This is a genomic window from Pseudalkalibacillus sp. A8 (genome assembly GCF_045920555.1).
Lineage (GTDB): Bacteria > Bacillota > Bacilli > Bacillales > Fictibacillaceae > Pseudalkalibacillus.
Map to the genome: position 1 here is coordinate 1,037,817 of NZ_CP174509.1, position 461,373 is coordinate 1,499,189.

Here is a 461,373-nt window from a genome sequence, read left to right on the forward strand (position 1 = left end):
ATCTGGATCAGAGGAGAATCAACAGACGGAGAAGATTTCGAGATACCGCTACAGGTTTGGGATGAGCCTTATTTAGAGCAGAAAGATATAAATGAACTTATTAAACAACGAGGAGGGGAGGAGTGATGAGGCAGGCATTCGCGAAAATGTTTTGGGGCTTTTTATTTGTATTGGTAGAAATCCATATCATCGCTTTCGACCTACTACCAGATCCTTTGGGATACTTCTTTATATACCTTGGACTTGAGAAGATACGGTCAGAATATAAAACAGGAAATTGGTCACGTCTGGTTGCGCTCATCCTTTTCGCCTTTTCGCTTCCGACTATTTTCATTCAGCAGACAAACAATGATTTCACCGGCGTATCTATGAGTGATGGGTGGCCGTTATACATGAATGCATTAGGTATCGGGAAATTGATCCTTGTCTTCTATGTGTTCCAAATTATGATCAAGCTGGCACAACAGTTTGGTGATGAAGCGATTCTAAGGCGGACGGAGCAGACCTTTAAAGCCTACATAATCGCGATGTTGATCGTCTCTTGTGTGCAACCATTCCTGATGAATACGAGCAGGGACGCCGGAATCGGAGCGGGGCTTGTTTTGATAGGTGTAAGCCTGATCATGGATATTGTTCTTCTTATACTGTTGTTCAAATTCCGTAAATTAGAAACGGATCGATTAGATACTGAGGAACCAGTCGTAGATCTGAAGACTTGATCTTTCTTGAAATAATTTTCTGATTCAAGAGTAAAAGAGCAAAATCTTCTGTTAAGGAATAGGAGTTTTAAAAATGACAATTCAGATATATGAATTTGTACATTTACTTGGTACTGGAATTTTAGTTTTTTAATTTCTATTCTTATCTTAGACAGAGGTGGGTAGAAAGGGAAGTACTCGATGATAGCTTTTTCATAGTTATTTGGTACGCCGGAGTTTTCCTTCTATTCAATAAAAAATTGACTAGATTAGGGTGGATTTTTATGACTTCGCCATTAGTTTATTTTACTCATCATGTTTTCTTGAAAGGTTGTTTCATGATGGACAAATGGCTATGTATACAAAAATATCAACGCTCAGATGGAATCTCTGAGCGTTTTTTTGTTCGGTTAATATGCGATTTTTGTCTATCTTACATATTTAACGTCTTTTTCGTGAACAAGGTATGTTCTGAAGTCACCTTTTATCTCAAGGTATCCGGAATCATATCTCCATATCACTATATACGTTTTACCGCGATAGATTACTTTTCTACCTCTATCCACAGGTTGATTCCTCCTTCAAGGTGAACGAATCAACTCATTACCGGAATTTCGGTACTTATGAGCCTCATGTCTTGTTTCAACAACATCTGGTTTGCCAGCAGTAAAGAATGGAAAGCATTTTTATGTTCATTTAGATGTTCATAGCAAATCGCTTTTTCGGATATGACTAGTGCTACCCATGACTCATTTTTTTGCGATTGGAAAATCGATTCTGATTTCTTGATTTCTGTCAGTGCTTGTTTATAATTTCCTAGTTTCATCAATACTTTACCAAGTACATAATGACATTGACCATGCAAATGTGATCGTGGTTTAACAAGAGCTAATCCACATTTAGCAAAATATTCGGCCTGCTTCACGTCGTCGATGTAGAGATAGGAAATGGCAAGCTCATAGTAATTATTCACCGTTATCCGTGGTACATCTGCTTTCAATGCTTCATCCAAACATCCATGGAGTTCCTTTAATGACTCCTCAATTTTGTTGTGTTTTCGTAAAAGAATCCCTAAATTGATTCTTGATCCTAAATATTTTTCCGGCTGTTCGTGGAGATTCAAGAATTTAATCGCCACTCTTGTCGATACGATCCCTTCTGCAAACTTGTTCATATACAATTCAGCTAGGCCTTTCAACATGTAAAAATGTCCGTTTGAATATGTAACTTCGTTTACTTCCATAATCCCGATCGCTCTATTGATTACATCAAGTCCTTTTTGGAACTCTTTCACGCGGCAATAACAAAGGGCGAGGTTATAAAGAAGTTTGATTTGAAGAAGGCTGTCTACCTTTGTGTGATAAGATTCGATGAGTACAGCGGCATTGAGGGCAGCGGCAATTCCATCTTTATAATTTCCAAGCTTTCGATTTGATAAGGTCCTGTAATAGTAAACTTCTACAATTTCATTCGTATCTGTTGAAGATAAATAAAAGAGGGATTCCTTGAAGTGGATCAGCGCTTTTTCATCTTCATCCAGCTTTTCATATATTTGGCCAAGCAATTTATGTGCCAGCCATTTTTCAGGGAAGGGAACATGTTCAATCTTGATGAGTTCTTTCAATCGAGTTTCCGCTTCCTTGTATTTCTTGACTTTATAAAGCGTTGTACATATATTAAGTGATTTCTTAATGTCCTCTGAAGTGGTTGAAGAAACGGATGTGTCTTTGATTTCCCCTAGTAGATCACCAACGGAAACACCTAGTTTGTGAGATAAGTATTCTATCGTCCGGAGGGAGGGGGTAGTCAAATCTCGTTCAATGAGGCTTAACATGGCGCGGCTTAATTGATCCCCAGCTAAATCTCCCTGGGTAAGTCCTAAATCTTTTCTCAACCTTTTAATCCTTAGTCCTACACTACTTTCCAAATAAATCGCCTCCCAACTCCATTTTACCACAATGTAAATTTATTGAAAGAATTTTTAAATAATTAAATATATTATTCAAAAAAGGATTGACAATTCAAAATGTTGAAATTATCATAAAAATGTAAAAATATTCAAATTTTGGAGGTACTTTATGACAAAATTGTTATAAAACATGTTTCTTCTTGCCGGTAGTGGAGTAATTGCACTGGGAGTTCTATTAGGAGGACAAGCTTATGATGATGGATGGGAAGGTAAAATCTCATGGTGGGAAAGTTCATCTATCGTTGAATACGACCCAGTATGGCCTGATGGGCCTGAGCCAGAGGAGGACCCTGTTTGGCCGGACAGCCCGACACTTGCAGAATCAGATCCCGTTTGGCCTGATGGACCAGAACCCGAGGATGATCCTGTTTGGCCTGATAGCCCATTACTCGTAGATTCAGATCCGGTCTGGCCTGATTCCCCAGCACTCCCCCTTTAAAGCCACAAAAAACACCCCTTGTAAGAGAGTCCTGCAAAATAGGGCGAAAAAATCTTTAATAGAGAAAAATCCACCAGTTAGAAAAGTTGACCTTAACTTTCTGGTGGATTTTTACATTGTTTCAAGAAGTATGGGCTGATATTACACATTTCCCAGCTCATTTTGTGGTAATAATTTTGTCATTCTTTTAATGTTTACAGCGAACACCGAGAGATAGGTTTGTATTTTCATACCTAATAAACCACGGTATTTCGCCCTGGTTAACCCATGGAATCTTTTTAATTCCGCATTCTTATGCTCTATAGATGGACGTACCTTTTTCCGTTCTTGATACTCTTCCGAGTCTAAGTACTTCATTTGTTGTTGATGTTCTTCAGAAATGATCCGAATGGAGTATGTTTTTGATTTTTTCCCCTCTTTATAACACCCTTCTTTTAACGGACATTCTTTACATATATCAACGTCAAAATAAAAAGTGTTCATTTGGTTTGTTCCAGTATCTTTTTTACCCGTTCGAGCTTTTCGAATACTATGGTGTCCTGCTGGACAAATCACTTGATCTCTTTCTTTATCATATTGAAAGTTGTCCTCTTCTCGTGCTCCATAAACAGATGGATTGAGTGGGATGGATGCTGTGATTAAATTTTGTTGTAAGTAGGATAAATTATGCTTAGATGAGTAAGCCGTATCAGCGAGAATTTCGTTAACTTCCATTCCACCAGCTTTAGATTGGTTCACTAATTCTTTTAATTGCTTACCGTCATCTACATTTCCTGGAGTGACCTGAACACCCGTAATAATTTCTTCTTCGGTCATCGCAAGATGATTCTTATAACCATAAAAGGATTTTGTAGTAGACTTCCATCCAAAACGCGCATCCGGGTCTACTGCTGACAGAATCCCTTTCTTCGAAAGAAGCCTTTCGTCTTCGACAATTCTCTTTGCGGTCTCCAGCTTATCCTTTATCGCGCCTTCCGCATCTGGAAGAGCCTGTTCGATTTGTTCACCTAAATGGGCTAAATACCGAAGCATTTCTTTAGCTTGTTCTTCCTCTGGAATATCATTAAGCTTTGGAGCTTTAGGTAATTTTTTATGTAGTTTGGTATGTTGTTTTTTAACGGCTCTGGAGAGCCTTGAAGCTGCTTTTGTTAGCACTTGTAGAGGCGAACGCTTACTTGCGTTTGCTTGGGCATGTGTAGAATCTAAAATGAGTGCTTTCGATTGGATGATCCCTTTTTCCTGGCACTGCTTGACGAGTTCTTCCAATACTTCCTCTACACGATTAGCTCCTAATCGATGGTTTCGAAATCGACTTAATTGTGTAGGATGGGGTAAAGAACTTTCGGGATTCAATCGTAAAAACCACTTATAAGCTAAATGTAAATTGGCATCTTGAATGACTTGATCATCGGATAAATCATATAAGGTCTGGATGAGAAGAATTCGAAGTAGTAACTCTGGTTCAGTCGCTGGTCGTCCGTAATACATACAATATGATTCCTTCGTAAGGTCATATATAAATGAAAAATCAACCACCTTATCGATTTTCTTTAATAGGTGATCTTCTGGTATTAAATTGTACAACTCGGCATGAAAGGAAAGAGTTTCTTGATATTGATCTTTTAACATTTATCCAATTCCTTTGCATTTTTCTTTCATCATATCAAAAAACGCCCCGAAGGGCGCTTTTTTCCAGTTACTGTATTCGTTTTGCAGGACTCTCTGTAAAGGATGTTCTTTGCTTATCCAATGAGACTAGTTTATACGCTCGATTCTTTTGAAATCCGTTCAAGGATCCTTGTTGAAGTAGTTTCCTGTTTCCAAAGCCATTTACCAAGAATCCCTCCGACAATCCCGATTCCGCCAACAACAAATCCGATTGTCTGAATGACTGCCGAAGCACCCAACGTCTGAACGAGAATTCCACCTGAAATGGGTGCAACGATGAACACAACACTAGCCACTGAGTTTGTGATTCCAAACACCCGCCCGACCATTTCTTTTGGAGACTCTTTTTGCAAGGCGAAGTTAAAGGCAACCATCTAAATTCCGTTACCTAATCCAACGAGCAGACCGAAACTAGCAGGAATTAATAGTGATATGCCTTCTACAATGTAACCTACCCCTGCAAAGCCGAATCCGATCAAACTCATTCCGCCGCCAATCGCCCAACCATATTGAATCTCTTTAAATCGGTTCATCAATGTGATGGTCAGAATCGACCCTATTCCTGTCATACTCATCAACATACCGAATACTACTGGTTCTTCCATGTTAACGGAACGAAGGAGGACTGGAAATTGAAAGTCGACGAGTTGAATGCTCATCATCCCAATCAGGGAGAATAGAATGGTATTGAAAATCACACGTTGCTTCAATATGAAAGTCCATCCTTCTTTCAAAGATTCTTTAAAACTTGATTGTGGTTTGTTGTCATTTTCAGGTGCTATAGTATTGTTTTCTTTGATTTTTCGCATGGTTAACAGGATAAGCCCTGATATGATGCTGCTGAATACATTGATCAAGATACATATTTTAGGGGAAAAGACGGCCAGGATGACTGCTCCTAATAAGGGTCCGACAATTTTTCCGGAGTTATTGACAATTTGGTTATAGGAGGTTGCTTTCAACAACTGATCCTCTTGTACGACATGACGTGTAAGAGATTGTGCGGCCGGGGAACTGATCAATCCCATGGTGGAACGTAAAAATAAGAGGGGGAGAATCCAGTAGATGTGATCGGCTAAAACGAGAAGTCCAGTCAAAACTGCACTGATAAAGTCGGAAGCCATCATGAGGTTCACTTTTCTGTAGCGGTCGGCGAGAACACCTGCAAAAGAGCCGAATAGGATCCCTGGTAAGGCAAAACATACCGGAATAAGGCCGATCAATACGGGGTCTGTATTCCATCCATAAGCGACAAGAACGGAAATGGCGAGGATATCGAACCAATCACCATAGATGGAAATGGAAGAGGCAAGAAATAACTTCACATACGTTTTATTTTTAAAGAGTGACATTGATTTAGTCTTTCCCATAGGAAAAATCCTCCTGTCTTGTTCTGTATCAATCATAGCTTGCAACAGGAGATCAATTAACGAGCGAGAGGGGGAACTTTTCTCAGCCTGAGGTCGGAGTATGGCTCCTCCTTGGATAGAAAAAAGGGAATCGTGAAGTTGACTCGAAACTAATGAACGGGTCAACTTCATTTTTTAGTACATGTCTTAGTTGCTTTTAATTTATTGAAGCAAAATTTGAAGGTACGATTTTTTGGTGATTGTCATTTTCCGATGGATTTGAATCATGATGTATTAGTCGCATTTATCGGACCGAATTTCTAGGATGACCTGATATTATTGTCACATTTATCCATTATAACTACCTTATAACAGTCCAGTAAGTCGAACACTCTTGAAACAACTAGATTGCAGCCGGATGAAAAAAAGTGACATCGGAGTTGAGCCATATGGCAAGTCAAGTTGTAAGTGTAAGAGTGAAGATTAGAAGCAAAATGGAAACCATTAGTCAATTTTGCAAGGATCTTATTCAGAAGTATCCTGTAATTCTAAGAGTCTATGCCATTTTCACGTGGCTTTCATTGATTGCGTTCATAATAAGCTTGATTTTTATGGAAGACTCTCGTAGGATGTTCGTCCAGTTTCTCTGGTCCTTTTATGTGATATTGCAATTTTGGTTATTATGCAGGAGTAAAACCCTCACGTGGAAAAAGTATACATATTTCTTTTTAGCGGGAGCATGGTTGATGACGCCCATCAATACAATCATCGTCAGTTCCTTTACTACGGTGTTTGGCGGTAGAGAAGCAGATGTTTGGAGCATGGCGATCTTGACTCCAATTGTGGAAGAAATCGTAAAACTCATCCCGCTTGGAGCTTACCTCTATTTCTCTCGGAGAGCAACGTCATTAAGTTTAAGTGATTTTGCCCTTATAGGCGCTGCGACAGGTGCAGGTTTTCAATTTTTGGAGGAAACATTCCGCCGGTTTATTACTGGAAACCATTATGGGGTGACGTTGTTACAGGGAAAAGTACTCCATTGGGAGTTTTTCACCCTTTTTCCCGGGTATTTTGAGGAGGGTTTCCTCCCTGATAAAATGACAGCCGGACATTCCTTGCTGACTGCAATGGTTGCATTGGGTATCGGATTAGCGATCAGATATAGGAATCGATTCAAGCAATTTACATATTTTTTCCCATTATTCCTTTTGGTTTGGGCAATCTTTGATCATGCAATCTGGAATTCGTTCTATAGCGCTCCTGACTGGCTTACGGCAATCCATGAATTATTAGGTGGTGGATATGCTGCAAAACCCCTGTTCTTAATCATGCTTGCTATCTCAATCTTTTTAGATTATAAGTCTCTGAATCGAGTCAGTGGAAAACTTCCCATGTTGAATGGAGAACATGTCATCAATCCCTTTTCTGAAATGTGGAACCTGGTGATTTCTGTTTCAACTGATCGTAAACGTTTTGGTTATTTTCTGATGTTTTATCGAGAGCGTAGAGAACTTGGATTTACGTTACTGTATGGAAATTCCGAAGCGGAAGGTCTCATACCTCGAATACAAGAGAACATCCAGAAATATTATAAGGCTCTGGCCGTGATTGCACTTGCACTTTTTGCTTCTTTATTCTTGAAGGAATGGATAGATTCTTACCATACGCCTCAAGCGTGTATCGCTTGTCTATTCGACCAGGTGCAAAATTGGTGGGATCATTTATCTGGATTGGAGAAAGCGATCATCATAGGCGGAGCATTCGCTTTGACCTTCCCGCTATTAGGTTTCTGGGCATCAGTAGGTGCGGTTACGACAGGGATTGGTGTGGCTTCTGGGGGCCACGGTATAGCGGATATCATCCGGAACCCGAAGAAATTGCTTACACCAGAAACTGCACTGGCTGTGGGGGTTGCTGCAATATTAAGCAGAATTCCTTTTGCAAATGCATTGAAAAAGTTAGGAGATCCCATTGCTTCAAAGTTGAAAAAATATTGGGATGATCTTATTGACAAAAAAGGAAATGATCCTGATCCTCCGGAAAAGCCAGTAGTCCCTAAACCGACAGTAGGGGATTTCACTAACGTAAAAAATATAGAAGATTTCCGGGCAAGATTACCTGATGATGCCAAACAGTTGCCATGGAAAGAGGTTCCAGGTGGTGCAGCAGAAGGAGAGAAGTATCGTTGGACTGATCAGAGCGGCAATGTTTGGAATGTCAGAGCCCACGGACCTGATCCGTCGGCACCAGCTGGATCAAATGCTGCAAATGGCTGGATTTATCGGGTAGAAGTGAAAACACCATCAGGTAAATGGACCATGGATTCACAAGGTAATTTTCAAAAAAAGAATGTCTTTAATCCAAATAGTCCACATTATAGCGAAAGTATTGCTAATGATTCGCACATTCCATTCACAGGCTGAAAAAAATTGTAAAGGATGTTCATAATGGATGTAAGAGAAATTGAACAGGTATTAAAAGGAAAAGACGAACAAGAAAAGATTGAAACAGTTTCCCATCTATCTGACGTTTTCGAATCATATAACACAAACATAGAAAACTTCGTGGAGCTGATTGAGGTTTTATTGGACTATGCCCTTGCCGAACAAAATCTCGAGGTCAAAGAAGAATTGTTCGATGCCCTATCGAAAGCCGTAACCTATCAAAATGTTGAAAGGATAAACTGGGATTCTCTAGAACGACATTTATCGCAGTTACCTTTATCTTGTTTGATCACAGGAATCAATATTTTAGGAATGACGCATGTACAGAAATATCTGCCGACGATTAAAATGTACACAGAACATGAAAATGGTGCTGTAAAAGGTGAGGCATATATTGCACTGAAGGAGATGGAACATAAAAGAAGTTGAATAACTGGAATTTTAATAACAAGACAAGTAAGGGATATATTTGACGACGCCTTGAATCGAAGGGACCTTATATCCAGCCTTGAAACGATTGGAGACAAAAGGGTTCATCCAGTCTTATTGGAGTAAGCAGCACGAAGGGAATCGCCGAAAATATTACACCTTGACTGATGATGGGCGAAAAGAATTGGAAAAGAAGTTGAGCAATTGGAAGAAAATCGACTTTTTAATCCAAAAATGTTCGGGTGAATACTCATGACACGCATCAATGAGTATGTCGATGGAATCGTTGAAAGGTTGCCGATTACCGCGATTGAAAAAGAAGATTTAAAACAAGAACTTATTGAACACCTTGAAGAGCATATAACAGAACTGATGGGAGAGGGATGGGGAAAGGATGATGCTGTTGCCCAAGCGATCCAGTCTTTCGGAGACAAAGATCAACTACATAAGGAAATGCACAAGGCTTTTTTCCCCTATCATAAAATAGTACGATGGCTGTGGAGCACTTTGATATTGACGGGCTGTTTGTCAGTCATCGGTTACTGTATTATGGAATTCTTATTTCCCAGAGTTTGGTAATGGTGTTTATTTCGAACTGCGCAGTATCGTCACGATGTTGATGTTGACTGGATTTATCTGTGGAGTGATTGAGTTCTTTTATGAGTTGATCTTATCTGAATACAAGTCAAAGTGGTATACAATCCGTGGCTATCTTTGTCCTTCCGGCTATGGTTTATGGAGGTATTTTAACGTATACCATCAACTGTAACTTCGATCAATTTTACACGTCTAAATTGGACGTCATTTCCATCGCGGATATGTATATCATTCCTGTATCTGTTTTCATCTATATTTTTGTACAGCAAATCTTCAACTAGCTGTTAATTCCTAAGAAAAAAGCATCCAGAAGGTGATTTCAAAGCAACTTCGGACAGGAGAAGGAGAAAACAGCGTAAGAGTGTCCGAACATGGAGCAACTTCGGACAGGAGAAAAAGAAAACCGCGCAAAAGTGTCCGAACATCAACTTTTGCCACTACATAAATTTCTACAAAACAGTAAGAGGACTGCCATCAAAGGACAGTCCTTATTTCTTTTCATAGAGGACATATCTTTTGATGAAGATTTCATCTGTCTTCGGGTTTTGAAAGACCCATCCGCCATTCAAATCACCATATTCCTCACCATCAACTGTAAAACCCGTAGGTAAGAATTCAGGCTTCGGGCGTGACGCTTCCGTCTGTATGAAAAAGTCTGTACTTACATATGTATTTTGATGAAAGGTAATACGTTCTGGTATAACGTTATTAGATCCCAGAAAGATTAGATCGACATAATGGTAAAGACCGATCATGCAGAAAACAAATGCGGTCAAAAAAGTGATTTTTCGAAACATCCAATCCCCCATTCAATTTATTTCCATATTTTTACCATACAAAATACTACAAATTTTTTCAATCAAAATTGTACTTTCTTTTAAACAAAAGTGCATTGATGGTTCCTCCGATGATCAACGTTTGCGCTGTCAGGTAAAGCCAAATCATCAAAATGATGATGGTTTTGACATTGCCGTAAATGATCGAATATTGGCTGTATCGAACATAGAACGAAAAGCCTAATGAAATAAGTTGCCATATGATCGTCGAGAATATGGCTCCAGGCAGGACTTCGATAAATTTCAGCCTTGCTTTCGGGACAAAGTGATAGAGGACGTAAAAGAAACAAAATAGGACGAAACTCCCGACGATCCATTTTAACGGGTTCCAGAACGTGACGATGAATGCAAACAGCCAGGCATCTTCATCAAGATAACTGAGGACAAGCCGTTCAGCTACAGGTACAAGGACAGAGATGACGACCACACTGATGAACGCTATGGTCAACAATAATCCTTCAAATAATTGTGCAAGAAGAGATCGCTTTGTACGCTGTGGATAGCTTTCGTTCAAAATCCGTGAAAAGGATTGGATTGCAAAAGATGAAAGCCAAACAGAAGCTATGAATCCAAAAGTCAATAAATTCTTTTCCTGGTTAGCGAAAATCCCGTTCAGTGTATGTCTTAGGAAATGAATGGTCCGCTCAGGTGCGTAGGGTTCGACGATATCCAAAACTGATATGGTGTCTATCGGTATGTGACCGACCAGCGTAAAAACGACGATGAGAAATGGAAAAAGCGACAATAGGAAATAGTACGACATCTGAGCTGCAAGGTCGTAGACTTTACGATCGAAAAATTCACGATAAAGAGATTTGAATAGCCATATCATTGTCGTCATACTGGATCCCTCATTTTCATCACTACAATTGGTATAACCAACATGCTGAATTTCATTCGATTAAAGAGGATTTCTGTTCCAGACAGCAAAGTATACTATTAGATAATTGATTCATTCAGGCATGACGTAAAACGAATTTTGAGGAGGATGGATATGAACGAAGAACAGGTATTCGAACAGTTTAGGATGTGGCGTAGTTGGACAGTAAGATCAGTGGAGGGTTTGACAGATGAGATCCTTGATTATATCCCTGAACACCATAGGAACAATATTCGCTGGAATATGGGGCATATTTTGGTAGGTTGGGATCATACAGTCTTTGCGACACTTGAAATGGAAAGAAGGATGCCGCTTCAATATCATTTGATGTTCCCAAGGGAAAGCAGCCCTGCAGATTGGAAAGAACATCCACCGTCTTTTGAGGAGTTACTCCAAAATCTGAAAGAACAGCCGGATGAAATTATCGAGGTAAGCAGAGGTAAATTAGAGGAGCCACTAAAGCGAGGCTTTCTCCATATGAAAACATTAGGCGAAATGTTTCTCTTCCACATGAATCATGAAGCGTTACATATGGGTACAATCAACATGCTCAAGCGTTCAGCTAAACACCAACTCGTAAAATAAGTGGTTTTGGCATTTTTAGGACGCTCTTTTGCAGTACTCTAAATTAGTTTTTTCTCTTTTGCGCAACAGATAGGGGCTGTCCAATTTGATCAGCCTTCTAAATTTAAGATTTATCTTAACAACTAAGGGTAGAAACTCAACAAATTTGAAATTATCTCTACAACTCGAAAATTCTCTCGAAAAAGGCTCTATTATAGAATAAAACGGCCTGGACTGGATCTTTTTGATCCATCCGGGCCGTTTATGATCATGATGTTGAAATTTTAATGGGTCGTTCTATATCTAGTACTGAAGCTATGTGTTCCCCAATCGGAAAACAAGCTGTAGCAGCAGGGGACGGGGCGTTGCAGACATGGGTACTTCTTTTACTATGGACTAGAAAGAAGTCATCTACAAGCGAACCATCCGATTTCAAAGCTTGTGCGCGGATGCCAGCAGGTGCCGGCATCAGGTCGTCAGCTTCAATTGACGGAACCAAGCGCTGTAAGCTGCGAACGAAAGCCCTCTTGTTGAAGGAGCGGACCATTTCATCCAATCCTTCTTTCCAGTAGCTCGATGCCAGCTTCCAAAAGCCAGGATAGGTCAACGTTTCAGATAAATCCTTCAAGGAGATATCACGCTTACGGTAACCTTCTCTTTTAAAGCCTAGGACAGCATTCGGACCTGCTTCTACTCCGCCGCCGATCATCCGTGTAAAATGAACGCCCAGGAAAGGGAAATCAGGGTTAGGGACAGGATAAATCAAGTTTTTCACGAGGTATTCTTTTTCAGGTTTCAATTCAAAGTACTCACCGCGGAACGGTACGATTTTCAGATCAGGATTTTGGCCGCTGCGTTTTGCCATACGATCACTTTGCAGGCCGCAGCAATTGACCAGATGTCTCGTCCGGTAAGTGCCGGAAGTTGTTTCCACCGTAACTTCGCCTGGACCTTCCTCGATACTTTTCGCTTCAGTACCTAAGAAGAGATCTGCACCACGTTTTTCCAAGACTTCTACGATCGCTGAACAAACGCCTACATAATCGATGATACCGGCTTGGGGGACTTTGATCGCTTTAATGCCGTTTACATGTGGTTCTTCCTCTTTCAATTCCACATGGTCCAACAACTTGATGTCCAAGCCGTTCTGAAGCCCTCGCTCATAAAGATTATGCATGGCAGTAAGTTCTTTTTCATCAGTCGCAACGATCACTTTCCCACATTGTTCATAAGAAATCCCATACTGTTCACAGAAAGATGCGAGTTTACGACCACCGTCTTTTGCAAATCGAGCCTTGAGACTGCCTGGTTTATAATAGATGCCGGAGTGGATGACGCCACTATTATGCCCGGTCTGATGTTTTGCCCAGCTGTTCTCTTTTTCGATCACTGCAATTTTCAATGACGGATTACGCTCGGTCAGGGCATAGGCAGTGGAAAGTCCGACGATTCCACCACCGATGATCATGACATCATACATAGGTTTACCTCCGTTTTCTAAGATTTTAGCTCTGTTATTCTATTTTGTTGAATTCTGCGAAATTCCCTTCCTTTCCGCGGGCAATCTGCAAGCTTCCTCGCTCTTTCCTCGCTGTGGGGTCAAGCTTGGCTCGGTTTTCCCGCAGGAGTGTCGTGAATTTCGCTTAAACAAAATTACTATTAAAATCAACAACAAGATTTAAAAGCGCCTAGACTTTTTTAAAATATCCCCGTTGGCGTAACAGCTCACGGTGCAAGTCCGGGTGTTTTTCAAATGCTGCTCTTCCGTGCAGCCAGAACGTGTTGTTCAATACGACGAGATCACCTACAGGAAGCTCTAGCTCGACTACAGCTGAACTGTTTTCCATAGATTCTGACATCGATTTCAAATACTCGGCTTGTTCTATTGTATCAGGATACGCAAATTGATCGATGAATTGGATGCAGGTTTTCCCGTTATGCTCATAAAAGGTATCATTGTAAACGGTCTGGCTGACATTTTTACTTGCTGGTGATTTGTATGGTATTTTTGTAGATGCCACAGGATGCTTTGCATAATAATCAAGCTCTTCCCAGTCATCCAGGTGCAAGAGTCGTGATTCACCACCGACTGCATTTTCTTCCGCAAATTTCATCATCAACAGCCAGTCACATGGTTCATCGACGAACGTACCATCTGTATGGAGGGTGAACAAGCGATAGGCCTGGCGCAGGTAAGAGTCACTTTTGTCCGTATCCTTTACTGTAAAACGGGCGTAATATTTTCCTGACATCGCATCAAAGTTCACGCCACCGATCAGATGTGTGATGGCTGTGGAGAATTTGACGTAATCTTCATCTGAAGATGTAACCTTTCCGATTCCCAGGGTAAAGCCGCCGAAATCACGATCATGAAGCACTTCATTGATTACTTTTGAAAATTCTTCACCAAGCACTTGCTTCAAATCACTTGCGATGACATAACGCATGTAAGGGATATACTCGAGTTGTTGTGAAATCGTATCACGATGCTTTTCCAAAAAAGCAGCCATAGCTTCTTCTTTCAGTTCGATATGATAAAGACGTTTGGATTGCGGGTGTTGTACCACGCTGAAATTTTCATAAGACTTCACTAAATCAGATTTCACCATACTCATTTCAATTCCTCCTTGAATTTTGTGGCGATTCCGCCAGTAATAGGGTTAATACATCAAAAAAAGCCAGTAATATCTCCAAGTGGAAGATATCACTGGCTCGATCTACGTTCTGGCTTCCGGATGAGAAGTCCGATAGATTTTTCAGTGGTATGAACATGTTCATTTGTCATTAAAGTCACCGAATGGGAAAGGGGCTGCCTTTCTCCAGGTGATTGTATTCCTTATCTTACAACCAGGAATGAACATTGTCAATAATATTTTGAATTTAAAGAAAGCTGACTTTCTTCAATATCAGGGTAACTAGGAATCAGCCTGCCCCAAGGCTTGGCTGAGCCAAGTTTTCTTTGAATTATGATTATTTTACGACATGAGGTGTCTGATATTGTTTATAGGCATCACGGACAGCGGCAAGGAGTGCAGACTTCGCTTTTCCGTAATAATGATTTTCGATTTCCTTTTCAATGAGCTGAATTCCATCACGCAGACTGAAGCCTTTCAACAAATTGCCCAAGTATGATTGAGCATGGTCGGTGGCAAGGGTACAGTCGGCCCACACAATCACGCCATAATTGTGATCGACCTCAATCGTGACAGTTAAAGTTTCGTGTAAATCACTGACCGCCATCCCATTCGGTAATCGGGCATGTCCTGCAAGCATCTTCGTATTTGGCATTTTCTTTTCCTCCTATCGGGTTCGTATTCGATTGATTTCATCTACCAATTCTTCCCCTATGACAGGTTCCAGATTGGAATAGATGGGGTTGAGCGTTTCCATCCATGCTTTTCGTTCATGTTTGGTCAACAGGTGTATATCAATCGCTTCATCACGCTTTAGTTGCCTGATTTGTCTGTCATTTATTTCGATGGCGTGGCGGCTGATCCAAGATGTCGTTTCACTCATCGCCTCATTCATTTCCGTTTGTATATCTTGAGGTAATCCCTCCCATGCATCTTTGTTGATAAGAATGATATTACTCATGATGGCATGGTTGCTTACAGTAAGATAATCTTGCACTTGGTAAAGCTTTCTTGTGTATATATTAGACACTGTATTTTCTTGTCCTTCAATAAAATTGACTTCAAGGTCACGGTAAAGCCTGTTGAAGTTCATTGCACTTGTACTTGCACCGAATATGTTGAACTGGCTTTTGATGACTGGGCTATCCATGATTCCGAAGTGCATTCGCTTAAAGTCTGAAGGGTATTTGACGAACTTTTTGTCGGTCGTCATCTGTTTATAGCCGCCGAACCAAAAATCCAATCCTTTCATACGGTCATCATCGGTTTCTTTTAAAAGACGCGAACCGATCTTTCCTTGATAGGCTTCTTTTACCAAGTCATGATTCGTATAGACGAAAGGTAGATCCAGAACCTGGAATATCGGATATTCCGAGGTAAGCTCAGAGGTTGATGGCGCAATCATCTGAACATTCCCTTCTCTCAAGGCACGGAGTTGTTCCTCTTCCTTGTAGAGAACAGCATTCGGATAGATTTCTACTTCGACCTGCCGATCAGTTTTTTCTTCAAGCCGTTTGGCAAAATACCTTGCTGCTTGTCCTTGTGGAGAATTCTCAGAATAAACGTGACTGAATTTGATTGTGATTTGATCCTTCAAGCCGCTTTGTTCATCATCAAATTCGGTGGTCCCGGCAGAACCGGAAAAATCGAAGCCGACGAAGACAGCCGTCACGATTCCGACTGTAACCAAAATTGCGACCCATATCACTGTCCTCATCACGCCTCACCTCCAAGAAATCCTTTACCATAGTGTATCACACTGGATTTCTCATGGTACAATAATGATAAATTACTAGGGAGTGTGAGGACGGTGTCATTACAACGTTTACCAATTCGTTGGAAGATTACAATTCTATCATTTGGCATCGTCTTGTTTTCATTGCTCATAGGCGGGATCATTTTGACAGGGAACATTTATGAGATGAAAGAAAGGGATCTCGGTCATCGTTCCTTGCTGACGGCAAGGACGGTCGCCAACCTGCCTGAAGTACAGTCGGGGGTTACGGAGTCAAGAGGATGGATCGAGATCAACCCGATTGTTGAGCGGATCCGCACCATCAATAACGCTGATTATATCGTCGTCCTTGACATGAATCGTGTCCGTTATTCCCATCCTAATGAGGACATGCTCGGTACATTATCGTCAGGGAAGGATGAGGGTCCAGCTTTTGCAGAACACAGCTACACATCCAAGGCTAAGGGAGAACTCGGAACAGCAGTCAGAGCGTTCGTGCCGATCTTGAATGAGCAGAAGGAACAAGTCGGAACAGTTGTTGTCGGCATCATTCAACCGACTCTGTGGGAAGTCCTGGGAGAGTTGAAACATCAGATCTTGATCATTGCCCTCCTGACCTTATTATTCGGAATCATAGGATCATGGTTATTAGCCAGGCATTTAAAACAGGAGACCTTCCAGCTCGAGCCATACGAGATTGTAAGACTCTTGAAAGAAAGGACTGCCACACTCCAGGCGATGAATGAAGGGATCATTGCAATCGACCGTGGCGGCTGCATCACTGTGTTTAACGATAAAGCCAAGCGTATTCTGCGCCTTCAAGAGGAGGTAGCAGGGGAACAGATTGAAAAAGTTATTCCGGAATCCCAACTTGGCGATGTCCTGAAAAATGGAGCAAGTGTGTACAAGGAAGAAATGAAGATCAATGAGAAGATCATCATGAGCAGTCGGGTGCCGATTTTAGTCGAAGGTGAAATCGTCGGAGCGGTAGAAGTATTCCAAGATCGTACAGAAGTGACTTCAATGGCTGAAGAGCTTACAGGGGTCAAAGCGTTTATCGATGCGCTCCGTGTCCAAAACCATGAGCACATGAACCGGCTCCATACGATTGCAGGGCTCATTCAGTTGAACGAGAATGACAAGGCGCTCGAATTTTTATTTGAAAATCAGGAAGAACAACAAGCTCTGACAAAATTTTTATCAAAACAAATACATGATGAAAGCATTGCAGGCCTCTTATTAAGCAAAGTAAGCCGGGCTAAAGAGCTTGATATCGAATTGACAATCACTCCTGAGAGCCGCATGAAAAGGTTTCCTGGGCTTCTTGACCGTCATGACTTTGTTGTCGTATTAGGGAATTTGATTGAAAATGCCTTTGACGCGTTTGTTGGTGTAGAACGTGATATGAAGCTGGTCGAGCTCCATATTGAACAGTCGGATGATCATCTCTATTTGTCTGTTGAAGATAATGGCAAAGGGATGGCAAAAGATGACCAGGCAGACATGTTTACGAAAGGGTATACGACAAAAGGCAGCAAAGGCTCGGGAATCGGCCTATACCTCGTCAAAAATGTGCTTGAAAAAGGTGAAGGCTCTGCCCGTGTGAAAAGCATCCTACAGGAAGGTACAAGTATCGAATTGACATTTCCGATGAGACCGGGAGGAATCGCACATGAACAAGTATCCGGACATTAAAGTATTGTTGATCGAAGACGATCCTATGGTCCAAGAGGTCAACCGTCAATTTATTGAACGTGTTGAAGGCTTCCAGGTGATCGCCTCTTCTAGTAATGGAAAAGAGGGACTGGAACTAGCAAGGTCCCTGAAACCCGAATTGATCGTCCTGGATATCTTCATGCCAGAAAAAGATGGTCTCGATCTGATGGCAGAGCTGCGCGCATCGCAATTGAACATAGATGTCCTTGTAATCACAGCGGCCAATGATAAAGATACGATTCGGACGATGTTATTGAACGGAGCGATCGATTACATCATCAAGCCCTTCAAGTTCACCCGTATCCAGAAAGCCCTGGAAAAATACCGGGCATTGCACACTGAGTTTTCTGAAGACGGAAAGATAGGACAAGAAGAGCTTGATCGATTAATTCAGACAACGGGGGATATTCCTGTCCGTAATAGGAAGGATGAAGGAGTTCTGCCGAAAGGATTAAACCAGCAGACACTTAAGCAGATTCTACGGTATTTGAGCAACCAGGAAACTTCGCTTTCTGCAGAAGAAACTGCAGATGGAGTTGGGATTGCGAGAGTGACAGCCCGTCGTTATTTAGACTACTTAGGTAAGACTGGAAAGGTCGAAATCGATGTCCAATATGGTGGTGTCGGCAGACCAATCAATCGGTACCGCCTCGTAGACAAAGTGGGGTATTAGTAATGAAACTTTCTTATGATGAACTATACGAAAAAATCAAAGAAATTTGTCATCGTTTCCCTATGGTAGAAGAGAAAGTGGATGGCTTCGGGCACACCTCTTTCCGAGTAAAAGACAAACCATTCGTCATTTTAGGAGAAGATGAAACGAATCCTTCGCTCACGATCAAAACATTGAAAACGACACAGGAAGGGTTGATCCAGCAAACAGGTTATAAAAAGTCTCCTTATATCGGACAACATGGCTGGACTACTTTTCCGCTCGAGAGTATGGACTGGAAAGCGGTCGAAGACTACCTTCTAGAAGCCTATTTTCGGACAGCACCAAAAAGTGTCATCAAAAAGATGCAAATGAATCGAAACTGACATCGACAGCTAGTATCCTGATAAAAGATTATGAAAAGGCGGTGTACATATATATGATGAAATATGGAACTGTAGGTACAAGCTGGATTACGGAATCCTTTATCGAAGCGGCAGAGGAAAGCGGAAAGATGAGTTTGACTGCGGTTTACTCACGGTCAATTGACAATGCTCGGAAAATAGTTCATAAATACAATGCCTTCAAGGCTCATGACGATTTGGAAGAGATGGCAGCGAGAGAGGATATCGATGCAGTCTATATTGCATCCCCCAACTCCCATCACTATGAGCATGCGAAGCTTTTTTTACGACACAAGAAGCATGTCATTTGTGAAAAGCCGATTTTCTCTAATACAGCTGAAATGGAGGATGCCTATCAAGTTGCTGAAGAAAATGGTGTATTTCTATTTGAGGCAATGAGGAATATCCACTCGCCAAACGCAAAAATCCTGAAGGAGCAGGTAAAGAAGGCAGGAAAACTTCGAAGTGCGCTTTTCCACTACATCCAATACTCTTCACGGTATGATTTGTTCTTAAAAGGGGAGAGGCCAAATATCTTTTCATCTGATTTTTCGGGAGGAGCGTTAGTCGATCTGGGTGTTTATCCGATCAGTCTAGCCGTATATGTATTCGGTGAACCTGAAAAAGTTTCCTATCACCCTGTCATACTGGAAAGTGGTGTAGACGGGAGTGGTACACTTGTCCTAGAATATGATGGGTTCATTTGTACCATTTTATGTTCAAAAATTGCACATTCGTTCACTCCTTCTGAAATCCACGGTGAACATATCTCGTTCGTGCTTGACCATGTTGCTCCGCTCAATAAGATTTCTTTGGTTGATCGTAAAACGAAAAAGAGCGAAAAGCTTGGAGAGGCACTGAATGATAACGACATGATTTATGAAATTGAAACCTTTGCAAATATCATAGAAAAAAATGATCTGGAAGCATATCATGAGCTGACCGACTTAAGCCGTAGTGTATTAAGGATTACGGAAAAGGCCAGAAAACAAAATAAAATCGTATTCGGGACAGAAAAATAAGCTTTTAAAAAACAGAGTGTATCTAAATACATTCTGTTTTTTGTTGCAACAAACTCTAGAATCACTCAATCTTCATTTATAAGCCGAATTTCGGATTTATGAGCCGATTTCATGAATAAATGCGGATTTACTCTTTTACAAGAAGTGAAGGAAAAATGAAACGTTTCGAAAAAAAGCTTTCCCTCCATAAACGACCTCAATAATCTTCACCAATTTGTTATTTCAATATTTAGATAATTGCTACAAAAGTAATGTTTACGCTTACATTTATAAACGATATAATTTTATCGAAACGTTTCACTTCGAAATCAAAACCAAAATCAGAAGGAGAGTGCTTATGAAGAAACTGATGTTAATCGTCTTAACAACTGTGTTACTAGCAAGTTTAAGCCTTCCGTGGAGTGCTCATACGGATGCTTCTCCAACAAAAGGCAAAGAAATCGGTCATGATCAGGAGTTACGGGCGATTGCCAAACAAACTTATCGTTACTTTGAAGATTTCACTGACAAATCTACCGGCTTGCCTTATGATGCTGTCCGTGTTAAAGGTGAAGTTGATACGAAAGAATACACATCGCCGACGAATATTGGGATGTATTACATGAGCACGATCGCTGCTGATGAACTCGGATTCATTTCAGAAGAAGAAGCGGTTGCAAAAATTAGCAAGTCACTTCATACGTTAAAAACCTTAGATAAATGGAACGGCCTCTATTATAATTGGTATTTCACCGAAGATGGTTCATTGATGAAGGATTGGGGCCAATTCATTTCTACAGTCGACAATGGCTGGTTGTCTGCAGGGCTGGTTGCAGTCGGTCAAGCTTACCCTGAACTGTATGATCAAACAAGTAAGCTTGTAGAAGAGATGGATTACACCCAACTGTATGATCCGGAAGTAGGACAGATGTGGGGCGGATTTAATGTTGCAACGGGTGAAATGACTGCCCATCATTATGGCACATTCTATACTGAACCACGTGTTGCAAGCTATGTCGCAATCGGCAAGGGCGATACACCGAAAACCCACTGGTGGAAGATGGAGAGGACACCGCCAGCAGAATACGATTGGCAATCACAGACACCACAAGGTTACACGGAAACTTACGATGGAGTGGAAGTGTTTGAAGGCCACTATACGTACAATGGTCAAAAATTTGTTCCAAGCTGGGGTGGAAGCATGTTTGAAGGGTTGATGCCTTCAATCGTCCTGAAAGAAAAAGAGCTTGGGAAAGATGCGCTAGGATTGAATAACCGACGTCACGTCGAGCTCCAAATCGAATATGCGAAAGAACAAGGATATGATGTCTGGGGGATGTCACCAGCGGCGACACCAGACGGATATTCCGAATTTGCAGCAACACCGCTTGGGGTGATGGGATATGAAAAGAGTCATATCGTAACACCGCATGCAACATTCTTAGCACTTGAATATGCATCGGATGAAGCGATGGAAAACATCCATAAGCTCAGGGATATGGATGCCTACAGCAAGTACGGTTTCCTTGATTCTGTCAATGCGGAGACAGGGGAAGTCACACAAGCCTATCTTGCGCTGGATCAGGGGATGATCATGGTTTCGATCGCAAACTTCTTGAAAGATGGCGTAATACGTGATTACTTCCATAGTGATGAAATTGGCAAGAAACCGGAAGATCTTCTGATAAGAGAAGAGTTTTCAATCAAGTAAACGACTTAGGGGCCCAAAAGCCCTTTTAAATGAGAAAACCCACGGAGAAAGTTCTTCGTGGGATTCTTTTTCTTACACATAAACTGTTGTTACAGGAAGTTGTGGACCACGGCGGCCAGCAATCCCATTTTATTCATTCAAAAGTCCCTTTTACAATCGCTTTTCGATTTTCGACCATCATTTTCCCCTTCGCAAAAACATCCCTTATTTCAAGAGACTCTCTGTCTAAAAGGACGATATCACCATCGAAGCCTGCCTCGATCTTTCCTTTACCTTTCAACTTGAGTATATGTGCTGGGTTTGAAGTGATCACTTTGAGCGCAGTTTCCAACGGGATATCCTCTTTTAAAACGGCCTCCTGGACTGCTGCGTACAAGCTCGACACTTTTCCGATTTTAAGGCCTTTCAGCTCACCATCTGGACTGAAATCCGGAAGACTGCCTTGGGCATCGGATGTAAAGGTGATCCGTTCGATCGGAACTCCTTCATCAAGCATTCGTTTCAGACCTCTGCTGCATCTGACCTCCCCTTCATGAAGAAATTGAGGAATAGTGCTTGTTGTAAAGTCAACATACCCGCCTTTTTTAGCGTATTTAATTCCAGCTTTGAAAAGGTGAGGATTACGGTTGATATGGGTTGGATAGAACTGTTTGATCGGAAGGTCTGTCCGCTCGACGACTTCCTCAATAATCTTCAAGCAATCCTTGCTGTCGCCGACATGGATGTTGACGATACCTGCTTTCCCGGATAAAATTCCGCCGTTCCGGGCTGAAGCTCCGATTTTCGCCAATTCTTCTACAGTCGGTTGTGATGAACGATGATCAGAGATCGCAATTTCACCAGCCCCGATGATCCTATCGACAAGGATGATATCATCTTCGATTTTACCAGTCAGGGTTTTTACAGGGACCTGATAGGATCCAGTCTGGACAAAACAGCTGATCCCTTCCTCTTCCAGCGCTCTAGCCTTGGCAACAAGACTAGACATCGTCCTGGTCGTCCCATCTGTACCGATGACGCCAATCAGGGTGGTTATCCCTGTTAACGTTGCGTCAGTCAGCTTGATTTCAGGTGTCCGTGTTTTATAACTTCCTTCACCGCCACCGCCGATGATATGGACATGTGAGTCGATGAAACCCGGTACGACGATTTTTCCTTCTGCCTCGATTACCTGCGTTTGCTGTGAGAAGAAGCCCTCTGGTACTTGGATGTGGTCTTCAACAAAACCGATTTTATCATTCACGATCAAAATATCTTTTTTGCCTAGATATTCCGGAGCGTAAACTTCTCCGTTACGTATCAAAATCAACATAGAGCATGCCCCTTTCTATGTATAGTTTTACCACTTTCTTGAATTCATTATAGCTTATCAAAATCTTTTTAGTCCTAATCGGATTTAATTGGACAAAACTCATTTTTGATGAGTTTTTTTCTTATTAGGAGGCTTTATTACTGTCCTTGCGCATTGCAGATGAACAGTATGACTAAATCGGGGAGAAAGTCAAAAATTATGAGAAAATGTCTAAAAAATCCTACGCTAAGTCTAAAAATACAACACATAAGTTTAAATACATACAATGATCTACAAAAAGTGCCTTATTTCTGCGTGACCAAAATGACCAATATGTCCAATATGTTCTAAATATTCAAAAATATCAATGAAAACGCTACCATGGAGATACTGATCATTTGGGGAGGGAATATACTTGAAAAGAAAACTCATATTTACGTTCATATTTACATTATCGATGTTGATAGCAGCATGCAGCAATGGTTCATCAGGAGGAGACGGTGGATCAGATGGCGATTCAGGCGAAGCTCAATCCATCGTATTTGGAACTGGTGGTACATCTGGTGTTTATTACCCGATCGGGGGCGCGTTGAAGCCGATTTTTGAAGAAAGTGACCAGGTGTCAAACGTGACAGTCGAATCAACTGGTGCATCTGTTGCGAACATCCAAAACATCCAGGACGGTCTTAATCAAATGACCATCATCATGAGTGATGTCGGTTATGACGCGATCAATGGTGAAGGGCAGTTTGATGGAAACAAAGTCGAAATCACAGCTATGGCGGGCATGTACCAAAACGTTGTCCAAGTTGTGGCATTAGAAGGCAGTAACATTGAAACAATCGAAGACTTGAAAGGGAAAAAAGTCGGTGTTGGACAAGTCGGCTCCGGTGTTGAACAAAGTGCGAAGAAAGTACTTGAAGCAGCGGGAATCACGTATGACGATCTTTCAAAAGTGACACATACAGGTTATGCGGACAGTGTTCAGGAAATGAAGAACGGAAGCTTGGATGCAGCCTTCTTCACATCAGGAGTTCCGAACAGTAACATTACAGATCTCATGCAACAGACAGATGTTAATTTTGTAGAAATTAAAGATGATTTAGCAACGAAGCTGATGGATAAGTATCCGTTCTATAAGGAATTTTCAATCGAAGCTGGAAATGAAGCAGCGTATGGTTTGGATGAAGAAGTGAAGACGGTCGGAATCCAAAACATGATCATCGTTCCACCAGACTTGAGTGCAGACCTTGTTTATGATCTGACGAAACGTTATTACGAATATCTCGGGACCGATGGAGTTGCAGTAGGTGCATTGAAGCAGCTAGACCGGGATGAAATTGCGAAAGGGCTGATCGTCGACTTGCACCCTGGAGCGAAGAAATTCTATGAAGAACAAGGGATTACTGAATAGGACGAGGAAAAAGGGCATCACCGAGGTGCCCTTTTTTTACCATGAGGATTCGATACCTTATGATGGCGGCGATTTTCATCGGGATCGCGTTGTCATTTATTCCAAAGTCATACCTGATCCTCAAAACAGATGCCGATATCAAGGCCATCCAACCAGCTGCAGCAGAAACCTCGTTTACGATCCAATGGCGTCACTCGGTTGAGAAAGAATTATGGGAAGAATTTTTCAAAATAAAAGAGAACAGGATTTATATTGATGGAACAAGATTCAAAACCTTCGGGGCTGGTGTTCCAAGCAATGCAGGTAATGATACGTATATAAAAGATGGCTGGGTGCACATGGTCGGAATCGATCGTGAAATCGGGAAAGAACTGCGTGTTCGTACTGGAAAGACCACAAGACACAAGTTCATCATTGATGGAAATGCGATTGAGATGAACCAACCCGGTACATCATACACTATTGAAACGAAAACCATGCCGTCGATCCAAGCATGGTCGCAAAAACTATTAATCGTTGTGAGGTGAGATCATGGCAGAAGAAATGAAAGATGTGGTCGAAAAATACGACCGGGAAAGCAACATCAGGACCTCTGTAGCAAAACCGGTATTATGGTTCATTACAATTGCAGCCGTTACCTTATCCATTTTCCATTTATACACGTCATATGCTGGGGCTCTTGTAGACGTAAAGCAGCGGAGCATCCATCTATATACATTGATGACAATCGGATTCCTCATATATCCGATCTTGAAGAAGAAAGGGAAAGGAACCGTTCCGATTATTGACTACGTTACAGCTGGGCTCTCCATGTTTGTCGGGATCTATATGCTCATGACGGCAGAGCGGATCATCCAAACTGGAGGCCGGATCAATGACACGGATTTTTATGTTGGTATATTGGCGATCATTCTGTTGCTGGAGCTGACACGCCGTGTGACTGGATGGGGTCTCGTCATTTTAGGCATCGGATTCCTCGCATATGGATTCTATGTAAAGCTATCGATTTATCCGGAATTGACAAGTCCGGTCGTTCTGAGTGTCTCGAAACAGATCATCGCGCAACTCGTTTATATAACTGAAGGGGTTTTAGGGACGGCGATTGGCGTTTCGGCTTCTTATATCATACTTTTCATTTTATTCGGTGCATTTCTCGGGAAGTCTGGGATGGGTCAATTATTCAACGATCTTGCATTAGCTGTTGCAGGCCATACGAAAGGCGGACCAGCAAAAGTGGCTGTCCTTGCCAGCGGGTTCCTCGGCTCGATCAACGGTTCAGCAATTGCCAACGTCGTTACGACAGGTACCTTCACCATCCCGTTAATGAAGAAGATCGGATATAAAAGAGAGTTTGCTGGCGCTGTTGAAGCAGCAGCCAGTGTCGGAGGTCAAATTTTACCGCCGATTATGGGAGCAGCAGCCTTCATCATGGCTGAAAACCTCAACATTCCTTACACGAAGGTCATCCTAGCTGGAATCATCCCAGCGTTACTCTATTACATCGGGATTCTTCTGCAAGTCCATTTCCGGGCTTCGAAACGGGGATTGAAAGGCATTCCGAAAGCAGAACTCCCGCGGTTGAAGGAAGTCATGGTGGAACGGGGGCATCTATTGATCCCGATGTTCATCCTTTTGTACCTGCTTTTCTCAGGAAAAACACCATTCTTCGCCGCCTTCTGGTCGATTATTGCAACTGTCGTCATCGCAGGCTCATCCCGGATGCTAGCGGTCATGTCAGCTGTTTCGCTCGGATTGATCTTCGGACCTGCATTGACGGGCGGTTCATTGCGCAGCGACTGGTGGGAACTCGTTCTTATCATTGCAATTCCCGCTGCAATCAATATCTGGCGTAAATTTTTAAAAATTGAAGCGGAAGAAGTGGACATTAAGGATTGTGCAGAAGCACTTGAAAACGGGGCAAGGACGACGATTCCCGTGGCACTCGCTTGTGGGGCGGTAGGTATTGTCGTCGGTATCGCTTCTCTTACAGGGGTTGCCCTTGAAATTGCGAACAGCATCGTAAGTATTGGTGCAGCTGTCAATAGCCCGCTCATCCAACTTCTTATCACGCTTGTATTGACGATGATCACTTCCATCATCTTAGGAATGGGATTGCCGAGTATTCCGACCTATATCATCACAAGTACGATGGCGGCACCGATCCTTTTACAATTGCCGCTTTTCCAGGAACTCACCGGTAGTACAGCGAATGCAGTATTTGTTGCACATATGTTTGTTTTCTATTTCGGTATTTTTGCTAACATCACACCGCCTGTCGCGCTCGCCGCCTTTGCGGGAGCAGGTATCAGCGGTGGGAATCCGAACAAGACAGGTGTACAAGCGATGGTCCTTGCTATTGCAGGCTTCATCGTCCCGTTCATGTTTGTGTTTTCACCGGAAATGCTCATGCTTGATGCAACCTTCACAACTGTCTTACTCATTGTCGTTACTTCCTTATTAGGTGTTTTCCTGTTATCGGTTACGGTAGAAGGTTACATCAATGAACGAGTGCCGGCATCGTTGCGTATCATTTCATGTATTGGAGCGTTGCTCTTGATTTATCCAGGATTGTTTACAGATTTGATCGGTTTAGGGGTGTTGGTACTTCTCATCGTAACGGCTTATGTGAAAAAATCAACTTCGTCTGAAACGTCGCTTTCAGCAAAATAACCGGAGGTGTAAAAATGCGTTTGGCAACAATCAAGGTAGGGGATAAAGAGAGTGCTGCCGTTATTGTGGACGGTAAAGTAATCGTACTATCAGAAATCAATCGTTACTTGAACCTTGATCATCCGGAAACATTATATGAATTGATCCAGCCAGAAACATTCAGTACCTTGCGAAGCTGGTGGGATTCAGTTGATTTGCAACGGCTGAAAAATGACCTTGGACATCCGGTAGAGAGCGTTCCATTCGGCCCTCTCTACCGCCATCCTCGAAAAATATGGGGAATCGGTCTCAACTATGTCGAGCACGCTTCAGACCTTCATGAAAAAGCCCCCTCTACAGAACCAGCAAGTTTTATGAAACCTGATACGACGATCATCGGACCAGAGGAGACGATCAACATCCCTCATCAATCCGAGAGAACAACAGCGGAAGCGGAGTTAGGTGTCATTATCGGTAAAATGTGCAAGGATGTTTCGGAAGAGGAAGCGGAGTCTTATATTGCTGGTTACACGACGATCATCGATATGACGGCAGAAGATATTTTACAAGTCAATCCAAGGTATTTGACACGATCGAAAAGCTTCGACACTTTTTTCAGTTTCGGACCGGAGGTCGTGACACCCGACGAAATTGAGGATTTAGCGAATTTGGAAGTCTCTACTATGATTAATGGCAAACTCCATCGTAAAAATAAAGTACAAAACATGACCTTCAACCCACATTATCTAGTGAGCTTCCATTCAAAAGTGATGACACTGCTTCCAGGCGATATCATTTCAACAGGGACACCTGGTGCGGTCGTGATCCGGGATGGAGATGTGGTCGAATGCCACATTGAAGGATTCCGTCCCCTCATCAACCAAGTCAAGGACCTAAAGGGAAGAAAGGAAGAATCAGAACATGGACTTACAATTGAAAAATAAAAGCGTCATCGTGACAGCTGGTAGCAAAGGATTAGGTAAAGCTACAGCTATGGAATTTGCCAGAGAAGGCGCAAAAGTCCTAATTGCTAGTCGTAATGAGGAACAGCTTGAACAAGCGAAAGAGGAAATCTACCAGGAGACACGGAATGAAAATGTCGATTATGTCATCTGCGACATCACGGATTATGGTCAGATTAAAAATCTTGTGAACACTGCGGTGGAAAAGAACGGAACAGTGGATGTGTTGATCAACAATGCAGGCGGTCCACCTGCAGGACGTTTTGAGAACATGCGGGATGAAGACTGGCAAAAATCGTTTGAGCTCAACTTGTTGAGCTTCATCCGTCTGATCCGTGAGGCCCTTCCGCATATGCAAAAGCAACAAAGCGGGCGCATCATCAATTTTGCCTCATCTTCCATCAAACAACCGCTTGATAACTTGATCTTATCAAACACATTCCGGGCAGGGATTGTCGGTCTCGCCAAAAGCCTTTCCCAGGAGCTTGCTGAGCACCAGATTCTCGTAAACACCGTCGGCCCTGGGCGAATTGATACGGACCGGGTCGCTGAATTGGATGAAATCCGTGCAGGGCAGCTCGGGGTGTCCTTTGAAGAACACGTTAAAAACACGGAAAAGACAATACCACTTCAACGCTACGGAACGCCTGAGGAATTCGCAAGAATGGTTGTTTTCCTAGGATCAGGAGCCAACACCTACGTGACAGGACAATCATTCCTTGTCGACGGTGGTATGGTCAAAGCATTGTAAAACAAAAAGTGGAGGACAATTTTCGAAAATTGTCTTCCTTTTTTTATTTAATAGAAAAGGAAAACTCGTTCCAGGTGAGTTTTCCTTCAGATTAGTGTCCGACTAGGCTGTAAGCTCCGCATCTTTAAAAACAGTGGGTCTATCTTTAAGAAATGAAAATTTTCTTTAAAAATCTGAATTTATCTTTAAAAATCAGAAATTACCATTAATTCTAAGAAATTATCTTTAAAACGACAATCTCCAATTTTTCAGCTTTTTACCTTTATTAGGATTCTGTTCCGGTTGCTCATCCCCATTACGACGAGGCCGCTCCCGAAATAGAGTGCTGAACTCATATAAAAGATAAAATTGATGGTTAAGTAATCTGCAAGATAGCCACCGGCAATGATCGCAACAGCTGAAAAGACGATGTCCAGAAGTGATAGTTTCCGATTTTTACACCACGCTCAGCCCCATCCGTAAATTCAGCAATCATGATTTTCTCACCGTGCTTTTGAAGTGCGCCGAACATACCGAGCAAAAGTTGGATTGCATATACCTGTCCGATACTTGATACATACGGGAAAAACAAAAGTACGCCAGCCATCCCCCATGCATTTACGAGTAAAAACAACCGATGATCGATCCGCGAAGACAATCGGCCGATGACAGGGTGGAGGATGGCTGAGCTTAAACCGAAAAGCCCGTAAGATAAACCGAATTGCGCAAAGCTTGAGCCGACATTTTTAATGAACAGAATATAGAACGGGAAAATAAGACTGCTTGCAAAGAACACGCTGCTCTGTGAAATGATCAATCCTTTCAATCCCGCTTCATTCATTGTTTATACTCCTCGTAAAAAAAGTTGGTGAACCGCTCAGACGGATCGTATTGTTTCTTCTTCTCAAAAAACTCTTCAGATCTTGGATAGGCTCGCTTCATCTGATCCTTTGTTGGGTAAGGCATATACGGCAAGTAATAGCTTCCTCCATGAGCTAATGTTACATCGATCATTTTCCGTACTACCCCTTCGGTTTTTTTCTGTTCTTTTTCAGACAAGCCCTGGTTGATGAGCAAGACAAGTGCGAACATTTTCTCATCTGAATATGAGAGGACGGGTCCTTCATCGTGATTGACGTACCGGACAGTGATGTTCAACAGATTAAGCTCTTCTTTCGTCAACACGTCACGCAAGTCATCGATGTAATCTGCAAACGAATCTACTGGAACGAAATACTCCTGAAGTACATCGTTGTCGTTTTCAGCTTCGTATTCAAGAAACTTCGATTCACTGCGCATCACATTATTCCGTGAAATCAAGTCTCCATTGGTTTGTAAAAAATATTGCTTCTGAAGGTTCCAAAAAACATCCTTTGCCCAATCAAAATCACGGGCCATCCCTAATGCGAATTTCGATACTCTAGTCATATGTTCTTTGCTAAGATCATCATGCTCTTGAAGGGCTCCTTTTTCAGAGACAAGTTGATAGTTCGTTACATACATTTCGGTCAAGAACGAATCAGGAGCATTCGAAAGACGGGCAAGATGCATTTTAGCATTTTGATTGTCTAAGACCTTCTCCCGGAAATAATCGCGGTATTCGGTGTAATCAAGCATTTCAGTATTCATTTCATACAGTTCGTCATCCATCAATTGGAGCTCTACATCCAAAATCACACCGAACAATCCATAACCGCCAAGAGCGAGAAAGAAAAGCTCACTATTCTGTTCCCGGCTGACGGTGAGGATTTCTCCATCAGCTGTAAGGAGCCGAAAAGAGTTGACCGTACTGTTGAGCGAGCCTTTCCTGATGTCCCGGCCGTGTGCATTGACACTGATCGAACCGCCAACAGTAAAAATGTTCTGTGATTGCATCACTTGAATGGCAAGACCATGTTTGTTTATAAACTGCTGTATATCGACCCAGGTTGCCCCGCTCTGGACAGTGATCGTCTTTTTTTCTTTATCGAAATCAAGGATTTTGTTGTAGCCTGTCATCTCAAGCACAACCGAATCATGATAATATGTATGGCCGCCCATGCTATGACGCTTTCCAGCAATCGAGACCTTTAAATTCTCTTGGTTAGCTTCATCAATGACTTCCTGGATACTTGAAAGTTCTGTTTCTTTTACCACCTTTCTAATCTTGACCGGCATCAGTTTTCCGACATCTGTCATATAGTCATCTGAAACCACTGAAGATGGCTTATGAACAGAGAACGTAAAAAGCGAAATATAAAGAGCGACACCAATGACTAACACGAATAATCTTTTCATATGGACCCCACCCCAACAATAGAGTAAATAATTATATTTAGTGTAATTTTACACTTTTTAGAGATGATTACAAGTAGGAAATGGAAAAAGTTTTTCATGAGGATTCAATAAGCTGTTTTCTAAAAGTTTGGTGCCAATTGAATACTGATAAGGAGATGAAATGAAATGAAAGACTATAGAAATGGAAATATGCGAGACTCCTGCGGGAAAGCAAGCTAAGCGAGACCACGTAAGCGAGGAATGAGCTGAGGAGGCTTGCAGATTGCCCGCGGAAAGCGAGTATATTTTCAATTTGTAAAAAACAACAAGCGACCCGTGAAACTTTTTCCAGCAAAACCCGTACTTAGTAGTAAGAATATTAGGGGGGATTTGGATGGTCAAAGATCTTAACGAACAACTCATCTTGATCAAAGGAAATCTCAGAAAGAAACAGAAATGGGAAAAGCAATTGATGGACTATAAAAAAGAATTGACAGATATCAAGCTTATGATCAGCGATCTGAAGGAAAAACTGTCATCTGAACAGTCAGATGTAGAAAAGCTGGAAGGATTTAGTGTGACCAGGTGGTTATTAACGTTAAAAGGGACGAAGGAAGAACAGTTAGACAAGGAAAAACAAGAAGTAGCCACAGTCCAATTGAAATTGGAAGAAGCGATACAATCAAAGGATGAAGTAGACGAAACGATCGATGAACTGAATAAAAAAATAAAATCATTGGGAAATGTTGGAAAATAATATACCGACATTCTTCATAGGAAAGAAAGGTACATACTCGGGAATAATTCTCCTGCATCCATCCAATTAGATAAACTGACAGAACTGGAAGGGGATATGAGCGCTTTTCTCAATGAATTGAATGAAGCGATCAGTGCCGGTAATCTAGTTGATCAATCCCTTGGAAATGCCGTCGAATTCCTCGAGAAAGCGAAAGGATGGGGAACATTTGACCTGCTGGGTGGAGGTACGATTTCAGGTGCGATAAAACATAACCATATCGACCGGGCTACAGAATACATCCATCAAGCCCAAAGCAGGATGCGCCAATTTCAAAAAGAACTATCAGATATCGAGGGAGAGGCAGATATTCAGGTGAATATTCCTGGTTTGTTGAAATTCGCCGACTTTTTCTTTGATGGGTTGATCTCGGACTGGATGGTACAAGGAAGGATAGAAGAATCACTCGATCAAACAAAAGCTCATCACGGGCAAATAAATGCCATTCTGTCAGATCTTAAGGGACAAGTAACGCAGAAAAGGCGCGAGCTTGAAGAGATCCAAACCGAGAGAAAGAAACTTGTCGAAAGTGTTTAATTTCAGAGACCTTAAACAATGAGGTCTGTTTTTAAAGAAATGGAGGATGTGTTTCGGGTAAGGAATGTTGACCTTTTAGATAAAGAAAAGGACGGGTATACACCAAACAACGCATTGGTTAAAATGACACGTAATGAAGGAGGATGAGCCTTGACTGAAGTTGAACTCGTGGTAGATGCAAAAGCAACTCTAGGTGAAGGACCGTCTTGGGACCATGAAAATCAACTGCTATACTGGGTCGATATTGTAGAAAGCCAGATATTCATCTATGACCCGGATGCTAAAATGAACCGTAAAATCCCATTGGAGCAAATGCCTGGAGCGGTTGTACAAAGAAAATCCGGAGGTGCTATTGCCGCACTTGATAAAGGTTTCCATACTATCAATCTGGAAACGGATGAGCTCAAACAAATACATGATCCAGAACCACATCTCCCTGGTAATCGTTTCAATGATGGGAAATGCGACCCTGCTGGCAGGTTCTGGGCGGGAACGATTGACGAAAATCGTGATGGAAATGCAGCTCTTTATTGTTTGGACATAGACATGAAAGTCACTAAGAAAATCGATAATGTAAGTAACTCGAATGGACTAGCCTGGTCTCTAGACAGTGAATACTTTTATTATATCGACACACCAACACAAAAGGTCGTCCGCTATGAGTATGAACCATCTACAGGTGACATTCAGAATCCCCAGGACGTCATCTTGGTTCCAGAAGAAGAAGGGAAACCTGATGGAATGACGATCGATACTGAAGGCATGCTTTGGATTGCTCACTGGGGAGGTTCAAAAGTGTCCCGGTGGAATCCAATGACTGGTGATCAGATACAAGAAATTGCTGTACCTGCACGTAATGTGACCAGCTGTACCTTTGGAGGGAAGGATTTGAATGAGTTGTTTATCACGACTGCTCGAAAAGGGATGGATAAAGATGAGCTAGAAACCTATCCAAATGCCGGGGGCTTGTTTAAAGTCACCTTTGACGAAGTGAAAGGAATCCCTTCTCCGAAATTCGGAGGTTAAGCCATATCTAAAAATACCCTTTATCAAAAAATGAAAGGAGCCAGGTCCTATGGCAGCGATCAGAAGGGCGAAACCTGAAGAATCACAACTTCTAAGTGATCTTGCATTATTGTCAAAAGCGCAGTGGGATTATTCTGAAGAGTTCATTTTAGCCTGTCGTGATGCACTAACGATCGATGAAAAGTATATTCTTAAAAACCATGTTTTCGTTATGGAAGAAGATAGGACAACGCTCGGTTTCTTTGCATTTGTGATTAAAAATGGACAGGCTGCTCTGGATTTCATGTACCTCAATCCAGAGATCATAGGGAGAGGGTATGGGAAGATACTGTGGTCTCATGTTGTAACCAGGGCTAAGGAATTGGGCATAAGTAGATTTACGATCGACAGCGACCCGAATGCAAAAGGATTTTATGAAAAGATGGGGGCAGTTGTAATTGGCGAGACTCCATCGACAGTTTTCGCGGATCGGAGTCTACCTTTGTTGAAATATGTGGTTTCATAGCGGAAAGGTTACAAACATTACAAATTATTTGGTATATGTTAAAGAACTTGCTTATTTAAGCACAAACTGCTATCATTAAAAACATTTATTTTTGTTCGATCTATAGGATAGTTAAAAGTGAAAACTTTACGTCTAGTTCTGAGCAAGAATATGAAAAACAATGTGTGCAAAGAGCACTAGGAGGCAACAAAAATGGAACATGGTAAAGTAAAATGGTTTAATGCAGAAAAAGGTTTTGGATTCATCGAGCGTGAAGGTGCAGACGACGTATTCGTTCACTTTTCAGCTATCCAAGCAGAAGGATTCAAATCTTTAGACGAAGGTCAAGAAGTTACTTTTGAAGTTGAAGAAGGACAACGCGGACCTCAAGCTTCAAACGTACAAAAAGTCTAACTGACAATGAACTCAAAACAGATCCTCTACAGGATCTGTTTTTTAGTACATAAAAAGGGGACTGACACACATATATATGCCAGTCCAATATATTTCAAGAAAAATTAAAATGGTTTAAGTGAATTATAACATATATTTTCTTCAGTTCAGGAAAAAATATTAAAATCCTGTTACAAATCAACAAGGAATTAAGGGAAAAGGCAATAAGATAAAGCTGTAACCCTATATGGTATAATGGACTAGAAGGGGAGTGACCTTTTGAAACGTTCAAACAATCTATTCAACACTGGTGATATTGTAAAAATCCGAAAGACTGGTGAGTCCGTAACCATCAAAAAATGGCAATATGTGAAAAATATGAAGAGATACTCTTATATCGTCGATGAACACCCGAGTACATTTTACTTTGAAGAGGAATTCGAGAAAGTCGATAAGTAACCTGCAGTCAGCACATTTGCTGGCTTTTTTTATATTACAAGCACTTTAATGTAAATAGATTGAATTTTCGATTATTATAAAGAGACAAATAGAATGGGAGGACATCGAATGAAATTAGTCGAGTTCAATTTGCCAACCAAAATAGAGGCTGGTAATGGGGTGTTAGCCAAAACAGGTACATATCTTAAGGAGTCTCTAGAGGGTACAAGGATATTCATCGTCACTGATTCAGGAATCGAACAGGCAGGTTTCGTAGGAAAGTTGAAAGAAACTCTAAAAACAGAAGGTTATGAAACTAAAGTCTTCAATCAGGTGAAACCGAATCCAAGAGATACTGATTGTATTGTTGGCGGGGAAGCAGCTCGCGAATTCGAGGCAGATGCAATTGTAGCATTAGGTGGAGGCTCTGTTATCGATTCTGCGAAAGCGATTGCGATCCTTCAAGTCCATGGTGGCCGTCTTCAGGATTATGCAGGCCGGGATAACGTCCCTGAAGGAGTGACGCCGCTGATCGTCATTCCGACGACGGCAGGGACGGGGGCTGAAGTGACACGTTCTTCGGTAATAACCGATACTGCTAAAAGAATAAAGTTCACTATCAAGTCAGTCCAGATTGCACCAGTATTAGCGATTGTCGACCCTGAACTCACGTATAATTTACCTCCGCACTTGACGGCATCAACCGGAATGGATGCTCTTGTCCATGCTATCGAGGCGTATACATGCAAACTATCGAATCCAATTGCTGATGGGTTAGCCTTACAAGCAATGAAGCATATCTATCCTTATTTGAGACGGGCAGTAAAAGTTGGGGAGGATCAAGAGGCACGTTACAATATGATGATCGGCTCCACGATTGCAGGGATGGCTTTTTCACATGCGGATGTTGCCTCTGTCCATTGCATGGCTGAAGCAATCGGAGGTTTATACGATACCCCCCATGGAGTAGCGAATTCCATGTTCCTCCCATACATCGTTGAATACAATGCACAGGCAGATATCCATAAGCATGCGACCATTGCAAGGACGATCGGCATCGCGAAAGAGACCGATCCTGACCAATCAGCAGCAAACCTTTTAGTGGATGAAATGAAGCAGCTGGCTGCAGATATCTCGATTCCAACTTTCTCGTCACTTCCAGAGGTTAGTGAAGACGATTTTGAATACTTATCAGAGTCAGCCTATAACAATGGCTCGACACCAAGTAATGCAAGGGAAATCACCAAAGAAGATTACCTTCAGCTCTTCCGAAAAGCCTATAGCAATTAAGCAGAAAATGGGACGTCATCATAAAATGATGATGTTCTTTTTTTCAATACCTAAAGGAAAATCCTCTCAGAAATCGAATAAGCAAATACAGCGACGATTTTTTAAAGGCTTTGTTAAATTTTTATGTTGATTTTGATAGAACATTTCTTTAGCGAAATTCGCGACACTCCTGCGGGAAAAGCGAGCCAGGTGATACCCCACGCTTTAAAAGGATCTTCGACTAAATACCACCACGTCTTGCGCCTGCGGTTACTCGGCGCAAAACTACAAGGGTGGAATATAAGTCCGTGGTCTTGTGGTGAACGTCGAAGCCAGAACATCCATCTTCTAGCGAGGAGGCTTGCGGATCGCCCGCGGAAAGGGAGTGAATTTCGCCAACAATTAAGAATAACAGAGCCTTTTTAAAAAAATTACCATAGTTATGCCGAAATGCTTTTACTCTCTCCGAATTACTATAAGGAGGCGAAAAAGCAGAGAATAGATCTGCCTCTTATCATTTTGTGAATTCGTCGTACTGAATTATTTTTTTAATATCATAGGGGAGGTTTTTGGCTATGGATGGACAAGCAACATCAATCATAAAAATAAAACGGGGAAGTGAAATCCCATATAGTGACATGAAGGGCGGACCTAAGCTGACGAAAGGTCATTTTGAAATGAGTTACGAAGGGGATCTGCAGGGCGAAGGTATACTGGAAGAGTTGAAATGTTATTTTACAGAAACATCAGCAACCGTATATGGGCTCGAGCGATTTACTGGCAGTATTGGAAACCGGATCGGCAGCTTTGTTTTAGAGCATGATGGTACTTTTGAAGATGGCGTTTTGACATCTACACAAAAAGTGATTCCCCAATCAGGAACAGGGGATTTGAAAGGAATCGATGGTGTGATCAATGTAGAGTCAAGTGATTCGGATGCATTTTCGATTACCTTTAAATATTCATTTGATGAAGAAATGGCCACCTTCCTAAGAGAAAAGGAAGAAGAGGAAGATAAATTTATCGAAGAGGAGATCTATATTGCTGATAAATGGATTGACGCGTGTAATGCGCAAGATGTCGATGCCTTATTGGATATAACATCTCCAACAATTGAAATCTCAGGTCCTAGAGGCTCCGGTTATGGAAAAGTCCTGTTAGTGGAATGGTTGGAACGAACCGGTCTAACACTTGAAACCCTGTCCATTTACGGAAGAAAGGGTTCTCTTGTTTATGAACAACTTGCGAGCTGGAAAGGACAAGAAGGAAGGACTCCCGGAGAGGCGAATGTCGCTTCCGTCATAAAAGTGAGGAATGGAAAAATAGCCTTTATTTCCAGGTTCGATGATCTCGAGAAAGCACTGAAATCAGCAGGATTACAAGAGACAGATAAGGTTCTATAATGGTGTTGAAAAAATGATGATAAAGGATGTGACAAAGTGGCTTTATCGAATGCAAGAACGCTATCCATTTCAATCGATTGCAGTGCCAATAAAGCATATGCTTTCATTTCCAACCCTGAAAATCTTCCCCAGTGGTCGTTTTTCGAATCAGTGAAAAAGGTGAATGACCAGTGGATCGCTGAGGCTGGGGACGGACCGATGAACATCCGGTTTGTGGATCAAAATGAATTCGGCATCCTAGATCACTTTGTCACACCTTCTCCAGACGAATCTATCATGGTACCGATGCGGGTGATCCCGAACGGTACAGGCTGTGAAGTGATATTCACCGCTTTTCAGCAGCCGATGATGTCAGAAGAGCAGTTCAACCAAGACATGTCTCAAGTCCAGCAAGACCTTGAAGCATTGAAACGACTGCTTGAAGATACTTCGAGAGAATATGACTGATTCCTGTGCAACCGACCTTGGAATTGGTGCAATAAAACTGGAAGCAGTGCAATATCATTGAAGTAGCGCTATTATTTTGAAACTGGAGCAATTATTCTGGGGCAGTTAGTTTAAAGAGTGGTGCACTTATCAGTTTGGACCCTCTCGGACGGAAAAACAGCAGACTTTTGAAGTTTCCGTTCCAAATAAATATGAAGGAGGGTCTTTTTTGTCTAAAAAAGCTTTGAAGTCGAATAACGGGTTGGCTATCGGCACCAGCCTTGGCGTGGTATTCGGTCTAATGTTCGATAACATTGCGCTTGGAATAGGGATAGGAGTAGCCCTGGGAATCGCATATGACATGGCACAAAAAAAGAAATGATTTCCAGATGAAAAACGGCAGTCGAATGACTGCCGTTTATTCAATCATGTCTTTGATTGGATGATCTCATCAATAATCCCATAATCTTTAGCTTCTTGAGCACTTAAGAAATAATCGCGATCGGTATCGGATGCCACTTTTTCAATGGGTTTGCCGGTTCGTTCTGCGATGATGTGATTGAGATGTTCCCGAAGCTTCAAAATCCTTTTCGCGGAGATCTCAATTTCTGTCGCTTGGCCGCGCGCTCCTCCTAAAGGTTGATGAATCATGATTTCACTGTTCGGGAGTGCATACCTTTTTCCTTTGGTCCCCGCTAGCAACAGCATAGCGCCGAATGATGCCGCCATCCCCGTACAGATGGTACTGATATCAGGCTTGATGTATTGCATCGTATCGAAAATCGCAAATCCGGCAGAGGTCGATCCTCCAGGACTGTTGATATAGAGAGAAATATCCTTATCTGGATCATCGGCCGCTAAAAATAACAATTGTGCGACGATGCTGTTTGCCATATGATCATTTATTTCATCACTTACCATGATGATCCGGTCTTTCAATAATCTAGAATATATATCATACGAACGCTCACCATGGTTCGATTGTTCAATGACATAAGGAATAGTTGCCATTCTTTTTTCCTCCTTCGTATACAGCTTTTTAAGCTGCCATCGAGAGGGAGCTTGAAGGAGAGGAGAAGTTCATAAGCTTCAACTTCGGTTGCGTTTCGATCGGGAAGAATGTCGGTATAAGCTTGATGAGGACAGAAGGATCTTCTGAACGGATCGCTTGAATCAGTGTCCTCGTCAACTCACCATCATCTTCCTCGGACATATGCCCTATTACAGGAATTGAATCGTCATTACCGTCAGATGCAATTTTAGCGAGCCTTTTTCTTGCTCGATTCAAAACTGCTTTGACAGCTGTTTCCGTCATCCCGAAAATTTCAGCAATCTCGGAAATTTGATAACGGAACGCTTCCTTCAAAGTATAAATGACGGACTGTTTCGGTGTCAGCTCCGAGACGAGTTGTTCTACAAGATCGTCAAAATTGTTCGTGTCCCTGTCAATTTCTTCAGGCATGGACCCGATCACTTCTCGATTGCGTTTCCTGAGTTGGTCGATCCATAAATTATGGGCCATCTTTTTTAACAAAGGACCATTCAACTCGGTTCTGTCTCCATAACGCTCCATCGCTTTGAACATCGTTTCCTGGGCAAGATCATCTCCATCCCATTTGTTTTGGGAAAGGAAGTGGCAATAACGCTTCAGCTTAGAATACAATTCTTCAATCTCTATTGTTTTTACCTTATCATTTTGTACATGAATGCCAGGCCTGGCGTACATTTTCTTCACTCCTTTAGCTCCTCTCTACCCTTATAACGAATAAAAGAGGAAAAAAGATATGGGTGTTTAAATATTATTTTAGAGATTTTCATCTACATCTGAGGGCTGAGACAAGAATACATTTGAAGTTCATATTCGATCTGCTAAGAATGCCCTATACTTAATACACCAATTATTTCAGTTTATATTTACGAGGGAGAGAAGCCAGTTGATAGAACAAAAATATAAATTGCCTTCAGAAATCATCTTGCATCTGTCATTGTGCAGTTTGATCGTTTACCTGCTATCCAGCACCATGCCAACGATGATGCCTGCATATAAATGGAGTCTTGTCATTTTGGTGTGTGTACTTCTGCTGCTTGATGTCTTATTTGTACTATCTAGAAAATGGCAGTTGTTGAAGGTTACCAAAGTTGCATTGCTCTACATATGTTCTTTAGTATTGATTCTACTCCTCATTTATTACTTTACAAAATTTGTAGCCTTGACAGACGCCTATGGAATTGAAAATGTGCTTAGGGCATATGAACCCTCAGCCAAGTTGATATTCTTCTTGATCTGCTTAGCCCAACCGATTATCCTTCCAATTCCAGAAGCCGTAACCATTGGGGCTGGGAGTGCTGTTTTTGGTCCTCTTTCGGCGTCAATTTTAGGTTTCCTTGGTACGGTCTCAGGCATCATCTCGATGTTTTTCATCGCTCGGTACGGTGGACAGAAGCTCATATCTAAACTGGTAAAAGAAAAACATTTAAACAAATACAAAGTTTATGTCGGAAAAAATGAAACAGCAATTTTAATCTTTTTGTTCATCATTCCGATTCTGCCGGATGAAATTATTTGTGTGGGTGCCGGAATCGGAGCTGTGACCTTCAGAAAGTTCTTCATAATAGCTTCTATCGCAAAGTTTTTAACCTCTACACTCTTAGCTTATTCTGTTCATCTTGCCCAGTTGCTACCCCTCACTGGCCCACAATTGGTATTTGTATGTATGGTAAGCGTAGCCTTCCTCTACGTAATGTCCTTGCTTTTCAAAAGATATAAAAAAACGGGAAACCATCAAAAAGCTAATTGATCTATGAATTTTTTCAGCAAAAGGGAAGGGAATATAAGGAAATTATTGAACTTATAAAAGTGAAATGAATCTAAAGGGGTATAAAGGTATGGTAAATTTGACAGTAGTAACATTTCAAATCAGGGTAATGGATTTTGAGAAAGGAATGCAGTGGTATGAGGCCTTGTTCAATCGCAAACCGAATTTCATACCACATGAAGATTTTGCTGAATGGGAGTTGATTCCTGATACTTGGGTACAGGTTGCAAAAGGTATTCCATCGTGTGGGCAACGGCCCTATTCGAATTGGTGTAGCTAACATTAAAGAAGAAAAAAACGGCTTATGGAAAAGTTAGGCATCGAAATTGAAGAGGTCAATACTCGAGAAGGTGTCCCGGCAGCTTGGTTGACGTTTGAAGACCCAGATGGAAATCTTATCGGTTTGTTCGAAGACTTGGCCAACAGTGAGAAAGGGGCTTGAAAATACGATAAACTATTACGCGTAGGTACCACATATATCCCTGTAAGTAATGTAGCGAGATCGGCTGAATGGTATGAACAGAAATTAGGCGCAGAAACAAATTACATCGATCAGAATAAAGCAATCATCAATCTTGCAAATCAGAGCTTTTTCCTTGTTAAATCAGACAAAGATCAAACTGCGAATTTTCTAGATGCGGACGGGAATGAGCGGTTTTCCGTAACTTTCGAAGTGAACGGATTCACTGCTCTCAAAAGCCTTCAACAAGAATTCATCAAACAGGACATAAGAGTCGGGGAGATTGAAGACCGAGGACATGCCGGGAACAATTTCGTCTTCTATGACTTAGATGGAAACAAATTCGATGTGTGGAGTGAGCTGAGTCCCGAGTTCAAAGAGAGATATCAGATTACATAAACGGCACAAAGCATTCAAGTTTCAGACTCCTGGATATAAGTGGGGATTTGGTTATGGAGATTGTTTCAACACAAGCATTAAACAAACAGAAAATAGAAGACTTCTTCCTAAAACAATGGGGGAGTCCACGAATGGTCCTTTCAACTGGTACTTATGATTGTGACACACTAGACGGTTTTACAATCCTGGACGGTAACGGTGAAATCATCGGATTGCTTACCTACATCATAGAAAAGGATGAATGTGAAATTATCTCACTGGACAGCATCCAAGAAAATAAGGGGATTGGAAGTACGTTGATCCGAGAAACTGAAAGGCATCTCAAAACAAAGGATTGTAAAAAGATCAAGCTCATCACAACGAATGATAATCTTCGGGCATTGAAATTTTATCAAAAACGAGGATATCAACTCACTCAGGTATTCCCGAATGCAGTAGAAAAATCCAGGAGAATCAAACCTGAAATCCCTCTGACTGCTGCAAATGGAATACCTATTCGTGATGACCTTTTATCAGTGAAGACTTTATAAGGCAGACTGAAAGCATTTCCGAAGTTGGTGAATTGTAAAATATGATAGGTGATTTGTTGGAAAAAATTCCTGATCATCCTAATGGTCGATATGTAATCGGAATTGATGGTTTAAGCCGGTCAGGTAAAACAACCTTTGTAAAGGGACTTTGCCAGAGTTTAAAAAGGAAGAGGATGCCCCGTCAGATCATCCATATCGATGACCATATCGTTGAACGGAAAAAGCGATATGATACAGGTAAGGAAGAATGGTATGAATATTACCATCTCTAATGGGATGTAGAGTGGTTAAAAGAAAATTCGAAAAAATCAAACGTTCAGGTGAGTTGAAATTGCCTTTCTATGATGACGAAAGGGATCTTCACAGAACCTATTCGATAATCTTCCCAAAAATGGTCTAGTCATTATCGAGGGGGTTTTTCTGCAAAGGAAAGAATGGAAAGAATACTTTGATTTTGTAGCTTATTTGAATTGTCCAAGAAATAAACGATTTCACCGCGAAAGTGCAGCCTCACAAAGACAGTTAAGAAAGTTCAAAAACAGATATTGGAAGGCCGAAGAGTTCTATATAAAAACAGTCTCTCCGGTTGAAAAGGCGGATGTTGTGATTGATAGTTAAGAATTTTCTACTCAACCGTGCCGTTTAATGAATAAAGAAGGCTGAAGCGGAAATGCTTCAGCCTTTTTTATCGGCTAATGATTCAAACTGAATAGTAGGAATGGACAGGCATTCAGGTTATGAGGGGTCCATAGGACAAGTCAGACATAAAAAATCGGATTAAATGTCCGTATGAGGGGTCCATAGGACAAGTAGGACATGAAAAATGGGGTTAAGTGTCCGTATAAGAGGTTCATAGGACAAGTTATGTTTTTAACGCCAAACACATGACTTATTGACTCGTCCCAAATGTCCTGGTTATTTCACTCTTATATGACAAATGTTGTGTTTTTCGACAATAAAAAGGAGATCGAAATTTGAAAAAGAAAGTAAAAATATAAAAATATTTCAGGAGGGATTCTATGCTAAAGAAGAATAAGTTCGCTCTAGTATTCAGTTCACTCGTATTGTCTGCAGGATTGCTCAGCCCTGTCCAAGCGGATGCCCAAAGTAAAGGACCTGGTACTCCGGAAAACCAAAACTATGCCATTTCAGGATTCATCAGCCATGATGAATTGAGTCAGAGGCTTGAGCAGATAGAGAAATCCAGCAATGGACAAGTGGATGTCGAAGTTGCCGGCTATTCGAATCAAGGACGAGAAATTTATACAGCCACGGTAGGTACTGGAGATAAAATACTATTACTACAAAGTGAAATACACGGGAACGAAAAAACAGGTACGGCAGCTTTGTTGAATATTCTTCAATACCTGGGATCCAACAACTCTCCGGAAGCGAAAAAGATAAGAGAGGAAGTTACAATCGTAGCCATGCCGATGGTCAATCCTGACGCAACAGAACTCGACCGCAGAGGGAATGAAATGTCGTGGGATGAAGTCGTTGAAGCATTTCCTCAATTAAGCGGGGCAGAACCTTCATGGAATTACTACACATACCAAAATCAATATTGGGACTACGCTTCCAACCCAGGATTCGATGTCAATCGTGATTTTAACCCAGACCTCGATTATACCCCTCAAGCAGAGGATTTTCCCGGTAACTCATCTTTACCAGGCTGGTATATCACACCTGAATCTCAAACCGTACGGGATGTATATAAAAACCTGAAAGCACAATATGGAAAAGTCGATGTGTTCGTCGACCTTCATCATCAAGGTGTATATAATATTGAAGGAAGCGGAGAACCAGTGACCCTCTCCATTTCAGGACAATTCATCCCAGATCCAGACAGCCCCGAGGGAGCTAAATACAGTGAATACGCTGATCAATATGACGGAGAGTTTGCTAAGCAATTGAATGTGGCTGCGTATGATGCTCTTCAGCAAATGGGGAATTCACCTTTCGGAAATATTTCACTTTATCCACAAGGTCTTGATCTTCCAGGAACTGCTCTCGGATCTTTCGCCTTGAATGGAAGCGGATCTGTACTGTTTGAAGTGACCGGGCAAACCCAGAGCTTCGGGCAGAAAAAGAGAGGACAGTTAGTGAAGGCCGTTGAAACTGGTCTTTATGGCATTATCAATGGTGTGTCATCCGGTGATGTGTACGAAATCGATGCCGATGAGTATGATGATATTCCTTTAACGGATCGTGATCAAAACTATGGATTTTAAGAATGGCCGGGTTTCCCGGCTTTTTTCTTGCATAAATATGTCAATTGTCACCACCGCCTGAATATCGGTTATCACCCATCATATAATTTGAGCTCTTACCTGGTTTTGCATTTGGGTTCATAGAATGCTGATCAGTATTTTTGTTTTCTTGCGTCTCCAATCAATAATTCCTGCAAACACAAGCAAACTACCAAGAAAACCGAAAAACCATCCCATAGATTCACCACCCATGTACAAATAAAATATTTTATTGCAGTGGAACTACTAATATATTAACATTAAATTCCATCAACGTGTGTGAGGTGTAAGAAAAAGAGGAGGTTGAACCATTGAAACGGATTGCGATTGTTGGTTGTGGCGGTGCTGGAAAATCGACGTTGTCTAAATCACTAGGAGAAATCCTCGGAATAGAAGTCATCCATTTGGACCGTCTGAATTGGAAACCCGGCTGGGTTGAGACACCAAGGGAAGAGCTTCAGAGCAAACAAGAAAAGCTGGTGAAGAAGGATAGCTGGATATTTGACGGGAATTACGGGACAACGATGGATGTCAGGCTTCAAGCTGCCGACACGATCGTATTTCTGGACATGCCACGGCTTACCTGTTTTTACCGCGTCATAAAAAGAAGAATCATCCACCATAACAAGACGAGAAGTGATATGGGTGAAGGATGTCCTGAAAAACTCGATCCTGAATTCCTCAAGTACGTATGGAATTTCAGCAAAGCACGCCGCCCCCAACTTCTTAAAAGACTAGAACAATTCGAGGGTGAAAAACGAGTGATCATCCTCAAGAGGAATAAGGATGTGGAATTATTCCTTGAACTGGCTCATCAGGAGAAGAAGATGCAAGAAGAGATCAGTACAACTCATAACCAGGACTGAATCATCACCCTACCATTCTATTTTTTGATAATTTTCTTCAATATGACTCTCTCCAATGTCTTCCACGGCAAAATTGTCTTAAGAATCATGTTCATTTTCACTCCATTACCGATTGGGTAACGCAGCTTCGGTGATTTTCTTTGAGTTGCGAGGCGGGCTATAAGCTTGGCGACATCTAATGGGTTCCCATGTGTGTCTTTTTCATCCTTGAGGTTGTCCAGAATCGCTTCCATGTAAGGAAAATAGGGAGACCTCGGGTCAAGTGTCATGCTGTCGACAGTTGACCAAATATTCGTCTTATAGGAGCCCGGTTCGACTAGGACAACATCAATACCGAATGGTTTTACTTCCAGGCGGAGGCTTTCACAGAACCCTTCGAGTGCGTGCTTTGATGCCGTGTATGGGGATAAGCCCGGGAATCCGAACCTTCCGCTGGTACTGCTGATATTGATGATACGCCCACTGCGATTCTCCCGCATGATCGGAAGTACTGTTTGCGTTACATCGATCAACCCGAAAAAGTTGGTTTCAAACTGTAGCCGATAATCCTCCACAGACAATTCTTCGCAAAATCCGGCAGCAGCAAAACCTGCATTGTTCACAAGTACATCAACACCCTCAAACTCTGAAAGCGAATCTTTAAAGTTTCGAACAGACAGAGCAGAGGTGACATCTAGCTTATGTAAGTGGATCAAGTCTGACACTTGGTTGTCCTGTGCTAATTTTAAGAGTGGTTCTGCTTTATCCAAATTTCTCATGGTGCTTATGACCTTGAATCCCCCCCTTGCTAGTTCGACAGCACACAGCATGCCAAAACCGCTTGAAGTACCCGTGACAATAGCTGTTTTTTGTCTCATATTTTTTCTCCAATCTGGATTCCGTGATTTGGTATAAGTATACAATATTACCTTTCGGATTTGGGGATAAACGCCTTTAACTAAATTGTTATTCGGTTGTAATTGAATTAAAATCCCTGTGTCATCTTCACCTGTTACTATGGGACAGGAACGAATCTAGACACAAGGAGATGTTAGTTTGAAAAAATTAGCAGCGGGATTAGCACTAGCAGGTGTTATAGCCTTCAATCCAATAGTAGGGCATGCAGCACTTGGGGACCAGACATTAAAACCTGATATGCAGCATTCAGACGTACAAGAACTCCAGGAAACGTTAGAGAAAAAAGGGTACTTCACTTACAGTAAAACAACGGATTATTACGGTGACTATACGACACAAGCCGTGAAAGAGTTCCAAAGTGACAAAGGAATTACAGTAGACGGCGTAACAGGAAAAGAAACATACAAAGCATTAGGTGTTTTCAGCAAAGAAGCAATTGTGAAAACTGCAAAAAAATATGAGGGCACACCTTATGAATGGGGCGGGGAATCACCTGACGGTTTTGACTGCAGCGGTTATTTGCAATACATCTTTGAGGAAGGTGTAGGAGTCGAGCTTGACCGTACCGTTGCCCATATTTATGAGGATGGAAAAGAAGTCAGCTCTCCGGCAATAGGAGATATCGTATTTTTTGAATTGGAGGGTGATGGACCTGATCATGCTGGTGTATATATCGGAGACGGTGAATTCATGCATGCTTCCTCATCCAAAGGCGTAACAACAAGCGACCTTAATGGCTCTTATTGGAGTGACAGGTACATAGGAGCAAAAAGATATCGTTAAAATTGGCAGAAAGGATGATCCTTTGAAAGGGGTCATCCTTTTTTAAAGGCGTTGTTAATGGTTTATGTTGCTCTCTATCAGTAAATTGCTTTTTAGCGAAATTCGCGACACCCCTGCGGGAAAAGCGAGCCCCCGCAGCGAGGAACGAGGAGGTTTGCGGATCGCCCGCGGAAAAGCATTTTTACAATGGGATTATTACTTGTAAAAACATGGATGTAATGGTAGTTTTGATAATTCTTTGAACTTTAACAATAATAGAGCAGATTAGATTATAATGGATGAATATGCAGAAAACAGAAGGGGTTAGGTTTATTGCTGGAATACAAACTTTTTAAGAATTCGGGAGCGGAGTATGTGGTGTTGATCCACGGTATCGGCGGGAACTCCAATATCTTTTATAAACAGCTTAAGGACTATCGAAAACGCTATAATGTGGTAGCAATCCACCTGCCTGGACACGGCGGATCATCCGATGTCCATGAATATGATGATGAATTGACGTTCGATCTCATTGCACGGGAGATTTTTAAAGTGATGGACCATCTACATATCAAAAAGGCGCATTTTGTAGGGATTTCGTTAGGAGCGATCATCATCCATCATCTGATGAAGAAGAATCCGAAAAGAATCAGCAGTTCCGTTTTAGCAGGAGCGATCACGCGCTTTAATTTTACATCAAAACTTTTAATCATCCTAGGGAGAATTGTCAAAGGCTTCATTCCACATATGTGGCTGTATACGCTTTTCGCTAAGATTCTCATGCCACACAAAAATCACAAGCAGTCTCGTCTGGTTTTCATAAATGAGGCGAAAAAGATGACTCGGAAAAATCTGTTGGCCTATTTCTATCTTTACGATAAAATTGCACACTCGTATCAATTCGTCCAGCAGATTGCGAGAGATATACCGAAGCTCTATATATCCGGAGAGGAAGATTACTTTTTCATCAATCTTTTACGTCAGGATATTGAGGGTGATCTGAATGCCAAGCTTACTATCATCGACCATTGCGGGCACGTGTGCAATATTGAGAAACCGAAAGAATTCAACGAGTTATCATTGGATTTTCTAGACAAGAACATGGATAAGGCCGCATCTTTGTAAGGCATTAATTTAGGAGTGAGTTTTCTTGAACATATTTTTAACAGGCTCGACAGGTTTTTTGGGTGGTAAGCTGATTCAAAACTTGATTGAAGACACGGATCATCACCTTTACCTATTGTTTCGAAATGAAAAAAAAGCGGAAAAAATCATTTCGGCTTTTACGAGGAAACAAAGAAAAAGGATCCATCTCGTACACGGTGATATCACCTCTCTTGATTGTGGTTTACGGGAAAATGATAAGAAGAAATTGTACGGAAAAATTGATATTGTCTATCATCTGGCCGCTCTCGTAAAGTTTGAAGAGGATTTAAGACAAGAATTGTTTGAGATAAACTATGACGGCACAAGGAACATTCTCAATCTTGCTGTAAAAATGGGTGCCAAGAAGTTTTTCTATGTTAGTACAGCCTACACAGTCGGCAAAAGAAATGTAGGAATCGAAGCATTATATGATCCAAGTGAAGATTACAACAACCCATATGAGGAAAGTAAAGTCCAATCGGAGCACCTTGTAAACTCGTACCGTGATCATATGGATATTTCGATATTCAGACCGGCCATCATTGTTGGAGATTCAAAGACTGGGGAAGCGGATTCTGCTTTCACGTTGTACGGTTTCATGCGAGCGCTGGAAATCTTTAAAAAGAGGACGATAAGAACAGGACGCACTGGTCAAGTTTACAGGATAGTCGGTGCAATAAAAGGTACGTCAAACTTCGTCCCAGTCGACTATGTTGTGGATATTCTAAGCCACGCTTTATCCAGGGCTGAGAATGAGAAGGTATATAACATCACCAATCCAGACCCGCCGACGAACCTGGCCATTTTAACCTGGATCCAGCAGGCATTAGAGATTAATAATCTATCAATCGTCGAGAATAGTGCTTTGCAGGATTTGAGCTCGGAAGAACTGCGGCTTAACGGAATGATTGAAGTGTTTGCAGCCTATTTGAAGAGTTCGGTCATTTTTGACGATGAAAATACAAAACGGTTGATTGCAGGTTCTGACATTGAACATCTTAATCTATCAGAAGAAACGATTCGGATGATAATCAATGCCTATTTCGAGACCAAAGCTGTGCCGGCGTAGTTCAGGAACTAAATTCCATGAGGCTTCATAGCTCGGAGAACAGCCTTCGGCAGCTTTTTGAGATAAAAATGACCCTTTGTGGTCAGCAAGCGTAGGGCTTGATAAAATGTTCCACGCATATCTCTACTTGAAACAGCTCATTCCTATTAATCCTTGCCTATACCAAATGTACTACAAGAATTATAACCTTGGATGAATTGGTAACGAATAGGGGATTTGAGATAATGTGATAACCAATCCCATATTGATGGGATCGGACCCGGAATTGGTTAGTGGGAAACCATTTTACTAGTTCCGGGTATTTTTCATGTTCTGCTTAAGCGCAGACAGGTATGAAAGTTGTTAAAAAGTGGTTATTCTTTATTGTTTAATAGTTTCAAGGTAAAATGAAAAATGACAGAAAATTATAAATAAGCAGGGAGGGATGGGATGGGCAATAAATCACATCTTCAGAAAAAAGAAACACTAGCGAATTTATTCTTGTCGTCCATATCCATTTTAGGGTGGATTTCAGTTAGCATTGCAATCTACATGGCTGTACTTCCTGATAACCTGATCGTCTTGCTGTTATTCGTGACCTTCCTTTTTATAACCGAATTCTTTCCGATGGCTGTGTGGAAAGGACATAGCTCATTAAGTTTTCCTTTAGTATTTACATTGTATCTGATTTATGGCTTGCCCACAGTCGTAATTGTATTTGGACTCATCGTCTTGACGGTCAATATTGTCCAAAGACGACCTTTGAGGATTTTGTTTTTCAATCCTTCACAGTTGATATTAAGTTTTATAGGAGCCATTTATTTATCCCAATCCATACATGGATTACTTAATCCGGGGGAAGCATTCGTACCGTATACAATGCTGTCTATGTTGATGATCACCATCTTTTATTTTGTCATCAACAATATCCTTGTCGACCTTGTTTTATTGATCAGACCGCAAGTATACCCGGTCCGCTTGTGGTTAAAGAAGTTCAACTCTGAATTGATCAGTGCGCTCATCTCGATCAGTTATATCGCGGTCATGCTTATTCTAGGAAATCAGAATCGAGGCATCGTCGATGTATATTCCTATTTCTTCTTTTTCTCTCCACTTGTCGGTCTGGCCTTACTGAGCTCTTTTATTGTAAGAATTCAGTCCGAAAGAAACCGACTGAATGCACTGTTCAACATCTCGACCGAATTGAACCGTCTGCTGCCATCTAAAGAATGGATGGAGTCGATCAGATCGAGCTTGAATGAGTTTGTGGAAGCTGATGCAACCATTCTATGGGTGAAAGAAGATGGACAATGGAAAGTCCGTTTTCAACATGGGCAGGTAGTAAAAGGAAAAGGAGAATGCAACGAGGAGGTCCGTCAATTTGAAGAGGTAAAAGATGCACTCGTCTTCCAAGACCGGAAAAAGGATCCTGGACTCACACCAGCTTGCTTCAATAAAGCGATGAAAGCGTTCGTCTACGCTCCGATTGTCCTTGAAGGGAATTCCTTAGGGATGCTTGCGGTAGCTAGAACACGTAGCAAAAGCTTCCGTAACGAGGATGTCCAATCGATCGCAACCTTGGCAAACCAGCTTGCAGTCGTCATAAAAACGAGGATGTTGATCGTGGAACAAGAGAAGCGGACTGTATTGGAAGAGCGGAACCGGATTGCACGGGATATACACGATGGCGTTGCCCAATCACTTGCTGGTGCTGTCATGAAACTGGAAACTGCCGATCGGAAATTCTACCAGAAACCACCTGAATCCCATCATCTTGTCAAAGATAGCCTTAACAAGCTCCGGCTTAGTTTAACGGAGATCCGACAATCGATATATGCATTGAGGCCATATGAAACAGAACGAGTCGGCTTGAAGCAAGCGGTTTTAAAGCGGATCGATGTCATCAAACAGGAAACCGGGCTTGATATCAGCTACGAAGAAAGGGGCAATCCGATCTTTCTGAGTACGATGGTGGAGAAGGTCATGTTCGATATTTTCCAGGAGAGTCTTCAGAACATCATCAAGCATGCGGAGGCGACCAAAGTCAACGTGCTGCTCAGTTACCAGAAGGAACACGTCCTGCTGAAGGTTACGGACAACGGTATTGGTTTTTCATTACTTGATGCGATGGTGAAGGCGAAGAACGATCCGCACTTCGGAATACTGAGCATAAACGAACAAGCGGATAAAATCGGTGCTGTCTTACAGATTGATAGTAAAGAAGGAAAAGGAACCGAGATCAATTTAACGATCCCGAAACTTGGGTTCGAAGGAGGAATGGAAAATGATCAACGTCATGCTAGTGGATGATCATGCTGTTTTAAGGGATGGACTGAAAAATATTTTCGAGATGGAAGATGACATTAAAGTAGTCGGTGAAGCAGTTAATGGGAACGAAGCGTTGGAGAACCTTAAAGGATTGAAGCCGGACGTCGTTTTACTGGATATCAATTTACCCGATAAAAATGGTGTCGAGCTGACTGCGATCCTGAAGAGGGATTATCCAAATGTAAAGGTATTGATTTTGACGATGCACAGCATGGACGAGTATTTCATGGCCGCGATCCGTGAAGGTGCCGATGGGTACTTGCTTAAGGATGCCCCTTCCGTACAAGTTGTCGAGGCGATCAGGACCGTAGCAAAAGGCGAATCTGTGATCGACCCTACATTGACGAAAAAACTGCTCGGCTACTACAACCAGAAGAATGAGCCAGCTGACAAATCAGAATTGACGGAACGTGAAAAAGAAGTGCTGATCTGTCTGGTTGACGGGCTGAGCAACAAAGAGATCGGGGAAAGGCTGTATATCAGTGATAAAACCGTCAAAATCCACGTAAGTAAGATTTTTAAGAAAATCAACGTGAAGAGCCGCTCACAGGCCGTCATCTACGCCGTCCAGAACCAGCTCGTGCCATTGCCATAACCAGTTTTCGAGTATAGGCTTCTCTCTTTTTAGAAGAGAAGCTTTTTTTGTATGGAATTGTCGAGGTTTTTGGGGAAATGTCGCAGTAACATTAGGAAATGACGTAATAAGTGATATCCTTATCCCAGGTGGACAAGCCTGAGACACCGCCTTCCAATGAGAAAGGGGAAAACTCATGGACAAGATATATATAGTAAGACATTGCAAAGCGGTAGGGCAGCCGCCTGAAGCCCAGCTTACTGAAGAAGGATTCAAACAGGCAGAAGAATTGGCGGATTTCTTTTCAACCATTCAGATCGATCGGATCATATCGAGTCCTTTTACGAGAGCGCAACAGTCCATTGAACCGACGGGAAAAAAGCAGGGGGTCCGAGTCGAGACCGATGACCGACTGGCAAAGCGAATTTTGAGTACCGAACATCATGAGGACTGGCTGGAAAAATTACGGCATTCGTTCGAAGACATTAAGATGAAATTACAAGGTGGAGAATCGAGCCAGGAAGCCATGGGTCGAGCTGAAAGTATGATCACTGAATTGAAGGAGCGTCCAGAAGAAAATATCATCCTGGTCACACATGGGAACTTGATGACCTTGCTGTTGAAGTATTTCGATGATTCATACGGTTTTGAGGAATGGAAGAAGCTGATCAACCCAGACGTGTTCCTCGTTACCTTTACTGGTGAGAATCCCCAGCTGGAGCGCCATTGGAAGAAGTGAAAATAAGAAGAGTAGGGAGGCGGGGATTCGCTTCTTCCCTATTATCTTAAAAAAGGCAGGGGTAACGTAAAAAAATCAGATTTATCTTTAAAAATTTCGAATTATCTTTAAAAACGGAAATATATCTTTAAAAACCAAAAACTATCTTAAAAATGAAAAAAAGCGGCTAAGAAGGATAATCCTTCTGAAGCCGCTTTTCATCTTCATTAATACGGACTTTTCGCTGTAAAAGTGAATGGTACATTCATACCGCTCCAGAGCCCTACATAGACGTACTTTGTGCCACCAGGTATGACGCCGCTTTCATTAGGAGCTGAAGTTGCGACACCACCGATCACTTCGAAATCTTTATTGTAGAAATATACATCAAAATCGTAATCACTCTCACTTGACCCTTCCAGGATGAAATTGTGGATGCCATCGCCATATTCCTCTGGTAGTGTGACGACATAACCGTCTACTCCCTGGGATGCAGGTTCAGGATTCTTAGTAGTCACGAATTCATTCTCCGTAACAGCCAAGGTTGCAGGAACACCTGCAAGGCTTCCGATCCCTGTCCCGGCATTACCAGCCTGGACCGTTCCTTCAGCCGCAAATGGTTCTGTCGGTTCCCCGACGATCGGCTCGATTTTCGTTTTGCCTTCTGAAAATGCTTGAAGCTCTGCGACCTGGACATATCCTTTGGAAATATCCTGAGCACTATGGGCCACGAACTTAAGGTATTTCGCCTGGACTGGTTCTTCCAGATCGAATCCTCGATAATGAAGGTCTGCGATCGTCGGCCTCGGTTTTTGCGCGTCAAATTCATCCCGCACCACGGTCGTCCAGTTTTCACCGTCAAGGGAAGCTTGGACGCTGAAGTTTTTAAGCGTCGCAAAACGGTTTGCAGAAACATCCTTAGCGGCGCTCACCTGGATATGAGAAACGTCTACGGCTTTATCTCCTGCTAAATCGACCACGAACTCCGAACCTTTGAAACCATTTTCTTGTGTGTCAGATGCATAAACACTGGCTTCTGTATCATCGATTGCAAGTTTGACAGGATTGCTGTCGGATTCGCCAGAAACGCTCTCGATGACAGCGCCATTGAAGGAAGAAGCGACGTTCGGCGATAATTTGAACGCTAAGCGGCGCTTTTCACCTGGCTTGATTTCTACATCGTGGATTGTACGGGAACCGAATCCTTTTGCCTGGATCGTGATGTCATAGGTCCCTTCCACCATATAGGTTGCAAATCCTCCTTTTTCACCTGTGACGGAAACAGGAGTCGTACGTGCCTCGAACTGCCCAATCATGATGCGGGCGTCTGAGATTGGTTGATTCGTAGATTCATTGATCACTTTCCCGACAAGTTGGCCGTTTCGCTCACCATCAGGATGGTTGAAAGCAGGAACCGGATCTGTGTCATCCCCGCTGTTCGAATGGGTGTGAGTTCCTAATCCACGTTGCGCGAAAGATGTCCACAATGCATCATAATGCTCACCGCCATACCGTTCGAAATCTGCGGCGATGATCGCTGTCCTCATGTCCTCCATCGATGGATCCGGCACTGAAATCGGCATCGCATCGATGACAAGATGTTCTGCGATGGATTCACCCTTTTCTTTTCCGTACCGTTCGATCAATTCTTCTCTCATATGCCATAAAATCGCTGCCCAAATGTCCCCGTCAGAATGGACCTCAGGACCGACGATGTCATAGCCGATATCCCCGTAATTATAAGGTGCTTCGTCAAGTGAATAGCTGCGGATCCCCCGTTCATCATTTCCAGTCACATAAGCCCCGACGACAGGTTTTTCCTGCAAGCCTTTCTTGACGAGATAGTGCATGCCGTACCAATCGCCCCAACCTTCGCCCATGGACCCGGATTGATGGCTGCCAAGCGCTTCACCACCAGCTACAAGACGGTTTGATAACGCGTGGGAATACTCATGGTAGATGATCCCTGCATCAAAGTCCCCATCGGCATATTCACCTTCAAAAGCCCCAGGGATCGGCTCCCATAAGAACATCCCGCTCCATGCAGGGATGCCATCAGGCAATGTCAGCATGTATGCATTGTCACGCCCAGTGTAAGTCGGTGCACCGCCTGATACTGCGCCAGCCTGGACGAGACCAAGGATCGCATCACCATCTAGACCGCCTTTTCCAAAGTTCGATAGCTGCAAGTTACCTGCTTCTTCAACCCAGCCTAAGTTGTAGTAGTAATCATGGAACAGATTGTGATGGTAAAACAGGTTAGTCGCTGCACTGTTGATATCGTCAGCATAAGAGGGCGGTACCGTCTGTCCTTCGGTTTCCTTCCAAGAGTTTTTAAACAAATAACTGAATTCGCCAGTAGGTGCAACAGGTCTTACAGCTTGATCAGCCGGGACTAGGAAGTTGCTCCAGTTCGCATATGAATTTGCGTTATTTCCGAAGGTCGTCACACCTAAATCTGTACCCGGTAAAAGCCATCCTTGCGGAGAAGCATCAGGATCACCTTTGAATGACTTGGCCGTTTGAGTACCACCTTTTGTTGATCCAGGATAATTTTCGAAAATCAACCCTTCCGGCTCGAACAAATGATCGACAAGGGAACGTTTATACAACTCTTTGCCAGTTTCCGCATCAATGACAAGTTCATAGCCTTCGTTCAATTCTTCAATGAAAAGAACCCGATATGCAGGTCGAACTCCTTCTTTGGTTATGAACGTCGCTTTTTTCACGCGTTGATCCGCCGGCAGCACATCCCCACCGTCGAAAACATCCCAGCCATGTTCAGTCCCAAGGGATTTCGGGGTATATGCGAGGTCCCCGGCTTCGATTTCCACCGCATTATTCAATGCATCAGCAGAAGAAAGCTCGAAGTCCCCGGCTAACGATTTGGACCGGCTGGCATTACTGGTTACAGAAAGAATTTTCCCGTCTTTATTGACAGCGACGATGATCCGTCCGCCATATACCGATTCAATTCCATCAAAAGTCTGCTGGAACGTCACCGGATGAAGGCCTGTCCCTTTCATCGCGTAGTCACGGATCACTTTCAATGAATCGATCTCTTGAGCGGACAGCCCGAAGAGCCCCGCATTTTCTTTCAGCCAGTCGCGTGCTATCGTTTCGGCTTCGTCATTGGAACCATCCTTCAGATAGCCTTTTTCTTTCATGATGGTGGATGGGGTACCGAAGAGGCTGTTCCACTCGATCTTCGTTCCGGCACCGGCATCTTCGATGAGTGAATCAGCAGCATCGAGCTGGACATCCGTCGGCAGAACCCGATTGGTGACGTCCCGTACATCGACGATACCAGCATGTTCATGTTCATCGGTATCATGGATCGAGCCGATGGATTGTGCTGCATTTCCACCGCTCGTCACAAGAACCTGACCTGCGAGCAATGTTAGACTTATCGCAGTTAGTAGACTTTGCTTTTTCAAAATGAATCCCCCCCTGAAATAGTGTAATCACTGCATTTTTCTTCAGGAGATCGGTGTTTCCTCTACATTTCACTGCAAATACTGACAACAGCCTATCAATTTTATTTGGAAGGACTATCCCCGTATACAACTTAAGATATAGGTATTCCTTGATTAACACCCAGTTTTAAGCTGACCTACTACCAAATACCCTATTTCGAAAATCAAATAGACTGCTGGTAGTATCCCGATTTTATACTTTAGTCTGTAGGAATGGCTGCTGTTTTCATGGAATGGAAAAGGGGAAAGCACAGAGGGAGGATGACAAAATGAAGAGGATAGCCATTACGTTGGCCATGATATTGTTGATGTACGGGCAAAGTGCTGCCGCCGAAGACATCCAATTATTAGGGGAAACGGATGTCCCGGTATTAGCGAGTGACAATGTCCAATTGGTTGCCAATGTTCCGGAGGCGGCGATCATTTCAGCAGCTTTTTCGAAAGATGAACCTTACATGTATGCGAACACATTATCAGGGATTTCAGTCTATGATATTTCAGATCCAGCAAATCCGAAGCTTACTGGAAAAACGGCTCAGGCTCATTTTGAAAATGAAGATGGGGCTTTTGGAGAACGTCCTGACGGGACCAAATTCATGCTGATCGGATACGACCCTGTTGGTGTAACCCCGACTTTCGAGGATAAAAGCATTTCGACCGGGAAAGAAATTGCCGTAGTAGATGTAACAGACCCTGGTAATCCCTACATCGCATCACGGATCAAGACAACGACCCGGACCCATACAGTGACATGCTTATCTGAAACATGTGAGTATGCGTATACGTCAGGGAGTGTGGATGAGGAAGGAAAACCCGCCTTTTCCATCATCAATCTGAAAGACATCACTAAACCATTTGAAGAAAAAGTATATGCTAGTTCAGTCGGTACGACCGGACACGATTGGGATATCGATTCAGCGGGAATAGCATGGCTTACAGGATTACAAGGAACGGTCGCTTATGATATCTCGGATCCTTTGAATCCTGTCGTGCTGAATTCAACAGATGAACGAGGATTGAACGGCACAGAGTGGAATTCGTTCATCCACCATAATACACTTCGGCCCCATGGAGACCAATTCAAAAATCGGGGCAATGGCGATATGGAAACGGATGAAAGTACAGAAAGGGCCGGAGACCAAATCCGTCCTGGAGAAGTGCTGATGGTGACAGAAGAGGACTACCTCCATCCAGGGACGTGTGAAGATGAAGGATCATTCCAGACGTGGCATGTCCAGAAACTTAAAAAAACCCCCGGGCCGGATAGATCGGCCATCGAACCAGGAACAGGAACGATCGAGCCATTGGATTCCTGGAATACGAAAATCCTGAATACGGATATCGATACACAAGCTGGATTCATCTGTTCGGCCCATTACTCGTCGTATCATGAAGATGGCTTCGTTTCGATCGGTTTCTACCAACAAGGTGTCAGGATCCTAGATGTGAGAAACCCGGCTGATATCAAACAGGTCGGCTATTGGTTCACTGGAATACAAGAAGTTTGGGGAGCGGATTGGGTCCCTGAACGGGATGAAAATGGAGTCATTACTGGGGATGATTCGAACCTTGTTTATGCCTATGATCCTACAAGAGGACTCGACATCCTGAAAGTCACTCTTCCAGATGAAGCACCTGAACAAACGTTACCGATCGAAGCTCCGATCAGTACGGATATGATTCAGGTACCAGCTACTGATTTATCAAGTGCACTGCAAGAGAAAATGTCCCATTCACATTAAGGACGGAAAGAACGTTAAAGGCTGCCGTAAATTTAAATGGCAGTCTTTTTTGAGGCGCTATTGCTTATTACACTACAAGAAAGTATTAAATACTTTTTTGAATAAATGCACATGCTGGTCACTTCGGAAGCAACACTCCCACGAAGGAGAAGCGAGGAACGTAGACTTATGAATATATTTTTTCGGAATTCGCGACACTCCTGCGGGAACAGCGAGCCAGGCAGACCCCACAGCGATTTAAGGATTTCGAGTATAATAATGAACTTCGACTATAATAATGAACTTCGACTATAATAATAAACTTCGACTAAATACCACCCCGTCCTGCGCCTGCGGTTACTCGGCGCAAAACTACAAGGATGGAATTTAAGTACGTGTCTGTGGTGAACGTCGAAGTCAGTACATCCTGTACAAGTACGTTCTACGCCTGCGGTTACTCGGCGCAAAACTACAAGATGGAATTTAAGTCCGTGGTCTTGTGGTGAATGTCGAAGCCAGCATAAGGAAAGCTTCTAAGAATTCTCATCGCAGACACGAAAATGATTTCATTTTTGTGTTGACATCCTGTGCAAGTGAGGAGGCTTGCGGATCGCCCGCGGAAAGGGAGTGAATTTCAGAGAAATCAACAAGCAGAGCTATCTAATAGATAAGAAAAGCCTCCCGTCGGACTTCTAGTGGCCTTCGTGGCTGACCGGGACGATTGCGCTTTTCTTATTTGATAATGATCAGGTATAGGGATAGAATGATTCTATCAATCACAAGACTCTGACAAGTCGATGATAAAGGAAGTGAATTATTTGGCGATAGAACAGAAAATATTGCCCGCTATCAGGAATTTGAAAGATTTTGAGAAGTTACTGAATACCAATTTTGAATATCTTGTTCTGCTGGACAGTCATATAAGCCAGCTGAAGAGTCTATCACAGACAGCAAAGCGTCATGATAAAAAGCTGCTGGTGCATGCCGATCTAATACAAGGATTGAAAAACGATGAACATGCGGCCGAATTTTTATCCCAAGAAATCAAAGTGGACGGACTCATATCGACTAGGGCAAGTGTCATTTTGACCGCTAAGAAAAAAGGAGTTCTGGCTATACAAAGGTTGTTCCTACTCGACTCCAGCGCCTTGAAGAAAAGCTACTCCTTACTCGAGAAAACGAAACCTGACTTTATCGAAGTCCTGCCCGGAATCATGCCTCCTATCATAAAAGAAGTTCATGAAAAAACGGGAATTCCCATCTTTGCTGGTGGATTGATCCGAACAATTGAAGATGTCGAAAGCGCTTTATCATCAGGTGCGACAGCCGTAACAACTTCCAGGTCGAAGCTCTGGAAACATTTTGTAACCTAAATGTAATGTAAACAGATATTGACAGCGCTTTCCTTATCGTGTAATTTAGTGGACAAGTTAATAGTCATGTGACGGAGAACGGGAGATCCACACTTATCACTCATTTTTTGTAAATGGGGAGATTGGTGTGGATTTTCCTTTGCACTTATAAAAAAGTGTAAAGATGGTACTGTATTTCTCCTTTCCATGACGAAACATATGAAGATCATTCTGCGCAGATGATCCCGATCAACATAATGATTTATTCTTCATTTTTGAAAAGGTTTTCAATAAATCCATAGGAGGAAGGACTATGTCGACATTCATGGCAGAAATCATTGGAACGATGATTTTGATTATTTTAGGAGGTGGTGTAGTAGGTGGTGTCGTATTAAAAAAGACAAAGGCACAAGATTCAGGCTGGATCGTCATCACCATGGGATGGGGCTTGGCTGTTGCAGTTGCTGTATATGCAGTCGGCGGAATTAGTGGTGCACATATCAACCCTGCAGTTACACTGGGACTTGCCTCGATCGGGGAATTTCCTTGGTCACAAGTCCCAAAATATATCACTGCACAGATGATCGGTGCATTTCTTGGAGCCGTCATCGTATACTTCCATTACTTGCCTCATTGGAGGGAAACTGAGGAGCCTGGATTGAAACTGGCGGTCTTTTCAACAGACCCTGCAATCAGGCATTCGTTTTCCAACCTGTTAAGTGAGGTCATCGGTACCTTCGTCCTGTTGCTTGGATTGCTTGCAATAGGAGCGAATGAATTTACAGAGGGTTTAAATCCGTTGATTGTTGGATTTTTGATCGTCGCAATCGGAATGTCACTTGGAGGAACGACAGGTTATGCCATCAATCCTGCCCGTGACTTAGGACCGCGGATCGCGCATTTTCTATTGCCGATTGCAGGCAAGGGAACATCAGACTGGGGATATGCATGGATCCCAATTGCTGGCCCGATTCTCGGCGGTGTGTTCGGCGCGCTATTTTATAAAAAGATGTTCCTGGGTATCGATTCGATGGCCTTCTGGATCGTAGGAGCACTTATTTTACTCGTGTTGTCTGCTGCTTATATGACGAGTGAAAAAGAAGTAGCAGTCAAAGAAAAAGCATCTGCAGCAAGACTTAGAGAAAATGTATAATAAGGGGAGGAAGAAGACATGGAAAAATACATTCTATCATTGGACCAGGGGACAACAAGTTCACGCGCGATCCTTTTCAATAAAGAAGGGGAAATCGTCCATACGGCACAAAGGGAATTCAAACAGCACTTTCCAAAGTCAGGCTGGGTAGAACATAATGCGAATGAAATATGGGGATCGATCCTGGCCGTCATAGCCCAAGTATTATCTGAAACCGATATAAAACCTGAACAGGTGGCTGGCATCGGCATCACGAACCAGCGGGAGACGACGGTCGTTTGGGACAAAAACACGGAAAAGCCGATCTATAATGCCATCGTATGGCAATCCCGCCAGACAGCTGGAATTTGTGAAGAACTGAAAGCCAAAGGCTACAACGATAGATTCAGAGAGAAGACTGGGCTTTTGATCGATGCTTATTTTTCCGGGACAAAAGTGAAGTGGATTCTTGATAATGTAGAAGGAGCGAGGGAAAAAGCGGAAGCAGGGGACTTGTTGTTCGGAACGATCGATTCTTGGTTGATCTGGAAATTGACAGGCGGTAAAGCTCATGTGACAGACTATTCCAATGCGTCCAGAACTTTGATGTATAACATCCATGAATTGAAATGGGATGAAGAACTTCTCGACATTCTCGAAGTACCGAAATCCATGCTGCCGGAAGTCAAACCATCGTCTGAAGTATATGGCCATACGGTAGAGCATCATTTCTTCGGTCAGTCGATTCCGATAGCCGGGGTCGCAGGTGATCAGCAAGCAGCACTGTTCGGACAAGCTTGCTATGAAGAAGGGATGGCGAAAAACACATACGGAACTGGATGTTTCATGCTGATGAATACAGGAGAAAAAGCTGTGAATTCAGATCATGGCCTCTTGACGACAATCGCTTGGGGAATCGATGGGAAAGTCGAATATGCGCTAGAAGGCAGTATTTTCGTTGCCGGTTCAGCAGTCCAATGGCTGCGTGATGGATTAAGGATGTTCAATAATGCTGCTGACAGTGAAAAATATGCGGAGCGTGTAGAATCGACTGAAGGAGTCTATGTCGTCCCTGCTTTTGTAGGACTTGGTACGCCATATTGGGATAGTGATGTAAGAGGGGCAGTATTCGGTATCACCCGCGGAACCTCTAAGGAACATTTCGTAAGGGCTACACTTGAATCATTGGCTTATCAGACAAAGGATGTGTTGACCGCAATGGAGGCAGATTCAGGAATTTCATTAAAAGCTTTGCGGGTAGACGGCGGTGCCGTGAAGAACAATTTCCTCACACAATTCCAGAGCGACATATTGGGGGTACCAGTAGAACGCCCAGTCGTGAATGAAACGACCGCATTGGGTGCGGCATATTTGGCTGGCCTTGCTGTCGGTTATTGGAAGGATCGTTCTGAAATTTCGAAGCAGTGGAAAGTGGATCGCACCTTTAAAGACGACATGGCTGAAGAGGAACGAAATTCCCTTTATGAAGGTTGGAAAAAAGCGGTACACGCAACTATGGCATTCAAATAAAAAGTATGCTAAGATGAAATCAAGTTAATATTTCTGGTCGGAGAAACGGAGAGACCACAACACCTTATAAGGTCATACGATTTTATAAGGAAGTTGTGGTCTCTTTTTGTTTTATTTATCCCAGAAATCGTAAATACGTATAGTAGAAGATAAGTTGAACGTGCATAGCTAGTTGTAAAAATCGAGTTTTATATAAAAAAGGAGTGCAGAGTATGAAACCATCATTTTCAAGCAGAGACCGTATTGAGAAATTAAAAACTATGGAAAGTGAAGAATACGATGTGTTCGTGATAGGAGGCGGGATTACTGGCGCTGGTGTTGCGCTCGATTCAGCCACCAGAGGGATGAATACTGCACTTGTCGACATGCAGGATTTTGCGGCTGGCACCTCGAGCCGTTCGACGAAACTGGTTCATGGGGGCCTCCGCTATTTGAAGCAATTTGAAATCAAGATGGTAGCAGAAGTCGGTAAAGAGCGTGCAATCGTATATGAAAACGGCCCCCATGTCACGACTCCGGAATGGATGCTTTTGCCGATCTATAAAGGAGGGACGTTCGGACGATTCAGCACCTCGATCGGATTGTGGGTTTATGATTTTTTAGCTGGTGTAAAACGAAGCGAAAGACGGAAGATGCTCAGTGGTGACGAGACACTTGAGAAAGAGCCGACTTTGAAAAAGGAAGGCCTGAAAGGCGGCGGTTACTACGTCGAATATCGTACCGATGATGCCCGGTTGACGATCGAAGTCATCAAGAAAGGCGTCGAACACGGCGTAAATGCACTCAATTATGTGAAAGTTGAAGATTTTATTTACGACGAAAAAGGGCGGGCAGTAGGTGTGATTCTGAAGGATCAACTAGGCAGTGGAACGTATGAGGTCCGGGCGAAAAAGATCATCAATGCCGCTGGGCCATGGGTCGATACACTAAGAGACCGTGATAAATCGAAGCAAGGGAAAACTTTGCACTTGACGAAAGGAATTCATCTCGTCTTCGACAGGGAACGCTTTCCTTTACAGCAGGCGATTTACTTCGATACACCAGATGGGCGGATGGTCTTTGCGATTCCGAGGGACGGAAAAACTTACGTAGGCACGACGGATACGACATATGATTCCGATATAACGACACCGAGGATGACATATGAAGATCGGGAATACGTATTAAACGCCATTGATTTCATGTTCCCAGACTTGAAGATAACGGCAGAGGACGTCGAGTCCAGCTGGGCAGGATTGCGACCTTTAATTCATGAGGAAGGTAAAGATCCGTCAGAGATTTCCCGTAAAGATGAAATTTTCATTTCTGACTCGGGTTTGATTACTATCGCTGGAGGAAAGTTGACGGGATATCGTAAAATGGCAGCAAGTATCGTAAATCTCGTGTCAGAACAATTGAGTGAAGAGGGATTTGGAACATACCCAGGCTGTAAAACGAAACATTTGCCGATTTCAGGTGGGGATGTTGGCGGTTCTACGAATTTTCAAGCATTTAAAAAAGAAAAGGCTGAACAAGGCGTACGATTAGGGCTGGATGAAAATCTAGCAAAAATATTAGTCCAACGTTACGGTTCGAACATCGATCATGTATATGATATATACACTAGTCTTGAAGACGAAGGATCAATGCCAAAATATCTTCAGGCTATCCTCCAATACAGCATCGATACAGAAATGGCAAGCAAGCCGATCGATTTTTTCATCCGCCGTACCGGAGCACTTTTCTTCGATATCGAATGGGTCTACAAATGGAGAAGACCTGTTATTGAAAGGATGGCGGTTCAGCTGGGATGGACAAACGAAGAAAAGCAAAGGTATGAGGCAGAGCTACAAGAACACCTGACTCATTCCACTACACCACTGGATCTGGCAGGAGAGGTAACGGCTATTTAAACTTCATGGGAAGAAGATGCCGACTTGAGAAAGAAACCATGAAAGTTAGGAATAGAGAACCAAAAGTTAGGAATAGGCGCTAGAAAGTTGAGAAATAGAAACATTGAAACCTAACTAAAATAAAAGGTAAAAAGCTGGCCTTAGAATGGCCAGCTTCAGGCTGTCGAGAATGAACAGCCCCCTGTAAAGTAGACAGTGGAAATAATAAAAACAGCTTTAAGCGGCTTTAGCCCTATACTCCATAGGACTAAGGCCGTTTCGCCTTTTTTGTAGTCGTTCATAATTGGAAGGAGGTGAACGACGAACGGGAAATCAAGGTAAGTACAACCGATCCCGAAAGTGGCTATATGTTCCGCGAAGGAAAACCTGAAGGTTTTTTCTACTTAGATCACCGCACAACGGACTTCAAGTACAACATTATTACAGATATCTTTGTCACTCCTGGCAATGTCCATGATTCAGGTCCATATTTAGAGCGGCTTGAGCGGCAAGAACAACGTTTTGGTTTTAATGTGGAAGTTGTTGCGCTTGACTCAGGTTATCTAACTGTACCAATTTGTAGAGGTCTTCAAGATAAACAAATCTTTGGTGTTATTAGTCACCGTCGTTTTCACCCTACAAAAGGATTGTTTCCAAAATGGAAGTTCAAATGGGAAAATAGTAAAGACTGGGTTCGGCAGAACCGGCTCTATAAATCAGGAAAGATGCTTCTAAAAAAAAGAAGTGAAACCATAGAGCGAAGCTTTGCGGACGCTAAACAGCTCCACGTGCTTCGCTATTGTAGGTTACGTGGAAGAGAAAAGGTTCATGAACAAGCGCTGATGCCCAGCAGCCAGTCAGAACATGAAAAAGATCGCAAACCACCTAGAGAAACTAACCGGGTAGGATGCGATCTTTTTTTATAATTTTCGTTATCAAAAAATGACTTATTAACCTTTAATATCTATTTGATAATGAAAAGAGTGCAGAAAAACCCAAGGTTTCTCTACACTCTGAAGCTGGCCTAAGAATGGCCAGCTTCTTTTTTGGAATTATTGTCTGAATTGATTTGGCTGTATGTTTTGTGCGGGGGCGTAGCTCTGTAGCATTTGCGCCATATCCTGTTGATTCAGCTGCGCTACCTGGTAATAATTATGCTTATTCTGATACAGGTAGATTTCATATGCCATCTCGATGAAATTCGGTACACTATCCGCGATGACCCTTCTTAAAACAGGATTCGTCATTTCCAATGCAGTCATTGCCAATAAAGAAGAAGTGGACTTAGACAAACCTAGCATATACCCTGATACGCTTTCATCATTCACTTGGTTGGCAGAGGTGAATGGCTTTTTCGGTTGACCTGGGGTTAGCCCGTAAATAGTGTCGTTGTTTTGCTGCATCTTATAAACACGTGTTGAGTGAGTCGGCTTTTGTCCAGCAGAAAAGGCTTCTACGATTGTGTTGTACAAGTCGGTAATGAAGCTATGTTGACGATAAAGGATCGTACGCAGCTCCTGATCCTTGATGAATTGATCATAAAGGAGATACTGATCGAGCATACCTTTGATTGAAGATAAAACTTCATGGCTGTCGAACATTTCGTGGCCCCCATGAGCCATACTTGGGGGAACACGATTTGGTGATTGGTTGGGATTTTGCTGTAACCCCGAAGGTTGCTGAGTGTGTTGTTGTAAGTTGCCAGTCGGGATTCCGAACTGTTTTGGATTCTGCTGCTGCAAATTGGTTGCTTGAGGCTGCTGAAAACTTTTTGGATTCATTTGATTCTGCATTCCTTTTCCTCCTGCTTAAGTTTTTTACGTAATTAGTGTTTCTACTGAGATGGAAAACATGTATCAAATGAGGAAACTTGTATATTCAATACCACTTTTATTTACGGAATTATCAGACTTTGCTAAGATAAAGGAGACCTAGATTCAAGTTTACTATACATTCTTAAAGAAATTTTCTCTTTTAGAGGAGTGATTGAAGTGAGTTTAATATTACAAGAAGGAAATCAGATTAAGGAATTCTTCAATCAACATCAAAAGGAAATCGAAGAAAACTTACTAGCAGAAGCTGGAAATGTAAGAGATAAAATTGAAGAAATCCAAATAATTGGGAACATCAATCTCATTGAAAACGCCCATAAACTTATCGGATATGTTGTGGAACGGCAAATTGAGGATCTTGAGAAATTCGCTGAGAAAGAAGGAATCGTATGGGCCAAGTATTCCATGACATTGATGTTTAAACTGGATTGGGTACAAGCAATCCGAAGAACCCTCTGGAGTTTCCTCTACAGATATGATCAAAAACAAAATAAATCTGATTCTAGAGAAGAATTCTATGCACTGGAAAAAAAGATCAATGAACAGATCGACAAGTTTCTGAATGTATTTTTCCTCAGTTATTCCAGGTATAAGGATAGGCTGCTTGAAGCAGAAAGGGAATTGGTGGAAAATCTATCTGTACAAATCATCCCTATCAGTACTACAACGGCGATATTCCCGTTAATCGGAACAATAGATGCATACCGTTCCGAGACGATAGAAGATAAGGTTTTGGCTGAAGTGGGCAGAGGAAGAATCCAAACCTTGATCATCGACTTATCAGGTGTAGCAGACATGGAGGGTGATGTTACCCATCACTTGTTGAAAGTCATTGATGGCATTTCATTAATGGGATGTAATGCGGTCATTACAGGAACGCGTGCTGATATAGCAAGTAAGATGGTGAAAGAAGGACTTTCCTTCAGAGATAAAGCAGAAGTGAAAGCGAACTTACAACAAGCGATCACAGACGTCTTTGAGGGGGTTGAACAATCTAATTAACAAGTAGGTGTTATAGAGAATTTCGCCATTATCAACAATGAAGTATAACAGAGCCAATAATTTAAAAAAGGGGACACCTCCCCTTTTTTACCCAATTCCTTTTAACTTTTCAGGGGAAATACCGAGAAACAGCAAGCAAATTTTGTCGTAACCACATTCTTTATTCTTTGAAAATAATTCTAAGGTAATCTTATTATGATCAGTCGCTTTTATTCTATTGACTTCGTGGACGTATAAATCAATCACCGATTGTTTTGTGAAATTCGGGTAATGGCTCCCTGCATCTTCCTCAGTAAGCAGACACGCCAAGTATTGATAACGGAATTGCAATTGTCTTGTCAAACTGATCAAATGGAGGATATCTCGATAAACATCGGGGTTATCCATTTTGATAACTTCAATTTTTTCTTTGATTTGCTGTAACTTGTGTAAACTTGTTAAAGCGATCATAATGCTCCCTCGCTTTCCTTAGTTTCAACTTCCTCATCCCAAGGTTTTTTTACGGAAATTGATTCAGCCAACCCCTTGCTTTTCTTTCTACGGATTTTCCGGACTTCTGCGCGTTCAGCACCGGTTTCAAACAATGTCTTCTCTTCTTCAGTTTCTGGGATTACACTAGGAACTACCATTGGCTTCTTATGTTCATCCAACGCGACGAATGTCAAAAATGCTGTAGCTGCAATACGTCGGTCGCCAGTCATCATATCTTCAGCAATCACTTTACAGAAAATCTCCATAGATGTTTTACCAGTATAGAAAACATAGGATTCGATACATACAGAGTCACTCTGGTGTATAGGTGCTAAGAAATCAATGGAGTCGATCGAAGCTGTGACACATTCTTTAGCCCTAGAATGGCGGCGAGCGGAGATCGTAGCGACCCCGTCTAATTTTTTCATCAATACACCGCCGAACAAAGTATTGTAATTATTTAAATCACATGCCATGACCTGGTCTGTATTAATGATCCGGCTATGCCGTGCTTTTTTCATTTCCATATCCCAATCACCCTTCATGAATTTATAAAAGACAGGAATACCTGTGATTAAACAAATCACTTACAGAGGTGATTGTAAGCCCGTTTTTTGTAGAAGTAAAATTGATTATTTTCATAGATTACATAGATATTGTCTATGAAAATGATTACATAAATAGCTGATGGCTATGGAAAATGAAGGCTGTTTTCTAAAAGTTTGTTGGTATTGCAAAAACTTTTAATTTGATAATGCTGTTGAAGAGAAACTGAAAGCGGTGGAAATATACGAGACGAGATAGATTTCCCCCACGATAGGATGGTGAAAAAACAACACTCTTTACTTAAACAGCAAAATAAAAGACCACTTCTAAAGAAGTGGCCAATCCATGATTCAAGTTTTCAATTGTTCTATGGTGAAGTTCAACCATTCCCTTGATGCATAAGAAAGGTATGCTTTTTTCCTCCATATGAGCGCAAGTTCCCAATTGATACTTGGATCAGTCACATCAATGATGGCTACATCACTGGTTACATCTTTACAAATGCTGGCAGGCATCAGTGCGATACCTAACTTGGAGGCAACCATTTTTCCGATGAAATCCCATTGGGAACTTTCTGAGATGATGTTGGGTTTGAATCCCGCAACCGTGCATGAAGAAATGATGCGGTTATGAAGTGCGAAATCTTCATTGAACAGAATAAAATCTTCGTTCTTCAATTGTCCGAGACTAACCTTTTCCTTTTTTGATGACCAGTGCTCAAGGGGCACTACGAGCTGCAGTTTTTCTTTTTCAAAAGGAAAGAAATCAAATATGTTTTGGTTAACGGGCAGAACGACAACCCCGATATCAAGATCTCCTTTAGCGATATCTTCCTCAATCCTCTTAGATCCTTTTTCGACTAGTTGGATCGTAATATCAGGATATTGTTCTTGGAAACGTCCGATCACATTCGGAAAGTGGAGCGAGCCGATCATAGGGGGCAACCCAATACTGATATGTCCTTTTTTCAGATCCTGGAGATTATCCAATTGAAATTGCAAGTCTTTAAAAGCCTTATCAATCACCTGTGCTTGCTCATAAATGACCTTTCCTGAATCTGTCAGTTCCACCTTATTACCTCTACGATCAAAAAGTGGCACTCCTAGCTCACTTTCTAAATTCTTCAGCATTTTACTGATAGTCGGTTGTGTCACAAACAAATGTTCAGCAGCTTTACTGAAGCTTTTCAACCGAGTCACTTCAATGAAATATTGTAAATGTTTTATATCCATATGTATTCACCTGCTTATAGGTATCACCTCAAATCTAAAACTTATTCCACAAGTATGTAAAGAAAATTGCATTAGGCTGTTTTGTATAGATTGTTGTTTTTTGAAATTGGGAAATATACTCGCTTTCCGCGGGAAATCTGCAAACCTCCTCAGCTCGTTCCTCGCTTGCGGGGTCTCGCTGCTAATCGATGTCCATTCCTCTCCTTATCTGCTTTCAATTAGCAACAAACTTTTAGAAACAGCCTTGTATTAAGATTGGAAATTATAAAATATTTGATTGCTTTTCGGCGAACACAGTGATAACTTCGAATTAGAAAATATGACAGATTATAGGGGAGAGGGAACATGAACACCAAAGCATTTTTGATGGCATTGACGACGGTCATCATATGGGGATCTACATTTGCAGCGATTCGTGCTAGTCTTCACGGCGGATATACTGCAGGTCATTTGGTTTTGACACGTTACTTCATCGCATCGATGATTTTCATCCTTCTCTCTCTTTTACCAGGGATCCGAATCCGAGTGCCTTATAAGAAAGATCTGATGAAAATCTTGCTGTTAGGCTTTGTTGGGATCAGCATTTACAATATCGGGGTCACATTCGGTGAATTGACTGTATCGGCAGGTACCGCTGGGATGTTGATTGGTTCGACGCCCGTGTTCACCGCTTTGATCGCTGTTCTCTTTTTGAAGGAACGTCCAGGGGTTTCGGGATGGATCGGTCTTGGGATCGGGTTTGTTGGTATTCTTCTGATCACATTAGGAACATCTGGATCATCCTTCAGTATTTCAAGGGGAGCTTTTCTAGTATTGATGGCGGCAATCGCCACATCGTTGTTTTTTGTTTTTCAGAAGTCTCTTCACTACCGGTATAGCCCGCTTGAATTGACGGCTTATTTTACATGGGCAGGAACAATACCGTTTTTCATCTTTACACCTGGTGTTTTGCAAGATATACAACACGCGACACTTGAAGCGAATTTAGCCGCACTCTATACAGGGGTATTTCCTGCAGCTGTCGCTTACATTACATGGGCGACTGCGCTTTCACTCGGACGGGCGAGTACCGTGACAAGCATGCTCTATATCGAACCGGTTATCGCGATTTTCACTGCATGGGTATGGCTGCAAGAATGGCCAAGCACCCTTTCTTTGATCGGTGGTATCATCGCAATAGCAGGTGTCCTTGTTGTCAATGGTTTAGGAAGAAAGCCCCGCAACATCTCGAAAAAAGCTGCCTGAACGTTGATTATGGAATCTCCCTTGTAGTTTGGGGGATTTTTCTTTTGGTAAAATCGATTCATATAGAACAAACTTGTTTCGTTGTTTCATCGGTAGGGTACACCCCTAATGTGTAATCATTATTACATAATAAACGTCCTAAGGGGGAACGGCGCGATGAGTGATAAGCAAAATAAGAAACATGAACAGCTTGAACAAGATCGTGTGGATGATTCAGGTAAGAAATTGACGACCAACCAAGGTGTCAAAGTTTCTGAGGATGAATTTTCATTAAAAGCGGGTGAACGTGGTCCGACCTTGATGGAAGACTTTCATTTCCGTGAAAAAATGACGCACTTCGACCATGAGCGTATCCCTGAACGAATCGTGCATGCTCGCGGATTTGCTGCTCACGGTGAATTCCAGGTTTATGAATCGTCGATGAAAAAATATACGAAGGCGGACTTCTTGCAGGATCCTTCTAAGAAAACCCCTGTTTTCGTCCGTTTTTCAACCGTGGCCGGATCAAAGGGTTCCGCAGAAACGGTACGGGATGCACGCGGGTTTGCGACGAAATTTTATACAGATGAAGGAAACTTCGATTTAGTAGGGAACAATATCCCGGTTTTCTTCATCCAGGATGCAATGAAATTCCCTGATCTCGTCCATGCGTTAAAACCAGAACCTCATAACGAAATGCCTCAAGCAGCCACTGCACATGATACGTTCTGGGATTTTGTGGCGAATAATCAGGAGTCTGCTCATATGGTGATGTGGGCGATGTCCGGTCGGGCGATCCCAAGAAGCTTCCGTATGATGGAAGGTTTCGGTGTCCATACATTCCGTTTCGTAAACGAAAAAGGAGAAGCCCATTTCATCAAGTTCCACTGGAAGCCAGTACTGGGAACGCACGCCCTCGTATGGGATGAGGCCCAGAAAATATCCGGGAAAAATCCGGACTTTCATCGTGCAGATCTTTATGAATCGATTGAGAATGGAGATTATCCAGAATACGAATTAGGCGTGCAGATCCTAAAAGAGGAAGATGAGTTCAAGTTTGATTTCGATATCCTTGATCCGACAAAAATTTGGCCGGAAGAAGAGGTGCCAGTGAAGTTGATCGGGAAATTGACCTTGAACCGAAACGTAGATAACGTATTTGCAGAAACGGAGCAAGTTGCGTTCCATCCGGGTCATGTCGTTCCAGGCATAGATTTTTCGAATGATCCGTTGCTGCAAGGCCGATTATTCTCTTATACAGATACCCAGCTGATCCGTCTAGGCGGACCGAATTTCCATGAGCTGCCGATCAACAGGCCAGTATGTCCATTCCATAACAACCAGCGTGATGGCTATGGAAGACATACGATCAACAAAGGACAAGTCAGCTATCATAAAAACTCACTTGCACAAAATACTCCTGAAACAGCAAGTGAAGAGGAAGGCGGCTTCAAGCACTACCAGGAAAAGGTGGAAGGTCATAAAATACGTGCCAGAAGTGATAGCTTCAAAGATCATTTCTCACAAGCGACCTTGTTTTGGAACAGTATGAGTAAGCATGAAAAAGAGGATATCAAACAAGCCTTCAGTTTTGAACTTGGAAAAGTGGAAAGTAAATCTGTACAACAGCAAGTCGTCGACATGTTTGCAAATGTCAGCATGGAATTAGCCGCCGATGTAGCAGACGCGATCGGGGCTGACACACCTCAAGGTGAGGATTCTAATGTCACAAAATCATCACCTGCGTTAAGCATGGATAATACTGTGAAAAAACCAGATACACGTAAAGTTGCGGTTATTGTATCAGATGGCTTCAATGGTAAAGAGGTTGCTCCTGTGTTGGAGGAACTGGAGGAAAAAGGCGTACAACCTGAAATCGTCAGTGACAAGCTGGGTTTGCTCAAAGGATCAGACCGTAGGACCCTTGAAGTTGCTCATACCTTCCTGACTGCTGATTCCGTCTTATTCGATGCGGTCTATGCTATAGGAGGAAATTATGAGAACAGGAAGTTCTATAATGACGCTACTTACTTCATTTCTGAAGCATTCAACCATTTCAAACCGATCGGTGCCACCCATGAAGGAACAGAATGGATCAGGAAAATCGGTTTTGACAACAGCTCAGGTGTCGTAGTTGGAGACAATATCAACGAATTTATCAATCAATTCGTCGAAGCGATCGCTAAACACCGCCATTGGAATAGAGTACTAGTTTAAAAGAGAATTGGGCTATCACATAAGTGTCTGACACTATTGTTTTGTGACAGCCTCATTTTTTGAAAAAGCTGTCCAATGAGGACAGCTTCCTTTTGTTATTTCATCATTTTTGATGAGTAATGGAGAAATACACTGAAAACAATCCACAGATGTCCCCCTATGAAACCAAATCCACCAAATATCCCAACTTCTGAGGAAAAATATCCGAAGCTTAATCCAGCGAAAATCAGTACACCATTCATTCCAAACGATTGGAACGAATCGATTGTCGCTCTCATGTTGGAGTTGATCCGATGATGCAAATATCCCGTCGTTATCGGTTCAAGAAGCCCAGAGGTGAAGCAAGATGATAAAGATTGTAAATCAAATGTTAGGTTTATAGTTCATACTAGAAGGCTCCTCTCAAATTTGATCTGGTGTATGTTCAAAATGGAGGACCTCGGATGCGGTGTGCTCTTACATATTAACAAGGAGGCCTGGGTAACGTTGCCATCACACTTCTGCTCCATCATGTGATTTCTTACTCACATTATAATGTAAAAGGGAAAAATTTATTAAATATTTACAATAATACGAACAATTGTTCTTGTTATGAGTTAGGAAAAAGATTATAATTAGGGAGTGGTCAAACTTATGAATTTAGGAGAGTGAAACGGATGAAAAATCAAGCTGTACCTTATCTGACGTTTGATGGAAATGCGAAAGAAGCACTAGGTTTCTACAAGGACCTTTTTGAAGGTGAGGTCATTGAGAGCCAAACATTCGGTGAGGCAGATTTCCCGACTCCACCTGAAGCGGATGAACGGATCATGCATGCAAAGTTCAAGAAGGGTGAATTGTTCTTCATGGTTTCTGATACTTTTCCTGGGCAAGGGCTTGAAAAAGGCAGCAATATCTCATTGGTCCTTGAACTGGAGAATGAAGAAGAAATCCAAACCCTCTACGATCGTTTAAGTAAAGATGGTACAGTTTTGATGGATTTACAGGATACATTTTGGGGAGCGAAGTATGGCAAGGTGAAGGATGCTTACGGAATAACGTGGGACTTGAACTTCACAAAATAGAAGATGGACGCTCTATAAAACTACAATGAAGCCGATTCTGATAAAAGGATCGGCTTTCCTATCGAAATATAGTTGACAAAGTCAACTATATCATTTACATTTAAAGTGGTTCGAATTTTTTAATAATAAAGGAGGGCTTTTTCATGTCAACAAAACAATACATAGAAAAGGTAAGGAAATTCAATAGGTTCTATGCAAACGTATTAGGAAAAATCGATCAGGACATCTATAACCAGCCTTTTCCCCTTACAGAAGCTCGGGTCATCACTGAAATTTATTTAAAAAATGGCTGCACAGCAACGGAAATCAGAGAAAACCTTGGCATTGATCGCGGTTATATGAGCCGTATCTTGCAAAAATTCGAAGATGAAAAGATCATCCAAAAGAAACAGTCGTCTAATGATAAACGACAATACCTGCTTTACCTGACTGATCATGGAATCGCCATTTACAACGAACTTGTTGAAAATGCAAACCGTGGGGTAGGGAAAATGATCCAAAATTTCTCGGAGGACGATCTTACAAGACTTGTTACAGCCATGGAAACCATTGAATCTGTTCACCAGTCACAACATTCAGACAAGCCAAATGTTGTAATACGGCCATTCAAGCCCGGGGATATCGGTTACGTAGCCTACCTCCATGGAAGGTTTTATGAAAAAACTTACGATTTTGGAAAAATGTTCGAATGCTATGTGATGAAGGGGTTGACAGAATTCCGGCTTCAAAACGAAGGAGGCGAACTTTGGATCGCTGAAGTAGAAGGTGAAATTGTTGGGTCGATAGCGATTACAAAATACAGTGACACAGTGGCTCAGCTACGCTGGTTTATGCTCGATAGAAATTATCATGGAATGGGGATCGGCAAGAAACTTATGGAAACTGCAATCGATTTCTGTAGAAACCAAAATTATGACTATGTTTTTTTATGGACAGTAAGCGTTCTGGATGCAGCCCGTTCTCTTTATCAAAAGTTTGGTTTCAAATTCACAGAAGAAACACAAAATGATGAATGGACAAAAACGCCTATAGTCGAGGAACGATGGGATCTTGAACTCATCAGCAAATAGAAGCAAACATCGGGAAACGGGTTTATACGAAAGCCCGTTTCCCAAGTTGTTCTTGGAGTCCGTTGTGTCCTGCTAGTTTTACCCAAATGACTGCCCCTTCGGATGATCATAAGGAATAGTGTTTTAGACCGCCTCGGGTCAGTTAGTACCCATGCATATGTATTCTTGTAGGGTGCGGGTGATATGATTCTCTTTAGGAACACAATGATAGGCTTCTCCTTGTTGATACTCTTCCAAGCTTATTTTTCTACAATCAATCAGGTCGGCAGTACCGAATATCATCCCTGTACCGCTTTTGATCAGAGCAATCTTCCCCCGGATAATGGGATTCGTTCCTCTAATCTCCCATGTTTTCCTCCCGTCTAATATATGATCGAATCAAGGTGATTTGATTAATAAACCGTTCATATCAAGCTCCTCATCAATTTTTCTGGTTATAGGTCCTGTAAATCGTCGAGGGACACTAAAAAGATTATAAAACATCTATACTATAGACGAGACAAAACGGGATTAGTAGAAAATCACTTTCTGAGGGACCTTACTCACATAAAAACGTATATGGACCAAGCAGATAAATAGAAGAGGTTCAGATGAGTAAAATTTATAGGCTCCTCATCCTTGTCATGATGGTTTGTGTGATCAGCGGATGCAGTAATCAGAAGAATCATGAGCAAATGCAATCGGAAGAGCGATTGAAAGGAACATGGAATGGCGCGATTCAGGTACCTGACCAACCACTCAACATCCTCGTGAAGTTTGATGAAAAAGAAGAGTTGACAGGTACGATCAGCATACCAGTACAAAATGTAGAGGACTTCGGGTTATTGGAAATAAAACTGAATGGGGATAAGGTCAATTTTAAAATGCCCCTGCAAGGGCAGAAGATCAAAATTGGAAAAAGGTAAAATAACGGGAACATTCACCCAATCAGGTCAAAGCTTTCCTTTTGAACTTGAAAAAGGTGATGGTACCGCTGAGCAGCCTGATGAAAACGAAGACCTCCTGACGATTGAAACACCAGAAGGCACTTTATATGGGTCACTGATGGCCTCCGAAAGTAACGAACCTTCGCCGATCGCACTCATTATTCCTGGTTCTGGACCGACAGACCGGAACGTGCCAGAGGATCGGGAAGGAAATCTTGCGATGTATTCGGATCCATCGTTCCCGCTGGCAGACGGCTGATAAAAGGAGTTACGGATTTTATAATAAGAAATGAAATAAAAGAATAATTTCAGATTGCCCTGCTTTAAAAAATTGCAGGGCTTTTCGTCTAAAAACATGTAGTATGGCCTGAGGAGATACAGGCTTAGTCTATGAAAAAGGTGCATACACGTGTTTTTACGTAAAAAACGTTGAATTGTTAACCGTTAACAAGAGTAGTATTCGTAATGAATTTGATCCCTCTGATCCGCTGGCAATCGACTATGAATGGATTGTCATCACTTGCATCAATCAGAGTTACGCAACAGTCTTTATGATCAAAGCATGTGAAGATATAATCCTGATCTTCGAAAAACTCATCATCCCCTAAGGTGATTTGGATGACATCCCCCACTCTAAGCTTTTTGAATTGGTCACAAACACAACCTTTACAATCCTTTTTATTGCATCCACAACTCATAACAATATCCCTCCTTTTTCTTAATCATTCTCAAAAATCTTTACTCCGGCGATCCGCGTGCAATCAAAAAATACGATCGAATCTTCTTGAGGTCGATTTACGGTTATGCAGCACTTTCTTTCATCTAGACACAAGAAAACAAAGTCCTCATTCTCGAAATATTCATCCGTGTTATCTATGGCAATTTGAATCGTAGTGCCAGTTTCCAACTTGCGGAATAACTTACAGATACAAGTATCACACTCATCAAAATGTTTTTTCATAATTCCCCTCCTTCTATCATCAAACTATTGTATAACGTTACTCTGCAGATGCTGGCAGTCCATTTACGTTTACAATTTCAAATGCGACAAGTTCATTACAGTCCAAAACGAATGCATTGTTATCAGTAGGATCGATCAAAGTTACACAGCACGTTTTTTCATCAAAACATACAAATCGATATTCCTGATCCGCTTCAAAAAAGTCTTCTAGAAAAGCCAGCCTGATCAGAGTACCTTTTTCCAGATCTCTTAGCAGATCGCAAAGACAACTTTTACATTTGCTTTCCTTTTTTGCATGCCGGACTGTTTCCCCTTTATCAAAAAGCCCTTTTTTCCTCAATCTGAACCCCTCCCTTGATTTAGATAAAAAGATATACTACATGCTATGAAGAATGTGCATTTATGTATAGACGAGCACCTAATAATCCCCCAAGTCAAGTTCATTCGTGCTTACTGTTTATAATCTTAAAAAAACAAATCAGACCCGCCTATTTTCACTATCTTGCCGTGACCTGAATCTACTAAAATGCGTAAACTATTAATAAAAATGATAGAAAGAGGTAAAGGAAAACTAAAATGAATTACTCCCCTAATAGACTCCTCATCCGTTTTCACGCCGAAACCCCTCGTCAGAAATGTGCTCAGATCCATCGACTAGCCAACGCCAAAGTGATCCGGGATATAAAGGAATTGGGTGTTCAGGTTGTTGAGACTGCTCCTTCTCAAATCGATACTTGCCTTCAATGTTATGCGAATTGGGATGAAGTCGAATACGTGGAAAGAGATGCCATCGTCAAAAAACAGCTTGTTCCGAACGACCCGTTGTTTTCACAACAATGGGGGGTTATGAAGATCGTAGCCACCCGGGCCTGGAACATAACCAGAGGTTCCACAAAGGTTCCGATTGCTGTTCTTGATACAGGTATCGATGCGACCCACCCAGATCTACAAGCTAAAATCATCTTGAATGCCAATTTTTCAGATTCCTCGTCCACACAAGATTTCGATGGTCATGGAACTCACGTAGCAGGGATAGCAGCAGCTGTCACTAGGAATGGGATCGGTGTAGCTGGCCTTGCAATCAATCCTACCTTGATGAACATCAAAGTACTCGGTGATGATGGGACAGGCTCTTTAAGCAGTGTTGTCCAGGGAATTGTCTACGCTACGGATAACGGGGCGAAAGTCATCAACATGAGCCTCGGGACAACGTCCTTCAGTTCAATCCTCCATGATGCCGTGAAATATGCCCAAAGCAGGGGTGTCTTGATGGCGGCAGCGGTTGGTAATGATGGGCTGAACCAGCATAACTATCCAGCAGCTTTTGCGCAATGCATCAGTGTAGCAGCCGTTGATAGGGATGATACGAAAGCCCTCTTTTCAAACTTCGGAGCTTCTTGGGTCGATCTCGCTGCACCCGGGGTCGATATCTTATCTACTTTGCCGACCTATCCTAATGGCACTGGGCAGCATAATTACGGTTACCTTTCAGGAACATCCATGGCGACACCTTTAGTGAGTGGACTGGCTGCATTGCTTTTATCACTGAACCGCAATCCGAAGGTAGTCAGACAGACAATCGAATCGAACACCGTACCTGTTACCGGTGCAGGGACACTTTATGAATTCGGTCGCATCAATGCTTACAATGCCCTGTTAAACCTTCCCCGCTAAAAAACACCTTAAAAGTGTTATTATCCCCTTGAAGTAGACAGTGAAAAAACACCATTTTACACTTCTACTTGGAGGGGATTTTGTATGGCTAAAAAAGGGCAAGTATTTAAGAAATATACTAAAGAAATAAAACAACAAGCTGTTTCATTGTATGAGGAGGGCTGTCTGAGTTATAAGGATGTTGCCCAACAATTAGGTATCCGTAATAGCACACAAGTGAAGGCTTGGGTGAAAAAGGTACGTAATGGAGAGTCACTAAATGAAGGTAGAGGGTCTAGATCTCATGGTCCAAACCCAATGAAAGGACGTCTTCGTAAGAACTTTAACAGTGTAGAAGAAGAGAGAGATTACCTTAAGGCCCAGGTGGACTACTTAAAAAAGCGTTATCCCAATCTACACGGGGAGGGATCATCCCAAAAGTAAAACGTTTTAAAGTAATTCATCAATTAAAGAAACGTTATCCTATAACTTGGTTAGTAGAAATAGCTAAAGTTTCAAGGCAAGGCTATTACAAGTGGAAAGATAGTCGTGAAAAACGCCAAGGGCGTATGGAACAGACGCAGATGTAAAAGAACACTTGATAGCTATTCACCGAAAATATCCCTTCTATGGTAAGCCTAGACTTAAGGTTGCTCTTAGAAAGAAGGGCTTTCAAGTTAATCATAAAAAGGTGCATAGACTCATGAAAGAATTGGAGATCCAATCGACTATACGAAAAAAGAGAACATATTTTGGTCAGCAACCTTCGGTAGTTATCCAAACCGACTAAAGAGAGAATTTAAAGTGGATAAACCGAACAAAGTTTACGTAACGGACATTACATACATTCGAGTAGGAGATCGATTCTATCACTTTTCTGCGATCCAAGATTTATTTAACAATGAAATTGTAGCTTGGGAGTTGTCGCATCGAAATGACTTACCTCTTGTCATCAATACATTAGCGTCTCTAAAAAAAGAAAGAGACGTGAGAGGAGCCATGATCCATTCAGATCAAGGGTTCCAATACACGTCTAAACACTACAGTAACCACATTGAGAACATGAGCATGGTCGGCAGCCACTCTCGCAAAGGAAACTGCATCGACAATGCTTGTATTGAGTCGTTCTTTTCACATCTCAAAGTGGAAACCTCTTATTTCACTCAGTGTAAAACAGCTGAAGAACTCAAGCAAACACTTGAAGAATACATTAACTTTTACAACCACAAACGATTCCAAAAACGATTAAACCAGTGTGCTCCAATAGAGTATCGGTCCACACTGGCTGCATAGTTTTTTCTCTACTGTCCACTTGACAGGGGTAAGTCCAAAGTGAAGGTGTTTTTTTCAGGTATTGTCTCGATTTTTCCAAGTCTTGTCGTGATAATCGCTTTATCTGTCGCGATTCAAATCATGATCCTTAGCCATGCTTCAGAGCGTCTTGACTGTTTTCCGTTCAACTAAACGGAAAGGCATCTGCTTGTGATGGGCAGTATCAACTTTCAACACTGCGTGAAGAAGTTCTATTCCCATATTCTCTAAAGGGAGGTCGATGGTGGTCAGTTGCAAGTACTCAGAAATAGGGTGGTTATCGAAACCGATGATAGAAAGTTCATTAGGGATGAAGATTTTTTCCTTTGAACACTGCATCAGGATCCCAGCAGCTACCTGATCACTCGTCACCAACAATGCAGTCGGTTTTTCCGCTAGACGCAAAAGATGATGGACCACTTTTTCACCATCTTCAATGGTGTAGGAGTGATCGAATATCCATTCTTCACGAACAGGTTCACCTATCTTGTCCAACGTGTCAAGGTAGGCTGATTCTCTTTGTTTACTGTTCTTCCCTGTCCGTCTGCCGATACAATACCCTATTTGTCTATGGCCACGATTGATCAGAAAATCCAATCCGATTTTAAAAGCTTGATAGTGATCGATGTACACTGATTTTACGTTTTGATTCTGCCCGTCCTCACATACGACGATGGATCCGTAAGTTTCATACTCCTCAATAATGCTCCATTCACATTCACGCGAGCAGATGATCAAGCTGTCAATTTGCTTCATCCTCAACATTTCCAATGCTTCGATTTCCTTGTCCAAATCATAATCCGTTTGAAAAAGAATCAACTTGTAATTATTCTTTCGGGCTTCGTTCGCAATCCCATCAAGAATGGAACTGAAGTAGGGGTGATTGATAAAAGGGATGACAACTCCAATCAGTTTTGTTACACCCTTTGTTAAATGGACAGCGTTGATATTGATATGATAATTCATCTCTTCAATCGCTTCTAAGACAAGCTTTCTTTTTTCTTCACTCACATAGGGATGGTTGTTCAGGACTCTTGAAACCGTCGTTACTGAAACCCCTGCCGTCTTCGCTACATCTCGTATATTCGCCACGGAACCTCACCTCTATTTTTGATAATAACACTTGCTATGAAACGCGTTTCATACATTATAGTCAAATCAATTAAACCATATAAAGGATGTGTTAAGCATGTTAAGTGGTTTCATTGCATTGATCTCTTTATGTCTGGTGGAATTGGCAGGAGCCCATTTCGTACTGAGAACAAAACCGGAGTCCAGTAAGAAGCAATATGAAAAATACGAGGATTTTTTTTATGAAAAGCGCCCTTAATTTGTATACCAGGCACCAAAATTCAGCCCTTATGCCCCAACGGATTTCAGAAGGTGCCTGGCACACAAGATAACCATGACATTAGGCGCACTTTTCTCTATGAAAAGTGCGCTTTTTTCAAAGTTCATATACCATTTCTACCAATTTATTGATATTATTTTTAAAAAAGGTCTTCTTAAAATTACATAGAGAGTATAAGAATAGGCATGTCTTTTTCTAATGTCGCTTTAGGGTGGTTAAAAAATAAAAACGGGGGATTGGATTATGAATTCATTGCCTATGGATACCATCGCCGTTCTAGACAAAATAGGGGACAATATTTTTATCCTGGATACTCATCTCGATATTTCATTCATCAATGATTATGCCGTAAACATGATTGAACAAATGAACTTCAAGCTGGATATAACGGGAAAAGAGGACCTCATCGGAAAAAAATCGATATTTTGGACATGGATGGTTGTAATACACTCTTAGACTCGATCCACAATGGTCCTTTTCCAGCCAATGCAAACATCAGGTTGCTTAATGGCTCTTCAATCAAAATCCTCATTGATCGCTTTTCTGAAACTTCCTTCCATGTCAAAACATATCCTTTCAACTCTCCTCCGATGTAGTATGATTCTTTAACGAACACTGTGGAAAACAATAAATTATGTGAAGAAGAGTTAAGGGACTATTTGAAAGATCAGTATCAATCCGCTTCCTTCAAGATTGTAAAAGGACAAAAAGTGACGTGATGAATATTCAGATCTATTCAACATTCGAAACGACAACTGCGCTGGAATTGGCGATATCAACACTGGAGAAACATGGGTTCAAAAAAGAAAATATATTTGCCGTACCTCTGGATAATCGACAAGAGGATCGGAAACTATTCGATACGATCCATCGGTCAGACGGCACTTCACATGTGGACATAGGGATGACCCTTGCCACCGCTTTTTCTGTAATTGGCGCCAGTATCGGGTTTAAACTCGCATGGGGACCGATATATTGGGGCTTGATCGGAGCGTTTACCGGGTTTCTTATAGGGTTCTTGATCAGACTATTTGTCGAAATGGTCATAAAAAAGAAGAAGAGAAAACTGAAAGGCAAACATTCTGAAGTGATTCTAATCATAGATGGTGAACCATCCCAAGTGGAATTGGTGGAAGAAATTCTCTGGAATCATTTCGCACTCGGTTTAGCTAAAGTCATGAAATAATTTTTCGCAGCTGAAAAGGATTTTATATAAAGCTATCGAACAAAAAGAGGAACAGAATTATGGAATTGATCGGAGGCGATTGATATGAAAAAGGACTTTGATAAGTTGTAACGATTAACGACTCCATCTTATGCCCGACCTCCACCGTAAAAAGGCTTCAACGGAAGTGTATAAAACAAAAAATGGAGGTTTGGTTATGAGAACGGAGAAAGAAATGATGGATTTAATCCTGTCAAAAGCTGAAAACGATGAACGGATAAGAGCGGTCGTATTGAACGGTTCCCGGGTGAACCCTAACGTCAAGAAAGACATTTTCCAAGATTATGACATTGTTTATCTTGTAAATGACATTGCCTCTTTTACAGATGACCATAGCTGGGTGGATTACTTCGGAGAGAGGATCATGATGCAGATGCCAGAGGATAAAGTGCTCCCGCCGGCCGAAAAAGACGGCAAATTCCCTTATCTCATGCAATTCATGGATGGTAATCGGATTGACTTGACACTGATCCCAGTAAAAATGATAGATGATTACAATTGGGATAGCCTTAGCATTCCACTTCTGGATAAGGATGATCTTGTAAGTGATATGCCACCAGCTGATGATCGGGATTTCCATATAAAGGAGCCTGGTGAAAAAGAATTCGAGGATACGTGTAATGAGTTCTGGTGGATTTGTTTGAATATCAGCAAAGGGATTTGGCGGGAAGAATTGTCCTATGTCATGTTCATGTACGAGCAGGTGAACCGGAATGTCCTGATCCAGATGATCGAATGGGATATCGGCATCCAGACGGACTTCAGCAAAAGTGCAGGCAAATTCGGGAAGTACTTCAGAGACTTCCTGGATGAAGAGGACTGGAATCAATTTGTTGCGACCTATCCTGGCCCTGATTTTGATAAAATTTGGGATGCCCTGTTTGCAATGTGTGGCCTCTTCAGGAAAAAAGCGATAAGCGTAGCAGACCACTTCGAATATGACTATCCTTATGAAGATGCTCAGAAGGTCTCGGCCTATCTGAGAAGTGTTCAACATCTTCCTAAAGATGCAGAGACACAAATTCTGCAAGGGGAAGGCAAATGATCCGAGCAGCTGCAGCAGAAATACAGGATTCAGAAGACCTTTTACAAATTGATGAAACAGTATTCGGGAATATGAATCGGAAATCAACGATCGAAAAAGCTATCTTGGAGGGAAGGTGTCTTGTTGCACGCTCGGATTCTTTCCTCGTAGGGTTTTTAATCTATAACACTGATTTTTTTGATTGCAGCTTCATTTCCCTTATCATCGTCCCTCCTTCGGAAAGAAGAAAGGGCATAGCGAGTAGCTTGATACAATACTTTGAAAGGATCTCCCCAACTAAGAAAATATTTTCGTCCACGAACGAATCCAATGATCGAATGGTTAAAGTGTTTTCGTCATTAGGGTATGTGAAAAGCGGATACCTTGAAAACTTGGATGAAGAAGACCGGGAAATCTTTTATTTTAAAAAACAGAATGAATAAAATGGACGCTATCTGTTCGATGGCGTCTTTCTGTTTTAGAGTGAATCAATAAAAACTGGAAGTTGATGCAATAAACCGTTGAACCGTGCAATCCATCTTAGAAATATGCAATTATTTTTAAAATGGTGCAATCATCCGCTGAAACCGTGCAATTATTTTAATACTCGTGCAATTGTCCACTGAAATCGTGTAATCTCCATTCAAAACGGTGCAATTATCTTCCACATCTATGTTCTGCTTATGATTTTTAGATTTAAAAAAAGTACAAAGTCCAACAATAGGGGGCAATAGTTCCGAAACGTACAACAAAAAGCAGTTTAAACTGCTTTTTAAGCCTACCAAATTGTCTTGTGCTTATTGGTTGTCACAAACCGCGGAATCAAGTAAACTAGCTAAAACTATTTTTCGAATCAGGAGACGATGAAAATGAGGACCGTTTTATCAAAATTGCAGGATCTCCCTTATCTGTTGCTGGTCATTGCCACATTCTTCTGGGGTACGAATTTCGTCATCAGTCGAATACTCGTTAATGTCATTCCTCCTGTCCAGCTTTCGCTTGTTCGCTGGTCGGTAGCTTTTCTTGTATTTCTTCCTTTTATCATCAAGGACTTGAAGAAAAATAAAATGATCATCCAGAAACATTGGAAAGTGCTTACCGTTATGGCATTGACTGGTGTTGCTGGATTCAACACGCTGTTGTATCTTGCCGTCCAGTACACCACTTCAATCAATGCTTCTTTGGTCAATTCTTTGGCACCACTATTGATGGTATTACTCTCCGTGATCTTTTTGAAAGATAATCTCTTTAAAATCCAATACCTCGGTGTGATCCTATCGTTTGCAGGTGTGTTCATCGTCATAACTGGCGGACATTTAGAGACACTGCTGGCTCTAAGGATCAATCCCGGCGATCTTTTGGTGTTTGCAGCCGTCATCCTTTTTTCCATCTATTCGGTCTTGATGAAAAAATTCGGCGTAGATCTACCGAAGAAAACGACATTCATCGTGACGATTTTCATTGCAATTATCAGTTTAATCCCATTCGCATTTTACGAAAGATCATATCGAAGCATTCCTTTAGACGTATTGCCGCTCGAAGCCCTCTTGGCAATCGTTTACCTGGGGATTTTTCCAAGTATCGTCTCGTTCATCTGTTGGAATGAAGGTGTCATGAAGGTCGGACCAGCAAGGGCATCGAATTACTTGCACCTTATCGTATTTTTCACAACGATCTTAGCGGTTGCTTTTGCAGGTGAACAATTGGTTGCAGCACAGGTGGTCGGAGGTTTGTTCATTTTATCCGGGGTTATTTTAGCGTCCAATCCGCATTTCATTTATAAAAAATCCACCTCTGCTGTGAATAGATTTAATTGAAAGGCGTCTTCGAACTCAGAAGGCGTTTTTCTTGCTCTATAAGAAAGTATAAGACCAACTATGGCTCAGTCGCCACAGGCTTGGTTTTGCCAAGTTTTCTTTGCAGGATTAGAAAGGTGGGAATAGAAATGGATAAGACATATAAGATGGACAGGAGATGACAGAATGGATCTTACCCTAGTGATTGACAACATGACTGAAAAGGACTGGGATCAGGTGAAAGAAATTTACCAGGAAGGTATTGACACCGGGAATGCCACTTTTGAAATGGAAACTCCCTCTTGGGAAATTTGGGACAGCGGCCATTTACCTGACTGCAGGTTCGTGGCAAGGTATGAAGAAGAAATGATAGGATGGGCTGCGTTAACTCCTGTTTCAAATAGGTGTGTCTATACCGGCGTTGCAGAAGTGAGTGTGTATGTCAGTCAAAAGAGCCAAGGAAGAGGCATTGGAACAAAACTGCTCGATTTCCTGATAAACAGGAGTGAAAAATACGGCATATGGACACTCCAGGCAGGTATTTTTCCTGAAAACCGATCTAGTATGGCATTACATAAAAAAGCAGGATTCAGAAAGTGGGACGAAGAGAAAGAATAGGCAAAATGGCTGGAGTGTGGCGGGATGTCATACTGATGGAACGAAGAAGCAATAAGGTCGGCATCGAATAAGAGCGGTAATATGTATACATTTTATGAGTCTCAATATTCATTCACTGAATATTGAGAAGTTAATTCCATAATGGGAAGGGTGGAACGATATGGGTTATGAAAAAGCGTTAGATGATTACATATCCGCAACGAATACGCATGATTTTGACAATATAGAAAGGCTTTTAGCTGATGGAGTGGTCTATTGGTTCTCGGATAAAACCTGTGTCACTAAAGAGGAAATAAAGGATTATTTCGAAAATGCTTGGGATACAATCCGCGACGAAATCTATCGTGCCGCCGATGTCCAGTGGATCTCTGTCGATGACCACTCAGCAGTTTGTTTGTATACATTCATATGGGAAGAATTTTATGAAGGAGAATTTGCCTCTGGCACAGGGCGTGCAACCAATGTTTTTGTGAAAGATGAAAACGGATCATGGAAACTGAAGCATGAACATTTGAGCAGCTGACCACTGCTCTTTTCTTATGCCCCGTACCTATTCTGAAAAGAATTAGACAGCAAGAAAAGCGATGAATGACTTATCAATCATTGATAGGTTGGAAGAAAAGAAGGGGTGTAGAGAATGAAAAGGTCAATTGGTTTATTTGAAGGAATTGCTTTGTATATTGCTGCGATTTTAGGTTCGGGCGTACTGTTTTTAACTGGTGTTACAGCTTCAACTGCAGGGCCAGCGTCATTGGTATCCTGGTTGATTGTCATCATGATCGGTTTTCCGCTCGCTTATTCTTTTGCTTGTCTTTCACGTGAATATGCTGATGCAGGGGGAGCAGCAACATTTGTCCGAAAAGCATTCGGGTATCACTTTGGAAATATAGTCGGTTGGTTTTATTTTGTGACGGCAGCTGTAGGGCAAACAGTCGTTTCTATGACAGGTGCTTTTTATGTCAGCCAGGCGTTTGGGTTTACTAAACTTGAAAACATGGTGGTTGCGTTACTGATACTTACAATCGCAGGTATTTCGAATTTCTATGGTATAGAGGTAAGTGGGAAAGTAGCCTTGCTCTTGAGTGCTTGCCTGCTTGGATTATTACTTTTAGCGGTATCAGTGTCCATACCTAAAATCGAATGGGGTTATTTCACTCCTTTCGTTTCAAATGGCTGGTATTCAATAGGCACAGCAGTAACCATCATATTCTGGTCTTTTTTTGGATGGGAAGCAATTTGTAATTTAGCAAACAACTTCAAACACCCAGAGAAAGACATTGTAAAAAGTACCCTCATTAGTGCGATCATTATCGGTCTTCTGTTCTTGGCGTTAAGCTTTGTAACGATCGGGACAGGGACCTTCGGGAATATAGAGAGTGATCTATCTCCTGTCGGTGTTATAATGGGGGATATAGTAGGGATAAATGCGAAAGGGGTAACAGCAATCCTGGCGTTCATCATCTGTACAGGGACATCAAATGCGTTTGTTGCAAGCCTCACTCAACTGGGATTTTCGTTAAGTCGTGATGGTGCCTTTCCAAAAACACTTTCAACTTTGCACCCGATCAATCATATTCCGAGAAGGATGGTCGTTTTTGTAATCGTTTTTGCTGCTGCTGGCGTGATTGTAACAGAATTGGCATCCAAGACATTCAATGATATTTTATTTATTCCGACATCCTTAGGGATTTTAGTTTATATATTATCGATGGCATCCGGCATAAAGTTATTAAAATTCAAAACATTGCCTTGGTGGTGTTCGTTGGCCGCACTCATCCTTTGTATCCTTGTCCTTCCGTTTTTCGAAATGTATATTTTTGTTCCGGTCATCGTCACAGGATTATATGCAGGGTATATGGTGTTCCAACGATATTTTGTTACTCAAAAAGGTAGGTTGAGATCATATGACAACATCAAAAGACCTGACGATCAAAAAATGTGGGAAGCAACAATTAAGTGTGACGCACGTTTTGATAATACATTCTATTATGCGGTAAAAACGACTGGCATTTTCTGCCGACCCTCTTGTAAATCCAAAGCTCCCAATTATGAAAACACCGTCTTTTTCATAACAGCTGATGATGCACTTCACAGTGGATTTCGACCTTGCAAAAGATGCCGACCGGATTTGTATACACTTGATTATGATCCGCAAAATGCTCTCGTAGAAAAAGCGAAAACGTTCTTAGAAGAAACCTATCATGAAAAGCTCACCTTGAATCATTTAGCTGACGAAATCGGAGTCAGCCAGTTTTATCTGAATCGGATTTTCAAAGAAAAAACGGGTTTTACACCACATAAGTATTTAGAAAAGTTAAGAATCCGAAAAGCGATCACCCTTTTAGAATCGACCGAACTCACCAGTACGGAAATATGCTTTCAAATCGGTTATGAAACACTGTCAAGTTTTTATAAAGCCTTTAAAAGGGAAACCAGTTGTTCACCAAAAGAATTTTGTAAAAAGATTGAATAAACAGATGACCTCTAAGGTTTTTATATACGTATAATCTCAATCTCTGATTACATCCTCAACTGCATTTAATAGTCATTGAAGATGTTTTGGTGAAGGGGAGGTGTTGTTTTCAATTTCAGAAAACAAATCCTTTGTCTGGTTTCCCTGAGCTTGTGGTTGATTGATTGCTGCATTTGGATTCAAAAGCCTTTTTATATCCTCGATATCCTGTTTTAATTGTTGGAATTCCTTTTTGGTAACAGGCTGTGCATCATTTTTCAGCATATACCCGATTTGCCCATTAGGTTCGAGGGTTGCCCATTTAACATTCTCTATAGCGGTTACGTTTTGCTGGCGTAATTTCATTTCAAGTTGATCAACCGTGAAACGCATCTTTTTTAGATTAGATTCCTTCAAGGTTCCATTTTCAATAATAATTTTTGATTTCCCAGTAATCAATTTCTCTGCAGGGTTGAATTTGAGTTGTATGAATTCCATGGCAACTAAAGTCAATACAAGAATAGTACCTACAAGAAAGGTAGTCCATAAATTTTTTCCTGCAACGGGCTGTATTAAGAGGGAACCGATTGCGATCATGATTACAGTTTGGGGCAAGGTCATCTGTGAGATGGACTTTCTCCCTGCTATACGCAATAAAAAAGTACCAACCACGATAATTAACACGGCTTTCCATATCCAATCGAAATCCATTCTTACACCTCCTATTCATATCCTCACATCAAAAGGTGCATTTTATTCACCGCACGATCAGCAATTCTTTTTCCCTGTAAAATATTGTCCATCTTGTTTTTGGATAGCTTATAGGTTCTTCGGAAAAACTTTTATAACGAAAAATAAAAACACTTGGAGGCTTTTTAATGGATACAAGAAAGAAGGACTTTAAAGATAGCGACAAGGTTGCAGGAAAGAACTATGATCCCTCTGATTATGAAAAGAATTCAGAATTAAGTTCAGGCATGGCAATGACCCACGAACAAACAAGTGATACGTTGGTTGAAGGGACGATTGATGGCAAGATTGATGATATCAATGGGACAGACGAAAAAATACCAAGAAAAGGGTACAATCGTTAAGTAAATCGACGGGGTGTGAAACACTATGCCAGGGAAAATCATGTTAATAGGGGGCCATGAAGATAAACAAGGAAATAAAGAAATCCTGAAGATGTTTGCAGAACTCTGCGATTATGGAAGCATAGGAGTTGTAACAACAGCAAGCAGTGTCCCTGATGATGTATTCAAAGACTACAAGAAGGCATTTCACGCTTTAAAAGTGAAAGATATTATTCATTTTGATATCCAAAAGAACGTCCAGCAAAAGGAATTCGCGGAAAAACTGGACACCATTGATGCATTGTTTTTTTCTGGCGGGGACCAACAGAAGTTGTCTGAGGTTTTTAATAAAAGCGATTTCCTGACAAAAATGAAGGAAAAATGGGAAAATGGATTGCTGTTAGCCGGGACGAGCGCAGGGGCTTCAATTTGGGGAAGTAAAATGATTGTCCAGGCTGAAGAAGAGAATCATGAAATCAAAGATATTTCGATGAAGGATGGATTCGGTTTCATCACCAACCTGATTATCGACCAGCATTTCTCCCAAAGGGAACGGTTTAGAAGGTTGATCTATGAGGTAGGAACGACAAAGGGTGTCGGGATCGGAATTGATGAAAATACAGCTGCCATATATGAACAAAATCATCTGAGAACGGTGGGGGAGAACATGGTGACGATCATGGACGGCCGGAATATTTCCTTTTATGCTGCAGATAAAACCAATGAAGGATCAGTGTCAGGAATTGAACTTCATCTTATGGAGAGCGGAGACAAGTTTTCAATGGAGACAGGTAAATTACAAGTAGAAATGGATGAGGGCTGAGAACTCCTTGATTTGAAGTTTCAGCCCTCTTCTTTTTTAGGTTAGGAATTAGTCCTAATCGCGATCATTGTTCAAGTCTGGATTAGGTTCTTCGGAAAACTCAGTCGCAAAATCATCCTGACGTGCATAACGATTACGTTCGTTATCATCATCGGGTAATATTTGATTCTGCATATAACTATGGAAGAACCATTCCCCTATAGTTATTCCAATCGCTGCGTATAAGGAAGCCAGACCTAATGGGATGTTTTCTTCTATGAAACCTCCACCAATCATCCAAACCCCTAAATACGCTAACCCGAAATCTACCAAGGTCGCCATTGCATTGCCGAATCGAGGCAATATCACCAAATCTCCTATTAGATAGGCTGCAATAGTAAGAAAGAGGCTGATTGCAAAGATATCTCCAAAATTCACCCCATAAAATAAACCAAGTACTACCCATAGAACTGCAGTAACCATTACGAATTTGACTAATAATGCTCTGATATGCTTCATTTTATTTCCCTCCTTGTTAGTAATATCTCCTAATTTATACCAGTCATGCGGAATAGGCCTATGGTTTTTTAAGAGTAAGATAGGAACAGTTTGAATGTTTTGTATTAATTAGGTTCCATCATTTTCTGTTTTCAAGATCCCGACATTGAAGGCATCGTTGAGAAAATTAAAGAATATGACGGAAAACAGAGAATGCCGATCAGTGAATATTATCCAGGTGAAAAACCGTTCAAAATTGTTTATGTGGAGGATCCATTCGGAAATGTTTTTGAAATCTATACCCATAGCTATAAACTGACTTATTCAGAAGGCGCTTATTAATTTGAAATCAAGGCAAATCTGTAATCTCGATAAATGTCCAAACCAAATACTTGTCTCGCCATAAACTGATAAAAGAATAAATACAAAAAAGGTGAGGAAATGAAAAGAGACAATTATTTGAGATGGTCAAAGGTACCTTACGGAGGAGAAAAAAATCCGCCGGATAACCCGGTAGATCCTTTTGCTGGCTCATGGCCGACTTATTTTATTAGACGAAAGGGAAACCGTTTTGCAGGACCTCATGGATTTATTGATTTTAACCTTCGAAAACCCGACGACATCGATTGGGAAGACGAGTTGAAGTTGGTACAGCAGACATTGGCCAATATTACTCCAAAACAAATAAAGATTGCAAAATACTGGGGAACTGGAGTTGCGACAAAACAATGGACACCTATTATCGATAGGTTGATAGACACATATGGTTTGACTCCAACGTATGCGGCAAGAGTATTGGCTGCTGTACAAGCAGCGATAAGCGATACGTTCGTTGTCGTATGGTATTACAAATACCTTTGGGACGTCGCCCGTCCGATCCAATACGATCCAAAATTAGAACCTATCCTGTGTACACCTCGATTTCCGGCCTATGTTTCTGGCCATTCTGCAATCTCTAGTTGCGCATCGGTCATCCTAAGCTACTTTTTCCCTGGGGAAGCCAAACGGCTTCAACAACTTGCTGAACAAGCTTCATTATCAAGGGTTTATGCAGGAATCCATTTTCCTGTTGATACTGAACAGGGGATGAAACTTGGAAAACGCATTGGAGAAATTATCGTTTCTCGATTAAGACAACAAAAAGATTTCAAGGGTAACCGCGTGGACACCCCGTTCTTCGAAAACCGGAATGCGGACTTAATACCACCTCCTTACAGCCAGGCCATACCATTTCCTTTCAATCAAAATTGCACTTCAAACACGAGATCCCCAAATCCTGAACGTTCTATAAACCGACCAAAGTTCTTTTACTCTGAAATATTCAATAAACTTTTATAAGAGATTAATATTCCGTTTACAATCAGCTGGTAGTATTTGAAATAACAACCAAACCGAATACATGCACCTTTGAAAGTGTTTTAAACATTTCAGTAGAGGAGTTGTTTTAAGTGAAAGAGATCACGGTAGTAGGAACAGGTAATGTTGCGATGCGTTCAGGTCTTGAACTGGTTCGTCTTGGACATAAAGTGACGTGTCTGCAGGAACAACGCGATACAAAAGCCCTATTGATTTCTCAAAATAACAATATGGAACTGACGAATGACAAGAAATCCACATATAAGAACTCCTCAATTATATTCTTAGACGTTGAAATACCCATCCTTGGAGAAGATGAGGTGGACATGTCTGAGGTAGAAGAAATTTTAAACGATATTTCCGAGTTTGCAAGACATGATTTCACCTTAGTCATAAATAGTGAAGTGCCAGTTGGGACGAATAAATGGATACTGAACCAACTTCGTGAAAAGTTCAGTGGATTACCGATCAGGTTTGATGTTGTAACCAAAACAGACCTTTCTCATATCAATGGGAAAATCGTTATCGGGACACACAGTGAAAATTCAGCTGAAACCATTGATGCCATTTATGAGACATACAGACACAAAATCATGCACACAACACCTGAAAATGCGGAATTCTTCAATTTTGATCTTGCCTATGCCAATTAAAACATGGATTAAGTAAAAAAGTGGTTGATCTCATATTTGATCAGCCACTTTTTCTAATGGAACAAACATTATGTCCAAAAAAAGGAATTCTAGTTTAAAACCAAGAAAGAGGCCTTTACATCTTCCCAAGTGCTTTTTTAGTTGCTGGACCTACAACACCGTCCACTTTCAATTTCTTTGCTTTTTGGAATTTACGGACTGCAGCATCCGTATTATTCCCGAATATGCCATCAATTCCTTTCGTATTGTATCCTAATTCAGTCAGTCGTTTCTGTAGACTTTTCACTTCAGACCCGCGGCTCCCCTTTTTCAAAACTGAGGTAGATACAGGGACTGTGGAACCATTCGCCACTTTAAAACCATTTGCTGTAGCAAGGGCGGTAAAGGATTTTCCTGACGTCGTAATGATGACAGGGGTATTTACAGGAACTCTGTTGTATAGCCATTGCACTTCGTTATTGTACATTCGGATGCACCCAGCACTTACATATTGACCAATCAAATTGGCATTGTTGTTCCCGTGTATTGCGTATGTGGTTCCCCATGTTCCTCTCGCGTTCAGGCCAAGCCAGCGATTTCCTAGTGGGTTCCTTGGATCTCCTCCTGGTATTTTCCCCGTATAATAGGGACGGTTCACAATTTTATTGACGATCTTGAATTTGCCTTCCGGTGTGTAGGATGGCTGTTTCCCCGTTGCTACGCTGAACACTTTGGTCAATTTATTGTTTTCAAAGTATCCAAGTTGATTGTTCGATTTATTGATGATGATAAAAGATGTTGCTGAGGCTGACGCTGGTTGTTGCAAAAAGAAAAACATGAAACCGACCAATAACAAACCGACAATTACTTTCTTCAATCCTATCTTCATCTCTCTCCGCCCATTTCCCTGTAGATTTCAAAGCCTCTTATTCTATGCTGGAGAGAGGTATCAGTATTACATTCCTGTAAAGAAATTTAATAAAAAAATCATGCATATTTTTCAGACTTTATGAAATAAAAATTTCATGTTATTATATTTTGTGAAATGAAAACTACTTAAATGGAGGTCCTGCTATTGGCACAAATAAGATCGAATACGAAGCAATCTGCAGAGTCATTCGAGAGAGCGAAGAACGTAATTCCTGGTGGTGTCACCGCGAATATCAAGGATATTTCGCCACATCCGATTTTTATGGAAAAAGGGAAAGGCAGCAAGTTGTACGATGTGGATGGCAATGAATATATCGATTATCTGCTTTGTTACGGTTCACTGATTCTCGGTCATGGGCATCCAAAGGTGATCGAAGCCGCAACAAAACAAATGAAAGATGCCGGCACCACGATTTTCGGGACACCGCATAGGTTGGAAACGACCATGGCAGAAAAATTGATTTCACTTTATCCTGGAATTGAAATGGTACGGTATACAAACTCCGGGTTGGAAGCGACGTTGCTTGCGATTCGGCTGGCGATGGCTTTCACAGGTAAATCGAAGCTTGCCAAGTTCGAAGGACATTACCATGGCGGCTACGATCAGGTTTTATTAAGTGTCAATCCGGACGAACAGCGCGCAGGCCAAACTGATCAACCGAATGCTGTGCCGGAATCACGTGGAATTCCAGACTACTATATAGAAAACACAATCATCCTTCCGTTCAACGATCTGGCTGCTACAGAAAAGATTTTACGAGCAAGAGCTCATGAAATCTCTTCCATTATTATGGAACCGGTGCAAGGGGGCTTTATCCCTGCAGATCGACAATTCATGAGTGGGATCAGACAAGTTACGGAAGAACTGGGGATCCTGCTCATCTTTGATGAGGTGAAAACAGGGTTTAGATTGTCACTAGGAGGTGCGCAGCAACTATACGGAATAAAACCAGATCTCACAGCTCTCGGAAAAGTTCTCGGTGGTGGTTTCCCTGTTGGTGCGATCGGAGGCAAGAAGAAGATCATGGAAATCAGCGCACCGGATGGAGGAAGAGACATCTTGACTGCCGGGGCTGAAAATGCGGATAAACAAGACGCGCTTTTCCATAGTGGAACGTACAATGGCCATCCGACGGTACTAGCATCTGGGCTTGCGACAATTGAAGTCCTTGAGCAGGATGGTACGATGGAGAAACTGATTGCTGATACGATGCAATTTCGAAAAGAACTGGAAAAGCTGTATAGACGATATGACTACCCGATGCAGACAATAGGAGAAGGAAGTATTTTCAACATCATCCTGGCAGAAGGAAACATTAAGAATTACCGTGATATGAACAAGGCTGATACGCATTTTAGAAAAGAGTTGGACTATGAATTGATTGAGCAAGGTATCTACACGAAACCGCTCAACCGCTATTCCATGTCAGTTACACATACGGAAGAGGATATTGAACACACGATCCATGCGCACGAAAAAGCAATCAAGTTGGTCCTGCATAAAAGATCAGCCGTAAAAGGCATTTAATCTGAAAGGAATTTAAGATAAGCTGAAGGTAATGATTTTTGTGAAAGAGGTTCGTTATGGATATGAATGTATATAAGATCATCTCTGAAAAAATGGCATCGATGAGCAAGTCACAACTGAAAATTGCTCAATATATTTTAAAAAATCCAAACCAGATCCCTTTTTTGAACGTGGGGAAATTGGCAAAAGCAGCCGATGTAAGCGATGCTACAGTGGTGCGGTTCGCAACATTCCTCGGTTTTTCAGGCTATCCTGAATTCCAGCAGTACCTTCAGTCCTCGTTACAGCATCAGTTGACCACAACAGAACGACTTAAAATGTCTAAAGAGGTTTATGGTGAAAAGGATGAAGAAATAACCGACATCCTCAAGGGTGACTTGGATAACATCGAGACGACGATGAACAATTTAGATATAAAAAGCTTCCGCCTGGCTGTCGAGTACTTGTTGAAAGCCCGAAAAGTATACATCATAGCGAATCGGAGTGCAGTCGCCCTTGGCACATTTCTCCACTATTATCTAGATATGATCCTTGACCATGTGGAGATGCTTGATTCGATCGAGCAGGATGCAGACCGTCTGTATGAATTGCAAAAAGACGACCTGGTGATCGGAATCAGTTACTCAAGGTATACAAAAAGTACGGTAGAGGTCTTTTCCTATGCGAAAGAAAAGGGTGCGATGACGGTAGCACTGACTGACAATTTGTTGTCACCGCTCATCCCACATGCCGATGTATCATTGACAGCGGCGAGTCAAATGCCTTCATTCATCGATTCGTTCGTTGCCCCAATGAGTGTGATCAATGCTCTGATCATCTATACCGCAAAAGAGAAAAAAGAAGGATTTGAAAGCAGATTGAACGCATTGGAGGAAGTTTGGAACAGATTCGATGTCTTCTACTGATTAAAAAATGCCGCTTAAGAATGTCTCATAAAAAGTGCCGAATCCCCATTAAGGTGAAATTGTGCGGGATCGGCACTTTTTTTCAAAAGGCTGTTTTCGTATAGATTGTTGTTTTTTGAAAATTGGGAAATATACTCGCTTGAGGGGTCTCGCTTAGCTTGCTTTCCCGCAGGAGTCTCGCATATTTCTACTGCTAATCGGTGTCCATTCCTCTCCTTATCTGCTTTCAATTAGCAACAAACTTTTAGAAAACAGCCTAAAAAAGATATGATTCAGTAATTGATCGCCTTTCCTTTTCCATGGTCTTGCTGCACCGCTTCCTCGATCCTTCTGATATCTTTTTTCATCATGATCGAGAAGAGGAGGGCAAGGAGGATCAATCCTAGGAACACATAAAAGACGGGTATGTAACTGTCGGATCTTTCTCTGATTTGTGTGACAAGCATAGGACCAAATACACCGCCTAGTGACCATGTCGTCAACAGGTATCCATGAATGGCGCCCAGTTGTTTCGTGCCAAACAGATCACCGATGAACGCGGGCAGGTTGGAAAAGCCTCCGCCGTAACAACTGACCACAAGCAAAATGAACAGCTGGAACAAGATCACGTTGGTTGTGATTGGAAGTGTAAAGAAAGCTCCCATTTGTATCAGGAAAAAGATCAGGAACACGTTTGGGCGGCCAATATAATCAGAGGCTGTTGCCCAGATAAGTCTGCCACCGCCATTAAAGACACCCATGATTCCAACCATCAAGGCTGCTGCAGCTGCAGATAACCCCACAACTTCCTGGGCCATTGGTGAAGCCACCGATATCATCATGATTCCGGCCGTCGTATTGATGAGCATCATTCCCCAAAGCAGCCAGAACCGTTTCGTTCTGACAGCTTCCCTTGAGGTCAATTGCTGCAAGTCCTTTTTAAAGACTCTCTTCCCGGATGCCATGTCCTTTTTCATAGAATCCGGCATCCAACCCTCTGGAGGTGGTGCAATGTATGACGCCCCTAGGAGGATGAAAACGAAATAAGCAGCACCCAGTATATAAAACGTATTCGTGACCCCGACAGCAGGCATCAGATTGGCGGCAATCGGGGCTGTAAGAAGAGAGCCTGTCCCAAATCCAAGGACAGCTAATCCTGTAGCCAGCCCTCTCCGGTCAGGAAACCATTTGACGAGTGTCGAGACAGGTGAAATATAACCAATACCAAGTCCTAATCCACTCGCGACCCCGTAAGTGAACAGGAAAAAAGGCAGTGAATCGATCACTAAAGCGAAACCAGAACCAGCTTGTCCAACCCCAAATAATATACCAGCTAGAATCGCTGATTTTTTCGGTCCGTTCCGTTCGACGAATTTTCCAAACAATGCAGCCGAAGATCCCGCTAGTCCCATCATGATCGTGAAAGCAATCGTTACCTCTGTTGGAGACCATCCCATTTTGTCACTGATCGGTGTGATATATACGCTATAAGCATATGCACCCCCGATTGAAAGGTGGATGGCGATAGCTGATATCGCGATCAACCATCTGTTTTTCTTTGTGTGCATTTTGTACCTCCTCTAGTGTCTTTTGCTGTAATCGGATACATAACACAATACAAGGGCAAACATTAAAAATCAAACTTTTTGAAATAGTTTGAAATTAAAATCAGCCGTAGAACTCCATTATGAAAACTTCATGAAAGCAAGCGCTTACAAGGATCATAAGCAATCCTTTCAATTTGACTATCCGAAAGATTCTGATAACATATTATAAAACAGCGAGCTACCACGGATATCTATATAAAAAAACAGGAAGGTGAAAGCGTGACTTTACAAAAAGTAGAACAAGAAAAGACAAGTGCAATTACACCCCTACGACGTGATGTGAACATCCTGGGTAATATGCTCGGTGAGATTCTGGTCCATCATGGCGGGGAAGAATTGTTGAACAAAGTAGAAACAATTCGTGAATTGACGAAAGAACTGAGAAGAAATCGAGAAACCTCTACGTATGAAAAATTGAAAAATGAAATTAAATCCTTGAAACCTCCGATGCGTCCACAGGTGATCCGCGCATTCTCAATCTATTTCCACCTTGTGAACATTGCAGAACAGAACCATCGCATTCGCCGCCGCCGCGAATATCAGCTATTTGAAGATCAAGGTGTACAGCCTTATTCCATTGAGAGTGCAGTCCTGTCATTGAAAGACCATAACATCGATGAAAAGGTCATTCAGGAGGTGCTTGATGAATTATCACTTGAATTGATCATCACAGCACATCCGACTGAAGCGATGAAACGTACAGTACTTGAAATCCAAAAAAGGATTGCGACGATCTTGAAGCAGCTCGATCATCCGCAATTAACGAATAACGAACGTGAGCGGATACTGGAGAGCCTGTTCAACGAGGTGACTGTCCTGTGGCAGACCGATGAATTGAGGCAGCGGAAACCGACCGTCATGGATGAGGTACGAAACGGCCTTTATTATTTTGATCAGACACTATTTGACGTACTCCCTGATATCCATCAGGAGCTAGAGGATCGGTTGGAAGAAAATTATCCTGAGGAAAAATGGAACGTACCGAACTTCCTTCGTTTTGGTTCCTGGATCGGTGGAGATAGGGACGGAAATCCGAATGTTACCCCAGAAATAACCTGGGAAACATTGACCAGGCAGAGAAGTCTAGTGTTGAAAAAGTATGAAGAAGTGCTGGTCGAATTGATGAAGCGGTTCAGCCATTCCACTAACCGCGTCAAAGTGAGTGAGGAACTCCAGGCTTCTGTAGAAAAGGAAGAATCCTTCATTAAAAAAGAGGAAAGATGGCCGATAAAAGAAGAAATGTACCGCCGTAAATTCGCGATCATTTTAGAGCGATTGCGTCAGGTTGGAAAATCTAAAACAGGTTATCAATCTGCCGACCAATTACTCGCCGATCTTCAATTGATCCAGAGAAGCGTGAAAAACCATCAGCCTTCAAAACGGGAATTGAAGATGCTGCGTAAACTGGTTCGCCAGGTGAAACTGTTTGGCTTCCACTTGGCTACACTGGATATCCGTAATCACAGCGGAGAACATGAAGCAGCGATCGCAGAACTTTTACAAAAGGTGAACATCCAAAGTGATTATAGTAATCTCTCAGAAACCGAAAAGGTTGAACTGTTGGAGGCGGTATTGAAAGATCCGAGGCCTATTACGCTGCTGAATGAAGACTATAGTGAAGATACACAGGAAATGTTGAAAGTCTTCCAATTGATCCGTGATGCCCATAAAGAATTCGGTGAAAATTCCATCGAAGTGTATCTGGTCAGTATGACAGAATCAGCAAGTGATCTATTGGAAGTATTGGTTCTGGCGAAAGAAGCGGGTATTTACCGACTGCATGCAGATGGACAGGTCGAAAGCAATCTGAATGTAGCCCCACTACTAGAAACCGTAGATGATTTGGTGGCCGGACCAGAGATCCTGAAAACATTGTTCGAAATGGACGTATATAGAAAACATCTGGACAACCGTAACAATCATCAAGAAGTCATGCTAGGGTACTCTGACGGGAGTAAGGACGGCGGAACGTTGACAGCCAACTGGAAGCTTTATAAAGCGCAACAAGAAATTCATGATATGGCAAAAGAATACAATGTCCGCTTGAAATTTTTCCATGGCCGTGGAGGCTCACTCGGCCGGGGTGGAGGTCCATTGCACAGAAGTATTCTATCGCAGCCTGGAGAAACGTTAGGCGATGGTGTGAAAATCACGGAACAAGGCGAAGTTTTATCGTCCCGTTATCTGTTGAGTGATATTGCATACAGAAGCCTTGAACAGGGCGTATCCACATTAGTAGAAGGTGCGGCTCATATATCGGAAGAGACGGAGCAGGTGCCTAATCGTAATGATAAAAAGTGGGATCAAGCCATGGAAGATATTGCAGATGTGTCTCTTGAAAAATATCAATCTCTTGTTTTCGCAGATAAAGATTTCCTGACGTATTTCAATGAAGCTACTCCGCTCCAAGAACTGGGTGAATTGAATATCGGTTCCCGTCCGATGAAACGGAAAGACAGTACCAAGTTTGAAAACTTGAGGGCGATCCCTTGGGTATTCGCTTGGACACAAAACCGCCAGTTGATTCCAGCGTGGTATGCAGCAGGCACAGGATTAGCTGATTATGCTTCCAGAAGTGAAGATCACTTGAATCAATTGCAGCAAATGTATGAGAACTGGCCATTCTTCAAGTCTACGATTGATAACTTGCAGATGGCATTGACGAAAGCGGATATCCATACCGCTAAAGAATATACAGCTCTTGTACGTGATCAGGCTCTTGGTAAGCGTATCTTTGAAAATATTGTTGATGAATACAACCGGACAAAAAAGGTGCTCTTACAAATTACCGGTGATAACGAGCTTCTCGGCCAGCAGCCGACGATCCAAGAATCTGTTAAGCTGCGGAACCCATACGTGGATCCATTGAACTTCTTACAAGTAGAACTCATCAAGGAACTTCGTGAAAACGAAACAGAAGATGTTGATACACTGACAGAAGTATTACTCACAATCAGCGGCATCGCAGCAGGTTTGCGTAATACCGGCTGATTTAGCCTACCCATAAAAATAGCAGTGTGATTTCCACAATAAATCACACTGCTATTTTATTTTTTGATATAGAAATTGCTTTAAGTGAAATTCGCTATACTCCTGTGGGAAAAGCGAGTCAGGCGAGACCCCACGCTTTATAAGATCTTCGAGTATAATAATGAACTTCGACTAAATACCACCACGTCCTGTAGTGAACGTCGAAGTCAGTACATCCTGTACAAGTACGTCCTGCGCCTGCGGTTACTCGGCGCATAACTACAAGGGTGGAATATGAGTCCGTGGTCTTGTGGTGAACGTCGAAGTTAGCATAAGGAAAGCTTCTAAGAATACTTATCGGAGACACGAAAATGATTTCATTTTTGTGTTGACATCCTGTGCAAGTGAGGAGGATTGCGGAATTAGGCTAATTCAGAGAAGTAATGTCTAGCTCAGCGACCAGTCACTTGGATCACTTCAGAATTCCTGCGGCGGCAACACACTGATTTAACATCTTATGTGTGAGCCCACGCAGAACCGAACTTTGTTTGGTTCGAGCCTCCTCGTCAGTCTTCCAGTGACCTACGTGACTAAGCGTGGTCGCTTCCGCTTTTCTTAAGCCCGCGGAAAGGGAGTGAAGTTCGCAGAAATCAACAAGCCATTTTTAAAAGGGATTATTGGTTTTCTAGGATTTCTTCTTTTGAAACAATACGCCAACCGTGCTCTTCAAGGTTCATAATATATGTATCTACTGGGATCTCCTCTAATTCTATCGCAAGTGGCGTCAAAGAAACCCAACACTCATCAGAAGCATAATCGATTGTTACTTTAACTACTTCATAACCGTTATGGAATTCAGGATGAAAACCTGGATCCTCGATTATATCCCCTTTAATAGGGCGGATAGTTGAATCAAATGTTTCAGCATTACCTCTTGCGTATTCTGGTCTTTTACGGAGGAGATAAAGATCAATAGATTGATTTTCATTGTATTCCCCTTCTTTAACTAAATTTAATTGTTACGTATTAAACTTTATGAAGTATAACTTATACGATCAATTTTTGCATTCCTCACACATATACAGCCACGTTTTTCTCCTGAAGAGTTGCCCTATATTTAACTAAGTGGTTGAATTTCGGGAAGAAATCATTTATATTTAACTACATGGTTAACCATAATAAAAATCATTTAGATGAAGTTTTTCATGCCTTAGCTGATTCAACGAGAAGAGAACTGGTTCACATGATGGCAGAGAAAGAACGGACAGTTTCAGAGTTGGCAGAGCCATTTGATATGTCTTTGGCTGCGATCTCCAAGCATATCAAGGTATTGGAGCGTGCAAATTTAGTCGATAGGAGTGTGAAAGGAAGGATTCATACATGCCGCTTGAACACTGATTCACTGTATCAAGCAACTGAATGGCTCCGTTTTTATGAAAAGTATTGGAACAACCGTTTTGATCTTTTGGAAAATGAACTGTTGAAAGCCAAAAAGAAGGAACACTAAATTACATAAGGGAGTGTGAATATGAATAACGTTTCAACCACCACTTTAAAAATGACAAGGAATTTTGATGTAGCACCTGAAAGAGTTTTTGATGCATGGCTGAACCCTGAGATGATGAGGAAATGGTTCTTTACACTGGAAGGGACGAATAAGGTGGCACAAAATGATCCTCAGGTAGGAGGTACCTGGGAAATCATTGACCATCGTGAAGGAAAAGATTATCGCGCGATCGGGGAGTATCTTGAAATTGATCCTCCCAATAAAATAGTGTTCACATTTAAAATGCCGCAGTTCAGTGAATCAGAAGATACAATCACAGTGGAGTTCAGAGAAGTTGCCCAAGGCTGTGAGATGACGTTTACTCAAATCATCAACGTCCCTCATGAAGAGAACTGGACAGAAGCCGATATCGAGAAAGCACTTGGAGAGTATCACGAGGGAACTGAACATGGATGGAATCTAATGTTCATGGGGCTTAAGGAATTGGTTGAGACAGGAAAAATTAGTTTTAAAGGATAATAACCGCTTGCACGGACGCAATTCACAAGTAGTGGGTTGGGTTGCGTCAGTAATTTTTATTCTATTTATTACTGGGGTGGAAGAAGTGAATAGTGAGATGAAAAAGGAATTTGAAAAATCAAATTCAAAGGAGAATATGGTACAAGGTGTACAATTCTTCAACCAAGGTATAGCTCAGAAATTTAAAGGAAACACATAAGAAATTTTAAAATGGATTACTCAGGTTCAGCTTTCTCCAACACCCTTGGCACGTGCTGCATATTGCGAAAAAGTATTGCTTGATGAAATAAAGTTAGGAGTAAAACAATATGTCATACTTGGAGCGGGGTTAGATACTTTTTGCTTTCAATATCCAGAATTAAAAAATACGCTGGAGATATTTCCAAATAGATCGCCCTTCTACCCAGGAATTAAAAAAGACAAGATTGAGTAAAGCTAATTTTAACGTTCCGAGTAATCTTCATTTTGTTCCAATGGACTTCACTAAAAAGTTTTCCAATCAAAATCTAATTGATCAAGGGTTTGATTTAAACAAAAAAACTTTCTTTAGTCTTTTAGGAGTTTCTTATTATTTAGCTAAAAACGAAATATCAAACTTAATCGACCATTTATTTGCAAAAGTGCCATCGGGAAGTTCTATTGTTTTTGATTATGCAGATGAAACTTTATTTACCGAAAAGGGTCGCTCTAATAGAGTTGAAAACATGGTTAAAATGGCTGCTGCTAGTGGAGAACGAATGAAATCGTGTTTTTTTTATTCGGAATTGGAGAAAATGTTAGAAAAATCAGGTTTACTTATTTATGAACATTTATCACCGAATAAAATTAATGAACTTTATTTTGGTAATAGAAAAGATTACTTGGCAGCTTTTGAAACCATTCATTACATCCATGCTGTAAAAAAATAAACTCCATTAAAGATAGACATTATATAAAATGACCGAATAGTCTCTCTTAGAGTTTTGTTCGGTTATTTTTTTCGGAAAGGTCAAAGGCTGCTTTTTTAGAGTAGTCTTTTATTATTTGTTTTATATCGTTTTGTTAGATATAATCTAAAAATACGATATAAAGGAGTTTTCGACATGAACCTTAACGAAGAGACCTTAAATAAACATTGGACAGATATTTATTTTATGCTTCACTATCCACACGAAGAAAAAATTACTCACCAGGTCATAAGGATACTTCAACTTGTAGAAAAAAGAGAAAAAGTCGGTATTAATAGCATTGCCTCATATTTCAATGTATCTCACAATACGGCATCAGAAAATGTCAAACGTATAATAGCCAAGAAATACTTAAAAAAGAGAAGGGATCCAGAAGATGATAGAAGGGTGATATTGAATATTACTACATTAGGTAAAGAAGTGTTGTACAGAAACACGAGTCTTGATTACGATAAGTTGAAGAGTATTATAAATAATATGTCCTCAGATGAACAACTTTTAGTTAAAAATGCTTTTGAATTGTTGAAGAAGCGTGCAGAGAATGTTCACTTTAGTTAAAATTTTATTATCCGCTCTTTTGATTGGGTTAGTCACTGAAATCGCAAGACGTTTCCCTGCATATGGAGGAATCATAGCAGCTTTACCACTTGTAAGTTTGTTAAGTATCATCTGGTTATATGTACAAGGAGAAGAGAAGTTACATATCAGCAAATTTGCCTTGGGGGTATTGTGGGGCTTTCCAGCGACAGCTGTATTATTAATCATTGTCTATATATCTTTGAAGCATTCTATTCATTTATATATATCCATATCATTAGGCATAGGTGGCTGGCTGATCTTCTTAATGCTGCAAAGCCGTGTAATAAGATATATAAAACACGTTTTCTTAATTAGTTGAACAAATTCCTACTACTTATTGTGAGGGGTGTTTATGTCCAAAATACAATACTCGATCGTAGATGTTTTTTCGCAAGGGAAATATACAGGAAATCAGCTTGCTGTATTCAAGCTAACTGGATACATTGCTGAGCATGAAATGCAACAAATAGCTAAAGAAATTAATTTTTCAGAAACGACTTTTGTATTATTTGATACTAATATCAATGGCTATGAGATTCGCATTTTTACTCCTAATCAGGAGATTCCCTTTGCTGGACATCCCGCGTTAGGAACTGCATCTGTCATCCAAAATGAAATAGTAAAAGAATCCTTAGATAAACTTACCTTGAATTTTAAAGCTGGGAAAGTACCAGTTTTGTTTGATAATCCAAAAGAAATTCTATGGATGCAACAAAATAAACCGACATTTGGTAGAATCTTAGATATTGATAAAGTTTCTGATGTGTTGAATATTGATAAGCGACACATAGAGGATAGATTTCCGATCCAAGAGGTTTCAACGGGACTTCCTGTAATTGTTGTACCTTTAAAATCTTTAGACGCTATTAAAAAAGTAAAGATAAATAAAGATAAATACTTTCAGCTAATTGAAGGGATAGACGCTAAAGGTATAATGGTTTTTTCTCCAGAAACGTATCATCCGGAAAATGATTTGAACGTTAGAGATTTTGCAGAGTTTTATGGAATTCCTGAAGATGCAGCTACTGGTAGTTCTAACGGTTGTTTAGCTTCATATTTACTTAAATATCGCTATTTTGAAAAAAATGAAATCAAACTTCGTGTGGAACAAGGATATGAAATCAATAGGTCGTCTCTGTTGTTTCTTGATGCATGGGAGATTGATGGAGAATATAATGTTTATGTAGGAGGAAGAGTTGAAAAAATCGCTCACGGTGAATGGTTTATATAAAAGCTCTAGGGTGAGCAAACTTTCACAAAGTTACCAGATGTAATCAAATTGAGGTGTTTTCTATGATATTAGTAAGCTCCTGTTTAGCAGGATTAGCGGTAAGGTATGACGGAACGCATTGTATGAATCAAAAGGTCTGTGAACTCATAGAAGGTAATAAGGCAATACCGGTTTGCCCGGAATTGCTTGGTGGTTTTCCAACCCCTAGAGAACCTGCTGAAATAATAGGTGGGAACGGGGAGGATGTATTGGATGGAAAAGCTAAAGTGATTGAGAAATCAGGAAGGGACGTTACAGAATTATACATAAATGGAGCATACTCTACTTTAAAAAAAGCCAAAGAAGTTGATGCGACAGTAGTTGTTCTAAAGGAATCTAGTCCATCCTGCGGAAGTTCCATGATTCATAGTGGCGGATTTACAGGGCAAAAAATTTCTGGAAGTGGGGTTACTACATCTTTATTAAAAAGAAATGGTTTACGAGTTCTGTCAGAAGAACAATTTGCAGATTACCTTAAATAAATTGACAAAAAGTGAAGCAGTTGAAAATCGAATTAGTAATGGTGCTAATCAAGTAATAATAAACGTGAAATATTGTGGTTGGAGTTGCTTTGATGAAAAGGTTAGTGATTATCCCAGTCGGTAAAACCCATAGCGGGAAAACGACATTTGCTAAAATATTAGAACGATAAATGTGCAACTCACTGGTGATAGATCAAGATAACCATGCTGAATTCATCAATACCTTTTACAAAACCTTACTACCAAAACAAGGAACTAATACAATCAAGTATGCCATCACTCGAACAATTGTTGATTATGCTGTTGATCAAACTGATTTTCATCTCATTCTTTGCAACTCTAATCGTGCTCGCAAAGTTCGTTTGGATCTGCTTGCACATTTTCACAAAAAAGGATTTACCAGCATCCTCGTTCTTTTTGATATTCCAGATCATGTTCTTCAAGCGCGAGTCGCTAAAAGTCAGCGTAGTACAACTATATTCAGGAGTGCTTCTACTTTCGAAGAAGTGCTTACTCGGCAACAGGTTGAGTCTTATAAAGACGAGGTCTCAGAACCAATAGAAGGAGAAGCTGATCATTTATTTGTAGTCAAAAACACCGATGAAGTTCAAGCTGTTACTCGAAGAATTGTCAATATTGCTCAAAATTTATGAGTATCCTCGATGTGACCCTCAAGTTGTACATAAAAATAGAGCTGTTTAATGGAGGAACTATTTGGAGGTAGAATATTTGAAAAAATGGATAAGTGTTATAGTTGCTTTAATTTTTGAGTTTATACTATTTCACTCAACACCAAGTGTGGCATTAAGAACTCAAGTGTTTTTTATGGGTTATCCAAAAACTTCGATTACATCGGGAATTATTGAAGACGACTTATCATAATAAAGTAGATAAAGAGATGTTTGCCGAGTTGAATGCTAAAGCATATACCTTAACAACTCCACCAATTGAAAAAGCTACTCAAGGTGAATTAAGAAACTACCTTGTTAGAAAGATCGGATTCTTATACTTTGCAGAATTTTATGGTGAAGGGTAATTATTCGAGAAAAGGGGCTTGTCTGAATAGGATAAGCTTTTTTTTATGAAATTAACGTTTAAATTCCACAATTCAGAGTGGTATTGAGTCCATAAAAAACTTGAGTGGGTGAAATAGGGTGGGACGCAATGGGTTTAAGTTATGCGGGGGATTTCATAACGATGTTTACTATATTAAAGAGATAGAAAAAGTAGCAAGAATATCTAAAGATAGGAAATCGAAAGAATGGCAGGAATGTACTTTACAAAACTTAGAGGACAATATCAAGAACCAAATGCCATATGGAGATAGTAGTGATTTTTCTGTTTATCTGTAATTTGAACTTATTTATACATAAAGCTCAGAGCATTAAAACTCTGAGCTTTTCTCCACTTATACTTTAAAAAGGATTCGTCGCCCACTGAAGAGACTGTTTGATAAAGATACGTGGATGTAATTTCAGCTGAGAAACAATATGTTCCGCCAAATCCTCAGGTTGCATGTATTTCTCTTTGTCAGCTTCATCAAGCTTATCCCCAAAGGAAAGATCAGTCGCCACTAAGCTCGGATTCAGTGTCATGACACGGATGTTATTTTTACGGACTTCCTGCATCAATGCTTCCATAGTACCTTGAACGGCAAACTTCGAGCCACTGTAAGCCGTGCTATTCGCAGTGCCTTTCAACCCGCTACTGGATGAAATAGTGATGATGTCTCCGTGGTTTTTCTCGATTAGCTGAGGCAAAACAGCTCGTGTAACATGATACGTCCCAAACACATTCACTTCAAAGGTTCTCTTCCACTCTTCCGGAGCGATTTCTAGAAACGCTCCATACGTTCCGATGCCTGCATTGTTGATCAAAATATCGGTTGACCCGAGTTCGTTTTCAAGTTTGGAAACTGCATTTTCCACTTGTTCCATATCTGAGATATCAGCTACAGCTACACTGGACTTTACACCTAGTGATCTCGCTTCTTCTGCAACTTTCTCAAGTGAACTTTGTGTACGGGCGATCAAGCCGACATGGACACCTTCACGTGCAAGCTCTAATGCCGTAGCTTTTCCGATTCCTCGACCAGCACCTGTAATATAAGCGGTTTTACCTTCAATCGATTGTGCCATCATGAACCATCCTTTCATAATAAATCTATCGCAAGTGTACGGTTATGAAGGAGGATAAGCAAATGTTAGTTATCTTGGTAGCGAAATTGATTAGTGAATTATTATCTATCACTATTATAGTAGTACAAACATATAATTTTTTAGCTGAATAAAGCATTTCCTTATTAAAACGATATGTATTGATAGTATGATTATTTTGTAATTAAAAAATGGAGGTTGGAGGGGCTGTTATGGACATTATATTAGATGACTTAACTAAGGCTGAAGTAGGTGAATTGGTGAGGGGACATCTTCAGGGAATGACACTCCATTCCCCGCCAGAAAGTATACATGCACTAGATCTTGAGGCATTACGGAAACCAGAAATAACATTCTGGAGTGCATGGAAAGAGGGAGAATTAGTTGGCTGCGGGGCTCTTAAGGAACTTGATAGCCAACATGGAGAAATTAAGTCAATGCGAACTTCTTCTTCTCATCTAAGAAAAGGTGCTGCAAAGCGAATCCTTGAACACATCATTGGAGAAGCCAAGGAACGTGGTTATCGAAGGTTGAGTTTGGAAACAGGGTCAATGGATGCTTTCGTCCCAGCCAGGAGACTTTATGAGAATTTTGGATTTCAATATTGCAAGCCGTTTGCTGATTATATTGAGGATCCCAACAGTATGTTCATGACGAAGGAACTTTGAAATCTTCTTTTTTATGGAATGAATGATTGAGTTAATTTCCTTGTTTTGAAATAATAATTGGTATTAAGTAAAGAACTGTTTTGTTGAATGAATACGTCCTCCATTATGAATGTGGGACATATGGAGGAAGAAACAGAACCACAAATATTAAAAGTCTTGACCTATAATTCCTTTATATTACAAAAGAGCCTCAGTTATTGAGGCTCTTTCAGATTGGTGTTTTGTTGAAATTATTCTACTCTAATTGCCCCGACATAATATTTCTTAGCAACTTCGTCCGTCATATTGAACGTTTTGACCGTTCCATAAGCTTTGTAGGAAATCACGTATTGTCCGTCTCCGATATAGATGGCCGCATCAGCAAGGTTGTCACGGCTACCGCCGAAGAGGAGGACATCACCAGGCTGAAGGTTCGACTGATCGCTGATCCATTCACCATGATTGCTCATGTCCTGAGCGTTCTCCGGAAGGGTGATGCCTTCTGCAGCATAAAGCTCCGAAACAAAGGTTTCAGACTGGTCATCTGTGACTTGTTCTCCAAGATGGGATTTCGCTTCATCGGCGATTCTGTCCCCTAATGGAGGAGTCGTTGGTTCAGATAGCCGGATCGCTCCCACATAGTATTGTTTTGCGACATCATCCGTCATATTGAATGTTTTGACGGTTCCATAGGCTTTGTAGGAGATCACGTATTGTCCATCTCCGATATAGATGGCCGCATCAGCAAGGTTGTCACGGCTACCGCCGAAGAGGAGGACATCACCAGGCTGAAGGTTCGCTTGATCGCTGATCCATTCACCATGATTGCTCATGTCCTGAGCGTTCTCCGGAAGGGTGATGTCTTCTGCAGCATAAAGCTCCGAAACAAAGGTTTCAGACTGGTCGTCTGTGACTTGTTCTCCAAGATGGGATTCCGCTTCATCGGCGATCCTGGCCCCTAATGGAGGAGTCGTTGGTTCAGATAGCCGGATCGCTCCCACATAGTATTGTTTTGCGATATCATCCGTCATATTGAACGTTTTGACCGTTCCATAAGCTTTGTAGGAAATCACGTATTGTCCGTCTCCGATATAGATGGCCGCATCAGCAAGGTTGTCACGGCTACCGCCGAAGAGGAGGACATCACCAGGCTGAAGGTTCGCTTGATCGCTGATCCATTCACCATGATTGCTCATGTCCTGAGCGTTCTCCGGAAGAGTGATGCCTTCTGCAGCATAAAGCTCCGAAACAAAGGTTTCAGACTGATCGTCTGTGACTTGTTCACCAATACGGGATTTTGCCTCTTCTGTGATCTTTTCTCCCAGACTAGGTTCAGCCGGTTCATTGTTTTTATCATCAGAAGCCGCAAGTGAATCCCATAAAGCAGGGTCTTCCTGTCCTAATGCCCAGGCTCCCCAACCTTTCAATCCGAATTCTTCCGCGATTGAAATTTTTTCTTGGAGGCTTCTTGCATCATCAAACCAAATTTCATAGTCAGTTCCTGAACTTTGGTCCGTGAAAATGGTATAGTTGGATTTCGACTGTTCGTCCCATTTTACATCGGCATTGTTTTCCTGGATAAGGGCATTTGTCCTAGAGTAAGTGATGCCATACCCTTTCGTTGTATCTGTCCAATAACGACCGTAAAATGGAACTCCTAAAACCAGTTTTTCATTCGGAATTTTAGTAGTTAAATAGCTGACAGAATTTTTCATCCAGTCATAAGGGGCGACGGGTCCCTCAGGGCCGCCAGGATAGCTGTAATCATAAGCCATGATGAAGACCGTATCGGCAATGTTTCCAAGTGCTTCGTAATCATAGGATCCATACCATCCATAGTACGTATCCTGGACAGCAGGAGCGACAGCCACATCGACCGTTTTACCATGCGGTTGAAGCTGATCAGCTAATAAACGTACGAAATCGGTATGTTGATCTCTTTCTTTCTCTGAGAGATTTTCAATGTCGACAACGACTCCATCCAAGTTGTATTCAAGGACACTTTGAGTCACTTGATCAGCGAGGTTTTCCCGGTTTTCCATCGCTTTGACACCGAGTTCATAATTAAAAGAGTTTCCGAGAAACGGCGTCACTTTGTACCCGTTGTTGTGGGCATAATCGACCATTTCAGGATCGACTGTTTCGATCAAGTTTGCGTCTTGATCAAGATGGAAATACTCGGGTGAGATCGTTCCGACTTGATTGTTCGTTTTAGAAAGCTGTTGCTTGTATTCTTCAGTAGTCCCGCCAAACAGGTAAACGATATTATTCGTATCCGGTGTCTCCTGAGCAGAAGCACTATTTATTAGAGGGAATGAAAACATAAAAAATAAACCTAACAACCAGACAACTTTTTTCAAATAAAACTTCCCCTTCCCACAAAAGTTTTTATTTCCCATACTTAGATTACAATTCCCTTAAACTTGTAATCTATTTGAAAAATAAGTAATATTAATGACTTTTTTAGTGTAGCAACAAGATTACTTGTTATACAACAGTAATCAGTCAAGTAAATTATGGAAATAGCTTATTGAAACAAAAAAAGTCCCGAAAAATCGGAACTCTTTTATAATCAAACTAGTTTTTTATCCAACTAGACCCGGGTCCATTTTATTCAGTTTCGGAGTTCATTTTTTGATCCTAGGTTCTAATACGCGTTCGACGTCTTTTTCATTCATACCTGGTTGGATATCTTTCCGGTAAAGGATTTCAATCAATTTCTCATCGACTTCACTGAGCTTGGTAACCCGGTTGTTGTTATAGGGATAAAGAATGCTCTTTTCATTATTCTCTAAATGACCATACAGACCAAGTGAGTGGATGATTTCATGTAAAATGGTAGTTTTCCGTAATTGCTGGTCCGTGTCTGTACCAACAAGAATCTTGGAAGTTATGATATTACCGTCCATCGTGACTTTTTCAGGTATGGCTACGCCTACAATCTGTTTATTCCCGACTCTCAAATCCTCTTTAAATCCATAATCTTTGAATTCATGGGTCGGAACGAAATGGATATCCAACTGATGGTTTGTGTAATTTGATGTCCCGTTTTTTAGTATTTTGAATTCGATTGGAAGCATTTTATTTAATCTATCAAAATAGGATTTGAGAACGTTGGAATCTTGGGTTGTAGGCTCTCCGTGGACATAGACACCGACATAATAGGTCCACTTGATCACCTCTGTTAATAGCTTTTCTCCGTTATGGAAATATAATTGTTTGAATGTATTGACTGTTTCTCTCGAATATGTACGGTTATCTATTTGAAACTTTATTTTTCTATCTGAAGTCAATCCATTATCTTTAACCGCTTGAATATATAAGGTGTGATCCCCTTCTTTGTTATACGCTTTCTCCAGGTTATAGGGTTTGTCATCCATCCTTATCTCATATTCGATGCCGTCCTCCTTAACCAACCTGAATTTTACTTCTTTATAATATACCTTCTTTAAATCGTCATTGAATTCAGGTTTTTTTGGTGGTTGATCATCGATTTCAAATGTAACCGTTTTGGTTTCCTCATTCCACCACCGTTCGGCTGTGACAGTCAACTGATATTTTCCGTTTCCAGTCACTTTATGACCATTTTGGATATCTTTACCGTTCAACTGCATCGTAAAGTTACCAGCAGCTTCTTCATCGACCTTTATTGAACGAGCGTCAGGATAGACCTTTTCGTTTTCGATACCTGATATTTGGATTTCCGGCTCAGGTATACATCCTGACAAGACAAATAGGCTTAAAAAAATAAATATTGCTCTCAATTATGCCACCTCCCATCATCCATTATAAACATAGACAATTACAGATTTGGCTGGCAATTATTTCATATTGTGTCATGAACAGAAGTGAAATTTACTTACAATAGAGGAGTTTATATTTTTATATAGCGATACTTACTTTTTAATTTGAATATATCCACATGGATAACTACCTGGAAAAAAGAACCATGATAAGATTCATAGAATCTCCATAATTTATTTGATAAGGTAATAATAGTTTTTTGGAATCTATTTACTACATAAAATTTTAGTCATTCCCACTAATGATAGTTTGGAGGAATTGGATGTCTAAAGATCATGAAGAAAAACAAAAATTAAAAGTCATACAATTCGATAAAAGTAAAAATACGCTGGTAGAAACATCACAACCTCAAGAAACTTTTGGGGATGTAGGAGGGCTGGAAGCAGTTAAAAAAAAGATACGGATGAATTTTATCTTACCATTGAAAAATCCTGAATTTTTTGAAGCATATGGTAAAGAGGCTGGAGGAAGCTTATTACTTTACGGTCCTCCTGGATGTGGGAAAACTTTCCTTGCTAAAGCGATCGCCGGTGAAATAGATGCTAATTTCCTGCACCTTGAATTACAAGGTATTTTATCAATGTATGTCGGCGAAAGTGAACATAACCTTCATGATGTTTTTGAAAAAGCCAGGGAACAAAAGCCTTGTGTTTTATTCATTGATGAGTTGGATGCATTAGGGGGAAGCCGTCATAATATGAGGCAGCATCATGAAAGAATGCTTGTCAATCAATTATTATTAGAGCTGGATGGACTTCAGTCACATAACGATCAGGTCTATTTGATAGGGGCAACGAACACTCCTTGGTATTTAGATCCGGCTTTAAGACGACCAGGAAGATTCAACAGTTTAATTTTCATACCCCCTCCTGCAGAACAGGAACGGAAGGAGATTCTCCATCTTAAAACAAAACAAAAGCCCCAAGAATCTCTGGACTTTCATAAATTCGCAAAGAAAACACAACATTTCTCAGGAGCTGACTTGGAGCAGCTTATTAATGATGCCATTGAAGGAGCATTAAATCGTTCGATGGAAACTGGAGAACTACAGCCAATGACAAATGGTGACCTATCTTCTGCATTAAAAAACCGAAAACCAACAACATTAGAATGGTTCTCCACTGCAAAAAACTATGCAACATTCAGCGATGTAAATAAAGATTACCAGCACGTACTTGAATATATAAAAGAAAACCGAATCTAATGGGATGTGAGTATGTTGAATGAGGAATTACAATTTGCAGCAATGAACAGAATCGAACAGCTTCTTCAATGGAATAGATATAAAGAAGCTATAAAAGAAGCAGAAAACTATATCCGGATGTATTCGTTTGATCCGGACGGATACGCCATGTTAGCAAAAATTTATCTAAGCCAGAAAGAATATGAAAAAACAATACATTGGGTCAAAGAAGCTCTGAAGATAGACCCTCAACATGCGATAGCTTGGCAGATTCATGTAGGCATGTTGTTTCAAAAAAAAGATTGGAAAACCGCGCAAAAAGTGATTAAAGACGCTTTAAATCTATTCCCGGAAGAAAGCTATTTTTACTTTTTAGAAGGAAACATCATGATTCAGCGCGGAAAAGTGAATGAAGCGAAAGAATCCTTTGAACAAGCCATAGCCCGAGGTCCATACAATGCTTTATACCTCGCTAATTATAGCTATGTACTCAGTCTTCTCGGAAAAGATACAGAATCAGTTGAAGCTGAACAACAAGCATTACGGTTAGATCCCGATAATGATCAGGTATTTATGTATCTTGCCTGGGCAAACGATCATAGGGGAGAGTATAAAACAGCTCAACAATATTTAGAACAAGCCGTCCGTCTTGATCCGGAGGACCCACAGCTTCGTAATGAGTATCTTGAAATTTTACAAAAACAATATGTGTTTTACCGCTTTTTCTTATATCCCACAAAACTGATGACCAGGCTTAAGCCTTGGATGGTGTTACTGATTTGGATTGTGGCATGGAAAATTTTTGCACCGTTTCTTGTTTTCTTTATTATTTTTTATGTACTATCACATTGGATAACCAAGGTCATTGTAAACAAAAAAGTGTTTGGCAGATTTTTTAGAAGGTAAACACTATCAGGATCATTACTTTTAAAATGTATGTGTGAAGATAAAAACAAGGAGGTATTTATGCGAAATAATCTCCAAATCGCTTCAAGGAAAAGTCGAATATACGCTTTTCTAATAGACCATGTTCTCTTAACTTTTATTATCACTTTTCCCTTTATAATAATTCTTATGACACATCAAGAATCTATGGAAACTGGCATAATGTTTACATTCTTTTACATAGCTATGATTATTGCTCTTATCATTTATACATTCAAAGATGTATTTAAAGGTGTAAGTCCGGGAAAATGGCTTTTCGGAATCGGTGTTCGAGATGAAGACGATCTTACTAGCTCCGTCCATATCGAAGTTATTTTTGAGAAACTTACCGATTGTTATATGGATGGTAGAATTTTTCGTATAGCATGTAATAAAAAAAAACAACGATTGGGAGATAAACTTGCGAAAACAGTTGTTGTAAAAACAAGGGAAATGAGTGTCGGTAAAAGAATTGTAGTTATCCTTTCTGCCATCATTATAATATTTTCATTAATGTTTGTCTCCATCATCTTTATATTTAAAGGGTCCGAAGCATATAAAACATCAGAAAATTATATCAAACATAATCCTGAAATTATTGAAAACACAGGTGGAATTGAAGGGTTTGGATTTTTCCCATCCGGAAGTATACAAACAAGGAGCGGACACGGGGAAGCTTTTTTTACTGTAAAAGTGATGGGAGAAGAAAAAGATATTTATGTGGATATTTATTTAACCAAAATACCAAGAACCGACTGGAATGTTAAAAAGGTAAATTATCATAAATAAATCTGTTTCAATGATTTTCCTATCAAGTACATAAAAAATAGATAAAAATAGTGTGCAAATTATAGAAAATCTTATAAACTTGCTTAAGAAAGCTGATATCAAGCCATCTTACATATTGGTAGGACACCCATTCGGTGACGTCAATGTCAGATTATACAAAAAGACACCCGGAAGAAGTAAAAAGTTACTTCAAAAGTATCTATCGGTAAAGATACAAATGGGGGATTTAAGCTTGATGTTATTCTCAATGTAGGAATTAACGGTGTTTCTTTAGATGAGGCAGAATATTAGTTGAGCAAGCGCATGGAGTATGCCCTTATTCGAAAGCAACCAGAGGCAATATTAATGTAGAACTGGTTACTGAATTGATTTAATGTTAGGAAGGACGATTTGTCAAATAGACGCGTTTATCTATGAACGCGTCTATTATGTTTGTATACCAAAGGAATTCAGATGATTGGATAGAAGTATATACAGTACTAATCCTTTAAATAACTGTACTACTGAAAGGAGCACCCTATGAATATTGATTTCATCAAATTAACAGAACCTACTTCAGCCCTTGTGGAGGTGTTGAACCGTTGGGAAAACGACCCCGCTTTGATCCCGTTTACTCGCCCTCATCAAAACAAGGTGGAATTGGAGCGCAAGAGAATAATCACCTTGGACGAGCTGACACAACGCCTTGAACATCATCATATGTATCTGATTTATCTGGATGACAAGTTGATCGGCGAAATGAACTACATGGTCGACCCTGATCATCTCTACAAAAAAGAGCCAGGAACTGCCTGGATAGGAATTACAATCGGTGAGGATGAAGGCCGGGGCAAGGGGATTGGCTATGCAGCGATGCAATATTTAGAGGAACAGATCAGGCAACAAGCCCATAAACGTATTGAACTTGGCGTGTTTGAATTTAACAAACAGGCGCAGAAGCTGTATAAGAAGTTGGGCTACCAGGACATCGGGCGGATTAAAGATTTCACCTACTGGCAAGATAAATTGTGGTCTGATATCCGAATGGAAAAGTATTTAGATTGAGGAAGAGAAAAGAGCTGAAAATTTACCGTTAAATGGAGATGAAGTGTTCTTGAGGAAAATGGCAGTTTAATGGAATAAATGGATTATAAAGTTATTCTGCATACTGGCCATTTTATGGAATAACTCTAAATCAGGAAATTGGATATTTGTGTTAAATCTATGGAGAGGATTGTGAAGAATTGTACTTAAGCAAACGGCGCAGATTAGTTCAGCAATACAAAAAAAGAACGCCATTTTTCTTTAACGGGTTCCGTTTCCTATCGAAAACATTCAAGATTGGGTGGCTTTTTACAGTAAGTTCTGAAGTACGAATATGTTGCCCTTGAACCAACTATTAGAGGAGGAAGAAGAGTGAGTTTAACATTATCCTTGGATTTTCAGTTCACGACATCAATCGAGAAGGTTTGGTCCGCCTTAACCGATTCAAGCAAGCTTGCCAAGTGGTCATGGAAAAGGATTCAAGGTTGATGTATATTCAAGTAAAGCCAAAAAGTGACAGAAAGAATTGGAGAAATTGAGAATGATCATTCTTGACTGTCAGCTGATCGAAAATTAAAGAGGGGTGATCCTTGATGACAAATAGTAGAAAGAGTCGTAAGGTTGATGGATTTTTAAGAAAAGCCAAAGAGTGGAAAGAAGAATATGAGACGTTGAGAAATATCGTTCTTGACTGTGGGCTGACCGAAGATATAAAGTGGATGCATCCTTGTTACATGGTTGAGAACAAAAACATCGTTCTAATACATGGATTTAAAGACTATTGTGCGCTTCTTTTTCACAAAGGTGCCTTATTACAGGATCCCCATGGGATACTAGTCCAGCAAACGGAGAATGTACAAGCTGCGCGCCAGATCCGGTTCACCAATGTTCAAGAAATAGTTGAAATGGAAGCCATCTTGAAAGCCTATATTAATGAAGCCATTGAAGTTGAAAAAGCCGGTTTAGAAGTGAAAAAGAAAACAGAATTCACAATTCCTGAAGAACTTCAAAATAAATTCAATGAAATCCCTGCCTTGAAAACTGCTTTTGAAGCATTGACGCCGGGACGGCAAAGAGCATACATTCTTTATTTTTCTAAAGCTAAACAATCCAAAACTCGAGAGTCAAGGGTTGAAAAATATATGCAGAAAATTCTCAATGGAAAGGGATTAAATGATTAGTATATTCGATGAGAAAATAAATGAATCAAACTTTAAGATATTACCTCATTTTGCGTTCATTCGAACTCCTTTTTGGATTGCAGGTAACACTTTTAAAACGTAAAAAAACAAAAAAGTGATCCGTAGAGTATAAGTAAACTACCGTGTAACAGGCTTACGGATTACCAGCTAAGAAAAGAAAAATACTGCAAACAAAAGTGTAGCCTTTGGCTTTTTGCTGAAAGGTACGCTTTTTTTCAAATAATGGGGACTCTAATTAAATAGTAATTCGATAATCGGGTGCTATTCCAGAGGAATTGGCGCTCATTTTTTATTTTAGGGCGCTTTCTTTGAAGGTCGCTGAGCTGTTTATACAGCTTTTTTATTTAATAAACGATGCAGGATTGTGGAAGAAGAAATGTAGAATTAGATATTAATGGGTAAATACAAAAATAATAGGAAGTGCTATATATGGAAAACACCATATGTTATACAATTGAACCACCTGAAAATTTTAAACAATTACTGACCTTATACGAATCTTTAGGATGGAATTCACTTGAATTAACAGTTAATGATTTAAAACAAATGTGCAATCAAAGTTGGTATTCAATATATGCTTTTGATAAACAACAATTAGTGGGTATGGGTCGTGTTATATCGGATGGTATGGTTACTGGAATTATTTGTGGAGTCGGTGTGCTACCAAAATATCAATCTAAGGGTATCGGCAAAGAAATGTTGAATCGAATAATTCAACATTGTGAGCAAAATCGAGTTATTCCTCAACTTATGTGTGTGGAAAATTTGGAGACCTATTATGAATCTTTTGGATTTAAGAAATTTTCAATTGGAATGACAAGAAATATAAAACGATAAATGCTTAGGGATTTTTTATTCTTATTAGATCTTTTTTGTACTTACAATACGTAATTTTTAAAAATATTTCAACTAAGAAGCTGGGGGTCTAGACATTGTCCTTCTTTTCGATTTAGTATAAATATTAGTAGGTTGGAATCTTTCATGGTAGAGGGTCTTATTTTACTTAGAAAGGGTGGAGAAATTGAAAGTTCTTGTTGTTGGGGCAAATGGCCAAATTGGAAAGCATCTTGTTTCATTTATTGAGGATAGTGATTCACTGGAAGCAAAAGCAATGATCCGTAATAAGGAACAAGCCTCCTTTTTTGAAAATTTGGGTGCGGAAACCGTAGTGGCGGATCTTGAACAGAACATCGAAACGATTGCAAAAGCTGCTGATGGTGTCGATGCGATCGTATTCACAGCAGGTTCTGGGCCACACACAGGGAAAGACAAAACCATTTTGGTTGATTTGGATGGTGCTGTAAAAACAATCGAGGCAGCAAAACTTGCTGGTGTGAAGCGGTTTATAATGATTAGTTCGTTTGACACGAGCCGCGAAGCAATTCAGGCTGCTCCTTCGTCCTTTGCACCATATGTTGCAGCAAAACATTATGCGGATGAATGGTTAAAGTCCACGGATTTGGATTATACGATTATACATCCTGGTGCGCTGACAAATGATAAAAGAACTGGTCAAGTAAAAGCAGCGTTTGAAGTAGATAGGGGCGAAATTCCTAGAGAGGACGTGGCAAGTGTCATTGTTGCTTGTTTAGAAAATGAGACGACGATTGGAAAGGAATTTCAGGTAGTTACGGGAACGAATCCTATTAAGGAAGGAATAAATTCAATCTAAGTTAAAGTCGACAGTTTTTGCTGTCATAGTTCTATTTAAATGGGAGGCAATTTGCCGACAAGGTGAATTGTCTTCTTTTTGGTGTGCCGGCATGTACCCCCAAATGGACCTATTACATATCAAAAATAAATCAGGTATACGATTCCTGCCAAGACAATCCGATAAATCGCGAATGGAATCAGCTTGATTTTATTGATCATTTTCAGGAAAAATTGTATGGAAAGTAAAGCAAAGATAAAGGCGCTGACAAAACCGACAATGAAAAACGGCAAGGCATCCATTGAAAAGTACTGCCAGTTTTTGACCAGGGAAATGAAACTTGCTCCAGCCATGATCGGGACCGCCATGATAAAAGTGAAGTCTGCCGCTGCACGGTGGCTCATCCCTACGAGAACCCCACCAGAAATCGTAGATCCAGAGCGGGAGAATCCTGGCCAAAGGGAAAAACACTGTATGAGACCTACAGTAAGAGCTTGTTTGTACGTAATCTGATCCACCATTTTGACAGTGGCTTCTTTTTTTCCGAATAGATCTGCGAAAATCATGAAGAATGCCCCGATAACGAGACCGATCAAAACTGTTTTGGTCGAAAATAGATATTCATCGATATAGTCCTCAAACAATACCCCTAAGACCCCTGCAGGCAATAAGCCGACGATCACTTGAGACAACCTGAGTTGATTCTGTGGTTTACCACTGTTGATGCCTTTCTTTCGTTTCAAGCCGACCAGTCCGATCAACCTGTCCCAAAACACGACGACAACAGCTAAAATGGATCCAAGCTGGATGACGACCTTGAAGGTGTTGGCAACATACTTCGTCAAGAACTCTTTAGATTGGAGCCACATGTCATCAACGATGATCATATGCCCGGTTGATGATATAGGTGCGAATTCAGTCAATCCCTCGACCATTCCTAAGATAATCGCTTTTAAAAAGATAATAAGATCCATAAATCATTTATCCTCTCATGTTGATTAATTATAGTTCTTTCTCTTCTTAATAAGAGATGTAATGAAAAATAGGAGGCCAGTAGCAATAATGATATAAATGATGCTGGAGTAAATATCCATAAATTTTAATATTTTTTCCCATGAATGCCCTAACGCAGATCCAATCAGGACGAGTAATATATTCCAGATCAATGTACCGATTGTTGTAAAAAGGAGGAAGAGCTTGAACTTCATGTTTGACATGCCTGCTGGTATTGAAATTAAGCTTCGAATGAGCGGGATCATCCGACAGAAAAGCACCGTCCAGTAGCCATAGTCGTCAAACCACTTGTCCGCTTTCCGAATATCCGATTTCTTGATCCGCAAGAGATTCCCCCATCGGTGTATGATCCTTTCAAGACGAGCTACATCCAAAAACAGACCCAACTGGTATAAAATCAAAGCCCCTGATACAGAGCCTGCTGTTGCTGATAAAATTACATAAGGCATACTCAGGGTTGAATAGGTTGTCAAAAAGCCACCGAAGGGCAAAATCACTTCAGAAGGAATTGGAGGGAAAATGTTTTCCAACGCCATCATCACAAAAATCCCAAAATATCCATATTGCTCCATGAAACTAGTTATCCAATTCTGCATCGGCATTCTCCATATCTAAGATTGTCTTAGTTATATTAATCTATTTTTCAACAAAAAGGAATATGAAATATTTACACAAATGGTAAGAACAAAGATCCAATCAACATTTCGTGAATTAAAAACGCAGAAAAGAAAAAGCAGGGGGCGTTGTAAATGATACAGAATGCTTAAAAATCTGAGTTTTAAAAATAGGATGAGCGGGAAGGGATGGGTAAACCGAAAAATTCAGGAGGGAGTTGGCATGAAACACTATAGTATAGTCCCAGACCGTGATGTGAACGGCTGGTTTGTGAAAATCGAGGATACTGCGCCTGCAGATCATTATGAAATGAAATCAGCAGCGGTTGAATACGCAGAAAAAATTGCGAAAGAAAATAAACCGAGCAAACTGTCAATTCTTGATAAAAACCTAGAAATCGAAGAGGAAAGGACATATTGATAAAGGGGACCAGAACATTGCACAAAAGCTGATGTTCGGTCACCCTTTTTTAATGATGAGAAAACTTGGCTTATTTTTGGTTTTGGATTATCTTTAAAAATAAAAGCTATAACGAGAAAAATCTGAAATTATCTTTAAAAACCTGGGAATAATATCTTTAAAAATTACAAATTATCTTTAAAACTAAGAAATTATCTTAAAACCGGCGATTACATCTTAAGATCCGATTGGTCGACGTGTATATCCTTCGCACCGTTAAAAGCGGCGAAAGCTTCAAGCGCATCGCGGATCGCATGACGCAACTCGTTTGTTTTCTCCACCCAAGGTTCCAGCTGCAGCAACCGGACGACCAATACTCCATTTTTCCGGTCGATTTGCGGATCCATCCTTCCGATCAGGCGGTCTCCATATAAAATCGGCATCGCATAGGGGCCATATTTCCGTTTAGCGCGTGGAATATAGATCTCCCACTTATAATCGAAATCGAACAAGTCTTTGATCCGCTCCCGGCTCCATAACAGATTATCGAGAGGCGATATGAAGGTGACAGTACCGCCGGAAAATTCCAACGACTGGTCATTGCTCGCAAACCTTTCAAGCTCATCCAAATCTTCAGCTAACATGTAATACTGCCGTTCGGCTCCATCGATTTCAAGAGGAATGACCGTTCCATCAGCAACTCTCCGCTCAACTTCTGCGCGACGTTCCGCAGCCTTCAATTTTTGCCATCCGAACCTGAAGTCACGTGGATCAAAGACACGATACGCCCTGAGATATTTCTCAATCAGCATCTCCCGGGCAGTCGCTTCATCCATTGCGCTAGTATTGTCCAATAAATCCGGGCTGATCGACCCCTCTGTAATATCAAAATAACGCTCTGTACGTTCTCTTTTTACAACTCGGATGATTCCCGAATCCAACAACAGATTCAGTGCAAGCGAGGTTTCTTTCGTCTTTGGGAGCTTGTTATCCCAGTAGCCATGGACTCGTTTTTCCGATTGGAAAGCCCGGGAAGGAAGCGGTCCTTCGGATCTCAATTGCTCCATTACTGTGTCGACCACAAGCCCCTGTTTTTCTAACGACTCAGCTACATTTTGTTGGATCCGGATGCGGGTCGGTTCAAACATAGGGAAATCCTCCATCGGAATGACGCAGGCAGCATTCGCGAAATACTCGAATACTTTTCCTCCCGCTAAGAGATCATCCAGATGCTTTGGTTCATACCCTGGAATACGTGCACCCAACACTAAATGCTGATTTCGTTCCACGACAGACACAGGATCAAGCTGCACACATTCAAGCTTCTTGATCATTTGTAATGCGGAGGAAAGCGGACGATCCGCCCCCAATAAAGCTTGTTTAGATAAAAGGAATCTCCGAAGTGCGGATTTTTCCACAGGAAATTTTGGAGATGACATAATTAGCCCCCCGAATCGTTTAGAAAGAATACTTTTGAAAATCCTCAATCAGAACAAATGGATCGCTGAATACTTGGCGAAAACCATATCCGACAAAAAGCGGGGTTGTGGGATATCGAGGGATGATCTTGATGAATATCTTACCCAGCCAATGGTAGAAAAAGAGATTATAACTTGAGCAGCCTTGGCCATTATAATGATGAAGAATATAGTGTACGGTTTTCTGGATATAGTCCGCAGCCTGGTCGATTCCGGCGAGATCATCATTCATGACGATATTGAATTCGGTAAAACCGATCATAGGCATTGTTGATAGATTCAGTTGGACACCGTTGGAACAATGGATTTCATCTCCTATAAAATAATCTTCCTTCAGGTTTTCCCGGTAATCTACATCATTGAAGCCTATGATCTGCATATGCGGGTGTCGGACAGATCCTCCCGACAGAGGTCCATAGTTTTTAAAGAAAGAAACGGATTGATAGCTCCCTTGTTCCTCCATCTCCAACCATTTCTCGACTCCAAATCGAATCAATTTAAAAAGATGCGGCTTAGAATACTCGGATAGTTCAGATTCACAATCATCCGTTTCGATCAACACTGTCTGAAAAGCATCCTGTACGACGGGATATTTGTTTTTCACAAGGATGATCGAGTCCTGTGTTTCCAATAATTCCGAAAGGCCTTCTGTAACACAAAATGGGCAAGGTTTCTTCTGGTGGATGTTGTTCGGCTTTTTACGGGCGATTGATTTATCGAACTTTAGAATCGTTTCTTTTTTCATAGTATCACCAACGTGTTTATTCATATTAAAAACGTCTTCTACCTAATTATACGGCTGATCAATTCGGTTCGTCTATGCTGAGGCATTTTCTTTTCTTTTATTAAACCACCGACTCAGAAACTATGACCCTATCGATTTCTATGATGAATTTTTTAAATTCAAATAGGTTGAGCACTAGGGGAGCATGGATTGCTGAGAGGAGTGGATACTCTGACCCTTCGAACCTGATCTAGGTAGAACTAGCGTAGGGAAGTGGCTTTTTGCAGATTAATTATTAAAAGGTCACTAAGATATCTGGTGATCTTTTTACTTTTAACAAGCTTTTCGCAAAAGCTTAGGTTTTCTTTATGAAAAGATTATGAAGGAGATGTTTTGATTGGATATCCGGGAACAGGTCGTTTTAATTACAGGAAGCAGCAGGCCTTGGGGCTTCAATTGCCAAAGCTTTTGGCAGAGAGGGTGCAAGAGTAGTAGTCAACTACTTTAGAAATGAAGGAAAAGCGAGACAAGTTGTTGAAACAATCGGTGAGGATAGAGCGATTGCCATTCAAGCAGACATTAGACAACCTCAGGAAGTGGAAGCAATGTTCCATAAAGCTAGGATCATTTTAAAAAGCCGATCACAACCATCGTGAACAATGCATTGGTGGCCTTTAGATTCGATGCTGTCAATTAAGAAGAGTGCAGACATTTTCATGTGGGAAGACTATCAGACCCCATTTGAAGGTAGCGTTAAAGCAGCCCTGAATACAGTGAAAGCAGGCAAAAAAGATATGTCGGAGCTCAGGTTCGGCCGTGTCATCAATATTGGGACGAACCTTTTCCAAAACCCGGTCGTTGCCTATCATGAATATAACACGAGCAAAGGAGCACTCCTTGCTTTTACAGTCAATATGGTTTCTGGTGGATTATTAGAAAAAACAGATGCAAGTGCGGTTACACCTGATGAAGTATTTGCGATAATAATAGAAAACACACCACTCCAAAAAGTCACTACCCCCGACGATGTTGCGGATTCGGTCTTATTCTTCGCGTCTTCCTGGAGCAGGGCGGTCACTGGACAAAACTTAGTGGTCGATGGTGGATTGGTCATGAACTAGTTGTAAAAGTAGACAGATAGAGGAGTTGATAGAGAATGGATAAAAACGTTATTACCAACACATTGGATAAAGTCAGAAAGGAAAAGCCCCTGGTGCATAACATCACGAATGTGGTAGTGACGAATTTCACCGCAAACGGTCTGTTAGCTTTAGGCGTGTCACCTGTCATGGCTTATGCGAAAGAGGAAGTTGCAGATATGGCCAAGGTTGCAGGGGCAGTTGTTCTCAACATCGGTACTTTAGATGAAACTGTGGTAGAGTCGATGATCATTGCTGGGAAGGCGGCGAACGAGCATGGTGTTCCCGTTATTCTCGATCCTGTAGGGGCTGGTGCTACACCTTACCGGACAGAGACAGCGCGGAAACTTTTAAAAGAGATCGATATCTCGATCTTACGAGGGAATGCCGCAGAAGTAGCCAATGTGATCGGAGAAAGATGGACCATCAAAGGTGTGGATGCCGGGGAAAGGAACCGTGATTCTGTAAAACTAGCACGAACTGCTGCAGAGAAGCTGGGTCTTGTGGTAGTGGTTACTGGAGTAGATGATGTCATCTCCGATGGCGATAAGGCTTATGTGGCACGGAACGGTCATTTTATGCTCACGAGAGTCACAGGGACAGGCTGTCTGCTAAGTTCAGTGATCGGAGCTTTTTCGGCAGTGGAAAAAGATTTGGTCAAGGCCGCAACGTCGGCTGTAGCAAGCTATGGTATAGCAGCAGAGATGGCAGCTGAACGAAAAGGGGGTGAGGGACCAGGAAGTTTCCAGGTTGAATTCCTGAATGCCCTCTCACAGGTTTCCGCTGAGGATATCGATGAGATTGCATCAATTGAGGAACGATAACAATTTCTTCAGTTTTTACGTTTGTTTCGTCATCGATGGACTTACTTGTCGAAACAAGACTCCTTAACGGGTAATTCTTTTGTAAATAAACGATAAAGGTATTGTATATGGAAGAAGGTTGGATAATACTGCGAATGACTTACCATTCTGCAAGTAACATGTCCTATATAATCACCATTAAATTCCATAATGGAGTGAAAATCGAACCCTAAAATGAATCTTGATACGTTTCGGTAGTCCATTAGTAGGTATATTTATGAAGATTGTCTATTTCATTTTTAAATGAAGTTTATCAGAAATTCATACTGGTTTTACCTAACCTCCTTATAATCCAAGTGTACCAACATACTGAAGGGAGATTTTCTGATGAACCGAAAAGATTTGTTCCAGGATTCTGAAAAATTATTGCACCGATCTATGAACCGGAAAGACTTTTTGGATAAGGTGAGTAAAATTGCAGTCGTCGGTTTGGGTATGACACTGACACAGCCCTTGAACAATTTGAGAGTCGAAGCTGCTCCTCAATTTACAAGTTATCCTTTTACTTTAGGTGTCGCTTCTGGTGATCCGTTATCTGACAGCGTGGTACTGTGGACAAGGCTTGCCCCGGAACCACTGAATGGCGGTGGAATGCCGAATTATAATGTACCGGTCCAATGGGAATTGGCTGAGGATGAAGCTTTCCGGAAAATCGTGCAGCAAGGAACGGAGCTTGCAACCCCTGAACTCGGTCATTCAGTACATGTAGAAGTTGGTGACATGGAAGCGAATAAACAATACTACTACCGCTTTAAAGCAGGTAACGAAATCAGTCCGGTCGGGAAAACCAAAACACTGCCTGCACCGGGCCAACCTCTATCCAAACTGACTTTCGCTTTCGCCTCCTGCCAACAGTTCGAGCATGGATACTACACCGCTTATCGGCATATGGCAGAAGAAAAGCTCGATCTTGTGTTCCATCTCGGCGATTATATTTATGAATACGGCCCAAACGAATATATCTCCAAAACAGGTAATGTACGTACGCATAATGGTCCGGAAATCATCACGCTCGACGACTACCGGAATAGACTGGCCCAATATAAAAGCGACAAAGACTTGAGAGCCGCACATGCTGCGTGTCCTTGGATCGTAACATGGGATGACCATGAAGTTGAAAACAACTATGCCGATGAAATACCTGAAAAAGGACAATCCGTTGAAGAATTCATCCAGCGGCGTATTAATGCTTATCAAGCCTACTATGAACATATGCCGCTGAGAAAATCATCCATTCCTCAAGGTCCGGACATGAATCTGTATCGCCGCTTTACATACGGTGATCTCGTTGAATTCAATGTACTCGATACCCGGCAATACCGTGATGATCAAGCGAATGGCGACGGAATCAAACCTCCCAATGAAGAATCGATGGACCCTAATCGTACATTGACTGGGGCAGACCAGGAAAGATGGTTGCTTGAAGGGCTTGGCAGGTCGCAAGCTAGATGGAATGTGTTAGCCCAGCAGGTTTTCTTCAATCAGTTGAATTTCAATACAGCAGATGCACCAAAATACAATATGGATGCCTGGGATGGATATGCGGCGAATCGTGATCGAATACTTGATTTTGTCAGTGAAAACCAAGTCGGAAATCTAGTAGTTTTGACCGGGGATGTGCATGCCAATTGGGCTGGGGATATCAAGAAGGATTATAATGACCCTGACTCAGAAACCCTTGGCTCAGAATTTGTCGGAACATCCATTACCTCTGGCGGGGACGGGGCTGAACAGCGGAAGGATACAGCCCAATTCCTGGCTGAGAATCCACACATCAAATTTTTCAATGATTACCGAGGCTACGTTCGTTGCACGATAACACCTCAAAAGTGGACAGCCGATTATCGTGTTGTACCCTATGTCAGCCAGCCTGGGGCCGCGATCGCAACCCGAGCTACTTTCGAAATCAAACACAATGAACCTGGATTGAAGCTGAAGGTTGATAAGCCATTGTCCAATACGAAAAAACAATCCGCTGAAGTAGAAGCTGACCGGATTGAAGCCCAAGAAAATGCTCATGAAAAACAAATGAAAAAACTTAATAAAATGGAAATCGGAAATCGTTAGTTAGATTCATGTGAACTAACCCTGCCTAAGGGTTAGTTCTTTTCTGTTTTTGGAGGAGAGCTTGTTTATCTTTGGTGCTGTTAAATCTTGATGTTGATTTTTAAGCAGAAATTCACGCCACTCCTGCGGGAAAAGCGCGATCCAGGAGAGACCCCGCAGCGAGGAGGCTTACGGTTCGCCCTATCAACAATTCAGACTAACAGCCTTATCTTTAAAAATAGCGGAGACAACTTTAAAAAATGAGAATTATCTTTAAAAATCTGAAATTACCTTGAAAACCAGAATAATATCTTTAAAACAAATATAGACGTCCAACTCACTTCTCGGAGGGTCCACCATAAAATGATAAGAGTTAGTTCATTTCTTCCGCAATTGGAAGGATGACCTTGGAGGTGGACATATGGTAATGAAACCACGGATGTTGAGAAGAGGGGACACGATTGGAGTGGTTACCCTTGGGAGTCCGTTAGAAAGAGAAGTGATTGATGCCAGGATCAATACGTTAAGAAACATGGGGTTCAATGTCATCGTCGGTAATCATGTTTACGATGTAGACGGATTTCTTGCTGGCTCCCCGCAAGAGCGAGTAACAGACTTGATGAGCATGTTCCAGAACCCACAAGTGAAAATGATTTTACCAACACGGGGTGGAGTCGGTGTAGCAGGCATCCTTCCGTATCTTGATTATAATCTTATCAAACAGAATCCTAAGATCGTTACAGGATATAGTGATATCACTGTCCTGTTGAACGTTCTATACCAGTTTTCAGATCTATTAACCTTTCACAGCCTGATGCTGATTGATTTTACGCCGGAAATACCACCGTACAATATCAACCAGTTCTATACCATGACTTCGACATTCTCACCAGTACGACAAATAACGAATCCCCCAGGCATGCAATTGGTGGGGAAGGTACCTGGCATTGTATCGGGAAGAATTGTCGGTGGGAATCTGACCGCTTTCGTCGGCTTGCTCGGAACTCCAGCAGAGATCGATACGAAGGGTAAAATCCTCTTTTTGGAAGAAACGCATGAACCGATCAATACGGTTTACCGTTATCTTGAACACTTGAGGTTAGCCGGGAAACTGGATGACTGTACAGGCATCATCATGGGTGAATGTACGGAATGCGTAGAAGCTTATGGGAAGACTTATGAAGATCTGATCAATGATTTTCTGGTGCCGCTCAGAAAACCGCTTATGACCAATCTCGCTTCCGGTCATGGGACGTATAAAGCTGCAATTCCGATCGGTGCAAATGTCCTTATGGATACGATCAACCGTACACTAACCATTGTTGAACCGACAGTCATGCCTTGAGTGAATACAAGTAGAATGGGATGAAAGATACTTTGGTCCCTTGAAAAGAAAAAAGCGCCTGTCCCAAAAATGATGGGGTCAGACACTCTCATGCTTATTCTTTTACTTGAATGCGATCTATAACAGGAGCTTCGATGGGACTATTCTCATTCTTCATATAGTCAATCATTGCATCTAGGGCAAGAGGTCCTGTTTCTTGATTTGCTCCTTCTTTCAATATCGTGAAACCGTCACCGCCAGTAGCGATATAATTATTGACGGTTACTGTATATTCTTTTTGCGGATCGATAGGACTTCCATCTGAATCAGTCATATCAAGAACTTTTTCGCCTTCGGGAGCTGATTTGTCCCAAGTATATTTCAATCCTGAAATTTGAAGAATTCGTTTTGTTCCACCATTCCATTGCTGCTCTAACAATTTCTTGATTTGATCACCGGTCAATGTCATTTTCACAAGGTTGTTGCCAAATGGGAGCATCGTATACAATTCGCCCCATGTGGTTTCTCCTTGATCAAGATCGGTTCGTATACCACCAGGATTCATGAAAGCAAAGTCTGTTTCCATAGAAGCACGCTGGGAATCAGCTACTAAATTACCGAGTGGGGATTCACCGCTCTCATCTGGTTCCCTCGTAATTGGTTCGGAAGTTTCTCCGACTACTTCGTTGATCAACGGTCCAACTTCTTCCTTGTATTGATCGACCATTTCTTTTACTTTAGCATCCGGTGTAATGCTGTCATGGAATGTAGTCACGATTTTAGCCTGCTTCTTTACTATGTCTTTCGTTTTCGGGTCGATCATCAAGTCGACATCTGAAAAAGCCGTTCCATAAGAGTAAGATTGGACAATCAATTTACCATCAACAATTGCATTGGAATAAGCATGGTTATGGCCACCGAAGATGACATCAACCTCATCATCGATTTCAGGGGCCAATTCTGCTAATTCTCCCGAGGGATTTGTACCATCCGTGTTCGAAGATGCTGGAACATGGCCAAGAACAATGATGGATTTTACCCCTTTTTCTTTCAACTCTTTAACAGCCTTGTTGATCGCTTCACCTTCATCTGTGAATTCAACATCTTCAATTCCACTTGGAAGGACGATGTTTTTCGTTTCGGTGGTGACGACTCCGATAAATCCAATTTCCATTCCATTTACCCGTTTGGTGACGTATGGGGGAAGTATTGGTTCTCCGGTTTTTTTATCTTTAACATTGGCGACAGTATATGGGAAGTCAGCACCTTCAAAATCGCCGGTAACCTCATGGGATCCGCCATTAATCAGCCTCTTCATTTCATCGACGCCTTCATCAAATTCATGATTGCCTACTGTACCGACATCAAAACCGAGTTCATTTAAAATTTCGATTGTAGGTTCATCCTGAAGAAGGGAAGATACGGGAGAACTTGCACCTACAACATCTCCTGCATGGACAAGCAATGAATTTTTATTGTTTTGGTTATGCTTTTTTATGTAAGCTGCCAGATATTCAGCTCCTCCCGCTTTCCTTCCATCGATATTTTGATAAACATCGATCTGGCCGTGAAAATCATTGATACCTAAAAGCTGTACGGGAATATATCTGTTTTCTTCACCTATGCCAAAGCGTGTTTTTTCTGGGGATTCAGCGAATACAGAAGTACAAGCTAGTGAAATCGATAATATGAAAGCGAGGATTGCTTTTCTGAAATCTATCATTCTTTTAACCTCCTTTATCACTTTTAAAATTAGCAGACAAATTTTAATAGAACTTTAAGAAGAGATTACAAAATCGTAATTTTGGCAGTAACACTCTGGATCAGCGTTCACTGGTAAATGGACATATGTGTATGTTTTTCCTTGATCAGGGGAGAATGGAAGGTAACCAAACGAGGGAGGAATATGATGGAGGCTAGTATGAGCGTTGAAGAAGTTGTCCAGCAAATTTCTGATTTAGCAAAAAAGGAAGGAGGGGCCCTTCGAAAGAAACAGGTCAAGAAATCCAACCCAGAGCTAATGAAAAACGCATTGTATTATTTTCCGAATTGGGATGCCGCTCTTGACCAGTGTAAGGAGAACCAAGCATAACCGTTCCTTTGTCACGAGAAAAAACGAGCATTTCCTTGAGGGGAATGCTCGTTTTTTTTTGATCCTTCGATAATATCCACATGGAAAAAATAACCAGAAAATCCCCCGGGGTGAAATATGATACTGATTTTTACGGTCATAATCAACGCAATCATCATGTATACTGTACTTTTCCTTTGTCGGCGGCACCTTAGAAAATTGGAGATTCTTGCTTATTGGTGCGTAGCAAGTATCCTGTTCCAAAATATTTCAGGCATCCTATATTTGAATTTTGATAAGTATAGCCTATCGGCGCTAAAATCGCTGAATTGGGCTGATGCACTTAACCGGTCTGTCCTCTGCCCTTTAATCGTGGTATGTTTTCTTAACTTTTATGCAGGAACAACAAGCCTTAAAATAAAAGGGCTGTTGTTGTTTATCTTTCTGAATATCCTTTGCGGCTTGAATGGTTAAGTGATTGGGCCGGGTTATTCAAGCATGTGGATTGGGAACTTTGGTGGTCTTATGGCTTGAAATTTTCTGTCTTGGTCATTTCTTTAGGTTTCATGAAATTGTTCTGTTTCATTTTTTATAGGGAGGAAAGATCAAATGAATTCTACATTTGATTAGAATGAATGGTTCTTCCTTCTTACAGGAGCTTTATGCTTACTAATATTCATCAAGCTTCCAAAAAGGTTCAGTGCATTAGTAACCGTCTCATTATGGATATTTGTACTTGTTTTTATTGAAACGATCGATTACTTTATAGCCGTAAAGCCCTATGATCTATACGATTTTTTAGATGGGCCTGGATACCAACCGACAATGGCAGTAGCCCATTTGACAATATTTCCGACTTGCGCCTATTTTTATGATAAATGGCAGCTCCGTGGTCCCAAATTAGCCTTGTATATTTTAGGATGGACGATCATTTCGATCACTTATGAGTGGTTATGTCTTCAAAACAATGTACTGACCTATAAAAACTGGAATTTGTTATTCTCCATTCCGACATATCCGATTACTTGTTTCATTGTGATTGCCATATTCCATTTTATAAAAAGGAACATGAATACGTAAAGAAAAGGAGCTGCCAAGTGGCCAGCTCCTTTTACGTTTCTAAGATGTCTTATTCAATTGCTTCTTCTCAAGCTTTTCCTCGATCTTTTCCATCTCTTGTGGATTGTTGATCAAGTTGTTTCTATTTTCAATGACTAATTGTTTAAATGAAGTTTTTCGCTTGCGCATTGTCATCAACTCCTTCAATGCTATTGTACCACCTATTACTTTTTAATAATCATGATAATTTTTAAAATTATGTGACAATTCGTTCAATCATGAGAGGTTGCTTTCTTTTTGCTTGAGTTTCCGCACTTGATAATGCCTTCTGTGTTCCAAAGCACCTGTCCCTAGAACGACTCCTGAGACGATGAAAATGAACCCGAAGAGCTGGGAGGCCTCAATCGTTTCATTCAAAAATAGATAAGATCCGGTCAACGAGAAGAACGGTGTAAGATTGATGAAGATCGCCGTTTCACCTGCACCCAGCTGATGGATGGCACGGTTATAAAACATGTGCCCGATGCCAGTGGCAAGGATGGCAGATGAAGCGAATACAGCCCAGATCCAAGGCTTGCCTGTCGTCAGGCTTTCGAGACCTTGAGGTTCTATTTTCAGGCTGATAAGGAACAAGAAGGCGGACCCGATGATTTGCATCCAGAATGTAATGAGTCTCGCGTCCATCGTTTCCGTCGCTTTTTTGATATAAATAAAACTGACAGCCTGGGCGATCACACAAAGGAAAATATAGAAATCTCCGCGAGAGATGCTTGAAAGCTCTCCTGAACCATTCAATACAATGAAAGAAACCCCGATCAAGCCGAGGAATATGCCGATCAATCGTAAAATTGTCAACCGATCACCGAGGAACACGATCGCCAGAAGAGAGGTCATCAACGGAACCAAGGCGATGATAAGACCTGTATTCGAGGCTGTCGTCATCGTCAAGCCCATCGAGAGAAAGTAATGATGACCAGTTATTCCTGTCAAAGAACCAATCGTGACATAAACTAGCTGTTGCCGTGTCATTTTTCGGAATTCCTTTTTGGCAGCTAAAACGATCAGGACGACGATCCCAGCCGTCAAAATACGGAAAGCGGTGATCGTGATCGGTTCAAAATATTCGACGACCAGCTTGATGGCGATGACATTGAACCCCCAGATCATCATAAGCAAGAGTAATACGATATAGGTTGCTGGTTTAGACAAAGCCCTCATCTCTTTCCTGTCTGTTCAAATGATAAGTGTATCTTACTCCTATCAATTCAGGCTGTCAAAGAAACCGCTTGAGGAAAGGATGGACTAGCAGCTGTTCGCAAACCAGGTGATTTGAGTTTCTATCCTATCCGAACGGAGCCTACTTTCAATCCTTGATAAGCTTATCATGGTCTGGAGCGTGGGGCGGTTCCTCAAGCCATCCGTTTTCAATCATGATGTTTGCACCGTCTTCAGCGTATAACGAGATTTCTGAAAGGAAACGTGCGTATTTCAAGGCGATATCTTTTCTTGGGCTTGCTCCCATGGCAGCTCCATACTTCGCTATACCAGTTGCTGACAAAACTGAGACGAGATACATCATCAATTTGTCTGAAAAGGGAGGAACAGTAGAAGCGGTCACCGCTGAATCCCAAGGCATCGTAGCAGGCAGGTCATCTTGGATGAGGACTTGTTTCAAGATTTTTATATGCTTATTCGCAATTTCTTTTCCTCTGTAGAAATAGTTTTTGACTTTCTCGCTTTTTGCTGCTTGTGCAAATCCTAACTGGGTTTCTTTTCCAAGGATGTTGGATTCGGTAGTAAGGAATAAATGAGAGATTTCAACCGCTGTAAAAGGGCGCTGCTTACCTATAAGATTGCCTAAAAAACTTTGATCTGTGACAAATTCAACCTGGTCGGGAACTGAGAAATAAGGAGGACGGATATAAAGCCCCTTTTGTAATAAGACGTCTTTGATCTTCTCTTGCAACCGGACATTCTTATAAAGGAGCGTTTCATGGAAACCGATGACATCGGAACGACTCCCAAGACCGATACCAAGCGTTTGTGAGGACATTTGAACAATCGTCATATCCTTTAAATTCAAGATGAAATAAAGATCTGAAAACAACCGTGGGGTTTCTAAATTGACATCATCTTCTGTAAATCCTTTTGGAATCGGAAAGTCTTCCATTTCGAATAAGCCGGATAAAAACTTTATGTTCTCCACCGTAGCATCCAGTGCAGCTTCTATGATCGAACGGATATCCGGATTTTCCACTGTTGCTGAAAAATACTGTAATACACATCGTGTTGCGGTTTCTGTTACATACTGTCCCCACAAGGTTGCCATCTCTGCTGAAGTCAATCGCGTTTGATGATCATATTCCATGTTTATCTCCCCTTCCCATGACTAATTGGTTCCGATCAGGTGTGTGCGGAGGTTTTTCAAGCCATCCCTGGTCAATCATGATGTTCGCCCCATCTTCGGCATAAAGTGAGATTTCCATTAAAAGTCTGGAATATTTAAATGCAATATCCTTCCTTGGACTTACTGCAATGGCAGTCCCATAATTTCCAACTCCTGATGCATTCATAGCAGTTACGTGGAACATGATCAATTTATCGGAGAAGGTCGGGACCGTTGAAACTGTTACGGAGGAGTCCCAGTTCATGGCGGCAGGAAGATCGTCATCAATCAGGATTCGGCTGAAAACATTGACATGCTTTTCGGCAATTTCCTTACCACGTAATAAGTATTTTTTTACTTTTTTCTGCTTTGCCACTTGTGCAAATGCCACCATCATTTCTTTTCCTACTGCATTCGTTTCAATATTCAAATATAAATGGGACATTTCAACCGTAGTCAAGGGGCGTTGATCACCAATGTATTTACCTAAAAAGTCCTGATTGGAAACAAAGTCGATTTTATCTTGTGGTGAAATATACGGAGGGCGTATATAAATCCCTTTCTCTATCATTAATTCCTTGGCCATCTTATGTAGTTTAACAGCATCAGACAGTACATTCTTATGAAAGGCGACTATGTCCGAACGAGCTCCTAAACCAATTGCGAGAGTACTTGCAGTCATACCGAGAATGGACATATTTTTCAAATAGGAAAGATAGAAAAGATCTGAAAACAATCGAGGGGCTTCTAAATTCACATCCTTTTTTGAGAATCCGACTGGGATTGGAAAGGTTTCCTGTTCAAAGAGCTCCTTAAGAAATTCAATATGGTCTTTTGATGCAGAAAACGCAAACTCAAGAACAGGACGGATCTGACTGTCCTCTACTGTCATCAAAAAATGAGCCAATACGCATCTTGCTGCACTATCATTCATATATTGCCCCCATAAACCTGCCATTTCAGCTGATGTCAACGGAGTGTTGTGGTTACCATTAGTCACTGAAGTACCCCCATTCAAAAGTGATCCAACTAAATTATTGATAGGTTATTAACTGTTGATATAAAAATGGATTTTTCTTAAGGTTCCCTGATTGCCAAAAAAATACGCAGTAATTTGTTTAATATTAGAAAAGCATTGATTATTTGCCATGATAATCATGTATCCTGTGATTTTCTGTCAACTGAAAGGTTACTAGGCTTATATAACCACTTATCCACTTCTTTAATTTAGGAAAATGATATTATCTTTAAATAATTTTAGAGGGAAATGTAGATTTCTGTAGAATCCACTCGCTGTACCTGACAACTTTGTAGGTCAATACATATTGGGAGTGATTCTATGTTAAAGCGTTTCGTGGCTTTTGCGGCATCCGTATCCCTTGTCGCATCTATGGCAATACCAGCGTCCGCTGCAGGTTCAGGTGAAAAGGGACCTACTTTTACCTTTGTTACTGAACAGTCAGCACCACAAGAAATCATTGTTCATTTGAAAGACTCGAGCACCATTTCAATCGTCGAGGAAGTCATTTCCAAATTTGATGGTGAAATCATTGATAAAACCGATGAATTTTTCGTCGTAAAAGTAGATGGCAATGTTTCAGAAGCGGTCGAAGAATTTGAAGCTCTTGATTCTGTATCGTTTGCTGAACCGAATGTCACGCTCCATGCAAGCTATATGCCTGACGATCCTGCCTATCATTCGCTTCAATATGCCCCCCAAAAGATCGGTGCTGAAGAAGCTTGGGACGTTACCCTGAGCGACCCATCCGTTAAGATCGCAGTCATCGATACTGGCGTTGACTACAATCATCCAGATCTGAACGGCAAAGTACTGCAAGGCTATGATTTTGTCGATGATGATAACGATGCGATCGATGAAAATGAACACGGTACACACGTTGCAGGTATTGCGGCAGCAAACACGGATAATGGTGAGGGGATTGCCGGGTTGGCACCTGAAGCATCCATTCTTCCAGTACGCGTGCTGGATGCGGATGGCAGCGGTTCTCTGGATGACGTCGCCCAGGGCATCCGTTATGCTGCTGATCAGGGTGCTCAAGTCATCAATCTGAGTCTTGGCGGTAAAATTGGCTCGCAGACGTTAGAAGAGGCGGTTAACTATGCGTGGGAACAAGGCTCTGTCGTAGTGGCAGCTGCTGGAAATGAAAGTACACCGCTCCCAAGTTATCCGGCATATTATGAGAATGCAATTGCAGTAGCAGCTACTGATCAGGATGATGCGCTTGCTTACTTCTCCAACTATGGAACATGGGTAGATATCGCGGCTCCTGGTGTTGACATCTATTCGACGATTCCAAACGGTGGCTATGCGAGCTACTCAGGAACATCGATGGCATCACCGGTTGTCGCGGGTGTAGCCGGTTTGCTTGCAGCCCAGGGGAAAAACGCTAAGCAAATCCGTGCAGCTCTCGAGGATACAGCGGATGAACTGACTGGCACGGGTATACTTTTCCAAAATGGACGGGTAAACGCAGCAAATGCTGTACAACTATAACTAAGATAACCTCCAGGCTACGACCCGGAGGTTTTTAAAAACAAAGAAAATTTTCAAAGTCACAATCAAAGAAACTATCAATTGTCCTTTATCCTCCTGAAAACTCTTCAGCAAATAGAGACAGGTCGATCAGTAACAACACCCAACCCTCCTTCATACTGTGTTGAAGAGAGTATTAAGCTTTCAATCTTGTATTATTACAGTCAACTCGAGTAATGAAGGATAGGGGGAAAGGTAATGAATGAGTTCCGACAAGATCTTCAAGGGCTGGACATCGGCGATTATAATGCGAATGAGTTTGTCCCGAGTAATTATTACGAAGAATATGAAGATGAGTCACGGTTGTGTGTATTCGTAGGCCATTGTTTCGGTCGCTGTTTCGGTCGCTGTTTCGGTCACTGTTTTGGTCATTGCTTCGGTCCGTGCAGCAGGTGTTTCGGACCATGTAGCAGGTGTTTCGGTCACTGTGGTGGAAGATGCGGGGGCAGATGTGGCGGCAGATGCGGTGGTCCATGCGGCGGCCAATAAAAAAGGATTTTCCAGAAGTATCCCAGTCTCAAAAGCTGGGATTCTTTTCTTCTTTCAAGCATATAAGACAAATTGTCCTGCATACACTCATATGAAGAATTCAGAACAGCTCTCGGTTAAGGAGGAGCGGAATGATGAAACTGAGCCCTTCGATGCGTATGATAGTGAATAGGGATACGTTCTTTCTGCCTGATCCCAAAGGCAGTGTGTATTTCAGGAACAACGCGGGATCCTTCAAGATGGAAGGCAAGTCGATCGATCAGTGGGTAGAAAAATTGCTTCCGATGTACAACGGGGATTTTACATTAGGGCAAATGACGGAAGGATTACCCGGACCATATAGGGACCGGGTTTTTGAGATTACAGAAACCTTGTATAAGAACGGTTTTTTACGGGATCTGAGTCAAGACAGTCCGCATCAACTGAAGGAGGAAATTTTAAAAAAGTATGCCCACCAAATCGAGTTTCTGAACAGTTTCGGAGGCTCGGGAGCTTTTCGCTTCCAGGAATATCGGAAAACAAAAGTACTGGCAATCGGATCTGGCCCGATTTTCGTTTCGTTGGTTTCGGCGTTGCTCGAGTCCGGGTTGCCCACTTTCCACACGTTGATCACTGACTCGATGACAACGAATCGAAAGCGGTTGTCCGAGTTGACAATGCATGCACGGAAAACAGATCCCGAGGTAGCGATCCACATCATCTCCCAGGCAGAGAGGGGGAATTCCTGGGACGATGTCATCGAGCCGTTCGACGGTGTGGTGTATGTCTCTCAACAGGGTGAATTGGAGGAACTTCGTACAGTTCAATCCGCTTGTGAAAAAGGAAAGAAGATGTTCATCCCTGCTGTATGTATTGACGGATACGGTGTCGTAGGACCGGTCACTTTTCCTGGGTCAGAGGGATGTTGGTCGTCCGCCTGGCAGAGTATACACAAAACTGTATTTGAAAGAGATCAGGTATCCGATTCTTGCTCTTCTACAGCTGGAGCGATGCTCACCAACATATGCGCCTTCGAGATGTTCAAAAAACTGACAGACGTTGCTGGAAGGGATCGTCCACATTTTTACCTTTTGGACCTTTATACCTTGGAAGGAAAGTGGCATGCTTTCTTACCGCATCCAAATGGGCAAGGCTCCGTGGAATGGTTGGAAGAAAAACAGTTTTTTGAAAAAACAAAAAGAGATCCGAGTAATTTATTCACGGCCTTCAGCCAAATGACTTCAAACGTTTCAGGGGTTTTTCATCGATGGGAGGAAGGTGACTTGAATCAAACCCTACTGTCACAGTGCGAGGTCCAAGTCGTTGATCCCCTTTCGGATGGTCCGTCTGAACTTTTACCCCCTGAGATTTGCGGTGGCCTAACCCATGAAGAAGCTCGACGCGAAGCAGGATTAGTCGGTTTGGAGACCTATGGTGAAAGGTTTATAGAGAAACTGCAGTTAACAAACAAATTGGAAACGTTCATTGGGATCGGTGCTGGAGAAACAAATGCGGAAGGTGTTTACCGTGGTCTGCAAAAATGTCTTCTGGAGGAGCTGCGTAACCAAACAGAGAATCATCAGTTTTTAGCCACCCCGTTAAATGCAAGTGCTATAGAAGATGACCATTGCCGCTTTCTTTTACAGTCATTGAAAACGATGGGAAAAGAGCCGAGAATCTATTTGGGGAAAGAATCAGCTGGGTTTCCTGTCATATGGCTCGAGATGAAGAACAAATGGTACGGAAGTGTCGGTTTAGATCTTACGATTGCCCTCCGTAATACACTTAAGCATGCAGTGATGAAAGGGCAGAACAAAAAGGCTGATTTCTCCTCGATGGTGATTGAACAACCTTTCATAACTGTGAATGAAACAAATCCTTCAGAGTTTGAGGTCTTGCCTTCAGATATGACTGAAAGCCTGCAGAACGCCAAGCAAGTTTTCAAAAAAAGCCGGAGAACACTCAACGTATTCCAATTACCGATGGAACCATTGCTTCAAAAAGAACAGGCAGTCTTAGTCGGCGTCATGCTAAGAAAGGAGGCCCCTTTACTGTGAGTGGTACTGTGCTGGTAGTGGGATACGGAATGCTCGCTGAAAAAGTTTATGAAAAACTGAACATGGATTTTAAAGTCATACGTCACGTATCAATCGGAGAAGATGTGCCAGAAATGACCGAATTGGTCCTCGTTTTACACGATACGTGGGTACCCTTTATACACCAGCAGGCAGAAGATGTGCTCCGGCAGCTGCGTATTCCTTGGTTGAGAGGGTTCCTTTCATTCGGTGAAGGTGTGGTCGGCCCGCTTGTCCAATCCGACCAGGAAGGATGCTCTTATTGTGCTGACACACGTCTAATGATGGCTGGTCGTGAAACTCCGGAGATGTGGGGGTTGAGGGAACGACAAATGACAAAGCAAGACGGTCTTCCTCCTGATGCCTGGTCTTCCAACATGGGACTTCTGCAACTTGCCCACCTGATTGAAAGGGAAGCGAAAAAGGTGTTGGAAGGGGAATGTACACAGTCTGCCGATTATATCTATTTAATGAATCTGAAAACGTTGGATGGGTCATGGCGGTTCATTTTACCTGAAGCTGTATGTCCGGTCTGCAGCAATCTGCCCGAAGACACAGAACAAGATGCCAGGATCACCCTGAAACCGAGTCCAAAGGTAAGTCAGACCGGTTTTCGAACAAGGTCGATGGATGACCTGAAGACGGTTTTAGAGAAGGATTACTTCAATACCCGGACAGGGATGACGAATCACAAAATGTACGATTCCGTAACGTTGTTTGCCGATGTCATCGTGAACCTTCCACTTTTCAACAGGAGTGAGGGGACAGGAGGGAGGACGCATTCCTATAAGCTGAGTGAAATGACCGGGATCCTAGAAGCATTGGAACGCTCATGCGGAATCGCTGCCCGCGGAAAGAGGACCGTGGTTTTTGACAGTTATCGGAATCTTGGACACCAGGCACTGCATCCGTTGGAGGTCGGCGTCCATGAGGATGAACATTACGACAAGCCAGATTTTCCATACCAAAAGTTCGACCCTGATCGGAAAATGAACTGGGTATGGGGCCACTCGTTTATACAAGACCGTCCACTCCTTGTTCCTGAACTGCTTGCCTATTACAGCATGGGATGCGGGGATGGATTTGTCTATGAAACATCGAATGGGTGTGCACTAGGTGGCAGCTTGGAGGAAGCGATTTTTTATGGAATCATGGAAGTCGTTGAACGTGATGCCTTTTTGATAACCTGGTATGCCCAGCTGAACCTTCCTCGCTTGGATCCTTATTCAGCGGATGACAAAGAACTCCATCTGATGATCGAACGGTTGAGGGAGATCGGCGGATATGAACTTCATCTGTATAACGCCACGTTGGAGCATGGGATACCGAGCGTTTGGGCTTTGGTCAAAAACTCGAAGCAAAGAGGTATGAACCTCCTCTGTGCAGCGGGTGCCCACCTCGATCCGGTTAAAGCGGTGAAGAGCGCCGTTTATGAACTGGCAGGGATGGTGATGTCGCTCGAAGAAAAATTTGAATCGCATAAGAGCGAATATGTGAAGTTGTATCACGATTCCTCCTGTGTAAAAACGATGGATGATCATGGTATGCTGTACGGATTGAAAGAAGCTGAAGAACGGCTCAAGTTTTTACTGGATGGGGACCGCCTGATACAGACATTTGCTGAAGCATTCCAATGGAAGACCCATCACCATGACTTGACGGAAGATCTGAAGGAAGTCCTCCAGGCATTCAAGAAATTGGAGCTTGATGTGATCGTAGTGGATCAGACGACAGCTGAAATCAGGCGGAATGGTCTACATTGCGTAAAAGTCCTGATTCCGGGCATGCTGCCGATGACTTTCGGCCATGACCTCATCCGGGTGAAAGGTTTGCAACGCGTTTTGACAGTACCAGAAGAGCTTGGCTATTGCGAACAACCGCTGAAGTACGATCAGCTCAATCCAAATCCACATCCGTTCCCGTAACCGGCGAGAGGAGGCTGAAAGGTGAACCTTGATGAATTTCTCCACAATCTACATTATGACATCGATCAGGTGAAGCCTCCAGATTTTGATATAGACTGGGAGGATGCACCGCTGCCGTATAAACTTTATCGTGATCTGCCAACTATACCGCTATCTACTGGACCTCCGCTGACAGAGCCTGACGGGAAGACAGAGGTATCGCGCGAAACCATCGGCCAATTTCTCTGGCATGCTTATGGACTTTCCCAATTGTCGGAGTCAATCTATATGGATTCATCTGACCTCCTGCAACAATTACGGCGTTTCGTTCCCTCGGGCGGTGGATTGTATCCGAATGAAGTGTACGTCTATTTAAAAGTAGAAGGGCTTGCCGATGGGGTCTACCATTTTGATGCCGCCCATCATAGACTTGTAATGCTCAGGGAAGGGAATTACGACAGCTATCTCAACCAATCGCTTGGTGAGCGCTGTGATGTTAAGAATAGTTTCGGAGCGGTTTTCGTGACGACGATGTTCTGGAAAAACTTTTTCAAGTACAATAATTTTGCGTATCGTTTGCAAGGGCTCGATGCAGGTGCGTTAATCGGCCAGCTTCTTGAATTGGGGAAACGCTTCGGGTACTCGTCCTATGTGTTTTTCCAATTCCTCGACCGTGCCGTCAACCATTTATTAGGAGTGAATGGGGAGGAGGAAAGTGTCTACGCCGTCATCCCTTTATCCCTCGAACCGGAAATCGAGTTGTCGGAAGGAAAGAGCGCCATTACGGCTGAGGAACTGATCAATTTCATGCCGAAGCTTGAAACCGACCATTTTAACCGATCGAAAAATATCCTGGACTATCCATTGATTACGCAAATGAATGAAGCTGCGATGATTGACTCGACAAGATGCTTTTCAACTTTAAAAAGTACGGAAACTGTTAAAGATGAGAGGCAAAACATCTATCTACCCCAAAATGACCGGCTAGACTATGATTTTACAACCGTTTGCCGCAAACGCTACTCACCTGATATGGATTTTGCCATGAAAAATATCACGAAACAGGAGTTATCAATCCTCCTTCAAGAAGCCGCAATGGATTTTGTTTATAAAAGTGATGCAGGTGATTCCGACGACAGGATCGAGCTATATGGCTGTTTTTACAATGTAGAAGATATTCCGAATGGGGCGTATCGCTACGATTCCGTTAACCATTTTCTTGAGCTGATCCAGCCGGGGGATTTACGTCTTCGTTTGCAGTCCGGGATGACGGCTCATAACGTGAATCTCTATCAAGTGCGGATCTGCCTGCATATCGTCGGTTCAGCTGATCATTTAAAAGAGGACTTGGGTTACCGGGGTTACCGGATCCAACAGATGAAAGCCGGGATGCTCATGCAGCGCCTGCTATTAGGCGCATCAGCACTCGATATGGGAGGACACCCATTACTTGGATTCGATGTCGCCACATCTGACGCCATATATAAATTGGATGGAAAATCGAGCCTCATCCAGATTCCGATTGGAGCCTACCAACCTCGGCCCTGGTTGAAGGGTTTATTGATTTGAACACATATTTGTCCGACTTCTATGAATAGACTGTAACGATGAATTTAAAATGAAGGGAGTCACTCGATGCCGTATATCAATGTAGAAGATCAGGTGGAATTGTACTATGAGGATGTGGGAGAAGGGGTGCCGGTCATTTTCATTCATGGAGTGTGGATGAGCAGCCGCTTTTTCAAGAAGCAAACCGAGCACTTCAGGAAGGATCACCGTATCATCCTCTTGGATTTGAGGGGGCATGGGCAATCGGCGAAAGTCCATCATGGCCACACTGTTGCGAATTATGCCAGCGATCTGCACAGCTTCATTGAAAAAATGGAGCTGAAGGATGTCGTCCTGGTCGGATGGTCGATGGGAGCGTTCGTCGTTTGGGATTACCTCCAGCAGTTCGGCGACGATAATGTCAAAGGAACCGTCATTGTCGATGAATTAGCCTCCGACTTCAAGTGGGATGACTTCCCTAGTGGTGCCTTCGATTTCCCGACATTGATCCATCTGATGCGGGAAGTGCAGAATAACCGGGTAGGCTTCCTGGCCGAGTTCATTCCGCTCATGTTCAAGGAAGAGCTTGATCCGAAAGATTTCGATTGGATGCTAGAGGAAACCACTAAGCTACCGGAATCTGTCGCAAGTGCTATTCTGTTCGATCAGACAGTCGTCGATTATCGCGATCGGTTCAAAAACATCAAAGTCCCGACCCTGCTCTGTTTCGGAAGAGCAGAAAAACTGATTCCAGTAGAAGCAGGGAAGTTTTTGAATGATCAAATCGTGAATTCCTATCTGGTCGTGTTCGAAGATAGCTGCCACTGTCCATTTTTGGAGGAATCTGAGGTGTTCAACGAAGTCGTAACAGAGTTCGTACAATCACTTTAAATTGGGAAAAGGGTAACTCAAAATAATCATTGGAAATCAGCGGTGTATCACCCGAATAGAGGAACAGATGTCCTCTAATTTTTTCGGATTACCACTTTTTGTAACAAATAACGGAATTGTTGTTCTCTAAAATTAATTGCCAGAGCCGCCTGTTTCGAAAAAGACCCAAGAAAAATAAACCCATGAGAATTTATTTTCTCCGTGGGTTTTTCTTATTGTTACAAAGCAAGTTTGAGAAAGTTACAGTCAGGTCCTTCATTGAAAAATAAACGGATACTACCTCCATGGATAGGAAAAAGTTGACTTGTGAATATGGGCTGACGTAACTTTCATACTAAAACCTCACGAATCCCATCTTCAATTTTTTTAACGCCGATTTTAATTTTTGCATCTGGTGCTTGCGATACACTCAGCCGAATCCGGTTTTCCTTCCTATAGTCAGGAAGATACATATCGGTCGCGTCCTGGACAAGGACATTCTTTTTCTTCAAATGATCGACAAGGTGTTTTGATTTCATCCGTCCTGGTAACTTAATGGTAGAATAAAACCCAGAGACACCTCCTGTAAAACCAGCTTCAGGTGGAAGGTAATTTAGATAAGACTGTTTAAGGAGGTTGCCTTTTTTCTTGTATTGTCTTCTGAGTTTCTGAATGTGCGCCATGAACATCCCGCTTTGTAAATAAATTTCAAGAGCCCCTTGGGTTAGGACAGGGGTATGGACGTCCGCCGCGAATTTAGCTTTGGTGAAGCTTTCAAGCAGAGCTTCTGGTAAAACAACCAACCCTAATCTCAAACCAGGCAATAGAACTTTGGAGAAACTTTTTGTATAGATGATCCTGCCGGATGGATCATAGGCAAACATCGGGTCTGCTTTTCTTCTCGTGTCCAGGTCTCCCATATAATCGTCCTCAAGGATATATACGTCATATTTCTGAGCCAGCTCCACGATTTTCCGTTTTTCCTCATTCGAATAACTGTAACCTGTTGGATTTTGAAATCGTGATACGGTGTAAAAAAATTTGATACTTCTTTCCTTGAAGGTTTTCTCTAAATGTTCGAGGTCAACCCCGCTGTCGGTCATTTCAATTCCAATTGCTTTCAACCCACGGGTAGAAATGGATTCGATAAAGCTGAAATGGGTCGGCTGTTCAACACAGATTTCCATTTTTCCATTTGGAAAGGGAAGAGAAACAAGGAGATCAAGTGCTTGTTGCGAGCCTGAAACAACACAAATCCTCTCTGGAGGAGCAAAAACCTGAAGCTCCTGTAACTGTTTTGAAAGCTGTTGGCGCAGTGATGTCAATCCTAGAGGCTCTGAGTAATGAAACATTTCTTCTTTATAAAGGTCAATCGCTTGATTCATGCAATGTTGATAATCTCGGTAGGGCATCTTGCTAGGGTCGGGACCAGCAGAACAGAAATCGATCAACGTTTCTTTGGAGTTATCATCCGTCTTATTCCGGCCGACGAGAAAATAACCGCTTTTCGGGATAGAGTAGGTTTTGTGTTCCCTTTCTAATTCGCTATAGGCTTTGACAACCGAATTGATACTGCATTGCAGTTCTTTTGAAAAAGCACGGACCAGGGCAGCCGGGATCCGGGCTTCAGGCGTCCATCCCTCATCCTGACCTCGATTTCCTGCATGATTTCTTCGTATTTCGTAGGCAATTAGGATCCTCTCCTTCTGATCTGTATGGGTACAGACGGTAAAAATGAAGCTTTCCGATATAAGGCTGGTTACGTATAGTTTAGGATATCAAAAGCTTGTTTACTATCATGAGAAATACCCATTCAAAAGAAGGAGGTCATAAAATGAAGATGTTAAGGGCTGCGGTCTTACTAGTTTTTTCTTTTTTGCTTGTATTCACGGGAACAGGTACAGTAACAGGGACAGGGCACCAGAAGCCGAAGGACTTGGAAATCGGGGAGTTTTTTAATGGAAAAGAAGGGACGATGGTGTTGAAAAATCTACGGAACGATCAGGTATATGTGTACAACCAGGAGAGAAGCATGCAAACATTCACACCTGAATCCACCTATAAAGTTCCGAATGCTTTGATCGGATTGGAAACAGCAGTGGTCAGGGATGAATATGAAGTGAAACACTGGGATGGCGTCATCAGAGAAATTGAAGATTGGAACAGGGATCATACATTAGCTTCGGGAATGAGATATTCGGTTATCTGGTATTATCAGGACATGGCGCGGGATATTGGAGAAGAACAAATGCAACATTATGTAGACCTTATGCAATATGGGAATCAGGATATAAGCGGTGGAATTGATAAGTTTTGGCTGGCCAGCAGTATGGAAATCTCAGCTTTGGAACAAGTGGATTTTATTGAAAGGCTAGTAGAGGATGAGCTTCCTATTGAAGAAAAGCATCAGAAAACCGTGAAACGTATGATGATTCAGGATGAACAGGATGAATATACACTTCACGGGAAAACAGGTACCAGGCTATCGGATTTTGGTCTCGGATGGTTTGTAGGGTTTCTCGAGACAGAAAAAACGACATGGGTTTATGCCGTCAACATCGACGGCAGCGGAACCGAAGCCAAAAATATCACGCTTGAAACACTGAAAAAGAAGAACATCATTGACTAAAAAAATGTAGATGAGACGTATAAAGCAATCAGACGCGTTGTCATATGAACGCGTCTTTTATCGTATTACCGACAGAAGACTCCCACCTCAAGGAATGTGAAGGGCGTATCCCAATGAGTAGGTGGGAGATGAATGTAGGTTGGCGTTAGCCAAAGCGGACCTCATTGTGTTAGAATAAGAACATACATTCCCTTCAAACGAGGTGGTCATCCGTGTTCGTCAAAAAAGCGTATAAGTTTCGGATCTATCCAAACAAAGAACAGGAAACATTAATCGCTAAAACCATTGGTTGTTCTCGTTTTGTATTTAATCATTTTTTAGCTCAATGGAATGATACATACCGTGAAACAGGCAAAGGATTAACTTATAACGCTTGTTCTTCTCAATTAACACAACAAAATTGGTTTGGTTAAAAGAAGTTGACAGCATTGCTATACAATCCTCACTTAAAAATCTTGCTGATTCGTATACTCGATTCTTCAAGAAACAAAACAAAGCACCACGATTTAAGTCTAAAAAGAATAATGTACAATCCTACACAACAAAGCACACAAACGGCAATATTGCGGTTATCGACAACAAGATCAAGTTACCTAAACTTGGCTTCGTTCGATTTGCTAAAAGTCGTGAGGTTGAAGGTCGTATCCTTCATGTGACGGTTAGACGTCATCCTACCGGAAAATATTTTGTATCCATCCTTGTTGAAACAGAGGTTGAAGCGTTACCTAAAACCGGTTCAGCTTTAGGGATTGATGTTGGCCTCAAGGACTTTGTGATTTTGTCTGATGGAACAATACATAAGAATCACAACTATTTTCGCAAATTTGAAAAGAAATTAGCCAAAGCACAACGGACGCTTTCAAGGCGTAAAAAGGGTTCTTCTAACTGGCATAAGCAACGGATAAAGGTTGCACGACTGCATGAGAAAATCACCAATGCAAGAATGGATGACTTGCATAAAATCTCGACCGGTATTGTCAAAAACCACGACATCATCGGTATAGAAGATTTACAAGTAAGGAATCTATTGAAAAACCACCATTTAGCCAAATCTATCAGTGAGGTTAGTTGGTCGAAATTCCGTATGATGCTTGAATACAAAGCGAAGTGGTATGGCAAACAAGTAGTCATTGTCGCAAAAAATTTTCCCTCTAGTCAACTATGTTCAAAATGCGGATACAAAAACAAAGATGTTAAAAATCTCGGATTGCGTAAATGGGATTGCCCTTCTTGCGGCGAACATCACGATCGAGACATGAATGCAAGTATCAATATTCGTAATGAAGCATTACGATTAACCGCAGGAACTGCGGGGATAGCCTAATTAAGAACAGGTGGTTGCACTGGTGCTCTTAGGAATCTCCCACTTCAAACAGACCGTAAGGTCGTTAAGTGGCGAGAGGTTCAAAATGTATGCTTATCACCGTTATTCATTTCTTTAAGCAGCATGATCATCTCATCGGACTTTTTAGATTGTTCATTTAAAACTATTCGTATCGATAAAAGCGACCAGACCACTCCCACTATGGCTAAAAGCATAAGTAAGGGATAACTGAAGTTATAAACGTAATTATTTTGATAACCTCCTTTAAAATATTGATATATTAAGGAAAAATTCAATCATATCGAAACGATTGAGCAAGTTCTTCAATCTGGTGTTTTTCCAAGGTAGGGGTGGTTGAAATTAAAAGGTAGGAATGTTCATCATCGACCGGAAAAAGAAAATGGAAACGCTGAGCAACATCCATAGACTTTACGTGCTCTAACACCAATCGGGTGTTGTTATAGTACCAGCCTGATTTAATTTCATCTGCATGGAGTCCCCCTTCGAAATTAGGGACGATCTCCGAATCAAATTCTTCGGTCTTGATGTATTGGACGGTGGCGACCTCTTCATCATTTTTTAGAAGGGACCATCCATTTTTTCTATCCATGGTAACAGTTTGGTAGATATCAGTATCTTCGGTTTCAAACGTAAACATACCACTTTCTTCCGACATGGTAGTCCCGCATCCACTTAGTACCACAAATGAGGCTATTATTATCAGTGAAAGTAATACTTTCATAGTTTCCTCCTTCCCACACCCTTAATATGTGTATTCTAACAAAAATAGGAAATACCTCTAAAAATGCATGGGTTTTGGGTTACAAAAAGTTATGAAGAGTCATACTCCTTGATTAATTATTTCTTTCAATTATAGCGTAAAAATAATGCTTTTAAATTTTGAAATATGAAGAGGATTTTAAACAATAAGCAACAAAGATATAGATGTAGTATTTAATAACTAATTGGTGTACAAAATAAGTTTTTGGAGTGATTGATATTGAAAACCCATGATTATTTGCTAGAACATATGAACTGGCCTACAGTTAAAGAAAAAATTGAAGCTGGGATGGATACAGTGATTATTTGTACAGCTTCAGTTGAGCAACATGGTTATCACTTATCTGAACTGACTGATACAGTAATAGGTCAGGCAGCTGGGCTTCTTGTAGCAGAAAAGCTTGGTAACGCACTTGTTGCCCCAGTTATTCGTCCAGGCCTGTCGGAGCACCATATTCCAATGGCCGGCAGTTTAACGCTTCGTCCAGAAGTGTACCGTGGGATAATAGAGGATTATGTCACAAGCTATAAAAAACACGGCTTCAAAAAGGTTATTATTTTCTCCTCTCATGGAGGAAACTTTAATGAAAATGAGAAGATCGTTAAGAACCTTCAAGAGATGCATCCAGAGATGCAATTTAGCAGTTCGTTATCATTAATGGAGTTGATGGATCTCATGGCACAATTTGAAAAGAAGTATGGACTGGTTGAAGGAAGCTGCGGACACGGAGGAGCAATGGAAACATCTGTAATGCTTCATACTGCCCCTGAACAAGTGGATATGGATAAAGCAACACCTGGTTATATCGGCCCAATGACAGAGGAAGTTTTAAATAAGGTGTTTAAAAGTGGGATAGTCGGTATTACAGAAGTTGGTATTTTGGGCGATCCGAGACAGGCAAAAGCAGAATGGGGTGAATACTTCTTAGAGCTTTTTTCCGATGAAATCATAAAAGCAGTTCATAAGGATTTTAATCGTTTATTATAAGACGGGATGTCATGTGGCGAGTATAGAAAATGATATTCTATATTCGCTATTTGATTGATTTGGAACTTTATTCATTAGATCAGCGGCGTTTTTACAGGAAAAGAGTTGGAGTTTTATTTGTTTAGATTTCCAAGCAAGAAGAGTGGTGGACGAATTTTTGGAAGAGGTACACCAAAACAAATCATTAAATCTATTGCTTTAACAGGGAGCACCACCCTTAAACAGTGGCGCTCCTTGTTGATGTATTTTAGTTTCTGCTTTCACCGAACGTATGATAGTGATCTATCATTTAAGCCCGTCTTTTTATCCAATTATCTCTAGTTAGTATCATATTGATGGAGACACTTCTTGAAAGTAAGCCAGGAAGAACTGTATTTTGCATCATGTTACCCAAAAGTAGTAGAGGAAGAGGAGGGTGTTGTTCTCTAGGGAAACAACTTGGTCATTCAGTGACATTAGTATAAGACGAATATTATTGATACGAACTTTAGAATAAAGGTCATAAAGTTGCAAAAGATCAAAAATAACGTATTTAAATAGATCGAGTTTAAATAGATCGAGGGGGTATCACAAATGAATGTAACAAATTAATCCAAGATAAGGAAGCATTATGGAGTAAGTGCGTCTTACATAAACAGAAGAAAAGAGCTTGAAACCGAGCTCTTTTCTTCTGGATTCATTTTCAGATCATAGGTGAGTTCTGTGTGATTAACCCTGGATTTCCGTTTTCCTACCTCAAAATGGACAGGATTACCAAGTTCTATTATCAATTCATTACGCTTTCTGTTCTTCGAATTCAGGATCTTTGTAAGGATGCGCTACCCAGCCGGATGGATCGATGAACAGGCGGACAGCTACTACTTGGCGATCATCCATCAAAGTGAAGAAATGCGGCGTCTCGACCGGTACGGAAATGACATCGCCGGCTTCCAATTCGACATCAAAATAGCCGAGGTCGTCTTGACCCTTGATGATGAAAATACCGTGACCTGCTGTAATTGCACGGACTTCATCTTCTGTATGCACGTGGACTTGCTCGAATTTTTTCAACAATGCTTCTAGGTCCGGTGTTTCTTCAGAGAGTGCAACGACATCCCAGCTTACATATCCATTCCGTTGTGCGAGTGAGCGGATCTCCTCATCGAATACTTCGAGTGTTTGCTGCTTCTGTTCATCATTGATCCTACAGTTTTCTTTCAATTCGTCTGGGAGCTTGCTCGTATCCCATTTTTCGTAAAGTACCCCTTGATTCTGTAGAAATTCGCCGACTGCCTTGTCTCCTTCAATCGCTTCGTTCGTGTTTCTGATTTTAATGACTGCCATTTTCAATCTCCTCCTTAAAAAATTATGAAAGACTTAAGCTTTTATATGATCTGATTTTCAGATGATAGGAAAATAGAAACTCAAAAGCCTCCAAGTATTTCTTTGCCTCAAACGCGTTTTTGCCCCAGACGGTTATCCCGTGGTTTCGGATCAGAATCCCATAAACATCTTCCCTTAGATTTGCCGCCATTTCCTTTGTCAATGTTGGAATATCCGCATGGTTTTCCACGATCGGTACTGTGATTTTTGCATCCTGTTCCCATAGCCCGAAGGCTTTGATCAGCTCCTGTCCTTGAAACACGACACACTTTTCATCGCCGTAAAGCTCTGAAATGACGTTGTTGTCGACGGTGTGGACATGGAGGCAGCAGGCTGCATCCGTCCGCTCATAGATTTCCTTATGGATAAGCGTTTCTGCTGAAGGACGTAACACTGTTTCCTCAACCGGTACACAGTTTTCATCCACAAGGACAAAATCTTCTGACGTCCGTTTCCGTTTATCTTTCCCGCTTGCTGTCACAAGGAAATTGAGTGGGTCTGACTGGACTTTGATCGAAAGGTTTCCGCTTGTACCGGGAAACCAATCACGAGAAGCAAGTTCATCTTTTACATCGGCAAGCTCATTCCAGTACTTCTTCAACTTACTCATACCAGCTCCTCCTGTCTTTGTTTCAGAATTCCGATGACATCGTAGAAGGTTTCGAATGCTCTGTAATCCAGGTCCAATTCACGGCATTTCTCGGTTAAAAAACCTCTTGAGATCACCTTGTCTGCTATTTTTGCTGCCTGTAAGTCTGTGATCGAATCACCAATCACGATCCTGTCGTATTGTTTAGGATCATAGTTTCTTAAAATCGAAGGTTTGCAGCAGCCACAGTCATTGTCGCAATAACGATCACACGGATGTGGCCAGGTGATTCTGATCCTTTCGCCGGTGAAATCACTGCCGTTGCAGTAAATATCATGGCGCTCAATGTCAAAAGGCACAAGCAATCGATAGACGAAAAAATCAATGCCTCCGCTAACCACAAGCAGTTTGATGTTCTGTTCTTTCGTAAAGGCTACGAATTCTTCAAAACCTGGACGGAATTCAGCCTGACGGATTGCATATTCTTTAATATCATCCTTCAAATCTTTCGGAAGGAGCGAAAACATCTTTCCGACACCTTCACGGATAGAAATCCGCTGGGATAAAATCAAATCCTTCAATTCTTCCCATTCTGGTGGCGCAAACTTTTTCATAATAGTAATGATATTGTCGCTCATAGTAATCGTACCATCGAAGTCACAAAAGATGATCGGTTGTCTGCTCATGATTTTGATTTCACCTTCGCAGGACCCCATAGATCAAGCGCTTTTTTCAGTGGATCACTTACTTCAGCCACTTGTTCCAATGACCGGCCGTCCAATACACCATCAATTGCATCGCGGAATGCTCTGCCGCCAGCGTCTGCTCCGTCCGGATGACCGTGGATTCCGCCACCAGCGTTGATGATGCTATCCTCACCGAAGTCATTGATGAGCAGTGGCGTCAGTCCCGGGTGGATGCCGGCAGATGGAACAGGGAAAGCTCTTTTCAATGGACCTTCATCAACTGTCAACGCTTCAGCAATTTCTTGCGTTTCCCCCTTATCCAGCGCTACACTTCCATACGGTGACGGGAACAGAACATAGTCTGCACCAGCCAGTCGTAAAAGCTTTCCGAGCAGGACTTTATTCGAGACACCGTAAAATGGGGAAGGTGTGATCGCTCCGCTGAACGCTGGGTGCGCCATGATCGGTACATTGATTTCAGGGTCTTCCGCCAAAGCCTGCAGGGTGTCTAACCCATAGGCAAATACATTTAACAACAGGGAGTTGGCTCCAAGTTCCACTGCCCGCTTCGCTTTTTCCTTCAAATCGAAGGTCCGGCCAGTCAAATTGGCAGCATACAAAGTCCGGTGGCCCGTTTCCTCATACACTTCCTTTAAAACCTGCAGTCCGGACTTGATCCTTGATTCGAATGGCGTCTTTTCGTTGTCGAAGAGGATCTCATCATCCTTGACGATGTCGACACCGCCCAGGGCTTGAAGCCGCATCTGATTGTCGAGGTCCTGCTGCTCCTTACCGATCACGCCTTTGAAAATGCTCATCAGCAATGGCCGGTCATAAACGTCGAGTTTCTCTCGGATACCAGAGATTCCAAATTGCGGACCAGGATACTGAGAAAGCAACAGATCCGATAACTCAATATCGAGCAGCTTGATTTCCCCATCCAATGAAAGTTTACCGAAGATTGTCGTCAAAATGGCCGGGATGTCGTTACTGAAGTTAGCGGAAGGGTAGGCAATCTTGATGATTCCCTTCGTCCGTTTTCCTCCAAAAAAGTGATCCGCTTTTTCGTCTTCAGGAAGGTAGGTGACGTCAATCACTCTCCCTTTATGTATGCTCAACTGCTTTTGCTCCAAAGCTGGCAGGTTCGTCCATGATCCGACTGTCAATCCGAGTGCGATCGATTCCGCTTTTTTCTCAAGATCTTCTTTTTTGTCATGCAGCAGGTAGGTAGCAATGATTTTTTCACTCATGACGTTCACCCTTTCAAGTATTTAACAAATTTTAAAGGTTATCATTCTATTAACCCATATAAAAAACCTCTTCCCACAAGAGGAAGAGGTCGATTGATTGCGGTCTCCATCCTCTCATCTGTCAGCTCTAAAGCTGCGAGAATTAGCACCGTGTTTTTAACTACAGTTAAAAGCCGGTTGCCGGGCTTCTTCGGGCTCGTCCCTCCACCTCTCTTGATAAGAGTCATACGATTGAATTCCAGTTAAATAGATTTATAACACGGATTATTACACGGAAATTCGTGCATGTCAATTCCCTAACTATTATTTTATTTAATTGAACCTCTCGCCACTTAACGACCTTACGGTCTGTTTGAAGTGGGAGATTCCTAAGAGCACCAGTGCAACCACCGGTTCTTAACTAGGCTATCCCCGCAGTTCCTGCGGTTTAATCGTAATGCTTCATTACGAATATTGATACTTGCGTTCATGTCTCGATCGTGATGTTCGCCGCAAGAAGGGCAATCCCATTTACGCAATCCGAGATTTTTAACATCTTTGTTTTTGTATCCGCACTTTGAACATAGTTGACTAGAGGGAAAATTTTTTGCGACAATGACCACTTGTTTGCCATACCACTTCGCTTTGTATTCAAGCATCATACGGAATTTCGACCAACTAACCTCACTGATAGATTTGGCTAAATGGTGGTTTTTCAATAGATTCCTTACTTGTAAATCTTCTATACCGATGATGTCGTGGTTTTTGACAATACCGGTCGAGATTTTATGCAAGTCATCCATTCTTGCATTGGTGATTTTCTCATGCAGTCGTGCAACCTTTATCCGTTGCTTATGCCAGTTGGAAGAACCCTTTTTACGCCTTGAAAGCGTACGTTGTGCTTTGGCTAATTTCTTTTCAAGTTTGCAAAAATAGTTGTGATTCTTATGTATTGTTCCATCAGACAAAATCGCAAAGTCCTTGAGGCCAACATCGATCCCTAAAGCTGAACCGGTTTTAGGTAACGCTTCAACCTCTGTTTCAACAAGGATGGATACAAAATATTTTCCGGTTGGATGACGTCGAACCGTGACATTCAGGATACGACCTTCAACCTCACGACTTTTGGCAAACCTGACTAAGCCAAGTTTAGGCAACTTGATTTTGTTGCCTACAATCGCAATATTGCCGTTCGTGTGCTTTGTTGTGTAGGATTGTACATTATTCTTTTTAGACTTAAATCGTGGTGCTTTGTTTTGTTTCTTGAAGAATCGAGTATACGAATCAGCAAGATTTTTAAGAGAGGATTGTATAGCAATGCTGTCAACTTCTTTTAACCAAACCAATTTTTTCTTAAGTTGTGTTAATTGAGAAGAGCAAGTGTTATACGATAACCCTTTGCCTGTTTCACGGTAGGTATCGTTCCATTGAGCTAAAAAATGATTAAACACAAAACGAGAACAACCAATGGTTTTAGCGATTAAGATTTCCTGTTCTTTGTTTGGATAGATCCGAAACTTATACGCTTTTTTGATTAACATGGCTGATCATCTCGCTTAAAGGGAATGTATGTTCTTATTCTAACACAACGAGGTCCACTTTGCCTAACCCCAACCGACATTCATCTCCCACCTACTCATTGGGATACGCCCTTCACATTCCTTGAGGTGGGAGTCTTCTGTCGGTAAACGATAAAATTAGTGAGAGGTTTTGAGAAGTTAAGCGTTTGGATCATTCCTTAACAGGATATTTTTCTTTTCTTGGAAAAACCTGTTGACAGTTGAGAAGGTGTTCTGTAATATTCTTTTCAAGTTAGTTTTTACATTCCAATAATCATAAATTTCATAAAATCTCTTATCAAGAGCAGGCTGAGGGAATTGGCCCTATGACGCCCAGCAACCGACCTTTCTATTTAAGGATTCTAGAAAAGGCACGGTGCTACTTCCAACAGGATGAAACCATACATCCTGGTAGATGAGAGGGACGAAGACTACATACCTTCAACCTCTTTCATCGGAAAGAGGTTTTTTTTTGCACTATAAACCCTTTCTTAAGTATAAGTGCAACTAAGGCTCAGCCATCGCTGCAGGCTTGGCTTCGCAAGTTTTCTTTATATCCAAAATAAGGAGGTTTCTCTTATGTTAACGAAGCAATCAACCTATGAACCTTTCACAACAGAGACGGTCGTGGCGTACTTGAAAGATGGAAATTTCATCTCTAAGGACAGTCCGGTGACATGTTACGAGATCGGTGACGGAAATCTCAATTATGTATTCCATGTAAAAGAAGATGATACCGGGCAGTCGTTAATTGCCAAGCAGGCACTCCCATACGCAAAAGTAGTCGGCGAATCCTGGCCGTTGACGCTAGACCGGGCACGGATCGAAAGTGAATCATTGAAAGAGGCAGCAAAATACGTACCCGATCTTGTCCCTGAGGTCTATGGGACAGATGAGGTTTACGCCGTAACGATCATGGAGGACTTGTCAGACTATATCATACTGAGAAAAGGGCTGATAGAAGGCAGAAAGTATCCGAAACTTGCTACTGATATCGGGAAATTCATCGCCCATACCTTATTCCATACATCCGATTTTGGACTGGATCCAAGTGAGAAAAAACTGCTCGCTTCCAAATTCGTTAACCCTGAACTTTGTAAAATCACCGAGGATCTCGTATTTACAGATCCATTTTTCGATCACGACACCAACGATTTTCCTGAGGAACTACGTCCAGAGGTCGAAGCATTATGGGCGGATGATGAACTGAAGCTTGAAGCGGCGAAGCTCAAGCATCTCTTTCTTACAAAAGCGGAAGCGCTGATACATGGTGACCTGCATTCCGGAAGTATTTTCGCCACCGAAGATTCGACGAAAGTGATCGATCCTGAGTTCAGCTTTTTCGGTCCAATCGGGTTCGATGTCGGTGCCTTTATCGCCAATCTGATCCTGAACAGTCTGGCACAGGAAGCCAGGATTGAAGATGAAGCTGTCCGTCGTGATTTTCAAGCCTACCTGCTCGATGTAATCGAAGAAACTTGGAACGTGTTCACAGCGGAGTTTACGAAATTATGGGTTGATAAAGGGAAAGATCCATTCCTTGCAGTGTCTGGATATCTCGATGCTGTGTTAGATGAAATCCTTCAGGAGACGGTTGGTTTTGCAGGAAATAAGATCATCAGACGGACGATCGGCCTTTCACATGTAGAGGACATCCATGGCATCGAAGACCCGGAAAAACGGTTGAATGTCCAACGGGAGTCCCTTAAGACCGGGAGGCATCTGATCCTTAACCGACATTATGTGAACACCATCGAAGACCTCATCAACTTGGTAAAAGGAGTTTAACAGAATGATAGAAACAGATTTTATCCGCTCAGTAAGATGGGAAAACAATCGAGTCGTATTGCTCGACCAACAAAAGCTGCCCCTCAAAACAGAATATATACATCTGGATGATGTGAAGGGGGTATGGGAAAGCATCCATTCGTTGAAAGTGAGGGGAGCTCCAGCGATTGGAATTGCTGCAGCATTCGGCCTTGCGCTCTGGGCGAGCAAGTTTGCGGGACAATCGATTGAAGATTTCAGAACAGGTCTCCGGATACAGCGGGATTACCTGGCAAGTTCCCGGCCGACAGCGGTCAACCTGTTCTGGGCAATCGATCGGGTCGTCGCAGCTGCATTCCATGCGAAAATAGTCGAAGAGGCGAAGCAGACTGTTCTAGCAGAAGCCCTTGCAATCCAAACCGAGGACGAAGCGGTGTGCAGAAAGATCGGCGAATATGGCTTATCACTCCTTCAACAAGGGGATACTGTTTTGACGCACTGCAATGCGGGCGGGATTGCGACTGCCAGATATGGAACAGCGCTTGCTCCTATTTATCTCTCGAAAGAGCAGGGAATCGAGCTTTCTGTATATGCGACAGAGACACGGCCCGTCTTGCAAGGGGCGCGTCTGACTGCCTGGGAGCTGGGACAGATCGGAGTGGATGTCACCCTGATCACCGACAATATGGCAGCACACGTTTTGAAGAACAAGAACATCTCAGCCGTCATCGTAGGTACGGACCGGATCGCAGCCAACGGGGATGTCGCCAACAAAATCGGGACGCTCGGGCTCGCTGTGCTAGCAAAAGCATTCAATATCCCTTTCTATGTGGCTTCACCTTTGTCGACGATCGATCTGACCATTTCCTCAGGGGAAGAAATTCCGATTGAAGAAAGAACCGAAGACGAAGTCACTCACTGGAACGGAGAACGTGTAGCTGCGGAGGGAGTCAACATCTACAACCCTGCATTTGATGTGACACCTCATGAATATATAACGGGAATCATAACCGAAAAGGGCATCATCACAGGGGATCTGCAAGAAGGATTACAGAAAGTGAAAACGATATAAGGGTGTATATAGATTCCGTAGCTCCCTGTCACTTTTAAACTGAGTAAGCGGATGAAAAAACTAATTATATTTAGGGGGAAAACCATTGAAACCTTTGAAAACAGCATTCATTTTACTTTTACTTTTCACATTGATTCTAGCGGCTTGTACAAATGAACAAGATGCAGCAGCACCACAAGATACGGTGAAAGCAGAAGACAGTGACAAATCAACAGAGAAAAAGGACAGCAATTCTTCCGGTGACGTTTCAGCAGAAATCCCAGAAGGCGTACAGGAACCTTTGAAAATCGCAGCGATCATGCAAATGTCGATTGGAACATTCTCCTCGCAATATGTACAAGGGGTAAAAGAACAGGTCGAAGCGTTCGGTGGAGAAGTCCAAATCTATAACGCCGATAATGACCTTTCGAAAATGGCCACACACCTTGAAACGGCAATCAATCAGGGCGTCGATGGAATCCTTATCGACCATGGTCGCGCGGACGCATTGGAAAGCGGGGTAAAAGAAGCCCTGGATAAAGGGATTCCGGTCGTCGCCTTCGATAGCGATCTGAACCTACCAGGTGTAACTGTCATCGACCAGGACGACTACAGCCTGGCATGGAGTTCACTGAAAACACTCGCCCAGGACTTGAACGGGGAAGGTGAAATCGTTTATGTCTGGGTAGGCGGATTCGCTCCGATGGAGCGCCGTAATACAATCTACGATGCATTCAAAGAACGATATCCGAATATAAAAGAGGTGGCGAAATTCGGAAACGCGACCGCCAACACAGCCCTTGATACCCAGAACCAGATGGAAGCGATCCTGAAAAAGTACCCGAATGAAGGGGACATTGATGCGGTGTTCGCCCCATGGGATGAATTCGCAAAAGGTGTAACGCGTGCACTGGAACAAGCTGGACGTACTGACATCAAAGTATATGGGATTGATCTGAGCGATGAAGACCTTCAGATCATCCAAAAAGAAAACAGCCCATGGGTAGCGACCGCTGCCACCGATCCATCTGAAGTCGGCCGGGCTCAAGTCCGCTTTTTATATCAAAAGGCAGCAGGGGAAGAAACACCATCCATCTATTCATTGGACCCGCATCTCGTCAAACAATCGGACCTTCCGGATCAAACGATCTCCATGGATGAAATCGGTGAATATGTCAACGGATGGGGCAGCTCAGATGCTGGTGTATCCCCTTGGATGAAAGCATTAGAGGAAAAGGCCGAGTAACCATGAGCCAGTTGATCATGCGAAATATCGATAAACGTTTCGACAAGGTGGATGTTCTTAAAGACGTCACGTTCTCGGTCAATGCTGGTGAAGTGCATGCGTTATTAGGTGTGAATGGAGCTGGTAAAAGTACATTGATGAAGATCCTTGCCGGTGATTATATAAAGGATGGAGGGACGATCGAGATCGACGGTAAGAACATCTCGATCGACTCGCCGTCGGATGCGAAACGGCACGGGATCGGAATCGTCGTACAGGAAGTGGATACCGCCCTTTTCCCGACTTTATCGGTAGCTGAAAACCTCATCATTGATGACTTCAACAGTGGTTTCAAGCTCTCGAGGTTATCGTGGAGGGCGATCCGGAAACAAGCGGAAACGATTTTATCTGAGATGAACATAAGTCTGGACGTCAATAAACCGGTTGCGGAGTGCAGCTTATCTGAGAAACAGATGATCCTTATTGCCCGTGCAATGGCAGGCAATGTCCGTTACTTGATCCTTGATGAACCGACTGCACCTTTGAGCGAGAATGAAACGGAAACCCTGTTCAGCTTGATCGAAAGGCTTCGTGAAAAAGGCGTCGGCATCATCTATATCTCCCATCGTATGCCTGAAATCAAAACGATCAGTGACCGGTTCACTGTTTTGAGGGACGGCAAACTGATAACAACGGAAGAAACAAAGGATGCGACGATCGGGCAGATCATCCGGCAGATGCTCGGAAAGTCCCTTCAGAATGTAAAACGTCAACCGAAACCGATCTCCTCGAACACGCTCTTTGAAGTGAAAAAGCTCCACGTTCCGGATACAGGCAAAGAAATCAGCCTCAAAGTCCACGAAGGTGAAATCGTCGGAATTGCAGGATTGGTCGGAGCAGGAAAAAGTGAAACAGCGAAAGCGCTGTTCGGTGCGGGAGGAGCAACGGGTTCTTGGTTCTTGAACGGTGAGGAGAGGAAAATAGCTTCCCCATATGATGCTCTTAAACAAGGGCTTTGCCTCGTACCGGAGGAACGCAGGAAGGAAGGGATCGTGACCGGTCACAGTGTTGCCCACAATCTTTCGCTTCCATCATTGAAATCTTTCACGAAATTCGGCTGGCTCAGATTGAAGAAAGAAAAGGGCTTTACCAAGGATAAAATTGCGCAACTTGGAATCGTAACACCATCCGAAGAGAGCCTGTTGAAAAATTTGAGCGGTGGAAACCAGCAGAAGGTTGCAATCGGCAAATGGATATCCCCGGAACGGAATGTCTTCCTGTTCGATGAACCGACGAAAGGGATCGACGTGAATGCGAAGAAGGAAATTTTCCAATTGATCGATTCACTTGCTGGCCAGGGAAAAGGAATCCTTTATTTTACAAGTGAAACCGAGGAACTCCTCCTTATCGCAGACCGGATCCTTGTCATATACGACGGGGAGATCACGGCGTCATTCACTGGAACAGGAGCGATACGTGAAAATATCATGCAAGCAGCTACTGGAGGGAAGATAAGTGAAACAAACAGTTCAAGTTAAAGGACAGTATGCTCCAGGAGCGAATCTTGTCATCAAGGAAAGACTCGTCAATTTTCTTTTCAAGTATGGAACACTTCTAGTCATCGCCCTGTTGATTTTATTTTTCAGCGTCACGAACGAACGGTTTTTGACCTACAGCAATTTCACGGATATTTTACGATCGATTTCAATCGTCACGTTGGTGGCGCTCGGTGTCACCTTCACCTTGATTGTTGGCGGTTTCGACTTGTCCGTAGGGTCGACGGTGAGTTTAGCGACGATCGGAAGCGCAGCAGCACTCGTCTGGTATCGCCAGGAATTGCTCGTCGTCCTTCTGATCCCGTTATTATTGGGTCTTGTGGTCGGCTTGATCAATTCGTTCATCGTGGTAAAAATAAAAATCCCCGATTTACTCGCGACGCTTGCGGTCATGTACATCGTCAACGGGATCCAGCTGACTTATACGAAGGGGTTCTCGATTTACAACAATATGCCGATGTCTGAAGGAGGTACAGCACCTGGCGTGTTCATTCCATCTTTCCTTTTCATCGGCCAGGGTGAACTGTTTTCGGTTCCGTTTCCTGCGATTCTGATGATTTTCTTCGTCATCATCGTCCATCTGTTTTTATCGTACACGAAAGCTGGCAGACTGTTGTATGTGACAGGTTCGAACCGGGAAGCAGCCCGCCTTTCTGGAGTCCCGGTCGAGCGGTACCGGATGTATGCTTATGTATTGAGCGGATTGTTCGCATCCATTGCCGGGATCGTACTCGCTTCAAGAATTGGCACAGGCCAGATCTCTGCTGGAGCACCACTCCTCATGGACGGGGTCGCAGCGGCATTGATCGGATATTCCGTCCTCGGACAAGGGAAACCGAATCCGTTCGGCACTTTTATCGGTGCCGTATTGATCGGCATCCTGCTTAACGGACTTACGATGATGAATGTGCCTTACTACGCACAGGATATCGTCAAAGGAACGATCCTTGTGGCAGCACTAGCCTTCACCTTTTATCAGAAAAAAGCAGCCGATTTTAAAATATAGGGAGAAAAAATGTGGATATTTTATCCGCATTTTTTGTTGTTCGTATAGCTATCTTAATAGAGGATTTTAAAACTCTGTGAAGAAGAGTTGTTAGTAAACGAGTATACAGGTGGGGGGGTTGTGATGTTGAAACTGTTCCAATATAACTGGCAAGTTCGTGATGATTGGTTTACCTGGTGCGAAAATGTTCCTGAAGAGGAATTATTGAAAAAACGGATCGGTGGTCCAGGCAGTATCTTGTATACGCTGTATCACATCGTGGATGTCGAATACAGCTGGATTTTATATTTACAAGGTGAATCGGAGTTTGAGGAGCCTCCGTTTGAAGATTATGCCAGCGTACAAAAAGTAAAAGATCTATCAAGAAAATACCACAGGAAAGTGGAGCCGTTCGTCCGATCTTGGAATAGTGATATGGAGTTCCGTATCGCATCAGAAACCGATGCAAATGGGGAAACAGTCACTTACAGGCATGGAGAGATCCTGCGTCATGTCATCGCTCACGAAATCCACCACATAGGTCAGTTATCTGTTTGGGCACGGGAAATTGGAAAGGATCCTGTGACAGCAAACCTGGTTCGAAGAGGACTTTATACATAACCCGAGTCTTATATCACATTAGTCGAATGGAATCATGATATTGACCATGTACATATCCTTTTCAAAGCTCAACCAAACAGCGAATTATCAAAGTTCATCAATACATACAAAAGTGCTAGTTCAAGGCTGATAAAAAAGGATTTTCCTCAAATTCGTAAAAAACTATGGAAAGAAATGTTTTGGTCGAGAAGTTTTTGTTTGTTGACCACTGGTGGTTCGCCTATTGAAGTAGTGAAAAAGTATATCGAAAATCAAGGAATGAAGTGAGGTGATTTGATATGGCTAAACAAAACAAGGCATATAAGTTTCGATTGTATCCAACAGAAGAACAGGCTAAGTTAATCCGTAAAACCTTCGGTTGTGTTCGTTTTGTCTACAATAAAATGTTGGCAGAACGAAAAGATACCTATGAAACTTTGAAAGACAATAAAGAAGCACTAAAAAATGTGAAACACCCAACTCCTGCTAAATACAAAAAAGAATTTACGTGGTTAAAAGAAGTGGACATTGTTTCCTTCTACAAAGACTTGTTCAAATTGTGGATCAGTAAGAGAAATAACATTGTCAGAACGTATCTATCGATGTGAGTGCGGACTAAATCTTGATAGAGATTACAACTCCGCACTGAATATCAAAAAAGAAGGCATGTGCTTATTAGCAACTGCCTAATCAAATATAAAACTCTTGGAACAAGAGGGTTAGCTTGGTCTATTTCGTCAGCTACTAAAAGTGGCGATTACCCAAGAAGCCCCCACTTCAAGTAACCCGTAAGGGTGGTAAGTGGTGGGTAGTTCACAGACGAACTGAATGACTATGATTTCGTATTGGATTCACTCGGTGGAGATATCCAGGAAAAAAGCTTCGACATCCTGAAAAATGGGGACAGGCTTGCTTCGATCGTCGCTCCGCCGAACGAAGATCTTGCCAAGCTGAATGGTGTCAAAGTAAGCTTTGTATGGTTGGAACCCGATAGAAAACCGCTGGATCAAATTAGAGAGTTGATTGAAGAAGGTAAAGTCAAACCGCATGTCGGCTATACGTTCGAATTCTCTGAAGAAGGACTTCGTAAAGCTCATGAACTTAGTGAATCACACCATGCAAGAGGAAAGATCGTCATCCCGATAAAATCATGACGCAACAAGTAAAGCCACAGGTGACCGATCCAACCTGTGGCTTTTTTTGAGTTCGGAATTTATATTTCAATGTCAAATACTTCTTTAAGACTTGACTTTCCTGTCGGAGTGATTTTAACAGCTCGAATAGTAGGTACTCGTTCAATCCATTTTAAATCAATGAGTCTATCTAAAAGGGCATTACCTACAGCTCCTGCGAGGTGGTGACGCCTTTCACTCCAGTCCAAACACTTATGAATGTAGGCACGACGCTTCTTTCTAACCTGTCCAAGATCGATTTCAAAATCTCGAAAGAATTTTTCCCCTTCAGGAGTCAGTTTAAAGGTGTTATCTACAGGTTTGAGGAAATCATTATCAAGTAAAGAATCAGTTATTTTTACACCTAATTGTCCAGCAAGATGATCATAACAAGTCCGTGCATATCGAATGGCCTTATCATTCGAATCTTGCTTGAATGATTTGACTTCGACTTTAGGAGCTAATGACAATAATGATTCCAACACTTCTGCAATTTCATGGTTTTGAAGGCCATAATATCTATGTCTTCCGTGTTTTTCTACACGAACAACATTTGCATCAATCATTTTCTTCAGATGGAAACTTGCCGTTTGAGGTTTAATTCCCGCAACATAAGCCAGGCTGCTGGCAGGATGAAACCTACCATCCAGTAAAGCGGTTAATATGACAGCACGGGATGGTTCGCTGATCAATTTTGCGACTGCAGCTACATTTGGTCCTGTAATCATAATGATCCCTCCTATGTAATCCATATTTCGATGATAATGGAAATATTCATGTTTTACAATATGAATATACAAAAAGGAGGCCATTTAATGAAGCAATTATCTGAATCCTGTGAAACGAAAATCATCCATCCTAAAATTCTTTATTACGGAACACCTGTTATTTTATTAACAACTTTAAATGAGGATGAAACAGTCAATATCAGCCCTATGTCCTCTTCCTGGGCACTGGGGGATATTATTGTCCTCGGGATTGGTGTAGGAGGGAAGGCTTATGAAAATTTAATTCGACATGCAGAGTGTGTCATCAATATTCCCGATCCTTCACTGTGGGAAAATGTAGAGCGTCTTGCACCATTTACCGGGAAAGATCCTGTTCCAGAATCCAAAAAATTAATTGGGTTTACCTATAAAAAAGAAAAATTTGAAGTCAGCAACTTAACCCCGACTCAATCGGAAAGTGTTAAACCCACTCGTATACTTGAATGTCCGATACAGATTGAAGCAAAGGTTTTGAATATAAGAGTACCAGACTATCAACCAGGCATCGCCATTGTTGAAACCCAGTCTGTTCATGTCCATGCACATAAGAATATTATTAAACAGGGTAATCATATAGATCCAGAAAAATGGAGTCCGCTCATTTATAATTTTCGTCACTACTTCGGTTTAGGCAATCAATTAGGTAAGACGTTTCGAGCAGAGACATAAAATATGTTTTGGGAAAAGCCTTGAAAAGTGTAGAGAAACGATGTGTTTTTCTGCACTCTTTTTAGTTCTTGATAATTTTGAAGCTGCAATCTGGAATTTTATGCTAACATGAAATAAAATCGCTCTTCCCTAATTTTTAGAGTAGAAAGGAAGATTTAGATAGATCAAAAAATGTTTTACTTGTGGATGGTTGTCATCGCTGTTATATCGGTTTTTACTGGAGAAATCGTAACATTCATGATGCTTTTCTTAGTAATACTCACCTTAAGGGAAATCCATAAAACTATAATATCGATTTATGAAGATTGGAAAAAAACGGGCATCATAAGTTGATGGTTCATATGGAGTAATTGACATAACATTTCAAAGGAGATTCTGATGTATTCGATTAGACATATTCACATTCCAAAGGAAAGCCAAGGTAAATTTTCATGGAGGAACACGCAATGGAACTTTTTCAATTCAATAAAGAGGTTGGGAAAAAGATAACAAAATTCGATTCGGATTTCATCATGTCACGGATCATCCAAACCGAAAAACCAGCCCACATCGGGTGTATGCATTTAGACAAAAACGGAATTATCGGACATCACCAGGCAGTTGTACCTCAAATCCTATTAATCTTGAATGGAGGAGGATATGTAAAAGGTGCTGAAGAGGAGTATCTAAAGGTTAAGAGTGGAGATGCAGTATTCTGGGAGAAGGATGAATGGCATGAAACCAAGACTGACACCGGTTTGACAGCGATCGTCATTGAAAGTGAAGAACTAGAACCTTCAGTAATCATGCCAAAAGAGAAATAACCGAGGGTTAGCTGAAAATAATCTGGACTTTTTCAACAATTTGACTATTGTTTATATAAGAATTTAAGGGAGAAAATCAATGGAAAAAGAATTTCCGGCATTAGAAACGAAAAGATTGATTCTAAGAAAAGTAACAAAAGAGGATGCTTCTGATATGTTTGCTTATCTTTCTGATGAAGAGGTTGTGAAACATATGGGGCTGCCACCGAGCAAAACTGAAGAAGATGTCCTGGATGAGATCAATTGGTATGAATCAATCTACAAAAATGGCAGCGGTATCAGGTGGGGAATCACGGTGAAAGATTTTAATAAAGTGATTGGCAGTTGTGGATTTCTGAATACGGTGCCTAAACATCATCGGGCGGAAGTGGGATTTGAGTTATGCAAGGATTATTGGGGACAGGGTATAGCTTCTGAAGCTTTAAAAGCAGTGGTTAGGTATGGATTTGATCAGCTCGAATTGGAAAGAATCGAAGCGTTGATTGAACTGACAAATCTTCCATCTCAAAAGCTAGTGGAAAGGCAAGGTTTCTTACGAGAGGGCTTGCTTCGACATTATGAATTTACTTGAGGTAAATTCGATGACCTCTATATGTACTCGTTATTAAAAGAAGATTTGAAGAAATAGGGATACATGGAAAAGGGGCTTAACCCAATGCCTTTTAATGAGGAAAAACCACGGAGAAAATGAAAATTATCCATAGGTTTTTCCTTCTTGGTCTTTTTCTGAAATGTGGGTCAGCCCTTCATTTCTTTTTAAAAGCAAGGAAATACCATGCACCTTCCTTCACTACAGGAACAGCTTTTTTCAATTTATAACCGTGATTGGAAGCATTTTCGCAGATTTCGTTCTTGGACGGCAAGGCGAACAAGTTGTCATGAGCGGTCATGAAACTGTTGAACGCAGCTGAAAACGCATGCCCATGCTGTGGTTCTCGTAGTGGAGAGATGATGACAAGGGAGCCTTTTTTCCCTGTCAGATCGTATGCCCGTTCAAATAACGCCGCACGCCCATCAGGTGAGAAATAATACAGGACATTGTTCATCATCACCATATCGAAAGGTTTGCCTTCCCATTCCCAATTCATAAAATCACCTTGATGAATAGTAGCGTTGTTGCTCTTCACCCGGCTCAATCGGGACACGGCTTCATTACATACCTCCTGGTTCAGTTCCACCCCGTGCAGTTTTAGCTTCTTATTTTTCGAACTTAGTTTTGCAATGTATCCCGCATGGCCACAGCCTAAATCAAGCATTGATTTCGTCCGGTTCTTCTTCATCCATTTATATATTTTCGGAAAAGCAAACCGTTCTATAAAGGTAGACGTTTCTGCGACAGTTTCCGCGAAATCCTTCTCTTTGTACCCCATCTTTGTTTTCTGGCTCAGGAGACGGGGATACTCCAGCAAAATCGGGATATGGAGCTCCATCATTTCCTTCAGTAAAGCGCCTACGTTATGGGGACTTCTTTTTGATGTATAGTTGTACATCTTTTTATCAGCTTGAATATGCCCGTCAATTTCCCCTTTAAGATGTCCGACTGCCATACCTACATTAGTCCATCTTCTAAGGAGATCCAAATCCAATTCGGAATCCGCAGCAACAGCTTCTACCGTATTTCCTTTCTGAAAGCGATCGAATAGGTCAAGTTCATAACCGACATACGCATGCAAAGCATATAAGAATGGTTCATTGCTCTTCATCCACTTCCGAGCTCTAAGTAATTTCGTCCATTCAATCATTCTACGAGTTCCTCCTTTGATCAGATCCTAGCTTCAACCATGGGTAATTCTCTATTTCGGTAAAAAAGTGTTTCTCTTGTTCATATGGTGAAATCGATCTGCTTCCTAAAAAGTGAGGGAGAAGACCGATTTGTTTCATTCGATCCATTAAGGTAAATCTCCATATCCCGAGTCCAGAGGTATTCAGCATCTGCTTAAAATGGAGCTTGCTGTTCCGTGCGGTATTATGGATTCCTCCCATCCGCAATTTTTGCCAGGCAGAGGACGGGAATGAATAAAGTAAAGCAGCCTGGTTACTGAGTTTTGAAACGAATTCTGCCCGGGGTTTCCGAACCTGTTCGTACCACTTCAAATGAATCGGGTCAGTTTGGCTGGTGTCATACATCCAACAAAGCAACTCACCAAGCACATCTGAATCCTGGATGGCGAGATTCATCCCTTCACCAGCCATCGGGTGCACGCTGTGGGCGGCATCCCCGACAAGGACACAATTATCTTGAATATAATTTGAGACGTTATGGCGGACAGGAATCATCAATTGAACCTGATTCCAGGACTGGATTTGGTCAACAAAACCTTCCAACTCCGGCAACAGTTCGATATAGGTGTGATAGAACGATTCCAATCCCTCTTTCCGCATGATTTTGTATTCTCCAGGTTTGATCAACAATACACTGCGTACTTGGTCATCCGGTAAAGGAAACAATCCTAGAAACCGTTTCTGCGTTGTGATGATGGACGAAGTCTTTAAGGAAGGTGGTTTTGGAAAAGAAACGGTTAAAAAATGATGGTTATAAGAATACTTTTTCAACGTAACGTTCATCTCATTTCGTACAGGAGAGATCCTTCCTTCTGCACCGATATAGAATCCAGCTTCAATTGCAATCTCTTCATCTGAAGTCTTCACTTTTGCGATCCGTCGGTTATGCTTGTTCATGAAACCTGTAAATTTTCCAGGACGGATATGGTGAAAGTGAGGAAACAGTTTAGCTTTCTGAAACAGGATTTCCTTCAACTTCTCATGGGGAATCATGACGGAAGTGTTGTACTTCGAATGGATGATATCGTATCGGAATTCATTCTTTCCGATCAGTTCAAGCTCGTCTCCATCCTGATCGTATTCTGTCATCACAATCGATGGAAGGGATTCCCAGTTCTGTTGTATATCCTCATAAACACCAAGTTTGTCTAAAATCTTTAAACTTTTCGGCTGTAACAGCTCACCTTTATAGATCAAACCGCTCTTCGCATCTTTTTCTACAAGCAGTACATCGATACTGCAGGAAGCTAGTTTCACAGCCAAGGTCAATCCTGCAATCCCGCCTCCTACAATCATCACCTGATAATCCATATCGTTCACCACCCTTAATGATAAAACTCCTTTTCCACTTATAATAAAGAAGTAAACGTTGCGAAGTCGCCCCTGTTGAGTAAAGATTGAACTAGAGGAGGGTATAAGATGAAAATACGTCATACGAAGAGTACGGATTACGAAATTGTGTCGCCCCTGCTTAACGAATGGTGGGGTGGAAGGCAAATGTCTGACTTGTTACCGAAGCTATTCTTCAATCACTTCAACAATACGAGTTTCATAGCTGAAGAGGATGGGGAAGTTATCGGCTTCTTAATAGGCTTTCTATCTCAATCGTCTTCACATGAAGCATATATCCACTTTGTCGGCGTCCATCCCGATTACAGGAAACATGCGATTGGCCGAACGCTTTACAATCGTTTCTTCGAAGTCGCGAAGGAGAATGGAAGAAACATCATCCGTGCCATTACATCACCGGTGAATAAAGGTTCGATCGCCTATCATACGAAAATGGGCTTTGAGATCGAAAAAGGGGACGCAGAAGGGATGGAGTCTCCGTATTTGCGGATTACGATGGGGTTGATAAGGATAGGGTTCTATTTGTAAAAAGGTTATAATGAAGTCCCATTGGATGATTTGGGTTAATCGAATAGGAAAATGTTAAAAGGCGCACCTCATAAGAGAGGACGCCTTTTTGAATCATCAAATTTTGAAGGGGGGAATCCAACGACCGTCAATATCAGTAAATCGATACTCTTTTGCAAGTTCGCCTACTCTCAGTACTTGGCCGTTTTTCTCCATGATATTCGGATCACTCGCCAATGCCACTATCCCTCGCCCGATATATAAAGGTGATTCAGTTTTTTTCAACTCGTCAGATTCATGCCAGTGTTCTTCATCAGAGTCATGATGCTTAAGCACAAGCTCTGTCCTCATCCATCCAGGTGATACGGCAAGAACAGTAATATTGTCTCGTTTCAGCTCAATAGACAATCCATAAGCCATCCTGGTCAATGCATTTTTCGCAAGATCGTAGTAAAAATGACCAGTGTATTTATCATCGTCCCAAAAGGTCGTATGGAAGATGAGTGCTTTCTCATTTTTCCGAAGCAGCGGTATAGCAAAGTGATTGGTCGCCAATTGTGCCCGTACCCCCGCTGTGAACATCGTATCCCAATGTTGTAACGGCAAATCCCAGAATGGGGCTGGCTCAATAGAGAGATCATGTGCTCCCCATACGTTATTGACGAGAATGTCAAGTTTGCCCTGTTCTTCATGGATCTGGTCAACCACGGATTCCGTTTCCTTGTCTTTCGTATGATCACATTGAATGGGAATACCCTTGCCACCTGAAGCCTCGATCTGTCCGACAGTATCATCGATCGTTCCCGGCCAATCATTCGTCGATTTTCCTTTCACACTTCGACCGGTAACGTATACCGTAGCGCCCGCTTTTCCTAATTCCAGGGCGATGCCACGACCCGCTCCTCTACTTGCTCCTGTTACCAATGCGATTTTCCCTTTTAATGATCCCATAACCTCCATCCTTCCTTGTAAAGAGTATCTTCATTTTAACTGATAATACCTGACAACCAGTGTCATATTTAAAGATATAAATGCCATTTTCCTTTAAATTCTTATTATTAGGCTGCTATAAGCAGGAGGCGGAATGGAGTGTGGATTATATACGAGGCAGCCATCGGTGTTTTTCTTTAACGCACAAGGCGAGGCTATCTAATTAAGATTAGCCCTATAGTTTCATCACTTTTTTAGTTGAACTTATTTTCGAACTCCAGCTATTCCTAACAAAAGCAATGGAATAAAAAGCCCGAATGCTGAAGCATACGATGGCCATACATTTATAACATCGGTAGCTATATAGACGATATTGGGACTGACTACAAGGGAAAGAACAATAAGAATCATCCCTAAAGGGAATACAAGGATCCGATACTCTTTCAGTTTCAATATTTGGGCCAGACTTAACGTAGACACATAAAAGCAGATGGTCAGTTTAAAAAAGATAGAAATAAACCACATTATTGCTACGATGGCTTCTATTCTCTGTAAAAAATCTCCTATATTAATTTTTTGTGACAGCATATAGCTTGGGTATAAATTTCTCGTTGTTTGATCTGCACCCATAACTAGGATAGCTAGAGCCGTCAACAGGGTTAAAACTACTCCCCCCATCAATGTTCCCCTGAAAAAGGCCTTTCCTGCTTCTTTTGGATCATTTACATAAGGGAATATCATCAAGAAAATAACCAGCTCGAGGAAAGGAAACCCGATAAATAGAAATGTACTATGTAATACGGGTTTCATTCCCTCTCCAAGGATAGGCTGAATTTTTTCCAGTTCAATTTGAGGAGAAATAAAGATGACAAGCAAAAGAAAAAGAACGATAAAACATGGGAATAAAATTTCTCCCGAGCGGGCTAAAGTTTCAAGCCCATAGCGTGCTCCCATCAAGACAATAATAAGGAAAATAATATGGATGGCTTCGATCGGCGTTTCCGGCATGACTTGCGTTGTCATGAAGTCCCCCATATTTCGAAGGACGAATGCACCTAGAATTAATGGAAAAGTGAAAAATAGAAGAGAGATAGCTTTTCCTATCCATTTCCCAAGTATCTTTTCACTATATTCAACCAAAGTCATATCGGGATATAATTTTCCTAGTGTTTGAAATAACCAAACTAACAATAGTCCAACTACCAATCCAAAAATTGCAGCTAACCAAGCATCCTGTTTGGCTTCTGCTGCAAGCATGGAGGGGAGCAATATAAGAGAGCTTCCAGTCGTGAACATAAACACCAATACCGTAAATTGCCAACCTCCAATTTTACCTTTTTCCAGCATCTCTTTCCCTCCTTGTCACTTCTTAATTCTATAATTTCCTATATAGTTGAAATTAATAGGTTATATTAACTATAAAGGTAATATTTGCTATAAAATCCAACTTTAAAAAAACTGGAACAGACCAACTTCTAAGCAATACGATTTTCCTGAATATTTATGGACTAAAGTTCAGGTAACCATAAAAGTGGCTTATCCGAAGTAGGGTAAGCTCTTTTTGTAAAATTAATGGTTGAGTTAGATTGGAAAATTTGAAATAATTGGTATTAAGCAAGTGGTGTTTATTTAAAGTAATAAAGAACAACTAACAAAATGACTTATGTTAGGTATTCAGACAGAGTTTATTTTTATGGGGGAATGATGAGTATTCAGCTTGCGATTTTTTTAAGCACCGTCTTAATGGGTATGGTGGCATTTATCACATACTATGTAGGGAAGAGGGGATCAAATAGATTGATAAAATATATACCTGCGATTGCTGCAGCTGGAATAAGCTTCTTCTCTATTAAATTAAACTTCTACCCTTATGAGTCCCATGCTTTTGAAGGAATTTTATGATGTGATTATAATGATTTCACTTGCTATTATACTTGGTATTTCCATTATAGGAGCAGTAATAATTGATCTCCTACAAAGAGAAAAGTCCTCTTCAAATTAAAGGATGATTTTAATAGAGTAACCCGTTTCGGACTAAAAAGTTGGTGTACTCCTATAATTATTAGATACATCAATAGCCACAATCTTTTAGAAAACCTATGAAGGAGGATCCGATGAGAGGAGATCGCCTTGTATCGATTCTGTTGTTGTTACAGGCCAATGGAAAAATGACAGCTAAACAATTAGCGGAGAAAATGGAAGTCTCTGAACGAACCATTTATCGGGATATGGAAGCCCTTAGTGGAACCGGCATCCCGGTCATCGCAGATCAAGGGAAAAACGGGGGGTGGCGTTTATTGGAGAATTACCGAACCAATCTGACCGGATTGAAGGAATCTGAGATTCGTGCACTATTTATCCCCCAATCTCCACAGCTGCTCAAAGATTTGGGTTTGACCCGTACATCAGAAGAAGCGAGGAATAAACTGATGGCTTCACTTCCTGAATCTTATCGTCATAATGGAGAGGAGATCTGGAACCGGATTCATGTGGATACGGGTACATGGAGAAAACAGAAGGAGAAGATCGTTGCGTTTGATGTCCTTAAAGAGGCGATATGGAAAAACCACAAAATTAAAATGGAATATCGAGGTAGGGACGGAACTGTAAGCATCCGTATTGTCGAGCCGCTTGGACTGGTTGCGAAGGGGAGCCGCTGGTATTTCATCGCTTCAAAAGAAAAGGGTGAAATCAGGAACTATAGGGCTACACGAATTCTATCCGTAATTCCTTTAGAGGAGACATTTGAAAGACCGGAAGACTTCAATCTTAGCCAGTATTGGAACGAATCAACAAACACCTTCATAGAGAGGCTGCCGAAATATGATGTACAAATAGAGGCAGCCCCTTCTATCTTGCCTAGACTGACATTCACCGACCGATTTGCCCGACTTGTTGATGTAGAAGGGGAGAACGATAGGGGCTGGATCCCAGTGAAGTTATCTTTCAATACGGAAGAAGAGGCAAAAGGATATATACTAGGATTCGCAGATCAGATGAAAGTGATTGAACCAAAAGCATTGCAAGAGAAAGTTCTTGAAGCAGCCCAATCGATTGTGGATTTTTATAGCATACTGGAGGATGATTGATTTAAAGGAGCGGAATGAATTATCAAAACAAAAATTTGTTGATGCAGATACGAAAGCTAAAATTGAAGAACATCTTGAAAAAGTAAATCACAAAACAGCTACACAATGGGCTTCAGACTGTGCTGAACTATGATCGCTGTTGCAAACGAACGAACCTGGCAATATCAGCATCTGTTGGACTTGGGGAAGTCTGATTAAAGGAAAACAAGAGTTATCCGTCAAAGTGAATAAGGGGGCCAATCTAATCTTTCTTAAAAAAGGAGTTTGATCGAGATGGCGAAGGTTTTCCATATATATCACATGTGATATAGAAGAGGAGATTGATAGACTATATGAGGATTTAAGCAAAGGCGGAGAAAAGTTGATGCCATTAGGTGACTATAACTTTAGCAAAAAGTTCAGCTGGATTGTCGATTAGTTCGGTGTTTCATGGCAATTCAACCTCCCAAATTGAGGGATTCCCGATACATAAAACAACAGCTTGTGCATTAAGTTCGTTGTTCTATTTCATATTAATTCAATTTCTTACCTCTAGTATTTTGACGGATAAAAACGACTATGACCAATAGCAATGGGATAATAAATTCATACAAGGGAAAGATCGTTTCAAGGACAAATTTTCCTTGTTCAATGTGCTCTATAAAATTATCTGTTGCAATCATCGAGGTAACGAATATCATTACCCCTATAGGCAAGACGGCTTTTCGATGATTTTTCATTTTGAACAAATCGGTTGCGCTGATAACAGCTGCGTAAGTAAATACAGCCACCTTGAAAAAATCCCCTACGATCAGGACGATCATCGCAATAGCTTCTAAGCTTTGTACAAATCCCCCTATATTTATCTTTTCGACTAATTTCAAAAAAGGAAACACAGACGTCGACCATCCGTTTACGCCAAATACAGCAATTTCAATCACAATCGTCATAGTTAATAATATGCCACTTAAAATCATGGCAATCATTCCAAGCTTCATCCCATTTTCCGAATGATCCAAGTAGGGAAGAATGACCGTAAAACAAATCAGTTCACCGTAAGGAAAAAAAACGCGGTCAGGAAATGCCGTTGTTATAACCGGCTTCCATCCATTTTCCAATACAGGTAGCAAGTTCTCGAACCGAACAATATTTGAACCAATCGTAAAAAAAAATGTCAATACCACCATCGTAATGACTAAGATAAAAAAAAGTTCACCCGCTCTAGCCAGCACTTCTATTCCTTGATACACCCCATAACAAACGAGAAGGATTATGATTCCGCTCAGTATAGACATAGGGGTTTCACTATAATCAAGCAAAAACAGTTCGCTTGATTCCCGCAAATCCCTGGATGCTCCGTATATGAAAAATAAAATATATGACAAAGCTATCATATAACCAATATATTTTCCGGAAATTTTTTGAATATAGCTTGTCAATAGTAAATTTGGATAATGGCGATATAAGTAATAATACTGAAGTAATAAAAAGATGCCACCTACCATTCCTAATAATTCTGCCAGCCAAGCGTCCTGTTTTGCCTCGACTCCTAAAGGTACAATAAGTGCGGTTCCTAACTCGAATAAGACAACTAAAGAGAAAAACTGGTAAGGATTTATACTCGATTTCTCCATTTAAATTAGGCCTCCAAAACAAACCATCTATATGAGATTAGTCATTTACCAAACAGAGTCTTTATAAACTACAAAGTTAATGTTTGGCAACCGCAGCTTTTTTATCGGCAAAAGGTAGTGGACCAATCAATAAAGTATCAGTTCGCCAAAATGTCAAGATGTCAGTTTTCATAAAGTGTCTTTTTCGATCCAAGACTCTATAACTTTCATTTTTTGTACATGAAAATGGATTAGAGTTAAAAAATTGATGTCTATAGGTAATTACATCGTATTTTATCGGACGAAAGATACGGAGATGCTTTTTAACTGAAAGTTCTGTAAAATGGTAGGCAAATGAAGCAAATAAAATGGGGATGAGTAAAAATGCTGGACCAGTTGAAATATATAGACGGCATTACGATTATTGATACATCAGGAACGATTTTATTTACTATTAAATTTAATCCGAGGTTTCATACAGAAATTGATGAAAATGAGAAGATTATCGGTCAAAACCTTTTTTCTGCTTTTCCCTTACTAGAAGAACGAACTAGCACCCTTTTTAAGGTGATGAAAACTGGAAAGCCGATTTTCCGTGCTAAACAAAGTATTGTTGATTTCAGAGGAACTGAAAAAGAAACCACAAATGTTTCATTACCTATAAAAGCCCATGGGAAAATTATCGGGTCGATCGAACTTTCAAAGGATATAAGCCAAGCAGAACATTTTCCCCATTCCGTTATAGAAATTGATTCAAGCTCATTTGATAGTAAGCAGTTAAAAACGAAGATCAACCCTGAAAGAGCTGTTTATTCTTTTGAAGACATCGTGACCAATGATGAAGTGATGACTCAATTGAAAGAATCTGCAAGGAAGTTTGCTAGTGGGGATTCTTCAGTTTTTTTATACGGGGAAACAGGGACAGGCAAAGAATTGTTTGCACATGCAATACACAATGAGAGTAAACGATCTTTAAAACCATACATTACACAGAATTGCGCTGCCCTTCCTGAGAGTTTAATTGAAAGTATCTTGTTCGGCACAAAACGAGGAAGTTTTACAGGTGCCGAGGACAATCCTGGCTTGTTTGAACTGGCTGACGGAGGAACCCTGTTCCTTGATGAGATAAATTCGATGCCCATTCATCTTCAGGCTAAACTGCTTAGGGTATTGGAGGATGGTTACATTCGGAGGTTAGGTGACACAAAGCTAAGAAAGGTTGATGTCCGGATCATTACGGCATCCAACATACATCCAGCGCAATGTGTAAGGGATGGAAATTTACGCCAAGATCTATATTACAGACTTGGAGTTATGACGCTGGCAATTCCTCCATTACGTGAAAGGAAAAAGGACATACCATTGTTGGTTGATTACTTTATCAGTAAATTGAATAAAAGCCATAACAAAAATATTGCTCATATCTCAAGAAATTCTCTTGAAGTTTTACTGAGTTATGATTGGCCAGGAAATGTCAGAGAGCTTGAAAATGTGATCGAATACGCTTTAAATCAGGCTGACTCTTGTGAAGATACATTGCAATACATCCATTTAGAACAGCAAATCAAACATTTGCTGGATGTACAACAATCGTTTTCCTCTACCAAAGTCAAACCATTAAAAGATGAAATTGCGAATTTAGAAAAAGCTAGAATCGAACAAGCTATTCTTCTAACACGCGGGAATGTATCAAAAGCCGCTAGGATGCTAGAGATTCCTAGACAAACGTTGCAGAATAAAATGAATCAATATGGAATCGACTGACATATAGGTGATGGGTGCCGAAATTTTAACGATCTATTGCCTGTTTTATAACAATTTTCATAATTCTAAACCAATTCAATTGTAGGCAAAAATCCTTTTGTAAGGGGGTTTTGCCTGCTTTTTTGTTCAATCTTCCCAGGTATTTTGAATTGGCATGAGTTTTGCATGATAAGTATATAAGTCAGAAAAAGACTGGGAGGAATAGACAGATGAAAATCGGAGTTTTAAAGGAAGTTAAAAGTGGAGAATCACGTGTCATTTTAACACCAACCGAAGTGAAGCAGTTGTCTCGTAAAGGTCATGCTGTATTGGTGGAAAAGAACGCGGGACTCCAGGCGGGATTTCCCGATCCATCTTACCTGAAAGCAGGGGCAGAGATTGTACAGCATGCAAAAGAGATTTTCGATCGAACCGATCTGGTTGTAAAAGTGAAAGAAGTCAGTCCCGAAGAGTATTCTCTACTTCAGCGGGGGCAAATTGTTTTCTCATGTCTGCATCCTGCGGCAAACAAGGACGAGGTTGATGCGTTGCTTGAAAAGGAAGTTGTGGCGATTACAGCAGAGGATACTCATCGATTCGGATCGCCAAATTGCGAGGTGGCAGGGAAGCTGGGTGCCTTAATGGGAATCCAATACCTTCTTACTCCAAACGGTGGATCAGGAAAATTAGTAGGGGGGATTGGAGGTGTTCCAGGAATCCAAGCGTTGGTACTAGGAGGAGGTATCGTCGGAAAAAGCGCGGTTGACATCCTCGCTTCATTGAGAGCACAAGTGAGGTTACTGGACATTAATATCGGTGTCTTACGAGAAGCTCAGTATCTTTTTCCTAAGAATGTTACGACTGGGTTTTCGAATCAAGAAACAATTAGAGAAATTTTGCCGCATGTGGACCTTGTCATCAACTGTGTAAAATGGCCGAAACAACGAACAGACCATCTGATTACTAGGGAAATGATTGGAACGATGCAAAAGGGATCTGTGATTGTTGATATCAGCGCAGACGTGGGAGGAGCTATTGAAACCTATCGACCAACAACGTTTGAAGAACCGATTTATACGATAGATGGTGTTATCCATTTTGGGGTGGACAATATACCAGGTGCTGTTCCAAACACAGCATCAATCGCGTATGCTGCCTCTGTTTTCCCGTATATTCAATCGATTGCCGATAAAGGTGTTGAACAAGCATTACGTGATGATGGTTATCTTTGTAGAGGACTTACTGTATATAAAGGCATGTTGACACATGAAGAAACAGGAATTATTCAAAATCGACAATGGGTGAAACCAGAAGAGTTGTTGAACTGATTTTTTAATAAGAAGGAGGAAGAGTATGGATTTAGGAATTTTATCACTTGTACCAGCAGCGATTGCGATTTTGTTGGCCTTTATAACGAGAAATACAGTTTTCTCGCTTGCTGTTGCCTGTTTTGTCGGAGTCCTATTAGCTGGTCAAGGGCTATTGGGATTCCCCAACTTACTGAAAGAAGCATTAGGTACCACTAGTTTTTCGTGGATTTTATTACTTGAACTTTTTATCGGAGTGTTAATTGCTTTTTTCCAAAGAACGGGTGCCATTCAGCAATTTACGTTAGTCATGGAGCGTAAGAATTTAAGCAGGGTCAAGACACAGCTGGTTTCCTGGTTTTTGGGCATGTTTGTTTTCTTCAGTGATTACTTTAGTCCGTTATTTGTCGGGTCTACAATGCGAAATTTGTCAGATAAAGCGAAAATATCAAGAGAAAAACTGTCTTACATCGCAGATTCAACTTCTGCGCCTGTAAGTGTCATCGTTCCGATCACAGGTTGGGCCGTATATATTTCAGGCTTATTAGTCGGTATGGGTTCCATAGCAAGTCCCGATTCGGCTATGAAAGTATTCGTTCAAGCTATACCCTTTAACTTCTATGCTTTATTATCGGTTCTCTTTGTTGGTCTACTTGCAATGCGGATCATCCCAGATTATGGCCCGATGAGAAAAGCAGAAGAACGGGCACTGAATGAAGGAAAGGTGTTGCGTGACGGAGCGGAACCGTTAATGGGAGAAGAATTGACTGAAACACCGCCATTCAAGGGAATAAAACCTAATATCTTCTTGAACTTTTTCCTGCCTGTCTTGATTGTGATTTCCATTGCGGTAGGTACGTTCATCGTATTGGATTCAGCAAAAACAATGGAGGCATTTTTGACAGCTTCTGTCATTTTAGGCGTTATCATGCGAATACAGGGTATTCCGTTTAATGAAATTATGAAAACAGCCACTGCCGGGATGAAAGGTGTATTACCTGCGATCATCATTTTAGCGTTTGCCTATGCATTGAACAAATTGACAGAGGACATCGGGACAGCCAATTACATTGTTTCCGTCAGCGAAGATTGGTTGATCCCAAGCATGCTGCCGGTTGCTACCTTCATAATTGCTGCGATCATTGCTTTTGCGACAGGTTCTTCATGGGGTACTTTTGCAATCGTCATGCCGTTAGCAGTCCCGCTTGTATTTAACTATACAGGTGATGAGGTGACGACAATTGTTTTGGCTACAATAGCAGCTGTTGGAGGTGGAGGTGTTTTCGGGGACCATTGTTCGCCATTGTCAGATACCACTGTTCTAGCCTCTACTGGAGCAGCCTCCGATCACATGGATCATGTCAAAACACAGATACCATATGCCTTGACAGTAGCTGCGGTTGCATGTGTTTTTTATCTGATCGTAGGGGTCGTTTTTGTCTAGAACCAGGTTGTTAAAATAGTATGTAAAAGAATAAAGATGAGGGCATTGATAATAAAAAAGGGCCATTATGGCCTTTTTTTATTGTCCTAAGATCAAAATGATCCCCGCAATAGTTTCTAAGCTTTGATAAAACCATAGTAAAGATTAAAACAAGAATAGTTCCCATGATTTTGTCCATACTTTTATTCAGTGATACAGCGCTAACTCTCTACGCTCCATATATTAGGAATAAAATGTATGACAACATGACAATTTACTATTATCTATCAAAAATTTCTGGGATATAACCTGTTAATAGTAAATTTAGATAGTGGTGGTATAAGTAATTATACGAAGAAATAAAATAATCCCACTTCATTCTGACAGTTCCGGCAACCAGCCATCCTGTTTTGCCTCTACTCCTAAAGGTATTTATTAGGTTTTTCCATATCCGCCTCCAAACCTAACTATGTAGGAATAGTAATTAACAAAGCCGACATATTATAAGCTCTTCTATTCTATACGCCAAAAAGCCATAACTGTCTGCAAATTTTGTTGACGACAATGGTTTAACTGTTTTTTCACCTTAAGTTTACAATGGACTATGTTGGAAATAATAAATTGAAAAGTGGCAGGAGGGAAAAGATGAGACGTATAAAAAAATCGTTTAAAAATCGACGGAGCCAATCCTTGCCTACACAAAACGATCAAATTAAAAATAAAGAACAGTTTAGTGAGAATCTTAAAGAAAATATACAAATAGTAAAAGAAGCACTTGGTAACAGCGATGATATCATCATCCGGGAAATTAGCATAGGAAAAGAAAGCAGCATAAAAGCAGGGATCATTTATACTGAGGGCTTGATTGATACACCCTCCATTCAAAATTTCATTCTGGAATCCTTAATGCTGGATGTACAGGATTCAGGTCTGGACAAGAGTATCACTAACAAAAAAGACCTGCTGCAGCTGATGAAAGATTCTGTCTTAACAGTCGGAGATTTAACAGATATAACCGATTACAGCACTCTCTTCACTTCCTTGTTATCAGGGAGTGTAATCATCTTGCTGGACGGTTATACACAAGGCTTTGCGATTAGCATGAAGGGGGGGAAAGACCGCGGCGTAACAGAAGCAACAACTGAAAGTACGGTACGAGGTCCAAAGGAAGCTTATTCAGAAAGCTTACGTACCAATACAGCACTGTTAAGACGCAAAGTCAACGATCGCAACCTTTGGTTAGAAACGAAAAAGATTGGAACGGTTACGAAAACAGACGTTTCAATTGCCTATATAAAAAACATTGCCAATGACAAGGTGGTAGAAGAAGTTCGTCGACGACTTGATAGAATTGAAATCGATGGTATTCTGGAAACCGGCTATATTGAAGAGTTGATCCAAGATGAGACATATACACCTTTCCCTACTATGTTCACTACAGAGCGCCCTGATGTCACAGCTGCAAATCTCTTAGAGGGACGTATCGCTATTTTTGTTGATGGAACCCCTCATTCTCTAATCGTTCCGTCACTGTTCGTTCAATTTTTCCAAACAGCAGATGATTATTATCAACGAGCAGATATTGTTACACTGCTCCGTATTCTTCGGTTCATTGGATTTTTCATAGCGCTCCTTGGTCCATCCTTATACATCGCGATTACGACGTTTCATCAGGAAATGCTGCCGACACCGTTGCTCATTAACCTGGCTGCTCAACGGGAAGGAGTACCATTTCCTGCCTTCATTGAAGCACTTATGATGGAAGTCACATTTGAAATATTGAGGGAAGCCGGAGTTCGAATGCCGAGGACGATCGGTCAGGCGGTTTCAATTGTCGGGACACTCGTCATTGGAACAGCGGCTGTCGATGCCGGCATTGTTTCCGCAGCAATGGTTATTGTTGTAGCGATCACCGCGATTTCAAGCTTTATTGTCAGTTCGTTCAATCTTTCTATTTCCGTAAGGATGTTGCGTTTTATTTTTATGGGACTGGCTGCCTCGTTTGGTTTATTCGGGATGATAGTCGGTTTGATCGCCCTTACTCTTCATTTATGCAGTTTGCGTTCATTCGGCGTACCTTATATGTCACCACTTGCTCCTTTCAATATTGAAGGGCAAAAGGATGTGTTTATCCGGTTTCCACACTGGGGTTTATTTTCACGTCCACGTCTGATCAGCCAGAAAAATTTAAAGCGGGAAGATAATCCGTCACCAAAGCCGGAGTCCCGGAAACGAAAATAGCATCCGAAAAAGGTATTGACCGATCACCATTTTTTTATGGAAAGACATGCATGGTTGAAAATGAAACGGACCTTGTTTGATCGAGAACAGGACTGCCGATCGAAAAGGAATGAATTTGATACCAATGGTTCAATTGAAGCAGCTGGATCCAATGTTCGTAAAATTAAAGGAGTAATTCGATATGTGGGTTATTACAGGAGTACTTCTCGTAGCCATCTTGATCACCATTATAGAAGTACCTCCGCTTTGGAAGAAAAGACAGAAGAAGGAGCTATGGGTTTTTTCGGTGCTGCTTCTCATTGGGATCGGATTAAGTATTGCAGTAGGTTTGGATTTGAATGTTCCCAATCCGTTCGATTGGATTGCAGTCATATTCAAACCGTTAACTGATTTAATGATGTGGTTATTGAAATAAAGGTGAATGGGGAAAATCCTTGAGAACGCAAGAAAGGAGGATCAAGTATGAAAAGAACAATCAGTTTATTCATCATTATTTTCCTTTTGCTAAATCTTTTGACGGGTTGTTGGAACCGGCGGGAGCTGAATGAACTTGCCATCACGGTTGCGATGGCGGTCGATAAATCAGATGAGGGGTATGTTGTTTCTACTCAGGTTGTCACTCCAGGTCAAGTAGCTGCTAAACAAGGAGGAGGTCAGAAATCACCAGTTACACTATATCAAGAAAAAGGAGACACGGTCTTTGAAGCGATAAGAAGAATGACTACGGGTACAGCTAGAAAACTTTACTTTCCTCATCTCCGAGTTCTTGTAATAAGTGAAGAGTTAGCCGAAGAAGGAATTGGAGAAACATTAGATTTTTTATCAAGGGATCACGAATTGCGAACAGACTTTTACATTATCATTGCGAAAAATACAAAGGCGGAGAATGTATTGAAAGTGACGACAGGATTGGAGGATATTCCTGCAAACAAGCTGTTTTCATCTCTTGAATCGTCCGAGAAAGCATGGGCTCCTTCGATGACAGTTACATTGGATGAACTGACTGCGGACATCGTGAGTGAGGGAATACATCCCAACTTAACGGGAGTCCATGTAATAGGGGAAAATAAAAAAGCAGGAGAAATGATGGAGAATGTTCAAGAAATTGAAGCTGATGTCAAATTGAAATATGGCGGGATGGCCGTGTTTAAAGATGATAAACTAATCGGATGGTTGGACGAACGTGAGAGTAAAGGGGTTAATTATGTTCTAGGCAAGGTAAAAAGTACAATTGGTGAAGTGTCTTGTCCAGAAGGAAATGGGAAAGTAGGGGTTGAGGTGATTCGTACAAAAGCTGATCTGAAAGGTAAGGTTGAAGATGGTTCACCAAAAGGAACGATTGAAATTAAGTTGGAAGGGAATGTTGGCGATGTTCAATGCAAGAAGCTTGATTTGACGAAAACGAAAACGATTGATGAATTGGAAAAAAAATCAGAAAAAAAACTCAAGGAAATAATTGAATCAACGATCACCACAGCACAGGAAGACTTTAAACTCGATCTTTTTGGCTTTGGGGAGGCGATCCACCGTTCAAATCCTGACTATTGGAAAAAGGCAAAAAAGGATTGGGACGAAAAATTTACGGACATGCCGATAGAGGTGAAAGTAGATGTACAGATTCGACGGCTTGGTACAATTGGAAATTCACCGCTTGAAAAAATAGAGGGGGGTGATTAGGTGTTAGATAACCAAAACATATCGGCACGTCAATTCAGGAAATTGGTCATTTTGTTTACAATTGGCACGTCCATTTTGATTGTTCCAGCAACGCTTGCCTCCGAGGCGAAACAAGATGCTTGGATTGCAGCGATCCTTGGTGTTGGAATGGGTTTGTTAGTCATATTTTTATACAATAAACTAGCTCTCATGTTTCCTGATATGACCTTTGTGCAAATGAATCAAAGGGTTTTAGGTAAATGGTTAGGGAAAATGGTATCCATCATATTTTTTTCAATGACCTTTGCCTATACTTCTGCCCTTCTATTTTATGCTGGCAATTTCTTTATTACAGAAATCATGCCAGAAACGCCGCTTGGGTCCCTTGTAATCCTTATAGGTATCATAATGGTGATGGCAGTACGATATGGTCTGGAAACATTTGCACGATCAGCAGAGATTTTGATCATGACTTTCTTTATCTTATTTATCTGCCTAGTGTTTTTTGTCAGTCCCGAAATTGAATTTGAAAACATACAGCCTGTGTTTGAGGTAGAGTTAAAACCTTTGCTTCGGGCAAGTATTTTTTTGGTCGTGACATCAACGATAAATGCGGTTGTTTTATTGATGATTTTTCCAGCCAATGTCAATCAGCCGATAGAAGCTCAAAAATCTTTTTTGATCGGAAGTTTGACAGGGGGACTAGTAATGATCATCATTACTCTGCTGGGTATTTTGGTTCTTGGCCCTTTTGATTCATCAAATCAAATTTATCCGGGCTATGAGTTGACCAAAAAGATCAATATCGGTAATTTTTTGACACGGATCGATGCAATCATGGCCGGATTGTGGATGATTACCATCTATTTCAAGCTGGTTCTTTATTTTTACGCTTCTGTTTTAGGGTTTACACAAATTCTGGAAATAAAAGATTATCGACCTTTCACTTTGCCTTTAGGGATGATTGCCATCGTCCTTTCTCTTATCGTCTATCCTAATGTTGTTTATCAACAAGAGTGGGATACAGAAACGGCAAACGCTTTTTCATTGACAGTAGGGATATTTTTACCCTTATTGCTGTTAGTAGTGGCTGTTTTTCGAAAAAAAATGGATCAGAAAAAAACTTGAGAAATTAGTGAGTGGTGATAGGTATGATGAATCAGTTTACTATAAGAGTCTCTAACTTTAAATACTAGAGGTATCATCGAGCTTACAAAGTTGTATCCCCTTAAAGATTCTCTAAAACTTTCTTTATGCGTGAAACCCCTTCTTCGATTAAATCCTCGGTTAAACTGCCATATCCCATAACGATCTTATTTTTATGTTTCCTTTTTGAAATGGCGTATGGTTCTATTGGATAAATGATTACGCCTTGGTCTTTTATACGATTGACCAATTTTTCAGTGAAATCAACTCCCTCTAATTCCAATACTAAATGCATTCCAGCTGCTTTTCCATGAATTTTGAAATGACTAAAGTGTTTACTGATTGAACGGACCATTGCCTTCCTTCTCTGTTTATAGATGCTTTTCATCCTTCTTACATGCCGATCCAGGTAACCCTCATTGATGAAATGGGCTAGAACCATCTGATCAATGGTACCGGTATGTCTATCCAGATACCATTTTTTTTGGCGGAATTGTTCCACGAGGTGCCAGGGCAACACCATATATCCGATCCTGAGGGAAGGAGATAAGATCTTGCTGAATGTTCCGACATATATGACATTATCAGGATCCAACCCTTGCATAGAAGCGACAGGAATTCCCTCATAGGTAAACTCGCTGTCATAATCATCCTCCACAATGTAAGCATTATGTTCTCTCGCGTATTCAATCAATTGAATTCTTCTCTGGATAGGTAAGGTGCCACCTAACGGAAATTGATGGGATGGAACGACGAATATAAAGCTGGGATCATGATTGGTTGGCAGGCATTCGGTCATTATTCCTTTTTCATCTACTAGTACTGGCAAAACGTCCGCTCCGGCGTTTTTAAAGATGGGAAGCATCTCATCAGCGATTGGATCCTCGATGATAACTTTTTTGTTATGAGTCGTCAGAAACTTTGTAATCAAATAAAGACCTTGTGTCGCCCCTGATGTAATGATGATTTGGTCAGGATGGCATTTCACGCCTCTAACTCTTGAAAGATAACGGGTTAAAACATTTCTTAGCTCGGTGATCCCTTGTGAAGGGTTATACCCGAATAAACGATCCTCTGAATGTAAACAAACTTCCTTGGTAAGATTCCCCCAGATGCTTCTTGGGAAATAGTCCATGGCAGGGTTGCTTGCTTTAAAGTCGATGGCATCAACCGATGGAAAGGGTTCCGAAACATGATTTTGATCTTCTAATTCCAATGGCTGCTCTGATTTTTTAACCAATAAGGAAGAACCTTGTGATACATAAGTTCCAGAACCAGGTCTGACTTCTATATATCCTTCAATCATCAATTGGTCATATGCTTCTAAGACAACATTCCGTGACACACCGATATTATTTGCAAGTTCCCTGGAAGAAGGAAGTCGTTCCCCGGCTTGGAACTCATTGTTCAATATTCTGTTACTTATTTGATCATAGACCTGTTGAGGTAGTGTCTTCTCAGAAAATCGATTTACAGAAAAATTCAGCAAAGAAAGTCCTCCTAATTAAAATTGGTACTATAAAAATGATGATAAATTGGTTCTATTACATACCAGTATATCATGTTATCCTTCTCATAAATTCAATTGGAGGTACAGAGGATGAAAACAATAGGTTTAATTGGTGGTTTAAGCTGGGAGTCTACTTCGGAATATTATCGGATCATAAATGAACAAGTAAGATCGGAATTGGGAGGGGTACACTCAGCAAAGTGCCTGCTCTATTCATTTGATTTTGAGGAGATTGTCCGACTGCAAAAATCCGGGGCATGGGACTTGGCTACGACCAAAATGATCCATGCAGCGGTTACGTTAGAAAGAGCAGGTGCTGACTTGATCTTGATATGTACCAATACAATGCATAAGATGGCAGAAGAAGTACAGAGCAATCTATCCGTTCCTTTATTGCATATCGTTGATACTACTGCCTCTAAAATCAAAGAAGCGGGTCTAGACTGTGTTGGGCTACTAGGAACAAAATATACAATGGATACGAACTTTTATAAAGATCGTTTCCAACTGAAACACAATATACAAGTAATCACCCCCAACGAAGAGGATCAAGAAATCGTCCACGATGTGATTTTTAATGAACTATGCCAAGGAAAAATGCTTCCATACTCGAAGAAACGATATCTTGATGTGATTGAACGGCTAAGAGAGAGGGGAGCTCAAGGTGTCATTCTTGGTTGTACAGAAATACCACTCCTGGTCAAACAGAATGACACAGGCATGAAACTGTTTGATACAACAAGCATCCATGCAAGAACGGCAGTAGAGCTGGCAATGAAAGACCTGCTTAGGTGTTGAGAAAGTGTTTTCATTCATGGAGGCTGTTGACATTGATCAATCTCTCACTTGTTAAGGTTTAAAAGGACGAGAACGGCATGAGATAAAAGAGGACATAAAACAGCCGGATCCAAAAAAGGTGGACCCGGCATTTTTATATAGAAGTATCATGGGCATTTATTTTAAGAATATTCTATTATTTAAAAGGATAGGATGGATGATAGCGCTTTATCAAAGGATGTTACCGTTTACATTAAATTTGATTTCATTTTTATAACTAATATAATTAATAGTCAGAAAAATCTTTCAAAATATTATGGATGGAGTGATGAGTGATTAGCATAACCGCATTTGCTAACGAAAAAGAAGTTTATTCTGTTACTGGAGAAGAACATATTGGAACCATTCGCTTAATGGAGCAGGAAGAAGTAGAAAACGTAATAAATGAGGCAAAAGAAGCTCAACCTCATTGGTATAGCATTGATTTGTATAAAAGGGCTGAATTTCTCCATGAATGGGCAGATCAATTGTTGAAAAATCAGGAGAAAATCGCCGCGACCATTTCCAAAGAAGTAGGGAAAGGGATCACTTCTGCTAATAAAGAGGTTGTTCGGACAGCAGACTTGATCCGATATATTGCTGAAGAGGGTTGCCGAATGCACGGGGAACTGATGAAAGGGGATTCCTTCAAAGGAGGCAACGCATCGAAAATTGCCATGATTGATCAAGAGCCATTGGGTGTCATCCTTGCAATCTCACCGTTCAATTACCCGGTTAACCTTGCTGCTTCCAAGATTGCACCAGCCCTTATCAGTGGAAATGCAGTAGTGTTCAAACCTGCATCTCAAGGTGCTTTAAGCGGTTTACTTATGATCGAAGCCCTGCTCGAAACCGGTATCCCGCCAGAAATTGTTCAAACTGTGACTGGGAAAGGGTCTGAAATCGGCGATTTCTTGGTTACACATCCAAATATTGACATGATTACATTCACGGGAAGTTCTGCAACAGGACAAGCCATCGCTTCAAAATCCAAAATGATTCCGCTTGTTTTGGAATTAGGCGGCAAAGATCCAGCTATTGTTTTAGAAGATGCAGATTTAGACTTAGCTGCAAAGCAAATAGTGAGCGGAGCTTTTTCTTATTCTGGACAACGCTGTACAGCTATTAAACGTGTATTCGTTCACGATGATGTAGCAGATGATCTCGTCAAGGTCATAAAAGCGAACATCGATCAGTTATCAATCGGACTTCCAGAAGAAGATGCGACAATTACTCCGTTAATCGATACCAAAGCAGCAAACTATGTTGAAGAATTAATTGATGATGCGATTAGAAAAGGTGCTACTCTGGTTGTTGGAAACAAACGGGAAGGGAATTTGTTGCATCCTACTCTACTGGATAATGTAACTTCTGATATGAGAATTGCCTGGGAGGAGCCGTTTGGACCAGTATTACCGATCCTTCGTCTAAACAGGGAGGAAGAGATGATCAAGTATACTAACGATTCAGAGTACGGCTTACAAGCAAGCATCTTTACGAAAAATGTTCAAAAAGCGATCTTATTGGGTTCAAAGTTAAACGTTGGTTCAGTACAGTTGAATGCTAAAACAGAAAGAGGTCCAGACCACTTTCCGTTTATCGGCACCAAAAAATCCGGGCTCGGTGCACAAGGTGTACGCCGAAGCATCGAATCCATGACTAGGGATAAAGTTTTTGTGCTCAATCTTTGATCGGCAAATAGCAAATACATTCAAAAGGGCTGACACCTTCTCTAGGGTCAGCCCTTTTGAATGTTAGAATGATCAAATTCCTTTCAAAGCATCTAAATACCGTTGATAGTAGGCTTTAACATTATTCAACAGCAGTAATTCAGTATAGAGATAGACTTTCATATTGAAATCATTGAAATCGATCGTAGTGAGCTCTTGAATTTTTTTCATCCGATAGTTCAAGGTGTTCGGATGGATGAACAATTCGTTAGCAGTCTGCTTACCCTTTCCGTCATTCGCCAAAAACACTTCAAGTGTCCGGAGTAGATCAGTCTGTTTTTCGGCATCATTCTTGATCAGTGACAATAGATCATCACTATAATAATCCTTTGACGTGTTTTTTTCATAGAGGGTAGGCAAGTACCGATATATTCCCAATTGAGCAAATTCCCGCGGCATCGATTCGGGACGCGGACTGATGAAGTTTGCTGTCTCAATGACCTCCAACGCTTCTAAAAAGCTCTTTCTCATTTGATGCAACGAGGTGTATTCCTTTCCCACCCCGATCAAAAAGTTATAAAATTGTTCTTCTCCTGTTTGTTCTTTGACCATTTCAGTCAGATTCCTGGCTAATTCAAGCGTAGAAAACGGTTTGGCTGCTTTCCCGTATAGAACGAGGATCATTTGGTATTCCGTTTTCAATGTATAGATGTTCGAATGGAGACGGGAATCGTGCACCAGCCTCTCAAGATGATCGAGCATAGGCTTATAGTGCGGGGATGTTATCGAATAAACCGCGACTGTAAACCGTTCCGGCAATGTCAGTTTGGCCAGGGAAGCATCATGGCGCAATTGACTTTCACTTCCATATTCATGTTGAAGCAGCCGCCATAATACTTCTTCTTTTTTGCTTTTTTTGACATTGACCCTTGCGTAAGCATCATTGATCAAATTCCCAAGGTGAGGGGAGATCTCTTCAAGGAAAGCAAGCTCTTCATTTTGAAGAAGATGCCTGGATTCCTGGATCCAAATATATCCCATGGTATTCCCCAGGTACTTTGCTGCAATGACGACACGCTGATGGAACCCTAACTCTTCCATAGGTTGGACCCGGATCGGATCAGGATGTTTTTCGAGGCGATGTACAATGCCCTCTTTTTTGAGTCGATCGATGATGAAGATCGGACATTTTTTGGATAGGATCGTCTTTTGCTGTGTTTGATCGAATTTATCGAAAGTGGAACTATAGGAAATCAATTCAAAATTTTTGTTTTCAATAATCACTGGGTTGCCTAATTTTGAACTGATCAATTCTGTTGCTTTATGGATATCTTCTGCCTGGAGGATCAAGTCTTTTGTTTCCATAGGAATCTTACCTTTCCGCGAGAGCTATTATCCCTATTATAGCGTGTTATTCCTAAATGAAAAGGGAAAAGCTCCCCCCTGGTAGGGAGAGCTTTCATAAAGATTGTTGTTTATTCAATTCTACTGGAATGGAGTGAGCAATATACTCACTTTCCGAGGGCGAGCTGCAAACCTCCTCACTTGCACATGGATATCAACACAAAAATGAAATCATTTTCGTGTCTGCGATGAGAATTCTTAGAAGCTTTCCTTATGCTGGCCTCGACGTTCACCACAAGACCACGGACTTACATTCTACCCATGTAGTTTTGCGCCGAGTAACCGCAGGCGCAGGACGTGGTGGTATTTAGTCGAAGTTCATTATTATACTCGAAGGTCCTTAAATCGTTGCAGGTTCTCGCCTGGCCCGCTGTTCCCGCAGGAGTCTCGTATATTTCCACTGCCAAATATACGGAAAATTCATGTTTACGGCGACGGATGATGTTTGCTGCACGGAAAAGCAACTCAGCCCGGGCTCTTTCACACCATTTTCTCCAGCTTTTGAAGGTTTCCGCTGCAGCTTCTACAGCTTGATCTGCAATCTCCTGATTGGCTTTAGAGACATAGCCTACCACTTGCTTTGTGTTTGCCGGATTTCGGGAAACAATTTCTTCCTCGGTCCGAATTCTTTCACCATTTAAAAGTAGATCGTGTCTTTGTCCCAATTCTGCCTTTACAGATTTTCCAAACAAGAAAGCCCATGAAGGTCTTTTAGACCGCCTTTAGGTATGGGATGAAATTGAGGTCAGATACGGAGTAGCTTTTGATGCTTCAAGTATCTGAAATATGGTATACTTTTCCTATAGACAAGCAAAAGTCTTTAAAACATTTCTCGTTCGTTGAAAATTAGATATAGTATAAGGTTGCATGAACTAATTCATTTCATGCGTAAAACTATATGTGTCGTCAAACACAAGACGCTAAAACACTTATACGAACTGTGATTGATGGTAAAAGTCAATCAGCCTAAGATGCTATATGCACTGTCTTAAGAGGGGTAATGAGATACCCTTATCTTGAAGGCTGTTCAAAACAGAAATGGACTACGAACGCTTAGTCATTCAAGAATCCCACCCGTTTCACCGTAAGGTGTAGAGCTTGCGGCTTTAGCCGTGGGAGTCTCAACATTGTGAATTTCCCCTTTCAGCTGTCTAGAAAGAGATGGATAAATCTAGTAAAAAAAGAGGTTGAAACAAAATATTTCAACCTCTTTTTTACATTTTAAATTAGTCTGCATCCATAAAAGGATATGCAATTTCTGTAGTTGGAGCAAAGTTTTCTTTGATAATACGAGGACTTGTCCAACGAATCATGTTAAATACAGAACCTGCTTTATCGTTTGTACCAGAACCACGAGAGCCGCCAAATGGTTGTTGATTAATCACCGCACCAGTTGGTTTATCATTGATATAGAAGTTTCCAGCTGCACCAGATAAGCGACGTTCTAAGTGCATAATCGCTTGACGATCCTGTGCAAAGATCGCGCCTGTTAATGCATACATAGACGCTGTATCTACTGCAGTCAATGTTTCTTCTAATTTATCATTTTCATATACATAAATCGTTAATACTGGTCCGAAAATTTCTTCTACCATTGTTTTGAAGTTTGGATTTGTTGTCACAATGATTGTCGGTTGAACGAAATATCCAACAGAATCATCATAAGTACCACCAGCAATAATTTCTGCTTCTTCAGAAGCTGCAGCATAGTCGATGTAGCTTGTGATTGAATCAAAAGCTGCTTTATCAATTACCGCACCCATGAAGTTTGTAAAGTCTTGGATATCCCCTACTTTAAGCTTGGCAGTTTCTTCCACTACACCAGCTTTCACTTCTTCCCACATGCTTGCAGGGATGTAAGCACGAGAGGCTGCTGAACATTTTTGACCTTGGTATTCAAACGCACCACGAACAAGGCCAGCTACTACTTTGTCTGCTTGTGCAGTTTCATGAGCAAATACAAAGTCTTTTCCACCGGTTTCCCCAACCAAACGAGGATATGATTTATAGTTTGTAATGTTTTCTCCTACTGTTTTCCAAATTGTTTGGAACGTACTTGTTGATCCAGTAAAATGGAATCCAGACATACGAGGGTCTGTTAATACTACTTCCGATACTTGTGAACCACGAGAAGGTACGAAGTTGATTACGCCTTTTGGCAATCCTGCTTCTTCTAGAATACGCATAAAGTAGTAGTTTGATAGTATAGCAGTTGTTGCTGGTTTCCAAACGACTACGTTCCCCATCATTGCAGGAGCTGATGGTAAGTTCCCACCAATTGCTGTGAAGTTAAATGGAGAAATTGCCAATACAAAACCATCTAATGGACGGTATTCTAGACGATTCCAAATATTCTTCACACTCTCCGGTTGGATTTGATAAATTTGATTAGCATAATCAACGCCAAAACGTAAGAAATCTGCTAATTCTTGTGCAGCATCAATTTCAGTTTGAAAAGCTGTTTTGGATTGTCCTAACATCGTAGCGGCATTCATTACGTCACGGTATGGACCAGAGATTAAATCAGCAGCTTTTAAGAAAATGGATGCACGGTGTTCCCATGGCATATTTGCCCATGATTCTTTTGCAGCCATTGCCGCTTCTACAGCATCACGCAACTCTTTTTCTCCAGCTTGCGAAAAGTTTGCCAAAACATGTTGATGATCATGCGGCATTACCACTTGCTTCACTGTATCTGTCTTAATATTTTCTCCATTAATAATCACAGGGATATCGACTACGTTATCAGATTGGCGTTTTAATTCTGCCTTTAATGTTTCCCTTTCTTTTGTACCTGGAGCATATGAATTGCCAGGCTCATTTTTAGGTGTTGGGATTTTGAAAATTCCGTTACTCATTTTTTCACATTCCTTTCTGTTTAAATACTAAATAGATATAAAATTTTTCAATTAAATTTACTTGCTTAAGATTCCTTTCAAAGCAAACGCAACATTTGCTGGCCTTTCCGCGAGACGTCTCATAAAGTACCCATACCAATCCTCCCCATAAGGCAGATAAATACGGACAGTATACCCTTTTTTCACAAGATCAGACTGCAATTGGTTCCTCATTCCATAAAGCATTTGAAACTCGAAACGGTCATTCGGGATTTTGTGTTCTTCAACTAATTTGATGGTGTAATCGATCATCGCATCATCATGGCTTGCTACAGCTGTATAATGACCGTTCAATAGATTCTTTTTGATGAGATGTTTCAAATTCTCATCCACCATTTGTTTGTCCAGGAATGCGACTTTACTAGATTCCTTATATGCTCCCTTTACAAGCCTCAAATAGGGAGCAAATTGCTGAAGATCATCCATATCCTTCTCAGATCGATACAGATAGGATTGGATCACCGTCCCCAAATTTTCGTACTTCCGCCGAAGTGTTTTATAAATCTCAAGGATGGCATGGCATCTAGAGGAATCTTCCATATCGATAGTTACTGTGATTCCACTCTCCTTCGCCGTGGATAGAATCAATTCCATATGCTCCATCACAAGGTCATGACTGATATCCAATCCTAAGGATGTCAGTTTTACAGAGATTTCAGTGTCCAGTTGATGATAAGCGATCGCTCGTATACGTTGGATGCACTCCTGAGCATGTTCTCGCACAACCTCAACGGAATTGACGAATTCACCAAGATGATCGACTGTAACCTGGAATCCATCCCGGTTCAATTGAGTAATCAACGGAATTGCCTGAGAGAAGTTTTCCCCCCCTATAATCTTGTCAGCCCCAAATCTTGATCCCCAACGTTTGGCCAGTCGATCCAGGACTTTGTTGTTGGAGAGATACAAGAAAAAGCGCCTGCTTATGGCTTCCAAGATCACCACACCTCCTTATTTTGATTTTTCCCTGCAGCCCAGGGTAAGTAAACAAAGAATTTGTTTGACTATTTCATCTGTTAAGAAAATTATATCGAGGATGATCCACATGAAACAACGTGCTAAGACCACAATAATTTCAATGTTGTTTTATGATTCCAACACAAAAGGGAAAGGTTTTGAGTATGTATTCAAATGAAAAAACAACGAGCATGAATTTCAAGCTCGTTGTTTTGCATTTATTGGATTTGTTTAAGATATTCGTCGAATCGTTCGTATTGGGAAGTCACTCCTTCGACTACACCCATGTCCTTAACTTGCTTGAGGGCTTCTTCAGTAGCGAACTCAGTTTGGCTGATCAGTTTCGTCTTTCCGTCATGATCCAAGAAAGTCATGGTGATGAGAACCTCAGGCATACCATCAGCCTTATTTCCCTCTGAATCCGAGAATACATCTGTATAGACGATTTTTTCAGGTTCAACAATTTCTTGATAGATGGATAGCCCCCAAGATTCCTGGCCGTAAAACTCTCCCTGGTTTTTGTCTTCACAAGTCATGCAATAATGCCACATACCACCAGGTTTGAACTCGAATTGGTGAACAGTCGTCTTCCAACCTTTAGGTCCCCACCAATTTTCCAAATGCCCTTTTTCTGAATAAGCTTTGAACACAAGCTCACGTGGTGCGTCAAAGATTCTTTCAATGATCAGGTTTCGTCCTTCTACGTTTGTGTTGATACTGTTAGTCACTTTGCTTTCAGACATTTTAAAACCTCCTAATTAAATTAAAATATCATTCAAAAATACCAAAACCAACGGTCATGCTCCCGTATAACCAGGAACCTATACCTTAGGTGCATTTCTCTATAAATGATGAAGGAAACAAGAGACTGGTCTTTTCTTTAAGTCAGCCCCATTATTGTTAAAAACTATTGTAGTTGTTTGAGATACTCATCAAAGCATTCGTATTGGGAGGTGAAGCCTTCGACTATACCCATGTCCCTGACATTCTTGAGGGTCTCTTCATTCTCGAATTCAGTGTTACAGATCACTTTCGTTTTCCCATTGTTATCCAAAAAAGTCATTGCAACAAGCATCTCAGGCATACCCTCTGCCTTATTACCTTCTGCATCTGAAAATGCATTTCTATAGACGATTTTTTCAGGCTCGACCATTTCTCGATAGACTGCTATTGCACAAGATTCCTGGCCATAAAACTCTCCCTGGTTCTTGTCTTCACACCGCATGCAATAGTGCCATACACCCCCAGGTTTGAACTCGAATTGATGTACAGTAGTCTTCCAACCTTCAGGTCCCCACCAATTCTCTAAATGTTCTTTTTCCGAAAATGCTTTGAATACGAGCTCACGCGGTGCGTCAAAGACTCTTTCAATGATCAAGTTTTTTCCTTCTACGTTTGTTTTAACACAGTTGGTGACTTTGCTTTCAGACATTTTAAAACCTCCTGATTAAATTAAAATATCTTCAAAAAAACAAAATCCTCCTTCCGAAAAAGTATCCTCATGCCCTTATTCGCCATGTTCCCTCTGTTTACCTTTCAGTTCTTCCAAATACTCATCCAACCGGTCAAAACGTTCTTCCCATACACTTCTAAAAGATTCCAACCAATCATCCAACTGTAAGAATGGCTGTCGACGAAGTTTGTAAATCCGTTTGTTGGCAATTGGTTGTACCTCAACAAGTCCTGCTTCACTCAGCACTTTGAGGTGTTTGGAAACTTGAGGCTGGCGAAGCCGAAGACGTTCAGCGATTTCCCCAACAGTATAAGGTTCCTCACGTAGAAGTTCGATAATTTGTAAGCGATTAGGTTCGGCAAGCGCACTCAATATTTTCTCCATGAATTAAATATAACTGAAATAGAATATTCCTGTCAAGGAATATTGAGAAATTCATGGAACTTTTTTCTATTCATTTCGTAAATGAGGTATCAACGTTTTGCACAAGAGGGTGGTCATTTGAAATTGTTGTTGGTATTTTTGACGTTCATGTTTAACTCAGGTTTAGCATGGGGCTTTTCGAGGTTAGTAGGATGGAGTTTCATGGAGTCGATTTTTTTATGTGGACTGCTACTTTTCATCATCATCTGGATGGGGATGCTAAATGGTAAAATTTCAAACAATACTGTAAATGCTGGTTTGAAAGGGACGACAGGTGTTAGCACAGGGGAAATCAAACCTTTCACACTAGCATTCAATCCTTTTATCATAGGAACGATCATTTATGTTATAACGAGTGGCATCGTAACGGTAGTGTATTACTTGCCGTATTTTATTTCATAAATCGAGCGACGAAGAATGGTGATTACATGAAAAAACGTTTGAATATCGTTTTTACAATTATTTATGTGCCGTTAATTATTTGTGCCATTCAAATGTTTTTTGATGAAAATCCTTTTAATGACCATGTTGGCAGCTCATTTTTAATTGCCTTGATGATGTTTCAAGGGCTACATATGTTGATAAAGGATCTACTAGATGAAAGAAAGAAATCTACAATCTTCTTCAATGTGTTATTTGTTGCGGCAACAGGCGTGTGTCTTTTGTGGAGCATATACAGAATCTATCTTCTATATAATAAAACATAGGGGAGGGGCAAATATGGAGGACAATACAGATAAAAAGATCCTCGAAGAATTAAGAAGCATCAATCAATCTTTGAAAGAAATTATGGAAAACCAACAGGAAGTGATCCAACCTCCTATCCTGAACGATACCGTCAAATCATTATTTATAGGAGTCTTCATTGTGGGTCCTGCTATTGCTATTTTATATGGATTGTTTCAAATTTTGGGCAGTTGGATGAACTCAGCAGTTTAACTAAACTTGGATGGTTCCTAGTCATATAATGATCCAGATAAAATTGTATACATGTTGAAGTTGTGCTAAAGTAATGAAAATTAGAGGTGACGCCCATGTACCCTATGAACAAAAACTCAACCTTCTGTAAACTACATCATCATAACAATTAGCCTTGCTATAGGATTTTGTAAAAAATCTTACATAGGAAGGCTATTTCCCATAACCGCATTTGTTTTAAGTCCACCACTTAAATCAAGTGCGGTTTTTTATTTGGCTTTGTTTAATGTTGATTATTTATAAAAAATTACTTCAAGAGAAATTCATGACACTCCAGCGGGAAAAGCGAGCCAGGCGAGACCCCACAGCGAGGAACGAGTGAGGAGCTTGCGGGTCGCCCGCGGAAAGGGAGTGAATTTCGCAACATTCAACAATGAAGCATTACAGAAACCTAAAACTAAAAATCGGAGGTACTAAAATGAAGAAAATGAATTATCAAAACGTAAAAGGAACGCAAGATTTTTTGCCTGAAAGTGAAATCATCAGAAGGAAGATCAGAAGGACATTAGAGGATATTTTCATTCAATATGGCTGCAAACCGCTGGAAACACCAATTTTGAACTATACTAACCTTCTCGCATCCAAATACGGAGGCGGGACTGAAATTTTAGAAGAGATGTACACACTTTCGGACAGGGGAGATAGAGAATTGGCTCTCCGTTATGATCTTACAATTCCATTTGCAAAAGTCGTTGCGATGAACCCGACACTGAAAATGCCGTTCAAAAGGTATGAGATTGGAAAGGTCTTCCGGGACGGTCCTATTAAGACAGGGAGGTTTCGTGAGTTTACACAGTGTGACGTGGATATCGTAGGCGTGAAATCACAAATCGCCGAGGCAGAATTGATGGTTATGGCATTAGATGCTTTCAAGGCATTGGAACTGAACGTCACTATCCAATATAATAACCGGAATCTATTGATCGGAATGCTGAAGCTTTTGAAGATACCATCTGAAAAAATAGATCAAGTCGTTTTGGTATTGGATAAGTTAGAGAAGATAGGGATAGAGGGAGTATCTTCTGAACTGCTTAAAAAGGGTTTGGGAACAAAGATCGTAGAAAACATCAGGCAGTTTGTAGTGAACCCGGAAATCAGAACGGTAGAGTATTTTGAAAATCTCGCTACCAAAAATGATGAAATTGAACAAGGAATAGAAGAACTTTTGGAATTGCAGAGCTTTCTTGAAGTACTTGGTGCAGATGAAAAATGTGTATTCAACCCGTTTTTAGCCAGAGGCCTAGAAATATACACAGGTATGGTTTATGAGATTTTCCTTGCTGATCGTGACATCACATCAAGCATAGGTAGTGGGGGAAGATACGATAATGCCATCGGAGGATTGATGGAAAGCGGCCAAACCTTTTCCACGGTTGGTATCTCATTCGGCCTGGATGTCATTTATACAGCTTATGAGCTGACAGGCAAGAATTCATTCGATGATTCAGAGATCGATTATTACATCATACCACTGAATACCTTGAAAGAGTCGTTTTTAGTGGCAAAAAAGTTGAGAGATCAGGGAAATAACATAGAGCTTGAAATGAGCGGAAAACGATTGGGAAAAGCGTTAGAAAGAGCTAATAAGGAGAATGTAAAGAACGTCATTATCATCGGAAAAAACGAAGTGCAGAATAATCAAATCAAAATCAAAAACATGGTGACAGGAGGCGAACGGACCGAATCGTTTGATTTTAAAGAGTGACATAAGTGACCGTAATTTGTATCTAATGAACTGATAAAAGAGCAGTAAATCTTTAAAGGTATTTCTCGAGTGTAGTCAATGCCACATCTTCATCTATGCCATCGGTTAAGATTCTTACTGTTGTCCCATATTCAATAGCCAGACTCATAATACCCATGATACTTTTGGCATTTATTATTCTTTCATCGATTCCTAAATAGACATTCGCTTTGAATCGGCTTGCCTTTTGTACAAATAATGCCGCAGGTCGTGCTCGCAATCCATCTTTCAACTTGACTGTCAGTTCTTTTTCTAACATCGCTTTTCCTCCTGGCAAAAATCATCAGTCCTATCGTTTATTGTTAAAACTTATAGGACTGCATTCTGCTTCTAAGTGTATTTTTGCATATTGAAAATTGTACTTCATCTATCTTGCTAGAATATCTGACATAGATTTTTTGATGCGGTAACATTTTGTTGACATCCTGAATAAGATGTAATATAGTGATGTCAGTAAACACTGACATTTCTAGGTGAGGGTAATGCTATGAATAGTAATAAAAAAATGAATACTTCTGAAAAGATTATGATGGCAGCTATCGATCTAATGGCAGAACATGGCTACAATGGAGTGTCGACACAAGAAATCGCGACCAGGGCTGGATTTAGTGAAAAAACACTGTTTCGTCACTTCCAGAGCAAACAGAACTTATTAGAATCCGCCTTTAATCGTTATCATTATGCTGAAGAAATGAAAGAACTGTTCCTCAAGAAAATCGTATGGGATCTTCAAAAGGACTTGCTGATGGTTTGCCGCCGCTACCACAGGATCATGTATCAGAATCGTAAATTGATCAAAATAAGCACCAAGGTAGGCGATAGCCTTCCAGGATTTCGTGAAAGGACACACCAACATCCTCAACAGTTAAAAGAATTCTTAACTGGATACTTTGAAGAAATGTATAAAAAGGGAAAAATCATTGAAACAGATTTTGAAAGCAATGCCAAAGCTTTTTTGTATATGAATTTTGGTGCAGCGCTGGGCAGGATGAACAATGATCCGGTATTCTCTGATGCCCCAATCGATTCCTTTATTGAAGCGAGTGTTTCGATCTTTACTAGGGCTTTAAGACCCTAGTACATTTTTTAAACGATATGTCAGTCAGTAGTGACAGACATATAAATGTGATCAAGGAGGTGATGTTGGAAATTAGATTTGTTAAAGAAAGGAGAATGAAGATGGAGTATGGTGTTCAGCAACAAACTGGAGAGAAATTGATGAGGATTGTGATGTTCACGCTTGCCCTCTCAGCAATGAGTGTCTTGATGTTTAATTTTGTCCTCCCTCAAATAAGTGAAGAGTTTGGTCTCACGAATGCACAGGTAAGCTGGGTCACATCATCGTATGCCTTGATTTACGGTATAGGTACGATCATTTATGGGAAATTCGCAGACCGGTATAAGCTTAAGGATCTTCTAACCTTTGGATTGTTATTTTTTGCGGTTGGTTCACTTATTGGACTTATCTCCCAGACTTTTTGGATGGTCCTTGTCGGGAGGTGCATGCAGGCAATGGGAGCAGCTGCAATCCCTGCAACAGCTATGCTTATTCCTATCCGTTATTTTCCACAGGAACGACGTGGTTCAGCCATGGGGATGGCATTCGTCGGTTTGGCTCTTGGAAGTGCACTTGGTCCAGTCATTTCCGCATTAATATTAAGTGTTGCTCATTGGCGGTGGTTATTCTGCATTCCCTTTTTCATCTTGATTACATTGCCTTTCTACCGAAAATATCTAGGGGATGAGCGTGGCGACTACAGAAAGTTTGACTGGCTGGGGGGAGGATTTCTGGCTGCTGCCGTAACTTTATTGCTGCTGAGCGTTACGGTTGGAGCATGGTTGTACGTTATTGGAGGATTGTTGTTTTTCGTGCTGTTCATTGTACGAATACGGTCTGTCTCAGAGCCGTTCATACAACCTGATCTTTTCAGCATTAAGAGCTATACCATTGGGCTGATCATCACTTTTCTGATAAGCGGAATCGGTTTTTCCCTTTATTACCTTAGCCCATTACTTTTGGCAGATATCCATCAGCTTCCACCCAGCTGGATTGGTTTTGCCCTTGTTCCAGGGGCAGCAGCCTCGGCCATCCTGGGGCGAAGCGGGGGAAGATTGGCAGACTTGAAAGGTAATTCGTATTTGTTTTTCATAGCCTCTATGTTACTTGTATCATGTTTTGTTTTACTATCCACCTTTACAGGAGTATCACCCGTTTTCATAGCGATCTTCCTGATACTTGGTAATGTGGGCCAAACGTTCATGATGATAGCGGTGTCCAATTCAGTATCGATGACCTTATCGATAAAACAGGCTGGAGTGGGGATGGGACTTTTAACGATGTTGAATTTCATCGCAGGCGGAATGGCTACGGGAATTTACGGGAAAATGGTGGACGTTGGATCTGCAGGACATTGGAACCCGGTACATCACTATTCAAACGGGGCCATATACAGCAATATATTTCTCATTCTAGCTGTTCTACATGTAGGTGTCCTTTCGCTTTACGTGATCCAGTTCAACAGGGGAATATTCACTCGTTCTAAAATTGTCGGGGAAAACCAGACAGTTAATGAAAAGTGATCATGATTGTAATGTGAAAATTTAAAATGATTTCAGGGAGGAATACATGATGCAAAAAATAGCGATCATTATCGGGAGCACAAGACCAGGACGAAACGGTGAAGCAGTCGCCCGCTGGGTGCACAGTATTGCGGAGCAGCGTACGGATGCTGAGTTTGAGATTGTGGATATTGCGGACTATGATCTTCCGCTGCTGGATGAACCAATGTCTCCGGCTTCAGGTCAATACACGAAGCCGCATACAAAGAAATGGTCCAGAAAAATCGCTTCCTTCGATGGTTATATCTTCGTTACGCCTGAGTATAACCATGCTACTTCCGCTGCACTTAAGAACGCAATCGATTTTCTATATAATGAATGGACCAATAAGGCTGCTGGTTTTGTAGGGTATGGGGCTGCAGGAGCAATCAGTGCCGTTGAGAATCTTAGGACGATTATGGGTGAACTTCAGGTTGCAGACGTAAGGGCTCAAGTTCGTCTTTCGCTCTTTACCGATTTTGAAAACTTTAGTGACTTCAAACCTGCATCTCATCAGGTGACTTCAGTTGATGCGATGATCGACCAGGTGATTGCATGGAGCGATGCATTAAGTGTGCTGAGAAATAACTAAATAAACCTGATATTTGGAGCTTCTCTATTAAATGAGAAGCTCCATTTCTTATGTTTCGTATGACTCGATGAATAAGAGGCTGCTCACCTTGTGCAAGAAAGGTAAGCAGCCGATTTGTTATAACTGATATTCAAATTGCTTAGAGTAGAGCTGTGCATACGTTCCGGCACGTGCAAGCAATTCTTCGTGGGTACCTTGTTCAGCGATCCCGCCTTTGGTCAGTACGATGATCCGTTGCGCATTACGAATCGTGGAAAGCCGGTGGGCAATGACAAGTGTGGTGCGTCCCTTCGCGAGCAGTTCCAGCGATTCCTTCACGATGCTCTCACTCTCATTATCTAGGGAGCTCGTCGCTTCATCCAGAATGAGAACTGGGGGATTTTTCAAGAAGACGCGGGCAATACTAAGTCGTTGTTTCTGACCACCAGAAAGTCTGACACTTCTTTGGCCAATCTCGGAGTGGTAACCGTTCGGCAAACTCATGATGAAATCATGGGCATTGGCGTGTTTTGCAGCCATGATGATTTCTTCGTGTTCCGCGTCGGGCTTACCGTAACGGATGTTTTCCATCACTGTGCCTGTGAAAAGATACACATCCTGCTGGACGATCCCGATGTTTTTCCTTAAAGATGTAAGATCGATATCTCGAACGTTCACCCCGTCAAGCAACACTTCTCCTTCTGTCACATCATAAAATCGGGGAATGAGTGAGCATAACGTCGTTTTACCGACACCGGACGGACCGACCAATGCGACGTACTCCCCAGATTGGACCTGAAGCGACAGGTTTTCAATGACATTGTCTAAATGATCGTCATAGCGATAGGTGACCTGTTTGAACCTAATATCGCCGTTCGCCTTATCAAGAATGATAGGATTTGCGCTATTTTCGATTGCCGGTTTTAGATTCATGATCTCCATAAAGCGTTGGAAACCGGTAATCCCTTCTTGAAACTGTGTGCTCATATGTGTCATACGTTGAATAGGCTCGATCATGAAACCGATATAGAGCAGGAATGTGATCAGATCCGCCAAATCCAGTGTTTGATGGACGATACTGGTACTGCCGATGATCACTACGGTTACAGTGATCAATTGGATGAGAGTCTCTGCAATATTGTAGAAAACAGCTTCTGTCAAATAGGTTTTTTTACGACTTTCAAGGAAACGATCATTTTCCCAATTGAATTTATCGATCTCGATTCCTTCATTGGCGAACGACTTTACGACACGGATCCCGCCAAGACTATCCTCAACCTGTGCGTTTACATCCGCAATCCGTTCTTTATTCTTTCTTAAAGCTGTGTTCAAAAGCTTATTATAGTACATCGATAAGACACCTAGTAAAAGTAAGAAGCAGAAGACCGAGATCGTCAATGGCGCATTTATCAAAAACAGAATGATGAAGGCACCGATGAAGCGGACGAAGTACTTGGTGTAATCTTCTGGACCATGATGATACAACTCTGAAAGCAATAACAAGTCATTTGTGATCCGGGACATCAACTGACCTGTTTTTTCTTTGTCATAAAAGCTGGAGGAGAGTTTTTGCATGTGTGTAAACAGCTCGCTCCTCAAGTCCCTTTCCATACGGGCTCCGATTTCGTGCCCCTTGTAATCGACAATATAGTTTCCGATATTCTGGAGCCCAACCAGAAACAGCATGAGTGCACCGATCCAATACACATCATTCAATGCTGTGGAGAGATCGCCTGCCAGCACATCCTTTGTCACGTATCGCACGAGCAAAGGAAACACGAGGACCATAGTGGATGTAAGGAAAGCACAGCCTAACACTGTTAAGAACATTGTTAAATACGGCTTATAATAAGATAAGAATTTTTTGATTGGAAAACGCATGATTTACCCCTTTAGTGTTCATTCGCAAAACACATATAAGGGGGTACACCATTACAATTAAGTTTTGAGTGTTCCTCCCTTATATAAATGGATCATTTGTCTTGTCATGTTTTTCATGTAAAAGACCTCCTCCTTATTAGTACTTCTATTTTAATCTATTTTCTGGAAAAATGAACAGGTAAAAAAGGGTTGATGTTGAACATAGAGAAATTATTATAGTAATCAACATCTTGATGAAGTAGGTGGGACTATTGTCTGTAAAAAAGAATGAGAAGGCTACTCTCCGCACTGTCCGTGTGGAAGATGCTATGGAAGTTTTAGAAATACAACGAGAAGTGACTGAGGAAGGCGTATATTTCATTAGAGTTCCGGAGGAGTTTGATAAGACGGTTGAACAGCAGCAGGAGTGGATCGAAAAGATATTGGAGAACGAAAGGGATACCATGATCGTAGCTGAAGTCGATGGGAAAGTCGTTGGATGGATCGTCTTCATATCACAGGAAAGAAGACGGATGGCTCATACTGGTTCGATTGCGTTGATGATCAAGAATGAAAACAGAGGTTCAGGGCTCGGAAGGCAGTTGTTGCAAGAAATGTTAGCCTGGGCAGAACACAATCCATTGATTGAAAAAGTTTGTTTAGGAACATTCTCCAGCAATCATCGGGCAATCGCACTATACAAAAGCTTGGGGTTTATAGAAGAAGGACGGAAAGTCAAAGAATTCAAGTTCAGTGAAAATGAATATGTAGATGATGTACTGATGTTCAAGTTAGTTTAGCCTCTTAAATAGGAAAAGACCAACACAAACAACAAGTAAAAGTTGTTTCGCCCCTATACATAGATGAATGTTTGATAGATAAGTTTGGTTGATGAAAAATCTCTCTTGAGCCTTACGTGACGTAATGGTCTATATTTGAATTACCGGTAAATCATCGCGCGCGAAATGAGGGGATGATCATTGAGACTCAAAAGTGGAAAGTTGGCGAACTAGCAAAATTAACTGGTGTAACGGTCCGGACCTTGCGATATTATGATCAGATCGGTTTACTTTCACCATCCTGTTATTCAGATTCAGGATATAGGCTATATGACGAAACTGACTTATCCTGCTTGCAACAAATTTTATCTTTAAAGGATTTAGGGCTGTCACTTGAAGAGATCAAGACGATTCTCTCTGATGAAAGTTATGACCCGGCACAAGCCGTTTCCCTTCAAATTGATCGGCTTAAAGAAAATATCAGGATCCAACAGAAATTGTTGAAGGAATTACAAAATGTATCAGATCTCATGAAAATGCAGGAACCATTGACAGTCGAAAATTTTACAGAGCTGTTCGGAGTGATGAAAAAGAGTCATGAAAAATATTTTACTGGACGAAAAACAAATATGGAAAACCACTTGGATCGTCTGGAGGATTTCCTTGTAAGAAATCCAAGTCCAAAGGAGGAAAAATCATGAGTGAACGATTTTCAACCCATGACACCTTTGTCATTGAAAAAAATTATGATGCTTCACCTGCACAAGTTTTCGCCGCATGGTCAGACCCTGCTTTCAAAGCAAAATGGTTTGCAGAGGCAGATGAATTCGATTTTCAGGTTGGAGGAGTGGAGAGCAACAAGGGTGGTCCTCCAGGGGGACCTATCTACACTTTTAGGGCCAAATATCAAGAGATCGTACAGGATGAGCGTATTGTCTACTCCTACACGATGGATCAAGAGGAAACGAGGATTTCCGTATCAGTGTCAACTGTCGAGTTCAAGCCCGCCAGATCAGGGACAAAACTGATCTACACCGAGCAGGGGGCATTCCTGGATGGGCATGATTCTGCAGCTTCTCGTGAACACGGAACAAGGATCATGCTGGACAATCTGGGTGAAGAGCTGCAATGTGCTGAGATTTCAGACCCGGAAATCGTGAACACACGAATTTTCGATGTATCACGTGAAAGGATATTCCAAGCGTTCAACAACCCGGATCATTTGGCACAATGGTGGGGGCCGAAGGGTTTTACGAATACGTTTCATGAGTTTGATTTCTCTCCAGATGGTGTTTGGCGTTATACGATGCACGGTCCAAACGGGGTAGATTATGAGAATAAGAGTGTCTTTATCGAGGTTGTGAAGCCTGAACGAATTGTTCTTCGGCATTTGGAGCCGAATCATGAATTCTTGCTTACCGTTACCCTTGAGGAAAGGGAAGATAAAACCGAGCTTACCTGGCGCATGCTGTTCGAATCCGCAGAAGAATATGAAAAGATCCGGGAGTTTTGCTACAAGGCGAACGAAGAGAACCTGGATCGTCTCGAGGCACAGCTGGAAAAAATAGTCGGACAAACAAAATAAGTGCTTCGCATTTATAGAAAAAGGTTTGCTGAAGACGTGTTCAGCAAACCTTTTATCAAATATGCTATGAAACTATGTCAGCTTTACGCCATGTCGGAGGAACGCTGCTGCTTCAAGTTCCGATATTCCGCTACGTCTTGCAATCTCGGACATTTCAGGGGACAATTTCGGTGCGAAATTCATTGGAGGAGCGGCATGTCCCATTTGTCGTTGGCGTCCAGCATTTCTGCGATCGAATGGTCCCCAAATGGCAAAGGTGAGGCCAGGGGATTGAATGTTAAGGAAAAACGTTTTCCCGTCTGGTGAAAAGGTCGGTCCACAAAACTCTGAGTCACTTATTCTATTATAGGCAAACTCATATACTTCCCCTTCAGGGGTAATTCCCATCACCCGGTTACCATTAGAGCCATCCTCTGCAAACATGAGATCTCCCCAAGGAGCAATGACAATGTTATCAGGGCTTTCCATTTTATTTGCCTCAGTACCTTCGTAAAACAATTCCAGCGTTTCAGTAGCAGGGAAATAACGGTAGATCTGTCCAAGACGTTTTTCTCCTCCAGCCGTATCGTCGAACCAGAAAACACCGCCTGCAAAGGAAGCACCTTCTAAACGATTGAACCGTACGCATCCTTTATTAAGCGCATCATCATGTGGCTCTTCTTTATTGACATCTTTCCAGATTACGCCGAATTTTTGCCCCGGATTCATGAAGTCAGCATCTGGATTCGTTTTTTCTTCAATCGCCATTGCCTGTAGTTTCCCGCCTTTTTGTAAAGCGCCCGGTTTTTGGCTCCTATCATTCGGAATGTACCGATATAGAAAACTGGATCGTTCATCATTAGCTGGATCGTCTGGATCGATTTTACCGCGGAAATCATCTTCTGTAAGATAAACGATACCTGTTGCTGGGTCGATAGCTGTTGCTTCATGTGAAAAGAAGCCCATCTCACGGATCGGGGTTTTTGATAATTTGTTTTCCGGGTCGTCCGGCATGACTTCAAATACATAACCATGGCCATCTGTACGTGTTTCTTCACATGTAAGCCATGTTCCCCAAGGAGTTGCTCCTCCAGCACAGTTTTGCATCGAACCAGAGGAGGTGACATACTCTTTATGTAGTTTGCGATCTGGTCCGATGATAAGAGCAGTCGTACCACCTGGCGCTAGACGATTGTATGGGTTTTTACCTGGTACAGCAGACTCTGTTCCGCTTAACTCATGATTCCGTACAAGAATGGTAGAGTTTTGGGGACCTTGAAATGCAGCCATTCCGTCAAAATCTCCTGGAATCGGTGCCCCATTCGTCATCGGCTTCCCTTCTTCAGATAGGATCCGGTATTGAAAGCCTTTCGGCAGGTCGATCACTCCTCCAGGATCTTTGACTAGAGGACCAAAACCATTGAATGAGTAGGGTGTTTTGGGTGCACCTTTCGTATTTGCGAGGACGTTAGCAGCGTTTCCTGTCATCATACCTGTGGAACCAAGTGCCAATGCAGCCATCCCCATTCCGCTCATCTTAAGAAAGTCTTTCCTATCCAAAAGCGTTCGTTCTCTTCGATCGCCCATTTGTAACTCCTCCTATAATTTTCTATTCAACGAATACGCTACAAACGTAGCAAATGAGTATAAAGCCTATGTTAGAAAATTGTAAAAAATAGAAGAAGAGTGTAAAGGGCTAAAGAGAAAAGTTCCATAATCATTTTAAATAGGGAAAGAGTTAATCAATCCAGACTCAGTTGATGATTCCGAAATCCTTTTTGACGTGTTCATGGAATGCCTTTTCCGATATCTTTTCTTTATGCGCTTTCCCTTTGATCCAACGAGTAAGCGTCTTATTCGTCAAAGACACCGTTCCGTCGTCGGTGAATTTCGTAAGGATCGGTCCTTTGTTGAATGGTGAACGGTCGTCTTCAATGAGTACTTTTTGTATTTCATTGAATTCACTTAGATTCTTCACTGGCTTCTTGGAGTCGATGATGTGACCTATCCTCCAGTCTTTGTCTTTATCGGCGAGTTTTAAAGTAAGAACATAGTCGCCGTAATCAGACTTAGATGCTTCGACTTTGAATTGCCCGTTGGATGAAGTCACAACCTCTCCATTCATCGGGACAGGCTTCAATGGCAAATTCCCCCCGAATCCAGTATCGACAAGATAATCCTGACCCTCGTGACGGAGTATGATCGCAACGTGCGTCCTCCCGAGTTTCGTCCACTCACCAGTGTCACTATTGAATACATCTCCACGCACCAGTGTGACATCGAAATCATTTTCAAGTAGAAAAAGATAGAGCAGCCCATTCAACTCGTAACACAATCCACCTTCATTTCTGGCAAGCATTTTATCGATTAAAGACTCATTCGTGATATCAAACGTTTCCTGATTCATGATCCGAAGATTTTCAAAAGGAATGGTCCGTGCGGTTTTTTCCAGTACCTCGTCCAGCTTCTCAAATGTGATCGGTTCCTCTTCAGATAGCCCGATCCTTTTCCGGAACAACGCGTCCATCTCAAATTCCTCCTATCCTTTTCAGCTAGCTTACTTCCACTTTATAAAAAAATCGAACTAAAGAAAAGATTCCCGCTTTACAATATTGGATCATTTTTGTATGATATATGTATCAATATGATATATATCAAAAAGATATAAGGAGGTGAAGGTGTTGGCGAAGGAAAACCATACCCAATATGCGATACTCGGACTTTTGAAAACAGGATTTCATACGGGATATTCGATCAAGCAGATGATCGACGGCAGTCTGAACCACTTCTGGAAAATCAGCTATGGTCAAATCTACCCTTCGTTGAAACGTTTAGAGGAAGAGGGGTACGCTGCTGTGAAGGTGACTCCCCAGGAAAGTAAACCTGATAAGAAAGAATATTTCATCACTCCCAAAGGAGAACAGATACTGAAAAAGTGGCTCCAACAACCTATCCAAGAACTGCCCATAGAAAAAAATGAATTGCTGCTCAAGCTATTTTTCAGCCGTAACCAGGACATCAATACGTCCATCCAACATCTCGACACCTACCAAGAAAAATTGATCACGCGCTATAACACCTATGAAGGAATCAAAGAAATGATCAATACACAGTTGATGGAAGAAGAGGACGCCCCTTTTTGGATCATCACCTTGGATTATGGCTTATGTATGACCCAGGCGGAAATCGACTGGTGCAAGGATACGAAGAAAAAATTAGTGAAGGAGGAGTAACAATGGGAAAAGAAATCTTTCCTGGCAGGTATACCATTGAACAACAGGACGATATCGTTGTTTTTATCATCGGGATGCGCGTTAACAAGTGGTGGGCGATCAACAAATGGCTTCCGGTATTTTTGGCGATGCCACCAATGATCAAGGAGCTCTATGTCAACAAAGATCTGGGTTGTTTGTCGATTGAAAACTTCTTCAGGCCACGTACCACAGTGATGATCCAATATTGGCGATCGGAAAAAGATTTAATGGCTTATGCAAGGGGGCAGAAGCACTTGAAAGCGTGGAACGACTTTAACAAGAAGGTAGGCAACAATGATGCAGTCGGTATTTATCATGAAACTTACACGGTGAAGAAGGGACAATACGAAACGATTTACGGGAATATGCCGAAATTCGGATTGGCCAATGCGCTTGGACATCAGTCGATCCGACCAAACACCGATACAGCGAGCAAACGATTAAGTATGTAGAATATGAAAAAGCTGCCGTCACAATAGTCGGCAGCTTATCCTTCATCGTATAGGGAAGCTTTTTTGACGGAGGGTCAGTTCATCGATTCTCCTTCGGGCCGGCTCATAACCGATACCAGGAACATTCGGGACATGGATGAATCCGCTCTCCATCGTCACTCCAGGTTCGATGATATCCTGCTTCCAGTAGTGAGAGGAGGGAGCGGTGTCTCCAGGGAGTGTGAAATTTGATAGCGTCGTAATCGCGATATTGTGCGCTCTGCCAACACCTGCTTCCAGCATCCCGCCGCACCAGACAGGAACTTCATGTCGTTCACACATATCATGGATTCTCTTCGACTCAGACAACCCGCCGACACGGCCGATTTTAAGATTGATGATTCTGCAGCTACCGTGTTCAATCGCTTTCCGTGCATCTTCAACCGAATGGATGCTTTCATCCAGGCAGATCGGCGTCTTCAGTTTTGCCTGTAATTTCGCGTGATCGAAGATATCGTCATGGTCGAATGGCTGTTCAATCATCATCAGATCGTATTCATCAAGCGCTTGTAGATGTTCGATATCGTCAAGTGTGTAGGCGCAATTTGCATCCGCCATCAACTGGATGTGGGGGAATTCGTTCCGGATCGCCTTGATGATCTCGATATCCCATTCATGCTTGATTTTCACTTTCACACGTCTGTAACCTTCATTTACATACTTTTCTATCTGTAGGAGCATGTCCCGTACTGATTTCTGGATACCGACACTGATTCCGACTTCGATTTTATCTTTATTTCCGCCTAAAACTCTTGAGAGAGGCAAGTTCTGTTCCCGGGCATATAGGTCCCAGATGGCTCCTTCAAGTGCGGATTTCGCGTTGAAATTCCCGCGTATGGATCGGAAGCGTTCAGATACTTCGTCCGGATGCTCGATCGGTTCATAAAGCTTCTGGATCAAATGGTCGCTCATCATGTGCCAGTTCGTTTGTACGGTTTCTTCATTATAGATCGGGTGCAGGATCGAAACGGACTCTCCCCATCCAGATAAACCACTTTTCGACTGGGCTTCCACGAGGATGAAATCTTTGTCATACTCCGTCCCAACACTCGTTGTAAAAGGGTTCAATAGTTCAATTTTTAGATGCCTCAGTATGATCTGCTTAATTTCCATCCGTACTGTCTCCTTGTTGTCTTTTTTCCATAAGATAATAGTATAAATTCTGTTGTTGCGGATCTTTCAAAAGGTCAATGACAATCCACCCTTGAGAGAGGTAGTTGGTGAACACTTTTCGTGTGGCCTCCCGCCATTCCAATGCCAGTGAAAAATCCTTCTGCTTCAATGTTTGGAAGTTTCCAGGGACCGGAACTAATAAGGTAGAGCTTGTACGGTTCAATTCAATCTGGTCAGGAACCAGGTAATCATTTTGGAAACCCGTTTGAATCGCTGAAGGCGTTTCCTCGATACGATCCTTCGAACGGTGGAGTTTTGGTTTTTTGATCTTCCACTCCACCAAAAAGCGGTCAGAAGGTATCCCTGCGTTCAATTCGTCGGGAATGTCACCATAAGCATCCTCCATATAGATAGAGCAAGTTCCACCTAGCTTATGAAGGTTAAGATTGCCATTGACGGTCTCCAAAGGATCGAATGTCCATTTGATGAGGTCGTATCCTTTTTGGAGGGCTGTCGCTTTCTGTTCTGTTTTCAACATTTCACCGATCCCCATTCGCCTATACTCCGGGTGGATCCCGAGGCTGTGGGAGTAGAGGTATATCTTTTGTCCATCAAAGCCAGGGAAGCTATATTGGAAACCGACGAGAACATCCTCCAAAAATGCCCCCAGGATGAATCCGCCATTTTTAACAACAGCGATCGTTTGCGTGACAGGAACCGACTCTTCAGTGCTCCAGACGATGGCCTCAAGCTTCCGGACCGTTTCTAATTCATCTGCCGTCTGAAGATTACGGATCTTGATCGATGAGCGTATCTGGTTGTCCAAGGTCATTCCTCCATTCTGTTACCATTGTTTCTCGTCTGCTTCCAATAACATCTGGGTTAAAATTTTCGTACCGTAGATAAGTGCTTCCTGAGAAAAGTTCATTTTCGGGTGATGCAAACCTGGTTTCAAATCACAGCCCAAACCGATCATCGTCCCCGCGATATCAGGATTTTTCCATGTATAAAAGTGAAAATCTTCAGCACCGGGTGAATTACATACAGGGATGAAATTCTTTTCTCCGAGTATGGTGACGATCGCAGTCTTTGCAGAATCGATTGCGGTTTCGTTTTCAACCGCGGCAGGCGAATGTTCTTCTAATGCCGTTTCAATATCCGTTCCAGTCGTGGTGGCGACTTTCTTACATGCGTTCTGTGCACGTTCAATCAGCTTCGTCATCGTCTCATTCGAAGCAGACCTTAGATCAAAGGTGAAACGGGCTTTTTCTGGAATCAAATTGGTCGCTTCACCGCTATGGAGTTCGGTGATTTTTATCGAGTAGGATTCTGTTTCGGACAACTTGATTTTCTTGATTTCTTCTATTAAAAGGGCAGCCGATTCTATCGGATTGTTGCCGTTCTCCGGCCGTGAAGCGTGAGCAGGCAAACCAGTGATGACACCTTTCAAACTGGCTGTCGATCCATGGGTGATTACAGGAGCAGCTTGGCCGAACGGAATTTCAAAAGCCGGACGCAAGTGGATTCCTCCCAGGAACTTTACACCCTCCAAAGCTCCATCCTTCATCATCTGCAGAGCACCTTCGGCTTTCTCTTCAGCCGGCTGGAAAATGAAGCGCATTGTATGCTTTGGCTTGAAATCGGCTAAGGTCAGGGCAGTAAAGAGGACCATCGTGCTATGGGCGTCATGTCCGCACGAATGATTCGCACGGACTACGCCATCGACTTCTTGCATGAGCGCATCAAGGTCTGCACGGAGGGCGATGACTTTCCCGCTTTCACCAGGAATTTCCGTAATGAAACCGAAGTGCCTTTCATAGGATTTGACGTCAAGTCCAGCCTGTGTAAGCTTCTTCTGAATGTAAGCCGATGTTTTTTCTTCCTTCCAGCTGGGCTCGGCAAGCTGATGGAGCTCTTCATACGTTTGTATGATTCGTTCTTTATTATTTTCAATGGCAATTATCGGGTTGAACATCAATGCTGCAGCTCTCCTTTTTCATTAAAAGATGATATGGGCAATGACGACGACGATCGGTAATGTAATGATCGTGCGCAACAGGAAGATCAGAACCAGATCTTTGATGCTGATCGGCAGCTTTGATCCGAGAAGCAGGCCGCCCATTTCAGACATGTAGACGAGCTGAGTGACAGATACACACGCGATGATGAACCGTGTCATTTCACTCTCAATACCACTTCCGATTACCGCAGGGAGGAACATATCCGCAAAGCCGACAACCATCGTCTGTGCCGCTTCAGCCGCTTCCGGAACCTGCATCAAGGTCAGGACCGGCTCGAAAGGTTTCCCGAGGATCATGAAGAAAGGCGTATATTCAGCGATCACCAATGCAACTGTCCCGATGGCCATCACAATCGGCAGAACACCAAGCCACATATCCATTACATTCTGTATGCCTTCTTTAAAGATGTTTGATACCCGATCATTTTTCTTCGCTTTTTCCAGGGCTTGATTCATACCGGTTTTGACAATCGAAACGTCAGAGGGCAGATTGCTTTCTGCTTTCAGTTCCGTTTCTTCGTAACCTGTATGGCCTTTACCCGATAACGGCGGGATCCGTGGCATGATGATTGCAGCAGCAAGCCCTGCGATGATGATTGTCATATAGTAGTGGAGGAAATAGTGCTCCAGCTTAAGATAGGAAATGACGACGATGGTGAAGGTGATCGATACGACAGAGAACGTCGTTGCAACAACTGCAGCTTCACGCTTCGTATAATAGCCGTCCTCATATTGCTTGGTGGTCAAAAGGACACCAATCGTCCCATCCCCGACCCAGGATGCCAGACAGTCGAGTGATGAACGCCCTGGTAATGTGAAGACGGGTCTCATCACCTTCATCAATAATGCTCCGAAAAATTCAAGTAATCCAAAGTTTAGTAGAAGAGGAAGAAACAAACCTGCTAAAAGGAATGTCGAAAAGAGGATCGGAATCAAATCATAGATTAACAGGCCACCCGTATTTTCAGAAAAAATCCATCCGAACCCTAACTCATACAATGTAACGATGGCGAAAACCATCCCGAAGATCCGAGCGGTCAACCAGAACTTGCTCACATTCAACAATTTGTTAAGGTAGGCGTTTTCTAAAATGAAAGCGGGTTTCGCAAAGACTGCGACCAATGAACCGACGACGGATAGGGTGATCGTCAGTACAGCAAGAGCCGGGATGGCATCTCCTAGTAAACCATTGATCTGGTTTGCTAGATAAGCAACCGGTATCGTAATGCCATCCTCCCCGGAAATAGGAATCATGAATAAAAGGATTCCTAGTAGAGAAGGGATGATGAATTTCAAATAATCATTGAAAATGTACGTCGGTTGGACTGGAAGTTTTTCATTAGTTTTCGTTTGACCATTCATAGTTTTCACCTCAGGATTTTTATTTTTTACTCAAGAAAAAGTCCTTGATCCGTGTACACTTGTTCTAATTTCTGCTGCCGGATGCTGATCCTTTCACTGTCACGGGATTGGATACCGTTGATGATTACCTCTAAAAGACTCACGACAGATGCGATGGAGTGATGGCCTGATTCCATATTTTCTTCGGTAGTCAATGTTATGGCAGCCAATTGACCGATCGGTGAAAGCTCGCGGTTGGTAATGGCGATGAGCTTCGCTTCCTGTTCGATCGATAGATTTGCAAGTTGTAGTGATTCTTTCCGGTAACGTGGATAGGAAAAGATAACGACGACGGAATTTTCTCCAAGCTCACATATATCTTCTGGGATGAAGCCAGTCGGACTGGATAAATACACATTCTCCCTCAACTGCTTCAATGTGTAATATAACCAATACCCTGCTGCATGGGAGCTTCCGAACCCGCCGATATAGACCTTATCCGCATGGGTCAATTCATCGACTGCCTTCCACAGCTCGTCCGTATCCAGTTGCTGCAACAATTGCTGAAGGACCGCTCTTTCCTGGTCGATGACTTTTTTGAAGATATTATCGCGGTCAGTTTGGGCAGACTCGACTTCAGGTTCAATAGGTTGTTGATCGACGAGCCACTCTTTCCGGATCCGTTCCTGCATTTCTGAGTAACCTTTGAACCCGAGTGCATACGAGAATCGGATGACAGTCGTTTCACTAACTCCGACTTTGCGGCCGATTTGGAAAGCAGTGAGTAAAGCACTGTCATACTTGTGCTGTAAAAGGAATTCAGCTACCTTTTTCTGACCAGACGATAAAGAGGGGAAGTGCTCCTTGATTGTATGAGTCAATGTATTATCAGCCATTGTATCCTCCTCATTAATAATAGGGTGAAGGAAATCCTTCTTTTAAATTAGTATAACGCATAAAATCCTTCATGATCAATTAAATATAAGATTATTCTAAAAATTTAGTCATCAGGGGTGGGGTTTCCATTTTTTAATAAAGTTATTGTATAATGATATTTAATTGAGGAGGTGGTAAATAATGGCGAACAGCAGCATTCATTTGCCAGAATTTGCAGCGTCTCATGCAAAGCCTGTTATGGGAAAGGCGATACTTTGTATGGGATGGACTTTGAACTGATCGCCTATTCATTTCTGATAACATGGTTTTGCACCTTATTTTATTGATATTTAGATGAAAAAATAAGGAGCTGACAGAAATGAACAAAAAACATATACAACCATTCATGAGACCTGATCAATTCAACTTTATAAGGGCACAAGTCCGAAATCTGGTGGATGCGCATACTACAGTGAAGGATGAGGATGTCATCAAAGCGTTGAAATTTAGTTCATTAGAGAAAGCATTAACCCTATTCCCATCTATTGATAAAGAATTGGAGCCTCTTCTGAACCGGATGGTGGAAATCGAAAAAGCAGTTGAAGCCGAAAAGTATCTGGAAGAACTGAATGCGTATGTCATCCCATTTAGAAATATATCGGAAAAAACAGTACAGAAACTCTTTCCGAAAGCAAAAAAACTAAAAATACCCTTTCTCGAGGAAATCGATTTTAAGCACCTCTCCTATATAGGATGGTATGATATCCGCTCCAGTAGAAAGTATCTGATTGTTGAGATCGATGGAAAACTGAAAGGGTTATCAGGAACATTCCAGGAAAGCAACCGAAAAGGGATATGTACATTATGTAACGGATATGAAGAAGTCGGGCTCTTCATGAGTAAAGTGAAAAGTGGAAAAGAAACATATTTAAGCAGGGGCAACTACATCTGTCAGGACAGTCAAACATGTAATCAAAATATGACGACCAGAACCAAACTAGATGATTTTGTGACGCTGTTGAACCAAAACTGAGGGGGATTCCTCTCAGTTTTTTTAAGGAGTTTTTTCATGATTTATGTAATCAGACATGGGGAAACGATTTGATCAAACGGGAATATCATGAAGCTATCTTTCGGGAATAGAGAATACAAGATATATGAGTTCCGAGAGCGGTTAAATAAGATAAGTCGGAAAAACCTGATTTAATATCATCATGAAGGTTTATAAGACAAGTACGGTACGAAAAAACGGATTAAATGTCCGTATGAAGGCATATGAGCCAAGTCGAGTATGTAATACCGCAGTGAATGTCCTCCTGAAAACTGCATTAAATTAATATCAGCACGAAATTTATACAAAACCAGAATATTTTCCGTGACCAATCTTTGTATAATTCTTCATAAGAATCCTTCGCAGGCTCCTTTTATATTTAGTGATTCTACACCACTCAAATATTCGATTAGTTGTTATTTTATCGTTAGGAAAAAGAAGCTTGAACTCTTCCACAGATCTTATAACCGCAGTTTCGTAGTCTTCTTTCTTCCCACATTTAGCGCAAAAACAGTAGAGTCTAGTGTTCTGCTGATAATACTCAAAACACCTCGGACAATAAATACCCTTTTTCAGTTGGTCATAGTGATAATCGGGTAATCGGAAATTCGGGGTTTCGGTTAAATGAGTGGACAACAATTTCACCGCTAATTTATTATGGACATCCTTTAATCTAGAGGGTTTTTTCTTTATTTTCTCGATGAATCGATTAAGCTGTGTAGGGTAAATAATAGATTGGTTGACAGGTGCTTGGTAAAGGTGGAATTCGGGGTTGGCGAAAACAAGCTAGGATTCAACGGGGATATTACATCCTAGATCCTGGAGCAGCCGTCGTAACAGCGATTCATTCCGTTGCAGTTGTAGCACCGGATTCTTTATTTCATCCTGTTAATGAATACCATCTGTCGCCTTCTACATAAAAATCCCCTTCATAGTTTTACTTCAAAAAGATAATTTGTCTTTAAGGAAATCACCAACGAATCGATTTGAAACTGCGTGTTATGGTGCTCCAATAATAGATCATTTAGAACAAGCCTTCCGTTTAAAATCGGTGCGATCCGTTCGTCAAACCTCACTTCGCCTTGAAATCCTTTTTCAAGGTTCAAATAGTAATGTTCATCTTGTGCGATAAATTCATCCGAACTTTTAAAGATCTCATAATTTTTAATTCTATGGATTCATTGCGAGGCTTCAAAATCAATATGCATTTCTCCTTTCATCTTTTACATCATGATAAGTTTTATTAAGGATATTAACAAGAAAAAACTTCCAGAACGATAAAATAGTGCCCTTTGTATATTCTGTGCGCCCATTTTCAAACTCAATCTTCTCCGCCGTTTCACCATTTAAACCTGTTTCATATACTGCTGTAAGACAAGTTAAAAGGAGAGAGAGGATGGAGAGTGAATTGACTGGGCGGATCGTATTGTCGGATGATCCGGAGTATAGAAAAGCCCGAAAAAATCTTAACCTATTCAAGTCTAAATTCCCAGGGGCAATCGTATTTTGCCAGGAGGAAAAGGATGTCCTGAATGCATTGAAGTTTGCACGGGAAAATGACATCCCTTTCCGGGTAAGGAGCGGCAGGCATAGTTATCAAAATTTCTCGATTCTGAACAAAGGGATTGTCATTGATATCAGCGAAATGAATACTGTTTCGGTGAATAGGTTCCAAAGGACGGCAATCATTGAGGCAGGAGCTGATATAGGTAATGTGTATAACAGCTTGTGGGAACACGGTTTCGCATTACCAGCAGGTACAGAGTACAGTGTAGGAATAGCCGGATTGACATTAGGCGGAGGGATTGGGTACTTATCAAGGTTATACGGTTTGACCTGTGATAACCTCCTCGGTGCCCGGATCGTGGTCCCGAAAGGAGAGTCTGGCGCTGAGATAATCGAGGCGACGAAATATAAAAACAGAGAACTGTTTTGGGCGTGCTGCGGAGGTGGAGGTGGAAACTTTGGAATCGTCACTCTGTTCAAGTTCCGAGTCCATCCAATCAAGGATGTGTCGCTCTTCCGGGTCGAATGGGACTTCGACCAGTTGGAAAACGTCTATGATGTATGGCAGAATTGGGCACCATTCACGGATAACAAATTGACCTCATCAATTGAGCTAAAAGCGAAAAGTCAAAATCTGCTCCTCGCAGAAGGACAATACGTCGGCCCGAAAGAAGAACTCATCGAATTGATCCGGCCATTGATCAAAGTGACCGAACCCCGGAAAGTACAAGTCGCCGAGCTGCCATTCAACAAAGCATTCGACTATTTCAATTACCCAGCCGGAAACATTCCTTCTTATTTCAAGCGTTCTGGTTCATTCGTGTATGAGCCAATCCCGGAAAAAGGGATCAAAATCATGAAAAGGTTCCTCGAACTAGCCCCGAACGAAGATGCACAGATCTGGCAACAGGCACTTTCAGGCGCTGTCCAAAAAGTCCGTCCGACAAACACGGCGTATTATCATCGGAACGCTCTGATTGCACAGGAATATAACACTACCTGGAAAAACGGAGAGGAAGCAAGCAAGAATATCCAGTGGGTTCTCGCGTTACGAAAGCATTTGGAACCATACACGGAAGGGGACTACGTCAACTGGCCTGATTTATCGATCCGCGACTGGCCTGAGACGTATTACGGGGAAAATTTCGACCGTTTACGGAAGGTCAAAAACCAAATAGATCCGATGAATGTGTTCCGATTCCAACAGAGCATCCCGCCATACAAAGATTAAAAGACAAAGGTCCACTCGATCAATGAGAGGGCCTTTCTTATTATACTTGAAGAAAGTATAAATCCATTCTTCAGTATAAGCTCAATTAAGAACTCAGCCTTCACCAAGTTTTCTTTATTGCTTAGCAAACTTCAACAGCAGAAATTGGATAAGGAATCCAGAGAGCAATCCAGGAATGACAAACAGCATAGGCAGCCAAACCGGTCCCAATACCACGCCAAACAATGAGACCTTCGAGGAAAACATCAACCCGACGGTCACCCAATAGGCCATAAAGACAAAAGGTAGAAATGAATAGGGTTTTCTGCCATCTCCAGCATTTTTATAAGCATCCCACATCGCAAAGAAATAGAGACAAGGGTAAAACATCAGCCAGCCAAAATTGGTTTGTTGAATCGCTGTTTCGATTTCACCATTGAAGCTTAATAAGATGACTTCATTAAAATTCGATTGTACATTAATGATGAATTCTAGAATGATGAACACGATCCCTTTTAGATATTGGCCATTCAATAACTGGCCAAAGCCAGGAAGGGCAATGCTCCAAAGGAGTTTTTCCATATCAATTCCCTTTTCTCTTCGTCAATTGATCACGGTCGGCCGCTTTAGGTGGTTCCTCCATCCAGCCGTTCTCAATCATGATATTCGCCCCGTCTTCTGCATACTTTGCAAGTTCCCCTGAGAGCCGTGCATAATGCACACCTAGATCACGTCTAGGACTTACAGAAACACTGACCCCATATTGACCTATCCCTGAGGCAATCAACCCTGCAATATGGAACATCATCAACTTATCGGAAAAAGGAGCGGTAGTGGAGTCACTAACTTCCGAAGTCATCTTTTGGGCGGATGAAAGGTGTTCTTCATTTAAAATAGAACTGAAAACTTCGTAGTGTTTCGATGAAATCTCCCTGCCTCTCGCCATATATTTCCATACTTCATTAGATTGGGCAACCTGGCCAAATCCTGTAATCAAAGCCTCTCCAAGTGCATTCCTTTCCGCATTGAAAACAAGATTGGATATTTCAGTGCCGACAAGGGGGCGGCGATCGCCGAACCAACCGAATAAAAACCGCTGTCTTTTAACGAAATCGACCTTATCAGGTATTGGAAGATATGGCGTACGAACATAGAGGCCTTTTTGTAGGGCAAGTTTTCTACTCTGGTCTGTGAGTTCTTTTGATTTTGTCAAAGCTTGCGAATAAAATCCAGCCACGTCATCCCGTGCGGATAAAGAAAACATCAAGCTTTCTGCAGACATACTGAGTCTACCCATATTCAAAATATATACAAGGACCATGGCATCTGAAAATAACCTGGGTGCTCCCGGATTCACATCATTTTTCGTAAAACCTACCGGGAGGGGGTAATTTTCTCCATTCAAAATCTCGGAGATCGATTGGATATGGTTGGTAGAAAAATCTAAAACATATTGTAAAATATTACGGATTTCTTCATCTTCCACGGTTGTTAAGAAATACTCCAATCCGCAAATGATCATTGTGCTAGATTGGTAAGTCGTCCAGAGATTGGCTAATTCTGATGAAGTCAATTTCGCTTGATGATTGATCGTCATTTCAGGCACCTCTATCTAATAAAATTCTTTCAATCATTTAAATCAAGTATTCGCTAATTCGTCCCGATCAATCGCATGGGGAGGTTCTTCCATCCATCCATTTGAAATCAGGATGTTTGCCCCATCTTCAGAGTACTTCAAGATTTCTTGCGTCAGCCGATCATAGTGTACAGTCAAGTCGCGTCTAATACTGGTCGAAATACTCGTTCCGTAGAAACCGATACTTAGTGCGATCAATCCTGTAACAATAAACATCATGAGTTTATCAGAAAATGGGGAGACCGTTGAGTCCGTTACATATGTGTCTGAATTCATGGGAATCGGAAGATCATCCTCACGTAAAATAGCACCGAAGATTTCATTATGTTTTTGGGCGATTTTCTTACCCCGGACAAAGAATTGACCAACCTGTTTCGAACTTGCTACTTGGCTGAAGCCAATAAGAGTCGCTCCTCCCAACTCATTACGTTGAATGTTGGCAAAAAGATTGGTCATTTCAAGAGAAAGAAGAGGCCTGCGTTCACCGAACCATCCCTAAAGAAAATTTTGCTTTTTGACAAAGTCCACTTTATCAGGATAAGCGATATATGGAGATCGTATAAAAAGTCCTTTCGAAAGGAGTACATTTTTGATACGGGTCTCCAGTTGACTCGTTTCACTGAGACACTTACCATAAAACTCGTCAATCTCAATACGCACGGCAAGTGATTTCGATAGGGCATAAGCATTAAGTGAAATTTGCGTCATCTGTTTAAGGAATTGCAGCATATAATTGTCGGAAAATAATCTTGGCGCATTCAAATTCAAGTCTTCATTTTCTACAAACCCTTTTGGTAATGGAAAATTTTCTTGGCCGAATATCGTATTCAGTTTCTGGATATGTAGTTGAGCCAACTGTAAAGAATGAGTCAAAAGCGGGCGAATATCTTCATCTTCCACGGTCTCCAACATATGCTTCAATACACATATGGAACCACTGTCATTCTGATACGAAGCCCAAAGCTGTGAAAGTTCTGCTGATGTCAATCGGATGTTCTGTATGTCAGGCATGTTTTGATAATCCTCCCATAAACACAGTATGTATGAACGTATTTTTCACCTTAATATGGAAAATATTCACTTCTTGACAAGAATTTATATTCAGGGTTTTATCATGTCCTAGGTTTGTGGAGGATATTTGAAAAATATAGAGAAAGTAGGATGAATTAATAGAAAAATAATAGAGGCAATTATTCATGGGACTGGATTTCAATATTTTCGAATGTATGAATCACCATTAAGTAGTAGGGCTGGGCATCACATTGATCAGCAATGGAGAGATCAGCATGAAACGCAGTTTAGGTTTACTTGAAAAAGGAACACAACTGAACGTCAAGAGCAGCTCTTTGTTCAACGCCTGTTCGTTCAGCAAATTTGTGACATCAATGCTCGTGATGAGGTTGACGGATCATATCCGTTTGAATGTGTAACGAACCATCACCTTTAATCCAGTGCTATGAACATGGAAAGATACTGACATTTACAATATAGAGGTGGAGAAAATGAGTGAAGCTATTATACACGGATTTGTACTAGCAATCGGTCTCATCATCGCTCTTGGGGCACAGAATATATTCGTGTTTAATCAGGGAGCATTGCAGCCTACAATCATACGAGCACTTCCAGTCATTTTGACAGCGTCGATCTGTGATACCATCCTGATCACAATGGCTGTTTTGGGAGTATCTCTCATCGTTTTGACCTTCCAATGGTTACAAATGATCATCTTTGGGATCGGATTTATTTTTCTTTTATACATGGGATGGTCGATATGGAACAGCAAATTATCAAAGGACAATTCAGTAGACAAGATGTCTGTAAAAAAACAAATCACTTTCGCGACTTCGGTTTCCCTGTTAAACCCACATGCGATCCTCGATACCGTCGCGGTTATAGGAACCAATGCGATTCGTTATTCTGGGCATGAGAAAATTGCCTTCGCGGTCACATGTATCATCGTATCCTGGCTGTGGTTTTTCGGTCTGGCGATTGTAGGCAGGATCGTAGGTCGAGTGGATACGAAAGGTAAATGGATGAACCGTCTCAACAAATTGTCCGCCATCATCATTTGGATCGTCGCGTTATATATTGGGAAGGAACTTATTAGTATTATCCTTTAACTGGAATTAATGTGATTACCATTGGATACTCTAATGTGGGCATACATATAGGAAAATACCAGGAGGAGCGATTCATTACAGTTCCACGGGGACGAATTATCAACTCGCTAAGTGGGCTGAAGAAGGAGGAAAAGCAGCAGGTGCTGAAGTGAAAGTATTGAAAGTACCTGAGCTTGCACCAAAAGAAGCAGTCGCATCCAATCCGGCGTGGCAAACCCATTTGGATAAAACGAAGGATGTTCCAGAAGTAAGATTGGATGATCTTGAGTAGGCAGATGCATTGATTTTCAGTATGCCGACACGGTTTGGCAACTTGCCGGCACAATTGAAACAATTTCTTGATACGACAGGTGGACTGTGGTTTAATGGAAAACTTGTAAACAAAGTGGTCAGCGGGATGTCTTCGGCAAACAATCCACATGGTGGTCAGGAAGCGACCGTCAAAGCCTTATACACGACCATGATACACTGGGACGCCATAATCGCCGCACCCGCTTATACCGACCCTGTAACGTTTACCTCGGGCTGCAATCTTTATGGAACAAGTGTCACAGTCGATCAAGATGACAATATGCAAGAAGATGTTTAGGAAGTTGTCAAGCATCACACTATCGCTTCCTGGGTGAAACAAGGGCAACAATGAACTGCTTTTTATAAATAGGATAAACAAAAGCGAGGAGCTGGTCCAAAAGATATTTTTCATTTGGCCAGTTCTATTTATATCGAAAAGAAGCTATCGTCCTATGATCCTTCTTATGTATTCCATATTTCGATAAGAGTCGAAACATCCATCGATTATAATTACATAAAAGAGGAGGGATCGTATGAATAACTATCGTACAAAATTGGAGGATTTCCGTAAATTGCATCAGCTGTCATCTACATTCGTATTACCGAATGCCTGGGATGCGATGAGCGCTAAAATGTTTGAGGAAGGCGGGTTCAGAGCGATCGGGACGACAAGCGCAGGGATTGCAGCTTCATTAGGGTATCAGGATGGGCAACAAATCCCTTTTGATCAGATGCTGACGGTGCTTGATCGAATCGTTCAAGCTGTGAATGTGCCTGTAAGTGCAGATATCGAAGCTGGTTACGGTAAAACCGTTGAAGAGATCGTAAAAAATGTACAGAGGATAATCGAAACTGGAGTGGTCGGTATTAATATTGAAGACGGGACAGGAGATCCTGATGCTCCTGTTGAGGAAATTTCATCACAAGTCGAAAAGATTACTGCCATCAAAGAGCTTTCAAGTGCGACTGAGCCAGGATTGTTCATCAATGCAAGGACTGATCTTTATTGGTTGGATATTGGAGATCCTTCAAGCCGTTTCCAAAAGACTCTCGATCGTGTAAAAGCCTATGAAGAAGCAGGAGCTGATTGTATTTTTGTACCTGGCCTAAATGATAAGGAAACAATTCAGTATCTAAGAGCTGAAATTTCTTGTCCGATCAACCTGTTGGTCAGTCCTGATTTGCCGTCGCTAAAAGAGCTGTCCAAAATAGGAATTGAGAGGGTGAGTACCGGATCCGCTCCCTTCAGAGCAACCGTGACATTATTGAAAAAAGTTAGCGAAGAAATAAACAACGAGAAGAATTTTCACCTTTTGACAGAGGATGTTCTTCCTTATAGGAAAATGTTCAGTTCAGAAAATAATCTAGTAAACTAGTAGTTCAACCGCACAAACATTCCTTGCTGGTAGAGCATAATCTATCAGCAAGGGAGTTGATACTTTGAAAAAGAAAAGCATACATGCTAACCGACCAGTAAATTCTCCTTACAATTCAGTATGTCCGTGCGAAATTCAACTGAAGATCATGAATGCCCCTGTGGAAATTGAAGCATCCGGAAAAAGCCTGGGCTCCGGTTATCTGACCCTTACTGGAACGCTGTGTCCGTCATGCAGAAGTACAGGAAGCGCATTCAATGCACGGGTTCACGGAGATTTTGCTTACAATTATGTTGGAGAGCAGCTTAAAGGCATAACGTGCCAGTCCAATTACGTTGATGTATTTGGACAAGGTCATGTTGCTGGCAGGGCTGCCGACTATAATTTGCTTTTGGTTGAGAATTCAGATGATGAAATCATGATTTCGCTTACGATCAGGACAGAGATCATCGATTTCAACTTCAGTGGCGTTACGCGTATGCAAAACGTGATAAAACGAAATTGCACATCATAAAATATTTTATAAAAATTGTTGACAATAAGAACATTTGTTCGTATACTTAAATCAGGCGCTTAACCTCCGCCTAAATATCTTGGAACTTTGTTCTATATCTTGGGGCTACTCGCAGATTGATTGTTGCAGCGATCAAATGCGTGTAGCCATCTTTTTTTGTTCTAGAATTTACCACTACCTTCACCCTTAACCTCCCATTAGAATGATAGACAAGGAGTTTAATAGGGGGAGAAGGACAGTCATGGGGCGCCAAGCAAGGAATTATTTTAATCAAAAACCATTTTTCATTTCGTTGCTTTTTTTATTACTTATAGGGACGTTTACATACGTAGGTAATAGTTTGCCAGCATCCAGCGCAGCAGAAGAATCAAGGCCAGTAGAGGGATTGAGTGATAAACAAACAAGTCTTGCCCCAAAACCTATTCAGTACCAAAAGCGTACAGAAGTCACAGAAAATGAATACAGGCGGATCGGCTATTATGCAGGTTGGTCAGCTTATTCAGGTTTTGACGTTGCAGACATTGATGCCAGTAAGCTGACACATATCAACTACGCCTTTGCCAACATTTCGAAAGACGGAAAAATAGCAGTAGGAGATCCATGGGTGGATATTGAGAATCCTTACCCAGGTGATACAGAAAGCCAAGCGATCAAAGGGAACTTCAATCAGTTAAATAAGCTTAAGAAGCAACATCCTCATCTGAAGACCTTGGTTTCTGTTGGCGGATGGACTTGGTCAGAGAATTTTTCAGACGTTGCGCTTACTGAGCAATCACGTACCATCTTTGCCAAAAGCGTACTTGGATTTGTCCAGAAGTACGGTTTTGATGGAGTCGATCTGGATTGGGAATATCCCGTGAACGGGGGACAGCCTGACAACATCAACCGTCCGGAGGATAAACGGCATTACACGCTGTTATTGAAAAAGATCAGAGAAACATTCAACGCCCAAAGCAAAAAAGATGGGGAAGAGTATCTTTTGACGATTGCGTCCGGACCGAGTAAACATCATGCCGGTAATATGGAATTGGACAAGCTCCATAAGTATGTCGATTATATACAACTGATGACGTATGATATCCATGGCGAGTGGGATGAGCTTACGGGATTCAATGCCCCTTTGTATCAGGATCCGAAGAGTGGATTTTTTAAAGAATGGAGTGTACATGATTCTGTTCAGACGTTCATTGATCAAGGGGTCCCGGCAGATAAACTAGTTTTAGGGCTGCCTTTTTATGGAAGGATGTTCAAGCAGGCCAATAATGCAAACGATGGTCTTTACCAACCTTTCGCAGGGGGTGGGAAATCGGTAAGTTATGCCGCTCTTGATAAGGAATATATCAATAAAAACGGGTTTACACGATATTGGGATGATGATTCCCACGTGCCGTGGCTTTGGAACGGTGATACGGTCATCAGCTATGATGACGCTGAATCGATCGGCCATAAAACCGATTATATAAAATCGAAGGGACTTGGCGGTGCAATGATATGGGAGCTAAGCCAGGATCCTGACGAAGTGTTATTGACAAAAGTGAATGAAGAATTGAAGTAAAAAGCATTGAATGTTTGGCTTATCTAACATTATGGACATTTTCTTTTATAAGAAAGTGTCCTTTTTAAATTCCCTGAGCTTTTTTATGAAGGAATGCTAAAGGAATTAGAAGTATTTAACTAGAATTACGGAAGAATGAATACTTTTATGTATAAGGGATTACTTGTTTAAAAGGAGGTTCGTTAAAGGATGTCTTTCTTGATCGATAGCAATGATGCCAATTGGTTTAAAAGCATTATCCAATCAGTAAATGATGGAATACTAGTAATCGACTCTTATGGAGTGGTTCAAATAATTAATAAAGAATACACAAACATTACCGGCGTTATAGAAAATGAAATTGTTGGTAAGCATTTAAAAGATGTGAGGCCTGGTGCAGAACTACCCGAAGTTTTACTTGATGGAAAGGTTAGATCTGGAGTATTTCGTAAAGAAGGAAAGAACAATTATATCGTTGACATGGCTCCAATCTATAATGGAAATAAAATAATAGGTGCAGTTTCTGTTTGTAAAAGTTTAAGAGAAGTTCATCATCTTACACAAGAGCTTAATAAGAGTAAAAGACGATTAAAACAGCTTGAAGAAATGGTGGGGAGTTTTCATCGGACGACATATTCGTTTGAGGATATTGTCGGCCAAAATAAAGGATTGCTCAATGCCATCCATTACGCAAAAAAAGCAGCTGGAACTGATTTCAATATCCTTATTTTAGGTGAAAGTGGTACTGGGAAAGAATTGTTTGCCCAGGCTATCCACCAATCTAGCATCCGTAATAGTCAACCATTTGTGCCTGTTAATTGTGCCGCTATACCTTCCACATTGTTAGAGAGCGAATTATTTGGTTACGAGGAAGGTGCCTTTACTAGCTCAAAAAAGGGTGGAAAATCCGGTTTGATTGACCTGGCAGATAATGGAACGCTTTTTTTAGATGAAATAGGTGATATGCCACTTGAAATGCAATCAAAGTTATTGAGGGTAATGCAGGACGGGGTAATACGAAAGGTTGGCAGTCTTTATGAAAGAAAAGTGAATGTGCGAGTGATCGCTGCTACAAATAAAGACCTCGAAAAAATGATTTCAAAAGAACGGTTTCGGGCAGATCTTTACTACCGGTTGAACACATTTCAAATCAAGATACCTTCTTTAAAATCCCGGAAGGATGATATACCTCTTTTGGTAGATTATTTTTTACAGAATGCTAACCTGCATTCCCTTTCTCCTGATGAATCATTTATTGACTTGTTAATGAGTTACGATTGGCCTGGTAATATTAGAGAACTGAAAAATATAATCCATTATGCAATGAATATGACTGAGTCCACTCGACTGAAAGTTGGAGATCTTCCTGATACGATAAATAGAAACGGACAAAGGTCGGATGAAAAAACTTTAGAACGGATCATTGAAGAGACGGAGAGAGATGCAATTTTGGATGTGCTTAAAAAAACTGGAACTGACTTGAAAGGGAAAAAGCTTGCAGCAAAAAGGCTGAACATTTCTTTAGCAACCTTGTATAACAAAATTTCCAGACTCGATATTCCTGTTTGATTCTAATATGTTAGAAATTATTCTAAATTATAAGAAATCCTACTGGCTAGCATTCAGGAAGAATGTATCAGGACCGATTCGTTTTGAAAGTTCTAATTTTTTAGAAAATATAAATTCAATATACAGATTAAACCCTCATGATTGAGGGTTTTTAAATTGGCATATTTCTTGCATTATGATAAAAGGAATCAACATACAAAAGAGGGGGATTAGTATTCAATTAATGAAATTGTAAGCGTTATCAATAAAACTATGGGTTGGGAGGAAAATGTATGATTGCTTTACTTGGGTTTTTAACGATTTTCATGTTTTTAGCACTGATTTTAACGAAAAGGGTCTCAGTCATTGTTGCATTGATCCTTGTTCCTATGATATTCGCGTTAATCGGTGGGTTTGGGAAAGAATTGGGATCCTTAATGTTGGAAGGAATAACCGGTGTTGCCCCAACTGGGATCATGCTGGGATTTGCCATACTCTATTTTGGTGTGATGAACAATGCTGGATTATTTGACCCGGTGATCCGTAATGTCCTTAAGCTTGTTAAAGGTGATCCATTGAAAATAGTTATAGGGACAGCAGTTATTGCCATGCTCACGCATTTGGATGGATCGGGGGCTTCCACCTTTTTGATCACGATTCCAGCTTTATTACCTTTATATGAAAAAATGGGTATGAGTAGGCTAGTTTTAGCAGGTACCGTTGCGTTAGGAGCAGGGACAATGAATATGGTTCCGTGGGGCGGTCCGACTGCACGAGCAGCAAGTGCTTTAGAACTGACTCCAGAAGAAATTTTCAACCCTCTTTTACCGGCAATGATCGCAGGCTTGCTTTGGGTCCTTTTCGCTGCTTATATGATGGGAAAAAAAGAGAGAAATCGTGTAGGTATTAAGGATATCCAGTATGATTTTCATCAGGAACTGGCTGATGAGGAAAAAGATATGAGAAGGCCTAAGTTATTCTGGTTTAACTTGGGACTGACCATTATTACAATCATTGCCCTAATTAAAGTATGGCTCCCTTTGCCAGTTGTTTTTATGGTAGCATTCGCAGTTGCTCTCTTGGTGAATTATCCAAAACCTGATGAACAACAAAACCAAATAAAAAAGCAAGCATTTGGTATGATTACTGTTGTTTCGATTATATTTGCAGCTGGAATATTTACTGGGATTTTGAATGGCACAGGTATGATTGAAGAAATGGCGAATGCACTGGTAGCGCTTATCCCTCAAAGTATGGGCAATATCATGGCTGTGATTGTCGCTATTACAAGTATGCCATTCAGTTTGTTATTCACTCCAGACGCATTTTATTTTGGTGTTTTGCCAGTTCTGAGTGAAACCGCGGCTGCATATGGCGTTGATTCAGTAGAAATTGCAAGAGCGGGAATACTTGGGCAAATGACAACAGGTTTTCCACTGAGTCCCTTAACAGCATCTACATTTTTATTGGTGGGGCTAGCAAACGTTGAATTAGGTGACCATCAGAAATTTATCTTCAAATGGGCTTTTGGAACTACTATTATTATGACAATTGTTGCTTTGATAATAAGAGTTATCTGATTTAAAGGGCGTGGATAGGATGAAAAAGATAAGAATTGGTGGAGGAGCTGGTTATAGTGGAGATCGAATTGAACCAGCTATAGAAATTATGAAAAAGGGAGACATCGATTACATCATTTTCGAATGTCTGGCAGAAAGGACTATTGCACTAGCGCAACAACAAAAGTTAGCGGACCCTGATAAAGGGTTCAATGAATTACTTGAGTATCGCATGGAAAAAGCTTTACCTATCTGTACTGAAAAAAAGATTAAAGTAATTACAAATATGGGTGCAGCAAATCCAGTATCAGCAGCAAGATTGGTCAAAGATATTGCAATACGTCTAGGTATAGCTAATTTAAAAATTGCGGCCGTTTTAGGAGATGATATTTATTCAGATATTGATGATTATAAAGATTTCAACACATTGGAGTATGGAAATAAACTATCGGAAATAAAAGGAGAAATCATCTCAGCCAATGTTTATTTAGGAGCAGAGGGGATCCAACAGGCTCTTCAGAATGGGGCAGATATCGTCATTACAGGAAGAGTGACAGATCCCTCATTAGTTATCGGACCTTTATTATATGAGTTTGGATGGAAAATAGACGATTGTGACATGCTCGGAAAAGCCACATTAGCAGGTCATTTACTTGAATGTGGGGCTCAAGTAACAGGAGGATATTTCGCAGAACCAGGGTATAAAGATGTACCGGACTTATGGAACGTTGGGTTTCCGATTGGGGAAGTATATGAAAATGGCGACATAATCATTACAAAGCTTGCAGGAACTGGTGGCATAGTTACCACAGGGACTGTTAAAGAACAAATTCTTTACGAAATACACGATCCTTCAAATTATATGACACCTGACGTTAATGCAGATTTTTCACAGGTCACTGTAAAAGAAATCGAGCCTGACAAGGTTTTGATCACTGGAGCGACAGGTAGAGAAAAAAGCGGTTATTACAAAACAAGCATAGGGTATAAGGATTGTTATATAGTTGAAGCAGCAATAAGTTATGGAGGGTCTGGAGCACTTGAAAAAGCTAGATTAGCAGGGGATATCGTCCAAAGGAGAATCCAACATACCGACTTATCTTTTGAAGAATTGAAAATAGATTACATTGGGATAGATTCGCTATTCCAGAGCAGTACCTCAGACTTATCTGGAAAAGGTTCCAGTTGTAATGAAGTTCGGCTTCGAGTAGCTGGAAGAACAACGTTAAAAGAAGATGGAATTAAAATTGGAAATGAAGTAGAAGCTTTATATACGAATGGTCCCGCTGGCGGGGGTGGTGTCAGAATAAATATAAATGAAATCGTTTCAATTGCTTCTATCCTTATACCAGAAGAGAATATAGAAACCAAAATAACCTATGAGGAGGTATAAGCATTGAGATTGCGGGAAATAGCTCATTCAAGAACAGGTGATAAAGGGAATACATCAAATATTTCCTTGATTGTTTATAATATGGACGACTATGAATTAGTGAAAGAACAAATTACGGCAATAAAAGTAAAAGAATGGTTTCAGAATATCGTGATAGGTGAAGTTATACGTTATGAAATACCAAGCTTAGGAGCATTGAACTTTGTATTGACCAACGCTTTAGGTGGCGGTGTGACACGGTCACTATCTCTTGATAGACATGGAAAAAGCTTAAGTTCCTTTCTTCTTGAAATGGATTTGACAACTTGATTGAAATATTTTTGGAACTGACTATTTTTAGTCAGTTCCTTTCTTATTGTTCATCATAAACTCTCTTAAATAGTCGACATAATGCTCGTCACGGCTAAGCCATGCGGAATGTTGCCGTTTGACAAATCGTTCTGCCTCTTCAAAATCTGAATATCGATCTTCAATACGCTCCCCATTCAGTTCGACTGCCCAGTATTCCGGTTCTTTTTCATAAATAAAGAGGCGGTCTTCATTCCGATTTTCATACAGACAGCCCTGAGGGGTTTCTTTCAGATTATAATGGTTCCGGAATGCGTCTTGACGCATCGGTTCAATGATGAAAGCTGCTTTGGCGTATAGTTCATAGGACTCTTCATTCATAGAGCATCCAGCTGCTTTCGCATGACCACCGCCCCCGAAAAAATCTGCGACCGCCGAGACATCCACATCGTCATGGATTGTCCGGAAACTGATTTTCTTTCCGCCCATGTTCAAAATCGTAATGTAATCCAAATGGCGATTCGCCGTCCCTAGTTCGTTGCCGAGTTCCGAATGATAAGATTCGGCATGGACGATACCTGTACAATAATCTCCGACGAATGTTTGGACAAGTTCCCGTTTTTTCCTTCTAATATAACGTTCAATCTTATCTTCTTCCATTTCGAGAAGCTTTTGCTCAAATTCATCGTATTCGAAATGGTCCATACGTTCAAGTCTGGGTACCATCTTCTCAACGAACTCATCGATCGACACCATGAAGAACAAATCATTCAGCTGTTTCGCTTTGATGTTATCGTTCTGTTCCCATTCCCACGTATCATATTGACGGACCAACTCGACGAATTCCTCTAGCGCAGCGGAAGGTTCCAGAAGTTGATGATGGACGAGGTAACCATATAAAAGAGAGGTAGCACAAGCCAGCCGGCCATCGTCATATTCCACTTTCACATGTCCCCAATCGTAATCATTAAAGTGTAACGCGGTCTTATGATGATCGATCAGCTGTACTTTTCCGCCTTCTTTTACATAAGCGTCGAGCCCTTCTTCATTCTCTTTGTTGACGGAGAGGTCTGTGATGAATAAAGTCGTGTCTTTATTCTGTTTCTCATCTTTCCGTTCAAGGAACCGCTCCACTTGGAAATCCAGCCCCATCACTGAGTTATAACGGACATCCACACGATCACCGAATGCAATTTTAGCTACAATGCCGCAGCCAACACCATCCAAATCATTATGAGTGAACAATTTATACATGATAATCTCCCCTGAATGACAATAGTTTCTAAGCTGTTATAGTGTTGTTGAAAAAGGAGTGGACTATTCATGAAAAAGTGTTTTAGTATATCCTTTCTGTCCCGATCATCAATTCACTGATCCGTGCAAGATCGACGTTTCCGCCTGAAATCACCGTCACGACTTTTTTTCCTTCAAGCGGGAGCTTTTTATTCATTAAAGCAGCGACCGTCACCGCACTTGATGGTTCGATGATCTGTTTCATCCGTTCCATCACAACGCTGAACGCGCGGCGGATTTCCTCATCGGTCACCAAGACAAGATCGTCCAAGTATTTCTGCATGACAGGGAACGTCATGTCTCCCGGCTGGGTGGCACGGAGTCCGTCCGCGATTGTAGAAGTTGGTGTAATCGAAGTGATCCGTCCGTTTTGAAATGATAAAAAGGTATCGTTCGCAGTCTCAGGTTCAACCCCGTAGACCTTGATGTTCGGGTTGGTCTCTTTGATGGCGGTCAAAATGCCAGAAATAAGCCCGCCGCCTCCAATCGGGACGATGACTGCATCTACGTCCTGTACTTGTTCAAGTATTTCCAGGCCTGTGGTCCCCTGGCCAGCCATGATGTAAGGATCATCATACGGAGGAATGAAGAGACCATTTTGTTCCGCGGCAATCTCGATAGCCCTAGGTATCCGTTCAGCAGAGGTGGTGCCGCATTTCACAATGTTTCCATCATACGCATCAATTGCATTCATTTTACAGGGATTCACATCTGTTGGAACGACGATTGTTGCTGGGACTCCGAGCTGTTGGGCGATAAAAGAAACCGCCTGTCCGTGGTTTCCTGAAGAGGCAGCCGTGACCAGCTTCGCGCCTTCCATCACAACCTGCTTCACTTTGTTCGTTGCACCACGGATTTTGAAAGAGCCGGTTTTTTGAAGATGCTCACATTTAAAAAAGACCTGGTTTCTGCAAAGCTGGGAAAGCTGTCCAGATTGAAGGATGGGGGTGGCATTGATTGTGTCCTGAATGTTTTCCTGGGCATTTCGTATATCCTGGATCGTAATCATTTCATCTGCTCCTTTTTAAATTCTTGGTTTAATCCTTTTTCTAGAAAAACAGGTGGTTTTCCTTTGTGGGCGGTAAACGAAATGAAGTGAGACCAGTAAATACCGGACTCACCATATTTTTAATAATGTTCTTGAAGTTTGTTGCCGCGGATCAAAGAAATGGAAGTAAAAATGGCCGTTATCCTCCTGGATTTCATCAATCCCCTGTTTGGCCAATTCATTGTGCAATGCCTGAATATTTGAGGTTATAAAACCGACCGAAAACTTCGGCTGGCCATTTATCGTGAAATGCCCCCTGGAATCTTGATCCGATTTGGCCAAACGAATAGAGGACAGGATTCCAGTGACATTAAGGCTAGCTTACTGTCATTATGCCTCAAGGTGAACCCCAGGCGTTCTGTGTACCATGTAACAGACTCAGACAAGTCATTAACAAGGATCCTGAAAAAATGGATTTCATTGATTAAGATCGGCTCATGGAACATCCTCCTTACAATTTTCTCAAATATATTTCTTTAAAAAGTAAAAAAACTTGTAATTAAAACAATTTAAGCTCCAGAACATAACATCTTCTGAATTACAGAACACAGTTGTAATATTTGTAAAACTATTGTAATATTAACATCGGTCTATTTATACGACTTACTGCCAAGCAGCAAGATTACAACAACAAGGGGGAAGGGGAAATGGCAGGATTTTTAGCATTTGTGGGATTCATCGCAGTCATCGCTTTTATCGTGATGGCGATCGTATCCAAGCTTAAGAAAACAGGGAAAGCGAAAAAAATGCTCCTGTTCGCAGCAGGAAGCTTCGTCATATTTGTCATTGCGGTTTCTAGTTCGGCATCGCCAGAAACGGAAACAGCTAGTACTGAAGTGGAAGCAGAGGAAACATCTAGGCAAGAAGATAAGAAAGACGAAAAATCTGCTGAAGAACTAGCGAAAGAAAAGGAAGCCGAAGAAAAAGCGAAAGCTGAAGAGGAAGCAAAACGTAAAGAAGAAGAAGCTGCTAAAAAAGCAGAGGAAGAAGAGCGTAAGAAAAAAGAAGCAGAAGAAGCGAAACGAAAAGCTGAAGCTTTGAAAAACAGTGGAAGCGGCGACACAGCTACAGACATGTTCGAGCTTGAAGCAGGATTCGTCGTGTTTGATGCAACTTATAACGGCACGAGCAACTTCATTGTCGAATTGCTTGATGAGAACGGAAATAATGTAGAGCTTCTGATCAATCATATCGGTGCGTATAAAGGGAAGACGATGGCTCGTATCCCTGCAGCTGGAGAATATATGCTCAATGTGAAAGCAAACGGTGCCTGGTTAGTAAATGGTTCTCAAGAGGTACCGGAAGAATCGGAATCAGGATCGATCAGCGGGACAGGGGATGATGTCCGCTTCGTCCATATTGACTCCGGCATGAAGAGATTCCATTTCGACCACAAAGGTGACAGCAACTTCAACGTCATGGCGAACGGTACAGTTCTTTTAGCGAATGAAATCGGAACTTATAGCGGATCGACAGCACAAAAGGTTCAAGATGATGCAGTATATATCATCAGCATTAAATCCGAAGGCAAGTGGCAGATCGATATCGAATAGTGATTTGTTATATAGAAGATTGCCCTGACATTTAAGTATTGGTTTTTAAGCCGATACTTTTTTTGTTTTAATAAAGCTTTCTAATGGTTTTCTAATCTTCCTTTCATTGTCTCTTAAAGTGAGCAGGTTAATCTCCTTATAGAACCATGAGGGAGGTAAAAAGAAATGAATATATTAGTGGCACCATCCGGTTTTAAAGAAAGTTTGGGAGCGGATCAAATTGCAACTAGCATGAAAAAAGGGATCTTGAATGTAATCCCCGACGCCAAGGTTACCACACTCCCACTAGTAGACGGAGGAGAAGGCTTTACGGAGACGATGGTCAATTGGACCAAAGGAGAACTGCATACAGTCGTCGTCACAGGTCCTATCCGGAAAAAAGTGGAAGCATCGATCGGCTTTCTCGGTGAAACACAAAACAGGACGGCAGTCATCGAAATGGCTTCTGCAGCAGGATTGAAACTGGTACCTAGACATCAAAGAAATCCGTTGCTTACTACTTCATATGGTGTAGGAGAACTCATAAAAGCTGCACTGGATATTGGGGCGGAGCGGATTTTGATAGGGTGTGGCGACTCTGGGATCAACGATGGGGGAATCGGCATGGCAGAGGCACTTGGAATTCGTTTCTTCGATCAAAAAATGAAACAGATTGATGTAAAAAAAGGGGCTGTAAGCCTTCAGGAAATCGATTCGATCGATTTGACGCGGTGTGACTCCCGGTTAAACAAAACTAGACTGGATGTTGCGTGCAACTGGCACAATATCCTTTGTGGAACGAACGGAGTGGCAAGAGTGTTCGGACCCCAAAAAGGAGCAACAGATCAGCAGGTCGCTTTCCTAGATGAAGGGCTCGAACACTATGCAGCCAAAATCAAGGAAACAACAGGGTATTGTGTCCGTGAAATGCCGGGCGGGGGAGCATCCGGCGGCCTCGGAACAGGTCTGCAAGCTTTGCTCGGTGCGGTCCTCCATCCCCGATTCGATCTGATCATGGATTACATGGATATCAATGAGCACCTCCAGAAGACAGACTTGGTTTTGACGGCAGAAGGCAGCATTGATTTTCAAACACCGCGTGGGAAAATTCCAGCATTAGTCGCGGCAAAAGCAAAAACATTCGGCAAACCTGTAATCGCTATAGCAGGCACCATCGGTAAGGACGCACAAGTGAATTATCACCATGGAATCGACGTGTTCACAAGTATCCTCCAATCGCCATTGAGCCTTGAAAAAGCGATGGAGAAAACCGAGGAATGGGTGATCGAAAGTACTGAAACCACCATGAGGATGCTCTCTGTGGGGTTTGAACTCGCAGCCAGCGTACCATCCTTCGTATTGAATAGGAGGGCATATCATGAATCCGGCTTTGACCCGATCAGATAGAAGAGCAAAAAGGAAAGAAATGAAATATGGCTGGCTGAACAATCTCTCTCGTTCTTGGATATTATTAGCCGGCCTAAGCGTATTCTTATTAATCCTACCTGCTGAATTGAAGCTTGATGGAAAACTGGCGATCATCACGTTCATGGTGGCGACCTATTGCTGGGTTGCGACACCCGTTCCGCCAGCGATTGTGGCTATCGGGTCCGTCTTGTTTTTAACCATGACAGGGGCTGCAGATCAGGAATTGTTGTATTCTTCCTTGTCATCAGACGTGATCTGGCTAATGATCGGGGCATTCATTGTAGGAGCGGCGATGCAAAGTACTGGGCTCGCTAGCCGGCTTGTCACCTTGTTGCTTTCAAAAGCAAATTCAGTTTCAGGACTATTCTTTTTGCTGACCATCGTGATCCAGTTGCTTACGTTTTTCATCCCTTCCACATCGGGCCGTGCATCTGTCATGTTACCAATCTATCGGGATCTGTCGAACGTGATGAAGAACCGGAAAGTGCAAAAAGGCTTGTCCATTCTGATTCCTGTCATCATTTTGATTGCCACCAGTGCTACATTGATCGGGGCTAGTTCCCATTTGATTGCCAATGACTATTTGGAAAAGTTCGGTCATGAAAGAATATCGTTTCTTACATGGATGGTGTGGGGCGTTCCATTCGTGCTCATAGCAGGATTCCTGACTTGTGGTGTCATCCAGTACATGTTTCTGGATGCTGAAACTCGACGTAAGGTGATTCCCAAGATGGAGGATCGGGAAGGTAAAAAGATAAACCTTTCCGATAAGGAGAAAGTGGTTTTATCTGTATTCAGTTTGATGGTGGTCCTTTGGATGACAGAAAAACTGCATGGCATAGAGATTGCAACGGTCATCATGGAAGGTGCATTGATACTGGTCCTGCCTAAGTTAGGGGTGCTTGATTGGAAAAAAGGAATGGAAGCGGTGTCATGGAGTCTGATCCTTTTTGTGGGTGCAGCTGTCTCGCTTGGAGAAGCCTTGATCAAAACTGGGGCTGCGGAATGGATCATGGATTCTTTGCTGATAGTGACAGAAGGTGTCTTGTTTCAAGCAGAATTCATCACTTTGCTTCTAATGTCTGTCATCAGTCTCACCTCCCATTTATACATTACTTCTCATACGATGAGAGTAGTCATCCTGGTGCCGCCTCTTTTATCAATGGCAGTGACAGAGAACATCAACGTTATTTCATTCGTTTTTCTGTTGATCGTCGGAATGAATTATTGCATCACATTTCCAGTAAGTTCTAAAGCGCTCCTCATCTTTTCAGGGGAAAAAGGCGGCTTTGAAGCAGTTGAATTACAAAAATTGAGCAAAGTGCTGTCCGTCATCTACATTGCATTGATGATTTTATTCTATTTCACCTATTGGCGTTGGACTGGACTGACTCTTTAAGGGGAATAGTTAAAATTTATATTTTGCTCTGCCGTATTAAAGGATGTTATCATCTTACTTAATATCGGTAGGAAGGATGTATACATATGTCATTGGAAAGTGTAAAAGACCATTTTAAAAAGTGGAATCGGGAAGATGATGTGATGGAGTTCGAAACATCGAGTGCCACGGTTGAAGAGGCAGCTGAAACGATCGGAGTCATGCCAGCGCAAATTGCAAAGACGCTGTCTTTCAGAGGGCCGGCAGATAAAGATATCCTGATCGTTGCGGCAGGAGATGCGAAAATCGATAACAAAAAATTCCGACAGTTCACAGGAATCAAGGCACGCATGCTCAAGCCTGATGAAGTATTGGAACAAACGGGCCATGTCGTGGGTGGCGTCTGCCCGTTCGGATTGGCAAAAGAAATGGACGTCTATCTAGATATTTCAATGAAACGGTTCGAGTCCCTTTTCCCTGCATGTGGAAGCACCAACTCTGCAATCAAACTGACACCAGAGGAGCTATTCGAGTATTCATCTGCAAAAGAGTGGGTGGATGTGTGTAAAGGGTGGGCGGAAGAACCCTCTGAGGAAACTGTTGTAGCCGAGTCATAACTGAAAAAAAGGACGCTATCCAATGTGATATGCTCCCCTTAAAGTACACAATGGTAAAATTAAAACAACCATCGTTGCTTGAGGGGAGCATTTTGTATGTCCAAAAGGTCTAAATATAGTTTAGAAGATAAATTAGAAATCGTTATGAAAGTAAATTCTGGAGATGAATCCGTTCTGACTCTATCGAAAAAGTTAGGACTCTCCACTTCAGACATATATAAATGGGTCCATTTGAAGCGGTTATGGAGAAATTGTGGGTGGAATATTGCAAGAATGAAACGGAATCATGGCGGAAGCGTCTATTAAATTATAAAAAAAGCGATAAGGAGACATACGTATGGATCCTGTTTTCATGATTGAGTATGGATTATTATTTGGAGCTTTCGGCCTTTACCAGGTCTGGGCTTTTCTGAATCGTAAATCGCTGAAAGCGAAGCTGCTGCCGATGTTCATCATCTGTGGGATAGGAATCGGTCTATCTATTTTCGTCCATTGGTACATTTTCATGTTTGTCGCTGTCATGATCGAGGCGCTACTTTTTGTAACCATGGCTGTCCTTTTAATTGAAATCTTGATAGAATTCAAGAAAGCTGAGAAGACATCACGTGTGTGGAAACTAGCCATACTCGAAATTCTTTTGATTCTCCTTTATTTCTGGGTAAGGAGAATTATTTGATCGGCACTAAGAAGGAAAAACCTGGGCGGCGTAGAATCTCTACTTAGCTTAAGTAAATTACACAAAACACCAAGGACCATAACCTCAAATAGGTATGGTCTTTTTCTCTTGTCCAGGTTGTTGGAAAATTTTCGAAAGTAAGGATGACATGCAACAAAGAACAAAAGCATTATTTGAATGTGAAGTAATGGAGAGGGAATTCAAACTGGTCGGTCAAAGCGTTACAGCCAACTTTCCGGATGCTTTTCCGCAAGTAGCCATGGATATCCGGGGTTAGTGCTACTTCCTTATTTATAGCCGAAAAGGGTAAGAATATAATAAGATGTAAAAGGTGCACTAACTCAATAGAGAGTTGTGCACCTTTTTTGAAATTATCATCAGTTTTTCTATAGGTTAGGTTTTATCATCGAGTTTGTGTTAGAGTATATCATGCTTATCAGTATAATCTTTTCTTAATGAGCCTTCAGTCAGCAGCACTTAAAAATAGTTAAAAAGAATATGATTCACCATCATCCGGCACTAATATATTAGAGGAAATTTCGTTTTTGTTAATAAAATTCTTTAACTCTTTTCTGGATAATGTCCAGTGGTTGACCGCCTCCATGTGAACAACGATAATTTTGGCGTTAGATGCAGCTTTGTAGACTTCATGGATATCCTCTTTCCCCATTACAAGAGAACCGCCTTCATGGAATTGATTGTCCCCGCCGTTTACGACAATGATTTCTGGCTTTTGCGTATCAATTTCTTTTTGGATTTCTTCATACCAAACTGTATCTCCCGCTACATATAGAGTTTTTTCATCTTTGTGTTTGAAGACCACACCACAAACTTCACCTGCAAGTTTAACGATTTCACCTCTACCGTGCTGGCCGACTGTTTTGACCAATTGGATATCCTCAAATACTGTATCTTCTGTTAAGACTTCTACATTTTGAAAACCAGCGTTTCTCACTTCTTCAGCATCTTTTTCATTTTGCACAAACATTTTTATATCTTTTGGTAATACATCCTTGGCTGCCTCGTCAAAATGATCTAAATGCAAATGAGTGACAATCACAGCATCTATATTCTTAATAATATTGTCAATTGAAGTTGGCAAATTAACTAAAGGATTATTCTGATCTTGTCTTGCTGAATCGGGGAAAGGAGGGTATGTCCCTTTCTCAGCTAACATTGGATCTATCAAAAATTTCTTGTCTGCAAATTTAACAACTATGGTCGCATTTCGGATATGTCTAATATCCATAATTAACACTCCATTTCATTGATTTACGTATAGTTTATACTATGATCACTTAACAATTACACAGATAAAATCAAGTCTTTTTCCATTTTAACTTGAATTTTGAAAGGTTTTGATTTAATGCTAGATCACACAGACATACGGATACTAGACGAGTTATTTAACAATAGTCGTATTACTATGAAAGAATTAGGAGATAAAGTTCATTTGACAGGACAAGCAGCTGCAACCAGGGTTGCCAAATTAGAAGATCATGGAGTGATTGAGGGTTATACTATTAAGGTCAACCAAGCTAAGTTAGGGTATTTTATCCATGCTTTGATTTCGATTTATACGAAAAATACGTATCATCAACCTTATCTCTCATTTATAGAAACTCAAAGGAAATATGTAATAAACAATTATAAAATTAGTGGGGATGGTTGTTATATTCTTGAGTGTAAATTTCCTTCCCATGAACAATTAGATGAGTTTTTAACCGAGTTAAACAAGCATGCAAACTATAAATTATCTATTGTTATTAGTAAATAATTCAAATTAAAAATGGGATATTTAAGAAAATGGTGAAATTGTTCTGCTCACCAGCAAGAGAATATTGATTCTTCCATATAAGCGGGCGAGAGCTGAAGATTGATGTGATCTCAAAGGAGGCAAAAATAATATGAATAACATTGTTACCAGTATTTTCGTACAAGATCAAGACAGGGCATTAGAGTTTTATTCAGAAATGCTTGGTTTTGTAAAAAAGCATGACGTTCCCGCCGGAGAATTTAGGTGGATAACGCTTGTTTCTCACGATGATCAAGACGGTACTGAGCTTTTGCTCGAACCGAATGACCATCCTGCCGCCAAAGAGTATCAAGAGAAGATATTTGCTGATGGCATCCCAGCAACAATGTTTGGCGTTGCAGATATTCGCAAAGAGTACAAGCGATTAATGAAACTCGGCGTGAACTTTATTATGGAGCCGACAGAAATGGGCAAAGTCACAGTGGCTGTCTTCGATGATACATGCGGCAATCTTATTCAAATAGCGCAGAAGTAACTTTAGTTTTTACCGTCTCCACAAGAAAAGTTGCGATCGCGAAAGATAAAGGCCGGGAATTGACGACCAGGTCGAAAGGGTGGAGTATAGCACACCGACTGTATAGGTTGAATCAATATCTTACAGGATGGTGCGGATACTTTGCCCTGATGGACACCCAAAGTGTGTTCCACGAGTTAGACAAGTGGATTCGAAGACGTTTGAGGATGGGTGTATGGAAAGACTGGAAACTATCGAAGACGCGTAAGAGGAAACTAGTAGGTTTCGGTGTGCCAAGAGGAAAGGTCTATGAATGGGCATACTCAAGGAAGTCGTATTGGCGCATTTCTGGTAGTCCAATACTCAAGAAAACCCTAGACAATTCCTATTGGAATCGCCTAGGGTTGTGTAGCTTGTATCAAAGATATCAATATTTACATCAATCTTAGAGAAACCGCCGTATACGGATCCATACGTACGATGGTGTGAGAGCTCAGGGGTTAGTCACCCCCTCCTACTCGATTAATCAACTTAGATCCCTAGACGGTCAATTTGTAAACACGAAGCCCTTTTCGCGAATAAGAACTTTTTCCCTTGATCAAGAGCGCGCACCCATGATGAAAATGTTTTTCGGGCTTCACTTTTGGTAATAAACCATTGATTTCTGTTAATTCAGGATGTCCAATCCCAAGACTGATAGCCAGCGGCATCTCATGAATATTCCCGCTTGGAGATGTCTCGGCTGTATTCAAGTCAGTATGGCATCGTACCAAATAACCCCGAGGTTGTGATAATGTTGTGAAATCCCTGCAAGTGAGCCGATTGCAATACTATGATCTCTTCCGATCACAAGTGGAAAACCGTTATTCGAAATGACCCCGGAAACCGATTCAGAAAGTGCCTTGTTCACCTCTGAGACTTTCTTTACGTTTTTTAATTGACCATCATCCAGCGTTTCGAATGCATTATTGTTTGGACGGTCAATTGTAATATCTCCAAGATCTTCAATGTGATGATCGAGCGCTTTCGTCGTTGAAAGATCCCCGCATAACGGTCGATGAAAAATCTATTTCATATAAATAACAATTTATCTACGTTAAAAGAATACGTGTGCCATAAAAACAATAATCGGTAATGTGATTAATGTTCGTTCAACAAATATGATTACCAGGTCATTAAAATTGACTGGCAGTTTGGATCCAAGCAAGAGTCCGCCCACTTCGGACATATAGATTAATTGAGTGACCGATACACAAGCAATAACAAATCGTGTTAACGGGCTTTCGATCTCACTCCCAATAACCGCCGGTAAAAACATATCGGCGAATCCGACTACCATCGTTTGAGCCGCTTCGGCTGCATAAGGAACGTTCATCAACTGAAGTAACGGTACAAACGGGGCACCGAGATACTCAAATACTGGTGTATGCTCCGCGATAATTAAGGCCACAGTTCCAATCGCCATCACAATCGGAATCACACCCATCCACATGTCGACAACATTTTTTCCGCCGCCTTTAATAACGGAAGTCCATTTTGTTTTTCTTGCCTGGGTTGTTGCTTGATTCAATCCCCATTTGAATGAGGAAATGTCACTCGGAATCTCTTCGTCAAACTGATTTTCGGCTTGTTCATAGTAGTGATTCGCCTTTTTTGACAACGGTGGGATGCGCGGGCAGATCAGAGCTGCAACAAGACCGGCTAAGACAATCGTTAAATAGTATTGGAAAAACATATGTTGCAGTTCCATTAAAGTTAGTACGACAATAGTAAATGTAATCGAGACAACAGAGAAGGTTGTCCCGATCACGGCAGCTTCTCTTTTTGTATAATAACCGTTTTCGTACTGTTTGTTTGTTAAGAGCACTCCAATGGTACCGTCTCCCAACCACGAGGCTAAACAATCGATCGAGGAACGTCCGGGCAAGGTGAAAATGGGCCTCATTATTTTTGTTAACAGCGCTCCGCACAAATCGAGTAATCCAAAGTCAAGCAACAACGGCAAAAATAATCCAGCAAATATAAACACAGCGGCAAGAACAGGAATTAGGCTATACAGGAGAAGTCCGCCCGTTGAATCAGACCAAATCCACTCCGGCCCGATTCGAAATAATATCAAGACGGCGAAAACCATTCCCAGAATTCGTGCCAATACCCAGATAGGAGTTACATCAAAAAGCCCCTTTAAAAACGGACTATTCATAATCCATGAAGGTTTAAATCGTTTTGAAGTGACAGTAACCACGGCCGTCAACGTTATGACAGCAGTCATAAAACCCGGTATTGCGGAGGCAAACGTTTCTTGTACCCAGCCTGCCAACAAAGCAACCGGAATCGTAATTTCTCCTTGAAAATTAAATGGGATCATGAACAGCATAATCCCGATTAATGACGGAATCAGAAATTTCAACAAGTCTTCCCTGCTATTACGGAATTTCATATCATCGTCTTGTGAATCATTCTGTTTCAAAATCTTTTCATACCCTGGGGCAGGCTCATTCATGTTTTAGACTCCCTTCTCCCGCTTTTTTGGAAGCGCATTCATATCCTTTTAAAAATCATTCATTATTGATGAAAAATAAGGGGGGGAAGCGTCGTTCCCCCTTTAATAAACAGCTTAATCGCTTCCAGTAATTTTCAAATCATCTCTTAGTGTAGATAACACCGTATCTGGAGTCACTTCCTGACCCTGTGCAACTTTCACTGAAGTAATATAGCCGCTAACCCCAATGGAAACCTCTACCTCTGTTTGTTCTTTTGTCTTAATTAAAAACAATGTTTCCCATTCGTATACATGAGAACTCTGATTAACAAGTACTTTTTCGACAGAACCATAATAAGGACTATAAACGGTTTGATAGATTTCCTTCACCGGCTCACCCTTCCTTCAAGAGATTTTGTTTTTCATGCAATTCTATTGACCGCTACTATACCCACCCTCTAAATCGGGAAGCTTCCGCCATTTTTCTAATTCCAATGATATAAGCAGCCAGGCGCATATCAACATGATGGTTTTGCGCTGCTGAATAAACCTTCCTGAAAGCATCTTCAATAACGTTTCGCAGCCTTGTCGAAACCTCCTCTTCGCTCCAATAGTATCCTTGATTGTTTTGCACCCATTCAAAGTAAGATACCGTCACCCCTCCGGAGCTTGCGAGAACATCTGGGACAAGAAGGATTCCCCGCTTCGATAATATTTTGGTTGCTTCAAGTGTTGTCGGGCCATTGGCGGCTTCTACCACAATTGAAGCTTTAATATTGCTGGCATTATCAATTGTAATTTGATTAGAAATCGCCGCCGGGACAAGGATGTCGCAATCTTTCTCAAGCAGTTCTTTGTTTGTGATTGTTGATTTAAACAGCTTTGTTACGGTGCCAAAACTGTCGCGACGGTCCAGTAAATATTCAATGTCAAGACCATCCGGATCATAAAGTGCACCATATGCATCAGAAATGCCAACCACCTTTGCACCTGCATCATGGATGAATTTGGCCAGGAAGCTTCCTGCATTGCCGAATCCTTGTACAACAACACGAGCATCTTGCAATTCGATTCCTTTTTTCTTTGCAGCCTCTTCGATGCAAATTGTTACCCCGCGTGCAGTTGCGGTTTCACGGCCGTGTGAACCGCCAAGGACAACCGGCTTTCCCGTGATAAATCCCGGTGAATCGAATTCGCGTATTCGGCTGTATTCATCCATCATCCACGCCATGATTTGTGAATTTGTGAATACATCAGGTGCCGGAATATCTTTTGTCGGCCCCACCACCTGACTGATCGCGCGAACGTAACCCCGACTCAGACCTTCTAGTTCTCTAAAAGACATTTCCCTCGGGTCACAGATGATTCCGCCTTTTCCCCCGCCGTATGGCAAGTCAACGAGACCGCATTTTAAACTCATCCACATCGACAAAGCTTTAACTTCTTCTTCATTTACCTCGGGGTGAAATCTGACACCACCTTTTGTGGGACCGACGGCATCGTTATGTTGAGAACGATAACCCGTAAAGATTTTAATCGAACCGTTGTCCATTCGAACCGGAATACGCACTGTCAACATTCTAAGCGGCTCTTTAAGCAGCTCGAAGCTTTCATTAGGGTAACCCAGATTGTCAAGAGCTTCCTTGATCACAGTCTGTGTTGAGTTGAAAAGGTTGAGTGATTCTTTTTCTTGATTGTGTTGTCGCTGCTCGCGATTGAGTACCGCTGCTGTTCCCATTATTCACACCTCATTTGGAATCAAAAGTAAATTCGTATTATTTGGATAAAACGTGATAAATTTTTTCTATTGCCCAATCAAGGTCTTCCTGGCTGATGACAAGTGGCGGCGCAAAACGAATGACATATTCGTGTGTTTCTTTGCAAAGCAGCCCTTCTTCTTTCAGTCTTTCACAGTAAGGGCGGGCAGGCTCGTGCAGTTCGACGCCGACAAACAACCCTTTCCCACGCACTTCTTTAATCGCAGGATTATCAATGCCTCTCAGCTTCTCCTGAAAATAGTTACCGAGTTCAAGCGAACGTTCAGCTAGTTTTTCTTCTTCAATGACTTCCAATGCGGCAACAGCTACAGCACTAGCGAGTGGATTTCCGCCAAACGTTGAACCGTGTGATCCCGGATTAAATACTCCAAGAATATCTTTGTCTGCCGCAACACAAGAAGTTGGCATCACACCGCCTCCAAGCGCTTTTCCGAGAATATACATGTCAGGCAACACGTCTTCCCAGTCACAGGCAAACATTTTCCCTGAGCGACCGAGCCCTGCTTGGATTTCATCAGCAATAAATAAAGTGTTTTGGTTATTGCACACTTCATATGCCTCTTTCAGGAAACCCTCTGGCGGCATGACAATGCCCGCTTCACCCTGGATGGGTTCGAGTAGAAATCCGGCTGTATTTGGTGTAATTGCAGCTTTTAACGCTTCGATATCACCGTAAGGGATCACTTTAATACCCGGCAGCATCGGGCCAAAGCCGCGTTTGTTATCCGGATCTGAAGACAGTGACACAGCTGTCATCGTTCTGCCGTGAAAGTTGCCTTCACAGGCGATGATTTCGGCATGCCCTTCTGCAACCCCCTTTTTTTCATATGCCCAGCGGCGTGCGGCTTTTACAGCAGTTTCAACAGCTTCCGCACCTGTGTTCATCGGAAGAACCATGTCTTTACCGGTCAGCTCCGATACCTTTTTGTAAAATGGACCAAGCTGATCATTATGAAAGGCCCGTGATGTTAAGGTGATGCGATCTGACTGGTCTTTCAATGCCTGAATAATTTTCGGGTGCCTGTGTCCCTGGTTTACAGCGGAATATGCGCTTAACATATCCATATATCTATTGCCTTCGGGATCTTTAACCCATACGCCCTCCGCTTTTGAAATAACGATCGGAAGCGGATGATAATTATTTGCTCCATATTGTGAAGTCTGTTCCATGATATCCTTTGATGTTATCGTTGCAGCCATTTTTCATTCCTCCTTGAAAATTTTTAAATCAGCCATTAATACATTTTAGAAACTGTTCGTGCTTGCATATGAAGCAACAATCGCTCCATGGTTAGTGTTTATAAGGTGTCAACAATATAATCCCTCCAGTTTTGTTCTCTCTCAATTCTTAATGCAAGTTTCATGCCAATCGAAAAACCGTTAGGGATACAGTTACCTCTTTAAAAAAGCGCAAAAAAAATTTGCGGAAATTATCAAACCATCTCAATAAACGCCAATTTATTTTGCGGTTTGATTCTGATTCTATTAAAATAAATGGAGAGGGTATATTCAAAGGGGGGGGTTCTTATGTCGCCAAATGATTTGAAAGACGTTCAGGCTCTGATCAGTATGAATGACTTATATGAAAAGCTGCTTGATGAAATCGATATTGGTGTTCACATAATAAACGAAAAAGGAAAGACGATCATTTACAACCAAAAGATGATGGAGATCGAATCCATGGCCAGTGAGGATGTACTTAATAAAGATTTGCTGGATGTCTTCATGTTCGCGGATAATCAAAACAGTACACTTGTTGAAGCCTTAAAGACGGGTAAAACCACAAAGCATAAGAAACAAACTTATTTTAATAATAAAGGTAAAGAAATCACAACCATCAACGACACCTTTCCAATAGTCAAAGACGGAGAGATTACTGGAGCGATTGAGATCGTAAAAGATGTTACACAACTGGAGCAAGTGATTAAAGAAAACGTGCTCCGTAAACAAAATACTAAATTTACGTTTGACAAAATCATCGGGCAGAGCGGGCTGATTCAGACAGTTATTGAAGAGTCAAAAAGAGCAACACGGACATCATCATCGGTACTTATTGTAGGTGAGACCGGAACAGGAAAGGAATTATTTGCGCAGAGCATTCATAATGGAAGCAACCGGTCTTCCGCTCCATTTATCTCTCAAAACTGTGCAGCCATTCCGGATAATTTAATGGAAAGCCTTTTATTTGGTACAAAAAAAGGCGCGTTTACAGGCGCATTGGACAGACCTGGCCTATTTGAACAAGCTGATGGCGGGACACTGCTGTTAGACGAAATAAACTCCTTAAATCCTTCCCTGCAAGCAAAACTATTAAGAGTAATCCAGGATAAAACAATCAGAAAGGTCGGGGATACACAAGACAAAAAGGTAGATGTCCGAATTATCGCAACCATTAATGAGGATCCGATTGATGCCGTTGCAAATGAACGGCTGAGAAGGGATTTATACTACCGCCTTAGCGTTGTAACCTTGTTTATACCGCCTCTTCGTGAGAGAAAAGAAGACCTTTGGTTTCTGACTCAAAGTTTTATAGAAAAATATAATGCTTTGTTTCAAATGAATGTGAAGGGAATCAGCGAAGGAGTAAATCATCTGCTTAACCAACATGATTGGCCGGGAAATGTAAGAGAACTGGAGCATACGATTGAAGGCGCGATGAACCTGATTATGGATAAAGAAACAATTACTGTCGAAAACCTTCCCGTAAGATTCCGTAAAAGATATCAGAAGAATGATGAGCTGTTTCCACAAAAGGACTTTGAAGATCTCGCTGGAAGCAATCACTCCTCAAAAACATTACGCGACAAAGTCGCAGAAGTGGAAAAGTTTTATATCCAACAAATTCTAGCAGAAAACAGCAACAATATTTCACAAGCTGCAAAAATTCTTGGCATCAGTAGACAAAGCTTGCAATACCGACTAAAAAAATTTAATTTGTAATTCTTTTTAGAAATACCTCTTTAAAAAGCTGGTCCGGCATTGGGCCAGCTTAAGCATGTTTTAAAAATCAAAGTTGTCCGCATCACGCCGAGCAGTTTGATCTACATTTATAGCGGATAGCGCCAGACCAAACGTGACCTATCAGTATGATGCAAACGGTAATCCACCAATTGTACCCTTTGATGGGAAAAAAGAGACCGAAATCACGAGTACGTCCATAACGAGTTTAGTTATTAAAGAATAGGGCCAGATTGTAGAGCAGCAACACCTTTCAAGAAAATTGGATATTTGTGTTAAAATTCAGATGAAAGTCAAAATGAAATTGGAGGAATAATTATGAAACCTATTAGCATACCTGACCTTTCAACAAGACCTTATAATCTAACAGTAGAACGTATAATGGAAATACCCCCAAATGTGCTTTTCCAAGCATGGACAAACCAGTTTGACCGTTGGTTCGCGGTACCTGGGAGCGTAATTATGCAGGGAGAAGTAAACACAGCCTTCTTTTTTGAAACTGAATTTGAAGATAAACGTCATCCTCATTACGGACGATTTCTGAAGCTTGAGCAAGACCGTCTCGTCAAAATAACGTGGGTAACTGGCGCCAGGGGAACAAAGGGAGCTGAGACCGTTGTTACAGTTGAACTTGAACAATACGGCAATGGCACCCAAATACGTCTCACACACGCAGGGTTTCCAGATGAGGAATCAAAGGACCAGCATGAACAGGCATGGCCGTTAGTGCTTGAACAGCTAGACAGGTGTTTGATAGAACAGTCCCGAGGGTAGACTTCGAGCTACAACCATTGAAGTAAACTGAAATACTGTGTTATTTAAAAGAAAAAAGATAGTAAAGATAGATATTAGACAACCTACTGATTACAGGTTTTCCTGTTCCTAATCTATTCCTCAATTCGGCTTCGAATATAGATGTTTTGCTTCAAAATAGAGAACTTGAATGAATTTTTTCGTATTGATTCGAGTTGGGGAGGATGCTGATTTTGAATTATGCTTTAAATCTGTCATCTTTTTCCTGACACTTGTAAAGTCAAAGAATTTGGAAGAGTAGCTTTCAAACCTCAGATTAGAAAAATCTGTTAGTCCAAGAGAGGCCAAATGATTCAAGGACTGGTATATCGCTCTGCGCACCCGTTGTTCAGATGCTTTGATTTCTTTTTTTAATTCCTGCTCTGTTTGTGATGAGCCAAGTTTTCGTTCAGCAATGTTCAGAAAAATCTCTTTAAGGGGCGGAAATCCTTTTTCAAGCATATGATCCTGTACATATCGATCTAAATAATCCAGTATATCAAGTAAATCTTTATTGGAAGCAGAAACAAGCAGGAAAAAACCCCGTGTTTTCGGCTTCCAATATCGAAGGTCTCAAGAATGCAGAATGCTGGGAAGCAGATGAGCAGCCAGCATTAAAAAAGGAGGCAAAAAAAACGCTATCAAGCAATTTGGGGAAGACATTCAGAATGTTCCGGTCGTTGAATTGAACATAGCATTACTTCTAATAGCTTACTAATATAAAATTCCTTTACACGAATCTGACTATTCCCTTTTGTGTTTCAACCATAAAACAAACACGAAAATATTGTGGCTTGAGTACGTTGTTTATATGTTCGTCATCGATATAATTTTCTTAATAGATAAAATAGTTGAACAAATTATTCGTTTCCCTTTCCAGGGTAACAGGAAAAAAACAAAATAAGAAGGTGTGGTGATCTTGGAAGCCATAAGCAAGCGCTTCTTCTTGTATCTCTCCAACAAAAGGTTTTGAATCATTCTCTAAACGTTGGGGAACAGGATTCGGGGCCGATAAGATTATAGGAGGAGAAACGTTCTCGTAGGCAATTCCATTGATTCCTCAATTGAACCGTGAGGGATTTCAGGTTACAGTCGATAACTTGGGTGAATTGGTCAATTCTGTCGAATTTGCACGAGAACATGCTATAGAGTGCATCCAAGGCATTCGATTGATCGTACATCATCAGCTGAATACTGAAATGTCTGTGAAACTGACATCATTAGGCTTGGATATCTGCCATGACATCGTTATGGAAAATAAACACGGTAACCATATGGAAGACTCTTCTAGAAGCGATGCCATCCTTGAGGTTTATAAAGCATTACGGTAGAAGTACGAAAATATGGGAACTGTAATCCAATCCTATCTCTACAGGTCTGAAGAGGATATCGATATCAGTGATAAACCAACTGGTTCGGTGATTAATTAACAACTATTTGGTGGTTCTCGTGGTTCTGGTACAAACGATAAAACAGGTTCTGTATTTAACATGATTCGTTAGACAAGTCCTCGTATTATAAAAAGAAATCTTTGCTACAACTACAGAAATTGCATATCCATTTATGGATGCAGATTAATTTAAGAAAATATTCGCTGTGGTCTGCTTCACGAAGGTGAATGATTTCGATGACTACAAGAAAAGTGAAACGATTATCTTGGAAAGGAGGGAAATTACCGTGTGGATCATTACGGTTCATTCAAATAACAACATTAAAATGTTTGAGTTTTACAGTAAAAAAGAAGCAAAAGAGAAATTCACGAAAATCAAAGGATGTAAAATCCTGACCGAAGTGATTTATTATTAAAAATTAATACAAGGTGGTCAGACCTTATCTACGCACATTAAAAGAGGCTGGCTCAAAAGGCCGTTAATCACGACCTTTTATACGTACAATTCAAGCGATGCGAACAAAGATCAGGCACTGACCATGATGAAAGAAGTCCAAGAAAAGCTGGCTTCACTTTCATCTATTGCAGCTGTTGCCGAGCACAAAAAGATCATTACCAATATTGAAGGAAAATACGCAGAGCTTTCAAAAACTTCAACTGATGCCTTCAACAATGGCAACAAGGCGGAAATCAAGCACCAAAGCATTAGAATTTCTAGCTTCTTGATGCAGTGGAAAAAGCAGCACAAACTGGAGAACGCCATTTATAAAACCCTTTAGGATTTATGTTGGTACGAGGCAGGTGCGATGGATTATTGCTGATAAGACAGGAGCATCCTTCAGGATTTGATGACTTTATTGATTTAGTCGTTCCTATTTTACAAGAAAATGAATGTTTTATCTTCTATCGATAAAGCCTTTGCAATTAACATTGAATTGAGGCATTTTCATGGATATAAAGAACGCCCTTCTTAATCGAAAAGATTCCAAATGATAAGGTCATATTAAAAAAACGGGTGCTTTTTTCTTCAAAAATAAACGATCTTCTACAATCGGGGCGTAATCTAAAAGGATTACGCCTCTTTCTATGAAGGCAAGATTCTCCAATTAGGACTGAAACTTTACCTGGTTTATAATCGTAAATAAATAGGAAAGGTACAGAAATTTAGTATTCTAACAAGGGATAATGCTTGAGTTTTGAAGAGGTGTTTGGGTGGAAAATAACGGAGAAATTCCTAAAGTAAAAAGAGAACGATTATGGCATAAAGAACTTAAGAATAATCCTGTTGGGAATATGAGAGATGCTTCTAACAGAGCAAACGGTAGTAACCTTGCTGATTTGGTTGGTAATTTAGGTTTGAAAGGTACAGGATTATTAATAATTATATTGATCCTGATTTTTTTAACTGTCTCGTTATTTAGTTAAAGGGGGGTCTAAGTGGAAACAAGAAAACTCCACTATTTAATTGCTTGTATATCGTATCCTATAACAATAATACATTTTATTTTTGGTAATTATACAAATGAAAAGTTAATATCAGGTATAGCATTTTTTACAGTTGCTACTCTTATTTATGTGGGGTTTACTTATCTATTTTTTAAAAGTGAAACTGGTAAGAGGGTGGTAGTATCGGGATTACTGCTGGCTTCTATTGTCTTTATTTTTCTAGCTTTCCAAACAGTGTAAGGGGTTATTACTTAACTAATGGTGCTTTTGTTCAATAAGTCATTGTGATGATCTTCAACAAACGGGCACTTTAATTGGATAAAAAGAAGGGGCCGTCTGATAAGTCCTAAAATAAAACAAGACCAAGTAGCGTTTTTCGTCCTACTTGGCCTTGTTTTTGTCTTTTCTTGGAAAGTATCCATTCTTAGACCAGCTACTTTCAGTAGGTTATGGGCTAATGCTACAATCCCGAATTCGACGTGAACTTTGTCGAGACCCCGCAAAGAAAATCTGCGGAACGACCGATTGCCCTTGATGTGACCAAAAACGCTTTCGACCTCAACTTTACGTTGAGCGTATTTTACCACGTTTTCTTCACTTTCAAGGGCTGCCTTCGCTTTCACTTTCATTTCTTCGAAAATCGGATTCCAATGAACTTGACGGTTGCCTTTCGCCTTCGTACATTTCGGCATCAATGGTCATCCCGTACAATCCTCGCATTCATAAATCTTTAAGTTCTGTTCGTAGCCAGAGGCATTCTTGCGTGTTTGATATTTTTGAAAAGAGACAGACCCTGTAATCCTGGGTGGAAACTGTCTTTTTATGTTATTTGAGACTTTATAAGGTGCCCATATCCGCCATCTGATCTAGCTCCAAGGGCAAAAAAGCATACTCTCCGTCCTTAATAATCTCACATTTACGAACTGGAATAGGATGTTTGAAAATCGGCCCATCTACTACTGTGGTATGGAACTCTCCACCTTCTCCGCAGGGGTCAATACCTCGAGCTTCGAGCTCCTTCACGTATTCATGGGTTAACGTTCGCCCTAAATCGTCTTCTCGCATTCCTAATGATAAATTAACAGTTACAATTATGGTTACAAATCCTAGATTAATGAACTCTTTGACAGCTTCACGATGATTCATTTCCCATAAAGGCATCCCAAGCTTTAATCCAGCATTCTTCGAAACCTTTTCATGCCAACAGCCATGAGCAGGCATGTCCAGGTCTCCAGTTACCAACACTTCTGCTCCTTGATTTTTTGCTTTTTCTAAAAGGTGCATAAATACTTTTTCATAATCTGTCCAACTTGCAGCTGCAGCATATACGGGCAAACCTATAGATTCAGCTTGGGCACGTATAAGTTCCGGAGGCATTCCGTGAGATCTGGAACGATTCCCTTCTTCCTCTAGCATGACGACCAGTCCAACCGCTTCTCCAACTTTTACTGCTTTATATAGAGCTAAGACACTATCCTTTCCTCCGCTAAAAGAAGTTATAAATTTATGCCCGCGAGCACCATTTTTCCAATCCATTAATTCAGCCATTCATTTCTTTCCCCTTTATTCTACTGGCTTTTTCACGATGTCTATTATTAGCCAATTTCAAATATTATATATGAGGTTTCATAGTTCTTTTTGTTTAATTCTATCACGATTGGACCCTACAGATAAGATATTACTGCATCCTGATACAAAAAAGAACTTGAAATACTAAGAATGAATAAAAGAGATGTTCATCTCAAAGAAACTACTTCATTGTCAACAGTGAAAAGATGAGTCATTACGTTAAAGGAGGCTTTACTTGAAGTCACTACACAGTAGTCATCTGAACGATCTTCCATTAAGCAATTGCTGAATAAGCACTTGAACCATACATACATAAGAACTGGGCAGGTTAATTGAACAAGTTTTAAATTGAATAGTTTAAAGTTATAGAGGCATTTCTTTATGAGGAATGTTTTTTATTTTTTCTAAAATTATAAAGGATATTTATTTAACAATAATAATATAATGAAAGTGAATAATTATTTATTGTAAAACGATAAATTATGTGTTAAATTTAAATCGAAATAAAGAAGCGAGGTGCTTTTTATGAAACGAGGAACACTCTTTTTAAAGGTGGTTGTTTTTCTTCTTGCAATTCCGATTCTTGCAATGTGCATATTTTTGTTGCCATGGATCGCCAGTGATGTATCAGAAAATAATTGGGAGTTTGCATATTTGGTATATCCAGTCTTGATATGTATGTATGCATCGGCGATTCCATTTTTCATCGCATTGTATCAGGCGTTCCGATTGCTGAGCTATATTGACAAGAACAAAGCGTTCTCGGAATTGTCTGTAAGAGCTTTGAGGAATATCAAATTCTGTGCAATCACTATCAGTGTCTTGTATCTGGTCAGCATGCCATTCTTCTATCTTATAGGGGAGAAAGACGATGCCCCAGGCGTCATCGTAATCGGAATGGTTCTTACGTTTGCGCCAATGGTGGTTGCTGTCTTTGCTGCTGTTCTCCAAAGGCTTTTACAAGAAGCCATAGATATAAAATCAGAAAATGATTTAACGGTCTGAGGTGAATAACATGGCGATTATTATCAATATTGATGTAATGCTGGCTAAAAGGAAAATGAGCGTGACAGAGCTTTCGGAGAGGGTTGGAATAACGATGGCTAATCTTTCCATATTGAAAAATGGGAAGGCAAAAGCAATTCGATTTTCAACCTTAGAGGCAATCTGTAAAGCATTAGAGTGTCAGCCTGGTGATATTTTAGAATATAAAAGTGAGAAAGACGATCAAGTTTAGTTGGAGGCAAAATCATGAGAGCGTTAAAACAACTCTTTCGTTTTGGTTGGGAGCAAGCCCTATCCTGTTTGTTTCCCGTAGTTATTTTTGCCTCTTTGGCAATTACACAAATCATGCCACTTCCCTTCCTGCCACGGTATGATTGGCTGCTCATCATCTGCCTTCTGATGCAGTGGTGGATGGTACGTTTTGGACTTGAAACGTGGGATGAACTAAAGGTTATCACATTGTTTCACCTTATTGGGCTTGCTCTTGAACTATTCAAGGTGCATATGGGTTCCTGGTCTTATCCGGAGGAAGGATATTCCAAATTATTCGGAGTGCCTTTGTATAGTGGATTCATGTACGCAAGTGTAGCGAGTTATCTTTGCCAGGCGTGGAGGAGGTTGAAGGTTCAATTGGTTAAGTGGCCGCCATTTTGGATAGTTGTATCTCTTGCAGCTGCAATTTATTTGAATTTTTTTACTCATCATTATTGGATTGATGTTCGTTGGTGGTTATCTGGACTTGTAATCATCGTCTTTTGGCAATCATGGGTCACATATGCGGTTAATGGAAGTCGTTACCGAATGCCTCTTGCACTTGCTTTTGTGCTCATAGGATTTTTTATATGGATAGCCGAAAATATCGCAACATTCTTTGGAGCTTGGGAATACCCAAATCAAACAGAGGCATGGAGTCTCGTACATCTAGGAAAGGTAACTTCATGGCTCTTATTAGTGATTGTTAGCTTTCTTATAGTGGCGACGTTAAAGCAAATCAAGGGAAGAAGCTCCACCAGGATGGGTGCCAGTCAATTTTTTTAGACTTGCATTATTTTATGAACGATGTTTAAAATCCTGTAATATAAAATAAATTGACAGATGAACCCCATTGTCGCCTAAGGAGTTTTATGAAGGGGAACTTCTGTTAAGAAACATTATTTTAAATAAATATGTAGGATTCTTTATACATTTATTTAATACAAAGGAGTATACAGGAATGTGTTGAAATTTTCTTGTATGAATTATTTTGTAAAGGGAGAGTGAATATGCAATATGAAGAATAAAACTTATATTGATTTAAGCCATACTATTGAAGATGGTCTTATAACTTACAAAGGACTTCCTGCTCCAATTATCTGTGATTATCTTAGTCGCGAAGAATCTCGAAAACATTATGAAATAGGAACAGAATTTCAAATTGGAAAAATAGAAATGGTCTCTAATACGGGAACTTATGTTGATGTTCCATTCCATAGATACTCTGATGGAAAAGACCTTTCAGAAACGACCATCGATAAAATGGCTGGCTTGGAAGGGATTATTGTTCATGTTGATGGAAACAAAAAAGAAATTGATGAAGAATTATTTTATGACCTTGATATAGAAGGAAAAGCTGTTTTAATTCATACAGGTTGGGACAAACATTGGAATACAGATCAGTATTTTGAAAACCATCCCTATTTAACCGAAAATGCAGCAAAATATTTAGCAAATAAGCAAGTTGCATTAGTTGGGATTGATTCTGTAAATATAGATGACACTTCAGGAAAAGCTCGCCCCGTACATACCATTTTGTTGGGACAAGAAATACTAATTGTTGAACACTTGTGCAATTTAAAGGAACTCACAAATAAAAACTTCTTGTTTTATGCCGTATCTCCCAAAATTAAAGGATTTGGAACTTTTCCTGTCCGGGCTTTTGCGGAAATATTAAACTAAATAATGTTAAGTATGTAATAGAGTTATAGAAAATAAAATAAAACGTATATTTTGCTTATTCAATCGGTTGCAATTAAAGAGCATAGTAATTGCGCTGATTATTCAATTAAAGGTTTTTAGGGCGCTTTCGTTGAAGATCGCTGAGCTGTTTATGCAGCTCTTTATATTTAATAAACGTGCAAATTAATTTAATAAAAAACAATCATGAATAGTAGATAACTACACAACAACTCAATAACCATAAATTGAGTTGTTTTTTTGGTGACAAAAATATACCCTAATGTTAGGATGTATTTATCCTATATTTAGGATAAATTGTTTCAAGATAAATAATATTAGCATAAAAGGAGAGGTTTTTAATGGGTGTTTTATCAATTATTCTTCAAGTTTTATTAGGATTAGGATTCCTAATGTTTGGAGCAAATGGTGGATGAATTTGGGCGTTATGGGTATCCAGGAAGCTTTAGGATATTTACAGGTTTGGTTGAAGTTATTGCAGCGGTATTAGTTATCTCCGGTATTTGGAATGATAAATTAGCTGCGTGGGGTGGTTTATTTATTGTTGGGATAATGCTTGGGGGAATTTTCACACACCTCAAAGTTAAGGATCCTGTAAACAAAATGATGATGCCGATTGTTTTATTAATTCTTGGATTAATTGTATTACTTATAAATTTTGGATCATTACTTTGAGCCTACTAACATAAAGGAGGGATTAAAATGGAAATTGAAATTATTAAACCACAGGATCAGGCGTTTGGGCAGTTTGATGGTGGTAAAATAATAGAACAGAAACCCATCGGCTTTTCTGGTGAAGGATCACTAATAAATAGGCTAGGACCATTATTTTACTGGGCATGGGCAAAATCTGAGGGCGAAGGTGGTATTGGTTTTCATCCTCATCAGGGTTTTGAGATATTAAGCTACAACATTAAAGGGAGAGGTCGTCACCAGGATACCCTTGGTACGATTAGCGAAGTAGGTGCTGGTGGTGTTCAAGTGATGCAAACCGGCTCAGGTGTGCAACATGCCGAATCTCTTCTTGAGCCGTCAGAAGGGTTCCAAATTTGGTTCGAGCCGCACTTAAGCAAAGCCATAAAACGAACACCCACTTACTCAAAATACGTGCATGAAGATTTCCCAATCAATTCAGAAAACGGTGTAATGGTTAAGACGATATTAGGTGAACATTCACCAATCAATCTCCTGACAGATGCCAAAATGTACGATGTTGAAATTGGAAATGGTGCAACCTATAAGTATGCTCTTTCACCTAATCGGACACTAGCTGGTTTAGCTATTAGAGGTAATGGTGGTGTCATTGATGAATTAGAGGTTTCATTTGATAATAAGGATTTCATCATTATTCAATCAGAGAAAGTTGAAACATTTACCATTCAGCCTAAAGGTGAAGAACTTCGGATGCTGCTAATAGAGATTCCAACTGAAGTTGATTATCCTTTATACAGAAAACCAAGATAACCTTAATTTTAAATAGGAGGTTGGGTATGCAAGATCAAAATAATCTGGATTTGAGATTGTTTCGTGTTTGGATGAAAGCTTCAAAAGCTGTTGTTGAAAATATTCAGAAGGATATTGAAAGTCATAATATTAATAATGAAAATTTTATGTCTCTGGAATTGCTTTACAGTAAAGGTCCTCATCCCGTCCAAAAAATTAGTGAAATACTCTCTATTCCTAGTGGAAGTATCACCTATGTTGTAGATAGGTTAGAAAAGAAAGGGCTTGTGGAAAGACAACCAAACCCTAATGATAGAAGGGCTTCTAATGTGGTCTTAACGGAAGAAGGAAGAGCACTATTTGACGAGATTTTCCCGAAACACGTTGCAACCATTTCTCAAAATTTATCATTTATCTCAAATGATGAAAAAGAACAGCTAATTGATTTATTAAAGAAAATTGGAATAGGTGCACAGAATTTGGAAAAATAAATTTAAAAAGCTATACAGGAGGAAGAAACAATGACAAATGAAAAATTGAATGTAGGTATTATTTTAGGTAGTACAAGGCAAGTGCGAGTTAGCCCGCAAGTAGGAGAATGGGTTAAAGGAATCGCTGACAAACGCGGAGATGCAAACTATGAAATCGTAGATATCGCTGATTATCAATTACCTTTTTTAGGAACCACTGATGGGACTGAACCAGGAATTGCAGCTTGGAACGAAAAACTTAACAGCTTGGATGGATTCGTATTTATCGTTCAGGAATATAATCACAGTATAACAGGAGCCTTAAAAAATGCACTTGATTTCGCTCGTGAAGCCTGGAATAACAAAGCAGCAGGTATCGTTAGTTATGGTTCAACCGGTGGTGCTCGTGCAGCTGAACATTTACGAGGAATCTTGGGTGAATTAATGATTGCAGATGTCCGTGTACATCCTACATTGTCCTTATTTACCGACTTTGAAAACTATACTACATTTAAACCAGCTGAATTGCATCTTAATAACGTAAATGCAATGCTTGACCAAGTTGTTGCTTGGAGCGGTGCTTTAAAAACCTTAAGAAAATAATCAAATATCATATTGAAGGCCAATCCCTTGATACATAAGGGATTGGCCTTTTTACTAACTTCATATAGGAGACTTTAACTAAGAAATTATATATTATTGAATAAGCATAGCCTTGAACAACTAGAAGCCCTGTCTCTTTAAGAGCGTGGTTCTTTTTTTAGGAATACGTTAACAACGTGAATTGTTAGAAGATATAGATGAATGAGAGGAATGATGTTCCTGCCCTAACAAAAAAATAACGGAATAAAAGACTTCGATAGGTATACTACATAAGGGCCAGAGTTATTGTATCAAATGTAAAAATTTTATCTTTAAGGTTAAATAAAACCTTATTCCAATACCAGAGGTCTAACAAAAAAAGCTCAAACTCTAACCAGGTTTGAGCTTTTTATTGAGGATTAAGTGTAATGTTTGAATTAAGTATTCTCCCGTTAGGACTGCTTGTTTAATATCAATGCAGATCAAATATTCAGATCGATATTTTAGGCGTTAGTTAAAGAAGTAACGACCAATTTTCTATTGTCATTTTGAGATTAAAATTAAAAAACGGTATGCCCAAACTGATGTCTGTTGGCACGCCGTTTTCTTTACATTATTAAATCTACACCATAAAACTGGCCTTTTTCACCACTGAAGGGCTTTTAATATATTACTTTACCGCATTATATGCATTTACTACGCCATGACCGAAGATTGGATCATAGCCGTTTTTACCTGAATCATCCGCAGTTTGTTGTAAGTGTGTTTGTACTTGGCTTGGAGATGGCTTCTTTCCTGTTTCTTCATATGTTTTAGCGATATATGCAGAAGCTACACCAGCAACTTGTGGTGAAGCCATCGAAGTTCCGCCCTTCCAGCCGTAGCCTTGTGTACCGAATTGTTCTTTTCCAACTGGAGAATTTAAATAAGTCGGAACAGCACTTAATACCAACCATTTGTAGTCACCAGGTACGCGTGTTCCATTATAGTCAGGGCCTAAATCCCCGCCTGGAGCAGATAGATTGATATTTCCGTTTCCATAATTAGAGTAGAATGCAAGACGATCCTCTGTACCAAATCCTCCACCTAAAGCAGAAACAGTAATTACACCAGGGATTTGCGCTGGTACCTTAAATGCAGCACCTTGCACATCATAAGCAGCTGTAGCAGGATTCGCATCTAAAGTAGCATTATACCAATCAGCTAGCTTTGCGGGGTTGCTTAAATCCTGACCGTCGTTACCTGCAGAAGCAACAACTGTTACATTTTTATTCGTAGCATAACGAATCGCACGGTTGTAAGCTACCATATCAGCAGCGTCATTACCTAAACGGATCTTCTCGCCTGTCGCAGGATCTGTGTAATACCATTGACCAACTACTCTTGTACCCCCTAAACTCATGTTGATTACATCAACTCCGTCATCTGCAGCAGCAATAATAGCATCTGTAATCCAAATTTGCTGTGCACCACCTGTAGCACCGAACACTCGGTATGAACGGAGTCCAACTTCAGGTGCAATACCTTTAATACGGCCATTTGCACCGATTGTTCCAGCAACATGAGTACCATGGCTATTGAAATCCCATGCATCAGTGGTTCCAGGGACAAAAGTTTTTGAACCAGGAACGATATTATCCTTTAAATCGGGGTGGTCGAAATCAATGCCAGTGTCGATAATACCGACTACTACATCTTTACTCCCGCCTGAAAGGGCATGGCTCTCACCTTTATTCGTTACTCGCTCAATATCCCATTGCCAGCCAGCTTCCCAAATGCTTTCGTCAGCTGGTACAGGTTGTAATCCACTTTGCTCAACGTCAGCAGCAGTCACTTCAACTTCAGGTAGATTTAAAGAGACTTCCAATGCTGGAGCAAGGCTCGCAACATTTGTATTTTTTACTAATGATTTAATAAATGCAGCAGGATTGGAAGTTGTAGCCTCAACTGTTCCAATCTTGGCTACCTCATACGTTACTTCTCCCCCAGCCTTCTCAATGATTGACTTGTAATTTGCAGGCAGGCTGTTTTCAGATTTAAAAACAACTAAAAATGCCTGATTTGAGCTGGATGTTTCTTTCTGTGATGCAAATGCGCTGAAACTAAATGATGAAAAAGCAAGTAAAACACCTAAAAATAGTAACAAACCTTTCTTCATCTACTTCATCCCTTCAAGTTTATTTTCTTGTTGCACGATACCTATTCTATTATCTTAAAAAGACTCCTTCTCTGTGAATTTATAAAATCCCGACATTTATTGACATAATATGGTCCAATAGATTTAGTTGATTTCTGGAAACTATAAAACTTTGTTGAATGGTGGTGAAAAGATAGGAAATAAGATAGAAACAGCAGGTTGAACACTCAGAAGGTTATAAATACAATTGAGTTGGAATCGGTTCCATCAGGTAGTGATAGGGAAATATAAACCGTCGAAACCCAACTTTCAGTAAGCCTGAATTTTACTTGTTAACTATGGGGACTTTCGTATAGGTAAAAAAAGGCAGCCAATCGAATGTCTGCCTTTTTTAATAATGAGGTTATTATCCAATAAGAAGTCATTCCGATTTAAAGGAAAGGTATTGAAACTCTCCAAAGGATTACTTCCTTATTTATGGAATATATACAATGGGAATTTTTTAATGTACGCATCATTTAACCTATGAGGAGATTAGTCAAAAATCATTTTTAAAAGGAGAGCGGGAAGATGGATGTATTCGTAAGCCAGTATGATTGGATCCAACGCACAAGGGAATCATTATTTCGTTATTGTGAATCTTTGGCACCAACAGATTATGTGAAAGAGCTTGAGACATTTGGTGGAGATTCTATTTGCAGTCTTCACGTTCATGTAGCCGATTGTTATCGGGTATGGTTGGGAAATCGAGCCCTTGGAAAATCACTACCCGAAATAAAAAAGGAGTCCGTTAACAACGTACAAGAAATGCGCGAGGTTTTTAGAAAAACGGATGACCTTGTTCATGAATTTCTGTATGAATTTAAAGACGAATGGGATCACACCATTAACGTTTCCTTTAAGCGTGGTGGTAGTGCGGAGTTTACCGCATTATGGCTTTTTACGCATACCGTCACACACGAATTTCACCATAAAGGGCAAATTGTAAAAATAGGAAGACAACTCGGGTATATCCCGCCGGATACGGACCTCATTGAACCTAACATTTTAAACGTGAAATCGGAATCTTAATGAAAATTGTGCTGAATTGGAACATATATTCATAGATTACAAGGAAAATATACGATGAATGGGTCACTATTGAATTGATTTAGACTTACCCGATTTTAAGAGTTATTCCATGAGAGGGGGGGCGAGTGATGAGCATCTTGTAATGGCTCGTCACCCATTATGGATTATGAAAACAAGAAGACCTTGCCTTAATTTTAATAAGACAAGGTTCTTGAATCTCACATATCAATAATATAAAACATTGACTTTATTACACTTTAGACATTTTTCATAATTTTGATGACCTTGAAAATGATGATCACAATTTTGCTGTAAATCTATTAGACGTTTCTCTAAAAAAGCAAGATGAGCTTTGTATTGATTAATTTCCTCTTCGATTTTTTGAGCATCCACCGTAATATAACCTCCTCAGAAAGTTACTGATATATACTACCTCCAGATTGCTTAAACTCTTCTGCTTTTTCCTTCATACCTTTATCAATCGCTTCCTTCGTATCAAGTTTGTTTTCTTTCGCATAATTACGAATATCTTGTGAGATTCTCATGCTACAAAATTTTGGTCCACACATTGAACAGAAATGTGCTGTTTTTGCACCTTCCGCAGGTAGAGTTTCATCATGATATTCCAATGCTCTTTCAGGATCTAAGGATAGATTGAATTGATCTCTCCAGCGGAATTCAAATCGAGCTTTTGATAAGGCATCATCTCTTTTGTGTGCACCTGGATGTCCTTTTGCCAGATCAGCAGCATGGGCAGCGATTTTATAGGTAATGACTCCTTCACGAACATCATCTCTATTCGGTAGGCCTAAATGTTCCTTTGGTGTGACATAACAAAGCATGGCTGTTCCATACCAACCAATCATTGCTGCACCGATAGCAGAGGTAATGTGATCATAACCAGGTGCTATATCAGTTGTAAGAGGTCCAAGGGTATAGAATGGTGCTTCCTTACAAACTTCAAGTTGTTTATCCATGTTTTCTTTTATAAGATGCATCGGCACATGTCCAGGACCTTCGACCATGACCTGTACGTCGTGCTCCCATGCAATCTGTGTCAACTCCCCAAGAGTCTCCAGTTCTGCAAACTGCGCTTCATCATTCGCATCTGCAATGGACCCAGGACGTAAACCATCTCCTAAAGAGAATGCAACATCATAAGTTTTCATAATTTCACAAATTTCTTCGAAGTGGGTATATAAAAAGCTTTCTTTATGATGATATAGACACCATTGTGCCATGATTGAACCGCCCCGTGAAACAATTCCTGTCAAACGTTTCGCTGTTAACGGGACATATCGTAAAAGGACACCCGCATGAATGGTGAAGTAATCAACACCTTGCTCAGCTTGTTCAATCAAGGTATCGCGGTAAATCTCCCATGTAAGGTCTTCAGCAATACCATTAACTTTTTCCAGAGCTTGATAAATAGGAACGGTACCGACAGGAACGGCTGAATTTCGAACAATCCATTCCCGGGTTGTATGAATGTTTTTCCCTGTTGATAAATCCATAATATTATCAGCACCCCAGCGTGTCGCCCAAGTCATTTTTTCAACTTCCTCTTCGATGGAAGAAGAAACAGCTGAGTTTCCAATATTCGCATTGATTTTAACATGGAAATTACGTCCTATGATCATAGGCTCTGTCTCTGGATGGTTGATATTAGAGGGTATGATCGCCCGGCCTCTTGCGACTTCATCCCGTACAAATTCGGGATCCATATTTTCCCTTAATGCGATAAATTCCATTTCTGGAGTGATTATTCCCTTTTTTGCATAATGGAGCTGTGTAACATTTCTTCCTTTCTTTGCACGTAATGGGTTACGTTTTAAACCAGGAAATACGTTATGGTTGGCACGAGGGTCATCTTTATCACGATAACCATTATCTTCAGGCTTTATGTCTCGACCCTGATATTCTTCAACATCGCCCCGTTCATGTATCCATCTGCTTCGAAGTGAAGGAAGGCCTTTTGTAATGTCTACTGAATAATCATCATCCGTATAAGGACCGCTTGTATCGTAGACACGTACTGGCAGATTTTCTTCTTCACCAAAAGAACCTGTTGTCGGATTCAATTCAATTTCGCGCATCGGAACCTTGATATCAGGTCTTGAACCTTGTACGTAAACTTTCTTACTACCTGAGAAACTTGACATGATGGAAATGTTTTTTTCATTCAATGAGGTTGCTGACATTAATCAATCTCTCCTTTGTTATGATTTAAAGGACGAGATCCAGAACAAGACAACGGCATGAGATGAAAGCTGAACATAAAAAAGCCGGATCCCAAAAATGCATGGACCCGGCTTCATATGTAGAAGTATCATCTCAATAAAAGAGGTTATATCTAACTTCCCCACGCTGGTATGATCCAGATCAGGTCCAAAGGGTCAAGAAACTTTAATGTGTTTCTCTCTCAGCCCAAACTATTGGACTCCCCTAGTTATTGCTTATTCAATTGCATTTCAGTATACATGAAATTCCGGTAAAATAAAAGGCGATATAGTTAATTCATAATTTTATACTAGCCAACTTTAATAGAATAACCCTTCAAAAACAAAGAGCTTGGAAAAAACCTAGCTTGAGGTGAATGAATCATAATGCTATGGGAAAATTTTGATAAAAATGAAATCAGTATTTTACTTATGTTGATAATAACATTTATCATTGTCTGGCTTCTTCCGAAGAGATTACCTCGTAAAATTACATATTTAAGTTTATTATGGGGGTTATCGAGTGGAATGTTGTTGGATTTTACAATAGGTGGGGGGCAAATGGACTTTTATAAGGTAAATGATGTCCAAAACTATGAATTATTCGATTTCCTCTATTATGTTTTATTCAGTCCATTTGGTTATTTCTTTGTCTATTTTTATGAACACTCGATATCAATAAATATACTTTATTTGGTATGTAATAGGGTGGAGCTTCGTTGCGGTAGGAGTAAATTGGCTTCTTACATTGCTGGATATCATTCAATTCCAGAAAGGTTATATACTTCCTTACTCATTTGCGGTATTTTTGATTATCCAGACAATTACGGTCCTTTACTATGAATTCATCAAATCAAGACAGGAAGTATTTTCAGGGAATGTGCTTTAATTTTTGGCATCTCTTTTTATCAGGGCATACGCTCATTTTTTGTAATTTTCAATCCCATCTTTCAATTTTTTTCAAACAACAAGGTGTAGAAATATCGATTATGTTTTGGTAGTTGAATTGCGGGCTCTACATAAAAAAACCTGAAGTAGCTGGGAATGGCTCACTTCAAGGTTTGTGACAGAATTCTATTTTAGTTTAATACAAGTGATCAAGAACGGTTGGTTAAAGAAAATCCGGTACTATCAAGGATTTGTTGTACCTTGACTCATTTCTTCCTTTATAGATCCCTTATACTGTAAGCCAAGGATCAGTCCGATCACAGTACTAGCAGTCAAGAACATGAAGACAAACCAGTAGCCTCCTGATCTGCCTGAACCATCAGAAATAGCAAGCAGTCCCGTCAATATTGGAATCCCTATCGCACCACCGCTATTCCGGCTAAGTTGTACCATTGCACCGACAACCGCTTGTTTACTCTCGGAGACTGCATTTTGAGCCGGAAGCAAAAATGTCGGAAGAAGAATGCCCAGACCGAATCCTAAAAGGAAAATGAAGATATATGAAATAAAGTTGAACTCCTGTATCATACTCATAACACTCAATGCAGCCAAACTTATACAGGACATGATCCAACCCACTACACTTATCGATTTGTAGCTGAATCGTTTGATGATACGGCCACTGATGATTACGCCGAGCCCCATGCCTGCCATGAGTGGAATGAGCAATTTGCCGCTATTCACTGCTCCAGACCCGAGAACATGATTCGCGTAAAGAGGCAATATGGCAATGGCTCTATACATCAATATACCGACTAGGAAAGCACTGATGTTTGCCAGCTGGACGTTCCTGATCCGAATTAGATCTGGTGAAATCACAGGATCTTCATGCTTCTTTTCTTGAAAAACGAAAAAGAGTAAAAGAAGGATACTTGCTATGAATAAAGTCAGAGTAATGCTATCGAATCCCGTTTCACCAAGACGTGTCCATGCTTGAATCATCATTGCAATAGAAGCGCCAAGAATAAAAGCACCTATCCAATCAAAATATTTTAGTGACCTATTGAATGCTGTTGGCGGATCTGTAAAACGGTATATGAAAAGTATGGATAAGACTCTAAATGGGATCACGATGTAAAATGCCCAATTCCAACCGAATCGTTGAGCAACCATACCACCAAGAATAGGACCAAGAACATTTGAAAGCAATTGGATGGCTGCATACATTCCCATCGCTTTCCCTCGATCTTCGATAGAAAAGAGGGTTGCGATAAGAGCTATGGTCACAGGACCTAATGCCCCGACTCCCAGTCCCTGGATCATTCTTGCCATGATGAAGAAAAGCATGGAGGAAGATAGACCACATAGTAATGATCCGATCAGGAATATCGTCATCCCCAGTATGAAGAATTTTTTATAACCGTACGAATCAGCAAGCTTTGAAAAAAGCGGAATCGTGATCGTCGAAGCCAGCAAAAAAATACTGAACGCCCATCCGTAGAGCGATTCTCCTCCCAGATCGTCTGTAATCTGGGGGAGGATCGTTGCGACGACGGTTTGCATCAACATGTTAGTTGCTGTAGCAAAAAGGATACCTATAAATGGGATTTTCTTACTCACTGTGCTCTCCTTCTATTAGTTGTACATATCCTTCATCTGCATTTACACGGATCCTTTGTCCGCTATTGATTTTTTTGGTTGCCCCATCTATTCCAACGACTGAAGGAATCCCATACTCACGCGCCACAACCGACCCGTGCGTCATGGTACCTCCAATTTCCATGACCAGGGCTTTAGCTGAATGAAACAAAGGTGTCCAGCCCGGATCGGTAAAAGGAGCGATCAGTATTTCGCCTTCCTGTAAATCCGATTCCTCCGGTTTCAACACGACTCTTGCAATACCTTCAACACTTCCAGCGGAGGCAGGCGTTCCAATCAAAGCTCCTTCAGGTGCCAGGATTTCAGAAAGTCTTCCTGTTACTGATTCACCGTCACTTGTCAATACACGGGGAGGCGTAAGCTTTGAATAATGGGCGTATGTTTCTTTACGTTCTTGGATGATAGTGTCTATATCACCTTCAAAGTTCCCATCCATGATCGAAAGGAGCTCATCCAATGAAAAATAGTACATATCTTCTATCTGTTGAAGTCTGTTTTCTTTGGCCAGTCGTCTTCCTTCCTCTAATAAAGCATGCCGGTACTGATCCAAATAATTGACAAGCACATATTTATGGTGCTCCCTCATACCCATCAAATGGCGGGAGACGGAGACCAGCCGTTTGATGATCCTGGCTTTCCACCAACCGTCAGGCAATTCTTTGGCCCGTTGGATCAAATGTTCAGCCGCTTTGTCCGCTTCTAGCTGGCCTTGCTTGAATTTTTTTCGATGATCGCCTGGTGCTACACTACGCACATGCGTCAGGATAGGGGGGACGAGTTGGGTGGGGGTTTCGTGCCATCTCGGTTTGGTAATATCAATTTCTCCAGAACAGCGCATGCCATATTTGTTAATGAAGTCCTCAAATTCCTTCCGGAAGGCTTGTCCCCCGTTGAATCGGTCCATCCCTTGATAAAAAGTTCCATCTGCAGCTGATTCAAGATATTTCAATAGTCCAGGATGTTCTCTCACGATATCCGCAAGGTCTCCGACTTTAAGGCCCATCTCGCTTGTCACATTGCCTGGCAGAGATTTTTGCAACAATTTCAGATCATATTCATCTCCTAACCACCAATTTGACAAAATCCCTAATAATTTATTTGCTACTGTTCCTGATATAAAATAAGGGAATAACTTGGGGAGGATAGAAAGGAACAATGTCCCGATGCTCTCTTGAACTTTTCTGACCCGATCAGCACCGGACAATCCTGATAATTGTTCTTGGGCTTCTTTTATGAAATGATCGAGGGTTTTATCCGCTTCCCTGGCCGCTTTTTCAGGATTCGCAAATAGAACGTTTTTCATCACTTTCGTGGCGACTTGGCTGAGAAGTTTTATGGCACCCCGTTTTATTGCTGTATTCGATTCCGCATACTTCGTGAATTCCTCACGCTGGGCCAGATTCGATAGAGCATTCGCCATTTTTTCGTCCATCGCCTTCATCAAGAAGGTATACAAAATGCGTGATTCCTTCAGATAGAGCACATTTGTCAGGTCGATATAAATTCTGCCGCCGATCTCCTGAACATAAGGACATTCAGAGGTGACCGACTCTTTCCCGAAAGGAAATAATGTTTTCCATAAGGATGAAGCTAACGGTTTCATGACATCCGTCATCATTTGGGCATGGCTGACGGAGACATAAGCATGTAGTTTGCTATCCTTCTTTTCAGGCTGGGGATATAGGGATGTGATCGGACGGCTCTGGACAATGTGAAATTCACCATCGACCAGGCACCATTCTATATCTTGTTCTGAGCCATAATGCGCTTCGATTTCCTTTCCTATTCCCGCCAATCTGATGATTTCGTCATCCTTCAGCGCTTGTGCATCCTGTTGATCAGGAGGGAGTTCCTCTGTCACGGTTCCGCCTTCTGATTTGGAATAGATCGCAATCTTCTTTTTAGAGATTTGCTTTTTGGTGATTCCACCTGCCTGGACATGGTACAAATCAGCGGATACGATTCCAGATACAAGGGCTTCACCTAAGCCGAAGCTGGCATCGATCGACACCGTATTCCGATGGCCTGTGATAGGATCAGCGGTGAACATGATGCCGGATACATCCGGGTTAACCATTTCCTGAACGACCACAGATAGAAAAACGGATCGATGATCAAACCCGTTTTTCGTCCGATAGGAGATTGCTCGATCGGTGAATAAGGAAGCCCAACAATTTTGGATAGCTTGAAAAAGCTCCTCCTGACCCTGAACATTCAAATAAGTATCCTGTTGGCCTGCGAATGAAGCATTCGGTAAATCTTCTGCTGTAGCTGAAGAACGTACGGCATATGCTTTTTCTTTTCCTATTGTGGTCCATGCCTCTATGATGCTTGATTTGATCGATTCTGAAATGGTGAGGGATTTCATATGGTTCCGGATCCGTTGGCCTAATCCACGGATTTCATCCAAGTCATCCGCCTTTACATGTTCAAGCTGATCGAATAGCCTCTCCATCTCTTCGCTTGATTCGATGAATCTACGGTAAGCCAATGTTGAAACGCAAGATCCATCAGGGATGGGTAACCCAGCCTTCGTCATTTCACCAAGGTTTGCACCTTTTCCACCAACATAGGGTAAATGTGTTTTGTCGATTCCATCAAAGTGAAGAACATATTTTTCCATTTCGATTCCTCCTTCGGATAGATCCATTTTATGGATGATCAAAAACCGAACTTTGTAAACACAGTGTTGTATAAAACAACACCGTGTTTGCTGTCATTCTACCCAATATCTATCCATACGACCATAAACAATTTAAGTCGATTTGTTGTATAACCAAACAAATATAGGAAATCAATCTATTATTAAGACATTTATAAAGAAATTGTTGATTTGATGTAAAGGAAATCAATAGGATCACTCTGCCAGAAACAGTGAGGTCTATCCGAAAGAAAAGTGAAAGGCACATATGAAGAAGAGGAGCTGAGAACTTGTGAGCTATCGAGATATCATGTTACGGATCAATTGTTTCTCCCATCATGACACTCCTGCAATGATATGATTATGATAATCAAGAAAATTGAATAGCCGGGTGTGGGGGAGGAGCATAGTATGGTGGAGTTTGAAATTAGACGGCCAAGAGATGGTGATACTCAAAAGTTGAGTCGATTTTTCCGACTAGTGATTACAGACACGTTCAGAAACGAAGGTATAGAGCAGAAAGTTGAAGACTTGGAAGAAGAAATCGAAACCAAGAGAAAATATTTGGAGTGCGATCTAGCAAGCGATGGTCAGAAACGATATTTTCTGATTGCTATGGCTGATGACGAGGTCATTGGGTCAATTGAATATGGACCAGTAAGTAATCTCATACCACGTGTACAAATGGAACTTTAAAGACCTTGTAGAGGTAGGGACAGTCTTCGTCCATCCTCACTATCAGGGAAAAGTGATCGGGAATTCATTATTGAAATCGATGTTTTCTATCTTAAAGAATAAAGGAATTGAAGAATTCTGTTTAGACAGCGGCTACCACAATGCACAAAAAATCTGGAAAAAGAAATTTGGAGAACCTGATTATTTGTTCCAGGATTATTGGGGCGAAGGATTTGATCATTTGATTTGGAAAGTTAAGGTTAATGATGTATTAAAATAATCAAGGAGGGGCTGCCTATCACTTTTCTGAAAGGACAGCCCCGTTTGGATTATCATTCAAAACGAACTACGAAATCCCGATCAATAAGAAAGCCCATGACCGTAATCATAAAGATCCGGGATGGTGACAGGGAGCTTGCCCGTTGGATTCACTTCGCCGGCGATTACTTTCGCTAGCGCTTTGACCGAAACATCCCGATATCCGTATGTCAGTACATTTGCGTGAACGTCTGGAAATGCGATAATGTCATAGGGATTGCGCATCGAGGCGACAATCACTTCCTTGCCGGTTTCCATCAAATCATTCACCAGCCGTTGTTGGGCATTGTTGAGATTTGCGCTGTAGGCTGTGACGATCACAGTATCTACATCAGCTGCATGCTGGACTGCGTTCGCAATTTGACTGGAGGTGGGACTTGTCCCGGTTGCATAAGCATTTGCGGAATATCCCTTTTCTGACAGTAAATCAGCAAGCATGCTTGGATTTCCGATCGAAGGTCCAGTGACAAAGACATCTTTCTCCGTATCAAGCGGTAATACATCGTCGTTTTTCACGAGTGTTAGGCTGTCTTCTGTCATTTGATCTGCTAGCTCCAAATTTTCTTCTAGGCCGATATTTTCGATCGCATCTTCTGGTACGTTCGGTTCATGGAACAATCCTCGTTTGAACTTCAACTCCAGGATACGGAAGACGGACTGATCCAATCGTTTCCTTGAAATTTCACCGCTTTTGACTGCGTCTAACACAGCATTATAGGCAAGTGGAACATTCGGAGGGTTCAGCAAGATATCAGCTCCGGCTATGAAAGCCTCTACTGGCACACGGTCAGGAGGAACGACATTCGCTCCGGACATGCCGAGGCTGTCTGTGATGATGACGCCATCGAACCCCATCTCCTTACGCAGCAAATCCGTCAAAATCGGTTTGGACAGGGTGGCAGGAAGTCCTGAATCATCCAACGCAGGGACGACGATATGAGCAGGCATGATCGCGTCGATTCCTGTATCGATCGCAGCCTTGAATGGTTTCAAATCCACTTCATGCAACGTCTCAAGATCATGGTTGATGATCGGGAGACCATAGTGGGAATCCACATCCGTGTCCCCATGACCCGGGAAGTGCTTGGCTGTCGCCATGACGTTTTCGTTTTGGTATCCGGTCACTTGGGCTGCTCCCATCGCTGCCACCAGATCAGGGTTTTCGGAAAAAGATCGTACCCCGATGACCGGATTATCCGGATTCATATTCACATCCAATACAGGGGCAAGGTCCATATTAATGCCGAGGCTCTTCAATTCAAGTCCCATGATTTCAGAAGATTGACGTGCATATTCGGTTGAGCGGGTCGCACCGAGTGCCATGTTCCCCGGGAAAACAGTAGCCGGTTCAGTGACCCGTGCCACGACACCGCCTTCCTGATCCGTCGCGATCATCAACGGTATCGGCATCCTTTGGTCCATTGCGATATCCTGCAATCCATTCGAGAGCGCATTGACCTGTTCGAAATCGATCGGAGTGCCGATATTGGCAGTCCAGTTGAAGTAGATGATACCGCCGATATGGTACTTTTCAATCGCTTCCTTAAAGTTTTTAACGCCTCGGTTCTGTCCTAAATTGATATCTTCATAGTTCGGATCGGTCGTCGTTTGTCCATACACATGAATCATAAACAATTGACCGACTTTTTCCTTAACGGTCATATGTTGGATTTTGTTTTGGATCCAGCCTCTTCGCGCTTCTTCATCATCCCATCCCGGCTTGGTCGGATCATCCCAGGAAGCTTTTGCGAAGCTTGGTACGAAGAGAAGCATGGATACCAACAAAAGCACCGCTCTAGCAAAGAACTTTTTCAACATCATTCATCTCCTTTCAAAATAGGTCCATTATGGCCGCGAGTCAAAATGATGTCAGCGATAACGGGCAAATGATCGGAAGCTAATGTGGATATGACTTCGCTATGCTGTACAATCATTTTATCGGACGTGAAAATATAGTCGATCCGCTTGCTAGGTGAAAGGGCAGAGTATGTATATCCGGGCGGATCATCTGTGTTGATGCTCCATGCATCGGTAAAATTCTCGAATAACGGCGACAGCTCTTGGGCATCCGGTGTGGCGTTCATATCACCGACAAGAATCTTGTCACCAGACTGTTCCTGAAAGATGTTCAACATATCGTCGACCTGCATCATCCGGACGGTCGGATCACCTCGATAATCCAAATGTGTGACGTAAAAAGGGACAATTTTTCCATTTACATTGATGATGGCTTCAGCAAATCCTGGTGAAGGCCTTGGTTCTGGGTTGGCATCTTGTGTAGAAAGTCTTGTAATCTCGTGATTGGTTGCTTGAAGAATCGGATATTTGCTGAGTACAGCTACTCCAAATTGTCTTCTAGGGGCATCTTCTGAAAGGGGGTCGAAATCATAAATAGGAGCGAAGAAATAATGCATGTCCAGCTGCTCGGCGAGATCCTTGACGATATTGTCATAGTTGCTGCGGGCTCCCCAGTGTACATCAACTTCCTGTAAGCCGATGATTTCTGCGCCGGACTCTTGAATGACGTTGGCGATCTGATCGGTGTCATACACACCATCTGATCCAGCTCCAGCATGGATATTGTACGTCATGACACGGACATTCACTTCTGTACCGTTGGAATCCTCTCCAGCGGATACGGTCCCAGATCCGCCAACCATACCAAAGGCGAGTACTCCAATTACTGCAACACGTACCATCAACCTGAAAACATTCAATCGTGTCCTCTCCCTTTTAATAGACTCGTTTCACCGAAAAGTCTAGCAACAACTGGTATAGATGTCTATACGACCATGTGCCTTAATTTACCAATAACAAAGGCGAAACATGGGACCCCTGCATCAATTATGAGGATGTGAGGGAAAAACAAGTAGAAAAGTAACTTGACCCAGCTCAATTATCTTTATAAAATGTAGCTTGTATTCATAGTTAAGGAGGATTATTAAAAAATGATTCACTCGATCAGACTACGTTTCCCAACTTTGGACAAGTAATTTAATACGTTCAAAGGCTCTGTACGTGTATGCAGAGTAAACGGGATAAGTCTGTCCTTTTTTAATAATCTTCTAAAAGAACAAATGAAATAGGCATCTATTAGAAAGGGGACTACGTCTGCCTTTCTTTTTTAATGTAAAATTCAAGGAAGGTTTCTTTGGTTATAGCAGCGATCATGTATCGTTTTATTTTATCATGTAGTCAACTATCCCTTTACTCTGAATCACAGGCATCCTGTGATTTTTTAATTTCAGAAGGGATGAACGGTTAATGAAGAAGAAACCTGAATATAAGAAAAATAAATTCCGTAGAGGGAAACCTCCTAATTTTTCGGGGCAGCATTTGATGCATAACAAAAAGCTGCTGCATGAAATCGTGAATAAGGTGGATATCAAAAGGAATGAGACGATCCTGGAACTAGGAGCGGGGAAAGGGGCATTGACAACCATACTGAACCAAAAATCCAATAAGGTATTAGCTGTCGAGTATGACGCCAAGTTCGTTCAGACCCTCCGACGGAAAACGGCGAGTGATCCAAATACGAAAATCATTCATCAAGACATCATGAAGATCCGATTACCAAAAGAACCGTTTGTCGTCGTGTCCAATATTCCTTACGCCATTACGACTCCTATTATGAGGATGCTGCTAAGCCATCCTTCCACTGGTTTCCAGAGGGGAGTCATCATCATGGAAAAAGGGGCGGCAAAAAGATTCACATCCAAGTGGATGAAGAACGCCTATGTGTTAATCTGGCGAATGTGGTTTGATATCCATTATATAAAAGAGATCCCAAGAACGAATTTTTCTCCTCCTCCAAAAGTGGATTCTGCAATGATTCTGATCAGAAGAAAAAAAGAGCCTCTTTTATCCAATAAAGACTATAAAGCTTTTGCCGGGCTTGCAGAATATGTGATGAATTATCCAAAAGCGAGAGTAGAGGACGTGTTATGGGGAATATTCACACCCCCTCAAATGAAACAGTTGAAAAGAAACCTGAAGCTTAATAACGAAGCAACGATCAATTCGTTAACAGAGGAGCAGTGGGGGATCATCTATAAAACCATGGTCCAATATGTACAACGCCCTTACTGGCCAAGAGCAAAACGGAGGTAATGTTCATAAGAAGTTTTTATTTTTACTTGGATACCTAATTGTTAAAGGGATATTTTGCAATCTATTTTTAATCTTCTACAATTTCGGGTAAAGTCCATTGTATCAAGAAATAGTGCAAGATTCAGGAATAAATAGTAACAGATTTGGTGAATGCAGATTATTACTTCGATTTCGATTGTTTGGACTTTTGTAGAAAAGAAAGTTAACTACTAATTGTATCATTTATAATTCTAGTATATTGTCTAATATGCTGAATTACCGAATGGACAATCCTTATACTATTTAAACAGATTTCCTCGGGTGCAGGCAACATATCATTCTCTAAGGACGCTATGAGTTTAATAGTAATCAAGAGTCTATTAATTATATGGAGGCAATTATGAAGGAGCTAGCTCACGCAAAGGTTATAACAGAAACTGAAAAGATTAATAAGCAATAAATGAATTAAGATACCTTCTGAACATTATATATCAGGGCGTATTTTTCAAAAATAAATCTTTTCGAGGGGTTGAGCAAAAACCCCCATTATGAAATAGCTGTTCTCCAATCACTGCAAACTCGACTTCGTTGTAATGAAGTGTGGATTGAGGGTGCTGATCGCTGCCGAAATCCACACATCTTATTACATCTTGTATATTCTTCTGTTTTCCTGGCGAGGATGTAATTTATATTTGATCCAGACTCTTTTCATATTCTCGCTTTACTTGCTCCCTGATTTGTCTGTCAAGCTCAAGATAATGAATGCCCCACAGCGCTCCCTCAAGAGCATAAAGCAGATTCAAGGATACGCCGGGGCGTTTTTGCTTGATTCTTTTAAACGCTTCTGCCGCTCCTATCTCGTTCAAGTCCTCATAATTATAAATACCAATTTCTTTTAGCCATTCCTCGCTGACCTTACCTATGTTTTTCAGTTTCAACGATCTCTCCCTCCTTCACGTAAACCCTTTGTATCTCCTCAATTTGTTTCATGATCAGTTCCCTGACAATAACAGGCTCTTTTACAATCGCGTCACTACCGCAGCCAATCATATATTGAACAACCCATGGAACGTATGAAAACGCCATCTTCCTTTGAATTTTCCCTGAGCCATCTTGGTGGGTGATCAGTCCTTCAGACAGCCACATATCCGACTTGCATTTGAGCACACCCCTTTGAGTAAGCAGGATATTCAGCTTCAACTCTTGTTCACCATCGTCAAGATGTACCCAATCTTTAATCTGAAAATGTTCCATGTCCATTTTTTTGCTTTGATCTTTGGCAGAAGCCAAGGATTGTACACGATCGACCCGAAAAACACGGTATTGTTGTGACTTGAAACAGTAAGCAGAACAGTACCAAAAACCATTCATCGTATATACGCCGATACACTGAATATCTCTTTTGCTTTTTCCATTCTCAGATTCGTAAGTCACAGTGACGATATGCTGATTGATCGACGCTTCAAGCAATTCAGCCAAGAATGGTGTTTCGAGCTGACGGGCGGGTACAAAAAACAAGATTTTGGAGCGAAGCCGATCAATTTGAGCTTTACTGTCCGGAGGCAAGTAATGATAAAACTTCTTCAACGCCGTTTCAATTTGCGTTTCAAAAGGTAAATGGCGATAATTCCTCAACGATTCGGAGACAAAAAACAAAGCGGCCGCCTCCTTCTCGGTAAAATAGATAGGGGGCAGCATGCAATCATTCAGCAAGCGATATCCGCCATGAATACCGAACTCCGAATATAGCGGAACACCTAATTCACTCAATTCCTGCAAATCTCTTAAAATGGTTCTCTTGGACACTTGGAACTGTTCTGTAAGCTCCCTGATGGTGAATTTTTTTCTGGAGTTGATGGTCATCAAAATTTCAATCAAGCGTTGCGACTTATTCATCATTCACACACCCAAACTTTACTTTTTTTCATTTTATCATATAAAGGTGACACGAAATGACATCATTAGATGTTACGCTCATCCTTGACAGCTTAATTCAAATGAAAGGGAGCGTTTATCAATGAATTATCCTAAAGTGGTAGAACTAGTCATTTTCAAATTGAAAGAAGGTGTACAGGTAGATGACTTTATCAATCTTTCTCATAAAGCGGATCAGACCTTACAAAGCTTTTCAGGATTTTACACGCGTACGCTTTTTTATTCTAAAACAACCGATCAGTGGGTAGATGTTGTTTACTGGTCAGACCTTGAATCTGCTAAAAAGCGGTGGATACTGTGCTGGCTTTACCTGAAACTCAACCGTTTATCCAAAGAATTGAGGAAAAACAAATGACATTTCTCCATCTCAGTATCGAAGAACAAGCGGGGATGAACGAAGCATTGAAGAAACCAAACACATTAGAGCTTGTTAGATTTCAGCTAAAGGACGGAATAAATCGTGAACAATTGGTCAAAACGGCTGGAGAAATCAATCCTGTTCTAAAAGAACAATTCTCCGGCTTTGAAGCAAGAATGCTATTACAAGACGCCAACGGACCTGGATGGGTTGACCTGGTTTACTGGTCAGACATGGAAAGTGCTCTTCAGGCAGCAGAGCTGTTTCCTGCCCTGGAAGCTGTCCAGCCTTTTCTAGCCATGCTTAAATCTGAAGGCATTACCATGCTTCATCTTGAACCATACAGATAACTTCCATGCTTAGCGCACACCTATATATTGGCTGTATCCGCACAGCCCTCTCGTTCATCCAAGCTTTTGTACGTATAAACCTATGCCGTCCCCCATTTGCCACCTTCGTAATAAACAAATAGACGATGATTTTTAAGATATATGATTGTGACTAATCAGGATGGGGCTTCTTTTGAAAAAAGTATTTTCATCATACATTAGATAATAATTTTCAATGGAGTTTATTTTTTTATAAAGCTAACCAGGGGCTTTTCTTCAATAAGGCTTTGCAATGATCTTCCACAAGGGCGCTTTTCTTTAATAAGAAGGTGTCCTTTTGAATTGGGCCAGATTTAAGTTATTGAATATTTATGCAAATTGATGTATTATAATTCAGTAACTATCTGGAGGGATAAAATGAATTATAAAATTATTGAAGAACTGTCTTTGAACAATTGGCAGCCTTTATCTACATTACATTATGATGGGTGGGTCCTTCGATTTTCAAATGGCTATACGAAACGTGCTAATTCAATTAATCCCATCCATTATTCCACTTATGATTTGAATAAAAAAATTGAAGAATGCGAGAACATCTATTCCAATAATGATTTACGTACTATATTTAAAATCACACCCTTTGTTAGACCAGGAAATTTAGATGGTATATTAGAGGAGAAGGCTTATTCTTTGATTGATTGTACAAGTGTCCAAATCATGAAGCTAGAAGGTATCATAGAACCAACCTTCCATTCCATAAAACTAGATGGAAATATTAATGTCGAGTGGCTAGATAATTTTTGTAGACTGAATAATGTTGAAGAAAAAAACAAGGATACGATGGTTCAAATGTTATCCAATATTGCAACTCAAAAGTGCTTTATATCACTATATTATAAGGATGATGTAATTGCCTGTGGTCTTGGGGTTATAGAAAGGGAGTACATAGGGCTTTATGATATTGTCACTGATATTACATTTAGGAATCAAGGGTTCGGTGAACAGTTGATATTGAATTTACTAAAATGGGGGAAAGAAAATGGAGCTAAATACAGTTACCTAGCTGTTCTTTTTAATAACAGACCTGCATTAAGACTTTATTCTAAAATTGGTTATTCGGAAATTTATAAGTATTGGTACAGGGTTAAAGAAAATGTTTGACTTTCTTCTAATTCAACTAAACCAGTAATGGTAGATACTCAACTATTCCATTATAGGACGCTTTAATGGGCACCATCCTTGAGGATCGGTGCTCATTTTGTATTTTAGAGTTCAGATGGTTTTGACGCTATGATATGACCGACCTCAATAGCTCATTATTTTCCCGTCTCCATGTTATCTCTAGTTGTGTTTCTTAATTATACAAAAAAGTACCCTATTGGTAGACTTTTTTTGGTGTCTACTTAATAGGGTACATTGTACTAAGAAATTGGGCTTTTTAATATTGGAATTTCTTAACGTTGTAAATCTATATTTTCCTGACGCTATCACTAAATGATTGGATATTTGGATATCATTTTTCGTGAGTCATTTGTCTTGTAAAATAGGGTTTTTCTCCCTTTGTAGTTGCTACAATTATGGTCTTGTAAATACATTGATAAAAATGAGAAACTGTGGTATATTTATATAGTTAAACCAATAATGGAATTTTATGTAAATTATCCCTATTTTAATTATACATCATAAAATCCTTTTCAGTCAACCCCTATTTTGATTTTTTTTAATGGAGTGTTTGATATGAACATGGAACTTCGCCAGGAGCAAGAACGAGTGGACAGCGTAATTGGTTTAATCAGATGAACAATTTTTGTCATATGATTCGTCTTGGTATTAAGCGATAAATGGGAGGGAAAGAGATGAAACCATATGTTCTAGAGTTTCGGGAGATCGATAAAACGAGACAAATGGTGGTCGGTGGCAAAGGGATGAATTTGGGCGAATGTTCGAGGATTGAAGGAATACTTGTACCAGAGGGATTTTGTGTTACCACTGAGGTATATAAAAGAGTCATTGGGAAAAATGAGGAGCTTCATCAATTACTGGAACAACTAGCAGTCCAAAAAGTGGACGAACAAGAAAGGATTAGTGAAATTAGCAGGAAGATTCGTGAACTGATTGAGGGGATTGAGATCGAGAAGGGGATCGAAGAAGATATCGATCGATGTTTCTTAACTTTTGGTTTCGAGCATGCTTATGCAGTGCGTTCCAGTGCCACTGCTGAAGATTTACCACATGCCTCTTTTGCCGGTCAGCAAGACACCTATTTAAATATCATCGGAAAAGAAGCCATTTTACGGCACATTAGAAAATGTCGGGCTTCCCTATTTACGGATCGTGCCGTGATTTACCGCATGCAAAACGGATTTGACCATCGCAAGGTTTATCTGTCTGTTGTTATTCAAAGGATGATTTTTCCAAAAGCTTCCGGAATACTATTTACAGCTGATCCAGTTACCTCAAACCGCAAGGTGCTGTCGATCGATGCTAGCTTTGGTCTGGGTGAGGCACTTGTCTCTGGCTTAGTGTCTGCGGACAATTATAAAGTGCGGGAAGGTAGGATTGTGGAGAAGAGGATTTTCACCAAAAAGTTGGCTATATATACACGAAAAGAAGGCGGAACGGAGGAAAAGGAAATTGAGCCGGGTCAGCAGAATCGATCGACCCTTTCAGATGAGCAAGTGTTAGAACTTGAGCGGATTGGTAGAAAGCTTGAGGCGAATTTTGGCTGTCCGCAAGATATCGAATGGTGTTTGGTTGATGATACTTTTTATATTGTCCAGAATCGTCCAATCACGACTTTATACCCCATCCCTGAAGCGAATGATCAAGAAAATCACGTCTATGTATCTGTTGGTCATCAACAAATGATGACCGATCCCATGAAACCATTGGGACTGTCTTTTTTCCTGTTAACGACTCCTGCACCCATGCGTAAAGCTGGTGGAAGGTTGTTTGTTGATATCACACATTCTATGGCTTCACCTGACAGGAGAGAAATTTTATTAAATACCCTGGGACAATCCGATTCGCTCATAAAAGACGCACTCATGAACATAGTAGAGCGAGAATGTTTTATAAAATCGTTACCAAATGATAAAAAAGTACTGAGTCCCAGGAGTAGCAATACAGAAATGCCGGTACAAATCGAAAACGATCCGACAATCGTTTCTGATTTGATTAAGAGTAGTCAAACATCGATAGAAGAGTTAAAGCAAAACATCCAAACGAAATCAGGACCGGATTTATTTGATTTTATTCTAGAAGATATCCAGCAATTAAAGAAGATTTTATTTGACCCACAAAGTTCTGATGTGATTAGGGCTGCTATGGACGCTTCATCATGGATCAATGAAAAAATGAAAAAGTGGTTAGGTGAAAAAAACGTAGCAGACACGCTGTCTCAATCTGTACCAAACAATATTACTTCGGAAATGGGTCTGGCGCTATTGGATGTCGCAGATGTGATTCGTCCTTATCCAGAAGTAATTGACTATTTACAACATGTAAAAGATGATAACTTTTTGGATGAACTGGTTAAGTTTGATGGTGGAAAGGAAGCCCAAGCCGCTATCAATGCTTATCTCAACAAGTACGGAATGCGATGTGCCGGGGAAATCGATATTACTAAACCTCGTTGGAGCGAAAAACCAACCACACTTGTCCCTATGATTCTCAGTAACATCAAAAACTTTGAGCCTAATGCAAGCAATTGGAAATTTGAGCAAGGGCGACAGGAAGCTTTGAAAAAAGAACAAGAGTTATTAGATCGATTGAAACAATTACCGGATTGTAAACGAAAAGCCAAAGAGACAAAACGAATGATCAGCCTGATCCGGAATTTCATCGGTTATCGGGAGTATCCAAAATACGGCATGATTAATCGCTACTTCGTTTATAAGCGGGCTTTGATGAAAGAAGCCGAACAGCTTGTACAAGCCAAAGTTATTCGTAAAAAAGAAGACATATACTATCTTACTTTTGAGGAACTTCGCGAAGTCGTAGGTACAAACAAACTGAATTACCAAGTCATCAGCAAACGAAAAGACGAGTACAAATTATATGAAAAACTAACTCCCCCACGTGTTATCACGTCTAATGGTGAAATCATTTTAGGTGAATACAAACGAGAAAATCTCCCAGCCGGAGCTATTGTAGGTCTACCGGTTTCTTCCGGAGTTATAGAGGGCAGAGCACGCGTCATCTTAAACATGGAAGATGCAAATCTAGAAGATGGAGATATTTTAGTCACTGCCTTTACTGATCCTAGCTGGACACCATTGTTTGTATCGATAAAAGGTCTCGTCACCGAAGTTGGCGGACTGATGACCCATGGAGCGGTTATTGCCCGTGAATATGGCTTGCCAGCAGTTGTCGGTGTGGAGAATGCAACGAAGCTGATCAAGGATGGACAAAGAATCAGGGTGAATGGAGGAGAAGGGTATATAGAAATCCTATAATTCATTACATTTAAATCATAAAAGAAGAGCATTCGAATTAGGAGAATCATTGACATCATGGTGCTTTGCGGTATGGTAAGAACTCTGTCACGAGGACATATAAGGGGGCAGTAAATGAAGATCGATATTAATGGCTGTTAAGATTGTCTTGAAATCGAGACTGCTGTTTAAAGGGGTCACTTCAGAGTAAGTGCGTCTTTTTGAATTGGGCAAGATTGTTGAGTAGCGGGGCGTTGATCTAGAAGGATAACGCCTCAATTTGTTTAATATCTAAGTATTCGGTTTTTTCTGTAATAAAGCCAACGCGGATCAGTCTAAATACGATCTTCAACATCGGGCGCTATTCTTGAATAAAAGTAGTGCTTTTTCCTTTTAAGGGCCAGATAATGGAATAAACTAAAATGACAGTTAGATAGGGTTCCTTTATCACACAACCATACAGTTGCTTACATTTGAAGCAACCTATACTTGTCAGGTAACTGCAGGGTTGCTTATATTCAAGGAGGTAAAACATGGATTACATTTCACCGAAAGAAGCGGTGTTAAAGGTGAAACGGTGGCCTAAAGATACCATAGCGGCGGGTCGTCGTCATACCATTGGGCTTAAATCTGACGGAACGGTGACGGCTGTGGGTGATAATAAATATGGCCAATGTGATGTAAGCGGCTGGCGCGATATTGTGGCGGTCGCGGCTGGTAATGTTCATATGGCGACGAACACGGGTAATGCTCATACAATCGTTCTTAAATCTGACAGTACTGTGGCGGCTGTGGGTTGGAATAAGCATGACCAATGCGATGTAAATGACTGGCGCGATATTGTAGCGGTTGCGGCGGGTTGGCGTCGTACCATTGGGCTTAAATCGGATGGCACTGTGGTAGCAGTGGGCCGAAATAATGAAGGTGAATGCAATGTAAGCGGCTGGCATGATATTGTGGCGGTCGCGGCGGGTGACTGGCATACCATCGGTCTTAAATTGGACGGCACGGTGACGGCTGTGGGTAATAATCGGTATCGCCAATGCAATGTAAACGGCTGGTTCGATATTGTGGCGGTCGCGGCGGGTTATCTTCATACAATCGGTCTTAAATCGGACGGAACGGTGACGGCTGTGGGTTTGAATAAACATGACCAATGCGATGTAAGCGGCTGGCGCGGTATTGTGGCGATAGCGGTGGGTAGTAATCATACCATCGGCCTTAAATCGGACGGTACTGTGGCGGCTGTAGGTTGGAATGAGTATGGCCAATGTAATGTAAGTGATTGGCGCGATATTGTGGCGATAGCGGCGGGTTGTGCCCATACCGTCGGGCTTAAATCGGACGGCACGGTGGTTGCTGTGGGTGATAATGAATATGGCCAATGCGATGTAAGCGGCTGGCCCGGCATCCAGCTGCCCGGCAATTAGTTTTTAATAACAACAAGCCAGAGAATCACTGAACGAGTTAATGAGCATTGCTTCAGAAATAAGGCTATTCCATTTAAAGGGCACAATTCTGCAGCAAGCATTGTGCTTTTTCTTTATTTCAAGGACCAGATTATAAAATAAAAGAAGGAAGTATTAAAAAATATAGAAGTTCAGGAGAAGGGGTTACTCTGCTCAGCAACAGAATTTTAACTACATTAAGCCATTTTAGGTTAGAGTTGGGAATTGAAATAATTTTGGAGGAAGATATAAAAATGTATGGTAAAAGAGATCAATCTTTGATTCAAAGATGGTTTATTTTTATATTACAGTGTGCTTTTCTTGTTTTTGCTTATTGGTTCTTGTTTTTGGGAGGGAATAAATTTTTTGAGTTACCCCTTGGTGATTACCATAGAAGGATTATGTTATTTGTATTTTGTATTGTAATATTTATTCGAATGAATTTCATGATTTTTTATTTATTAAAACGGGGAATTACGTGGGGAGAAGCTTTGAATGTACCTTTAGCTTTTGCCATTTACTATATAGGTTTCTCCATGTTAGGTGGTGTCATAGATAAACATCTTGATTTTATTGACTTCATAGCTGTGTTTATATTTTTGGTTGGTTCTTTTATTAATACATTTTCTGAAGTTTTGAGAAATCAATGGAAAAAAGACAGCCGACATAGGGGGAAACTCTATACAGAAGGATTATTTAAATATTCTGTTCATATCAATTATTTTGGTGATTGGGTATGGGTCAGCGGGTTCGCGCTTCTAACAAGAAATATCTGGTCATGGATTATACCCCTCATCTTGTTTTTATTTTTTGTATTTTACAATATCCCGCAGCACGACAAATACTTAAGACAAAAATATGGAGAAACGTTTAAACAATATGAAAAAAGTACCAAGAGATTTATTCCTTTTATTTTCTAAACAGAATAAATATAGTCTTAAACACATTTCGTTTTCAATTAAAGGGCGGAATAAGTATATGGTCAGTGGGCAAGCAGGATAAATTGTTATGTTGGAGAATGTTCTTCAACATGATTAGTAAAAAAAAATGTTTACATGCTCAAAAGAAAATTTTCAATATGGATATATTTAGCGCCAGAATGCTTATCCTTAATCTTCGAGAAAGGAATACTCCGAATGACTAAAATGGTTAATATGCTTTCTATATTATGGCACCTTAAAACGAGAAAACAAATGACTGCTAAGAAGTTGGCAGAGGAATTAGAAATCAGTATCCGTACGGTTTACCGCTATATTGATGCTCTCTGTGCAAGTGGAGTACCGATTATTTCAAATGCCGGACATAATGGTGGGTACAGTCTGCTGAATGAGTTTACAAAAGCACCTTTATTTTTTAACCAGGATGAACAGAAAGCGCTTATTCATGCTGCAAAATTTGCAATAGATGCAGGGTATCCCTTTAGTGAAGCCTTGGATGAAGCAGTTTCTAAGCTGAAAATGTTTACAAATGAGGATCAATTGGATCATATCAATCGCCATTCAAGAGGGTTTGAAACCATCCATCCTCCTATCGAACCGTCTTTAAAATCCACTCTCCAAGACTTGGAAAATTCTGTTGCTGACAGTTATACGTTATTTATTATTTACCATAAAGGGGGAGAAACCGAACCACAATCACGCCATATTGATCCTTATGGTCTTGTTTATTGGAAAGGCAAGTGGTACACAGTCGGTTATTGCCATCTGAGAAAAGAAATTCGAAGTTTTCGAATCGATCGTATTCGAGTATTATCCCGAACAGAAAAGAAATTTGACCGACCTTTGGGATTTTCAGCACGTTCTTTCTTTCTAAAAGACCTTTTACCTGATTCAAACCAACTTGAAAAACTCATTTCCGTTCGTATTAAAGGCAAAACACACGCGCTTGATGATTTATGTCAGCATTGGTTATTTAGTCATGCTCTGATTGAACGATCAAACAATCAAGCTCTTTTTAAGGTTAATAAAGAGTCTATACATACCTTTGTACCTTACTTTCTTCTCCCCTATGGTAAATCCATTACCATTCTGGAGCCTACTTTGTTACAAGAAAAATTGGAAACTATCTGCCTTGAACTATCCAGTCATTATCAAAATACTTCACTTCACTGACCGTATATGTCAGTGAAGTTTTTTTATGATGTACATGTACAGAATATAATTTTTAGGAGGTATAAAAATCATGAAGGATTTGAAGTACGAATTTTATATTGCAGGTACACCAGAGGAAGTTTGGAAGGCATTGATCTCTCCTGGGGGTACAAAACAGATTTATTATGGAAGTGTCATCAAATCAACATTTCAAGTGGGCGATCTCTTGGAGTATGTCGGTCCTGGAGTAGACGGAGATGAGACAGTGCATGTATACGGAAACTTATTGGAATATGAACCGAATCAGGTACTTCGATTTACTCACAATACCGGAAAATCGTATAGGAAAGGTGATCAGGAATTTGAGTCAAGAATCTCTTATCTTCTAAAACCTACTGGCTCATGCACGAAATTGACACTCATTCATGACCAGTGGAAAGAAGGTGATCCCCATTATGAAAACAGTGACAAAGCCTGGTGGATGATTTTGAATAATACGAAGACTTTGGTAGAAACGGGAAGTACTCTAGACTTTGGTGAAGGTTCATAAGGGTAGACGGATTCGACAGATAGGGCCATATTGATAAAACAAATAAGTACCTTATTGAAGTCCAACCTATTACAGGTATTCTGTTAGGTATAGAATAATATTAATATTGAAACTATCAAGGAGGCGTTAACGTGGAGAAAGAAAACGAGTATTTTGAACGTTGGATGTGCCATAGGGATGTACTTCACGATATATTAGATTTAATTGGTAACGAGTATATAGATTATAAACCTTGGAAAGATGCATTTTCATTGGGAGCTATGGCGATCCACATTGCAGTCTCATCCAATACGTTTGTACAATCCATAAAGGATGGTCAATTTACTCTACCATCTTCATCTAATCAGTTTGAAACAATGGATGATATAAGAAATATTGTTCGTGAGTATACAGAAAAAACAAAATCCACTTTTAAAATATTATCTGATTCAGATTTGAACCAACAACTGGTTTTCAATCAATTTACTGCATCAGGAAAAATGTGGCTTAATAATATGATTGATCATGAGATTCATCATAAAGGACAGTTGTTTACTTATGCTCGGTTAATTGGAATAGAAAAACTTCCTTTTTTTATAATTCAGCCTCCTAAACAGTAAATACAACGACTTTAAAAGAGAAGATTCGTCAGTTTTTGCCCTCAATAGCGATACTGGGGGCTTTTTTTGATGTGGTCACTGAGAGAGTTGGAATTTTTAATACATATCCTTAACGTTTTATAATGTGTAACATTACATAAAGACGTGGTAAATCAATGCTCAACTTCATTAACGTTAATTAATTTTTTAGAGTAAGAACCATGTTGTACTCATTATTCATAAGTGATTTTAAAATAGCAACTTCTATTTTAAGTGCAGCACGTTCTCTGGGCTGATCAAAATTGGTTACACGCCAATTGTATTTCGTTTTAAGAAAGAAAGCCCTTTAGATTTAACCCTCATAATAATGAAGGTGGACTCTGAAAAATAGAACGTTTCCTACTATGAATGAAGTCAATGCATCGAGCAATTTGTTCCACTCCTTGTTTAATTTGATTCTCGTTAACTTGAGAAATACTCAGACGAAGCATATTTTCCTTCCTATACTCTGGTAAAAACATCCTTACTGCATCATCCACGTAGATATTTTCCCGTAACAATAAATCAACCATTCGCTTCGCCTTAACGTGATCAGCAAGATATACTGTTAAATAAAATCCTGAAGTAGGTTTAGAAAAGGAAGTGTACGAAGGAAAATACATTTCACACGCTTCTTGAAGTAACTGCATCTTTCTATGATATAGACCTCTTATTCTTCTGATGTGTCCATTAAACATACCACTTTTTAAATAGATTTCTAAGGCTCCTTGAGAAAGTACAGAACTATTAAAATCTGAACTGAATTTATATCGCAAAAATGTGTTTATCATTAAATTTGGAAGTATTGCAATGGCAAGTCTTAATCCAGGGAGAAAAATTTTAGAGAAACTCTTAATATAAATCACTCTCCCTGAAGGATCATAAGAAAACATAGGATCAGATTTCGGGTTCGGATCGAGATCACCTAGAAAATCATCCTCGACTATGTAAACATCATATTTTTGGGCTAACTTCACGATTCTTTTTTTCTCATCGTTTGTATAACTGTGTCCAAGTGGATTATGAAACCTTGGTACAGTATAAAAAAATTTGATGTCATTGTTTCGAAATATATATGCTAAACGATCCAGATCCACTCCTTCCATTGATAACTCGATACCGAAAGTAGTCGTGTTATGAAGATGAATAGATTCAATAAATCCGAAATAGGTAGGTTGTTCGATTAAAATATTACTTTTTCCATTTGGAAAAGGCATTGAGACCAACATATTAAGGGCTTGCTGTGATCCCGACACAACAAACAATCTCTTTGGATCAGTAAATACCTGCAAATCCTGTAAATATTTAATAAGTTGATGGCGTAATGAATATAAGCCTTGTCGATCAGAATAATTGAATAGTTCTTCTTTATAAATATCGATAGCTTGGTTTATACAATGTCGAAACTCAATGTAAGGCATTACTTCTTTATCTGGACCGGCGGATAAAAAATCAATCTTTTTGTTATCGTTTTTAAAAGTTTGATATTCATTGACAACATAATACCCACTTTTAGGAACTGAATAAATCAAATGTTCCTTTTCTAATTCTTTATAAGCTCTAATTACCGTACTTTTACTGCAATTAAATCGTTCAGACAACTGACGAACGGAAGGGAGTTTATTTCCTGTACCTAGCGTTCCGTTTGCCACTTGTTCCTTAACTTCGCGGATAATAACCGTATATTTTGTATTCACAATAGAAAACCTCCCTATTTCTGTACCAGGACAGATGAATAAAAACGCTATATATTTAGTTGCCAGCTACTATTATATTTTAATTATACTAATACAGATCTTCAAAACAGAAGTCGAAAATCCGGAATGGCACCAATTAGCTACTTTATTCATAACAGTTTGGACAAAATGGGACAGATGTTTTATACGAGTTACTATCTAAAAGTTAGGGGTGGAATACTTTGATAGAAAGCAAAGAAAAGAAAGAGCGGCTAGGGTTAATTTTAGGATTTATAGGGGTTGTATGTTTTAGTTTGACACTTCCGTCAACACGTATAGCGGTTGAATACTTTGGTCCAACTGTTGTCGGGCTAGGAAGAACGGTAATAGCTTCAATCTTAGTTACTATTGTATTGTTTATAAGAAAGGAAAAACTGCCGACTGCAAAACAGTTTAAAGGGCTTATCATAGTAGCTCTTGGTGCGGTCTTAGGATTTCCATTGCTTACATCATGGGCGATGGAAAGTTTACCTGTTTCTCATGGAGCTGTAGAAATAGCCCTTTTACCATTAGCTACAGCAGGATTCGCGATTATTAGAGCAGGTGAAATTCCTTCTTTCAAGTTTTGGATTGCAAGTATTGTAGGATCTATGGCGGTTATTATATATGCCATCCATCTCGGATTCGGTCACTTACAATATGCGGATATGGCTTTGCTTGCTGCAGTAATTATCCTCGCCCTCAGTTATGCTGAAGGTGGCCGGTTAGCTCAAGACTTAGGTAGTTGGCAAGTGATTGCTTGGGCATTAGTAATAGCTGCTCCGTTTTTTATCATACCTGTCTTATTAAATTTATCTAGCGAAATGATTCATGTACCCCTGAAGGCTTGGATGAGTTTTATATACCTTGCTGTAGTTAGCCAGTTTTTAGCTTATGTTGCATGGTATAGTGGTCTTGCCATGGGAGGAATTTCAAAGGTAAGTCAGATCCAATATTTACAACCTTTTTTAATGATTCTTTTTGCAGCTTTATTATTAAACGAATCAATAACGCTTTTCACTATGGTGACTGCCGTAATCGTTGTATTTTCCGTTATACTAGGTAAGAATACTGCCGTAAGAAAGGTTCAACCCATATCACATGATCCTTTACCACAATCAAGTGAAACACATAAGTTAAAATCAATTGATTAGCCTGGATTACCAGAGGTTTTAATATCAGTGCTGCCATAATCAAACTCGTTTTTTCGATATAAAAAGCACTTGGTTTAAGGATTTCATGACACTGGACGTATACCATGATGTGTCTATATGTTTGTGCTTGGTTAGTTTATTGGAAGTTTAATTGTACTGATTTTTTATCAATCTTTTAGTTTAGTGGAAAATTAACAATAACCTTTAACAGAACAAAATAATTGTTATTCAATAATCGGGCGCTTTTCTGAAATAAGAAGGAAAGCGTTTTTCTTCATGAAAAGGGCCATTTTTTGGAATAACTCTTTATAAGGAAATTGGGTTTTTATGTTACATTTTGTGAAAAATTTACTTGAAGTAATTGGGCAGATTAGTATAATAAAGAAACAATAAAAAAGACCAATTATTGGTCTTGTAAGGTAGAGGTCTGTTCTAACTTTATTTTGCAATTTCTTTACTTTCTGTAGTAAATGAGGGATTGTGAATTTTTTTATCTAATAAACGAATTCCCTCAATGCATCCTTTAACAAGCAAAAAAGTAAACGAAAGAACAATAAATGTAATATAGCCATTCCAATCCTTATGATATTTCACTAAATTGGTATTTTTTTTCAAGCCAATTCTCAAAAAGTGTCATTGGACCGCTAAAAAGGAAAACACTTAAGATTGATTTTAACGGCTTCATTTTATAAGTAAATTGATTATACATGACACATGATAAAGGAAATAATATATATAAAAACACAATGTTTGAATCAAATAATTTAGGGAAATAGCGATGTGGATATTGCAAATATTTTGTCTTTATTACTGGTCCATCAAAAATAGTAGAAACTAGAGTTTTAATAAAATAAATAAGAAACCAGTCCTTCAAGTCACCTTTTTTTCGTAATAAGAAAATTATGCTTCCACCTATTCCAAATATAGTCAATAAGTTTAATATTGTCCTGTCCTTCATATATACACCTCCTTTAAATAAGATGTCCTTTTTCAAAAAAATTATCAAAAACAAGCTCTTGTCACACTACCAGGTGCGATTCTCAAAGATGAAAATTAAGATTGTGAAATATTACACTTAAACTATCGGGTGCGTTTCTACAATAAGGTGGAGACGCTTTTTCTTATTTCACTTACGAGGCAGGTTTGTTGAAGAAGGATATTTTCTGTTTTAAGCGAATTAGAATTACAAACAAACCTTAAACGAATACAGGTATTGAAATAACAGGAACATAGGAGGTATGAGATAGGAGGTATGAGATATGAAGATCAATAGAATAGATCATGTGAGTATAAACGTAAATGATCTTTCAGAGGCTAAAGCGTTTTTTCTTGATTTAGGACTTGAAGTGCAAGCGGAATGGGAATTGGATGGAGAACAGTTGGACAGAATAGTTGGGCTTAATGATGTTAAAACGGCATGTGTAGGATTGGGGATGCCAGATGGTCAGGCATGGATAGAGCTAGTCAAATTTTATACGCCGTCAGATGAAAAAGATATTCAGCAACCTTTTGCAAATACGCTGGGTATTCGACATATTTGCTTTGCTGTTGAAGATATTGAAGCTATTGTTGCAAAATTGAAAAAGAAGGGCACAGAAGTCTTTAGTGAGATACAGCAATATGAAGAAAGTTATAAGTTATGCTACGTTCGTGGTCCAGAGGGAATTATTTTAGAGTTGGCGGAGAAAATCAGATAAATATTGAATGGGACTTTAAATGATTTAGATATCCAACTTTAAAGATTTCTTCTTAAACTAACGGGTGCGCGCGACAAGTTCTGCTATAAGCGCTTTGTAGCGTGAAATGCAGGGAATTCGTTTAATAGATTCCAACTTTACAACGGAAGGTCGGAATGATGAAACCATGTTTTCTGAAACGACCTCATCAATACTCCTGCGTGCGTCATGAATGACAGTTCCTGGGGTTCGAAGCACAGGTGGAGTCGGCAGAAGGAAGGCTAGAGCCATTCCGTTAGAAAAGGTATGCTAACTGATATGCCGCATGGCTGAAAAACTAGATAAGGTGAGAATGTTCCACTTGAAAGGAACTGACGAACTTCCGAATGTAAGGGTCTAAAGTTAGAACATAGTGTAATGCTATGTCCCACCCTACGGTGGGGCGAGTGGTGTTGAGTAAAACTGCACCCTCTGAAATACGCTATACCGAACAATGGCGGTATCAAGCTCGCAGGCTTAAAGGAAGCACCTACGTTTAGAATGGATAGCTACGTTGTAAGGTACTTGGGAAGCAGGGAACGTTGAAACAAGGACTGTCATCCGAAACGTTTGCTATAAGGTAAAAGCCGAAATGCATTTATCCTTGTGAAGGTAGGGGTATGACCTATGAACCTCTTGTAATGAGAGGGGAGGAACAGCCCCAAGTCTAGCGGATTAGAACGATTATTTTCTTCACGTGAATGACACCGATCGGGTAGGAATGTGGGAACATCACTCTTTAGGAGGGATGCCACAGTGTCAACTTTGAGATATTGGGATTACTACAATATGACGGAAACCTTTACGGATTTACATGAAAGAGCTAATAATAACGAGTCCTTTTATTATCTATATGAAATCATCACATCAAGAGAAAATATTCTATTAGCTTACCGCACAATTAAATCCAATAAAGGGTCAAAAACATCTGGTACAGATGGGAAAACCATCAAAGATATTAAGATGTTATCGGAAAATGAATTAGTGAAAACTATCCAAACAAAACTAGAAAACTATCATCCTAAGAAGGTTAGAAGAAAATGGATTGAAAAGGAAAACGGTAAGTTTAGACCACTTGGAATACCATGTATTCTTGACCGTATCATTCAACAATGTTTTAAACAAGTTCTTGAGCCAATCGCTGAAGCCCACTTTTACAAACATAGCTATGGGTTCAGACCGTTAAGGTCTACTCATCATGCCATGGCGAGAGTACAATTCCTAATCAATCAATCACAACTACATTACGTTGTTGATGTCGATATTAAAGGATTCTTCGATAACGTTAACCATACGCTTCTTATCAAACAATTATGGAGCTTAGGCATTCATGATAGAAAAGTGTTAGCGTGTATATCTAAAATGCTAAAAGCTGAAATTGATAAAGAAGGCGTGCCATCTAAGGGTGTACAGCAGGGTGGCATCTTATCGACGATATTATCAAACATTGTATTAAACGATTTAGACCAGTGGGTCGTAGGACAATGGGAGTTTTTCCCCCTTTCGAAAGACTATAAATCAAAAGTTGGAGAAAGATACGCTAAGAAACGCACTAACCTGAAAGAAGGGTACCTCGTCCGCTATGCGGACGATTTTAAAATTCTCTGTCGAGATGGAAAAACGGCTCAAAAATGGTATCACTCAGTTAGATTATACCTAGAAGAACGTTTAAAACTAGATATATCACCAGAAAAATCGCAAATTGTAAATTTGCGAAAACGAGAATCAGAATTCTTAGGATTCACAATAAGAGTAGATATTAAGGGAAAGAAAAGAGTTGCCCATACAGGAATCAAACATAAAAAATGGAAGAAACTCAAGGAACAAGCAAAGATACACATCCGAAGAATCAAAAATTCCCCTACTATCCATAATGCCTTACGTTTTAATAGTTTTGTTTTAGGTATCCACAACTACTTCAACCGAGCTACTCATGTCAATCCAGAATTCTCACATCTTGCCTACGAGTTAAAAGCCTTTCTGTACAATCGCATTCGTTCTGTCGGGAAATATGGACATCCAATCAATCCCACTTCAACCTATAAAAAGTTTTATAGTACAGGATCTAAAACGTTCAAAATTGCTACTGTTTACTTGTTCCCGATAGGGAATGTTAAAACAGTTAATGCAATGAACTTTAGTCCAACATTATCTCTTTTTACAGAAGAAGGCAGAAAGAAAGTCTACGATAAATTAAAGCCAGATATTAAAACTGAAATCAGTGTACTAATGAAAGCAACTCTTCCAGAAAGAACTGTTGAATATTTGGATAATCGAATTAGTCGTTTTAGTATGAAAATGGGGAAGTGCGAAATCACTGGTTGGGATTTAACTGCTTATGATGTTCACTGCCACCACTATGTACCTAAACATCTGGGGGGAACGGATAAGTTTAACAACCTTCGCATTCTTCATAAAGACATACATCGGCTTGTTCACCGTATAGACCATGAAACGATTGTATCAGAAATACAAAAATTCGATTTAAATAACTCAATGATAAAGAAAATAAATCAATATCGAATGAAATGTGGGCTTGAAAAGGTAGAAACATCTCACGTCTAAAGTAACGAAGAACTTATAATCTATTATACATCGGTAGATGGACCGCAAAGTGCTGGGAAACTAGCATGCTTTGTGCGGAGCAGGGGAAAAGCTGGAGATGACTTCAAAGGCTTACCTATTGCTAACGTTAGTGGAAGAACAATTAAGTGATTTTAGGATTGAGACATATCTTAGTTATTCCATAAAAGGGCGCGCGCGACAAGTTCTGTTATAAGCGTAATACTACGTGAAAATACAGGGAGTTTAACAGGATAGACTTCAACTTTACAACGGAGGATGGGAATGATGGAGCCATGTTTCTTGAAACCATCCCGTCAATACTCCTGCATGCGTTATAAATGACAGGTTATAGGGTATGAAGCACAGGTAGATTCGGCAGAACGAAGGCTGAAGCCAGAAAGGTATGCCAACGGATATGCCGCACGGCTGAAAAACTAGATATGGTGAGAATGTTCCTTGAGAAGGGAACTGACGAACTTCCGAATGTACAGGTCTAGATTTTCAACATGGGGAAACTTATGTGTCATCCAACGATGACGTGAGTGGTGTGGAGTAAAACTGCGCCCTCTGAAACACGCTATACCGAACAAAGGTGGTATCCAGCTCACAGGCTTATAAGAAGCACCTAATTCTAGAATGGATAGCTACGTTGTAAGGGACTTGGAAAGCAAGAAACGTTGAAATAAGGACTGTCATCCGAAACGGTTGCCATAAAGATCATACTGAAAGGCATTTATTCTTGTGAGGGTAGGGGGTATGACCTAGGAATCTCCTGTAATGGGAGTGGAGGAACAGCCCCAAGTCGTGGGAACATTGCCTCCAGCAGGAGGGATGCCACAGTGCGAGCTTTTAGTAGGAATTATAAGATACTTCCTGTCTAAAGGTAACGAGGAACTTATAGTCTAGTACAATTCGTTAGATGGAGCGCCGGATGCTGGGAAACTAGCACGTCCATGGTGTGGAGCAGGGGAAAAGCTGGAGATAACTTCAAACGCTTACCTACTGCTAACATTCTGTAATAAGAAATGTGTCTTTATTCATGAAAAGGGAGGGAGATTGTGGAATAAAATGAAGACGACTGAATCTTTCAAAAAGGAAAAAAAGGTGAGCCGAAAAAATAATTTCCGGCTCACCTTTTTTCTATTGAAGTATAAATAAGAATAGATCTTAAAGCTTTAGAAGACAAAATCTAAGGTCAATTTTCATGAGTTAAAACCTCATATACATCGCGATCGTTCCAAGGTTGAACTGGTCGATGATTGTCTGGGAAGACGGATGCGAATAGGTCAATTTGTTCTTGAGATACTGTAATCGGTTCCGCAAAAACTATCCACTTTACCCCTTCAGAACAAGGTGGGGTGGTTAGGGATCCGTTATAATGGTACCCCGTTTTGTCTTGAGGTAATAAAGAAGAAAGATTAATTTTCTCTTCCAATTTAATATTTTCTTCCGATTCTTCCTTAGGTAACTTAGACCACAGTTCTGCTAGAATTTTATTCTCTTTTCCTGCCTTCATCAATACACCAAGTACAGCTAATTGATCGTCTTCACTTTTGTGTACTAAATGCAGCTCCATATCCAAATTTTTTCCTTCCATTTGATGTTCAGATGGAACATGGAAATGGAATTGAACTAATTTATATTCCTTACCATCAATAACAATAGAGTCGTCTGTGTTTGCATCTGCTTGAACAGTATGTCCATTATTTTTAATTGTAAAGGAGCTCGGCTGATAATTGATTTGGATATCTGCCTCTGAAGTTGTATTTGCTTTTGCATCTTCTAATTTGATGGGAGATTGTTCCATTCCTCTTCCGCATGCTTTAAAAGACGAGTCTAAGGCTGCCCAATATTCTGGTCCAGTATCCCCAGAATAAGACCATTGTATCTCATGTTCTTCTTTTTTCGTTTCATCCTGAGCCGCATTCTTATCATCGTGGTCTATTGGGGAAGGTGATGAAGAACATGCAGTAATAGTCACCAAGAACATACACATCATAATAAATCGAATCCATATCATTTTTCATTTCCTCCTTTGAAATTTAGGTTATATTTATTCAAAAGAGTTGATCACGTAATTGGATTGATAAAAAATGGTGGTAATAAGCATAAGTCTTCTAGTAAATATAGAAATCAAATTAAAGGAACTAGTAATAATTAAGGTAATCATGACTAAAACAGTTGCCATGCTAACATTAATATTCTTTTGTTTTCCGTTATCATCAATTGGGGAGTCTAAACTTTGGTTATCAACAAGATTAGTTTCTTGAACATCAATAGCTTGTAGGTAATCGTAAATAAAATAACAGGAAAAGCTATATATTATAATTAAAATAGAGACGGCCAGGTATCTATTCAAAACTTCACGCCCCTTTAAAAGTCTTGTCACAATTATATACCCTTTTTAAAGAGATTAATTTATTTAAATATGTATAATTCGTTAAGGAATTAGGAATTAGAAATCAAGTTTCGTATGTTCGATACCATAGAAAATAATATCCTAAGTGGCTACATTTCGCTAATATTATGTCGTAGCTTATTCAAGATCAAGAAAAGGGCGCGTTTTTCGAGTAACGTGTCTTTTGTATAGGGCCAAATTGTAGAGTAACGCAACCAACTTTAGTTCAAAAATGATACGATAACCCTACGAAGAAATATGAAGTTTGGCGCTCCGAACATCTAAAGGAGGTAGGAAACAACATGCAATTTTATGTTCCTTTGCAACCACCTAAATTACAAAAAGAATTGTTAGATTCCAATTATCATTATCGAGAATATTTGCCAAACAAGAGCCTGGAATCTTATGTTGCTTGCTATTGGACCGTTGATTTCCATTCATCGGAACAGAAAAAATTGCACCGTATCATACCGGATGGTTGCGCGGATATTATATTTGATCTGAAATCATCCTCTTTTTCAAAAGGAGCTTTTGTTGTTGGACTGATGACTGAATTTGAAGCCATAAATCTTACTCAAAAATGCTCCTTTTTTGGAATTCGCTTTTATTCAGATACTGTATACCGTTTTATAAGGCATCCCGTTTCTGAGTTTATTGGAAATCCTGTATTTCTTGAAGATATATGGGGGGATGAAGCTGCATTTATAACGGAAGAAATCCTATCAGCCAATGGAATTTCAAGAATAATTGAAAAGGTTGAATTAAAATTAAAGAGATTCCTACTGTTGAACGAATCAAAACCAAATTATTTGCTACAAACGGGTCTGCAATACATTTATGCTACTAAGGGAATGATTTCAATTCGATCTTTGGCAGAAAAACTCACTTACAGTGAAAGGAATATAAGAAGGATATTTCATAAGGAGTTAGGGGTGAGCCCGAAAGAACTTTCAGGTATCATTAGATTTCAAAGCCTTCTTCAAGAGCTATATAATAGTAATCAATATAGATTTACTAATATTGCTGTAAAATACGGATATTCTGATCAACCACACTTTATCAATAATTTCAGACGTTATTATGGCATGTCCCCCAACCAAGTTTTTAAAATAAACAGTACCACTAAGTAAATGTGTCCGTTTTTTACAATCTAAATAGCTAAACTAAATGATACTATTTATTAAACCCTTTGAATCAATCTTAAACTAAATGAGACAAGCAGAATATGTTGGTCCTGCTACAAGACCACCATTTCCTTACTATGTAAATTTATAAGGAGGTATGTATTTCATGAGGCCACGAATTACAGTAATTACATTAGGTGTAGATGATTTGGAAAGATCTTTGAAATTCTATCGAGACGGATTGGGGCTTCCAACAGAGGGTATAGTTGGCAAAGAATTTGAGCATGGTGCCGTAGCTTTTTTCGACTTACTATCAGGCATAAAACTTGCTATTTTTCAGCGCAAAGATATTGCGCATGATGCTCAGATTAATCAGACCGTTTCTAGTCCTACTGAATTTACTATTGGTCATAATGTAGAAAGTAAAGAAGAAGTTGACAAGGTAATGGAACAGGCAAAGAAGGCCGGTGCTATTATAACAGCCCCATCACATGACACTTTTTGGGGTGGTTACTCTGGTTACTTCCAAGACCCAGATGGCCACTTGTGGGAAGTAGTGTGGAATCCACATTTTGAGATCAAGGAATAACTCAATCTTAAATGATCTTCCACAAACGGGCGCTTTTCTAAAATAAGGAAAGCGTCTTTCTTCATGAAAAGGACCAGATTGTGGAATAAGGGATTGTGCAAATTAGGGCGATTTGAAATAATTGGTATTAAGTTAAAGGGAAGGATTGTGGAATAAGAGGTTCCTATATTTAATCCACAAAAGGACCAGATTGTAGATTACATCTTCACTGACTGGGTTTGTCAGGGGGAGTTGTTTTGTTAATAAACCAATCAATAAAAAATAAAAATAAAGGAGTGATGGAAGTGCGTTATCTTGTTTTGAGAAACCGACCGGCCCCTGTAATAATGTTTTAGCTATTCCCAATATCTGAATATTAATAACTTGAGGTGAGAGGAGAAAACAAATGAACCTAGAACTGATGGATATTTTTCGCATGGAATATGACTTTAGTTGGGATACTGAGACCTGGTTTTTACCTTTAGAATCTGCTCTTGAGGGTTTAAATTCCACAGATGCAAGCTGGCAACCCCCTGGAGGAGGGAATACAATTTGGCAAACTGTGAACCATCTAAATTATTACAACGCCCTACTTGTTAGACAAATCAATGACACAACGCCTAGAAAAAAGGCATCTAATAACAAGGCTACATTTGGAGATATCGGGGAACCAGCAGATTCTAAATGGAAGGCAGTCTTGGCAAAGAATACATTTGGAGATATCGGGAACCCAGCAGATTCTGAAAAATGGAAGGCAGTCTTGGCAGAAACACGCCTAATTTGTGAAAATTTGCGTAATTCACTAGCACAAGTTAATGACAGTCAGCTGGAAGAGGAACATGTTGGGGTTCTGGCTCGTCAAATTTTGCACAACGTATACCATATAGGGCAAATTGTATTAATTCGCAAACAACAAGGCTCTTGGCCAAAGGAGCGAGAATAATTTGTATATTCCGATATAGGGCGCAATTCAGAAGTATTAAATGCGTCGCCTATGATACCTCGCTGGTCCTCGTGTCTCGCGCACCTCTAGCGAAAATCGACGCCTTCAAAAAGCGCATGGGTTGGAACCTCCCTTGGTTTTCTTCGTTCGGCAGCGATTTCAACTATGACTTCCATGTTACGATGGATGAAGCCGTCGCTCCTATTATGTACAATTACTTGAATAAAGAGGAGCTTAAGCAAAAGGGAGAAACTTGGTTCCTAGAGGGGGAGCAACCTGGTGTAAGCGTCTTTTTGCGTGATGGCAGCAACATCTATCATACCTATTCAACTTACACTCGTGGCCTCGATATACTCATGAATACGTACAACTACCTCCTTGATTTAACGCCGATGGGACGAAACGAATCGAGCCCTGGCGAATGGGTGCGACACCACGATCGATATCAAGACGACTCACAGAATTCGAACTGCGGTTGTACGGAATAAGGTAGCTTGTAAGGCTACGAAAAGATCCCCTTGTAATGCTATAGTGCACATCATGAATTTAACTTCTGTTCTGATTTAACGAAGCTTGTTAACCCAATAGATTGGGTCGACAAGCTTTTTATGTTATTTCATATGAGCTGTTTTTCTAAAGGAACCAATCCAGAATGCTCTAGTAACTCATCAGGGTCCAATCCTCTTCATAAGTTTCTTCCTCCAATCCGAATAACTATTTTTGATTCTAATTGATTTGGTTACAATAGAAGATTAGAAGATCATTTGAATTGGGAGAATCATTTACATCATAGCGTTACTTTGCGGTCTATGGTAGGAACCCTGTCACTGGGCCATAGAGGCAAGCACTCCATTTTATATTTTAGTTTTGACTTTCAGTAAAAATTTGAAAGGTCACACCGAATTTGTCCGTTAAATCACCAAAAGCGGGGCTAAAAGGGGTTTCTCCAAACGGTATATTGATTTGACCGTCTTGCCGCAAAGCTTCAAAAATTCGTTTTGATTTTTCCACGTCGTTCGTTGAAATGCAAATTGTCACCTGTTTACCCTTTTCAATAGTCGAACCACCTGGAGCATCGGAAAACATGAGCTCCGTTTCACCCACTCGTAACTTTGCGTGTGCCACAAGATTTTTCAGATCATCGGTGAAAGTATTAGGCATTTCCGGCATATCTCCGTAAGTAATAATTGTGAGGACTTCAGCACCGATTGCTTGTTTATAAAACTGAATAGCTTCCCTTGCGTTTCCTTCCATATTTAAATAAGGTGTAATTCTTACTGTCATCATTGGTCAACTCCTTAATTTATTATTCTTATCAATTGTAGCAAATGAATAATTCTTTGATTTCTTTTCGATTGCTATCTTGAACAACCAACAGTAAACGATGCTTTTTTATGATCTTATGTTATACCTTAAACGGAGCACTTCAGTAAAGTAGCAAATCAATCTGATTATCCTTGTAAAAGGGCAATAGGAGGAGGAATCAGGTTGATAAAGGAAGAATTAATTATAAGAAGAAGTCAATGAAATTAAAATGGTTGGAGGGAGGGGAAAGGATAATGACTGACAGTTATCCAGAAATAGGTGAAGTGATTGGATATATTCATCAGCATATATACGAACCGTTGTCTCTTTCCGAGTTGGCTCGTTATGCTGCCTATAGCCCGTACCATTTTACTCGTATTTTTAAAGAAAAAATGGGTATCCCTCCGGTATATTATATTTCAGCTTTACGTCTTCAAAAGGCAAAGGATTTGTTGCTGCACACGAATTTGAGAGTACGGGATATTGGACTGGAAATCGGTCAAAAAAGTTTAGGAACATTTACGACCCGATTTACTGAGCGGGTAGGCATGACACCTTCCGATTTTCGGGACTCTGTGCAGAGAGCGGAGAATCATTTTCGTTCTTTACAAAAGCTTAGCGACTGGTCTGATTCCCATATTTCCACAGATCAACAAGCAACCATAAAAGGAACCGTTAAAGCGACCGTTCCTTTTGAGGGATTGGTTCTAATCGGTTTATTTGCTAAACCAATACCTGAAGGGCTCCCGATCCATGGAACGCTCGTTTCTTCGTTGGGAGACTTTCACATAATAGATGTCAAACCAGGCGTTTATTACTTAATGGCTACCTCTGTCTCTTGGGGAATGCAGGCCATGGACTTTCTGCTTCCTCAAAAAACCTTACGGACGCGATCGAAAAAGCCAATCATTGTAGAATCGTTTTCCTCCGTCCCACATCAAGAAGTAATTCTCTATCCTCCACGGCTCGACGACACCAATCCTTATCTCCTTGCCATTGTTAATGAATAATTTTCTCCAAAATATTCAAAAACATAGCAATCGATAAGAAATCCAGAAGGATAGGTGTACAATAACAAACAGTGGAGTATACCCCTTTAAAAAGAGCGCGATCTACTTAAAACAAGGTAACTTCCTCAGTTCCAAAAATTCTTGACAAAATTGACACGAAGTTATTCCATAAAAGGGCTCTTTTCTGAAATAAGGAAACCGTCTTTCTTCATGAAAAGGGCCAGATTGTAAAGTAATTCTTTCCTTGAACCTTGCTGCTTTTTTTGTGATATCGTATCCGTCAGCTCAATGACGTTTATTACAATTTATCCCTCAATTAAAATCTAGCAATCGAGAAGAAGTCCTTAGTATTCATGCGTGTTAAACTATGGATGTATAAGTAAAAAATAGCGAGAGGAGATAATTGCATGAATCAAAATTACAACACCTCTGCACTGCCTACGGTGGTCGACCGTGCCACCTGGCAGGCCGAACTCGATGCGCTGCGGGTCCGGGAGAAGGCGCACACTGGCGAAGGTGACGCGATTGCGGCGGCCCGCCGGCGGCTACCGATGGTCGAGGTGGACTCCACCATCCCGCTGATCGGCCCGGACGGGCCGGTCACGCTGCTGGAGGCGTTCGAGGGCCGCCACCAGCTGGTCGCCTACTTTCATATGTGGCACACTGGCCAGCCCGCCGCGGCCCAGTGCGAGGGCTGCACGTTCTTCAACGGGCAGGTTCGCGAGCTTTCTTACCTTCATTCCTGCGACGTCACCTACGCCACGTTCTGCCAGGGCCCGTATGAGGAGAGCGTGCGTTACCGCAATTTCATGGGCTGGGACGTGCCATGGTATTCGGTTCAGGACTCCGCCGCCGACCTGCTCGCCGGGCGCCGGTTCGGCCTGCTGGTGTGCTACCTGCGACACGGTGACCGCGTGTTCGAGACCTACTGGACCACCAGACGAGGCGTCGAGGTGATGTCCCCCACCCACGGCCTGCTGGATCTGACCGTGTACGGCCGGCAGGAGACCTGGGAGGACTCGCCTACTGGCTGGCCGCAAAGCGACGGGTACCGCACCAGCGAGCGTGCCTTTCGTACCAACGGACGGCCAACCGCCCAATGGTCTCGGCTTGCAGTCGGACGCTCCGACGACCTCGGCACCAGGGCCACCGCCACCGACCCACACTGTTGCCAAAAAAAGCCGTGACCTAGGGGTTCCTCCGGGATAACTGAAAAATAGGACATAGTGTGATGAAAGCTGGCTGTTATTCAATCATCGGGCGCTTTTCTGAAATAAGAAAAACGTCTTTCTTTATGAAAAGGGCCAGCATTCCTGTTATGAAGTAATATCCGATTTGAGAAAAAAATAAGCCCCTTGGTAAGATTGTCTTTGAGCTGGCCAGCAAAAAGGACAAGATACCAGGAGGCTACAGAATGAATTTTAACCAAAATCAAAAACTTGCTCAAATTACTTCTCAAACATTAATTATAGGCGTTGATATTGCGAAGTTCAATCATGTTGCACGAGCTCAGGACTTTAGAGGTGTAGAGTTCGGGTCATCTCTTTCTTTTGAAAACACTATAATGGGATTTAATAGTCTTTTAGATTGGATACAAAAACTTATCACTAATCATGAAATGGATCAAGTGATCATCGGGATGGAGCCCACTGGTCATTACTGGCTTAACTTAGCCCATTTTTTGAAAGAACAGGAAATCAAATTTGTTGTGGTAAACCCTTTACATGTAAAGAAAGCCAAAGAGTTAGATGATAACTCACCAACTAAGAATGATGTGAAATATGCGAAGGTCATTGCTCAGTTAGTGAAAGATGGGAGATACGCTGAACCGAATATCCCAGAAGGTGTTTATGCGGAACTCAGTGGTGCTAGAAAAATTCGCGATCTCTTATCTGTCGATCTTCAATCGGTTCAAGGACAAATTCACAACTGGATTGATCGTTATTTCCCCGAGCTATTAACCGTCTTTAAAAACTGGGAAGGGAAAGCAGCTCTCCAAATATTGAAACTGAACCTACTACCATATGAGTTAGTGAAACTCACTGATCAAGAGTTATTAACCCATCTTAGACAGACTGTAAAACGTGGAGTAGGGCTAAAGAAAATGCAAGAATTAAAACAAGTGGCCAATCTTTCAATTGGTATTCGTCAGGGGTCAGATATGGCGAAATTAGAACTGCAGATTCTTTTAGAAAAGTATGAGTTCATACAAACTTAAATTCGAAGATCTCGAGTCCAAAATGGATTCTCTTCTTGAACAGGTTCCAGGTGTTGAACAAATGTTGGGGATCACAGGTATTGGCAGGGACACGGTCATAGGCTTCTTCTCAGAGGTCGGAGACCTCAGCCAATACTCTCATCCCCGACAGATTATCAAACTCGCTGGTCTTAACCTAAAGGAAAATACATCAGGGAAGCACAAGGGTCAGACAAAGATTACGAAGAGAGGCAGAAAAAAATTGAGAGCCCTTTTGTTTAAAGTAGCCATGCCCCTTGTCGCTAAGAATTCAGCTTTTAAAGCATTACATGAGTATTATACAACTCGACCCAACAATCCATTGAAGAAGATGCAATCCATGATTGCTTTGTGTAACAAGTTGATTCGTATATTGTTCGCTATCGGTAAAAAGAAGTTTGAGTTTAGTGAAGAACGGATGTTAATGGCAGTAGCACAGGAAGCAGCATAGATTACGATAGTTTAATTAGTAAGTTAGGAGTTCATTATTAGACATTTGAAGCATGGATTAGTCAGTAAAGCAACAAAACTTCGGGCACAGACCCTGTGGGCCAGCGTAACTAACATCCACCTCATGGAAAGGTTGAACGAAGGAATTTTGAAAGTCATTCTTGAAATGATAGTTATTCTTAAGTTGGGAGGAATGGAAATGACACAAAATCAAGGTACAAAAACCGAAGTAACGACCGCCACTGAAAATCAAATTGTGCAAGGAGAATCGCCTATGAGCGGAACTAATTTCAGCGTTGTGGAAGCAGGTTCTTTTAGTAGCCTATTAAGTATGTCAAAGGATCCCATCCCGGGTAAGAATTTTCTTAAAGAAAAGCTTGGACTGACAGGCATGGAGGTTTCACTGAACCAACTACCGGAGGGGGGTACTGTCCCGTTCTATCACAAACATCGCGAGAACGAGGAGTTATACCTTTTCATTGGCGGACGAGGTCAGTTTCAGGTTGATGGACAAATTTTTGAAGTCAGGGAAGGAACTGCAGTTCGCGTAGGGCCAGAGGGAGTACGCACGCTACGCAATAACGGTAATAAGGATTTGTATTTCATCGTTATTCAAGTCCAGGCGGGCAGTCTCCAACAATGGGTAGAGACTGATGGCGTTATTCTGGAAAAACCGGTGACTTGGTCGGAATAGCGACCATAAGGTTGTATTGATCGGGCGCGCTTCTGGAATAAGGACAGCACAATTTTTCATTTAAAGAGCCAGAATGTAGAATATAAGAAGCAAGGGAAAGAGGAGGAATCTAAATGGATTATCATCCGATTAATCTAAGGGAAAAGTTGTCTAAATTTAGTGACCAATGGTCGCCTAAAGTCATTGGTGAAATGAATGACTATCAGTTTAAGCTGGTAAAGGTTCTAGGGGATTTTGTATGGCACGATCATAAAGAGACTGATGAGGTATTCATAGTACTTGACGGCGAGATGGCCATCGCTTTTCGTGATGGAGAGGTCAAACTCTCCAAAGGAGAAATGTATGTTATACCAAAAGGTGTGGAGCATAAGCCCTATGCTGAAAAGGAATGCAATATAATGCTGGTGGAGCCAAAAGGTGTAGTCAACACTGGTGAAACCAAAGGCGAATTGACTGCTGAAAACGATGTATGGATTTAAGCTAATAAGTTAGTATGTATTGAACAAACAAATTACCGATCACTTTCACCAAATAGGATATGGACTCACTAAAATGTTCTTCAACGGGCGCTTTTCTGGAGCAGAGAGCACTGCAAAAAGGTTAATTTAATTTACTAAACACAACATGTAGTATGCGATTTGAAGAGTTAGTCACCACTGATTGTAGGAGCTAACCCTTTTTTCGTTAATATACTGACTTTTGCAGTGCCCTCGGAGCAAGGAATGCGCTCTGGAATTAGTCTTCTTGGACAATCGGGGCATTTGGTGGAAGGAGAACCATTAGTTTCTCCTTCCAAGCAACAAAACTACCTTTAAACAGAAGGAAAGTGGCTCATCGTGTTCATTCAATTGCATATCGAATGTTTTTTTACATTTAGGTGAAGCTGTTTGCAAAAGTTTGACAAGCTCTCGAAGCGCATCAGCTGGTGTCGCGGATCGCTCCACCCAATCGAGAAATTCAATGCGAAGGTCCCATTTCGAAACTTCTTGGTAAAGCAGACCACTTTCTTCAAAAACTTGACACCACTTGGAGAGTGTAAATTCCCGAACGTGTGACGGATCACGCTTATGATCCAAATCATTAATAAAGGCATCCAATACCGGATCTTCCGGTGCATAATGATCAATCAGCAAAAACTTTCCGCCCGGTTTCAAAACACGGGTAACTTCGCTCACCGATTTTTTTATATTTGAAAAATGGTGTGCCGCTAACCGACAAGTGACAACATCAAAAAATGTATCGGGGTATGGTAAATCTTCTGCATCACCAAAAAGAAATTCAACATTTTCAATGCCTCGACTTTTTGCAATTCTATTGGCCTCTTGAACCATTTCTTTTGTTAAATCAACACCATAACATCTTTTAACAAACGGTGCGAAGGCAAAGGCAGTATGTCCGGCGCCCGATGCGATATCTAGAACGTTTTCCTTTCCAGATAACCCCGCTGACTCAACCATTAGGCCTAGATCTGCCCCTTTAGCGTGTATAGACGATTCCCGATATTTTTCTGCTTTTGAGCCAAATTGCTGCTGAACCTTTTCTTTTCCGGTCTTTAACATTTTTTCATCCTCCTCCTCCTCCTCTTACTTATATGAACGATCATACTTTATGGACGTCCATTCGTCTAAGATATATAATCTATTGCAATAATAGTTATTAGCTATGGAGTGAAACAAACATGGAAATGCGTTTATTGGAATATGCATTAGAGGTTTACCGACAAAAAAACTTTACACGGGCAGCTAGCAGATTGCATATCGCCCAACCATCATTAAGCAAACAAATTGCTAAATTGGAGCAGGATCTCGGTGTCAGTCTTTTTTATAGGGGTCATGGAGCGATTGAACCGACACCTGATGGGGTGCGTTTTGTTGAGCAGGCCGAAAAAATTTTGCAAATGCGCGATGATCTTGAACGTGAAATGCATGAACGCAAGGAAGGAGTTGGAGGAGATTTAATTATCGGAACAACCGCGATTACGGGCGGGCATGTGCTGCCTCCATTGCTTCAGGCATACAACGCACAATATCCACATGTCCGTATTCATTTGGTTGAAGAGGCGACTGAAAAACTTAAGGAATTAACTGCTAGAGGTTTAATCGATGTTTCGATTTTATCACTACCCGTGGAAGACACACGCCTAACCACGAAAACGATGTTGACGGAACCGTTGTATCTTGCTTTACCGCGAACCCTTAAACCATGGATGTCTAAAACATTACAAGATTTTATCAGTTCACCGACGTCTTTAAATTTGGAATATGTATCCATACGATCATTAATAAACCAGCCGTTTATTTTACTGAAGAAAGGATTCGGATTTCGCCGAACAGTTCTTGAACTTTGCGAAAACAGTGGATTTCAACCACAGGTTACTTTCGAGACCAGTAATATTGAAACCGCACAATCACTTGTGACAAATGGTCTGGGTGTTACCATTGTACCGAATATGGTCTTACGCCAGAATCCTGAACGGAATTTGTTGTACGTAAAACTTGATTCAAATCCTACCCGTACACTGGTCTTTGCTTATAACCGGGAACGTTATCTAAGTATAGCCACCAAAACTTTGATTATGGTTCACGAAAAACAAGAAGAGAGAACACATGATTAGAATGACTGGCCAACACTAATCAGATTATTATGTTCTTCGATCATCGAAAGCTCCTTGTAAGTTGGTGATTTCTTGAAGCTAATCATTTGTTCCATTATCGGGAGCATATCACAGCAAGAGTTGTGCTCTTTCTTTGTGTAAGGGCCATATCCTGGAGTAAGGAGGGAAATTAATTGGGTCACCTTGAAAATGTAAGTTATACCGTTTAAGGGCGGTTATCTAGAAAAATTAACTAAATGGTATGAGGGATATAAAAAGGTAAATATTGGGTATATGTGTGAAAAAATGGTGGATAATGTGGTTTGTTTGCATACCTATTTTCTTGGTTTCATATGTTTATTCAATTTTTATAATAAGTAAAATTGCTTATTTACCACAATCAGAATGTAAACTAAAATTTATCTTTATACCTCAAGATGTTCAATATTGTAGTGAAATTTATCCAATTGATGTGATTTTGATTGCTTTTAAGACAAACCCAATTACTTATATCTGGTTATTGACTGGACTTTACATAATTGGTTTCTTAGTTTTTGTTTTGATTACTAAAATACGGAAAAGGAAGTTACGAACTAACGCGTTATTTAATAAGAATTAAGTGATTTTAGGACTTAGTCCATATTTTTGTTATTCCAGAATAGGGCGCTTTTCTCGAATAAGAAAATTACTAATGTATTAAGTTAAACCTTTTAAGCAGTTCAGTTACAATTAACGGAAGGTGGCAATATGAGAGTTACTTCATAATACCATCTTTTTATGTGCTATGGATCTATTTCTCAAGTTATTTATATATACACTAAACAAAGCGAATCCTAATATAATTGATATTCCAGATAGTGAATGGTAAGAAGTAGCAATCCGCGAATCAAAAAGTTGAAATGCATAAGTAAATATTGGAATAAAAGATAAAGACATCATAACAAAGAACGTTTCAGAGTGTTTGATACCTATTTGTAGGAAATATAATGGAATGGCAACACCGATAACAGATACTACTAGAATCCATACCCAATTAGATGTTAATTGTAAAAGCAAGTTACCTTGTTGAAGAGAAAGGATCAATGACAAGGTAATAATGGCATAAAATCTATGAGCGAGTATTTTACTAGAACTCCAGTTGTCTTTACTAAGGTTTTTTGAATATATAGCTGCTAGAGCTGCAAAAAAACCACATAAAGTAGCTGAAATAAGTCCTGCTACAGCAATTGGTAGAGATTGAAAAGCTATTCCAGAGTTCCCATTTAGGGTACCGAAAATTAAAAAAAGACTGCCAGCCAACGCACCGATCCCGGTAAATATATCTACTCGTTTGACTGTTTGACGGTAAAAAAGTTTAATTATAATTAAGGAAGAGATAGGTCCAACTCCAATTTCAATTGCACCGACAATTGCTGGCTCGATATATTTTAGGGCGAAATAAAAGCACATAAAAACTCCAGCAGTACTGAGATTGATGCCAATAATATTTTTTAGGTTTTTTGAATTGATTTGCATGTTTTTCGTGTAGTTTTTTAACTGAATGATATGAAAAAACACAGCAGTGATCAGAAAGCTAATAAAGGTAAAGGTGAAGGGACTAATGTCTTGCACATTACTTGAATAATAGACGTTACTTCCAGCAGTCAGTAGTGCTGAAATTATCAATAATATTGTTCCTATTGCTACATTATTTGTAGTAGAGAATTTAGATGTATTCAATTCTATCGCTCCCTTACAACCCTCAAGTGGTAATATTTCTGTAACCGTACTTACAGCCTCGTTCCCAATTCCCTTTAAATATATTTCCATAATTTTAGGGATTTTAAGGACCGTTGTCAATATTCTGATAATAATAGCGAAGAATTTCTCGACCATGTTTTTTGATTATGCTTATTCAAGAATCGGGCGCAATTCTGTAGCAAGAGTTGTGCTCTTTCTTTATGAAAAGGGCCAAATAATTTGAATAACCAAACCTCTGTATAAATGTTCATTAATTTCAATTATGAGATATAATGGAAGCTGAATAGGGGTGGATTCAATTGAATAGAACTATGGAACAGGTACTCGTTCATCCGGACGGCACGACAATTACACTTCTAGATCAAGGTACAGATGAACAAGGGGAGTACTTGATTGTTGAACATTTGGTAATAAAAAGAGGTACTATGAACGGCCCACATTGGCATCCAGTTCTGACCGAATCATTTACGGTTAAGGAAGGGATGATGGGCTTCATAGTAGATGGCACGGAACAGCTTCTTGCCTGGCCAACATATAAAGGTTCTTCCCGAACAGGTGCATCAATTCTGGAACGAGAGTGAAGGTCAGTTGATAGCAATCCATTAAATTCGACCACCAGGGAATCATTGGAACATGTTCAAGCTCATGCACAAATTAACCAAACAAAACCGATTAAATTCGAAAGGCGTTCCTCAGAATCCATTATGGTTAGGGATGGCATGGGAGTGTATAGATGGATATATAGCAGGACCTCCTATCCTATTTCAAAGGGCATTATTCCGTGGGTTGGCACGACTCGCCCGTTCAGTCGGATATCGAATATAAACTTTTACAAGACGAATTATTCAATTAAAGGGTGCGCGCGACAAGTTCTGTTATAAGCGCATTACTGCGCGAAAATACAGGGAGTTTAACAGTTTAGACTTCAACTTTACAACGGAGGATGGGAATGATGGAGCCATGTTTCTTGAAACCATCCCGTCAATACTCCTGCATGCGTTATAACTGACAGGTTATAGGGTATGAAGCACAGGTAGATTCGGCAGAACGAAGGCTGAAGCCAGAAAGGTATGCCAACGGATATGCCGCACGGCTGAAAAACTAGATATGGTGAGAATGTTCTTTGAGAAAGGAACTGACGAACTTCCGAATGTACAGGTCTAGATTTAAGACATAGGGAAACTTATGTGTCATCCAACGATGACGTGAGTGTTGTGGAGTAAAAGTGCGCCCTCTGAAACACGCTATACCGAACAAAGGCGGTATCCAGCTCACAGGCTTATAGGAAGCACCTAATTCTAGAATGGATAGCTACGTTGTAAGGGACTTGGAAAGCAAGGAACGTTGAAATAAAGGACTGTTATCCGAAACGGTTGCCATAAAGATTATTCTGAAAGGCATTTATTCTTGTGAGGGTAGGGGTATGACCTAGGAACCTTCTGTAATGGGAGTGGAGGAACAGCCCCAAGTCTAGCGAAGTGGAATGATTATTTTCCAAGCGTTCATCGTACCGATCGGGTAGGAACGTGGGAACATTGCCTCCAGCAGGAGGGATGCCACAGTGCGAGCTTTTAGTAGGAATTATAAGATACTTCCTGTCTAAAGGTAACGAGGAACTTATAGTCTAGTACAATTCGTTAGATGGAGCGCCGGATGCTGGGAAACTAGCACGTCCATGGTGTGGAGCAGGGGAAAAGCTGGAGATAACATCAAATGCTTACCTATTGCTAACGATTGCTGAACAATGAGCAGTCGTTTTTACTAGTCGGATTCGAATAGTTCTATAAATAATTGGACGTGAAATAATTATGAAACCCAGCTAATCTTCCCATGTGAAGGTAGCTGGGTTTTAAAGTTATATGTGCAAAATAGCACTCAAAAAAGGTGCAAAATAAATCCAAAAGTTACAATTCGTTTTAGAGCAGTTTCACAGTTGTTATCAAAAACGAACGTTTTTGTTACGACGATTGCATAAAAAATTCTACTTTTATTTCTATAAGGTTCAAAATTACAATTATGTGACTTTAACTTGTTAAGATTGCAATACGTTTCCTTTATCACGCAACTCTACAGTTTCTTATTATTGACTGCAACCATAGAGTTGCTTATACTTGATATATGAATTGGGACAAAGACGCTATTTTCAAAGCACTTGGCGACTCGACTCGGCGGCTTATATTAGACGAACTATCCGAACGTAACGAGCTGACGTTGTATGAACTTACGGCACGTCTCATTATGAAGCACGACCTTTCCATTTCGCGACAGGCGATCGCTAAACATCTTTCTGCATTGGAAGATGCAGGGCTCGTAAAATCAAAACGAAAGGGGAAATATCGAGTACTTATGTTTAACAACGAACCACTTAAAAACTTACTGAAAGGATGGATAGAGTAATTTTATAATATCGGAACAGGACTTTCTCACGAATGTGGGTTGTATTGCGTGCAGCCAGATTGTTAGCAGAGCACCATGCGTCACAAATAACAAGGGAGGCAACAACAGTATGAAAATCGTTGTTACCAGTATATTCGTACAAGATCAAGACAAGGCACTGGAGTTTTATTCAGAAAAGCTGGGGTTTGTAAAAAAGGAGGACGTTCCCGCCGGAGAATTTAGGTGGATAACGCTTGTTTCTCCCGATGATCAGGACGGTACCGAACTTTTACTCGAACCGAATGACCATCCTGCCGCCAAAGAGTATCAAAAGAAGATAGTTGCCGATGGCATCCCAGCAACAATGTTTGGCGTTGCAGATATTCGTAAAGAGTACAAACGATTAATGGAAAAAGGCGTGAAGTTTACTATGGAGCCGACAGAAATGGGCGAAGTCACAATAGCTGTCTTCGACGATACATGTGGCAACCTTATTCAGATAGTGCAGAAGTGACTTCATGACGAAGTAACCTAACACTAAACGATTTTATTGGCAAGTTTTAAGTTTGGTGAAGTGTTTTTTATCAAAAATTCAACAACTTTATTTTACCCCCATCCAAAACAGGACGGGGGTATGCGTGTTGGAAGTATTAAACTTAAACAACTTATTGTAATCTTGACATTTCCTTATTGCGGGTAGTGACAGCTTCGCTGGTACTACCCCAACGAACACCTTTTCCAGCCAATGGTTCGTCATTATATCTTGGTATAACGTGAAAATGACTATGGAAAATAAATTGATTTGAAACCTCCCCGACATTCCAGCCAAGCGTATAACCATCTGGTGAAAATTCTTTATCTAAGTATTCCTTTGCATTTTGTAGAAGTTCATATGTATCGTTCCAGGGGTAGCAACAGCGTAGCTGTCATTACCTGCAATAAGGAACGAATCAATCTACCCGATGTATGCCTGGATGTCGCCGTATATGTTGGCAAGGTTAATCGTTCTTGGCTTCTTTCTTTCCCTCTAGGATCGTTATCTTCTTCTTCCGTTTGACATCTTTGACCCGTGCCTTAAAAGATCCCCCACTCTCAGGCCGGTATTGATACCGATGAGAAAAAGCCACACCGAATTCCCGGGTATACGGTGATCCAATAGATAAACCTACCTCAATGAGATGGGTTTACTGTGGACGCTTTGTTGCAATGTGATCACCTTCAGCAGCGTCTATGATTCTTTTTTCAACTTTTGTAGGTATACGATTATCCGTATTTTTATATTCTCCCGAAGGCGTCTTCGCTTGTTCAGATGGATAAGATGTTTTTGGATCGTCTTTTGGCATTGACCTGTTCCCTCCTTAAACCTATTTTGTGGAGAAAAGCGTGGAACAATTCCTAAACTTTTTATCGTTGGATAATACTGTTTCCAATTCTTCCAATCACCCTACCGTAAGGAACCTAATAAAACTATTATTGAAAGTGTAATATGTAAAAAATAACCCCTCATTCTTCAAATAAATACTCGCATAAGGCATTTTTGGAAAGCACTTTTAAAAATTTTAACAAACAATTTTATTGTTTATTGAGCAATATGGGGTATGGTAACCATTCTTTTTTTAAAAGGCCACAAGACATTTATTACCAATTTCAGTTATAGCGAGTTGATTTTCTCCAATATTTTTTTCGGGCTAGGATTGGTATACAACAGTGTCGTGTGAATATTACTGTGTCCTACCATTGAAGCAACTTCATGAACATCGAACCCCTTCTCCAAGGCATTGGAACAAAAGAAATGACGCAAGTCTTGAGGTGTTATGGGAGGATCCATTTCAATGGCTTGACTGTATTTTTCAAACGCTTTATAAACGGTGATTCTGGATAGCTGCTGGCTTCGGTTACTTAAAAATAGATAAGGACTCACTTCTGACAGCCGGTATTGACCTCGTTCTTCCTTCAAATACTTTTTAATGCTTCGAACAACTCGATCGGAAAGGAAAAAAGTACGTGACTTGTTTCCCTTACTATCTTTCACCTCTAATTCTCGTGCTCCAAAATGAATATCATAAAGATGGTAAGCTTGCCATTGCGTCTGATTATGAAGGAGTAGACATTGAACTTATTAGAGGGAAAGGAAACGTGCTTAAAAGTAACACAGAAGGCACGCCAAAAACACGCGCACGTGTATCACACGACACGCATCAGACATATGACGAGCACAAGGACAGCACACCTGTGACACGTAACATTCACGAGGATGACACGCATATGATACGTGTTCAGCACGAAGAAGGCACAGGACAGACACGTCCGCAATTTACATTTGAAGATTTTACAACAGAGGATTTTAAAAAAATCCGAACAATTATAGATACATGGGATTCGTTGCAAGCTAGACTTGATCAGAAAGAGCTTGCTGCAACCGTTTTGGATCAATCTCCTCTTCATGACAGACGTATGGAGTTAAACGCAAACTCTTCTCGTTCCCGTCGCGCTTATAAGGTAAGTGAAGAAGTTTGGAAACAATTCGATGAGATCGCGGATAGAGATCGCATCCAAAAGGGGGAGGCTCTTGAGATTGCATTATTAGATTTTATCGAAAGGTATCGTTAAGAGGAAATTTAGAGACGTATATATAACGCGCTTAATCTTCATCAAAATCTCTTTTTTCTTTTAGAACTTTAATGGCTTCGGTGAGATAGGCCTATTGAGACGGTAGCTACTCTAGTTGTCAGAATCTAATAATGGCATATTCTTGCCGAAACCGAAAAAGGAGAGGATAACTAAAGAGGTACAACCAACAAAAATGCTGAGTGTTTATTTTACAAAAATAAACGCGTAAAACACGCGTTTTGTTTAACCTGGCGTTGTTAGCTTGCTTCATATGCATATTTCAGCTTAGCCAATAGAACCCTGTCATCTGTATGACCGGTTCTTTTCGCAATCATTATTGCTGTTTTTACGTCGTCATATGTAATAATTTCACCATACTTTAGCTTCGCTTTCAGTTTATTACGCACCAGATTTATATTAACCTTCACAATTAAACCTCCTGTTTATATTATATTTTTACGTCAAAACCATATTTCTGGTGTGGGTGAATTTTCATCTGTTAAGTGAATGTAAAATGAATTACATATTTTGTTTTGTAAATAGTCTAGTCAATGCATAGAAAACGCCCTCCCTTATTGAAAGGAGAGGGCGAAAAATCATCGTCAAGTAAAATTATAGCACATTAGAACATTATAGCTTGTTTACAGTCGGATTAATAAAAAATAACAGTTTGATAACAACATAGCTCCTTTTGCTCCTATAAAAACTACCCCTATATAAGACTATTTCGTCGTACTATTCATCAAATACAGTACGAACCCGAATCCCGATAACTGCACATACCGAACTCATTCCATCTATATACCGTTTCATGTTATAACTACTATTTCATTCTTTAATGCCTTCGTTATAATCATTAATACAATTCTCCATTTCTTTTTTTATCATTTCTATTTCTGTATTTGGCATTTAATTTATGTATGAAATGGCAGTATGATTTTTGCATATTAAAAAGACCACAATATTAAAGTTTTGTATAAAACTTTGCATATTTTGCGGTCTTTTACTTTATTATTTATTCCACTTAAGCGCCCTTTCGTATTATAAGGTCAGCCAGAAAATATCAAAAGAAAAAGAAATGGTATCTTGCCATTTCAATCACTTGGAATGTGGAATCATCACAAGGTAAAAAAGTTATGGGGATTGACTTGGGACTTCGATATCTCGCAGTTGCCAGTATTGGAACAAAGTCTTTCTTCTTTAAAGGCTCAAAAGTCGCTTATACTCGTAGACACTTCTCGGCAAGAAGAAGGAGACTAGGAAAAACGAAAAAACTACAAGTCATTAAGAATTCCAAAGGCAAAGAGTCTCGTTGGATGAAAGACCAGAACCATAAAATCAGCCGTCAAATCGTTAACCTTGCACTCGCCAACGGTGTTGGAGTGATTCGCATGGAAGACTTGACGGATATTCGAAATACTACCAAATCAAAGAAAAACGACCAAGGTAGGAGCCTGCATTCATGGTCGTTCTACCAACTTAAAGAGTTCATCAAATACAAAGCTGAGATGATAGGGATCCGTTTTGAATTGGTGAATCCAGAATACACCAGTCAAACTTGCAAATGTGGTCATCAAGCGAAAGAAAATCGAAACGGTCTCCATTTTCAATGTAGAGAATGTGGCTACACCTGTCATGCTGACCTCAATGGAGCCATTAATATATCGAAAGCGATTTCGGGTTTAGTAGCCTAGCATACTGGTAATAGGTATGCCGCCCATGTGGGTACATTTTAACTGCATGGGACGGGGTAATGAGATACCCTCATCTTGGAGGCTGTTCAAAACAGAAATGGACTGCGAACGCTTAGTCATTCAAGAATCCCACCCCTCACACCGTAAGGTGTAGGGCTTGCGGCTTTAGCCGTGGGAGTCTCAAGTTACTGCTGTTTAAAAGCGTAGTCAAGTTATTCCATAAAAGGCGCTTTAATGGAGCAATGAAAAAGCCTAATTTCTCAGCATTAAATTGAGAAATAGGAATTACAAAGTCGGTTTATATCCAACCATTGGGATAAACCGACTTTTATCTTTAATGAGCTCTTAATGGTTAATAGGAACAAAGCAAAGGCCCTTAGTCACTTCCTTTTACACAAATTAATTCTGTTTCCCTGTTATAATGTCTATTTAGATAACTCGTTCTTCTCTCTTGTTTTCACTAAAGCATATGCAGTCATCCAGGAAGTAATTGGTATAACTAAAGCTACACCAATTCCGGCACAAAGGATCGTTATCATTTCACCGGTAAATACTTTTGAATTTACGATTTCTCCTATAGAATAAGACAGTTCTTTAAACCAGATCAGTAGTGCGAGGTAGCCTCCAAAGAAGGCGAAAAATAACGTATTCGTATTTGTTCCTAAGATGTCCCTCCCAATAATTAGTCCAGATGTGAATAAATCTTTCCTGCTGATCAATGGATTATGATGAATTATTTCACGCATGGGAGATGCAATAGAAATGGCAATATCCGTAATGGCACCAATGGTACTCATGATGATCATTGAAGCCCCGATTTTCACAAAATCTACTCCAATATAAAGCGAAAACATGCTTATCTCCTCTATTTCCTCTTCACTGAATCCCTGAATCATAGTATCGTCTGTTACAATTACGATAAAAAAGATTAAAATAGTGATCGTTATAATAGTAGAAATAAATGCTGTTATTGTTTTATTGTTCACGTTATTAATGAAAAAGAGAGTAATACAACTAATGATTGTACTTGCAATCAATGTTAAGATAATCGGATCAGCATTTGGATCTGTCATAAACAGTATGGTCATGAAGAGTACCCCGAAGTTGAAGAATAAAGCAATAAAAGACCGTGCTCCTTTACTTCCACCAATCAGTACCATCAATAAAAATAAAATGGCTGCCAGCCATACTAATACATTCATGATCTCGCCCTCTTTCGATTAACGTAAAAAATAGCAGTATATAGACCTATCGGAATCGTTATCACGATCCCAATACCCCCAGCTAGCGCTCGAGCTAATTCCAATGAAAGGTTAATGGAAAGGGTAAAACCTAATGGAGAAGCATTCTTCAAATACAAAATAAGTGTTGGAATGGAACCGCTTATATAGGCAAAAAACAGGATATTTGTCATGGTTCCCATAATATCTTTTCCGATATCCATTCCTGAAGTTCTAAGTGCTTTTACTGAGATATTGTTATTCTTTTCATATAACCCAAAGATAGAGGAAGACATAGTAATCGCCACATCCATTACGGCTCCTAAAGATCCGATTAATAATCCTGCCATAAACACCAATTGAGGAGGACGAGTTAAAAATTGCATTTCCTCATATCGAAGGCCGTTTTCGGAAGTTAACAACATGACAAGGTAGGTAATGAACAACGAAGCAAACGTTCCTAACAGGGTTGCCACAATTGCTGCGTATGATTTTTCATTAAACCCGTTAATAAGTAATAAAGAAAAGACGGTAAATAAAATAACACTGATGCCGCATACCCATAATAAACTTATGTTTGATGTACTCATATAAATATCCAACGCATAAGATAACAAGGTGGCATTGACGACTAAACTGATTATGGAAAAAAATCCTTGTTTTTTTCCGATGACAAGTAAAGTAAAGATAAAAACCCACGCAATGATCAAAACGTGTTTATCACGTTTTACGTCGAGTATGGTTCCAGTTAAATCTGCATTTACATCTGCGTTTTTTTCAATGGAAACAAACAGCTCATTTCCAGCATGATATTCTTGATCATAAGCTCCAGAAGAAGAATATTCGTTCGTTAGATGGATAAGCTGTCCTTTTTTTTCTCCATTTTGTAACTCGGCTATAATATGCTGCGTAAAAAGATGGTCTTTATTATTATTCATATCAATGATTTCCGTTGTATCTTCCAGATTCGTTTCTACGACTTTTACTATAGGCCGTTCATAGAAAGAATGATTATGATTAACAAAAAAGACAGAGATGGCAAAACAAAGTGCCAACATGGTATATAAAAGAATTTGTTTGCAAGTTATTTTTTTGAATGTGTTAACGACAATACTCATAGAAAACCCTCCAACTATGGGATGGAGCCCAGTGTTTATCATTTAAACGGATTACCAGCCCGATGTTACATTTGATCTTGAACACTTTTTTTCGGAGTGTTGCCTCGCTTCGTTCCTGAATATTACTCCCATCTATTCTAACCTGAACACTTATCTGCTATAAATAAGTGATAAAGCCCGATTCTTACCATAGCTGATTATATCGTGTTCCAGTTCTGAAATGTTGATCATTGTTTGAAAAATTAGCGAATATCCACCTTACAAATATGGATGGAAAAAACCGTCCTTTACAGACAATCTTAATAGAGGTGCAAATTACTCTTCAAAAAGGTGGCGGGAGTATTCGCGTGCTGACGTTCTCGCAACATTATTTTCAAGAAAAAAAGAAAAAATGAAAATACCAGCAAACTCCATTTTCTATAACAAGTATTCAACAATATGGAAAATTCACCGAAAATATGAAAGGATCAACTACATTAGTACCTACTAATATGGATGATTCTATATTTGTTAATTATAGAGAGAAAATATTCTTAGGGGATAAGAAAGAGAGTCCTTTCCGAATGGAAGTGGAGAAGACTCTTTTTTACCTTACGATTGGAGTGTTAGTAAAGAAGATAGAGGGGAAACGGAATAATTTACCTCTTGAGTGTCTATTTAAGGCTTGTTGTAATTGTAGATGGGCTCCCTGCAGAACATAAGGGGGCTTAAATGAAAAAAGGTACAAAGGTGTTATATGAATCTGAAATCTATATGATTCTATGGATATATGATGATGGTTGGTGTGAAATAAGTAAGGATTCAGATCCATTTAAAGTTGACTTAGTTAAAATCGAAGAACTAACACCTCTAGAATAAACATCTTTTAAATAAATTGTTCTGTTAGGGAGCCCTTTCCTCATTAGGAAGAGGTTCCTTTTTTTGTTTGAAGAATATTTTTAGTAGGAAAAAATTAGACTAGGTGTGGATGAAATGTTTATCGGTCATATCAAGGAGATTGTTCGCCATCCTGTGAAATCTTTTCATGGAGAGAGTGTACAAAAAACTAAAATAATGGAATATGGTTTGTATGGAGACCGTAGCCATGCTTTTTTAGATGAAACAAGACAAGGGAAGTTTTTAACAATAACACAATTCCCAGAAATGGTTCGATATAAAGCAAGATTTGTAGGAAAAGAGTTAATGGAGGAATATCCTAAAGTCGAAATTATGACACCTGAAGGTAAGGTTGTTGATTTGGGGGATGAAGACCTAACTAAAGAAATAGAAAACAAATCGAAACGGAATATTTCTCTTGTTAAATATACCCCTTCGCATGTACCTTTAGGGGCGATTGAAGAAGAACACATTCAACTAGTAACTGATGCTTCATTAGATAAATTGAAGGAAATATGGGGGAAAACAGAGGTCAATTATCGACGTTTTCGTCCTAATTTACTAATATCATTAAAGGAAAAAATTCCATTTATAGAAGAAAAATGGTTTGGTAGACGAATGAAAATAGGGAGAGAAGTGGAAATTCAATTAAAAAGGCATTGTGAAAGGTGCATGATTATTACTGTTAATCCTGATAATGCAGAACGAGATTCTACTTTGCTTAAAAAGGTTGTAAAAGAAAGAAATAATCATTTTGGCGTTTATACTTCTGTGATAAAAACAGGTAAAATTCATGTGGGTGACGAAGTCCTTCTTCTTGATTAATATTTTGCGAAATCTCCCCTAAACCAAATGACCCCTCTTATGACTAACGGAAATCTTAAATAACAGAAGAATTAAGTGATTTTAGGACTTAAACCATGTTTAGGTTATTCCATAAAAGGGCGTAAATCAAGGTTATTTAAATGCGTTCATTGTTCCGGGGGGCAAAAATGGAATATATAGAGAAGGTTAAAAGAGGGAGGCATCAATTGAATAACCAGGTGAAATTAAAACTTTTGAGGTGCGTTATGAAAAAATATATATGTCCGTGCGGTTCTGTAAGGAGTTTTAATGAGGAATAGGTTTGAGGAAATTCTCTGAAGACATAATTTTTATTTTAGGAGGGCACAACATGGACGTTTTTGCAGAATATTTAGCGCATATTGACAACCCGCAACATCAGCCCGAACGGAAGAAGTTTTGGGTTGGGTAACTAAGAAATTCCCAAATTTAGTGCCAAAAATTGTGTGGAATCAGCCTATGTTTACCGATCATAGGACATTTATTATTGGCTTTAGCATAGCCAAACATCATTTGGCTGTTGCCCCTGAAAGGGCAGGGATTAATCATTTTTCTGATGAAATTGTACAGGCTGGCTATGATCACAGCAAGCAGTTGGTACGTATTCAGTGGGATAGTCCGGTTGATTTCTCATTACTTGAGAAAATGATCGAGTTTAATATTTTGGATAAGGCAGACTGTTCAACTTTTTGGCGGAAATAAAAAATAGAGAAAGGAAAAAAGGTCTGATTTATCAGATTCTTCCAGGTTGTCGTGAAAGTCTCTCGGCATCCTGATTTAGTTTCTTTTTTATAATATAGGAAACTAATAAGGCGGTAATTCGATTGTTCCATACAAGAAGCACTACTCAGAATGAAGTTGAATTTGTCTCCATTGAAGACCTCGTTCCTCAAGAGCATCTTCTTCGAAAGATTGATCAGTACATCGATTTTTCCTTTATCCTAGAACGAGTCCGACCTTACTTACTATTCAGAAGATAACGGACGCCCTTCTCTTGATCCCCTCATTCTTTTCAAAATGATGTTTATTGGCTACTTTTACGGTAATTCAAGTAACTAACCGACTCAAAAAATTTTTTATTCAATCAGAGGACGTAAAACACCATGATTTAAAGGTGAATGTCCTCTGACCTTTTATTTCGGTATGGAAAATCACTAAAAACTTTTAAATATTCCTTGACAGGAATATTCCGATTAAGGTATATTGTAGTTAACGAAGAAATACAAAAAAAGGTTGGTGTTAAAATGAAAAATGAATACTAAAATTCTAAGCGCTCTTGCCGAACCCAGTAGATTACGCATTGTTGAATTACTTCGTGACGGTTCTCTTACTGTAGGGGAAATTGCGGATCGGCTTCACATACGACAGCCACAAGCGTCAAAACATCTGCGCGTGCTATATGAAGCAGGAATAGTGGAATTTTATGCTGAAACCAATCGCCGCATATACAAGCTACGGTCGGAGCCTTTCAAAGAATTAAATTCTTGGTTGGACCAATACCGTGAACTATGGGAAGAACAATTGGATAGTTTAGATCGTTATTTGCAGGAGTTGCAAAAGAAAAAGAGAAGTGAAACATAAGCAACAAAAGTATTTTATTGATCGACTTGGTCTATGGAAAAAATAATCTTTTGGAGGTATTAAGATGTCTGCGAAAATTGAAATCACTCGTACTTTCGATGCTCCACGTGAGCTTGTGTTTAAAGCTTTTACCGAAAAGGAACACCTTTTAAACTGGTGGGGTCCAAAAGGATGGACACTTGATGTTACTAAATTAGAACTCCGCCCGGATGGTGTCTTCCATTACAGCCAGAAGTCTCAAGATGGCAACGTTATGTGGGGAAAATTTGTTTTTAATGAAATTGAATCTCCTGAGAAACTTGTTTATACCAATTCATTTTCTGACGAGGAAGGTAATATCGTACGCGCTCCATTTAACGCTAACTGGCCATTAGAAATTCAGAATACATTGACGTTCATCGAGCATGATGGCAAAACAACACTTACAATGATTGGTGTTCCGGTCTCCCCTACTGAGGAAGAAGTCAAGACCTTCGAGGAATCACAAGAGATGGTACAAAAGGGGTTTGAAGGAACCTTCGATCAATTAGCCGATTATCTGTCAAAGGTACACAATTAATATATGTTTTAACGGAAAAACACCGACTATGGACTTACCCCTGTCAAGTGGACAGTAGAGAAAAAACTATGCAGCCAGTGTGGACCGATACTCTATTGGAGCACACTGGTTTAATCGTTTTTGGAATCGTTTGTGGTTGTAAAAGTTAATGTATTCTTCAAGTGTTTGCTTGAGTTCTTCAGCTGTTTTACACTGAGTGAAATAAGAGGTTTCCACTTTGAGATGTGAAAAGAACGACTCAATACAAGCATTGTCGATGCAGTTTCCTTTGCGAGAGTGGCTGCCGACCATGCTCATGTTCTCAATGTGGTTACTGTAGTGTTTAGACGTGTATTGGAACCCTTGATCTGAATGGATCATGGCTCCTCTCACGTCTCTTTCTTTTTTTAGAGACGCTAATGTATTGATGACAAGAGGTAAGTCATTTCGATGCGACAACTCCCAAGCTACAATTTCATTGTTAAATAAATCTTGGATCGCAGAAAAGTGATAGAATCGATCTCCTACTCGAATGTATGTAATGTCCGTTACGTAAACTTTGTTCGGTTTATCCACTTTAAATTCTCTCTTTAGTCGGTTTGGATAAACTACCGAAGGTTGCTGACCAAAATATGTTCTCTTTTTTCGTATAGTCGATTTGATCTCCAATTCTTTCATGAGTCTATACACCTTTTTATGATTAACTTGAAAGCCCTTCTTTCTAAGAGCAACCTTAAGTCTAGGCTTACCATAGAAGGGATATTTTCGGTGAATAGCTATCAAGTGTTCTTTTACATCTGCGTCTTGTTCCATACGCCCTTGGCGTTTTTCACGACTATCTTTCCACTTGTAATAGCCTTGCCTTGAAACTTTAGCTATTTCTACTAACCAAGTTATAGGATAGCGTTTCTTTAATTGATGAATTACTTTAAAACGTTTTACTTTTGGGATGATCCCTCCCCGTGTAGATTGGGATAACGCTTTTTTAAGTAGTCCACCTGTGCCTTAAGGTAATCTCTCTCTTCTTCTACACTGTTAAAGTTCTTACGAAGACGTCCTTTCATTGGGTTTGGACCATGAGATCTAGACCCTCTACCTTCATTTAGTGACTCTCCATTACGTACCTTTTTCACCCAAGCCTTCACTTGTGTGCTATTACGGATACCTAATTGTTGGGCAACATCCTTATAACTCAGACAGCCCTCCTCATACAATGAAACAGCTTGTTGTTTTATTTCTTTAGTATATTTCTTAAATACTTGCCCTTTTTTAGCCATACAAAATCCACTCCAAGTAGAAGTGTAAAATGGTGTTTTTTCACTGTCTACTTCAAGGGGATAATAACACTAGCGGTGTTTTTTCTTTTATGTAGGTAGAACCAGTTTAAACCTTTTAATTCAAGTTAATCCAAAAGTTATTTAATAAATCCACACGATAATCTGAATACTCATTTATTCAAAAAGGTTAAAGTAATTTATCACATTGACAATATATTTAAACTAAAATAAAATTTATATTGATTGAAAAGTCAATCAAAAAAGGGGAAATTGAATGTGGAAATTAGCATATAGAAATGTAATTTTTAAAAAGACGCGCTCTATTTTAACTATTCTCGGTATAATGACAGCCATTCAGCTTTATGTCATTATGTCTGGAATTATGGATGCTTTCGATAATGATATACAAGAACAAGTTTCTTTGATGGCTGGAAGTGTCGTTGTTAAAAACAAGGCTGAAGGAATTAACTTTCCTCCTGCAAACACAGTGTTCGAGGAGCATATTGCCCGTCAAATCCACAAAGAGTATGATATCGATCCTTCTCACAGCAGTGCGATATTGTTTCAAGCTATTGTCCCTCCCCTTGGTCCCGGATTGCCTCCTGCCGTTTTAGGTGTGGGGATCGAGCCTGGAAAAGAGTCGGCCTTTATCGGTGATATTGAAGTAGATGGAGAACATCAACTTACAGGAGGTACGGATGTAATCATCGGGGTAAATGCATCTGAACACTTCGGAGCGGGCATTGGCGACAGCATCACATTAAGGGGAAAAACATTTATGGTATCAGGGATATTGCCTGAATCGAACAGCCTCATTGACGGCTCGATTCTACTCCCCCTAGAAACCGCACAAAATTTATTCAATCGACCCAATTTGGTCAGTGCGATGATGTTGAAGGCTGCTAAGGCCGATGAAGTGAAAAGCTTGGCAGAACAAATCAACGCAAATTACCCTGACTTGACGGGATCCGTTTCTGAAGACTTGGCGGATAATGCAGAAAAAATACTGGAAAAGATGCGCGCATTTTTCGCCATGACCAATTACACCACGATTTTCATCGCTATTGTCGTTGTTACCATTGTGATGGTCATGTCTATTTTTGAGAGAAAAAAAGAAATTGGTACCTTAAAAGCTATTGGTGCGTCCAGAAGGGTCATTATTTGTACTATTTTAGCCGAAAGTCTTACTTACTGTTTGTCAGGCGGTATTCTTGCACTGCCTGTTTCTGCAATCATTAACCATTTCATGTTTGATGCATGGATAATGGATCCGGAAAGATGGTTGGAGACGATTTCAGTATCCGTTCTGGTTGGACTGTTGGCAGCTCTTTGGCCAGCATGGACTGCGCAAAGGGTCAATCCCCTGGAAAGTTTGCGATATGAGTAATACAAAGTTCGGGGAGGATTATTATCGTGATTATAAATGTTAAAAACTTATGGAAAACTTACGGTCATGGAGACACTGCCGTTCATGCTGTTCGAGGCATTGATTTAAATGTAAAAGAAGGGGAATTCATTGCCTTAATGGGTCCGTCGGGAAGCGGAAAATCTAGCTTGCTGCACCTTATCGGAGCTATGGATTCACCAACCGACGGTGAAATCATCTTCAAAGGGAAGAACTATAGTAAACTTAATCCAAAACAAAAGACTGACTTACGATTAAGACGTATAGGCTTCATTTTTCAGACGTTTAATCTGATCCCTTCCTTATCTGCAATAGAAAATGTGGCACTACCGATGAAGCTCGCAGGAATCAGTCGAAAAGAAGCGAATGAGAAAGCAAAGCAACTTCTAGGAAAAGTCAATTTATTGGACCGATTGGAACACATGCCTTCGAAGCTATCGGGCGGACAACGACAAAGAGTCGCCATTGCAAGAGCATTAGCTAATCATCCGGATCTCATTTTGGCAGATGAGCCGACCGGAAATCTTGACAGTGAAAACGGGAAAATCATTATAGATCTTCTTGAAAAACTGCATTCTGACGGACACACGATTTTAATTGTCACTCATGATCCCGAGCTTTCCGAAAGGGTAAGTCGTGTTGTCTATATACGTGATGGTCAACTAAATGATTACCAACCAGTAGAACAATAATAGTAGAAAGGGTTTTATCATGTCTCCGAGAAACGAAGAACAAAATAAACAATTAAGAGATGAACGTAGAGAACAGATTTTACAGTCTGCTCTTAAAGTTTTTGCCAAACGTGGGCTTGCTGCTACCAAAATAAGTGACATTACATCAGAAGCTGGTTTAAGTCATGGTTTGGTTTATCATTATTTTAGTTCAAAAGATGAAGTTTTTTTAACGCTCGTTAAAAGGGCATTAGAAGGTTCAAAAATGGTTGTAGACTATGCCTCACAACAAAAATTATCACCTTTAGGAAAAATTAAATGGATGACCGAAATGATCTTAAAGGAAATGCCAGAAGACGGTGCTTACTACAACCTAATTACTATCCAAGCTTTTACTTCTGATGCAGTACCTGAACAAATTAAATCAATAATTAAAGATAAATCACCCAATGCACTAGAAGGAATTTTACCGATTATTAAAGCTGGTCAAAAATCAGGAGAAATTGTACAAAAAGATCCAGTTAAATTAGCTGCTTTATACTTTGCAGTAATTCAAGGGATTGCGATGCAACAACTTCAAGGTAAAGAAATAATGCCAACACCTGATGTGGAACATATTTTGAGAATCTTCAAAGCATATTAGGATCTGATTCAATCCGAAATTATATAAAACTGTTGATTTTAGTGAGGAAATGATAAAGAAAGATAAAGTCCTGTTGTGAAAATAAAGGAGGAATTTTACTGTTTACACAGGTAAAGGAACCTGTGTGATCGCAGACAAGGATTAAGGAGTAAATCGATAAAAGGTTATCTTTAAATGGCTAATAATTAAAATAAGAAATGACGGAACTCTATCTGATTACAATGGTTCATTTAATAGCCCATTTTTTCTTCAAAAAACGGTGGCGATTATCTAATTAAAGATAATCGCCACTTTTATGTTTAAAGATGTGATTATTAGAGCATCCTCATTGACACATTTAATACGGGGTGATAAGCTGAAAATCAATTACAGACAATATAAGTCTTTAATATCTTTAATGTTATAAATAAGGAGGAAATTATGAAGTACTCAAAAGCCACTAACTACGCATTACACACAATGGTGTATTTAATTACCTTACCAAAAAGCAGGACGATAGGTGTTCAAAGCTTGGCAGAAATGCAAGATCTTTCTCCAACTTACCTGTCAAAAATATTAACTAAACTTGCTAAAGGTGGGTTAATTGAATCAACGCCAGGGGTTAAAGGAGGTTATAAGGTTTCTAAAGCGAAAGATGAAATTTCATTCTTAGATGTAATCAAAACAATTGAAGGAGAGTCCAATTTATTTAATTGCTCCATGGATCATAATGAAGGTTGCATGATTGAAAACGTGATGATAGAGGCTGAACAAAACATGAAAGACGATCTCGCTAACAAATTTCTCATCGATATTGCAAATAAGATGGAAGAAAAATGTATTAACAATATAAAAGGAAAAGCAAATTAAGGGAGATGATGGAATGATATTAGATTGTGCCGTAATTGGAGGAGGTCCTGCTGGATTAAATGCTTCTCTAGTTCTTGGAAGATCTAGGCGAAACACAGTATTATTTGATGATGATAAACCTAGAAATTCCGTAACAAATGAATCACATGGGTTCATAACGAGAGATGGAATAAATGCCACAGAGTTAAGACGAATTGCTCGCGAAGAGCTAAGTAAATATCCAGATGTTAAAATCAGGAAGCAAAGAGTGATAGATGTAACTAAGAAAGGGAAATTATTTACAATCGGAACTGAGGTTGGGGAGGTTTATAAAGCCAAGAAAGTTGTCTTAGCGACTGGACTTAAAGAAAAGTTACCGGATATAAATCGTATCAATCATTTTTATGGGACCAGTATATTTAGTTGTCCCTTCTGTGATGGGTGGGAATTAAAAGATCGCCCCTTAGCCGTGATTGCGGAAAACTCTCGGGCTTTTCATATGGCCAAGGTTGTATATAACTGGTCCAATGACCTAATTGTTTGTACTAATGGAAGCCAATCTTTATCCATTAATGAAAAGGAGATTTTGAAAGAGAAAGGAATTAAAATTTACGAACAAAAGATCTCTTCCCTTATTGGTAAGAATGGTTATTTGAAAAGCATCTCATTTGAAGAGGGAACAACCATTTCGCGTGAAGGAGGATTTGTCGTACCGGAAATGGAACAAGGCTCATCCATTGGCGAAGTACTAGGGTGTAAATTAAACAATCAAGGCGCAATCAATACGGATGGCATAGGACGTACCAATGTTGAAGGAGTGTTTGCATGTGGCGATACCTCCATAATTGCCCCTTCTCAATTAATTATTGCAGCCGCGGAAGGTAGCAAAGCCGCAATAGGAGTCAATGCAGCCTTGGTTGAGGAAACCTTCTAAAGAAGCTATTCCATTCCACTCATTTTCAGCCTGAAAAGGAGGATTATATGAAAAAGAATTGTAAGCCAAATCATATGGACAATTTCAGAAAAAAGGTAGGGTTTTTAGACAGTAGGAGACGAAGAGAGCAGTTCTCTCCAGAAAGTCTATTGAAGTTACTCCCTATTAATAGTACCGATAATATTTTAGATATAGGGGCAGGAACGGGTTTCTTAACGATACCGGCTGCTAAAATAACTGACGGGATGGTATACGCACTGGATATAGATCCAAATATTTTGCAAATTGCTAATTCTAAAGCGATAAATGAGGGACTTGAAAATATTCGAACCATTCAAGGAGAAATGAAGGACTTACCTTTATCAGACAATTCTATTGATATTGTGTTGGCTTCGTTAGTCCTTCATGAAATAAAACCTTTATCTGAGACATTACAGCTGATCAATCAAGTGCTTAAAGCAAATGGTTACTTTGCATGTGTTGAACTAGAAGATGAGCAAAATCCAAATCACAATCATCCAAGAATATCCTCAACCAAAATGGAGCAAGAATTAAACAAAGCAGGATTTAAAGTAAGTAAGAAGCTTTATCCAACAGAGTCTATCTATGTTTTAATAGCTCAATAACCAAATTAAGCCCTTGAATGGTCTTTATTTTTGCTCTAATTATAGACATTAAGAATCTTGAATGTATTTGATTCGTAAGTGTGAAATTAAGTGGTTGTTAATTTCACACTTACATATATAACTTAAGGTTGCAACAGATAATGGAATGAATACGGAAAGGGATCGATTGCTGCATAGAGTGATTGCCTTTGTACTTAGGAAAAGGGTCAGATTGTTTGAGTAATGAAGGGTTTCAAAAAAGGTAGGATAGCGGAAGAAGACGCTACGACAATTTACATAAATATATTGAACAAACAAAAATTCAAATAAGTTCAAGAACCCTTGTTCAAGGGTTCTTGAACTTATTCCTGTCACTTATGATACTTATCTCACACCACTGTATGATTGACTCATACTTATAAGGTAACTGCAGCTTCCTTTTTATGTTCATTTTTCCTATAAACAAGCGCAACCAGCATCGAAGGGATGGTACATATAATCATTCCGATAAAGGCATATCTAGGCTCGATTGCGTATAGATAACCTCCAAAAATCGTGAAAGCCGCAGTACCCCAGCTAAGTGCCAGCGCAGAATATATGCCTTGTGCTTTCGGAATCTGTACATGTGGGATATTTTTGATTAAGTATTTCATAAAGGCATAATGTCCCATTGCAAATGAAAATGCATGTAACGTTTGAGCAAAACTGAAAACAATAACACTTGGAAAGGCGAATACTAATATCCAACGTAAAGATGAACCAAGTGCTGCCATTGTAAGTAAGGAGCCTACTGAAAATTTATGAAATATCCTATCTGCGATTAAGAAGAAAATAATCTCTGCGATTACGGCAATATTAATAATCACACCAATTGCATATTTCGGTGCTTGGATTTCTTGTAAAAATATATAGCCATAGTTGTAATAAGAAGCGTGCGCAGCTTGCAGTAAAATCACGATAAGGAGAACCGAACCAAAGTGTTTGACGCGAAATAATTCCAGCATTCCGTCTTTTTTAATTTGATCTTCCGCTTGCGGTTTTTCAGATAAAACAAACGGGGCACGCATAAAACCAAGACCCATGAATACCAATGTGCCGAGTAACAGCGCCCATGAAATCACTTTATCCCCAAGCGCACTTGTAAAGACGGTTAAGATAATGCCGGCTACAACAAATCCGATGGATCCCCAAGAACGGCTCTTTCCGTAATGTCTTAATTGTTTACTTTGTATAAGGACGCCAGCCGCGCTATCTAAAGCAGGCATCAGCGTTGGGTAAAAGAAATGTAATAGAAACGTTACCACAAGTAAGCTAAGAAAGGAACTAGCTGAAATACAACCCAGAATGGCAATCAGCGTACCGATTGTCATCCAATTTAATAAGGTCTTACTACTGAATTTCCCCGATAAATAGGGAAACGCAACCAATGTAGAAAGTCCTCTTGCAATCAAACCTAAGCTCATAATCAGACTAGCTTGTGAAACTGTAATCCCTTTTGTATAAACCATCCATCCAGTCCAATAGGGTAGAAAAACACCCCATGTCATATAAAAACAAAAAAACTGTGTACTCATCCACCGTTGTGTATTCATGCTGTACCCCTCCATTGTTTGAATGATATCATGGAGACATGTATAATAATATGAGATATCTCATATTATTGAGGTGATTATGAAAATTTATAAAAATGAGAAAAGGCAACATTATTTGGATAAATACTCAATTGCGCATTTATTTACTTTTCCAATTGAAGAGTTTATACAAGTACATGAATATAAACGCGATGAGTGGGTTATTCAAGAAGGCATGCGACCGAATTTCTTATTTTATGTAATTGAAGGAAAAGCAAAAATTTATGTAACGCATCAAAATGGGAAAGTTTCCTTAATTGATTTTATCAATGCGTATGATTATATTGGGGAAATGGAATTATTAAATGAGGTGTACTATACAAAAGGGATTCAAACTTCTACTAAGACCATTTGCTTTGCACTCCCTTATCATCATTTTCGCGAACAAATGCTAGAAGATACGACATTTCTCCGTGAACTAACCAAGTTTTTAAGTCAGAAAGCAACAAAAGTGGCTACAAAGTATTCGCAAAGTCTCGCCTTTCCTCTTGAAAACCGGCTTGCGGAATTTATTTTGCAAACTGCTGATGAAGGGGTCTATAAGGAGAAGCACGTAACTGTTTGTGATTTTTTAGGCGTTTCATATCGACATTTATTACATGTACTTGCACAATTTTGCGATAAAGGGTATTTGCAAAAAGAAGGACGTCACTATCGTATTCAGCAGCACGATCAACTTTATAAACTTGCTGGGAAGTTGAGGAATATAAACTGACTTGCGTTTTAATAAATTTCGTAGCTAAATTAGAAAGATAATTAATTTTTATCTTCAGCAATCAGGGGCTTATCCAAAATAGGATAAGTCTTTTTCTTATTAAATTAGTGATTGAGTTAGATCAATATATTTGAAATAATTGGTATTAAAAGAAGTCTTTTATCCATTTAATGAATTAGAATAATGTTTTCTTATCAAGTAAAGGGTGCAATTGCTGTTTAAGTGGTGGTCCTACATACTTGAGATTATGGGAATTGTGGAAATCTGATATCATCGTAAAATGTTCGGAAATAAAACTTAATGGGGGAATTGAAATGAATACCAAGCAGTGGAGAGTAGGAATTTTTCTGTTTGATGATGTAGAAGTTTTAGATTTCGCAGGTCCGTTCGAAGTTTTTTCGGTCACAACATTAAGAAATGGTGATAAGCCGTTTGTTGTTAACACAATATCAGAAAAAGGGAACTTAATATGTACTCGAAATGGCTTAAAAGTACAACCAGACTTCAGTTTTGATAATATGCCTCCATTCGATATTTTAATTATTCCTGGTGGTTTAGGTGCTAGGGAGCGAGAAATACATAATGATCATGTAATAAATTGGATTAAAAATGAAAAAGAAAACGTACAACTAATGACTTCCGTTTGTACAGGTGCCCTATTATTGGCAAAAGCAGGTTTATTAAAAGATAAAAAAGCAACAACACATTGGGCAAGCCTTGAAAGACTAAAAAAAGAATTTCCTGAAGTAGATGTACAACATGGAGTTAAATTCGTCGATGAAGGAAATATAATTACATCGGGCGGTATTTCAGCAGGTATTAATATGTCATTTCATATTGTGGAGCGATTATTATGCACAGAAGCAGCTAAAGAAACGGCGAAAAGAATGGAATATGATATTGTCCTTTAGATATTTATTCAAAAGGGGGCAATCCCAGAAATAGCTGGCTGACCTTATAATACGTAGGGAGCTTATCCGAAGTAATGAGCTTCCTTTTTACGTGAGTGTTTTGGATAATTTTCAGCAGTGATTATATGACATAAAAGGACTCTACTCCAAAAGAAAGACAGAACTTGTTTTTCTGCCAAGCAGCTTTCTATTAAATCAGATCTAAAAGGCTTACTTTGCAAAAGCCTCATATAAGAAAAACGCCGTTCCTATATAAATAAATCCTAAATAAAATATAAGAAAATCTTTCATATAAGATGGAGTGGAAATAAAAGTAATGATAATATCACATAAATATAAATTTATTTTTTTAAAAACTAAAAAAACGGCAGGGACTAGTATTGAAATTTCATTGTCAAGGTATTGTGGTGATAGTGATATTATCACACCTATAATGGCTGAGGATGAGAAGATTAGAGCTAAACTGGGGAAATACCCACAAAATTACCATATTGGTCAAACTGATTTTCATAATCACGACTCTGCAAATAAAATTAAGTCTTTGATAGGGGAGGAAATTTGGAACTCTTATTATAAGTTTTGCTTCGAAAGAAATCCTTGGGACAAAGTCATTTCTTTATATTATTTTCTTGTAAAAGACCCTAAAAAAGAAAACTTTGATGAATTCTTGGAACGGGAAGGCTATAAATATGCTTATAACTTCCCTATCTATACAATCAATAACAATTCAGCAGTTGACTACCTTGGGAAATATGAAAATTTAGAAAGTGATTTGAAATCAATTTGTGATAAGATTTCTCTTCCTTTTGATGGTTGGTTACCAAGGGCGAAAGGTAACTTCAGGAAAAACCGCCTACATTATAGTACACAATATAATAAGCATCAAAGAGAAGTAATTCGAAATTATTTTAAAAAAGAGATTGATTTATTCAATTACACATTTTGAGACTTATAAAAGTTGATAATACAGATTTCCAAACGATTGAAATATTAACTAATCGTCACCTTTTTATGTGATAATCAGAATGAAGGGTTAGAAGGGAATTTTTCAGGCGTAATACTTTAAATTCTTTATTCTTTCTTCAACTAATGAGGGTCTATCCGAGGTAGGATAGGCTTCTTATTTTGAAATTAATAATTAGTTAGATCCAATAATGAGTGGACGCTTCACCTGATAACAAAAGGATGTAAACCATTGTAGGTGTTTCACCTCTGGTCTACTAGTGAAAAACATCAACGTTTTAAAAAATAGTAATCCTGGTAGTAGAGGATTTGTTAGATGATACTTGCTCATCTTAATAGGTTATATCACCTTAAAAAATTGTTCAGGTAAGTAATGACTTAGAAACTCAATTTTTATTCAAAAAAAGGAGTATTATCCTGAAAAGGTAATCATTTTGCACCGGATTTTTGAATAAAAGAGGACATTCAGGATGGAAACTTGAATATTGAAGCGATATTTAATTTATGTCATATTTTAATCATATAATAAGGCTGTCTAAATCAACATGACGGGGAAAGGTAGTGGAATTTCAGATGCTTTATATTTGGGATATTGAAAGGATCATTGAAAATACATTACAGGAGCTCAATTTGGATATAAATTGCGAGTTTGACAATACTTTAACCGTACCTATGAGTTATAACCTATCGACAAATACGATAAAATTCAATTATCTCCAAGTTAACGGTTATAAAGGTAAAATTAGAGTTAAAGAGACAGAGGAAAACTTTGTTAGAATCCTTGTTTACCGTATGGTCGGTTATTATTTAGAAAAAAATCGTATTGATTTAAGAACATTGCTGTATGGCGGGGAGGATCAAAAAGAAGAGCTTCGTGCTAAAATAGATGAGTATTCCTGGGAATATGGGAGAAAGGTGGTACCCGAACGACTATTAGAGTCATACGACCAAGTCCGAGAGTTGGATAAGCTACTAATCAAGAACTAAATCAGATCTGTGCAAGTTGGGTATTTAAGAATGATCTTCCATTGAAAGGGCATATCCTAAATAAGGTATGTTTCTTTTTTTAGGAAATTAATCAATAAGTTGAAATAATTGGTGCTAAGTTGAGACTCCCACGGCTAAAGCCGCAAGCCCTACACCTTACGGTGAAACGGGTGGGATTCTTGAATGGCTAAGCGTTCGTAGTCCATTTCTGTTTTGAACAGCCTTCAAGATAAGGGTATCTCATTACCCCTCCTAAGACAGTGCATATAGCATCTTAGGCTGATTGACTTTTACCATCAATCACAGTTCGTATAAGTGTTTTAGCGTCTTGTGTTTGACGACACATATAGTTTTACGCATGAAATGAATTCGTTCATGCAACCTTATACTATATCTAATTTTCAACGAACGAGAAATGTTTTAAAGACTTTTGCTTGTCTATAGGAAAAGTATACCATATTTCAGATACTTGAAGCATCAAAAGCTACTCCGTATCTGACCTCCCTTTCATCCCAAGCCTAAAGGCGGTCTAAAAGACCTTCATGGGCTTTCTCGTTTGGAAAATCTGTAATAGAGCGAGTGAAAGAGAAGAAATGGTGAAGTTTTAGAAGCTAGGATAAGTAAGTTTACAGGTGAATAAGTTGTAGTATCATCTTAATATGGTTTCCTGCAACTGATTAAAAGGGAATATATTCCCTTTTAATCAGACTATTCTTTTCCATGATGTTTCTTCCATGGTGGGTCTGCGTAATTATGAAGCTTTTGGTTGAGTTTATACATAACCATAGGAATCAATAACGATCCTATCGTCGAATAGATAATTAAATTGGTTGGAAACCTACCCAGTATTTTCTCCCACACCTCAGCCATCCTCCTTCTATTGATCACTACTTTCAATTACAGCTCCAGAATTTCGTACAAAAGCTTTAACTTGAACATTGATGGTACTTTTTGAAAAATAGTGTTCCCCTTGATCCCAGTTTTGTTTGATCCTATTCCATGTTTTATGATCTTCTCCCTGCAAATGACCACCAAGTCCAAGAGAATCAGCTTTTAGATCTTTTTGAAATGTATGAATCGTTTTCAACACTTTCCGTTCAACTTCTTTTTCAATGGCATTTTCGACTTTTGTTATCATTTTTGAATTTGAGTAATCGAGGGGTACAAAGGATTCACCGATAATACCTTCTGTTTGGATTTCAATATTGAAATGGATATTCTCTTTATTTTTTACATCCACGTTAATAATACTCCGAGCATTCCTTACATCATACACCACCAATTGATCCTTGACTTTTGCTTTTATAAATCCCCCTTTATATTTCCCTGTAATGAAATTGAGGCCTTCTGTAACGTCTCCGCTAATAAAATCAATCATTTGATTGTTGTTTCCTTGAAAAACAGCAGCACCAGTCATGCTGATTGCTTTACCATCAATGGCTACTTTCGGAATGGTGAAGCTATTTTGACCAATCAGATATTGGTGAACGGCACCAACCCTTACCGGTGGATGTATTTTAGGATTTTTCCCTATATTTTCGGAAATGGATTTTATATTCAACGCGGGTAGACTTTCAGGCCTTGCCGGCATGTCCAAAATGGGACTTGCTTCCCCTTCTGATATCATCACAATCATTCCCCTCCGCATTTCATCATCCCGTATAAACAGATCAAGAATGTTCTCGAAAGCCCCCTGGGTTTTTGCCAACTTATCAGATATAATGATTACTTGCATATGTTCTGCAAATGCCGGGCGGCTTTTGTTTGCCGACAGGTTACGCGCTTGTACAAGCAAACTGTCACTTATCGTAGACACATTATCATAAGGTTTTTGTGACCCTCCACCACTTTGTCCAGAGGTCCCCTGTGAAAATTCTCCTGGAACAACATATTGCCATGTTCCTTTATACTGATATTCACCTTGCGGGTCGTCTGATTCCTCTTCTGTACCTTCGAACAAATCGATTGCCACCCCGATTATGAACCCGCGGTCTTCAATTTCTATCTGGTCCCAACACCCCGTTAGAAAGAATGGAAACACTATGAAAACAATCAAGTAAAGTTTCGTTTTAGTCAATACCCTTGATCCCCCTTACTTTAGCAAGTAGAAGTAAAACAGATGGAAGAAAAATCGATAATCCTGCAATCGAAATATTCAGGTATTTTGATAATTCGTCCACCTCGGTCAAATCCTGCGGAAACATGGCAATAAGGTAAATAATTGGTGTAAGTGCAAAAATGATCGTGATTTTTTTTGCCTTTTGAAACAAGGAATAGACAGCCATCAGTGCTACATCGTAAGCCAGCGAAGTCGTATTGAAGATAGCCATGATCCATATCGTAAAGAACAACGACTCGAAACGCCCTAAAAAGCCTCCTGGTACTTCTGCTTCTTTTGCCAATTCTATTGTAGGATATACAAGAGTAGATGTAGTATCTGCATTGAAAACTCCTATAGACATCAAATATAAAAGAAGGTAAAGGCCTATAGGAATAAACACTCCGTAAATAGCAAATTTGGGCGCTTGTTTGGGCCTTTTAACGAATTTCATATAAAATAAGATCCCTGAGAAACCGCTGAGAGCAAATAAACTTTCTTTAGCACCTTTCCAGTATCCTTCCCAGTTTGTAGTGAAAACGGGGGCTAAATTTTTTGTTTCAAAATATTGGACATTCAACAACATCAATAATATGGCTATAACAAGAATAATCGGCAAAAACAGAATGTTCAATCGTATGATCCCCACGCGGGTTCCTGAAACTGCATAAACAACAACCATCAGAAAAAGTAAAGCAATAATTTCTGTAGGGGTCCGATCAAACAGATACTGCTTCGCAATAATGGCAATGACTCTCGTTTCATAAGCAGCAATGGTAACATAGTTAGCAGCAAACCATAACATGATGACTATGGCGATAGGTTTTGAACAAATCGAAGAAGCGAAAGTAAAAAAAGACTGGTTTGGAAAACGGGCTGCCAATTTTATTATAATCCATATAAAGAAAGTGGAGATGGAACCTGCAATCAACAGTGAAACCCAGCCATCCGAAAAGGCTGTCGTACCTGCTAGCTGACGTGGAAGAGTCAGTACTCCGACTGCTATCATATAAGAAGCTACAATGAAAAGGATTTCCACTTCCCCGATTTTTTCATCTCCATAATCAAAGGGTCTCATGGAGTTTCCCTCCCCTTTGTAATTCCAATTCGTTCCGTATCTTCTGTCTGTAAATATTCAGGCCGTTTTGAAAGTGCTGTAATCGGTGCCCTGAAGATAAGATCTTTCCAATCCTGAGAAAAACCAGGGGCAAAGGGCGTTGAATATGGAACCCCAAAACTTTTTAGATTTACCAGGTGGATATTTACCATAATGTAGCCTAATATAATTCCGTAAAGGCCAAATAGCGCTGCTGCACCCATAAACCCGAATCGGAGTATTCTAAAAGCAAAAGCTGTACTGTAGGAAGGCATTGAAAAAGAAGAAACAGCTGTAACCGCAACGATAATAACCATAATGGGACTTACGATACCGGCAGCCACCGCCGCTTCTCCAATAACGAGTCCGCCGACAATCCCAATCGTTTGCCCGATCGGTTTAGGCAAACGGATCCCAGCTTCCCGTAATAATTCCATCGTCAATTCCATTAAAAATGCCTCCATGAATGCTGGAAAAGGAACACCTTCCCTGGAAGCAGCGATGGAAAATGCCAACTTGGACGGAATTAACCCTGGATGAAAGGAAACGAGGGCTATATATAAAGAAGGTAAAAAAACGGCAATAAACGCTCCGATATATCGCAATATACGGAGCAATGATGCGACAATCCATCTTTCATAGTGATCCTCTGGCGACTGAAGAGAATTTCCAAACGTAAATGGGGCTATAAGGACAAAAGGTGTTCCATCTAATAATATAGCGACTTTTCCTTGCATTAGGTCTGCGCTTACTTTATCCGGCCTTTCTGTATGTGAGAGTTGTGGAAATGGCGACAAAAAATTATCTTCTATCCATTCCTCAATGAATCCTGATTCTTGGGCATCATCCAGGTCAATGGATCTTAGCCTTTGATTCACTACCTTGACAATCTGTGGGTTGACAATGCCATCTATATAAGCTACAACAATATCTTTTTTTGAACGTCTTCCTATTTGATAGGATTTAATCCTTAAATTGGAATCACGAATTCGACGTCGAATTAGGACGATGTTTGTCTGTATATTTTCAACAAATCCATCTCTCGGTCCCCTGATCAATGCCTCAGAGGTCGGCTCTTCAATTGCTCGATCTTTCCATTCCTTGCTTTCTATGGTTATAGCGTGGTCTATACCATTAACGATAAGCACTGTATCCCCAGAAAGTAAAGCATTCGATACCTTATCGAGTGAGATGGCTATTTCAACTTTCCCGACTGATAGAACCTTGTTATGAAGCTGATTGATAAGATCAATCGCACGATAAGATTCATTTTCACTTTCTTCTAATGCGTTTTGGATATTTTTAATGACATGATTATTGATTAACATTTTGTCAGTTAATCCTGCTAAATAAACAACTGCACAGCGATGATCTGTGTTTCCAATCTTAAATTCCCTGATAATCAGATCACTGGGCTCATCCAAAAGCTTTTTAATATTAAGGAGATTTGCATCAATTTCTGTGAATAATTCATTTGAAAAGTCATCACGCTCCTGTTGTGCAGGCTTTCTAAGGTTATTTTTTCGTCTTCTATTTATCTTGAAAAAGGGATTCCGAACCAAAACTTCATCCTCCTCTAAAAATTCTACTGAATAGCTGATTATGATTTATTACAGATGCTAATCTCCTTTAAGTTCGATAGGTTTATTTTTACCAAGATGTTCTATATTACCCGTGTAATTAAATTTTTGGTAAATATCCCTACCCACATGCATCTTTTATAGAGAATGCTGAAGTGTACGAGAATGAATCAATAAGTTTAGGGTGATTTGAAAAAATAGTGATAGTAAACGGAAATGGATTAAAACAAGTATTTGTAGTGTGCTATGGAGCGGGATTAGTGGTGAAAAACCTTATATTTATTTTGGAACTATAACCGAACAAAAGTAATCTTATTATTGACGTTGAAGTAGTAGTATCATTTTAAAAGAATTTGTGTTAAGTTTTAATTGTCTAAAAATTATAAATACTAATTTATAGACAATATTGTGTATTGGAGGTAGATATTATGACAATCAAAAAATATATTTACATGAAAAATAAAAATACTAAGGGGAATACGTCTAAATAAATAATTTTATAGCGTTTCCCCACCTTTGAAAGGGGAAAATTATGTGAATCAAGTATTGTTAATCATTGATGCCCAAAACGAATTAATTGATGGGGATCAAGAAGAAAGTGCGGTTTTTAAAAAAGAACAACTTATAAGGAATATCAACTTAGTGGTTGGAAAAGCAAGTGAATCGAATGTTCCGGTTGTCTTTATAAGGGATCTTGATGTTGCAGAAGGTAAAGGTAGAGGATTTTTAATACACGATGATATTAATATACCCATGGAGGCAAAAATCATCGACAAAACTGCAACGAATTCCTTTCACGGTACAGGACTTCTAAACCATTTACAATCACAAGAAATTGAACATGTTGTAATTATGGGATGTGCTACACAGCACTGTATAGATAGTGCAGTCAGAACAGCGACTATCAGTGGTTTTGATGTTACATTAGTCGCTGATGGACATTCAACAACGGACAATAAGGTTTTAACTGCAGAACAAATTATAAAGCACCATAATGAAACTCTACACGGTCATAACAATATTGAACACTTTTCAATTGTCAGAAATGCAGAGGAAGACTTGTTTCATCCAACCCATGATTCATATAGGTGAATTGAAATAAACGGATGATCAAACGACTCGTCAAATCGACGAGTCGTTATTGCTTTTAATACCAAAACCATTTAAATTAAGCCAACCACTTTAAGCAGAACACTGTATTCATATGAAAGGGTATCTTGTAAAAAAACCCATATTCTATTATCGACTGCTTAGCTTTACAATTGAATCTATAATTTGGTCCCAGTCTTCACTATGAATTTCGTGCCCTGATCCCTCAAGAGGTACTAATTCAGCATGAGGGATGGATTTCACTAGGACGAGGCCGTGTTCGTATGGCAGGGCTGGATCTTCAGTACCATGTATAACGAGGACAGGTACGCTGATCTCTCCCATTCTATCGTAATAGGCTTCTCCGCCTTGCAGCATCGCATGATTGAATCTGCTCGGCAGCTGTTTGGCACGATCAACCTCTCTTTCTGCCAGTTTATACATTCTTTCTTCCTCATAAGTATTGGAGCCAGCTAATGTTTTCCACCCATCGGCAAGATAGGTGATGACAGCCTCCCGATTCAACCAATCTATAGATGCACTCTGCGCATGGTGGTCCAGAATTTTCTCATCCATAGGAGGTAGTTTTTCCATTTCCTTTCCGAACACACTTGATGCAATCAACGTAAGTGTCAATACCTTCTCCGGATACCTCAAGGCAAGAATCTGGCCGATCATACCGCCCATAGACATTCCAACGATATGGGTCTGCTTTATAGAATAAGCATCGAGGATACTTGCAGCATCATCAGCCAGGTCAGTTATTGTATAATTTGAAGAACCTGTATCATAAGTAGTCGATCGTCCCAGATCCCTATGGTCATATCGGATAACGAATCTTCCCTGATCAGCGAGGCGGAAACAGAAGTCTTCATCCCACCAATCTAATGAAGACATTGCACCCATGATTAAAAGGACAGCAGGGTCGTTGGGATTTCCAAAACTCTCAGTACAAATAGCCACTTCATTTATTTTCAGGATCTGTTCATTCATGCTTTTTCTCCTCCGTCTATTTATTTCTAATCTCATCTATTAAGGTTTTTCAGGAGCATAATTGGCCTGCTTAAATGATCTTAGTCGTATCCACTTGATAATCATGATAAAGCATCCCTTTAAAGTTCTATCAGAGAAACCTTATTTTTTTCTATTAAACAGGAAACTTCCTCTTATTCCTAAATTTAAGGGTTGTTTAAATAGTATAAGTCGCTCCATGATAGAAAAAAAAGCGTACTCCTTAAAATGGGTATGCCTTTGTTCCATCATGAACAATTATCGGAGTCGTTCTATAGTTATATTTACGTAGCAGAAGTTATACTTCAATTAAAAATCGTGCCTGGTTACAGTCAGTTGTATGACGATTCCGAATGGATCCCGCACAATGCCATATCCAGTGCTAAAGGAATTTTGTGCAAATGGTGTGAGGATTTCAACGTCATGATGTTGAATCAGTTTCTGATAGATGGACTTGATCATGGAGAAATCCGTAGATTGAATACATAACGATGAGCTATTGCCTAATTGCCAAGGACGTGTAGGATCCATTGCTTCTTCAGCAATCATGATTTTGTCTTGACCGACTTGCAAGACAGAATGTGTAATATAATCGTCCTGCCCTTCTTCATAACTAAACTGCTGGTCCATTTCTTTCATCTCTTTATACGTTTTCTTAAATAAAACCTTTGCACCTAAATTCTGTTCATAAAATTCAATAGCTGTAGCACCTTTCCCATTCAACGATAGAAATGGAATGACTTCGAAGTTCATAGTATTGCCTCCTTTGTGAATATGCCTTACGTTTATAGTATATAAAAATAAGGTGACAATACTTGGCACCTTTAAAGGAGATTTTTATGAAAAAAGCAGAACGCTTAAATGAAATGTTACGATTCATCAATCAGAAGCAATCATTCACATTAAAAGATTTAATGTATGAATTTCAAATTTCAAAACGGACAGCGCTCCGTGATATTTCATCATTGGAGGAAATGGGTGCCCCTCTCTATGCAGAACATGGACGTTTTGGAGGATATCGGTTGCTGAATTCGATTACTTTACCACCAGTTTTTTTCACAAGTCAGGAGGTATTTGCATTATATTTTGCCATGCAGGCGTTGAAAAGTTTTGCAAGTACTCCATTTCAAATATCATATCGTTCCATTCATGAGAAGTTTTTACAGGAGATTTCACAGAGGCACTGCGAGCAAATTGAGAGCCTTCAACAGAGAGTAGCATTCTATCATACTGAACAAATGTATGAATGCCCCCAGCTTGAAGGAATTTTATTAGCAGCAACTCAGAATAAGGTTTTAAATATCATCTATATAACACCTAGCAAAACGACGAATCGTTCAATCCAACCGATCTCAATTTATGCAATGAATGGATATTGGTACTGCCAAGCGTATGATCTAGATAAAAGAGCTTATCGGGTATTTCGCTGTGATCGTATTCAATCATTGGAAGAATCAGATCATAAACCACTTGAAGATCTAAAAGATATAAACATTCAAAACGTACATACTCTCTGGAAACCTACTGAAAAGGCGATCCGCTTTAAATGTTCGATTACGGTAACAGGCGTAGAAAAATTCAAACGACAAAAATTCCCTTCCATGAAAGTGGTAGAAGAAGATGAAAAGTTGTATTTGGTGGGGACTTATGAGCCTAAGGAATCGAATTTCATTATTCAATACATGGCTAGTTTCGGTAAATCCATACGGATCATTGAGCCAGCTTCGCTAAAAGACCGTTTGAAAGAATATTATTTAGATATGATTCAACATTTATAAAAAGTGATACCGAATTGTTGAAACTTGAAGTATGAAAACTCAAGTACTCTGTGAGGGATATAACGGATCTGGGAAGCAAAGGAAGCTTATTTGCTCTTAAGAGGACGAAAGAAACCTTTATATAATTATTGGCTAAATAAAGTAGTTACTGTTTTTATTGGGACGCAACTCCTTAATTGGAATTGCGTCTTTTGTAATAAGAAATAAGAACATTTGAACGCAAAAATTTTGAAATAAAACAAATTTATAAAATATTCTTTCAATTCAAAAATCTTTATGGTAAGATGATAAAAAGTTTAGTATTACTTCAATTACTTACTGTATAATTAGAATTTTTTTGTTGCATTGAAAGGACGTATGTTATGGATGAAATTTATAAAAAAATAAAAGATCTTCGTAGAAAGAACGGGTATACCCTGAAGGATTTGAGCAAGAAAACGGACCTGTCCGTCAGCTTTCTATCTCAAGTAGAACGTGGCTCATCTTCGCTTGCAATTACGTCTTTGAAGAAAATTGCAGATGCATTCGATGTTCCCATCACGGAATTTTTTGAGACCGAAACGAATTACAATTACATCGTAAAAAAGGAAAGTAGGAAACCTTTCAAAATCGAGGGGTCTCCAGCAACTTATATACGATTGAACGGGGAATTCGCCAACCGATCCTTGGAACCGCTGATGGTGACACTATCGCCAAAGCAGGTCCAAACACAAACATCAAGCCACCCTGGGGAGGAATTCTATTATGTAATCAGTGGAGCTGTCCTATTCAACGTGGATGGAAAAGAATACTTCGTAAGGGAGGGTGAATCCATTCATTTTCCTTCAACTATGCCTCACTTCTGGGAAAATCCCTTAAATGAGGAATCTACCATTCTATGTGTTTTAACTCCTAACATTTTCTAATCGAGAAGAAAGGTGGTCATTATGAGAGTAGCAACGGATATTGGAGGGACTTTCACAGACCTAGTTTATGTAGACCAAAATGGGAAAGTTGGAATTGCCAAGACCCATACGACCCCACCAAACTTTGAAAAAGGTGTAATGGATGTCATCGAAAAAAGTGGAATCGACCAGAAAGCCATCAAAACGTTCATCCATGGTACGACTGTAATCATCAATGCATTGACAGAACGAAAAGGTGCAAAAACAGGCCTGATCACAACAAAAGGGTTCCGCGATGTCTTGGAAATCGCAAGGGGGAACAGGCCGGACTTGTTCAACGTACGTTATCAAAAACCAACACCTTTCGTCGATCGCTACTTGAGAAAAGAAGTTGATGAACGACTTGACCATAACGGGAATGTCATTACTTCCCTTGATAAAGACCAAGTAAAGGAAGTCGTCCGTTACTTTCAAAAGGAAGGCGTAGAAGCGATCGCCGTCGCTTATTTGCATGCATACAACAATCCACTGCATGAAAAAGAAACGGTCAAGTTGATCAAAGAGCTCTGGCCAGAAGTTGCAGTAACGGCTTCACATGAGGTTACGAAGGAATGGCGGGAGTTTGAGCGGACAAGTACCGCGGTGCTGAACTCCTATGTCAAGCCGACAGCAGCTTCATATGTGGATCGGCTTAACACGAAGCTTCTTGAGAACGATGCTGATAGCCACAATTACATCATGCAGTCGAATGGTGGAACGACAACCTTCGATCAAGCGAAAGAGACACCGATCAATATGGTTGAATCAGGTCCTGTTGCAGGCATTTATGGTTCTGCTGTCCTCGGAGAAATGATCGGGGAAGAGAACATCATCGCGTTCGACATCGGTGGGACGACGGCAAAATGTTCACTGATCAATAAAGGAGAAGTCAAGGTTTCCACTGACTATTATATTGAAAAAAATCAACGTAGCGCAGGCTATCCGATCAAAGTTCCAGTAGTTGACATCGTTGAAATCGGTAACGGCGGAGGTTCCATCGCATGGATCGATGAAGGTGGGTCGCTTAAGGTAGGGCCGCAATCAGCAGGGGCAGTTCCTGGTCCTGTCGCCTATGGACAAGGCGGGACAGAACCTACAACGACAGATGCTAACTTGATCACTGGCCGTTTATCTCCTGAAAACTTCGATTACAAGGTTGATCTCGACCATGTCAAAAAGTCGATCGATGAAAAAGTATCGAAGCGGTTTAGATTATCAACAGAGGAAGGAGCCCTCGGGATCATCCGCATTGCCAACTCGAATATGCTGAACGCCTTGAAGCTGATTTCAGTCCGTAAAGGATACAATCCAAGGGAATTTACACTGGTGGCATTTGGTGGCGGGGGTTCCATGCATGCACCAGCACTCGCAAAGGACCTGGGTGTCAAGAAAGTCGTAGTCCCTGTCGCATCATCCGTCTTTTCTGCATGGGGAATGCTGATGACCGACCTGCGACACGATTATATCCAGACATACATCAAACGATTGAATGAAGTTGATTTAGAAGGATTGAATAAAGAGTGGGCAACAATGGAGAACCAGGCGACAAAGCAATATGAAGATGAAGGCGTAGAGGCGGATCGGATCATGTTCACCCGCTTTGCAGATATGCGGTATATCGGTCAGGAGCACACAGTGAAGGTACCTGTTCCTGGTGGAAATCTCACAAAGGAATCGATCCAAGAAGTCATCCGACGGTTCCATGATCTTCATGAAAAAAATTTCACCTTCAAATTGGTGGATTCGCCGACTGAAATCGTCAATCTTCATCTGACAGCATTCGGAAGAGTCAAAAAACCCGAGCTCCAAAAGCTTGAACGTTCCAATGACAACTTGGAATCTGCCCTGAAAGAAGTCCGTAATGTGTTTTATGAAGAAGAAGGCTGGTTAGCAACCGATGTGTTCCATCGTGAGTTGCTTTCTCCAGATATGGAGGTAGAAGGACCAGCGATCATCGAAGAAGCTTCAGCTACAACTGTCTTATATCCTGGCCAGACATTGACAGTGGACGTGTATGGAAACTTAATCATCGATACGGGGGTGGAGTAAGATGACGACAGCAGCAAATGTGAAAGTCGATCCGTTCACATTGGAAATCGTAAAAGATTCAATGATCGCAACTGGAGATGAGATGTTCTACGCGCTTGCAAGGACATCGATGAGTCCGATCATTTATGAAGTATTGGACTATGCCAGCGGGCTTACTGACTCGAAGGGACAACTGTTGACCCAGGGGAATGGTGTGACCGGCTTCATCGGGATGCTCACCTTCATGGTCAAGCAGACGCTTAAAAAATTCGGAGGCGAAAATCAGTTGAAGCCGGGTGATATTGTCATCATCAATGATCCTTATGGCGGAGGTGGTTCGCATCTATCTGATGTCGGGCTGGTCATGCCGATTTTCCATGAAGGTGAAATAGTCGCCTTTTCCGCAAACAAGGCCCACTGGACGGAAGTCGGCGGGAAAGACCCCGGTTCATTCAGTAACGATGCCACTGAAATTTTCCAGGAGGGTCTGCAATTCCCATGCGTCAAGCTCTTTGACGAGGGGAAGCTTAATCAGCCGCTTGTCGATATCATCGAATCGAATGTACGATTCCCTGACCTTTCCCTTGGAGATCTATGGGCTCAGGTCGCTGCATTACGTACGGGTGAAAAACGGATCAGGGAGCTTTGTGAGAAATACGGAAAGGAAATTGTACTCGTATCTATCGATCATCTCCTCGACCACGGTGAACAGATGGCGCGGAAGGAATTAGCGAAGCTGCCGAAAGGGACTTTCCATGCTGAAAGCTATATCGATGACGATGGATTTGGAAACGGACCATTCAAGATCCAAGTGAAGGTAACCGTCACTGATGAAAAATTCATTTGCGATTTCCGGGGGAGCCACCCTCAAGTTCCTGGGCCGATCAACTGTTCTTATACTGCACTTGTTTCAGCAGTCAGGACAATTTTCCTGGCGATCACTAATCCATCTCAGGATGTAAATGATGGTGTGTTCAGACCACTTGAAATTATCACCGATCCAAAATCGGTTTTGGCAGCAGAACGACCTTCCCCAGTCTCGATCTATTGGGAAAGCATGCTGGCAGGTGCGGACTTGATTTGGCAAGCCCTTGCACCTGAGCTTCCAGAACGTTTATCTGCTGGACATCTATTGTCTGTCTGTGCTGTCATTTTAGCCGGGAATCACCATGAGACAGACGAACCATTCCTGATCGTAGAACCTTCAGTCGGAGGTTGGGGTGCAGCAAAAGGCCAAGACGGTGCCAGAGGGCAATTTTGTATCGGAGACGGCGAAACCTACAATGTCCCGATTGAAGTGGCCGAAACACGGTATGGTGTAATGATTGATGAATATAGCCTCCGGACAGATGGAGCCGGTGCCGGTGAATATATCGGTGGATCTGGTGTTACACGTTCATATCGGGCAATGACAGACAACCAGATGGTTTCGGCCACTTTCGGACGGAATAAATTCGTACCTTGGGGAACGAACGGAGGCGAAGATGGTTCGCCAAACGAGTTCATCATTGAAAAGGCGAATGGAGAGGTTGATGGACCATTCGGAATCTATCCACGTTATCCATTGAACAAGGGAGACGTCGTCAAGCTGATGACCGCTACGGGTGGCGGATTCGGGAACCCAGAAGACCGTCCTGCTGAACAAATTGCGCTTGATGTGAAAAACGGATATATCACTGTCGAACAGGCGAAAGAAAAGTTTGGCGTCATCATCAATGAAAAGACCTTCACTGTCGAGGGAGTTACTGAACTGAGAGGGAAGCGCTGATGAAGGTTGTGAACATCAATGAGATTGTTGCTCAAGAAAACAGGGCGTTTTCCCTCAGGACCCTGTTTGAAGAAGAAAATCAAAATACGACTGTCAAAATCGGGACAGTAACGATCCATCCGGGGGAAAGAGTACCCTTGACTTGCGTATCAAACCATGAGGAAAATGAGTATTCGGTCATCGTAAAAGGAACTATCCTTACAGAAATCGACGATAAACAGATCAGGGTTTCTGCCGGTCAAGCAACTTTCATACCAGCTGGGAAGGAACATATCGCATTCAACGATGGCAAAGAGGCTTGTGAACTCGTTTTTGTTCTTGTCGGATAAGGTGCCGACTCGACTTTTTCCTGAAATTCAAGTATTGGGGGGATAGAAGCATGAATGAAAAAGGAATTACGAATTCACTATGTAAGGACGAAGCTCTTGCTCAAATTCCACAAGATAAGAGACAGCATTGGTTGACTCCGGCGATGATTTTCGGAGGGCTGGAATTCACGATACCAGTCTTGATGGTCGGAGCAACTCTTGCAGGTGCGTTCGGATTGTCCTCCATCTTCTGGATCCTGTTGGTAGCATTATTCGTTTTCCAGTGGATCGGTAATGCGATCGCAGGTTACATCGGAGCAAAGACTGGTCGTTCTTCGTCCGTGATCGCCAGGACCAGCTTTGGTGCTTCGCAGGCAAGGTTCATCGTCGGGCTGACAATTTTCATCGTTTCATTAGGTTGGTGGGCCTTACAAACAGCCGTAGCAGGAAACGCTATTTCCGCTATGATCGGAATAGACTATGAAAACCAGATATTTGCATGGAGTGTTGTAACGATCATCGTCGGTCTTTTGTTTGCGATTCCATCAATCATCGGTTACGGTTCAATGAAATGGACAGATTATATTGCTGTTCCAGCCGGTTTGCTCCTCATCATCGCTGGAATATTCTATGCTTTAAAAAACACCGGATTGGAAACGATAACCTCTTGGAGGCCTGAGCCAACGATGACCTTTTTAGGAGCAGTAAGTCTGATCATTGGCGTCAATGTTTCACAATGGGTGATCGCTTCAGACTATACGCGTTATGCGAAGCCTAAAGTCAAGGACAATATACTGATTCCCTTGGGGATCATCGGTGTAGGTTTCCCTTTATTCTATGTGGGAGCAATCATGTCCGTGGGAGTAGGCGATGCAGACATCGTAAACGTCATGATGAATCTCGGATTTCCTGTCTGGGGATTCTTGATCCTTTGGTTTGCAACCTGGACAAGTCAGCTTGTCAACAATTACAGCATGGGGTTGGCTCTTGCAAATATGCTAAACGTCAATTCGAATAAGGGACGTGCGTTGTTGACACTCGGCGGGACAATCATTGCGATCGTCATCGCCCTGGCAGGTATCTTGGATTATTTCATGGATTTTCTTTATATGACAGCATTGATCTACCCTGCTATCGCCGGTGTAATGATGGCTGATTTCTTTTTCCTCCGGAATCAACAATGGGTCGATAACCAGGGATGGAACTGGATGGCGACAATCGCCTTAGCGGTAGGTACTTTGGTTGGGTATTTGACCCAATATGTCAATTCGTTCGGTATTCCAGCTGTACAGTCCCTCATAGCTTCAGGAATCGTATATTTGATTGCGATGAAAATCAAAACAAAAATGAAACCGGACCATTTTACAGTAACTGGGCTGGATCAACTTGAAAATGATCCCAACCCGAACCTCAAATCAGGATGAAAAGTAGAGATTAAAACAGGGCTGTCCCAGTAGAAATAGTGGGATAGCCCTGTTGCTTGTTAAAAGATTTTCATGGAAAAGCACCGCAACACCTATGATTAAGGATATGACGAAGATGCTGTCCAAAACTCAAGGTAGACTATAGTGCCCTTTTTCATTTATTCGTTTTAAAGGCTATTCGGATTATGTCAGATTTAGGCGCGTTAAGGAGTCACTATGGTTTTTCGAGACCGCCATACAATTTTTGTGCCAACTCCGGATTTTCGTAGATCTCGATTTTCGAATCGATGAGCTCAAGGTTTTTCTTCAAGTCGTCGATCTGCTTTAAGACTTGTTTGCGATGAGCGGCGAGCATCATTTTCCGTTCGTCGATCGTTTGCATACCCTGTGTGCACCAGTCCGCATATTGCTTGATTGCTTTGATTGACATTCCCGTATCCTTCAGGCAGCAAACCATAGCCACCCAGTTGAGATCCGTTTCGGAGAACACCCGGTTGCCGGATTTGTCTCTCTCGATAAATGGCATTAGCCCTTCTTTATCATAGTAACGTAACGTATGAACAGACAGACCGAATTTGTTTGCGACCTTGTTGATCGTATAATTCATTTTTTTTACCTTCCCCCTTGACTTAGAGTTAACTCGAATCCCTATACTCATTTTAGACCACAAATAACAGGTTATCAAGTGGTTGACGCTGATGAACGAAAGGAGACAAAATCTATGAATTCAACTCAAAAGATTGCACTGGTAACCGGAGGTAGCCGCGGACTGGGTAGAAATACCGCCATCGCGCTCTCCCGCAAAGGAATTGATGTTATCGTCACTTATCATACCCGGAAGGAAGACGCAGAAGCGGTCGTCAAGGAAATTGAAAACAACGGCCGAAAAGCCGTGGCATTGCAGCTGGTACCGGTGACATATCCTCTTTTGAAGCTTTTGCATCACGGCTGTCCAACATGCTGAAAGAAAAATGGAATCGGGAGCAGTTGGACATATTGGTCAACAATGCGGGATTCGGGATTCACGCTTCTGTTTCGGAAACAACAGAGGAACAATTCGACAGCATGATGAACGTGCAGTTCAAGGGTGTATTTTTCCTGACGCAAAAGCTGTTTTCCCGTATTGCCGACAATGGAAGGATCGTTAATATTTCAACGGGCTTGACACGTTTTGTGATTGAGGGCTTCGGAGCTTATGCGGCGATGAAAGGAGCGATCGAAATCTTGACGAAGTACATGGCCAAAGAATGGGGAACAAGAGGCATTCAGGTCAACGTGGTCGCCCCGGGAGCAATCGCTACGGATTTCGGCGGTGGCGCAGTAAGGGACAATCATGAGATGAGAGATTTTATCGGCAAGAATACAGCGTTAGGCAGGGTCGGAGAAGCCGACGATATCGGCGGGGTTGTTGCGTCCTTGTGCACGGATGATATGGGCTGGGTGAATGCGCAGCGGCTCGAAGCATCAGGCGGGCAGCTTCTATAATTGAACGGCAATAAGCCTGGAAATACCCCCATAATATATTACAGGTATCCTATATCTAAACTTATTAGTAAGTTTGAAATGTTGTTAGAACCATATTTCATAATTGGGAGCATATCTTAAATAAGGTATGTCTCTTTTTTTATGAAATGGATCATTGAGAAAGATCTTCCAACTTGAAATTATTGGTATCGATCAGTTGGTCAGTATTGGTGAATAACAAACTATCATAAAGATCGGAAAATCAAGGGGGATGTGATGAAAAATTGGCACCGGTTATTATTTGTTTTTTCTTTGATTTTGACAATCGCTTTGGTTGGATGTAACCAAGATTCCAACATTCATCAAGAAAATAATGAGGAAGAAAATAAATATGAAGAATCTCCACCTGATGCGTTGACAGACCCGGTACTAGAAAAAATGAATTCCATGTCCATAGAAGAAAAAATTGGTCAAATGCTTATGTTTGGATTTGAAGGTACCCAGGTGAATGATGAAACACAAAAATTAATAGATAATTATCACATTGGAGGAGTCATTCTTTTTAAGAAAAATATTACAGGCTCTCAACAATTATTGGATTTGAATAATCAATTAAAAGAAATAAATTCCGGGCATAATGATACTCCCATTTTTATTTCTGTCGATGAAGAAGGTGGCTTAGTATCAAGAATGCCGCCTGAAATAATAAACTTGCCAGACAGTAAAGATATTGGGGATTTCCATAGTTCGGAGCTTGCCCATCAAGTTGGGGAAGCGATTGGGGAAAGGGTAAGCTCGTTCGGATTTAATATGACGATGGCACCTGTTCTGGATATCAATAGTAACCCGACAAACCCTGTAATCGGGAAGAGGGCTTTTGGGGATAATAAGGAAATTGTTTCGGAAATGGGGATTGAAGTAATGAAAGGGATACAATCCAAAAACATCATCCCAGTAATAAAGCATTTTCCAGGTCATGGTGACACAGATGTTGATTCTCATTTAGAATTACCTGTTGTGAATAATGAGTTGGAAAAACTCCGTCAAATGGAATTGGTGCCATTTCAAAATGCTGTTGATCAACATGCAGATATGACGATGGTTGCACATATTCTGTTACCTGAACTGGATCATGAATATCCTTCTTCTTTATCAAAGAACGTTGTCACCAATATTTTAAGAGAAGAATTAAAGTTTAATGGAGTTGTTATAACTGATGATATGACTATGGGAGCCATTATAGAAAACTATGATATCGGTGAAGCTTCTATAAAGGCCATTCAAGCAGGAAACGATATTGTACTCGTAGCCCATGGGTATGAAAACAAAGTGAAAGCCGTCAACAGTTTAACAAACGCTGTAAAAGATAGAATAATAAGCGAAGAAAGAATAGATGAAAGCGTTCAAAGAATTTTACGATTAAAAGAAAAATATAGCCTTTCAGACAGACTTCTAGATGAAATCGATATAAATAAAATTAATCGATCATCTGAAGAGATACTAGGCGCTCTTCGATGAACATCTGAAAAGTGAAGAGATTTGGATCAAATTCCTACCAATCTACCATTCATCTAAGGGAATGATGACTTAAATGATGTGACTGTATTCGGTCAAGACCCATTCGATTGTTCTGTACCTTTTTCGGAAAAACAAGCCATTACGCACATTTTATTGAAATCGTTAAATAGGAATGAACGATCGTATTTTCCAGAATAGTGTGAAAAATATGTTGTCTAGGATAAAATGGGAGCTGATAGAGTCGAGCACAAGAAGGAGTGTGAGCTTGAGAAAACCTGTTCAAAACGAATTTCTAAGGAGGCAATTCAATGGATCAGGTTGGAAAAAACTTTTTTCAGTAGTATTGATAGTGACATTGCTTCTAGGAATCTTACTTGCAGGTTATCCGGATGGACAGTCGATTGCGAAGAGCGACCAAGATTATGATATCATCCTTCAAAATGGAACGATCATCGACGGTACTGGGAAGGATCGTTATGTGGCAGATGTCGGCATAAAAGATGGGCATATCCTTTCTATTGGAAATTTAGATGATGAGCATGGGGATGAGGAGATCGATGTATCAGGAAAAATCGTTTCTCCTGGTTTCATTGATATCCACAGTCATGCCGATACGGATGTTTTGACGACGGCAAAGAGCTCGCTGACCCAAGGGGTGACGACCGAATTGTTGAGCCCTGATGGCGGCGGACCAGTGGATCTTGCAGCGCGATATGCTTTAGAAGAGGAAGGTCTTGCGATCAATATTGGAAGTTACATCGGTTTCAACTCTGTATGGGAAGAAGTAGTGGGATATGATGATCGAGCCGCTACAGAAGAGGAAATCGAAGAAATGCGTTTGCTTATTGAAAAAGCGCTTGAAGACGGTGCCTGGGGTGTTTCGGCTGGTCTGTTCTACACGCCTGGCAACTACGCAAAGACAGAAGAAGTGATCGATGTCGTAAATGTAGCGGAAAAATGGAGGACGAACTTTCCGAACCATATCCGTAATGAAAATAATCATGTAGTCGAAGCAACAGAAGAAACGATCAAGATCGGAGAAGGTGCAGGTCTTGTCCCGGTCATCACCCATATGAAGGTAATGGGTCCGAATAACTGGGGGAAATCGGAAGAAACGATCCGTTTGATCCAGGAAGCGAACGATCGGGGAACCTTTGCAGCAGCTGACCAGTACCCTTATCTCGCCAGCCAGACAGGTCTGACTGCGATTGTACCTCCATGGGTGCAAGACGGAGGCAGCGAAGAAATGCTCAGACGGTTTGCTGATGCAGATTTACGTCCGCAAATCGAGGAAGAAATTCATGAAACCATCGCCAGCCGTGTACAGGATGCAGCCGATGTCTATTTTCCGACAAAACAAAAGACCTTACAGGATATCGCGGATGAGCGAAGTGTTTCTCCTGGAGAAGCGACAATGCAACTCCTCGAAGACGAAGGTAATCTGAGGACCATTTATTTCTTCGGTCATCAAGAGGATTTTGAAAGGATCTTAGGAAATCCGACAACTGCCATCGCATCTGATGGTGGCGCTACGGTTTCAGAGAGTACCCAAGGAGATACGGTACGCAACCAAGAGTTCTTGGGAAGCTTGTCAGGGAAGACGGTTTGTTATCCCTGGAAGAAGTGATCAAGAAAATGACCGGTCTGCCAGCCAATATCATCGGCATGGTCGATCGAGGTTTCATTGCTGAGGGAATGGTGGCGGACATTACTGTATTTGATGAGAATACGGTAATTGACAAAGCAGACTTTGATAACCCGAAACAATATGCTGAGGGAATCGAGCATGTTCTAGTGAATGGCCAGGTTGCTCTGAAGGATGGTGAACTGAACGGCATACAGGCTGGACAAGCTTTGAAAAGGAGCTATGACATGCCTAGCCGTCCAATGAGTGTTGACCAGAATCATCGCGTCAAAGTTCATGGAAATGTTGAGAATAAGGATGGTAAAGCAGCAAAGGTCCATCTTACCATCAAACAAGGAAAAGATGATCTTCAACCAAAAGGTTCATTCAATTTGATCGATAAAGAGAATAATATCCACATCAAATCGACCGATTTAGGGTTGCTTCAAACTTATGAAGGCTGGGCAAGCTTTGTCGGAACGGCTAAGCTGAATAACTCTGACACCATCCTGCCTGTCATTTTCAAAATGGATGAACAAAATCCATTCACTGGTGACCGAACCATCGACATCCAAGTTGACGAATACCAATATAAAGGTGAATTGAATGGGAAACTGGATATTGAATAGTACCAGGAAAATTCTACATTGAAAATTTGTAGAAACTCAAATAGGGATAAGCTTCGGAGAACCGAGCTTATCCCTATTACTTATGAATCTAAATAAGAGAAGGCCTTCCTTTTGGTCAGGTAATAGGCAATCATGAAAATGATGATCTGGAATGGAACCGAGTATGTGTAACGCCAGTTTATCGGTTGATAGATATTCATCCAGGTTATGATAGGCTCAACTACATATGAAGTGACCACAGCAAACAACACAGCTTTGATAAGTGGATTGAGCTTTGGCTTGATTTGTAACAGGAACATGATGGTGACAGGCATTAAAGTCAAATCCCATGGCAGGTATGTAGGAAGGACTGGAATAACGTTATAACGATAATGCCAGAAACCTAATTGATCTCCTAAAACATCGAGGACGAGTGAAATCACTATTACAAAAAATGCAACATAGAGTAGACGATCTGTACTGTCCTTTTTACGGAACAATAGCCAAAGGATCCAGTGAATGATGGATAATGAAACACCGAACCACCAGAGAGGTGAAAAGAGAACAAAGGTCGCCCAGATGTCCACTTTCTTTTGGATCAGGCCTTCGATTTGATCGACATTTTCATCTATGATGGTGATGACCCTCGGATTTCCGTTCATAATGGCTCCTGTCAATTGATTTAGTTTTGTTTATTCTTTCAAGGAGAGCTCATCAATATTCCATGAAATGGTACAAGCACCTTACAAAAGAATAGAAGAGCATTTTTTTCATTACAAATAGACATATTTTGTGAAACAGGGGTTTACAAGTGTCGATATCTGTGATAAATTTTTGTTATCAAAATAATTTGAAAATTATAAAAGGTTCAGAGGCTGGGTGGTTTAATGAGATGAATTGGACGGCTGGCCAGTTTAAACAGGAACTCATCAAAGACTATAATAATATCAATCTTCGGATGTTTAATATAGGCGTTAAACGTCAAAAGATCGATATTATCGGGGAAAAAGTGTTGATTCTTGCTATACATAAGAGAATCCCTTCTCTTAAATATTTGGACGAGATGAATCGCTTTGTTACCCGGATTGCCGATACAGCCATCATTGATGCGTATAAGGAACAGCTGAAAATGACGATCGAAGAAAAATATGACATGAAGGTCCACTCCGTCTTGAAGGACTATGATCCTGTCACCGAGTATTCGGGGACGATCATCATCCTCGACAAGGTTGCAAGTGCTTATATCTCTGGGCTATGAAACTGAATAAGAATGACTGGTAGAATGAACTCTCTTTGAGTGCAGTAAAACCGTCAGTACAATCTTGCAGATGAATGTCTGCTTGATACGTGCTGGCGTTTTTTTATTGATTTTATAAAGGAGGAATGAAAATGAAAACAGTAGCCGATGTACTGGATGCACTGGATTTAATGACAGGAGGGAGGGTCGTCAAATCTCCAGGTGATGTGACGAAAGGGGACCATCCATTCGTCATGATGAAGACATCCAATCTTCCTGGGAAAGGAATCATGGAAATGCCAGGTCTCGTCTATGGAGACTGCGAGAAAGAGGTGAAAAAGCTGGCTGTAACGATGACGATGACGGAAGGAAGTATCGAACTAGCTGGAGCGACCGGGGTCGATGCGATCATCGCTCACCATCCAATCGCTGAAGCCGCCAATTCTGGCGGTGTCACATTAAAAAATTACCTCGATCTATATGATTTATCTGCCTTCGAACTCCATGAGGCTTTTCATGGTCTACATCCCGGCATTTCATTTTTACATGGACATCAAGTATATCGAACGGAAATCGCTTATGGCGGGGTTCATGGGAACATCTTATTTGTCGGACAAGCTGTGGAAGGGGTAAAGACGCTTGGTGACATGTTAACGAGGTTGAATATGTTCATGGGTGCTTCGGTCGAAGAAGAAATGATGCATATGGAACGAGAGATCAGGAAAGCTCCATCTTTGATTGAAACAAGTATGATGACTCGTGGGCGACTTGTATGGGGGGACGAAAATACGCCAGTGAACAACATCCTACATATATTTCCGCATACAGGCTTTACCTCCAACCATTTACGACAAGCTGTTGATGAAAATCCTGAAATCGATACTGTACTTGTCTCGATCAGCCGGATTTTCAATGGACACCCCCTTATTGAAACGGCAAAGGAACTAGACCTTAACTTTGTCATTGGAAACAGCCATGTTCTGGAAATTTTAGAGAACGGATTGCCATTAGCCTATGCTCTCGAAATGTTATTACCTGATGTGGAAATTGTTGTTTTTCAGGAACGTATAACCAGTACACCGCTACGGCAGATGGGCACGCCGAAAATCAAGGAATATGGTGAGGAAATGGCCTCCAGGTATCTCGCGAACAAAAGAGAAGCTGTCCGATCTTAAAAAAGAAGGGAGATGTAAACATGAGTGAACCGAAAATAGCAGTAAAGACACAGGTTGAAGAAGTCATTGTCCCAAAGCGTGAAAAGAGGAAATGGACCAGGATCGAAGTGGTCGGTCTTTGTTTAGTCATCGCTTCTCTGTTGACCCTTTTGATATCTCCAGGTGCATTGGCAGGATTATTCAACTCGATCATCGATCAGGTTTTCCCTGTTGTAGTAGAAGTATTCTTGACTGGTACGGTAGGGGTCGCGATCATCGTCAGTGTCATTATCGGCCGAGGGCTTGAAAGATTAGGGTTTACAGATGCCTTGATCAGGATTTTCATCCCTTTCACAAAATACATGAAAATCAATTCGTCTGTCGTCATTCCAAGTATCTATAACATCCTTGGTGATATCAATGCAGCAGGAAAGATTGCCGGACCAATACTGGTTCGAGCAGGTGCTACAAAGGCTGAACAGAAGATAGCCGTTGCTACGATGGTCCAGTCACAGCAATCGTTCGCTACCTTCATGCTTGGGATGGTCGCCATGACGGCTGTGGGTGTCAATGCTTTTGTGGTTGTCGTTTTAGCAGTGTTTTTACCGGTGTTGATCGTCCCTTTCCTTCTTTCAAAAACGCTTTTTCGGGATACAAAGGCGGTCCAGCTGGAACAACTGCCTAAATTCACTCCGAATACACGCTTCCTTCCGACCTTATTCAATGCGGCTCGTGAAGGGGCGGAACTCTTATTCCTTCTGATCATCCCAGCAGTTGCAGTGGTTTTCGCTCTCATCGGGGTACTCGACTATATCGGAATCTGGTCTTCAATCGAATCTGGGTTGTCAACAGCCCTTTTAGCTTTAAGTATCGATCCGGAAACAGGGATCCTGTCGATTTTAGCAAGCCCTACGCTGGCAATGGGCCAGTTAGCGGACGCTGCCAGCAACATGGATCCCCGATTGGTGATCGGGTCTTTCGTCCTGGCGTCATCCGGGCTACCATTATCAGCGGTACTCGGACAAATCCCGGTCATTTGGGCCGCCAACTCCGATCTGAATGAAAAGGAAGCGATGGGCGCGGCTGTTCTTGGCGTCGCCATGCGCATTGTCACTGCTTTCCTGATCGTCTATTTCTTGACACCGTTATTGGTCTGATCAAGGTGTTTCGGAAGGAGCAAGGAAAGATCGAATTGAAGTTGTTCAGGGGAAAGTTCCTGAACAGATTGATGATCGAGATAGAGAGGAATCTTTTTCCGTTGACTGGTTTCTTCTATTATAAAATGTAAGCGGACGAAACGGTCGATAGGGGAAAGTGAAACGCCTTTTGGCAGGATAAGCTGAACTAGGATCGTTTTCGGTTGAAAAGATGGACAGGGTACAAGCCGACATTCACTTGCTTGCAAATCTCCAAAACTTGAAGTATTAGCTGATTGGTGGTCGATCCTGCCTGTTGCCGTGATCCGTCTGTCAGGGAGGATCAACCCGTCTCTGTGATAAGCGTCCTTTCCGATCGAGGAAGATAGGCGCCGGCCATTCCACATGACCCATATCGAATAGGCATGGCCTGGTAATACAGGGAGAGCCATATTTGCTACCAGTTCGAATCCGATGTTACTCAAACCAACTCCCCCCTTCACGATGTCATACTAGAAGGTATGTTCAGAGAAAGGAAGTCATACTTTCCTTTTGGAGGAGAAAGATTTTTTGTCCATTCGTGGTCAGGTTTTGCAAATATTTTACTTCGTTAACCAAGTCTTTAGATTCCGATAATAGTAACTTCATAGTTTTATTCTATCCTTTTATTGGACTTACATATCGAAAGGATGGAATAGACGATGAAAAAACGATTGAAAAACGGATTGATGGCAGCCGCAATTTTCGGCCTTGTAGCTGGTATTGCCTCACCAGCGACTGCTGCTGATCAGAGTATGGACAAACCAGGTTTGAACCCGAACCAGATTCTGAATGTCGCCCATCGGGGAGCTTCAGGTCATGCACCAGAACATACGCTTCCAGCTTATGAATTAGGGGAGCAGATGAAGGGCGATTATGTTGAAGTGGACCTTCAGATGACAAAAGACGGTGAATTGATCGCGATGCACGATGAAACGCTCGATCGTACGACAGACGGGACCGGATTAGTCAAAGACGATACCCTCGATGAAATCAAACAGTTGGATGCAGGCAGCTGGTTCAATGAAATGAATCCGGAGATGGCGAAGGCAGAATATGAAGGCTTACAGGTGCCGACGCTTGATGAAGTGATCGAGAAGTTCGGGAAAAGCGCAAACTATTACATCGAGACGAAATCACCTGAAGTGTATCCAGGAATGGAAGAGAAGCTCCTGGAAACCCTTGAAAAACATAAATTGATCGGACCGAACAATCCTTCAAGCAAAGTGATCATCCAGTCTTTCAGCCCTGAAAGCTTGAAGAAACTCTACGAATTGGATCCGAGGATACCGCTAGTCCAATTGCTCTGGTACACAAGCCCTGCCACCATCACAGACGCTGAGCTCGAACAATACAAAGAGTACGCTGTCGGTGTCGGGATGAACCACAATCAGATCGATGAAGCCTATGTCAAAAAGGTCAGGGAACATGACCTATTGATCCACCCGTATACCGTCAATGAAAAAGAAGACATGCAAAAGCTCCTCGATTGGGGAGTCACCGGAATGTTCACCAACTACCCTGATCGGTTGAACGAAGTTTTGAAAAGCAGAAGATGATACAGAATAGAGGCTGTCCCAAAAAGGGTAGCCTCTATTCTGTATCATGAATTGACAAAAAATTTAAAATCTATTGACATCGTTCGCTAATGGGATTATAATTTTAAGAAATTTAAGCTTCAAAACTTCACTAAAATAAAGTTTAAGCTTCATTTTCCTTTTTACTTCAAAGTGTCTATCACCACGAAATGCATCACCTTCTAATTTTCACCAGTCCATCTACTCACAGCATCTACTCATCATTTGGCCTGTCTTTTTGAACCTTATCATCTATGAATCTCTCAATAATAAATTTTGTTGGTATGTTTGGAATCTGTCTCAGTAATGACCAAAAGAAAATCAGGGAGGGAGTTTTCATGAAAATTTTAACCGGACAAGTTTCACATGAGACCAATACCTTTTCGAATGTCCAAACAACAGAAGAGCTTTTCAAGCTATGGGAATGGGATCATAAGGAAGACATCGTCACGAAGCACAGGAAGGTGAGGGATTATCTAGGTGGGATCGTCGATCGTGCAGAAGAGTTGGGAATCGGGATCCTGCCGACCTTTTCAGCGTTCACCTATCCATCAGGCTTGATCACGCAAGAAGCTTTCCAGAGCATCAAAAAAGAACTGGTCCAGGCGATCCGGGAGTACAGCGATTATGATGCTGTCTGTTTTGCCATGCATGGAGCGGGCACGGTAGATGGCGTCGATGACCTTGAAGGCGAGCTGATGGAATTGATCCGTACTGAGATCGGAAACGAGATCCCGCTTGTCGTCACATTGGATCTCCACGGCAATCTCACCCAAAAGATGGTCGACCATTCGGACGTCCTGTTAGGGGTGAACTTTTATCCGCATACCGATTCGTATGAACGCGGGATTGAGGCTGTAGATGTCGCTTGCCAAATCGTAAAAGGTGAATTAAAGCCTACTTCCCATCTGACGAAGCTGCCGATGATGATCCCGACCTCGACAACGAACCTGCCTCCAGCCAAAACGATCAATGAATACTGCTGGGAAGCAGAAAAGCATCCATCCGTCATCGACTGCACCTTCTTTCATGGTTTTCCCTATACCGATATTCCGGATGTCGGTGTCTCCATCATTACGACGACCAATAACGACCCTGAACTGGCGAAAGAATTATCCGCTCAAACGGCAAAGAAGTTGTGGGAGCATCGCAATGAATTCATTCCTGAACCCATTTCTCCAAAGGAAGGGATCGAACTCGCCCTTGCTGAGTCTGGAGCTCCGATCGTCATAAATGAAACCTCTGATAATCCTGGGGGAGGAACTCCAGGTGATGGTACATATCTTCTCGAGGCGATGATCGAATCGAATCTGGAAAAAGCATGTTTCGGATATATCTACGATCCGGAGGTTGCAGAGAAAGCCCATGAGTGTGGTGCCGGCCGATACATCGATATCGAATTGGGCGGGAAGACCGACAATTTACATGGACGACCTTTGAAGCTTCACGCCTATGTAAAATGCTTATCAGATGGCCAATTCTTTCAAAGTTCGCCGATGTGGCAGGGGACAAAGGTCAATCTCGGGAAGTCTACGCGATTGGTCGTCAACGGCGTCGATATCATCGTTTGTTCCGTGAAATCCCAGGTTCTCGATGAACAAATTTTCAAATTGCACGGGATCGATGTCAGCGAGTATAAGATTGTCGCTTTGAAGTCCAGCCAGCATTTCAGGGCTGCTTTCGAGCCGATTACTGAAAAGATCATCACCGTCGATTCTCCGGGATTATCAACAATCGACTTTACATCATTTGACTACAAACGCTTGAGAAGACCGATTTTTCCATTGGACCGTGAAGAAGAGTTCGCGGATGCAAAGATACTCGCTGAGGAAAATGTATAGCTTTTAATAATTAAAGGGAGGTAACAGCATTGGAAAATTTCAAGGAAGATCGTCGATTCCGTCAATGCACGAAGGAAATGTGGATGACCATCCTATTCTTCATCTTCAATCTCCTTGTAACAGGCGGGATTTCATTATGGATCGGTTATAACAAACCGGTATCTGAAGTGGACATCGTGATGGGCTTTCCTGATTGGTTCTTCTATGGAGGGATCGTAGGATGGTTCCTACTCATGATCGGCGCTTATTTCATGGTCAAATTGTTTTTCAAGGATATGTCCCTTGAAGCAGAAGAAGGGGGAGAAAAGAAATGAAATGGGATGTCCTCATACCGATCCTCCTTTATCTGGTGATCACGTTTCTGATAGGAGGGTACTTCCATAAATTCTTGAAACAAAGAAAGTCCAGCTTCCAGGAGGAATTTTTCATCGGTGGAAGAAGCCTTGGACCAGTCGTTTTGGCGTTTACGATGCTTGCATCCGCAGCCAGTGCCGGTACATTCATCGGATCACCAGGTCTTGCCTATCAGATGGGTTACAGCTGGGTGCTCGTCGGCCTGACACAGCTTGCGATGGGGGTCTATATTCTGGGGATCCTTGGGAAAAAGTTTGCGATAGTCGCAAGGAAATTGAACTCGATCACCCTCATCGACATCCTGAAAGAAAGGTATCAAAGCCATACCATCGTCATCGGAAGTGCTCTCGGGATCATCATTTTCATCAGTGCCTATATGGTCGCCCAGTTTGCAGGCGGGGCACGGATCCTTGAGTCGATCACAGGCCTGCCTTACCAGGCTGGATTGTTGATTTTCGGTCTGGCGGTCGTCATTTACACCACATATGGCGGATTCCGCGCCGTTGCGATGACTGATGCGATCCAGGGCATCGTGATGATGCTTGGCGGAATCATCCTATGGGTCGTGTTCATGATCAAAACGGACGGCTTTACGGTATTGAATGAACAATTAGCCAATGCCCATCCCGAAATGATGACATTGCCAGGCGGGGCTGACCTGACACCGAGCATGTTCTTTTCCTATTTCCTCATGTTCGGTATTGCCGCGATCGGTTTGCCTCATGCTTCAGTCCGCGGCATGACCTATAAAGATTCGAAGTCGATGCATCAAGGAATCATCCTGAGCGGCATTATTATGGGGATTTTGACGTTCGGTTTCGTAACGATCGGACCATTGGTCAGGGTTTTATATCCAGACCTCGAGGTAGCTGATCTTGCGTTGCCATTTCTGATCCTGGATATCATGCCTGGATGGGTTGCTGGTCTTATATTGGCGGCACCACTGGCTGCGATCATGTCGACGGTCGACTCAATGCTTCTTGTCACGAGCTCGACCATCGTGAAGGACCTGTATCTGAATTACATCAACCCAAGTGCAAGTGAACGGAAAATTTCGAAGATCTCTTATTTCACGACATTGGCGATCGGGGTTGCAGTCGTATTGATTTCCTTGACTCCGCCAGAATATCTACAATTGATCGTCTTGTATGCGATCGGCGGTCTTGAGGCCACCTTCTTTGCACCGATCATTTTAGGGCTCTATTGGAAAAGGGCATCTACCTGGGGAGCGATCGTCTCCATGTATTCAGGCTTGATATCCTATCTGATCATTGCCCAATACTTCCCGAATCCATTCGGTATGCATACGATCGCGACAGCAATGGGATTATCCTTCCTGTTGATGATCGTCGTCAGCTATTTGACGCCAAAGCCGTCAGAAGAAATTATCCGGAAGTTCTGGGGAGCAGAGACAGTGCCTTTGGAAGAAAAGAGATCGATTGGATAAGCGCGCAATAGAAAGGAAAGGTTTTTAGATGGATCACATCAACGAAAGAATAAGAGAGAAATTCAATGCACTGACGAACAGACAAAAGACCGTCGCAAAATATTTGATCGATCATCCCCAAAAGGTTGCGATCCAGACGGCAAAAGAGATCGGTGCAGCGACGGAAACAAGTGAAACGACTGTGATCCGTCTTTGCTATACATTGGGGTTTTCAGGATTCAGCGAATTGCAGAAGCAAGTGAACACGTTTTTGATTGAAAAGAACCATGGTGATCCCTTGGAAAAATACCGCGAATCGACGGGGAGACTAAGTGCAAAGGACAACCTCATCCAACACATCATGAAACAGGATGTCGCTTCGATTGAAAAAACGTTCAGTAATCTTAGTAATGAAATGTACCAAAAAATCATCGATGCCATCCTCCAGTCCGAAAAACGTTTTATCGTCGGCCTGAGGAGTTCCTTTGCCCCAGCGAGCTGGCTTCATTTCAGCTTGAATATTGTTAAAGGGGACACCTTCCTTTACAAGGGAGAAATTGATGATGCCATCTACCTGCTCACAGAGATCGATGAGGACTCCCTGGTGATTGCATTTTCGTTCCCGCGATATATCCAGGAAACCGTTTCTTTTGCGAGTGCTGCGAAAAAAAGAGGGGCGAAGGTGCTAACAATCACAGACGATCCACTCTCACCTGTCGGGCTTTTGAGTGATTGGTTGATTAAAGTCGATACGCCTTCTGCGGCGGCTTTGAATGGAATGACGCCTATCTTCTCGGTATTGAATTTGTTGGTAAGCGGCGTTGCATCATCTGAGTGGAAGGATTTCGGGATACGGATCAATGAGTATGAACAGGTCAGCCAGGAATTCTTCCCCTTTTATAAAAAATGATCGTTGATCCATCTCAAAGAAATTACTGATAGGAAAGGAAACTTACAATGAAAATCGATCAAATCAGTTTATATAGACTTAAAATGCCCTTGAAATATCCGTTTGAAACCAGTTTCGGAAGATTGATGTTTAAGGATTTCAATGTAGTCGGCGTCCATAGCGGGGGTCAAGTGGGCTATGCCGAAAGTACATCACTGCCATATCCGGTCTATAACGAAGAAACGACTGGAACCGTTTCGTACATGCTGAAGGAATTTCTGATTCCCCGCCTTTTCTCAAAACAGGATATCGTCCATCCTCAGGAGGTCGACGAGCTATTCAGCCCGATCCGGCGCAACAATATGGCTAAGGCTGTGCTTGAAGGCGCAGTCTGGGATTTATACAGTAAACAGAACGGAATTTCGCTTGCCAGAGCCCTGGGCGGAAAAAAGAACGAAATCGAAGTCGGTGTCAGCATCGGAATCGAAGCCTCCATTGATGAAGTTATGGCTAAAGTCGAAAAATTTGTCGCAGATGGATATAAGAAAATCAAAGTGAAGATCAAACCAGGTTTCGACGTTGAGCTGATCAAAGCGATCCGAAAACGATTCGGAATGGACATCCCGTTGATGGCGGATGCAAACTCTGCCTATACATTAAAGGATATCGACCTGTTGAAGGAACTGGATCAGTACGGGCTGATGATGATTGAACAGCCGCTGGCTTATGACGATATCATCGAGCATGCAACCTTGCAAAAACAGCTCCAAACACCGATCTGTTTGGATGAAAGCATCCATTCTGCAGAGGATGCACAAAAAGCGATCGAATTAGGAAGCTGTAAGATCATCAATATCAAAGTTGGCCGTGTCGGTGGATTGACAGAGGCGATCAAAATCCATGATATCTGCCAGCAAAACAATATCCCGGTATGGTGTGGAGGCATGCTGGAAGCTGGTATCGGGAGAGCACATAACATTGCCCTTTCATCACTTGCTAACTTTACGATTCCTGGAGATACGTCGGAATCGAACCGTTATTGGGAGATGGATATCATTAATCCCGAAGTGGCCTTTAAAGAGCCGGGGAAATTGTGTGTACCAGAGTCAAGTGGAATCGGCTATGAAGTTAATGAAGAAGCATTGACCAAATATCTGGTTGAAGAAACGGTCATCAAAAACGATCAGGTGTTGCAATCATAAACGATTAAAGGAGGAATTTCCGTGTACGATCTAATCATTAAAGGCGGAAGGGTCTATGATGGAACCGAAAACCCTTGGACGACCTACGATATTGGGATCAAAGAGGGTGTCATCACCAGGCTGGGTGATTTGAGCGGAGAAAAAGCCGTCCAGGAAATCCGTGCAGAAGGTCTGGCCGTTTCTCCAGGTTTCATCGATACCCATGTCCATTCCGATTTGTTGTGTACGAAGCCAGAGATTCACAAGATCAAAGTTTTACAGGGTGTGACCACCGAATTGTTCGGACAGGATGGGATTTCTGTGACGCCTGTTTCTGAGGAAACGAAACCGTTATGGCAAAAGCAATTGAAAGGGCTGAACGGCGATATCGGGGATTGGCCGTGGAATACGGTAGAGGAATACCTGGATTTCCTTGATCAATCGACTATTGCCGGCAATGCGACTTACCTTGTTCCGCATGGGGCTGTGCGCACGCTTGTCATGGGCTTTGAAGGAAGGACCGCAACCAAGGATGAGATGGAACAGATGCGCAAACTTGTCGAAGAAGGGATGAGACAAGGGGCAGTCGGTGTTTCCTCGGGACTCGTCTACCCGCCGAACGTGTTTTCTGATAAAGAAGAACTCATCGCGATCTGTAAAGGTGCTGCCAAATATAATGGCTGCTTCGTCGTCCATATCCGTAATGAGAGCAACCTTTCCCTCGAAGCGCTTGATGAAGTCATCGATGTAGCAAGGCAATCCGGGGTCCGGCTCCACGTTTCCCATTTTAAAGTGGCCGGTACAATCAATCGGGATAAATTTGAACAAGCCCTTGAAAGAATGGATGCAGGCCGCCGGGAAGGAATCGAAATTACCTTCGACCAATATCCGTACACAGCCGGATCAACTGTCTTTCATGCGATCTTGCCGCCATGGATGCATTCCGGCGGAACCGAAGAGATGATTGGGAGATTGAAAGACCCGGTCATTCGTAAAAGGATCAAAGAGGACCTCGCTAATAAAGTAGATTACGAGAATTGGAGCTATAATTGCGGCTGGGAAAATATCACGATCACCGCAGTATCCACCGAACAAAACCGCTGGGTGGAAGGGAAGAACATGGTGGAAATAGCGAAGGCAAGGGGTGTAGAAACTGCTGAAGCGGCGTTCGATCTGTTAATCGAAGAAAATGCGGGTGTCACGATGATCGTTCATTGGGGCAATGAAGAAGATGTCATTTACGGGATGAGGCATCCATTGCAGATCGTCGGGTCGGACGGAATTTTCGGCGGGAAACCACATCCAAGATTATATGGAACCTACCCACGTGTCCTTGGACGTTTTGTCAGGGAGAAACAGGCACTTACGCTTGAACAAGCAATCCGCAAAATGACCGGGGCACCTGCCCAGCTGCTTCGTCTGAAAGACCGGGGATTCATACGTGAAGGGTATGCTGCCGACCTTGTCGTGTTCAACCCGGATACCGTGATCGACCATGCCACATATGAAGAGCCGTTGAAGGAACCAGCAGGGATCGAACATGTCATCGTAAATGGAACTGTCGCAGTCAGGGATGGAATCTTTACTGGAGAAACAGCAGGAAAGGTGATCAGACGTGAGCACAGCTATGCAAGCAAAGTTCAGGTATAACGTCATCACTGACTTCGATCACCTTGAAGAAATCGTAGTATTGCAAAAAGCCGTTTGGGGGGAAGATGTCGTCACTTCCCTTCCTCAAATGGTGGCGGCAAGCCATAACGGGGGAGTCGTCATTGCAGTGTTCGATGACACGAAGGAACGGATTGCTGGATTTTGCTATGGCTTTCCTGGGTTCAGCGAGCTTAGCGATAAACCCTATTTATGTTCTCACATGATGGCGATCTATCCTGAATATCAAAATCAAGGTTTAGGTGAGCAGTTGAAGTTCGAACAGCGGAAGTGGGCAATGCAGGCTGGCTATGAGAAAATCGTCTGGACGTTCGATCCACTGGAAGCTCGCAATGGTTACCTCAACCTGTGTAAACTTGGCGGGTATGCCAGAAACTACATTGAATCCGTTTATGGGGAAATGAAGGATAAGGTCAACATGGGGATCCCATCTGACCGGTTCCTTGTCGAATGGGATCTCCATTCATCTACCGTAACGAATGCGGCAAACGGAAGAAGAAACTTCCAAGCTGAATGGAAGGACTATGATACGTTGTTCAACATCCGGTGGGAGGATGGGATACCTGTTCCAGATGCCCTTAATGACATAGGGGCTGGACCGGGTTACTTACTGCCGGTGCCGACAAATCACAGAACGATCAAAGAATCTGCACCAGAAGTCCTCATGGACTGGAGAATGGCGATCCGCAGTACAGCACAAAAGGCTTTTGCGGCTGGATATAAGGTGGTGGGGATCTTAAGGGATCCATCCATCATGCATTATGTGCTGGTACAAACTAGACAACCAAGGGAGAACAGTAAGAATGCAGTTGATAAGTAGTGTAAAACAATGGGTGAACGACAACGAAGAGCAGCTGTTCGATACGTATGCCCGATTGCATGACCTGGCAGAGGTCAGTTGGAAAGAGGAAAACACAAGCAAATACCTATGTAGCAAACTTTCAGAAATAGGCTTTTCCTATCAAACATTTGAAAGCCATCATGGAATCGTTGTCGACTGGAAAAGCAAGACGAAAAGGGCCCGACAATCGCGTTGCGTGCGGATATGGATCTCTATGGCAGAACGTGGACGGTGTATGGAAAGCGAACAATTCCTGCGGCCATGATTCCCATATGACGGTGGTGCTCCATACGTTAATATGCTTGAAGGAGATCGGCTATATGCCTGAAGACGTCAACGTCAAATTGATTTTCCAACCTGCCGAAGAATCCGGCAAGGGCGCGATGAAGGTGATTGAGGAAGGCATACTGGAGGACGTCGACTATTTACTCGGCCTCCATGTGAGACCAGAAATGGAGATGTGCTTTGGCGAGGTGTCACCAGCCATCCATCATGGTGCGACCACGTTGCTGAAAGGAAAACTGAAAGGCCTGCAGGCACATGGATCCAGACCGAATTACGGAACCAATGTCGTCGATTCCCTTGGCGCGATTATCTCCATTGTAAATGCCGTGAAAGTCGATCCGACCATAGCAAGCTCAGTGAAAGTGACCCAGGTGAAAGCCGGCGGTGACAACGTCAATATCATTCCGGATGAAGCGGAATTCGGCATTGACGTACGAGCCCAAACGAATGAAGCGATGGAAACTTTGCTTGAAAAGGTCATAACTGCCGTCGAATATGCAGCAAAAGCGAATGGTAGTGAGGTTGAAGTGGAGATTGCCGCTCGGATGGTCGCAGCCATTCCAAATTCATCGATGGAAAAAGTCGTGGCAGAAGCGATCGTCGATGTAATAGGAGAGGATGCTACCGGTCACGCCAGGAGGAGAAGACTTTCATTTTTATCCGAAGAACAAGCCTGACATCCAAGCCACCATGGTCGGTCTCGGCACAGGTTTGACCCCTGGCCTGCATCACCCGAACATGACGTTCAATTTATCATCACTGAAAAATGGTGTCGCTGTCTTAGCAGCCTCGATGATCAAGTTGTCTGAACAGATAAAAACGAAATACCAAAAAATGGATGACAGTAAAAAGGGATAGATTCCGGAATGCAGTCTATCCCCATACTTATCTCATTTTTCCAACGCTGAACTGATTAAAAGCCTCCTATTAAGCTGATCAGCTTCCTCTAATGCTTTTTCTTCGTTCAAGATTTCTTGAGGTTTTACCCTTTCACCTATGATATAGCCCTTGAACTCCACTCCGATGAAATCACAGATATACCTGAACTGATCCACTAAAGAAGCCCTTTTATGCGAGAGTCATCTCCGCCTACTACGAGCAGGTAAGTTTTTTCTTTTTTTGTAAATTACTTGAATATCGAAAACTTCTCATCTAGGTGAAGGGCAGGATTTGGGAGGATTGGATTTTCCTCTTTTTTTTTAGTAAAAGGTCCACATTCTTGAATAACTATGAAGGAATTATTAGGAAGGTAATCGAAAGAATAGAATTGTTAAGTGAAAAGAATATAATGATTAAAAGTCAATAAATTTAAGGAAGTGATTAGGTGGGTACTACTTTTAATGTTATTGATAAAAAGGTAGATGTTAGAGGATTTAGATTAAATTATAGTTATAGATTTTCCAAACGAGAAAGCCAATGAAGGTCTTTTAGACCGCCTTTAGGCATGGGATGAAAGTGAGGTCAGATACGGAGTAGCTTTTGATGCTTCAAGTATCTGAAATATGGTATACTTTTCCTATAGACAAGCAAAAGTCTTTAAAACATTTCTCGTTCGTTGAAAATTAGATATAGTATAAGGTTGCATGAACGAATTCATTTCATGCGTAAAACTATATGTGTCGTCAAACACAAGACGCTAAAACACTTATACGAACTGTGATTGATGGTAAAAGTCAATCAGCCTAAGATGCTATATGCACTGTCTTAGGAGGGTAATGAGATACCCTTATCTTGAAGGCTGTTCAAAACAGAAATGGACTACGAACGCTTAGTCATTCAAGAATCCCACCCGTTTCACCGTAAGGTGTAGGGCTTGCGGCTTTAGCCGTGGGAGTCTCAAGGCTTAGATTATTTGAATGAAGTGCTTGATGACGCTCCGTTTCCATATGTGAGCGCAAATGTGTTCATGGATGACGGCGACGATGATCCAACAAATGATGATTACTATATTAAGCCATATGAGATTATCAAGAAAAAAGTAGTGGATGAAGAAGGAACAAATCAGGTTCTGCGCGTAGGAGTGACCGGTGTTGTAACACCACAAATCATGCAGTGGGACAAGGCTCATCTTGAAGGAAAAATCATTACGAAGGACATTGTAAAATCAGTGAAGGCCGTTATTCCGAAGATGAAAGAGGATGGAGCAGATATCATTATTGTGCTTGCCCACTCCGGAATCGGTGATGCAGAATATGTAGAAATGGAAGAAAACACGGCATATGATTTAACAATGGTTGATGGTGTTGATGCCATTATTACCGGTCATAATCATTTAAACTTCCCTGGTGATTTTAAGAATCTTCCTGGAGTGGATGGGGAGAAAGGAACGATTAATGGCGTTCCCGTTGTGATGCCTAGCAGCTGGGGTAACAAGCTTGGTGTGATGGACTTGACGCTTTCAAAGGTAAAGGGTGATTGGATTGTAAAAGACTCCAAGACAAGCTTGAGAGCAATCTATTCAAAAGAATCAGGAAGTATTGTCGATGCAGACCCAGAAGTGTTGGAAGCTGTAAAGGAGGCACATGAAGGTACGGTGAATTATGTGCGTCAGCCAGTAGGGACAACAACGGCTGATATCCACAGTTACTTCGCACTTGTTCAGGATGACCCTTCCATCCAAATTGTAACGAATGCACAGAAATGGTACATTGACAATCAATTGAAAGGTACAGCTGACGAAAACACGCCAATTCTATCGGCGGGGGCGCCATTTAAAGCAGGTGGCAGAAACGGAGCTAACTATTACACGTTTATTCCTCAAGGGGAGATCGCCGTGAAAAACGTAGCAGATCTATATCTATATCCTAACACGGTTGCAACTGTCAAGGTAACAGGTGCAGATGTAAAGGAATGGCTGGAAATGTCTGCAGGACAGTTCAAGCAAATTGATCCTGACAGCAACAGCGAGCGAGCTTTAGTAAATAATGATTTCCCAACTTACAACTATGATGTCATTGACGGCGTAACTTACGAAATCGATGTGACAGAGCCGGCTAAATATAATAAAGACGGCAACCTGATCAACGCTGAAGCGAACCGAATCAAAAATTTACAATACAACGGAGAGCCTATCAGCTTGGAGCAGGAATTCATTGTTGTTACAAACAATTACCGTGCAGGCGGGAATTTTCCTGGGGTAAGAAACAACAAAGCAGTTGAATTGTATCCAGATGAAAATCGACAGGTCGTCATCGACTATATTCGAGAGCTTGGTACGATTGACCCGTCTGCTGATGGAAACTGGACATTTGCACCAACCGGCAAACAGGTAAACGCAACATTCGAATCTTCAAGAGAAGCAGTAAATGTACTGCCTGACAATGGAATAATAAAATATGTTGGCGAAACATCAAACGGCTTCAGCAAATACTCGATAGAACTGCCATAACAAAAAGGTGCCTATCCCCCTCGTTTTTACAGTCTTAAAGCAGGGGACAGGCACCTATCTTTTTACATTTAAAGAAAGTATAAAATACTTCTTCAATATAAGCGCAACTAAGGCTCAACCTGCGCTAAAGGCTTGTCAAAGCCCGAGTTTTCTTTACGCAAACAGGTTGGTGTTACTGTTTGGAAATATTAAAAACCATGATGGATTGGGAATATGACTATGAGATTGGATATAGGGTTCAAATAAACAAAACAATTACTTTAGAAAACAGCTTTTGAAAAAGATCTTTTATTATCCAAATATAGATCTTGTAATGATAAATAAAATGGAAGGAGCCAAAAGACAACCTAAACCAGTATAAAAGGTGGCAGTCATCGCCCCATATGGAACCAGTTTCGGATCGGTAGCTGCCAAGCCTCCTGCAACACCACTTGTCGTCCCCATAAGCCCTCCGTATACGATAGCTGAACGAGGGTTATCCAGACCAATATACTTAGCAATGAAAGGAGTGCCGATCATGGTCAGGATAGATTTTACCAGTCCTGCTGCAATACTTAAGGTAATGACTTCCGAACTCGCTCCTAATGCAGTACCTGTCACTGGTCCGACTATGTATGTTGCAGTTCCCGCTCCAATAGTAGTCAAACTGACCGCATCAGTATACCCGAATGCTAAAGCAATGGCTACACCCACAATAAAGGATACCACTACACCAAGAAAAAGGGAGAGGATACCGGTGAATCCGGCTTTTTTAATTTCTTCGATGTTAGCACCAAAAGCCGTCGCAACGATAGCAAAGTCCCGAAGCATTCCGCCACCCATCAATCCAATGCCTGTAAAGATTCCGATGTCGGATAATCCTTTCTCTCCACCGGTCGTGACACCTCCGATGTAGGCAAGAACCAACCCGACAAGGATTGCAATTGCTGATCCATGAAGCCTTCCTTTAGTGAACTTATCAGATAGCATATAGGAGAAGTACATGACAACACCGACTAACGCAAACGAAAGAATAAGCCCATTTTCTTTAAAAACATCACTTAGCATCTCGAACATGATCGCTACCTCCAATCAGTTCATCGGTAATCGTGTTCTGTTTTTCCTTTCCGATTTTACTTAAAAGCGGGACCAATGCCCAACTGACAAAAACAGCAGCAACTCCTGCAAGGATGGCGAGGGGACCTCCGTCAATAGCACCGAATACATTTTGTTGGGATGCCATAGCAATAACGATCGGTATGTACATTGCACTCCAGAATGCCACGCCTTCTTGTGATTTGACAGTCAATTTCTTTTTCTTCTTCAAATGATCGACTGCTAAGACAAGTACCAACATGGCTATACCGACCCCACCAACATTTGCTTCTATTCCAAGAAGGGCTCCTAACAAATCTCCTATGAATGCACCTGCCAACATACATAAGGCTAATAATGTAACTCCATAAATAACCAATGAATTCACACCTTCCTCTTATTTTTTTACACAAACCAAATGGTTTTCCGACTGAGTGGTAAAAATAGAGCTTTTATAGGATTCTTTGTTGTCATTCATGAAGTGATCAAAATGAGGGGGAATTCAAAATACGTAAGCGCTTCCAAAAAATATACAGACGGCAATCAACTGTCGACAATTTATATCACTCATCATAAAGGTCGTGGCCAAAAAAATCAAATACTATTTTAAATTTTCTAAAAATATTGAATAGTGGGTAATCGGGGTGTTATAATTTAAATCGACAGTCGACCAAAATCAGATATATGTAAGGGAGGCCACAAAATGGGGAGAATCGATTTAAGCAATAATGCATTATCCAATCATATAGCTGAACATATTACAGAACAAATCATCACTGGTGAGTTGAATCCTGGAGAAAAACTGATTGAAAGTACATATGCAGAAGAATATGGAACCAGCCGAGCTCCTGTCAGAGAGGCGATATTCCTGCTGACGATTGAAGGATTAGTAGAACGGATTCCCAGAAAAGGAGCAGTAGTAAAAGGGTATAGTGAAACTGAGATTTATGATCTGTTGGAAATCAGAACAATGTTGGAATCAATGGCGATGAACAGGATCGCTGAATATGGTGTAGATGTGAAAATCCTTGAAGAGATGAAGTCGATCCTTTCGAAAATGGAAGAAGGGGTTGAGGTGGACCAATATACGCAGCTGAATCATTCATTTCATATGTGCCTTATAAAAAACAGCAAAAGTGACGTCATAAAAAAAATGTATTCAAAATTGAAGCTGCCTCTGTTGAGAATTCAAAACCTTTCTTTCGGGACTGAAGGAAACATACAGAAGTCCCTTAAAGAGCATGCGATCATCATAGATTTGTTGGAAAATAATAAAATCCAAGAAGCGACAGATGTGTTGAATCAGCATAATCGGGATGTAATCTTGAACCTCCGGAAATATTTATTTGAACAGGGCGATCTGCATGAGAAGAAGTCATAGTCTGTTTCCCAGTGTCCAGGTGATATCGAATAGAAACACCTGGATTGTATTTTTGTGATTATTGTCGACAGACGACAATTAAAAACTGATTATGAGAAGGGTGATAAGAGTGAAGGTAGCTTTCTTGTTTCCAGGACAAGGCTCCCAGGAACCTGACTTGATCAGCAATTTACCGGATCATCCAGCTATCAGAAGTACAATCGATGAAGCAAGTGATGTACTTAACGAAGATATAAGCCAATTAGATAATGTACATAGGTTGAATTCCAATAGGAATGTGCAGGTATGTTTACTGGTTACAGGCGTTGCATCCGCCAGAGTATTGAAATCCGAGGGGGTTAGGCCTGATATGGTGGCAGGCCACTCTGTGGGGGCGTTCGGATCCGCAGTAATCGCAGAGGTAATGGAGTTCCGGGATGCCCTATCCATTGTGAAACGAAGGGGCGAGTGGATGGAAGAAGCCTATCCAACCGGATATGGAATGGGAGTGATTTCAGGGCTCACAAAAAGAAAAGTGGAAGAGATCATCGAAAAGGAAAACAATGAAGAGGAGCCGGTGTATCTGGCTAACGTGAATTCGAATGATCAATTTACGGTTTCCGGCTCGTTTTTGAGTATGGACCGTATTTTGGAGGTGATGAGGAAGGAAGGAGCGAGAAAAGCAGAACGATTGAATGTGAGTGTACCATCACACTGTCCATTGATGGGACCTGTAGCAGAGAAATTGGATGAGGCTTTAAAAACCATCCCATTCAAGAATCCATCCATACCTTATGCAGGGAACAGAAATGCCAGACCTTTACGTGATGCCAAAGCGATAAAAGAGGATTTGGCTTCCAGTGTAGCGTACCCTGTCCGATGGCATGAGGTAATTTCCTTATATTATGAATTGGGTGCCCGATTATTTGTCGAGTTGATGCCTGGACGTGTATTGACAGATCTGATCTGCCAGTCTTTTCCCACAGCCCGTTCGCTTGCTGTTTCAGCCAGCGGTTTACATTCAGCGAAAATGTTGACTGAACATACCCGGCAGATGCCACATTGAAAAAGTTGAAAGGAAGGATATGAATGTTTGGAATAAAACAAATGACGCAAAGTCGATCATGGACAACGAAACGAGATGCAAAAGCGGAACGGCTTGCTGGAATTGCTGGAATCACGTCTGGAAAGGTCATACCGACCGATCGAATCACCGAGACTATGGAAGCACTAATCAAACCTGGAGATCGCGTCGTTTTGGAGGGGAACAACCAGAAACAAGCCTCATTTCTTTCTTCTGCTCTCAACGAGGTAGATACAACTAAAGTTCATGATTTACATATGATCATGTCCAGTATTTCACGTCCTGAGCATTTGGATCTTTTTGATAAAGGAATTGCAAATAAAGTGGATTTTGCTTATGCGGGACCTCAAAGCTTACGAATAGCCCAAATGCTGGAGGATGGAAAACTGACGATGGGGGAAATTCATACGTATTTGGAGTTATACAGTCGATTGTTTGTTGACCTGATTCCATCGGTGGCATTGGTTGCTGCAGAAAAAGCAGATCATGAAGGAAACCTTTATACAGGGGCTAACACTGAGGAAACACCAACACTTGTAGAGGCTGCTGCATTTAAAGACGGAATCGTCATCGCACAGGTCAACGATTTGGAGGATGAGTTACCAAGAGTAGATATTCCTGGTTCATGGATCGATTTTGTTGTGGTGGCGGATCAACCTCTCGTATTGGAACCTTTATTCACGAGGGATCCACGTCATATTACGGAACTCCAGATATTGATGGCGATGATGACGATTCGGGGTGTTTATGAGCGACATGACGTCCAGTCGCTTAATCATGGAATCGGTTACAACACTGGTGCGATCGAGCTATTGTTACCGACATATGGGGAACAGCTAGGTCTTAAAGGAAAAATCTGCAGGCATTGGGCCTTGAATCCCCATCCGACTCTCATACCTGCAATCGAAAGTGGTTGGGTCGAAAGCATCCATTGTTTCGGTGGAGAAGTAGGAATGGAGAAATATATCACGGCTAGACCGGACGTGTTCTTCACTGGGAAAGATGGAAGTCTGCGCTCGAATCGAACCCTCTCACAATTAGCTGGTCAGTATGCTGTTGACCTATTTGTAGGATCTACGCTTCAAATGGATCGTGAGGGAAATTCATCAACTGTCACATCAGGGCGTCTGGCCGGGTTCGGCGGGGCACCGAATATGGGCCATGATCCAAGAGGAAGAAGACATTCGACGCCAGCTTGGCTGAATATGATGACCTCTGATGATCCGCTTGCCAGAGGGAAAAAGCTTGTCGTACAAGTCGTTGAGACCTTCCAATCTGGAAATTCACCTGTTTTCGTGGAATCTTTGGATGCAATAGATGTTGGGAAAGAAGCTGAGCTGGCCACAACTCCTGTGATGATTTATGGCGAGGATGTGACCCATGTGGTTACAGAGGAAGGGATTGCTTATCTTTATAAAGCGACTAGCATGGAAGAACGCCGGGAGGCAATTGCAGCTGTGGCAGGCGTAACGCCGATCGGAATGGAACATGACACAAAACGCACAGACAAACTACGACGAAAAGGCCTTATTGCTTTACCTGAAGATCTTGGAATCCGCAGGACAGAAGCGAAGCGTTCACTTTTAGCCGCTAGAAGTGTGGAAGAGCTTGTTGAATGGTCTGATGGATTGTATGAACCACCTGCAAAATTCCGGAGTTGGTAAGGAGTGGGGATATGACATGGGAATCTGCGGATAAATTCAGTAAAGAATTAGCCGGACTGGCCGTTAGATCATTAATTGATGAAGCTGAACTGACACCTAAGCCCGGACTTGTAGATAAACAGGATAATGGGACACATATAGATATGGATTTCAACCTTATGATCAAGTCTGCAAATGCTTTATATCATACCTTCGAGGAAATCGGATACGTGGCATTCCGTCAAGAGCCTACACAAGATCTGCGTGAAAAAATCGCCGGGATCGGTCGAAATGGTGAAGAAACGATGATGCAAGCCACAGGAGGTGTCAATACACACAAAGGAGCGATTTGGGCAATCGGGTTGCTTGTTGCAAGTGCTGCAATACATTCGTCTAGAACGCATGTCAAACAGATTGCGATCACAGCAGGGAAAATTGCGAGAATTGAAGATCGATATGCGCCGGATATTTCTACCAATGGGTCCGTTGCTAAACGTCGCTATGGTGTTCACGGTGCAAAGGGAGAAGCCCAACTTGGTTTCCCTCATGTAATCAGAATTGCTTTGCCGGCATTGTACCAAGCTCGGAATAAAGGATTGTCAGAAAGGTTTTCAAGGCTGGAAACGTTGATTGCTTTGTATGCTCATGTCGATGACACATGCATCCTTCACAGGGGTGGAAAGAAGGCATTGGATGTAACGAAATCGGCTGCACGAAAAGTCATGGACAAAGGGGGAGTTTCAACATCAGAAGGATGGCAAGCGCTTAGAGAACTTGACCAGTCCTTGATGAAATATAAGGTATCTCCTGGAGGAAGCGCCGATTTATTAGCAGCAGCCTTGTTTCTAGACAGTATTGATAAAAAACAAATAGAAACATTGAAACCGGCAAATTTATTGGAGGTGTAGAATTGGAGACGATTAATCTTGAATTTCCTGCAAGTAGACGGTTGACGAAACGGGCGCATGTCGGAGTAGTTGGTTCAGGTGATTTGGAAATTTTACTTGAGCCTTCAGAAGAACCATTTGTGAAATTGACTGTGAGAACAGGGACAACAGGTTTTGATCGGACCTGGCAGAATGTCCTTGAGAGGTTCTTCCAGCAAAATGATGTAGCAGCTAACATCAAGATCAATGATTTCGGCGCTACACCTGGAGTGGTGAAGCTCCGATTAGCTCAAGTCTTGGAGGTGAGTCAGAATGACGTTGAACTACTTGAAAACTAGTTTAGTAGAGTTGGATGCCCGTAGCAGAGCAAAAGCCCTGTTAGATGAAGGGACTTTCCGGGAACTGCTTGGGCCTTTTGAACAACTGGAGTCTCCTCACTTGGAGGCCCAGGGGATTGTTCCACAAAGTGATGATGGTGTCATTGTGGCTAGAGGTTACATAAAAGGTGAACCTGCTGTCATCATTTCAATCGAGGGCGACTTTCAAGGCGGCGGGATCGGAGAAGTATCAGGTGCGAAGATTGCAGGGGCATTTGAGTTAGCCTTGCGTGACAATGAAAACGGGATCCGTGTACGTCCAGTCCTCATTTTCGATACGGGTGGCGTTCGCCTGCAGGAAGCCAATTATGGGCTGCTTTCAATCGCTGAAATCGGGTCAGCAATCATTGAACTGCGAAATTATACGCCAGTTGTCGGACTGATACCTGGGAAAATCGGTTCATTTGGAGGAATGTCCATTACAGCAGGATTATTCAGTAAATTGATCATGACCCGAGAAGCTCGTTTGGCATTGAATGGACCCGAAGTCATTGAGCAAGAGGCAGGATTTGAAGAATTTGACTCGCATGATAGACAAAAGGTCTGGCAAACGATTGGTGGAGAACAGAGAGTGGCCATAGGCCTTGCAGATTTGTTGGTCGAGGATGATATTCCTTCAATAAAAGGGGCAATCCATGCTGTATTTGATAAAAACGAAACGGAAAAATCGAGAAGCACCCAGGTTAGACGTCATCAAGCCCTTTTGAGAGCAATTGATCCTTCTTACAAAATGCAGCCTAGCGAGATAAGGGATCTCTGGAAACAGATTGCGGAAGGAAAACCTGTTCAGCAAGCATCTGCGTTTCATAGACCAAAAAATGGAGATTCTTCATATAGTAGAGGACAACGATGGTTCGAAGCATTGACTGGTACCTCATCAAAACACTCGGAAGTACAGTCGATTTTATGTGCTGACAAGGAAATTGATGGAGGCAGAGCCCGCTTCATTGCGGTCATCCCGAATTCGGACAGTCGATTTCCCCGTGCCCGAAATGGAGAAGTAGGTATAGAGGAAGGGTGGGCAATTGCTGAATGTGTCCGTGAAGCGATTGAGGAGGATCGCCATGGAGAAAAGCGTGCAATTGTTGCTGTTGTTGATGTTCCAAGCCAAGCATATGGCTATCGTGAAGAGTTGTTGGGGATCCACCAATCATGTGCAGCTGCAGTAGATGCTTATGCATCTGCGAGGCAAGCGGGCCACCCTGTCATCAGTCTTATTGTTGGAAAGGCGATTTCGGGTGCCTTCTTAGCTCACGGAATGCAGGCAAATCGAATATTGGCACTAAATGATGAAGCAGTCAATGTCCATGTCATGTCCAAGCAATCGGCTGCAAGGATAACACGACGTTCCATTGAAGAATTGGAAAAAGCGACTGAGAAAGTCCCTGCAATGGCCTATGATATCCATTCGTTTGCAACGCTGGGTGCTTTGTTTGGAATTATTGATGGAGTCGATGCAAACGCCCCTGGCATAGAAGATTCCAATAACGTCATGGAAAAGATTCATGAGGCGATCAGGGATGTGGAAGGTGGATCGACGGGTCTGGAACATCGTCTTGCGCAAAGCGATGGACGCAGAGCATCTATCTTGGTTCGAAAAAGGTTGGAGGAACAATGGTGATCCAGCCTCATGATTTGCTGAAAATCAAAGAGGGAAATCATTTAATCGAAAAAGAAAATTTACCTGGATGGCTTTCCCCGTATGTATCAGATGTCCGATACGTCGTAGTAAGACGGGCTCCAATCATCGACAGAGAGATCCCTATTGGTATCCGAGGGAAGACGAGGACGGAAAGATTCGGGACATTTATACCGATAGGTGACGTAATTGAACGCATCACACCTGAACAATTAGCAAAAGGGCAAATATGGAAAACCTATCCTTTCTATGAACGCTACGATGTTTTTCAAGCATTAGATCTGGTCGAGTCGGTCCTCCAACAATATCAGCTATCCTGGGGACCGACAGGAAGTGTAGGATTTGAATTGGCAAGCGGTCAACCGACTATAACTGAAACAAGTGATTTGGATATCATCATACGGACAAACGATATTCCGATCGATGCAGCCAGAGAGATTGTTTCTGCTTTTGAGGAAGCGAATGTAAGAATCGATCCTTTAGTAGAAATGCAAGATGGGGCCATCTCCCTGATTGAATATTCTAAAGGGCAGCCCCCTATTCTTATACGTACAACAGATGGTCCTAAGTTGATCAATACAATACCAGGCTATAATTAAACCGAGGATTCTCCATTAAGGAGATACTCGGTTTCTAATTGAAATGACTAAATGAGTGAAATATTGTGTTCGTCGAACAAATCCTTCAAACAGGCAAGTTCATTCCCGTCCCGTCCGAATATAATTACCACTACTGTCATCTTGATTCGTATTTCTTTAGTGAATTGATTAACTTTTATCAGGCTTCCATAAGGAAAAACGTTTTTCCACCATTCCTAACAATGTAGTTAGAATGATTCCTGTCAAAGTGATGACTAACACACCTACGAACATTCGATCTGTTTGTAAGTTTTGACCATCGTGAGTCAATTGATAACCAATTCCGGATGAAGAAGCAAACAACTCACCAACTACTACAGCTATTAACCCCTGTCCAATACCTAATCGAATACCAGTCAATAAAAATGGAACTGTCGATGGAAGGGCAATCGTCTTGAAAATTTGGAGGTCATTAGCTGCGAAAGTCCGGGCTGCTTTTATTAAATTCTGATCCAGCGTGTTCATTGCTTTTTGGGCGCTCATAACAATTGGAAAGAAAGCCATCAAAAAAACAATTACGATTTTAGATGCAGGACCGATCCCAAACGCAATGATAATTACTGGTAATAACGTTACTTTAGGTGTTACATACAACCCTGATATAAAAGGGTTTACAATCGCATTTAAAGTTTTATTCCAACCAGAGAATACACCCAATGGAATCCCGATGGCCATCGCAAACAGAAATCCGACACCAAACTCATATCCACTCACACCCATATTTCGCCAAAATACCGGGTCCTGTACCATGATCACTGCTGCTTGCATAATGGATAAGGGAGAACTGATGAATAACGGGTCAACCCATTCATTTCGGGAGACAACTTCCCACCCGATAATGAATGAAACAACAGATAAAACACTCAGAACGAACTCTCGTTTACCTGATCCTATCTTTTTTAGACTGCCTTTTGATAGGTTAGAGGAAAGCTGGGCAACTTCATTTTTAGGCATCGGCTTTTTCCTTTCTATTATTAATCTTCTTTTCTATTCGAACCCTTGCTTCGTCGATTCTTTTTCGATGATGGACCATATATGGTCAATGAGCTGTAAAAACGCTGGGTCACGTTTAATGTTCAAATCTCTTGGTCTAGGGATATGAATATCTACTACATCTACCACACGCCCAGGTCTTGCACCGAATACAAACACACGGTCAGCCAAATAGATGGCTTCATCAATTTGGTGTGTGATGAAAATACTTGTCTTTTTTGTTTCACTCCAAATTCTGAGTAATTCTTTCTGCATAAATTCCCTTGTTTGGGCATCCAAAGCAGAGAAGGGTTCATCCAACAATAAAAGAGAAGGATCTACCGTTAACGCCCGAGCGAGATTTACTCTTTGCTGCATTCCTCCTGATAATTCGTGGGGGTAGTGATGTTCATAACCATTCAGACCAACCATATTGATATATTCCTGTGCCCGTTTCTTTGTTTCATCAGAAACCCTTTTTTGGATTTCAATACCGTATAGCACATTATCCATGACTGTCCGCCACGGAAAGAGACTAGGGGTTTGAAAAACGACGGCTCTGTCTTTCCCAGGTCCATCCACCTCTTTGTTATCGAGTGAAATACTACCCCTGCTTGGGTTAAGGAGACCAGCAACAGTATTTAAAAAGGTGGTCTTTCCACATCCACTTGGTCCCACTATACAAATGAATTCACCTTCTTTTATATCTAAATTAATATTTTGAAGGGCTACGACTTCAGTACCTGTCTTGTTGTTTACGTAAGTAACATCTAAATATCTGGAGGATAATTTATATTTTTTCTCAACCGCTGTTCCATCCATTACAATCACCCTTTTATTTTTTAGATTATTTGGTTGAAAAGGCTTCTTCTATATAGTCGTTTGTCCATATAACACCTGGTTTCGTATCATGCTCCATTTTGACTCCGGACATATCGGCATACTCCACTAATGGGTCTTGTGCATTGTCCCATGCTTTTTGGTTCATTTCTCCATATCCCTTAAAAGTATCTTTTAGTCCGATTAATGATTTTTCTAAAACAATTGCGTCTACTCCATCAAAGTAAGATACAATTGACTCCGCTGCTTCTTTTGGATTTTCTCGGGTGAATTCGATTCCTTTTCCAACTGCCCGTACCACTTTCTCCGCCAAATCTTGATTCTTTTCTAAATATTCTTTTTCTGCAAAAACCACTTCCCATACCATATTTGCATACATCGGTTCTTCGCTTAATTTAAGCCATAAATCCCCAACACCCTGTTCCTGGACCTGTAAAGAAAACGGAGGTGAACTAATCCCTCCATCAACGATTCCTTGCTTCATTCCGCCAATTTTTGGACCTCCGCCTGTCAATTTAACCGTTTCAAGCGATGAAGGGTCTTGTCCATGGAGCTTCATTAAATATCGTGTATAGATATCTCCAGAATCTCCGACAACATTGGTGCCGATCTTTGCACCATTTAAGGCAGCAATCTGTTCCTTAAGCGATGCGTCATCCGATAATTCATTTTCCTTCAGGTACTCGTTAGATAAAGCTATTTCGTAAGTTAGGGCAGAGTTTAAAGATTGTATGGCTACTAAATCTTCTCCTGCTTCAATGGCTGCAAACATACTTCGTGGACCGGAGATAGCAAACTGTGCCTGACCAGATAACAATGACGCAATGACTTGGGAACCACCTCCTCCAGAAGAAATAGCAGCTTCAATCCCTTCTTCTTTAAAAAAACCTTGCTCGATCGCAACATAAAAAGGAGCTAGCGATAAAATTCGGGCCGGCTCTGTAAACGTAATTTTTGTTGTTTCATTTGTTCCCGAAGCAGCTTGATTTTCTGCACCATTACATCCAGTTAATGCTACTAATATAATGCAAATCGAAATCGCGATAAGTTTTTTCTTAAACATATTACTCCCCCTCATATTTTTTACCAGATACTGTTAAATTCCAACTTCGTATTAGTACAGCAAAAATAAGCCTTCCCAAAATCATAGATGGATGAAATAGGCACGTGTATGATCAATGATCCCTCCTTCATTCGTGTTTTGCATATAAAACGTCGTTTTCTTTATAAATCAATATTAAGTAAATTACTATATGATGTCAACGACTATTCTGAAAATTTTGTCATAAATGAAAATACTGATATTAAGCAGGGTCTGGCACAAGTGTATAGGTAAACAGCAAAATAAAACTTTCATTTTTAATTCGAGGGGATCAATTTTTATATAAAAAACACTGTTTTATTTTTTCGGGAAATGTATTGACAATATTTTCAGATAATTCTATACTCTATTTGTGTTAAAAAACACTGTTTTGTATATGAAACAACAAAACTTTTTAGGAGGAATCATCATGTCTGAAAAGCCATTCTCAATTCAAGAATTCGAAAAAAAACATGTAGCACGTCTAAGCGATCGCAGCCCTGACTGGAATGTTCTGTCGTTCCAAGAAGAGGTTGATCCAAAATATCGCAGGGCACAAATGAGGTACATCGGAAGAGGGGCGACTGCCAACAATGACGCCAAGGTCATCGAAGCTGACCATTTTACACTCAGCACCATGGTCCTGCCGGCAGGTTGTGAAGGACCATCGCACCTTCACGAAGATGTTGAGGAAGTCTTTTTCATCTTGAAAGGAAAAATCACCGCAACACTCACAGTAGATGGACAAACCTTTGAGGTTCCATTGAATACAAGGGACTGCATCAGTGTACCTCCTGGATATTACCGTGGGATAAGGAATGATACTGATGAAGAAGCGCTTATGCTCGTCATGCTTGGAACGAACAAGCCCCAACTACCATCTTATCCAGAGGGCAGCGCACTTGAAAAACTTAGAATTGAACGGAAAAAAGAACGGGAAGCAGCAATGAAGTGAAAATCTTACAACCTACAAGGTTCCATACAGGACATTCAATCCTGTATGGAATCGATCATTCACATTCAGGAAGGGTGGATGCAAATGATTAATATTACACATTTAAGGCACATCAGTCTGCTTACCCCGAATATGACCGAACAAGCGGAATTTTATGATGGTATTTGGGGATTGGACAAGGTTTTTGAAGATGTCGAATCGGTTTACTTCCGTGGGGAAGGTCCGGAGCATCATATTTTGAATTTGAAATCCAGTGAAAAAAGAGGTCTGCATCATCTTGCATTCGGTATGGTCGACAAAAATGCAGTCGATCAGGCAGCAGAAACGTTAGCTTCTTTGGACATACAGATTGTACAGTCTCCTGGATACCTTGATGAGGCTGGAACTGGATACGGTTTACGGTTTTTAGACCCTGAAGGAAGATGCATCGAGCTTTCCGCATGGGTGGAAATCCATACGACTGAATGGTCCAAGAAAAATGTCGATCCGGTGAAACTTAATCATGTTGTTTTAAATACAGTGGATATCGATAAAATGGTCGATTTCTATACCAAGGTTTTAGGGTTCAAGGTTTCCGACTGGAGTGAGGATCAGATGGCCTTTCTCCGGTGTAATAAGAATCATCATTCCATTGCGTTCAATCAGGGTAAGCATGCATCTGTCAATCATATTGCTTATGAAGTCAGTAATGTTGATGAAGTGATGCGTGGGATTGCGAACGTACGGAAGGCAGGGCTTGAAGAATTATGGGGGCCAGGTCGTCATGGTCCGGGAAATAATGTGTTCTGTTATTTTCAAGACCCGGCAGGATTCGTCATGGAATATACGTGCTACCTTGTAACGATCGAGGACGAATCGGAGTGGGAAGCGTTAGTGTGGAAACGTGTACCTCATTTGATCGATCGGTGGGGCGTCGCTGGTCCGCCTTCTCCGGAAGCTCGTGCTGCGATGGCTGGTGAGCCTGATGAAGGCTGGGCTGTCAGCTGGTTGGAATCCAAAAAGGCGGCTAGATGAAAACGGTCTGTAATTGAAAGGAAGAGATCAATGGATTTAGGACTAAAGGACAAGGTTGCAATCGTAATGGGTGGAACTTCGGGTGTCGGTTTGAAAACGGCTGAAATGCTGTTGCAGGAAGGCGCAAAGGTAGCGATCTGTGGAAGGGACCGCAACAGGATGGACAACGCTTTCGACCAGCTTACGAAAATAGCAGAACCAGAACGGGTCTTTGCCGGGACTTGTGATGTTACAGATCAAAATGAAGTGAACGATTTTGTCGGTTCAGCTGCAGACGCCCTCGGCGGGGTGGATATCCTTATCAATTCTGCTGGACGCAGTGTAATGGGGCATTTCTTCGATATTACCGATGAACAGTGGACAGAGCAGATCCAGCTTAAATATTTTGCGATCATTTACGCGGTACGTGCTGTCTATCCATACATGTCCAACGAAGGCGGAAGGATCATCAACATCAATGCGACCCTTGCGAAAGAGCCGGAACGGCATATGGTTGCAACGGCGGCTACACGATCAGGCTTGTTGAATCTGAGTAAGACGTTAGCACATGAACTGGCACCGGATAACATCCTCGTCAATTCAGTCAGTCTTGGGTTGATCCGTACCGACCAGTGGGAACGGAGAAGAATGAAGAAGGCACCAGATGCTGATCCGGATACATGGTATGCGGAGCTCGCTGAAAAGAGGAAGATCCCACTAGGCAGGGTCGGAGAGACGGAAGAGGTTGCAAGTGTCATCGTTTTCTTAGCTTCAAACAAAGCAAGCTACGTATCAGGCTCCACCGTCGAAGTAGCTGGCGGAATCGGGAAAGCTTTGTAAAATCACAAAAGGTTGGATGCAAAATGAAAACAGAAATTCAAACAGAATTCACGACTGCAGATGCGCTCGTACCTGAACTTGTGAACGCAGGCGTCGAGGTTGTTTTCGGCATCGTCAGTATTCATAATATGCCGATCTACGATGCGATTTTACGAGAAGGATCCATTCGTCTTATTACGGCTAGAGGGGAAAGCGGAGCTGTCAATATGGCTGATGGATACGCAAGGTCGACAGGTAATGTCGGGGTCGTTTTGACAAGTACAGGAACTGGAGCTGGAAATGCTGCTGGATCCCTCGTTGAAGCATGGAGTGCAGGAACGCCTCTTCTTCATATTACAGGTGAAGTCGGTTCATCTTACTTAGGAACTGGAAGAGGCTATATCCATGAATGTAAAGATCAACTGGCCATGATGGAAGGTGCTTGTAAGGAAGCATACCGGTTACGTAAACCGGAGCAGATGGGTCCGATCATACGGAAAGCGATTCATAATGCACTGAAAGCACCCGCCGGACCGATAACGGTAGAGATTCCAATTGATTTCCAATCTGCAATCATTCCAGAAGTTGAGATTGTAGATACGAACGATAATGGAACTTTTAACTACTCTCAAAAGGAACTGCCTGAACAGATCCTCGGAAAAATAGCTATGGCACGACGCCCGATCATTTGGGCTGGTGGAGGCGTCATATCTTCCGGGGCATCAGAGGAAGTGAAGCAATTGGCGGAATTGATTGGTGCCGCTGTCATTACAAGCCAATCAGGAAAAGGTTCCATCCCTGAGGACCACCCTCTCTGTATCGGACATTTTGCTTCTTATGATTCAGTAAAAGAACTCTTGGTCAAATCCGATTTGTTAATCAGTATCGGCGTTCGCTTTCGTGGAAATGAAACATCCAACTGGAAGGTAAAGACTCCTGATGAACATATCGCGATTGATGCAGATGTAAACGCACTGAACCGTAATTATTCGGTGAAACAGGGGCTAGTCGGGGATGCGAAACAGATACTTCAGCAGGTTTTGATGGCCCTTTCGAACAAGCCTGTTGCGCCTAAGCCTGACTATACGATTGAGGTGGAATCGGTCAGAAATGAGGTCCGTAATGTCTTGAGAAAAACACTCGGTCCGTATGAAGACATATTGGACGCCATGAGAGAATCGCTGCCGAAGGAGACTGTTCTCGTCCGTGACGTTACGGTTCCGGCAAATGTTTGGGGTAGCCGGTTATTTGAAATAAACGCACCACGTACCTCGATCCATGCTTCTGGAGGAGGGATAGGGCAAGGGTTGCCGACGGCGATAGGAGCACAAATCGGCAGGCCGGATCGCACAGTCGTTTTAATGGCTGGAGATGGTGGTTTCATGGTGAATGTCGGAGAATTGGCCACCGCTGCAGAAGAAAACCTGCCGCTTATCATCGTGTTGTTTGATGATAGCGGATATGGCGTACTCCGTAATATTCAAGATGCCGCGTATGGTCGAAGGGTAGCCGTTGATTTATTAAGTCCTGACTTTGTAAAGCTAGCCCATTCAATCGGGTTCAATGCTGAAAAAGTCGACTCACCAGAGCAGTTCAGGTCCGAATTGCAGACTGCAATCTCTGATCGGCTGCCGACGATGATTGTGGTAGATATGGAGGCTGTCGGTCCGATGGCGAAGCCTTTTGGCGGACCACCAGGAGCAGCGGAAGCATTCAAACCAAAAAAGTTATAGAGGTTGTTCAAAAAGTCCGGTAAAAATAGCTGTCGAATTTCTTCGTTACTCGGTCTCTCCGTTCCTCACGTATTAATCACATACGTTCCGGTCCTCGAGACTGACGTGCCTCGAACTTCTCGGCTCTTTTTATCCTCCTTTTTGAACAGTACTAATAGAGGAGGGACGACGGGATGATAAGTGTATTCCCTGAAATTTCAGGTCAGTTTTTGATAAACGGTGAATGGAAAAAGACGCAAGACGTTGCAAACGTGATCAATCCTGCCAAGGCAACAGAGGTGGTCGGTGAAGTTGCCTTATGTTCTGAAACGGATGTTACGAAGGCAATCGATGCAGCTGAGCAAGCCTATAAGGTATGGTCAAGGACTTCCGTAGAAGAACGTGCAGAACGGATGAAGGAAGCTTCGCAAAAATTGAGCAGGGTGATCGAACAACACGTTTCCTTATTTGTAAGGGAAAATGGAAAAACCATCGTTGAGGCGAAAAAAGACCTTTTAAGATGTGTCGAAGTGATGAGTAAAGGTGCAGATAACCTGCTGGAATGGTGGAAGCCTGAACCTGTTGAGGGACAAGCCCAGAAGGTGCAGATCCGCAAGCGTCCCCGAGGTGTTGCAGCCGTCATTTCCCCTTGGAATTCACCGATGATCTTGACCTTCAAGCGGGCGATCCCGGCGATTCTTGCAGGAAATTCAGTTGTCATCAAACCTGCAACGTATTGTCCATTGACGGTGATTTCATGCTTGAAAGAAATCGAAGCGTCATTTCCGCCGGGAGTCATCAACGTAGTTACAGGTTCTGGATCTGTAGTAGGTGAAGCGTTATGTAACGATACACGTGTCCGGACCATCGCGTTTACTGGAAGTACAGAAACAGGTAAGCAAATCATGAGTCAATCAGCAAATAGCGTCAAAAAGCTGTATATGGAACTAGGAGGTAATGATCCTGCTCTTATTCTAGACGATGCTGTCTTGGATGAAGAAGCGATCAAACGAATCCGTATGGGTATTTTACGAGCATCTGGTCAAGTGTGTTCGGCAATTAAACGGATTTACGTCCACAAAAGCCGATATGACGAGTTGATTGACAAACTGAAGAAAGAGTTTGAACGTGTTGTCGTCGGTAATGGTATCCAGCCTGATGCAACGATGGGGCCGATCAACAACCAGACGCAATATAAATTTGTAACCGAGCTGCTTGAAAGGACGAAGCAATCGGCTGCGAAGGTTGAGACGGCTGGTCAGAAATTGGATGCGGCTTCCTGGGATGAAGGATACTTTATGCTCCCATCCATCGTGACCAATATAAGTCATGACAGTGAACTCGTGAAGACCGAACAATTCGGACCGATCATTCCGGTCCTTCCGTTTACTGACTTAGACGAAGCGGTTGAAATGGCGAATGATACCGAATTCGGTTTAAGAGCTTCGGTCTGGACTGCAAACGAGGATACGGCTATCGCGATTGCAGATCGCCTGGAAGCCGGAGCCGTGTTCCATAACAATCATACTGTCTTCAAAGATCTTCGCGTAGATTTTCCTGGCATTAAAGAAAGCGGGCTTAGCAGGGAAACCCGCTGGGGAAGCTTGGAACTTTTCACAGACAGCTACGGCTTTGCCGATTAAGGAGAACGGCTGATGAGGATTGGATTAATCGGATGCGGGAATATCGGTACATTTCTTCTGGAGACGATCAATAGCGGACGTGCCTTCCCTGAATGCTCCATCGATGCCGTTTTCGAGGGCCGTAGTAAAGATTTGTCCCCCCTCGCTGAAATGTATGGTATGGAAATCTATCAAGACTTCACAGCATTCCTGAACTCTGGCATCGACTTAGTCATTGAGGCAGCGACGGTCCAGGTGGTTGAAGAATATGGACCGATAATCGTTGGAAATGGGAAAGACTTATTGATTGTGAGCGTAGGTGCGTTAGGAGACAGTGCTTTACATGATCGTTTGAAAACATTGTGTGAAAAACATGGGGCGAAGGTTTTTATACCATCTGGAGCAATCGGCGGTTTGGATATTTTAAAAGCTGCTAATTCGATCAATCAACTGGATTCCGTTTCAATTACGACTAGAAAACCACCGAAATCTCTCGGGGAAGAAACACTGACAAAAGAAAAGGTGATCTTTAAAGGCCCCGCTTCGGAAGCGATCAAACGTTTTCCAAAAAACATCAATGTATCGATCATTTTATCACTGGCGGGATTAGGGGGACAGGAAACAGAGGTTCAGATCATAGCGGATCCGAAGGTGGAAAAGAACATTCATTTGATTGAAGCGATGGGCGCCTTCGGAAGGGTAGAGGTTATGGTTGAGAACGAGCCGATGCCTGATAACCCAAAAACGAGTTACTTAGCGGCTCTGAGTGTACTGTCAACCTTGAAGAACAGAAAAGAAACGATCCTTTTAGGCTAGAGAAGAGAAATCATCCCATTCTCACGAAAGGAAAGATACGATGAATAAACTGAAACCGTTGTTAGGGAACAATGCCATCAATCAAATCGCCTTTGTTGTACATGATATCGAAACTGCTTCAGAGGCGTTCGCGAAATTACTTGGCATGCCAAGACCAGAATGGTTTTTGACCGGGTCGCCGGAAATTTCACAAGTTGTTTATCGTGGTGAGCCTTCCGCGGCACGCAGCAAGCTGATCTTCATGGATACGCCTTCTATACAGATTGAATTGATTGAACCGAATGAAGATCCCAGCACGATGCGGGACTTTTTGGACAATGATGGAGAAGGGATCCATCATGTTGCCTTCGATGTAGATGATATGAAGGATCGGGTCAGTACGATGGAAAATCAAGGATTCCCGGTCTTACAGACAGGTGAGTTCACTTCCAGCAATGGCAGATACGCGTATGTTGATACGTTGGATCAATACAAGACACTTGTCGAGCTACTGGAGCGGGAAGAGCCGCAGGTAAATACTGATCGGCAGAATGAAAAAAGCGAACTCGAACCATTGCTTGAGACGGATACCGTAACGCAGATGGCGATCGTCGTCCGCGATATTGAATCAACTGCCGATGCCTATTGTAAGCTTTTAGGGGTAGATAGGCCGTCCATAATTCAATCCGGGCCAGGTGAAATGACGAAGATTGAATTCCGAGGTCAACCAACTGAAGCGAAAGCGAAATTCATGTTTATCAAAACTCCGCTCATCGAACTTGAACTGATTGAGCCAGATGATGCTTCTCCAAGTATTTGGAGGGAGCACCTTGATACGAAAGGGGAAGGGATCCATCATATCGCGTTCGTAGTCAAAAACATCAGGGAGAAAATCGGTATGCTGGAAAGGATGGGCTATCCAGTGATCCAAAAAGGATCCTTTTGGAATGGTAAAGGTGAATACGCTTACATAGATACGACTTCAACGTATAAAGTAGTCATCGAACTGCTTGAAAAATATGAGAATTGACCAGTGTCATGCATTCTTCAGCTATGTTAACAGAACCCGAGTCCATAGTTTGATATTTGGAAAGATCTATAGCTTTATAGAATAAATGAAAATCTCTCATATTGAAAAGGAGGTTGTAACGATGGTAAGTACGCAAAAACGATGGCTTTATATTGCGATGCCAATATTTTTCTTTTGGTTCTTCGGACAAATTGATAAGCTAGGGATTTCAATCGTACAAACCGATCCAGGATTTTTGAATGACCTTGGTCTCACGGGTTCCAGTGCGAATGCAAAAATCGGCTTTTTAACGTTCATCTTTATGGTAGCCTACGCCGTTTCGAATGTTTTCTGGGGGTTTGTCATCGATAAACTCGGTGCAAGGAAGACAGCACTTTTGGGTGTAGCCGTCTGGACAGCTACGATGGTGATGGCAGGAATGGCCAACTCTTATGAGATGTTCATGTGGAGTCGGATCATCCTTGGTATCGGTGAAGGGATGATGATTCCAGTGTCAGGAAAGTTCATCGCAAGCTGGTTTAACAGAAATGAAATTGGACGTGCACAAGCTTCTTGGATAACCGGTAACTACCTTGGACCAGCAATCGGTGCTGTATTCCTGACACTTATTATTTCAACATTGACTTGGCACGCATCTTTCTTTTTCCTTGCGCTATGCAACTTGCTTATCAATATCCCGATGTTCTTGTTCCTGACGCGAAACAAGCCGGAAGAACATCCAGGAGTCAGTAAAGAGGAATTAGCCCATATTCGAAAAACCGAGTCTTTTGACAAGAGCGTCACCAAACAGAATTTTGCACAAGATTTCCGTTTCTGGATTGTTTGGTTCGGAATGGTTATGGCTTCATTTCTTTTTTTCGGGATCAGTATATGGCTTCCAACGTATTTAGTACAGGCAAAAAATTTTGATGTTGAATCAATGACTGGAATCACTTCATTATCATGGATGTTCGCACTAGGTTTTGTTCTGATTTGCGGTTTCTTATCGGATAAAACCAAACGTCCTAGTTTATTGGCCACCATCTTGTTCATATTGTGCGCAACGTTCTTGACAGTAGCGTCTACCACATCGATTCCGATCATAGCCGGTTTATGTTTAGGGCTAGCTATGGGTACGATGGGTGGTGTCTTCCACCTTAGTAACTTATTCATCGTAAAATATTCTACGAAAGAAACAGCAGGTCGTGCAGCTGGACTGATGGGATTCACCAATATATTTGGAGGACTCGCAAGCTATGTCATGGGTTGGATGAGAGATTTATCCGGGGGAGACTTCGGGCCTTCTATCATCTTGATGATTCTAGTCGCAGGGTTAGGTTTCATAGCTTATCTGTTTACATTGAAGAAAGAGGCAGAGGAAGTCAATTTACTGAATAAAGAATTAGAGCGACAGGGACTCACCGATTATAGTGCATAATTCAAAAAAAAAGATTGATAGAAGAGAATGATATTGAACGGCAGGAGGTAATTCAGATGATCGATACGAAAACAGATGTACACTTGGACGAGATGTCACGTACACAACTGGCCGACTATTTAATGGAGACCGTTCGGCCTGAGGAAGGAATCATCCCTGCTTTCATCATGGGAGATGAAAATGTCAACAAGCTGGAGCATGAAAAAATTTTCATGAAAACATGGGTATTCCTCGCACACGAATCAGAGGTTCCCAATAAGGGAGACTTCATTACAAGGGATTTGGCTGGATATTCAGTCATTGTTTCAAGAGGGCAGGATGGTGTCCTCCGTGCTTTCTACAACATGTGTACACATCGCGGTATGAAGCTTTGCCGTGCAGATAAAGGGAACAAAGGCCAGTTCACATGTCCCTATCACGGCTTTACGTTTAAAAACAACGGTGACTTGATCGGGGTACCGCTCCAGAAGGACATTTATGGAGGTCAGCTCGATTTGGATCAAATGTCCTTGCATGGTGTGACGTTGGCTACTTACAAAGGATTGATTTTCGGAACGTGGAATGAGGATCCCGAGCCTTTATCCGATTTTCTCGGTGATTTCAAATGGTATCTTGATATCGTGGTCGGTCGTGCAGAGATGGAGGTCGTAGGACCACCGCAGAAATTCATCGTCCATTCCCAATGGAAGATCGGTTCTGATAATTTTGTCAGTGATTCCTATCATACGATGGTTACGCACGGATCGATTGCAAAATTAGGAATGGTGCCAAATGCGGTTTATTCAAAAAAAGGATACCAGGTTCATGTTGAAAACGGTCATGGCTGTAACATAGGGATGCCGAATCCGGATTTCGCGTTCCCAGAAGAACTCATTCCAGAGTACAAGGAAAATTTATCAGCCGACCAGTTCGAGTTGATGTCAAAGGTTAAAAACATGATCGGCACGGTATTTCCGAATTTATCGTTTCTTATTTCCCATACGAAAATAAAAGGGAAGCTCATTTCCAATACGACACTCCGATTATGGAAACCGATTGCCCACGATAAGATGGAGGTCATGACATGGTTCCTTGTCGATAAAAACGCATCTGAAGATTGGAAGAACCGCTCGCGTGAATCGTACATCCTGACATTCAGTCCATCAGGCATTTTTGAACAAGATGATACAGAAGTGTTTACAGACATTACCCAGGCAGCATCAGGGACAATCCCTGCAGCAAAGAATTTCAATTACAATTATACGATGGGGATGCATAGGGAGCCGGTCGATGACTTTATCGGACCTGGCATTGTGTATCCGGATAAATTCACCGAAGCGGGTTCGCGGAACTATTATTCGTACTGGTTAGACTTGATGAACGCATAAAGGGGGAATCAGATATGGATATCGGGAAGGTACTGACAAAATATGAATTTGAGCAATGGTTATATGATGAAGCCAAACTTCTTGATGAAATCGACTTTGACGGATGGTTCGATCTGATGCATTCCGATTTGAAATACGAAATGCCTGTCCGCGTGAACAAGGAAGGAATGGAACGTCCGGACTATTCCGTTGACATGTTTGCATTTCAGGATGACATCGAAACGATGAAAATAAGAGTGGATCGACTGAAGACGGAATATGCTTGGGCGGAAATGCCTCCATCACGTACACGGAGATTTGTCAGCAATGTGCGTGTTCTCGACTATGTGGAAAATGAAAAAGCGGTTGTCCGCAGCTACTTGCTCATTTATAGAAGTCGATCGACGGACATACATCACGACTTGATTTCAGGTGAACGCCAAGATGAATTCAAGTTTGCCGACGGCAGATGGAAACTATCAAAACGGTTTTTCCTCGTAGACCAGACAACATTGAATACACGTAATCTAGCAATATTTGTATAAAAAAACTGGCAGGGCTTCGAGGGGGTTCCACTAGTGCATGCCGAACTAGTGGAATCGTCTACACGAAATATATGCGGAGGGTAGTTGAGTGAGGAAAATTTCTGTTATTTCTGTCATCTTTTTGTTGATTTCATTTAGCTTTTTAACATTGTCATCACCGTTACTTGGAAAATCGGATCATGAATCGAACTTTAAAGTCACCCTTTTAGGAACTGGTTCTCCTCTTTTAAGCATGTCCCGTTTTGGACCTGGAACTCTTGTAGAGGTCGGGGATGAAAAGCTGCTTTTTGATGCAGGACGTGGTACTGCTCTCAGACTGGATCAGGCAAACGTAGCTCCTGGAAAAGTAGATAAGTTGTTTCTGACTCATCTACATTCGGATCATACGGTAGGGATTCCTGATGTTTGGCTGACAGGTGCTTTGCCAACCGCCGGAAAAAGGGAGCAACCGTTTAAAATCTGGGGGCCAAAGGGTACAAAAAAGATGATGTCCCATATGGAAAAAGCTTTTGCTGCTGATATTGATGCTAGATATGAATCAGGAAATGAAAACACTGAAGGTTTGGGTGTTGAAGCACAAGATATAAAGCAAGGTGTCGTCTATGAACAGGACGGCATTGAAGTGATTGCTTTCTTGGTGGATCACAAATCAATCGAACCAAGTTATGGCTATCGGATCAATTACAATGGACATTCAGTGGTCATCTCAGGAGATACTAGATACAATGAAAATTTAATTCAGTTTGCAAAAGGTACTGATGTAATCGTACATGAAGTTGCTGCAGCAAGGCCAGATGATGCAGAAAATTCAGAAGCCATATCAAATATCCTTTCTCTCCATACAACCCCTGAAGAGGCAGGTAAAGTGTTTACCCAGGTAAAACCCAAGCTTGCTGTTTATACGCATATTGTATTGCTTGGTGGGCTTACTGAAGAAGAGGCTGACTTGCTTGGTAGAACTCAAAAGACATATTCCGGACCAGTTGTCGTAGGAGAGGATCTTATGTCTATTGATGTTGGAGACGAGGTAGATGTTCACATGAAAAATTTTGAATAAGGATCACGGTTACAACGATGCTTAGCATAGAAGGAGTGAGGTAATGAATGGGGTGTTTGGAAGGGAAAGTTGCGCTTATTACTGGCGGAGGTGCCGGGATAGGGGGCTCTATAGTTGAACGTTTCATAAATGAAAAGGCGAAGGTATGCGTGTTCGATCTTTCGGAGGAAAGATTGGCATTGCTTAAGCAAAAATACGATGACCGCATTACAACATATTGTGGAGACGTAAGACACTATCAAGATAATGAACAAGCCGTTTCATCAGCTGTGAGCGCTTTTGGCAAGCTTGATATTTTCGTTGCAAATGCTGGTGTGTTCGACGGTTTTACCAAACTGATTGATTTGAAGCCTGATGTTTTGAGTGAAGCGTACGAAGAACTTTTCTCGATCAATGTTAAGGGTTATCTGTTCGGTGCAAGAGCTGCATTGCCTGAATTAGCGAAGACAAATGGAAACATGATTTTTACGGTTTCAGGTGCTTCGTTCTACCCAGATGGAGGAGGGACACTTTATACAGCAAGTAAACATGCAGGACTTGGGTTGATCCGCCAGCTGGCCTTTGAGGCAGCACCGGATGTCCGGGTCAATGGTGTAGCTCCAGGTGGAACCATTACGGAATTGACGGTTACGCCAACTCTGAGGCCATATTGTATATCTAAAACTTCCAACGATAGAAAAGAGAGCATTAAAAACAGGAATCCATTAAAGATCGCGATGGAACCAGAAGATCATGTTGCGAGCTATGTTCTACTCGCCTCAGACCAATCACGGGCCATTACCGGAGAGGTAATCTCGAGTGATGGAGGTCTCGGTGTACGGGGGCTATGTTAGTTTTCGGGAAAGGAAAGATTTAACATTGATTGTTTTTCATATATAATTGGAGGTGACTTAAGTGCCTTATGTACAAGTGGATGATTTAACCATTCATTATGAACGGGAGGGGAAAGGAGCCCCGTTAGTATTACTACATGGTATGGGAAATAATTCTCAATCATGGGGAAAACAGATAGAAGTTCTTAAAAAATGCTATACAGTTATTGCTTGGGATGCTCCGGGATATGGAAAAAGTTCGGACCCTTCAAAAGACCTTACCCAATTTAAAGAGTTTGCAATAATACTTAAAAAGTTCCTGGATAAGTTAAACTTAGAGAAAGTACACCTTCTCGGACATTCTATGGGTGCTGCAACCGCGATCGATTTTGTCAACCTATATCCATGTTTTGTAGAAGCGTTAATTTTAGCGGATACTACAAGAGGTTCAGCTGCTCTGAATGATGAAGAAAATGAAAGAAGATTAAATAGCAGGTTATCTTCTATTGAGAGGATGTCTCCTGAGGAGCTAGCAAAACAAAGAGTGCCGAATCTGCTCTCTCCTTATGCTTCAGAGGAGGTTCGAAATCAAGCGGCATACATCATGTCACAAGTCAGGCCTGCGGGATATAGGTCTGTTGCTTATTCGTTGTACCATGCCGACCAAATGAATCTATATCCGCAAATAAATGTCCCAACACTCATAATATGTGGTGAAGAAGACAAGGTAACACCTGTCAGTGAATCGAAAATCATTCACAAAAAAATCTCCAATTCCGAACTTGTTACCATTCCAAAGACAGGGCATTTATGTTACCAGGAAGAGCCTGCTTTATTTAATTCATGCGTCATTCAATTCTTGCAGGAATGTCAGTCAGATGGAAAGTATAAAAAGGAGATGAAAACATAAGTGTCAAATGAAGAGAAGGATCGATATCTTTCAAATTCTCTGGTGAGGGGTTTGGAAATATTAAAAATGTTTAATGAAGACAAGCCAACTCTTTCGTTAGCTGAAATCGCAAACAATTTAGGGGTAAGCAGAACCACCCCGTTTCGACTGTTGTATACACTCCAAACGATGGGATACTTGTACCAAGATGAAAATACTAAGCGGTATGAGTTGTCTCCAAAAGTGTTGGAGTTAGGGTTTGCGTATTTGAACGGAATGCAGCTTCCTGAAATTGCGAGGCCCTATCTGGAAGAGCTTAGAGATAAAACGGGTGCTTCAGTCCATATTGGTATTTTAGATGGCAGGGAAGTAGCGTATATTGCTAGAGTACCAGGAAAAGGGGTCACTACGATCAACGTCACAATTGGTTCGAGGCTACCTGCCCATGCTACCTCCATGGGCAAAATATTGCTTGCGTATCAGCCAAAGGAAGATCTGAAAAATTTTTTATATGGTACAGAACTGCAGCCATTTACTGAGCAAACAAAAACAGAGATCATGGAGCTTCAGAAGGAATTGAAAAATATAAGGCAGAGAGGGTATTCGATAAGTAATGAGGAGTTCGAAAATGGGATTCGTTCTATCGCAGCCCCGATTTTCAACAATAAAGGATCCGTCATTGCTTCTGTGAATGTAGTTGCTCCTGTTACTGTATTAGATGATGATTTAAGTGAAGAAGTTGTTTTGCCAGCTCTTCGTAAAACCGCAAACCAGCTTTCTGCTATTTCGGGTTATCGTCTTACTAAATAGAGGTTTTAAATCCTAGACTTTAAAAGTACCAGTCCGTTAAGGACAGATTGGTACTTTTTTATTATGTCAATTTAATATTGAATGCCTTAAGCAAATCCTTCATAGCAGTACGTTCATTCCAGTCCGTCCGACGACTTTTTCTGCGATGATCGCCAAGTCCAAATCTTCCTCATTAATCATAGAAAGGCATGACTCCGGTTTTCAATGTGGTGGGATATAGAAACAGAGAAGGGGCCCCTTTTTTGCTCACTATGGGTTAAAACGTATAGAAAGTATTTGAGAATGGAATAAAAGTAATAGTTGCAAACTATACCGTCTGGATAGTATAGTTATTGTGTTGACTTTTATAGTAGGGGAGATCATACATGGGCAGGTATTCCAAAAAAGTTGAAATTCTTCATGCTGCATCCAAAGTAGTCAGTGAGCAAGGGATTTTTAATTTAACATTAGAAGCAGCAGCCAAGGAAGCTGGAATCAGCAAAGGCGGATTGCTTTATCATTATCCAAGTAAAGAAGCCTTAGTTCAGGGGATGGTGGAGCATTTGGCCCAAAATTATCAAGAAAAAATTCGCTATAACGCAGAAATGGATCAAGAGAACAAAGGCAGATGGACACGTTCTTTTTTAGATGTAACCTTTAACCAAAGCTATGAAAATAAAGACATGAACGCCGGACTGTTGGCAGCAAAAGCAGTCAATTCGGATTTATTGCAACCGATCCGTGAGGCCTATGCCAATTGGCAGCATGAGATTGAGAATGACGGACTGGACCCAGTAAAAGCGACGATCATTCGATTGGCGATCGATGGAATTTGGCTTTCCGAACTCTTTGATATTTATCAAATCGAGGAAGAGAAAAAAGATGAGGTTTACAGAACGTTAAAAGCATGGACTGAGGAATAACCGATAAGCACTCTCCATCCAATGGGTGGAGTTTTTTTACATTTAAAGAAAGTATAAATACTTTCTTCAATATAAGAGGAACTAAGACTCAGCCTACGCCTGTGTCTTGACAAAGCCCGGGTTTTCTTTATGTTCTGCTGAAAATCTTTTGTTACTTTGGTTGTGATTTTTCATAAAGCTGTTCCCCGTAACGGCGAGTAAGCCTCGAGCCTCAATTTAGGACAAGCAAATGAGTCATTTTCCTCAGTTAATTAATGTTATTCCCTTGAAACAAAACCGTCTGGATGGTACAGTTTGTATTGGATTAATAAACCGTCCGGATGGTAAAGTAAAATTTTGGCGAGGAGAACCCTAAAGGAGGAAATGAGATGAACCATAAAGTATTGTTAACCGCAGCGGTTACAGGAGCAGGAGATACTGCTGGTAAGAATCCGCATGTTCCAGTTACACCTCAGGAGATTGCTGAATCAGCAATCGCTTCGGCTAAAGCTGGTGCTACTGTTGCCCATATTCATGCCCGTGACCCGGAAACAGGCGGGATCAGCCACAATATCGACCACTATCGTGAAATCGTTGATCGTATACGTGAATCAGAGACTGATGTGGTCATTAATATTACGTCAGGAGGCGGAGGGGACTTCATACCTAGTTTGGCTACGCCTGCAGCTGGTGGAGACGGAACAGATATCCAGACACCAGCTGAACGTCATCAACCAGTAGGTGAACTGCTTCCAGAAATGTGTACACTGGACTGCGGCAGTACAAACTTCGGCTCTATGATTTACTTAAGTCCGACAGATTGGTTGCGTGAACAAGCAAAGCTCATCCAGGAAAGCGGCGTGAAGCCAGAGCTTGAATGTTTCGATACGGGTCATATTCGTTTTGCCAAACAATTGATCCAAGAAGGCCTGATCGATGGAGATCCAATGTTTCAATTTTGCTTAGGTATTCCCTGGGGAGCGGATGCTGACGCTGAGACGATGCTCTATATGAAAAATCGATTGCCGGAAAATGCGCATTGGTCAGCCTTTGGAATTGGCCGAATGCAGATGCCGATGGCTGTTCAAGCGGCAATGCTCGGTGGAAATGTCCGGGTAGGCTTGGAAGATAATCTTTATTTGAAAAAAGGGGTTATGGCGAGAAATGACCAGCTTGTTGAAAAAGCAGTCACGCTGTTGCACAATCAAGGGCTGGAACCGATGACACCACAAGAAGCTCGTGAGAAATTCAACCTTCGCTCCCCTCATACAGGAGGTGAGTAACGGTGCAAAACATTGCAGTAATCGGAACAGGCGTAATCGGGAATGGCTGGATCGCCCGCTTCTTAGCTCAAGGATATGATGTCGTGGCCTTTGACCCGGCAGAAGGAGCGGAACAACGGACGCGCAAGGCGGTTTCCCATGCATGGACGTCTTTAGAGCAGAAAGGCCTTGTCGAAGGTGCTTCCCAGGATCGATTGCAATTCATGCCTTCGATCGAGGAAGCGGTCGCTCATGCCGACTTTATACAAGAAAATGTGCCTGAACGTGAAGCATTGAAGAAGTCTGTGCTGGAGGAGATTGACCAGCACGCAAAGCCAGAAGCGATCATTGGTTCCAGTACTTCAGGCATCATCCCGAGCACGTTACAGGCAGGTTTGCAGCACCCTGAGCGGTTTATTGTAGCCCACCCGTTCAACCCGGTCTTTTTACTTCCTCTTGTAGAGGTTGTAGGTGGAAAGGCTACAAAGGAATCTGTCATTGAGAAGGCTTGCTTATTTTTCGAACGTGTATCCATGAAACCGCTGGTCATTCATAAAGAAATCGATGGGCACGTAGCGGATCGTTTGATGGAAGCGCTCTGGCGTGAGGCCCTTCACCTTGTGAATGATGGGGTGGCTACCACGGAAGAAGTCGATACAGCGATCATTTACGGTGCTGGATTACGATGGGCGCAAATGGGACCATTCCTTACATTTCATTTAGCTGGCGGAGAGCAAGGTATGCGTCATATGCTCGAGCAATTTGGCCCGGCACTCAAGCTGCCATGGACAAAATTAGAAGCACCAGAACTGACAGATGAACTGAAGGAACGAGTCATTGAAGGCTGTGAACGTTATGCTGGAGATGAATCAGTCGCTGATCTTGAGCGTAAACGAAATGAATTTCTTGTGAAGCTGCTTGATTTAGTAGAAGAGTATTGGCCTGAATCTAGGAGTCTTGTAAACAAATAACAAGGAGGGATGAAAATGCTAGAACCAGTTTCGATCTACAAGGATCAGGTGCATAAAGCGTGGGTGGATTACAACGGCCATATGAATGATGCAGCCTATGCGGCTGTCTTCAGCCATGCGGTTGATCATTTCATGGTGTATATCGGGTTGGATGAAAAGGCCCGGGAAATGTATCGATATACGATCTTTACGCTGGAAACCCATCTTTGTTACTTAAAAGAGGCGCATGAAAATGAGGAAATCTACGTGTCCGTCCAAATACTGGATGCTGACGCCAAGCGTATTCATCCTTTTTTTGTCATGAAAAATAAAAATGATCAAATAGTGGCGACAAGCGAGCAAATGTTGATGGGGATCGATATGGAAGCAGGCAGAGCCGCTCCATTTCCTGAACCGATCGCTCAAAAGGTGGCTGAATTACGAAAAGCCCACCATTCATTAGAAAAGCCAAAACAAGCAGGTCGTCAAATAGGCATCAAGCGTTAACCATCGCTTATTCGCAACGAGAGAGGAGACTGAGTAGATGAATAAAATTGAAGTCAACAATTTGACGAAGATTTTCGGATCTAAGCCTAAGCAGGCATTGAAGCGTTTAGAAAACGGTGAAAAGAAAGACCAAATTTTAAAGGATACCGGTATGACCGTTGGGGTTAACCAAGCTTCCTTTGCTGTTCAACCTGGTGAATTCTTTGTCATTATGGGGCTTTCAGGTAGCGGGAAATCGACATTGATCCGCTTAGTAAATCGTCTCATCGAACCGACGGCTGGTGAGGTTTACATTGACGGGGATGACATTACGCAAATGTCCCAATCTACCTTGATCGAAACACGCCGTAAGAAGCTGGGGATGGTCTTCCAAAAATTCGGGCTATTCCCTCATCGTACGGTTCTTGCTAATGTGGGATACGGATTGGAAATTCAGGGCGTAAAGAAAGATGAACGAGAACAGAAGGCCCTGAAAGCCATTGAGGACGTCGGACTGAAAGGGTATGAGAACAGCCGTCCTGACCAGTTGAGTGGCGGTATGCAGCAGCGTGTAGGTTTAGCCCGCGCCCTCGCGAATGATACCGACATTTTATTGATGGACGAGGCCTTCAGTGCCCTTGACCCTCTTATCCGTAAAGAGATGCAAGATGAATTGCTGCACCTGCAGAAGAAAATGGGGAAAACCATCTTATTCATCACTCACGACCTGGATGAAGCGTTGAAGCTGGGCGACAGGGTCGCGATCATGAAGGATGGCCGTATTGTTCAGATCGGGACATCAGAAGAAATATTGGAAAACCCGGCCGATGACTATGTCTCGAATTTTGTAAAAGACGTCGACCGCTCAAAAGTGCTTGAAGCGTATCAGGTCATGAAAAAGCCGGAAGTGTTGACAACGTATAAAGATGGCCCGAGAATGGCTGTTCGCAAGATGGAAGAAGCCGGGGCATCCAGCATCTTTGTTGTTGATAAAGAGGATAATTTCAAAGGGCTGCTCACGATTGATGATGCGATTAAAGCCTATAAGAACGACATTCCGCTTGATGACGTTTTAGTCGAGGATGTCCATACGACGTCTAAACATACCCCCCTTAATGATTTGCTTGGGATAGCGGCTGAAACGAAGTATCCGATCGTCGTAGAAGAGGAAGGCAAGCTGATCGGTATCATTTCAAGAGTATCGATTTTATCAGGCCTTGTCTTAGGTAAAGAAAAGGAGGAGGTGGAAGCATAATGAATTATTTCTATCTGCCTTTGGAAGAGTGGACAAATACGTTTGTGAATGAATGGCTGCTACCAGTCATGGGTGATTTTTTCAATCAGATCAGTAATGGTCTGGGCGCCTTCATTACAGGTGTGACTGACTTGCTGCTGGTGATACCTCCAGAAGTCATTACGTTGATCTTCATCCTGCTTTCCTGGAGGTTTGCAGGTAAAGGCATAGCTTTATTCACCCTTATCGGCTGTATCTATTTAGGGTCTGTCAATCTATGGGACGGTGCCATGCAAACAATAGCTGTCGTCATTGTATCCACGATTCTGTCCATTGTCGTCGGAGTACCTACTGGAATTCTGAGTGCAACGAATGGAATTGTCGAAAAAATCGTCCGTCCCATCCTGGACTTTATGCAAACGTTGCCGAGCTTTGTCTATTTAATACCAGCTATCCTGCTATTTGGTCTCGGCGGTGTACCCGCAGTCATCGCGACGTTTGTCTTCGCTACACCACCTGCGGTTCGGATGACGACGCTAGGAATCAAGCAAGTACCAGCCGATGTAATCGAAGCTTCAAAAGCTTTCGGATCGACACCGAGGCAGCTGCTCTTTAAAGTACAGCTTCCTATGGCGGTTCCAACCATCATGGCTGGCGTCAATCAGACCATCATGCTAGCGCTTTCCATGGCCGTCATCGCTTCGATGATCGGAGCGCCTGGCCTTGGCTCAACGGTACTGTCGGGCATTTCGACCGTAAATGTCGGTCTTGGCTTGACCGGTGGTTTAGGAATCGTCGTATTAGCCATCGTTCTTGATCGAATTACACAAGGATTAGGCAAAAAAGTATAAAAAGGAGAGGATTTATATGAAAAAAATAATATGTATAGCATTGATGATGATGTCACTGGCAGCCCTGATCGTCGGCTGTTCTTCAAACGAAAAATCCAGCGGAGAAGCAAGTGAAGGTCAAACCATTACATTTGGTGTGACGCCATGGACAAGTACGGTTCCTCCGACGAAAATTGCCGTGCTCATTTTAGAGGACATGGGATATACCGTAAAAGAAACGAAATCGGATGTCGGCGGTGTTTTCATGGGACTATCCCGTGGTGATGTAGATGTATTCATGGATGCATGGCTTCCGATGCACCAGGTCCATCTGGACAAATTCAAGAGCAGTGTAGAAGATACAGCTGTCAGTTATCCAGAGGCGAAGACGGGCTGGGTCGTTCCAACCTACATGGAAGATGTTAATAAAATTTCCGACTTAAAAGGAAAAGAAGACGAGTTTAATAACGAAATGCTAGGTATTGAAGAAGGCGCAAGTGCAACAAAAGAATCGGACGAAATCATCAAAGCGTATGATTTAGACATGAAACAAGTCAACTCATCAGAAGGCGGGATGATCGCTGAAGCTACTCGGTTGATGGCCCAAGAAAAACCTGTTGTGTTCTACGGCTGGCGTCCTCATACGATGTTCAACAAGTATGACTTGAAAGTACTAGAGGATGATAAAGGATTCTTCGGTTCCTCCTCAGTGTACGTCATTACCAATAAGGATCTAAAAGAAAAAGCACCTGAAGCATATGAATTCTTAAGCAATTGGAACATCTCGATTGATGAAGTTGAAAAAATGATCGTAGAGATTGAAGAGAACGGGAAAGACCCAGAGAAAGTCGCCCGTGAGTGGATCGAGAATAACCAGGATAAAGTAAAAGAAATGAAGGGTGAATAATCGATCGTAACAAGAAACCAGCGTCTGGCATCGGCCAGACGCTGGTTTTTTATCGTTGGCAAAAATTTAAATAGATAACATTGATGACTAGATAAAGAGTTCGATAGGGAGTAGTTAAATCACTGTGATATTGAATTGCTCGATCAGATCCTTCAGAGTAGGACGCACATTGCCGTCCCGTCCGACAACTTTTTCAGCTGTGATCATCGAGTTCAGCACAGCTTCTTCAACCGCTTCACCGACAGCACGGAAAGCCAGGTCCATATCCTCCTCATGGATTGTCGGAAAAGAGAGGAGGTGATCCGGTTTGTCATGCGGGATTTTTGTCGCTGTTGAAAAGCCGATCACCACATCGCCGCTTCCATTTGAAATGAAGGACCCTGTACGTGATAATCCGACTCCCGTCCGCTTGATGATCCGGTTCAATTGACGTTCAGAAACAGGAAGGTCTGTCGCGACGATGACCATGATCGAGCCCTTATCCTTTTCTTCCCTTGCCTGGAGGATATGTTCCTTCAGCTTTTGCCCGACTGCCTTTCCATCGATCCGTAAATCACTGAGCATACCGAAATTCGACATCACTAACACACCAACCGTATATTCACCATGCTCGAGCTTGATTTTTCGGGAAGCCGAACCGATCCCACCTTTCAACGAGTAGCAAAGCATCCCTCTGCCCCCACCGACAGCCCCTTCTTCAAATTCGACTGAGGCGTTTTCAATCGCTTGGAAAACATGTTCCTTACTTATATATTGTGCGCGGATATCATTGAGGTACATATCGTTGCATTCCCCGACAACAGGATTAACGGTTCCCGTCGTACGGCCGATTTCAGGATTTAGTTCCAACATGTATTCGATCAATGCATCAGCTGCAGTACCGATGCTTAATGTATTCGTCAAAAGGATTGGTGTCTCAAGAACACCCAGCTCCTCCATCTGAATCGTCCCCACTGTCTTCCCAAAACCATTGATCACATGGCTCGAGGCAATCAGTTTTTCTCGAAAAACATTCCCTTGATGAGGAAGAACAGCGGTTACTCCAGTTTGGACATCACCATCCGAAAGCGTCACATGCCCGACCGTCACACCTTCCACATCTGTGATCGCATTTAACTTCCCAGGCTCCAACTTCCCGATTCTCACACCATAATCCCGTATCCGTTTCTGACCCTTCATAACTATCAACCTTTCAAGTATGTATGTCTGCACTATTATTCTACCATTTAAAACAAAATGGCATTTGTTTATTTAAAAATCTTAGACACCAGGAATTAGCACGATAGGGTTTAAAAATCATTATTTTTTAGACCTAAACATTCATTGTTTGACCTTTCTGGATTAAATAGAATGTATTTATAGTATTAATATTCAAAACATTCTGTCTAAAATGTCAGAGTGTCTAACTTATTTAACGGAGGTCAGAAAAATGAATTTTGGAATCTATGTGGAAATGCAGAATCCTGAACAAAACAACAAGCCTCATGCGCAGGTTTATCAGGAGATTATGGAACAGATCGAACATGCAGATAAAAGAGGTTTTAGTACTTTCAATACGTTAGAACATCATTGGTTTGAAGAGTTTTCAATATCCGCTAATCCTATGGCTCTATATGCTGCCGCTGCCCAAAGAACCAGGGATATTCGCTTTCGAACTTGTTCTCACGTTTTACCTTTACACAACCCAATGGTCTTTGCTGGGCAAGTGGCTGTAACAGATATCTTAACGGAGGGAAGGTTTGAGTTTGCTGTTGGACGAGGACACGCCTGGGTATTCCCGAAGGCTTCCATACCCCTAGAAGAATCGAGGGAACGGTTTATCGAATCTCTTGAAATCCTTGAAAAAGCATTAGAAGAAAAAGAATTTTCGTATCAAGGTAAACATTTCAATGTGCAAAACGTAAAGGTAGTTCCGCGACCGACCAAAAAACCAAGGATCTTTACAGGGGGAGCAAGTAATCATAACTATGAATTAGCAGGAAAGAAAGGATGGGGTGTTCTTATTACCCCTATGTTACCGCTAGAACATGTACTGGGCCAATTAGATATTTATCGCAAGTCTTGTAAAGAGCATGGGAATACCCCTGATATCGTTTATGTTCAAGCGATGTATCTTGACGATGACGGTGAAAGGGCTCGGAAGGAAGCTGAACCATACATTTTGCAATTCATGAAAGGCAATGTTTCTCCTATGTCAGACCTCCCATCTAAAGAGGAATTGGTTAATAAAGACTTTGGTTTTTATGCAAGTGGTGCACTGGAATCGTTGGCAGAAATTCCGTATCACAAATTACTGAATGACGAATACGTATGGGTTGGATCTCCAGATGAAGTAAAAGAAAAAGTGAAGAAGGTCATTGAAAAATGTCCAGACTTGTCTGAAATTGCACTTTTATGCTCTTATGCTGGAATTGAACATTGGAAGACAATCCGAACTCAGGATTTATTCAGTCAACAAATCATGCCAGCTTTCCAAAAGGAAAAAGAAAAAGTATTAGTACCTTAAAGAGAGTCACTCAGGGGGCTATCATGAAAGTTTCAAGCGAATATAAAAATGAAATTCATACTGAATTCCCTATACATTTACCAGATAAAAAATTTGTTGACTGGTGTCTAGAAAATTTCTCAATAAATCGAGGCGTTTTTAATGTAATTGATAACTGGTTCTTTGATTATGGAATCCAACACATTGTCAAACGACGAAGGATCATTATTCAATATTTAGATCATTTGCAAACGTACAATCATATCAAGGTCAAAAGGAAAAGACCACAATTTGGAAAAGGAGGAGTTAAGCAGAGCCTTTATTATTTTGTCGGTAAGTGTCAGAATATAAATAATAGTCAAAATAAAGGTGAGGGGCGTTGTTGTGGAAGTCAAAGCTAGTAATTTTACACTGAACCATCTAATTAATGTCTCTGAGGAAACCGGTCAAAAGTGGAAGGATCTGGAGTTGATATTATCCAGTGCGGATGCATGGGGATTACTTAGAAAAGATTTGATTACTGCACTCGGTGTTCAAAGAGCGAAGAGGTTCCTACTACGCTATGGTTACAAATGTGGTGAACATGAAGCCCGAGTCCTTAAAGATTCTATCAATTGGGAAAGTAAAATGGACTGGCTTGTTGCAGGCTCGAAGCTACATTATTTGACGGGAAGAACGTATTCTTATCCTGAAAGTTTTCATGTGAATTTAGAAAGAGGTGAGTTTCGCGTTTCGGGTTATTGGATGGATTCTTATGAAGCAAAACAGCACTTGAATTACTTTCCTGCCCATAATGAACCCGTTTGCTATTACTTGGCTGGTTATGCGAGTGGATACACAAGTGCATGCATGGGGAAGAAAATCATCTTTAAAGAAACAAAATGCAAGGGCAAAGGTGACGACTATTGCAGCTATATCGGAAAAGCAGCTGAAGATTGGGGCGAGGAGATCGATGAAGAGCTCTTCTACTATGAAGATGATGATATGTCCGGTGAACTTGACCAGATGTACCGGAAAGTAGAACAACAAAAAGAGAGGCTTGAAATCGGTTATTCATTGAGTCGCAGTCTGAACAAAGCACTCCTGAAGGGCCAGGGGATGGATGGCTTTGCAAAAATCTTAGGTGAAAAATTACATTGCAATGTGTTGATAGAAGATAAACATTTTAACGAAATTGCTTCTTATAGACAAACACCAGGGATGGAAAAATACATTACAGCTAGGAATACGTTAAAAGGTATTGAAAAGAAGCTTTCTCTTAATGATGTTGTCGAAGCAGAGCTCACAGGTCAAACGTTTAAACTCGTAACCATCCCGATTTCGGTACGGAACCAAATTTACGGCTTCTTAACAGTAGCATTGAACAAGAAAATGGATGCTTTTTATAGGGATTTACTTGAAAGAGTGGCTATGGTGGCCTCATTACAAATCCAATATGAAAGGATCGCTATTGAGACAGAGCAGCGACTGAAAGGAGAGTTACTCGAACAGTTACTGAATAGTAAAGAAACAAACGTACAGGAAATATATAACCGTTTTTCTTATCTCGGATATGATCTTACCACCTCTCATTATGTTTTACATATTAAAATGGAGGATCAGAATGGCAATGAATTGGATAATGAAGAACAATTGAAAATCCGGAATAAACTCAATAATTTTTATCAAGAGCAAAATAAATTTGGTTCTAATATACTTATTTTAACAAAATGGAATACTGTTCAAGTCATCATTTCAAAAACGTCAATTGAGAGTGATGGGAAAACGATTAAGAAGTTTGCAGGTCAACTATTACGGAAACTTGATAATCCCAATTGCAGGTTTTATATAGGAGTTAGTGAGGAGACAACAGAACTTCCGGATTTTCACCATCGGGCAAAAGAAGCTAAGCAGGCAGCAGACCTGGCAAAAATAAGATTTTCATCTTCCCGGATTATGTTAGCGAATGAATTAGGCCACTTGTCACTATTTTTATATGCAAGAGAACCAGAAGAATTAAAAAAATTTGCCGAAGAAAATTTACAGCCTATTTTGGAATACGATCGAAAGAAAAATTCAGAGTTGCTTCAAACGTTATTTCACTATACCCAAAATGAGTTCAACCTTCATAAAACGGCCCGTGAAATGATTTTATCAATCAGCGGAATGCGATATCGAATACAAAAAATAGAAGAGTTACTCAATATTGATCTATCAAATTCCAACAGCCGGTTCGAAGTACAACTTTCACTCCAGATTTTCTTGATGCTCGGGAAGTTTTAACTGTTCGTTCATTAAAAAATAATACGAAAAAGGAGGAGTATGTATGGATTCAAAAAAATTCCGGGAAACACTAGGTCAATTTGCAACAGGTGTTACTGTCATCACTTCCAAGACTGAGGATAAACTGATCGGTTTGACAGCGAATGCTTTCTCTTCATTATCCTTGGATCCCCCGTTGATTCTGGTTTGTATCGATAAAACAGCTAGTAGTATGAAAGCTTTTAAAAATGAGCGCCCTTTCGTCGTTAATATTTTACAACAGAATCAGGAAAATGATTGCTGGCGTTTTGCAAAGAAATCGGATGATAAATTTAAAGATTGTCCCTACGATCTGACTGAGGATGGTATACCGATATTAAAAAATAATTTAGCTACCCTCCAATGTCAAGTGCACTCTATCCTTGAAGGTGGCGATCATTATATCGTAACCGGTCTTGTAAAGGATACCCTGTTCAATGGGCAAGCAGAACCGCTTCTTTTTTTCCGCGGGAAATTAAACCGAATCAAAGAACCGGAAAAAACGATGTAGGTTTACAAATAGCATGTTTCTATAAGGAGGTTTGAAAATGTTATCCAAAGAAAAAAACCAACTCTTGACTCAAACGGATAAAGGGACTCCAATGGGTGATTTATTCCGTAGATATTGGATTCCCGCTTTAAAGTCCGAGGAATTAGAAAGTGATGGAAGCCCGAAAAGGATCAAGTTATTAGGTGAAGATTTAGTTGCTTTTCGGGATACGGAGGGAAAAGTCGGTTTAATTGATGAACGGTGTCCACATCGAGGTACATCTCTCTACTATGGTATTAATGATGGATGCGGAATCCGGTGTATGTATCATGGATGGAAATTCAATACAGATGGTAAATGTACGGAAATCCCTTCTGAAGCAAAAGACGGAAAGTTCAGGCAATCCATAAAAATAACAAGTTATCCCGCCAAAGAAGTAAGCGGGATCATCTGGACATACATGGGCCCTGAGGAGAAGCAACCACCCTTTCCTGAATTTTATTGGATGGGACTCCCAGATGAAAATAAACTCGTTGAAAGGGTTTGGCAAGAGTGCAACTATCTACAAGTAATGGAAAATGATGTGGATTTTGTACATGCAGCTTTTTTACATAAAGCTCATGGTTCTCAAGCAGTAAAAGAAGGGATCTTGAGTTCGGATTTAGGAATTGATCCTGAACACCCGCTTGTCAAAAATCCTCCAGTAAAACAGGCAGTTGAGGATACGAATTATGGAAAACGTTGTATAGCTGTAGGACTTGGTAAAGAAGATCAAAATGCATTTATGGAAATTCACTATATCTTTCCCTTTTATACATTCCCGCCACGATTTAGCGGTGAGGATGGGATGTGGCATGCGTTCATTCCCCGGGATGATTATAGTACATGGTCTTGGGATGTCCAATTTTCACATCATCACAAGATTGATATTCAAGCGCAGCATGACCGCCGCGGTTTAGTATTGAACGAGGATATGAGGAAAGTGAAGAATCTTGAGAATCACTATGGACTGGAACGGGAGTTGCAAAAAACACATAACTTTACTGGAATCCGCGGAATCGCAAACCAGGACCATGCCGCAACTGAGACGATGGGTCCAATCGTAGATCGTTCAAATGAACATTTAGGTACAAGTGATTTACCCGTAATCAAGATGAGGAGCCTGCTCTTCCAGCAAGTAGAAAGAATACAAGTAGGCCACGACCCATTCAAGTTGGAGAATGAATCGCTGAAAACGTTATATAGTGATGGCGTTTATGATGATCGGGAAAAGACATGGAAAGAAGCATTGCCACTAAAAGAACAATTTCAGAAGAAAGAAAAAGTAGTGAAGAGTTGATGAATGAAAAGCAATATGAGGGCTATCGATCATTCAGTTACCTTACCGAAAATCAGGATTTTGAAAAATATGATCTAGCTGTAGAAATAAACAGAGTGAAACCTTATTCCTTAGACCTTACGGAAGATGAGGAAAAAAAGCTGGAAACGGTTTTCATGAAACATCCCATTGTATCTCTAAGAGACCATGGGTTCATCGTACCGACGAGGAATGAAGACATTCTTTCTTATTGCAGTCAGCTTCATACAGCATTTCACTATGAAGGGATTGCGAAATCAGGGATTGATGTAATCATCGAGAATTTCATGGATGGGATATCGACAATCAATTCTAAGTATGGTTTGAAATGGGATGACGTCATCTATTTATTAGGAATCCGATATGCAGATATACAAAAGCAAAACACTGTATTTCTGGCAAGCTCATATGAAGAGTTGAAAAAAGCGAAGAGACAGAAGAAAACGGCAATCTTGCCCTCCCTCGAAGCGGCAAACATTTTAGAAAATGAAATTGACCGCGTGGATATTCTTTACGGGTTAGGGATTCGGTGTATGGGGATTACATATAACCATTCCAACACTCTTGGATCAGGATTGTCCGAGAAGAAAGATGGAGGGTTAACTGATTTCGGCCGGCGTGTCATAGAGCGTATGAACAAACTTGGAATGATGATTGATATATCCCATTGTGGAGATCAAACCAGTTTGGATGTCATAGAGGCAAGCCGTGATCCTGTATTCATCACACATGCAGGGGCAAGAACCCTCTGGAATACGCCCAGGATGAAACCAGATGCTCTTCTTCAAGCATGCGCTGACAAAGGAGGAATTATCGGAATATGTGCGGCGCCGAACACAACACTGACAAAAAGTTCTCCTACACACTCTCTTCAATCGGTCATGGAACATTTCGAGTATATAAAAGACCTGGTAGGGATCGATCATGTTGGGTTTGGCCCAGATACATTTTTCGGGGACCACGTCGCTCTTCAACATGCGTTTGATAATATGCTAAGTATTTCAAAATCACATGGTGGTGAAACATTTGATGAATCTTCGTATGTGGAAGGAGCAGAGAATCCGACAGAAGCTATGAAAAATATGATCGGATGGATGGTGAAAAATAAATATTCTACTAAAGACATTGCGAAAGTAGCTGGCCGGAACACGATGAACGTCATGAAAGCTATTTTAAAAGACTAGCAGATTGGAGGTGAATCATATGGAAGAATCCGAGAAAGTAGCCATTGTCACTGGGGCAGCCCAAGGGCTCGGTTTTTCGATTGCAAAAAAGTTCGTTGCTGATGGACTGAAGGTCGTTTTCATAGATAAGAACCAAAAACGATTAAATAAAATAAAAGAATTTAGATTCATAGATCCAACAATCTCAAAAGAACCATGTTTTTGAATATGGACGTTTCCAATGTAACTGAAATCAAACAAGGGGTAAGAACCATACTAGAGACCTGGGGGCGTATCGATATTCTAGTCAACAATGCAGGAATCCGGAAAGAAACGCCAATTGAAGAAATTGATGAAGATGAATGGAATTTGATTCTATCCGTCAACCTTGGTGGGACATTCTTTTTCTCACAAGCTGTTGCAAATGTGATGAAAGATCAAAAGCACGGACGCATCATCAACATTTCATCCTACGGTGGACAAGCCGGACCACTGACTTCCGGTGCTCATTACTGTGCTTCTAAAGCAGGACAATTAGCGTTGACAAAAGTATTTGCCCGAGCCCTTTCTGATTTCGGTGTCACCGTCAATACTGTGGCACCAGCGGCGGTGAAATCTCCTGAAATGGATAAAATCGCACCGGAAAAATTAGAAAGAATGAAAGCTGGCATCCCTGTAAAACGTTTTGGGGAACCCGAAGAGGTAGCGAATATCGTTTCCTATCTAGCATCGGATATGGCTGGATACACGACAGGAGCAACGTTTGATATAAATGGTGGCTTGTTGATGCGATGAACCTGATTTCAAAAAATGAAAAGGAAAAAGGAGATGAATAGAATGGGAGAAATTAAACATGGTGCTCCTAAAGTACCTACTCCATTACGAGTATTCATGACGTTCGAGTCCACGGGCTGGTTTGATACGACAAAGGAACAAAAGGAAAAGGAAATCTTACCGGAGCTTAACAACGTTTTAGAAGAATGGAAACAAAACGGTTCGGAGTTACTTGCAACGTTTGATCGAGATATTTTAACAGCTGGACACGCTGGTCCTTCCAATTGGCATGCTTGTTTCCTTTACAACATCCCTGATCTACAGACAGTCACCGACATGACCCACTCATTCAGAGCAGCAGGGCTTGACCGTTATTTCCGGTTGGAAGCTTCTATTGGCCGCCCGTTCTTTCTTTTAGAAAAAAATTAAGGAATTAGAGGTGTGGGTATATGAAAAGATGTCTATATTTGATCCTTGCCGTTTTGGTGACTTCTATCTTGTCTGCTTGTGGAGGAGGTACTACGAATGCAGGTGAAGACACGATCAAGTTGACTTATGCATTTTTTGCTCCAGCCAATACTTTCCCGGCGGTGCAAATGGAAGAATGGAAAAAACGATTGGAAGAACGGACAAATGGAAAAGTGGAAGTGGAACTTTTCCATGGTGGATCGTTACTTGAAGCAAATAATATGTATGACGGAGTAGAAAGTGGAACAGCTGATATCGGATTGACCTCAACCTCCTATGAGCCGAGAAGATTTCCTTTACTCGCCATTTCTGATATGCCATCTATTTATAATAGTGCAACCTCTGCAAGCAAAGTAGTCCATGATCTTGTAAAAGAGTATCCCCCTGAAGCCCTTGAAAATTTTAAAATCATCACCACATTCGCCACAGAACCTGCCTATATTCAAAGTAAACAACCAATCACATCTTTAGATGAACTCAAAGGTCAACAACTCCGTATTGCCGGTGCATTAACCCCGATTATGGAAGAGCTAGGCGCGGCACCTGTCGAAATGTCACAGGCTGAAGTTCCAGAGGCATTGCAAACCGGCATCGTAAATGGATATGTCTCATCAAGAGAAATATTAAAGGATGCAAAGTTAGCTGAGATGGTCAACTATACGACTGATTACCCTCTAGCCTTGAATACGTTCATCGCAGTCATGAATAAAGACACATGGGACAGCCTTCCAGATGATGTACAGCAAGTAATCGATGAATTGAATCATGAAATGACCGTATTTACTGGAGAATACCTCGATAAACATGTACAGGAGTCTCTTGAATGGAGTAAAGAGAATCATGAGCATGAAATAGTAGAACTTTCTGATCGTGAAAAGTGGGATGAAAAATTAGAAAATATGAAAATGAATTACGTTGAAAAGGTCCAAAACCAAGGTCATCCTGCAAAAGAGTACCTGGAAAAAATGGAAAACCTGATTGAAAAGTATAACAGAGAAAGTGAATGAATTTATCCAGCCAGGAGGGAAACGAATGGAAGATAAACAAACCGTCCCGTTAGAGCAAGAAATCCCTCGAACGATGCATGAATCTACAGTAATGAAAAATGAGAAAACAAGTGTTTTTCTAAGAATAATCGATCGAATAAATCAAGGCTCAGCCGTATTGGCTGGGACTACTCTTTTGATAATGATTTTATTGGTTGTGTTTAATTCCATAAAAAGGCTATTTTCTGACCCAATCGCCGGAACGGTGGAGCTTGTAAGCTGGCTTGGAGCTGTTACCACAATATTCTCTTTAGGATACGCACAATTACACAAAGGGCATGTTTTTATTGACTTGCTGTATAAGAAATTTCCAGAGACAATACAACACATTCTCCATACATTCATGAATTTAGCAAGTATCGCGTTTTTTAGTGTAGCTGGATGGCAAATCGCTTTATATGGAATCAACTTAATGGAGAATGGGGTGGTTTCACCAACAATGAGAATATCGTTTTATCCTATTGTCATCTTTTGTTCACTGGGTTTCTTAGGTTTGTTGTTAGCCCTCGTTAAAGAGACGATCTTAATTTGGAGAGGGGGATCATGATGGATGCAAATATGTTAGCTGTTCTAGGTATCGTACTCCTATTCACTTTGATGTTCTTACGATTGCCGATCAGCTTTGCAATGATGATTGTCGGTTTCATCGGGGTCTTGATCTATGCTTCTCCCAGAGCTGCTTATAACTTGCTGAGTGCTGATTTATGGAACCAGTTTTCAAGCTACTCATTAAGTGTGATTCCTCTTTATATTTTCATGGGGGAAATCATATTCCGCACAGGTGTAACAGAAAAGCTATTTCAATCAGCGTACAAATGGGTTGGTCATTTTCGTGGTGGTATGGCGAGTACCACAATTTTAGCGAGTGCAGGTTTTGCCTCGATCAGTGGGTCCAACTCTGCAACTGCAGCGACCATGGCGACGATGTCTCTCCCGGAGCTGGATAAATACAAATACAATAAGGCCCTAAGCACTGGAAGCATCGCAACAGGGGGGACACTCGGGATCATCATCCCGACAAGTACAGTTCTCATTGTCCTGGCTCTTCAGATGGAACTATCAGTCAGGGATTTGTTCGTTGCCAGTATCATCCCGGGCATTTTTCTGACGCTTTTGTTGATCGTCACGGTATTGGACTTATGCCGTCTCTACCCGGATTACGGCCCTTCTGGTGAAAAGTCGAATATGACGGAAAGAATCAAATCGTTAAAAGATATCATCCCGATTGCGTTACTTTTCTTATTTGTCATCGGAGGTCTCTATTTAGGATGGTTTACTCCGACAGAATCAGGTGCATTTGGAGCGTTCGGGGCAATTGTCCTTTCTCTGTTGATGAAAAAGCTGACATGGGAACGTTTCAGGACTGCAATGGCAGGAACCCTTAAGTCATCGGCGATGGTCTTGATGTTAGTCGTGGCAGCGATGGTGTTTGGCCGCTTTTTGGCGATAACGAGATTGCCATTCACCGTAGCAGAATGGGTGAGCCAATTGCCTGTCCAGCCAATTATTGTTCTATGTGCTGTACTGCTGATTTATATCATAGGCGGATCTATTATGGATGCGCTCGGATTCCTGATCATTTCCATCCCGATTTTTTATCCGATGGTGATCGCACTAGGTTATGATCCAGTCTGGTTTGCGATCCTGCTTTGTGTTGTGACTAGTTTGGGTGCAATCACACCTCCTGTCGGAATCAATGCGTTCATTGTTCAAGGGATGACCCCGGAAACCCCTATCACCACTGTGTTCAAGGGAACGGCTTACTTTTTTGTAACCTACATCATTTTTATTGGATTACTTATTATGTTTCCGCAGATCATTTTGATATTTGTTTGATTTTTTCCTGTTACATACTTCAGAAAAAGGAGGATATTATGTGAGTTTAATAGATTTTCTGAAAGATATTTTAGAAGAGGAGGAAGTTGAACTTTTAACCGCTGATCCTGCTTTTACCTTTTTGTTTGAAGAAATAGAGGATGATGACAATGAATGAACTTTTGTTTGCTGATATTAATACAGTCAGTGCACTGCTGAAAAACAAGGAACTTTCCCCTATCGAATTGACAGAAATGACACTTCGTCAGATTCAGGAGCATGATCCGACACTCACTGCCTTTATTACGGTAATGGAGGCTGAAGCATTAGCCCATTCCAGGCAAGCAGAACAGGAGATCCAAGAGGGGAAATATAAGGGCCGGCTCCATGGAGTACCCATTGCCGTCAAAGATATCCTGCAAACAAAAGGGGTCCGGACGACCGGGGGTTCTAAAATTTTCGAAAATTGGATTCCAGATAGGAATGCTGTTTCAGTTCAAAAACTTAAAGAAGCAGGGGCTATTATCATCGGAAAAGCGAACTTGCATGAATTTGCCATGGGTGCCACAACAGAAAATCCTCATTATGGAAGTACACGGAATCCATGGGATTTAAAGAAGATACCTGGCGGGTCCAGTGGTGGTTCAGCAGTGGCGACTGCTGCTGGAATGGCATTCGGTGCAATAGGGACGGATACGGCTGGTTCAATCAGATTGCCAGCTGCAATGTGTGGAACAGTTGGATTTAAACCTACCTATGATCTAGTCAGTCAAAAAGGAAGCTTTCCGTTCAGCTGGTCTCTCGACCATGTAGGACCGATGACGAGGACAGTCAATGACGCAATCATCATGCTTGAAGCCATGAAAGAGAATGTTGAAAAGATGGAGGAGGCAAATGTCATTCCTTTGGAAAATTTAAAGGGAATGAGATTCGGATTTCATGAAGGCTATATGTTATCTGGTATCAAATCTGACGTCAAAAAGGTGATAGAGAAGGCTCTCGATCGATTGCAAGATCTTGGAGCTGAAATCATCCCTATTGAACTGCCGTTGATCGATCAAGCACTTGAGGCATTGAAAACGATCGCCCAATCGGAAGTACTTTCATTTCACGGTCCGCTGTTAAATAAATTTGGACATCTATATGGTGAAGATTTAAAATACCGTTTCCAGTTTGGTCGCGACATTCCCGCAACAGTCTATATAAATGCTCAGCGAATACGTAAACAATTCATACAGAAAACCTTAAGACAATTGGAAAAGATTGATGCACTCGTGGGACCTACTAATGTTCAGGAACCTTTTGAAATCGGAACGATGGTTCCGGAACAAGCGATCAGCAATATGTTTACACTTGGAAAAACCCCATTAGCCAATATCCTTGGGTTTCCTTCATTATCTGTTCCATGTGGATTCACACAAGCTGGTCTCCCTGTCGGCCTACAGTTTATCAGTAAACCATATTCCGACAGAAAAGTTCTTCAAATTGGTGAATGCTATGAAAAAGCTGAAAACTGGACGGAAGCTCTTCGAAAAAATAAAAATTACGTTAAACTCCCTCAGGGTTAGAAAGGGGCTGGAATAGAAGTGGGATTGAATAGAAAGTCGATGAAAGTCCTATGGAATGTCGTTTGGGCCGTCACGATCATTTCTTTATTAGTTGCTTGTCGTACAAATGAAGAGGGGACAGCAAACGTAGAAAAGGAAAAGATCAAACTGTCCTATGCTTTTTTCGCTCCAGATAGTACTTTTCCTGCAGTGCAAATGAAAAAGTGGTCGGAAGAATTAGAGAAAAGGACAGATGGACAAGTAGAAGTGGAGTTGTTTTTCGGAGGTTCGTTTTTAGAAGCGAACAACATGTTTGAGGGAGTTGCCAATGGGACAGCTGATATCGGACTTACAGCCACAACGTATGAACCTGGACGTTTTCCGTTATTGGAAATATCAGATCTGCCCTCAGGTTATCCAAATTCAGAAGTGGCCAGTCAAGTTGTCAACGATTTAATAAAAGAATATCCACCAGAAGCTTTGAGTGATTTTAAGATCATCACTTCTTTTGCCACTGAACCTTCTTATATCCAATCGGTAGATCCTATCTCAAACTTGAACGATCTATCAGGGAAACAATTGAGGATTTCCGGTGCCCTTACCCCAGTCATGAAAAAACTAGGGGCTGCACCTGTCGGAATGTCACAGGCTGAAGTGCCAGAAGCGTTACAGACTGGGGTCATTGAAGGAAATATTTCTTCACGGGAAGTATTAAAGGATTTCAAATTAGCAGAAACAGCTAAATATGTAACCGATTATCCACTGACAATAACGTCTTTCGTAGCAGTGATGAACAAAGATACATGGCAAGGGTTACCTGATGATGTGAAAAAAGTGATCGATGAACTTAATGGAGAAATGAGTATTTTTACTGGAAAGTATTTAGATGAACACGTAAAAGAAGCCATGGAGTGGAGTAAAGAAACAGAAAACTTAGAAGTCATCTCTTTATCGCAAGAGGAGGAATTAAAGTGGGAAGAAACATTGAAAGAGATACAAGAAGATGTCGTTGAAAAGGTTGATTCTAAGGAATTGCCTGGATCTGAATACCGTGACCGTTTGTATGAATTGGTTGAAAAATATTCTGAATAGACAAAAAATAGAGGTGAAATGAAATATGGAAATAGCAGTTTTAGGAGGAGGTAACGGGTCTTACGCGGCAGCGATTGATTTAACTGAAAAGGGTCATCATGTACGACTATGGAGAAGAAATCAAGAGGCTTTCAGCTCTGTATTAGAGAAACAGGCTATACAAGTGAAAGATTCCAAGGGTACAAGAATGGTTCCCCTTAAAATGGCAACATCAGATTTGAAAGAAGCTGTGAAAGGAGCCGATCTCATTGTCATTCCTTTACCGGCTTTTACACAACGCACGGTTGCTAAGAAGCTTGCCCCTGTATTGGAAAATGGCCAAGTCATCTTTTTACCACCTGGGACATTCGGCAGTTATTTGATGGCAAGGGTGCTTGTGGAAGAAGGGTGTAATGCGGAAGTCGTTTTTGCCGAAACAGGGACCCTTCCTTATTTAGCAAGAAAGCATGATGAACAAACTGTTTCTATTTCTGGACGAGCCACACGACTTCCTACTGGAGTATTCCCAAGTGGCCAGTCTGACCATGCATTTGGAATCTTACAAAAGGCATATCCTTCGATTGAACCGATAGAAGATGCACTCGATGGCGCTCTGATGAATGCAGGCCCGATCATTCACCCACCCCTTATCATCATGAATGCAGGCCCGATCGAACATTTTGAAAAATGGGATATTCATGATGAAGGAACACAACCGTCTATCCGGAACGTCCACAGGTCCCTTGATGGGGAAAGAATCAAAATTCGTGAAGCATTAGATTACAGCCCTCCGCACTTCCCACTGGAAGATCACTATAGCGATGAAGGAGAGGAATGGATGTATGGGGATGGGGCACACGAAGAGCTTGTCGATGGTGAAGATTGGTATGAAAAACTTGATTTGAAGACCCATCGTTATATGCAAGAAGATATCGTTTGTGGCCTTGCCTTTCTCGTTTCCCTTGCGGATTGGTTGAATATTAAAACACCAACTGCGACAGGGTTACTAGCTATTGCGTCCAGCATAATTGATAAGGATTTACGTGAAATCGGCAGAACGATGGAAAACCTGAATCTTTCCAGTCTGTCGAAAGAGGAATTGAAAGAAATCTTAGAAAATGGAATAAAGCAATATGAAATCCAGTGAAGGAGTAATCGCAATAGCCGGAGCAGGAAGGATGGGAAGAGGAATCGCCCTGACATTCGCTTATCAAGGATATCAAGTGAAACTCCTGGATATCAAATATAGAGACACGGAAGAATTCCAGCAATTGAAATCAACGGCATTTCATGAAATCAAGAATCAGCTGGATGTCCTGGTCTTAGGGGACGTCATCCTGCAAGACTCTATTCCTGCAATTCTAGAGCGGATCGAAGTCTCCTCCATCCATTCTGACAATGAAGCTTCATGGAAGGAAGCCGAGATTCTGTTCGAAGCCGTACCGGAAGTTTTGGAAATCAAAGAAGAAGTTTTTAAGGGGATCTGCCCTCATTTGTCTCCAACGGCGTTGATAGCTTCTACTACCTCATCTTTTTCGGCAAATGAACTAGTTGAATTTGTGACAACGAAGGAAAGATTCATGAATACACACTGGTTGAATCCAGCTTACTTGATCCCACTGGTCGAAGTAAGTCCATCGAATGAAACGAGTAAAGAATCCTTAAAAGAAATGTTTTTATTACTTGAGCGTATTGGAAAGGTTCCGGTTGAATGCAAACCTTCACCAGGCTTCATTGTTCCAAGGATCCAAGCGCTAGCCATGAATGAGGCATCCCGTCTAGTCGAAGAGGGAGTAGCCTCTATGGAAGATATCGACAAAGCTTCTAAGGTAGGTTTTGGACTCAGGTTCGCAGTGCTTGGATTGTTGGAGTTCATAGATTGGGGAGGCGCAGACACACTTTTCCATGCGAGTAATTATTTGCAACATTCAATAGAGGATGACCGTTTTGAAACCCCGGAAATCATCAAGAAAAAGATGGCTGATGGGGAAATCGGCATGAAAGCGGGGAAGGGGTTTTATTCCTTTGATGAAAAAAATATCAATGACTATCAAATCCAGACACTCCAAAAGTTCATTGACCTTATGAAACACCTGGGATTAATGGAAGATAACCATTTTCATAACGGAATGGCTGGTTTAAGGAAGCAGACCGAATCGAAAGGAGTGTAGAAAAGAGTCCATGAAAATGAAAAAAACATTCTATTTAGTCGTATTATCATGTTTGCTCATCCTATCTTCAGCTTGTTCAGCCGAAAGTTCAGATGGGGAAGGATCCGATATTACGCTTAATGCAGTCAGTTTCTTAGCCAAAGATCATCCTTTGACAGCGACATTGCATGACTGGAAAGATCGGGTGGAAGAAGCAACGGATGGAAGAGTGAAAATCAATTGGAGAGGCGGGGCGGATGCCATTCCGATTGGTGAACAATTCGAAGCCATGCAATCTGGTGCAATTGATATTAATTTCACTTACATTGGGCAATACCAAACCCTTATGCCTGAATCATTAAGTATAGCCCTTTCTCAATACCAACCGTGGGAAGAACGTGAACAGGGATTCTATGACTATATGGTTGAACGTCATAAGGAATTGGACGTGATGTATATCGGACGGTGGCTTACGGGGTCTCCAAGATTATGGCTGAATGAACCGATTGATGCGGTATCCGACTTGAAAGGGATGTCGATCCGTTCTGCACCTAACTATAATCGTTTCTTTGAAGCATTAGGAATCAATTCTAAAATGATCGATCCTTCAGAAGTTTATACTTCTCTTCAAACAGGTGTCGTCAAGGGATTTGTTTATGGAGGATTCAGTGGTCCAAGGAAAGATGGATGGACAGATTCTACGAAATATGTAGTGGATCACCCATTTTGGACTCAAAATTGTGTGATTTTGATGAACAATAGCAAGTGGGAAGAAATTTCGGAAGAAGATCAAAAAGCCATCATAGAAGCGACAGCTGAGTATGAGAAATATATGGTGGACTACTACCAGAAACAGGATAAGGAAGAGATCGAAGAATTGAAGGCGAACGGTGTTGAATTGATTGAATTACCAGAGCAGGAAGCGGAAAAATTCATCGAGACGGCATATGAAACGGAATGGAAACATTTAGAGGGAGAAGTACCTGAATTGGTTGATAAATTGAGAGAGTTGACGACAAAGCCGGATTAAGGGAAACGAAACTCCTGTGCAAAAGAAATGAGCTGGTGAATGTATATTCAGCAGCTCATTTTTTAAATTGTACTGATTCTTTTTACCAGTATTTCTTGTTATCGAATGAAGCTTGGCAGCCAAAGGGAAAGCGAAGGGAAGAGGATCAGGATGAGCATCAGTATCCCATTTAAAAGTATGAAAGGGATGACCGATTTATAAATCTGTACCATTGTAATCGAATCATCAGGCACAACAGCCTTCATTGCAAATAGATCCATTCCGAATGGTGGCGTTATGGTAGCCATTTGCATGTTAAGCAACATAATGACACCAAACCATAACGGGTCGAATCCCATGCCACCAGCGATAGGCATCAATACTGGGAGGGTCATCATCATGATCGAAAGGGGCTCCATGAAGCATCCCAGAATCAATAAGGAGATTTGCAGCAGAATTAAAATGACCAAAGGTGGGTAATTCAGATTGCTTACGAGTTGGACGAGCCCCTGGGTGACCCCTGTATAGCTCAATATTTGTCCGAATGTGGTTGAACCGACAATGATCATGAAGATCATTACACTGGATTTAAAGGTCCCGGTCAATGAATCCCGGATACTTTTCCATGTCAGTCCACCATAAAAGTAGGAAAGGATTACAGTACCTATAGCGCCTAAAGCCGCACTTTGTGTCGGTGTCCCGAATCCTAAAATGATGACACCTAATAGGAGGAATACAATGATTCCCAATGGGAGTATGTATTTTACTGTATCCATGATTTTTTCAGACAATGGAATCTTTTCTACATCATAAGTCGGGGCAAGGCTTGGCTGTAAAAAGCTGCGAATGACGATATACAAGAGAAATAAGGTTGCTAATAAAATGCCCGGAAGTACGATTGCAATTAAAAAATGACCAACCGGTATAGAAGCTAATGATGCTAATAAAATGCCCAATGCGGTAGGCGGTATCATGGTGGCCAACCCGGCACTGCCGAGAATCGGACCGACTGACATCGTGTGGCTATAGCCTTTCTTCTGCATATCCGGTACTAATAGGGAACCCAATAAGGCGGTACTGGCTACGCTTGAACCGCTGAGCACAGAAAAAAAGGAACCACTTCCCACCGCAACGATACTTAATCGACCAGGCAAACGACCAAACCATTTACCGATTGTTTCGAATACTTTCACCCCAAGCCCTGTCCTGAACATGATTTCTCCCATTAAAATGAACATCGGAATAGGCAATAAAGAGAATTTGGATACAGAATCGAAAATATTCAAGACAAGTTGATTGATACCCGCAGTACCATTCCAGAGCAACATAGCGCCAACCAAATTGACTGTCAGGAATGAAAATGCGATTGGCAGTCCGATGACAAAGAGCAAAAAAAGTGCTCCGAATATGAAAAAGATGACGAGCCACCAATCCATTACAACCTACTCCTTATCCCTATTTTTGGTAAAACCTTTATGAGGTTTCTTAAAAATTGCACTGACAAGAGCATGAAGCCGATCGGTATGATGACGATCAATAAATAACGCGGGATTTGGAGAATAGCATCTGTATGGACCCCTTTGTTATACATCTCGAACGTTACAAGAAATCCAAAGATAGTGATGACCATTGAAATGCCAAAACCGATAAGGGAGCTGACCAATCCGAATAGGTTCTTAAGGCGATCTGGTACGTGATTTAACACTAGGTCAAAGTGAATATGGCCACCTTCCTTAAGTAACCAGGCTGCCCCCAAAAAGGTGAGGAACACTAAGAGATATTCTGTCACTTCCAAAACCCAGGGAATGGATTGGTTTAATAGATTCGAAGTCAGAACATCAATAATGATCAATAGACCAATGATGACAAGGATGGATTTCCCAATCGAAGCCATCATGTCTAATAAGACGTTGAAAAAGCCACTCAGTTTATTCATTATGGACAACCTCCTCAAATCAAGCTGTTAAACGAGTACAAATATTGCTAAGACGAAATCAACGAATAAAAGCATCGACTCACAACTGATTCACTTTTTGATGAAGTTGTCCACTTACTTGATAGGAAGCGGTAGTGTTGGCTTCGACTTCTTCAAGCGTTGTATCGCCGATCAATTCTGTAAGTTCATAGACATCTCCTTTCCATTTGAATATGGCAAGGTCCGTGATGATCATGTCAGCTCGACGTGTCGAGGTGATGGGGTAGATACACTTGTCGACAAATTTCGGTGATCTGTCCTTGGCAACATGGTTGGTTGTAATGATGATTTTTTTAGCGCCGACAAGTAGATCCATAGCCCCTCCGACGCCGATGATATCTTTTCCAGGTATCGCCCAATTCGCGACTCGTCCGTGGGAATCGATCTGAAGGGCACCAAGGATGGCTACATCCACGTGTCCGCCCCGTATCATCGCAAACGAATCGGCACTATGGAAGTACGATGCACCAATGGCTTCACCGACTGGAAGTTTTCCGGCGTTGACGAGTAACGGATCAACATCTTCCTCTTCTACATCGCTTACCCCAAGGAGACCATTTTCAGTGTGCAAATAATAGTTTTCTTCATCCAGATATTTAGCGACAAGAGTAGGAATCCCGATTCCCAGGTTGATGATAGAATGAGGGGATAGTTGTTCAGCGGCTTTTTTGGCGATCAGTTCTTTCTTATCCAATTTCCTTCACCCCTTCTTTCGTCAAGATCAAGCTACTGGTGATGATGGCATCGACAAACAGATGAGGCGTTACAATTTCCTCAGGAGACAATTCTCCTTCTTCTACGATTTCATCAACCTCTGCGATCACATAGTCAGCAGCTGTCGCCATTACCGGATTAAAGTTCCTGGCGGTTTTATAGAATACGAGGTTCCCTTTCGTATCGGATTTCCACGCCCGGATCAGCGCTACATTGGCTTTCAGGGGTTTTTCGAGTAGGTAGGTTTCACCGTCGATGACCTTCGTTTCTTTCCCTTTCGCCAATTCCGTTCCAGCTGCGGTTTTTGTATAAAAGCCACCAATCCCGGCTCCACCTGCACGAATAGCTTCTGAAAAAGTTCCTTGAGGAAGCAATTCAAGCTCCAATTTGCCCTTGTTGTACCACTTCGCTACATCCCGGTTACTCGTAAAATAAGAACCGATCGCTTTTTTAAGTTTTCCTTGTTGCAACAGTATCCCTAAGCCTTTTCCACTTTCTCCGACATTGTTGCTGATGACTGTCAGTTCCCGAGCATCATGACGGGTAAGTTCATTGATCAGAGTCAGCGGACTTCCGATGAGACCGAATCCGCCAACCATCAGAATATCGCCTGTTTTAACCTTCTGAATGGCATCTTCAGGTTCCATTATTTTGGTAGCGCTCATGTGTTCACTCCTTTTCTTGATAAAAATCCCTGGATCTGTTGTGAGATTTCAGGCTGTTGATTAAATACCAGTTCGTAATGATTGGCTGGTGTGTATTCAATCATCGATTCCTGAAGGAAGCCTTTCGTTTTTGTATAGGAAGATTCCTGAAACAATGCCCTTTTGTGCCCCAATTGCCCGGTAGCAATGAGAAGGAAAATATTGCAATCGATTGAAGGGAATATGTTTTCCGGGTCAAAGGCATAAAAGCTTTCGAAATCTTGCTCAAGGAAAGAAGGATCAGATTTATGTTCCCATGACGCTCCCTGTCGCTTGATTTCATACCTTAAAATCTCTTCCATCGTATTTGTCCACTTTATGGACAAGCTTGTGTAAAGCTTCCTGGTTTCTTTCACATATTCTTCTGGAAAGGAATAGCTTTTTTTCAATCGGTTCAACGAAGGGAGGACGAGTTCTCGTGTAACACTGTCCGCCTCTCCGACACCATCCAATAAAATGAGGGCTTCTACATCAGATAGCCGGCTTGCTGCAATCGAACCGATATAAGCCCCCATTGAGTAGCCCATGAAGATCGGCTTATCGATGTTCAACGTATCAATGAGATCCAGAAGATCATCCGCATGTGTAAAGATCGATGTGTTCGCACCTGCTGGATCACTGTTCCCGCGCCCACGGATATCATAACTGATAAAGCGATAGGTTCCCGAAAGTGCTTCCTGGTAATGATGGAATTGCAGGTGATTCCCGGTAAGCCCATGGATCCCTATAATCGTCCCTTTATCACCTGGGGTATCACGGATATAAAAGGTTTGTCCCTTTTTAGTCGTTACATATCGTCCCATTTATTGATTCTTCCTTTCTTTCTAATCGACGGTATAAATCGAGTAGTTGACTTTTCCGGGAAGTCTGATGCCTCGAGATACGAAAATCCTGCTGTTCAGCCAGTTATATTTTGTTGAAGCTGTTTCAAAGATTGGAGAGGTTCGGAAATAATAATCATCAGGGTCGACAAATTCATTGTTATCCAGCCTTTGCAAGATCTCAGGTTCACCAGTACGGATACCACGGTAGGTCATCATAATGAGTTCTCCTTCTCCCGTTTTTAATAGAATCCGAACATCTTGGATAATCGTTCCGTCTTCACGGACAGTTATCCAATCATCGCCGCCAGGTATGACATCCGCATTCAATTGATCTCCCCGTAAAGCTCCACCTGACACTCGGATGATCCTGCGGTTTCCAAGAGGGGTGTTTCCAGGAAGATGGGCATCTTCTACAGTCAATTCCATGTCACATAGAAAAGATAAAGAGGGAGGTGGTAAATGTTCCATGTTTCACTTCTCCTTTTCGATCTTTCGTATATACTTGGACACTTTCTCTTCGTCTAGTTCAATTCCTAATCCGGGTCGATCCGGAACTTGGATAAAACCCTCTTTAATAGAGAGTGGTTCCATCACTGGATCGTCGGCGAGCCAATCAGGCCCGAATAGTTCACATCCGTAGTCCAGATTCGGTATGGAACCATAGGTATGAAGGCAAGCTGCTGTACCGATTGAACTTTCAAGGGAAGTTCCACCAAAACATGGGATGCCAGCTGCTTCAGCGATCCCTGCAATCTTGACGGTGTTTTTCATGCCACCGGACTTGTGGATTTTTAAGGAAAAGATATCTGCTGCCTTTTCTTTAGCAAGGCGTAGGCCGTCTTGAGGGGAAGCCAGGCTCTCATCAGCCATGATCGGAACTTTTTTCATTGAAGAAAGCAAGGCTGCGCCATCGATATCCTGTGGGGGAAGCGGTTGTTCAAGAAAATCAATGCCTGCATCAAAAAAGGCATCCATCCATTTCATCGTAGTCAACCGGTCCCATGAACCGTTCGGATCAATACCAATGGTAGAATGGCTCCTCAGGCCATCAGCAATACGGATGGAACGTCTTGCATCATCCTCCGGCGCTTCTTTGCCAGATTTCGTTTTGAATTTCTGGTAATGGCCGGATAAGACGGAATTCTTGCCTTCTTCAATATCACCCTCAGGGGTGCCGGAAGCTAACGCCCAGCGTACTGGAATCTTGTCTTGATAAAGCCCGCCTAACAACTGATGGACTGGAACACCATACGTTTTTCCCAGAGCATCAAAAAGGGCCATTTCTATCGTAGCTTTGGCAAAAGCATTCCCGCGGATATGACGTTCTAATATTTGTAGTACCTTTTCCACATAAGTTGGATCTTCCTCTAGTAATAGAGGAGCAGCATAATGGTCGATGACGAGTTTCATCGTTTCTACACTTTCACCATTCCACCAAATTCCAGGGGTCGTACCTTCTCCGATTCCGATGATCCCGTTACTTAATTCCAATCGAAGGAGGACAAAACTTTTTGACGAGACTTGGACTGTTGAAAACTGGTGTGGACGTTTGATCGGAATATCCAGTATTTCCGTGAACAGGCTTTTTATCGTTGACATGTATAACCTCCATTATTATCAACTGCAAACAAAAAAGGGAGGGGACATCGTAAAATGCCCCATACCCATGCAGCTGCTTATTTTCTTATTCAGGGCGCATCACAAAGTTAAGGGAAGCTTCTTTATAATCGCCTTTATCCACAAGTTTCGTCATCAGGTCTCCCCTGACACCGTCAGCCACATCCGTTTCAAGCCATTCATCACCTTCGAAGAAAACCTGGGTGATAAGGGTTTCATGTCCTTCCGCTTCGAATTTCAAATGAAGGTGAGCTGGACGCATCGGATGCTGATCCATATAGTCAAGGAATTCTCCGGTAGGACCATCGGTTGGAATCGGGTATGGCAGCGGGACAATGGTCTTCACTTCGAAATCTCCATTCTCATCTGTGTAGAAATGCCCACGCAGGTTATATCTAGGTGCGTCAGAATCAAAGCCGGAATATTTAGCAGACTGATCGTTATGCCACATTTCCACATGCGCATTTGCCAGCGGTTTGCCCTCAGTATTGCTTAAGTTCCCGGAAAAATAGAATGTTTCTCCTGGTTCATCTGGCCGTTGTGTCAAAACGAATGGTTGACCTGGCTGTTTTTCTAACAAAGGGGAACCTTCAATGAAAAAAGGACCTAATAAAGATGGTTGTGTTCCCGGCTTCTCTGTGTACATCGCTCTCAACACGTGTGTTTCAAAGAAAACATCTGCGAAGAGAGGAAACTCGCCAGCTCGTCCCAATCGGTCAGCCCATTTGACAAAGTTCGTATATTCTTCGTGGTTAAGCTTTGCCTCATTTAAAAATTCTTGGATGTGCTTGATAAACAACTGAAATACTTCTTCCACCCGTTCATTCTTTTTGACAGCTTGTTTTTGCATAATTGATTCCTCCTTATAAATTAGAGAGCGCTTTCAGTTTTAATGGATTGAAAGGGCTCTTCCTTCCGAAATCAGGTGAGTACTGGTGATTGGATCCGTATAGGTTTCTTTTTCGAAAAGTTGCTTCAATTGATTGACAATGAGATTTTTATAGTTTGATGGAATGGAAGATGCATCATTCCTTTGATAGATGACACAGTCAAGTTCTCCATTGAGCATGCTGACTAAATGGCCTTTTAGATGTTTAGGGCAATCGCATTTATTTTTTAACCCCAATAGATCTCCAACGAGACATTCTTGATAAAAAATCATGTTCGTGATCGGTGAGCTTCTCGGATTCAAGTAAACGGTCAATGGTGTCGGTGAAAATTCATGTTTGACTCGATAGACGTTCAGTGGTTGGTTGAACAAGGAGAAATTTGTTTGTTCAACGATTTCCATTACATGATTTTCTTTTAAGTACAATTCAATGATTTCACTAATTTTTATCATTTCCAGTCCATGATCATCTGCTAATTGCTTGACCTCTTTTTGATTTGCAACTTCACCGGCTTTATTCAAGATTTCACACACATAGGAAGTAGGTTCATAGTCTGGATCATTCTTGATGTAGCGGGCTAATTCAATTGAAGCCTCGGTAATCCTAGCGTGTTTCAATAAATTTGTTCCATTGCTGACTAGAGGGAAGATATGGCCTGGTCGTTTGAAGTCTTCAGGATTGGTTGTGCAATTTATATTTCTTATGGTATCCGCACGTTCAAAGGTAGAAATCCCTGTTGTGGAGGTTTTGAAATCAATGGAGACAGTCATGTTATTGAATGTGTTTTCGGAAAAACCATTACCCTTCTGGAGGAAAGGCAATTGAAGCCTTTCGGCTATTTCTTCAGTGATACAACAATAGATGAGGCCCTTACCATACTTCGCCATAAAATTAACGTCATCTGCCGTTGCATCATCTCCTATTCCCATTAAATAACCTGTCTCTGTGGATACATCGTCAAAAATGATCGTAAGCGAATCCTTTAAAACGTCATGACGATTAAATTTCTTAAGTTGCATGAGTTTCCCCCTCTCAAACCTTGTTGGCTGTCTTTATAAAAAACTTGGATCGTTGAACCTAGTTGCCATACTAACTAGGAGGTCTAGTCTTTTACTTAGAACAGAAAGTATTTACAATATTTAAAATTTACAGAAATTAATTCGGTAACTTTATGATATAAAAGAGGAAAAACCACCACAATATACGATTGGTTTTAAAAATTCCCAGGTTTTTGTACGAATCGTATGGTTTTTATATATGGGAGCGTAATACCTTTTTCTGTTATTATAAGGAAAAGGGGGAGGCGTTAACATGACATATCATTCATACAGTAAGGATGCAGAAGAACTGGCATTGACTATCTACAACGACGGGTTTGGTGTCGTAAAAGAAAAGCGTAAAGTCGAACTGACGGGTGAGGAAAGGGAGATCCAATACCTTGATGTCGCACAGCTGATCAAAACCGATTCAATCCTCGTCGAAGGACTAAACATACTTGAACTGAACTACGATTATGACCTTGTGAGCAAATCGAAACTACTTGAGCGTGTTTTTATATGATAAGTATAAAAATGAACGGAAGGAATACCGTCTGTTGAGTCTCGCAAACGGTATTGTTCTTGAGGACACAGAAACAAAAGAAATCGTCCTTGATCCGAAAGAGGAATTGATTCTGCCGAAACTGCCAGGAGAACTCATCGTAAAGCCGGCACTCATCTGGAAAATTAGACCTTCAAAAAACGATCAAATCAAGGTATCCTACCTGACAAAAGGGATGGAATGGGAGTCCAACTATGTCGTCGAACTGAAGGACAAGACATTCAATCTATCCGGCTGGGTGAACATCCAGAACACGCAGGCACAACCTTCGACAATGTAAAAGTGAAACTGATTGCGGGGGATGTGAATCGGGTCGAGGATGACGAGTTAACGCTACCAGATGAACCAGTTTTATATTCGATGGAAAAAAGTTCAGGACCATCATTCGATGAACAAAGCTTTGCCGACTACCACATGTACACGCTACAGCATAAAACAACGCTCAAAAACAACCAGTCCAAGCAAATCAACTTCATCCAGGCAGAAGAAATTCCATATAAACACTACTATTCATTCAACCATTACAATGAGAAGCCGAAATAAAGATTGAATTCGAAAACAAACAAGCCCAGAAACTAGGATTGCCATTGCCAAAAGGAAAAGTGAAGGTCTATCAAGAGGAGGGAAATGATAGAAGTCTTGAATTCATCGGGGAAGACCGGATTGACCACACACCGAAAAATGAAACCGTAGAACTGTACCTTGGAGATGCCTTCGATCTCGTCTGTGAAGGAAACAATATTGATAGTTATAAAGATGAAAAAGGAATCCGGACAGAAAAATGGAAGTACACCATCAAAAACCGTAAAGAAGAACCAGCCCTCATGAAAATCACACACAACATCTACGACCGCAACTGGAAAATGAAAGACAAAAGCCACGATTATCAAAAAGAAACCTCAAACAAAATTGTATTTTGGGTGGAAGTTCCAGCAAATACAGAAGAATCAGTTACATTCGAATATAAGGTTGATGAAAGAATCTTTATAACAAAAAATTAAAAGGGTATTGACGGTGATTCTATGATAGATAAACAAGAAGTTGAAAAAATGAGGGAGGCATACGGCAAATTTTATGAAATTGAAAACTTTATTAGATTATTTATTTCTAAAAATATGGCTTTGTTATATGGAGTAAACTGGTATGAAATTTCTGTTAGAAAGTTAAAGAAAAGAAGACCTAATAAAGCTTTTGATAAACTACTATACCATGAACTAATTAGTATTTTGAAATTGTATTCAAATAGTAAATTACAAGTAATTCCTCAAAGTTTAATTATGGAACTAAATTACTTAACCCCGATAAGAAATAAAATAGCATACACCATATCACTTGAAGAAAATGAATATGAATACCTAATAAATTTATATAAAGAATTAAATAACATTATAATTAACCAGGATGAATCATAACTAGGATTAACTAATGTTTCATAGTGAAAAAAATTTACACTGTACCAAATACTTTATCAAATATTTTAGAAGTGATCATTGAGATAAATTTTAATGCACACACGACTCAAAATCGTGTTCCTTCTGGAGTGTCGGTTCGACCCCGACCACCGGTATCAATTAAAGGGTTAATCCCTTATGAGTCAATGCTTAGTAAATAAGCATTGGCTTTTTTTATGTCTCTTTATCATCAAAAAGTCAAGTATAGATCGTATGGACAAAAAACGATGATTAATACCTTTAAGAATATTACTTAAAGGAGACGGTTTAAGTGAAAAAGAAAGTCTTAAGTAAATGTACAGAATCCGAGATGTTAATCCAAGAAGTATATGAGGATTTTCAGATGGAAAACAAAGTTAAAAATTTATCTGAAATGACCTTACTTTTTTATGAACAAAATTTAAAGTATTTCAAGGAGTACCTAGAAAGAGCAGGAATTGAATATCTAGGGGATATTGAAAAAAAGCATGTAGACAAATTCATATTAAAATTAAAGGATAAAGGTCTAAAAGATAATACAATTAACACTTATTTACGAGCAACCAGATCTTTTCTTTATTTCGCTATGAGAGAAAATTACTTAAGTGAATTTAAGATCCGTCTTATTAATAGTGATAAGCAACAAATAGAACCGTATTCAAAAGAAGAAATACAAAAATTAATTAAAAAGCCAAATCTAAAAGAATGTGGGTTTGTAGAACACAGAAATTGGGTCTTGGTTAATTACTTACTAGAAACAGGAAATAGGTTAAATACTATTTTAAATCTAAAGGTAAATGATATTGATATGGATAATGGAATGGTAGTATTAACTACTACAAAAAATAGACAAGCTCAATTTAATCCCATTAGCATTGGACTTGTAAAGATTCTAGTGAGATATATAAGGTTCTATGAATTAAATGGTGAAGATTACTTGTTTGTAAATGAGCTAGGAAAGAAGATGACTCGAAATTCTATGCAACATGCGATAGCCAGATATAATAGAAAAAGGGGTGTAAATAAAACTTCCATTCATGCATTTAGGCATACTTTTGCCAAACATTATGTTACCAGTGGAGGGGATGCTTTTAAACTTCAGCGTTTGTTAGGCCATTCTACACTTCAAGTAACCTTAAACTATGTAAAGCTATATGCGAATGATTTAAAAGAAGGTTTTGAAAGGCATAGCATAGTTTCCTCATTTGAAGAGGGCCAAAGACTGCAAAGAGGAAAGAGAACAAAGAGATAAGTTTTTAGCCTTTCTGATGGATTTAAAAGCTACTTGTAATGATAAATCTAACTTGCCAATCTTGAGAGGGCTAGCATACCAGTGTATAGCCCTCTCTTACATTCTAATCAATTAAATATAAGTCAATGATCAATCGAAACCTAACTAATTAATACTTAGCTGAATTTATTTCCCATTTTTTAGTGAGGTTAAATGCTCCTTGAAGAATGAAAAGGAACGTTTTTCTAAGAACTTAACCAGTTTCATCCTCCTTGGGAGAAGAGGGATATGTTAAATTAAACCTTTTAACCATTTTTATAAAAAAGCATAGAAAAGCAAAAAATTTCTTAAAGAATAGTGTCCATTTTATTGCTACTATAACCTTTACTTTATGTTAATGATGAACTTAAACAAGGATTAGCTTGTAAATAATGCTACTCATATAAAGCTAAATTTATCAATGAACATTTAATTAATGCTTAGCTTCTTTCTGTAATTGTTTGCCATAATCATAAGATAATTATGAGTTATTTAAAGATAATTCATACGGAAAATTGTTTTTGAGTTTTTTCTTAATTTGTATGTTAGGTTATATATCTTTGCTAATGTAAAAGGTTTATTAAGTCCGAATCATTCAATCTTTTGATCGATTCATAAAATACATAAGATTGAATCAAAGTTCTTACTGTTAATCTCTTATAATAACTTTGATTATGTATTAGTTTATTTTTTACACAGAAATATCCCCCCCATGGGGCATGAAACTAAGAATATCCCAGAAAGGGAGTGTCATCAGGTCCAGGTTTAAGCACTGCGTATTTCAACGCTTTTTCTTAGTTCCATCGTTCTAATGAACGCTGGGACGGTCAATGAGTTCTAATCATTACTTCTGATTCCGTTCCTACCAGCCTCTAACGCATCCTCCCGTCCGTTCCGCAACTTATTGACAGGGTGGTCACAATCCACAACTCGCTTGCATAAGCGAAGATTTTACGTCGACTTTACTCTTAGGGTCTTCATGTTGGTTTAATTTCTATACCATCGACGCTCATTGTTATTTTCTTACACTCCACCGCTAGAGAACAATGTGCTATACGGTCTATATTTTGTTTTAATGTACAGTTCAATAAACTCTATCCACTCAAGCGTGGAAATGCATAAAATCTTTATATTAATATAATTAAGAAAATCCTAAAGAAATTCTTCAAGCTATTTTTGCATATAAAAATTGATTGTCCTTTTTATTCCTAAAATATTAGTTCTCTGTAACTATCAATTAATTTTTCATTCTCAACCATATCTCTGTCAATAAGCTCTCTTATTAACTCGCTCATAGAAAGGTTCTCTTTCATAGCCAAAAGCTTTAGATAACGAACTTGTTTTTTCTCCAGTACAAAGATTCTTTTTTGCTTTTCATTCATTAAATAACCTCCAAATTTCCAAATTAATTGGGTTTTTTATAACTTAACAAGATTATATTCTCTTTTACATTCAACATTATATTTTTATCTACATAAGGCTGTAGGTATCTAAGTAAGTGTTTTATTGAGCTTATATACATTTGATTTTATGAGTATCGCTAATTTCAACTAAGGCAACTTGTAACCGTCAAGTAGAAATAAACAGTTTTCCACAATTAATTTTCAACAGTTTCCACCAATTAAGATTCAACAGTTTTCCCATCAAATAGTACTTTCCGATATTTCATTCTGATACTGTCCTGGTTCTCGTCAAACATTAATATTTCGCTTCGGTGAAGCAGGCGGTCTAGGATCGCTGTCGTAAGTGTGTGATCGCCTAGGAACTTTCCCCATTCATTAGGTCCTTTATTAGAAGTAAGGATAAATGCTGCTTTATCATACATTTCATAGATAAACTGAAAGAAAAGATGAGCGTCCTGTGGCTCGTAAGCCATATACATGACATCGTCTATGATAATAAGATCAGATGAAGTAATTCGTTTATATCTGGTTTTAGATTTACTAATGTACTCCTTGGACTTCAAGATATAAATAAGTCTTTCCATAGAGACAAAGGATGTCTGGTATCCATGCTCAATCGCATGAATACCTAGAGCTGTTGAAAGATGAGTCTTACCAACGCCCGTTGGGCCCATCATAATGAGTGTAAAACACTCATCCACCCAAGTCAGTTCTTTTAGAACGTTAAGCTGCTTTTCTCCAATCGCCGACTGTTCGTTTAAACGGAAGTCTTCAAATGTAAGAAGTTCAGGGAACTCAGCCCACTTCATCAGCTTCTCACTGTTTTTTCTTTCCCGGCACCTCATTTCATAACTAAGTACCTCATGGATAAACTCATGGTAGGTCCAGCTTTTTGCCTCAGCTTCTCTAAGAAAATTGGGAAGCTCTTTTGCCGTCTCCGCCAATCGCAGAGTTCTGCATTTTTCCTGTAATTCAATATAAGGGTGGCTCATTTTCTCCCACCTCCTGAAAGCAATGAAATGTAAATATCTTCTTTACGTTCGGGTGCTGCCAAGTCTTTGTATTTTTCATTTAAATGGCCAACCCTGTCACTATTCTTTTGTCTCTGAATCTCCAAAGAGATGGCAATATCCCTTAAATCATTGGCACTGGTTAATTTCAAGCGTTTCATTTCAAGTACAGCCTGAACGATAAAAGCTGGATACTTGAGGCCAACGGACTGCACGATCTTTAACTGGTCAACCAGGTGGCGAGGGTAATGACTGGTTAGTGTCTCAATTAACCACCTAACGGTGTCCTGGTCATTGATCATATCCTCAGTTTGCTGAATTAAGAGATCTCTTTTTGTTTTACTACGCTTCTTGTGTGAGGGATCAGATATAACAAGTCCTCGCTCGTTAGAAAGAAGGTGCTTAGCCAAGACACTGCCATTCTGTTCTAGCCGGATGTATAAGTAGTCCTCATCCGTTTGAATATAAGCAATGTTGGAAGCTCCTCTTCGATAAGTACCGAGAGGGACACTATAGCGATTTCCTTTATACCGGATCACATTGTCCTTATGTATAGTTCTTGTTATACTAGACACATAAACATTTTCGAAAATGTAAGTACCATGGACCTTCTGTAGGTGTTGCTTTTCCAGGGCGTGCACCTCAGTGGGTCTTTTCTTTGTATTATGATGGACTTTATAATTCGCCGTCCGTTTCAACCATTTTAAACACGATTCCTGCCAGTCTGTCAGATTATCAAAGATTCGGTTCTTTGCGAAATTGTTCTTTACGTACTTTACTACCTGTTCAATTTTCCCCTTTGATTCAGGATCTGACTTCCTGCAAAGGTAAACCTTAAACTTCCTGGTCTGTTGGTACCTGGTGAATTCAGCCGTCATAATTAAGTCTCCCGCATTTTCGCTGACTGCCAGTAGACGATCTTGGTCATAGACAATTTCCTGAGACATTCCTCCAAAATAACGGAAGGCATTCTCATGCATGTGAATCACATCGGCTGCCCGGAAGGGCCGATCCAGCCATTCCACATATTTATATCGAGAGTGCGAAAGCACGAATCCGATAAAATAAAGTCGTTTCCAATCCTCTTTGGTAGTCTGTACTCTGAGTTCTCCACAATCCACCTGAATCTGTTGTCCCATAGGTATTTCAAGGACTGTACCATAATCACGCTGAACAGTTTGTTTAGGTATAAAATACGCATCTCTTATATCATTTACATAGTTTCTTACTGTATTTTCTGCAACTCCCTTAAAATTTAGTTTTTCTTCCAGCCAATCATAAATCTGTGCTCCGGAGATATCAGGATGTTTCTTAACCCATTCCACAATCTCCTGATGATAAGGATCTAACTTCTTTCCTCTGCTTTGAAGGGATAACACAAACTGGTGAAACTCTTCTGGACTCATCTTTAAATATTTAATCACTCTATTCCTCGAAATATTTAACTTCCTTGCGATTGCACTATTGGAGAACCCATCGCTATGAAGCCTATGAATCTCACTATATATCATAAACCTTTCCACTCTCCCAATTCCTCACCTTCAATAGACTAACTTAAGTATATTGAAAGTAAGGTGATAGGGGTAAACTGTTTATTCTTATTTGTCGTAAACTGTTCACTCTTATTTGTGGAAAACTGTTAATTCTAGTTTAGCGTTTACAGGCAACTCCTGTTCTAGTGATTGCATTAAAATTTATATAGTCTAATAACTGTCTATATGGAATACAGAGAGAAGTGGAAAGTGACAATAGGTCAACAAATAATTCGTTTTTTTGTTTGTTTATGATATTTTTATCTCTTACTTCATAACCCTTTATATCTTTAACTTGGTATTTTTTTAAAATTGTTAATTTAACCATTAAAAAGATCCTTTCTGTTTTATTTAGGAGGAGAAGGAGCCTAAACTCCTTCATGGAAGAAAGGAACTAAGGTTTGTTAGTTCCTATTCCATAAGCTTCTATAAGTTCAGGAAAATATGCTATAAAGATATATTTATAGAAAATTACCTTCAAAAACCCCCTAACTTGTGTTTGAAGACTTTTATTAATGCTTTCTTAAATATATAAATGTATAAATATTTAAGGAGGATTAATTAAATGGAAATAATAGAAAACATAATCACAGATATACCTGTAGAAAAAGTTCCTAAAGGTCCTGCATTAGGCAAAAGTAAAAAAGGAAACTATATTAGACTCCCTTTACAAGGAAAAAATGGTGAAGGTAAGGTTATGAAAATTGATTTAAAAACTTATGCGAAATTAGGGATTCATGGAAAGAAAGTTACTTTACAAGCCAGAAGATATCCAGCTCTAACCATTGATGGAAAGTTAAATTATATACATCGTTTATCATTGGGACTGACTAAGTCGATTTATATGGTCGACCATATTTCAGGTGATACACTTGATAATCGTAAGCATAATTTAAGAAGGTCCACTAATCAACAAAATCAATGGAATAGTAAAATTAGAAAGGATAATAAGACAGGTTACAAAGGAGCTTTTTGGAGCAAGCGTGAAAAGAGATATATTGCAAAGATTCGATTAGGAGATAAGCATTCAAAATATTTAGGTTCGTACCTATTACCCGAAGAAGCTGCCCTAGCATATAATTTTGCTTCAGTTTTAGTGCATGGAAGCTTTGGAAGGATTAATGAAAAATTAAATTTAGAGGAGATTTCAAATGAAAGAAGAGCAGAGATAGAAAAAAAAGTTTTTATTAAAGTGAAAAAATTTATTTAAGCGGAGAAAATTTCTCCGTACGTATTTTACCCACTATAATCTTCCAGTCATATACTGAATCTTATAAATTCTTATAGAAAAATTATGGAATAATTTACATATCTTTTATGATAGAATACTAGTATATCTTGTTGAAATTTTAGGGGGTATGTAGGTGAAACCACCATTAGAATTTATAAAGAATGAAGATAAAAAAAACCTACTAATTTTTATTCATGGTTTTACGGGAGATTCTAATACCTGGGCTAATTCACAAAAGCAATCATTACCAGAAATGTTATTAGAAGAGGAATTTGTAAGTCAAAACTTTGATGTTGGTTATTTTAATTATTTTACAAAATTACTTGATTTTAAAAAAGCCAGATTTACCAGTGGAATAGTTGGTACATTGTTTGGTAGGTCTTCTAGAGCGCAAAAAAATATTGGAATAAAAAGTTTAAGTGATCACCTAAAATCAACGATAGAAATCTATTGTTCAGATTATGATAATATCGTCTTAATTGCTCATAGCATGGGGGGATTAATTTCAAAATCCTATATTATTGATGAACTAGAGGAAAATGGGGATACAAAAGTTAAACTTTTCCTTTCCTTAGCGGTACCTCATAAAGGATCTAATTGGGCTAATATTGGAAAAAGGCTGGCAAAAAGTAACCCACAAGTAATGGATCTAATGCCAATGAGTGATTTTTTAGATCAAGTAAATGATGATTGGATTCAACAAAAAGGTAAAATTCCTAAAACGATATATTATTATGGTCAGTTTGATGAAGTTGTAGGGGAGAAGGAAGCCACTTCCTATCAAGTGCCAAAGAAATTGAAAGTAGCTTGTAATTATGACCATTTTAATATATGTAAGCCAGAATCAAAAGATAGTATTGTCTACCGTGGTATCAAGAAAAATCTTTTAGAATTTAAGGATGAATTACAATTTAGTAAAGAAATGAAAACCGTAAAATTTGTTGATGATGGAAAGTTGGATGATGAGAATTTTGTTTTAAAACTTTTAATTGCAGATATTCATCATCACCTAATTAAAGATTCTAAACAAACATTTTTTAATGCGGAATACATGGTTAAAGCGATTACTAATCAAGGTTATAGTATAGAGGAACTGGATGAATTGTATGTGAATTTAGAACGCCTGTACAATATCCATTTCACAAAATTTTTAGATGGCGAATATAAATCCAGTAATGAATTGGTAAATAAACTTTATGAAGACATATTAGATAGAGATAAAGAATTTCTTGAAACTACTATACCTTTGATTAAAGTAAATCAAAAAACAGGTATGTTACAACAACTTGCAAATTCATTGGATAGTGATATTTGGTGGGCTAAAAATCATTCCATAAAAGACCTTGAGGAATTTAGAAGGGTACGTGATAAAAGTGAAGAGTAAAATACCCTTTGTCATTCCTGAACATGATATTAATTTGAGAGTGATTAGATTTCTGTATATCGCTGAAAAATTATCGTATACCCAAAAAGGTAAATTGGTGCTAAATATAGATAAATTCATCATCTATGACTTTTTAGTTAAACATCCTTATCTCTTAAAAGAAGTAGTAAAGCTTAAGAATAAAAAAATAGACCTTAAATTGTTCCAGGAAGAGGTTGGTTCAGTAGCAACGTTGTATCCATCTAAATCTTCCTTATTGGATAATAACTCAGCTAAAGTACTTATAAAGTTAATGGTTTCGCAAGATTTACTTAAAACTATTCAATATAAAAATGAATTATTTTTTGTAATCTCAGATCATGGAAAGGAATATGCAAAAACCTTAGAGACAGATTATATAAATAGGATTAAGCAATTGTGTGATTCACTTTTAGTATTAAGGTCAACAAGCACTAATGGCCTAAAAAAAATGATTAATCCTTTAATTAAGGGGGTTTAAAGCTTGAAAATAAAATCACCTAAATTGATAGTTAATAAGTTAATACTGGTAGGAAGAGAAAAATCATATACTGTTCCTTTCTATGAAGGATTAAATATTATTCATGGTGACTCAGATACAGGAAAATCTAGCATTTTAAATTTAATTGATTATCTTTTAGGAAGTAAAAAAGTATATAGATATGATGAGATTGAACAGCATGGGAAATATGCATTATTGGAAGTTGAATTAAATGAAAAAACTTATACTATTAAAAGGGATATTTTTGATTCTAAAGAAATGATAGAAGTTTATTCTTCAAATATTGAAGAAATGGATAGCGTTTTTCCTCATGAGTACTCACCAAATTATAATGTAGAAGGACCATCCGGTTTCTATTCAGATTTCTTATTATCAAGCCTTAATATACCTATAATTACCGTGAAGGAATCACCTTCCAAAGAAAATTCAAAGATGGTTAGACTAAGCTTCAGGGATATATTTAAGTATTGTTATTTTGACCAAGATGATGTTGGTAGTCGAGAAATATTAGATAGAAAAAATTATACATTAATTGCAAAAAATAAAGAAACGTTTAAATTCCTTCATAATGCATTAGACTCCCAGATCACTGAGTTGCAAAGAGAAATAAGTGAAAAAAAGCGAAAAAAAAGCGATTTACTTTCAAAGTATAATACTATTTCTTCTTTCCTTTCAGAAACAAAATTTTCAACTGAAGAGTCTTTACATAGCAAGAAAGAAGAAATAGTGGAAGATATATCTATTCTTGAAAGTGAAATTAGCAACTTAACCAATAAAATGAGAGCAGATAATCAGGAAATGGAAGAATTAAGGGCTGATGTATTTAACCATGAGGAAATGGTAAATGATTTAATTAAACGTAAATCCTTAAAAGAAACACAATTAGGGCAAAACATTAGATTAAAAAAAGACTATCAAAGTGATATAAATAAGTTACAAACCACCTTAAAGGTTAAAAATAGTAAATCACTTCAACACTTCCATAAAGTCGAATGTCCATTATGTAATAATATTATTGATAATGATGATGTAAAGAAACATTTTGTTGAACATAATGAGGACATACTAAAGAAAGAAATAAACAGTATTAGAAATAGAATAAAAGATTTAACAAATCTTATTGAGCAATTAAGAGATGAGATATTCTTAATTGAGAATAATCTGGAAGAAACAACAGAGAAGCTAAATAATGTTAAGAGCAAATTAGATTTAGCTGCTGAGGAGTATATTTCGCCGTACATTTCTCAAAGGGACATGTATGTATCAGAGTTATATACACTAAAAGAACATCTAGATAGAATAGATTACTTTCTAAAAGTAAGAAAACAATTGGGAGAAATTAAGGAAGAAGAAAGTACCTTAAAAGACCAAATAGATGAATTAAATAAAAAGTTAGATTCTCTAATAGAACAATCACCTTCTATAGAAGATACTTTATTTAATATTGGAACATTTTTAAAAGAATTTCTTGAATTTATTCCTATTAGTAAAGCATTTGGCATAAGTATTAATGAGAAAACTTTTTTACCCACTGTACGGAATCGAGATTATACAGACCTAACTTCTGGAGGGTTAAGAACCTTAGTATCGCTCGGCTATATAGTAAGCTTATTGAAGAATAGCTTAACTATGGACACTAACTATCCAAGTCTTGTGATAATAGATACTGTGGGTAAATACTTAGGAAAAACAAGTAAGAATGAACAAGAAGAAATTAGGGCAACAAAAGAAGAGGGCTTAGATGATCCTAAAAAGTACTTAAATATATATAAGTATCTAGAAAAAATGTCAGAGGCATTTTTAGATGAAGGTAAGAAACACCAAATTATTTTGGTAGATAATGATTTTCCAGAGGATTTACAAACCGATTTTAATAAATATGTTGTAAAAAGATTTAGTACAGAAAAGAAAAAGGGATATGAAATAGGCTTTATAAATAATGCTAAGTAATGTAATAAAAAGAACACTATTTTCCCATATTATATATGTTAAGTTGCGTATGTAGATTTATAAGGAAGTTATACGAGCTATTTGAATATCCCCCTCCCCCTTTAGGTAAGTGATATAGTTTATTCCTAATATAAGATTTTCTAGTTAAGGCATTTCTCCTAGGAAAAATTGTGTGTAGTTACAATAGATATTGTTATCTCATTTTTTATATGATTTAATAAGAAATGAAGGTATTAATTAATCGTATGGACATTTAACGACTAATCATTGATATAAATATGGGAAAACCCTCTATTTATAGGCGGTGTGGCGGAATTGGCAGACGCGCACGAATCAAAATCGTGTTCCTCACGGAGTGTCGGTTCGACCCCGACCACCGGTACCATACTTAACTTGCTTAAACCTTTATATAACAGGCTTTCTACATCGTAGGAAGCCTTTTTTGTTTTGTTTTTTTTCCCTTCTATGCGTACTATTTTTAAAGGTGAAATAGTGTGCAATGATAGTGTGCGTACTGTTTGGGGGACACCATTAAATTCTGAAAGGTGGAAACCAAATTGGCAAGAAGAAAAAATGAATTATCACTAGAAGAAATTGACCTGATTACAGAAAAAGAGTTTTATGTTCTCCTTTAGTTGGTATTTAGTTAATAAAGGGAGTAAGTTTTGGCAAAATAGTTGGGAAAGACATGTAGATAGGTTAGAAGATTCAGAAATGGGTCACTATATAAAACAGTTATGAAGGAAAACCTGAGCAAATGGTCAGCAACACAAGAATTCCCTTTTTCGGTTTCAAAGATTAATCAATTATTAAGTTTATATATAACAATCCTCTGGTTAGTACTGGTACTGAACTCTTTAAGTGAATTATTAGAAATTAATATAATTAAAGGAAGTATATCATTCAATGTAAAAAATCTTTCCCTTGTTAATTATGTTATTGACTTTTTATTTTATATATAAATTTATAAGAGATGGTATATCAAATATTAATGAAAAAGAAGAAAAACTAGAGATAAAAACAAGAAAATCAAAATATTAGTAAATCATACTATAAATTTTAAGATAAATCATAATAATTAATATTCAATAAACGTCACGGACATAAGTGATTGAGGTCAGAAGTTAAAAATTTTTCCTGCTTTTCCAGACAAAGGACTATTCCAGGAGGTTTATTTAGGGAGCTCCTAAGTAGGTATGTTAAAAGGACGGTGTGATTGTGTCAAATTATCAGGTAAATAATACTACTGTTAATGCACTTCTTAGCTGGATTGAAGAAGATGTAATTGCTATCCCAGAAATTCAGCGGCCTTTTGTATGGAAGTCATCAAAAGTTAGAGATTTGCTAGATTCTTTATATAATGATTATCCAGTTGGTTACATTATTACTTGGCAAAACCCAGATGCAAGACTTAAAGATGAAACAATTTCTCAAGGAAAAAAGATTTTAATTGATGGACAACAACGTGTTACAGCTTTAATGGCTGCCATTTCTGGAAAAGAAGTTATCACAAAAGAATATAGTAAAAGAAAAATTAATATAGCTTTTAACCCACTAGATGAAAAATTTGAGGTGCAAAACCCTGCCATTCGAAAAGATAAAAGGTGGATCCCAGATATTTCAACGGTTTTTCAACAGGGTTTTGATACATTTGGCTTTATTCAAAATTATTGTGAACAAAATTCAGGAATCACTATGAATCAATTAAATGATATTCTTCAAAAATTAATTAGTATTCGACATAGTTCTATTGGAGTTATTGAATTATCTCACACTTTGGATATTGAAGTTGTAACGGAAATCTTCATTCGTATTAACTCTGCAGGTGTTAATTTAAGTCAAGCTGATTTTGCTATGTCTAAGATCTCTGTAAATGACCTTTATGAGGGCCCACTAATAAGAAAAACAGTGGATTATTTCTGTCATTTAATTAAGAGTCCTGCAGTATTTGAAAATATAATAAAGAATGATCAAGAGTTCTCTCAAACTGAAGAATTCAGTAAAATAAAATGGGTAAAAGATTATAATACAAATATTTACGAACCTAGTTATTCAGATTTATTGAGAGTAGCCTTTACGTTTAAATTCTTACGAGGAAAAATTTCAAGCTTAGTAAGTTTACTTTCTGGACGAGATTTTGAATCTAGAGAATATCGAGAAGATATTATCGAAGACTCTTTTAGAAACTTGCATGATGGCGTATTGAAGTTTACAAACGAAACAAATTTTAAGAGATTCATTATGATTTTAAAATCTGCTGGTATTGTTAATGCGAAATTAGTTCGTTCTCAAAATGCATTAAATTTTGCTTATACATTATTTTTATTATTAAGAGAAAAAAATGTAAATAACTCTACAATAAATAAACTGGTTCGTCGATGGTTAGTTGCATCAATACTTACTGAACGGTATTCAGGATCACCGGAATCTATGTTTGATTTTGATATTAAACGATTTGATGCTCATGAAGATCCAATGGATTATTTAAAATCAGTGGAAGCAGGGGAATTATCTGAAGCCTATTGGAAAAACATCCTCCCTGGAAATTTAAACACTTCTGTTACTAGTAGTCCTTACTTTAACTTATATGTTATGTCTCAAATTTTTGATAAAGATTATGCATTCCTATCAAAGTCAATTACAGTCCAACAGTTAATAGAAGAACAAGGAGATGTTCATCATGTCTTTCCAAAAAAATATTTACAAAAGAACGGGTACGGTAACAGAAGAGACTATAATCAAATCGCAAATTATGCATATACAGAACAAGTAGTAAACCTAGCTGTGAAAGCTCAAGCACCTAAGGTCTATCTAGAAAAAATAGAAGAACAGGTAAGGAAAAGAGAAATAGATATTGGTGAAATTACTAATTTGGATGACTTAATAGAGAACTTTAAAATGAATTGTATTCCCGTGTCTTTATTTGAAATGGATGCTAATAATTATCAAGAGTTTCTTGAAGAAAGACGCACATTAATAGTGGAAAAAATTAGAACGTATTATCAAAAATTATAGGATTGTTAGAAAATAATTTATATCACTTTACAGATGAGTTTATTGATGGGATAAGCTCATTTTTCTTTGTGCATAACTTTGTTTACTAAAGTAACGGAGAATATACCAAGTAATTATATAATTTAAAAGGGGTTAATAAGATTACTAAATATATTCCAAAATTTGATAAACTAGTAGTAATAACAATACAAGGGTGTCGATAGAATGGAAATCTACATAATTGAATATGCAAAGCAATTAAAGGAAATAAAGACATTATCTTCAGGGAAAATTAATTGGATTACTAAAGGTGATGGTCAAGGTATATACATAGAAACGGAGTCTTCAAGATCTAAATATAGGAGTGGGATTAAAAAGGAATCTGATGAAAGGGTATCTTTTGATTTTATCCTTATTGCTTGGGATGAATTTAAAAATACTAGGGTTGCTAATCGTAATGACTTTATCAAAACTAGAGGGAGATCCTCATTTTTACTTTCATTTTTTAGTCAATTTCCATTTGTAGAAGAAACCACAAAAGACAATTTAGTTGGGATAAAGTTAAAAGAATTTACTACAGATCAACTTCCAGAAGCAAGCTTGGATCAAACTTTAACATTTTTACAAGAGATATCAGATGGATTATACAGTCCCCAAAATATTAATAGACAGTTAAATGAAGATCGAGAGAAAAGGTTAAAGTCTCGGGCAAGGCAAGGCTTAAAGATACTAGGCTTTCTGAATGAAACCTTTGATTTAAATCAGGAACTGGTAAACAATTATCAAGAATCAGATAATAGATTGAATATAATCGAAACCAAATAATTAAGCATAATTATTTTAAAATATTCCTCGAAATGTTAAGTGTAATGAACTCATTTTCCAAAGAAGAAAAATTCAAATGTCTTAAAGAGTTAGGTATGTTAATTGTTCGGAATTCTAAAGGCGACAATTTAATGGTTGAATCTGTTGCGGACTATAGAACGAGAAATATTTTGCAGTGGTTTCATAAAAGTGGATTAGTAGATGAGGAGTGGACCCCTCTTATGGAAGAAAAAATTCGACCAAAACTATTAAAAATAATGAATAAGTATTTAAGTTCTAGGACTGAAAAATTTGCAGGAAACCCGATGGGGAATTTGGTTAGAAATCATATTCCTAACACATTCTATTCTCTTCCTTTTATTGAAGGTAATACATATATTGTAAAAGGGTCTGTTGGCCAAGGAAATTGGGCTGTAATACCCTGGATCGCTATTATGAATAATGCTATAACCACTTCTACTCAAAGAGGGTATTATATTGTTTACTTGTTCAGTGAAGATATGACACGAATATATTTATCTCTTGCCCAAGGTGTTACGGAAACTAGTCCAGAAGAAATGGAGAATATGAATAAGGAAATACGTGAACTTATTGATATGGAACCACGATTTAAGAAAGATAATAATTATAATCTTGGTTCCAGTGGTATGGCAACTAAATATGAAAAATCAATTGCTGCTTATGTTGAATATACTAAGGAGAACTTCCCGCCTGAAACCCAGCTAATTCATGATTTAGAAAAAATGATAGGTTATTATGAACAGTATATTTCAAAAAAACGAGGCCAAGTTCCAATACAAGATGTTGGAAGAGAAAAAAGAAAACTTTATAATCTAAATGATCAACACCTTACCAAGCATATATACAAGTACATATCTAGTATAGGTTTCTATTATGAAAAAGAAGAAGTAATGAATCTTTATTTATCATTGAAAACAAAGCCGTTTGTTATATTATCGGGTATTTCTGGAACAGGGAAAACAAAAATGGTGCAGTGGTTTGCTGAAAGTCTCGGTGCAACAGAAGAGAATGGACAGTTTACCTTAATTCCTGTCCGTCCTGACTGGAGTGATGGTTCAGATTTACTCGGTTATACAAATATCAAAGGGGATTTTAAAAAGGGCCGTTTAACAGAGGTTTTAATGAACGCAGCTGAACATCCAGAGCTCCCTTATTTTGTTTTACTTGATGAAATGAATTTAGCACGGGTGGAATATTACTTTAGTGATTTACTTAGTGTAATGGAAAGCCGTAAATGGGTAGATGAGGAAGTGGTGACTTCACCAGTGATTGAGCATGAGGTCGATGGAAAGCTTGTGACCATTCCACCTAATGTCTATTTTGTGGGAACAGTTAATATGGACGAAACAACTTATCCGTTTAGTAAAAAGGTTCTCGATCGTGCAAATACAATTGAATTCAACCGCGTTCAACTTGATCACCTTGCATTCTTACAAGAAGTAAAAGAGGTTGACTCAATAGAAATTTCTTCTAATCAATTAATGGGAGAATTCTTATATTTAAAAGATGCTTATCAAGGAAACGAAGAGTTGGTAGAGAACGTTACAGCTGAGCTTGTAAAAGTTAATCAAGTACTTCAAAGATTAGGTGCTCATGTGGGCTATCGCGTTCGAGACGAAATATGTTTTTATTTAATATACAATGAACGAGCTGGATTAATGTCATTTGAGCAAGCTTTAGATTATCAAATCTTGCAAAAAATATTACCGCGAATTTCTGGAAGTGATGCTCGGGTATTTCATGTATTGAACGAGCTGTTTGCTTTGTTTACAAGTACAAAGTTAGAGGAAAACCAAATCGATTTACCTGAAGGATTTGAAAATGCTAGATTTCCGAAGTCTGCCGAAAAAGTCTTTGTGATGAGAGGTAGGTTTATGGAGGATGGCTTTACTTCCTTCTGGCTCGTTTCCTGACGATGTGGAACTGATTCAAATCGAAACCAGTGAACTCTCACTTGTTCTTAAAGGAAAACCCTATCATGAACGTTACGAAGGATTAAAACAATATAAGGCGCTACACCAGAATGAAGTAATGGAACTCCATGTGGAAGGAGAAACGGTAAGTACTGTTAAAGTATTTGACGTTGATCAACAGCAATTAATTAATAAAGATAGACATCGTCCAATTTTCTTTGAAAACGGAGTCTATCAAATTGTCATTACACCAAAGGATAACCGTAAGCTTACCTTTTATCATGAACATCCTCAATTACGACAAGCTGTAGATTATGTAGGAACCCACCAATTAATGATGGGCGTATTACAGTTTCGAAATGAAGTTGGACTTTCTACCTTTGAAATTCGAGAAGGAAGGAAAACTCTATTAGAGGTTACAGTGGAGATTTTTCCTTCGAAGCTTGATTATAAAGAGGATTACCGAAAGCTTCTAGAGGAAGTTAATGATGAAATTTATAATTTAGCTTTTCATTTTGTTCGGAAAACATACTTAGGTGCCGTAACGAAAATTGAAGGTAATCCTTCTAGGAGTGAATTTTACAGATTAATCACTAATCATTTTCGTGCCTTTCTACAAGCAATTCAACGAATTGAAAAACAACCCTATCATCAATTAGTGACTGAGCATGTTAAAGTACGTGGAGACCAACTTAGAAAAGTAGATTCTTTAGGGCGAAGCTATCTACGTAAACGCCCGCATTTATTTGTTGAAGTAAAGGATGGAATTCAGCTCGGGAAGAAAAAGGTATTACCTCAATCAGGGCTTACTACTAAAAAAGATCTAACGTACGATACACATGAAAATCGTTTTATTAAGCAAATCATGCAACGGATAAGAGATAAAATTGATGATCTATATGAAAAGGTTATTGCTCCTAACCGTTGGAGACAGGCGGAACCTGATCAAGAACTTGTAGAAGAAATTAACTCTATGCGGAAAGAATTAAATGCTCGCTTGAAAAATCCCTTTTGGAAACAAATTGGTGTACTTGATCGATCGGTAATGAGTTTAGTACTTCAAATGGCCCCAGGCTATCGAGATGCCTTTCAAATTTACTTAAATCTCTCAAGAGGCTTAACATTACAGGGAAAACTTTACAGGATGTCCGTTAAGGATGTAGCGACTTTATATGAATACTGGACCTTCTTAAAGTTAGGGCAAATATTAAGCAGAAAATATAAGCTGGTTTCACAGGATATTGTGAAAGTAAATCGTGATCATCTCTTTGTAAACTTAGATACCAATCAAACAGCTAAACGTGTGTATAAACATCCTTTTACAAACGAAAAGATAACCCTAGTGTATCAGCACTATGAAGGTAAACTACCGACATTACCACAAAAACCTGATAACATGCTGAGCATTGAAAAAAAGGGTAAAAACTATGAGTATAATTATGTGTTTGATGCTAAGTATCGGATCGATTTTGCTGTAGAAGGTAGTTACTATAATGAACGGTATAAACAACCAGGTCCTATGGAAGATGACATTAATACCATGCATCGATATCGAGATGCAATTGTTGTAGAACAAGAAGGGCCATATGAACGGTCGGCATTTGGTGCATATGTTTTGTTTCCATGGTTTGAGGAAGAATCATACACCGAACATCCGTTTTATAAAAGTATCAATTCCGTTAATATTGGTGGACTTCCTTTTTTACCAAACGCCACAAACTTGGTTGAACAATTTGTTGAACGCCTCATTGAAAAAAGCCCTGAAGAAATTCATGAAGAAGGAATCCTGCCACGAGGTGTTAAAGAAGAATGGCAATCTTCTTTTGAGGATAAAGTACTGGTAGGGCTAGTTAATAGTCGAAGTAATGCTATCGCTCATCATCAGCACCGGTTTTATCATATCCCTGTAAGATCGTTAAACAAGGGATGGCAGGAAGCTAAATATGTTGCTTTGTATTATAAAACCAGCTAATAGTTTGTCAACATTTTTCAATGAAAACTTATAATACTTCATGTTACACTAGAAATGCGCATGCCAAATAACCTTCCATAACTAATGATTGGAAGGTTTTGTCATATTTAGATGGAAATCTTAATTAGGCTATATCTTGGAAAGTGGTTCTGTTTTTTAATATGGCATAAATCCAATGTAAGAGCTTATTTACACAAGCAATAACGGCTACTTTATAAAGTTTGCCTTCCTCACGCTTCTTATCGTAAAACGCTCTTAATCTTTTGTTTCTAGGGATGATTTCATCCGTTGTTTTCTGTTTACGACAGTCACGAATACCAGATCGAACTGCCATATATAAGGCGTGCCGCAACCTACTTGATCCACGTTTTGTAATCCGAACGAGAGTAGCTTTAAATTTTCCTGATTCAAACACTTCTGGATCAACTCCAGCGAATGCGACAAGCTTTTTTGGGTGATTAAACCGATCTATCTCACCAATTTCAGAAATGATCGTGGCAGCGATTTTTTCTCCGATACCAGGGATAGATTGGATTATCTTATATTCTTCAATTTCCTTTGCGAGAGTATCTATCTCAGCTTCCAAATCTGATAGATGCTCTTTGTATTGAAGAAGCATATTAATATACATACTAAGACTCAGTAAATGACTCTGATATAGTGTCTTTTGAAACGGATTCCGTGCTGCTGCTTCCTTAAGTTTTTGAGCTTTCTCTTCTGACCATTTCTTTGAACGACTTTTACAGAATTCCTTGATTTTATTTGCCAGCGTATCTTCGCTGACGGCTAAAATATCTACTGATGCTGGGAATTCTTTTAAAATAAGCAAAGACACAACCGAATATAAGTCACCAAAAACCCCTCTGTATTCAGGAAAGATTTGATCTAGTACTGCTTGAAATTGCAGCTTGTTTTGAACATATATTCCTGTCATATTCTCATGTTGCCTTGTAAGATTACGAAGGTTTAAGAGTTGAATACCACGTTTTTTATATGGCTCTAAATCCTCTTTGTAGTAAAGCTCACAAAGGCGATAGGCATCAATGGCATCGGTTTTAACTTTTCGTAAACTAGCACTTTTGGCTCTGTGAGAGATCAAAGGATTAACGATAATTAATAAATAGCGATGTTCATCTAGAAACTGAACAACTGGCGCATGGTAATGTCCAGTAGCTTCTAAAACAACCGAAGGTTGAATACCAGTTTTATCTTTTATACCATCCAGAAACTCAAGTAATGATCCTAGCCCATCAAGATCATGCTTGATACTAAAACTTTTACCGTAAGGTTTCCCCTTATCTAAAAAAGCCTGAACTTCACTTTCTCCTTTTGATACATCCAGACCAACGACTGGATTCATTCTCAATCTCCTCCTCAAATTGAACTTGCCAGTAACCCCTAATTCCTCCTAGTAGTATCATAGCTTCGCTTGTTATACGAGATCTAGGTCCCAACCAGCCTTAAACATGTTTCTACCAGTAGGGGGTGAACGGTTTAACAGACGGGATCTAAGTCCCACGGGCGCTTACGTTCTACCCTGGCTACTGTTATAATAAGACCATATAAAAAATGGTCAACCAGAAATATTTTCTGGCTGACCTTATAATACGAAAAGGGTGTTTCAGATCGAATTTGGGGTATTCGTTTTTACGGAAAAATTAAAGGCATTCAAATTAAACAAAGAGATCAAATTAAAGAATTGCCTAGCTCAAAGCAAGAGGATTATATCGTATTTGAAGTAGAAAATTGGCAAGAACTTGAGCAAACCATTAAACCTGTAGGATACGGAATTTTAGCTTATACCATGACTACAGCAAATACGTTGAAGCAATCAAAAGAACTACCTGAAATATTCATGAAGTCTAAGGAAGAAGTAGCGTTATGGAGACTTATGAGGCGATTTTCTTCACAAGTAAAACTCCAGCTGGATCAAACGCACTTAGATTTAGCTAAACATATACGGTCGTATGAAATAAAAGGCATTCAATTAACTGTTGATCACGAAAACGATTTATTAATTTTAACGAATAAACAATATGATAAAGAAGTTCTCCCACTCAGTACCATTTATTCAAATCCATCTGGAGTATTTAAAACTATTGTTTCATTGATTAAGGTATAAAAAAAGCTGCAAAGAGGAGTTTTTATCTGAACAATGGATAGGAGATCATAAGGAAAATGTTTATGTATTGAATGTAGGTAAACATCAGCTGATCATGGGTAAGAAACTGAAATGAATCAAATGGGGTGAAGCGGTTGGGAAAGGCAGACAAATTGCCTCCTAAAATCATTAATTAAAAACGATTTTAGGAGGCTTATCATGAATTTTACTAGAATTGATAAAGAAGATTGGGATCGAAAAGAGTATTTCGACCATTATTTGAATTTGAAATGTACCTTCAACCTGACATCGAATATTGATATCACAATATTACTAGAACATCTCCAGAACAAAGGGCTGAAGATCTATCCTGCCTTTATTTATATAGTTACCAGAACCGTAAATTCTCATAAAGAATTCAGGTCATGCTTAAATAACGAGGGCGTTCTGGGATATTGGGACACAATGGTGCCAAGTTATACAATCTTTCATCCTGAAAATAAATCCTTCTCCAGCATTTGGACTGAATTTTCTGATGATTTTGGAGTCTTTTATCAAAATTATCAAGACGATATAAAGCGATATAGCAATGTGAAGGGGCTTTTCCCGAAGGAAAATGAACCCCGAAACGCTTTTCCTATATCCAGTATTCCATGGATCAATTTTACTGGTTTTAACCTGAACATCAATAATGATGATGACTATTTATTACCGATCATTACTGGAGGAAAATACTTCAATCAGGAGGAAAAAGTCTTGCTGCCTGTCTCTGTACAAATGCATCATGCTGTTTGCGATGGGTATCACGCTAGTCTATTTTTCTCAGAGTTACAGCACTTGGCTGACAACTGCTATGAATGGCTGCCTTAAGGCAGGGATTAGGGAGGGGTTCACGTTGCTTCATGTAGAGATAAGAAGACCAAGGATAGAGGACATTGAAGAGTTACATCAATTATTCAGGACGGTGATCACGGATACGTTCGATAAAGAAGGAATCGAAGAGATGCAGGATGATCTATATGATGAAATTGAAGTTAAGAAACAGTATCTCGAATGTGATCTGGCGAGTAATGGTGAGAATCGCTATTTTCTGATAGCGGTAGATGGTGATAAAATCATTGGTTCCATCGAATATAGACCGGCAAGCGAACTGTTAAGCAATTGTACCAACCAGGCTTTTGACGGACTGATGGAAGGTCGGAACGCTATTTGTCCATCCTGACTATCAGAAGAAGGGTGTAGGAAATTTGCTATTGAATGCGATCTATCGTTCATTAGAGAAAAAAGGCATTTGTTTAGATAGTGGATATCGTCGTTCTCAAAAAATTTGGCGCAAGAAATTTGGAGAACCGGATTACTTGTTAAAGGATTATTGGGGCGATGGGTATGACCACATGATCTGGAGAATAAAGGTTAGTGATTGTATTCCATAAAAAATATATGATTTTTTTATCAACATAAATGAGCCCGTTCATAGAGTGCTTCTATAGCAGAATAATAGACCCATGTTTTTTAATCCATTGATTAATATTAGATTGTTATATATAGTCAATTATAGAGGTACTGTATTAAATCAATAAAAAATAGGTGGCAATTTTATGAATCGATTTTTGGCAAAACAAGTTCCATACTATGAGCAATTTTATCAAATGATTAAACAAATGATATTCGATGGAAAATATAAACCTGGCGAACGGATCAATGAAACACAGCTGGCAAAAGAATTTAATGTAAGCAAAAGTCCAATAAGGGAAGCAGTTAGAATCCTTGAAAAAGAGGGACTCCTAGAGGTGGTCAACTCTAAAGTGGTAGTCTATAACCCAACATTGAAAGATATTAAGGATATATACTACTGTCGCAAGGCTCTCGAGTCATTTGCGGTTAGTCAAACGACCAGGATCGCAGCTGATTCTGAAATTGAAGAAATCGAAAATACTCTATTAGAGACGGAAAAAGCGATTAAGGATGGTAAAGAATCAAAAGTAATCATCGAGCTGAACGAAAAATTTCATAATTTGATTCTCCAATTCACTAACAACAACAGACTTCAAAAACAAGTCAATGAAATTAGAGGATTGATCCGTTATTACAGAGTTCTTAATTTCAAAGGAATAAACAGGGCAGAAATAATCCTGAAACAACATCGGCAAATTTTCCATTATATGAAAAGAAGAGAAGATAAACTTGCCTCTGAAGAGATGGTTAAACACCTGGACCTTGATATACAACATTTAGTAGAGGTATTGGACAGTGATTTAGATAAAAATTAATAGTTGATTGTTAAAAAGCTCCCAATTCAAATGGGGCTTTTTTTGATGGATAGATGAAAATATCAAATAAGTCAGAAAAATCAAAAATAATTATTGAAATAATAGCTTGTTTTATGTATATTACAATTAAAACAATTACAGTCGACCGCCGACCGACGACCAAAATTGTTCATTTTATTAAGGAGGCCTGTTTATATTGAAACAATTTAAAGTAGCTACAATTCCTGGGGATGGTATTGGCAAGGAGGTTGTACCGGCCGCTACGGACGTATTGGACACAGTTGCAGAAATTCATGGAGGTATTTCCTTTGAATTCACAAGCTTTCCTTATAGTTGTGAATATTACTTAGAACATGGGGAGATGATGCCGGAAGATGGTCTGGAAAGATTACAAGAATATGATTCAATATTTTTAGGAGCGGTTGGTAACAAAGCGTTAGTACCGGACCACATATCATTATGGGGGCTATTGATCAAAATACGTCGCGAGTTTGAACAAGCCATTAATATTCGTCCTGCTAAACTTCTAAGCGGGGTACAGTCTCCATTGGTCAACCCGAATGATTTTGATTTGATCGTAGTCAGAGAAAATAGTGAAGGGGAATACAGTTCTGTTGGTGGAAGGATTTTCCGGGGTAAAGATGAAATCGCCATTCAGAATGGTATTTTTTCAAGAAGAGGAACGAGCCAGGCTATGAATTTTGCATTTGAATTAGCCTCCAAACGGAAAAAGCACGTTACGAGTGCCACGAAATCTAATGGAATCTATCATTCTATGCCCTTTTGGGATGAAGTATTTGAAGAGGTTAGCAAGAACTATCCTCATGTTGAAACAGATTCCCAACACATAGATGCATTAGCAGCTTTCTTTGTAACTCAACCAGAAAGATTTGATGTGATTGTGGCTAGTAACTTGTTTGGTGATATATTGACAGATATAGGAGCTGGAATCATGGGAAGCGTGGGTATTGCCCCAGCAGCTAATATTAATGTCAACGGCAAGTATCCTTCAATGTTCGAACCTGTTCATGGATCTGCTCCAGACATTATCGGAAAAGGGATTGCCAATCCAATCGGACAGGTATGGACTGCTAAAATGATGTTGGATCATTTCGGCGAAGAAGAGATCGGGTCCGTATTATTAGATGTCATTGAAAGTACAACTCATGATAGGATTCTGACAGCAGATATTGGCGGTGTATATACCACCCAGGAAGTGACGGAAGAAATTATTACTCGCTTAAAAGAAAGAGCATGACTCACTGATATGAGTACATAAAGGAAACCTATTTCATAAGTAAATAGGTTTACCCTTTATAACTGAATGAAAACGCTTACCTAGTAAGGTCTAGTAAATCCAATGGAAAAGGATTGATAAAATGAGTAATTTACCTGAAAGTCGTAAATTAGAAAGCATTGAAATGAATCCTGGACAGAAACTGAAAATTGCTGGCATCGAGGCACCTGTTTTTTTCGGAGTGGTCATTGTACTGTTGATTGGAATCTACATGGAAGTGCTGCCACAGAATCTAGCTAGTGGACTTATTGTAGCGATGGTATTAGGTATTTTATTAATGTGGATCGGTGATCAGATACCGGTTTTCAATACATTTGGTGGTGGGCCTATTCTTTGTATCTTAATCCCTGCCTTATTTCTTTATTGGGGAATCCTCCCAGAGAGTGTGGGTACATTGACGGATCGTTTCTATAATGAAATCGGCTTTTCTGACTTTGCTGTTACCGGGATCATAGTCGGAAGTATCTTGAGTATGAATCGGACAATGCTGATGAAAATTGGAGTCAGATTTTTCATCCCTCTCCTAAGTGCTGTGGTAGCGGCTATATTGATCGGAGGTTCAATTGGTCAATTGATCGGGTTTGGATTTGGGGAAACCATCTTTTATGTTGTCGGTCCTATTATGGGTGGAGGTATGGCAGCCGGGGCCGTGCCAATGTCTGAAATCTTTGCCTCAAGTAGTGGAGAAAGTGCTGGCACTGTATTAGCCAAAATTGCACCAGCCGTGATGGTCGGGAATATGATCTGTATTCTTACTGCAGGCGCACTGAACGGGTTAGGAAAAAGGAAAAACCGATCTAAAAATTTCTCGGGTGACGGGGAAATATTGCGAGTAAAGACAGCAGCTCAAAAAATGGATCTTAGTGACCCTGATGAATCTGAAACGACGTTTTCAATGAATTCTGTCATCATCGGAATTATCATTGCTACTTCAATCTTTGTCTTCGGAAAAATTGTTGCTGATTTAATCCCTATGTTTCATTCCTATGTTTGGATCATTTTAGGGGCTGCAGCTCTTAAGATTTTCAATGTCCTGCCATCTTCAGTTGAGAAAGGTGCTGAACATTGGTATGAATTGATAACGAAGGCCTGGGTTCCGGCGATATTAGTTGCTATCAGTGCTGGAATGATTGATTTTAAGAGTGTGATTGCAATCGTAACCGATCCTAGTTATATTAGTTTGACAATCATTACAGTGATTATCGCAGTATTAGCTGCAGGTTTCATTGGTCTATTGGTTGGATTTTACTTTGTGGAATCCGCAATTGGGGCTGGTCTCGGTATGGCTGATATGGGAGGTTCCGGGGATGTGGCAGTATTGAGTGCTGCTGAACGAATGGGACTAATGCCATTCTTACAAATTTCTTCCCGGATTGGTGGAGCGATAATGCTCATCATCCTTTCTTTCATGGCTCCATTTCTTATGTGAAAATTCAAAAACAATGATGACCTATAGAGTTTGAAGTAGTAAAGACACCGGATGAAAAAGGGGAAATCACATGAAAATAACAGATATTCAAGTCATACCAGTAAACCGATTTTTGTACGTTAAAGTTTATACCGATGAAAATATTACTGGGCTCGGTGAATCTGGTGCCTGGGGATTTTTAGATGCTTCGGCAGAAGTCATTGAGACGTTCAAGTCATACCTGATCGGTAAGGATCCTTTGCAAATTGAACATCACTGGCAGTACATGTATCGTTCTTTTCATTTCAGAGGAGCCGCAATAATGGGAGCGATAAGTGCAATTGACATCGCATTATGGGACATAGCAGGAAAATGGTTTAGAGTACCTACGTATGCTTTGTTAGGTGGAAAAACCAGAGAAAAAATCAGAACTTATTATCATGTAATGGGTGAGACGACAGAAGAGCTTGTGGAGAACTGTGTAAAAGCAAAAGAGCTGGGATATACTGCTGTCGGCCACTTGTCACCATTTCTCGATGAACCAAGAAGCACTCCATATTTTGTCCCTTATGCGAAGATGATCAATGATGCTGCTGATCGTATAGGGATGATAAGGGAAGCGGTTGGTTATGAAATGGATTTGTGTCTGGAGCTGCATAGAAGGATGAAGCCTGGAGAGGCAGTAGCCTTTGCACGTGCTGTTGAAAAGTTCAATCCATTCTTTATAGAAGACCCTATTCCTCCAGATAACTTTGATGGGATGGCTCTTGTGGCGAATAAAGTCCATGTGCCCATTGCAACAGGGGAAAGGATCCATACGATCCAAGAATTCGAAATGCTCTTATCACGGAATGCGATGTCTTATGCAAGGACAAGTGTGTGTCTTTGTGGTGGTATAACTGGCACCAAGAAAATAGCAGCTATTGCTGAAGCACATGGGGTACAAATTGTTCCACATAATCCATTAAGCCCTGTCAGTACAGCTGCATGTATACAAATAGCTGCAGCCATAGAAAACTTAGCGATTTTAGAACTCCCTGATCATTTTACTATTTCTGCGACAGAGAGGTTTACAAGTTCTAAAAATGAAAAGAAGGAATTCAGGCAAAGTGACATGGTAACATGGGTTCCAAAAGCTGAAAATGGATTTATTGATGTCCCAACAAAGAATGGAATTGGCATAGAATTGGTTGATGATGTAGAAAAACGTTATCCATATACAAGAAGGGACGTTAATACAAGGTTACATGTGGATGGTTCCATAGTTGATCAATGATCGGACGGTATTAACAATGGATGGGAGCCCTTCAAGGAAAACGATGTGCTGAATGAATGTAGGAAAGTATACGCTGATCAGAGGTAAAAAATTAATATAAGTAATGGAGGAGCTCCAAGAATTTGGGCTCCTTTATTTGGCTTACAGTTTTTGCAATTATAACAACAACATATTCGTTAAAAGTATCTTGAAATTAAGTTTTCAAGAATTTTTGCGTGTTTTTTTAATGAACTTTTTAAGATTTGGGTGTTACATTCATCGTTCGATAAAGAACTATGTATAAAAAATCCAATAGATAAAACTACTTCCCCTTTGCCATTTAATATAGGACAAGCCAGAGCGTGAATGCCTTGAGTGTGTTCAGAATCTGTCTCGGCTATACCTTCTTCCCTTATTTTTCTCAGTTCATCCATAAAAATTTCAGGGGTAGTAATTGTGTTTTCCGTGTATCGAGGAAGTTGACCATCTACAATAAACTCGTCAATGATTTCATTGATTTGGATGTCGGTTAAATGGGCTATGTAGCTTTTACCTACAGCACCTCCGATAATTGGAAAAATCTCACCAGGTGATATAGTCAAGCGAATCTTTTGATTAGGTTCTTCTTTGGCAATATAAGCTAAATTAAGAGCATCTTTTCGCTTTGCCAGTACCACTGTTTGATTGACTTCTGCACAAATTGTAGGCAGGTAAGAAATCACCGTACTAATATAATCATTCATTTCTTCTGATCGTGAACCTAAAGGAATTAAATAAGAACCTAGCTTATAACGTTTTGATAAACGGTTAAAGTGGACAAAATCTTTTAGCTCTAGAGTTTTTAAAATTCGTAAACAAGTACTTTTACTTATATCAAGTGCAATTGATATTTCAGTTAAGGTGCTTTCTTTGTGCTTTTCATTTGAAAGAAACTCTAAAATGTTAAGGGCTGAATATACAGATGGTATAAAATTGCTATTCTTTTCTCCAGTTGTCTTCATTGGGATCCTTCCTTTTCTTACATTCTTTTTTATATCATTTCATATTCACAGGAAGTTTGAAAGTTAAATAGATTCATTTTTTTCTGACAATTCTATTGACATGATGATTTTAGTTTGTTAAATTCAATAATATCAAATAAGAAACCTAGTTTCAATATTGAAACTAAAGCGTATTAAATAATCCTACATACTTTTTGGGAAAAGAGGCCAAAAAATATGCATCATACGGATTCATTATGGGCTTCCACAGCAAATCAATTAAAGATTCGCCCTTCCCTGGAAGGGGAAATTGAGACAACTGTTACCATCATAGGAGCTGGTTTTACTGGCCTTGCAACTGCTTACTACTTACGAAAAGCAGGCATTTCTTGTGTCGTTTTAGAGAAGAACATGGTAGGGTGGGGTGCTAGTGGCAGAAATGCAGGAATGGTTTTGACAGGGTATAAAAATGGTATTCAAAAGATTGAAAAACGTTGGGGGCGAGAGGTTGCGAAGGTTTTTCTAGAGCAATCTAGCCTAGGGATCAAAAAAGTACGTGAAATAGTAGAAAAAGAAGGTATTGATTGTTCATTAAATCATTGTGGTAGTATGAAGGCCGCATTTAAATCAAAGCATTTAGAGACTTTAAAAAAAGAACAAGAATTTATGTGGCAAGCATATCAATATGAACTTCAATTAATAAACCCTGAACAACTCAGTATTGAACTGAAATCCGATTTTTATCAAGGGGGATTAGTTGATCCAAGAAGTCATTCTTTCCATCCATTAAATTATGCATTAGGTCTGGCGGATGCAGTAGAAGATCAAGATGGAAAAATATATGAGCAAACAGAAGTTGCTTCGATAAATAAGAAGCGAAATAAATATATCGTTCAGACCGATATGGGGGTTGTTAAATCAACACATATAGTCTTTGCCACTAATGGATATACAAAAAATCTTAATAAAAAATTAACGCTTTCGGTCATGCCGATGGGAAGCCATATTGTCGTAACGGAGCCTCTTGGAAAAGAAGTCACTGAAAAATTAATCCCGAATAACCGTATGATATCCGATACGAAAAATTTCCTTTACTATTTCAGAAGAACACCAGATGAGCGTATTCTATTTGGAGGTCGTGTTAGTTTCAATGAAAAGCAAGACTCATCCTTATATAAGTCTTTACGAGAGAACTTATTAGATGTGTTTCCAGAGTTATATGATCGAAAAATCGAATTCCAATGGGGAGGCAAAGTAGCTTTCCCACTAGATTTTTTCCCTCACGTTGGTACGATCAAAGATACTATTCACTATGCATTAGGTTATTGCGGCCATGGAGCATCGACCTCAACACTGTTTGGTGAATATGTTGCTAAAAATATTGTGCACCCCAATAGAGAAAAGTCGAAATTAGAAGAGCTGCCATTAAAGACAATCCCATTCCACAATCAAAGAAAACTATTACTTAATATAGCAGGTAGTTATTATTCAATAATGGATAAAGTAAATTAATCATGATAAAGCGAGGTTTACACATGAAAAATAATTATAAATTAGCTGTGGATGTTGGTGGGACATTTACTGATGTTGTGTTATTTGATAATCAGCGACGAAAATTACATTTTACAAAAACACCTACCTCTTCAGAGGACCCTTCAGAAGGGGTAGTTGAAGGAATTAAAAAAATAATGGAAATTGCACAGATTGAAGCTGACCAAATTGATTACTTTGTTCACGGGACAACCTTTGCAACCAATGTATTTCTAGAAAATAAAGGATCAAAAGTCGCCTTATTCACAACTCATGGCTTCAGAGATGTTATCGAAATTGGCAGACAAAAACGTTTGAAGTTATATGATTTATTCCAAGATAAACCCTCTAGTCTTGTAGAACGTCAATATCGCTTTGGGATTCGTGAACGAATAACTGCAGACGGAGAGGTTTTACATAAGCTGAATGAAGATGATGTTAGAGAATCAGTCCGAAAAGTCAAAGAAAATGAAATCAAATCTATCGCAGTTTCATATTTACACGGGTACTATAATCCAATTCATGAAAATAGAACCGCAGAAATTATCAAAGAAGAATACCCCGAGTGTTATATTTCATTATCCCACCATGTTTCCCCAGAATTCAGAGAATACGAAAGAACAATTACTACAGCAGTTAATGCCTATTTAAAACCCAAAACAACTAATTACTTGGTCAAATTAGAAGAGAAGCTCCAACAAATGAATATTAAAATACCATATATCATGAAGTCTAATGGTGGCATTATGACAATGCAAGAAGCTTCAGAAAATGTGATCCAAACCTTACTGTCTGGCCCTGCTGGTGGTGTAGTTGCATCGGGATTCATAGCGGAGAAGTTAGGAATGAAAAATATCATTACCTTTGATATGGGTGGAACAAGTACTGATGTTGCCCTGATAGAAAATCAATCCCCACAAATTACACTTGATGGCAGATTGAAAAATTACCCACTAAAAGCACCTATGATTGAAATGGAAACCGTTGGGGCAGGTGGAGGTAGTCTTAGTCGTATTGATGAAGGAGGACTTATAAAAGTAGGACCTGAAAGTGCAGGCGCTTATCCTGGGCCTGCCTGTTATGGAAATGGTGGAAAAGATCCAGCCATTACAGATGTAAATCTATTGTTGGGAAGAATTGATCCTGAATTTTTCTTAGGCGGAGAAATGCCATTAGATCTAGATGCAGCCAAACAAGCACATCACAAAATAGTCGAACAATCTAGTTTATCTCAAGATGAGTCTTCTGTCGGTATGGTTAAAATAGCAAATCATCATATGACTGAAGCGGTACGTCTTGTATCCGTAAGAAAAGGACATAATCCCGAAGAATTTACACTTTTTGCTTTTGGTGGAGCTTCACCACTGCATGCCACTTCGATAGCACGGGAACTTGGAATTCCTAAAGTAGTTATTCCGAACGCTTCTTCCGTGTTATCCGCTTTTGGATTATTAGTAGCGGATATTAAGCATGACTTCACAACCACTAATATTATCCCATTAGACCAGGAGAATTTACCAAATATTCTTGCTGAATTTAAAACTTTAGAATCCTCTGGTAAAGAACTATTAGATAAAGAAGGTGTTGATCCTGAAAAACAAGTGTTAACACGTTATCTTGATTTACGCTTCAAAGGGCAAGCATTTGAAATAAAAATCGAACTTAAAGGTCTAAATCTAGAAACTAGTATTGAGGATATAGCTTCAAAGTTTTTTGAAGATTATGAAAAAGAGTATGGCTATTGTGATAGAAGCCAACCAATTGAAGTGGTGAATTATCGTTTGTCTGCTATTGGTTTAACTTCAGATATTGAACTTGAAGAGTTTAAGGAGCACCAGACAGAACCCCCAATAGAAGCAAGAAAAAGTAGACGTAGAGTATATCTGTTTTCAACTAATCAATTTGAAGAAGTAGATGTATTTTATTTAGATAAATTGATAAGCGGGAATCATATTTCTGGCCCAGCTATTATTGATGGCTCAAATACGACAATAATAGTGGAAGCCGATGAAGAGGCAAAACTCGATTGCTTTGGTAATATCATTATCTCATTAGGAAAGGGGCTCTTATCTTGATTTCTTCAAAAATCGATCCAATTATGATGGAAGTAGTAGGTCACTCATTTATGTCAATTGCAGAAGAGATGAGTGCTACCTTACAAAGAACCGCATATTCGAGTATTGTACGAGAAGCGTTGGATTTTTCTACCGCTATTTTTGATCGAAATGGTAATTTAATAGCCCAATCAGATAACATCCCAACTCATTTAGGGTCAATGGGAGGCACACTTAAAAGAATTTTACAACAGCATTATAGACAGGATGAAATTTATGAAGGGGATCAAATTATGATCAACCATCCATATATGGGGGCATCTCATAGTCCCGACATCCTTTTGTTTGCACCAGTGTTCGTGGAGAGTAAACTCGTAGGTTTTTGTGGAAGTATGTGTCACCACGTTGACGTCGGAGGTAGTACTCCTGGTAGTGCCCCTGGAAATGCTACAGAACTTTATCAAGAAGGTCTACTTATTCCACCCGTAAAGCTATATGAAAAGGGTGAAGAAAATAAAACGATTATTTCGATTATTAAAGCTAATGTAAGAATGCCTT

General features: G+C 40.7%; 449 protein-coding genes, 1 tRNA gene, 28 pseudogenes and 4 riboswitches (2 of these 482 running past the window's edge). Of the genes and pseudogenes, 333 read left to right on the forward strand and 145 right to left on the reverse strand.

Going from position 1 to position 461,373, the window contains the following annotated elements:
- On the forward strand, positions 1-126 hold the 3' portion of the coding sequence (locus ACJROX_RS05410) for a hypothetical protein (protein ID WP_408009741.1). It extends 792 nt beyond the left edge of the window; 126 of the gene's 918 nt are visible here — the last part of the coding sequence; the start codon falls outside the window, past its left edge; its stop codon occupies positions 124-126.
- Positions 126-719: a hypothetical protein gene (locus ACJROX_RS05415; RefSeq protein ID WP_408009742.1), complete on the forward strand. Its 594-nt coding sequence runs from the start codon at positions 126-128 to the stop codon at positions 717-719. The genes ACJROX_RS05410 and ACJROX_RS05415 overlap by 1 nt, the downstream gene beginning before the upstream one ends.
- 574 nt (positions 720-1,293) lie before the next feature.
- Here ACJROX_RS05415 and ACJROX_RS05420 read toward each other — a convergent pair.
- Positions 1,294-2,625 (reverse strand): helix-turn-helix domain-containing protein, encoded by a 1,332-nt coding sequence (locus ACJROX_RS05420; protein ID WP_408009743.1) that lies wholly within the window; start codon positions 2,623-2,625, stop codon positions 1,294-1,296.
- 172 nt (positions 2,626-2,797) lie between these two features.
- On the opposite strand from ACJROX_RS05420, the gene ACJROX_RS05425 reads away from it, so the two are divergent.
- The gene (locus ACJROX_RS05425; protein ID WP_408009744.1) at positions 2,798-3,106 is read left to right on the forward strand and encodes a hypothetical protein; all 309 of its coding nucleotides are present in this window, start codon (positions 2,798-2,800) and stop codon (positions 3,104-3,106) included.
- A gap of 141 nt (positions 3,107-3,247) precedes the next feature.
- Here the strand turns inward: ACJROX_RS05425 and ACJROX_RS05430 are convergent, their stop codons facing one another.
- The 3 genes from ACJROX_RS05430 to ACJROX_RS05440 all read right to left on the reverse strand — a co-directional run bounded on the left by ACJROX_RS05430 (position 3,248) and on the right by ACJROX_RS05440 (position 6,144).
- The gene (locus ACJROX_RS05430; protein WP_408006191.1) at positions 3,248-4,735 is read right to left on the reverse strand and encodes an IS1182 family transposase; all 1,488 of its coding nucleotides are present in this window, start codon (positions 4,733-4,735) and stop codon (positions 3,248-3,250) included.
- A 131-nt stretch (positions 4,736-4,866) separates the two neighbouring features.
- On the reverse strand, positions 4,867-5,148 hold the full coding sequence (locus tag ACJROX_RS05435; RefSeq protein WP_408009745.1) for a hypothetical protein: 282 nt from the start codon (positions 5,146-5,148) through the stop codon (positions 4,867-4,869).
- Complete coding sequence (locus ACJROX_RS05440) at positions 5,149-6,144, reverse strand: MFS transporter (protein WP_408009746.1); 996 nt, start codon at positions 6,142-6,144, stop codon at positions 5,149-5,151. It lies immediately after the preceding gene.
- A 608-nt stretch (positions 6,145-6,752) separates the two neighbouring features.
- Here ACJROX_RS05440 and ACJROX_RS05445 point away from each other — a divergent pair.
- From ACJROX_RS05445 to ACJROX_RS05465, 5 genes are all read left to right on the forward strand, one after another.
- Complete coding sequence (locus tag ACJROX_RS05445; protein WP_408011583.1) at positions 6,753-8,546, forward strand: polymorphic toxin type 30 domain-containing protein; 1,794 nt, start codon at positions 6,753-6,755, stop codon at positions 8,544-8,546.
- 24 nt (positions 8,547-8,570) lie between these two features.
- Complete coding sequence (locus ACJROX_RS05450) at positions 8,571-8,996, forward strand: hypothetical protein (RefSeq protein WP_408009747.1); 426 nt, start codon at positions 8,571-8,573, stop codon at positions 8,994-8,996.
- 55 nt (positions 8,997-9,051) lie between these two features.
- Complete coding sequence (locus ACJROX_RS05455) at positions 9,052-9,252, forward strand: PadR family transcriptional regulator (RefSeq protein ID WP_408011584.1); 201 nt, start codon at positions 9,052-9,054, stop codon at positions 9,250-9,252.
- The gene (locus ACJROX_RS05460) at positions 9,249-9,575 is read left to right on the forward strand and encodes a permease prefix domain 1-containing protein (protein WP_408009748.1); all 327 of its coding nucleotides are present in this window, start codon (positions 9,249-9,251) and stop codon (positions 9,573-9,575) included. The genes ACJROX_RS05455 and ACJROX_RS05460 overlap by 4 nt, the downstream gene beginning before the upstream one ends.
- 125 nt (positions 9,576-9,700) lie before the next feature.
- A complete protein-coding gene (locus tag ACJROX_RS05465; protein ID WP_408009749.1) occupies positions 9,701-9,874 on the forward strand; it encodes a hypothetical protein in 174 nt (57 codons plus the stop codon).
- 207 nt (positions 9,875-10,081) lie between these two features.
- Here the strand turns inward: ACJROX_RS05465 and ACJROX_RS05470 are convergent, their stop codons facing one another.
- Together ACJROX_RS05470 and ACJROX_RS05475 are read right to left on the reverse strand one after the other, a co-directional pair.
- Positions 10,082-10,390: a hypothetical protein gene (locus tag ACJROX_RS05470; RefSeq protein ID WP_408009751.1), complete on the reverse strand. Its 309-nt coding sequence runs from the start codon at positions 10,388-10,390 to the stop codon at positions 10,082-10,084.
- A 58-nt stretch (positions 10,391-10,448) separates the two neighbouring features.
- Entirely contained in the window at positions 10,449-11,270 is an 822-nt protein-coding gene (locus ACJROX_RS05475; protein ID WP_408009752.1) for a YihY/virulence factor BrkB family protein, read from the reverse strand.
- 153 nt (positions 11,271-11,423) lie between these two features.
- On the opposite strand from ACJROX_RS05475, the gene ACJROX_RS05480 reads away from it, so the two are divergent.
- Positions 11,424-11,894 carry a DinB family protein gene (locus ACJROX_RS05480; RefSeq protein WP_408009753.1) on the forward strand — a complete coding sequence of 157 codons (471 nt, stop codon included), beginning with the start codon at positions 11,424-11,426 and terminating at the stop codon, positions 11,892-11,894.
- Positions 11,895-12,141: 247 nt separating this feature from the next.
- Here ACJROX_RS05480 and lhgO read toward each other — a convergent pair whose 3' ends face one another.
- From lhgO to ACJROX_RS05500, 4 genes are all read right to left on the reverse strand, one after another.
- Entirely contained in the window at positions 12,142-13,353 is a 1,212-nt protein-coding gene (lhgO, locus tag ACJROX_RS05485; RefSeq protein WP_408009754.1) for an L-2-hydroxyglutarate oxidase, read from the reverse strand.
- 208 nt (positions 13,354-13,561) lie between these two features.
- The gene (gene glaH, locus ACJROX_RS05490) at positions 13,562-14,488 is read right to left on the reverse strand and encodes a glutarate dioxygenase GlaH (RefSeq protein ID WP_408009756.1); all 927 of its coding nucleotides are present in this window, start codon (positions 14,486-14,488) and stop codon (positions 13,562-13,564) included.
- Positions 14,489-14,843: 355 nt separating this feature from the next.
- Positions 14,844-15,161, reverse strand: a complete 318-nt coding sequence (locus ACJROX_RS05495; protein ID WP_225065061.1) for a DUF3870 domain-containing protein — start codon at positions 15,159-15,161, stop codon at positions 14,844-14,846.
- 12 nt (positions 15,162-15,173) lie between these two features.
- Complete coding sequence (locus tag ACJROX_RS05500; RefSeq protein WP_408009757.1) at positions 15,174-16,223, reverse strand: DctP family TRAP transporter solute-binding subunit; 1,050 nt, start codon at positions 16,221-16,223, stop codon at positions 15,174-15,176.
- 93 nt (positions 16,224-16,316) lie between these two features.
- Here ACJROX_RS05500 and ACJROX_RS05505 point away from each other — a divergent pair, with 93 nt between their 5' ends.
- From ACJROX_RS05505 to ACJROX_RS05525, 5 genes are all read left to right on the forward strand, one after another.
- Positions 16,317-17,936, forward strand: a complete 1,620-nt coding sequence (locus tag ACJROX_RS05505; protein WP_408009758.1) for an ATP-binding protein — start codon at positions 16,317-16,319, stop codon at positions 17,934-17,936.
- Positions 17,914-18,630, forward strand: a complete 717-nt coding sequence (locus ACJROX_RS05510; protein ID WP_408009759.1) for a response regulator — start codon at positions 17,914-17,916, stop codon at positions 18,628-18,630. Before ACJROX_RS05505 ends, ACJROX_RS05510 begins: the two co-directional genes overlap by 23 nt.
- Positions 18,631-18,632: 2 nt before the next feature.
- A complete protein-coding gene (locus tag ACJROX_RS05515; protein ID WP_408009760.1) occupies positions 18,633-18,995 on the forward strand; it encodes an MmcQ/YjbR family DNA-binding protein in 363 nt (120 codons plus the stop codon).
- A gap of 56 nt (positions 18,996-19,051) precedes the next feature.
- Positions 19,052-20,035, forward strand: coding sequence for a Gfo/Idh/MocA family protein (locus ACJROX_RS05520; protein ID WP_408011585.1), 984 nt, complete (start codon positions 19,052-19,054; stop codon positions 20,033-20,035).
- Between the two features lie 337 nt (positions 20,036-20,372).
- Complete coding sequence (locus ACJROX_RS05525) at positions 20,373-21,725, forward strand: glucoamylase family protein (RefSeq protein ID WP_408009761.1); 1,353 nt, start codon at positions 20,373-20,375, stop codon at positions 21,723-21,725.
- Between the two features lie 133 nt (positions 21,726-21,858).
- On the opposite strand, the gene iadA is transcribed toward ACJROX_RS05525, so the two are convergent.
- Positions 21,859-23,037, reverse strand: a complete 1,179-nt coding sequence (iadA, locus tag ACJROX_RS05530; protein ID WP_408009762.1) for a beta-aspartyl-peptidase — start codon at positions 23,035-23,037, stop codon at positions 21,859-21,861.
- Positions 23,038-23,431: 394 nt separating this feature from the next.
- Between iadA and ACJROX_RS05535 the strand changes: the two genes are divergently transcribed.
- The 5 genes from ACJROX_RS05535 to ACJROX_RS05555 are packed head-to-tail and all read left to right on the forward strand — an operon-like array spanning position 23,432 to position 28,792.
- Positions 23,432-24,430 carry a TAXI family TRAP transporter solute-binding subunit gene (locus ACJROX_RS05535; protein ID WP_408009763.1) on the forward strand — a complete coding sequence of 333 codons (999 nt, stop codon included), beginning with the start codon at positions 23,432-23,434 and terminating at the stop codon, positions 24,428-24,430.
- A gap of 41 nt (positions 24,431-24,471) precedes the next feature.
- A complete protein-coding gene (locus ACJROX_RS05540; RefSeq protein ID WP_408009764.1) occupies positions 24,472-24,957 on the forward strand; it encodes a DUF1850 domain-containing protein in 486 nt (161 codons plus the stop codon).
- Between the two features lie 4 nt (positions 24,958-24,961).
- On the forward strand, positions 24,962-27,100 hold the full coding sequence (locus ACJROX_RS05545; protein WP_408009765.1) for a TRAP transporter permease: 2,139 nt from the start codon (positions 24,962-24,964) through the stop codon (positions 27,098-27,100).
- Between the two features lie 14 nt (positions 27,101-27,114).
- A complete protein-coding gene (locus ACJROX_RS05550; protein ID WP_408009766.1) occupies positions 27,115-28,023 on the forward strand; it encodes a fumarylacetoacetate hydrolase family protein in 909 nt (302 codons plus the stop codon).
- A complete protein-coding gene (locus tag ACJROX_RS05555) occupies positions 28,001-28,792 on the forward strand; it encodes an SDR family oxidoreductase (RefSeq protein WP_408009767.1) in 792 nt (263 codons plus the stop codon). The genes ACJROX_RS05550 and ACJROX_RS05555 overlap by 23 nt, the downstream gene beginning before the upstream one ends.
- A 248-nt stretch (positions 28,793-29,040) precedes the next feature.
- Here ACJROX_RS05555 and ACJROX_RS05560 read toward each other — a convergent pair.
- Positions 29,041-29,612: pseudogene (locus tag ACJROX_RS05560) on the reverse strand (MFS transporter).
- Positions 29,609-31,048 carry an FAD-dependent oxidoreductase gene (locus tag ACJROX_RS05565; protein ID WP_408009768.1) on the reverse strand — a complete coding sequence of 480 codons (1,440 nt, stop codon included), beginning with the start codon at positions 31,046-31,048 and terminating at the stop codon, positions 29,609-29,611. Before ACJROX_RS05565 ends, ACJROX_RS05560 begins: the two are co-directional and overlap by 4 nt.
- A 373-nt stretch (positions 31,049-31,421) precedes the next feature.
- Between ACJROX_RS05565 and ACJROX_RS05570 the strand changes: the two genes are divergently transcribed.
- The 10 genes from ACJROX_RS05570 to ACJROX_RS05615 all read left to right on the forward strand — a co-directional run bounded on the left by ACJROX_RS05570 (position 31,422) and on the right by ACJROX_RS05615 (position 38,181).
- Positions 31,422-31,784: a hypothetical protein gene (locus ACJROX_RS05570; protein ID WP_408009769.1), complete on the forward strand. Its 363-nt coding sequence runs from the start codon at positions 31,422-31,424 to the stop codon at positions 31,782-31,784.
- Between the two features lie 96 nt (positions 31,785-31,880).
- A complete protein-coding gene (locus ACJROX_RS05575; protein ID WP_408009770.1) occupies positions 31,881-32,360 on the forward strand; it encodes a hypothetical protein in 480 nt (159 codons plus the stop codon).
- 150 nt (positions 32,361-32,510) lie between these two features.
- Positions 32,511-33,386 (forward strand): SMP-30/gluconolactonase/LRE family protein, encoded by an 876-nt coding sequence (locus tag ACJROX_RS05580; protein WP_408009771.1) that lies wholly within the window; start codon positions 32,511-32,513, stop codon positions 33,384-33,386.
- Positions 33,387-33,435: 49 nt separating this feature from the next.
- The gene (locus ACJROX_RS05585; protein WP_408009772.1) at positions 33,436-33,891 is read left to right on the forward strand and encodes a GNAT family N-acetyltransferase; all 456 of its coding nucleotides are present in this window, start codon (positions 33,436-33,438) and stop codon (positions 33,889-33,891) included.
- A 192-nt stretch (positions 33,892-34,083) separates the two neighbouring features.
- On the forward strand, positions 34,084-34,284 hold the full coding sequence (locus tag ACJROX_RS05590) for a cold-shock protein (RefSeq protein WP_408009773.1): 201 nt from the start codon (positions 34,084-34,086) through the stop codon (positions 34,282-34,284).
- A 258-nt stretch (positions 34,285-34,542) separates the two neighbouring features.
- On the forward strand, positions 34,543-34,722 hold the full coding sequence (locus ACJROX_RS05595) for a hypothetical protein (protein WP_408009774.1): 180 nt from the start codon (positions 34,543-34,545) through the stop codon (positions 34,720-34,722).
- A 108-nt stretch (positions 34,723-34,830) separates the two neighbouring features.
- On the forward strand, positions 34,831-35,991 hold the full coding sequence (locus tag ACJROX_RS05600; RefSeq protein WP_408009775.1) for an iron-containing alcohol dehydrogenase: 1,161 nt from the start codon (positions 34,831-34,833) through the stop codon (positions 35,989-35,991).
- 554 nt (positions 35,992-36,545) lie between these two features.
- On the forward strand, positions 36,546-37,373 hold the full coding sequence (locus ACJROX_RS05605; protein ID WP_408009776.1) for a DUF3224 domain-containing protein: 828 nt from the start codon (positions 36,546-36,548) through the stop codon (positions 37,371-37,373).
- A gap of 36 nt (positions 37,374-37,409) precedes the next feature.
- Positions 37,410-37,820 carry an SRPBCC family protein gene (locus tag ACJROX_RS05610; RefSeq protein ID WP_408009777.1) on the forward strand — a complete coding sequence of 137 codons (411 nt, stop codon included), beginning with the start codon at positions 37,410-37,412 and terminating at the stop codon, positions 37,818-37,820.
- A gap of 208 nt (positions 37,821-38,028) precedes the next feature.
- Complete coding sequence (locus ACJROX_RS05615) at positions 38,029-38,181, forward strand: hypothetical protein (RefSeq protein WP_408009778.1); 153 nt, start codon at positions 38,029-38,031, stop codon at positions 38,179-38,181.
- 44 nt (positions 38,182-38,225) lie between these two features.
- Here the strand turns inward: ACJROX_RS05615 and clpP are convergent, their stop codons facing one another.
- Together clpP and ACJROX_RS05625 are read right to left on the reverse strand one after the other, a co-directional pair.
- Positions 38,226-38,834: an ATP-dependent Clp endopeptidase proteolytic subunit ClpP gene (gene clpP / locus ACJROX_RS05620; RefSeq protein ID WP_408011586.1), complete on the reverse strand. Its 609-nt coding sequence runs from the start codon at positions 38,832-38,834 to the stop codon at positions 38,226-38,228.
- 4 nt (positions 38,835-38,838) lie between these two features.
- Positions 38,839-39,525, reverse strand: coding sequence for a sigma-70 family RNA polymerase sigma factor (locus tag ACJROX_RS05625; protein ID WP_408009779.1), 687 nt, complete (start codon positions 39,523-39,525; stop codon positions 38,839-38,841).
- Positions 39,526-39,733: 208 nt separating this feature from the next.
- Between ACJROX_RS05625 and ACJROX_RS05630 the strand changes: the two genes are divergently transcribed.
- The 8 genes and pseudogenes from ACJROX_RS05630 to ACJROX_RS05665 all read left to right on the forward strand — a co-directional run bounded on the left by ACJROX_RS05630 (position 39,734) and on the right by ACJROX_RS05665 (position 45,119).
- On the forward strand, positions 39,734-40,597 hold the full coding sequence (locus ACJROX_RS05630) for a TVP38/TMEM64 family protein (RefSeq protein WP_408009780.1): 864 nt from the start codon (positions 39,734-39,736) through the stop codon (positions 40,595-40,597).
- Between the two features lie 88 nt (positions 40,598-40,685).
- Positions 40,686-40,895, forward strand: a complete 210-nt coding sequence (locus tag ACJROX_RS05635) for a hypothetical protein (protein WP_408009781.1) — start codon at positions 40,686-40,688, stop codon at positions 40,893-40,895.
- A 24-nt stretch (positions 40,896-40,919) separates the two neighbouring features.
- A complete protein-coding gene (locus tag ACJROX_RS05640; RefSeq protein WP_408009782.1) occupies positions 40,920-41,057 on the forward strand; it encodes a VOC family protein in 138 nt (45 codons plus the stop codon).
- A gap of 36 nt (positions 41,058-41,093) precedes the next feature.
- Complete coding sequence (locus tag ACJROX_RS05645; RefSeq protein ID WP_408011587.1) at positions 41,094-41,474, forward strand: VOC family protein; 381 nt, start codon at positions 41,094-41,096, stop codon at positions 41,472-41,474.
- Between the two features lie 53 nt (positions 41,475-41,527).
- Complete coding sequence (locus ACJROX_RS05650; protein WP_408009783.1) at positions 41,528-42,004, forward strand: GNAT family N-acetyltransferase; 477 nt, start codon at positions 41,528-41,530, stop codon at positions 42,002-42,004.
- A gap of 41 nt (positions 42,005-42,045) precedes the next feature.
- A pseudogene (locus ACJROX_RS05655) lies at positions 42,046-42,622 on the forward strand (kinase).
- Between the two features lie 401 nt (positions 42,623-43,023).
- Complete coding sequence (locus ACJROX_RS05660; RefSeq protein WP_408009784.1) at positions 43,024-44,235, forward strand: M14 family zinc carboxypeptidase; 1,212 nt, start codon at positions 43,024-43,026, stop codon at positions 44,233-44,235.
- Between the two features lie 329 nt (positions 44,236-44,564).
- On the forward strand, positions 44,565-45,119 hold the full coding sequence (locus ACJROX_RS05665; RefSeq protein ID WP_408009785.1) for a DNA topology modulation protein: 555 nt from the start codon (positions 44,565-44,567) through the stop codon (positions 45,117-45,119).
- Between the two features lie 17 nt (positions 45,120-45,136).
- On the opposite strand, the gene ACJROX_RS05670 is transcribed toward ACJROX_RS05665, so the two are convergent.
- The gene (locus tag ACJROX_RS05670; protein WP_408009786.1) at positions 45,137-45,976 is read right to left on the reverse strand and encodes an SDR family oxidoreductase; all 840 of its coding nucleotides are present in this window, start codon (positions 45,974-45,976) and stop codon (positions 45,137-45,139) included.
- Positions 45,977-46,154: 178 nt separating this feature from the next.
- Here ACJROX_RS05670 and ACJROX_RS05675 point away from each other — a divergent pair, with 178 nt between their 5' ends.
- The 6 genes from ACJROX_RS05675 to ACJROX_RS05700 all read left to right on the forward strand — a co-directional run bounded on the left by ACJROX_RS05675 (position 46,155) and on the right by ACJROX_RS05700 (position 52,613).
- On the forward strand, positions 46,155-46,799 hold the full coding sequence (locus ACJROX_RS05675; protein WP_408009787.1) for a C40 family peptidase: 645 nt from the start codon (positions 46,155-46,157) through the stop codon (positions 46,797-46,799).
- Between the two features lie 312 nt (positions 46,800-47,111).
- Complete coding sequence (locus ACJROX_RS05680) at positions 47,112-47,903, forward strand: alpha/beta fold hydrolase (RefSeq protein WP_408009788.1); 792 nt, start codon at positions 47,112-47,114, stop codon at positions 47,901-47,903.
- 25 nt (positions 47,904-47,928) lie between these two features.
- Positions 47,929-48,993, forward strand: a complete 1,065-nt coding sequence (locus tag ACJROX_RS05685) for an SDR family oxidoreductase (RefSeq protein WP_408009789.1) — start codon at positions 47,929-47,931, stop codon at positions 48,991-48,993.
- 429 nt (positions 48,994-49,422) lie between these two features.
- A complete protein-coding gene (locus tag ACJROX_RS05690; protein ID WP_408009790.1) occupies positions 49,423-51,282 on the forward strand; it encodes a GAF domain-containing sensor histidine kinase in 1,860 nt (619 codons plus the stop codon).
- Positions 51,257-51,895, forward strand: a complete 639-nt coding sequence (locus tag ACJROX_RS05695; RefSeq protein WP_408009791.1) for a response regulator — start codon at positions 51,257-51,259, stop codon at positions 51,893-51,895. Before ACJROX_RS05690 ends, ACJROX_RS05695 begins: the two co-directional genes overlap by 26 nt.
- A gap of 175 nt (positions 51,896-52,070) precedes the next feature.
- The gene (locus ACJROX_RS05700) at positions 52,071-52,613 is read left to right on the forward strand and encodes a histidine phosphatase family protein (protein WP_408009792.1); all 543 of its coding nucleotides are present in this window, start codon (positions 52,071-52,073) and stop codon (positions 52,611-52,613) included.
- Positions 52,614-52,819: 206 nt separating this feature from the next.
- Here ACJROX_RS05700 and ACJROX_RS05705 read toward each other — a convergent pair whose 3' ends face one another.
- Positions 52,820-56,029, reverse strand: a complete 3,210-nt coding sequence (locus tag ACJROX_RS05705) for a M36 family metallopeptidase (protein ID WP_408009793.1) — start codon at positions 56,027-56,029, stop codon at positions 52,820-52,822.
- A gap of 308 nt (positions 56,030-56,337) precedes the next feature.
- Here ACJROX_RS05705 and ACJROX_RS05710 point away from each other — a divergent pair, with 308 nt between their 5' ends.
- The 6 genes and pseudogenes from ACJROX_RS05710 to ACJROX_RS05735 form a co-directional block, all read left to right on the forward strand.
- Positions 56,338-57,810, forward strand: a complete 1,473-nt coding sequence (locus tag ACJROX_RS05710) for an LVIVD repeat-containing protein (protein ID WP_408009794.1) — start codon at positions 56,338-56,340, stop codon at positions 57,808-57,810.
- A gap of 797 nt (positions 57,811-58,607) precedes the next feature.
- Positions 58,608-59,162, forward strand: a complete 555-nt coding sequence (locus ACJROX_RS05715; RefSeq protein WP_408009795.1) for a glycerol-3-phosphate responsive antiterminator — start codon at positions 58,608-58,610, stop codon at positions 59,160-59,162.
- Between the two features lie 292 nt (positions 59,163-59,454).
- On the forward strand, positions 59,455-60,294 hold the full coding sequence (locus tag ACJROX_RS05720; protein ID WP_408009796.1) for an MIP/aquaporin family protein: 840 nt from the start codon (positions 59,455-59,457) through the stop codon (positions 60,292-60,294).
- Positions 60,295-60,312: 18 nt separating this feature from the next.
- Positions 60,313-61,803: a glycerol kinase GlpK gene (gene glpK, locus ACJROX_RS05725; protein WP_408009797.1), complete on the forward strand. Its 1,491-nt coding sequence runs from the start codon at positions 60,313-60,315 to the stop codon at positions 61,801-61,803.
- A 212-nt stretch (positions 61,804-62,015) separates the two neighbouring features.
- Positions 62,016-63,695 (forward strand): FAD-dependent oxidoreductase, encoded by a 1,680-nt coding sequence (locus ACJROX_RS05730; RefSeq protein WP_408009798.1) that lies wholly within the window; start codon positions 62,016-62,018, stop codon positions 63,693-63,695.
- 287 nt (positions 63,696-63,982) lie between these two features.
- Positions 63,983-64,580 (forward strand): annotated as a pseudogene (locus ACJROX_RS05735) (transposase); the annotation flags it as partial.
- A 146-nt stretch (positions 64,581-64,726) separates the two neighbouring features.
- Here ACJROX_RS05735 and ACJROX_RS05740 read toward each other — a convergent pair.
- A complete protein-coding gene (locus tag ACJROX_RS05740; RefSeq protein WP_408009800.1) occupies positions 64,727-65,467 on the reverse strand; it encodes a spore coat protein in 741 nt (246 codons plus the stop codon).
- A gap of 198 nt (positions 65,468-65,665) precedes the next feature.
- Between ACJROX_RS05740 and ACJROX_RS05745 the strand changes: the two genes are divergently transcribed.
- The gene (locus tag ACJROX_RS05745; protein WP_408009801.1) at positions 65,666-66,508 is read left to right on the forward strand and encodes an STAS domain-containing protein; all 843 of its coding nucleotides are present in this window, start codon (positions 65,666-65,668) and stop codon (positions 66,506-66,508) included.
- A gap of 87 nt (positions 66,509-66,595) precedes the next feature.
- Here the strand turns inward: ACJROX_RS05745 and ACJROX_RS05750 are convergent, their stop codons facing one another.
- The 3 genes from ACJROX_RS05750 to cidR all read right to left on the reverse strand — a co-directional run bounded on the left by ACJROX_RS05750 (position 66,596) and on the right by cidR (position 68,757).
- Positions 66,596-66,958, reverse strand: coding sequence for a hypothetical protein (locus ACJROX_RS05750; protein WP_408009802.1), 363 nt, complete (start codon positions 66,956-66,958; stop codon positions 66,596-66,598).
- Positions 66,955-67,506, reverse strand: coding sequence for an acyl-CoA thioesterase (locus tag ACJROX_RS05755; protein ID WP_408009803.1), 552 nt, complete (start codon positions 67,504-67,506; stop codon positions 66,955-66,957). The genes ACJROX_RS05750 and ACJROX_RS05755 overlap by 4 nt, the downstream gene beginning before the upstream one ends.
- Positions 67,507-67,875: 369 nt before the next feature.
- Complete coding sequence (gene cidR, locus ACJROX_RS05760) at positions 67,876-68,757, reverse strand: cidABC operon transcriptional activator CidR (RefSeq protein WP_408009804.1); 882 nt, start codon at positions 68,755-68,757, stop codon at positions 67,876-67,878.
- A 345-nt stretch (positions 68,758-69,102) separates the two neighbouring features.
- Between cidR and ACJROX_RS05765 the strand changes: the two genes are divergently transcribed.
- From ACJROX_RS05765 to ACJROX_RS05785, 5 genes are all read left to right on the forward strand, one after another.
- On the forward strand, positions 69,103-70,002 hold the full coding sequence (locus ACJROX_RS05765; RefSeq protein WP_408009805.1) for a DMT family transporter: 900 nt from the start codon (positions 69,103-69,105) through the stop codon (positions 70,000-70,002).
- 156 nt (positions 70,003-70,158) lie between these two features.
- Positions 70,159-72,198 carry a catalase gene (locus ACJROX_RS05770; RefSeq protein WP_408009806.1) on the forward strand — a complete coding sequence of 680 codons (2,040 nt, stop codon included), beginning with the start codon at positions 70,159-70,161 and terminating at the stop codon, positions 72,196-72,198.
- A gap of 159 nt (positions 72,199-72,357) precedes the next feature.
- Entirely contained in the window at positions 72,358-72,495 is a 138-nt protein-coding gene (locus tag ACJROX_RS05775) for a hypothetical protein (RefSeq protein ID WP_408009807.1), read from the forward strand.
- 359 nt (positions 72,496-72,854) lie between these two features.
- Positions 72,855-73,262, forward strand: coding sequence for a VOC family protein (locus ACJROX_RS05780; protein WP_408009808.1), 408 nt, complete (start codon positions 72,855-72,857; stop codon positions 73,260-73,262).
- A 143-nt stretch (positions 73,263-73,405) separates the two neighbouring features.
- Positions 73,406-74,332, forward strand: a complete 927-nt coding sequence (locus ACJROX_RS05785; RefSeq protein WP_408009809.1) for a GNAT family N-acetyltransferase — start codon at positions 73,406-73,408, stop codon at positions 74,330-74,332.
- A 138-nt stretch (positions 74,333-74,470) separates the two neighbouring features.
- Here the strand turns inward: ACJROX_RS05785 and ACJROX_RS05790 are convergent, their stop codons facing one another.
- A complete protein-coding gene (locus ACJROX_RS05790) occupies positions 74,471-74,701 on the reverse strand; it encodes an ASCH domain-containing protein (RefSeq protein ID WP_408011588.1) in 231 nt (76 codons plus the stop codon).
- A gap of 221 nt (positions 74,702-74,922) precedes the next feature.
- Here ACJROX_RS05790 and ACJROX_RS05795 point away from each other — a divergent pair, with 221 nt between their 5' ends.
- Both ACJROX_RS05795 and ACJROX_RS05800 read left to right on the forward strand, forming a co-directional pair.
- Positions 74,923-75,237, forward strand: coding sequence for a hypothetical protein (locus ACJROX_RS05795; RefSeq protein WP_408009810.1), 315 nt, complete (start codon positions 74,923-74,925; stop codon positions 75,235-75,237).
- The gene (locus tag ACJROX_RS05800) at positions 75,224-75,517 is read left to right on the forward strand and encodes a hypothetical protein (protein WP_408009812.1); all 294 of its coding nucleotides are present in this window, start codon (positions 75,224-75,226) and stop codon (positions 75,515-75,517) included. Before ACJROX_RS05795 ends, ACJROX_RS05800 begins: the two co-directional genes overlap by 14 nt.
- 178 nt (positions 75,518-75,695) lie before the next feature.
- Here ACJROX_RS05800 and ACJROX_RS05805 read toward each other — a convergent pair whose 3' ends face one another.
- From ACJROX_RS05805 to ACJROX_RS05815, 3 genes are read right to left on the reverse strand one after another with little or no spacing between them, the layout of a single operon-like run.
- Positions 75,696-75,956 (reverse strand): hypothetical protein, encoded by a 261-nt coding sequence (locus ACJROX_RS05805; protein ID WP_408009813.1) that lies wholly within the window; start codon positions 75,954-75,956, stop codon positions 75,696-75,698.
- Between the two features lie 20 nt (positions 75,957-75,976).
- Positions 75,977-76,219: a hypothetical protein gene (locus ACJROX_RS05810; protein ID WP_408009814.1), complete on the reverse strand. Its 243-nt coding sequence runs from the start codon at positions 76,217-76,219 to the stop codon at positions 75,977-75,979.
- A gap of 37 nt (positions 76,220-76,256) precedes the next feature.
- Positions 76,257-76,559 (reverse strand): hypothetical protein, encoded by a 303-nt coding sequence (locus ACJROX_RS05815; RefSeq protein WP_408009815.1) that lies wholly within the window; start codon positions 76,557-76,559, stop codon positions 76,257-76,259.
- A 236-nt stretch (positions 76,560-76,795) separates the two neighbouring features.
- Here ACJROX_RS05815 and ACJROX_RS05820 point away from each other — a divergent pair, with 236 nt between their 5' ends.
- The gene (locus ACJROX_RS05820) at positions 76,796-77,893 is read left to right on the forward strand and encodes a S8 family peptidase (RefSeq protein ID WP_408009816.1); all 1,098 of its coding nucleotides are present in this window, start codon (positions 76,796-76,798) and stop codon (positions 77,891-77,893) included.
- An 84-nt stretch (positions 77,894-77,977) separates the two neighbouring features.
- Positions 77,978-79,165 (forward strand): annotated as a pseudogene (locus tag ACJROX_RS05825) (IS3 family transposase).
- A gap of 138 nt (positions 79,166-79,303) precedes the next feature.
- Here the strand turns inward: ACJROX_RS05825 and ACJROX_RS05830 are convergent.
- Positions 79,304-80,275, reverse strand: coding sequence for a LacI family DNA-binding transcriptional regulator (locus ACJROX_RS05830; protein WP_408009817.1), 972 nt, complete (start codon positions 80,273-80,275; stop codon positions 79,304-79,306).
- A gap of 97 nt (positions 80,276-80,372) precedes the next feature.
- Between ACJROX_RS05830 and ACJROX_RS05835 the strand changes: the two genes are divergently transcribed.
- The 10 genes and pseudogenes from ACJROX_RS05835 (at position 80,373) to ACJROX_RS05880 (ending at position 87,670) form a co-directional block, all read left to right on the forward strand.
- Positions 80,373-80,513 carry a hypothetical protein gene (locus tag ACJROX_RS05835; protein WP_408009818.1) on the forward strand — a complete coding sequence of 47 codons (141 nt, stop codon included), beginning with the start codon at positions 80,373-80,375 and terminating at the stop codon, positions 80,511-80,513.
- Positions 80,514-80,777: 264 nt separating this feature from the next.
- Complete coding sequence (locus tag ACJROX_RS05840; RefSeq protein WP_408009819.1) at positions 80,778-80,990, forward strand: hypothetical protein; 213 nt, start codon at positions 80,778-80,780, stop codon at positions 80,988-80,990.
- Positions 80,991-81,258: 268 nt separating this feature from the next.
- Positions 81,259-81,720 (forward strand): hypothetical protein, encoded by a 462-nt coding sequence (locus tag ACJROX_RS05845; RefSeq protein WP_408011589.1) that lies wholly within the window; start codon positions 81,259-81,261, stop codon positions 81,718-81,720.
- A 196-nt stretch (positions 81,721-81,916) separates the two neighbouring features.
- Positions 81,917-82,804 (forward strand): aminoglycoside 6-adenylyltransferase, encoded by an 888-nt coding sequence (locus ACJROX_RS05850; RefSeq protein WP_408009820.1) that lies wholly within the window; start codon positions 81,917-81,919, stop codon positions 82,802-82,804.
- Complete coding sequence (locus ACJROX_RS05855; protein ID WP_408009821.1) at positions 82,801-83,226, forward strand: GNAT family N-acetyltransferase; 426 nt, start codon at positions 82,801-82,803, stop codon at positions 83,224-83,226. Before ACJROX_RS05850 ends, ACJROX_RS05855 begins: the two co-directional genes overlap by 4 nt.
- 426 nt (positions 83,227-83,652) lie before the next feature.
- Positions 83,653-84,600, forward strand: a complete 948-nt coding sequence (locus ACJROX_RS05860; RefSeq protein ID WP_408009822.1) for a DMT family transporter — start codon at positions 83,653-83,655, stop codon at positions 84,598-84,600.
- A gap of 165 nt (positions 84,601-84,765) precedes the next feature.
- A complete protein-coding gene (locus ACJROX_RS05865; RefSeq protein ID WP_408009823.1) occupies positions 84,766-85,197 on the forward strand; it encodes an N-acetyltransferase family protein in 432 nt (143 codons plus the stop codon).
- Positions 85,198-85,357: 160 nt separating this feature from the next.
- Positions 85,358-85,720, forward strand: coding sequence for a YybH family protein (locus ACJROX_RS05870; RefSeq protein WP_408009824.1), 363 nt, complete (start codon positions 85,358-85,360; stop codon positions 85,718-85,720).
- A gap of 114 nt (positions 85,721-85,834) precedes the next feature.
- A pseudogene (locus ACJROX_RS05875) lies at positions 85,835-87,115 on the forward strand (APC family permease); the annotation flags it as partial.
- Between the two features lie 18 nt (positions 87,116-87,133).
- Positions 87,134-87,670, forward strand: a complete 537-nt coding sequence (locus ACJROX_RS05880; protein WP_408011590.1) for a bifunctional transcriptional activator/DNA repair enzyme AdaA — start codon at positions 87,134-87,136, stop codon at positions 87,668-87,670.
- 72 nt (positions 87,671-87,742) lie between these two features.
- Here the strand turns inward: ACJROX_RS05880 and ACJROX_RS05885 are convergent, their stop codons facing one another.
- Entirely contained in the window at positions 87,743-88,360 is a 618-nt protein-coding gene (locus ACJROX_RS05885) for a DUF421 domain-containing protein (protein ID WP_408009825.1), read from the reverse strand.
- Positions 88,361-88,527: 167 nt separating this feature from the next.
- Here ACJROX_RS05885 and ACJROX_RS05890 point away from each other — a divergent pair, with 167 nt between their 5' ends.
- Positions 88,528-88,743 carry a YozQ family protein gene (locus tag ACJROX_RS05890; RefSeq protein ID WP_408009826.1) on the forward strand — a complete coding sequence of 72 codons (216 nt, stop codon included), beginning with the start codon at positions 88,528-88,530 and terminating at the stop codon, positions 88,741-88,743.
- A gap of 25 nt (positions 88,744-88,768) precedes the next feature.
- The gene (locus ACJROX_RS05895; RefSeq protein ID WP_408009827.1) at positions 88,769-89,545 is read left to right on the forward strand and encodes a cyanophycinase; all 777 of its coding nucleotides are present in this window, start codon (positions 88,769-88,771) and stop codon (positions 89,543-89,545) included.
- A 54-nt stretch (positions 89,546-89,599) separates the two neighbouring features.
- On the opposite strand, the gene ACJROX_RS05900 is transcribed toward ACJROX_RS05895, so the two are convergent.
- Positions 89,600-90,043: a YndM family protein gene (locus ACJROX_RS05900; RefSeq protein ID WP_408009828.1), complete on the reverse strand. Its 444-nt coding sequence runs from the start codon at positions 90,041-90,043 to the stop codon at positions 89,600-89,602.
- A 126-nt stretch (positions 90,044-90,169) separates the two neighbouring features.
- Here ACJROX_RS05900 and ACJROX_RS05905 point away from each other — a divergent pair.
- From ACJROX_RS05905 to ACJROX_RS05915, 3 genes and pseudogenes are all read left to right on the forward strand, one after another.
- Positions 90,170-90,364: pseudogene (locus tag ACJROX_RS05905) on the forward strand (glyoxalase); the annotation flags it as partial.
- A gap of 99 nt (positions 90,365-90,463) precedes the next feature.
- The gene (locus ACJROX_RS05910) at positions 90,464-91,360 is read left to right on the forward strand and encodes a vanadium-dependent haloperoxidase (protein ID WP_408009829.1); all 897 of its coding nucleotides are present in this window, start codon (positions 90,464-90,466) and stop codon (positions 91,358-91,360) included.
- Positions 91,361-91,470: 110 nt separating this feature from the next.
- Positions 91,471-92,031 (forward strand): hypothetical protein, encoded by a 561-nt coding sequence (locus ACJROX_RS05915; RefSeq protein ID WP_408009831.1) that lies wholly within the window; start codon positions 91,471-91,473, stop codon positions 92,029-92,031.
- Positions 92,032-92,146: 115 nt separating this feature from the next.
- On the opposite strand, the gene ACJROX_RS05920 is transcribed toward ACJROX_RS05915, so the two are convergent.
- A complete protein-coding gene (locus ACJROX_RS05920; protein ID WP_408009832.1) occupies positions 92,147-92,899 on the reverse strand; it encodes a L,D-transpeptidase family protein in 753 nt (250 codons plus the stop codon).
- A 171-nt stretch (positions 92,900-93,070) separates the two neighbouring features.
- Here ACJROX_RS05920 and ACJROX_RS05925 point away from each other — a divergent pair, with 171 nt between their 5' ends.
- Together ACJROX_RS05925 and ACJROX_RS05930 are read left to right on the forward strand one after the other, a co-directional pair.
- Entirely contained in the window at positions 93,071-94,468 is a 1,398-nt protein-coding gene (locus ACJROX_RS05925; protein WP_408009833.1) for an aspartate aminotransferase family protein, read from the forward strand.
- Positions 94,469-94,524: 56 nt separating this feature from the next.
- A complete protein-coding gene (locus ACJROX_RS05930; RefSeq protein WP_408009834.1) occupies positions 94,525-95,373 on the forward strand; it encodes a MurR/RpiR family transcriptional regulator in 849 nt (282 codons plus the stop codon).
- Between the two features lie 272 nt (positions 95,374-95,645).
- Here ACJROX_RS05930 and ACJROX_RS05935 read toward each other — a convergent pair whose 3' ends face one another.
- Complete coding sequence (locus ACJROX_RS05935) at positions 95,646-96,920, reverse strand: OFA family MFS transporter (RefSeq protein WP_408009835.1); 1,275 nt, start codon at positions 96,918-96,920, stop codon at positions 95,646-95,648.
- A gap of 258 nt (positions 96,921-97,178) precedes the next feature.
- Between ACJROX_RS05935 and ppc the strand changes: the two genes are divergently transcribed.
- The 11 genes and pseudogenes from ppc (at position 97,179) to ACJROX_RS05990 (ending at position 106,269) form a co-directional block, all read left to right on the forward strand.
- Entirely contained in the window at positions 97,179-99,950 is a 2,772-nt protein-coding gene (ppc, locus tag ACJROX_RS05940; protein WP_408009836.1) for a phosphoenolpyruvate carboxylase, read from the forward strand.
- Between the two features lie 1,144 nt (positions 99,951-101,094).
- Entirely contained in the window at positions 101,095-101,436 is a 342-nt protein-coding gene (locus ACJROX_RS05945) for an ArsR/SmtB family transcription factor (protein WP_408009837.1), read from the forward strand.
- A 21-nt stretch (positions 101,437-101,457) separates the two neighbouring features.
- On the forward strand, positions 101,458-101,955 hold the full coding sequence (locus tag ACJROX_RS05950) for an SRPBCC domain-containing protein (protein WP_408009838.1): 498 nt from the start codon (positions 101,458-101,460) through the stop codon (positions 101,953-101,955).
- A gap of 112 nt (positions 101,956-102,067) precedes the next feature.
- Positions 102,068-102,863, forward strand: a pseudogene (locus ACJROX_RS05955) (class I SAM-dependent methyltransferase); the annotation flags it as partial.
- A gap of 174 nt (positions 102,864-103,037) precedes the next feature.
- Entirely contained in the window at positions 103,038-103,460 is a 423-nt protein-coding gene (locus ACJROX_RS05960) for a MarR family winged helix-turn-helix transcriptional regulator (protein ID WP_408009839.1), read from the forward strand.
- Entirely contained in the window at positions 103,444-103,800 is a 357-nt protein-coding gene (locus ACJROX_RS05965; protein WP_408009840.1) for a DUF3147 family protein, read from the forward strand. The genes ACJROX_RS05960 and ACJROX_RS05965 overlap by 17 nt, the downstream gene beginning before the upstream one ends.
- A 33-nt stretch (positions 103,801-103,833) precedes the next feature.
- A complete protein-coding gene (locus ACJROX_RS05970; protein ID WP_408009841.1) occupies positions 103,834-104,712 on the forward strand; it encodes a PhzF family phenazine biosynthesis protein in 879 nt (292 codons plus the stop codon).
- A 62-nt stretch (positions 104,713-104,774) separates the two neighbouring features.
- Complete coding sequence (locus ACJROX_RS05975; RefSeq protein ID WP_408009842.1) at positions 104,775-105,233, forward strand: DUF523 domain-containing protein; 459 nt, start codon at positions 104,775-104,777, stop codon at positions 105,231-105,233.
- A 170-nt stretch (positions 105,234-105,403) separates the two neighbouring features.
- On the forward strand, positions 105,404-105,886 hold the full coding sequence (locus tag ACJROX_RS05980) for an ATP-binding protein (RefSeq protein WP_408009843.1): 483 nt from the start codon (positions 105,404-105,406) through the stop codon (positions 105,884-105,886).
- A gap of 61 nt (positions 105,887-105,947) precedes the next feature.
- Entirely contained in the window at positions 105,948-106,115 is a 168-nt protein-coding gene (locus tag ACJROX_RS05985; protein WP_408009844.1) for a hypothetical protein, read from the forward strand.
- A complete protein-coding gene (locus ACJROX_RS05990; protein ID WP_408009845.1) occupies positions 106,096-106,269 on the forward strand; it encodes a hypothetical protein in 174 nt (57 codons plus the stop codon). The genes ACJROX_RS05985 and ACJROX_RS05990 overlap by 20 nt, the downstream gene beginning before the upstream one ends.
- Positions 106,270-106,648: 379 nt before the next feature.
- Here ACJROX_RS05990 and ACJROX_RS05995 read toward each other — a convergent pair whose 3' ends face one another.
- Positions 106,649-107,371 (reverse strand): 3-ketoacyl-ACP reductase, encoded by a 723-nt coding sequence (locus ACJROX_RS05995; RefSeq protein ID WP_408009846.1) that lies wholly within the window; start codon positions 107,369-107,371, stop codon positions 106,649-106,651.
- A 230-nt stretch (positions 107,372-107,601) separates the two neighbouring features.
- On the opposite strand from ACJROX_RS05995, the gene ACJROX_RS06000 reads away from it, so the two are divergent.
- Complete coding sequence (locus ACJROX_RS06000; RefSeq protein ID WP_408009847.1) at positions 107,602-108,057, forward strand: GNAT family N-acetyltransferase; 456 nt, start codon at positions 107,602-107,604, stop codon at positions 108,055-108,057.
- A gap of 230 nt (positions 108,058-108,287) precedes the next feature.
- Here the strand turns inward: ACJROX_RS06000 and ACJROX_RS06005 are convergent, their stop codons facing one another.
- Both ACJROX_RS06005 and ACJROX_RS06010 read right to left on the reverse strand, forming a co-directional pair.
- Positions 108,288-110,396, reverse strand: a complete 2,109-nt coding sequence (locus tag ACJROX_RS06005) for an NlpC/P60 family protein (RefSeq protein ID WP_408009848.1) — start codon at positions 110,394-110,396, stop codon at positions 108,288-108,290.
- 267 nt (positions 110,397-110,663) lie between these two features.
- Positions 110,664-111,800: a DUF2927 domain-containing protein gene (locus tag ACJROX_RS06010; RefSeq protein WP_408009849.1), complete on the reverse strand. Its 1,137-nt coding sequence runs from the start codon at positions 111,798-111,800 to the stop codon at positions 110,664-110,666.
- Between the two features lie 302 nt (positions 111,801-112,102).
- Between ACJROX_RS06010 and ACJROX_RS06015 the strand changes: the two genes are divergently transcribed.
- The 9 genes and pseudogenes from ACJROX_RS06015 to ACJROX_RS06055 all read left to right on the forward strand — a co-directional run bounded on the left by ACJROX_RS06015 (position 112,103) and on the right by ACJROX_RS06055 (position 118,633).
- Positions 112,103-113,044: an ATP-binding protein gene (locus ACJROX_RS06015; RefSeq protein WP_408009850.1), complete on the forward strand. Its 942-nt coding sequence runs from the start codon at positions 112,103-112,105 to the stop codon at positions 113,042-113,044.
- A gap of 15 nt (positions 113,045-113,059) precedes the next feature.
- On the forward strand, positions 113,060-113,929 hold the full coding sequence (locus ACJROX_RS06020; protein ID WP_408009851.1) for a tetratricopeptide repeat protein: 870 nt from the start codon (positions 113,060-113,062) through the stop codon (positions 113,927-113,929).
- 60 nt (positions 113,930-113,989) lie between these two features.
- Positions 113,990-114,736 (forward strand): RDD family protein, encoded by a 747-nt coding sequence (locus ACJROX_RS06025; RefSeq protein WP_408009852.1) that lies wholly within the window; start codon positions 113,990-113,992, stop codon positions 114,734-114,736.
- A 180-nt stretch (positions 114,737-114,916) separates the two neighbouring features.
- Positions 114,917-115,110: pseudogene (locus ACJROX_RS06030) on the forward strand (organic hydroperoxide resistance protein); the annotation flags it as partial.
- Positions 115,111-115,255: 145 nt separating this feature from the next.
- Entirely contained in the window at positions 115,256-115,780 is a 525-nt protein-coding gene (locus ACJROX_RS06035; protein ID WP_408009853.1) for a GNAT family N-acetyltransferase, read from the forward strand.
- Positions 115,781-116,131: 351 nt separating this feature from the next.
- Positions 116,132-116,224: pseudogene (locus ACJROX_RS06040) on the forward strand (SRPBCC domain-containing protein); the annotation flags it as partial.
- A 128-nt stretch (positions 116,225-116,352) separates the two neighbouring features.
- Positions 116,353-116,940 (forward strand): YdeI/OmpD-associated family protein, encoded by a 588-nt coding sequence (locus ACJROX_RS06045; protein ID WP_408009854.1) that lies wholly within the window; start codon positions 116,353-116,355, stop codon positions 116,938-116,940.
- Between the two features lie 450 nt (positions 116,941-117,390).
- A complete protein-coding gene (locus ACJROX_RS06050; RefSeq protein ID WP_408009855.1) occupies positions 117,391-117,798 on the forward strand; it encodes a GNAT family N-acetyltransferase in 408 nt (135 codons plus the stop codon).
- 184 nt (positions 117,799-117,982) lie between these two features.
- Positions 117,983-118,633 carry an SDR family oxidoreductase gene (locus ACJROX_RS06055; protein WP_408009856.1) on the forward strand — a complete coding sequence of 217 codons (651 nt, stop codon included), beginning with the start codon at positions 117,983-117,985 and terminating at the stop codon, positions 118,631-118,633.
- 119 nt (positions 118,634-118,752) lie between these two features.
- Here the strand turns inward: ACJROX_RS06055 and ACJROX_RS06060 are convergent, their stop codons facing one another.
- Both ACJROX_RS06060 and ACJROX_RS06065 read right to left on the reverse strand, forming a co-directional pair.
- On the reverse strand, positions 118,753-119,586 hold the full coding sequence (locus ACJROX_RS06060) for an undecaprenyl-diphosphate phosphatase (protein WP_408009857.1): 834 nt from the start codon (positions 119,584-119,586) through the stop codon (positions 118,753-118,755).
- A gap of 24 nt (positions 119,587-119,610) precedes the next feature.
- Entirely contained in the window at positions 119,611-120,222 is a 612-nt protein-coding gene (locus tag ACJROX_RS06065) for a DedA family protein (protein ID WP_408009858.1), read from the reverse strand.
- 241 nt (positions 120,223-120,463) lie between these two features.
- Here ACJROX_RS06065 and ACJROX_RS06070 point away from each other — a divergent pair, with 241 nt between their 5' ends.
- Complete coding sequence (locus tag ACJROX_RS06070) at positions 120,464-120,661, forward strand: DUF2188 domain-containing protein (protein ID WP_408009859.1); 198 nt, start codon at positions 120,464-120,466, stop codon at positions 120,659-120,661.
- Between the two features lie 209 nt (positions 120,662-120,870).
- On the opposite strand, the gene ACJROX_RS06075 is transcribed toward ACJROX_RS06070, so the two are convergent.
- Both ACJROX_RS06075 and ACJROX_RS06080 read right to left on the reverse strand, forming a co-directional pair.
- Complete coding sequence (locus tag ACJROX_RS06075; protein ID WP_408009860.1) at positions 120,871-122,079, reverse strand: winged helix-turn-helix domain-containing protein; 1,209 nt, start codon at positions 122,077-122,079, stop codon at positions 120,871-120,873.
- Between the two features lie 19 nt (positions 122,080-122,098).
- A complete protein-coding gene (locus ACJROX_RS06080; RefSeq protein ID WP_408009861.1) occupies positions 122,099-122,887 on the reverse strand; it encodes a DUF4931 domain-containing protein in 789 nt (262 codons plus the stop codon).
- Between the two features lie 142 nt (positions 122,888-123,029).
- Positions 123,030-123,131, forward strand: a riboswitch (TPP riboswitch).
- A 166-nt stretch (positions 123,132-123,297) separates the two neighbouring features.
- Here ACJROX_RS06080 and ACJROX_RS06085 point away from each other — a divergent pair.
- From ACJROX_RS06085 to ACJROX_RS06100, 4 genes and pseudogenes are all read left to right on the forward strand, one after another.
- A pseudogene (locus tag ACJROX_RS06085) lies at positions 123,298-123,963 on the forward strand (SDR family oxidoreductase).
- A 35-nt stretch (positions 123,964-123,998) separates the two neighbouring features.
- Positions 123,999-124,805, forward strand: coding sequence for a hydroxyethylthiazole kinase (gene thiM, locus ACJROX_RS06090; protein WP_408009862.1), 807 nt, complete (start codon positions 123,999-124,001; stop codon positions 124,803-124,805).
- Positions 124,806-125,171: 366 nt separating this feature from the next.
- Complete coding sequence (locus ACJROX_RS06095; protein WP_408009863.1) at positions 125,172-126,911, forward strand: alkaline phosphatase D family protein; 1,740 nt, start codon at positions 125,172-125,174, stop codon at positions 126,909-126,911.
- Between the two features lie 400 nt (positions 126,912-127,311).
- Positions 127,312-128,235 (forward strand): LD-carboxypeptidase, encoded by a 924-nt coding sequence (locus tag ACJROX_RS06100; protein WP_408009864.1) that lies wholly within the window; start codon positions 127,312-127,314, stop codon positions 128,233-128,235.
- Between the two features lie 94 nt (positions 128,236-128,329).
- Here ACJROX_RS06100 and ACJROX_RS06105 read toward each other — a convergent pair whose 3' ends face one another.
- Positions 128,330-129,937 carry a bifunctional metallophosphatase/5'-nucleotidase gene (locus ACJROX_RS06105; RefSeq protein ID WP_408009865.1) on the reverse strand — a complete coding sequence of 536 codons (1,608 nt, stop codon included), beginning with the start codon at positions 129,935-129,937 and terminating at the stop codon, positions 128,330-128,332.
- Between the two features lie 186 nt (positions 129,938-130,123).
- On the opposite strand from ACJROX_RS06105, the gene ACJROX_RS06110 reads away from it, so the two are divergent.
- Together ACJROX_RS06110 and ACJROX_RS06115 are read left to right on the forward strand one after the other, a co-directional pair.
- Positions 130,124-130,306, forward strand: coding sequence for a hypothetical protein (locus tag ACJROX_RS06110; RefSeq protein WP_408009866.1), 183 nt, complete (start codon positions 130,124-130,126; stop codon positions 130,304-130,306).
- Between the two features lie 804 nt (positions 130,307-131,110).
- Positions 131,111-131,365 carry a hypothetical protein gene (locus ACJROX_RS06115; protein ID WP_408009867.1) on the forward strand — a complete coding sequence of 85 codons (255 nt, stop codon included), beginning with the start codon at positions 131,111-131,113 and terminating at the stop codon, positions 131,363-131,365.
- A gap of 39 nt (positions 131,366-131,404) precedes the next feature.
- Here ACJROX_RS06115 and ACJROX_RS06120 read toward each other — a convergent pair whose 3' ends face one another.
- The 4 genes from ACJROX_RS06120 to ACJROX_RS06135 form a co-directional block, all read right to left on the reverse strand.
- Entirely contained in the window at positions 131,405-131,533 is a 129-nt protein-coding gene (locus ACJROX_RS06120) for an FbpB family small basic protein (protein ID WP_408009868.1), read from the reverse strand.
- Between the two features lie 87 nt (positions 131,534-131,620).
- Positions 131,621-132,553 carry a DMT family transporter gene (locus ACJROX_RS06125; protein WP_408009869.1) on the reverse strand — a complete coding sequence of 311 codons (933 nt, stop codon included), beginning with the start codon at positions 132,551-132,553 and terminating at the stop codon, positions 131,621-131,623.
- A gap of 154 nt (positions 132,554-132,707) precedes the next feature.
- Positions 132,708-133,712: a DUF3231 family protein gene (locus tag ACJROX_RS06130; protein ID WP_408009870.1), complete on the reverse strand. Its 1,005-nt coding sequence runs from the start codon at positions 133,710-133,712 to the stop codon at positions 132,708-132,710.
- Complete coding sequence (locus tag ACJROX_RS06135; protein WP_408009871.1) at positions 133,702-134,730, reverse strand: DUF3231 family protein; 1,029 nt, start codon at positions 134,728-134,730, stop codon at positions 133,702-133,704. The genes ACJROX_RS06130 and ACJROX_RS06135 overlap by 11 nt, the downstream gene beginning before the upstream one ends.
- 339 nt (positions 134,731-135,069) lie before the next feature.
- On the opposite strand from ACJROX_RS06135, the gene ACJROX_RS06140 reads away from it, so the two are divergent.
- From ACJROX_RS06140 to ACJROX_RS06165, 6 genes are all read left to right on the forward strand, one after another.
- Entirely contained in the window at positions 135,070-136,245 is a 1,176-nt protein-coding gene (locus ACJROX_RS06140) for a S8 family peptidase (RefSeq protein ID WP_408009872.1), read from the forward strand.
- Positions 136,246-136,482: 237 nt separating this feature from the next.
- Positions 136,483-136,773 (forward strand): heterocycloanthracin/sonorensin family bacteriocin, encoded by a 291-nt coding sequence (locus ACJROX_RS06145; protein WP_408009873.1) that lies wholly within the window; start codon positions 136,483-136,485, stop codon positions 136,771-136,773.
- A 131-nt stretch (positions 136,774-136,904) separates the two neighbouring features.
- The gene (locus tag ACJROX_RS06150) at positions 136,905-138,809 is read left to right on the forward strand and encodes a putative thiazole-containing bacteriocin maturation protein (protein WP_408009874.1); all 1,905 of its coding nucleotides are present in this window, start codon (positions 136,905-136,907) and stop codon (positions 138,807-138,809) included.
- Positions 138,806-140,752, forward strand: coding sequence for a TOMM precursor leader peptide-binding protein (locus tag ACJROX_RS06155; RefSeq protein ID WP_408009875.1), 1,947 nt, complete (start codon positions 138,806-138,808; stop codon positions 140,750-140,752). The genes ACJROX_RS06150 and ACJROX_RS06155 overlap by 4 nt, the downstream gene beginning before the upstream one ends.
- Before the next feature lie 21 nt (positions 140,753-140,773).
- Positions 140,774-142,300, forward strand: a complete 1,527-nt coding sequence (locus ACJROX_RS06160; protein ID WP_408009876.1) for a SagB family peptide dehydrogenase — start codon at positions 140,774-140,776, stop codon at positions 142,298-142,300.
- A gap of 66 nt (positions 142,301-142,366) precedes the next feature.
- Positions 142,367-143,170 carry an alpha/beta fold hydrolase gene (locus ACJROX_RS06165; protein WP_408009877.1) on the forward strand — a complete coding sequence of 268 codons (804 nt, stop codon included), beginning with the start codon at positions 142,367-142,369 and terminating at the stop codon, positions 143,168-143,170.
- Positions 143,171-143,499: 329 nt separating this feature from the next.
- Here the strand turns inward: ACJROX_RS06165 and ACJROX_RS06170 are convergent, their stop codons facing one another.
- A complete protein-coding gene (locus ACJROX_RS06170) occupies positions 143,500-144,534 on the reverse strand; it encodes a PLP-dependent aminotransferase family protein (RefSeq protein ID WP_408009878.1) in 1,035 nt (344 codons plus the stop codon).
- 152 nt (positions 144,535-144,686) lie between these two features.
- Positions 144,687-144,839 carry a hypothetical protein gene (locus ACJROX_RS06175; protein WP_408009879.1) on the reverse strand — a complete coding sequence of 51 codons (153 nt, stop codon included), beginning with the start codon at positions 144,837-144,839 and terminating at the stop codon, positions 144,687-144,689.
- A gap of 144 nt (positions 144,840-144,983) precedes the next feature.
- Here ACJROX_RS06175 and blaOXA point away from each other — a divergent pair, with 144 nt between their 5' ends.
- Together blaOXA and tnpB (ACJROX_RS06185) are read left to right on the forward strand one after the other, a co-directional pair.
- Entirely contained in the window at positions 144,984-145,778 is a 795-nt protein-coding gene (blaOXA, locus tag ACJROX_RS06180) for a class D beta-lactamase (RefSeq protein WP_408009880.1), read from the forward strand.
- A gap of 212 nt (positions 145,779-145,990) precedes the next feature.
- Positions 145,991-147,102: pseudogene (gene tnpB / locus ACJROX_RS06185) on the forward strand (IS200/IS605 family element RNA-guided endonuclease TnpB).
- A gap of 292 nt (positions 147,103-147,394) precedes the next feature.
- Here the strand turns inward: tnpB (ACJROX_RS06185) and ACJROX_RS06190 are convergent.
- Positions 147,395-147,844: a hypothetical protein gene (locus ACJROX_RS06190; RefSeq protein ID WP_408009881.1), complete on the reverse strand. Its 450-nt coding sequence runs from the start codon at positions 147,842-147,844 to the stop codon at positions 147,395-147,397.
- 258 nt (positions 147,845-148,102) lie between these two features.
- On the opposite strand from ACJROX_RS06190, the gene ACJROX_RS06195 reads away from it, so the two are divergent.
- Positions 148,103-148,870, forward strand: a complete 768-nt coding sequence (locus ACJROX_RS06195) for a creatininase family protein (RefSeq protein WP_408009882.1) — start codon at positions 148,103-148,105, stop codon at positions 148,868-148,870.
- Between the two features lie 774 nt (positions 148,871-149,644).
- On the opposite strand, the gene ACJROX_RS06200 is transcribed toward ACJROX_RS06195, so the two are convergent.
- The 5 genes from ACJROX_RS06200 to tnpB (ACJROX_RS06220) all read right to left on the reverse strand — a co-directional run bounded on the left by ACJROX_RS06200 (position 149,645) and on the right by tnpB (ACJROX_RS06220) (position 154,277).
- A complete protein-coding gene (locus ACJROX_RS06200; RefSeq protein ID WP_408009883.1) occupies positions 149,645-150,193 on the reverse strand; it encodes an acireductone dioxygenase in 549 nt (182 codons plus the stop codon).
- A 22-nt stretch (positions 150,194-150,215) separates the two neighbouring features.
- Positions 150,216-150,842 (reverse strand): methylthioribulose 1-phosphate dehydratase, encoded by a 627-nt coding sequence (locus ACJROX_RS06205; RefSeq protein ID WP_408009885.1) that lies wholly within the window; start codon positions 150,840-150,842, stop codon positions 150,216-150,218.
- Positions 150,839-151,507 (reverse strand): 2-hydroxy-3-keto-5-methylthiopentenyl-1-phosphate phosphatase, encoded by a 669-nt coding sequence (locus ACJROX_RS06210; RefSeq protein WP_408009887.1) that lies wholly within the window; start codon positions 151,505-151,507, stop codon positions 150,839-150,841. The genes ACJROX_RS06205 and ACJROX_RS06210 overlap by 4 nt, the downstream gene beginning before the upstream one ends.
- A complete protein-coding gene (locus tag ACJROX_RS06215) occupies positions 151,504-152,757 on the reverse strand; it encodes a 2,3-diketo-5-methylthiopentyl-1-phosphate enolase (RefSeq protein ID WP_408009888.1) in 1,254 nt (417 codons plus the stop codon). Before ACJROX_RS06215 ends, ACJROX_RS06210 begins: the two co-directional genes overlap by 4 nt.
- 111 nt (positions 152,758-152,868) lie before the next feature.
- Positions 152,869-152,980: riboswitch (SAM riboswitch) on the reverse strand.
- Positions 152,981-153,125: 145 nt separating this feature from the next.
- Positions 153,126-154,277: an IS200/IS605 family element RNA-guided endonuclease TnpB gene (gene tnpB, locus ACJROX_RS06220; protein WP_408009890.1), complete on the reverse strand. Its 1,152-nt coding sequence runs from the start codon at positions 154,275-154,277 to the stop codon at positions 153,126-153,128.
- 310 nt (positions 154,278-154,587) lie between these two features.
- Positions 154,588-154,717, forward strand: a riboswitch (SAM riboswitch).
- A 157-nt stretch (positions 154,718-154,874) separates the two neighbouring features.
- Here tnpB (ACJROX_RS06220) and mtnK point away from each other — a divergent pair.
- The 10 genes and pseudogenes from mtnK (at position 154,875) to ACJROX_RS06270 (ending at position 162,633) form a co-directional block, all read left to right on the forward strand.
- The gene (gene mtnK, locus ACJROX_RS06225) at positions 154,875-156,083 is read left to right on the forward strand and encodes an S-methyl-5-thioribose kinase (RefSeq protein ID WP_408009891.1); all 1,209 of its coding nucleotides are present in this window, start codon (positions 154,875-154,877) and stop codon (positions 156,081-156,083) included.
- 4 nt (positions 156,084-156,087) lie between these two features.
- Entirely contained in the window at positions 156,088-157,134 is a 1,047-nt protein-coding gene (mtnA, locus tag ACJROX_RS06230) for an S-methyl-5-thioribose-1-phosphate isomerase (protein WP_408009892.1), read from the forward strand.
- 85 nt (positions 157,135-157,219) lie between these two features.
- Positions 157,220-158,359 carry a sugar ABC transporter substrate-binding protein gene (locus tag ACJROX_RS06235; RefSeq protein ID WP_408009894.1) on the forward strand — a complete coding sequence of 380 codons (1,140 nt, stop codon included), beginning with the start codon at positions 157,220-157,222 and terminating at the stop codon, positions 158,357-158,359.
- A 17-nt stretch (positions 158,360-158,376) separates the two neighbouring features.
- Positions 158,377-159,876 carry a sugar ABC transporter ATP-binding protein gene (locus ACJROX_RS06240; protein WP_408009895.1) on the forward strand — a complete coding sequence of 500 codons (1,500 nt, stop codon included), beginning with the start codon at positions 158,377-158,379 and terminating at the stop codon, positions 159,874-159,876.
- 31 nt (positions 159,877-159,907) lie between these two features.
- Positions 159,908-160,900 (forward strand): ABC transporter permease, encoded by a 993-nt coding sequence (locus tag ACJROX_RS06245; protein ID WP_408011591.1) that lies wholly within the window; start codon positions 159,908-159,910, stop codon positions 160,898-160,900.
- A 123-nt stretch (positions 160,901-161,023) separates the two neighbouring features.
- Complete coding sequence (locus ACJROX_RS06250) at positions 161,024-161,500, forward strand: DinB family protein (protein WP_408011592.1); 477 nt, start codon at positions 161,024-161,026, stop codon at positions 161,498-161,500.
- 3 nt (positions 161,501-161,503) lie between these two features.
- A pseudogene (gene tnpA / locus ACJROX_RS06255) lies at positions 161,504-161,767 on the forward strand (IS200/IS605 family transposase); the annotation flags it as partial.
- Between the two features lie 11 nt (positions 161,768-161,778).
- Positions 161,779-162,057: pseudogene (locus ACJROX_RS06260) on the forward strand (helix-turn-helix domain-containing protein); the annotation flags it as partial.
- Positions 162,058-162,061: 4 nt separating this feature from the next.
- Positions 162,062-162,169: a zinc ribbon domain-containing protein gene (locus ACJROX_RS06265; RefSeq protein WP_408009896.1), complete on the forward strand. Its 108-nt coding sequence runs from the start codon at positions 162,062-162,064 to the stop codon at positions 162,167-162,169.
- A gap of 155 nt (positions 162,170-162,324) precedes the next feature.
- Positions 162,325-162,633 carry a zinc-binding dehydrogenase gene (locus ACJROX_RS06270; RefSeq protein WP_408009898.1) on the forward strand — a complete coding sequence of 103 codons (309 nt, stop codon included), beginning with the start codon at positions 162,325-162,327 and terminating at the stop codon, positions 162,631-162,633.
- A 59-nt stretch (positions 162,634-162,692) separates the two neighbouring features.
- Here the strand turns inward: ACJROX_RS06270 and ACJROX_RS06275 are convergent, their stop codons facing one another.
- Positions 162,693-163,379, reverse strand: coding sequence for an ArsR/SmtB family transcription factor (locus tag ACJROX_RS06275; RefSeq protein WP_408009899.1), 687 nt, complete (start codon positions 163,377-163,379; stop codon positions 162,693-162,695).
- An 87-nt stretch (positions 163,380-163,466) separates the two neighbouring features.
- On the opposite strand from ACJROX_RS06275, the gene ACJROX_RS06280 reads away from it, so the two are divergent.
- The 3 genes from ACJROX_RS06280 (at position 163,467) to ACJROX_RS06290 (ending at position 165,461) form a co-directional block, all read left to right on the forward strand.
- Entirely contained in the window at positions 163,467-164,087 is a 621-nt protein-coding gene (locus tag ACJROX_RS06280) for a flavin reductase family protein (RefSeq protein ID WP_408009900.1), read from the forward strand.
- A 446-nt stretch (positions 164,088-164,533) separates the two neighbouring features.
- Positions 164,534-164,890, forward strand: coding sequence for a cupin (locus ACJROX_RS06285; protein WP_408009901.1), 357 nt, complete (start codon positions 164,534-164,536; stop codon positions 164,888-164,890).
- Between the two features lie 79 nt (positions 164,891-164,969).
- A complete protein-coding gene (locus ACJROX_RS06290; RefSeq protein WP_408009902.1) occupies positions 164,970-165,461 on the forward strand; it encodes a GNAT family N-acetyltransferase in 492 nt (163 codons plus the stop codon).
- A 175-nt stretch (positions 165,462-165,636) separates the two neighbouring features.
- Here the strand turns inward: ACJROX_RS06290 and ACJROX_RS06295 are convergent, their stop codons facing one another.
- The gene (locus tag ACJROX_RS06295) at positions 165,637-166,632 is read right to left on the reverse strand and encodes a class I SAM-dependent methyltransferase (protein ID WP_408009903.1); all 996 of its coding nucleotides are present in this window, start codon (positions 166,630-166,632) and stop codon (positions 165,637-165,639) included.
- A gap of 1 nt (position 166,633) precedes the next feature.
- A complete protein-coding gene (locus ACJROX_RS06300) occupies positions 166,634-167,983 on the reverse strand; it encodes an FAD-dependent oxidoreductase (RefSeq protein ID WP_408009904.1) in 1,350 nt (449 codons plus the stop codon).
- A 108-nt stretch (positions 167,984-168,091) separates the two neighbouring features.
- Between ACJROX_RS06300 and ACJROX_RS06305 the strand changes: the two are divergent.
- A pseudogene (locus tag ACJROX_RS06305) lies at positions 168,092-168,561 on the forward strand (N-acetyltransferase family protein).
- 85 nt (positions 168,562-168,646) lie between these two features.
- On the opposite strand, the gene ACJROX_RS06310 reads toward ACJROX_RS06305, so the two are convergent.
- Together ACJROX_RS06310 and ACJROX_RS06315 are read right to left on the reverse strand one after the other, a co-directional pair.
- Positions 168,647-169,480 (reverse strand): SDR family oxidoreductase, encoded by an 834-nt coding sequence (locus ACJROX_RS06310; RefSeq protein WP_408009905.1) that lies wholly within the window; start codon positions 169,478-169,480, stop codon positions 168,647-168,649.
- A 243-nt stretch (positions 169,481-169,723) separates the two neighbouring features.
- Positions 169,724-170,806, reverse strand: coding sequence for an endospore germination permease (locus tag ACJROX_RS06315; RefSeq protein ID WP_408009906.1), 1,083 nt, complete (start codon positions 170,804-170,806; stop codon positions 169,724-169,726).
- A gap of 357 nt (positions 170,807-171,163) precedes the next feature.
- Between ACJROX_RS06315 and ACJROX_RS06320 the strand changes: the two genes are divergently transcribed.
- The 3 genes from ACJROX_RS06320 (at position 171,164) to ACJROX_RS06330 (ending at position 172,681) form a co-directional block, all read left to right on the forward strand.
- On the forward strand, positions 171,164-171,361 hold the full coding sequence (locus ACJROX_RS06320) for a hypothetical protein (protein WP_408009907.1): 198 nt from the start codon (positions 171,164-171,166) through the stop codon (positions 171,359-171,361).
- Between the two features lie 212 nt (positions 171,362-171,573).
- Positions 171,574-172,548 carry a helix-turn-helix transcriptional regulator gene (locus ACJROX_RS06325; protein WP_408009908.1) on the forward strand — a complete coding sequence of 325 codons (975 nt, stop codon included), beginning with the start codon at positions 171,574-171,576 and terminating at the stop codon, positions 172,546-172,548.
- A complete protein-coding gene (locus ACJROX_RS06330) occupies positions 172,541-172,681 on the forward strand; it encodes a hypothetical protein (protein WP_408009909.1) in 141 nt (46 codons plus the stop codon). The genes ACJROX_RS06325 and ACJROX_RS06330 overlap by 8 nt, the downstream gene beginning before the upstream one ends.
- 379 nt (positions 172,682-173,060) lie before the next feature.
- Here ACJROX_RS06330 and ACJROX_RS06335 read toward each other — a convergent pair whose 3' ends face one another.
- Positions 173,061-174,161: a GerAB/ArcD/ProY family transporter gene (locus ACJROX_RS06335; RefSeq protein WP_408009910.1), complete on the reverse strand. Its 1,101-nt coding sequence runs from the start codon at positions 174,159-174,161 to the stop codon at positions 173,061-173,063.
- 363 nt (positions 174,162-174,524) lie between these two features.
- Between ACJROX_RS06335 and ACJROX_RS06340 the strand changes: the two genes are divergently transcribed.
- The 7 genes from ACJROX_RS06340 (at position 174,525) to ACJROX_RS06370 (ending at position 183,638) form a co-directional block, all read left to right on the forward strand.
- A complete protein-coding gene (locus ACJROX_RS06340; protein ID WP_408009911.1) occupies positions 174,525-175,904 on the forward strand; it encodes a sigma-54 interaction domain-containing protein in 1,380 nt (459 codons plus the stop codon).
- 209 nt (positions 175,905-176,113) lie between these two features.
- Positions 176,114-177,211 (forward strand): alanine dehydrogenase, encoded by a 1,098-nt coding sequence (locus ACJROX_RS06345; protein WP_408009912.1) that lies wholly within the window; start codon positions 176,114-176,116, stop codon positions 177,209-177,211.
- Positions 177,212-177,236: 25 nt separating this feature from the next.
- Positions 177,237-178,634 carry a Na+/H+ antiporter NhaC family protein gene (locus ACJROX_RS06350; protein WP_408009913.1) on the forward strand — a complete coding sequence of 466 codons (1,398 nt, stop codon included), beginning with the start codon at positions 177,237-177,239 and terminating at the stop codon, positions 178,632-178,634.
- Between the two features lie 624 nt (positions 178,635-179,258).
- Positions 179,259-180,854: a spore germination protein gene (locus ACJROX_RS06355; protein ID WP_408009914.1), complete on the forward strand. Its 1,596-nt coding sequence runs from the start codon at positions 179,259-179,261 to the stop codon at positions 180,852-180,854.
- 181 nt (positions 180,855-181,035) lie between these two features.
- Entirely contained in the window at positions 181,036-181,269 is a 234-nt protein-coding gene (locus ACJROX_RS06360; RefSeq protein WP_408009915.1) for a hypothetical protein, read from the forward strand.
- 47 nt (positions 181,270-181,316) lie between these two features.
- Complete coding sequence (locus ACJROX_RS06365) at positions 181,317-182,531, forward strand: Ger(x)C family spore germination protein (RefSeq protein WP_408009916.1); 1,215 nt, start codon at positions 181,317-181,319, stop codon at positions 182,529-182,531.
- Positions 182,532-183,638 carry an endospore germination permease gene (locus ACJROX_RS06370; RefSeq protein WP_408009917.1) on the forward strand — a complete coding sequence of 369 codons (1,107 nt, stop codon included), beginning with the start codon at positions 182,532-182,534 and terminating at the stop codon, positions 183,636-183,638. It abuts the gene before it with no gap.
- 100 nt (positions 183,639-183,738) lie between these two features.
- On the opposite strand, the gene ACJROX_RS06375 is transcribed toward ACJROX_RS06370, so the two are convergent.
- Positions 183,739-185,145: a PLP-dependent aminotransferase family protein gene (locus tag ACJROX_RS06375; protein ID WP_408009918.1), complete on the reverse strand. Its 1,407-nt coding sequence runs from the start codon at positions 185,143-185,145 to the stop codon at positions 183,739-183,741.
- Between the two features lie 111 nt (positions 185,146-185,256).
- On the opposite strand from ACJROX_RS06375, the gene ACJROX_RS06380 reads away from it, so the two are divergent.
- Positions 185,257-185,964 (forward strand): aspartate/glutamate racemase family protein, encoded by a 708-nt coding sequence (locus tag ACJROX_RS06380; protein WP_408009919.1) that lies wholly within the window; start codon positions 185,257-185,259, stop codon positions 185,962-185,964.
- Positions 185,965-186,308: 344 nt separating this feature from the next.
- Positions 186,309-187,673, forward strand: a pseudogene (locus ACJROX_RS06385) (NADP-dependent glyceraldehyde-3-phosphate dehydrogenase); the annotation flags it as partial.
- 72 nt (positions 187,674-187,745) lie between these two features.
- Here the strand turns inward: ACJROX_RS06385 and ACJROX_RS06390 are convergent.
- From ACJROX_RS06390 to ACJROX_RS06420, 7 genes are all read right to left on the reverse strand, one after another.
- Positions 187,746-189,017 carry a PucR family transcriptional regulator gene (locus ACJROX_RS06390; RefSeq protein WP_408009920.1) on the reverse strand — a complete coding sequence of 424 codons (1,272 nt, stop codon included), beginning with the start codon at positions 189,015-189,017 and terminating at the stop codon, positions 187,746-187,748.
- A 287-nt stretch (positions 189,018-189,304) separates the two neighbouring features.
- Positions 189,305-189,748, reverse strand: coding sequence for an aldehyde dehydrogenase family protein (locus ACJROX_RS06395; RefSeq protein WP_408009922.1), 444 nt, complete (start codon positions 189,746-189,748; stop codon positions 189,305-189,307).
- 534 nt (positions 189,749-190,282) lie between these two features.
- Positions 190,283-191,914: an L-glutamate gamma-semialdehyde dehydrogenase gene (gene pruA, locus ACJROX_RS06400; RefSeq protein ID WP_408009923.1), complete on the reverse strand. Its 1,632-nt coding sequence runs from the start codon at positions 191,912-191,914 to the stop codon at positions 190,283-190,285.
- A gap of 57 nt (positions 191,915-191,971) precedes the next feature.
- A complete protein-coding gene (locus tag ACJROX_RS06405) occupies positions 191,972-192,889 on the reverse strand; it encodes a proline dehydrogenase family protein (protein WP_408009924.1) in 918 nt (305 codons plus the stop codon).
- A gap of 239 nt (positions 192,890-193,128) precedes the next feature.
- Positions 193,129-193,653: an SRPBCC domain-containing protein gene (locus tag ACJROX_RS06410; protein WP_408009925.1), complete on the reverse strand. Its 525-nt coding sequence runs from the start codon at positions 193,651-193,653 to the stop codon at positions 193,129-193,131.
- Positions 193,654-193,817: 164 nt separating this feature from the next.
- Positions 193,818-194,342: an SRPBCC domain-containing protein gene (locus ACJROX_RS06415; RefSeq protein ID WP_408009926.1), complete on the reverse strand. Its 525-nt coding sequence runs from the start codon at positions 194,340-194,342 to the stop codon at positions 193,818-193,820.
- A gap of 75 nt (positions 194,343-194,417) precedes the next feature.
- Entirely contained in the window at positions 194,418-194,747 is a 330-nt protein-coding gene (locus ACJROX_RS06420) for an ArsR/SmtB family transcription factor (RefSeq protein ID WP_408009927.1), read from the reverse strand.
- 201 nt (positions 194,748-194,948) lie between these two features.
- On the opposite strand from ACJROX_RS06420, the gene ACJROX_RS06425 reads away from it, so the two are divergent.
- The 4 genes from ACJROX_RS06425 to ACJROX_RS06440 all read left to right on the forward strand — a co-directional run bounded on the left by ACJROX_RS06425 (position 194,949) and on the right by ACJROX_RS06440 (position 197,469).
- Complete coding sequence (locus ACJROX_RS06425; RefSeq protein WP_408009928.1) at positions 194,949-195,188, forward strand: hypothetical protein; 240 nt, start codon at positions 194,949-194,951, stop codon at positions 195,186-195,188.
- A gap of 26 nt (positions 195,189-195,214) precedes the next feature.
- A complete protein-coding gene (locus ACJROX_RS06430; RefSeq protein WP_408009929.1) occupies positions 195,215-195,493 on the forward strand; it encodes a hypothetical protein in 279 nt (92 codons plus the stop codon).
- A 13-nt stretch (positions 195,494-195,506) separates the two neighbouring features.
- Entirely contained in the window at positions 195,507-195,725 is a 219-nt protein-coding gene (locus ACJROX_RS06435) for a hypothetical protein (protein ID WP_408009930.1), read from the forward strand.
- A gap of 457 nt (positions 195,726-196,182) precedes the next feature.
- Positions 196,183-197,469: a histidine--tRNA ligase gene (locus tag ACJROX_RS06440; protein WP_408009931.1), complete on the forward strand. Its 1,287-nt coding sequence runs from the start codon at positions 196,183-196,185 to the stop codon at positions 197,467-197,469.
- A 52-nt stretch (positions 197,470-197,521) separates the two neighbouring features.
- Here ACJROX_RS06440 and ACJROX_RS06445 read toward each other — a convergent pair whose 3' ends face one another.
- Positions 197,522-197,767: an HPr family phosphocarrier protein gene (locus ACJROX_RS06445; RefSeq protein WP_408009932.1), complete on the reverse strand. Its 246-nt coding sequence runs from the start codon at positions 197,765-197,767 to the stop codon at positions 197,522-197,524.
- Between the two features lie 228 nt (positions 197,768-197,995).
- Between ACJROX_RS06445 and ACJROX_RS06450 the strand changes: the two genes are divergently transcribed.
- The 3 genes from ACJROX_RS06450 (at position 197,996) to ACJROX_RS06460 (ending at position 200,698) form a co-directional block, all read left to right on the forward strand.
- Complete coding sequence (locus ACJROX_RS06450; RefSeq protein WP_408009933.1) at positions 197,996-198,586, forward strand: TetR/AcrR family transcriptional regulator; 591 nt, start codon at positions 197,996-197,998, stop codon at positions 198,584-198,586.
- Positions 198,587-198,687: 101 nt separating this feature from the next.
- A complete protein-coding gene (locus ACJROX_RS06455; RefSeq protein WP_408011593.1) occupies positions 198,688-200,088 on the forward strand; it encodes an MFS transporter in 1,401 nt (466 codons plus the stop codon).
- Positions 200,089-200,137: 49 nt separating this feature from the next.
- A complete protein-coding gene (locus ACJROX_RS06460) occupies positions 200,138-200,698 on the forward strand; it encodes an NADPH-dependent FMN reductase (protein WP_408011594.1) in 561 nt (186 codons plus the stop codon).
- A gap of 117 nt (positions 200,699-200,815) precedes the next feature.
- On the opposite strand, the gene ACJROX_RS06465 is transcribed toward ACJROX_RS06460, so the two are convergent.
- Positions 200,816-202,558, reverse strand: coding sequence for an ABC transporter ATP-binding protein (locus ACJROX_RS06465; RefSeq protein WP_408009934.1), 1,743 nt, complete (start codon positions 202,556-202,558; stop codon positions 200,816-200,818).
- 251 nt (positions 202,559-202,809) lie between these two features.
- On the opposite strand from ACJROX_RS06465, the gene ACJROX_RS06470 reads away from it, so the two are divergent.
- The 3 genes from ACJROX_RS06470 to ACJROX_RS06480 all read left to right on the forward strand — a co-directional run bounded on the left by ACJROX_RS06470 (position 202,810) and on the right by ACJROX_RS06480 (position 204,901).
- Entirely contained in the window at positions 202,810-203,337 is a 528-nt protein-coding gene (locus ACJROX_RS06470; RefSeq protein WP_408009935.1) for an N-acetyltransferase family protein, read from the forward strand.
- A gap of 173 nt (positions 203,338-203,510) precedes the next feature.
- A complete protein-coding gene (locus ACJROX_RS06475; protein WP_408009936.1) occupies positions 203,511-204,017 on the forward strand; it encodes a MerR family transcriptional regulator in 507 nt (168 codons plus the stop codon).
- Positions 204,014-204,901 (forward strand): SRPBCC family protein, encoded by an 888-nt coding sequence (locus ACJROX_RS06480; protein WP_408009937.1) that lies wholly within the window; start codon positions 204,014-204,016, stop codon positions 204,899-204,901. The genes ACJROX_RS06475 and ACJROX_RS06480 overlap by 4 nt, the downstream gene beginning before the upstream one ends.
- Positions 204,902-204,973: 72 nt before the next feature.
- Here ACJROX_RS06480 and ACJROX_RS06485 read toward each other — a convergent pair whose 3' ends face one another.
- On the reverse strand, positions 204,974-206,467 hold the full coding sequence (locus ACJROX_RS06485; RefSeq protein WP_408009938.1) for an alkaline phosphatase PhoX: 1,494 nt from the start codon (positions 206,465-206,467) through the stop codon (positions 204,974-204,976).
- A 166-nt stretch (positions 206,468-206,633) separates the two neighbouring features.
- A complete protein-coding gene (locus ACJROX_RS06490) occupies positions 206,634-207,407 on the reverse strand; it encodes an arylamine N-acetyltransferase family protein (RefSeq protein ID WP_408009939.1) in 774 nt (257 codons plus the stop codon).
- 151 nt (positions 207,408-207,558) lie between these two features.
- Between ACJROX_RS06490 and ACJROX_RS06495 the strand changes: the two genes are divergently transcribed.
- Entirely contained in the window at positions 207,559-208,113 is a 555-nt protein-coding gene (locus ACJROX_RS06495; protein WP_408009940.1) for a PadR family transcriptional regulator, read from the forward strand.
- Between the two features lie 2 nt (positions 208,114-208,115).
- Positions 208,116-208,586 (forward strand): DUF4188 domain-containing protein, encoded by a 471-nt coding sequence (locus tag ACJROX_RS06500; RefSeq protein ID WP_408009941.1) that lies wholly within the window; start codon positions 208,116-208,118, stop codon positions 208,584-208,586.
- Between the two features lie 42 nt (positions 208,587-208,628).
- Here the strand turns inward: ACJROX_RS06500 and menC (ACJROX_RS06505) are convergent, their stop codons facing one another.
- The 5 genes from menC (ACJROX_RS06505) to ACJROX_RS06525 are packed head-to-tail and all read right to left on the reverse strand — an operon-like array spanning position 208,629 to position 213,995.
- The gene (gene menC / locus ACJROX_RS06505; RefSeq protein WP_408009942.1) at positions 208,629-209,738 is read right to left on the reverse strand and encodes an o-succinylbenzoate synthase; all 1,110 of its coding nucleotides are present in this window, start codon (positions 209,736-209,738) and stop codon (positions 208,629-208,631) included.
- Positions 209,728-210,564: a GNAT family N-acetyltransferase gene (locus ACJROX_RS06510; protein ID WP_408009943.1), complete on the reverse strand. Its 837-nt coding sequence runs from the start codon at positions 210,562-210,564 to the stop codon at positions 209,728-209,730. The genes menC (ACJROX_RS06505) and ACJROX_RS06510 overlap by 11 nt, the downstream gene beginning before the upstream one ends.
- A gap of 18 nt (positions 210,565-210,582) precedes the next feature.
- Complete coding sequence (locus ACJROX_RS06515; RefSeq protein WP_408009944.1) at positions 210,583-211,713, reverse strand: amidohydrolase; 1,131 nt, start codon at positions 211,711-211,713, stop codon at positions 210,583-210,585.
- 24 nt (positions 211,714-211,737) lie between these two features.
- Positions 211,738-213,120 (reverse strand): YjiH family protein, encoded by a 1,383-nt coding sequence (locus tag ACJROX_RS06520; protein WP_408009945.1) that lies wholly within the window; start codon positions 213,118-213,120, stop codon positions 211,738-211,740.
- A gap of 26 nt (positions 213,121-213,146) precedes the next feature.
- A complete protein-coding gene (locus ACJROX_RS06525; protein WP_408009947.1) occupies positions 213,147-213,995 on the reverse strand; it encodes a MurR/RpiR family transcriptional regulator in 849 nt (282 codons plus the stop codon).
- A gap of 359 nt (positions 213,996-214,354) precedes the next feature.
- Here ACJROX_RS06525 and ACJROX_RS06530 point away from each other — a divergent pair, with 359 nt between their 5' ends.
- Complete coding sequence (locus tag ACJROX_RS06530; RefSeq protein ID WP_408009948.1) at positions 214,355-215,008, forward strand: FusB/FusC family EF-G-binding protein; 654 nt, start codon at positions 214,355-214,357, stop codon at positions 215,006-215,008.
- A 947-nt stretch (positions 215,009-215,955) separates the two neighbouring features.
- Here ACJROX_RS06530 and ACJROX_RS06535 read toward each other — a convergent pair.
- Positions 215,956-216,132: a nuclease-related domain-containing protein gene (locus tag ACJROX_RS06535; RefSeq protein WP_408009949.1), complete on the reverse strand. Its 177-nt coding sequence runs from the start codon at positions 216,130-216,132 to the stop codon at positions 215,956-215,958.
- Between the two features lie 290 nt (positions 216,133-216,422).
- Here ACJROX_RS06535 and ACJROX_RS06540 point away from each other — a divergent pair, with 290 nt between their 5' ends.
- Positions 216,423-217,763, forward strand: coding sequence for an FAD-binding oxidoreductase (locus ACJROX_RS06540; protein ID WP_408009950.1), 1,341 nt, complete (start codon positions 216,423-216,425; stop codon positions 217,761-217,763).
- A gap of 114 nt (positions 217,764-217,877) precedes the next feature.
- On the opposite strand, the gene ACJROX_RS06545 is transcribed toward ACJROX_RS06540, so the two are convergent.
- The 4 genes and pseudogenes from ACJROX_RS06545 to ACJROX_RS06560 all read right to left on the reverse strand — a co-directional run bounded on the left by ACJROX_RS06545 (position 217,878) and on the right by ACJROX_RS06560 (position 220,389).
- On the reverse strand, positions 217,878-218,324 hold the full coding sequence (locus ACJROX_RS06545) for a hypothetical protein (RefSeq protein WP_408009951.1): 447 nt from the start codon (positions 218,322-218,324) through the stop codon (positions 217,878-217,880).
- Between the two features lies 1 nt (position 218,325).
- Entirely contained in the window at positions 218,326-219,339 is a 1,014-nt protein-coding gene (locus tag ACJROX_RS06550) for a DUF3231 family protein (RefSeq protein WP_408009952.1), read from the reverse strand.
- A gap of 42 nt (positions 219,340-219,381) precedes the next feature.
- Positions 219,382-219,858 (reverse strand): annotated as a pseudogene (locus ACJROX_RS06555) (DUF3231 family protein); the annotation flags it as partial.
- A gap of 15 nt (positions 219,859-219,873) precedes the next feature.
- Entirely contained in the window at positions 219,874-220,389 is a 516-nt protein-coding gene (locus tag ACJROX_RS06560) for a DUF3231 family protein (RefSeq protein WP_408009953.1), read from the reverse strand.
- 245 nt (positions 220,390-220,634) lie between these two features.
- Here ACJROX_RS06560 and ACJROX_RS06565 point away from each other — a divergent pair, with 245 nt between their 5' ends.
- The 10 genes and pseudogenes from ACJROX_RS06565 to ACJROX_RS06610 all read left to right on the forward strand — a co-directional run bounded on the left by ACJROX_RS06565 (position 220,635) and on the right by ACJROX_RS06610 (position 230,022).
- Complete coding sequence (locus tag ACJROX_RS06565; protein WP_408011595.1) at positions 220,635-220,808, forward strand: hypothetical protein; 174 nt, start codon at positions 220,635-220,637, stop codon at positions 220,806-220,808.
- 72 nt (positions 220,809-220,880) lie between these two features.
- Complete coding sequence (locus tag ACJROX_RS06570; RefSeq protein WP_408009954.1) at positions 220,881-221,498, forward strand: LysE/ArgO family amino acid transporter; 618 nt, start codon at positions 220,881-220,883, stop codon at positions 221,496-221,498.
- 55 nt (positions 221,499-221,553) lie between these two features.
- Positions 221,554-222,084, forward strand: a pseudogene (locus tag ACJROX_RS06575) (NAD(P)H-dependent oxidoreductase); the annotation flags it as partial.
- Positions 222,085-222,322: 238 nt separating this feature from the next.
- Complete coding sequence (locus ACJROX_RS06580) at positions 222,323-223,165, forward strand: isocitrate lyase/phosphoenolpyruvate mutase family protein (RefSeq protein WP_408009955.1); 843 nt, start codon at positions 222,323-222,325, stop codon at positions 223,163-223,165.
- A 64-nt stretch (positions 223,166-223,229) separates the two neighbouring features.
- Positions 223,230-223,679 (forward strand): hypothetical protein, encoded by a 450-nt coding sequence (locus ACJROX_RS06585; protein WP_408009956.1) that lies wholly within the window; start codon positions 223,230-223,232, stop codon positions 223,677-223,679.
- Between the two features lie 241 nt (positions 223,680-223,920).
- The gene (locus ACJROX_RS06590) at positions 223,921-225,234 is read left to right on the forward strand and encodes a glycoside hydrolase family 18 protein (protein ID WP_408009957.1); all 1,314 of its coding nucleotides are present in this window, start codon (positions 223,921-223,923) and stop codon (positions 225,232-225,234) included.
- A gap of 189 nt (positions 225,235-225,423) precedes the next feature.
- Positions 225,424-226,782 (forward strand): sigma-54 interaction domain-containing protein, encoded by a 1,359-nt coding sequence (locus ACJROX_RS06595; protein ID WP_408009958.1) that lies wholly within the window; start codon positions 225,424-225,426, stop codon positions 226,780-226,782.
- Positions 226,783-227,054: 272 nt separating this feature from the next.
- Positions 227,055-228,341, forward strand: a complete 1,287-nt coding sequence (locus tag ACJROX_RS06600; protein ID WP_408009959.1) for a CitMHS family transporter — start codon at positions 227,055-227,057, stop codon at positions 228,339-228,341.
- 19 nt (positions 228,342-228,360) lie between these two features.
- The gene (locus ACJROX_RS06605) at positions 228,361-229,713 is read left to right on the forward strand and encodes an acyclic terpene utilization AtuA family protein (RefSeq protein ID WP_408009960.1); all 1,353 of its coding nucleotides are present in this window, start codon (positions 228,361-228,363) and stop codon (positions 229,711-229,713) included.
- Positions 229,714-229,716: 3 nt separating this feature from the next.
- Positions 229,717-230,022, forward strand: coding sequence for a hypothetical protein (locus tag ACJROX_RS06610; RefSeq protein WP_408009961.1), 306 nt, complete (start codon positions 229,717-229,719; stop codon positions 230,020-230,022).
- A 27-nt stretch (positions 230,023-230,049) separates the two neighbouring features.
- Here the strand turns inward: ACJROX_RS06610 and ACJROX_RS06615 are convergent, their stop codons facing one another.
- The 3 genes from ACJROX_RS06615 to ACJROX_RS06625 form a co-directional block, all read right to left on the reverse strand.
- The gene (locus ACJROX_RS06615) at positions 230,050-231,255 is read right to left on the reverse strand and encodes a DHH family phosphoesterase (RefSeq protein WP_408009962.1); all 1,206 of its coding nucleotides are present in this window, start codon (positions 231,253-231,255) and stop codon (positions 230,050-230,052) included.
- A gap of 82 nt (positions 231,256-231,337) precedes the next feature.
- Complete coding sequence (locus tag ACJROX_RS06620; protein WP_408009963.1) at positions 231,338-232,303, reverse strand: threonine/serine dehydratase; 966 nt, start codon at positions 232,301-232,303, stop codon at positions 231,338-231,340.
- Between the two features lie 278 nt (positions 232,304-232,581).
- Positions 232,582-232,788 (reverse strand): VOC family protein, encoded by a 207-nt coding sequence (locus ACJROX_RS06625; protein ID WP_408009964.1) that lies wholly within the window; start codon positions 232,786-232,788, stop codon positions 232,582-232,584.
- Positions 232,789-232,989: 201 nt separating this feature from the next.
- On the opposite strand from ACJROX_RS06625, the gene ACJROX_RS06630 reads away from it, so the two are divergent.
- The 7 genes from ACJROX_RS06630 to ACJROX_RS06660 all read left to right on the forward strand — a co-directional run bounded on the left by ACJROX_RS06630 (position 232,990) and on the right by ACJROX_RS06660 (position 238,250).
- A complete protein-coding gene (locus tag ACJROX_RS06630) occupies positions 232,990-233,895 on the forward strand; it encodes a hypothetical protein (protein ID WP_408009965.1) in 906 nt (301 codons plus the stop codon).
- A gap of 165 nt (positions 233,896-234,060) precedes the next feature.
- Positions 234,061-235,281 (forward strand): glycerate kinase, encoded by a 1,221-nt coding sequence (locus ACJROX_RS06635; RefSeq protein WP_408009966.1) that lies wholly within the window; start codon positions 234,061-234,063, stop codon positions 235,279-235,281.
- Positions 235,253-236,701 carry an SLC13 family permease gene (locus ACJROX_RS06640; RefSeq protein WP_408009967.1) on the forward strand — a complete coding sequence of 483 codons (1,449 nt, stop codon included), beginning with the start codon at positions 235,253-235,255 and terminating at the stop codon, positions 236,699-236,701. Before ACJROX_RS06635 ends, ACJROX_RS06640 begins: the two co-directional genes overlap by 29 nt.
- Positions 236,702-236,787: 86 nt before the next feature.
- The gene (locus tag ACJROX_RS06645; RefSeq protein ID WP_408009968.1) at positions 236,788-237,297 is read left to right on the forward strand and encodes a YbaK/EbsC family protein; all 510 of its coding nucleotides are present in this window, start codon (positions 236,788-236,790) and stop codon (positions 237,295-237,297) included.
- A gap of 96 nt (positions 237,298-237,393) precedes the next feature.
- Positions 237,394-237,603, forward strand: a complete 210-nt coding sequence (locus ACJROX_RS06650) for a transposase (RefSeq protein ID WP_408009969.1) — start codon at positions 237,394-237,396, stop codon at positions 237,601-237,603.
- 31 nt (positions 237,604-237,634) lie between these two features.
- Positions 237,635-237,973, forward strand: coding sequence for a hypothetical protein (locus ACJROX_RS06655; RefSeq protein ID WP_408009970.1), 339 nt, complete (start codon positions 237,635-237,637; stop codon positions 237,971-237,973).
- A 148-nt stretch (positions 237,974-238,121) separates the two neighbouring features.
- Positions 238,122-238,250: a hypothetical protein gene (locus ACJROX_RS06660; RefSeq protein ID WP_408009971.1), complete on the forward strand. Its 129-nt coding sequence runs from the start codon at positions 238,122-238,124 to the stop codon at positions 238,248-238,250.
- A 210-nt stretch (positions 238,251-238,460) separates the two neighbouring features.
- Here the strand turns inward: ACJROX_RS06660 and ACJROX_RS06665 are convergent, their stop codons facing one another.
- Positions 238,461-239,222, reverse strand: a complete 762-nt coding sequence (locus tag ACJROX_RS06665; RefSeq protein WP_408009972.1) for an MBL fold metallo-hydrolase — start codon at positions 239,220-239,222, stop codon at positions 238,461-238,463.
- Positions 239,223-239,339: 117 nt separating this feature from the next.
- Here ACJROX_RS06665 and ACJROX_RS06670 point away from each other — a divergent pair, with 117 nt between their 5' ends.
- The 3 genes from ACJROX_RS06670 to ACJROX_RS06680 all read left to right on the forward strand — a co-directional run bounded on the left by ACJROX_RS06670 (position 239,340) and on the right by ACJROX_RS06680 (position 240,692).
- Positions 239,340-239,750 (forward strand): Lrp/AsnC family transcriptional regulator, encoded by a 411-nt coding sequence (locus ACJROX_RS06670; RefSeq protein ID WP_408009973.1) that lies wholly within the window; start codon positions 239,340-239,342, stop codon positions 239,748-239,750.
- A gap of 130 nt (positions 239,751-239,880) precedes the next feature.
- On the forward strand, positions 239,881-240,264 hold the full coding sequence (locus tag ACJROX_RS06675) for a VOC family protein (protein ID WP_408009974.1): 384 nt from the start codon (positions 239,881-239,883) through the stop codon (positions 240,262-240,264).
- Positions 240,231-240,692, forward strand: coding sequence for a group II intron maturase-specific domain-containing protein (locus ACJROX_RS06680; protein WP_408009975.1), 462 nt, complete (start codon positions 240,231-240,233; stop codon positions 240,690-240,692). The genes ACJROX_RS06675 and ACJROX_RS06680 overlap by 34 nt, the downstream gene beginning before the upstream one ends.
- 90 nt (positions 240,693-240,782) lie before the next feature.
- On the opposite strand, the gene ACJROX_RS06685 is transcribed toward ACJROX_RS06680, so the two are convergent.
- The 6 genes from ACJROX_RS06685 to ACJROX_RS06710 all read right to left on the reverse strand — a co-directional run bounded on the left by ACJROX_RS06685 (position 240,783) and on the right by ACJROX_RS06710 (position 245,703).
- Positions 240,783-240,995, reverse strand: a complete 213-nt coding sequence (locus ACJROX_RS06685; protein ID WP_408009976.1) for a hypothetical protein — start codon at positions 240,993-240,995, stop codon at positions 240,783-240,785.
- A complete protein-coding gene (locus tag ACJROX_RS06690) occupies positions 240,992-241,309 on the reverse strand; it encodes an arginase family protein (RefSeq protein ID WP_408011596.1) in 318 nt (105 codons plus the stop codon). The genes ACJROX_RS06685 and ACJROX_RS06690 overlap by 4 nt, the downstream gene beginning before the upstream one ends.
- A gap of 30 nt (positions 241,310-241,339) precedes the next feature.
- Positions 241,340-242,683 (reverse strand): YjiH family protein, encoded by a 1,344-nt coding sequence (locus ACJROX_RS06695; protein WP_408011597.1) that lies wholly within the window; start codon positions 242,681-242,683, stop codon positions 241,340-241,342.
- Positions 242,684-242,860: 177 nt separating this feature from the next.
- A complete protein-coding gene (locus ACJROX_RS06700; protein WP_408009977.1) occupies positions 242,861-243,115 on the reverse strand; it encodes a biotin/lipoyl-binding protein in 255 nt (84 codons plus the stop codon).
- A 55-nt stretch (positions 243,116-243,170) separates the two neighbouring features.
- Positions 243,171-244,463 carry a Glu/Leu/Phe/Val family dehydrogenase gene (locus tag ACJROX_RS06705; protein WP_408009978.1) on the reverse strand — a complete coding sequence of 431 codons (1,293 nt, stop codon included), beginning with the start codon at positions 244,461-244,463 and terminating at the stop codon, positions 243,171-243,173.
- A 37-nt stretch (positions 244,464-244,500) separates the two neighbouring features.
- The gene (locus ACJROX_RS06710; RefSeq protein WP_408009979.1) at positions 244,501-245,703 is read right to left on the reverse strand and encodes an ornithine--oxo-acid transaminase; all 1,203 of its coding nucleotides are present in this window, start codon (positions 245,701-245,703) and stop codon (positions 244,501-244,503) included.
- A gap of 327 nt (positions 245,704-246,030) precedes the next feature.
- On the opposite strand from ACJROX_RS06710, the gene ACJROX_RS06715 reads away from it, so the two are divergent.
- Together ACJROX_RS06715 and ACJROX_RS06720 are read left to right on the forward strand one after the other, a co-directional pair.
- On the forward strand, positions 246,031-247,443 hold the full coding sequence (locus ACJROX_RS06715) for a sigma-54 interaction domain-containing protein (protein WP_408009980.1): 1,413 nt from the start codon (positions 246,031-246,033) through the stop codon (positions 247,441-247,443).
- 333 nt (positions 247,444-247,776) lie between these two features.
- Positions 247,777-248,235: an SRPBCC family protein gene (locus ACJROX_RS06720; protein WP_408011598.1), complete on the forward strand. Its 459-nt coding sequence runs from the start codon at positions 247,777-247,779 to the stop codon at positions 248,233-248,235.
- Between the two features lie 120 nt (positions 248,236-248,355).
- On the opposite strand, the pseudogene ACJROX_RS06725 reads toward ACJROX_RS06720, so the two are convergent.
- Positions 248,356-248,775 (reverse strand): annotated as a pseudogene (locus ACJROX_RS06725) (DNA-binding domain-containing protein); the annotation flags it as partial.
- A 530-nt stretch (positions 248,776-249,305) separates the two neighbouring features.
- On the opposite strand from ACJROX_RS06725, the gene ACJROX_RS06730 reads away from it, so the two are divergent.
- The 5 genes from ACJROX_RS06730 (at position 249,306) to ACJROX_RS06750 (ending at position 251,329) form a co-directional block, all read left to right on the forward strand.
- Positions 249,306-249,584 carry a hypothetical protein gene (locus tag ACJROX_RS06730; RefSeq protein WP_408009981.1) on the forward strand — a complete coding sequence of 93 codons (279 nt, stop codon included), beginning with the start codon at positions 249,306-249,308 and terminating at the stop codon, positions 249,582-249,584.
- A gap of 346 nt (positions 249,585-249,930) precedes the next feature.
- The gene (locus ACJROX_RS06735) at positions 249,931-250,059 is read left to right on the forward strand and encodes a hypothetical protein (protein WP_408009982.1); all 129 of its coding nucleotides are present in this window, start codon (positions 249,931-249,933) and stop codon (positions 250,057-250,059) included.
- A gap of 123 nt (positions 250,060-250,182) precedes the next feature.
- Positions 250,183-250,422, forward strand: coding sequence for a hypothetical protein (locus ACJROX_RS06740; protein ID WP_408009983.1), 240 nt, complete (start codon positions 250,183-250,185; stop codon positions 250,420-250,422).
- 433 nt (positions 250,423-250,855) lie between these two features.
- The gene (locus ACJROX_RS06745; RefSeq protein WP_408009984.1) at positions 250,856-251,068 is read left to right on the forward strand and encodes a DUF6366 family protein; all 213 of its coding nucleotides are present in this window, start codon (positions 250,856-250,858) and stop codon (positions 251,066-251,068) included.
- A 12-nt stretch (positions 251,069-251,080) separates the two neighbouring features.
- Positions 251,081-251,329, forward strand: coding sequence for a hypothetical protein (locus ACJROX_RS06750; protein WP_408009985.1), 249 nt, complete (start codon positions 251,081-251,083; stop codon positions 251,327-251,329).
- 11 nt (positions 251,330-251,340) lie between these two features.
- On the opposite strand, the gene ACJROX_RS06755 is transcribed toward ACJROX_RS06750, so the two are convergent.
- Positions 251,341-251,781: a transposase gene (locus ACJROX_RS06755; RefSeq protein WP_408009986.1), complete on the reverse strand. Its 441-nt coding sequence runs from the start codon at positions 251,779-251,781 to the stop codon at positions 251,341-251,343.
- A gap of 145 nt (positions 251,782-251,926) precedes the next feature.
- Positions 251,927-252,637, reverse strand: coding sequence for a diphthine--ammonia ligase (locus tag ACJROX_RS06760; RefSeq protein ID WP_408009987.1), 711 nt, complete (start codon positions 252,635-252,637; stop codon positions 251,927-251,929).
- Between the two features lie 546 nt (positions 252,638-253,183).
- On the opposite strand from ACJROX_RS06760, the gene ACJROX_RS06765 reads away from it, so the two are divergent.
- The 8 genes from ACJROX_RS06765 (at position 253,184) to ACJROX_RS06800 (ending at position 258,132) form a co-directional block, all read left to right on the forward strand.
- Complete coding sequence (locus tag ACJROX_RS06765; protein WP_408009988.1) at positions 253,184-253,663, forward strand: DUF2975 domain-containing protein; 480 nt, start codon at positions 253,184-253,186, stop codon at positions 253,661-253,663.
- Between the two features lie 10 nt (positions 253,664-253,673).
- Positions 253,674-253,895 carry a helix-turn-helix domain-containing protein gene (locus tag ACJROX_RS06770; protein WP_408009989.1) on the forward strand — a complete coding sequence of 74 codons (222 nt, stop codon included), beginning with the start codon at positions 253,674-253,676 and terminating at the stop codon, positions 253,893-253,895.
- A 14-nt stretch (positions 253,896-253,909) separates the two neighbouring features.
- A complete protein-coding gene (locus ACJROX_RS06775) occupies positions 253,910-254,701 on the forward strand; it encodes a DUF817 domain-containing protein (protein ID WP_408009990.1) in 792 nt (263 codons plus the stop codon).
- A gap of 231 nt (positions 254,702-254,932) precedes the next feature.
- Positions 254,933-255,598: a cyclase family protein gene (locus ACJROX_RS06780; protein ID WP_408009991.1), complete on the forward strand. Its 666-nt coding sequence runs from the start codon at positions 254,933-254,935 to the stop codon at positions 255,596-255,598.
- A 423-nt stretch (positions 255,599-256,021) separates the two neighbouring features.
- Positions 256,022-256,291, forward strand: coding sequence for a DoxX family protein (locus ACJROX_RS06785; RefSeq protein ID WP_408011599.1), 270 nt, complete (start codon positions 256,022-256,024; stop codon positions 256,289-256,291).
- Positions 256,292-256,318: 27 nt separating this feature from the next.
- Positions 256,319-257,080 (forward strand): pirin family protein, encoded by a 762-nt coding sequence (locus ACJROX_RS06790; RefSeq protein ID WP_408009992.1) that lies wholly within the window; start codon positions 256,319-256,321, stop codon positions 257,078-257,080.
- A gap of 26 nt (positions 257,081-257,106) precedes the next feature.
- Positions 257,107-257,550, forward strand: a complete 444-nt coding sequence (locus tag ACJROX_RS06795) for a MarR family winged helix-turn-helix transcriptional regulator (protein WP_408009993.1) — start codon at positions 257,107-257,109, stop codon at positions 257,548-257,550.
- A 30-nt stretch (positions 257,551-257,580) separates the two neighbouring features.
- A complete protein-coding gene (locus tag ACJROX_RS06800; protein WP_408009994.1) occupies positions 257,581-258,132 on the forward strand; it encodes an NADPH-dependent FMN reductase in 552 nt (183 codons plus the stop codon).
- Between the two features lie 649 nt (positions 258,133-258,781).
- On the opposite strand, the gene ACJROX_RS06805 is transcribed toward ACJROX_RS06800, so the two are convergent.
- Positions 258,782-260,269, reverse strand: coding sequence for a S8 family serine peptidase (locus ACJROX_RS06805; RefSeq protein WP_408009995.1), 1,488 nt, complete (start codon positions 260,267-260,269; stop codon positions 258,782-258,784).
- 549 nt (positions 260,270-260,818) lie between these two features.
- Here ACJROX_RS06805 and ACJROX_RS06810 point away from each other — a divergent pair.
- Positions 260,819-261,319 carry a DinB family protein gene (locus ACJROX_RS06810; RefSeq protein ID WP_408009996.1) on the forward strand — a complete coding sequence of 167 codons (501 nt, stop codon included), beginning with the start codon at positions 260,819-260,821 and terminating at the stop codon, positions 261,317-261,319.
- 225 nt (positions 261,320-261,544) lie between these two features.
- Here ACJROX_RS06810 and ACJROX_RS06815 read toward each other — a convergent pair whose 3' ends face one another.
- On the reverse strand, positions 261,545-261,712 hold the full coding sequence (locus tag ACJROX_RS06815) for a serine protease (RefSeq protein ID WP_408009997.1): 168 nt from the start codon (positions 261,710-261,712) through the stop codon (positions 261,545-261,547).
- Positions 261,713-261,735: 23 nt separating this feature from the next.
- On the reverse strand, positions 261,736-263,520 hold the full coding sequence (gene thiC, locus ACJROX_RS06820) for a phosphomethylpyrimidine synthase ThiC (protein ID WP_408009998.1): 1,785 nt from the start codon (positions 263,518-263,520) through the stop codon (positions 261,736-261,738).
- A gap of 141 nt (positions 263,521-263,661) precedes the next feature.
- A riboswitch (TPP riboswitch) is annotated at positions 263,662-263,776 on the reverse strand.
- Positions 263,777-263,970: 194 nt separating this feature from the next.
- On the opposite strand from thiC, the gene ACJROX_RS06825 reads away from it, so the two are divergent.
- Positions 263,971-264,381 carry a hypothetical protein gene (locus tag ACJROX_RS06825; RefSeq protein WP_408010000.1) on the forward strand — a complete coding sequence of 137 codons (411 nt, stop codon included), beginning with the start codon at positions 263,971-263,973 and terminating at the stop codon, positions 264,379-264,381.
- A gap of 288 nt (positions 264,382-264,669) precedes the next feature.
- Here ACJROX_RS06825 and ACJROX_RS06830 read toward each other — a convergent pair whose 3' ends face one another.
- Together ACJROX_RS06830 and ACJROX_RS06835 are read right to left on the reverse strand one after the other, a co-directional pair.
- Complete coding sequence (locus ACJROX_RS06830; RefSeq protein WP_408010002.1) at positions 264,670-266,046, reverse strand: MFS transporter; 1,377 nt, start codon at positions 266,044-266,046, stop codon at positions 264,670-264,672.
- On the reverse strand, positions 266,039-268,708 hold the full coding sequence (locus ACJROX_RS06835; protein WP_408010003.1) for a phosphoenolpyruvate synthase: 2,670 nt from the start codon (positions 268,706-268,708) through the stop codon (positions 266,039-266,041). Before ACJROX_RS06835 ends, ACJROX_RS06830 begins: the two co-directional genes overlap by 8 nt.
- Positions 268,709-269,137: 429 nt before the next feature.
- On the opposite strand from ACJROX_RS06835, the pseudogene ACJROX_RS06840 reads away from it, so the two are divergent.
- Positions 269,138-269,681: pseudogene (locus ACJROX_RS06840) on the forward strand (N-acetyltransferase family protein).
- Between the two features lie 80 nt (positions 269,682-269,761).
- On the opposite strand, the gene ACJROX_RS06845 reads toward ACJROX_RS06840, so the two are convergent.
- Positions 269,762-271,537 carry a glycoside hydrolase family 3 protein gene (locus tag ACJROX_RS06845; RefSeq protein ID WP_408010004.1) on the reverse strand — a complete coding sequence of 592 codons (1,776 nt, stop codon included), beginning with the start codon at positions 271,535-271,537 and terminating at the stop codon, positions 269,762-269,764.
- Positions 271,537-272,436 (reverse strand): endonuclease/exonuclease/phosphatase family protein, encoded by a 900-nt coding sequence (locus tag ACJROX_RS06850; protein WP_408010005.1) that lies wholly within the window; start codon positions 272,434-272,436, stop codon positions 271,537-271,539. The genes ACJROX_RS06845 and ACJROX_RS06850 overlap by 1 nt, the downstream gene beginning before the upstream one ends.
- Positions 272,437-272,667: 231 nt before the next feature.
- Here ACJROX_RS06850 and ACJROX_RS06855 point away from each other — a divergent pair, with 231 nt between their 5' ends.
- Entirely contained in the window at positions 272,668-272,712 is a 45-nt protein-coding gene (locus ACJROX_RS06855) for an erythromycin resistance leader peptide (RefSeq protein WP_408011600.1), read from the forward strand.
- Positions 272,713-272,983: 271 nt separating this feature from the next.
- Positions 272,984-273,829: a 23S ribosomal RNA methyltransferase Erm gene (gene erm, locus ACJROX_RS06860; RefSeq protein ID WP_408010006.1), complete on the forward strand. Its 846-nt coding sequence runs from the start codon at positions 272,984-272,986 to the stop codon at positions 273,827-273,829.
- A gap of 665 nt (positions 273,830-274,494) precedes the next feature.
- Here erm and ACJROX_RS06865 read toward each other — a convergent pair.
- Positions 274,495-274,746, reverse strand: coding sequence for a TfoX/Sxy family protein (locus ACJROX_RS06865; protein ID WP_408010007.1), 252 nt, complete (start codon positions 274,744-274,746; stop codon positions 274,495-274,497).
- A complete protein-coding gene (locus ACJROX_RS06870; protein WP_408010008.1) occupies positions 274,724-275,704 on the reverse strand; it encodes a helix-turn-helix transcriptional regulator in 981 nt (326 codons plus the stop codon). Before ACJROX_RS06870 ends, ACJROX_RS06865 begins: the two co-directional genes overlap by 23 nt.
- Before the next feature lie 121 nt (positions 275,705-275,825).
- Here ACJROX_RS06870 and ACJROX_RS06875 point away from each other — a divergent pair, with 121 nt between their 5' ends.
- The 9 genes from ACJROX_RS06875 to ACJROX_RS06915 all read left to right on the forward strand — a co-directional run bounded on the left by ACJROX_RS06875 (position 275,826) and on the right by ACJROX_RS06915 (position 285,553).
- Positions 275,826-276,098 (forward strand): hypothetical protein, encoded by a 273-nt coding sequence (locus ACJROX_RS06875; RefSeq protein WP_408010009.1) that lies wholly within the window; start codon positions 275,826-275,828, stop codon positions 276,096-276,098.
- Positions 276,095-276,451, forward strand: coding sequence for a hypothetical protein (locus ACJROX_RS06880; RefSeq protein ID WP_408010010.1), 357 nt, complete (start codon positions 276,095-276,097; stop codon positions 276,449-276,451). The genes ACJROX_RS06875 and ACJROX_RS06880 overlap by 4 nt, the downstream gene beginning before the upstream one ends.
- 396 nt (positions 276,452-276,847) lie before the next feature.
- A complete protein-coding gene (locus ACJROX_RS06885; RefSeq protein WP_408010011.1) occupies positions 276,848-277,591 on the forward strand; it encodes a GNAT family N-acetyltransferase in 744 nt (247 codons plus the stop codon).
- Between the two features lie 695 nt (positions 277,592-278,286).
- Positions 278,287-280,887 (forward strand): phosphoenolpyruvate synthase, encoded by a 2,601-nt coding sequence (gene ppsA / locus ACJROX_RS06890; protein WP_408010012.1) that lies wholly within the window; start codon positions 278,287-278,289, stop codon positions 280,885-280,887.
- 512 nt (positions 280,888-281,399) lie between these two features.
- Positions 281,400-282,296, forward strand: coding sequence for an RCC1 domain-containing protein (locus ACJROX_RS06895; protein WP_408010013.1), 897 nt, complete (start codon positions 281,400-281,402; stop codon positions 282,294-282,296).
- Between the two features lie 272 nt (positions 282,297-282,568).
- Entirely contained in the window at positions 282,569-283,234 is a 666-nt protein-coding gene (locus tag ACJROX_RS06900; protein WP_408010015.1) for a methyltransferase family protein, read from the forward strand.
- 216 nt (positions 283,235-283,450) lie between these two features.
- A complete protein-coding gene (locus tag ACJROX_RS06905) occupies positions 283,451-284,425 on the forward strand; it encodes a helix-turn-helix transcriptional regulator (RefSeq protein ID WP_408010016.1) in 975 nt (324 codons plus the stop codon).
- Positions 284,426-284,495: 70 nt separating this feature from the next.
- The gene (locus ACJROX_RS06910; protein WP_408010017.1) at positions 284,496-284,954 is read left to right on the forward strand and encodes an SRPBCC domain-containing protein; all 459 of its coding nucleotides are present in this window, start codon (positions 284,496-284,498) and stop codon (positions 284,952-284,954) included.
- A gap of 131 nt (positions 284,955-285,085) precedes the next feature.
- Positions 285,086-285,553, forward strand: a complete 468-nt coding sequence (locus ACJROX_RS06915; protein WP_408010018.1) for a DinB family protein — start codon at positions 285,086-285,088, stop codon at positions 285,551-285,553.
- A gap of 338 nt (positions 285,554-285,891) precedes the next feature.
- On the opposite strand, the gene ACJROX_RS06920 is transcribed toward ACJROX_RS06915, so the two are convergent.
- The gene (locus ACJROX_RS06920; protein WP_408010019.1) at positions 285,892-287,268 is read right to left on the reverse strand and encodes a PLP-dependent aminotransferase family protein; all 1,377 of its coding nucleotides are present in this window, start codon (positions 287,266-287,268) and stop codon (positions 285,892-285,894) included.
- A gap of 221 nt (positions 287,269-287,489) precedes the next feature.
- On the opposite strand from ACJROX_RS06920, the gene ACJROX_RS06925 reads away from it, so the two are divergent.
- Complete coding sequence (locus ACJROX_RS06925; RefSeq protein WP_408010020.1) at positions 287,490-288,440, forward strand: DMT family transporter; 951 nt, start codon at positions 287,490-287,492, stop codon at positions 288,438-288,440.
- Positions 288,441-289,020: 580 nt separating this feature from the next.
- On the opposite strand, the gene ACJROX_RS06930 is transcribed toward ACJROX_RS06925, so the two are convergent.
- Positions 289,021-289,398 carry a CBO0543 family protein gene (locus ACJROX_RS06930; protein WP_408010021.1) on the reverse strand — a complete coding sequence of 126 codons (378 nt, stop codon included), beginning with the start codon at positions 289,396-289,398 and terminating at the stop codon, positions 289,021-289,023.
- A gap of 301 nt (positions 289,399-289,699) precedes the next feature.
- Here ACJROX_RS06930 and ACJROX_RS06935 point away from each other — a divergent pair, with 301 nt between their 5' ends.
- Both ACJROX_RS06935 and ltrA read left to right on the forward strand, forming a co-directional pair.
- Positions 289,700-290,137 (forward strand): VOC family protein, encoded by a 438-nt coding sequence (locus ACJROX_RS06935; protein WP_071358291.1) that lies wholly within the window; start codon positions 289,700-289,702, stop codon positions 290,135-290,137.
- Between the two features lie 774 nt (positions 290,138-290,911).
- Complete coding sequence (gene ltrA, locus ACJROX_RS06940; protein ID WP_408010022.1) at positions 290,912-292,720, forward strand: group II intron reverse transcriptase/maturase; 1,809 nt, start codon at positions 290,912-290,914, stop codon at positions 292,718-292,720.
- A 1,195-nt stretch (positions 292,721-293,915) separates the two neighbouring features.
- On the opposite strand, the gene ACJROX_RS06945 is transcribed toward ltrA, so the two are convergent.
- The gene (locus ACJROX_RS06945; RefSeq protein ID WP_408010023.1) at positions 293,916-294,740 is read right to left on the reverse strand and encodes a carbonic anhydrase; all 825 of its coding nucleotides are present in this window, start codon (positions 294,738-294,740) and stop codon (positions 293,916-293,918) included.
- Between the two features lie 33 nt (positions 294,741-294,773).
- On the reverse strand, positions 294,774-295,109 hold the full coding sequence (locus tag ACJROX_RS06950; RefSeq protein WP_408010024.1) for a hypothetical protein: 336 nt from the start codon (positions 295,107-295,109) through the stop codon (positions 294,774-294,776).
- 311 nt (positions 295,110-295,420) lie between these two features.
- Between ACJROX_RS06950 and ACJROX_RS06955 the strand changes: the two genes are divergently transcribed.
- The 4 genes from ACJROX_RS06955 (at position 295,421) to ACJROX_RS06970 (ending at position 298,241) form a co-directional block, all read left to right on the forward strand.
- Complete coding sequence (locus tag ACJROX_RS06955; protein ID WP_408010025.1) at positions 295,421-296,248, forward strand: DUF6597 domain-containing transcriptional factor; 828 nt, start codon at positions 295,421-295,423, stop codon at positions 296,246-296,248.
- A gap of 160 nt (positions 296,249-296,408) precedes the next feature.
- The gene (locus tag ACJROX_RS06960; protein WP_408010026.1) at positions 296,409-296,831 is read left to right on the forward strand and encodes a VOC family protein; all 423 of its coding nucleotides are present in this window, start codon (positions 296,409-296,411) and stop codon (positions 296,829-296,831) included.
- A gap of 385 nt (positions 296,832-297,216) precedes the next feature.
- The gene (locus ACJROX_RS06965; RefSeq protein WP_408010028.1) at positions 297,217-297,753 is read left to right on the forward strand and encodes a DinB family protein; all 537 of its coding nucleotides are present in this window, start codon (positions 297,217-297,219) and stop codon (positions 297,751-297,753) included.
- Positions 297,732-298,241, forward strand: coding sequence for a DUF899 family protein (locus ACJROX_RS06970; protein ID WP_408010029.1), 510 nt, complete (start codon positions 297,732-297,734; stop codon positions 298,239-298,241). Before ACJROX_RS06965 ends, ACJROX_RS06970 begins: the two co-directional genes overlap by 22 nt.
- A 373-nt stretch (positions 298,242-298,614) precedes the next feature.
- Here the strand turns inward: ACJROX_RS06970 and ACJROX_RS06975 are convergent, their stop codons facing one another.
- Positions 298,615-299,037, reverse strand: coding sequence for a VOC family protein (locus ACJROX_RS06975; protein ID WP_408011601.1), 423 nt, complete (start codon positions 299,035-299,037; stop codon positions 298,615-298,617).
- Between the two features lie 275 nt (positions 299,038-299,312).
- On the opposite strand from ACJROX_RS06975, the pseudogene ACJROX_RS06980 reads away from it, so the two are divergent.
- From ACJROX_RS06980 to ACJROX_RS07000, 5 genes and pseudogenes are all read left to right on the forward strand, one after another.
- Positions 299,313-300,105, forward strand: a pseudogene (locus tag ACJROX_RS06980) (helix-turn-helix transcriptional regulator).
- Between the two features lie 370 nt (positions 300,106-300,475).
- Positions 300,476-301,255 (forward strand): DUF899 family protein, encoded by a 780-nt coding sequence (locus ACJROX_RS06985; RefSeq protein ID WP_408010030.1) that lies wholly within the window; start codon positions 300,476-300,478, stop codon positions 301,253-301,255.
- Positions 301,256-301,482: 227 nt separating this feature from the next.
- Positions 301,483-302,755, forward strand: a pseudogene (locus ACJROX_RS06990) (IS110 family transposase).
- Positions 302,756-303,028: 273 nt separating this feature from the next.
- The gene (locus ACJROX_RS06995) at positions 303,029-303,448 is read left to right on the forward strand and encodes a cupin domain-containing protein (RefSeq protein ID WP_408011602.1); all 420 of its coding nucleotides are present in this window, start codon (positions 303,029-303,031) and stop codon (positions 303,446-303,448) included.
- Between the two features lie 113 nt (positions 303,449-303,561).
- The gene (locus tag ACJROX_RS07000) at positions 303,562-303,927 is read left to right on the forward strand and encodes a cupin domain-containing protein (RefSeq protein WP_408010031.1); all 366 of its coding nucleotides are present in this window, start codon (positions 303,562-303,564) and stop codon (positions 303,925-303,927) included.
- A 300-nt stretch (positions 303,928-304,227) separates the two neighbouring features.
- On the opposite strand, the gene ACJROX_RS07005 is transcribed toward ACJROX_RS07000, so the two are convergent.
- Positions 304,228-305,007, reverse strand: coding sequence for a class I SAM-dependent methyltransferase (locus tag ACJROX_RS07005; RefSeq protein ID WP_408010032.1), 780 nt, complete (start codon positions 305,005-305,007; stop codon positions 304,228-304,230).
- Positions 305,008-305,126: 119 nt separating this feature from the next.
- Between ACJROX_RS07005 and ACJROX_RS07010 the strand changes: the two genes are divergently transcribed.
- The gene (locus ACJROX_RS07010) at positions 305,127-306,062 is read left to right on the forward strand and encodes a LysR family transcriptional regulator (protein ID WP_408010033.1); all 936 of its coding nucleotides are present in this window, start codon (positions 305,127-305,129) and stop codon (positions 306,060-306,062) included.
- Between the two features lie 738 nt (positions 306,063-306,800).
- On the opposite strand, the gene ACJROX_RS07015 is transcribed toward ACJROX_RS07010, so the two are convergent.
- Positions 306,801-307,916: a DMT family transporter gene (locus tag ACJROX_RS07015; protein ID WP_408010034.1), complete on the reverse strand. Its 1,116-nt coding sequence runs from the start codon at positions 307,914-307,916 to the stop codon at positions 306,801-306,803.
- A 164-nt stretch (positions 307,917-308,080) separates the two neighbouring features.
- On the opposite strand from ACJROX_RS07015, the gene ACJROX_RS07020 reads away from it, so the two are divergent.
- The 3 genes from ACJROX_RS07020 (at position 308,081) to ACJROX_RS07030 (ending at position 310,671) form a co-directional block, all read left to right on the forward strand.
- The gene (locus tag ACJROX_RS07020; RefSeq protein WP_408010035.1) at positions 308,081-308,362 is read left to right on the forward strand and encodes a hypothetical protein; all 282 of its coding nucleotides are present in this window, start codon (positions 308,081-308,083) and stop codon (positions 308,360-308,362) included.
- Between the two features lie 1,537 nt (positions 308,363-309,899).
- Complete coding sequence (locus ACJROX_RS07025) at positions 309,900-310,178, forward strand: ArsR/SmtB family transcription factor (protein ID WP_408010036.1); 279 nt, start codon at positions 309,900-309,902, stop codon at positions 310,176-310,178.
- Between the two features lie 109 nt (positions 310,179-310,287).
- The gene (locus tag ACJROX_RS07030; protein ID WP_408010037.1) at positions 310,288-310,671 is read left to right on the forward strand and encodes a VOC family protein; all 384 of its coding nucleotides are present in this window, start codon (positions 310,288-310,290) and stop codon (positions 310,669-310,671) included.
- A 151-nt stretch (positions 310,672-310,822) separates the two neighbouring features.
- On the opposite strand, the pseudogene ACJROX_RS07035 reads toward ACJROX_RS07030, so the two are convergent.
- The 3 genes and pseudogenes from ACJROX_RS07035 to ACJROX_RS07045 form a co-directional block, all read right to left on the reverse strand.
- Positions 310,823-311,062, reverse strand: a pseudogene (locus ACJROX_RS07035) (HIT family protein); the annotation flags it as partial.
- 279 nt (positions 311,063-311,341) lie between these two features.
- On the reverse strand, positions 311,342-311,500 hold the full coding sequence (locus ACJROX_RS07040) for a hypothetical protein (RefSeq protein WP_408010038.1): 159 nt from the start codon (positions 311,498-311,500) through the stop codon (positions 311,342-311,344).
- A gap of 308 nt (positions 311,501-311,808) precedes the next feature.
- Positions 311,809-312,216, reverse strand: coding sequence for a tyrosine-type recombinase/integrase (locus ACJROX_RS07045; protein WP_408011603.1), 408 nt, complete (start codon positions 312,214-312,216; stop codon positions 311,809-311,811).
- Between the two features lie 206 nt (positions 312,217-312,422).
- Here ACJROX_RS07045 and ACJROX_RS07050 point away from each other — a divergent pair, with 206 nt between their 5' ends.
- The gene (locus ACJROX_RS07050; RefSeq protein ID WP_408010039.1) at positions 312,423-312,767 is read left to right on the forward strand and encodes a hypothetical protein; all 345 of its coding nucleotides are present in this window, start codon (positions 312,423-312,425) and stop codon (positions 312,765-312,767) included.
- A 257-nt stretch (positions 312,768-313,024) separates the two neighbouring features.
- Here ACJROX_RS07050 and ACJROX_RS07055 read toward each other — a convergent pair whose 3' ends face one another.
- Entirely contained in the window at positions 313,025-313,174 is a 150-nt protein-coding gene (locus ACJROX_RS07055; RefSeq protein WP_408010040.1) for a hypothetical protein, read from the reverse strand.
- A 642-nt stretch (positions 313,175-313,816) separates the two neighbouring features.
- On the opposite strand from ACJROX_RS07055, the pseudogene ACJROX_RS07060 reads away from it, so the two are divergent.
- Positions 313,817-314,461 (forward strand): annotated as a pseudogene (locus ACJROX_RS07060) (RNA-guided endonuclease TnpB family protein); the annotation flags it as partial.
- Between the two features lie 425 nt (positions 314,462-314,886).
- Here ACJROX_RS07060 and ACJROX_RS07065 read toward each other — a convergent pair.
- Positions 314,887-315,663, reverse strand: a complete 777-nt coding sequence (locus ACJROX_RS07065) for a YibE/F family protein (protein ID WP_408010041.1) — start codon at positions 315,661-315,663, stop codon at positions 314,887-314,889.
- Positions 315,660-316,799, reverse strand: coding sequence for a YibE/F family protein (locus tag ACJROX_RS07070; RefSeq protein ID WP_408010042.1), 1,140 nt, complete (start codon positions 316,797-316,799; stop codon positions 315,660-315,662). Before ACJROX_RS07070 ends, ACJROX_RS07065 begins: the two co-directional genes overlap by 4 nt.
- Before the next feature lie 266 nt (positions 316,800-317,065).
- On the opposite strand from ACJROX_RS07070, the gene ACJROX_RS07075 reads away from it, so the two are divergent.
- From ACJROX_RS07075 to ACJROX_RS07105, 7 genes and pseudogenes are all read left to right on the forward strand, one after another.
- Complete coding sequence (locus ACJROX_RS07075; protein WP_408010043.1) at positions 317,066-317,194, forward strand: hypothetical protein; 129 nt, start codon at positions 317,066-317,068, stop codon at positions 317,192-317,194.
- Between the two features lie 316 nt (positions 317,195-317,510).
- Positions 317,511-317,657, forward strand: a complete 147-nt coding sequence (locus ACJROX_RS07080; RefSeq protein WP_408010044.1) for a hypothetical protein — start codon at positions 317,511-317,513, stop codon at positions 317,655-317,657.
- 114 nt (positions 317,658-317,771) lie between these two features.
- On the forward strand, positions 317,772-318,500 hold the full coding sequence (locus tag ACJROX_RS07085) for an MOSC domain-containing protein (RefSeq protein ID WP_408010045.1): 729 nt from the start codon (positions 317,772-317,774) through the stop codon (positions 318,498-318,500).
- Positions 318,501-318,849: 349 nt separating this feature from the next.
- Positions 318,850-319,220, forward strand: a pseudogene (locus ACJROX_RS07090) (iron chaperone).
- 116 nt (positions 319,221-319,336) lie between these two features.
- Positions 319,337-319,562: pseudogene (locus tag ACJROX_RS07095) on the forward strand (IS5/IS1182 family transposase); the annotation flags it as partial.
- Positions 319,563-319,769: 207 nt separating this feature from the next.
- On the forward strand, positions 319,770-320,099 hold the full coding sequence (locus tag ACJROX_RS07100; protein WP_408010046.1) for an ArsR/SmtB family transcription factor: 330 nt from the start codon (positions 319,770-319,772) through the stop codon (positions 320,097-320,099).
- A 64-nt stretch (positions 320,100-320,163) separates the two neighbouring features.
- A complete protein-coding gene (locus tag ACJROX_RS07105; RefSeq protein WP_408010047.1) occupies positions 320,164-320,658 on the forward strand; it encodes an SRPBCC domain-containing protein in 495 nt (164 codons plus the stop codon).
- Positions 320,659-320,724: 66 nt separating this feature from the next.
- On the opposite strand, the gene ACJROX_RS07110 is transcribed toward ACJROX_RS07105, so the two are convergent.
- Positions 320,725-321,914, reverse strand: a protein-coding gene (locus tag ACJROX_RS07110; protein WP_408010048.1) for an IS3 family transposase whose coding sequence is annotated in 2 segments (ribosomal slippage) — positions 320,725-321,614 and positions 321,614-321,914 — 1,191 coding nt in all. Because the reading frame shifts where the segments join, the coding sequence is not laid out codon by codon here.
- A 274-nt stretch (positions 321,915-322,188) separates the two neighbouring features.
- Here ACJROX_RS07110 and ACJROX_RS07115 point away from each other — a divergent pair.
- From ACJROX_RS07115 to ACJROX_RS07140, 6 genes are all read left to right on the forward strand, one after another.
- Positions 322,189-323,301, forward strand: coding sequence for an ABC transporter permease (locus ACJROX_RS07115; protein ID WP_408010049.1), 1,113 nt, complete (start codon positions 322,189-322,191; stop codon positions 323,299-323,301).
- A gap of 26 nt (positions 323,302-323,327) precedes the next feature.
- A complete protein-coding gene (locus tag ACJROX_RS07120; protein ID WP_408010050.1) occupies positions 323,328-324,011 on the forward strand; it encodes an ABC transporter ATP-binding protein in 684 nt (227 codons plus the stop codon).
- Positions 324,012-324,030: 19 nt separating this feature from the next.
- The gene (locus ACJROX_RS07125; protein WP_408010051.1) at positions 324,031-324,633 is read left to right on the forward strand and encodes a TetR/AcrR family transcriptional regulator; all 603 of its coding nucleotides are present in this window, start codon (positions 324,031-324,033) and stop codon (positions 324,631-324,633) included.
- Between the two features lie 420 nt (positions 324,634-325,053).
- Complete coding sequence (locus ACJROX_RS07130; RefSeq protein WP_408010052.1) at positions 325,054-325,482, forward strand: Rrf2 family transcriptional regulator; 429 nt, start codon at positions 325,054-325,056, stop codon at positions 325,480-325,482.
- A 13-nt stretch (positions 325,483-325,495) separates the two neighbouring features.
- Positions 325,496-326,395 carry an NAD(P)/FAD-dependent oxidoreductase gene (locus ACJROX_RS07135; protein ID WP_408010053.1) on the forward strand — a complete coding sequence of 300 codons (900 nt, stop codon included), beginning with the start codon at positions 325,496-325,498 and terminating at the stop codon, positions 326,393-326,395.
- A gap of 47 nt (positions 326,396-326,442) precedes the next feature.
- The gene (locus ACJROX_RS07140) at positions 326,443-327,021 is read left to right on the forward strand and encodes a class I SAM-dependent methyltransferase (RefSeq protein WP_408010054.1); all 579 of its coding nucleotides are present in this window, start codon (positions 326,443-326,445) and stop codon (positions 327,019-327,021) included.
- Positions 327,022-327,416: 395 nt separating this feature from the next.
- On the opposite strand, the gene ACJROX_RS07145 is transcribed toward ACJROX_RS07140, so the two are convergent.
- Complete coding sequence (locus ACJROX_RS07145; protein WP_408010055.1) at positions 327,417-328,592, reverse strand: MFS transporter; 1,176 nt, start codon at positions 328,590-328,592, stop codon at positions 327,417-327,419.
- Positions 328,593-328,671: 79 nt separating this feature from the next.
- On the opposite strand from ACJROX_RS07145, the gene yeiL reads away from it, so the two are divergent.
- The 4 genes from yeiL (at position 328,672) to ACJROX_RS07165 (ending at position 332,207) form a co-directional block, all read left to right on the forward strand.
- Positions 328,672-329,346 (forward strand): transcriptional regulator YeiL, encoded by a 675-nt coding sequence (yeiL, locus tag ACJROX_RS07150; RefSeq protein ID WP_408010056.1) that lies wholly within the window; start codon positions 328,672-328,674, stop codon positions 329,344-329,346.
- A gap of 314 nt (positions 329,347-329,660) precedes the next feature.
- Entirely contained in the window at positions 329,661-330,257 is a 597-nt protein-coding gene (locus ACJROX_RS07155; protein WP_408010057.1) for a DJ-1/PfpI family protein, read from the forward strand.
- Positions 330,258-330,558: 301 nt separating this feature from the next.
- Entirely contained in the window at positions 330,559-331,203 is a 645-nt protein-coding gene (locus tag ACJROX_RS07160; RefSeq protein WP_408010058.1) for a sulfotransferase family 2 domain-containing protein, read from the forward strand.
- Between the two features lie 590 nt (positions 331,204-331,793).
- Positions 331,794-332,207, forward strand: coding sequence for a hypothetical protein (locus ACJROX_RS07165; protein ID WP_408010059.1), 414 nt, complete (start codon positions 331,794-331,796; stop codon positions 332,205-332,207).
- 877 nt (positions 332,208-333,084) lie between these two features.
- Here the strand turns inward: ACJROX_RS07165 and ACJROX_RS07170 are convergent.
- The 3 genes from ACJROX_RS07170 to ACJROX_RS07180 are packed head-to-tail and all read right to left on the reverse strand — an operon-like array spanning position 333,085 to position 336,963.
- Positions 333,085-334,284 carry a Ger(x)C family spore germination protein gene (locus ACJROX_RS07170; protein WP_408010060.1) on the reverse strand — a complete coding sequence of 400 codons (1,200 nt, stop codon included), beginning with the start codon at positions 334,282-334,284 and terminating at the stop codon, positions 333,085-333,087.
- Entirely contained in the window at positions 334,277-335,383 is a 1,107-nt protein-coding gene (locus ACJROX_RS07175) for an endospore germination permease (RefSeq protein WP_408010061.1), read from the reverse strand. Before ACJROX_RS07175 ends, ACJROX_RS07170 begins: the two co-directional genes overlap by 8 nt.
- Positions 335,380-336,963, reverse strand: a complete 1,584-nt coding sequence (locus ACJROX_RS07180; protein ID WP_408010062.1) for a spore germination protein — start codon at positions 336,961-336,963, stop codon at positions 335,380-335,382. The genes ACJROX_RS07175 and ACJROX_RS07180 overlap by 4 nt, the downstream gene beginning before the upstream one ends.
- Before the next feature lie 552 nt (positions 336,964-337,515).
- Between ACJROX_RS07180 and ACJROX_RS07185 the strand changes: the two genes are divergently transcribed.
- Entirely contained in the window at positions 337,516-338,073 is a 558-nt protein-coding gene (locus ACJROX_RS07185) for an isochorismatase family protein (protein ID WP_408010063.1), read from the forward strand.
- Between the two features lie 147 nt (positions 338,074-338,220).
- Here the strand turns inward: ACJROX_RS07185 and ACJROX_RS07190 are convergent, their stop codons facing one another.
- Both ACJROX_RS07190 and ACJROX_RS07195 read right to left on the reverse strand, forming a co-directional pair.
- Positions 338,221-339,063, reverse strand: coding sequence for an alpha/beta fold hydrolase (locus tag ACJROX_RS07190; protein ID WP_408010064.1), 843 nt, complete (start codon positions 339,061-339,063; stop codon positions 338,221-338,223).
- A gap of 327 nt (positions 339,064-339,390) precedes the next feature.
- Positions 339,391-339,834, reverse strand: a complete 444-nt coding sequence (locus ACJROX_RS07195) for a VOC family protein (protein ID WP_408010065.1) — start codon at positions 339,832-339,834, stop codon at positions 339,391-339,393.
- Between the two features lie 86 nt (positions 339,835-339,920).
- Between ACJROX_RS07195 and ACJROX_RS07200 the strand changes: the two genes are divergently transcribed.
- The 6 genes from ACJROX_RS07200 to ACJROX_RS07225 all read left to right on the forward strand — a co-directional run bounded on the left by ACJROX_RS07200 (position 339,921) and on the right by ACJROX_RS07225 (position 347,310).
- Entirely contained in the window at positions 339,921-340,859 is a 939-nt protein-coding gene (locus ACJROX_RS07200; RefSeq protein ID WP_408010066.1) for a helix-turn-helix transcriptional regulator, read from the forward strand.
- Positions 340,860-341,221: 362 nt separating this feature from the next.
- On the forward strand, positions 341,222-341,764 hold the full coding sequence (locus ACJROX_RS07205; protein WP_408010067.1) for a helix-turn-helix domain-containing protein: 543 nt from the start codon (positions 341,222-341,224) through the stop codon (positions 341,762-341,764).
- A gap of 21 nt (positions 341,765-341,785) precedes the next feature.
- Positions 341,786-343,831, forward strand: coding sequence for a hydantoinase/oxoprolinase family protein (locus tag ACJROX_RS07210; protein ID WP_408010068.1), 2,046 nt, complete (start codon positions 341,786-341,788; stop codon positions 343,829-343,831).
- A 1-nt stretch (position 343,832) separates the two neighbouring features.
- Complete coding sequence (locus ACJROX_RS07215; protein ID WP_408010069.1) at positions 343,833-345,578, forward strand: hydantoinase B/oxoprolinase family protein; 1,746 nt, start codon at positions 343,833-343,835, stop codon at positions 345,576-345,578.
- Complete coding sequence (locus ACJROX_RS07220) at positions 345,578-345,907, forward strand: cupin domain-containing protein (protein WP_408010070.1); 330 nt, start codon at positions 345,578-345,580, stop codon at positions 345,905-345,907. Before ACJROX_RS07215 ends, ACJROX_RS07220 begins: the two co-directional genes overlap by 1 nt.
- Positions 345,908-345,957: 50 nt before the next feature.
- Positions 345,958-347,310: a purine-cytosine permease family protein gene (locus tag ACJROX_RS07225; RefSeq protein WP_408010071.1), complete on the forward strand. Its 1,353-nt coding sequence runs from the start codon at positions 345,958-345,960 to the stop codon at positions 347,308-347,310.
- A gap of 214 nt (positions 347,311-347,524) precedes the next feature.
- Here ACJROX_RS07225 and ACJROX_RS07230 read toward each other — a convergent pair whose 3' ends face one another.
- Complete coding sequence (locus tag ACJROX_RS07230) at positions 347,525-347,917, reverse strand: MerR family transcriptional regulator (protein WP_408010072.1); 393 nt, start codon at positions 347,915-347,917, stop codon at positions 347,525-347,527.
- A 114-nt stretch (positions 347,918-348,031) separates the two neighbouring features.
- On the opposite strand from ACJROX_RS07230, the gene ACJROX_RS07235 reads away from it, so the two are divergent.
- The 5 genes from ACJROX_RS07235 (at position 348,032) to ACJROX_RS07255 (ending at position 352,545) form a co-directional block, all read left to right on the forward strand.
- Positions 348,032-348,274 (forward strand): SDR family NAD(P)-dependent oxidoreductase, encoded by a 243-nt coding sequence (locus tag ACJROX_RS07235; protein ID WP_408010073.1) that lies wholly within the window; start codon positions 348,032-348,034, stop codon positions 348,272-348,274.
- On the forward strand, positions 348,268-348,795 hold the full coding sequence (locus ACJROX_RS07240; RefSeq protein WP_408010074.1) for an SDR family oxidoreductase: 528 nt from the start codon (positions 348,268-348,270) through the stop codon (positions 348,793-348,795). The genes ACJROX_RS07235 and ACJROX_RS07240 overlap by 7 nt, the downstream gene beginning before the upstream one ends.
- 255 nt (positions 348,796-349,050) lie before the next feature.
- Positions 349,051-350,292 carry a beta-N-acetylhexosaminidase gene (gene nagZ, locus ACJROX_RS07245; protein ID WP_408010075.1) on the forward strand — a complete coding sequence of 414 codons (1,242 nt, stop codon included), beginning with the start codon at positions 349,051-349,053 and terminating at the stop codon, positions 350,290-350,292.
- Positions 350,293-350,557: 265 nt separating this feature from the next.
- Positions 350,558-351,919 carry an N-acyl-D-amino-acid deacylase family protein gene (locus tag ACJROX_RS07250; protein ID WP_408010076.1) on the forward strand — a complete coding sequence of 454 codons (1,362 nt, stop codon included), beginning with the start codon at positions 350,558-350,560 and terminating at the stop codon, positions 351,917-351,919.
- Positions 351,916-352,545 carry an amidohydrolase family protein gene (locus tag ACJROX_RS07255; protein WP_408010077.1) on the forward strand — a complete coding sequence of 210 codons (630 nt, stop codon included), beginning with the start codon at positions 351,916-351,918 and terminating at the stop codon, positions 352,543-352,545. Before ACJROX_RS07250 ends, ACJROX_RS07255 begins: the two co-directional genes overlap by 4 nt.
- Positions 352,546-352,625: 80 nt before the next feature.
- Here ACJROX_RS07255 and ACJROX_RS07260 read toward each other — a convergent pair whose 3' ends face one another.
- The gene (locus tag ACJROX_RS07260) at positions 352,626-353,186 is read right to left on the reverse strand and encodes a CBO0543 family protein (protein WP_408010078.1); all 561 of its coding nucleotides are present in this window, start codon (positions 353,184-353,186) and stop codon (positions 352,626-352,628) included.
- Positions 353,187-353,416: 230 nt separating this feature from the next.
- On the opposite strand from ACJROX_RS07260, the gene ACJROX_RS07265 reads away from it, so the two are divergent.
- From ACJROX_RS07265 to ACJROX_RS07275, 3 genes are all read left to right on the forward strand, one after another.
- Positions 353,417-353,782 (forward strand): DUF2294 domain-containing protein, encoded by a 366-nt coding sequence (locus ACJROX_RS07265; RefSeq protein WP_408010079.1) that lies wholly within the window; start codon positions 353,417-353,419, stop codon positions 353,780-353,782.
- A 131-nt stretch (positions 353,783-353,913) separates the two neighbouring features.
- On the forward strand, positions 353,914-354,936 hold the full coding sequence (locus ACJROX_RS07270; protein ID WP_408010080.1) for a Nif3-like dinuclear metal center hexameric protein: 1,023 nt from the start codon (positions 353,914-353,916) through the stop codon (positions 354,934-354,936).
- A gap of 20 nt (positions 354,937-354,956) precedes the next feature.
- On the forward strand, positions 354,957-356,072 hold the full coding sequence (locus ACJROX_RS07275) for a hypothetical protein (protein ID WP_408010081.1): 1,116 nt from the start codon (positions 354,957-354,959) through the stop codon (positions 356,070-356,072).
- Here ACJROX_RS07275 and ACJROX_RS07280 read toward each other — a convergent pair.
- Positions 356,045-356,536: a hypothetical protein gene (locus ACJROX_RS07280; RefSeq protein ID WP_408010082.1), complete on the reverse strand. Its 492-nt coding sequence runs from the start codon at positions 356,534-356,536 to the stop codon at positions 356,045-356,047. The genes ACJROX_RS07275 and ACJROX_RS07280 overlap by 28 nt on opposite strands.
- A gap of 216 nt (positions 356,537-356,752) precedes the next feature.
- On the opposite strand from ACJROX_RS07280, the gene ACJROX_RS07285 reads away from it, so the two are divergent.
- The 11 genes from ACJROX_RS07285 to ACJROX_RS07335 all read left to right on the forward strand — a co-directional run bounded on the left by ACJROX_RS07285 (position 356,753) and on the right by ACJROX_RS07335 (position 367,010).
- On the forward strand, positions 356,753-357,649 hold the full coding sequence (locus tag ACJROX_RS07285) for a glycerophosphodiester phosphodiesterase (protein ID WP_408010083.1): 897 nt from the start codon (positions 356,753-356,755) through the stop codon (positions 357,647-357,649).
- A gap of 356 nt (positions 357,650-358,005) precedes the next feature.
- Positions 358,006-359,508 carry a M81 family metallopeptidase gene (locus ACJROX_RS07290; protein ID WP_408010084.1) on the forward strand — a complete coding sequence of 501 codons (1,503 nt, stop codon included), beginning with the start codon at positions 358,006-358,008 and terminating at the stop codon, positions 359,506-359,508.
- 29 nt (positions 359,509-359,537) lie between these two features.
- Positions 359,538-359,822 (forward strand): YhdT family protein, encoded by a 285-nt coding sequence (locus ACJROX_RS07295; RefSeq protein WP_408010085.1) that lies wholly within the window; start codon positions 359,538-359,540, stop codon positions 359,820-359,822.
- On the forward strand, positions 359,819-361,309 hold the full coding sequence (panF, locus tag ACJROX_RS07300) for a sodium/pantothenate symporter (RefSeq protein ID WP_408010086.1): 1,491 nt from the start codon (positions 359,819-359,821) through the stop codon (positions 361,307-361,309). The genes ACJROX_RS07295 and panF overlap by 4 nt, the downstream gene beginning before the upstream one ends.
- A 28-nt stretch (positions 361,310-361,337) precedes the next feature.
- A complete protein-coding gene (locus ACJROX_RS07305; RefSeq protein ID WP_408010087.1) occupies positions 361,338-362,198 on the forward strand; it encodes a MurR/RpiR family transcriptional regulator in 861 nt (286 codons plus the stop codon).
- Between the two features lie 47 nt (positions 362,199-362,245).
- Positions 362,246-363,379, forward strand: a complete 1,134-nt coding sequence (gene menC, locus ACJROX_RS07310; protein ID WP_408010088.1) for an o-succinylbenzoate synthase — start codon at positions 362,246-362,248, stop codon at positions 363,377-363,379.
- A 21-nt stretch (positions 363,380-363,400) separates the two neighbouring features.
- Positions 363,401-365,008: an N-acyl-D-amino-acid deacylase family protein gene (locus ACJROX_RS07315; RefSeq protein ID WP_408010089.1), complete on the forward strand. Its 1,608-nt coding sequence runs from the start codon at positions 363,401-363,403 to the stop codon at positions 365,006-365,008.
- On the forward strand, positions 364,974-365,846 hold the full coding sequence (locus ACJROX_RS07320; RefSeq protein WP_408010090.1) for a GNAT family N-acetyltransferase: 873 nt from the start codon (positions 364,974-364,976) through the stop codon (positions 365,844-365,846). Before ACJROX_RS07315 ends, ACJROX_RS07320 begins: the two co-directional genes overlap by 35 nt.
- Complete coding sequence (locus ACJROX_RS07325) at positions 365,830-366,132, forward strand: hypothetical protein (RefSeq protein ID WP_408010092.1); 303 nt, start codon at positions 365,830-365,832, stop codon at positions 366,130-366,132. Before ACJROX_RS07320 ends, ACJROX_RS07325 begins: the two co-directional genes overlap by 17 nt.
- Positions 366,133-366,139: 7 nt before the next feature.
- Positions 366,140-366,829, forward strand: a complete 690-nt coding sequence (locus tag ACJROX_RS07330) for a M20/M25/M40 family metallo-hydrolase (RefSeq protein ID WP_408011604.1) — start codon at positions 366,140-366,142, stop codon at positions 366,827-366,829.
- Entirely contained in the window at positions 366,771-367,010 is a 240-nt protein-coding gene (locus ACJROX_RS07335) for a M20/M25/M40 family metallo-hydrolase (RefSeq protein WP_408010093.1), read from the forward strand. The genes ACJROX_RS07330 and ACJROX_RS07335 overlap by 59 nt, the downstream gene beginning before the upstream one ends.
- A 32-nt stretch (positions 367,011-367,042) precedes the next feature.
- Here the strand turns inward: ACJROX_RS07335 and ACJROX_RS07340 are convergent, their stop codons facing one another.
- Positions 367,043-367,207, reverse strand: a complete 165-nt coding sequence (locus tag ACJROX_RS07340) for a hypothetical protein (RefSeq protein WP_408010094.1) — start codon at positions 367,205-367,207, stop codon at positions 367,043-367,045.
- Positions 367,208-367,992: 785 nt separating this feature from the next.
- On the opposite strand from ACJROX_RS07340, the pseudogene ACJROX_RS07345 reads away from it, so the two are divergent.
- Positions 367,993-369,540 (forward strand): annotated as a pseudogene (locus ACJROX_RS07345) (bifunctional 2',3'-cyclic-nucleotide 2'-phosphodiesterase/3'-nucleotidase); the annotation flags it as partial.
- Between the two features lie 291 nt (positions 369,541-369,831).
- On the opposite strand, the gene madM reads toward ACJROX_RS07345, so the two are convergent.
- Entirely contained in the window at positions 369,832-370,596 is a 765-nt protein-coding gene (gene madM / locus ACJROX_RS07350) for a malonate transporter subunit MadM (RefSeq protein ID WP_408010095.1), read from the reverse strand.
- Positions 370,577-370,993, reverse strand: a complete 417-nt coding sequence (gene madL, locus ACJROX_RS07355) for a malonate transporter subunit MadL (RefSeq protein ID WP_408011605.1) — start codon at positions 370,991-370,993, stop codon at positions 370,577-370,579. Before madL ends, madM begins: the two co-directional genes overlap by 20 nt.
- 324 nt (positions 370,994-371,317) lie before the next feature.
- Between madL and ACJROX_RS07360 the strand changes: the two genes are divergently transcribed.
- The 7 genes from ACJROX_RS07360 to ACJROX_RS07390 all read left to right on the forward strand — a co-directional run bounded on the left by ACJROX_RS07360 (position 371,318) and on the right by ACJROX_RS07390 (position 378,203).
- Positions 371,318-371,995 (forward strand): GntR family transcriptional regulator, encoded by a 678-nt coding sequence (locus ACJROX_RS07360; protein ID WP_408010096.1) that lies wholly within the window; start codon positions 371,318-371,320, stop codon positions 371,993-371,995.
- 109 nt (positions 371,996-372,104) lie between these two features.
- Entirely contained in the window at positions 372,105-373,040 is a 936-nt protein-coding gene (gene mdcH / locus ACJROX_RS07365; protein ID WP_408010097.1) for a malonate decarboxylase subunit epsilon, read from the forward strand.
- A gap of 23 nt (positions 373,041-373,063) precedes the next feature.
- On the forward strand, positions 373,064-374,722 hold the full coding sequence (gene mdcA, locus ACJROX_RS07370) for a malonate decarboxylase subunit alpha (RefSeq protein WP_408010098.1): 1,659 nt from the start codon (positions 373,064-373,066) through the stop codon (positions 374,720-374,722).
- 11 nt (positions 374,723-374,733) lie between these two features.
- The gene (locus ACJROX_RS07375) at positions 374,734-375,609 is read left to right on the forward strand and encodes a triphosphoribosyl-dephospho-CoA synthase (RefSeq protein WP_408010099.1); all 876 of its coding nucleotides are present in this window, start codon (positions 374,734-374,736) and stop codon (positions 375,607-375,609) included.
- A gap of 2 nt (positions 375,610-375,611) precedes the next feature.
- Positions 375,612-375,926: a malonate decarboxylase subunit delta gene (locus tag ACJROX_RS07380; RefSeq protein ID WP_408010100.1), complete on the forward strand. Its 315-nt coding sequence runs from the start codon at positions 375,612-375,614 to the stop codon at positions 375,924-375,926.
- The gene (locus ACJROX_RS07385) at positions 375,901-377,586 is read left to right on the forward strand and encodes a biotin-independent malonate decarboxylase subunit beta (RefSeq protein WP_408010101.1); all 1,686 of its coding nucleotides are present in this window, start codon (positions 375,901-375,903) and stop codon (positions 377,584-377,586) included. Before ACJROX_RS07380 ends, ACJROX_RS07385 begins: the two co-directional genes overlap by 26 nt.
- Positions 377,583-378,203, forward strand: a complete 621-nt coding sequence (locus tag ACJROX_RS07390) for a malonate decarboxylase holo-ACP synthase (RefSeq protein ID WP_408010102.1) — start codon at positions 377,583-377,585, stop codon at positions 378,201-378,203. Before ACJROX_RS07385 ends, ACJROX_RS07390 begins: the two co-directional genes overlap by 4 nt.
- A gap of 168 nt (positions 378,204-378,371) precedes the next feature.
- On the opposite strand, the gene ACJROX_RS07395 is transcribed toward ACJROX_RS07390, so the two are convergent.
- Genes ACJROX_RS07395 through ACJROX_RS07405 form a run of 3 tightly spaced genes read right to left on the reverse strand, consistent with a single transcriptional unit; the run spans position 378,372 to position 381,117 of the window.
- On the reverse strand, positions 378,372-379,196 hold the full coding sequence (locus tag ACJROX_RS07395; RefSeq protein WP_221563046.1) for an ABC transporter permease: 825 nt from the start codon (positions 379,194-379,196) through the stop codon (positions 378,372-378,374).
- Positions 379,197-379,229: 33 nt separating this feature from the next.
- Entirely contained in the window at positions 379,230-380,036 is an 807-nt protein-coding gene (locus ACJROX_RS07400; RefSeq protein ID WP_408010103.1) for an ABC transporter ATP-binding protein, read from the reverse strand.
- A 25-nt stretch (positions 380,037-380,061) separates the two neighbouring features.
- Positions 380,062-381,117, reverse strand: a complete 1,056-nt coding sequence (locus ACJROX_RS07405; RefSeq protein ID WP_408010104.1) for an ABC transporter substrate-binding protein — start codon at positions 381,115-381,117, stop codon at positions 380,062-380,064.
- Positions 381,118-381,565: 448 nt separating this feature from the next.
- Here ACJROX_RS07405 and ACJROX_RS07410 point away from each other — a divergent pair, with 448 nt between their 5' ends.
- The 21 genes from ACJROX_RS07410 to ACJROX_RS07510 all read left to right on the forward strand — a co-directional run bounded on the left by ACJROX_RS07410 (position 381,566) and on the right by ACJROX_RS07510 (position 402,487).
- Positions 381,566-382,090, forward strand: a complete 525-nt coding sequence (locus ACJROX_RS07410; protein ID WP_408010105.1) for a cupin domain-containing protein — start codon at positions 381,566-381,568, stop codon at positions 382,088-382,090.
- Positions 382,091-382,174: 84 nt separating this feature from the next.
- Positions 382,175-383,104, forward strand: a complete 930-nt coding sequence (locus tag ACJROX_RS07415) for a VOC family protein (protein ID WP_408010106.1) — start codon at positions 382,175-382,177, stop codon at positions 383,102-383,104.
- A gap of 30 nt (positions 383,105-383,134) precedes the next feature.
- Positions 383,135-383,923 carry an SDR family oxidoreductase gene (locus ACJROX_RS07420; RefSeq protein ID WP_408010108.1) on the forward strand — a complete coding sequence of 263 codons (789 nt, stop codon included), beginning with the start codon at positions 383,135-383,137 and terminating at the stop codon, positions 383,921-383,923.
- A gap of 23 nt (positions 383,924-383,946) precedes the next feature.
- On the forward strand, positions 383,947-385,635 hold the full coding sequence (locus tag ACJROX_RS07425; RefSeq protein ID WP_408010109.1) for a thiamine pyrophosphate-binding protein: 1,689 nt from the start codon (positions 383,947-383,949) through the stop codon (positions 385,633-385,635).
- A gap of 173 nt (positions 385,636-385,808) precedes the next feature.
- Positions 385,809-387,257, forward strand: a complete 1,449-nt coding sequence (locus ACJROX_RS07430; RefSeq protein ID WP_408010111.1) for an aldehyde dehydrogenase family protein — start codon at positions 385,809-385,811, stop codon at positions 387,255-387,257.
- A 12-nt stretch (positions 387,258-387,269) separates the two neighbouring features.
- The gene (nadX, locus tag ACJROX_RS07435; protein WP_408010112.1) at positions 387,270-388,052 is read left to right on the forward strand and encodes an aspartate dehydrogenase; all 783 of its coding nucleotides are present in this window, start codon (positions 387,270-387,272) and stop codon (positions 388,050-388,052) included.
- A gap of 40 nt (positions 388,053-388,092) precedes the next feature.
- Complete coding sequence (locus tag ACJROX_RS07440; protein ID WP_408010113.1) at positions 388,093-389,061, forward strand: VOC family protein; 969 nt, start codon at positions 388,093-388,095, stop codon at positions 389,059-389,061.
- A 121-nt stretch (positions 389,062-389,182) separates the two neighbouring features.
- Positions 389,183-390,478, forward strand: a complete 1,296-nt coding sequence (locus tag ACJROX_RS07445) for an MFS transporter (protein WP_408010114.1) — start codon at positions 389,183-389,185, stop codon at positions 390,476-390,478.
- A gap of 56 nt (positions 390,479-390,534) precedes the next feature.
- A complete protein-coding gene (locus ACJROX_RS07450) occupies positions 390,535-391,845 on the forward strand; it encodes an aromatic ring-hydroxylating oxygenase subunit alpha (protein WP_408010115.1) in 1,311 nt (436 codons plus the stop codon).
- 14 nt (positions 391,846-391,859) lie between these two features.
- Positions 391,860-392,369, forward strand: coding sequence for an aromatic-ring-hydroxylating dioxygenase subunit beta (locus ACJROX_RS07455; RefSeq protein WP_408010116.1), 510 nt, complete (start codon positions 391,860-391,862; stop codon positions 392,367-392,369).
- Between the two features lie 88 nt (positions 392,370-392,457).
- Positions 392,458-393,426 carry an MBL fold metallo-hydrolase gene (locus ACJROX_RS07460; RefSeq protein ID WP_408010117.1) on the forward strand — a complete coding sequence of 323 codons (969 nt, stop codon included), beginning with the start codon at positions 392,458-392,460 and terminating at the stop codon, positions 393,424-393,426.
- 47 nt (positions 393,427-393,473) lie between these two features.
- The gene (gene hcaB, locus ACJROX_RS07465) at positions 393,474-394,259 is read left to right on the forward strand and encodes a 3-(cis-5,6-dihydroxycyclohexa-1,3-dien-1-yl)propanoate dehydrogenase (protein WP_408010118.1); all 786 of its coding nucleotides are present in this window, start codon (positions 393,474-393,476) and stop codon (positions 394,257-394,259) included.
- A gap of 61 nt (positions 394,260-394,320) precedes the next feature.
- A complete protein-coding gene (locus ACJROX_RS07470) occupies positions 394,321-395,148 on the forward strand; it encodes an alpha/beta fold hydrolase (protein WP_408010119.1) in 828 nt (275 codons plus the stop codon).
- Positions 395,149-395,937: an IclR family transcriptional regulator gene (locus tag ACJROX_RS07475; protein WP_221563076.1), complete on the forward strand. Its 789-nt coding sequence runs from the start codon at positions 395,149-395,151 to the stop codon at positions 395,935-395,937.
- Positions 395,938-396,302: 365 nt separating this feature from the next.
- Complete coding sequence (locus ACJROX_RS07480; protein ID WP_408010120.1) at positions 396,303-396,839, forward strand: TetR/AcrR family transcriptional regulator; 537 nt, start codon at positions 396,303-396,305, stop codon at positions 396,837-396,839.
- 368 nt (positions 396,840-397,207) lie between these two features.
- On the forward strand, positions 397,208-398,101 hold the full coding sequence (locus ACJROX_RS07485; protein ID WP_408010121.1) for a 3-keto-5-aminohexanoate cleavage protein: 894 nt from the start codon (positions 397,208-397,210) through the stop codon (positions 398,099-398,101).
- 2 nt (positions 398,102-398,103) lie between these two features.
- Positions 398,104-399,051: an L-carnitine dehydrogenase gene (locus tag ACJROX_RS07490; RefSeq protein ID WP_408010122.1), complete on the forward strand. Its 948-nt coding sequence runs from the start codon at positions 398,104-398,106 to the stop codon at positions 399,049-399,051.
- 15 nt (positions 399,052-399,066) lie between these two features.
- Complete coding sequence (locus ACJROX_RS07495; RefSeq protein ID WP_408010123.1) at positions 399,067-399,537, forward strand: thioesterase family protein; 471 nt, start codon at positions 399,067-399,069, stop codon at positions 399,535-399,537.
- Positions 399,538-399,574: 37 nt separating this feature from the next.
- The gene (locus tag ACJROX_RS07500) at positions 399,575-400,771 is read left to right on the forward strand and encodes a glycine betaine/L-proline ABC transporter ATP-binding protein (protein ID WP_408010124.1); all 1,197 of its coding nucleotides are present in this window, start codon (positions 399,575-399,577) and stop codon (positions 400,769-400,771) included.
- The gene (locus ACJROX_RS07505) at positions 400,771-401,601 is read left to right on the forward strand and encodes an ABC transporter permease (protein ID WP_408010125.1); all 831 of its coding nucleotides are present in this window, start codon (positions 400,771-400,773) and stop codon (positions 401,599-401,601) included. Before ACJROX_RS07500 ends, ACJROX_RS07505 begins: the two co-directional genes overlap by 1 nt.
- A 16-nt stretch (positions 401,602-401,617) precedes the next feature.
- Positions 401,618-402,487, forward strand: coding sequence for a glycine betaine ABC transporter substrate-binding protein (locus ACJROX_RS07510; protein ID WP_408010126.1), 870 nt, complete (start codon positions 401,618-401,620; stop codon positions 402,485-402,487).
- 114 nt (positions 402,488-402,601) lie between these two features.
- On the opposite strand, the gene ACJROX_RS07515 is transcribed toward ACJROX_RS07510, so the two are convergent.
- Positions 402,602-403,666, reverse strand: coding sequence for a P1 family peptidase (locus ACJROX_RS07515; RefSeq protein WP_408010127.1), 1,065 nt, complete (start codon positions 403,664-403,666; stop codon positions 402,602-402,604).
- Positions 403,667-403,916: 250 nt separating this feature from the next.
- Here ACJROX_RS07515 and ACJROX_RS07520 point away from each other — a divergent pair, with 250 nt between their 5' ends.
- From ACJROX_RS07520 to dctP, 17 genes are all read left to right on the forward strand, one after another.
- The gene (locus ACJROX_RS07520; RefSeq protein ID WP_408010128.1) at positions 403,917-404,993 is read left to right on the forward strand and encodes an LLM class flavin-dependent oxidoreductase; all 1,077 of its coding nucleotides are present in this window, start codon (positions 403,917-403,919) and stop codon (positions 404,991-404,993) included.
- 23 nt (positions 404,994-405,016) lie between these two features.
- Complete coding sequence (locus ACJROX_RS07525) at positions 405,017-405,373, forward strand: hypothetical protein (RefSeq protein WP_408010129.1); 357 nt, start codon at positions 405,017-405,019, stop codon at positions 405,371-405,373.
- Entirely contained in the window at positions 405,357-407,234 is a 1,878-nt protein-coding gene (locus ACJROX_RS07530; protein WP_408010130.1) for a XylR N-terminal domain-containing protein, read from the forward strand. The genes ACJROX_RS07525 and ACJROX_RS07530 overlap by 17 nt, the downstream gene beginning before the upstream one ends.
- A 43-nt stretch (positions 407,235-407,277) precedes the next feature.
- Positions 407,278-407,763, forward strand: a complete 486-nt coding sequence (locus ACJROX_RS07535) for a flavin reductase family protein (RefSeq protein ID WP_408010131.1) — start codon at positions 407,278-407,280, stop codon at positions 407,761-407,763.
- 37 nt (positions 407,764-407,800) lie between these two features.
- On the forward strand, positions 407,801-409,081 hold the full coding sequence (locus tag ACJROX_RS07540; RefSeq protein WP_408010132.1) for a Rieske 2Fe-2S domain-containing protein: 1,281 nt from the start codon (positions 407,801-407,803) through the stop codon (positions 409,079-409,081).
- Entirely contained in the window at positions 409,018-410,283 is a 1,266-nt protein-coding gene (locus ACJROX_RS07545) for a dipeptidase (RefSeq protein ID WP_408010133.1), read from the forward strand. The genes ACJROX_RS07540 and ACJROX_RS07545 overlap by 64 nt, the downstream gene beginning before the upstream one ends.
- A 19-nt stretch (positions 410,284-410,302) precedes the next feature.
- Positions 410,303-410,488, forward strand: coding sequence for an SDR family NAD(P)-dependent oxidoreductase (locus ACJROX_RS07550; RefSeq protein WP_408010134.1), 186 nt, complete (start codon positions 410,303-410,305; stop codon positions 410,486-410,488).
- Positions 410,479-411,057 (forward strand): SDR family NAD(P)-dependent oxidoreductase, encoded by a 579-nt coding sequence (locus ACJROX_RS07555; protein WP_408010135.1) that lies wholly within the window; start codon positions 410,479-410,481, stop codon positions 411,055-411,057. Before ACJROX_RS07550 ends, ACJROX_RS07555 begins: the two co-directional genes overlap by 10 nt.
- A 42-nt stretch (positions 411,058-411,099) precedes the next feature.
- Positions 411,100-411,465 carry a hypothetical protein gene (locus tag ACJROX_RS07560; protein ID WP_408010136.1) on the forward strand — a complete coding sequence of 122 codons (366 nt, stop codon included), beginning with the start codon at positions 411,100-411,102 and terminating at the stop codon, positions 411,463-411,465.
- Between the two features lie 20 nt (positions 411,466-411,485).
- Positions 411,486-412,511, forward strand: coding sequence for a TRAP transporter substrate-binding protein (locus tag ACJROX_RS07565; protein WP_408010137.1), 1,026 nt, complete (start codon positions 411,486-411,488; stop codon positions 412,509-412,511).
- 25 nt (positions 412,512-412,536) lie between these two features.
- Complete coding sequence (locus tag ACJROX_RS07570) at positions 412,537-413,097, forward strand: TRAP transporter small permease (protein ID WP_408010138.1); 561 nt, start codon at positions 412,537-412,539, stop codon at positions 413,095-413,097.
- Positions 413,097-414,386 (forward strand): TRAP transporter large permease, encoded by a 1,290-nt coding sequence (locus tag ACJROX_RS07575; RefSeq protein WP_408010139.1) that lies wholly within the window; start codon positions 413,097-413,099, stop codon positions 414,384-414,386. Before ACJROX_RS07570 ends, ACJROX_RS07575 begins: the two co-directional genes overlap by 1 nt.
- 149 nt (positions 414,387-414,535) lie before the next feature.
- Positions 414,536-415,933, forward strand: coding sequence for an amidase (locus tag ACJROX_RS07580; protein WP_408010140.1), 1,398 nt, complete (start codon positions 414,536-414,538; stop codon positions 415,931-415,933).
- Positions 415,934-415,972: 39 nt separating this feature from the next.
- A complete protein-coding gene (locus ACJROX_RS07585; protein ID WP_408010141.1) occupies positions 415,973-417,004 on the forward strand; it encodes a TRAP transporter substrate-binding protein in 1,032 nt (343 codons plus the stop codon).
- 25 nt (positions 417,005-417,029) lie between these two features.
- On the forward strand, positions 417,030-418,130 hold the full coding sequence (locus tag ACJROX_RS07590) for an NAD/NADP octopine/nopaline dehydrogenase family protein (RefSeq protein WP_408010142.1): 1,101 nt from the start codon (positions 417,030-417,032) through the stop codon (positions 418,128-418,130).
- Positions 418,117-419,154, forward strand: coding sequence for a 3-hydroxybutyryl-CoA dehydrogenase (locus ACJROX_RS07595; RefSeq protein ID WP_408010143.1), 1,038 nt, complete (start codon positions 418,117-418,119; stop codon positions 419,152-419,154). The genes ACJROX_RS07590 and ACJROX_RS07595 overlap by 14 nt, the downstream gene beginning before the upstream one ends.
- 16 nt (positions 419,155-419,170) lie before the next feature.
- On the forward strand, positions 419,171-420,163 hold the full coding sequence (gene dctP, locus ACJROX_RS07600; protein WP_408010145.1) for a TRAP transporter substrate-binding protein DctP: 993 nt from the start codon (positions 419,171-419,173) through the stop codon (positions 420,161-420,163).
- Positions 420,164-420,261: 98 nt separating this feature from the next.
- Here the strand turns inward: dctP and ACJROX_RS07605 are convergent, their stop codons facing one another.
- The 9 genes from ACJROX_RS07605 to ACJROX_RS07645 all read right to left on the reverse strand — a co-directional run bounded on the left by ACJROX_RS07605 (position 420,262) and on the right by ACJROX_RS07645 (position 427,885).
- Positions 420,262-421,578 (reverse strand): TRAP transporter large permease subunit, encoded by a 1,317-nt coding sequence (locus tag ACJROX_RS07605; protein ID WP_408010146.1) that lies wholly within the window; start codon positions 421,576-421,578, stop codon positions 420,262-420,264.
- A complete protein-coding gene (locus tag ACJROX_RS07610; protein ID WP_408010147.1) occupies positions 421,578-422,078 on the reverse strand; it encodes a TRAP transporter small permease in 501 nt (166 codons plus the stop codon). The genes ACJROX_RS07605 and ACJROX_RS07610 overlap by 1 nt, the downstream gene beginning before the upstream one ends.
- A gap of 79 nt (positions 422,079-422,157) precedes the next feature.
- Complete coding sequence (locus ACJROX_RS07615) at positions 422,158-422,811, reverse strand: 3-oxoacid CoA-transferase subunit B (protein ID WP_408010148.1); 654 nt, start codon at positions 422,809-422,811, stop codon at positions 422,158-422,160.
- Positions 422,804-423,496 carry a CoA transferase subunit A gene (locus tag ACJROX_RS07620; protein ID WP_408010149.1) on the reverse strand — a complete coding sequence of 231 codons (693 nt, stop codon included), beginning with the start codon at positions 423,494-423,496 and terminating at the stop codon, positions 422,804-422,806. Before ACJROX_RS07620 ends, ACJROX_RS07615 begins: the two co-directional genes overlap by 8 nt.
- Positions 423,493-424,338: an alpha/beta fold hydrolase gene (locus ACJROX_RS07625; protein ID WP_408010150.1), complete on the reverse strand. Its 846-nt coding sequence runs from the start codon at positions 424,336-424,338 to the stop codon at positions 423,493-423,495. The genes ACJROX_RS07620 and ACJROX_RS07625 overlap by 4 nt, the downstream gene beginning before the upstream one ends.
- A 21-nt stretch (positions 424,339-424,359) precedes the next feature.
- Entirely contained in the window at positions 424,360-424,827 is a 468-nt protein-coding gene (locus ACJROX_RS07630) for a DUF3237 domain-containing protein (RefSeq protein ID WP_408010151.1), read from the reverse strand.
- 3 nt (positions 424,828-424,830) lie between these two features.
- Positions 424,831-425,958 (reverse strand): muconate/chloromuconate family cycloisomerase, encoded by a 1,128-nt coding sequence (locus tag ACJROX_RS07635; RefSeq protein WP_408010152.1) that lies wholly within the window; start codon positions 425,956-425,958, stop codon positions 424,831-424,833.
- An 85-nt stretch (positions 425,959-426,043) separates the two neighbouring features.
- On the reverse strand, positions 426,044-426,826 hold the full coding sequence (locus ACJROX_RS07640) for a dioxygenase (protein WP_408010153.1): 783 nt from the start codon (positions 426,824-426,826) through the stop codon (positions 426,044-426,046).
- A gap of 39 nt (positions 426,827-426,865) precedes the next feature.
- The gene (locus ACJROX_RS07645) at positions 426,866-427,885 is read right to left on the reverse strand and encodes a 3,4-dihydroxy-2-butanone-4-phosphate synthase (protein WP_408010154.1); all 1,020 of its coding nucleotides are present in this window, start codon (positions 427,883-427,885) and stop codon (positions 426,866-426,868) included.
- A gap of 292 nt (positions 427,886-428,177) precedes the next feature.
- On the opposite strand from ACJROX_RS07645, the gene ACJROX_RS07650 reads away from it, so the two are divergent.
- From ACJROX_RS07650 to ACJROX_RS07675, 6 genes are all read left to right on the forward strand, one after another.
- Complete coding sequence (locus tag ACJROX_RS07650) at positions 428,178-428,426, forward strand: hypothetical protein (protein WP_408010155.1); 249 nt, start codon at positions 428,178-428,180, stop codon at positions 428,424-428,426.
- A complete protein-coding gene (locus ACJROX_RS07655) occupies positions 428,413-428,745 on the forward strand; it encodes a hypothetical protein (RefSeq protein WP_408010156.1) in 333 nt (110 codons plus the stop codon). Before ACJROX_RS07650 ends, ACJROX_RS07655 begins: the two co-directional genes overlap by 14 nt.
- Before the next feature lie 2 nt (positions 428,746-428,747).
- Entirely contained in the window at positions 428,748-429,008 is a 261-nt protein-coding gene (locus ACJROX_RS07660) for a hypothetical protein (RefSeq protein ID WP_408010157.1), read from the forward strand.
- Positions 429,009-429,046: 38 nt separating this feature from the next.
- Positions 429,047-429,466 carry a hypothetical protein gene (locus ACJROX_RS07665; protein ID WP_408010158.1) on the forward strand — a complete coding sequence of 140 codons (420 nt, stop codon included), beginning with the start codon at positions 429,047-429,049 and terminating at the stop codon, positions 429,464-429,466.
- Between the two features lie 21 nt (positions 429,467-429,487).
- Positions 429,488-429,877, forward strand: a complete 390-nt coding sequence (locus ACJROX_RS07670) for a hypothetical protein (RefSeq protein WP_408010159.1) — start codon at positions 429,488-429,490, stop codon at positions 429,875-429,877.
- Between the two features lie 310 nt (positions 429,878-430,187).
- Positions 430,188-431,147, forward strand: coding sequence for a tyrosine-type recombinase/integrase (locus tag ACJROX_RS07675; RefSeq protein WP_408010160.1), 960 nt, complete (start codon positions 430,188-430,190; stop codon positions 431,145-431,147).
- 1,226 nt (positions 431,148-432,373) lie between these two features.
- Here ACJROX_RS07675 and ACJROX_RS07680 read toward each other — a convergent pair.
- The 4 genes from ACJROX_RS07680 to ACJROX_RS07695 form a co-directional block, all read right to left on the reverse strand.
- Positions 432,374-432,547, reverse strand: coding sequence for a hypothetical protein (locus tag ACJROX_RS07680; RefSeq protein WP_408010161.1), 174 nt, complete (start codon positions 432,545-432,547; stop codon positions 432,374-432,376).
- Between the two features lie 239 nt (positions 432,548-432,786).
- Entirely contained in the window at positions 432,787-433,560 is a 774-nt protein-coding gene (gene istB / locus ACJROX_RS07685; RefSeq protein ID WP_408010163.1) for an IS21-like element helper ATPase IstB, read from the reverse strand.
- Positions 433,557-435,089: an IS21 family transposase gene (gene istA, locus ACJROX_RS07690; RefSeq protein WP_408010164.1), complete on the reverse strand. Its 1,533-nt coding sequence runs from the start codon at positions 435,087-435,089 to the stop codon at positions 433,557-433,559. Before istA ends, istB begins: the two co-directional genes overlap by 4 nt.
- A gap of 139 nt (positions 435,090-435,228) precedes the next feature.
- Positions 435,229-435,438: a hypothetical protein gene (locus ACJROX_RS07695; protein ID WP_408010166.1), complete on the reverse strand. Its 210-nt coding sequence runs from the start codon at positions 435,436-435,438 to the stop codon at positions 435,229-435,231.
- Positions 435,439-435,675: 237 nt separating this feature from the next.
- On the opposite strand from ACJROX_RS07695, the gene ACJROX_RS07700 reads away from it, so the two are divergent.
- The 8 genes and pseudogenes from ACJROX_RS07700 to ACJROX_RS07735 all read left to right on the forward strand — a co-directional run bounded on the left by ACJROX_RS07700 (position 435,676) and on the right by ACJROX_RS07735 (position 447,920).
- Complete coding sequence (locus ACJROX_RS07700; protein ID WP_408010167.1) at positions 435,676-436,320, forward strand: HNH endonuclease; 645 nt, start codon at positions 435,676-435,678, stop codon at positions 436,318-436,320.
- A gap of 154 nt (positions 436,321-436,474) precedes the next feature.
- Positions 436,475-437,725 carry an ABC-three component system protein gene (locus ACJROX_RS07705; RefSeq protein ID WP_408010168.1) on the forward strand — a complete coding sequence of 417 codons (1,251 nt, stop codon included), beginning with the start codon at positions 436,475-436,477 and terminating at the stop codon, positions 437,723-437,725.
- Positions 437,706-438,224, forward strand: a complete 519-nt coding sequence (locus ACJROX_RS07710) for an ABC-three component system middle component 4 (protein WP_408010169.1) — start codon at positions 437,706-437,708, stop codon at positions 438,222-438,224. The genes ACJROX_RS07705 and ACJROX_RS07710 overlap by 20 nt, the downstream gene beginning before the upstream one ends.
- 3 nt (positions 438,225-438,227) lie before the next feature.
- Positions 438,228-440,195, forward strand: a complete 1,968-nt coding sequence (locus tag ACJROX_RS07715; protein ID WP_408010170.1) for a hypothetical protein — start codon at positions 438,228-438,230, stop codon at positions 440,193-440,195.
- A gap of 300 nt (positions 440,196-440,495) precedes the next feature.
- A tRNA-Leu gene (locus ACJROX_RS07720) sits at positions 440,496-440,580 on the forward strand.
- Positions 440,581-441,413: 833 nt separating this feature from the next.
- Positions 441,414-443,210: a DUF262 domain-containing protein gene (locus ACJROX_RS07725; protein ID WP_408010171.1), complete on the forward strand. Its 1,797-nt coding sequence runs from the start codon at positions 441,414-441,416 to the stop codon at positions 443,208-443,210.
- 204 nt (positions 443,211-443,414) lie between these two features.
- Positions 443,415-445,948 (forward strand): annotated as a pseudogene (locus ACJROX_RS07730) (MrcB family domain-containing protein).
- Positions 445,917-447,920 carry a DUF2357 domain-containing protein gene (locus ACJROX_RS07735; protein WP_408010172.1) on the forward strand — a complete coding sequence of 668 codons (2,004 nt, stop codon included), beginning with the start codon at positions 445,917-445,919 and terminating at the stop codon, positions 447,918-447,920. The pseudogene ACJROX_RS07730 and the gene ACJROX_RS07735 overlap by 32 nt, the downstream one beginning before the upstream one ends.
- Positions 447,921-448,044: 124 nt before the next feature.
- Here ACJROX_RS07735 and ACJROX_RS07740 read toward each other — a convergent pair whose 3' ends face one another.
- On the reverse strand, positions 448,045-449,280 hold the full coding sequence (locus ACJROX_RS07740) for an IS110 family transposase (RefSeq protein WP_408008343.1): 1,236 nt from the start codon (positions 449,278-449,280) through the stop codon (positions 448,045-448,047).
- A 339-nt stretch (positions 449,281-449,619) separates the two neighbouring features.
- Here ACJROX_RS07740 and ACJROX_RS07745 point away from each other — a divergent pair, with 339 nt between their 5' ends.
- From ACJROX_RS07745 to ACJROX_RS07775, 7 genes and pseudogenes are all read left to right on the forward strand, one after another.
- Complete coding sequence (locus tag ACJROX_RS07745) at positions 449,620-450,042, forward strand: hypothetical protein (RefSeq protein WP_408010173.1); 423 nt, start codon at positions 449,620-449,622, stop codon at positions 450,040-450,042.
- Between the two features lie 198 nt (positions 450,043-450,240).
- On the forward strand, positions 450,241-450,891 hold the full coding sequence (gene catA, locus ACJROX_RS07750; RefSeq protein ID WP_408010174.1) for a type A chloramphenicol O-acetyltransferase: 651 nt from the start codon (positions 450,241-450,243) through the stop codon (positions 450,889-450,891).
- 25 nt (positions 450,892-450,916) lie between these two features.
- Positions 450,917-451,454 (forward strand): annotated as a pseudogene (locus ACJROX_RS07755) (GNAT family N-acetyltransferase).
- 165 nt (positions 451,455-451,619) lie between these two features.
- Entirely contained in the window at positions 451,620-452,291 is a 672-nt protein-coding gene (locus ACJROX_RS07760) for a GntR family transcriptional regulator (protein WP_408010175.1), read from the forward strand.
- A gap of 196 nt (positions 452,292-452,487) precedes the next feature.
- Entirely contained in the window at positions 452,488-453,549 is a 1,062-nt protein-coding gene (locus ACJROX_RS07765; RefSeq protein ID WP_408010176.1) for a tartrate dehydrogenase, read from the forward strand.
- Positions 453,550-453,670: 121 nt separating this feature from the next.
- Complete coding sequence (locus ACJROX_RS07770) at positions 453,671-455,017, forward strand: 2-hydroxycarboxylate transporter family protein (protein ID WP_408010177.1); 1,347 nt, start codon at positions 453,671-453,673, stop codon at positions 455,015-455,017.
- A 70-nt stretch (positions 455,018-455,087) separates the two neighbouring features.
- On the forward strand, positions 455,088-456,272 hold the full coding sequence (locus ACJROX_RS07775) for a mandelate racemase/muconate lactonizing enzyme family protein (protein ID WP_408010178.1): 1,185 nt from the start codon (positions 455,088-455,090) through the stop codon (positions 456,270-456,272).
- A 176-nt stretch (positions 456,273-456,448) separates the two neighbouring features.
- On the opposite strand, the gene ACJROX_RS07780 is transcribed toward ACJROX_RS07775, so the two are convergent.
- Positions 456,449-457,252 carry an IclR family transcriptional regulator gene (locus ACJROX_RS07780; RefSeq protein ID WP_408010180.1) on the reverse strand — a complete coding sequence of 268 codons (804 nt, stop codon included), beginning with the start codon at positions 457,250-457,252 and terminating at the stop codon, positions 456,449-456,451.
- 216 nt (positions 457,253-457,468) lie between these two features.
- On the opposite strand from ACJROX_RS07780, the gene ACJROX_RS07785 reads away from it, so the two are divergent.
- The 3 genes in view from ACJROX_RS07785 to ACJROX_RS07795 are tightly spaced (at most 23 nt apart) and all read left to right on the forward strand, a layout consistent with a single transcriptional unit that may run on beyond the window.
- Positions 457,469-458,743, forward strand: a complete 1,275-nt coding sequence (locus tag ACJROX_RS07785; protein ID WP_408010181.1) for an NAD(P)/FAD-dependent oxidoreductase — start codon at positions 457,469-457,471, stop codon at positions 458,741-458,743.
- A gap of 23 nt (positions 458,744-458,766) precedes the next feature.
- Positions 458,767-460,836, forward strand: coding sequence for a hydantoinase/oxoprolinase family protein (locus ACJROX_RS07790; protein ID WP_408010182.1), 2,070 nt, complete (start codon positions 458,767-458,769; stop codon positions 460,834-460,836).
- Positions 460,833-461,373 carry the 5' portion of a hydantoinase B/oxoprolinase family protein gene (locus ACJROX_RS07795; protein WP_408010183.1) on the forward strand. It continues 1,139 nt past the right edge of the window, so 541 of the gene's 1,680 nt are visible here — the first part of the coding sequence; its start codon is at positions 460,833-460,835; its stop codon lies off the right edge, out of view. Before ACJROX_RS07790 ends, ACJROX_RS07795 begins: the two co-directional genes overlap by 4 nt.

Coding starts and splice junctions, on each gene's coding strand:
- ACJROX_RS05415 (WP_408009742.1), top strand. CDS start 126: ATGAGGCAGGCATTCGCGAAAATGTTTTGGGGCTTTTTATTTGTATTG.
- ACJROX_RS05425 (WP_408009744.1), top strand. CDS start 2,798: ATGTTTCTTCTTGCCGGTAGTGGAGTAATTGCACTGGGAGTTCTATTA.
- ACJROX_RS05430 (WP_408006191.1), bottom strand. CDS start 4,735: ATGTTAAAAGATCAATATCAAGAAACTCTTTCCTTTCATGCCGAGTTG.
- ACJROX_RS05435 (WP_408009745.1), bottom strand. CDS start 5,148: ATGGTTGCCTTTAACTTCGCCTTGCAAAAAGAGTCTCCAAAAGAAATG.
- ACJROX_RS05440 (WP_408009746.1), bottom strand. CDS start 6,144: ATGGGAAAGACTAAATCAATGTCACTCTTTAAAAATAAAACGTATGTG.
- ACJROX_RS05445 (WP_408011583.1), top strand. CDS start 6,753: ATGTTCGTCCAGTTTCTCTGGTCCTTTTATGTGATATTGCAATTTTGG.
- ACJROX_RS05450 (WP_408009747.1), top strand. CDS start 8,571: ATGGATGTAAGAGAAATTGAACAGGTATTAAAAGGAAAAGACGAACAA.
- ACJROX_RS05460 (WP_408009748.1), top strand. CDS start 9,249: ATGACACGCATCAATGAGTATGTCGATGGAATCGTTGAAAGGTTGCCG.
- ACJROX_RS05470 (WP_408009751.1), bottom strand. CDS start 10,390: ATGTTTCGAAAAATCACTTTTTTGACCGCATTTGTTTTCTGCATGATC.
- ACJROX_RS05475 (WP_408009752.1), bottom strand. CDS start 11,270: ATGACGACAATGATATGGCTATTCAAATCTCTTTATCGTGAATTTTTC.
- ACJROX_RS05480 (WP_408009753.1), top strand. CDS start 11,424: ATGAACGAAGAACAGGTATTCGAACAGTTTAGGATGTGGCGTAGTTGG.
- lhgO (WP_408009754.1), bottom strand. CDS start 13,353: ATGTATGATGTCATGATCATCGGTGGTGGAATCGTCGGACTTTCCACT.
- glaH (WP_408009756.1), bottom strand. CDS start 14,488: ATGAGTATGGTGAAATCTGATTTAGTGAAGTCTTATGAAAATTTCAGC.
- ACJROX_RS05495 (WP_225065061.1), bottom strand. CDS start 15,161: ATGCCAAATACGAAGATGCTTGCAGGACATGCCCGATTACCGAATGGG.
- ACJROX_RS05500 (WP_408009757.1), bottom strand. CDS start 16,223: ATGAGGACAGTGATATGGGTCGCAATTTTGGTTACAGTCGGAATCGTG.
- ACJROX_RS05510 (WP_408009759.1), top strand. CDS start 17,914: ATGAACAAGTATCCGGACATTAAAGTATTGTTGATCGAAGACGATCCT.
- ACJROX_RS05515 (WP_408009760.1), top strand. CDS start 18,633: ATGAAACTTTCTTATGATGAACTATACGAAAAAATCAAAGAAATTTGT.
- ACJROX_RS05520 (WP_408011585.1), top strand. CDS start 19,052: ATGAAATATGGAACTGTAGGTACAAGCTGGATTACGGAATCCTTTATC.
- ACJROX_RS05525 (WP_408009761.1), top strand. CDS start 20,373: ATGAAGAAACTGATGTTAATCGTCTTAACAACTGTGTTACTAGCAAGT.
- iadA (WP_408009762.1), bottom strand. CDS start 23,037: ATGTTGATTTTGATACGTAACGGAGAAGTTTACGCTCCGGAATATCTA.
- ACJROX_RS05540 (WP_408009764.1), top strand. CDS start 24,472: ATGAGGATTCGATACCTTATGATGGCGGCGATTTTCATCGGGATCGCG.
- ACJROX_RS05545 (WP_408009765.1), top strand. CDS start 24,962: ATGGCAGAAGAAATGAAAGATGTGGTCGAAAAATACGACCGGGAAAGC.
- ACJROX_RS05550 (WP_408009766.1), top strand. CDS start 27,115: ATGCGTTTGGCAACAATCAAGGTAGGGGATAAAGAGAGTGCTGCCGTT.
- ACJROX_RS05555 (WP_408009767.1), top strand. CDS start 28,001: ATGGACTTACAATTGAAAAATAAAAGCGTCATCGTGACAGCTGGTAGC.
- ACJROX_RS05565 (WP_408009768.1), bottom strand. CDS start 31,048: ATGAAAAGATTATTCGTGTTAGTCATTGGTGTCGCTCTTTATATTTCG.
- ACJROX_RS05570 (WP_408009769.1), top strand. CDS start 31,422: ATGGTCAAAGATCTTAACGAACAACTCATCTTGATCAAAGGAAATCTC.
- ACJROX_RS05575 (WP_408009770.1), top strand. CDS start 31,881: ATGAGCGCTTTTCTCAATGAATTGAATGAAGCGATCAGTGCCGGTAAT.
- ACJROX_RS05585 (WP_408009772.1), top strand. CDS start 33,436: ATGGCAGCGATCAGAAGGGCGAAACCTGAAGAATCACAACTTCTAAGT.
- ACJROX_RS05590 (WP_408009773.1), top strand. CDS start 34,084: ATGGAACATGGTAAAGTAAAATGGTTTAATGCAGAAAAAGGTTTTGGA.
- ACJROX_RS05600 (WP_408009775.1), top strand. CDS start 34,831: ATGAAATTAGTCGAGTTCAATTTGCCAACCAAAATAGAGGCTGGTAAT.
- ACJROX_RS05605 (WP_408009776.1), top strand. CDS start 36,546: ATGGATGGACAAGCAACATCAATCATAAAAATAAAACGGGGAAGTGAA.
- ACJROX_RS05625 (WP_408009779.1), bottom strand. CDS start 39,525: ATGTACGCCAGGCCTGGCATTCATGTACAAAATGATAAGGTAAAAACA.
- ACJROX_RS05635 (WP_408009781.1), top strand. CDS start 40,686: ATGGTAAATTTGACAGTAGTAACATTTCAAATCAGGGTAATGGATTTT.
- ACJROX_RS05640 (WP_408009782.1), top strand. CDS start 40,920: ATGGAAAAGTTAGGCATCGAAATTGAAGAGGTCAATACTCGAGAAGGT.
- ACJROX_RS05650 (WP_408009783.1), top strand. CDS start 41,528: ATGGAGATTGTTTCAACACAAGCATTAAACAAACAGAAAATAGAAGAC.
- ACJROX_RS05660 (WP_408009784.1), top strand. CDS start 43,024: ATGCTAAAGAAGAATAAGTTCGCTCTAGTATTCAGTTCACTCGTATTG.
- ACJROX_RS05670 (WP_408009786.1), bottom strand. CDS start 45,976: ATGAGACAAAAAACAGCTATTGTCACGGGTACTTCAAGCGGTTTTGGC.
- ACJROX_RS05690 (WP_408009790.1), top strand. CDS start 49,423: ATGGGCAATAAATCACATCTTCAGAAAAAAGAAACACTAGCGAATTTA.
- ACJROX_RS05695 (WP_408009791.1), top strand. CDS start 51,257: ATGATCAACGTCATGCTAGTGGATGATCATGCTGTTTTAAGGGATGGA.
- ACJROX_RS05700 (WP_408009792.1), top strand. CDS start 52,071: ATGGACAAGATATATATAGTAAGACATTGCAAAGCGGTAGGGCAGCCG.
- ACJROX_RS05710 (WP_408009794.1), top strand. CDS start 56,338: ATGAAGAGGATAGCCATTACGTTGGCCATGATATTGTTGATGTACGGG.
- ACJROX_RS05720 (WP_408009796.1), top strand. CDS start 59,455: ATGTCGACATTCATGGCAGAAATCATTGGAACGATGATTTTGATTATT.
- glpK (WP_408009797.1), top strand. CDS start 60,313: ATGGAAAAATACATTCTATCATTGGACCAGGGGACAACAAGTTCACGC.
- ACJROX_RS05730 (WP_408009798.1), top strand. CDS start 62,016: ATGAAACCATCATTTTCAAGCAGAGACCGTATTGAGAAATTAAAAACT.
- ACJROX_RS05740 (WP_408009800.1), bottom strand. CDS start 65,467: ATGCAGAATCAAATGAATCCAAAAAGTTTTCAGCAGCCTCAAGCAACC.
- ACJROX_RS05750 (WP_408009802.1), bottom strand. CDS start 66,958: ATGATCGCTTTAACAAGTTTACACAAGTTACAGCAAATCAAAGAAAAA.
- ACJROX_RS05755 (WP_408009803.1), bottom strand. CDS start 67,506: ATGGAAATGAAAAAAGCACGGCATAGCCGGATCATTAATACAGACCAG.
- cidR (WP_408009804.1), bottom strand. CDS start 68,757: ATGGATATAAAACATTTACAATATTTCATTGAAGTGACTCGGTTGAAA.
- ACJROX_RS05765 (WP_408009805.1), top strand. CDS start 69,103: ATGAACACCAAAGCATTTTTGATGGCATTGACGACGGTCATCATATGG.
- ACJROX_RS05770 (WP_408009806.1), top strand. CDS start 70,159: ATGAGTGATAAGCAAAATAAGAAACATGAACAGCTTGAACAAGATCGT.
- ACJROX_RS05775 (WP_408009807.1), top strand. CDS start 72,358: ATGAAACCAAATCCACCAAATATCCCAACTTCTGAGGAAAAATATCCG.
- ACJROX_RS05780 (WP_408009808.1), top strand. CDS start 72,855: ATGAAAAATCAAGCTGTACCTTATCTGACGTTTGATGGAAATGCGAAA.
- ACJROX_RS05785 (WP_408009809.1), top strand. CDS start 73,406: ATGTCAACAAAACAATACATAGAAAAGGTAAGGAAATTCAATAGGTTC.
- ACJROX_RS05795 (WP_408009810.1), top strand. CDS start 74,923: ATGAGTAAAATTTATAGGCTCCTCATCCTTGTCATGATGGTTTGTGTG.
- ACJROX_RS05805 (WP_408009813.1), bottom strand. CDS start 75,956: ATGAGTTGTGGATGCAATAAAAAGGATTGTAAAGGTTGTGTTTGTGAC.
- ACJROX_RS05810 (WP_408009814.1), bottom strand. CDS start 76,219: ATGAAAAAACATTTTGATGAGTGTGATACTTGTATCTGTAAGTTATTC.
- ACJROX_RS05820 (WP_408009816.1), top strand. CDS start 76,796: ATGAATTACTCCCCTAATAGACTCCTCATCCGTTTTCACGCCGAAACC.
- ACJROX_RS05835 (WP_408009818.1), top strand. CDS start 80,373: ATGTTAAGTGGTTTCATTGCATTGATCTCTTTATGTCTGGTGGAATTG.
- ACJROX_RS05840 (WP_408009819.1), top strand. CDS start 80,778: ATGAATTCATTGCCTATGGATACCATCGCCGTTCTAGACAAAATAGGG.
- ACJROX_RS05850 (WP_408009820.1), top strand. CDS start 81,917: ATGAGAACGGAGAAAGAAATGATGGATTTAATCCTGTCAAAAGCTGAA.
- ACJROX_RS05855 (WP_408009821.1), top strand. CDS start 82,801: ATGATCCGAGCAGCTGCAGCAGAAATACAGGATTCAGAAGACCTTTTA.
- ACJROX_RS05860 (WP_408009822.1), top strand. CDS start 83,653: ATGAGGACCGTTTTATCAAAATTGCAGGATCTCCCTTATCTGTTGCTG.
- ACJROX_RS05865 (WP_408009823.1), top strand. CDS start 84,766: ATGGATCTTACCCTAGTGATTGACAACATGACTGAAAAGGACTGGGAT.
- ACJROX_RS05870 (WP_408009824.1), top strand. CDS start 85,358: ATGGGTTATGAAAAAGCGTTAGATGATTACATATCCGCAACGAATACG.
- ACJROX_RS05880 (WP_408011590.1), top strand. CDS start 87,134: ATGTGGGAAGCAACAATTAAGTGTGACGCACGTTTTGATAATACATTC.
- ACJROX_RS05885 (WP_408009825.1), bottom strand. CDS start 88,360: ATGGATTTCGATTGGATATGGAAAGCCGTGTTAATTATCGTGGTTGGT.
- ACJROX_RS05890 (WP_408009826.1), top strand. CDS start 88,528: ATGGATACAAGAAAGAAGGACTTTAAAGATAGCGACAAGGTTGCAGGA.
- ACJROX_RS05895 (WP_408009827.1), top strand. CDS start 88,769: ATGCCAGGGAAAATCATGTTAATAGGGGGCCATGAAGATAAACAAGGA.
- ACJROX_RS05900 (WP_408009828.1), bottom strand. CDS start 90,043: ATGAAGCATATCAGAGCATTATTAGTCAAATTCGTAATGGTTACTGCA.
- ACJROX_RS05910 (WP_408009829.1), top strand. CDS start 90,464: ATGAAAAGAGACAATTATTTGAGATGGTCAAAGGTACCTTACGGAGGA.
- ACJROX_RS05920 (WP_408009832.1), bottom strand. CDS start 92,899: ATGAAGATAGGATTGAAGAAAGTAATTGTCGGTTTGTTATTGGTCGGT.
- ACJROX_RS05925 (WP_408009833.1), top strand. CDS start 93,071: ATGGAGGTCCTGCTATTGGCACAAATAAGATCGAATACGAAGCAATCT.
- ACJROX_RS05930 (WP_408009834.1), top strand. CDS start 94,525: ATGGATATGAATGTATATAAGATCATCTCTGAAAAAATGGCATCGATG.
- ACJROX_RS05935 (WP_408009835.1), bottom strand. CDS start 96,920: ATGCACACAAAGAAAAACAGATGGTTGATCGCGATATCAGCTATCGCC.
- ACJROX_RS05945 (WP_408009837.1), top strand. CDS start 101,095: ATGGTTAACCATAATAAAAATCATTTAGATGAAGTTTTTCATGCCTTA.
- ACJROX_RS05950 (WP_408009838.1), top strand. CDS start 101,458: ATGAATAACGTTTCAACCACCACTTTAAAAATGACAAGGAATTTTGAT.
- ACJROX_RS05960 (WP_408009839.1), top strand. CDS start 103,038: ATGAACCTTAACGAAGAGACCTTAAATAAACATTGGACAGATATTTAT.
- ACJROX_RS05965 (WP_408009840.1), top strand. CDS start 103,444: ATGTTCACTTTAGTTAAAATTTTATTATCCGCTCTTTTGATTGGGTTA.
- ACJROX_RS05970 (WP_408009841.1), top strand. CDS start 103,834: ATGTCCAAAATACAATACTCGATCGTAGATGTTTTTTCGCAAGGGAAA.
- ACJROX_RS05975 (WP_408009842.1), top strand. CDS start 104,775: ATGATATTAGTAAGCTCCTGTTTAGCAGGATTAGCGGTAAGGTATGAC.
- ACJROX_RS05980 (WP_408009843.1), top strand. CDS start 105,404: ATGTGCAACTCACTGGTGATAGATCAAGATAACCATGCTGAATTCATC.
- ACJROX_RS05995 (WP_408009846.1), bottom strand. CDS start 107,371: ATGGCACAATCGATTGAAGGTAAAACCGCTTATATTACAGGTGCTGGT.
- ACJROX_RS06000 (WP_408009847.1), top strand. CDS start 107,602: ATGGACATTATATTAGATGACTTAACTAAGGCTGAAGTAGGTGAATTG.
- ACJROX_RS06015 (WP_408009850.1), top strand. CDS start 112,103: ATGTCTAAAGATCATGAAGAAAAACAAAAATTAAAAGTCATACAATTC.
- ACJROX_RS06025 (WP_408009852.1), top strand. CDS start 113,990: ATGCGAAATAATCTCCAAATCGCTTCAAGGAAAAGTCGAATATACGCT.
- ACJROX_RS06035 (WP_408009853.1), top strand. CDS start 115,256: ATGAATATTGATTTCATCAAATTAACAGAACCTACTTCAGCCCTTGTG.
- ACJROX_RS06045 (WP_408009854.1), top strand. CDS start 116,353: ATGACAAATAGTAGAAAGAGTCGTAAGGTTGATGGATTTTTAAGAAAA.
- ACJROX_RS06050 (WP_408009855.1), top strand. CDS start 117,391: ATGGAAAACACCATATGTTATACAATTGAACCACCTGAAAATTTTAAA.
- ACJROX_RS06060 (WP_408009857.1), bottom strand. CDS start 119,586: ATGGATCTTATTATCTTTTTAAAAGCGATTATCTTAGGAATGGTCGAG.
- ACJROX_RS06065 (WP_408009858.1), bottom strand. CDS start 120,222: ATGCAGAATTGGATAACTAGTTTCATGGAGCAATATGGATATTTTGGG.
- ACJROX_RS06070 (WP_408009859.1), top strand. CDS start 120,464: ATGAAACACTATAGTATAGTCCCAGACCGTGATGTGAACGGCTGGTTT.
- ACJROX_RS06075 (WP_408009860.1), bottom strand. CDS start 122,079: ATGTCATCTCCAAAATTTCCTGTGGAAAAATCCGCACTTCGGAGATTC.
- ACJROX_RS06080 (WP_408009861.1), bottom strand. CDS start 122,887: ATGAATAAACACGTTGGTGATACTATGAAAAAAGAAACGATTCTAAAG.
- thiM (WP_408009862.1), top strand. CDS start 123,999: ATGGATAAAAACGTTATTACCAACACATTGGATAAAGTCAGAAAGGAA.
- ACJROX_RS06095 (WP_408009863.1), top strand. CDS start 125,172: ATGAACCGAAAAGATTTGTTCCAGGATTCTGAAAAATTATTGCACCGA.
- ACJROX_RS06100 (WP_408009864.1), top strand. CDS start 127,312: ATGGTAATGAAACCACGGATGTTGAGAAGAGGGGACACGATTGGAGTG.
- ACJROX_RS06105 (WP_408009865.1), bottom strand. CDS start 129,937: ATGATAGATTTCAGAAAAGCAATCCTCGCTTTCATATTATCGATTTCA.
- ACJROX_RS06110 (WP_408009866.1), top strand. CDS start 130,124: ATGGAGGCTAGTATGAGCGTTGAAGAAGTTGTCCAGCAAATTTCTGAT.
- ACJROX_RS06115 (WP_408009867.1), top strand. CDS start 131,111: ATGGCAGTAGCCCATTTGACAATATTTCCGACTTGCGCCTATTTTTAT.
- ACJROX_RS06120 (WP_408009868.1), bottom strand. CDS start 131,533: ATGCGCAAGCGAAAAACTTCATTTAAACAATTAGTCATTGAAAATAGA.
- ACJROX_RS06130 (WP_408009870.1), bottom strand. CDS start 133,712: ATGGAATATGATCATCAAACGCGATTGACTTCAGCAGAGATGGCAACC.
- ACJROX_RS06140 (WP_408009872.1), top strand. CDS start 135,070: ATGTTAAAGCGTTTCGTGGCTTTTGCGGCATCCGTATCCCTTGTCGCA.
- ACJROX_RS06145 (WP_408009873.1), top strand. CDS start 136,483: ATGAATGAGTTCCGACAAGATCTTCAAGGGCTGGACATCGGCGATTAT.
- ACJROX_RS06150 (WP_408009874.1), top strand. CDS start 136,905: ATGATGAAACTGAGCCCTTCGATGCGTATGATAGTGAATAGGGATACG.
- ACJROX_RS06165 (WP_408009877.1), top strand. CDS start 142,367: ATGCCGTATATCAATGTAGAAGATCAGGTGGAATTGTACTATGAGGAT.
- ACJROX_RS06170 (WP_408009878.1), bottom strand. CDS start 144,534: ATGAATCAAGCGATTGACCTTTATAAAGAAGAAATGTTTCATTACTCA.
- blaOXA (WP_408009880.1), top strand. CDS start 144,984: ATGAAGATGTTAAGGGCTGCGGTCTTACTAGTTTTTTCTTTTTTGCTT.
- ACJROX_RS06190 (WP_408009881.1), bottom strand. CDS start 147,844: ATGAAAGTATTACTTTCACTGATAATAATAGCCTCATTTGTGGTACTA.
- ACJROX_RS06200 (WP_408009883.1), bottom strand. CDS start 150,193: ATGGCAGTCATTAAAATCAGAAACACGAACGAAGCGATTGAAGGAGAC.
- ACJROX_RS06205 (WP_408009885.1), bottom strand. CDS start 150,842: ATGAGTAAGTTGAAGAAGTACTGGAATGAGCTTGCCGATGTAAAAGAT.
- ACJROX_RS06210 (WP_408009887.1), bottom strand. CDS start 151,507: ATGAGCAGACAACCGATCATCTTTTGTGACTTCGATGGTACGATTACT.
- ACJROX_RS06215 (WP_408009888.1), bottom strand. CDS start 152,757: ATGAGTGAAAAAATCATTGCTACCTACCTGCTGCATGACAAAAAAGAA.
- tnpB (WP_408009890.1), bottom strand. CDS start 154,277: ATGTTAATCAAAAAAGCGTATAAGTTTCGGATCTATCCAAACAAAGAA.
- mtnK (WP_408009891.1), top strand. CDS start 154,875: ATGTTAACGAAGCAATCAACCTATGAACCTTTCACAACAGAGACGGTC.
- mtnA (WP_408009892.1), top strand. CDS start 156,088: ATGATAGAAACAGATTTTATCCGCTCAGTAAGATGGGAAAACAATCGA.
- ACJROX_RS06240 (WP_408009895.1), top strand. CDS start 158,377: ATGCGAAATATCGATAAACGTTTCGACAAGGTGGATGTTCTTAAAGAC.
- ACJROX_RS06250 (WP_408011592.1), top strand. CDS start 161,024: ATGTTGAAACTGTTCCAATATAACTGGCAAGTTCGTGATGATTGGTTT.
- ACJROX_RS06275 (WP_408009899.1), bottom strand. CDS start 163,379: ATGATTACAGGACCAAATGTAGCTGCAGTCGCAAAATTGATCAGCGAA.
- ACJROX_RS06280 (WP_408009900.1), top strand. CDS start 163,467: ATGAAGCAATTATCTGAATCCTGTGAAACGAAAATCATCCATCCTAAA.
- ACJROX_RS06285 (WP_408009901.1), top strand. CDS start 164,534: ATGGAACTTTTTCAATTCAATAAAGAGGTTGGGAAAAAGATAACAAAA.
- ACJROX_RS06290 (WP_408009902.1), top strand. CDS start 164,970: ATGGAAAAAGAATTTCCGGCATTAGAAACGAAAAGATTGATTCTAAGA.
- ACJROX_RS06295 (WP_408009903.1), bottom strand. CDS start 166,632: ATGATTGAATGGACGAAATTACTTAGAGCTCGGAAGTGGATGAAGAGC.
- ACJROX_RS06300 (WP_408009904.1), bottom strand. CDS start 167,983: ATGGATTATCAGGTGATGATTGTAGGAGGCGGGATTGCAGGATTGACC.
- ACJROX_RS06310 (WP_408009905.1), bottom strand. CDS start 169,480: ATGGGATCATTAAAAGGGAAAATCGCATTGGTAACAGGAGCAAGTAGA.
- ACJROX_RS06315 (WP_408009906.1), bottom strand. CDS start 170,806: ATGCTGGAAAAAGGTAAAATTGGAGGTTGGCAATTTACGGTATTGGTG.
- ACJROX_RS06320 (WP_408009907.1), top strand. CDS start 171,164: ATGAGTATTCAGCTTGCGATTTTTTTAAGCACCGTCTTAATGGGTATG.
- ACJROX_RS06325 (WP_408009908.1), top strand. CDS start 171,574: ATGAGAGGAGATCGCCTTGTATCGATTCTGTTGTTGTTACAGGCCAAT.
- ACJROX_RS06330 (WP_408009909.1), top strand. CDS start 172,541: ATGATTGATTTAAAGGAGCGGAATGAATTATCAAAACAAAAATTTGTT.
- ACJROX_RS06335 (WP_408009910.1), bottom strand. CDS start 174,161: ATGGAGAAATCGAGTATAAATCCTTACCAGTTTTTCTCTTTAGTTGTC.
- ACJROX_RS06340 (WP_408009911.1), top strand. CDS start 174,525: ATGCTGGACCAGTTGAAATATATAGACGGCATTACGATTATTGATACA.
- ACJROX_RS06345 (WP_408009912.1), top strand. CDS start 176,114: ATGAAAATCGGAGTTTTAAAGGAAGTTAAAAGTGGAGAATCACGTGTC.
- ACJROX_RS06350 (WP_408009913.1), top strand. CDS start 177,237: ATGGATTTAGGAATTTTATCACTTGTACCAGCAGCGATTGCGATTTTG.
- ACJROX_RS06355 (WP_408009914.1), top strand. CDS start 179,259: ATGAGACGTATAAAAAAATCGTTTAAAAATCGACGGAGCCAATCCTTG.
- ACJROX_RS06360 (WP_408009915.1), top strand. CDS start 181,036: ATGTGGGTTATTACAGGAGTACTTCTCGTAGCCATCTTGATCACCATT.
- ACJROX_RS06365 (WP_408009916.1), top strand. CDS start 181,317: ATGAAAAGAACAATCAGTTTATTCATCATTATTTTCCTTTTGCTAAAT.
- ACJROX_RS06380 (WP_408009919.1), top strand. CDS start 185,257: ATGAAAACAATAGGTTTAATTGGTGGTTTAAGCTGGGAGTCTACTTCG.
- ACJROX_RS06390 (WP_408009920.1), bottom strand. CDS start 189,017: ATGGAAACAAAAGACTTGATCCTCCAGGCAGAAGATATCCATAAAGCA.
- pruA (WP_408009923.1), bottom strand. CDS start 191,914: ATGAGTAACGGAATTTTCAAAATCCCAACACCTAAAAATGAGCCTGGC.
- ACJROX_RS06410 (WP_408009925.1), bottom strand. CDS start 193,653: ATGTCTGAAAGCAAAGTGACTAACAGTATCAACACAAACGTAGAAGGA.
- ACJROX_RS06415 (WP_408009926.1), bottom strand. CDS start 194,342: ATGTCTGAAAGCAAAGTCACCAACTGTGTTAAAACAAACGTAGAAGGA.
- ACJROX_RS06420 (WP_408009927.1), bottom strand. CDS start 194,747: ATGGAGAAAATATTGAGTGCGCTTGCCGAACCTAATCGCTTACAAATT.
- ACJROX_RS06425 (WP_408009928.1), top strand. CDS start 194,949: ATGGAGTCGATTTTTTTATGTGGACTGCTACTTTTCATCATCATCTGG.
- ACJROX_RS06430 (WP_408009929.1), top strand. CDS start 195,215: ATGAAAAAACGTTTGAATATCGTTTTTACAATTATTTATGTGCCGTTA.
- ACJROX_RS06435 (WP_408009930.1), top strand. CDS start 195,507: ATGGAGGACAATACAGATAAAAAGATCCTCGAAGAATTAAGAAGCATC.
- ACJROX_RS06440 (WP_408009931.1), top strand. CDS start 196,183: ATGAAGAAAATGAATTATCAAAACGTAAAAGGAACGCAAGATTTTTTG.
- ACJROX_RS06445 (WP_408009932.1), bottom strand. CDS start 197,767: ATGTTAGAAAAAGAACTGACAGTCAAGTTGAAAGATGGATTGCGAGCA.
- ACJROX_RS06450 (WP_408009933.1), top strand. CDS start 197,996: ATGAATAGTAATAAAAAAATGAATACTTCTGAAAAGATTATGATGGCA.
- ACJROX_RS06455 (WP_408011593.1), top strand. CDS start 198,688: ATGGAGTATGGTGTTCAGCAACAAACTGGAGAGAAATTGATGAGGATT.
- ACJROX_RS06460 (WP_408011594.1), top strand. CDS start 200,138: ATGCAAAAAATAGCGATCATTATCGGGAGCACAAGACCAGGACGAAAC.
- ACJROX_RS06465 (WP_408009934.1), bottom strand. CDS start 202,558: ATGCGTTTTCCAATCAAAAAATTCTTATCTTATTATAAGCCGTATTTA.
- ACJROX_RS06475 (WP_408009936.1), top strand. CDS start 203,511: ATGATCATTGAGACTCAAAAGTGGAAAGTTGGCGAACTAGCAAAATTA.
- ACJROX_RS06480 (WP_408009937.1), top strand. CDS start 204,014: ATGAGTGAACGATTTTCAACCCATGACACCTTTGTCATTGAAAAAAAT.
- ACJROX_RS06485 (WP_408009938.1), bottom strand. CDS start 206,467: ATGGGCGATCGAAGAGAACGAACGCTTTTGGATAGGAAAGACTTTCTT.
- ACJROX_RS06490 (WP_408009939.1), bottom strand. CDS start 207,407: ATGGACGCGTTGTTCCGGAAAAGGATCGGGCTATCTGAAGAGGAACCG.
- ACJROX_RS06500 (WP_408009941.1), top strand. CDS start 208,116: ATGGGAAAAGAAATCTTTCCTGGCAGGTATACCATTGAACAACAGGAC.
- menC (WP_408009942.1), bottom strand. CDS start 209,738: ATGGAAATTAAGCAGATCATACTGAGGCATCTAAAAATTGAACTATTG.
- ACJROX_RS06515 (WP_408009944.1), bottom strand. CDS start 211,713: ATGTTCAACCCGATAATTGCCATTGAAAATAATAAAGAACGAATCATA.
- ACJROX_RS06520 (WP_408009945.1), bottom strand. CDS start 213,120: ATGAATGGTCAAACGAAAACTAATGAAAAACTTCCAGTCCAACCGACG.
- ACJROX_RS06525 (WP_408009947.1), bottom strand. CDS start 213,995: ATGGCTGATAATACATTGACTCATACAATCAAGGAGCACTTCCCCTCT.
- ACJROX_RS06530 (WP_408009948.1), top strand. CDS start 214,355: ATGAACAAAAAACATATACAACCATTCATGAGACCTGATCAATTCAAC.
- ACJROX_RS06540 (WP_408009950.1), top strand. CDS start 216,423: ATGGAGAGTGAATTGACTGGGCGGATCGTATTGTCGGATGATCCGGAG.
- ACJROX_RS06545 (WP_408009951.1), bottom strand. CDS start 218,324: ATGGAAAAACTCCTTTGGAGCATTGCCCTTCCTGGCTTTGGCCAGTTA.
- ACJROX_RS06550 (WP_408009952.1), bottom strand. CDS start 219,339: ATGACGATCAATCATCAAGCGAAATTGACTTCATCAGAATTAGCCAAT.
- ACJROX_RS06560 (WP_408009953.1), bottom strand. CDS start 220,389: ATGCCTGACATACAGAACATCCGATTGACATCAGCAGAACTTTCACAG.
- ACJROX_RS06570 (WP_408009954.1), top strand. CDS start 220,881: ATGAGTGAAGCTATTATACACGGATTTGTACTAGCAATCGGTCTCATC.
- ACJROX_RS06580 (WP_408009955.1), top strand. CDS start 222,323: ATGAATAACTATCGTACAAAATTGGAGGATTTCCGTAAATTGCATCAG.
- ACJROX_RS06590 (WP_408009957.1), top strand. CDS start 223,921: ATGGGGCGCCAAGCAAGGAATTATTTTAATCAAAAACCATTTTTCATT.
- ACJROX_RS06595 (WP_408009958.1), top strand. CDS start 225,424: ATGTCTTTCTTGATCGATAGCAATGATGCCAATTGGTTTAAAAGCATT.
- ACJROX_RS06600 (WP_408009959.1), top strand. CDS start 227,055: ATGATTGCTTTACTTGGGTTTTTAACGATTTTCATGTTTTTAGCACTG.
- ACJROX_RS06605 (WP_408009960.1), top strand. CDS start 228,361: ATGAAAAAGATAAGAATTGGTGGAGGAGCTGGTTATAGTGGAGATCGA.
- ACJROX_RS06615 (WP_408009962.1), bottom strand. CDS start 231,255: ATGTATAAATTGTTCACTCATAATGATTTGGATGGTGTTGGCTGCGGC.
- ACJROX_RS06620 (WP_408009963.1), bottom strand. CDS start 232,303: ATGATTACGATCCAGGATATACGAAATGCCCAGGAAAACATTCAGGAC.
- ACJROX_RS06625 (WP_408009964.1), bottom strand. CDS start 232,788: ATGTTCCATGAGCCGATCTTAATCAATGAAATCCATTTTTTCAGGATC.
- ACJROX_RS06630 (WP_408009965.1), top strand. CDS start 232,990: ATGGCAGGATTTTTAGCATTTGTGGGATTCATCGCAGTCATCGCTTTT.
- ACJROX_RS06635 (WP_408009966.1), top strand. CDS start 234,061: ATGAATATATTAGTGGCACCATCCGGTTTTAAAGAAAGTTTGGGAGCG.
- ACJROX_RS06640 (WP_408009967.1), top strand. CDS start 235,253: ATGAATCCGGCTTTGACCCGATCAGATAGAAGAGCAAAAAGGAAAGAA.
- ACJROX_RS06645 (WP_408009968.1), top strand. CDS start 236,788: ATGTCATTGGAAAGTGTAAAAGACCATTTTAAAAAGTGGAATCGGGAA.
- ACJROX_RS06650 (WP_408009969.1), top strand. CDS start 237,394: ATGTCCAAAAGGTCTAAATATAGTTTAGAAGATAAATTAGAAATCGTT.
- ACJROX_RS06655 (WP_408009970.1), top strand. CDS start 237,635: ATGGATCCTGTTTTCATGATTGAGTATGGATTATTATTTGGAGCTTTC.
- ACJROX_RS06660 (WP_408009971.1), top strand. CDS start 238,122: ATGCAACAAAGAACAAAAGCATTATTTGAATGTGAAGTAATGGAGAGG.
- ACJROX_RS06665 (WP_408009972.1), bottom strand. CDS start 239,222: ATGGATATTAGACATATCCGAAATGCGACCATAGTTGTTAAATTTGCA.
- ACJROX_RS06670 (WP_408009973.1), top strand. CDS start 239,340: ATGCTAGATCACACAGACATACGGATACTAGACGAGTTATTTAACAAT.
- ACJROX_RS06675 (WP_408009974.1), top strand. CDS start 239,881: ATGAATAACATTGTTACCAGTATTTTCGTACAAGATCAAGACAGGGCA.
- ACJROX_RS06680 (WP_408009975.1), top strand. CDS start 240,231: ATGCGGCAATCTTATTCAAATAGCGCAGAAGTAACTTTAGTTTTTACC.
- ACJROX_RS06695 (WP_408011597.1), bottom strand. CDS start 242,683: ATGAAATTCCGTAATAGCAGGGAAGACTTGTTGAAATTTCTGATTCCG.
- ACJROX_RS06705 (WP_408009978.1), bottom strand. CDS start 244,463: ATGGGAACAGCAGCGGTACTCAATCGCGAGCAGCGACAACACAATCAA.
- ACJROX_RS06710 (WP_408009979.1), bottom strand. CDS start 245,703: ATGGCTGCAACGATAACATCAAAGGATATCATGGAACAGACTTCACAA.
- ACJROX_RS06715 (WP_408009980.1), top strand. CDS start 246,031: ATGTCGCCAAATGATTTGAAAGACGTTCAGGCTCTGATCAGTATGAAT.
- ACJROX_RS06740 (WP_408009983.1), top strand. CDS start 250,183: ATGATGAAAGAAGTCCAAGAAAAGCTGGCTTCACTTTCATCTATTGCA.
- ACJROX_RS06755 (WP_408009986.1), bottom strand. CDS start 251,781: ATGCCGAAATGTACGAAGGCGAAAGGCAACCGTCAAGTTCATTGGAAT.
- ACJROX_RS06760 (WP_408009987.1), bottom strand. CDS start 252,637: ATGGCTGAATTAATGGATTGGAAAAATGGTGCTCGCGGGCATAAATTT.
- ACJROX_RS06765 (WP_408009988.1), top strand. CDS start 253,184: ATGAAACGAGGAACACTCTTTTTAAAGGTGGTTGTTTTTCTTCTTGCA.
- ACJROX_RS06770 (WP_408009989.1), top strand. CDS start 253,674: ATGGCGATTATTATCAATATTGATGTAATGCTGGCTAAAAGGAAAATG.
- ACJROX_RS06775 (WP_408009990.1), top strand. CDS start 253,910: ATGAGAGCGTTAAAACAACTCTTTCGTTTTGGTTGGGAGCAAGCCCTA.
- ACJROX_RS06780 (WP_408009991.1), top strand. CDS start 254,933: ATGAAGAATAAAACTTATATTGATTTAAGCCATACTATTGAAGATGGT.
- ACJROX_RS06785 (WP_408011599.1), top strand. CDS start 256,022: ATGGTGGATGAATTTGGGCGTTATGGGTATCCAGGAAGCTTTAGGATA.
- ACJROX_RS06790 (WP_408009992.1), top strand. CDS start 256,319: ATGGAAATTGAAATTATTAAACCACAGGATCAGGCGTTTGGGCAGTTT.
- ACJROX_RS06795 (WP_408009993.1), top strand. CDS start 257,107: ATGCAAGATCAAAATAATCTGGATTTGAGATTGTTTCGTGTTTGGATG.
- ACJROX_RS06800 (WP_408009994.1), top strand. CDS start 257,581: ATGACAAATGAAAAATTGAATGTAGGTATTATTTTAGGTAGTACAAGG.
- ACJROX_RS06805 (WP_408009995.1), bottom strand. CDS start 260,269: ATGAAGAAAGGTTTGTTACTATTTTTAGGTGTTTTACTTGCTTTTTCA.
- ACJROX_RS06810 (WP_408009996.1), top strand. CDS start 260,819: ATGGATGTATTCGTAAGCCAGTATGATTGGATCCAACGCACAAGGGAA.
- thiC (WP_408009998.1), bottom strand. CDS start 263,520: ATGTCAGCAACCTCATTGAATGAAAAAAACATTTCCATCATGTCAAGT.
- ACJROX_RS06825 (WP_408010000.1), top strand. CDS start 263,971: ATGTTGATAATAACATTTATCATTGTCTGGCTTCTTCCGAAGAGATTA.
- ACJROX_RS06835 (WP_408010003.1), bottom strand. CDS start 268,708: ATGGAAAAATATGTTCTTCACTTTGATGGAATCGACAAAACACATTTA.
- ACJROX_RS06845 (WP_408010004.1), bottom strand. CDS start 271,537: ATGTTGAAAAAGTTCTTTGCTAGAGCGGTGCTTTTGTTGGTATCCATG.
- erm (WP_408010006.1), top strand. CDS start 272,984: ATGAAGAAGAAACCTGAATATAAGAAAAATAAATTCCGTAGAGGGAAA.
- ACJROX_RS06870 (WP_408010008.1), bottom strand. CDS start 275,704: ATGAATAAGTCGCAACGCTTGATTGAAATTTTGATGACCATCAACTCC.
- ACJROX_RS06875 (WP_408010009.1), top strand. CDS start 275,826: ATGAATTATCCTAAAGTGGTAGAACTAGTCATTTTCAAATTGAAAGAA.
- ACJROX_RS06880 (WP_408010010.1), top strand. CDS start 276,095: ATGACATTTCTCCATCTCAGTATCGAAGAACAAGCGGGGATGAACGAA.
- ACJROX_RS06885 (WP_408010011.1), top strand. CDS start 276,848: ATGAATTATAAAATTATTGAAGAACTGTCTTTGAACAATTGGCAGCCT.
- ppsA (WP_408010012.1), top strand. CDS start 278,287: ATGAAACCATATGTTCTAGAGTTTCGGGAGATCGATAAAACGAGACAA.
- ACJROX_RS06895 (WP_408010013.1), top strand. CDS start 281,400: ATGGATTACATTTCACCGAAAGAAGCGGTGTTAAAGGTGAAACGGTGG.
- ACJROX_RS06900 (WP_408010015.1), top strand. CDS start 282,569: ATGTATGGTAAAAGAGATCAATCTTTGATTCAAAGATGGTTTATTTTT.
- ACJROX_RS06905 (WP_408010016.1), top strand. CDS start 283,451: ATGACTAAAATGGTTAATATGCTTTCTATATTATGGCACCTTAAAACG.
- ACJROX_RS06910 (WP_408010017.1), top strand. CDS start 284,496: ATGAAGGATTTGAAGTACGAATTTTATATTGCAGGTACACCAGAGGAA.
- ACJROX_RS06930 (WP_408010021.1), bottom strand. CDS start 289,398: ATGAAGGACAGGACAATATTAAACTTATTGACTATATTTGGAATAGGT.
- ACJROX_RS06935 (WP_071358291.1), top strand. CDS start 289,700: ATGAAGATCAATAGAATAGATCATGTGAGTATAAACGTAAATGATCTT.
- ACJROX_RS06945 (WP_408010023.1), bottom strand. CDS start 294,740: ATGATATGGATTCGATTTATTATGATGTGTATGTTCTTGGTGACTATT.
- ACJROX_RS06955 (WP_408010025.1), top strand. CDS start 295,421: ATGCAATTTTATGTTCCTTTGCAACCACCTAAATTACAAAAAGAATTG.
- ACJROX_RS06960 (WP_408010026.1), top strand. CDS start 296,409: ATGAGGCCACGAATTACAGTAATTACATTAGGTGTAGATGATTTGGAA.
- ACJROX_RS06965 (WP_408010028.1), top strand. CDS start 297,217: ATGAACCTAGAACTGATGGATATTTTTCGCATGGAATATGACTTTAGT.
- ACJROX_RS06975 (WP_408011601.1), bottom strand. CDS start 299,037: ATGACAGTAAGAATTACACCTTATTTAAATATGGAAGGAAACGCAAGG.
- ACJROX_RS06985 (WP_408010030.1), top strand. CDS start 300,476: ATGAATCAAAATTACAACACCTCTGCACTGCCTACGGTGGTCGACCGT.
- ACJROX_RS06995 (WP_408011602.1), top strand. CDS start 303,029: ATGAGCGGAACTAATTTCAGCGTTGTGGAAGCAGGTTCTTTTAGTAGC.
- ACJROX_RS07000 (WP_408010031.1), top strand. CDS start 303,562: ATGGATTATCATCCGATTAATCTAAGGGAAAAGTTGTCTAAATTTAGT.
- ACJROX_RS07005 (WP_408010032.1), bottom strand. CDS start 305,007: ATGTTAAAGACCGGAAAAGAAAAGGTTCAGCAGCAATTTGGCTCAAAA.
- ACJROX_RS07010 (WP_408010033.1), top strand. CDS start 305,127: ATGGAAATGCGTTTATTGGAATATGCATTAGAGGTTTACCGACAAAAA.
- ACJROX_RS07015 (WP_408010034.1), bottom strand. CDS start 307,916: ATGGTCGAGAAATTCTTCGCTATTATTATCAGAATATTGACAACGGTC.
- ACJROX_RS07025 (WP_408010036.1), top strand. CDS start 309,900: ATGAATTGGGACAAAGACGCTATTTTCAAAGCACTTGGCGACTCGACT.
- ACJROX_RS07030 (WP_408010037.1), top strand. CDS start 310,288: ATGAAAATCGTTGTTACCAGTATATTCGTACAAGATCAAGACAAGGCA.
- ACJROX_RS07040 (WP_408010038.1), bottom strand. CDS start 311,500: ATGCCAAAAGACGATCCAAAAACATCTTATCCATCTGAACAAGCGAAG.
- ACJROX_RS07050 (WP_408010039.1), top strand. CDS start 312,423: ATGATACGTGTTCAGCACGAAGAAGGCACAGGACAGACACGTCCGCAA.
- ACJROX_RS07065 (WP_408010041.1), bottom strand. CDS start 315,663: ATGAATGTATTAGTATGGCTGGCAGCCATTTTATTTTTATTGATGGTA.
- ACJROX_RS07070 (WP_408010042.1), bottom strand. CDS start 316,799: ATGAGTATTGTCGTTAACACATTCAAAAAAATAACTTGCAAACAAATT.
- ACJROX_RS07075 (WP_408010043.1), top strand. CDS start 317,066: ATGGATGGAAAAAACCGTCCTTTACAGACAATCTTAATAGAGGTGCAA.
- ACJROX_RS07080 (WP_408010044.1), top strand. CDS start 317,511: ATGAAAAAAGGTACAAAGGTGTTATATGAATCTGAAATCTATATGATT.
- ACJROX_RS07085 (WP_408010045.1), top strand. CDS start 317,772: ATGTTTATCGGTCATATCAAGGAGATTGTTCGCCATCCTGTGAAATCT.
- ACJROX_RS07100 (WP_408010046.1), top strand. CDS start 319,770: ATGAATACTAAAATTCTAAGCGCTCTTGCCGAACCCAGTAGATTACGC.
- ACJROX_RS07105 (WP_408010047.1), top strand. CDS start 320,164: ATGTCTGCGAAAATTGAAATCACTCGTACTTTCGATGCTCCACGTGAG.
- ACJROX_RS07115 (WP_408010049.1), top strand. CDS start 322,189: ATGTGGAAATTAGCATATAGAAATGTAATTTTTAAAAAGACGCGCTCT.
- ACJROX_RS07125 (WP_408010051.1), top strand. CDS start 324,031: ATGTCTCCGAGAAACGAAGAACAAAATAAACAATTAAGAGATGAACGT.
- ACJROX_RS07130 (WP_408010052.1), top strand. CDS start 325,054: ATGAAGTACTCAAAAGCCACTAACTACGCATTACACACAATGGTGTAT.
- ACJROX_RS07135 (WP_408010053.1), top strand. CDS start 325,496: ATGATATTAGATTGTGCCGTAATTGGAGGAGGTCCTGCTGGATTAAAT.
- ACJROX_RS07140 (WP_408010054.1), top strand. CDS start 326,443: ATGAAAAAGAATTGTAAGCCAAATCATATGGACAATTTCAGAAAAAAG.
- ACJROX_RS07145 (WP_408010055.1), bottom strand. CDS start 328,592: ATGAATACACAACGGTGGATGAGTACACAGTTTTTTTGTTTTTATATG.
- yeiL (WP_408010056.1), top strand. CDS start 328,672: ATGAAAATTTATAAAAATGAGAAAAGGCAACATTATTTGGATAAATAC.
- ACJROX_RS07155 (WP_408010057.1), top strand. CDS start 329,661: ATGAATACCAAGCAGTGGAGAGTAGGAATTTTTCTGTTTGATGATGTA.
- ACJROX_RS07165 (WP_408010059.1), top strand. CDS start 331,794: ATGCTTTATATTTGGGATATTGAAAGGATCATTGAAAATACATTACAG.
- ACJROX_RS07175 (WP_408010061.1), bottom strand. CDS start 335,383: ATGAGACCCTTTGATTATGGAGATGAAAAAATCGGGGAAGTGGAAATC.
- ACJROX_RS07190 (WP_408010064.1), bottom strand. CDS start 339,063: ATGAATGAACAGATCCTGAAAATAAATGAAGTGGCTATTTGTACTGAG.
- ACJROX_RS07195 (WP_408010065.1), bottom strand. CDS start 339,834: ATGAACTTCGAAGTCATTCCATTTCTATCGTTGAATGGGAAAGGTGCT.
- ACJROX_RS07200 (WP_408010066.1), top strand. CDS start 339,921: ATGAAAAAAGCAGAACGCTTAAATGAAATGTTACGATTCATCAATCAG.
- ACJROX_RS07205 (WP_408010067.1), top strand. CDS start 341,222: ATGGATGAAATTTATAAAAAAATAAAAGATCTTCGTAGAAAGAACGGG.
- ACJROX_RS07210 (WP_408010068.1), top strand. CDS start 341,786: ATGAGAGTAGCAACGGATATTGGAGGGACTTTCACAGACCTAGTTTAT.
- ACJROX_RS07215 (WP_408010069.1), top strand. CDS start 343,833: ATGACGACAGCAGCAAATGTGAAAGTCGATCCGTTCACATTGGAAATC.
- ACJROX_RS07220 (WP_408010070.1), top strand. CDS start 345,578: ATGAAGGTTGTGAACATCAATGAGATTGTTGCTCAAGAAAACAGGGCG.
- ACJROX_RS07225 (WP_408010071.1), top strand. CDS start 345,958: ATGAATGAAAAAGGAATTACGAATTCACTATGTAAGGACGAAGCTCTT.
- ACJROX_RS07230 (WP_408010072.1), bottom strand. CDS start 347,917: ATGAATTATACGATCAACAAGGTCGCAAACAAATTCGGTCTGTCTGTT.
- ACJROX_RS07235 (WP_408010073.1), top strand. CDS start 348,032: ATGAATTCAACTCAAAAGATTGCACTGGTAACCGGAGGTAGCCGCGGA.
- ACJROX_RS07240 (WP_408010074.1), top strand. CDS start 348,268: ATGCTGAAAGAAAAATGGAATCGGGAGCAGTTGGACATATTGGTCAAC.
- nagZ (WP_408010075.1), top strand. CDS start 349,051: ATGAAAAATTGGCACCGGTTATTATTTGTTTTTTCTTTGATTTTGACA.
- ACJROX_RS07260 (WP_408010078.1), bottom strand. CDS start 353,186: ATGAACGGAAATCCGAGGGTCATCACCATCATAGATGAAAATGTCGAT.
- ACJROX_RS07265 (WP_408010079.1), top strand. CDS start 353,417: ATGAATTGGACGGCTGGCCAGTTTAAACAGGAACTCATCAAAGACTAT.
- ACJROX_RS07270 (WP_408010080.1), top strand. CDS start 353,914: ATGAAAACAGTAGCCGATGTACTGGATGCACTGGATTTAATGACAGGA.
- ACJROX_RS07275 (WP_408010081.1), top strand. CDS start 354,957: ATGAGTGAACCGAAAATAGCAGTAAAGACACAGGTTGAAGAAGTCATT.
- ACJROX_RS07285 (WP_408010083.1), top strand. CDS start 356,753: ATGAAAAAACGATTGAAAAACGGATTGATGGCAGCCGCAATTTTCGGC.
- ACJROX_RS07290 (WP_408010084.1), top strand. CDS start 358,006: ATGAAAATTTTAACCGGACAAGTTTCACATGAGACCAATACCTTTTCG.
- panF (WP_408010086.1), top strand. CDS start 359,819: ATGAAATGGGATGTCCTCATACCGATCCTCCTTTATCTGGTGATCACG.
- ACJROX_RS07305 (WP_408010087.1), top strand. CDS start 361,338: ATGGATCACATCAACGAAAGAATAAGAGAGAAATTCAATGCACTGACG.
- menC (WP_408010088.1), top strand. CDS start 362,246: ATGAAAATCGATCAAATCAGTTTATATAGACTTAAAATGCCCTTGAAA.
- ACJROX_RS07325 (WP_408010092.1), top strand. CDS start 365,830: ATGCAGTTGATAAGTAGTGTAAAACAATGGGTGAACGACAACGAAGAG.
- ACJROX_RS07330 (WP_408011604.1), top strand. CDS start 366,140: ATGACGGTGGTGCTCCATACGTTAATATGCTTGAAGGAGATCGGCTAT.
- ACJROX_RS07335 (WP_408010093.1), top strand. CDS start 366,771: ATGCTACCGGTCACGCCAGGAGGAGAAGACTTTCATTTTTATCCGAAG.
- madM (WP_408010095.1), bottom strand. CDS start 370,596: ATGTTCGAGATGCTAAGTGATGTTTTTAAAGAAAATGGGCTTATTCTT.
- ACJROX_RS07360 (WP_408010096.1), top strand. CDS start 371,318: ATGGGGAGAATCGATTTAAGCAATAATGCATTATCCAATCATATAGCT.
- mdcA (WP_408010098.1), top strand. CDS start 373,064: ATGTTTGGAATAAAACAAATGACGCAAAGTCGATCATGGACAACGAAA.
- ACJROX_RS07375 (WP_408010099.1), top strand. CDS start 374,734: ATGACATGGGAATCTGCGGATAAATTCAGTAAAGAATTAGCCGGACTG.
- ACJROX_RS07385 (WP_408010101.1), top strand. CDS start 375,901: ATGACGTTGAACTACTTGAAAACTAGTTTAGTAGAGTTGGATGCCCGT.
- ACJROX_RS07395 (WP_221563046.1), bottom strand. CDS start 379,196: ATGCCTAAAAATGAAGTTGCCCAGCTTTCCTCTAACCTATCAAAAGGC.
- ACJROX_RS07400 (WP_408010103.1), bottom strand. CDS start 380,036: ATGGATGGAACAGCGGTTGAGAAAAAATATAAATTATCCTCCAGATAT.
- ACJROX_RS07405 (WP_408010104.1), bottom strand. CDS start 381,117: ATGTTTAAGAAAAAACTTATCGCGATTTCGATTTGCATTATATTAGTA.
- ACJROX_RS07410 (WP_408010105.1), top strand. CDS start 381,566: ATGTCTGAAAAGCCATTCTCAATTCAAGAATTCGAAAAAAAACATGTA.
- ACJROX_RS07415 (WP_408010106.1), top strand. CDS start 382,175: ATGATTAATATTACACATTTAAGGCACATCAGTCTGCTTACCCCGAAT.
- ACJROX_RS07420 (WP_408010108.1), top strand. CDS start 383,135: ATGGATTTAGGACTAAAGGACAAGGTTGCAATCGTAATGGGTGGAACT.
- ACJROX_RS07425 (WP_408010109.1), top strand. CDS start 383,947: ATGAAAACAGAAATTCAAACAGAATTCACGACTGCAGATGCGCTCGTA.
- ACJROX_RS07430 (WP_408010111.1), top strand. CDS start 385,809: ATGATAAGTGTATTCCCTGAAATTTCAGGTCAGTTTTTGATAAACGGT.
- nadX (WP_408010112.1), top strand. CDS start 387,270: ATGAGGATTGGATTAATCGGATGCGGGAATATCGGTACATTTCTTCTG.
- ACJROX_RS07440 (WP_408010113.1), top strand. CDS start 388,093: ATGAATAAACTGAAACCGTTGTTAGGGAACAATGCCATCAATCAAATC.
- ACJROX_RS07445 (WP_408010114.1), top strand. CDS start 389,183: ATGGTAAGTACGCAAAAACGATGGCTTTATATTGCGATGCCAATATTT.
- ACJROX_RS07450 (WP_408010115.1), top strand. CDS start 390,535: ATGATCGATACGAAAACAGATGTACACTTGGACGAGATGTCACGTACA.
- ACJROX_RS07455 (WP_408010116.1), top strand. CDS start 391,860: ATGGATATCGGGAAGGTACTGACAAAATATGAATTTGAGCAATGGTTA.
- hcaB (WP_408010118.1), top strand. CDS start 393,474: ATGGGGTGTTTGGAAGGGAAAGTTGCGCTTATTACTGGCGGAGGTGCC.
- ACJROX_RS07480 (WP_408010120.1), top strand. CDS start 396,303: ATGGGCAGGTATTCCAAAAAAGTTGAAATTCTTCATGCTGCATCCAAA.
- ACJROX_RS07485 (WP_408010121.1), top strand. CDS start 397,208: ATGAACCATAAAGTATTGTTAACCGCAGCGGTTACAGGAGCAGGAGAT.
- ACJROX_RS07495 (WP_408010123.1), top strand. CDS start 399,067: ATGCTAGAACCAGTTTCGATCTACAAGGATCAGGTGCATAAAGCGTGG.
- ACJROX_RS07500 (WP_408010124.1), top strand. CDS start 399,575: ATGAATAAAATTGAAGTCAACAATTTGACGAAGATTTTCGGATCTAAG.
- ACJROX_RS07505 (WP_408010125.1), top strand. CDS start 400,771: ATGAATTATTTCTATCTGCCTTTGGAAGAGTGGACAAATACGTTTGTG.
- ACJROX_RS07510 (WP_408010126.1), top strand. CDS start 401,618: ATGAAAAAAATAATATGTATAGCATTGATGATGATGTCACTGGCAGCC.
- ACJROX_RS07515 (WP_408010127.1), bottom strand. CDS start 403,666: ATGAAGGGTCAGAAACGGATACGGGATTATGGTGTGAGAATCGGGAAG.
- ACJROX_RS07520 (WP_408010128.1), top strand. CDS start 403,917: ATGAATTTTGGAATCTATGTGGAAATGCAGAATCCTGAACAAAACAAC.
- ACJROX_RS07525 (WP_408010129.1), top strand. CDS start 405,017: ATGAAAGTTTCAAGCGAATATAAAAATGAAATTCATACTGAATTCCCT.
- ACJROX_RS07535 (WP_408010131.1), top strand. CDS start 407,278: ATGGATTCAAAAAAATTCCGGGAAACACTAGGTCAATTTGCAACAGGT.
- ACJROX_RS07540 (WP_408010132.1), top strand. CDS start 407,801: ATGTTATCCAAAGAAAAAAACCAACTCTTGACTCAAACGGATAAAGGG.
- ACJROX_RS07545 (WP_408010133.1), top strand. CDS start 409,018: ATGGAAAGAAGCATTGCCACTAAAAGAACAATTTCAGAAGAAAGAAAA.
- ACJROX_RS07550 (WP_408010134.1), top strand. CDS start 410,303: ATGGAAGAATCCGAGAAAGTAGCCATTGTCACTGGGGCAGCCCAAGGG.
- ACJROX_RS07555 (WP_408010135.1), top strand. CDS start 410,479: ATGTTTTTGAATATGGACGTTTCCAATGTAACTGAAATCAAACAAGGG.
- ACJROX_RS07560 (WP_408010136.1), top strand. CDS start 411,100: ATGGGAGAAATTAAACATGGTGCTCCTAAAGTACCTACTCCATTACGA.
- ACJROX_RS07565 (WP_408010137.1), top strand. CDS start 411,486: ATGAAAAGATGTCTATATTTGATCCTTGCCGTTTTGGTGACTTCTATC.
- ACJROX_RS07570 (WP_408010138.1), top strand. CDS start 412,537: ATGGAAGATAAACAAACCGTCCCGTTAGAGCAAGAAATCCCTCGAACG.
- ACJROX_RS07575 (WP_408010139.1), top strand. CDS start 413,097: ATGGATGCAAATATGTTAGCTGTTCTAGGTATCGTACTCCTATTCACT.
- ACJROX_RS07580 (WP_408010140.1), top strand. CDS start 414,536: ATGAATGAACTTTTGTTTGCTGATATTAATACAGTCAGTGCACTGCTG.
- ACJROX_RS07585 (WP_408010141.1), top strand. CDS start 415,973: ATGAAAGTCCTATGGAATGTCGTTTGGGCCGTCACGATCATTTCTTTA.
- ACJROX_RS07590 (WP_408010142.1), top strand. CDS start 417,030: ATGGAAATAGCAGTTTTAGGAGGAGGTAACGGGTCTTACGCGGCAGCG.
- ACJROX_RS07595 (WP_408010143.1), top strand. CDS start 418,117: ATGAAATCCAGTGAAGGAGTAATCGCAATAGCCGGAGCAGGAAGGATG.
- dctP (WP_408010145.1), top strand. CDS start 419,171: ATGAAAAAAACATTCTATTTAGTCGTATTATCATGTTTGCTCATCCTA.
- ACJROX_RS07605 (WP_408010146.1), bottom strand. CDS start 421,578: ATGGATTGGTGGCTCGTCATCTTTTTCATATTCGGAGCACTTTTTTTG.
- ACJROX_RS07610 (WP_408010147.1), bottom strand. CDS start 422,078: ATGAATAAACTGAGTGGCTTTTTCAACGTCTTATTAGACATGATGGCT.
- ACJROX_RS07620 (WP_408010149.1), bottom strand. CDS start 423,496: ATGAGCGCTACCAAAATAATGGAACCTGAAGATGCCATTCAGAAGGTT.
- ACJROX_RS07625 (WP_408010150.1), bottom strand. CDS start 424,338: ATGGGACGATATGTAACGACTAAAAAGGGACAAACCTTTTATATCCGT.
- ACJROX_RS07630 (WP_408010151.1), bottom strand. CDS start 424,827: ATGGAACATTTACCACCTCCCTCTTTATCTTTTCTATGTGACATGGAA.
- ACJROX_RS07635 (WP_408010152.1), bottom strand. CDS start 425,958: ATGTCAACGATAAAAAGCCTGTTCACGGAAATACTGGATATTCCGATC.
- ACJROX_RS07640 (WP_408010153.1), bottom strand. CDS start 426,826: ATGCAAAAACAAGCTGTCAAAAAGAATGAACGGGTGGAAGAAGTATTT.
- ACJROX_RS07645 (WP_408010154.1), bottom strand. CDS start 427,885: ATGCAACTTAAGAAATTTAATCGTCATGACGTTTTAAAGGATTCGCTT.
- ACJROX_RS07650 (WP_408010155.1), top strand. CDS start 428,178: ATGACATATCATTCATACAGTAAGGATGCAGAAGAACTGGCATTGACT.
- ACJROX_RS07670 (WP_408010159.1), top strand. CDS start 429,488: ATGATAGATAAACAAGAAGTTGAAAAAATGAGGGAGGCATACGGCAAA.
- ACJROX_RS07680 (WP_408010161.1), bottom strand. CDS start 432,547: ATGAATGAAAAGCAAAAAAGAATCTTTGTACTGGAGAAAAAACAAGTT.
- istB (WP_408010163.1), bottom strand. CDS start 433,560: ATGAGCCACCCTTATATTGAATTACAGGAAAAATGCAGAACTCTGCGA.
- istA (WP_408010164.1), bottom strand. CDS start 435,089: ATGATATATAGTGAGATTCATAGGCTTCATAGCGATGGGTTCTCCAAT.
- ACJROX_RS07695 (WP_408010166.1), bottom strand. CDS start 435,438: ATGGTTAAATTAACAATTTTAAAAAAATACCAAGTTAAAGATATAAAG.
- ACJROX_RS07700 (WP_408010167.1), top strand. CDS start 435,676: ATGGAAATAATAGAAAACATAATCACAGATATACCTGTAGAAAAAGTT.
- ACJROX_RS07735 (WP_408010172.1), top strand. CDS start 445,917: ATGGCTTTACTTCCTTCTGGCTCGTTTCCTGACGATGTGGAACTGATT.
- ACJROX_RS07740 (WP_408008343.1), bottom strand. CDS start 449,280: ATGAATCCAGTCGTTGGTCTGGATGTATCAAAAGGAGAAAGTGAAGTT.
- catA (WP_408010174.1), top strand. CDS start 450,241: ATGAATTTTACTAGAATTGATAAAGAAGATTGGGATCGAAAAGAGTAT.
- ACJROX_RS07760 (WP_408010175.1), top strand. CDS start 451,620: ATGAATCGATTTTTGGCAAAACAAGTTCCATACTATGAGCAATTTTAT.
- ACJROX_RS07770 (WP_408010177.1), top strand. CDS start 453,671: ATGAGTAATTTACCTGAAAGTCGTAAATTAGAAAGCATTGAAATGAAT.
- ACJROX_RS07775 (WP_408010178.1), top strand. CDS start 455,088: ATGAAAATAACAGATATTCAAGTCATACCAGTAAACCGATTTTTGTAC.
- ACJROX_RS07780 (WP_408010180.1), bottom strand. CDS start 457,252: ATGAAGACAACTGGAGAAAAGAATAGCAATTTTATACCATCTGTATAT.
- ACJROX_RS07785 (WP_408010181.1), top strand. CDS start 457,469: ATGCATCATACGGATTCATTATGGGCTTCCACAGCAAATCAATTAAAG.
- ACJROX_RS07790 (WP_408010182.1), top strand. CDS start 458,767: ATGAAAAATAATTATAAATTAGCTGTGGATGTTGGTGGGACATTTACT.